General features: G+C 61.4%; 425 protein-coding genes, 2 tRNA genes, 4 pseudogenes and 1 riboswitch (2 of these 432 only partly in view). Of the genes and pseudogenes, 234 read left to right on the plus strand and 197 right to left on the minus strand.

The genetic code is table 11. The features are described from left to right. On the minus strand, positions 1–749 hold the 5' portion of the coding sequence (gene metR, locus JN756_RS06365; RefSeq protein WP_017844590.1) for a transcriptional regulator MetR. 169 nt of this gene lie to the left of the window's left edge; the window shows 749 of its 918 coding nt (coding positions 1–749); its start codon is at positions 747–749; its stop codon lies beyond the left edge, outside the window. A gap of 289 nt (positions 750–1038) precedes the next feature. Here metR and JN756_RS06370 point away from each other — a divergent pair, with 289 nt between their 5' ends. Next, positions 1039–5973 carry a dermonecrotic toxin domain-containing protein gene (locus tag JN756_RS06370; protein ID WP_236255086.1) on the plus strand — a complete coding sequence of 1645 codons (4935 nt, stop codon included), beginning with the start codon at positions 1039–1041 and terminating at the stop codon, positions 5971–5973. 36 nt (positions 5974–6009) lie between these two features. Here the strand turns inward: JN756_RS06370 and JN756_RS06375 are convergent, their stop codons facing one another. After that, entirely contained in the window at positions 6010–11661 is a 5652-nt protein-coding gene (locus tag JN756_RS06375; protein ID WP_201021941.1) for a dermonecrotic toxin domain-containing protein, read from the minus strand. Between the two features lie 207 nt (positions 11662–11868). Between JN756_RS06375 and JN756_RS06380 the strand changes: the two genes are divergently transcribed. The 5 genes from JN756_RS06380 (at position 11869) to JN756_RS06400 (ending at position 15419) form a co-directional block, all read left to right on the plus strand. Further along, on the plus strand, positions 11869–12888 hold the full coding sequence (locus tag JN756_RS06380; RefSeq protein WP_079442944.1) for an alpha/beta fold hydrolase: 1020 nt from the start codon (positions 11869–11871) through the stop codon (positions 12886–12888). 55 nt (positions 12889–12943) lie between these two features. Next, on the plus strand, positions 12944–13597 hold the full coding sequence (locus tag JN756_RS06385) for a DsbA family oxidoreductase (protein WP_046384553.1): 654 nt from the start codon (positions 12944–12946) through the stop codon (positions 13595–13597). Positions 13598–13720: 123 nt separating this feature from the next. Further along, the gene (locus tag JN756_RS06390; protein ID WP_017844595.1) at positions 13721–14641 is read left to right on the plus strand and encodes an arginase family protein; all 921 of its coding nucleotides are present in this window, start codon (positions 13721–13723) and stop codon (positions 14639–14641) included. Continuing rightward, on the plus strand, positions 14638–15018 hold the full coding sequence (locus JN756_RS06395) for a DMT family transporter (protein ID WP_017844596.1): 381 nt from the start codon (positions 14638–14640) through the stop codon (positions 15016–15018). Before JN756_RS06390 ends, JN756_RS06395 begins: the two co-directional genes overlap by 4 nt. Then, positions 15015–15419, plus strand: coding sequence for an EamA family transporter (locus JN756_RS06400; RefSeq protein ID WP_017844597.1), 405 nt, complete (start codon positions 15015–15017; stop codon positions 15417–15419). The genes JN756_RS06395 and JN756_RS06400 overlap by 4 nt, the downstream gene beginning before the upstream one ends. 132 nt (positions 15420–15551) lie before the next feature. On the opposite strand, the gene JN756_RS06405 is transcribed toward JN756_RS06400, so the two are convergent. Then, the gene (locus JN756_RS06405) at positions 15552–16322 is read right to left on the minus strand and encodes a MipA/OmpV family protein (protein ID WP_128191541.1); all 771 of its coding nucleotides are present in this window, start codon (positions 16320–16322) and stop codon (positions 15552–15554) included. Between the two features lie 229 nt (positions 16323–16551). On the opposite strand from JN756_RS06405, the gene JN756_RS06410 reads away from it, so the two are divergent. From JN756_RS06410 to JN756_RS06435, 6 genes are all read left to right on the plus strand, one after another. Beyond that, the gene (locus JN756_RS06410) at positions 16552–17265 is read left to right on the plus strand and encodes an MtnX-like HAD-IB family phosphatase (protein WP_057004340.1); all 714 of its coding nucleotides are present in this window, start codon (positions 16552–16554) and stop codon (positions 17263–17265) included. Continuing rightward, a complete protein-coding gene (locus JN756_RS06415; RefSeq protein WP_017844600.1) occupies positions 17258–18652 on the plus strand; it encodes an aspartate aminotransferase family protein in 1395 nt (464 codons plus the stop codon). The genes JN756_RS06410 and JN756_RS06415 overlap by 8 nt, the downstream gene beginning before the upstream one ends. After that, positions 18649–19560, plus strand: coding sequence for an alpha/beta hydrolase (locus JN756_RS06420; RefSeq protein ID WP_201021942.1), 912 nt, complete (start codon positions 18649–18651; stop codon positions 19558–19560). Before JN756_RS06415 ends, JN756_RS06420 begins: the two co-directional genes overlap by 4 nt. Positions 19561–19638: 78 nt before the next feature. After that, the gene (locus tag JN756_RS06425; RefSeq protein WP_017844602.1) at positions 19639–20763 is read left to right on the plus strand and encodes a GNAT family N-acetyltransferase; all 1125 of its coding nucleotides are present in this window, start codon (positions 19639–19641) and stop codon (positions 20761–20763) included. Then, complete coding sequence (locus tag JN756_RS06430) at positions 20763–22532, plus strand: HAMP domain-containing sensor histidine kinase (RefSeq protein ID WP_057004343.1); 1770 nt, start codon at positions 20763–20765, stop codon at positions 22530–22532. The genes JN756_RS06425 and JN756_RS06430 overlap by 1 nt, the downstream gene beginning before the upstream one ends. After that, complete coding sequence (locus JN756_RS06435; protein WP_057004344.1) at positions 22522–23919, plus strand: sigma-54-dependent transcriptional regulator; 1398 nt, start codon at positions 22522–22524, stop codon at positions 23917–23919. Before JN756_RS06430 ends, JN756_RS06435 begins: the two co-directional genes overlap by 11 nt. Before the next feature lie 131 nt (positions 23920–24050). Here the strand turns inward: JN756_RS06435 and JN756_RS06440 are convergent, their stop codons facing one another. The 11 genes from JN756_RS06440 to JN756_RS06490 all read right to left on the minus strand — a co-directional run bounded on the left by JN756_RS06440 (position 24051) and on the right by JN756_RS06490 (position 36487). Then, positions 24051–24380 (minus strand): GlpM family protein, encoded by a 330-nt coding sequence (locus JN756_RS06440; RefSeq protein WP_162231505.1) that lies wholly within the window; start codon positions 24378–24380, stop codon positions 24051–24053. 19 nt (positions 24381–24399) lie between these two features. Next, positions 24400–25740: a two-component response regulator AauR gene (gene aauR / locus JN756_RS06445; protein WP_017844606.1), complete on the minus strand. Its 1341-nt coding sequence runs from the start codon at positions 25738–25740 to the stop codon at positions 24400–24402. After that, the gene (aauS, locus tag JN756_RS06450) at positions 25737–27638 is read right to left on the minus strand and encodes a two-component sensor histidine kinase AauS (RefSeq protein ID WP_057004345.1); all 1902 of its coding nucleotides are present in this window, start codon (positions 27636–27638) and stop codon (positions 25737–25739) included. The genes aauR and aauS overlap by 4 nt, the downstream gene beginning before the upstream one ends. Positions 27639–27797: 159 nt before the next feature. Beyond that, on the minus strand, positions 27798–28532 hold the full coding sequence (locus JN756_RS06455; RefSeq protein WP_017844608.1) for an amino acid ABC transporter ATP-binding protein: 735 nt from the start codon (positions 28530–28532) through the stop codon (positions 27798–27800). After that, a complete protein-coding gene (locus JN756_RS06460) occupies positions 28529–29200 on the minus strand; it encodes an amino acid ABC transporter permease (RefSeq protein WP_046384547.1) in 672 nt (223 codons plus the stop codon). Before JN756_RS06460 ends, JN756_RS06455 begins: the two co-directional genes overlap by 4 nt. Further along, positions 29200–29946, minus strand: a complete 747-nt coding sequence (locus JN756_RS06465; RefSeq protein WP_017844610.1) for an amino acid ABC transporter permease — start codon at positions 29944–29946, stop codon at positions 29200–29202. The genes JN756_RS06460 and JN756_RS06465 overlap by 1 nt, the downstream gene beginning before the upstream one ends. A gap of 194 nt (positions 29947–30140) precedes the next feature. Continuing rightward, positions 30141–31067 carry a glutamate/aspartate ABC transporter substrate-binding protein gene (locus tag JN756_RS06470; RefSeq protein WP_017844611.1) on the minus strand — a complete coding sequence of 309 codons (927 nt, stop codon included), beginning with the start codon at positions 31065–31067 and terminating at the stop codon, positions 30141–30143. Between the two features lie 315 nt (positions 31068–31382). Next, positions 31383–32921, minus strand: coding sequence for a glycerol-3-phosphate dehydrogenase (gene glpD, locus JN756_RS06475; RefSeq protein WP_057004346.1), 1539 nt, complete (start codon positions 32919–32921; stop codon positions 31383–31385). A 275-nt stretch (positions 32922–33196) separates the two neighbouring features. Next, on the minus strand, positions 33197–33952 hold the full coding sequence (locus tag JN756_RS06480; protein WP_017844613.1) for a DeoR/GlpR family transcriptional regulator: 756 nt from the start codon (positions 33950–33952) through the stop codon (positions 33197–33199). Between the two features lie 95 nt (positions 33953–34047). Next, on the minus strand, positions 34048–35553 hold the full coding sequence (glpK, locus tag JN756_RS06485) for a glycerol kinase GlpK (RefSeq protein ID WP_017844614.1): 1506 nt from the start codon (positions 35551–35553) through the stop codon (positions 34048–34050). Between the two features lie 79 nt (positions 35554–35632). Continuing rightward, complete coding sequence (locus JN756_RS06490; protein ID WP_026139753.1) at positions 35633–36487, minus strand: MIP/aquaporin family protein; 855 nt, start codon at positions 36485–36487, stop codon at positions 35633–35635. A gap of 327 nt (positions 36488–36814) precedes the next feature. On the opposite strand from JN756_RS06490, the gene ybaK reads away from it, so the two are divergent. Then, positions 36815–37285: a Cys-tRNA(Pro) deacylase gene (gene ybaK, locus JN756_RS06495; protein WP_017844616.1), complete on the plus strand. Its 471-nt coding sequence runs from the start codon at positions 36815–36817 to the stop codon at positions 37283–37285. Between the two features lie 24 nt (positions 37286–37309). Here the strand turns inward: ybaK and JN756_RS06500 are convergent, their stop codons facing one another. Continuing rightward, on the minus strand, positions 37310–38419 hold the full coding sequence (locus JN756_RS06500) for an ABC transporter ATP-binding protein (protein ID WP_046384545.1): 1110 nt from the start codon (positions 38417–38419) through the stop codon (positions 37310–37312). Beyond that, complete coding sequence (gene argF, locus JN756_RS06505) at positions 38416–39336, minus strand: ornithine carbamoyltransferase (RefSeq protein WP_026139754.1); 921 nt, start codon at positions 39334–39336, stop codon at positions 38416–38418. Before argF ends, JN756_RS06500 begins: the two co-directional genes overlap by 4 nt. Before the next feature lie 433 nt (positions 39337–39769). Here argF and JN756_RS06510 point away from each other — a divergent pair, with 433 nt between their 5' ends. Both JN756_RS06510 and grxD read left to right on the plus strand, forming a co-directional pair. Further along, positions 39770–41878: a molybdopterin oxidoreductase family protein gene (locus JN756_RS06510; RefSeq protein ID WP_102617512.1), complete on the plus strand. Its 2109-nt coding sequence runs from the start codon at positions 39770–39772 to the stop codon at positions 41876–41878. Positions 41879–41964: 86 nt separating this feature from the next. After that, a complete protein-coding gene (gene grxD, locus JN756_RS06515) occupies positions 41965–42303 on the plus strand; it encodes a Grx4 family monothiol glutaredoxin (protein ID WP_046384543.1) in 339 nt (112 codons plus the stop codon). Positions 42304–42474: 171 nt separating this feature from the next. Here the strand turns inward: grxD and bfr are convergent, their stop codons facing one another. Together bfr and JN756_RS06525 are read right to left on the minus strand one after the other, a co-directional pair. Next, positions 42475–42945, minus strand: coding sequence for a bacterioferritin (gene bfr, locus JN756_RS06520; protein WP_017844621.1), 471 nt, complete (start codon positions 42943–42945; stop codon positions 42475–42477). A 201-nt stretch (positions 42946–43146) separates the two neighbouring features. Continuing rightward, positions 43147–43365, minus strand: coding sequence for a bacterioferritin-associated ferredoxin (locus JN756_RS06525; RefSeq protein WP_026139755.1), 219 nt, complete (start codon positions 43363–43365; stop codon positions 43147–43149). Between the two features lie 245 nt (positions 43366–43610). Here JN756_RS06525 and JN756_RS06530 point away from each other — a divergent pair, with 245 nt between their 5' ends. After that, positions 43611–44213, plus strand: a complete 603-nt coding sequence (locus JN756_RS06530) for a peroxiredoxin (RefSeq protein WP_017844622.1) — start codon at positions 43611–43613, stop codon at positions 44211–44213. Between the two features lie 63 nt (positions 44214–44276). Here JN756_RS06530 and rnt read toward each other — a convergent pair whose 3' ends face one another. After that, the gene (gene rnt / locus JN756_RS06535; RefSeq protein WP_017844623.1) at positions 44277–44948 is read right to left on the minus strand and encodes a ribonuclease T; all 672 of its coding nucleotides are present in this window, start codon (positions 44946–44948) and stop codon (positions 44277–44279) included. Next, complete coding sequence (gene pyrC, locus JN756_RS06540; RefSeq protein ID WP_201021943.1) at positions 44945–45991, minus strand: dihydroorotase; 1047 nt, start codon at positions 45989–45991, stop codon at positions 44945–44947. The genes rnt and pyrC overlap by 4 nt, the downstream gene beginning before the upstream one ends. A gap of 156 nt (positions 45992–46147) precedes the next feature. Between pyrC and JN756_RS06545 the strand changes: the two genes are divergently transcribed. The 3 genes from JN756_RS06545 (at position 46148) to JN756_RS06555 (ending at position 49647) form a co-directional block, all read left to right on the plus strand. Continuing rightward, positions 46148–47056, plus strand: a complete 909-nt coding sequence (locus JN756_RS06545) for a flagellar protein MotY (protein WP_057005827.1) — start codon at positions 46148–46150, stop codon at positions 47054–47056. A 129-nt stretch (positions 47057–47185) separates the two neighbouring features. Next, positions 47186–48403 carry an argininosuccinate synthase gene (locus JN756_RS06550; RefSeq protein WP_017844626.1) on the plus strand — a complete coding sequence of 406 codons (1218 nt, stop codon included), beginning with the start codon at positions 47186–47188 and terminating at the stop codon, positions 48401–48403. 611 nt (positions 48404–49014) lie between these two features. After that, positions 49015–49647, plus strand: a complete 633-nt coding sequence (locus tag JN756_RS06555; protein WP_017844627.1) for a response regulator transcription factor — start codon at positions 49015–49017, stop codon at positions 49645–49647. Positions 49648–49734: 87 nt separating this feature from the next. On the opposite strand, the gene JN756_RS06560 is transcribed toward JN756_RS06555, so the two are convergent. The 8 genes and pseudogenes from JN756_RS06560 to metG all read right to left on the minus strand — a co-directional run bounded on the left by JN756_RS06560 (position 49735) and on the right by metG (position 56386). After that, positions 49735–49914, minus strand: coding sequence for a PA3496 family putative envelope integrity protein (locus JN756_RS06560; protein ID WP_017844628.1), 180 nt, complete (start codon positions 49912–49914; stop codon positions 49735–49737). Positions 49915–50021: 107 nt separating this feature from the next. Next, complete coding sequence (gene nth / locus JN756_RS06565; RefSeq protein ID WP_046384541.1) at positions 50022–50660, minus strand: endonuclease III; 639 nt, start codon at positions 50658–50660, stop codon at positions 50022–50024. A gap of 25 nt (positions 50661–50685) precedes the next feature. Next, on the minus strand, positions 50686–51180 hold the full coding sequence (locus JN756_RS06570; protein ID WP_057005823.1) for an Rnf-Nqr domain containing protein: 495 nt from the start codon (positions 51178–51180) through the stop codon (positions 50686–50688). After that, positions 51173–51757: an RnfABCDGE type electron transport complex subunit G gene (locus JN756_RS06575; RefSeq protein WP_057005822.1), complete on the minus strand. Its 585-nt coding sequence runs from the start codon at positions 51755–51757 to the stop codon at positions 51173–51175. The genes JN756_RS06570 and JN756_RS06575 overlap by 8 nt, the downstream gene beginning before the upstream one ends. Continuing rightward, the gene (locus JN756_RS06580; protein WP_057005821.1) at positions 51754–52713 is read right to left on the minus strand and encodes an RnfABCDGE type electron transport complex subunit D; all 960 of its coding nucleotides are present in this window, start codon (positions 52711–52713) and stop codon (positions 51754–51756) included. Before JN756_RS06580 ends, JN756_RS06575 begins: the two co-directional genes overlap by 4 nt. A gap of 556 nt (positions 52714–53269) precedes the next feature. Then, a pseudogene (gene rsxB / locus JN756_RS32330) lies at positions 53270–53641 on the minus strand (electron transport complex subunit RsxB); the annotation flags it as partial. Between the two features lie 17 nt (positions 53642–53658). Further along, positions 53659–54231, minus strand: coding sequence for an Rnf-Nqr domain containing protein (locus tag JN756_RS06590; RefSeq protein WP_046485771.1), 573 nt, complete (start codon positions 54229–54231; stop codon positions 53659–53661). 103 nt (positions 54232–54334) lie between these two features. Next, positions 54335–56386 carry a methionine--tRNA ligase gene (gene metG / locus JN756_RS06595; RefSeq protein WP_108525860.1) on the minus strand — a complete coding sequence of 684 codons (2052 nt, stop codon included), beginning with the start codon at positions 56384–56386 and terminating at the stop codon, positions 54335–54337. Between the two features lie 171 nt (positions 56387–56557). Here metG and apbC point away from each other — a divergent pair, with 171 nt between their 5' ends. Beyond that, on the plus strand, positions 56558–57652 hold the full coding sequence (gene apbC, locus JN756_RS06600; protein ID WP_046384535.1) for an iron-sulfur cluster carrier protein ApbC: 1095 nt from the start codon (positions 56558–56560) through the stop codon (positions 57650–57652). A gap of 498 nt (positions 57653–58150) precedes the next feature. Here apbC and fdxA read toward each other — a convergent pair whose 3' ends face one another. Together fdxA and mutS are read right to left on the minus strand one after the other, a co-directional pair. After that, on the minus strand, positions 58151–58474 hold the full coding sequence (fdxA, locus tag JN756_RS06605; RefSeq protein WP_003222178.1) for a ferredoxin FdxA: 324 nt from the start codon (positions 58472–58474) through the stop codon (positions 58151–58153). Between the two features lie 142 nt (positions 58475–58616). Beyond that, positions 58617–61208, minus strand: coding sequence for a DNA mismatch repair protein MutS (gene mutS, locus JN756_RS06610; protein WP_057005817.1), 2592 nt, complete (start codon positions 61206–61208; stop codon positions 58617–58619). Positions 61209–61405: 197 nt separating this feature from the next. On the opposite strand from mutS, the gene JN756_RS06615 reads away from it, so the two are divergent. The 23 genes from JN756_RS06615 (at position 61406) to recX (ending at position 76572) form a co-directional block, all read left to right on the plus strand. Beyond that, positions 61406–62140 carry a LexA family transcriptional regulator gene (locus tag JN756_RS06615; protein ID WP_026139757.1) on the plus strand — a complete coding sequence of 245 codons (735 nt, stop codon included), beginning with the start codon at positions 61406–61408 and terminating at the stop codon, positions 62138–62140. 710 nt (positions 62141–62850) lie between these two features. Further along, positions 62851–63195, plus strand: coding sequence for a phage holin family protein (locus JN756_RS06620; protein WP_017844641.1), 345 nt, complete (start codon positions 62851–62853; stop codon positions 63193–63195). A 20-nt stretch (positions 63196–63215) separates the two neighbouring features. Beyond that, positions 63216–63731 (plus strand): hypothetical protein, encoded by a 516-nt coding sequence (locus tag JN756_RS06625; RefSeq protein WP_046484889.1) that lies wholly within the window; start codon positions 63216–63218, stop codon positions 63729–63731. Positions 63732–63734: 3 nt separating this feature from the next. Then, positions 63735–64346, plus strand: coding sequence for a phage baseplate assembly protein V (locus JN756_RS06630; RefSeq protein ID WP_046484891.1), 612 nt, complete (start codon positions 63735–63737; stop codon positions 64344–64346). 9 nt (positions 64347–64355) lie between these two features. Next, positions 64356–64688 (plus strand): phage baseplate protein, encoded by a 333-nt coding sequence (locus JN756_RS06635; RefSeq protein ID WP_017844644.1) that lies wholly within the window; start codon positions 64356–64358, stop codon positions 64686–64688. Then, positions 64685–65680, plus strand: coding sequence for a baseplate J/gp47 family protein (locus JN756_RS06640; RefSeq protein ID WP_201021944.1), 996 nt, complete (start codon positions 64685–64687; stop codon positions 65678–65680). Before JN756_RS06635 ends, JN756_RS06640 begins: the two co-directional genes overlap by 4 nt. After that, complete coding sequence (locus JN756_RS06645) at positions 65677–66315, plus strand: phage tail protein I (RefSeq protein ID WP_046384531.1); 639 nt, start codon at positions 65677–65679, stop codon at positions 66313–66315. The genes JN756_RS06640 and JN756_RS06645 overlap by 4 nt, the downstream gene beginning before the upstream one ends. Then, entirely contained in the window at positions 66312–66842 is a 531-nt protein-coding gene (locus JN756_RS06650) for a hypothetical protein (protein WP_201021945.1), read from the plus strand. The genes JN756_RS06645 and JN756_RS06650 overlap by 4 nt, the downstream gene beginning before the upstream one ends. Before the next feature lie 93 nt (positions 66843–66935). Beyond that, positions 66936–67553, plus strand: coding sequence for a hypothetical protein (locus JN756_RS06655; protein ID WP_201021946.1), 618 nt, complete (start codon positions 66936–66938; stop codon positions 67551–67553). Then, entirely contained in the window at positions 67554–67814 is a 261-nt protein-coding gene (locus JN756_RS06660) for a tail fiber assembly protein (RefSeq protein WP_236255087.1), read from the plus strand. 87 nt (positions 67815–67901) lie between these two features. Continuing rightward, the gene (locus JN756_RS06665) at positions 67902–68075 is read left to right on the plus strand and encodes a hypothetical protein (RefSeq protein WP_169796396.1); all 174 of its coding nucleotides are present in this window, start codon (positions 67902–67904) and stop codon (positions 68073–68075) included. A gap of 2 nt (positions 68076–68077) precedes the next feature. Beyond that, a complete protein-coding gene (locus JN756_RS06670) occupies positions 68078–69244 on the plus strand; it encodes a phage tail sheath protein (RefSeq protein WP_017844650.1) in 1167 nt (388 codons plus the stop codon). Further along, positions 69244–69750 (plus strand): phage major tail tube protein, encoded by a 507-nt coding sequence (locus JN756_RS06675; RefSeq protein WP_017844651.1) that lies wholly within the window; start codon positions 69244–69246, stop codon positions 69748–69750. The genes JN756_RS06670 and JN756_RS06675 overlap by 1 nt, the downstream gene beginning before the upstream one ends. Before the next feature lie 51 nt (positions 69751–69801). Next, positions 69802–70374 (plus strand): phage tail assembly protein, encoded by a 573-nt coding sequence (locus JN756_RS06680; RefSeq protein WP_046384528.1) that lies wholly within the window; start codon positions 69802–69804, stop codon positions 70372–70374. A 128-nt stretch (positions 70375–70502) separates the two neighbouring features. After that, the gene (locus tag JN756_RS06685; RefSeq protein WP_201021947.1) at positions 70503–71693 is read left to right on the plus strand and encodes a glycine zipper domain-containing protein; all 1191 of its coding nucleotides are present in this window, start codon (positions 70503–70505) and stop codon (positions 71691–71693) included. Continuing rightward, positions 71693–72076, plus strand: coding sequence for a phage tail protein (locus JN756_RS06690; protein ID WP_108525852.1), 384 nt, complete (start codon positions 71693–71695; stop codon positions 72074–72076). Before JN756_RS06685 ends, JN756_RS06690 begins: the two co-directional genes overlap by 1 nt. Beyond that, the gene (locus JN756_RS06695; RefSeq protein WP_017844656.1) at positions 72069–72281 is read left to right on the plus strand and encodes a tail protein X; all 213 of its coding nucleotides are present in this window, start codon (positions 72069–72071) and stop codon (positions 72279–72281) included. Before JN756_RS06690 ends, JN756_RS06695 begins: the two co-directional genes overlap by 8 nt. Before the next feature lie 12 nt (positions 72282–72293). Further along, a complete protein-coding gene (locus JN756_RS06700; RefSeq protein WP_079442964.1) occupies positions 72294–73304 on the plus strand; it encodes a contractile injection system protein, VgrG/Pvc8 family in 1011 nt (336 codons plus the stop codon). A 22-nt stretch (positions 73305–73326) separates the two neighbouring features. Beyond that, positions 73327–73884 (plus strand): glycoside hydrolase family 19 protein, encoded by a 558-nt coding sequence (locus JN756_RS06705; RefSeq protein WP_126589718.1) that lies wholly within the window; start codon positions 73327–73329, stop codon positions 73882–73884. Further along, positions 73872–74372: a lysis system i-spanin subunit Rz gene (locus JN756_RS06710; protein ID WP_057005804.1), complete on the plus strand. Its 501-nt coding sequence runs from the start codon at positions 73872–73874 to the stop codon at positions 74370–74372. Before JN756_RS06705 ends, JN756_RS06710 begins: the two co-directional genes overlap by 13 nt. Positions 74373–74453: 81 nt before the next feature. Continuing rightward, a complete protein-coding gene (locus JN756_RS06715) occupies positions 74454–74954 on the plus strand; it encodes a CinA family protein (protein ID WP_017844660.1) in 501 nt (166 codons plus the stop codon). An 83-nt stretch (positions 74955–75037) separates the two neighbouring features. Further along, the gene (gene recA, locus JN756_RS06720; protein WP_017844661.1) at positions 75038–76096 is read left to right on the plus strand and encodes a recombinase RecA; all 1059 of its coding nucleotides are present in this window, start codon (positions 75038–75040) and stop codon (positions 76094–76096) included. Positions 76097–76104: 8 nt separating this feature from the next. After that, positions 76105–76572, plus strand: coding sequence for a recombination regulator RecX (gene recX, locus JN756_RS06725; protein WP_017844662.1), 468 nt, complete (start codon positions 76105–76107; stop codon positions 76570–76572). A gap of 59 nt (positions 76573–76631) precedes the next feature. On the opposite strand, the gene JN756_RS06730 is transcribed toward recX, so the two are convergent. Further along, entirely contained in the window at positions 76632–77744 is a 1113-nt protein-coding gene (locus tag JN756_RS06730; protein WP_046384508.1) for an LOG family protein, read from the minus strand. 380 nt (positions 77745–78124) lie between these two features. After that, positions 78125–78565 carry a PA3611 family quorum-sensing-regulated virulence factor gene (locus JN756_RS06735; RefSeq protein ID WP_046384507.1) on the minus strand — a complete coding sequence of 147 codons (441 nt, stop codon included), beginning with the start codon at positions 78563–78565 and terminating at the stop codon, positions 78125–78127. Between the two features lie 198 nt (positions 78566–78763). Here JN756_RS06735 and JN756_RS06740 point away from each other — a divergent pair, with 198 nt between their 5' ends. The 3 genes from JN756_RS06740 (at position 78764) to JN756_RS06750 (ending at position 80824) form a co-directional block, all read left to right on the plus strand. After that, positions 78764–79483 (plus strand): tRNA-uridine aminocarboxypropyltransferase, encoded by a 720-nt coding sequence (locus JN756_RS06740; RefSeq protein WP_026139758.1) that lies wholly within the window; start codon positions 78764–78766, stop codon positions 79481–79483. A 252-nt stretch (positions 79484–79735) separates the two neighbouring features. After that, entirely contained in the window at positions 79736–80386 is a 651-nt protein-coding gene (gene erdR, locus JN756_RS06745) for a response regulator transcription factor ErdR (RefSeq protein ID WP_057005803.1), read from the plus strand. A 75-nt stretch (positions 80387–80461) separates the two neighbouring features. Further along, positions 80462–80824, plus strand: a complete 363-nt coding sequence (locus JN756_RS06750) for a diacylglycerol kinase (RefSeq protein WP_017137081.1) — start codon at positions 80462–80464, stop codon at positions 80822–80824. A gap of 3 nt (positions 80825–80827) precedes the next feature. On the opposite strand, the gene JN756_RS06755 is transcribed toward JN756_RS06750, so the two are convergent. Further along, positions 80828–81754, minus strand: coding sequence for a LysR family transcriptional regulator (locus tag JN756_RS06755; RefSeq protein WP_046384505.1), 927 nt, complete (start codon positions 81752–81754; stop codon positions 80828–80830). 125 nt (positions 81755–81879) lie between these two features. Between JN756_RS06755 and fpr the strand changes: the two genes are divergently transcribed. Next, entirely contained in the window at positions 81880–82659 is a 780-nt protein-coding gene (gene fpr, locus JN756_RS06760) for a ferredoxin-NADP reductase (RefSeq protein WP_017844669.1), read from the plus strand. A 117-nt stretch (positions 82660–82776) separates the two neighbouring features. On the opposite strand, the gene tsaA is transcribed toward fpr, so the two are convergent. From tsaA to rimO, 5 genes are all read right to left on the minus strand, one after another. Then, a complete protein-coding gene (gene tsaA, locus JN756_RS06765) occupies positions 82777–83472 on the minus strand; it encodes a tRNA (N6-threonylcarbamoyladenosine(37)-N6)-methyltransferase TrmO (protein WP_201021948.1) in 696 nt (231 codons plus the stop codon). Between the two features lie 3 nt (positions 83473–83475). After that, positions 83476–83937 carry a YehS family protein gene (locus tag JN756_RS06770; RefSeq protein WP_017844671.1) on the minus strand — a complete coding sequence of 154 codons (462 nt, stop codon included), beginning with the start codon at positions 83935–83937 and terminating at the stop codon, positions 83476–83478. Between the two features lie 68 nt (positions 83938–84005). Beyond that, positions 84006–84716, minus strand: coding sequence for an rRNA pseudouridine synthase (locus JN756_RS06775; protein ID WP_017844672.1), 711 nt, complete (start codon positions 84714–84716; stop codon positions 84006–84008). 71 nt (positions 84717–84787) lie between these two features. Next, entirely contained in the window at positions 84788–85261 is a 474-nt protein-coding gene (locus tag JN756_RS06780) for a GNAT family N-acetyltransferase (protein ID WP_046384503.1), read from the minus strand. A gap of 115 nt (positions 85262–85376) precedes the next feature. After that, positions 85377–86717, minus strand: coding sequence for a 30S ribosomal protein S12 methylthiotransferase RimO (gene rimO, locus JN756_RS06785; RefSeq protein ID WP_046384502.1), 1341 nt, complete (start codon positions 86715–86717; stop codon positions 85377–85379). A 313-nt stretch (positions 86718–87030) separates the two neighbouring features. Here rimO and JN756_RS06790 point away from each other — a divergent pair, with 313 nt between their 5' ends. The 3 genes from JN756_RS06790 to JN756_RS06800 all read left to right on the plus strand — a co-directional run bounded on the left by JN756_RS06790 (position 87031) and on the right by JN756_RS06800 (position 90721). Further along, the gene (locus JN756_RS06790; protein ID WP_057005801.1) at positions 87031–88932 is read left to right on the plus strand and encodes a potassium transporter Kup; all 1902 of its coding nucleotides are present in this window, start codon (positions 87031–87033) and stop codon (positions 88930–88932) included. Between the two features lie 225 nt (positions 88933–89157). Beyond that, positions 89158–90264, plus strand: a complete 1107-nt coding sequence (locus JN756_RS06795; protein ID WP_046384500.1) for an NADH:flavin oxidoreductase/NADH oxidase — start codon at positions 89158–89160, stop codon at positions 90262–90264. A gap of 271 nt (positions 90265–90535) precedes the next feature. Next, the gene (locus tag JN756_RS06800; RefSeq protein ID WP_017844677.1) at positions 90536–90721 is read left to right on the plus strand and encodes a hypothetical protein; all 186 of its coding nucleotides are present in this window, start codon (positions 90536–90538) and stop codon (positions 90719–90721) included. Positions 90722–90780: 59 nt separating this feature from the next. On the opposite strand, the gene JN756_RS06805 is transcribed toward JN756_RS06800, so the two are convergent. The 8 genes from JN756_RS06805 to JN756_RS06840 all read right to left on the minus strand — a co-directional run bounded on the left by JN756_RS06805 (position 90781) and on the right by JN756_RS06840 (position 100874). Continuing rightward, positions 90781–92406 carry a glucan biosynthesis protein D gene (locus JN756_RS06805; protein WP_201021949.1) on the minus strand — a complete coding sequence of 542 codons (1626 nt, stop codon included), beginning with the start codon at positions 92404–92406 and terminating at the stop codon, positions 90781–90783. A gap of 355 nt (positions 92407–92761) precedes the next feature. After that, a complete protein-coding gene (locus JN756_RS06810) occupies positions 92762–94186 on the minus strand; it encodes a gamma-aminobutyraldehyde dehydrogenase (RefSeq protein ID WP_017844679.1) in 1425 nt (474 codons plus the stop codon). A gap of 82 nt (positions 94187–94268) precedes the next feature. Beyond that, the gene (locus JN756_RS06815; protein WP_010563467.1) at positions 94269–95078 is read right to left on the minus strand and encodes an ABC transporter permease; all 810 of its coding nucleotides are present in this window, start codon (positions 95076–95078) and stop codon (positions 94269–94271) included. Beyond that, positions 95068–95991, minus strand: coding sequence for an ABC transporter permease (locus JN756_RS06820; RefSeq protein ID WP_169864426.1), 924 nt, complete (start codon positions 95989–95991; stop codon positions 95068–95070). Before JN756_RS06820 ends, JN756_RS06815 begins: the two co-directional genes overlap by 11 nt. Before the next feature lies 1 nt (position 95992). Continuing rightward, positions 95993–97027, minus strand: coding sequence for an ABC transporter ATP-binding protein (locus tag JN756_RS06825; RefSeq protein WP_057005799.1), 1035 nt, complete (start codon positions 97025–97027; stop codon positions 95993–95995). Between the two features lie 120 nt (positions 97028–97147). Next, the gene (ydcS, locus tag JN756_RS06830; RefSeq protein ID WP_017844682.1) at positions 97148–98299 is read right to left on the minus strand and encodes a putative ABC transporter substrate-binding protein YdcS; all 1152 of its coding nucleotides are present in this window, start codon (positions 98297–98299) and stop codon (positions 97148–97150) included. 73 nt (positions 98300–98372) lie between these two features. Next, complete coding sequence (locus JN756_RS06835) at positions 98373–99830, minus strand: gamma-aminobutyraldehyde dehydrogenase (protein WP_057005798.1); 1458 nt, start codon at positions 99828–99830, stop codon at positions 98373–98375. A 132-nt stretch (positions 99831–99962) separates the two neighbouring features. After that, positions 99963–100874 carry a LysR family transcriptional regulator gene (locus tag JN756_RS06840; RefSeq protein WP_017844684.1) on the minus strand — a complete coding sequence of 304 codons (912 nt, stop codon included), beginning with the start codon at positions 100872–100874 and terminating at the stop codon, positions 99963–99965. 168 nt (positions 100875–101042) lie between these two features. Between JN756_RS06840 and JN756_RS06845 the strand changes: the two genes are divergently transcribed. After that, positions 101043–101753, plus strand: coding sequence for a tellurite resistance TerB family protein (locus JN756_RS06845; RefSeq protein WP_017844685.1), 711 nt, complete (start codon positions 101043–101045; stop codon positions 101751–101753). A gap of 53 nt (positions 101754–101806) precedes the next feature. Here JN756_RS06845 and JN756_RS06850 read toward each other — a convergent pair whose 3' ends face one another. The 4 genes from JN756_RS06850 to JN756_RS06865 form a co-directional block, all read right to left on the minus strand. Beyond that, positions 101807–102421, minus strand: coding sequence for a hypothetical protein (locus JN756_RS06850; protein ID WP_057005797.1), 615 nt, complete (start codon positions 102419–102421; stop codon positions 101807–101809). After that, positions 102418–103053 (minus strand): DUF2515 family protein, encoded by a 636-nt coding sequence (locus JN756_RS06855; protein ID WP_232566332.1) that lies wholly within the window; start codon positions 103051–103053, stop codon positions 102418–102420. Before JN756_RS06855 ends, JN756_RS06850 begins: the two co-directional genes overlap by 4 nt. Before the next feature lie 188 nt (positions 103054–103241). Next, the gene (locus JN756_RS06860) at positions 103242–103853 is read right to left on the minus strand and encodes a hypothetical protein (RefSeq protein WP_057005795.1); all 612 of its coding nucleotides are present in this window, start codon (positions 103851–103853) and stop codon (positions 103242–103244) included. Next, entirely contained in the window at positions 103850–105295 is a 1446-nt protein-coding gene (locus JN756_RS06865) for a PAAR domain-containing protein (RefSeq protein WP_250690871.1), read from the minus strand. The genes JN756_RS06860 and JN756_RS06865 overlap by 4 nt, the downstream gene beginning before the upstream one ends. A gap of 215 nt (positions 105296–105510) precedes the next feature. On the opposite strand from JN756_RS06865, the gene JN756_RS06870 reads away from it, so the two are divergent. From JN756_RS06870 to JN756_RS06940, 15 genes are all read left to right on the plus strand, one after another. Beyond that, positions 105511–107133 carry a methyl-accepting chemotaxis protein gene (locus JN756_RS06870; RefSeq protein ID WP_046384494.1) on the plus strand — a complete coding sequence of 541 codons (1623 nt, stop codon included), beginning with the start codon at positions 105511–105513 and terminating at the stop codon, positions 107131–107133. Further along, positions 107133–107645, plus strand: coding sequence for a chemotaxis protein CheW (locus JN756_RS06875; RefSeq protein WP_046384493.1), 513 nt, complete (start codon positions 107133–107135; stop codon positions 107643–107645). Before JN756_RS06870 ends, JN756_RS06875 begins: the two co-directional genes overlap by 1 nt. Then, a complete protein-coding gene (locus tag JN756_RS06880) occupies positions 107642–108901 on the plus strand; it encodes a CheR family methyltransferase (protein ID WP_057004708.1) in 1260 nt (419 codons plus the stop codon). Before JN756_RS06875 ends, JN756_RS06880 begins: the two co-directional genes overlap by 4 nt. Next, positions 108894–109595, plus strand: a complete 702-nt coding sequence (locus tag JN756_RS06885; RefSeq protein ID WP_046384491.1) for a chemotaxis protein CheW — start codon at positions 108894–108896, stop codon at positions 109593–109595. The genes JN756_RS06880 and JN756_RS06885 overlap by 8 nt, the downstream gene beginning before the upstream one ends. Then, positions 109592–111871 (plus strand): hybrid sensor histidine kinase/response regulator, encoded by a 2280-nt coding sequence (locus tag JN756_RS06890; RefSeq protein WP_201021951.1) that lies wholly within the window; start codon positions 109592–109594, stop codon positions 111869–111871. Before JN756_RS06885 ends, JN756_RS06890 begins: the two co-directional genes overlap by 4 nt. After that, positions 111868–112878: a chemotaxis response regulator protein-glutamate methylesterase gene (locus JN756_RS06895; RefSeq protein ID WP_046384489.1), complete on the plus strand. Its 1011-nt coding sequence runs from the start codon at positions 111868–111870 to the stop codon at positions 112876–112878. The genes JN756_RS06890 and JN756_RS06895 overlap by 4 nt, the downstream gene beginning before the upstream one ends. 51 nt (positions 112879–112929) lie before the next feature. Continuing rightward, positions 112930–113931, plus strand: coding sequence for a response regulator (locus JN756_RS06900; protein ID WP_046384488.1), 1002 nt, complete (start codon positions 112930–112932; stop codon positions 113929–113931). 240 nt (positions 113932–114171) lie between these two features. Beyond that, positions 114172–115267, plus strand: a protein-coding gene (gene prfB / locus JN756_RS06905; RefSeq protein WP_098100956.1) for a peptide chain release factor 2 whose coding sequence is annotated in 2 segments (ribosomal slippage) — positions 114172–114243 and positions 114245–115267 — 1095 coding nt in all. Because the reading frame shifts where the segments join, the coding sequence is not laid out codon by codon here. A gap of 70 nt (positions 115268–115337) precedes the next feature. Next, the gene (gene lysS, locus JN756_RS06910) at positions 115338–116840 is read left to right on the plus strand and encodes a lysine--tRNA ligase (RefSeq protein ID WP_024073787.1); all 1503 of its coding nucleotides are present in this window, start codon (positions 115338–115340) and stop codon (positions 116838–116840) included. Positions 116841–116946: 106 nt separating this feature from the next. After that, positions 116947–117663, plus strand: a complete 717-nt coding sequence (locus JN756_RS06915) for a TetR/AcrR family transcriptional regulator (RefSeq protein WP_017844698.1) — start codon at positions 116947–116949, stop codon at positions 117661–117663. Between the two features lie 15 nt (positions 117664–117678). Beyond that, positions 117679–118227: a hypothetical protein gene (locus JN756_RS06920; RefSeq protein WP_017844699.1), complete on the plus strand. Its 549-nt coding sequence runs from the start codon at positions 117679–117681 to the stop codon at positions 118225–118227. Positions 118228–118248: 21 nt separating this feature from the next. Then, positions 118249–119526, plus strand: coding sequence for a flavohemoglobin expression-modulating QEGLA motif protein (locus JN756_RS06925; protein ID WP_017844700.1), 1278 nt, complete (start codon positions 118249–118251; stop codon positions 119524–119526). A gap of 106 nt (positions 119527–119632) precedes the next feature. Next, the gene (locus tag JN756_RS06930; protein ID WP_108525947.1) at positions 119633–120538 is read left to right on the plus strand and encodes an alpha/beta hydrolase; all 906 of its coding nucleotides are present in this window, start codon (positions 119633–119635) and stop codon (positions 120536–120538) included. Further along, the gene (locus tag JN756_RS06935) at positions 120535–120861 is read left to right on the plus strand and encodes a PA3694 family proteiin (RefSeq protein WP_017844702.1); all 327 of its coding nucleotides are present in this window, start codon (positions 120535–120537) and stop codon (positions 120859–120861) included. Before JN756_RS06930 ends, JN756_RS06935 begins: the two co-directional genes overlap by 4 nt. A gap of 119 nt (positions 120862–120980) precedes the next feature. Continuing rightward, positions 120981–121331 (plus strand): hypothetical protein, encoded by a 351-nt coding sequence (locus JN756_RS06940; RefSeq protein ID WP_046384486.1) that lies wholly within the window; start codon positions 120981–120983, stop codon positions 121329–121331. A 47-nt stretch (positions 121332–121378) separates the two neighbouring features. On the opposite strand, the gene lptF is transcribed toward JN756_RS06940, so the two are convergent. The 3 genes from lptF to JN756_RS06955 all read right to left on the minus strand — a co-directional run bounded on the left by lptF (position 121379) and on the right by JN756_RS06955 (position 123275). Further along, the gene (lptF, locus tag JN756_RS06945) at positions 121379–122164 is read right to left on the minus strand and encodes a lipotoxin F family OmpA-related lipoprotein LptF (protein WP_017844704.1); all 786 of its coding nucleotides are present in this window, start codon (positions 122162–122164) and stop codon (positions 121379–121381) included. A 56-nt stretch (positions 122165–122220) separates the two neighbouring features. Then, entirely contained in the window at positions 122221–122646 is a 426-nt protein-coding gene (locus JN756_RS06950) for a DUF4398 domain-containing protein (protein ID WP_026139763.1), read from the minus strand. A 284-nt stretch (positions 122647–122930) separates the two neighbouring features. Continuing rightward, positions 122931–123275, minus strand: a complete 345-nt coding sequence (locus JN756_RS06955) for a hypothetical protein (RefSeq protein ID WP_017844706.1) — start codon at positions 123273–123275, stop codon at positions 122931–122933. A gap of 198 nt (positions 123276–123473) precedes the next feature. On the opposite strand from JN756_RS06955, the gene ppc reads away from it, so the two are divergent. The 6 genes from ppc (at position 123474) to JN756_RS06985 (ending at position 129999) form a co-directional block, all read left to right on the plus strand. Continuing rightward, on the plus strand, positions 123474–126119 hold the full coding sequence (gene ppc, locus JN756_RS06960) for a phosphoenolpyruvate carboxylase (RefSeq protein WP_046384485.1): 2646 nt from the start codon (positions 123474–123476) through the stop codon (positions 126117–126119). 280 nt (positions 126120–126399) lie between these two features. Further along, positions 126400–127047, plus strand: coding sequence for an adenylate kinase (adk, locus tag JN756_RS06965; protein WP_046384484.1), 648 nt, complete (start codon positions 126400–126402; stop codon positions 127045–127047). A gap of 90 nt (positions 127048–127137) precedes the next feature. Beyond that, positions 127138–127824 carry a tRNA (adenosine(37)-N6)-threonylcarbamoyltransferase complex dimerization subunit type 1 TsaB gene (tsaB, locus tag JN756_RS06970; RefSeq protein WP_201021952.1) on the plus strand — a complete coding sequence of 229 codons (687 nt, stop codon included), beginning with the start codon at positions 127138–127140 and terminating at the stop codon, positions 127822–127824. 160 nt (positions 127825–127984) lie between these two features. After that, complete coding sequence (locus tag JN756_RS06975) at positions 127985–128284, plus strand: hypothetical protein (RefSeq protein WP_017844710.1); 300 nt, start codon at positions 127985–127987, stop codon at positions 128282–128284. Continuing rightward, positions 128284–129144 carry a DUF72 domain-containing protein gene (locus tag JN756_RS06980; protein WP_128191892.1) on the plus strand — a complete coding sequence of 287 codons (861 nt, stop codon included), beginning with the start codon at positions 128284–128286 and terminating at the stop codon, positions 129142–129144. Before JN756_RS06975 ends, JN756_RS06980 begins: the two co-directional genes overlap by 1 nt. Before the next feature lie 27 nt (positions 129145–129171). Further along, a complete protein-coding gene (locus JN756_RS06985; protein WP_017844712.1) occupies positions 129172–129999 on the plus strand; it encodes an isocitrate lyase/PEP mutase family protein in 828 nt (275 codons plus the stop codon). A 40-nt stretch (positions 130000–130039) separates the two neighbouring features. Here the strand turns inward: JN756_RS06985 and JN756_RS06990 are convergent, their stop codons facing one another. Continuing rightward, positions 130040–130660, minus strand: coding sequence for a hypothetical protein (locus tag JN756_RS06990; protein ID WP_046490151.1), 621 nt, complete (start codon positions 130658–130660; stop codon positions 130040–130042). A 96-nt stretch (positions 130661–130756) separates the two neighbouring features. Here JN756_RS06990 and JN756_RS06995 point away from each other — a divergent pair, with 96 nt between their 5' ends. Continuing rightward, positions 130757–131539: a class I SAM-dependent methyltransferase gene (locus JN756_RS06995; RefSeq protein ID WP_017844714.1), complete on the plus strand. Its 783-nt coding sequence runs from the start codon at positions 130757–130759 to the stop codon at positions 131537–131539. Between the two features lie 18 nt (positions 131540–131557). On the opposite strand, the gene JN756_RS07000 is transcribed toward JN756_RS06995, so the two are convergent. Then, a complete protein-coding gene (locus tag JN756_RS07000; protein WP_026139764.1) occupies positions 131558–132217 on the minus strand; it encodes a TetR/AcrR family transcriptional regulator in 660 nt (219 codons plus the stop codon). Between the two features lie 93 nt (positions 132218–132310). Here JN756_RS07000 and JN756_RS07005 point away from each other — a divergent pair, with 93 nt between their 5' ends. Both JN756_RS07005 and JN756_RS07010 read left to right on the plus strand, forming a co-directional pair. Further along, positions 132311–133411, plus strand: coding sequence for an efflux RND transporter periplasmic adaptor subunit (locus JN756_RS07005; protein ID WP_046384480.1), 1101 nt, complete (start codon positions 132311–132313; stop codon positions 133409–133411). Between the two features lie 6 nt (positions 133412–133417). Further along, on the plus strand, positions 133418–136489 hold the full coding sequence (locus JN756_RS07010; RefSeq protein ID WP_079442980.1) for an efflux RND transporter permease subunit: 3072 nt from the start codon (positions 133418–133420) through the stop codon (positions 136487–136489). A gap of 125 nt (positions 136490–136614) precedes the next feature. On the opposite strand, the gene JN756_RS07015 is transcribed toward JN756_RS07010, so the two are convergent. Beyond that, entirely contained in the window at positions 136615–137070 is a 456-nt protein-coding gene (locus JN756_RS07015) for an Lrp/AsnC family transcriptional regulator (protein ID WP_046490157.1), read from the minus strand. Between the two features lie 406 nt (positions 137071–137476). Here JN756_RS07015 and JN756_RS07020 point away from each other — a divergent pair, with 406 nt between their 5' ends. Next, complete coding sequence (locus JN756_RS07020; RefSeq protein ID WP_079442981.1) at positions 137477–138094, plus strand: LysE family translocator; 618 nt, start codon at positions 137477–137479, stop codon at positions 138092–138094. A 49-nt stretch (positions 138095–138143) separates the two neighbouring features. Then, positions 138144–138737, plus strand: coding sequence for a LysE family translocator (locus tag JN756_RS07025; RefSeq protein WP_057004712.1), 594 nt, complete (start codon positions 138144–138146; stop codon positions 138735–138737). Positions 138738–139214: 477 nt separating this feature from the next. On the opposite strand, the gene JN756_RS07030 is transcribed toward JN756_RS07025, so the two are convergent. From JN756_RS07030 to plsB, 3 genes are read right to left on the minus strand one after another with little or no spacing between them, the layout of a single operon-like run. Next, the gene (locus tag JN756_RS07030) at positions 139215–139904 is read right to left on the minus strand and encodes a DUF4197 domain-containing protein (protein WP_017844721.1); all 690 of its coding nucleotides are present in this window, start codon (positions 139902–139904) and stop codon (positions 139215–139217) included. A 27-nt stretch (positions 139905–139931) separates the two neighbouring features. Then, on the minus strand, positions 139932–140333 hold the full coding sequence (locus JN756_RS07035) for a YbaY family lipoprotein (protein WP_046384477.1): 402 nt from the start codon (positions 140331–140333) through the stop codon (positions 139932–139934). 50 nt (positions 140334–140383) lie between these two features. Beyond that, a complete protein-coding gene (gene plsB, locus JN756_RS07040; RefSeq protein ID WP_201021953.1) occupies positions 140384–142903 on the minus strand; it encodes a glycerol-3-phosphate 1-O-acyltransferase PlsB in 2520 nt (839 codons plus the stop codon). A gap of 180 nt (positions 142904–143083) precedes the next feature. Between plsB and JN756_RS07045 the strand changes: the two genes are divergently transcribed. Next, positions 143084–143293: a cold-shock protein gene (locus tag JN756_RS07045; protein WP_017844724.1), complete on the plus strand. Its 210-nt coding sequence runs from the start codon at positions 143084–143086 to the stop codon at positions 143291–143293. 143 nt (positions 143294–143436) lie between these two features. Here the strand turns inward: JN756_RS07045 and JN756_RS07050 are convergent, their stop codons facing one another. From JN756_RS07050 to JN756_RS07065, 4 genes are all read right to left on the minus strand, one after another. Further along, complete coding sequence (locus tag JN756_RS07050) at positions 143437–143814, minus strand: hypothetical protein (RefSeq protein ID WP_169883769.1); 378 nt, start codon at positions 143812–143814, stop codon at positions 143437–143439. Between the two features lie 71 nt (positions 143815–143885). After that, entirely contained in the window at positions 143886–144695 is an 810-nt protein-coding gene (locus tag JN756_RS07055) for a putative RNA methyltransferase (RefSeq protein WP_017844726.1), read from the minus strand. After that, positions 144695–145846, minus strand: coding sequence for a succinyl-diaminopimelate desuccinylase (dapE, locus tag JN756_RS07060; RefSeq protein WP_201021954.1), 1152 nt, complete (start codon positions 145844–145846; stop codon positions 144695–144697). The genes JN756_RS07055 and dapE overlap by 1 nt, the downstream gene beginning before the upstream one ends. 226 nt (positions 145847–146072) lie before the next feature. Further along, positions 146073–148664, minus strand: coding sequence for a glycosyltransferase (locus tag JN756_RS07065; protein WP_046384473.1), 2592 nt, complete (start codon positions 148662–148664; stop codon positions 146073–146075). A gap of 218 nt (positions 148665–148882) precedes the next feature. On the opposite strand from JN756_RS07065, the gene tcdA reads away from it, so the two are divergent. Then, positions 148883–149692 (plus strand): tRNA cyclic N6-threonylcarbamoyladenosine(37) synthase TcdA, encoded by an 810-nt coding sequence (gene tcdA / locus JN756_RS07070; RefSeq protein ID WP_026139765.1) that lies wholly within the window; start codon positions 148883–148885, stop codon positions 149690–149692. A 122-nt stretch (positions 149693–149814) separates the two neighbouring features. On the opposite strand, the gene JN756_RS07075 is transcribed toward tcdA, so the two are convergent. The 4 genes from JN756_RS07075 to JN756_RS07090 form a co-directional block, all read right to left on the minus strand. After that, positions 149815–150222 carry a SufE family protein gene (locus JN756_RS07075; protein ID WP_017844731.1) on the minus strand — a complete coding sequence of 136 codons (408 nt, stop codon included), beginning with the start codon at positions 150220–150222 and terminating at the stop codon, positions 149815–149817. Then, on the minus strand, positions 150219–151424 hold the full coding sequence (locus JN756_RS07080) for an aminotransferase class V-fold PLP-dependent enzyme (protein WP_057004713.1): 1206 nt from the start codon (positions 151422–151424) through the stop codon (positions 150219–150221). The genes JN756_RS07075 and JN756_RS07080 overlap by 4 nt, the downstream gene beginning before the upstream one ends. 64 nt (positions 151425–151488) lie before the next feature. Further along, a complete protein-coding gene (dapD, locus tag JN756_RS07085) occupies positions 151489–152523 on the minus strand; it encodes a 2,3,4,5-tetrahydropyridine-2,6-dicarboxylate N-succinyltransferase (RefSeq protein WP_046490174.1) in 1035 nt (344 codons plus the stop codon). 32 nt (positions 152524–152555) lie between these two features. Beyond that, a complete protein-coding gene (locus tag JN756_RS07090; RefSeq protein WP_026139766.1) occupies positions 152556–152918 on the minus strand; it encodes an ArsC family reductase in 363 nt (120 codons plus the stop codon). Positions 152919–153130: 212 nt separating this feature from the next. Here JN756_RS07090 and JN756_RS07095 point away from each other — a divergent pair, with 212 nt between their 5' ends. Further along, positions 153131–154774: a Na+/H+ antiporter gene (locus tag JN756_RS07095; RefSeq protein ID WP_046384470.1), complete on the plus strand. Its 1644-nt coding sequence runs from the start codon at positions 153131–153133 to the stop codon at positions 154772–154774. 44 nt (positions 154775–154818) lie between these two features. Here the strand turns inward: JN756_RS07095 and JN756_RS07100 are convergent, their stop codons facing one another. The 5 genes from JN756_RS07100 to map all read right to left on the minus strand — a co-directional run bounded on the left by JN756_RS07100 (position 154819) and on the right by map (position 161306). Then, positions 154819–155601 (minus strand): M12 family metallopeptidase, encoded by a 783-nt coding sequence (locus tag JN756_RS07100; RefSeq protein ID WP_250690872.1) that lies wholly within the window; start codon positions 155599–155601, stop codon positions 154819–154821. A gap of 113 nt (positions 155602–155714) precedes the next feature. Then, positions 155715–156428 (minus strand): M12 family metallopeptidase, encoded by a 714-nt coding sequence (locus JN756_RS07105; protein ID WP_201021955.1) that lies wholly within the window; start codon positions 156426–156428, stop codon positions 155715–155717. An 89-nt stretch (positions 156429–156517) separates the two neighbouring features. Further along, positions 156518–157717, minus strand: a complete 1200-nt coding sequence (dapC, locus tag JN756_RS07110; protein WP_046490180.1) for a succinyldiaminopimelate transaminase — start codon at positions 157715–157717, stop codon at positions 156518–156520. A gap of 39 nt (positions 157718–157756) precedes the next feature. Continuing rightward, complete coding sequence (locus tag JN756_RS07115) at positions 157757–160459, minus strand: [protein-PII] uridylyltransferase (protein WP_046384468.1); 2703 nt, start codon at positions 160457–160459, stop codon at positions 157757–157759. A gap of 64 nt (positions 160460–160523) precedes the next feature. After that, positions 160524–161306, minus strand: a complete 783-nt coding sequence (gene map, locus JN756_RS07120) for a type I methionyl aminopeptidase (protein WP_017844739.1) — start codon at positions 161304–161306, stop codon at positions 160524–160526. A 389-nt stretch (positions 161307–161695) separates the two neighbouring features. On the opposite strand from map, the gene rpsB reads away from it, so the two are divergent. From rpsB to ispD, 23 genes are all read left to right on the plus strand, one after another. Continuing rightward, positions 161696–162433: a 30S ribosomal protein S2 gene (gene rpsB, locus JN756_RS07125; RefSeq protein WP_017844740.1), complete on the plus strand. Its 738-nt coding sequence runs from the start codon at positions 161696–161698 to the stop codon at positions 162431–162433. A gap of 191 nt (positions 162434–162624) precedes the next feature. Next, positions 162625–163488, plus strand: coding sequence for a translation elongation factor Ts (gene tsf, locus JN756_RS07130; protein ID WP_046384467.1), 864 nt, complete (start codon positions 162625–162627; stop codon positions 163486–163488). Between the two features lie 210 nt (positions 163489–163698). Beyond that, positions 163699–164442 carry a UMP kinase gene (pyrH, locus tag JN756_RS07135; RefSeq protein WP_003172271.1) on the plus strand — a complete coding sequence of 248 codons (744 nt, stop codon included), beginning with the start codon at positions 163699–163701 and terminating at the stop codon, positions 164440–164442. Next, entirely contained in the window at positions 164439–164996 is a 558-nt protein-coding gene (gene frr, locus JN756_RS07140; RefSeq protein ID WP_046384466.1) for a ribosome recycling factor, read from the plus strand. The genes pyrH and frr overlap by 4 nt, the downstream gene beginning before the upstream one ends. 16 nt (positions 164997–165012) lie before the next feature. Next, the gene (uppS, locus tag JN756_RS07145; protein WP_017844743.1) at positions 165013–165768 is read left to right on the plus strand and encodes a polyprenyl diphosphate synthase; all 756 of its coding nucleotides are present in this window, start codon (positions 165013–165015) and stop codon (positions 165766–165768) included. Next, on the plus strand, positions 165768–166574 hold the full coding sequence (locus tag JN756_RS07150) for a phosphatidate cytidylyltransferase (protein WP_169881957.1): 807 nt from the start codon (positions 165768–165770) through the stop codon (positions 166572–166574). Before uppS ends, JN756_RS07150 begins: the two co-directional genes overlap by 1 nt. Next, a complete protein-coding gene (ispC, locus tag JN756_RS07155; RefSeq protein WP_201021956.1) occupies positions 166571–167761 on the plus strand; it encodes a 1-deoxy-D-xylulose-5-phosphate reductoisomerase in 1191 nt (396 codons plus the stop codon). Before JN756_RS07150 ends, ispC begins: the two co-directional genes overlap by 4 nt. 53 nt (positions 167762–167814) lie before the next feature. Continuing rightward, positions 167815–169167 (plus strand): sigma E protease regulator RseP, encoded by a 1353-nt coding sequence (gene rseP, locus JN756_RS07160; protein WP_057004718.1) that lies wholly within the window; start codon positions 167815–167817, stop codon positions 169165–169167. 74 nt (positions 169168–169241) lie between these two features. Then, positions 169242–171629: an outer membrane protein assembly factor BamA gene (bamA, locus tag JN756_RS07165; RefSeq protein WP_108525960.1), complete on the plus strand. Its 2388-nt coding sequence runs from the start codon at positions 169242–169244 to the stop codon at positions 171627–171629. A 44-nt stretch (positions 171630–171673) separates the two neighbouring features. Further along, on the plus strand, positions 171674–172177 hold the full coding sequence (locus JN756_RS07170; RefSeq protein ID WP_003172279.1) for an OmpH/Skp family outer membrane protein: 504 nt from the start codon (positions 171674–171676) through the stop codon (positions 172175–172177). 3 nt (positions 172178–172180) lie between these two features. Continuing rightward, positions 172181–173236 carry a UDP-3-O-(3-hydroxymyristoyl)glucosamine N-acyltransferase gene (gene lpxD / locus JN756_RS07175; RefSeq protein ID WP_017844748.1) on the plus strand — a complete coding sequence of 352 codons (1056 nt, stop codon included), beginning with the start codon at positions 172181–172183 and terminating at the stop codon, positions 173234–173236. A gap of 110 nt (positions 173237–173346) precedes the next feature. Next, the gene (gene fabZ / locus JN756_RS07180; RefSeq protein ID WP_003172281.1) at positions 173347–173787 is read left to right on the plus strand and encodes a 3-hydroxyacyl-ACP dehydratase FabZ; all 441 of its coding nucleotides are present in this window, start codon (positions 173347–173349) and stop codon (positions 173785–173787) included. After that, entirely contained in the window at positions 173784–174560 is a 777-nt protein-coding gene (lpxA, locus tag JN756_RS07185) for an acyl-ACP--UDP-N-acetylglucosamine O-acyltransferase (RefSeq protein WP_046384462.1), read from the plus strand. Before fabZ ends, lpxA begins: the two co-directional genes overlap by 4 nt. A gap of 2 nt (positions 174561–174562) precedes the next feature. Next, positions 174563–175702 carry a lipid-A-disaccharide synthase gene (lpxB, locus tag JN756_RS07190; protein ID WP_017844750.1) on the plus strand — a complete coding sequence of 380 codons (1140 nt, stop codon included), beginning with the start codon at positions 174563–174565 and terminating at the stop codon, positions 175700–175702. Further along, on the plus strand, positions 175699–176331 hold the full coding sequence (gene rnhB / locus JN756_RS07195; RefSeq protein WP_201021957.1) for a ribonuclease HII: 633 nt from the start codon (positions 175699–175701) through the stop codon (positions 176329–176331). Before lpxB ends, rnhB begins: the two co-directional genes overlap by 4 nt. A gap of 76 nt (positions 176332–176407) precedes the next feature. Then, entirely contained in the window at positions 176408–179929 is a 3522-nt protein-coding gene (dnaE, locus tag JN756_RS07200) for a DNA polymerase III subunit alpha (protein ID WP_046384461.1), read from the plus strand. 138 nt (positions 179930–180067) lie between these two features. After that, positions 180068–181015: an acetyl-CoA carboxylase carboxyltransferase subunit alpha gene (locus JN756_RS07205; RefSeq protein ID WP_017844753.1), complete on the plus strand. Its 948-nt coding sequence runs from the start codon at positions 180068–180070 to the stop codon at positions 181013–181015. 161 nt (positions 181016–181176) lie between these two features. Further along, on the plus strand, positions 181177–182496 hold the full coding sequence (gene tilS / locus JN756_RS07210; protein WP_201021958.1) for a tRNA lysidine(34) synthetase TilS: 1320 nt from the start codon (positions 181177–181179) through the stop codon (positions 182494–182496). Between the two features lie 273 nt (positions 182497–182769). Further along, the gene (gene pyrG, locus JN756_RS07215) at positions 182770–184401 is read left to right on the plus strand and encodes a CTP synthase (protein ID WP_026139768.1); all 1632 of its coding nucleotides are present in this window, start codon (positions 182770–182772) and stop codon (positions 184399–184401) included. 5 nt (positions 184402–184406) lie between these two features. Beyond that, complete coding sequence (gene kdsA, locus JN756_RS07220) at positions 184407–185252, plus strand: 3-deoxy-8-phosphooctulonate synthase (protein WP_010563535.1); 846 nt, start codon at positions 184407–184409, stop codon at positions 185250–185252. Positions 185253–185404: 152 nt separating this feature from the next. Continuing rightward, positions 185405–186694: a phosphopyruvate hydratase gene (gene eno / locus JN756_RS07225; RefSeq protein WP_017844757.1), complete on the plus strand. Its 1290-nt coding sequence runs from the start codon at positions 185405–185407 to the stop codon at positions 186692–186694. A gap of 171 nt (positions 186695–186865) precedes the next feature. Then, positions 186866–187144, plus strand: coding sequence for a cell division protein FtsB (ftsB, locus tag JN756_RS07230; protein WP_003172294.1), 279 nt, complete (start codon positions 186866–186868; stop codon positions 187142–187144). Next, entirely contained in the window at positions 187141–187848 is a 708-nt protein-coding gene (gene ispD, locus JN756_RS07235; RefSeq protein ID WP_017844759.1) for a 2-C-methyl-D-erythritol 4-phosphate cytidylyltransferase, read from the plus strand. Before ftsB ends, ispD begins: the two co-directional genes overlap by 4 nt. Before the next feature lie 111 nt (positions 187849–187959). On the opposite strand, the gene JN756_RS07240 is transcribed toward ispD, so the two are convergent. Continuing rightward, positions 187960–188862 carry a LysR substrate-binding domain-containing protein gene (locus tag JN756_RS07240; protein ID WP_079442990.1) on the minus strand — a complete coding sequence of 301 codons (903 nt, stop codon included), beginning with the start codon at positions 188860–188862 and terminating at the stop codon, positions 187960–187962. 109 nt (positions 188863–188971) lie between these two features. On the opposite strand from JN756_RS07240, the gene JN756_RS07245 reads away from it, so the two are divergent. The 8 genes from JN756_RS07245 (at position 188972) to rpoS (ending at position 196091) form a co-directional block, all read left to right on the plus strand. Then, a complete protein-coding gene (locus JN756_RS07245) occupies positions 188972–190084 on the plus strand; it encodes an S-(hydroxymethyl)glutathione dehydrogenase/class III alcohol dehydrogenase (RefSeq protein WP_057004721.1) in 1113 nt (370 codons plus the stop codon). A gap of 8 nt (positions 190085–190092) precedes the next feature. After that, positions 190093–190938 carry an S-formylglutathione hydrolase gene (gene fghA / locus JN756_RS07250; RefSeq protein WP_017844762.1) on the plus strand — a complete coding sequence of 282 codons (846 nt, stop codon included), beginning with the start codon at positions 190093–190095 and terminating at the stop codon, positions 190936–190938. Positions 190939–190992: 54 nt separating this feature from the next. After that, positions 190993–191466: a 2-C-methyl-D-erythritol 2,4-cyclodiphosphate synthase gene (ispF, locus tag JN756_RS07255; RefSeq protein WP_017844763.1), complete on the plus strand. Its 474-nt coding sequence runs from the start codon at positions 190993–190995 to the stop codon at positions 191464–191466. Continuing rightward, entirely contained in the window at positions 191463–192521 is a 1059-nt protein-coding gene (truD, locus tag JN756_RS07260) for a tRNA pseudouridine(13) synthase TruD (protein ID WP_046384456.1), read from the plus strand. Before ispF ends, truD begins: the two co-directional genes overlap by 4 nt. Next, positions 192509–193258 carry a 5'/3'-nucleotidase SurE gene (surE, locus tag JN756_RS07265; protein WP_017844765.1) on the plus strand — a complete coding sequence of 250 codons (750 nt, stop codon included), beginning with the start codon at positions 192509–192511 and terminating at the stop codon, positions 193256–193258. The genes truD and surE overlap by 13 nt, the downstream gene beginning before the upstream one ends. A 41-nt stretch (positions 193259–193299) precedes the next feature. Beyond that, positions 193300–193935: a protein-L-isoaspartate(D-aspartate) O-methyltransferase gene (locus tag JN756_RS07270; protein WP_169850588.1), complete on the plus strand. Its 636-nt coding sequence runs from the start codon at positions 193300–193302 to the stop codon at positions 193933–193935. 209 nt (positions 193936–194144) lie between these two features. Then, positions 194145–194981: a peptidoglycan DD-metalloendopeptidase family protein gene (locus tag JN756_RS07275; RefSeq protein ID WP_082643844.1), complete on the plus strand. Its 837-nt coding sequence runs from the start codon at positions 194145–194147 to the stop codon at positions 194979–194981. A 105-nt stretch (positions 194982–195086) separates the two neighbouring features. Beyond that, positions 195087–196091 carry an RNA polymerase sigma factor RpoS gene (gene rpoS / locus JN756_RS07280; protein WP_017844767.1) on the plus strand — a complete coding sequence of 335 codons (1005 nt, stop codon included), beginning with the start codon at positions 195087–195089 and terminating at the stop codon, positions 196089–196091. Between the two features lie 190 nt (positions 196092–196281). Here rpoS and JN756_RS07285 read toward each other — a convergent pair whose 3' ends face one another. Beyond that, positions 196282–196491 carry a cold-shock protein gene (locus tag JN756_RS07285; protein ID WP_002554837.1) on the minus strand — a complete coding sequence of 70 codons (210 nt, stop codon included), beginning with the start codon at positions 196489–196491 and terminating at the stop codon, positions 196282–196284. A gap of 399 nt (positions 196492–196890) precedes the next feature. Here JN756_RS07285 and dcd point away from each other — a divergent pair, with 399 nt between their 5' ends. Further along, the gene (gene dcd / locus JN756_RS07290) at positions 196891–197457 is read left to right on the plus strand and encodes a dCTP deaminase (RefSeq protein WP_017844768.1); all 567 of its coding nucleotides are present in this window, start codon (positions 196891–196893) and stop codon (positions 197455–197457) included. A 107-nt stretch (positions 197458–197564) separates the two neighbouring features. Beyond that, positions 197565–197762 carry a hypothetical protein gene (locus JN756_RS07295; RefSeq protein ID WP_046490227.1) on the plus strand — a complete coding sequence of 66 codons (198 nt, stop codon included), beginning with the start codon at positions 197565–197567 and terminating at the stop codon, positions 197760–197762. A 232-nt stretch (positions 197763–197994) separates the two neighbouring features. Here the strand turns inward: JN756_RS07295 and JN756_RS07300 are convergent, their stop codons facing one another. From JN756_RS07300 to JN756_RS07345, 10 genes are all read right to left on the minus strand, one after another. Then, on the minus strand, positions 197995–198759 hold the full coding sequence (locus JN756_RS07300) for an ABC transporter ATP-binding protein (protein WP_177031366.1): 765 nt from the start codon (positions 198757–198759) through the stop codon (positions 197995–197997). Positions 198760–198772: 13 nt separating this feature from the next. Next, positions 198773–199891 carry a succinylglutamate desuccinylase/aspartoacylase family protein gene (locus JN756_RS07305; RefSeq protein ID WP_201021959.1) on the minus strand — a complete coding sequence of 373 codons (1119 nt, stop codon included), beginning with the start codon at positions 199889–199891 and terminating at the stop codon, positions 198773–198775. Between the two features lie 9 nt (positions 199892–199900). Further along, entirely contained in the window at positions 199901–200611 is a 711-nt protein-coding gene (locus JN756_RS07310) for an ABC transporter permease (RefSeq protein ID WP_017844772.1), read from the minus strand. Continuing rightward, on the minus strand, positions 200608–201336 hold the full coding sequence (locus JN756_RS07315) for an ABC transporter permease (RefSeq protein WP_079442994.1): 729 nt from the start codon (positions 201334–201336) through the stop codon (positions 200608–200610). Before JN756_RS07315 ends, JN756_RS07310 begins: the two co-directional genes overlap by 4 nt. 57 nt (positions 201337–201393) lie before the next feature. Further along, the gene (locus tag JN756_RS07320; RefSeq protein WP_046384451.1) at positions 201394–202173 is read right to left on the minus strand and encodes a transporter substrate-binding domain-containing protein; all 780 of its coding nucleotides are present in this window, start codon (positions 202171–202173) and stop codon (positions 201394–201396) included. A 263-nt stretch (positions 202174–202436) separates the two neighbouring features. Continuing rightward, entirely contained in the window at positions 202437–204878 is a 2442-nt protein-coding gene (locus JN756_RS07325) for a penicillin acylase family protein (protein ID WP_108525968.1), read from the minus strand. Between the two features lie 102 nt (positions 204879–204980). Beyond that, entirely contained in the window at positions 204981–205181 is a 201-nt protein-coding gene (locus JN756_RS07330) for an SEC-C metal-binding domain-containing protein (RefSeq protein WP_003189235.1), read from the minus strand. Then, the gene (locus tag JN756_RS07335) at positions 205178–205660 is read right to left on the minus strand and encodes an LEA/WHy family protein (protein WP_046384449.1); all 483 of its coding nucleotides are present in this window, start codon (positions 205658–205660) and stop codon (positions 205178–205180) included. Before JN756_RS07335 ends, JN756_RS07330 begins: the two co-directional genes overlap by 4 nt. Before the next feature lie 21 nt (positions 205661–205681). Then, on the minus strand, positions 205682–206152 hold the full coding sequence (locus JN756_RS07340; protein ID WP_017844777.1) for a YchJ family protein: 471 nt from the start codon (positions 206150–206152) through the stop codon (positions 205682–205684). A gap of 4 nt (positions 206153–206156) precedes the next feature. Further along, on the minus strand, positions 206157–206654 hold the full coding sequence (locus JN756_RS07345) for a DUF6231 family protein (protein ID WP_017844778.1): 498 nt from the start codon (positions 206652–206654) through the stop codon (positions 206157–206159). A gap of 190 nt (positions 206655–206844) precedes the next feature. On the opposite strand from JN756_RS07345, the gene JN756_RS07350 reads away from it, so the two are divergent. Then, a complete protein-coding gene (locus JN756_RS07350; RefSeq protein ID WP_046384448.1) occupies positions 206845–207540 on the plus strand; it encodes a PA1041 family peptidoglycan-binding anchor lipoprotein in 696 nt (231 codons plus the stop codon). Between the two features lie 171 nt (positions 207541–207711). Further along, positions 207712–208470 carry a hypothetical protein gene (locus JN756_RS07355; protein WP_046384447.1) on the plus strand — a complete coding sequence of 253 codons (759 nt, stop codon included), beginning with the start codon at positions 207712–207714 and terminating at the stop codon, positions 208468–208470. 102 nt (positions 208471–208572) lie between these two features. Here JN756_RS07355 and JN756_RS07360 read toward each other — a convergent pair whose 3' ends face one another. Further along, on the minus strand, positions 208573–209037 hold the full coding sequence (locus JN756_RS07360) for a CopD family protein (protein WP_079442997.1): 465 nt from the start codon (positions 209035–209037) through the stop codon (positions 208573–208575). Between the two features lie 99 nt (positions 209038–209136). Here JN756_RS07360 and dinG point away from each other — a divergent pair, with 99 nt between their 5' ends. The 5 genes from dinG (at position 209137) to pdxH (ending at position 216967) form a co-directional block, all read left to right on the plus strand. Further along, positions 209137–211281: an ATP-dependent DNA helicase DinG gene (gene dinG / locus JN756_RS07365; protein ID WP_017844782.1), complete on the plus strand. Its 2145-nt coding sequence runs from the start codon at positions 209137–209139 to the stop codon at positions 211279–211281. 98 nt (positions 211282–211379) lie between these two features. Beyond that, positions 211380–213677, plus strand: coding sequence for a beta-galactosidase (locus tag JN756_RS07370; RefSeq protein ID WP_177029783.1), 2298 nt, complete (start codon positions 211380–211382; stop codon positions 213675–213677). Between the two features lie 82 nt (positions 213678–213759). Continuing rightward, on the plus strand, positions 213760–214905 hold the full coding sequence (locus tag JN756_RS07375; protein WP_201021960.1) for a serine hydrolase domain-containing protein: 1146 nt from the start codon (positions 213760–213762) through the stop codon (positions 214903–214905). 142 nt (positions 214906–215047) lie between these two features. Continuing rightward, positions 215048–216292, plus strand: coding sequence for an OmpA family protein (locus JN756_RS07380; RefSeq protein ID WP_169864457.1), 1245 nt, complete (start codon positions 215048–215050; stop codon positions 216290–216292). Between the two features lie 27 nt (positions 216293–216319). Next, positions 216320–216967 carry a pyridoxamine 5'-phosphate oxidase gene (gene pdxH / locus JN756_RS07385; protein WP_046384443.1) on the plus strand — a complete coding sequence of 216 codons (648 nt, stop codon included), beginning with the start codon at positions 216320–216322 and terminating at the stop codon, positions 216965–216967. Positions 216968–217021: 54 nt separating this feature from the next. Here pdxH and JN756_RS07390 read toward each other — a convergent pair whose 3' ends face one another. Beyond that, the gene (locus tag JN756_RS07390; RefSeq protein ID WP_017844787.1) at positions 217022–217264 is read right to left on the minus strand and encodes a hypothetical protein; all 243 of its coding nucleotides are present in this window, start codon (positions 217262–217264) and stop codon (positions 217022–217024) included. Positions 217265–217421: 157 nt separating this feature from the next. Here JN756_RS07390 and JN756_RS07395 point away from each other — a divergent pair, with 157 nt between their 5' ends. Further along, positions 217422–217886: an outer membrane lipoprotein gene (locus JN756_RS07395; RefSeq protein ID WP_003189251.1), complete on the plus strand. Its 465-nt coding sequence runs from the start codon at positions 217422–217424 to the stop codon at positions 217884–217886. Positions 217887–217962: 76 nt separating this feature from the next. Here JN756_RS07395 and nhaA read toward each other — a convergent pair whose 3' ends face one another. Then, positions 217963–219138: a Na+/H+ antiporter NhaA gene (nhaA, locus tag JN756_RS07400; RefSeq protein WP_057004729.1), complete on the minus strand. Its 1176-nt coding sequence runs from the start codon at positions 219136–219138 to the stop codon at positions 217963–217965. A 215-nt stretch (positions 219139–219353) separates the two neighbouring features. Between nhaA and JN756_RS07405 the strand changes: the two genes are divergently transcribed. Further along, the gene (locus JN756_RS07405; RefSeq protein ID WP_057004730.1) at positions 219354–220448 is read left to right on the plus strand and encodes a PLP-dependent cysteine synthase family protein; all 1095 of its coding nucleotides are present in this window, start codon (positions 219354–219356) and stop codon (positions 220446–220448) included. 58 nt (positions 220449–220506) lie between these two features. Here the strand turns inward: JN756_RS07405 and JN756_RS07410 are convergent, their stop codons facing one another. From JN756_RS07410 to JN756_RS07420, 3 genes are all read right to left on the minus strand, one after another. Then, positions 220507–222120, minus strand: a complete 1614-nt coding sequence (locus JN756_RS07410) for an NAD(P)/FAD-dependent oxidoreductase (protein WP_046384441.1) — start codon at positions 222118–222120, stop codon at positions 220507–220509. A gap of 106 nt (positions 222121–222226) precedes the next feature. Then, positions 222227–222898, minus strand: coding sequence for a COG3650 family protein (locus tag JN756_RS07415; protein WP_017844791.1), 672 nt, complete (start codon positions 222896–222898; stop codon positions 222227–222229). Positions 222899–222994: 96 nt separating this feature from the next. Next, positions 222995–223594, minus strand: a complete 600-nt coding sequence (locus JN756_RS07420) for a short chain dehydrogenase (RefSeq protein ID WP_201021961.1) — start codon at positions 223592–223594, stop codon at positions 222995–222997. A gap of 104 nt (positions 223595–223698) precedes the next feature. Here JN756_RS07420 and JN756_RS07425 point away from each other — a divergent pair, with 104 nt between their 5' ends. Further along, positions 223699–224607 carry a LysR family transcriptional regulator gene (locus JN756_RS07425; RefSeq protein WP_017844793.1) on the plus strand — a complete coding sequence of 303 codons (909 nt, stop codon included), beginning with the start codon at positions 223699–223701 and terminating at the stop codon, positions 224605–224607. On the opposite strand, the gene JN756_RS07430 is transcribed toward JN756_RS07425, so the two are convergent. Genes JN756_RS07430 through bufA1 form a run of 4 tightly spaced genes read right to left on the minus strand, consistent with a single transcriptional unit; the run spans position 224604 to position 227066 of the window. Continuing rightward, a complete protein-coding gene (locus JN756_RS07430) occupies positions 224604–225089 on the minus strand; it encodes a DoxX family protein (RefSeq protein ID WP_017844794.1) in 486 nt (161 codons plus the stop codon). The genes JN756_RS07425 and JN756_RS07430 overlap by 4 nt on opposite strands. After that, positions 225086–225862 carry an HvfC/BufC N-terminal domain-containing protein gene (locus tag JN756_RS07435; protein WP_128191899.1) on the minus strand — a complete coding sequence of 259 codons (777 nt, stop codon included), beginning with the start codon at positions 225860–225862 and terminating at the stop codon, positions 225086–225088. Before JN756_RS07435 ends, JN756_RS07430 begins: the two co-directional genes overlap by 4 nt. Then, a complete protein-coding gene (gene bufB, locus JN756_RS07440; RefSeq protein WP_128191900.1) occupies positions 225859–226737 on the minus strand; it encodes an MNIO family bufferin maturase in 879 nt (292 codons plus the stop codon). The genes JN756_RS07435 and bufB overlap by 4 nt, the downstream gene beginning before the upstream one ends. Before the next feature lie 23 nt (positions 226738–226760). Next, positions 226761–227066 carry a BufA1 family periplasmic bufferin-type metallophore gene (gene bufA1, locus JN756_RS07445; RefSeq protein WP_017844797.1) on the minus strand — a complete coding sequence of 102 codons (306 nt, stop codon included), beginning with the start codon at positions 227064–227066 and terminating at the stop codon, positions 226761–226763. Positions 227067–227290: 224 nt separating this feature from the next. Here bufA1 and JN756_RS07450 point away from each other — a divergent pair, with 224 nt between their 5' ends. After that, positions 227291–228469 (plus strand): integrase core domain-containing protein, encoded by a 1179-nt coding sequence (locus tag JN756_RS07450; protein ID WP_502941117.1) that lies wholly within the window; start codon positions 227291–227293, stop codon positions 228467–228469. Between the two features lie 107 nt (positions 228470–228576). Here JN756_RS07450 and JN756_RS07455 read toward each other — a convergent pair whose 3' ends face one another. The 5 genes from JN756_RS07455 to JN756_RS07475 form a co-directional block, all read right to left on the minus strand. Then, positions 228577–229278 (minus strand): ABC transporter ATP-binding protein, encoded by a 702-nt coding sequence (locus JN756_RS07455; RefSeq protein WP_017844798.1) that lies wholly within the window; start codon positions 229276–229278, stop codon positions 228577–228579. Position 229279: 1 nt separating this feature from the next. Further along, positions 229280–230047: a high-affinity branched-chain amino acid ABC transporter ATP-binding protein LivG gene (gene livG / locus JN756_RS07460; RefSeq protein ID WP_012722652.1), complete on the minus strand. Its 768-nt coding sequence runs from the start codon at positions 230045–230047 to the stop codon at positions 229280–229282. Further along, positions 230044–231297, minus strand: coding sequence for a high-affinity branched-chain amino acid ABC transporter permease LivM (locus tag JN756_RS07465; protein WP_017844800.1), 1254 nt, complete (start codon positions 231295–231297; stop codon positions 230044–230046). Before JN756_RS07465 ends, livG begins: the two co-directional genes overlap by 4 nt. After that, complete coding sequence (livH, locus tag JN756_RS07470; protein ID WP_003231100.1) at positions 231294–232217, minus strand: high-affinity branched-chain amino acid ABC transporter permease LivH; 924 nt, start codon at positions 232215–232217, stop codon at positions 231294–231296. The genes JN756_RS07465 and livH overlap by 4 nt, the downstream gene beginning before the upstream one ends. Before the next feature lie 228 nt (positions 232218–232445). After that, positions 232446–233573 carry a branched-chain amino acid ABC transporter substrate-binding protein gene (locus JN756_RS07475; protein ID WP_017844801.1) on the minus strand — a complete coding sequence of 376 codons (1128 nt, stop codon included), beginning with the start codon at positions 233571–233573 and terminating at the stop codon, positions 232446–232448. Positions 233574–233914: 341 nt separating this feature from the next. Between JN756_RS07475 and JN756_RS07480 the strand changes: the two genes are divergently transcribed. Next, positions 233915–234217 carry a DUF2288 domain-containing protein gene (locus JN756_RS07480; protein WP_017844802.1) on the plus strand — a complete coding sequence of 101 codons (303 nt, stop codon included), beginning with the start codon at positions 233915–233917 and terminating at the stop codon, positions 234215–234217. A 221-nt stretch (positions 234218–234438) separates the two neighbouring features. Here JN756_RS07480 and JN756_RS07485 read toward each other — a convergent pair whose 3' ends face one another. The 3 genes from JN756_RS07485 to JN756_RS07495 all read right to left on the minus strand — a co-directional run bounded on the left by JN756_RS07485 (position 234439) and on the right by JN756_RS07495 (position 239588). After that, the gene (locus JN756_RS07485) at positions 234439–236616 is read right to left on the minus strand and encodes a hypothetical protein (RefSeq protein WP_026139772.1); all 2178 of its coding nucleotides are present in this window, start codon (positions 236614–236616) and stop codon (positions 234439–234441) included. A gap of 205 nt (positions 236617–236821) precedes the next feature. After that, the gene (locus JN756_RS07490) at positions 236822–239086 is read right to left on the minus strand and encodes a putative bifunctional diguanylate cyclase/phosphodiesterase (RefSeq protein ID WP_201021962.1); all 2265 of its coding nucleotides are present in this window, start codon (positions 239084–239086) and stop codon (positions 236822–236824) included. A gap of 133 nt (positions 239087–239219) precedes the next feature. Then, positions 239220–239588 carry a YkgJ family cysteine cluster protein gene (locus JN756_RS07495; protein ID WP_057004735.1) on the minus strand — a complete coding sequence of 123 codons (369 nt, stop codon included), beginning with the start codon at positions 239586–239588 and terminating at the stop codon, positions 239220–239222. 253 nt (positions 239589–239841) lie between these two features. On the opposite strand from JN756_RS07495, the gene JN756_RS07500 reads away from it, so the two are divergent. Continuing rightward, positions 239842–241194, plus strand: a complete 1353-nt coding sequence (locus JN756_RS07500; RefSeq protein ID WP_057004736.1) for a spinster family MFS transporter — start codon at positions 239842–239844, stop codon at positions 241192–241194. A 167-nt stretch (positions 241195–241361) separates the two neighbouring features. Here JN756_RS07500 and rapA read toward each other — a convergent pair whose 3' ends face one another. Then, complete coding sequence (gene rapA, locus JN756_RS07505; protein WP_057004737.1) at positions 241362–244208, minus strand: RNA polymerase-associated protein RapA; 2847 nt, start codon at positions 244206–244208, stop codon at positions 241362–241364. Between the two features lie 218 nt (positions 244209–244426). Between rapA and JN756_RS07510 the strand changes: the two genes are divergently transcribed. Then, positions 244427–244768, plus strand: a complete 342-nt coding sequence (locus JN756_RS07510) for a hypothetical protein (RefSeq protein WP_046384432.1) — start codon at positions 244427–244429, stop codon at positions 244766–244768. Here JN756_RS07510 and JN756_RS07515 read toward each other — a convergent pair. The 3 genes from JN756_RS07515 to JN756_RS07525 form a co-directional block, all read right to left on the minus strand. Beyond that, positions 244765–245946, minus strand: coding sequence for an aminotransferase class V-fold PLP-dependent enzyme (locus tag JN756_RS07515; protein ID WP_108525988.1), 1182 nt, complete (start codon positions 245944–245946; stop codon positions 244765–244767). The two genes, JN756_RS07510 and JN756_RS07515, sit on opposite strands and share 4 nt — an antisense overlap. Next, entirely contained in the window at positions 245943–246218 is a 276-nt protein-coding gene (locus JN756_RS07520; RefSeq protein WP_057004739.1) for a RidA family protein, read from the minus strand. The genes JN756_RS07515 and JN756_RS07520 overlap by 4 nt, the downstream gene beginning before the upstream one ends. An 89-nt stretch (positions 246219–246307) precedes the next feature. Beyond that, the gene (locus JN756_RS07525; RefSeq protein ID WP_046384429.1) at positions 246308–247180 is read right to left on the minus strand and encodes a LysR substrate-binding domain-containing protein; all 873 of its coding nucleotides are present in this window, start codon (positions 247178–247180) and stop codon (positions 246308–246310) included. Positions 247181–247312: 132 nt separating this feature from the next. Here JN756_RS07525 and JN756_RS07530 point away from each other — a divergent pair, with 132 nt between their 5' ends. Both JN756_RS07530 and ccoM read left to right on the plus strand, forming a co-directional pair. Beyond that, positions 247313–247474, plus strand: a complete 162-nt coding sequence (locus JN756_RS07530; protein ID WP_017844811.1) for a hypothetical protein — start codon at positions 247313–247315, stop codon at positions 247472–247474. 143 nt (positions 247475–247617) lie between these two features. Continuing rightward, the gene (gene ccoM / locus JN756_RS32080; RefSeq protein ID WP_017844812.1) at positions 247618–247734 is read left to right on the plus strand and encodes a cytochrome c oxidase subunit CcoM; all 117 of its coding nucleotides are present in this window, start codon (positions 247618–247620) and stop codon (positions 247732–247734) included. Between the two features lie 176 nt (positions 247735–247910). On the opposite strand, the gene JN756_RS07535 is transcribed toward ccoM, so the two are convergent. Beyond that, on the minus strand, positions 247911–249386 hold the full coding sequence (locus tag JN756_RS07535; RefSeq protein WP_057004740.1) for an inorganic phosphate transporter: 1476 nt from the start codon (positions 249384–249386) through the stop codon (positions 247911–247913). A gap of 333 nt (positions 249387–249719) precedes the next feature. Next, positions 249720–249920, minus strand: a complete 201-nt coding sequence (locus tag JN756_RS07540; RefSeq protein WP_003172389.1) for a hypothetical protein — start codon at positions 249918–249920, stop codon at positions 249720–249722. 541 nt (positions 249921–250461) lie between these two features. Here JN756_RS07540 and pcaR point away from each other — a divergent pair. From pcaR to pcaC, 11 genes are all read left to right on the plus strand, one after another. Continuing rightward, a complete protein-coding gene (gene pcaR, locus JN756_RS07545; protein ID WP_017844814.1) occupies positions 250462–251304 on the plus strand; it encodes a pca regulon transcriptional regulator PcaR in 843 nt (280 codons plus the stop codon). A 144-nt stretch (positions 251305–251448) separates the two neighbouring features. After that, positions 251449–252789, plus strand: coding sequence for a 4-hydroxybenzoate transporter PcaK (gene pcaK / locus JN756_RS07550; protein ID WP_102617391.1), 1341 nt, complete (start codon positions 251449–251451; stop codon positions 252787–252789). 171 nt (positions 252790–252960) lie between these two features. Continuing rightward, positions 252961–253818 carry a CoA transferase subunit A gene (locus JN756_RS07555; protein ID WP_017844816.1) on the plus strand — a complete coding sequence of 286 codons (858 nt, stop codon included), beginning with the start codon at positions 252961–252963 and terminating at the stop codon, positions 253816–253818. Continuing rightward, positions 253818–254597 carry a CoA-transferase subunit beta gene (locus tag JN756_RS07560; RefSeq protein ID WP_017844817.1) on the plus strand — a complete coding sequence of 260 codons (780 nt, stop codon included), beginning with the start codon at positions 253818–253820 and terminating at the stop codon, positions 254595–254597. The genes JN756_RS07555 and JN756_RS07560 overlap by 1 nt, the downstream gene beginning before the upstream one ends. Further along, the gene (gene pcaF / locus JN756_RS07565; RefSeq protein WP_174630499.1) at positions 254594–255799 is read left to right on the plus strand and encodes a 3-oxoadipyl-CoA thiolase; all 1206 of its coding nucleotides are present in this window, start codon (positions 254594–254596) and stop codon (positions 255797–255799) included. The genes JN756_RS07560 and pcaF overlap by 4 nt, the downstream gene beginning before the upstream one ends. Positions 255800–255816: 17 nt before the next feature. Further along, positions 255817–256521, plus strand: coding sequence for a protocatechuate 3,4-dioxygenase subunit beta (gene pcaH / locus JN756_RS07570; RefSeq protein ID WP_017844819.1), 705 nt, complete (start codon positions 255817–255819; stop codon positions 256519–256521). A 1-nt stretch (position 256522) separates the two neighbouring features. Beyond that, entirely contained in the window at positions 256523–257089 is a 567-nt protein-coding gene (gene pcaG / locus JN756_RS07575) for a protocatechuate 3,4-dioxygenase subunit alpha (protein WP_201021963.1), read from the plus strand. A 186-nt stretch (positions 257090–257275) separates the two neighbouring features. Continuing rightward, on the plus strand, positions 257276–258571 hold the full coding sequence (locus tag JN756_RS07580; protein ID WP_017844821.1) for an MFS family transporter: 1296 nt from the start codon (positions 257276–257278) through the stop codon (positions 258569–258571). Between the two features lie 10 nt (positions 258572–258581). Then, the gene (locus JN756_RS07585) at positions 258582–259946 is read left to right on the plus strand and encodes a 3-carboxy-cis,cis-muconate cycloisomerase (protein ID WP_046384424.1); all 1365 of its coding nucleotides are present in this window, start codon (positions 258582–258584) and stop codon (positions 259944–259946) included. A gap of 10 nt (positions 259947–259956) precedes the next feature. Further along, positions 259957–260748 (plus strand): 3-oxoadipate enol-lactonase, encoded by a 792-nt coding sequence (pcaD, locus tag JN756_RS07590; protein WP_046384423.1) that lies wholly within the window; start codon positions 259957–259959, stop codon positions 260746–260748. Between the two features lie 10 nt (positions 260749–260758). Next, a complete protein-coding gene (gene pcaC, locus JN756_RS07595; protein WP_017844824.1) occupies positions 260759–261151 on the plus strand; it encodes a 4-carboxymuconolactone decarboxylase in 393 nt (130 codons plus the stop codon). 88 nt (positions 261152–261239) lie between these two features. Here pcaC and JN756_RS07600 read toward each other — a convergent pair whose 3' ends face one another. The 9 genes from JN756_RS07600 to JN756_RS07640 all read right to left on the minus strand — a co-directional run bounded on the left by JN756_RS07600 (position 261240) and on the right by JN756_RS07640 (position 276136). Next, positions 261240–262706 carry a M91 family zinc metallopeptidase gene (locus tag JN756_RS07600; RefSeq protein ID WP_201021964.1) on the minus strand — a complete coding sequence of 489 codons (1467 nt, stop codon included), beginning with the start codon at positions 262704–262706 and terminating at the stop codon, positions 261240–261242. A 137-nt stretch (positions 262707–262843) separates the two neighbouring features. After that, positions 262844–263743, minus strand: a complete 900-nt coding sequence (locus JN756_RS07605) for a polysaccharide deacetylase family protein (protein ID WP_046384422.1) — start codon at positions 263741–263743, stop codon at positions 262844–262846. Between the two features lie 111 nt (positions 263744–263854). After that, positions 263855–265396: a M91 family zinc metallopeptidase gene (locus JN756_RS07610; RefSeq protein WP_232566346.1), complete on the minus strand. Its 1542-nt coding sequence runs from the start codon at positions 265394–265396 to the stop codon at positions 263855–263857. Positions 265397–265487: 91 nt separating this feature from the next. After that, entirely contained in the window at positions 265488–266738 is a 1251-nt protein-coding gene (locus JN756_RS07615; protein WP_169864469.1) for an OprD family porin, read from the minus strand. 142 nt (positions 266739–266880) lie between these two features. Continuing rightward, positions 266881–268494, minus strand: coding sequence for a J domain-containing protein (locus tag JN756_RS07620; protein ID WP_046384420.1), 1614 nt, complete (start codon positions 268492–268494; stop codon positions 266881–266883). A 10-nt stretch (positions 268495–268504) separates the two neighbouring features. Then, positions 268505–270202 carry a molecular chaperone HscC gene (locus JN756_RS07625; protein ID WP_046384419.1) on the minus strand — a complete coding sequence of 566 codons (1698 nt, stop codon included), beginning with the start codon at positions 270200–270202 and terminating at the stop codon, positions 268505–268507. A gap of 166 nt (positions 270203–270368) precedes the next feature. After that, the gene (gene adeC / locus JN756_RS07630; protein WP_046384418.1) at positions 270369–271826 is read right to left on the minus strand and encodes an AdeC/AdeK/OprM family multidrug efflux complex outer membrane factor; all 1458 of its coding nucleotides are present in this window, start codon (positions 271824–271826) and stop codon (positions 270369–270371) included. Continuing rightward, on the minus strand, positions 271823–274984 hold the full coding sequence (locus tag JN756_RS07635; protein WP_108526005.1) for an efflux RND transporter permease subunit: 3162 nt from the start codon (positions 274982–274984) through the stop codon (positions 271823–271825). The genes adeC and JN756_RS07635 overlap by 4 nt, the downstream gene beginning before the upstream one ends. 3 nt (positions 274985–274987) lie before the next feature. Then, on the minus strand, positions 274988–276136 hold the full coding sequence (locus tag JN756_RS07640) for an efflux RND transporter periplasmic adaptor subunit (protein WP_201021965.1): 1149 nt from the start codon (positions 276134–276136) through the stop codon (positions 274988–274990). A 286-nt stretch (positions 276137–276422) separates the two neighbouring features. Between JN756_RS07640 and JN756_RS07645 the strand changes: the two genes are divergently transcribed. Further along, a complete protein-coding gene (locus tag JN756_RS07645; protein WP_046384415.1) occupies positions 276423–277055 on the plus strand; it encodes a TetR family transcriptional regulator in 633 nt (210 codons plus the stop codon). A 296-nt stretch (positions 277056–277351) separates the two neighbouring features. Here the strand turns inward: JN756_RS07645 and JN756_RS07650 are convergent, their stop codons facing one another. From JN756_RS07650 to JN756_RS07660, 3 genes are read right to left on the minus strand one after another with little or no spacing between them, the layout of a single operon-like run. Then, positions 277352–278407 (minus strand): alkene reductase, encoded by a 1056-nt coding sequence (locus tag JN756_RS07650; protein WP_201021966.1) that lies wholly within the window; start codon positions 278405–278407, stop codon positions 277352–277354. A gap of 27 nt (positions 278408–278434) precedes the next feature. Beyond that, positions 278435–279601: an MFS transporter gene (locus JN756_RS07655; RefSeq protein WP_017844837.1), complete on the minus strand. Its 1167-nt coding sequence runs from the start codon at positions 279599–279601 to the stop codon at positions 278435–278437. 13 nt (positions 279602–279614) lie between these two features. Further along, complete coding sequence (locus JN756_RS07660) at positions 279615–279941, minus strand: ArsR/SmtB family transcription factor (RefSeq protein ID WP_017844838.1); 327 nt, start codon at positions 279939–279941, stop codon at positions 279615–279617. Between the two features lie 154 nt (positions 279942–280095). Between JN756_RS07660 and JN756_RS07665 the strand changes: the two genes are divergently transcribed. Further along, a complete protein-coding gene (locus tag JN756_RS07665; protein WP_201021967.1) occupies positions 280096–280680 on the plus strand; it encodes an acyl carrier protein phosphodiesterase in 585 nt (194 codons plus the stop codon). A 109-nt stretch (positions 280681–280789) separates the two neighbouring features. On the opposite strand, the gene JN756_RS07670 is transcribed toward JN756_RS07665, so the two are convergent. Both JN756_RS07670 and olsB read right to left on the minus strand, forming a co-directional pair. Beyond that, on the minus strand, positions 280790–281581 hold the full coding sequence (locus JN756_RS07670; RefSeq protein ID WP_057004749.1) for a lysophospholipid acyltransferase family protein: 792 nt from the start codon (positions 281579–281581) through the stop codon (positions 280790–280792). After that, the gene (olsB, locus tag JN756_RS07675) at positions 281581–282336 is read right to left on the minus strand and encodes an L-ornithine N(alpha)-acyltransferase (protein ID WP_017844841.1); all 756 of its coding nucleotides are present in this window, start codon (positions 282334–282336) and stop codon (positions 281581–281583) included. Before olsB ends, JN756_RS07670 begins: the two co-directional genes overlap by 1 nt. Positions 282337–282521: 185 nt before the next feature. On the opposite strand from olsB, the gene JN756_RS07680 reads away from it, so the two are divergent. The 4 genes from JN756_RS07680 (at position 282522) to JN756_RS07695 (ending at position 285764) form a co-directional block, all read left to right on the plus strand. Then, on the plus strand, positions 282522–283604 hold the full coding sequence (locus JN756_RS07680) for a serine hydrolase domain-containing protein (RefSeq protein WP_046384412.1): 1083 nt from the start codon (positions 282522–282524) through the stop codon (positions 283602–283604). Continuing rightward, entirely contained in the window at positions 283601–283915 is a 315-nt protein-coding gene (locus JN756_RS07685; RefSeq protein ID WP_017844843.1) for a hypothetical protein, read from the plus strand. The genes JN756_RS07680 and JN756_RS07685 overlap by 4 nt, the downstream gene beginning before the upstream one ends. Positions 283916–284014: 99 nt before the next feature. Next, entirely contained in the window at positions 284015–284605 is a 591-nt protein-coding gene (locus tag JN756_RS07690; RefSeq protein WP_017844844.1) for a YceI family protein, read from the plus strand. 1 nt (position 284606) lies between these two features. After that, entirely contained in the window at positions 284607–285764 is a 1158-nt protein-coding gene (locus tag JN756_RS07695; RefSeq protein WP_057004751.1) for a phospholipase D-like domain-containing protein, read from the plus strand. A gap of 172 nt (positions 285765–285936) precedes the next feature. On the opposite strand, the gene bglX is transcribed toward JN756_RS07695, so the two are convergent. Continuing rightward, positions 285937–288228 (minus strand): beta-glucosidase BglX, encoded by a 2292-nt coding sequence (bglX, locus tag JN756_RS07700; RefSeq protein ID WP_201021968.1) that lies wholly within the window; start codon positions 288226–288228, stop codon positions 285937–285939. 241 nt (positions 288229–288469) lie between these two features. Between bglX and JN756_RS07705 the strand changes: the two genes are divergently transcribed. The 4 genes from JN756_RS07705 (at position 288470) to JN756_RS07720 (ending at position 291902) form a co-directional block, all read left to right on the plus strand. Then, complete coding sequence (locus tag JN756_RS07705; RefSeq protein WP_017844848.1) at positions 288470–289081, plus strand: LemA family protein; 612 nt, start codon at positions 288470–288472, stop codon at positions 289079–289081. Positions 289082–289099: 18 nt separating this feature from the next. Then, on the plus strand, positions 289100–289831 hold the full coding sequence (locus JN756_RS07710) for a TPM domain-containing protein (RefSeq protein ID WP_201021969.1): 732 nt from the start codon (positions 289100–289102) through the stop codon (positions 289829–289831). Between the two features lie 31 nt (positions 289832–289862). Beyond that, positions 289863–290480 (plus strand): TPM domain-containing protein, encoded by a 618-nt coding sequence (locus JN756_RS07715; protein WP_108526015.1) that lies wholly within the window; start codon positions 289863–289865, stop codon positions 290478–290480. A gap of 204 nt (positions 290481–290684) precedes the next feature. Then, positions 290685–291902 (plus strand): class I SAM-dependent methyltransferase, encoded by a 1218-nt coding sequence (locus JN756_RS07720; protein ID WP_017844851.1) that lies wholly within the window; start codon positions 290685–290687, stop codon positions 291900–291902. Between the two features lie 41 nt (positions 291903–291943). On the opposite strand, the gene JN756_RS07725 is transcribed toward JN756_RS07720, so the two are convergent. Continuing rightward, the gene (locus JN756_RS07725) at positions 291944–292843 is read right to left on the minus strand and encodes a DMT family transporter (protein WP_017844852.1); all 900 of its coding nucleotides are present in this window, start codon (positions 292841–292843) and stop codon (positions 291944–291946) included. Between the two features lie 187 nt (positions 292844–293030). On the opposite strand from JN756_RS07725, the gene JN756_RS07730 reads away from it, so the two are divergent. Continuing rightward, on the plus strand, positions 293031–293612 hold the full coding sequence (locus JN756_RS07730; protein WP_102618437.1) for a DJ-1/PfpI family protein: 582 nt from the start codon (positions 293031–293033) through the stop codon (positions 293610–293612). An 18-nt stretch (positions 293613–293630) separates the two neighbouring features. Next, a complete protein-coding gene (locus JN756_RS07735; protein WP_017844854.1) occupies positions 293631–293930 on the plus strand; it encodes a ribbon-helix-helix domain-containing protein in 300 nt (99 codons plus the stop codon). A gap of 7 nt (positions 293931–293937) precedes the next feature. Here the strand turns inward: JN756_RS07735 and JN756_RS07740 are convergent, their stop codons facing one another. The 4 genes from JN756_RS07740 to JN756_RS07755 form a co-directional block, all read right to left on the minus strand. Further along, positions 293938–296496 carry a TonB-dependent receptor gene (locus JN756_RS07740; protein WP_201021970.1) on the minus strand — a complete coding sequence of 853 codons (2559 nt, stop codon included), beginning with the start codon at positions 296494–296496 and terminating at the stop codon, positions 293938–293940. 126 nt (positions 296497–296622) lie between these two features. Further along, complete coding sequence (locus JN756_RS07745; protein WP_046490287.1) at positions 296623–297591, minus strand: FecR family protein; 969 nt, start codon at positions 297589–297591, stop codon at positions 296623–296625. Continuing rightward, entirely contained in the window at positions 297588–298127 is a 540-nt protein-coding gene (locus JN756_RS07750) for an RNA polymerase sigma factor (protein WP_017844857.1), read from the minus strand. Before JN756_RS07750 ends, JN756_RS07745 begins: the two co-directional genes overlap by 4 nt. A gap of 110 nt (positions 298128–298237) precedes the next feature. Beyond that, complete coding sequence (locus JN756_RS07755) at positions 298238–299254, minus strand: DUF4917 family protein (protein WP_079443021.1); 1017 nt, start codon at positions 299252–299254, stop codon at positions 298238–298240. A 123-nt stretch (positions 299255–299377) separates the two neighbouring features. Here JN756_RS07755 and yiaY point away from each other — a divergent pair, with 123 nt between their 5' ends. Both yiaY and JN756_RS07765 read left to right on the plus strand, forming a co-directional pair. Next, positions 299378–300526, plus strand: coding sequence for an L-threonine dehydrogenase (gene yiaY / locus JN756_RS07760; protein WP_017844859.1), 1149 nt, complete (start codon positions 299378–299380; stop codon positions 300524–300526). A 108-nt stretch (positions 300527–300634) separates the two neighbouring features. After that, complete coding sequence (locus JN756_RS07765; RefSeq protein ID WP_126589327.1) at positions 300635–301312, plus strand: NAD(P)H-binding protein; 678 nt, start codon at positions 300635–300637, stop codon at positions 301310–301312. On the opposite strand, the gene JN756_RS07770 is transcribed toward JN756_RS07765, so the two are convergent. Further along, on the minus strand, positions 301313–301801 hold the full coding sequence (locus JN756_RS07770; RefSeq protein ID WP_046384399.1) for a DMT family transporter: 489 nt from the start codon (positions 301799–301801) through the stop codon (positions 301313–301315). It lies immediately after the preceding gene. A 77-nt stretch (positions 301802–301878) separates the two neighbouring features. On the opposite strand from JN756_RS07770, the gene JN756_RS07775 reads away from it, so the two are divergent. From JN756_RS07775 to JN756_RS07790, 4 genes are all read left to right on the plus strand, one after another. Further along, entirely contained in the window at positions 301879–302796 is a 918-nt protein-coding gene (locus JN756_RS07775; protein ID WP_376740634.1) for a LysR family transcriptional regulator, read from the plus strand. Positions 302797–302809: 13 nt separating this feature from the next. Further along, the gene (fos, locus tag JN756_RS07780) at positions 302810–303220 is read left to right on the plus strand and encodes a fosfomycin resistance glutathione transferase (RefSeq protein ID WP_046384397.1); all 411 of its coding nucleotides are present in this window, start codon (positions 302810–302812) and stop codon (positions 303218–303220) included. A 54-nt stretch (positions 303221–303274) separates the two neighbouring features. After that, complete coding sequence (locus tag JN756_RS07785; RefSeq protein WP_046384396.1) at positions 303275–303916, plus strand: LysE family translocator; 642 nt, start codon at positions 303275–303277, stop codon at positions 303914–303916. A gap of 116 nt (positions 303917–304032) precedes the next feature. After that, the gene (locus JN756_RS07790; RefSeq protein WP_017844866.1) at positions 304033–304560 is read left to right on the plus strand and encodes a DUF4142 domain-containing protein; all 528 of its coding nucleotides are present in this window, start codon (positions 304033–304035) and stop codon (positions 304558–304560) included. Between the two features lie 92 nt (positions 304561–304652). Here JN756_RS07790 and JN756_RS07795 read toward each other — a convergent pair whose 3' ends face one another. The 4 genes from JN756_RS07795 to JN756_RS07810 form a co-directional block, all read right to left on the minus strand. Continuing rightward, positions 304653–305153, minus strand: a complete 501-nt coding sequence (locus tag JN756_RS07795; protein WP_046490294.1) for a methylated-DNA--[protein]-cysteine S-methyltransferase — start codon at positions 305151–305153, stop codon at positions 304653–304655. Between the two features lie 128 nt (positions 305154–305281). Further along, positions 305282–305692 (minus strand): type II toxin-antitoxin system HicB family antitoxin, encoded by a 411-nt coding sequence (locus JN756_RS07800; RefSeq protein WP_079443027.1) that lies wholly within the window; start codon positions 305690–305692, stop codon positions 305282–305284. A 22-nt stretch (positions 305693–305714) separates the two neighbouring features. Beyond that, complete coding sequence (locus tag JN756_RS07805) at positions 305715–305897, minus strand: type II toxin-antitoxin system HicA family toxin (RefSeq protein ID WP_057004762.1); 183 nt, start codon at positions 305895–305897, stop codon at positions 305715–305717. 147 nt (positions 305898–306044) lie between these two features. Then, positions 306045–306947: a LysR family transcriptional regulator gene (locus JN756_RS07810; RefSeq protein ID WP_046384393.1), complete on the minus strand. Its 903-nt coding sequence runs from the start codon at positions 306945–306947 to the stop codon at positions 306045–306047. Positions 306948–307042: 95 nt separating this feature from the next. Here JN756_RS07810 and JN756_RS07815 point away from each other — a divergent pair, with 95 nt between their 5' ends. Next, a complete protein-coding gene (locus tag JN756_RS07815; RefSeq protein WP_201021971.1) occupies positions 307043–308206 on the plus strand; it encodes an MFS transporter in 1164 nt (387 codons plus the stop codon). Beyond that, on the plus strand, positions 308203–309396 hold the full coding sequence (locus tag JN756_RS07820) for an MFS transporter (protein ID WP_126589324.1): 1194 nt from the start codon (positions 308203–308205) through the stop codon (positions 309394–309396). The genes JN756_RS07815 and JN756_RS07820 overlap by 4 nt, the downstream gene beginning before the upstream one ends. 81 nt (positions 309397–309477) lie before the next feature. Here JN756_RS07820 and JN756_RS07825 read toward each other — a convergent pair whose 3' ends face one another. From JN756_RS07825 to JN756_RS07890, 14 genes and pseudogenes are all read right to left on the minus strand, one after another. Then, positions 309478–309846 carry a BrnA antitoxin family protein gene (locus tag JN756_RS07825; protein WP_057004765.1) on the minus strand — a complete coding sequence of 123 codons (369 nt, stop codon included), beginning with the start codon at positions 309844–309846 and terminating at the stop codon, positions 309478–309480. Positions 309847–309849: 3 nt separating this feature from the next. Next, positions 309850–310132 (minus strand): annotated as a pseudogene (locus tag JN756_RS07830) (BrnT family toxin). 223 nt (positions 310133–310355) lie between these two features. After that, complete coding sequence (locus JN756_RS07835; protein WP_017844869.1) at positions 310356–310661, minus strand: DUF6482 family protein; 306 nt, start codon at positions 310659–310661, stop codon at positions 310356–310358. A 23-nt stretch (positions 310662–310684) separates the two neighbouring features. Further along, positions 310685–311209 carry a DUF3833 domain-containing protein gene (locus tag JN756_RS07840; RefSeq protein ID WP_046384389.1) on the minus strand — a complete coding sequence of 175 codons (525 nt, stop codon included), beginning with the start codon at positions 311207–311209 and terminating at the stop codon, positions 310685–310687. Positions 311210–311427: 218 nt separating this feature from the next. Next, positions 311428–311501 (minus strand) — tRNA-Gly (locus JN756_RS07845). A gap of 142 nt (positions 311502–311643) precedes the next feature. Further along, positions 311644–312528 (minus strand): alpha/beta fold hydrolase, encoded by an 885-nt coding sequence (locus JN756_RS07850; RefSeq protein WP_057004957.1) that lies wholly within the window; start codon positions 312526–312528, stop codon positions 311644–311646. A gap of 304 nt (positions 312529–312832) precedes the next feature. Next, positions 312833–313525 carry a pseudouridine synthase gene (locus JN756_RS07855; RefSeq protein ID WP_017844881.1) on the minus strand — a complete coding sequence of 231 codons (693 nt, stop codon included), beginning with the start codon at positions 313523–313525 and terminating at the stop codon, positions 312833–312835. Further along, positions 313525–313737, minus strand: coding sequence for a cysteine-rich CWC family protein (locus JN756_RS07860; RefSeq protein WP_017844882.1), 213 nt, complete (start codon positions 313735–313737; stop codon positions 313525–313527). Before JN756_RS07860 ends, JN756_RS07855 begins: the two co-directional genes overlap by 1 nt. 59 nt (positions 313738–313796) lie before the next feature. Further along, the gene (gene uca / locus JN756_RS07865; protein ID WP_201021972.1) at positions 313797–317420 is read right to left on the minus strand and encodes an urea carboxylase; all 3624 of its coding nucleotides are present in this window, start codon (positions 317418–317420) and stop codon (positions 313797–313799) included. A 234-nt stretch (positions 317421–317654) separates the two neighbouring features. Further along, on the minus strand, positions 317655–318284 hold the full coding sequence (locus tag JN756_RS07870) for an urea amidolyase associated protein UAAP2 (protein ID WP_046384385.1): 630 nt from the start codon (positions 318282–318284) through the stop codon (positions 317655–317657). 9 nt (positions 318285–318293) lie between these two features. Next, positions 318294–319019 (minus strand): urea amidolyase associated protein UAAP1, encoded by a 726-nt coding sequence (locus tag JN756_RS07875; RefSeq protein ID WP_126589395.1) that lies wholly within the window; start codon positions 319017–319019, stop codon positions 318294–318296. After that, positions 319016–319780, minus strand: a complete 765-nt coding sequence (locus JN756_RS07880) for an ABC transporter ATP-binding protein (RefSeq protein WP_126589394.1) — start codon at positions 319778–319780, stop codon at positions 319016–319018. Before JN756_RS07880 ends, JN756_RS07875 begins: the two co-directional genes overlap by 4 nt. Further along, on the minus strand, positions 319777–320592 hold the full coding sequence (locus JN756_RS07885; protein ID WP_046384383.1) for an ABC transporter permease: 816 nt from the start codon (positions 320590–320592) through the stop codon (positions 319777–319779). Before JN756_RS07885 ends, JN756_RS07880 begins: the two co-directional genes overlap by 4 nt. Before the next feature lie 12 nt (positions 320593–320604). Further along, the gene (locus JN756_RS07890) at positions 320605–321672 is read right to left on the minus strand and encodes a putative urea ABC transporter substrate-binding protein (RefSeq protein ID WP_201021973.1); all 1068 of its coding nucleotides are present in this window, start codon (positions 321670–321672) and stop codon (positions 320605–320607) included. A gap of 60 nt (positions 321673–321732) precedes the next feature. Further along, positions 321733–321834: riboswitch (guanidine-I (ykkC/yxkD leader) on the minus strand. 313 nt (positions 321835–322147) lie between these two features. On the opposite strand from JN756_RS07890, the gene JN756_RS07895 reads away from it, so the two are divergent. Next, the gene (locus tag JN756_RS07895; RefSeq protein WP_126589393.1) at positions 322148–322474 is read left to right on the plus strand and encodes a hypothetical protein; all 327 of its coding nucleotides are present in this window, start codon (positions 322148–322150) and stop codon (positions 322472–322474) included. A 154-nt stretch (positions 322475–322628) separates the two neighbouring features. Then, entirely contained in the window at positions 322629–323063 is a 435-nt protein-coding gene (locus JN756_RS07900; protein ID WP_046384380.1) for a DUF3757 domain-containing protein, read from the plus strand. A gap of 3 nt (positions 323064–323066) precedes the next feature. Here the strand turns inward: JN756_RS07900 and dspII are convergent, their stop codons facing one another. After that, the gene (gene dspII, locus JN756_RS07905; protein ID WP_017844891.1) at positions 323067–324179 is read right to left on the minus strand and encodes an enoyl-CoA hydratase/isomerase DspII; all 1113 of its coding nucleotides are present in this window, start codon (positions 324177–324179) and stop codon (positions 323067–323069) included. Between the two features lie 136 nt (positions 324180–324315). On the opposite strand from dspII, the gene ung reads away from it, so the two are divergent. From ung to JN756_RS07925, 4 genes are all read left to right on the plus strand, one after another. Next, positions 324316–325008 (plus strand): uracil-DNA glycosylase, encoded by a 693-nt coding sequence (gene ung, locus JN756_RS07910; RefSeq protein ID WP_017844892.1) that lies wholly within the window; start codon positions 324316–324318, stop codon positions 325006–325008. Between the two features lie 203 nt (positions 325009–325211). Next, positions 325212–327245, plus strand: a complete 2034-nt coding sequence (locus tag JN756_RS07915) for a hypothetical protein (protein ID WP_057004963.1) — start codon at positions 325212–325214, stop codon at positions 327243–327245. 344 nt (positions 327246–327589) lie between these two features. Further along, positions 327590–329551, plus strand: a complete 1962-nt coding sequence (locus tag JN756_RS07920; RefSeq protein WP_201021974.1) for a hypothetical protein — start codon at positions 327590–327592, stop codon at positions 329549–329551. 197 nt (positions 329552–329748) lie between these two features. After that, on the plus strand, positions 329749–332043 hold the full coding sequence (locus JN756_RS07925; protein WP_128191918.1) for an autotransporter outer membrane beta-barrel domain-containing protein: 2295 nt from the start codon (positions 329749–329751) through the stop codon (positions 332041–332043). 108 nt (positions 332044–332151) lie between these two features. On the opposite strand, the gene JN756_RS07930 is transcribed toward JN756_RS07925, so the two are convergent. The 7 genes from JN756_RS07930 to JN756_RS07960 form a co-directional block, all read right to left on the minus strand. Further along, entirely contained in the window at positions 332152–335766 is a 3615-nt protein-coding gene (locus JN756_RS07930; RefSeq protein ID WP_201021975.1) for a YncE family protein, read from the minus strand. A 139-nt stretch (positions 335767–335905) separates the two neighbouring features. After that, positions 335906–339316, minus strand: coding sequence for a YncE family protein (locus JN756_RS07935; RefSeq protein WP_201021976.1), 3411 nt, complete (start codon positions 339314–339316; stop codon positions 335906–335908). A 132-nt stretch (positions 339317–339448) separates the two neighbouring features. Beyond that, positions 339449–340477: an AbrB family transcriptional regulator gene (locus JN756_RS07940; protein WP_057005007.1), complete on the minus strand. Its 1029-nt coding sequence runs from the start codon at positions 340475–340477 to the stop codon at positions 339449–339451. After that, positions 340470–341984 (minus strand): tripartite tricarboxylate transporter permease, encoded by a 1515-nt coding sequence (locus JN756_RS07945; protein WP_017844900.1) that lies wholly within the window; start codon positions 341982–341984, stop codon positions 340470–340472. The genes JN756_RS07940 and JN756_RS07945 overlap by 8 nt, the downstream gene beginning before the upstream one ends. A gap of 1 nt (position 341985) precedes the next feature. Further along, positions 341986–342444, minus strand: coding sequence for a tripartite tricarboxylate transporter TctB family protein (locus tag JN756_RS07950; RefSeq protein WP_046384376.1), 459 nt, complete (start codon positions 342442–342444; stop codon positions 341986–341988). 60 nt (positions 342445–342504) lie between these two features. Continuing rightward, positions 342505–343494, minus strand: coding sequence for a Bug family tripartite tricarboxylate transporter substrate binding protein (locus tag JN756_RS07955; RefSeq protein ID WP_164887021.1), 990 nt, complete (start codon positions 343492–343494; stop codon positions 342505–342507). A 41-nt stretch (positions 343495–343535) separates the two neighbouring features. Beyond that, on the minus strand, positions 343536–344828 hold the full coding sequence (locus tag JN756_RS07960; protein ID WP_046384374.1) for an OprD family porin: 1293 nt from the start codon (positions 344826–344828) through the stop codon (positions 343536–343538). Positions 344829–345062: 234 nt separating this feature from the next. Here JN756_RS07960 and tctD point away from each other — a divergent pair, with 234 nt between their 5' ends. Together tctD and tctE are read left to right on the plus strand one after the other, a co-directional pair. After that, positions 345063–345734: a two-component system response regulator TctD gene (gene tctD / locus JN756_RS07965; RefSeq protein ID WP_017844905.1), complete on the plus strand. Its 672-nt coding sequence runs from the start codon at positions 345063–345065 to the stop codon at positions 345732–345734. Further along, positions 345727–347112, plus strand: a complete 1386-nt coding sequence (gene tctE / locus JN756_RS07970; RefSeq protein ID WP_017844906.1) for a two-component system sensor histidine kinase TctE — start codon at positions 345727–345729, stop codon at positions 347110–347112. Before tctD ends, tctE begins: the two co-directional genes overlap by 8 nt. On the opposite strand, the gene JN756_RS07975 is transcribed toward tctE, so the two are convergent. Next, a complete protein-coding gene (locus tag JN756_RS07975) occupies positions 347113–347934 on the minus strand; it encodes an HDOD domain-containing protein (protein ID WP_017844907.1) in 822 nt (273 codons plus the stop codon). 36 nt (positions 347935–347970) lie between these two features. Further along, the gene (ygfZ, locus tag JN756_RS07980; protein ID WP_108524273.1) at positions 347971–348912 is read right to left on the minus strand and encodes a CAF17-like 4Fe-4S cluster assembly/insertion protein YgfZ; all 942 of its coding nucleotides are present in this window, start codon (positions 348910–348912) and stop codon (positions 347971–347973) included. Between the two features lie 139 nt (positions 348913–349051). On the opposite strand from ygfZ, the gene JN756_RS07985 reads away from it, so the two are divergent. After that, positions 349052–349306, plus strand: coding sequence for an FAD assembly factor SdhE (locus JN756_RS07985; protein ID WP_057004969.1), 255 nt, complete (start codon positions 349052–349054; stop codon positions 349304–349306). Further along, a complete protein-coding gene (locus JN756_RS07990) occupies positions 349290–349739 on the plus strand; it encodes a protein YgfX (protein ID WP_017844909.1) in 450 nt (149 codons plus the stop codon). Before JN756_RS07985 ends, JN756_RS07990 begins: the two co-directional genes overlap by 17 nt. On the opposite strand, the gene nadB is transcribed toward JN756_RS07990, so the two are convergent. Further along, complete coding sequence (gene nadB / locus JN756_RS07995; RefSeq protein ID WP_017844910.1) at positions 349708–351324, minus strand: L-aspartate oxidase; 1617 nt, start codon at positions 351322–351324, stop codon at positions 349708–349710. The two genes, JN756_RS07990 and nadB, sit on opposite strands and share 32 nt — an antisense overlap. 462 nt (positions 351325–351786) lie before the next feature. On the opposite strand from nadB, the gene rpoE reads away from it, so the two are divergent. From rpoE to JN756_RS08015, 4 genes are all read left to right on the plus strand, one after another. Then, the gene (rpoE, locus tag JN756_RS08000) at positions 351787–352368 is read left to right on the plus strand and encodes an RNA polymerase sigma factor RpoE/AlgU (RefSeq protein ID WP_003172477.1); all 582 of its coding nucleotides are present in this window, start codon (positions 351787–351789) and stop codon (positions 352366–352368) included. Between the two features lie 32 nt (positions 352369–352400). Beyond that, entirely contained in the window at positions 352401–352988 is a 588-nt protein-coding gene (locus JN756_RS08005) for a sigma-E factor negative regulatory protein (RefSeq protein WP_046384370.1), read from the plus strand. A gap of 16 nt (positions 352989–353004) precedes the next feature. Then, complete coding sequence (locus JN756_RS08010; RefSeq protein ID WP_046384369.1) at positions 353005–353967, plus strand: MucB/RseB C-terminal domain-containing protein; 963 nt, start codon at positions 353005–353007, stop codon at positions 353965–353967. Between the two features lie 235 nt (positions 353968–354202). Beyond that, positions 354203–355642, plus strand: a complete 1440-nt coding sequence (locus tag JN756_RS08015) for a DegQ family serine endoprotease (protein ID WP_057004970.1) — start codon at positions 354203–354205, stop codon at positions 355640–355642. Positions 355643–355707: 65 nt separating this feature from the next. Here JN756_RS08015 and JN756_RS08020 read toward each other — a convergent pair whose 3' ends face one another. Further along, entirely contained in the window at positions 355708–357141 is a 1434-nt protein-coding gene (locus JN756_RS08020) for a M48 family metalloprotease (protein WP_057004971.1), read from the minus strand. Positions 357142–357236: 95 nt separating this feature from the next. On the opposite strand from JN756_RS08020, the gene JN756_RS08025 reads away from it, so the two are divergent. Together JN756_RS08025 and JN756_RS08030 are read left to right on the plus strand one after the other, a co-directional pair. Then, complete coding sequence (locus JN756_RS08025) at positions 357237–357476, plus strand: sulfurtransferase TusA family protein (RefSeq protein WP_017844915.1); 240 nt, start codon at positions 357237–357239, stop codon at positions 357474–357476. A gap of 32 nt (positions 357477–357508) precedes the next feature. Next, positions 357509–358579 carry an AI-2E family transporter gene (locus tag JN756_RS08030; protein ID WP_017844916.1) on the plus strand — a complete coding sequence of 357 codons (1071 nt, stop codon included), beginning with the start codon at positions 357509–357511 and terminating at the stop codon, positions 358577–358579. Between the two features lie 38 nt (positions 358580–358617). Here JN756_RS08030 and JN756_RS08035 read toward each other — a convergent pair whose 3' ends face one another. Both JN756_RS08035 and JN756_RS08040 read right to left on the minus strand, forming a co-directional pair. After that, complete coding sequence (locus tag JN756_RS08035) at positions 358618–359091, minus strand: peroxiredoxin (protein ID WP_046384366.1); 474 nt, start codon at positions 359089–359091, stop codon at positions 358618–358620. 10 nt (positions 359092–359101) lie between these two features. Continuing rightward, positions 359102–359662 (minus strand): glycine cleavage system transcriptional repressor, encoded by a 561-nt coding sequence (locus JN756_RS08040; protein WP_003172487.1) that lies wholly within the window; start codon positions 359660–359662, stop codon positions 359102–359104. 273 nt (positions 359663–359935) lie between these two features. On the opposite strand from JN756_RS08040, the gene dapA reads away from it, so the two are divergent. The 5 genes from dapA to JN756_RS08065 all read left to right on the plus strand — a co-directional run bounded on the left by dapA (position 359936) and on the right by JN756_RS08065 (position 363624). Beyond that, positions 359936–360814 (plus strand): 4-hydroxy-tetrahydrodipicolinate synthase, encoded by an 879-nt coding sequence (dapA, locus tag JN756_RS08045; RefSeq protein WP_017844918.1) that lies wholly within the window; start codon positions 359936–359938, stop codon positions 360812–360814. A 17-nt stretch (positions 360815–360831) separates the two neighbouring features. Next, positions 360832–361947: an NlpB/DapX family lipoprotein gene (gene bamC, locus JN756_RS08050; RefSeq protein ID WP_046384365.1), complete on the plus strand. Its 1116-nt coding sequence runs from the start codon at positions 360832–360834 to the stop codon at positions 361945–361947. A gap of 4 nt (positions 361948–361951) precedes the next feature. Continuing rightward, positions 361952–362710 carry an MBL fold metallo-hydrolase gene (locus JN756_RS08055; RefSeq protein WP_017844920.1) on the plus strand — a complete coding sequence of 253 codons (759 nt, stop codon included), beginning with the start codon at positions 361952–361954 and terminating at the stop codon, positions 362708–362710. Between the two features lie 27 nt (positions 362711–362737). After that, on the plus strand, positions 362738–363451 hold the full coding sequence (gene purC, locus JN756_RS08060; RefSeq protein ID WP_017844921.1) for a phosphoribosylaminoimidazolesuccinocarboxamide synthase: 714 nt from the start codon (positions 362738–362740) through the stop codon (positions 363449–363451). An 83-nt stretch (positions 363452–363534) separates the two neighbouring features. After that, positions 363535–363624, plus strand: a tRNA-Ser gene (locus tag JN756_RS08065). A gap of 886 nt (positions 363625–364510) precedes the next feature. Here the strand turns inward: JN756_RS08065 and JN756_RS08070 are convergent. After that, complete coding sequence (locus JN756_RS08070; protein ID WP_169865059.1) at positions 364511–365329, minus strand: DUF6236 family protein; 819 nt, start codon at positions 365327–365329, stop codon at positions 364511–364513. 453 nt (positions 365330–365782) lie between these two features. Between JN756_RS08070 and JN756_RS08075 the strand changes: the two genes are divergently transcribed. The 3 genes from JN756_RS08075 (at position 365783) to JN756_RS08085 (ending at position 366835) form a co-directional block, all read left to right on the plus strand. Further along, positions 365783–366085: a type II toxin-antitoxin system HigB family toxin gene (locus tag JN756_RS08075; RefSeq protein WP_046384363.1), complete on the plus strand. Its 303-nt coding sequence runs from the start codon at positions 365783–365785 to the stop codon at positions 366083–366085. 3 nt (positions 366086–366088) lie between these two features. Next, positions 366089–366460, plus strand: a complete 372-nt coding sequence (locus JN756_RS08080) for a helix-turn-helix domain-containing protein (protein WP_126588981.1) — start codon at positions 366089–366091, stop codon at positions 366458–366460. 138 nt (positions 366461–366598) lie between these two features. Continuing rightward, positions 366599–366835: a hypothetical protein gene (locus tag JN756_RS08085; protein ID WP_057004976.1), complete on the plus strand. Its 237-nt coding sequence runs from the start codon at positions 366599–366601 to the stop codon at positions 366833–366835. A gap of 94 nt (positions 366836–366929) precedes the next feature. On the opposite strand, the gene JN756_RS08090 is transcribed toward JN756_RS08085, so the two are convergent. Beyond that, positions 366930–367790, minus strand: coding sequence for a DUF6216 family protein (locus JN756_RS08090; RefSeq protein WP_201021977.1), 861 nt, complete (start codon positions 367788–367790; stop codon positions 366930–366932). 136 nt (positions 367791–367926) lie between these two features. On the opposite strand from JN756_RS08090, the gene JN756_RS08095 reads away from it, so the two are divergent. Further along, positions 367927–368220, plus strand: coding sequence for a hypothetical protein (locus JN756_RS08095; protein WP_108524342.1), 294 nt, complete (start codon positions 367927–367929; stop codon positions 368218–368220). Positions 368221–368235: 15 nt separating this feature from the next. On the opposite strand, the pseudogene JN756_RS08100 reads toward JN756_RS08095, so the two are convergent. Beyond that, positions 368236–369030 (minus strand): annotated as a pseudogene (locus JN756_RS08100) (EAL domain-containing protein); the annotation flags it as partial. A 298-nt stretch (positions 369031–369328) separates the two neighbouring features. Here JN756_RS08100 and JN756_RS32200 point away from each other — a divergent pair. Then, entirely contained in the window at positions 369329–369670 is a 342-nt protein-coding gene (locus tag JN756_RS32200) for a helix-turn-helix domain-containing protein (RefSeq protein ID WP_057004978.1), read from the plus strand. 370 nt (positions 369671–370040) lie between these two features. On the opposite strand, the gene JN756_RS08105 is transcribed toward JN756_RS32200, so the two are convergent. Then, positions 370041–370979, minus strand: a complete 939-nt coding sequence (locus tag JN756_RS08105; RefSeq protein WP_057004979.1) for a LysR family transcriptional regulator — start codon at positions 370977–370979, stop codon at positions 370041–370043. A 158-nt stretch (positions 370980–371137) separates the two neighbouring features. On the opposite strand from JN756_RS08105, the gene JN756_RS08110 reads away from it, so the two are divergent. From JN756_RS08110 to JN756_RS32340, 5 genes and pseudogenes are all read left to right on the plus strand, one after another. Beyond that, a complete protein-coding gene (locus tag JN756_RS08110) occupies positions 371138–372457 on the plus strand; it encodes an MFS transporter (protein WP_046384359.1) in 1320 nt (439 codons plus the stop codon). A 13-nt stretch (positions 372458–372470) separates the two neighbouring features. After that, positions 372471–373700 carry a Zn-dependent hydrolase gene (locus JN756_RS08115; RefSeq protein WP_057004980.1) on the plus strand — a complete coding sequence of 410 codons (1230 nt, stop codon included), beginning with the start codon at positions 372471–372473 and terminating at the stop codon, positions 373698–373700. An 87-nt stretch (positions 373701–373787) separates the two neighbouring features. Beyond that, a complete protein-coding gene (locus tag JN756_RS08120) occupies positions 373788–374813 on the plus strand; it encodes a histone deacetylase family protein (protein WP_057004981.1) in 1026 nt (341 codons plus the stop codon). A 514-nt stretch (positions 374814–375327) separates the two neighbouring features. After that, positions 375328–376095: pseudogene (locus JN756_RS32335) on the plus strand (MCP four helix bundle domain-containing protein); the annotation flags it as partial. Beyond that, a complete protein-coding gene (locus tag JN756_RS32340) occupies positions 376090–376953 on the plus strand; it encodes a methyl-accepting chemotaxis protein (RefSeq protein ID WP_370737569.1) in 864 nt (287 codons plus the stop codon). The pseudogene JN756_RS32335 and the gene JN756_RS32340, both read left to right, overlap by 6 nt. Positions 376954–376989: 36 nt before the next feature. On the opposite strand, the gene JN756_RS08130 is transcribed toward JN756_RS32340, so the two are convergent. Both JN756_RS08130 and JN756_RS08135 read right to left on the minus strand, forming a co-directional pair. Next, entirely contained in the window at positions 376990–377199 is a 210-nt protein-coding gene (locus JN756_RS08130) for a cold-shock protein (RefSeq protein WP_046384355.1), read from the minus strand. Positions 377200–377269: 70 nt separating this feature from the next. Continuing rightward, positions 377270–377482, minus strand: a complete 213-nt coding sequence (locus tag JN756_RS08135; protein ID WP_046384354.1) for a cold-shock protein — start codon at positions 377480–377482, stop codon at positions 377270–377272. 269 nt (positions 377483–377751) lie between these two features. Here JN756_RS08135 and JN756_RS08140 point away from each other — a divergent pair, with 269 nt between their 5' ends. Continuing rightward, positions 377752–378654, plus strand: coding sequence for a LysR family transcriptional regulator (locus JN756_RS08140; RefSeq protein WP_017848714.1), 903 nt, complete (start codon positions 377752–377754; stop codon positions 378652–378654). Here JN756_RS08140 and JN756_RS08145 read toward each other — a convergent pair. Together JN756_RS08145 and JN756_RS08150 are read right to left on the minus strand one after the other, a co-directional pair. Then, on the minus strand, positions 378646–379404 hold the full coding sequence (locus JN756_RS08145; protein WP_201021978.1) for a substrate-binding domain-containing protein: 759 nt from the start codon (positions 379402–379404) through the stop codon (positions 378646–378648). The two genes, JN756_RS08140 and JN756_RS08145, sit on opposite strands and share 9 nt — an antisense overlap. Then, the gene (locus tag JN756_RS08150) at positions 379401–380708 is read right to left on the minus strand and encodes an MFS transporter (RefSeq protein WP_057004984.1); all 1308 of its coding nucleotides are present in this window, start codon (positions 380706–380708) and stop codon (positions 379401–379403) included. Before JN756_RS08150 ends, JN756_RS08145 begins: the two co-directional genes overlap by 4 nt. Before the next feature lie 198 nt (positions 380709–380906). Here JN756_RS08150 and JN756_RS08155 point away from each other — a divergent pair, with 198 nt between their 5' ends. The 7 genes from JN756_RS08155 (at position 380907) to JN756_RS08185 (ending at position 387425) form a co-directional block, all read left to right on the plus strand. Next, positions 380907–381053 carry a hypothetical protein gene (locus JN756_RS08155; protein WP_017848717.1) on the plus strand — a complete coding sequence of 49 codons (147 nt, stop codon included), beginning with the start codon at positions 380907–380909 and terminating at the stop codon, positions 381051–381053. 135 nt (positions 381054–381188) lie between these two features. Then, positions 381189–381911, plus strand: coding sequence for a GntR family transcriptional regulator (locus tag JN756_RS08160; RefSeq protein ID WP_046384352.1), 723 nt, complete (start codon positions 381189–381191; stop codon positions 381909–381911). Further along, positions 381908–382696: an SDR family oxidoreductase gene (locus JN756_RS08165; protein ID WP_026140238.1), complete on the plus strand. Its 789-nt coding sequence runs from the start codon at positions 381908–381910 to the stop codon at positions 382694–382696. The genes JN756_RS08160 and JN756_RS08165 overlap by 4 nt, the downstream gene beginning before the upstream one ends. Positions 382697–382776: 80 nt before the next feature. Next, positions 382777–383709: a 3,5-dioxohexanoate:acetyl-CoA acetone transferase gene (gene kce / locus JN756_RS08170; RefSeq protein WP_201021979.1), complete on the plus strand. Its 933-nt coding sequence runs from the start codon at positions 382777–382779 to the stop codon at positions 383707–383709. Between the two features lie 65 nt (positions 383710–383774). Continuing rightward, positions 383775–384653 (plus strand): SMP-30/gluconolactonase/LRE family protein, encoded by an 879-nt coding sequence (locus JN756_RS08175; protein WP_201021980.1) that lies wholly within the window; start codon positions 383775–383777, stop codon positions 384651–384653. Between the two features lie 73 nt (positions 384654–384726). Further along, a complete protein-coding gene (locus tag JN756_RS08180; RefSeq protein WP_201021981.1) occupies positions 384727–386049 on the plus strand; it encodes an MFS transporter in 1323 nt (440 codons plus the stop codon). Between the two features lie 56 nt (positions 386050–386105). Beyond that, the gene (locus JN756_RS08185; protein WP_057004985.1) at positions 386106–387425 is read left to right on the plus strand and encodes an MFS transporter; all 1320 of its coding nucleotides are present in this window, start codon (positions 386106–386108) and stop codon (positions 387423–387425) included. Here JN756_RS08185 and JN756_RS08190 read toward each other — a convergent pair. Then, the gene (locus JN756_RS08190) at positions 387403–387582 is read right to left on the minus strand and encodes a hypothetical protein (RefSeq protein ID WP_017848724.1); all 180 of its coding nucleotides are present in this window, start codon (positions 387580–387582) and stop codon (positions 387403–387405) included. The two genes, JN756_RS08185 and JN756_RS08190, sit on opposite strands and share 23 nt — an antisense overlap. 129 nt (positions 387583–387711) lie before the next feature. On the opposite strand from JN756_RS08190, the gene JN756_RS08195 reads away from it, so the two are divergent. Continuing rightward, the gene (locus JN756_RS08195; protein WP_046384347.1) at positions 387712–388635 is read left to right on the plus strand and encodes a LysR substrate-binding domain-containing protein; all 924 of its coding nucleotides are present in this window, start codon (positions 387712–387714) and stop codon (positions 388633–388635) included. 55 nt (positions 388636–388690) lie between these two features. Then, complete coding sequence (locus JN756_RS08200; protein ID WP_017848726.1) at positions 388691–389053, plus strand: 5-carboxymethyl-2-hydroxymuconate Delta-isomerase; 363 nt, start codon at positions 388691–388693, stop codon at positions 389051–389053. Between the two features lie 35 nt (positions 389054–389088). Here JN756_RS08200 and JN756_RS08205 read toward each other — a convergent pair whose 3' ends face one another. From JN756_RS08205 to JN756_RS08220, 4 genes are all read right to left on the minus strand, one after another. Then, complete coding sequence (locus JN756_RS08205) at positions 389089–390024, minus strand: LysR family transcriptional regulator (RefSeq protein ID WP_032804835.1); 936 nt, start codon at positions 390022–390024, stop codon at positions 389089–389091. 137 nt (positions 390025–390161) lie between these two features. Beyond that, positions 390162–391349: a cyanate transporter gene (locus JN756_RS08210; RefSeq protein ID WP_201021982.1), complete on the minus strand. Its 1188-nt coding sequence runs from the start codon at positions 391347–391349 to the stop codon at positions 390162–390164. Positions 391350–391490: 141 nt separating this feature from the next. Then, positions 391491–392933 carry an aldehyde dehydrogenase family protein gene (locus JN756_RS08215; RefSeq protein ID WP_201021983.1) on the minus strand — a complete coding sequence of 481 codons (1443 nt, stop codon included), beginning with the start codon at positions 392931–392933 and terminating at the stop codon, positions 391491–391493. After that, positions 392930–394555: a 5-guanidino-2-oxopentanoate decarboxylase gene (locus JN756_RS08220; protein ID WP_126588987.1), complete on the minus strand. Its 1626-nt coding sequence runs from the start codon at positions 394553–394555 to the stop codon at positions 392930–392932. Before JN756_RS08220 ends, JN756_RS08215 begins: the two co-directional genes overlap by 4 nt. A gap of 111 nt (positions 394556–394666) precedes the next feature. Here JN756_RS08220 and JN756_RS08225 point away from each other — a divergent pair, with 111 nt between their 5' ends. Next, the gene (locus JN756_RS08225) at positions 394667–395539 is read left to right on the plus strand and encodes a LysR substrate-binding domain-containing protein (RefSeq protein WP_017848731.1); all 873 of its coding nucleotides are present in this window, start codon (positions 394667–394669) and stop codon (positions 395537–395539) included. 59 nt (positions 395540–395598) lie between these two features. Here the strand turns inward: JN756_RS08225 and JN756_RS08230 are convergent, their stop codons facing one another. Both JN756_RS08230 and JN756_RS08235 read right to left on the minus strand, forming a co-directional pair. Further along, on the minus strand, positions 395599–396213 hold the full coding sequence (locus JN756_RS08230; RefSeq protein ID WP_017848732.1) for an NAD(P)-dependent oxidoreductase: 615 nt from the start codon (positions 396211–396213) through the stop codon (positions 395599–395601). A 34-nt stretch (positions 396214–396247) separates the two neighbouring features. Continuing rightward, positions 396248–397114 carry an MBL fold metallo-hydrolase gene (locus tag JN756_RS08235; protein ID WP_201021984.1) on the minus strand — a complete coding sequence of 289 codons (867 nt, stop codon included), beginning with the start codon at positions 397112–397114 and terminating at the stop codon, positions 396248–396250. A 105-nt stretch (positions 397115–397219) separates the two neighbouring features. Between JN756_RS08235 and JN756_RS08240 the strand changes: the two genes are divergently transcribed. Together JN756_RS08240 and JN756_RS08245 are read left to right on the plus strand one after the other, a co-directional pair. Beyond that, a complete protein-coding gene (locus tag JN756_RS08240) occupies positions 397220–398125 on the plus strand; it encodes a LysR family transcriptional regulator (protein ID WP_032804836.1) in 906 nt (301 codons plus the stop codon). Positions 398126–398224: 99 nt separating this feature from the next. Beyond that, positions 398225–398401, plus strand: a complete 177-nt coding sequence (locus JN756_RS08245; RefSeq protein WP_164887019.1) for a hypothetical protein — start codon at positions 398225–398227, stop codon at positions 398399–398401. Positions 398402–398426: 25 nt separating this feature from the next. Here the strand turns inward: JN756_RS08245 and JN756_RS08250 are convergent, their stop codons facing one another. After that, on the minus strand, positions 398427–399314 hold the full coding sequence (locus JN756_RS08250; protein ID WP_046384341.1) for a helix-turn-helix domain-containing protein: 888 nt from the start codon (positions 399312–399314) through the stop codon (positions 398427–398429). A 189-nt stretch (positions 399315–399503) separates the two neighbouring features. Here JN756_RS08250 and pobA point away from each other — a divergent pair, with 189 nt between their 5' ends. Together pobA and JN756_RS08260 are read left to right on the plus strand one after the other, a co-directional pair. Then, complete coding sequence (pobA, locus tag JN756_RS08255) at positions 399504–400688, plus strand: 4-hydroxybenzoate 3-monooxygenase (RefSeq protein ID WP_169850587.1); 1185 nt, start codon at positions 399504–399506, stop codon at positions 400686–400688. 65 nt (positions 400689–400753) lie between these two features. Continuing rightward, positions 400754–402271: an MDR family MFS transporter gene (locus tag JN756_RS08260; RefSeq protein WP_108524352.1), complete on the plus strand. Its 1518-nt coding sequence runs from the start codon at positions 400754–400756 to the stop codon at positions 402269–402271. A gap of 69 nt (positions 402272–402340) precedes the next feature. On the opposite strand, the gene JN756_RS08265 is transcribed toward JN756_RS08260, so the two are convergent. Together JN756_RS08265 and JN756_RS08270 are read right to left on the minus strand one after the other, a co-directional pair. Beyond that, positions 402341–403180, minus strand: coding sequence for a cache domain-containing protein (locus JN756_RS08265; protein WP_057004993.1), 840 nt, complete (start codon positions 403178–403180; stop codon positions 402341–402343). A gap of 50 nt (positions 403181–403230) precedes the next feature. Then, positions 403231–404004, minus strand: a complete 774-nt coding sequence (locus JN756_RS08270; RefSeq protein ID WP_201021985.1) for a transporter substrate-binding domain-containing protein — start codon at positions 404002–404004, stop codon at positions 403231–403233. 410 nt (positions 404005–404414) lie between these two features. Between JN756_RS08270 and JN756_RS08275 the strand changes: the two genes are divergently transcribed. From JN756_RS08275 to JN756_RS08295, 5 genes are all read left to right on the plus strand, one after another. Further along, complete coding sequence (locus JN756_RS08275; protein WP_046384337.1) at positions 404415–405785, plus strand: glutamine synthetase family protein; 1371 nt, start codon at positions 404415–404417, stop codon at positions 405783–405785. 101 nt (positions 405786–405886) lie between these two features. Continuing rightward, positions 405887–406486 (plus strand): class I SAM-dependent methyltransferase, encoded by a 600-nt coding sequence (locus tag JN756_RS08280; RefSeq protein ID WP_079443069.1) that lies wholly within the window; start codon positions 405887–405889, stop codon positions 406484–406486. Positions 406487–406608: 122 nt separating this feature from the next. Beyond that, the gene (gene rnd, locus JN756_RS08285) at positions 406609–407742 is read left to right on the plus strand and encodes a ribonuclease D (protein WP_046384335.1); all 1134 of its coding nucleotides are present in this window, start codon (positions 406609–406611) and stop codon (positions 407740–407742) included. After that, complete coding sequence (locus tag JN756_RS08290; RefSeq protein ID WP_017848744.1) at positions 407739–408032, plus strand: YcgL domain-containing protein; 294 nt, start codon at positions 407739–407741, stop codon at positions 408030–408032. The genes rnd and JN756_RS08290 overlap by 4 nt, the downstream gene beginning before the upstream one ends. Positions 408033–408141: 109 nt before the next feature. Then, positions 408142–409074 (plus strand): D-2-hydroxyacid dehydrogenase, encoded by a 933-nt coding sequence (locus JN756_RS08295; RefSeq protein ID WP_017848745.1) that lies wholly within the window; start codon positions 408142–408144, stop codon positions 409072–409074. 51 nt (positions 409075–409125) lie between these two features. Here the strand turns inward: JN756_RS08295 and JN756_RS08300 are convergent, their stop codons facing one another. Then, positions 409126–409719, minus strand: a complete 594-nt coding sequence (locus JN756_RS08300) for a nitroreductase family protein (RefSeq protein WP_201021986.1) — start codon at positions 409717–409719, stop codon at positions 409126–409128. 153 nt (positions 409720–409872) lie between these two features. Between JN756_RS08300 and JN756_RS08305 the strand changes: the two genes are divergently transcribed. Then, entirely contained in the window at positions 409873–410322 is a 450-nt protein-coding gene (locus JN756_RS08305; protein ID WP_017848747.1) for a YcgN family cysteine cluster protein, read from the plus strand. A 13-nt stretch (positions 410323–410335) separates the two neighbouring features. Further along, the gene (locus tag JN756_RS08310) at positions 410336–411556 is read left to right on the plus strand and encodes a hypothetical protein (protein WP_201021987.1); all 1221 of its coding nucleotides are present in this window, start codon (positions 410336–410338) and stop codon (positions 411554–411556) included. Positions 411557–411621: 65 nt separating this feature from the next. Here JN756_RS08310 and JN756_RS08315 read toward each other — a convergent pair whose 3' ends face one another. From JN756_RS08315 to JN756_RS08330, 4 genes are all read right to left on the minus strand, one after another. After that, entirely contained in the window at positions 411622–411972 is a 351-nt protein-coding gene (locus tag JN756_RS08315) for a YgaP family membrane protein (RefSeq protein ID WP_017848749.1), read from the minus strand. Positions 411973–412040: 68 nt separating this feature from the next. After that, positions 412041–412508 carry an RNA methyltransferase gene (locus tag JN756_RS08320; protein WP_017848750.1) on the minus strand — a complete coding sequence of 156 codons (468 nt, stop codon included), beginning with the start codon at positions 412506–412508 and terminating at the stop codon, positions 412041–412043. Positions 412509–412707: 199 nt separating this feature from the next. Further along, a complete protein-coding gene (locus JN756_RS08325) occupies positions 412708–413082 on the minus strand; it encodes a YajD family HNH nuclease (RefSeq protein WP_003210675.1) in 375 nt (124 codons plus the stop codon). A 60-nt stretch (positions 413083–413142) separates the two neighbouring features. Further along, positions 413143–413829, minus strand: coding sequence for a spermidine synthase (locus tag JN756_RS08330; RefSeq protein ID WP_017848751.1), 687 nt, complete (start codon positions 413827–413829; stop codon positions 413143–413145). Between the two features lie 78 nt (positions 413830–413907). Here JN756_RS08330 and JN756_RS08335 point away from each other — a divergent pair, with 78 nt between their 5' ends. Continuing rightward, positions 413908–414186: a hypothetical protein gene (locus JN756_RS08335; protein ID WP_017848752.1), complete on the plus strand. Its 279-nt coding sequence runs from the start codon at positions 413908–413910 to the stop codon at positions 414184–414186. A gap of 34 nt (positions 414187–414220) precedes the next feature. Here the strand turns inward: JN756_RS08335 and JN756_RS08340 are convergent, their stop codons facing one another. Further along, entirely contained in the window at positions 414221–416275 is a 2055-nt protein-coding gene (locus tag JN756_RS08340; protein ID WP_057004996.1) for a S9 family peptidase, read from the minus strand. Between the two features lie 21 nt (positions 416276–416296). Here JN756_RS08340 and JN756_RS08345 point away from each other — a divergent pair, with 21 nt between their 5' ends. The 4 genes from JN756_RS08345 (at position 416297) to JN756_RS08360 (ending at position 419149) form a co-directional block, all read left to right on the plus strand. After that, a complete protein-coding gene (locus JN756_RS08345; RefSeq protein ID WP_017848754.1) occupies positions 416297–416830 on the plus strand; it encodes a hypothetical protein in 534 nt (177 codons plus the stop codon). Between the two features lie 30 nt (positions 416831–416860). Beyond that, positions 416861–417637 carry a class II glutamine amidotransferase gene (locus JN756_RS08350; protein ID WP_108524354.1) on the plus strand — a complete coding sequence of 259 codons (777 nt, stop codon included), beginning with the start codon at positions 416861–416863 and terminating at the stop codon, positions 417635–417637. Positions 417638–417648: 11 nt separating this feature from the next. Next, positions 417649–418191, plus strand: a complete 543-nt coding sequence (locus JN756_RS08355; protein WP_017848756.1) for a DUF2937 family protein — start codon at positions 417649–417651, stop codon at positions 418189–418191. A gap of 217 nt (positions 418192–418408) precedes the next feature. Then, a complete protein-coding gene (locus JN756_RS08360) occupies positions 418409–419149 on the plus strand; it encodes a 5-oxoprolinase subunit PxpA (RefSeq protein ID WP_046384331.1) in 741 nt (246 codons plus the stop codon). A 25-nt stretch (positions 419150–419174) separates the two neighbouring features. Here JN756_RS08360 and JN756_RS08365 read toward each other — a convergent pair whose 3' ends face one another. Beyond that, positions 419175–420353 (minus strand): vWA domain-containing protein, encoded by a 1179-nt coding sequence (locus JN756_RS08365; protein WP_046384330.1) that lies wholly within the window; start codon positions 420351–420353, stop codon positions 419175–419177. Between the two features lie 11 nt (positions 420354–420364). Beyond that, positions 420365–421210, minus strand: a complete 846-nt coding sequence (locus JN756_RS08370) for an AAA family ATPase (protein ID WP_017848759.1) — start codon at positions 421208–421210, stop codon at positions 420365–420367. Positions 421211–421466: 256 nt separating this feature from the next. Here JN756_RS08370 and cysK point away from each other — a divergent pair, with 256 nt between their 5' ends. Further along, complete coding sequence (gene cysK, locus JN756_RS08375; protein WP_201021988.1) at positions 421467–422441, plus strand: cysteine synthase A; 975 nt, start codon at positions 421467–421469, stop codon at positions 422439–422441. A 186-nt stretch (positions 422442–422627) separates the two neighbouring features. Next, positions 422628–423566: an aspartyl/asparaginyl beta-hydroxylase domain-containing protein gene (locus JN756_RS08380; RefSeq protein ID WP_017848761.1), complete on the plus strand. Its 939-nt coding sequence runs from the start codon at positions 422628–422630 to the stop codon at positions 423564–423566. A gap of 144 nt (positions 423567–423710) precedes the next feature. Here the strand turns inward: JN756_RS08380 and acnA are convergent, their stop codons facing one another. Beyond that, on the minus strand, positions 423711–426452 hold the full coding sequence (acnA, locus tag JN756_RS08385) for an aconitate hydratase AcnA (protein ID WP_057004998.1): 2742 nt from the start codon (positions 426450–426452) through the stop codon (positions 423711–423713). Positions 426453–426647: 195 nt separating this feature from the next. Between acnA and rlmM the strand changes: the two genes are divergently transcribed. Continuing rightward, a complete protein-coding gene (gene rlmM, locus JN756_RS08390) occupies positions 426648–427724 on the plus strand; it encodes a 23S rRNA (cytidine(2498)-2'-O)-methyltransferase RlmM (protein WP_046490414.1) in 1077 nt (358 codons plus the stop codon). Positions 427725–427751: 27 nt separating this feature from the next. Then, positions 427752–428003, plus strand: coding sequence for a sulfurtransferase TusA (gene tusA / locus JN756_RS08395; protein ID WP_017848764.1), 252 nt, complete (start codon positions 427752–427754; stop codon positions 428001–428003). 158 nt (positions 428004–428161) lie between these two features. On the opposite strand, the gene JN756_RS08400 is transcribed toward tusA, so the two are convergent. Continuing rightward, complete coding sequence (locus JN756_RS08400) at positions 428162–429556, minus strand: MATE family efflux transporter (protein ID WP_201021989.1); 1395 nt, start codon at positions 429554–429556, stop codon at positions 428162–428164. Between the two features lie 180 nt (positions 429557–429736). Here JN756_RS08400 and pdxB point away from each other — a divergent pair, with 180 nt between their 5' ends. Next, the gene (gene pdxB / locus JN756_RS08405; RefSeq protein WP_017848766.1) at positions 429737–430879 is read left to right on the plus strand and encodes a 4-phosphoerythronate dehydrogenase PdxB; all 1143 of its coding nucleotides are present in this window, start codon (positions 429737–429739) and stop codon (positions 430877–430879) included. A gap of 57 nt (positions 430880–430936) precedes the next feature. On the opposite strand, the gene JN756_RS08410 is transcribed toward pdxB, so the two are convergent. Further along, entirely contained in the window at positions 430937–431110 is a 174-nt protein-coding gene (locus tag JN756_RS08410) for a PA1571 family protein (RefSeq protein ID WP_017848767.1), read from the minus strand. A gap of 246 nt (positions 431111–431356) precedes the next feature. Between JN756_RS08410 and JN756_RS08415 the strand changes: the two genes are divergently transcribed. Then, entirely contained in the window at positions 431357–433141 is a 1785-nt protein-coding gene (locus JN756_RS08415) for an ABC transporter ATP-binding protein/permease (RefSeq protein ID WP_169865126.1), read from the plus strand. A gap of 67 nt (positions 433142–433208) precedes the next feature. Here JN756_RS08415 and JN756_RS08420 read toward each other — a convergent pair whose 3' ends face one another. After that, positions 433209–435137: a transglycosylase SLT domain-containing protein gene (locus tag JN756_RS08420; protein ID WP_108524357.1), complete on the minus strand. Its 1929-nt coding sequence runs from the start codon at positions 435135–435137 to the stop codon at positions 433209–433211. A 213-nt stretch (positions 435138–435350) separates the two neighbouring features. On the opposite strand from JN756_RS08420, the gene JN756_RS08425 reads away from it, so the two are divergent. Then, on the plus strand, positions 435351–437270 hold the full coding sequence (locus JN756_RS08425; protein ID WP_017848770.1) for an ATP-binding cassette domain-containing protein: 1920 nt from the start codon (positions 435351–435353) through the stop codon (positions 437268–437270). Positions 437271–437392: 122 nt separating this feature from the next. On the opposite strand, the gene JN756_RS08430 is transcribed toward JN756_RS08425, so the two are convergent. Then, positions 437393–437830 (minus strand): universal stress protein, encoded by a 438-nt coding sequence (locus JN756_RS08430; protein WP_201021990.1) that lies wholly within the window; start codon positions 437828–437830, stop codon positions 437393–437395. Positions 437831–437935: 105 nt separating this feature from the next. Between JN756_RS08430 and JN756_RS08435 the strand changes: the two genes are divergently transcribed. From JN756_RS08435 to JN756_RS08465, 7 genes are all read left to right on the plus strand, one after another. After that, entirely contained in the window at positions 437936–438373 is a 438-nt protein-coding gene (locus JN756_RS08435; protein ID WP_017848772.1) for a hypothetical protein, read from the plus strand. A gap of 493 nt (positions 438374–438866) precedes the next feature. Beyond that, positions 438867–441014 carry a fatty acid oxidation complex subunit alpha FadB gene (gene fadB / locus JN756_RS08440; protein WP_104903749.1) on the plus strand — a complete coding sequence of 716 codons (2148 nt, stop codon included), beginning with the start codon at positions 438867–438869 and terminating at the stop codon, positions 441012–441014. Positions 441015–441043: 29 nt separating this feature from the next. After that, positions 441044–442219, plus strand: coding sequence for an acetyl-CoA C-acyltransferase FadA (fadA, locus tag JN756_RS08445; RefSeq protein WP_026140242.1), 1176 nt, complete (start codon positions 441044–441046; stop codon positions 442217–442219). Positions 442220–442317: 98 nt separating this feature from the next. Then, entirely contained in the window at positions 442318–442554 is a 237-nt protein-coding gene (locus JN756_RS08450; RefSeq protein WP_010563748.1) for a DUF1653 domain-containing protein, read from the plus strand. Positions 442555–442668: 114 nt separating this feature from the next. Then, positions 442669–445290 (plus strand): type I DNA topoisomerase, encoded by a 2622-nt coding sequence (topA, locus tag JN756_RS08455; protein WP_046384322.1) that lies wholly within the window; start codon positions 442669–442671, stop codon positions 445288–445290. Positions 445291–445480: 190 nt separating this feature from the next. Further along, a complete protein-coding gene (locus JN756_RS08460; protein ID WP_017848776.1) occupies positions 445481–446002 on the plus strand; it encodes a DUF6586 family protein in 522 nt (173 codons plus the stop codon). Between the two features lie 198 nt (positions 446003–446200). Continuing rightward, entirely contained in the window at positions 446201–446434 is a 234-nt protein-coding gene (locus tag JN756_RS08465) for a hypothetical protein (protein WP_017254451.1), read from the plus strand. Between the two features lie 116 nt (positions 446435–446550). On the opposite strand, the gene sulA is transcribed toward JN756_RS08465, so the two are convergent. Both sulA and lexA read right to left on the minus strand, forming a co-directional pair. Then, positions 446551–447024 (minus strand): SOS-induced cell division inhibitor SulA, encoded by a 474-nt coding sequence (gene sulA / locus JN756_RS08470; RefSeq protein WP_017848777.1) that lies wholly within the window; start codon positions 447022–447024, stop codon positions 446551–446553. Between the two features lie 10 nt (positions 447025–447034). Further along, positions 447035–447643 carry a transcriptional repressor LexA gene (gene lexA, locus JN756_RS08475; protein WP_003172575.1) on the minus strand — a complete coding sequence of 203 codons (609 nt, stop codon included), beginning with the start codon at positions 447641–447643 and terminating at the stop codon, positions 447035–447037. 263 nt (positions 447644–447906) lie between these two features. On the opposite strand from lexA, the gene JN756_RS08480 reads away from it, so the two are divergent. Then, positions 447907–448614: a TetR/AcrR family transcriptional regulator gene (locus JN756_RS08480; protein WP_046384321.1), complete on the plus strand. Its 708-nt coding sequence runs from the start codon at positions 447907–447909 to the stop codon at positions 448612–448614. Between the two features lie 143 nt (positions 448615–448757). Continuing rightward, positions 448758–449768 carry a beta-N-acetylhexosaminidase gene (gene nagZ, locus JN756_RS08485; RefSeq protein WP_126586394.1) on the plus strand — a complete coding sequence of 337 codons (1011 nt, stop codon included), beginning with the start codon at positions 448758–448760 and terminating at the stop codon, positions 449766–449768. Positions 449769–449879: 111 nt separating this feature from the next. On the opposite strand, the gene JN756_RS08490 is transcribed toward nagZ, so the two are convergent. The 3 genes in view from JN756_RS08490 to mfd are tightly spaced (at most 11 nt apart) and all read right to left on the minus strand, a layout consistent with a single transcriptional unit that may run on beyond the window. After that, the gene (locus tag JN756_RS08490; RefSeq protein ID WP_128191935.1) at positions 449880–452573 is read right to left on the minus strand and encodes a DEAD/DEAH box helicase; all 2694 of its coding nucleotides are present in this window, start codon (positions 452571–452573) and stop codon (positions 449880–449882) included. A 9-nt stretch (positions 452574–452582) separates the two neighbouring features. Next, positions 452583–453149, minus strand: a complete 567-nt coding sequence (locus tag JN756_RS08495; protein WP_017848781.1) for a CsiV family protein — start codon at positions 453147–453149, stop codon at positions 452583–452585. A gap of 11 nt (positions 453150–453160) precedes the next feature. After that, a protein-coding gene (mfd, locus tag JN756_RS08500; protein ID WP_026140243.1) for a transcription-repair coupling factor crosses the window boundary here: on the minus strand, positions 453161–454087 show its 3' portion. The gene runs 2523 nt beyond the window's last position; 927 of the gene's 3450 nt are visible here — the last part of the coding sequence; the start codon falls outside the window, past its right edge; it ends in the stop codon at positions 453161–453163.

Here is a 454087-nt window from a genome sequence, read left to right on the forward strand (position 1 = left end):
CTGTATTCATGCAGCGCCCAATGCGGCATGCCGCAAACGCCACGACCGCTGGCGACCAGTTGCATCATCATCACCGTCAGCTCCGAGGTGCGTACCTGGGCCGGTTCGACATCGGCGGGTTCGAGGAAACGGGTGAAAATATCCAGGCGGTCGCGCTCCACCGGGTAGGTGATCAGGGTTTCGCTGAGCAGGTCTTGCGGCACGATGTACGACTTGTTCGCCAGGGGGTGCTGGTTGGCCACGGCCAGCATGGCTTCGTAGGTGAACAGCGGCACATACGTGATGCCCGGCAGCTCCAGCGGGTCGGAAGTGACCACCAGATCCAGGTCGCCACGGGCCAGGGCCGGCAGCGGGGCGAAGGCGAAACCGGACGCCAGGTCCAGCTCGACCTCGGGCCAGGCATCGCGGAACTGGTCGATGGTCGGCATCAGCCACTGGAAGCAGCTGTGGCATTCGATAGCCATGTGCAGGCGCCCGGCGGTGCCACCGGCCAGGCGCGCGATGTCACGCTCGGCGCCGCGCAGCAGGGGCAGGGTGGCGTCTGCCAGTTGCAGCAGGCGCAGGCCGGCGCTGGTGAAACGCACCGGTTTGGTCTTGCGCACGAACAACGGCATGCCCAATCGCTCCTCCAGTTCTTTGAACTGGTGGGACAGGGCGGATTGGGTCAAGTGCAGGCGTTCGGCGGCTTCGACCAGGCTGTCGGCCTCGCGCAAGGCGTGCAGGGTTTTCAGGTGGCGGATTTCCAGCACCGTGGCCTCCATGAGCAATATTGATGAGCAATTCGAATAGGGTGAGTTTGTCTCATGTTGCGCGGGCTGTCGACCTGCCGGCCGGCGCACGAGGTTCATATCCCGCCATACATTGCGAAACGGCGCTGGCCCGGAGCCCCGGCGGGCCCCGCGTGTGTGGACATAGTCAATTACGCATTTCTTGTTTCACCGTAGGGATGAGTGGGTATTTTTGCCGCGACATTCGTCCCGAAGAGCGCTCCATGCGTCGTTGGGACGACACCGTATTGCCCCGCCAAGGATGTGCCCCATGACCGCTAGCACCGCTGCAATGCCCTTCATCCCTCGTCTGTACCCCGCTGTACCGCCGGCCAATCCGAGCCTTTCGCCCCCTGCACCCGCGCCCACCTCCCTGAGCCGTGCCGGCGCCATCGCCGAGGTGCAACCCCGGCCCCGCGCCAGCCACCTCGCCGCCCACGCCGTCAGCAGCCAGTTCGCGACGCGGCCCGACGTGCGCTCGGTTGTCAGGGACATGCTCGGCGAGGCGATCAACAGCCTGTATCCCACGCTGGAATTCGACGTGGCGCGGACCTCGGTGGCAGAACCGATCGCGGAAAACCCGGTTCAATACCGCTTGACCCCGCTGCTGGATGTCGCGCTCAACCACCTGGCCGCCGGGGCCGATATCGATTTCACCGACAAACATTCATGGCCGCAGAAACTGGTCAAACAGGGAACCGGCACCACCCTCAGAGTCCCCGACGCTTCAGGCAACCGGCGCGAAGACATCGACATGTCAGCCATCGAACTGGTGATCCGCAGCCTTCGGCCCAGCCTCAAAGACGCGTTTGCGCGAGCCTTGACCCGTTACTGGGGACAAAATGCTGTCGGGGCGGACAACCGCTGGTTGTGGCTCAGCGGCATGCTCAGCGACAACCTGCGCAGTGCGGCGCTGAAACAGCCCGGCCTTACCGATGCGCAACGCGCCACCCTTGACCAGGTGGTCACCTGGCCCGAGCGTGCGCAACGCGTGAGTGCCAACGGCGACGACGCCGCCCGGGTCTTCGTGCTCGACACCAGCGTCCGCTACGGTGGCGCTGCCTCCACCCAGCTCAGCCCGGATCTTTTGATCACCCGCCAGATCGGCGCCAGCACCCAGGTTCTGCATGCCGCGGCCAACGGCCAGATCACCCCTTACGACTCGCTGGAAGCCTTCGGCAAGGCCTGGGGCGAGACGCTGGAAAACGACTTCGTCTTCGACCACTTGACCTGGAAACGCCAGGAGCCGGACGCGAATATCTTCGATGCGCAAGCGGGCATCATTCTGAACAACCAGTTGCAGGCGATAGACAGCATCGAACTCCCACCAGCCGGCAGCCTCCAGGCTCTGGAGCAGCGCTTCAGCGTGCTCAGCGATCCGAGTCCGTGGTTTGTCGGCGCCTATGCCGCAGATTCCGCGGAACTGGCACGGCTGCAGGAAAAACTGCCGCAGTGGATGCGCAACGCCGACCCGGCCGATCGCCTTGCCTACCATCGCCACGCCCTCGAACTGGCCAGCGATGTCCAACGCAACCAGGGGCGTAACTTTTTTTCGGACATCCCCGATATTCGCACCTATACCCAGCAACAGCTGCAAGCGCAGTTGCAGAACACCGGGTTGCTCGCGGACCACCTCGACGTCACCTTCAAAGTACCGGTCGGCACGTTGGGCAGCGGCTACATCGAGCGCGTCACGATGAGCCTGACCGACATGGCCTTGCGCAATCTGGCCGGGCTGCCCAAGGGCGAACTCGAAGTGCGCCACTTCGGTCAACTGATCAGCGACCCGGCAATGCCGCAGCGCTTGAAAGACATCGTCAGCCAGGTGGACATCGGCAAATACTATCCTGCGTTGCTGCAAACCCACCTGCTGGGTGACCGCGATGAGTCACGTCGGCGCAGCGCCTTGTTCGCCCAACAAGCCCCGCGCCAACTGGCGATGCAGGCGCTGGAACTCAAGCTCAAGGGCGAAGCGGGCATCACCGCGCACGGTTACCGGTATGTGGAGGCGCTGCTGACGCCCGGCGCTGGAGCGAAACAGGTCGACGGGCAAGACATCGTCATGCGGCCCCTGGCGTTTATCCGCAAGCCCGGCGCGACACCCGATGTGGTCCAGAACATGTTCGTCATCGAGCCAGCGAATGCGGCTGTCGGCCCGCACCTTCTCTACCGGCCGCTGTTGTCCCCGGTATTGCAGGAATTTGCCACGCGCCAAGCGCTGCTGGAGGCGGTGCAACAGCCCGGCCCCTTGCAGCAAAGCGTGCTGGCCTGGTTGCCCGACGACAGGACGCGCGCGGTGTACGGCAACGGCGGCTTCAAGATTCCCAACATTGCCCGCTACAGCGTCTTCAACGAGTTCGACGCGCCCGCCCAACCGGCACCGACGACACTCGCCGTGGACGGCTATGACGCCGCCAGCACATTACGCCAGGACCTGGAGCAAGGGCGCCTGATGCAGCACCTGTACCAGAGCAACACCCACAGCCTGGTGAACCTGGCCCAGGGGCAATCTGTATCGGACGCGCAGAGCCGCTGGGCTTCCTTCAAGGAACTGGGCGGGTTGTTGTTCAACACCCTGTTACCCGTGTTGCGTGGGCCTGGGGCGATGGCGGGGTGGTTGTTGCAGTTGGCCGGCAGCGAGGACGATATCCGCAGACTGTCCAACCCCGCCGCCCAGGGCGACAGCACGGCCAGCGTGGTGGACCTGTTGCTCAATATGGGCATGGTCTTGACCCATTCCGCGCCCGCCGACGCCGCGCAGCCGCCGCTGACGCTCGACGCTCTCAAAGCCATCGCGCCAAACGATGGCCCGCTGCGCCGCGCCCCGGGCCAGACGCCGGGCGTCCATCGCGCGAGCATCCGCCAAGGCAGTGTGGAGCCTTCTGCCAGCGTCGTCGGCGGTCATGCGAGCATGCTGGATTTTGCGTTCTCCAGCCCGCGCCGCCTGAGCCCCGGCCAGCTCGCGCAGATCGAGTCATTCCGGGTAGCCGCGCCGGTCGATGTCGGTGCGGCGATTGCCGAGGGGCCAAAACAGGGCCTGTACCTGAGCCAGGGCGGGCTGTACGCCAACATCGACAAGCAGTGGTTCCGGGTGGCCAACGACCTCGACGGGGTGTTCATCATCGACGCGAACAACCGCGCGCGTACCGGCCCGCCGATCAGGCGTGACGCACAGGGGCGCTGGAGTTTCGACAGTCGCCCCCGGCTGCGCGGTGGCATGCCGCGCAAGAGCGGCGTCGCCGAGCGGGTCAAACAAAACAGGCAGGCACAACAGGCGCGAGGGGAAGCGTTCAGTCAGGCCGTCGAGGCTGCACTTGTATTGGATGGACCGAGGGCAGACTCGCGTAATCAAGTGATTGCGAGCATTACCGACTACTACAACGGCCGTAAAAAACTGCGCACGCTGTGGGGGCTGTCCACCACCGGGGAGCATCAACAGCGCTTTATCGCACCTTACCTGGCGCAGTTGGAACTCACGAAGAACCTCAGGCAGACCATCGACCAGCAACTCGTGCAACTCAAGCAACGCACTGAGGTACACAGTGCGGCGGCTCAGACCGCCATTGACCATCTGGTGCCGAAAAAACTCGGCGCAGTGGATGATCTTTCCGAAGAAAAACAGGCGCGCTCCAATCTCTATGAGACGGTGCTCGACAACTACCGTGAAATCGAACAGTTCTACACCACGCTGGCCGAAGACAGCAATCAACACGTCCCCAGCGGACGCTCGATGGCGGAGGTGGTGAGCGAGGCAAGGACCGGCTCCAAAAGCACGTATATCGAGCTGATGGACAACTTCGCCAGGGTTTACCGCGACTTGGAAAGCGTGCGGGAAGCCGCCCTGGCCTCCGCCGCCGAGCTGGAGAAATGGACGGACGATTCGTCGTTCGGCAAAACCAAGGCCGCGCACTTCCTCAAGCAGCAAGAGCGACAGCCACCTGCGATTACGGCCCTGCGCATGAAGCTGACCAGCCTGACCAACCTCAAAGAACTGAGCCTCGATCGCTATGCGCGAACGAGCGACCCAGTGGAGTCGTTTTACCTGCAGCGCTTGAGTTCAACCAACCTGATCCCCGTCTACAACGCTCACCTGGACCTGCGGCAGTACACCGGTTACAGCTTGAGCGAACGCAAGGCGACGCTGGAAACCGTCATCGGCACCTACCAGCGCGTGCTCAGCGACAGCCTGGCGATACAGGACACGAATCCCGGCCTTCAGCGAGCCGAGTATCAGCAGCTGTTTGCCGAACGCCTGCGCGATGTGATCAACGATGCCCAAACCGACCTGGCCGAAGTGATGCGCGAGGAACAAGCGCTGGTGCCTGCCGCTGTCGTGCGTATCGATCAACGGCAAAAACCGGCGGGCCAGCGCACGTTCAAGACCCGCGACAAGGAAACCCTGATCGGCACCGCGCGCCCCCAGGCGGCAGGCTCCGGCGTGATCATCGATGTGCTGGACCCGCAATCCGGCCGGTCGGTCGCCAGTTACAGCGAACACGCGAGCGAGGGCGAGTGGGTGAAGATCGTTCCCGCGCAACCCGCACGGCCCGCGTCATCGCCAAAGTCGCTGTCAACGCTCAAGTCCGACGCCAGGAAACTGCTCGAAGAAAGCGCCGGCATTGAACGCACGATCGCGTTCCAGAAACGCAAACTCAACGACCCGCAACGCCGGGAGGGCATCAACCCGCTGGACTGGAACGACATGCTGCAAGCCCAGGCCGAGCGGCTTCAGGCGACCGCCTTGCTGGCCGAAACCCGTCACGGCAGCAATCCCGAAACCGAACAATGGGTCAAACAGTGGCGCACGGCGGCGGACGAACTGCTTGCCAAGGCCCGCCAACATTGCGCCGATGGCTACAAGCTCCTACCCCCCAAACCGGAAAACATCGACTACCTGTGGAAGCACGGGTTCGTCGACATCAACCTGGTCCAGCGAGACATCGCGACCAAAAGCGGCGATGTCTTCACCGAGTACGCCGTGCGTGAAAAAGGCAAGGTCGACGTCTTGTGGTATGCCCATTTCCACTACCCGGCCAAAGGTTCGCCGCGCAATCTCTACACGGCGGCGCACCTGAAGATCCCGTCGCAGCGCACCAAGACCCAGAAAGACCTGGTGGCCGAGGCGGGCAATAACCGCGTGGTGGAACAGATCGTCAGGGCGCGGATCGGCCCGCCGCTGGATGAAAAACTGTTTCTGACGCTGTGACCGAAGCGCTCCGCTGACAGCCGCAGGCCGGCGCGGTTATTGGGCAACCCATAGCGGCCGGATATGCGGCAATGCAGCGGACTGCCTGCCGATGTCCGAGAACGGCAGCGACGGGTCGTCGGCATGGGTCAAGTAACGATGCTCCGGCAGTTTCAGGTGGGCCTTTTCGAACTCGTCGAAGATCGCCGTGCGGCGGTTGTAATGAAAGTGCGCGTACCACAACGGGCGCGGCGGGGTGGCGGTCAGGTCCCAGACTTCATATTCCTGCATGAAGTCGCGATGCCCGTTGGCACGCCTCGCCAGTTCGCTCATCGACGCGGTTCGACGCACCTCGACCACGTGATGCCTGACCAGGTCATCGAGCATGCCGTCGGTGGGTTTGCGGCTGGCCAACGATTGTCGGGTGCGCAAGGCGCGGCCGGCGGCAGTCAGTTCGCTGGCGGTCGTGCGCAATGGCTGGAGGCTCGGCTCCTCGGGGTCAAGGCGCGCGATGCGGTTTGCGCGCAAGGTGAGTTCGGCGGCTTCGCTGACCAGCATGTGTTCAAGGTCCACCGGCAACATGCCCTGGCGGGCATAGGCCTCGACTTTGGCCTGGTACGCCGGTACGGCGCGCAGGCGGTTCTGGGCTTCGCTCACCATCACCGACTTCACGTTCGCCTCCGCCGGGAACTCCACGGGCGGCGCCGGTTGGCGCTGGGCCCGACCGTCCGGGCGTTGCTCCCAGGTCTCGGTGTGGCCGCTGAGGTTGTCGATGGTGTAGCGCGTGGTGTTGGTGCGAGGGTCGGTGCTTTTTATGCCGATCAGCAGCCGGTTCTCTTCGCTTTCAAACACCGTCCCTTGGGGTTCATCGAGCTGCGGGCGCCGCAGGCGAGGTGTTGTGCCGATACGGTGGCGGGCCAGTTGAATCATGCGCTCGAGGTTGTTCAGCAAGGCGTCCAGGTTATCCAGGTCAAAATGTTGCGGGTAGCCTGCGCTCAAGGTTTTAACGCTGAGGCTGAACCGCGCGTAGGCATCGATACATTCGTTGAGGATCCGCGTGCGCTGGCTGACGGTGGTGGGCGTTTTTGTCAGTGCGAAATGCGTGTTCAGGGCCAAGTGAGCGTCGAGATAGACGCGATTGACCTCACTTTGCAAATACAACCAGGAAGGATCGCTGACGTGATCGTAGCGGTTGAACGTATCGATGCTGTGGACGGTGCGCAGGTGCGTGCGAAACCCTTCATCGTAGAGCTCGTTCCAGCGCGCCGCGTCATCGCGAGCCTCGCCCACCAGCGTGCGCGTATTTTGCAGGTCCGCGTCGATCTGTTGCGCGGTCCTGCGCGTGCTTCTGCCTTGGAGGCGCAGATCGGCCTCCAGCGCTGCCAGGTTGATCTGGCTGCTCCATTCGTTCATGACCAGGAAGACGCGGTCGATCCGGTCGAGTTCCTGCACGATTTTCTGGCTGAGACCTTTGCGGGTTTGCAGAAACTGCAGAATGGCGGCGGGGCGTGCTGGCGGCACCTGGATATCAGCGAATTGCCCGGTCAATTCCTGCAGCGCGGCCGCGGCGACTTTCAGGCGCTCCACGGCTCTGCTGGTGACAATCAAGGCAGCGCGGCTTTGCAAGCCTTGGAGGGCCAGGTGCTCTCTGTTGGGGGTGAAGGCGATCACGTCCTGAATGGCGTTGGCCTGCTGAATCGCCAGCTCGATGTCCTGGGTGTAGGCCTGATCAAGGGTTGGCTGCAATGTCTTGCGGGTGGCGAAGTCGCTTTGGTTGGACAGGTGTTGCAGGTTGCTGGTCGCGGCCAGTTGAGCGTCGAGCCGACTGCTCAGCGTATTGAGCGCATTGCTGAGCGCCAGTTGGCGGCGCAGGACATGATCGGTCCACCAGATCGGCAGCCGTTGTCGAATCGCCATCGGCCAGAGCGGCTCGAGGGTGTCCGCCAGGTGCCCGAGCACGCCGCCGCCGCCCGCCAGGCCCGCCGGTTGCGCGGTGCCGTAGACGCCGAAGTGGGTGTCCCATTGGCCGGCGTCATCCAGCGCAATCGGTTGTTTGTAGGTTTTCAGCGCGTTGCCGCTCAAGCGCCAATGGCCGTTCTGCAGTTCGACCTGATAGACGTTGCCCTGCCGCACGATGAAGTGGCCGTCGGCATGGCGGTAGATGTTGCGGTAAATTCCGTGGCTCGCCGGGGTCAGATGGGCCAGGGCGATCTCCTTGTCGTACTCATACCCGCTGAAGCGCTCGGCGATGCGGCGCGCCTTGCGGCTCATGGGCGGTTGCAGATAGCGGCCGCCCTTGAAGGCATTGCGCAACTGGCGCCCAAGCGTGCGCGTGCGCGCTGCGTTGGGCGTGATCAGCACCCCGCCGGCCACATCCACGCCGGCGTCGATCATTGATTGCAGGACCTGGGTGATGTCGTGCATGCCTTGGGCATGATCGCCGCGTCGAAATGCATCTACCGCGTCATTGGCGCTGACCCAGCCGTCGTAAAGGCCGATCACCGTACCCACCACGGGGACCACGCCGAGCGCCATCTTGATATAGCTGAAGGCCTGCACGCCTTTGATGGCATAGCGTTCCAGGTACAGGTCGCTGTTGGAGCGGGAACTGGCGCGGTGGGCCTCCTTGACGCGGCCCATTTGCGCGTTGAGCAAATGGCCGGCCAGCGACGTGGTGACGGGCCAGGGGCGGCCGACGCCGATCAGCGCGTCGAAATGCCGGAGCACCGCTTGATTGATCCGGCTGACGTGGTTGGCCACGTTGCCCAGCAAGGCGCGGCCGGCCAGGTAATTGACCATCGTGCTGCTCAGGCACAGGCGGTACAGCGCCAGCCGCGCGGCTTCAAGGTTGGCGTAGCTGCGCAGGTAGTGGCCGTCCGGGCTCTCGGGCAGATAGAGTAGGGTGAGCCCGGAGTTTTTCTGACGGATGAAGGTGACGCCGGACAACGTGCTTGAGCCGTCCTGGGTGTCTGGCCCGCCGACACTGAGGTGGGCGGGGAGCAACTCAATGTCATTGCCATCGGCGCGCCAGGCTTCGGCCGTTCTGGCATTCACGGCGATGTTGAAGGTGTTCAGTTCGGTGGCCGTGATGTGCTTTTGCAGGAACGCCAGGCGCCCCTGGAGCGTAAGCATCAGGCGCTGAGGTTCGAGCAGGCATTCGAGGCGATAGTCACGGCTGAAGTCCGTTTCGCGATCCGAGCCTTGGTAAGCCTCGACGATCAGGTCTTCATACGCTTGGGCCAGGTCCAGTTCCGGCACCAGCTTGCGCAGGTAGTTGGCGCTGAGCCCGGCGGTGAGTGCCTGGCCTTCCGTGGCGTCCTGGCTGCTGACCTCGACCTTCATGAACGTCAAGCGCTCGGCGATCGGCGTATCGATGTTGCTCAGCGCCAGCTCATCCAGGCTCATTTTGACCCGGGTGGCGCTGGGGACCTGCACCGTCTTGGTCGGAGTGCCGGGCGCGCCGGGGGCTCCGACGAAATGCTGTTGATGCGTGACCGATTCGGGAACGTCGAGCTGAACGCTGAACGGTTGTTTGAGCGAGAAGTCCCGGGACAGCCTTGCGTGCAGGCGTTTTGTGCAAAAACTGCTGATCAGCGGCAGCTTCAGGTTCAATACTTCATCGGCGCGTTGCAACGCCACGATGTAGCGCTCCAGCAGGGCCTTGAGTTCGGCCCTGTCGGCCGCTGAAACCTGGCCGAGCCAGACCGGCAGTTGCGCCGCCAGTGCGCCGCTCTGCTGCTGCTCCAGAAGCTGCGCATAGGCCAGTTCGCGCGCGGTGTTGGTCGATACGCCCAGTTCCTGGATCGCTTGCACGCGCATGGGTTGCAGCTCCCGGGCTTGGCGCTCGGTGTCGTCCGGGGCGCGGCGAAGCATCGCTTCGATCTGGGCGACCCAGTCGTCGAGTTGCACGGTGAGGCTGTACTCGAACGGGGTCTGATTGAGCAGGGCCAGTTCCAGCGACGACGCGTCCGAGGGCGTTACGCCGAGCCACTGTTCAAGCGCCTGGCGCGAAGCGAAGTGCTGCAGCCCGCCCTGGCTGCCCGGCCAGTACAACAACAGGTCCTGAGGCGTTGACGCATCGAGCAGCGCCGCTTCCAGGGTGATCAGCAGCACGCCGTCCAGTTCTTTGCGCTGGGTGTTGATTGCGTCGTTGCTGCGCTCGCTGATCGACAGCGTCAAGGTCGCCACCGACACTTTGAGTTCGGGGTCTGGCGCGTTGAGCGGGTCAAGCGCGGCCAGGAGCATGGCGTACCCGGCCGGGCTGATCTGGTTGAGTTGGCGCTGCAGGCTGGCTTCGGCAAGCAGCCCGTTCAGCCGTGCCTGGAGCAAGCGGTGATAGTCGGGGTTGGCCTGTTGGGACAGCTCCAATAGCTGGTTCTGGGGTTGATTCCACAGCGCGCTGGCCGCTTCGTGGGCTTGCTGTTGCGCCTCGTGCAAGCGGTTGAGTTGGCTGCGCAACGTGGCCTGTTGCTCATCGCTCGGCGGCGGCAATATGGCAGGCGCCTGCACCGTACCGAAGAGCGGCTGTTGTTGCCGCGACAGCGCGTGGCGGCGCTGGGTCAGGGGCAGGTCGGCGGTCAGTCCGGCGAAGACTATGGGCGCGCTGTCGAGGGGCGCGTCGTCCTCGGCGGGAGCGAGCGCGGATGCCGGCGGCAAGGCGAAAACCCCCTGGCTGCGCTGTTGCCGGTCCACCTGATCGGCTGCTTCCAGCGCTCTGTGTCCATGTTCGGCGAGGTCCCGACCGTGGGGGTATTTCAAGCTGGCCTGCTTTTCTTTGAGGCGATGTTCCAACAGGTGCGTCACGCCGGCTTGCAAGGGCTCGTCGACCTCGCGGTAGTCGATCAGGTTGTCTCGCGCGATGGCCGTCACGCCGGGGAACAGCGTGGGGTGATCGAGCAACCACTGCTCCATGCCGACGCGGCTGTTGAACAGGTTCAGCGCCGGTTCTTCAGAGGGCAGGTACAACAGCTGGAGGACGACCTCGGCATCCAGGGTAATGACCAGCGCACCGGGTATCTCGGCATCGGCCAACCCGGTGCGTTTGAGCAGCAGTTGTTCGGCGTAGATCTTCTGACCGTCGAGCTGCAACGCGCCGCTTGGCGGGTCGAGGACGGTGAGCAACGGTTTCAATTGATCGGCCGTGATCGCCCCCGAGGCGCAGGCCAACTGCGCGGCGGCTTGGAGATGGCTGCTGTACTGCGCAACCGCGTGATCGCGACGCGAGACCGCAGTGCCAGGCGCGCGCGTGAACCACCAGTAGCGGACCCACGCGGTTCGCAGGGCCTGTTCCACGTTGAGCTGGGTAAAGGGTTTAACCAGCTCGAACGGTTGCGCTGCGTACTGGGTTTTGCTTTCCGGCAGGCCGATCACCCGGCAATGTTGGTAACGCGCGGCGTAGGCGGGAAATTGATGAACGAAGGCACTGGCCTGGGTCAGTGTGATGGAGCGCGCCGGTCTTTCATCGGAGGCGGCAAAGTGCAACTGCACGCTGTCGCCGTCCAGGTCCAGTTGCTCGTTGATGAACGCGTTGAGCGAGGCGTGGACACTGGGCGCATCGGTGCTGAGCCGGAGCATCTGTTCGCGGCTGGCGTGCCAGCGGGCCGTGGCTTCCAGCAACAGGCTTTCGTCCACGGTGCGAACCTGCGCGTGGGAAAACGGCGGAAAATCGCGCACGGCAAGGGGGGAGAGCGGGTTGGATGTATCGGTCATGTGACGGCACTCGAAAAATAGGGGCAGAACGGTGCTTTACCGGTCGGAGCCCTATTTAAAGGTGGAGAACGAGGCGCGCAGGGATAGATAGTTAGTGAGCCGACCGTTGAGCGACATTCATTAAACTGTCACGCAACTGTGGCAGCGCGCTTGAACAAACTTCATCAGACTCGCGCTCTACTGGGGTTCTGTGTTTCGGTGTTTTTCATGCGCGTGTTGCTGTTACTGGCCGCTCTACTGTTCGGCCTGCCGTCTTTTGCGGCGTCTCGATGTGATGTCAATGTCCCGACCCAAACGGTCGATCTGGCTCAGGTGAGCATCGCCTACCAGAGCATCGGCCGTGCGTCCGATCCGGCCTTGTTGCTGGTGATGGGCCTGGGCGGGCAACTGATCCACTGGCCTGACGAGGTTGTCGTCGCCCTGTGCCAGCAAGGTTTCCGGGTGATCCGCTACGACAATCGCGATGTCGGCCTGTCCACCTGGCGCCAGGCTCCGGCCAGCGCCAACCTGACGTTTGAAGTGTTGCGCTACAAACTCGGCCTGCCCGTGGCGGCGCCATACACGCTGACCGACATGGCCGATGACGCCCTGGGCTTGATGGATGCGTTGCAGGTCCGGCAATTCCATGTCCTCGGGGCGAGCATGGGCGGCATGATTGCCCAGCACCTGGCCGCGATGGCACCGCAGCGGGTGGAAAGCCTGACGCTGATCATGACCAGCTCCGGCGCCGAAGGCCTGCCGGCGCCGAATGCGGCGCTGGTGCAATTGTTGTCGCGGCGCAGCGCACCCAATCGCGCAGTGGCCCTGGAGCAACAGGCCGATTTGCTGGCCGCGCTGGGCAGTCCGTATGTCAAGGATGACCGCCAGGTGTTGCTGCATCAGGCGGCGCTGTCCTACGACCGTGCGTTCAACCCCGAGGGCGTGAAACGCCAGATCATGGCGATCCTCGCCGAACCGAGCCGCGTGCCGTTGCTCAACCAATTGCGCGTGCCGACCCTGGTGGTGCATGGCACCGCCGACCCGTTGTTGCCGGTGATGCACGGCGTACACCTGGCCGCGCATATCCAGGGGAGCCAGTTGAAGCTGATCCCGGGCCTGGCCCATCGTTTCCAGGAAGCGTTCAAGGCGCCGTTGCTGGCGGCGGTGCTGCCGTACCTGCAAGCCCATCGCGAAGACGCCACCCATTGGGCGCAGATCGAGCCGCCGGTCTCGGCGAAGGTGTTGTGACATTGGTGTATCGTGCAGCTTTTGCGGCGCATTAATGCCAGCGAGGTTGCCTACCATGAGTACTGCCCTGAAAATCGATTTCGTCAGCGATGTGTCCTGCCCCTGGTGCGTCATCGGCCTACGCGGCCTGACCGAAGCCCTCGACCAACTCGGCAGCGAGGTGCAGGCCGAGATCCACTTCCAGCCGTTCGAACTGAACCCTGGCATGCCCGCCGAGGGCCAGAACATCGTCGAGCACATCACCGAGAAATACGGCTCCAGCGCCGAAGAGTCCCAGGCCACCCGTGCGCGCATCCGCGACATGGGCGCCGAGTTGGGCTTTGCGTTCCGCACCGATGGCCAGAGCCGCATCTACAACACCTTCGATGCTCATCGCCTGCTGCATTGGGCCGGGTTGGAAGGCTTGCAGTACAACCTCAAGGAAGCGCTGTTCAAAGCCTATTTCAGCGATGGCCAGGACCCGTCCGATCACGCGACGCTGGTGCGTATCGCCGAGAGCGTCGGCCTGGACCCGCAACGCGCCGCGGCGATTCTCGCCAGCGATGAATACGTCGCCGAGGTGCGCGAGCAGGAACAACTGTGGGTGTCCCGTGGCGTGACGTCGGTGCCGACCATCGTGTTCAACGGGCAGTACGCGGTCAGCGGTGGCCAGCCGGTCGAAACGTTTGTCGGGGCGATTCGCCAGATCATCCGCGAATCCCGATCCTGACGCTGGTCCCATGTGGGAGGGGCTCATTGTCCTCAAGAGAGTCCCTGGCCCGTCCCTTGCATTGACCCCCTAAAGCCCATCCGCAATCCGGTTGGGCGCTGCCATTGGGGGTGAAACATTACCTTGAATATTCTTGACCTCGACCACAGCCTTACGGGCCAGGCGCCGATTGCCCGGCGTTTGGCCAGTGGTCATGCCACCCGTCTCGACTTGCTGGACCTGGGCCCGAAACTGCGCCTGTGGTCCACCGAAAAAACCTGGAAGCGCTTCACCGAACGCCTGGCGGCACGGCCCCGGCCCACGGACGCGCGGCCGGAAATCCTGTTTGTCGGCTCCGGCGACTATCACCACCTGACGCCGGCATTTCTGGCCGACCTGAAAGAACCGATCAGCCTGATCCACTTCGACAACCACCCCGACTGGGTCCGCTTTGCGCCCAAGCGCCACTGCGGGTCGTGGGTCAACCGCGCGCTGAAGATGCCGGCGATCAAGCGCATCGTCACCCTCGGCCCGTGCAGCGATGACCTGCATAACCCGCAGCTGCGCGGCGGCAACCTCGGCGCCCTCACGCGCGGGCAATTGCAGCTGTTCCCATGGCAGCACCCGCCGTCGAAAGTCTGGGGGCGGGTCGGCGATGGCGCCGGCCACCAACAGCAGGAAAACTACCTGTACTGGCGCAACCTGGCGGAGCTGGACTGGGCCGCATTCCTTGAGCAAATGATCAGCAGCCTGCCCACCGAAGCCATCTGGATCACCATCGACAAAGACGTGCTGGCCAGCGAAGACGCGGCCACCAACTGGGACCAGGGCGGCATGCGCCTGAGCCATCTGCTCCAGGCCCTGCGGGCCCTGGCGGCGCGCAAACGGATCATCGGCATCGATGTGTGCGGCGAGTTCGCCAAGCCCGTGTTCAGTAACGCCTTCAAGCGTTGGGAGGCCAAGTCCGACCAGCCGCCGGCCGAGCGCTGGAGCGCCGAGGACCTGCAGCGCAATGCCGCGACCAACGAAGCCCTGATCAACCTGTTTGAGGAGCTGTTCCCGTGACTTTGACCGTGGTGTTGCTGGTGGCCTTTTCCATCGTGCTCGATGTGGTCGGCCAGTTGTTTTTCAAGATGGGCCTGGACCGTTTGCCGGAGTTGGAGGGCGGCTTTCGCCTGAACGCGTTCTGGGGCCAGGTGTTCAATGCGCCGTTGTTGTGGGCGGGGCTCGGGGCCTACGCCATCGAGTTTTTCGTCTGGCTTGAAGCCTTGTCCCGCGCGCCGTTGAGCCTGTTGTTTCCGGCGGCGGCGCTGGCTTATTGCGGGGTGGTGCTGGCGGGCAAGCTGGTGCTGGGGGAAACCGTCAGCCGCCGGCGCTGGATGGGCACGCTGGTGATTACCTTCGGCGTGATGTTAGTCGCGATTGCAGGGGGTCAGGCATGAGTACGCAAAATATCGATCAGGGCTGGTTGCACGAACGCCTTGGCACCGTGGTGCTGTGGGCGTTGCTGATTTGCACCGAGAGCGCCGGGCAGCTGTTTACCAAGGTCGCCGGGGACCAACTGGGGCAGATGGATTTCAACTGGCAGTGGTTGTCCGAAGTGGCGCGCAACCCAGGGATTCTGGCGGCGATCGCCAGTTACATCGGCGCGTTTTTCGTGTGGATGCTGATCCTGCGGCGCAGCAGCCTGTCGCTGGCGTTTCCGCTGAGTTCGCTGGTGTTTGTGGTGGTGTTGCTCGGTTCGTGGCTGGGGCTGGGGGAACATATCAGCCTGCTGCACTGGGTGGGCGTTGGGGTGATTATTGTCGGGATCGGGTTGTTGGCCGAAGGCGAGGAAAACTGAAAGTATCGCGATGAAATACTGGCTCCATGTGGGAGGGGGCTTGCCCCCGATAGCGGTAGATCAGTCCCGTATGTATTGGCTGACCCTGCGCTATCGGGGGCAAGCCCCCTCCCACATTTTTATCGATGTGCATCAGTTGAACTTGTAGCTGATCGCCGTCTGCACCTGGCTCTGGTTCACTTCGCCGGCCTGCTTGACGATGCTGCTGTTCGCCGCCGAACCCACCAGGCGGACCCAGCTGGCACTGGTCAACAGCGACCATTTCGTCGCCAGGGGAAACTCGAAGCTCTGGGTGAACGTCACGTTCTGGAAGCCGCCGCTGGCGTTGTAGGGGCGGAAACCCGAGGCGGCGGCTTCGCTATCGCTCACGCCGAAAAACGTGTTGGTCTGGCGTCGGTCGGCAAAATGCGCCATCAGGTCGCTGCTGCCGATGATCCCACCGGCCAGCGGATAGCCCAGCTCGCCGCCGACCTTGCCGAGCACGCCGCCCTGACCCTGGGCGCCGCCCACGGCGCGACCCAGTTGGGCGTAGACGCGCCAGAAGTCGGCTGGCGCGTATTCCACGAACCCACCGACTTCGGCCATGCTCGACACTTCGCGCAACCCCGACAAGGCGCCGTTGGACGTGCGGCGCGACAGGTAGTTGATGTACGGGCCGGCGCTGAAACCGTTGGTTTTCAAGGCGCTCCAGGACAGGCCGTCATCGGTGCTCAGGCTGACGTCGCCCCAGTCCAGGTCGAGGTATGGAACGGCCGCGGTTTCATAGCGGGTGCCGGTGGGTTCCTTGGGCTGGTAGCTGATACCCGCGCCTGCTTCACCGGTGATGCCGTCGGCCTGCGCGGCTTGTGAAACGCTCCACAGCCCCAGAAATCCGGCGAATACAGCGGAGGTGATCCTGAACATGGTCACTGTTCCTTGATTGAATATGCGCGCATGAACGCGCAAAGCGCAGCCTTGGCGCAAGCACTCATCTTGTTTGTAGCAAGCTACAAAAATTGTAGCTCCTTCGACACAAAACCGTCTGATATCCGCGCAAACCCCCAGCGCCATTGGGTGCTGGCCAGTTGGCACAGTCCCTGCTCTACACCTTCTGCAAGCGCACAGAGCGCGCTCCTCCTCAAGGTAAACGCAGATGATCCACTGGCATATCGTGTGTGACTTCGACGGGACCATTACCCCCACCGATGTCATCGACAACGTCCTCCAACGCTTCGCCGGCCCCGAGTGGGAAACCATCGAGCAGGAATGGTTGGATGGGCATATCGGTTCCCGCGAATGCCTGAGCCGCCAACTCGCGCTGATCAAGGCCACCCCAAGTGAGCTGCTGGCGTATTTCGACAGCGTCGAGATCGACCCGGACTTCCCCGATTTCGTCGATCACGTCATCGGCCTGGGGGCCTCCATCGAAGTGGTCAGCGACGGCATCGAGCAAGGCATCGCGCGGATTCTGTCGCGCAACTACGTGAGCTTGCTGCCGATCCTCGCCAACCGCCTGCGCCAGGTCGACCAGAACAGCTGGCGCATCGACTTCCCGTATGCCAGCGATGCCTGCCGCGCCGCTTCCGGCAACTGCAAGTGCAAATCCACCCCGCGCAACAAGCGCGTGCTGGTGATCGGTGACGGCAAGTCCGACATGTGCGTGGCCTCCACCGCCGACTTCGTTTTCGCCAAGGGCAGCCTTGCCCGGTACTGCGAGGCCAACAACATTCCCCATGCGCGCTTCGACACCTTCGCCGAAGTGAGCGCATTGCTGGCCAAGCTGCCACAGGGCATCGCCGCCAACGCCACGACCTTTGCCACTACTGACCTCTCTATTGAAAATCAGGAACTCTTCCACCATGTCTGATATCCGCATCGCGAGCGCCGAAGACCAGATTCTTCTGGATAAAGAAGCCAAATACTGCTCTTACGGCGACACCGTTCACTACATCGAGCCACCGCGCATTTTCAGCCGTTGCGAAGGCTCCTACGTGTGGGACACCGAAGATCAGGCCTACCTCGACCTGCAAATGTGGTACTCGGCGGTCAACTTCGGCTATGCCAACCCGCGCTTGAACAATGCGCTGAAACAGCAGATCGACACCCTGCCGCAAATCGCCAGCCAGTACCTGCACAAAGGCAAGATCGAGCTGTCGGAAATGATCGCGGTCGACGCCAAGAAGAAGTTCGGCCTCGACGGTCGCGTCCACTTCAACGTCGGCGGTTCGCAGTCCATCGAAGACTCCCTGAAAGTGGTGCGTAACGCTACCAACGGCAAGAGCCTGATGTTCGCCTTCGAAGGCGGCTACCACGGCCGCACCCTCGGCGCGTCGTCGATCACCTCCAGCTACCGCTACCGTCGTCGCTACGGCCACTTCGGCGAGCGTGCGCAGTTCATCCCGTTCCCGTACCACTTCCGCGGCCCTAAAGGCATGACCAAGGAAGAATACGGCAGCCACTGCGTGCAGCAATTCGCCCGCCTGTTCGAGACCGAATACAACGGCGTGTGGGACCCGAAAGTCGGCCAGAGTGAATACGCCGCGTTCTACGTCGAGCCGATCCAGGGCACCGGCGGCTACGTGATCCCGCCGATGAACTTCTACCGCGAGCTCAAGCAGGTGCTGGACCAGCACGGCATCCTGATGGTGTCCGACGAAATCCAGATGGGCTTCTACCGCACCGGCAAGTTGTGGTCGATCGAACACTTCGACGTACAACCGGACGTGATCGTGTTCGGCAAGGCGCTGACCAACGGCCTCAACCCGCTGGGCGGCATCTGGGCCCGTGAAGAACTGATCAACCCGAAGATCTTCCCGCCAGGTTCGACCCACTCCACCTTCGCCTCCAACCCGTTGGGCACGGCGGTAGGCCTGGAAATGTTCAAGATGACCAACGAAGTCGACTACGGCGCGATGGTCATGGCCAAGGGCAAGTTCTTCCTGGAAGGCTTGCAGGACTTGCAGAAACGCTTCCCGATCATCGGCGACGTCGACGGCCTGGGCCTGGCCCTGCGCTGCGAAATCTGCGGCCCGGATGGTTTCACGCCGGACAAGGCGACCCTGGACTACATGGTCGAAGAAGGCATGAAAGGCGACATGGTGGTGGACGGACGCAAACTCGGCCTGATCCTCGACGTGGGCGGCTACTACAAGAACGTGATCACCCTGGCACCGTCCCTGGAAATCAGCTACCCGGAAATCGAACTGGGCCTGAAGCTGCTCGAGCAACTGCTGGTGCGAGCGACTAAACGGTGAGCAACGTCGGGATCGACCTCGGTGAGGGTGATGCCGGCTTCGTTCTCGGTGAAGGGCCGGTCGGCATCCTGTTGATCCACGGCCTGACAGGCACGCCGACGGAACTGCGCCAGGTCGCCAAGGGCCTGGCCAAGGTGGGTAATTGCACGGTGTACGTGCCCACCCTGGCCGGGCACTGCGGCGACAACAGCGACCTGCAGGCCACCGGCTGGCTGGACTGGTACGAAGGGGTGCGCCGAACCTTCGCCCAGGTCCGCCAGCGCCATGAACAGGTGTTTGTCGGCGGTCTGTCGATGGGCGCGGTGATGTCGATGTACCTGGCCTCGGAGCATCCGGGCCAGGTCGCCGGGCTGCTGATGTATTCGACCACCTTGAAGTACGACGGCTGGAGCATCAATAAGCTGGCGTTCCTTACGCCGTTGCTGATGAAAATTCCGTTCGGCGTGCATATCTGTCGCTTTGAAGAGAAGCCGCCCTACGGCATCAAGAACGAACGCCTACGGGCGATCGTCGAGCGGCAGATGAAGGAAGGGGAGAGCAGCGAGGCTGGCCTGCTGACCATGGAGGGCATCACGGTGCGCGAGTTGCACCGGATGAACGCGGTGGTCAAGAAGCGCATGCCTCAGGTCAAGGTGCCGGCCCTGGTGCTGCATTCGATCGAGGATGACATCACCAGCCGCTGGAACGCCGATTACGTGGAACGTCACCTCGGCGGGCCGGTGACCAAGATCCTGCTGGACAACTGCTACCACATGATCACCGTCGACCTGCAATACCGCCGGGTGATCGAGTTGAGTGCGGAGTTTGTCGAGCTGCACACCGCTTCCGTGGACGCCAGTGCGTTGTGGCGAGGGCGCTTGCCCGCGTCAGGCAGCGAAGCGAGCCTGGAACCTGCCACCTCGTTCTAGTTGTAAGGACCGCGTGTCATTGAGGGGGCTGCTGCGCAGTCCAGCGGGAGTACGCTCCCTCGCTACAAAGGATTCGATGTGATAACCACCCAAGCCTTCCCGACCATCCGGGCCATCCGGCGCAGTGCCTGGAACGACTGTTTTCCCGGTGCGCTGGAGGACTGGGACTACTACGTTGCCGTGGAAAACGCCGCGATCGACGATTTTCAATGGCGCTACCTGGCGGTATTTGAAGACGGCGCGCTGGTGGCCGTGGCGGCCGCGTTCATCACCCATTACCGCCTCGATACCACGGTGTCGGGCGTCGGCAAGCGCTTGACCTCGCGGCTGGAGCGGCTGTGGCCGGGTGTTTTGCAAGTGGGGCTGTACGCCATCGGTTCGCCGGTGGCCGAGCGTTGTGACGCCGGGTTTGCCAGTGGCGTGCCTGAGGTTCGGCGCGCGCTGTTACTCAAGCACCTGCTGCTGGCGGCGCGCCAGGACGCCGATGAGTTCGGCATCGGCCTGGTGGCGGTCAAGGATGCCCCGACGCAGGACCCGCACTGGGCCGACAGTTGCCGCGCGGCCGGCTTTCAAAGCATGCCGAGCTTGCCCACGGGCTTATTGCCGCTGCCTTACGGCTCGGTGGACGCTTACCTGGGCTCGCTGGGCAAATCCACGCGCAAGGACTTGCGGCGCAAACTGCGCGCGCCAGGCCCGCGGGTGGAGTGGCGGCGCAACATCGACGATGTGCTGCCCGAGGTCATGCGCCTGTACGAAGCCACGCTGACCCGTGCCGAGCTGCAGTTCGAACGCTTGCCCGCGAGTTATTTCACCGGCGTGCTCGAACGCCTTGAACAACGCGCGGTCTGTGTTCTTTACTGGGTCGACGAGCACTTGGTGGCGTTCAACCTGATGCTGGTGGACGAGCATCGGCTGGTCGACAAGTTCTTCGGGCACGACGTGGAGTTTACCCGTGACTACAACCTCTACTTCCGTAGTTGGTTGACCAATGTCGACTACTGTATCCAACACAATATTGCGTTGTATGAGTGTGGCCAGGCCGGATATGCCAGTAAGCTGCGGCTGGGGTGCGAGTTCCAGGGCAACAGCCTGTTCTTCCGCCACCGTAACCGGCTGGTCAACGGCCTGCTCAGACTCGTGAAAATGTTTCTTCGACCGGATCGTTCCGACCCTGCCATGGCTGCTGCGATAAGCGAAACCTGATGATCACCAAGACCCGCCAGAAAGCCCGCCCCTTTGCCATTTCGCGCTGGAGCGTCCAGCGCAAGTTGGTGCTGGCGTTCTGGCTGGTCAGTGTGATTCCGACCATGATCGCGGCCGAGTTGGCCGCCACCACGCTGTCGCAGATTTTCGACAGCAACGTGCGGATCTGGCTGCAGGAATCGACCAAGATCGTCAAGGACGAGATCGGCGACATCCTGCATGACAACGCGCGCATGGCGAAATTGTTCCTGCGCTACGCCAGCCCGCCCTCCAACCGGCAGGCGGCCAAGCACGACAGGCTCGCCGCCGATATCGCCGAAGCCACGGACATCGACGTGGTGGCCCTGATTCGCAGCAGTGACCACCGGGTGGTGTTCAGCACCGCGCCCGATGACATCGTCAAGCAGATCAACCTGACCAGCAACGCCGCATTGCAGACCGTGCAAGTGGCGGGGGTGAATACCGGCATCGTGGTCTCGACTTTCGAGACCAGCCAGGACGGCGTTGACTACGTGCTGCTGGTGGCCACCTACCTGGACAGCAGTTTCCTCACCAGCGTAGCCGACGTGCATTCCCTCGACCTGCGCCTGTACCTGGCCAACCCCGGCGGTTTCTCGGAAATTTTCTCGACCCAGCGCTTCATGGATCACCCCTCGCACATCCCGAAAGGCGTCGAAGCCGAGATGCGCAGCAGCAAGCAACCCAGCGAACAGTTCACCAACAAATACAGCGGTTTGTACTGGCCGATCTTCAACGATGCCGGCGAGCTGCAAGGCGTGATCTTCAGCGGCCTGCTGCGCCATACCAGCCTGGTCGGGCTGGTGAACCAGAGCAACCTGTTCGTGCTGATTTTCCTGCTCAGCTCGGCACTGTCCCTGGCGGCGGGGCTGCTGGTGTCGCGGCGCTTGACCCAACCGTTGCGCGATCTGTCCCAGGGCGTGAGCGCCGTGATCTCGGGCAATTATGCCCACCGTGTGGTGGTCAGCGGCGGCGATGAGCTGGCGCAATTGAGCAGCACCTTCAACCATATGACCGAACGGCTGGGGGAGTTGCATCACCTCGAAGCCCAACTGCGCCGGCGCGACCGCCTGCATGCCCTGGGTGAAGTCGCCATGGGCCTGGCCCACGAAATCCGTAACCCGCTGGGGATCATCAAGACTGCCACCCAACTGCTGCACCGTCGCGCCGACTTGCCGGAAGCCGACAAGCGCCACCTGGAATATGTGATCAGCGAAGTCAGCCGGATCAACGACCTGATCACCGAGTTTCTCGATTTCGCCAAACCCAACGCGCCGCTGCGCGTATTGCAACCGGCGCGCGCGCTGGTGGAGGAGATCCTCGGCTTCTGCAGCCCGGAACTGGCCAGCCACAAAATCGACGCCCACATCGACGACCAGGCGCCTGGCGCGACCATCTATGCCGACGCCAAGCAGCTCAAACAGGCCTGCCTCAACCTGATTCTCAACGCTATCGATGCAATGCCCGAAGGTGGCCGCCTGACCCTGGGCATTCGTTCGATGGGCGACAACACAGTCATCAGCGTCGCCGACACCGGCCAGGGTATCCCGGCGGATATGATCGAGCGCATCTTCACCCCGTTCGTCACCACCAAGGCCTCCGGCACCGGCCTGGGCCTGGCCAAAGTCTATTCGATCATGGAAAGTCACGACGGCAGCATCGAATGCATCAGCGAGAATGATGCCGGCGCTACGTTCAGCCTGTACATTCCGGCAATCGGCGAAGACGACGAGGACACTCATGACGCATAACATATTGGTGGTCGACGACGAGCCCAAGCTCTGTGACCTGTTGTCGTCGGCCCTCAGCCAGAATGGCGTCCAGGTGTTCACGGCGGGTAACGGCCTGCACGCGCTCAAAGTGCTGGAGCAGGAAGACATCGACCTGGTGATCAGCGACTGGCGCATGCCGGGCATGGACGGTCCGGCGCTGCTGGCCGAGATCAAGGCGCGCTATTCCCAGGTGCCGGTGATCGTGATGACCGCCTACAGCACGGTGAAAAACGCCGTACAGTCGATGCGCAACGGTGCGTATGACTACATTGCCAAGCCGTTCGATATCGACGAGCTGGACATCACCGTGGCCAAGGCCCTGCAGTTTCGCGACATCATGCGCGACAACGCCCGCATGCGCGCCGAGCTGGACGAGCAGGCGCAGTTCGACAGCCTGGTGGGCGACAGCCCGGCGTTTCGCAAGGTGTTGCAGGCAGTGGATTCGGTGCGCGACAGCAGCGCAACGATCCTGCTGACCGGCGAAAGCGGCACCGGCAAGGAAATGGTCGCCCGCGCCATCCACAAGCACGGCAGCCGGGCCGACAAGCCGTTCGTCGCGGTCAATTGCGCGGCGATTCCCGAAGGGCTGCTGGAAAGCGAAATGTTCGGCCATCGCAAGGGCGCCTTCACCGGTGCCGTGGCCGACCGGGTCGGGCGTTTTATGCAGGCCGACAAGGGCACGCTGTTTCTCGACGAAGTGGGCGACATGCCGCTGGCGCTGCAGGCCAAGATTTTGCGCGCCTTGCAGGAGCGGGTGATCGAACCGGTGGGCGACCCCCGCGAGCGCAAGGTGGACGTGCGCGTGATCGCCGCCACCAACAAGAACCTGTTGGAGGCGGTGGCCAACAAGGAGTTTCGCGAGGACTTGTATTACCGCCTCAACGTGTTCCCGATCCCGCTGCCGCCCTTGCGCGAGCGCGTGGAAGACATCGCGCCCCTGGCTCGGCACTTCGCCCAGACCTTGAGCGTCACCGCGGGTAAACGCATCACCGGTTTCAGCCCCGAGGCCTTGCAGGCTATGACGGCGTATCACTGGCCGGGCAATATCCGCGAGCTGCAGAACTGCGTGGAACGCGCGACGATCGTGGCGTCATCGCCGGTGATTGAAGATATCGACTTGCCGGGTTATCTGTTCGCGTCCAAGCCCAGCGAGGGCGGCGTGACGGCGATCCTCAGCGACGGACCGGGCATTCCCCAGGACCTGGATGCGGCGCTGGCGGAGGTGGAGAAAGCCTACATCCAGGCGGCATTGCACGAGAGCAATGGCGTACAGGCGGCGGCAGCGGCGAAGATCGGGATTTCCGAGCGCAGCTTCTGGTATCGCCTGAAGAAGCTGGGGATTCAGATCGACAAAATAGTCCGCTGAGTTGCCTGGCACAGCACTGTTCTAAATGTGGGAGGGGGCTTGCCCCCGATAGCAGTGGGTCAGACAGCCTATGTGTATCTGATCCACCGCCATCGGGGGCAAGCCCCCTCCCACATTTGGATTGTGGTGTGTCAGGTCTGCAGGCGTACCCAGACGCTGACCAGAACAGTCGCTGCCATCAACCACGCTAGCGCTGCTACGGCTAAAGAGGCTTCCAGGCGCAGGCGATCGACCAGCACGTAGAGCGTCGCCAGGTACACAAAGTACGGAATGATCGACCACATCCCGAACAGGATGGTGGTCTTCAAATCGTCCACCGAACGGCCTTTGCCGACGATGTAATGGGCGATCAGCGCAAAGGTCGGGAACAGCGGCACCAACCCGGCGATGTAGTAATTCCGGGTCTTGGCCAACGCGGCCAGTATCAGCACCACCGCCGCGCCCAGGGCGGCCTTCAATATCAGATCCACGCGCGGTTCCTCAGTGGCTCAAACCGTATTTCTTGACCTTGTCGAACAGGGTGGTCTTGGCCATTCCCAGTTCCTGGCTGGCCTGGGTCAGGTTACCGCCGCTGCGTTGCAGCGCGTCGTTGAGCAGGTTGCGTTCGAAGGCTTCCACCGCTTCGGTGAAGGCCAGGCCCTGGCTGCCGCTGCTGGCGCCGCTTTTCTTGAAGGCGGGCAGGCCCAGGGCGAAGCGCTCGGCGACGTTGCGCAGTTCACGCACGTTGCCCGGCCAGTCGTGGCTCATCAGGTTGGACAGTGTCTGGTTGTCGAGGTCCGGCACGCTGCGGTCGAAGCGCAGGGATGATTGCTGCAGGAAGTGTTCGAACAGTTGCAGGATGTCTTCGCGGCGTTCGCGCAAAGGCGGCAGTTCCAGGGTCACGACGTTGAGGCGGTAGTACAGGTCGCTACGGAACTGGCTGGCGCGGCTCAATTCGTCGAGGTCGGATTTGGTGGCGGCGATCACTCGGCAATCCACCGCCACGCTCTGGTTCGAACCCAGGCGTTCGAGGGTGCGTTCCTGCAACACGCGCAGCAGCTTGATCTGCAGGTTGATCGGCATGCTTTCCACTTCATCGAGAAACAGCGTGCCTTCGTGGGCGTGCTCGATCTTGCCGATCCGACGTTTGCCGGCGCCGGTAAAGGCGTTGGCTTCGTGGCCAAAAATCTCGCTTTCGAACAGGTTCTCCGGCAGGCCGCCGCAGTTCAGCGCGACGAACGGGTGAGCGTGGCGTCGGCTGAAATCATGCAGGCACCGCGCGACCAGTTCCTTGCCGGTGCCGGTCTCGCCTTCAATCAGCACGTTGGCCGACGTATCCGCGACGTTGGCGATCAATTCGCGCAGGTTCTGCATCGCCGGCGAGCGGCCGATGATGCGTCCTTCCAGGGAGTCGCGCTCGGCCAACTGGCGGCGCAGCGCCCAGACTTCCCGCGCCAGCCCGCGCTGTTCCAGGGCGCGGCGCGCGACGTCGACCAGGCGTTCGGGAGAGAAGGGTTTTTCCATGAAGTCATAGGCGCCGTTGCGCATGGCGCCGACCGCCATGGAAATATCGCCGTGCCCGGTAATCAATACCACCGGCAGGCTTTTATCCAGGGCCTTGAGGCGGGTGAGCAGTTCCAGGCCGTCGATACCCGGCAGGCGGATATCGCTGATGACGATGCCAGCAAAGTTCTCGCCGATGCGCTTGAGCGCCTCTTCGGCACTGCCCACGCCGACGCTGGGGATGTCTTCCAGTGCCAGGGCTTGCTGGCAGCCGAGCAGCACGTGGGGGTCGTCTTCGACGATCAGGACGGTGAGGTCAGGGTTTTTTTCTACGTTCATGACGACTCGGCTGTTTGAGCGCCCACCAGCGGCAGGCTCAGGACAAAGGCAGTACCACCACCGACGGGATGCTCCACGGCGAGGTTGCCGCCGGTGGCCGCGGCCAGGCTGGCGGACAACGTAAGGCCAAGGCCCAGGCCTTGCTCGCCGGGTTTGGTGGTGAAGAACGGTTCGAACAGATGCTTGCGCGCCTCGGGGTCGATGCCATGGCCGTTATCGCGCACCTGCAGGCGGTATTTGCCGTCGGCTTCGTGGCCTTCCAGCCACAGTTCCGGCGCCGGTTGTGCTTGCATGGCATCGAGGGCGTTGCCGATCAGATTGACCAGGATCTGCTCCAGGCGCGTCTGGTCGATCTGCAATTGGGCCGGGGCAAAGTCGCGGTGCAGCGTCAGAGGCAGGCTGTCGAGGCGTGCGCCGAGCACTTGGAACGCGGCATCCACGGCCTTGCCCAGGCTGGCTTCGCCCTGGTCGTCGCCGCGCCGCGCGAAGGAGCGCAGGCTGGCGGTGATGCGGCCCATGCGGTCGATCAATTCGTTGATGGTCTTGAGGTTGGCGCTGGCGGTATCCAGCGCGCCGCGTTCGAGGAAGCGCACGGTATTGCCGGACAACGTGCGCAACGCGGCGAGGGGCTGGTTCAATTCGTGGGCGATGCTGGTGGACATCTGGCCGATGGCCGCCAGTTTGCCCGCCTGCACCAGCTCATCCTGGGCGCGGCGCAGGGTTTCCTCGGCCTGGCGGCGCTCGCGAATCTGCCCCTTGAGGCGCTCGTTGCTCGCGCGCAGGTCGGCGGTGCGTTCGGCAATCCGGCGTTCCAGCTGGCTGTTGGCTTCCTGCAAGGCTTCCCGGGCGGCGAGGCGGGTGGCGATGACTTTGCGTCGTTCGTTCCAGGCAATCAGCAGGAGCGCCACCAGGCCAAAGGCGACGGCCACCAGGATGCCCTGGTTGATCGCTGCACGGCGCAGATCGTTGAGCGGGGTGAGCAGGGTGAAATTCCACGGCGTGTCGCTCAGCGGCCGGGTCTGGGCCAGGTAGCTGACTTCGTGTTCGTCGGCTACTACTTCGCTGTTGGCCGGAAAGGTCAGTTTTTCTGTGCCTTCGTTGAGGCGCTCGCGGGCCAGGGGCTCCAGCTCGTTCAGCGTCGCCCAGTAATATTGCAGGCTGTGCGCCAGGCGGTCCTTGGTCTCATCGCTCAGGGGGCGCACGGCCTTGAGGCGGCGGGCCGGGTCGCTGGAAAGGATGATGATACCGTTCTCGTCGCTGACAAACGCTTCGAGACGCGCGCGTTTCCAGCGTTCCTCCAGGGCTTCGAGGCGGACCTTGACCACAGCGACGCCGATGATCTTGCCGTGCTCTTCCAGGCCGTGGGCCAGGTAGTAGCCGGGTTCGCCATTGGTGCTGCCGATGCCATAGAAACGCCCGGGCTGGCCGCGCACGGCGTTCTGGAAATAGGCGCGGAAGGACAGGTCTTCACCCTGGTAGCTGTCGGCATCGCGCCAGTTGCTGGTGGCCAGTACGCGGCCGGTGGTGTCCATCACATAGATGGCCCGACTGCGGCTGCGCCGGTTCAGGCCTTCGAGGTAGTCGTTGACGGTCTTGCGGGTGTCCTGGTTCGGCTCGGCCAGCAGCGTGGACACGCTGGATTCCAGTTCCAGGAGGCTGGGCAGGTACGTGTATTTGCTCAGTTCGCTTTCGACGGTGCGGGCATGCAGCTCCAACTGGCGTTCGCCGGTATCGCTGAGGGTGCGGATGCCATAGTACTCACTGATCCAGAAGCCGATATAACCCAGGCCGATCATCAGGGCGATGATCAACGGCGGCAGGAACAGTTGGCGGATCAGACGAGGCTTCACGGCAAGTGATGGCGGCGCGGCGCGATAGAGGTTGGGGTCGCATTTCATCACAGATGCCTTGGGTCAGCTACCGCTCACCCCTTCCTGTAGGAGCGAGCTTGCTCGCGAAAAAACCAAGGGCACCGCGTTCATCCAGGATGTGCGCTTCATCGTTGCCGTTTTTCGCGAGCAAGCTCGCTCCTACAGGAGGAGCAAGCTGTGGCTTTTTTAGTGCTGCAGGATTTTCTCGAGGAAGTGCTGCGCGCGTTCGGAGCGGGCGCTGATGTCGCCGAAGAACTCTTCTTTCGGGCAGTCTTCGATGATCTTGCCGGCGTCCATGAAGATCACGCGGTCGGCCACTTTGCGGGCGAAGCCCATTTCGTGGGTCACGCACATCATGGTCATGCCTTCCTGGGCCAGTTGCACCATCACGTCCAGCACTTCGTTGACCATTTCCGGGTCGAGGGCCGAGGTCGGTTCGTCGAACAGCATGACGATCGGGTCCATGGCGAGGGCGCGGGCAATCGCCACACGTTGCTGCTGGCCACCGGAAAGCTGGCCAGGGTGCTTGTGGGCGTGCGCCGACAGGCCGACGCGATCAAGCAGTTGCAGGCCCTTCTTGGTGGCTTCTTCCTTGCTGCGGCCGAGCACCTTGATCTGCGCGATGGTCAGGTTTTCGGTGATGGTCAGGTGCGGGAACAGCTCGAAGTGCTGGAACACCATGCCGACGCGCGAGCGCAGTTTCGGCAGGTTGGTCTTCGGGTCGGCGATGGACGTGCCGTCGACGATCACGTCGCCTTTCTGGAACGGTTCCAGCGCGTTGACGCACTTGATCAGGGTGGATTTACCCGAGCCGGACGGCCCGCACACCACGATCACTTCGCCTTTTTTAACCTCGGTGCTGCAATCGGTCAGCACCTGGAAGTCGCCATACCACTTGTTGACGTTTTTGATAGAGATCATACGGCAAACCTTTTTTGCAGACGCTTGACCAGCAGCGAGGCGGAAAAGCTGATGATGAAGTAGACGACACCGGCGAAGATCAGGAACTCATTGGAGCGGCCGATGATGTCGCCGTTGGAACGGGCGGAGTTGAGGAAATCCACCAGGCCCACGGTGTAGACCAGCGAGGTGTCCTGGAACAGGATGATGCTCTGTTGCAGCAGCAACGGGGTCATCTTGCGGAACGCCTGGGGCAGGATGATCAGGCGCATGGTCTGACCGTAAGTCATGCCCATGGCCTGCGCGGCCGCCATCTGGCCCTTGGGGATCGACTGCACGCCGGCCCGCACGATTTCACAGAAGTACGCGGCCTCGAACATCATGAAGGCCACGACGCAGGAGGTGAACGCACCGATCGGCGTGTCTTCGCCGGTGATCCAGCGCAGCACGAAGGGCACCGCCAGGTAGAACCAGGTGATGACCAGCAGCAACGGGATCGAGCGGAAATAGTTCACGTAGGCGCCGGCCAGGCGTGACAGCAACTTGCTGGACGACAGGCGCATCAACGCCAGGATCGTGCCGAGGACAATACCGCCGACCACGCCCATGACCATCAACTGCAAGGTCATGACCATGCCGTTCCACAGGCCGGGGATCGCGGGGATGATGCCGCTGAAATCGAATTCCATTATTTACCCCCCACGGAGATCAGGCCGGGCACGGCGACTTTCTTCTCGACCAGGCGCATCAGCAACATCAGGCTCATGTTCAGGGTGAAGTAGATCAGCGTGGCCAGGGTGAAGGCTTCAAACAGGTTGGCCGAGAATTCGGCGGTCTGCTTGGTTTGCGCCAGCAATTCCATCAGGCCGATCAAGGACGCCACGGAGGAGTTCTTGAACACGTTGAGGAATTCCGAGGTGAGCGGCGGAATGATGATCCGGTAAGCCTGCGGCAGCAGCACGTTCCAGTAGATCTGCGGCAGCTTGAAACCCATGGCGCGGGCGGCGGCTTCCTGGCCACGCGGCAGCGCCTGGATGCCGGTGCGTACCTGCTCGCAGACACGGGCGGCGGTGAACAGGCCCAGGCACACCACAACGCTCAGGTAGGCCGAGGTGGTCGGGTTCAGGTCTTGCTTGTACCAGTCCTGCAGGTTTTGCGGCAGCAGGTCGGGTATCAGGAAGTACCAGATGAACAGCTGCACCAGCAGCGGCACGTTGCGGAACAGTTCCACGTAGCAGGTGGCGATGCCCGATACGATACGGTTTGGCACGGTACGCATGACCCCCAGCATGGAGCCCAGCAGCAAGGCGATGATCCATGCCACGACGGCGATGGCAATGGTCCAGCCCAGGCCGGCGATGTACCAGTCGAGATAAGTCTCGCTGCCAACGCCAGTGGACTTGAAGAACACGCCCCAGTCCCAGTTGTAATTCATTAGGGTCTCCCCTCGAGATCGATCGATGTACAAGCACCCGCTTGGGGAAAATCCGTTCCCGCCTGACGGTGAACGCCAGGCACACACGATCGGCTCGAAAACCGCCCGGTCGAGTGTTCCAAAATATAGCCAGCAGGTAGTAACAGACGCCTGAGGGAGGAGTGGCTCCCTCAGGAGATAAGGTTAGCCAGAAATCAGATTTTTACGTCAGGCGCAGGCTTATCGCTCGGATTGGCGATCAGTTCCTTGACCTTGTCGCTCATCGGGAAGTTCAGGTTCAGGCCTTTTGGTGGGATCGGGCTTTCGAACCACTTGCTATAAATCTTGTTGATTTCGCCGGATTTGTAGAGCGCGACGATGGCGTCATCCACGGCTTTCTTGAACGCAGGATCTTCTTTGCGAACCATGCAGGCATAGGCTTCGAAGGACTGCGGAGTACCAGTGATAACCCAGTCATTCGGCTTCTTGGCCTTGGCTTCTTCACCGGCCAGCAGGGCGTCGTCCATCATGAAGGCAACGGCGCGGCCGCTTTCCAGCATCTGGAAGGACTCGCCGTGGTCTTTGGCGGAGATGACGTTCATGCCCATCTGCTTGTCGGCGTTCATCGCCTTGATGATGCGCTCGGACGTGGTGCCGGCGGTGGTCACGACGTTTTTGCCTTTGAGGTCGGCGAAGTCGCTATAGGACGGCTTGCCATCCTTGTCTTTCTTGACCAGCAGGCGGGTGCCGATTTCGAAGATATTGGTGGTGAACGCGACTTGCTGAGCGCGTTCGGCGTTGTTGGTGGTGGAACCGCACTCGATGTCCACGGTGCCGTTCTGCACCAGCGGGATACGGGTCTGGGAAGTGACCAGGTTGTACTTGGCCTGCAGCTGGGGCTTGTTCAGGTCTTTTTTCAGGGCTTCGACGATCGCCAGCTGAATGTCGTGGGAGTAGCCCACCGGTTTACCCGAACCATCCGCGATGTAGGAAAACGGAATGGAGCTGTCGCGGTGCCCGAGGGTGATGGTGCCCGAGTCGTTGATTTTTTTCAGCGTGCCGGTGAGTTCGGCGGCGAAAACTGGAGTGCTGATCAGAGCGGCAGCGATAGCTGCGCCCAAAATATGGGGAACGATGCGCATCAATACTTCCTCGACATTTGTTTTTTTTATGAAGCCGGTTAAGCGGCTCTCTTATACAGCGAATGCCCGTGACGGCTCCTGAGGCATCTCAGGCAATCGTCTTGAAGTGTAGAGCATGAGTCGTGCCAGTCCACGAGTAAAAGGTTAACTATATGATTTATATAGGGATTAACTTTTTATGAACGAGGATTTATAACGGCCAGGTCCGGCAAACCGAATCGCGCAGGGGAATGCTGTTCGGAAAACCGAATGGCTGAACCGATATGAAAAAGCCCCTGGGCCTTACGGCGCAGGGGCTTTTGTACGAGCAGTCTGTCAGGCCGCCTGGATCTTGCTGCGGTTATGCTCAACCTTGGACAGATAACGCCGCACATTGGCCTGTTCTTCCGGGGTGGTGAACAGGCCAAGCTTGGTGCGGCGCCACAGCACGTCCTCGGGTTGGGTCGCCCATTCTTCGGCGCACAGGTAGTCGACTTCGCGGGTGTACAGGCCGCCACCGAGGTGGTCGCCGAGGTCGGCCAGCGATTGCACGCCTTCGAGCAGGCGCCAGGTGCGGCTGCCGTAGGTGGTGGACCAGCGCCGCGCGATTTCGCTTGGCACCCAGTCGAACTGGGTACGGATGGCCGCAGCGAGGGCTTGCGGCGTGCTCATGTCTTCGCCGCCCGGCAGGCTGGCGGTGGCGGTCCAGCTTGGGCGCATCTGTGTGAAATAGGGCGCCAGGTGGGCCATCGCCGACTCGGCGAGCTTGCGGTAGGTGGTCAGTTTGCCGCCGAACACCGACAGGATCGGCGCCTCGCCAGCGCCGCCGGAGAGCGACAGGGTGTAGTCGCGGGTGATGGCCGACGGGTTGTCCGACTCGTCGTTGCACAGCGGGCGCACGCCGGAGTAGGTGTGGACGATGTCGTCGCGGCTCAGTTGTTTCTTGAAGTGAGCGTTGACCACCTTGAGCAAGTAGTCGGTTTCACCTTCGGTAATCGCCACTTTCGCCGGATCGCCGGTGTATTCGCGGTCGGTGGTGCCGATGATGGTCAGGTGGTCCAGGTATGGAATCGTGAACACGATGCGCTGGTCTTCGTTCTGCAGGATGTGCGCGTGGGCGCCTTCGTACAGTTTCGGCACGATCAGGTGGCTGCCCTGGATCAGACGGATGCCGTAGGGCGAATCCAGCTTCAAGTCTTCCTTGATGAATTTGGCGACCCACGGCCCGGCGGCGTTCACCAGCGCCTTGGCGCGGATCGAGAACAGGCTGCCGTCGGTGCGTTCCATGTTCATTTCCCACAGGCCCTTGCTGCGGTACGCGCTGACGCAACGGGTTTGGGTGTGGATGTGTGCGCCTTTTTCACGCGCGGCCATGGCGTTGAGCACCACCAGGCGGGCGTCATCGACCCAGCAGTCGGAATATTCGAAGCCTTTGGTGATTTCGCTTTTCAGCGGGCTGTCGGGGCCGAACTTGAGGCTTTTCGAACCGGCGAGCTTTTCGCGCTTGCCCAGATGGTCATACAGGAACAGGCCGGCGCGGATCATCCACGCCGGACGCAGGTGCGGGCGGTGCGGCAACACAAAGCGCATCTGCTTGACGATGTGCGGGGCCTTGGCCAGCAGGACTTCGCGTTCGGCCAGGGCTTCGCGCACCAGGCGGAATTCGTAATGTTCGAGGTAACGCAGGCCACCGTGGATCAGCTTGCTGCTGGCGGAAGACGTGTGGCTGGCCAGGTCGTCCTTTTCGCAAAGGAATACCGACAACCCGCGCCCGGCTGCGTCTGCTGCAATGCCGACGCCATTGATCCCGCCACCGATTACGGCAACGTCATAGACTTCGGCAAGCGGTGGAGCAGGCAAGGTGGAAGGGTTCATCGGCTGGCCTCGCGATCTTTTCGTATTGGAAATCGAACATTAATGTTCATTTCCGAAAATGGTAGCTGATAAACGCGCCCACAGCCACCCGACTTCGATTGAAAAAACTCATCGAAGGGCGAGAAAAGGAAAATTTGTGAACATGTGCCTGGGGAAGGCTCAAGGAAATGGGGGCTGGATCAATCGCTATCGGGGGCAAGCCCCTCCCACATTTGAATGGGTTCACACATCAAAGTGTGGGAGGGGGCTTGCCCCCGATAGCATCAGTGCAGGCGCTAGACGACTTCCAGCCGAACCTTATGCTGGTTCAACAACTGCACCAGCGCCGGCACCGGCTGCTGGTCAGTCACCAGGCAGTCCACCAGGCTGATCGGGCCCAGGCGAATCATGGCATTGCGCCCGAATTTGCTCGAGTCGGCCGCCAGGATCACCTTGCGCGCATTGGCGATGATCGCCTGGGAAACCCGCACTTCCTGGTAGTCGAAGTCGAGCAGGCTACCGTCTTCATCGATACCGCTGATGCCGACCAGGGCGAAATCGACCTTGAACTGGTTGATAAAGTCGACGCTGGCCTGGCCCACCACGCCGCCGTCACGTCGCACACTCCCGCCAGTCAGCAGCACGTCGAAGTCGTCCTTGGCGCTGAGCATGGTGGCGACGTTGAGGTTGTTGGTGATGATTTTCAGGTGATTGTGGTTGAGCAACGCACGGGCGATGGATTCGGTGGTGGTGCCGATGTTGATGAACAGCGAGGCATGGTCGGGGATTTGTGCGGCGATCGCTTCGCCGATGCGCTGTTTCTCGTCGCGCATCTGGTCGGCCCGCATGGCGTATGCGGTGTTTTCGACGCTGGAATCATAGGCTGCGCCGCCGTGGTAGCGGCGCAACAGGTTGGCGTCCGCCAGCTGGTTGATATCGCGGCGGATGGTTTGCGGGGTGACAACGAACAACTGCGCCATTTCCTCGATACTGACGTAGCCGCGTTCGCGGACCAGTTCGAGGATTTGTTGCTGGCGGGGAGGCAGATTCATTGGGCGTCCTTTGGGCTGCCATACAAAAGTGGCCCATGATGACGCAGGAATCTGCTCCCTGCCAGTTACAACCCTAAGTGGTTCCGGCGAAGGGCTTATTCAGCGCCTTCGTGCGGTTCCCAATCACGGGTGCGGCTCACCGCTTTTTGCCAGCCGGCGTAGAGTTTCTCCTTGGCCGCTTCTTCGAGCTGGGGTTCGAATTCGCGCTCGATCACCGCTTTGCCGCGCAATTCCTCCAGGCTGCCCCAGAAGCCGCAGGCCAGGCCCGCCAGGTAGGCGGCGCCGAGTGCTGTGGTTTCGCGCATTTGCGGGCGTTCGACCTGGGTGCCGAGGATATCGGCCTGGAACTGCATCAGGAAGTTGTTGGCCACCGCGCCGCCGTCCACGCGCAGGGATTTAAGGCGTTCGCCGGAGTCCTGCTGCATCGCGTCCAATACGTCGCGGGTCTGGTAGGCAATCGACTCCAGAGCTGCGCGAATAATGTGATCCACGCGCACGCCACGGGTCAGGCCGAACAACGCGCCACGGGCATACGGGTCCCAATACGGCGCGCCCAGGCCGGTGAACGCGGGCACCAGGTACACGCCGTTGCTGTCCTTGACCTTGCCGGCGAAGTATTCGGTGTCGTGGGCGTCGTTGATGATTTTCAGCTCGTCGCGCAGCCACTGTACGGTGGAACCACCGTTGAACACGGCGCCTTCCAGGGCGTAGGCCACTTCGCCACGCGGGCCGCAGGCGATGGTGGTGAGCATGCCGTGCTTGGATTTCACCGCTTTGTCGCCGGTGTTCATCAGCAGGAAGCAACCGGTGCCATAGGTGTTCTTGGCTTGGCCCGGTTCCACGCACATCTGGCCGAACAGCGCGGCCTGCTGGTCACCGGCGATGCCGCCGATGGCAATGCCACTCTTGGTGCGGCCGTAGATTTCCGACGACGATTTCACTTCCGGCAGCATTTCCCGCGGCACATCGAGGATGTCCAGCATCTTCGCGTCCCACTCCAGGGTGTGGATGTTGAAGAGCATGGTGCGCGAGGCGTTGGTGTAGTCGGTGACGTGGGTCTTGCCGCCGGTGAATTTCCAGATCAGCCAGCTGTCGATGGTGCCGAACAGCAGCTCGCCGTTGCGCGCACGTTCGCGGCTGCCTTCGACGTTATCGAGAATCCACTTGAGCTTGGTGCCGGAGAAGTAAGGGTCGGTGACCAGGCCGGTGGTATCGCTGATGTATTGCTCGTGGCCATCACGCTTGAGCTGCTGGCAGATCTCGGTGCTGCGGCGGCACTGCCAAACGATGGCGTTGTAGATCGGGCGGCCGGTGACTTTGTCCCAGACCACGGTGGTTTCGCGCTGGTTGGTGATACCGATGGCGGCGACCTGGTCATGGTGCAGGCCGGCCTGGGCCAGGGCTTCGACCATCACCGCGCTCTGGGTCGCGAAGATTTCCATCGGGTCATGTTCGACCCAGCCCGCTTGCGGGTAATGCTGGGCGAACTCACGTTGGGCGGTGCAGACCACGTTGGCGTCACGATCGAAGATGATCGCCCGGGAACTGGTGGTGCCCTGATCGAGGGCAATGATGTAGTTCTTATTCTGAATGTCGGTCATGTCGATTGCCTTGGACGAGAAATAAGGAAGTGGGTAAACCGCCTGGGCCACGAAGGGGCAGGGTGGACCAGGCTGGCTATCAGGAAATGCGGGTGTTGCCGTTGACGGCGCTGTCTTCGGTTTCGGCGACAGCGGGTGCGGCGCTTGGCAGGTGACGGGCAATCAGCCCGCGATACGCTGCAGCCCCCAGGCATGCACCGACAATCGGTGCGAAAATCGGCACCAGGAAGTAAGGAATATCACGCCCGCCAGTAAAGGCCATTTCACCCCAACCGGCGAAAAAGGTCATCAGCTTGGGCCCGAAATCCCGTGCCGGGTTCATCGCAAAGCCGGTCAGCGGGCCCATCGCGCTGCCAATCACCGCGATCAGCAAGCCGATCAGCAGCGGTGCCAACGGGCCGCGTGGCAGGCCGTTGTTATCGTCGGTCAGGGCCATGATCACGCCCATCAGGATCGCGGTGATGACCATTTCCACCAGGAAGGCCTGGGCCGTGCTCAGCAGTGCATGGGGATAAGTCGAGAATACCGAGGCCAGTTCCAGGCTGGCCTGGGTGCCGCGCACCAGATGGTGGGTTTGTTCGTAATCGAAAAACAGGTTGCTGTAGAGCGTGTACACCAGGGCCGCGGAGCAGAAGGCGCCGGCGACTTGGGCGAGGATATAGAAGGGCAGTTTGCGCTTGTCGAAATCGGCAAAGAGACACAGGGCGATGCTGACCGCCGGGTTCAGATGTGCCCCGGAGATGCCCGCGCTCAGGTAGATCGCCATGCTCACGCCGATCCCCCAGATGATACTGATTTCCCATAAGCCAAAGCTGGCACCCGCGACCTTGAGCGCAGCGACACAACCGGTACCGAAGAAGATCAGAAGCGCAGTCCCCAGGAATTCGGCCATGCATTGGCTCGAAAGTGAAGGCTGTTGAAGTGCAGTTGTCATGGAAAACCTCAATTTGTTGTTCTTGTCTGGCGTCTGGCCTCAACGGGCCTTGCGCGATTTTCACCGTGTCGAGGATCCCCATCCCGGGCACGGCTTACTGCTGGAATGCTGCGGATGTATTCCTACAGTATTCGGAAACGAAAAAATATAGACAAGAATGACTGCTGTCAAAGGTCGAAAGTGAACTATCAGTCATTTTCGAACTATAGGTTTGATGAATGATCACGCTCGCCACAGTAAGTATTGCCATGAGTGAGGGGCGTACTAGAGCGTTTTGTGTGGGCTTGGCCTAGAATTGGCCATCCGTTTGCCACGCCTGGAGCGTCCATGACCCCCGCATTGGATTTGTTGAAAAAAGTTCGCGCCGAACATCGCATTCACAGTTATGAACACGATCCCAAAGCTGCCTCGTATGGCCTGGAGGCCGCGGAAAAGTTGGGTCTGGACCCGGCGCAGGTGTTCAAGACCTTGCTGGCGAGCAGCGAGAAGGGCGAATTATTGGTGGCGGTGGTGCCGGTCGTCGGAAGTCTGGACTTGAAAGCCCTGGCGCACGCCGCCGGGGTGAAAAAAGTCGAGATGGCCGACCCGGCGGCGGCGCAGCGTTCCACTGGCTATCTGCTGGGTGGGATCAGCCCGTTGGGACAGAAAAAGCGTTTGCGCACCTTTATTGATATTACTGCGCAGCCGTTCCCGACGATTTTTGTCAGCGCCGGGAGACGGGGGTTGGAAGTAGAGCTGTCCGCAGCGGTTCTGGCCGAGCATACCCAGGCCACGTTCGCGCCGATCGGCCGGGCCTGAGTTCGAAGGCTGGAGCGGGGTTCTTCAGTTGGCCGGGCTGTAGCGCCGCACACCCGAATCGGTGTGCGGAATCTGCGCCGCCGTGCTGCCGGAAGCCCGGAACAGCACCAGGTGTTCGACGGCGACGCGGATCCCCACGTCTGCACCGACCTGATGGTCGGCGTGGCTGGGGAAGATCGACTCCAACTGGGCGCCCGTCGGCAGTTGCAGGCGGTACAAGGTCGAGGCGCCGAGGAACGTCTTGCCGACTATCCGCGCTTTCAATGCGCTGTCCGGTGCGTAGACGATGTCGTCCGGGCGCAGCAATACATCCACGGCGCCACCTGCCGGCCAGCTATACGCGCGGTTGCCGCGCAGGTCGCCGAGCTCGGTGCTGACCGATTCCGGCGTACACAATTGGCCACGGATGAAATAGCCCTGGCCGACAAAGCTTGCGACGTAGGGTGTGAGCGGTTCGTGATAGAGGTTGTAGGGCGTATCCCACTGCTCCAGGCGACCTTCCTTGAACACGCCGACGTGGTCACTCACGGCAAATGCTTCTTCCTGGTCATGGGTCACCAGGATCGCACTGGTGCCACGTGCCTTGAGAATGTCGCGCACCTCATGGCTGAGCTTGCGTCGCAGCTCGCCATCGAGGTTGGAGAAGGGTTCGTCGAGCAGCAACAATTGCGGCTCCGGCGCCAAGGCGCGGGCGAGGGCCACGCGTTGTTGCTGACCACCGGACAGCTCGTGGGGAAAACGCTTGCCCAGGTTCTTCAGGTTGACCAGCTCCAGCAATTCGGCGACCACGCGGTCTTTCTGCGGGTGCTTGCGAATGCCAAAGGCGATGTTGTCGGCCACGCTCAGGTGGGGAAACAGCGCGTAGTCCTGGAACACCATGCCGATGCGACGTTTCTCCGGCGCCAGGGTGAACCCTGCACTGGAGATGACTTCGCCGGCCAGGCTGATTTCGCCTTCGTGTACCGGTTCGAACCCTGCGATCGCACGCAGGGTGGTGGTCTTGCCGCACCCCGAGGAGCCGAGCAGGCAACCGATGTCGCCGGCGTTGAGGTGCAGGTTGAGGTTCTGTACCACCCGCTGATCTTGATAGCCGCATGCCAGATTGCGCAGGTTCAGCAGTAATGGCTTGCTCATGCGTGGTGGTACGCCGGTTCGACCAGAAATTCGAGCAGGGCCTTTTGTGCATGCAGACGGTTTTCTGCCTGGTCCCAGGCGACCGAACGCGGGTCGTCGAGCAGATCGAGGCTGATTTCTTCGCCACGGTGGGCAGGCAGGCAGTGCATGAACAGCACGTCCGGCGCGGCCAGGTCGAGCAGGGCGCGGGTGACCTGGAACGGTGCAAACAGCTTCAGGCGCTTGGCGGTTTCGTCTTCCTGGCCCATGGAGGTCCAGACATCGGTGCTTACCAGGTGCGCGCCGACCACCGCGTCTTTTGGATCACGCAGGATCTGCACGCGACCATCGGCTTTGGCCAGGAATTCGGCGGACGGTTCGAAGCCTTCCGGGCAGGCGATGCGCAGGTGGAAGTCGAACTGGATCGCCGCTTCTATATAACTGTTGCACATGTTGTTGCCGTCGCCGATCCAGGCCACGGTCTTGCCCTGGATCGAGCCACGGTGCTCGAGGAAGGTTTGCATGTCGGCCAGCAACTGGCACGGGTGCAGGTCATCGGACAGGCCGTTGATCACCGGTACCCGGGAGTTCGCGGAAAATTCGGTCAGGGTGCTGTGGGCAAAGGTCCGGATCATCACCGCATCGAGCATGCGCGACATGACAATCGCGCAATCGCTGATTGGCTCGCCACGGCCCAGCTGGGTGTCACGCGGCGACAGGAAGATGGCCTGGCCACCCAACTGGATCATGCCGGCCTCGAAGGACAAGCGGGTGCGGGTCGACGATTTCTCGAAAATCATCCCGAGCACGCGGTTTTTCAAAGGCTCGAACAGTACGCCGCGGTTACGCAGGTCTTTAAGCTCAATGCCTCGACGGATCACGCTGACCAGCTCTTCGGGCGTGCAATCCATCAGGGAGAGAAAGTGCCTTGCGCTCATCATTAACTACCTTTTTGCAACAGACCGCAGATACTCAAAGCCTTGTTTATTGTGAAAACGGGCGAGACCTGCGGCGAAAGCCGCACGGGGCGACGAAATAGGGGAAGGCGCGATCTTATAATTAAATGTCGCGTCTTACCAATAGGGCTACGGTGTTTAGGGGTGTTCAGACAGGCGCGAGAGCGCTTTTGAAGACGATTTCCTGACAGCAGCGGGTCATTTGTACACTGGCCCTGCGACCTTTTGCAATCCGCGAGGGCGGGGCCAGGCCTGGCTGCGTCGGTTTCAGGGGCACTTCGGCAGGTTTTGAAACATTTTCTCACGCTTGCCCATGGCCTGGCCTGATGCCCTTCGATTCACGCGACGAACGTTGCTGGTGCCCGCCGCAGTCGCGGCCCATAGTCAGGCCAAAGCCCTAATAAAGAGACTGGCCATGACCAAGACTCTCCACCACCGTGCCTGCCATCTGTGCGAAGCCATCTGTGGCCTGACCCTGGAAACCACCCAAGCCGAAGACGGCAGCCTGGCGATCACGTCGATCAAGGGCGACCCACTGGACACCTTCAGTCGCGGGCATATCTGCCCCAAGGCAGTGGCGTTGCAGGATATCCAGAATGACCCGGACCGCCTGCACCAACCCATGTTGCGGGTGGGTAGCGAATGGCAACCGATTGCGTGGGAAGACGCCTTCGCGCTGGTGGCCGAAAAACTGGCGGGCATCCAGGCTCGCTACGGACAGAATTCAGTGGCGGTGTACCAGGGCAATCCCAGCGTGCATAACTACGGGCTGATGACCCACAGCAATTACTTCCTTGGCCTGCTCAAGACACGCAACCGGTTTTCCGCGACGTCGGTCGACCAGTTGCCTCATCACCTCAGCAGCCACCTGATGTACGGCCATGGCCTGTTGTTGCCGATTCCGGATATTGACCACACCGACTTCATGCTGATCCTCGGCGGCAACCCGCTGGCGTCCAACGGCAGCATCATGACCGTGCCCGACGTGGAGAAGCGCCTCAAGGCCATCCAGGCCCGGGGCGGCAAAGTGGTGGTGGTCGACCCGCGGCGCAGCGAGACGGCGGCGATTGCCGATCAGCACCTGTTTGTACGGCCCGGTGGCGACGCCGCGTTGCTGTTCGGACTGCTCAACACGTTGTTTGCCGAAAACCTGACCCGTGCCAGTCACTTGCCAGTCGACGGCCTGGACGACGTGCGCCGCGCAATCGCCGGGTTTACCGCTGAGGCCATGAGCCGCCAGTGCGCGCTGCCTGCCGAGCAGATCCGCCAGTTGGCGCGGGATTTTGCCGCGGCGGACAGGGCCGTGTGTTACGGGCGCATGGGCGTTTCGACCCAGGCATTCGGCACGCTGTGCCATTGGCTGGTGCAATTGATCAATCTGGTCACCGGTAACCTGGATCGTCCAGGCGGCGCCTTGTGTACCACGCCAGCGGTGGACCTGGTGGCCTCCACCTCCGGCGGGCATTTCAATCGTTGGCAGAGCCGTGTGTCGGGGCGTCCGGAGTACGGTGGCGAGTTGCCGGTGTCGGCGTTGGCGGAAGAAATGCTCACCGAAGGTGAAGGACAGATCCGCGCCCTGGTCACCGTGGCCGGCAATCCGGTGCTATCGACGCCGAATGGTCGCCAGTTGGAGCAGGCCCTGGATGGGCTGGAATTCATGGTCAGCGTCGATCTCTACATCAACGAGACGACGCGTTATGCCGACCTGATCCTGCCGTCCACCTCGGCGCTGGAAAACGATCACTACGACACCACCTTCAATATGTTCGCGGTGCGCAATGTCAGCCGTTTCAATCGTGCGATCCTGCCCAAGCCTGACGGCGCGCTGCACGACTGGGAGATCTTCGTCGGCCTGGCCAAGGCGTTTGCCGCGCACACCGGGGTTGCGCTCAAGCCGACCCTGCCACCGGCGCAGATGATCGATTTCGGCCTGCGCGCCGGCGTGTATGGCGATGCTTCCAGCCACCAATTGTCGGTGGCAATGCTCGCCGAACACCCCCACGGCGTGGACCTGGGGCCCCTGACGCCCAATCTCGCCGCGCGCCTGAAAACCGCGAATGGCCGGGTACAGGCCGCGCCGGCCGTGATTCTGGCGGACCTCGCGCGCTTCGCGGCGCAACCGCTGCCACCGGCCGACGAATTGCTGTTGATCGGCCGCCGCCATGTGCGCAGCAACAATTCCTGGATGCATAACTATCACCGCCTGGTGAAGGGCAAGCCCCGGCACCAACTGCTCATGCATCCGGAGGATCTGGCCCGCCGCCAATTGAGCGACGGGCAGCGGGTGAAGGTCAGTTCGCGCATCGGCATGATCGAGGTCGAGGTCGCGGCCAGCCTGGACATGATGCCTGGCGTGGTCAGCCTGCCGCATGGTTGGGGCCACGGGCGTCCGGGCGTGCAGATGACGATCGCCAGCCGTCAACCGGGTGCCAGCGCGAACGACCTGACCGACGAGCGGCAGTTGGATGAATTATCGGGCAATGCCGCGCTGAACGGCGTGCCGGTCCACGTAGCTGCGGCATAAGGTCTCCGAGCACCACGCTGGGATTTTGCGTTACAATGCGCCACCGTGCCGACCTGTGAGTCGCAAAGTTCCAGCCGAGGTGTTCCATGGATATCATCGAAACGATCAAAGAGCAGATTGCCAACAACACCATTCTGCTTTACATGAAGGGCTCTCCCAATGCCCCGCAGTGCGGCTTCTCCGCGAAAGCGTCCCAAGCCATCATGAAATGTGGCGAGAAATTCGCTTATGTGGATATCCTGCAAAACCCGGAAATTCGCGCGAACCTGCCCAAGTACGCTAACTGGCCGACTTTCCCGCAACTGTGGGTAGCCGGTGAGCTGGTCGGCGGCAGCGACATCATCAGTGAAATGTTCGAGAACGGTGAGTTGCAGACGTTGGTCAAAGACGCAGCGGCAAAAGCGGCAGCCCAGACTGAAGCTTGATTGGCCTGCAACAAAAAGCCCCGCTTCTCATACGAGAGCGGGGCTTTTTTGTGCTTCATCTGTAGGAGCGAGCTTGCTCGCGAAGAACGTCAACGATAACGCGGGCCCCCTGATGGAATGCGGTGCCCTTGAGTTTTTCGCGAGCAAACTCGCGCCTACCGTGAATAAGGGTTATTCACCCATCTGCGATTGCAGGTAGTTCTCCAGGCTGACCTTGTCGATCAGGCCCAGTTGGGTTTCCAGCCAGTCGATATGTTCTTCCTGGTCTTCCAGGATATCTTCCAGCAGTTCGCGGCTGCCGAAGTCCTTGGTCACTTCGCAGTGAGCGATGGCGGCCTTGAGCTCGCTGTGGCTCTTGCGTTCGAAGCCCAGGTCGCTGCTGATCATTTCGTGGGTATGCTCGCCGATGTTCAGCTTGCCCAGGTCCTGTACGTTCGGCAGGCCTTCCAGGAACAGGATGCGCTTGATCAGGGCATCGGCGTCCTTCATGGCTTTGATCGATTCCTTGTACTCACGCTTGCCCAGCTTTTCCAGGCCCCAATCGTCATACATGCGCGCATGCAGAAAGTACTGATTGATCGCGACCAGTTCATTGCCAAGGATTTTGTTGAGTTGCTGGATGACTGAGATGTCGCCTTTCATGATTGGGGTCCTGCCCTTTATTCGCGGTATATAAGCAGGAGTCTGCGTGGCGAGCCCCTGAGTGTCAAACCTAAGTTATTGAATAATAAATGAAAATTAATCTGAATAAGAATGTTTATGTTCCGCGTCTTGGCCCTAACTAATTGAATTGCGGGCATAAAAAAGCCGGACACTAAGTCCGGCTCTTTAAAATACGTTGATTCAGGCGTGTGTAAATTCTGCTGAATAGGGCAGCGCGACCTGAGCTGTTTGCAGCTGCGTCAGGGTTTCCCGTACCACTTGCTTGGCGAGGCAAGCACATTTGCCACATTGGCTGGCAACGCCGGTCGTTTCACGCACTTCCTTGTAGCTGCAGCAACCTTCGTAGATTGCTTCGCGGATTTGTCCGTCGGTGACGCCAGTGCATAGGCAGACATACATAAGGGAGAACCATCGCGGGTTTAAGGCTTAAGTGCGATGGATCTTAATGTTAACGAGAATGATTGTCAAAGTAGTTTTGCCGTGCTGGGCCGCGACTTTGCCTGTGCGCTGACGAACGGTTTTTTCAGTGTATGATGGTCGGTCTTCACGAAGCGTGACTGCGTCACAGGCTTGTCGCTTATGCGCGGCAGACTCGAGGCCGGTCCTTTTACTTCAATCGTCACCCCTGCATCAGGAGATATCCAATGAGCGTACTCGTCGGCAAACAAGCCCCGGATTTCGACGTACCTGCCGTTCTCGGCACTGGCGAAATCGTTGACAGCTTCAAGCTGTCTGAAGCCATCAAAGGCAAATACGGCCTGGTGTTCTTCTACCCGCTGGACTTCACTTTCGTCTGCCCTTCGGAGCTGATCGCTCTGGACCACCGCATGGACGATTTCAAGGCGCGTAACGTTGAAGTGGTCGCGGTTTCCATCGACTCCCATTTCACCCACAACGCCTGGCGCAACACTGCCATCAACGATGGCGGCATCGGCAAAGTCAAATACACCATGGCTGCCGACATGAAGCACGACATCGCCAAGGCCTACGACGTTGAGTCCGAAGGCGGCGTGGCGTTCCGTGGCGCGTTCCTGATCGATGACAAGGGCGTTGTGCGCTCGCAGATCATCAACGACCTGCCGCTGGGCCGTAACATGGAAGAGCTGATCCGTCTGGTCGACGCGCTGCAATTCCACGAAGAGCACGGCGAAGTCTGCCCTGCCAACTGGAAAAAAGGCGACAAAGGCATGAACGCTTCGCCAGAAGGCGTTGCAGCCTACCTGACCGAGAACGCCGGCAAGCTGTAAGCCTCGTTTGCGGTAAAAAAAACCGGCCTGAGAAGGCCGGTTTTTTATGCGCGGGATTCCACTTCAGTCGTTGAAGTCTTCCCAGCCGCCCATCTGTTTCCAACGGTTGACGATGCCGCAGAACAGCTCGGCGGTCTTTTCGGTGTCATAGCGCGCCGAGTGGGCTTCGCGACCGTCAAAGTCGATACCGGCGGCCTGGCAGGCTTTGGCCAATACGGTCTGGCCATAAGCCAGGCCGGCGAGCGTAGCGGTGTCGAAGCTGGAGAACGGGTGGAACGGGTTGCGCTTCATGTCCAGCCGCGCCACGGCGGCATTCAGGAAGCCCAGGTCGAAGCTGCTGTTGTGCCCCACCAGGATCGCGCGTTTGCAGCCATTGGCCTTCAACGCCTTGCGCACGCCACGGAAGATATCGGTCAGTGCTGCTTCTTCACTCACCGCCATGCGCAGTGGGTGATCGAGCTTGATCCCGGTGAATTCCAGGGCCGCGGCTTCGATATTGGCGCCTTCGAACGGCTCGACGCGGAAGAAGTGGGTGTGTTCCGCGAACACAAAACCCTGTTCGTCCATGCCGATGGTGGTCGCGGCAATTTCCAGCAGCGCGTCGGTGGCGCAGTTGAAGCCACCGGTTTCTACGTCGATGACGACCGGCAGATAGCCGCGAAACCGCTCGGCCATCGGGTGACGGGAACCGCCACCGCTGTGCTCGTGTTCGTCATCGTAATGGTCTTCACTCACTTGCTTTCCTCCAGCAGGCGCCAGCGCAGTGTTTCACCGGCGCGCAGCGGGATAACAGTCAGCTCGCCAAACGGCAGGCTGACGGGGGCAGTCCAGTCTTCACGGACCAGGGTGATGCGGTCGGTATTCGCCGGCAGCCCGTAGAAACGCGGGCCGTTGAGGCTGGCGAAGCCTTCGAGTTTGTCCAGGGCGTTGCGTTGGTCGAACGCTTCGGCGTACAACTCGATCGCCGCATAGGCGGTGTAGCAACCGGCACAACCGCAGGCCGCTTCCTTGGCATGCTGGGCATGGGGCGCCGAGTCGGTGCCGAGGAAGAACTTCGGGTTGCCGCTGGTCGCAGCGTCCAGCAGGGCCACCTGATGGGTGTTGCGCTTGAGAATCGGCAGGCAATAGAAGTGCGGCCGAATCCCGCCCACCAGCATGTGGTTGCGGTTGTAGAGCAGGTGATGGGCGGTGATGGTCGCGCCAACGTTGGCCGAGGCCTCGGTGACGAACTGCACCGCATCGGCCGTGGTGATGTGTTCGAACACCACCTTGAGGGTCGGAAACAGCTCGAGCACCCGGCGCATATGCTCGTCGATGAAGATCTTCTCGCGATCGAACACGTCGACATCGCCGCGGGTGACTTCACCGTGGATCAACAGCGGCATGCCGACTTCGGCCATCGCTTCGATCGCCGGCAGGATCTTGTCGATGCTGGTCACGCCGGAGTCGGAGTTGGTGGTTGCGCCCGCCGGATACAGCTTGGCGGCGTGTACGAAACCGCTGGCCTTGGCCTCGCGGATTTCGTCGGGCTGGGTGCGGTCGGTCAGGTAGAGCACCATCAACGGTTCGAAGCGGCTGCCGGCCGGCCGTACAGCGAGGATGCGCTGGCGATAGGCGTCGGCCTGCGCGGCATTACGCACCGGAGGTACCAGGTTAGGCATGATGATGGCGCGGCCAAACGTGCGCGCAACATCGGCCACGGTGTGGGGCAACGCAGCACCATCGCGAAGATGAATATGCCAGTCGTCGGGACGCAGCAGGGTCAGGCGGTCGGACATTGGGGATTCCAGGCGGGTCAATCTGGTGGGAATGCTACCGGAAAAGACTCTTGCAGGCACTCGCTATCAAGTTTTGCCGGATGCATCCGATAGCCTTTGGTATGCCTTAACGATGTATGACGCTTTGAAGTGTTGTAGAAACCAGTGGAGCCTCCCGTGCGCCAGCATTATCTAGCCCTGCTCAGTGTGTTCGCCAGCCTGCCTGCGATGGCCCTCACGTTCCAGACACGTCTGGAGAATATTGAGTGGAAGGTGGAGGGCGACAAATTCGAGTGCCGCTTGACCCAGCCGATCACCGATTTCGGCTCGGGTGAGTTCGTGCGCCGGGCCGGCGAGCAGGCGACATTCCGTCTGAAAGCCTTTAACGGCTTGCTCGGCGCAGGATCGGCGACCCTGCTGGCGGCGGCTGCGCCATGGCAACCGGGCCGCGGCGATATCAACCTCGGCGCCGTGCGTGCCGGCAGTGGCGATGTCTTGTTCAACAGTTCCCAGGCCCAGGCCGGGCGCCTGTTCAATGGCCTGCTCGAGGGGCGCAGCCCGACCGTGCGGCATTACGGGCGTGAAGGCGGCTATTCGGAAATTCGTCTGTTGCCGGTGAAATTCAACAAAGCCTACAACGACTATCAACTGTGTACCGCCAAGCTGCTGCCGATGAATTACGATCAGGTCAAGCAGACCGAAGTTGGCTTCCCCGGTGGCGGTATCGAGCTGGACGCAGCGGCCAAGCGCAAGCTGGCGGTGATCGTCGAATTCATGAAGGCCGATCCGACGGTCAACCATATCGAATTGAACGGTCACTCCGACAACAGCGGCAATCGCCTGACCAATCGCGATGTCTCGCGCCGTCGCGCATTGGCGGTGATGGACTACTTCAAGGCCAACGGCGTGCCGGAGTCGCAGATCACCATGCGTTTCCACGGTGAAAGCTACCCCTTGGCGCCCAATACCAATGCCGCCAACCGCGCGCGCAATCGGCGCGTCAATATCCAGCTCGAACGCGTGGCCGCCCCCGAGAAACCGGCGGTGCAAGCCAAGGGCCCGAGCAACCCCGCCGCTACGTCATAAGGTGCGACCATTGGTCGCCCGCTCGACATAATCTGTCGCTTTATCTTCATTTGCTGTCGCGCCCCTGTAATTTCGCGGTTTTGATCGGTAGAATCGTTGCCTTTCCGTAAAACCCCGTGGAGTGATGGCATGGCCGACGTAAACAAGGTCGTTCTCGCGTATTCCGGCGGCCTGGACACTTCGGTGATCCTCAAGTGGCTGCAGGATACTTATAACTGTGAAGTGGTGACCTTCACCGCTGACCTGGGTCAGGGCGAAGAGGTCGAACCTGCACGCGCCAAGGCGCAAGCCATGGGCGTCAAAGAGATCTACATTGACGACCTGCGCGAAGAGTTCGTCCGCGATTTCGTTTTCCCGATGTTTCGCGCCAACACCGTCTACGAAGGCGAGTACCTGCTGGGTACCTCCATCGCACGTCCGCTGATCGCCAAGCGCCTGATCGAAATCGCCAACGAAACCGGCGCTGACGCCATTTCCCATGGCGCCACCGGCAAAGGCAACGACCAGGTGCGTTTCGAACTGGGCGCCTATGCCCTCAAGCCGGGCGTGAAAGTGATTGCCCCTTGGCGTGAATGGGACTTGCTGTCCCGTGAAAAACTGATGGATTACGCTGAAAAGCATGGCATTCCGATCGAGCGTCACGGCAAGAAGAAGTCCCCGTACTCGATGGACGCCAACCTGCTGCACATCTCCTATGAAGGCGGCGTGCTGGAAGACACCTGGACCGAGCACGAAGAAGACATGTGGCGTTGGACCGTCTCCCCGGAGAACGCTCCCGACAAGCCGCAGTACCTGGAACTGACCTACCGCAACGGCGACATCGTCGCGCTGGACGGCGTCGAGATGACCCCGGCCACCGTACTGGCGACCCTGAACCGTATCGGCGGCGAACACGGTATCGGCCGTCTCGACATCGTCGAGAACCGTTACGTGGGCATGAAGTCCCGTGGCTGCTACGAAACCCCAGGCGGCACCATCATGCTGCGCGCCCACCGCGCGATCGAGTCGATCACCCTGGACCGCGAAGTGGCTCACCTCAAAGACGAGCTGATGCCCAAGTACGCCAGCCTGATCTACACCGGCTACTGGTGGAGCCCTGAGCGTCTGATGCTGCAACAGATGATCGACGCTTCCCAGGCTCACGTGAACGGCGTTGTGCGCCTGAAGCTGTACAAGGGCAACGTGATCGTCACCGGTCGCAAGTCCGATGAGTCGCTGTTCGACGCCAACATCGCCACCTTCGAAGAAGATGGCGGCGCCTACAACCAGGCGGACGCAGCAGGCTTCATCAAGTTGAATGCACTGCGCATGCGTATTGCGGCCAACAAGGGTCGCAAGTTGTTCTGAGTGTTCCCGTCGAAATGAAAAGTGGCCCCTTGTTCAGGGGCCATTTTTTTGCCTGTAAAAAAGGCGCGGCGATCCTGATGTTTAAAGTTGTTTAGGTTTGTTTAAAGTCTATCGAGGTTCGTCGTTTCAGAAAGTTTGATGCCTGGCCCGCCGAGGAATGAATTATTTACACCTGAGTAGGAACTATGTCTTACAGAAAATTCACTCACAAAAGTGCGGCGTAGATGTAAGTCGCGGAAAGTTCTGTAGGAAATTTATGGTGTAAATAAATATGTTGAATGGAACTGAAATCATCAGGCTTTTTTTACCTGTCGGCCCTTGCGGTCGCGACATGCAAGGGGCATTTCCTGAAACGGGTGTGCGCTGCGTTTACGGTTGCCCCCCTATTCACCGGATATTTCTCTCAAAATATGTGCGAGCCCGGAAAGGTCTGAAAGGCTCCATAAAACTCGAAACATCTGAGTTGGTGTTTTTTTGTAGGTTAATTCCTATCTCGTTGTGGGTTGGGTCTCTGCTTGCTGTTGCTTGGGGTGGAACGCTATGCCAACTAGGAAACGACTAGGCTATTGTGCTTGCTCTGAATAATTCGAACAGCGAAATTGGACTTTCTCATGAATAAAGTGCTGATCGTGGATGATCATCCCGTCATTCGTCTTGCTGTGCGCATGCTAATGGAGCGTCATGGTTATGAGGTCGTTGCCGAGACCGATAACGGTGTCGATGCGTTGCAACTTGCACGGGAACATATGCCGGACATTGTCATACTGGATATTGGAATTCCCAAACTCGATGGCCTGGAAGTTATCTGCCGGCTGTCGTCCACCAAACAGGCCACACCGTTCAAGGTGCTGGTCCTGACTTCCCAGGCGCCGGGCCATTTCTCCATGCGCTGCATGCAGGCGGGGGCGGCCGGGTACGTGTGCAAGCAGCAGGACCTGACGGAATTGCTGAGTGCCATCAAGGCGGTGCTGTCCGGCTACAGCTACTTTCCCAACCAGGCGCTGAATTCGGTGCGTTCCACCATGGGCAACGCCAGCGAGGCCGACATGGTCGAGCGCCTTTCGGGACGCGAGATGATGGTGTTGCAGCAACTGGCGCGCGGCAAAACCAACAAGGAGATCGCTGACGGTATGTTCCTCAGCAACAAAACCGTCAGCACCTATAAGACACGCTTGCTGCTCAAGCTCAATGCCCGCTCACTGGTCGATCTGATCGAGTTGGCTCAACGCAATGGCCTGGTCTAGAGGAGGGCGCCACCCCATGGCTGGATAGCCAGGCGAATCGGCATAAAAAAGCCTCCGTGAGGGAGGCTTCCGGCCGTTCTCGGCTGATCAGAGGTCGAAATCGTAATCGGCCAGCTGTTTTTGCAAGCGTCGCTCTTCCAGAAGGTTGTCGATGGTGCGGCGTTTGCTTAGATTGGTCTTGGCCACCTCTACAGGTGCTTCCTGCCCATCGTCATCCGACTCGACAAGGTCATCGTCCACTTCCAGTTGTTCTTTGCCAGTGCTCATAACGTTAACTCCGGGCTAAGACTGCCGTTGGCGCTCCTTATAACGATATTCCATGAGCGGGTAAAAAAGATTTTTTCAATCGATAGATCGAAAAAACCTATGATCCCTCAATCGTCCGACGTCTTGTCCTTGTATTCGCACAGGTCTTCGATGCGACAGCTGCCGCAGCGCGGCTTGCGGGCCTGGCAAACGTAGCGCCCGTGAAGGATCAGCCAGTGGTGCGAATCGAGCAGATACGGCTTGGGGACAAACTTCATCAGTTGTTTTTCCACTTCCACCACATTCTTGCCGCGGGCAATGCCGGTGCGGTTGCTCACCCGGAAAATGTGAGTGTCCACGGCCATGGTCAGTTGCCGGAACGCCGTATTGAGCACAACGTTTGCCGTTTTGCGGCCCACGCCTGGCAAAGCCTCCAGCGCTTCGCGGGTTTGCGGCACTTCGCCGCCATGCCGCTCCACCAGCAGGCGGCAGGTCTCGATGACATTTTTCGCCTTGCTGTTGTACAAGCCGATGGTCTTGATGTATTCGGATAAACCTTCCACGCCCAAGGCATGGATCGCTGCCGGCGTGTTCGCCACGGGATACAGTTTGGCCGTGGCCTTGTTGACGCCGACGTCTGTGGATTGGGCCGAGAGAATCACCGCAATCAGCAACTCAAACGGCGTGGAGTAGGCCAGTTCGGTTTTGGGTTCCGGATTGTCTTCGTGGAGCCTGCGGAAAATTTCCAGGCGTTTTGCGGCGTTCATGGGGCAGGCGATTCCTTGCTGGCGGTCAGCGTGATTGTGAAAAATGGGCCCAGGCTTGCAACCCAGCGAGCAATAACCCAAGCAGGATAAACCCGGCCGGCATCAATGTGGTGGCGGCACTGGCGCGTAACAACCCCATGACGAGCATGAGCGCGGCGAACAGGCCGACCAACCGTAGCTGCGCCTTGCGCTGGCCCGCCTCAAAGAAACCATGGTGTTCCAGGACAACGCATTGCACGCTGATCAGCGCGAGGTAGATGCCCAACTGCTGATACAGCGGCAGCGCAAATGCCTGCAACAGTAGCTGCACACAACTGACCAGTGTCGCGGCGACCATCAAGCTGGCACCCAGTCGCAGGGACGCGCTCAGGCGCGAGCGTACCGCGCGCATGACCAGGCCGTAGAGCGTCACGGTCAGCGCCGACAACGCCAGGAAACTCAGGGCTTTGGGCAGGGTGTCAGTCACCCCGAGCAACGGTGCCAGCAGCGTTGCATTGGCCAGGCCAACGGCTCTAGTCATGGGCGTCGGGCTCCAGCAGGGATGAGCGGTGCTCGTCGAAATAGCGCAAAGCGTCATGGGTGGCGCTGATCACCGCTCGAGAGGTGAGGGTGGCACCGGCTATTTGATCGACGGTCGAGTCTTGCATGTCCGTGCGCGAACGCCCCTTGAATGAGGCCAGCCAAGGGTTGCCGGGCTGGCTGATAAGCCCGCCCAGGGTTGGGGTTTCCGATTGCGCCAGGGTCTTGATGCCCAGCAGCTTGCCGTCGCGGTCAATGGCGATCAGCAGTTCGATCGGGCCGGCATAGCCGCTGGTGCTCAACCGCAGCAGCACCGCGCTGGGTTGGCCCGACAGGCTGACCCGATAGCCACCCAGCAGTTGGCTCTCCTCCAGCGGCTGCGCAGCGATCGGCAGCGGTTGCTCCAGCGGCTGATTGTCATAACGGTCGGCGGGTAGCAGGTCGAGCAATGCCTGGCGCTTCAGGGCCAGGGCCTGGCGCGCGGCGTGATCGGCAGTCAGGTGCTGAAGGGTCAGGATCAGCGTGCCGCCGCCGATAGCGATCAGCAACGCCAGCAGTACGCCTCTGTGCGACTTCATAGGCTGACCGCCGGCTGTTTCGCGGCCACCAGGCGTTCCAGCGCCGGCACGGCCAGGTTCATCAGCAGCACCGCAAAGGCTACACCGTCCGGGTAACCGCCCCACGTGCGAATCAGATACGTCAGCAGGCCCACGCCCACCCCGAACAGCAGCCGGGCCCTGGGGCTTTTGGGGCCGGAGACCGGCTCGGTGACGATAAAAAATGCGCCGAGAAGCGTGGCGCCCGTCAGCAGATGAAACAGCGGCGAGCCGTGGGAGTCAGAGCCCGAGCCATTCCAGCACAGCAGGCTGATCACAAACAGGCTACCCAACATGCCCAAGGGCGCGTGCCAACTGAATACCCGCTGGCGCAACAGCCACAGACCGCCGGCCAGAAACGCCAGGTTCACCCACTCGCTGCCCTTGCCGCCGACATGCCCAAATGCCGGGTTGCGCGCGAACAGTTCATCGATGGTCAGGCTTTTGTTCAGTCGCAGGGCGTCCAGTGCCGTGGCCTGGGCCCAGGCATCGGGCGCGTCGCGGTGCAGGCCGAATACCTGTTGTGCGCCGGCCAGCAGGTCCATGCCGTGGGTGGTCGGCCAGTGCGTCATGAGTTGCGGAAAGGCCACCAGCATCGACGCATACCCGACCATCGCCGGGTTGAAGGGGTTGCGCTGGCCGCCGTACAGGTGCTTGCCCAGCAGCAGTCCACTGGCCACGGCCGCCACGCACAGCCACCAGGGGCAATAGGGCGGCAGTGCCAGGGCGAGCAGGGTCGCGCTGACCAGGCTGCTCAGATCGCCGCCACGCGCCCCCCGCAGGCGTTGCACGCCCGCATCGACCAGCAGTGCGCAGCCCGTCGCCAGCAACAGATTGATCAACACGCCCCAACCGAACAGCCAGAACATTGCCAGCCCACCCGGCAGTGTCGCCAGCAACACCCGTTGCAGGGCCTGTTGAGGCTCAAGCGTGGCCATGGGCATCCACCTGGCGCTGTGCTGCGTCGAGATTGGCGTGTGCCTCGGCCAGTTGCTGTGGGTCGGCGTTCCGATCCTGGGCTTTCTTCAATTCGGCGCGCCGCATTGCCAGTTGGATCTTGGCGCGCTTGAGATCGGCGGTGTTGGCGGGGGCCGGCGTTGCAGGCGCGGGGTTCACCTCCAGAGCGGCCAATGCCTGCTCCGCGGCTTCGAACTGTTGTTGCAGCACGATCAGTTGCGACTGCTGTTCAAAGGTGGGCGGATGCCCGAATGCCTTCAAGGATTTATGCAACTGCGCACGGCTCATCGCCACGTTGATCTTGGCTTTCTTGATCGCGGCGTCCTGGGCTGCCTGCGCCGCATCGATCGGCACGGCGGCCAACGGCGCGGCCCGCTTGGCGCGGGCCAGGCGTTCGGCCTGTTTGTGTTCTTCTTCCCGTTGCAGGCGCGCGTTGCGTTGCTCAAAGCGTCGCCGTGCGCGGTCTCGCTTCAAGCCGCGAGCGCGGCGCTGGTGGTCGTTGGTCGCCAGGCCGCCGACAATCGGCAGTACCGCCACTAGCGGGCGCATCTCGATGCAATCGACCGGGCAGGGCGCGACGCACAGGTCGCAGCCGGTGCATTCGTCGATGATCACGGTGTGCATCCATTTGGCCGCGCCGACAATTGCATCCACCGGGCAGGCCTGGATGCATTTGGTACAGCCGATGCATTCGGCCTCACGGATGTAGGCAATCTGTGGTGGCGCTTCGCCGCGGCTGGTATCCAGTGCCAGTACCGGCACGTTCAGCAACTGCGCGAGCGCGCCGATCGTTTCCTGCCCGCCGGGCGGGCATTTATTGATGGCTTCGCCTTGGGCGATCCCTTCGGCGTAGGGCTTGCAGCCCGGGTGCCCGCACTTGCCGCATTGGGTTTGCGGGAGCAGCGCGTCGATACGTTGAATCAGGCTCATGCTTTGATCATTGCGTTGAAACCCAGAAAAGCCACCGCCATCAGCCCGGCGCTGATCAGTTCGACCGGCAGGCCGCGGAAGGGCAGCGGGATGTCGTTGTCGGCGATGCGCTGGCGCAAGTCGCTGAACAGGCTCAGCACCAGCCAGAAGCCGAGCCCGGCGCCCACGCTCAGTGCCGCCATGTGCGCCAGCCCCTCATCATCTTCAATGCCCAGCAACACCACGCCCAGTACCCCGGCGTTGCCCAGCAGCAGCGGCCATAACCCTTCCGTCGGCAGCGTAGGGCGCAGGCGCGTGAGCGCGCCGAGCACGGGGCGGATCAGCAGCGCGGTCAGCGGTAAAAACACCCACAGTCGCAGGGCAGTCAACCCCAACGGTTGCAGCACGTAGTGATCCAGCAAATAGGCCAGCACGCCGCTCACTGCCATCAACACGGTGGTGGCAATCCCCAATGCATGCACCCGCGAGCGTGAATGCGCGGCCAATATCGGGTCGACGGCCAACGGCATCTGCAACACGAGGTTGTTGATCAGGGCGGCGCTGACAAGGGTGAGGAGCATATCGGTCATGGGCATGCCGGTTAAGCGAACAGGGCCTGATTATCCGGCAAGCGAGAAGGGGGTACTAGCTGAAAAGCCCTGTCGCCGCGACGACAGGGCTGTTTTGCAGGGCTTACTTGATGCGTTGACCCGGCTTGGCGCCGCTGTCAGGGCTCAGCAGGTAGATTTCTTCGCCGCCGGGGCCGGCCGCCATCACCATGCCTTCGGAAATACCGAACTTCATTTTCCGCGGCTTGAGGTTGGCGATCATCATGGTCAGGCGACCATTGAGCTTGGACGGGTCCGGATAAGCGCTCTTGATCCCGGAGAACACGTTGCGTTGCTCGTCGCCGATATCGAGGGTCAGGCGCAGCAGCTTGTCGGCACCTTCCACGGCTTCGGCCTTGAGAATCAGCGCAACCCGCAGGTCGACGGCGGCAAAGGCGTCGAACTCGATCTCCGGGGACAGCGGGTCCTTGACCAGTTCACCGTTGCCAGCCGGGTTCGATTCGCCGGTGTCGGTCGGGCTGGCGACCAGGTCTTCTTTCGACGCGTCGCTCATGGCCTGGACTTTTACCGGGTCGATACGGGTCATCAATGGCTTGAACTCGTTCAATTGATGGTTGCTGAGCAAGCTGGCGTGGTCGTTCCAGGTCAGCGGCGCGACGTTGAGGAACGCCTCGGCATCCGCGGCCAGCAACGGCAGCACCGGCTTGAGGAAGATCACCAACTGGCGGAACAGGTTGATGCCGGTGGCGCAGATGGCCTGGACTTCCGCCTGCTTGCCTTCCTGCTTGTTCAGCGACCACGGTGCCTTGTCGGCGATCCACGCGTTGGCGCGGTCGGCCAGGCCCATGATCTCGCGCATGGCGCGGGCAAAGTCGCGGGCTTCATAGGCATCGGCGATGCTTGGCGCGGCGGCCAGGAACGCGTCGGTCAGTTCCGGCGCGGCATTCTCGGCCACCAGCACACCGGCGTTGCCCTTGTGGATGAAACCGGCGCAACGGCTGGCGATGTTGACGACTTTGCCGACGAGGTCCGAGTTGACCTTCTGTACGAAGTCTTCCAGGTTCAGGTCAAGATCGTCGACGCCACGGCCCAGCTTGGACGCATAGTAGTAGCGCAGGTATTCCGGCGACAGGTGATCCAGGTAGGTGCGCGCCTTGATAAAGGTGCCACGGGACTTGGACATCTTCTGGCCGTTGACGGTCAGGTAGCCGTGTACGTTGATGCCGGTCGGCTTGCGGTAGCCCGCACCTTCGAGCATCGCCGGCCAGAACAGGGCGTGGAAGTTGACGATGTCCTTGCCGATGAAATGGTACAGCTCGGCGGTGGAGTCCTTGCCCCAGAACGCATCGAAGTCCAGCTCCGGCGTGCGCTTGCACAGGTTCTTGAAGCTGGCCATGTAGCCGATCGGGGCGTCCAGCCACACGTAGAAATACTTGCCCGGCTCGCCTGGGATCTCAAAGCCGAAGTACGGCGCATCGCGGGAAATGTCCCACTGTTGCAGCCCGGCATCCAGCCATTCGGCGATCTTGTTGGCGACGGCGTCCTGCAGGGTGCCGCTGCGCGTCCAGGTTTGCAGCATCTGCTGGAAATCCGGGAGCTTGAAGAAGAAGTGCTGGGAATCCTTGAGCACCGGTGTGGCGCCGGAGATCGCTGACTTGGGGTTCTTCAGGTCGGTGGGGGCGTAGGTGGCACCGCATTTTTCGCAGTTGTCGCCGTACTGGTCCTCGGTGCCGCATTTCGGGCAGGTGCCCTTGATGAAGCGGTCGGCCAGGAACATTTTCTTTTCCGGGTCGAAATACTGCGTGATCGAGCGCGTGGCAATGTGCCCGGCGTCCTTCAACCGCAGGTAGATCTGGCTCGACAGCTCGCGGTTTTCGTCGGCGTGGGTCGAATGGAAGTTGTCGAAGTCGACCAGGAACTCGGCAAAGTCGGCGCTGTGTTCAGCCTGCACATTGGCGATCAGTTGTTCCGGGGTAATGCCTTCTTTTTCGGCGCGCAACATGATGGCCGAACCGTGGGCGTCGTCCGCGCAGACATAGATGCATTGATTGCCGCGATGCTTCTGGAAGCGCACCCACATGTCGGTCTGGATGTACTCAAGCATATGGCCAAGATGGATGGAACCATTGGCATAGGGCAGGGCGCTGGTGACGAGGATCTTGCGTGGCTCGGACATGGGGCTCGGCTACTCGATGAAACGGAGGTCGGCCACTATAAAGCGCCGGCAAATATATTTCACCCCGTGGCGCTGTTTCAGCATCTTCCCAACCTGCGAAAGCATGCCGTTAAGCCGCTGGAACGGTTAGGATAGCCGCCTGTTTCAGTCAGTCTTTTTCGGGAGTAGCCCATGAGCGCCGTTAATCGCGCAGCGGTGGAAGCCGTTCTTCGCCAGTACACCGACCCCTATTTGAACCAGGATCCGGTCAGTGCCGGTTGTGTCCGCGCCATCGAGATCCAGGGCGACCAGGTGTCGGTCCGGATGGAGCTGGGCTATGCCGCCGGTCTGTTCAAGAGCGGCTGGGCGCAGATGCTGCAAATGGCCATCGAAGGCCTCGACGGCGTGCGTTCCGCCAAGGTCGACATTCAGTGCGTGATCGCGCCGCACAAGGCCCAGGCGCAGATCCCCGGCCTGGCCAATGTGAAGAATGTGGTGGCCGTGGCCTCCGGCAAGGGCGGCGTGGGTAAATCCACCACGGCGGCCAACCTGGCGCTGGCGCTGGCGCGCGAAGGCGCCCGCGTGGGGATTCTCGACGCGGATATCTACGGCCCGAGCCAGGGCGTGATGTTCGGCATTGCCGAGGGCACCCGCCCGAAAATCAAGGACCAGAAGTGGTTCGTGCCCATCGAGTCGCTGGGTGTGGAAGTGATGTCCATGGCGTTCCTGACCGACGACAACACGCCGATGGTGTGGCGCGGGCCGATGGTTTCCGGCGCCTTGCTGCAACTGGTGACCCAGACCGCCTGGGGCGATTTGGACTACCTGGTGATTGACATGCCGCCAGGCACCGGTGACATCCAGCTGACCCTGGCGCAAAAAGTCCCGGTGGCCGGTGCGGTGATCGTGACCACGCCGCAGGACCTGGCGTTGCTGGACGCGAAGAAAGGCGTGGAAATGTTCCGCAAGGTCAACATCCCGGTGCTGGGCGTCGTGGAAAACATGGCGGTTCACATCTGCTCCAACTGTGGCCATGCCGAGCATCTGTTTGGTGAGGGGGGCGGCGAGAAGTTGGCGACCCAGTACGGCGTCGAACTGCTGGCCTCGCTGCCGCTGGCGATGGTGATTCGCGAACAGGCCGATGGTGGCAAACCGACAGTGGCGGCCGAGCCTGATGGCCAGATCGCCATGGTTTATCAGGAACTGGCGCGTCACGTGGGCGCGCGGATTGTCCTGCAAGAAGCGGCTTCACCGGCCATGCCGACGATTACAGTCAGCGACGACTGAGTCATTCGTAGGAAACAAGCCCCGCTATTGTCGGGGCTTTTTCTTGTCCGCCGAACGGCCAGGTATCGCTTGTCAGGCTCTTACGCAGTTGCTCGTGTAAGCATTTGCTTACTCTCGCGTAAGTGTTTGGTTTTTTTTGCGTTCCTGGACGTCGCGAATTGTCTGGCCATATTTCTAATCAATTGAAATATAACAATTATTTATTGGCTCGCGAGAGCGAAAGCTCGGCAGGCGGCGGGTTGGGTTGCGTTGTACTTCCCTGGGAACTGGTTACTATCAGTCCTGTGTCCACGGATTGACACAGCCATCAAGGAACGATGGTTTGAAGGAACGTCGCAGGATGCGATTCATCAGGATGATGAAAAAGGAATACAGGGACTAGGGAAAAAATGTGGGCGGGTCATACCGCCCCTTTTTTCGCCTGCAGAAAAGTGAAATGCCTGCCCCTGAACGCAAAAAAGGCCCGCAAGGGGCCTTTTTTGTTGGGCTGCGGCGCTGTCAGCGCTCGAGATCCTTGATCTTGCCTTTTACGCCATCCCACTCTTCCGCATCCGGCAGCGACTCTTTCTTCTCCGTGATGTTCGGCCAGATTTCCGCCAGTTCGACGTTCAACTGGATAAATTCCTGCATATCTTCCGGGACCTCGTCCTCGGAGAAAATAGCGACGGCCGGGCATTCAGGTTCACACAGGGCGCAGTCAATGCACTCATCCGGGTGGATCACCAGGAAATTCGGGCCTTCGTAGAAGCAGTCCACCGGACAGACTTCTACGCAGTCGGTGTATTTGCACTTGATGCAGTTGTCGGTGACGACGAAGGTCATTTCTAATTTTCTCCTCAGGCGGCGGCAGCGAAACCCCTTATGGTGGGGCCCGCGAGGTTTGAGAGCGATAATCTGCGAGCCAGGCTAAAAGCCCGCAGCATCCCAAACCGCGCGAGATAATATCAGCTTGCAAGCGTCTGCGTTAGATCTGTGTCTTCAGTGTATAGAGCATTTCCAGCGCTTTTCGCGGTGTCAAGTCGTCCAGGTCAAGTTTTGCCAATTCATCCAGCACCGGATGGGGCAGGCTGGCAAACATATCGCTCTGGTGTGGCGCGTTGGATTTGCTGTTGCTCTTCTTCGGGCTGGCGACCACGGTGTCGTGGGGCAGGGCGGTGGCTTCCAGGCGGCTGAGGTGCTCGCGGGCGCGGCTGATCACGTCGTTCGGCACACCGGCCAACTGCGCCACGGCCAGGCCGTAACTCTGGCTGGCCGGCCCTGGCAGCACATGGTGCAGGAACACGATACGTTCGTTGTGCTCGGTGGCATTGAGATGCACGTTGGCCACCAGCGGCTCGCTTTCCGGCAGCACGGTCAGTTCGAAGTAGTGGGTGGCGAACAGCGTATAGGCGCGCAGGTGCGCCAGGCGCTCGGCCGCCGCCCAGGCCAGGGACAGGCCGTCGAACGTGCTGGTGCCGCGACCGACTTCGTCCATCAGCACCAGGCTGCGCTCGGTGGCGTTGTGCAGGATGTTCGCGGTTTCGCTCATCTCCACCATAAAGGTCGAGCGGCCGCCGGCGAGGTCATCGCTGGAACCGATCCGCGTGAAGATGCGGTCCACCAGGGACAGCTCGCAACTGGCCGCTGGCACAAAGCTGCCGATATGCGCGAGCAACACGATCAATGCGGTCTGGCGCATGTAGGTGGATTTACCGCCCATATTCGGACCGGTGATCACCAGCATGCGGGTTTCGTCATCCAGCGACAGATCGTTAGCGACAAACGGCGTGGTCAATACCTGCTCCACCACCGGGTGGCGCCCCTGCACGATACGCATGCAGGGTTCGCTGACAAACCGCGGGCAGTTCAAGTCAAGGTTCAGCGCACGCTCGGCCAGGTTGCTCAGCACATCCAGCTCGGCCAGGGCGGCGGCGGTGTCTTGCAGTGGCGCGAGGCGGCTGATCAAGTCTTCGAGCAACGCTTCATACAGCATCTTTTCCCGCGCCAAGGCCCGGCTCTTGGCCGACAGCGCTTTATCTTCGAACGCTTTCAGCTCGGGGGTGATGAAGCGTTCGGCACCTTTAAGGGTTTGACGACGTTGATAGTCGATGGGCGCCTGCTCGGCCTGCTTGCTCGGCAACTCGATGAAGTAGCCATGCACACGGTTGTAGCCGACCTTCAGGTTGGCCAGGCCGGTGCGGGCTTTTTCGCGGGCTTCCAGGTCGATCAGGAACTGCCCGGCGTTTTCGCTCAGGGACTGCAGTTCATCCAGTTCGCTGTCGTAACCGGTCTTGAGTACGCCGCCGTCGCGGATGATCGCCGGCGGGTTGTCGATAATGGCTTTTTCCAGCAGGGCCGCGAGGTCCGGATAGGTGCCGGTGGTGACGGCCAGCTGTTGCAGGTGCGGCGTGTCCAGTTCGGTCATCGCCGCTTGCAACTGCGGCAGGGCGCCGAGGGCATCGCGCAGGCGCGCCAGGTCGCGCGGGCGTGCGTTGCGCAGGCCGATCCGCGCGAGGATGCGCTCGATATCGCCGATTTCTTTCAACTGTGGCTGCAGCTTTTCGAAGCGATAGCCGTCGAGCAGGCAGGTAATCGACGTCTGCCGCGCTTGCAGCACCGTCAGGTCGCGCAACGGACGGTTCAGCCAGCGCGTCAGCAAGCGGCTGCCCATGGCGGTCTGGCAACGGTCGACCACCGATTGCAGGGTGTTGTCGCGCCCGCCCGCCAGGTTGGTGTCCAGCTCCAGGTTGCGACGGCTGGCGCCGTCGAGCACCACGGTATCGTCCAGGCGCTCATGGCGCAGGCTGCGCAAGTGCGGCAGGGCGGTGCGCTGGGTTTCCTTGGCGTAGCTGAGCAGGCAACCGGCGGCGCCGATGGCCAGGGTCAGGGTTTCGCAACCGAAGCCCTTGAGGTCCTGCACGGCGAACTGCTGGCACAGACTTTTCAGCGCCGAATCACGCTCGAAATCCCACGGCGCGCGACGCTTGGTCCCACGACGACGTTCCGCCGGCAGGTCCTTTGGCCAATCATCCGGGATCATCAGCTCCACCGGATTGATACGCTCCAGCTCCGCCAGCAGGTTCTCCCAGCCTTTGGTCTCCATCACGCTGAAGTTGCCGCTGGTGATATCCAGCACCGCCAGACCGAACAAGCGCTCGTCGCCGAGCACCGCAGCGATCAGGTTATCGCGACGCTCATCAAGCAGCGCCTCATCACTCACCGTCCCCGGCGTAATAATACGCACCACCTGACGCTCAACCGGCCCTTTGCTGGTGGCCGGGTCGCCGATCTGCTCGCAGATCACCACCGACTCGCCCAGCTTCACCAGCTTGACGAGGTAGCCTTCCAACGAATGGTAAGGAATCCCACACATCGGAATCGACTGCCCCGCCGACTGCCCACGCGCGGTCAGGGTGATGTCCAGCAACTTGGCGGCTTTCTTCGCGTCTTCGTAGAAGATCTCGTAGAAATCGCCCATGCGATAGAACATCAACTGATCAGGGTGCTGGTTTTTCAGGCGCCAGTACTGCTGCATCATTGGGGTGTGGGAGGACAGATCGGAAGTGGTTTTACTCATCAGATAATTAGCGAATTCGTTAAAAGGAGTGGCAAAGGGGGCACTTGGCCCGGCTGATTTTGCGATGGCGGCAAGGTTAACACGCGAGGTCGACCCTTCGCAGGCCTGCTCAAAAGACACGGTGAGTGCATAAAAAATGCATGGTCAATGCAAATTAGCATTTGCCAAGCTTCAAATCTGTCGTCACTATCCGCTTTATGCAAAAACGCAACGTTTCTATCGTCTTAAGAGAACTGCTGGACCGCGACCGGATCTCCCCCACGGAGCTTCACCGGCGTACCGGCGTGCCTCAATCCACGCTGTCCCGGATCCTCAGCGGCAAGATCGTTGACCCCTCGGACAAGCATATTTCGCGCATTGCCGAGTACTTCCGCGTCAGCACCGACCAACTGCGCGGGCGCGCGGCGGTGGGCGTTTCGCGGGATGAAGGGCGCGACCCGATGCATTCGGAACTCAAGGACATAAGCCTGTGGGATGACGACACCCCCGTGAATGACGACGAGGTGTCGATCCCCTTTCTGCGTGAGGTTGAATTGGCTGCTGGATCAGGAAGATTCGTCATCGAGGAAAGCGAGAAGGCCAGCCTGCGGTTCGGCAAGCGCAGCCTGCGGCATAACGGTGTGCAGTTCGACCAGGCCAAGTGTGTGACGGTGCGCGGCAACAGCATGTTACCGGTGCTGCGTGATGGCGCGACGGTGGGGGTGAATGCGGGCAAGAGTGCGATTGGCGACATCGTCGATGGCGACTTGTACGCCATCAATCACAATGGTCAGTTGCGGGTCAAACAGCTCTATCGTCTGCCTTCCGGGATTCGCCTGCGCAGTTTCAACCGCGATGAACACCCGGACGAAGACTACAGCTTCCAGGACATCCAGGATGAACAGATCAGCATCCTGGGTCATGTCTTCTGGTGGGGCATGTACGCCCGTTAACCTTCTTGCGTAAGACGAAGCCCGCCAATCAGCGGGCTTTTTTTCGTCTGTAGAAAGGCATCAAACCCTTTGCCAGCAAGGCTTCCAATGCATCAGTGCATTTGTTTGGTAAAAATAAATGCATTTGTGCATTGACTGTATATGCATACATGCATATTCTTTGTCTCAAGCCGGCCAACAAGGCTCGGTGGAGGCGGCAAGGATGCTGCCAGGAACGACAAGGAAGGCACGCAACATCGGCACGGACGCCATCGAAGCGATGGCAGGGATGCCAGGTAACACCGGCAAGGATGCCGACGCTCTTTAGTTTCACCGTTTTACAAGAACAGGCAGCGATGAACCGGCCTTGACGGTTCAGAGGGTTGGCAACTGACCCGGGTGTGCAGCGTAAAGCACCAGAAGCAGTTATCCGGCAGACAGGGATCGTGGTCGGAAAAACATTGAGGAAAGATCCGTACCGCGCCAGTAGCGCCGAAAGATCGAGTACCCAGCCTCACCCATACTGTTCCTTTTGAAGGCGTCTTTTGTCGCCATGCGGCATTGCCGCTCAACAACAGCCACTCCTCACAAGAGGATCGTATGGGTGAGGCTGGGCACAGGACCGCATTACTGAAAAGCCCGGGCAACCGGGCTTTTTGGAATGCCTACCTATAAATGGATTTACCCAAACGCCGGCATTTTGCCGGCATTGCTCAGCCAGGAGGCGTGACATGACAAACGAGCAGCAAGCGTTAGCGGAAATGCCTATCTGGCTGGTGATCGTACTGGCGCTGATCGGCGGAGTTTCTGGCGAAATGTGGCGCGCCGACAAGGAGGGCGCCCGTGGTTGGTCGCTGATCCGGCGCCTCGCGTTGCGGTCTGGGGCGTGCATGGTCTGCGGGGTCTCGGCGTTGATGCTGTTGTACGCCGCCGGCATGTCGATCTGGACCGCCGGCGCCCTCGGCTGCCTGACAGCCATGGCCGGTGCAGACGTCGCCATTGGCCTTTATGAACGTTGGGCGGCCAAGCGCATTGGCGTCGACGAGGCCCCGCCCTCCCGCCCGGATCAGCAGTAACCGCTGCAAGGACGCGACTGATGACATCTATCGAAAAACCTTCCCAACTGCCCATCGCAATTGGCGAAGCGCTCAAGGGCGCCTTCCCACAATTGCGTGTGGGCAACCACCAGGACTTCCAGGGCACCGGGGATAAAACCGGCGTGCTGATTACCGTGGAACGCAACGGCCCCGGCGTTCGATCCCTTGAAGGACGTAAGGCCCATGCATTGTCGGTGTCACTCATGGCCAGGGTTGTCAGTGGTTCGGCGCCTTACGACGCCTGCGACCTGGCCAGTCAATTGATGGATTTGGCCCTCGATAATCGCTGGGGTCTGCCGTCGGACCAGTGTGACCTGCCAAGCGCCATCGTCGCGGCGCCGACCCTACAGGGCAGTGCCGAAACCGACTACGACAGTTGGACAGTGTCCTTCACCCAAAACATCTACCTCGGCCCGCCGATACTCGAAGATCCCACCGGAAAACCGCTGTTTGCCTGCACGTGGGAAGTCTCGAATATCGACGATCCTGACCAATACCGACCTTTGCAGGAGTAGTCCATGTTCGATGCTTTGTTACGCATGCAACTGGGACCGATCGTCGAGCGCCTGGCGGAAATGGAGGCCCAGCTCGAAGACCTGTACCGACGCGCTGAAAGCTTTTGTCGGATCGGCATATGCCAGCAGGTCGACGCCGCCAGCAATACCTGCATCGTCAGCCACGGCGACTTGCTGACCCCGGCGATTGGTTTTTTCAACCCCAGCGCGGGGGCGCAGACCGAAACGCGCATCCCGTCAGTGGGCGAGCAATGTTTGTTGCTCAACTATGGCGGTGGGGAAGGCGCTGCGCAGTCGGTAGCGCTTTTCGGCCTCAACAGTAGCCTGTTTCCGCCGGTCTCCAGCGTTGCATCGTTGACCCGGCGCCGCCACCAGGACGGAACGCAAAGTGACTATGACGACGCCAGCCACACATTCAACTGGACCAACGGGCCCACCGTGTTCAGCGGTTCCCGCGAACAGGTCGAGGCGAAGGTCGGCGCTGCCACGCTGCAGATCAGCGCCAAGCACATCACCTTGCAACTCGGCGCCGTCGGTGTGCTGCTGGATGCCGGCGGCGTGCATTTGAGCGGCCCGCTGGTGGATCACCAAGGCCGCGTGATCAGCACCGCATAAGGATTTGCCATGATCGGAATCGATAGGAATACCGGGGCAGCGGTCGATGACTGGCTGCAATTCGTACAGCGTGCCACCCGAGCGCTGACCACCCCCGTGGGCACTCGCCAGAAGCGCCCGTTGTACGGCTCGCTGATCCCCCAACTGCTCGGGCAGAACCTCGGCGACGACCTCTTGATCCTCGCCCAAAGCCACGCCGCCAAAGCGTTCTACAACGTCGAGAACGGCATCGCCGACTTTCAACCCCAGGTCATCGTCGCCAGTCGCCAGGGCGCCGGTCTGTTGCTGCGGTTTGCCGGCACGTGGAAAAACCGCCAACAATCCTTCGAGGTCATGACATGAGCATGCTGATCCCTGGCCAGAACCAACTGGCGGAGCCGGCCATCATTGCCGTCGACGCGTTCGAGCCGTTGCTGGCGCAATTCAAGGCGTTCGTCATCGACTACGTCGCCGCCCGCGCGCCACAAAGTGCCGCCAAACTCAAGGTCAGCCTCGATAACGAAAGCGAACTGCTGAGCCTGGCCCTGGAAGCGTTTTGCGTGCGTCTGCAAACCCACGAACGCCAGTACAACGCACGCATCAAGCAGATGCTGGCGTGGTGGGCCACCGGCAGTAACCTCGACGCGCGCCTGGCCGATATGGGCCTGGAGCGCCAGGTGCTGGACCCCGGCGACCCGGCGGCCTTCCCGCCGGTGCCGCCGACATTGGAAAGCGACGACGACGCACGCTTGCGCTATTACTTGGCGCCCCACGCGCCGGCGGCGGGTTCTCGCATGCAGTATCGCCGCGAGGTGTTCACCCTCGGCGAACGACCTGCGGTCAATGTAGAAAGCGCTACACCGGGTGTGGTCAAGGTCACCTACACCTTCGACCCGGATGGTTATGCGGCTCAGGTCAAGGATGGCAGCGGCCGACGCACCGCCCCCGGTGAGGTGATGGTGACGGTGCTGTCCAGGGACGGCGATGGAAGCGCTTCCGCCGATTTGCTTGACGGCGTGCGCAGACATTTCGCACGCCCCGATGTACGGCCGGAAACTGATCTCGTCACTGTCCAAAGTGCGCAGATCCAACGCTACAAGATTCGCGTGGTGGCCAAGATCAACGCCGGCCCGGACTCGGGCCTGACCCAAGTGGCCGCGCAACGCTTGCTGCAAACCTACGCCGAATCCTGTCACCGCCTGGAAGGGCGCGTCGACCCGAGCTGGATCGACTACGCCATCCACAGCGCCGGAGCGGCGCAGCTGCAAATCCTTGAACCGCTGGCACCGATTGTCTGCTCGGCGTTCCAGGCGCCGTATTGCACGGGTGTCGAGGTGGAGGTACGCACGCTATGAGTGAGCCCAAACCGAGTCTGTTGCCCGCCAATAGCTCACCGCTGGAAAAAGCGTTGGACCTGGGGTTTGGCAGGTTGCTCGAGCGGATCATGCCGCCGTTTCCGGCCTTGATGAACCCGCTGCAAACACCCTCCGAATTCCTTCCTTACCTGGCCGCCGACCGAGGCGTCAGCGAATGGGACGCGGATGCCAGCGAAACGGAAAAGCGCCTCACCGTGGGCTTGTCCTGGCAGATCCAGCGCCAGGCCGGCACGCCCAAGGCTTTGAGCTATGCGGTGGAGTCGCTGGGTTTCAGCCCCAACATCAGCGCCTGGTATCAACAGCGGCCGCAGGGCGTGCCTTACACCTTCGATGTGCAGGCGATCATCGGGCGCAGTTGGTCCAGCGGTGACCATAACCGATTGATCCGCCGTATCAACGCCGCAAAGAGCGAGCGCGACCAGGCGACGATTACCGTGGTTCACCAGACACAAGCACGCCTTGGCCTGACCGCGATTGTCCACGCCCCGTTTAACGACAGCGAGTTAAGCCTGCAAGGCGCGTTACCCGAACTTGCCTTGGGCGCTCGACTTAACAGTGCTGGCGTTGCCCGGCACTACACCATTAACGACTACGACCTCAGGGCGCAGCCATGACAGATGACATTACGCGCCTGGTGCGCTTCACCTCCAAGGGTTTGGATGAAGTGCTGCAGGCAAAGAACCAGGGCTTGAAAGGCGAAATCACCCACATCGGCGCCGGCACCGGCCGCTACAACCCAGACGGCACGGAAGTGGCCTTGCGTGACGAGCGCCAGCGGGTGGCGATTGTGGATTACGAGGACTTGGGCGAGCGCCAACTCAGGATGGCCGCGCTGTTCGATGGCGATGGCGAGTATGAGATTGGTGAGTTCGGTTTTTACCTCGCCAGTGGGACGTTGTTGGCGGTGTATTCGGTAGCTGGGAAGTTGCTGACGTATAAAGCGGCGGCGGCTCGGGTGCTGCAGAAGTTCACGTTGGATGTTTCGCCGTTGCCGGCACAAAGCGTGACAGTGGTGGTAGGTACTGAGAATCTTAATATCCTCATCGCCGATGAATTAGCGGCTGTTGCTGCGGCGAATATTGATAATATGGCTCGTCATCTTGGAGTGCTCTTTCGCATCATGCAAGTGGAGAAAAAATAGCTTTAAATATTAACAGTTTGTTTGGTCTCTTTAGCTATCGTTTATATATGGTTGCTGGGTGGCCTGAAATGGCAAAGTAAAGGAGATACTATTTTGAGTACGGAAACGCAAATAGCCAACTTGGTTCAGGCCTCCAATAACCTGACAAGTGCTGTGAATGGAAAAATTGGCGCTATCGACGTACGAATGGATCAGGCTCGTGCAGAATTTGACCAATTTCGTGCGCTTAAGGATGTTGTTGGAGGTGTTGGTGAGCCTGGGACGTTGTTGATGAGTGTTTTTCAGGGGCTTATTTGGGGAACTGGAGCGCCTTATGACGTCGGGGCGACGGGCGGGATGGACGCAACGGATCTTGGATCCTCAATGAATGTATACGTCCACTTCAAATTGCCATTTTCCATTAACTCAGATGATCAGATGTTTTGGCTGAATATTCGCGGTTATAGTTACGGTAGCTCTTTGGTACTGGACGAAACATTCGCAGGCTACGTTTACTCTCCACAGCGTGCAGTTATCAATCAGTCGTGTTTTGGGAAGTTTGAACCCGCTATTTACGCGGATGCGGCTGGCAATGCTGTATGTCGTATAAAAATCCCCAATGTCTATGTCACATCTTTGCGGCTTGATACTATGCAGGTTGGCCGGTATCGCGCAATTAAGTTGGGTGATATTAAATCTAAGCTCTCTCTCTCGTCGACGGTGGTTTTTTAAATGAATGAATCCTCTGTAGATACCGTTCCATCTCTTATCCTCAGCAAGGAAGGCTTGGAACTATTGGAGTGGTCAAGTATTCGCGTTCGTCGTGATCAACTGTTGCGCGACACAGATCATACTCAAGTTCAGGACAGTCCCCTTGACGACAGTCAGCGTGTTCAGGTTGCGGCTTACCGGAGACTTTTGAGGGATGTTCCGCAAGACGTTGGTGATCCGTTCGCCGTGGTATGGCCCGAAAGGCCGACCTTCCTGAAGTGATATACAACCGCGAAAGCGGTTTTTTTTCGTCTCCCCAAAGCCCCTCCCGCAGGGGCTTTGGTGTTTTCCACCCGGAGAATTCAACACATGCCCACTCGCCAAACCTACACCGTCCTCATCCCATTCCCCATCGGCGCCGGCCATTGGTCCACCGCCGGCCAGGAACTGGAACTGCTGGACGTCGAAGCATCCGCCCTGCGCACCGCTGGCCGCTTGGAACTGACCAGCGTCCTCAATACCACCCCCAAGAAGGCTGAATAATCATGGCTGAGGTTTTGAACTTCGAGCACAACGGCATCACTGTGAACGCAACTGAGTCCCCCGAGGCCATGGGTGGCCTGGGGGATAACGTGATCGGCCTGGTCGGCACCGCGCCGAATGCCCACGCGTCGATCCCGAAAAATGCCCCGTTCCGCATCAACAGCTTCACCACCCAGGCGCTGCTGGACCCTACCGGCAGTGAGGCGGGCACGCTGTTTCAGGCGGTGTACCAGATCCTCAAAGTGGTCAAGGTACCGGTCTACGTGGTGATCGTGGAGGAGGGCGCAACCCCGGCTGACACGATCAACCATGTGATCGGCGGTAACGAACCGGTCACCGGGCGCAAACTTGGCCTGGCGGCCCTGAGCAGTGTGCCGGAAGACCTGACCATCATCGGCGCCCCAGGCTTCACCGGCACCAAGGCCGTGGCGAGCGAGTTCGCCGCCTTCGGCAAGCGCATCAAGGCCCGTGTGGTGCTGGATGGCAAGGACGCCTCTGTTGCCGATCAGGTGACCTACAGCGGCGAACTGGGCGGTGCCGATCTCGGTTTCGACCGCTGCCTGCTGGTACACAACATGCCGTCGGTGTACTCCAAGGCCGCGAAGAAGAATGTGTTTCTTTCGCCGTCGTCCCTGGCCATCGCTGCACTGGCCAAGGTCAAGCAGTGGGAAAGCCCGGGTAATCAGGTGACCTTCGCCGAGGACGTTTCCCGCGTGGTCGAGTACAACATTCTCGACACGTCCACCGAAGGCGACCTGCTCAACCGCTACGGCGTGAGCTACTACGCCCGCACCATCCTCGGCGGTTTTTCGCTGCTGGGTAACCGCTCCATCACCGGCAAGTTCATCAGCTACGTCGGCCTGGAAGACGCCATCAGCCGCAAGCTGGTCAAGGCCGGCCAGAAGGCCATGGCCAAGAACCTCACCAAGTCCTTCATGGACCAGGAGGTCAAGCGCATCAACGATTGGCTGCAAACCCTGGTCGCCGACGAAACCATCCCCGGCGGCAGTGTGTACCTGCACCCGGAGTTGAACAGTGTCGAGAAGTACAAGAACGGCACCTGGTTCATCGTTATCGACTACGGCCGCTATGCGCCCAATGAACACATGATTTATCAACTCAACGCCCGCGATGAAATCATCGAGCAGTTCCTGGAGGACGTTCTCTAATGTTTACCAACCGAGTCAGACAGGCCATTGCGGCCACCCTCCAAGGCCTGCCGCTGTCCGCGACCGTGGAAGAGTTCACCCCGCCGAAGATCGAGTTCGACATGGAGTCCATGTCCGGCGGGCGCTTCATTGCCGAGGAAATGGCCAAGAGCGGCAAAGTGCTCAACGCCAAGCTGATCCTGCAAGGCGCCGGCCCGGAAATCATGCTGGCCTTGGGCGTGCGGATGGGGGACGACATTCTGCTGAACGTGCGTGAAGCCGGCCAGGACCAGGACGGCAAGACCTACTTCACCTACCACACCGTGGGCGGCAAGCTCAAATCCCTGGAGGAGGCAAAGCTGAAGATGGGCGAGAAGGCCACCACCACGCTGGAGCTGTCCTGCCGCACCTATAACCGCCTGGAAAACGGCATTTCGGTGATCGACATCGACGTGCGTACCCAGAAGTTCGTCCTCAACGGCGTCGATATTCTGGGCGACGCCCGCCGCGCGGTGTTGATGCCGTAACCCCTCGGGGGCGGGCTCGCTCGCCCCCATACTCGACCAAGGAATTGCCCCATGGCCTGGATGCCACCGCTGCACCTCCTGCTGGCCCCGATCACCGCCGACACCGGCGCGACGATCGAGCAGGTGCAACTCAAACCGCTGTACTACGCCGCGCAAAAAGACGCGCTGGCCCGGGCCGGTGATGACGAGGACGACCAGTTCTTCGAACTGGCGAAACTCGCCACCGGCCTGTCGGAAAAAGAGCTCGACCAACTCAAGCGCCCGGACTACGTGAGCATCGCCCAATACGTACATGAGATGTCGACGCGCCCGGCGTCATTCTTCCTGCAAGCGCCCGAAGCTGCGACCCACGACCAGCCCGTCCACCTGCTGTTGCCCCTCGACGCGGCCGGCCGCACCTGGACCGAGTTGCCCCTGGAAATGCCCGCCCTGCGCGCGACCAAAGTGATGAAAAAACTCGCCACCAACAAAGAGCGCGCCGAGTTCATCACCGCCCACTGCACCGGCCTGATGATCCCCGACCTGGCTGGCCTGACCGTGCCTGACTGGACGGAATTGCAGGAGCGCATCGATGATTTTTTAAACAAACCGGCGGACTTCTTTCGGAGCGCGACATCGAAGTAATCCTCGACGTGGTGCCGCTGATTTACTCGGTCAATGAAGCGGAAATCCTCGACTGGGACGCCGGAAAAGCACTGCGCCGCTACGACATCGCGATCACTCGCCTTGGCGTCAAACAGGAGTAGAGCGGGATGCAAGAGACTCAATACGAGATCAGGCTCGCCGAAGAAGACAAGCGCTGGATGACCTTTGCGGCCCTGTCCAACGAGGCGACACTCAACAGTGTGCTGACCCCCCTTCCTGATAGTTTTGTCGGGCCTTCCAGCCTGGATGCCGAACCGCAGCCATCGTCGGAACTCGGCCTGGCGCTGGTCACGGTGAGCCTGGATATCAACGCCTTGACCCTTGAGCAAGTGCGGTTGCGCGAGACGTTGGAAACGCTCAACAGCACATTATTCATTACCAGTGATTCACTGGCGCTCAGGACGGTCGATAGCGCCTCGCAGGCGCAGAACAGTCAACCCAAGGAGCCGCCGCCGGCCGCCGACTCCTGGGTCGACAAAAGCCTGCAGTTCGGGGCCGATGCGGCGAAGACCATTGCCAAGGATGTGGGCTCGAGTTTGTGGGATACGGCCAAGAGCAGGGTCTCGGGCAAGGCCATTGATGCACTGGCGCAAAAGTTTCCCAAAGCCGGCAAGTGGCTTAAAGACGACAAAGACAAAGACAAAGACAAAGACAAAGGCAAGGACAAGGACAAGGACTGCTGCTGCAGCGGCGAGTCTCTTCGTGGCGCCGTTACCCCGAGCATCATCTTGCCGCCTGGCTATGAGCGTTCTGGCGGGAAAAAGACTTCCGCGAAAAAAACCGCCAAGTCGACGCGGTGGCGGGAGTTGCCCGTCCCCCGTGGCCTCGGCCCGTTGAAGTATGCCGACACCGCCATCAATGTGATCCAGGGCATACGCGATGGCGACGCAAAAGCAGTCACCACCGGCCTGTCTACGGCCGGTGGTGCCTGGGCCGGCGCCTCTGCCGGCGCGGCCATCGGCACTCTGGTTTTGCCTGGCATCGGCACGGCTGTAGGCGGCGCAATCGGCGGCTTGCTCGGCAGCGAAGCGGGCGCTTGGCTTGGGGACAAACTGTTCAGCCCCGCTGACCGCCTGCCCGCACCCAATGCCGTCAGCAAGGAACTCAACAGCGCATGCACGGACAATGTGCAAGTCACCCTGGCCCCCAGCATCCAGATCACCGGCGTCAACCCCGCCGATGCCCAGCAGGTGGTCAATCAGGTGATCCAGGCTCTGCAATTCCAATGCCTGCCGATGCTCTCCGACACCCTCGGGGTTCGGCGCAATGCGGCACTGGCCGATCCAGGAGGTGATTGATGCGACAACAGATGGTGCTGGGCGATTTCATTTTTGGGCTCGCCCGTGGGTTTGCCTATTCCTCGCTGACCCGTAACAGCGACGGCGGCTGGGCTGACCTGACGATTATCGCGAGCAAACCGCAGTCGCGGCAGAACGGCCAGAAGCTGGAAAAACTCACCTTCAGCGGCACGGCGATGTACGGCGTGGGCATGCAACGCCTGGACGAGTTGCGCGCCCTGCAAAATCAACGCGTGCCGCTGCCTCTGGTGGATGGCATTGGCCGCAACTGGGGCCTGTGGCGGATCAATTCGGTGATGGAAACCCAAAGCAACGTGATCGATGACGGTACCGCCATGCTCATGACCTGGAGCCTTGAATTGGAGGAATTCATCAATGCGTAGAGTGCGAAGTATTGCCGGTGATTCGGTCAACCTGCTGCTCTACCGCGAGCTGGGGCGTTGCGATGACGCCGCGGAAGAAACCCTCTGGCGCTTGAACCCCACGCTTGCTGAATACGGCCCGGTGCTGCCGGCTGGCGTGTGGGTGATCGTGCCCGAAATGGCTTCGCGGCCGGCGGCGTTGCGCCTCGTTTCGGCGTGGGATTAAGAAGGAGGCTACATGGCTCAGGGATTTACGCCCATTGTGGAGTTCTATGGCGCCAACGCGGCGCTGCTCAATCAACGTCTGATGCACTGGAGCCATACCGACGCGGCGGGCCTTGAGTCCGACCGCCTTGAACTGACGCTCAACATCGAGGGCCTGGAGGGCCTGCCCAGTCTGAGTGGCAAGATCGGTTTGCGTGTCGGTTATCAAGAGTCCGGCTTGGTGGAAAAAGGCGAATTTGTCATTACCCAGCGCACGCCGGTGCTGTTTCCCATGCGCTTGCTGATCGTCGCCACCGCGGCGCCCTTCAGCGCGGGCGATGCCAGTGGTTACCGCCAGCGTCGATCCGCCAGTTATGGACCGATCACCCTGGGCGCGCTGTTTCGCCAACTGGTCAGCCGCCACGGCTATTCGCCGCGGGTGGCACCGGCGTTGGAGGGCATTGCGATTGCCCACATCGACCAATCCAATGAAAGCGACATGGCGTTCATCACCCGCCTTGCCAAACGTTATGGCGCCGTCACCAAACCGATCAACGAACTGTACGTGCTCGCCGAGGCCGGGCAGGTCAAGTCACTCTCCGGCCAGCAACTGCCGGACGTGACACTGTCGGTCACCGAGGACAATCGCCCCGGCGATCAAGCATTCATCACCGCCAAGCTCGACGAAACCTCGCGCGCCAAATACCAGGGCAGCCGCGTCACCTGGTGGGATGCCGCCGCGGGCAAGCAGCGGGTGGTTCAGGTCGGGGTTGCGCCCTTCAAGACCTTGCGTCAGCGCTGCCAGAACGAAGCCGAGGCGCGGGCGGTGGCTGAGGGTGAATTGCGCCGCGTGGGCCGTGAAGACCTCAAGCTGCAGATCGATTGTCCGGGGAACCCGCTGTTATCGGCCGAAGGGCTGTTGCTGTTGGATGACACCTGGCCTTCCTACATGCAGGGGCGCTGGTCGATTACCAAGGTGACGCATGTCGGCGATCCGGTGACGGGCTATCGCAGTTCGGTCACGGCCGGCGGGTTGTCGGCGTAGTACCTTTTACGGAGTAGGCACCATGCTGATAACACTGCCCCAGCTTCTTTACATCATGCCGGGCGCCCGCCTCAGCGCGGGCACTTTTCTATCCCCGTTAAATGCGGCATTCGCTCGCTACGCGATCGACAATCCGAAACGCCTCGCCGCCTGCCTCGCCCAGATCGGCCATGAATCCGGCGAGTTGCACTACGTCCGCGAACTGGGCAGCGATCAATACCTGAGCAAATACGACACCGGTACCCTGGCCGTTCGCCTGGGTAACACCGCCGAAGCGGATGGCGACGGCCAGAAGTACCGGGGCAGGGGGCTGATTCAGATTACCGGGCGTCGAAATTACCTGGCATGCAGCCAGGCGCTGTTTGGCGACGATCGTTTATTGCTGCAACCGGAATTGTTGGAGCAGCCCCAATGGGCCGCGGAGTCGGCTGCCTGGTTCTGGCAAAGCAACGGCCTGAACGAACTGGCGGACAACGACCAGTTCACCACCATCACCCGGCGTATCAACGGCGGGCTCAATGGTTTGGAAAACCGCCTGCAGTTGTGGGCACGGGCGAAGGCGGTGTTATGCGTTTCCTAGGGGCTTGGCGCCTGATCGGTGTGTGCCTGTTGGTGGCGCTGACTTGGCAGGTGCAGGCCTGGCGATTGGGTGCGCAGATGGAGCGGCAATCAACTGCCCATGCCCAGGCGCTCAGTCAGCAAAATCAGGCGGCCTTGCGTCAACAACAGGCCGAATACGACAAACGGCTGGCGCTTGAGCAACAACTCAGCGCCATCGACCAACAACATGCTCGGGAGTTGAGCGATGCACAACGTCATCAGGCCGCTCTGCGTGATCGCCTGGCCACTGCTGATGTGCGGTTGTCAGTCCTTCTCGACGCCAGCGACAGCGCCAGTGGTTGCGCAATGCCTGCCGCCACCGCCGCCGGCGGCGTGGTTCATGCAGCCCCGCGAGCCCGACTTGACCCGGCGCATGCTCAGCGAATTATCGCCATCACCGACGACGCGGATAACGCCGTGATCGCCTTGCGCGCCTGTCAGGCGTATGTGCGGGCCATCGTGCGTTAGTGTCTTGATGCACGCTGCAACTTGCATGGCCGATGGGCTCATGTAGGGTAGGCCAATGCCCGCTCATTCCAGGAGACCTCCGTGAAAGAAATCACCCAACTGGCCGCTGAACTGGGTCGACGTCTACAGGTGCTCAATGCCCACGTCACCACCGCCGAGTCCTGTACCGGCGGCGGCATCGCCGAAGCCATCACGCGCATACCGGGGAGTTCGGCGTGGTTCGAGGCGGGATATGTCACCTATTCCAACCGGCAGAAAACTCGGCAGCTGGATGTGCCGGAGGCACTGTTCGGCAAAGTGGGGGCGGTCAGCCGCGAGGTGGTGGAGGCCATGGTCAGGGGCGCCCAGGAAAAAAGCCTGGCGCGCTTTGCCGTGGCGGTCAGCGGCGTGGCCGGGCCCGATGGCGGCTCGCCGGAAAAACCGGTGGGCACGGTATGGCTGGCGTTCGGCGTGGGTGACGAGGTCACGGCCGAGCGCCAGCACTTCCCCGGCAACCGCGATGAGGTCCGCCGACAAACGGTAAAGGCCGCGCTAGAGGGCTTGTTGCGACGAGCTGCAGCAGAAATAGAAAATCAGGGGTAGGCGATCTCCGATCTTTGTGGAACAATACTGTCTACTTATACAGGTGTTGGCCGTCAGGCCTTATTGATTACGTGAGGACTTTAATGGACGAGAACAAGAAGAAAGCCTTGGCTGCGGCCCTGGGTCAGATCGAACGTCAATTCGGCAAGGGTGCCGTAATGCGTATGGGCGATCACGACCGTCAGGCGATCCCGGCTATTTCCACTGGCTCTCTGGGTCTGGACATCGCGCTCGGCATTGGCGGCCTGCCAAAAGGCCGTATCGTTGAAATCTACGGTCCTGAATCTTCCGGTAAAACCACCCTGACGCTGTCGGTGATTGCCCAGGCGCAAAAGATGGGCGCGACCTGCGCGTTCGTCGACGCCGAGCACGCCCTGGACCCTGAATACGCCGGCAAGCTGGGCGTGAATGTTGACGACCTGCTGGTTTCCCAGCCGGACACCGGTGAGCAAGCCCTGGAAATCACCGACATGCTGGTGCGCTCCAACGCCATCGACGTGATCGTGGTCGACTCAGTGGCGGCCCTGGTGCCAAAAGCTGAAATCGAAGGCGAAATGGGCGACATGCACGTCGGCCTGCAGGCCCGTCTGATGTCCCAGGCGCTGCGTAAAATCACCGGTAACATCAAGAACGCCAACTGCCTGGTGATCTTCATCAACCAGATCCGGATGAAGATCGGCGTCATGTTCGGCAGCCCGGAAACCACCACCGGTGGTAACGCGCTGAAGTTCTACGCGTCGGTCCGTCTGGACATCCGCCGTACCGGCGCGGTGAAGGAAGGTGACGAGGTTGTCGGTAGCGAAACCCGCGTCAAAGTCGTTAAGAACAAAGTGGCCCCGCCATTCCGTCAGGCTGAGTTCCAGATCCTCTACGGCAAGGGTATCTACCTGAACGGCGAGATGATCGACCTGGGTGTGCTGCACGGTTTCGTCGAGAAATCCGGTGCCTGGTATGCCTACAACGGCAGCAAGATCGGTCAGGGCAAGGCCAACTCGGCTAAGTTCCTGGCGGACAACCCGGATGTCGCCGCCGCGCTTGAGAAGCAGATCCGCGACAAGCTGCTGACCCCCGCGCCGGACGTGAAAGCTGCAGCCAACCGTGCGCCGGTTGACGAAATGGAAGAAGTCGACACTGACGTCTGAAGCAAACGATGACCGTTGTGCTGGATACACTCGTCGCCGTTCGGCGCACTGCGATGGACCTGCTCGCGCGTCGCGAGCATGGTCGAGTCGAACTGACGCGTAAACTGCGTCAGCGCGGTGCGTCCGCTGAGATGATCGACACTGCCCTCGACCGGTTGACGGAAGAAGGGCTGCTGTCGGAAGCCCGTTACCTCGAAAGTTTTGTGTCCTACCGAGCGCGCTCCGGCTACGGCCCCGCGCGAATTCGTGAAGAGCTGAGCCAGCGCGGCCTGCAACGCGCCGACATCGACCTCGCCCTGCGCGAGTGCGGTATCAGCTGGCAGTCACAGCTGGAAGATACCTGGCGTCGCAAGTTTTCTGGGCATCTTCCGATTGATGCCAGGGAACGCGCGAAACAAGGGCGCTTCCTGAGTTATCGCGGGTTTTCGATGGAAATGATCAACCGGTTGTTCAGCGGTCGGGACATGGACGACTGAACAACGCAAAAAATAAAAGGCCCGCTATGAAAATAGCGGGCCTTTTTTTTGCTCAAAAATCACGCCGGCTCCGGCGCCACCCGTTGTTGTGTCTTGCCCTGAGCCTGCGCCCAGTTCTCCGGCAAGTTGATGTAGTCCACCAACTCCCGCAACCGGCCCTGATCACGCCCGTTGAAGTTGAACACCAGTCGCGTCAGATGACTGAACTGCGGCTCATCGTGCTCTTCTCCGGTGTAGGCGAGCTGCTGAAAGTCTCCACTCAGTCGCAGGCTGGCGAACTCTTTTTGCACCTGAGCCAGCGCCCGCTCACTGAGCGGATGATTCATGCGTATCACAAACTCACGCTTCAGCCAGCGGGTAGAGTGGAAGTTGGCATAAAACTGGTTGATCTCGTCTACCGCAGCTTCAGCGCTGTACACCAGGCGCATCAGCTTCAGGTCGGTAGGCAGCACATAGCGATTGGCTTCCAACTGGCTGCGGATAAAGTCCAGGGCGCCTTGCCAGAAACCGCCACCTGGCGCATCGAGTAACACCACCGGCACCAGTGGGCTCTTGCCGGTCTGGATCAGCGTCAGTACTTCAAGCGCTTCATCCAGGGTGCCGAAACCGCCGGGGCACAACACCAGCGCATCGGCCTCCTTGACGAAGAACAGCTTGCGCGTAAAGAAGAAGTGGAACGACAGCAGGTTCTCGGTGCCGTCGATGGTCGGGTTGGCATGCTGTTCGAACGGCAGGGTAATGTTGAAGCCCAGGCTGTGCTCCAGGCCGGCACCTTCGTGGGCGGCGGCCATGATCCCGCCGCCGCCGCCGGTGATCACCATCAGATCGGAGCGCGCCAGTGCCGCGCCCACTTCCCGGGCCAGGGCATAGAGCGGGCTTTCCACCGGCGTGCGCGCCGAGCCGAACACCGTCACTTTGCGCCGCCCCTTGAACTGTTCCAGCACGCGGAAGGCGTGGTCCAGTTCGCGGATGGCTTGCAAGGTGATTTTGGCGTTCCAGCGGCTGCGGTCGTCCTGTGCCATGCGTAGCGCGGTGAGGATCATGTCGCGATAAAGGGGGATATTCGGGCTGTTGGGTGCGATCAACTGGAGTTGAGCTTCGACCTGCTGCGTGAGGTCGACCCCGTTTGCTTCAAAATGCTGGAGCAGGCGGTCATTCGGTTCGTAAGGCATTCAACTTCTCCTTCTTCACAGAGCCTGGGCGGGCGGCGAAATGTTCGTCCGTGGCCACGACACTGCATGTGTCGCTGCATGCCCATGGCATTGCACAGTGTTCGCCAAGCGGCAAAGCGCGACTCTGTATGTTCCTTGTGATTTAAAAACCTTTGCACTGCACATGGCAGGAGGACAACTCTGTTTTGCCCTGAAAATGTTACAGAACAGCATGGGAACTGGGCTGAGCGGGTTGTGGGAATGAGACGATCATGGGCCGAAAAACCCTTGGCTGGCAACCGCTTATTGGTCTCACGTCACCGCGTGCAGCGTTCGGCGGCAAACACAAACGAGGGAATTGCGCGCCACTGGACAGCAGCGCGCGGCGGGGCATGCGCGAGTTACTTTTTCTTCTTCGCCGCAGTCGGTGCCGGGCAGTCTGCTTCGACGAATTTCACCGAAGCCACCGGGCGGTTGGTCTTGTTTTCGGTGATCTCGTAGCGCATCACCGCGCCCTTGGCCATCAGCTCGCGGTAGCCGTGGTTCAGGCACACGCTTTGTCCGAGCTGGAAATACACCGCCTTGGGGTTGGCACGCATCTGTTCGGCACGATCGGGCAGCACGCTGAGGTGATCGATCAACTGCATGCCTTCAACGGTGTAGGCGACTTCCAGGGTTTTTTCATCGATTTCCCGGGGCAGGTCTTTGTTGCTTTCAGCCGCGACGCTTTGCAGCTTCTTGTTCATTTGGGCCTCCAGCAGCGAGGCCGCCTGGGCGCCAACAGGCAAGACCAGCGCGAGGGCGACGGATGGGGCGACAAGACGCAGCATGGAACGCAGCATGAAACTCTCCTGATTCGGTTACTGGTGCATAGACCAGCCACTGGGCTGTGCGTTCAGTGGCGCGCAATTATAGGTGAGCCCTGGCCGGTACAGCCAGGCGTATTGCTGGGAAGTGCGTGTGGCTCTGGTAAACTGCGGCCACTTAAGCCTTCCTCGAGTTCCCCCAGTGTCGATTTTCCTTTCCGTGCGGCGCATCCGATGAGCCACGCCGTCTCTCGTCTGCGTACCCAGCGCCTGGCGCGCGCCATCAGGCCTTTCGTCAATCGGGGTTCGCGTGCCGAGCGCTGCCCCGGCTGCCGGGTGATCCCCGCGTATTGCTTGTGTGCCTGGCGGCCCAAGGTCCAGGCCCGGTCTGCGATGTGCCTGTTGATGCACGACGTCGAACCGATGAAGCCCAGCAACACCGGCTGGCTGATCGCCGATGTGATTGACGACACCAGCGCGTTCGCCTGGTCACGCACCGAGGTCGACCCCGGGCTGCTCACTTTGCTGGCTGATCCGCAGTGGCAACCCTACATCGTGTTCCCCGGCGAATTCGTCGCGCCGGAACGGGTTGTCAGTGAGGTCAAGGTGGGGGAGGGCAAGCGCCCGCTGTTTATCCTGCTGGACGGCACGTGGAGCGAAGCGCGCAAGATGTTCCGCAAAAGTCCCTATTTGGAGCATTTGCCGGTCCTCAGCCTGGCCCCCGAGCAGCTGTCGCGCTACAAACTGCGTCGTTCCAAGCGGGATGATCATTTTTGCACCGCCGAAGTCGCCGCGCTGTGCCTGGAGCTGGCCGACGACGGCGCGGCCAGCGAAGTACTGGACGCTTACCTCGACGTGTTCAGCACCCATTATCTGGCCGCCAAGTTCCAGTTGCCGCTGGACTCGACGGATATCGTCCATACTCGTCTAGCGCCCTACATCCCGGCGGTATAACCAGACGACGTTTGCATGATGGCACCGTAAATCCGACAACCGCTAAACTGCCCATTGGCGTAGTGCTTGACCACCCAGGCTACGCTGGGCATGCTGGGCGCCGATCAGGGCGCAACCGTGAATTTCCAACGTCGTTTCAGGTGCTTTTGACGTTGAGCATGCCCTGTGGTGATGGCTGCCTGGCCGTTACCTTGTGTATTGGCGAACCCTGAACCCATCAGGGCTGCCATAAAAAACAGGATCATTTAATCAATGGCCACATACGAAATCCTGATAGCTGATGACCACCCGCTGTTTCGCAGTGCGCTGCATCAGGCAGTAACGCTGGGCTTGGGCCCCGATGTCCGTCTGGTTGAAGTGGCCAGCATTGCCGAGCTGGAAACCCGCCTCACCGAAAAATCCGACTGGGACCTGGTGCTGCTCGACCTGAACATGCCTGGCGCCTATGGGTTTTCGGGGCTGGTGCTGTTGCGCGGGCAATACCCGCAGATTCCCGTGGTGATGGTCTCGGCTCAGGAAGAAGCCGATGTGGTGGTGCGCTCCAAGGAGTTTGGCGCCAGCGGTTTCATTCCCAAATCGAGCTCCATGGAAAAGATCCAGAAAGCCGTGCGCGCGGTGCTGGAGGGCGATGTGTCCTGGCCGCCGCAAGCGTTTGAAGAGATCAACGTGTCCGACGAAGCCAAGGCTGCCCGCGATGGCCTGGCCAGCTTGACGCCCCAGCAGTTCCGGGTGCTCACCATGGTCTGCGAAGGCTTGTTGAACAAGCAGATCGCTTACGAGTTAAGCGTGTCGGAAGCGACCATCAAGGCCCACGTCACCGCGATCTTTCGCAAGCTGGGGGTGCGAACGCGAACCCAGGCGGCGTTGCTCTTGCAACAACTTGAGTCAATTTCGCAGCATTAAGCTATTGTCGATTCACGCTTTTTTGACTTTGCGTGATCTAGTTTTCCCACTTCTTTGGTTCAGTTGCCTACATCTATGTCGCCTTTCAAGGGTCAAACCGGTATCAAACGTATCTTTAACGCAGGGGGCTATTCCCTGGATGGCCTGCGCGCAGCCTTCACCGGTGAGGCGGCCTTCCGTCAGTTGGTGTTGCTGAACGTCATCCTGATCCCGCTGAGTTTTTTCCTGCATGTCAGCCGCGTCGAACGGGCGCTGTTGATCGCGGTGTGCCTGCTTGCGTTGATCGTCGAGTTGCTCAACTCGGCCGTGGAAGCGGCCATCGACCGCATTTCCCTGGACCGTCACCCACTGTCGAAAAACGCCAAGGACATGGGCAGCGCCGCGCAATTCGTGGCACTGACCATGATCACCCTGGTGTGGGCCGTGATCCTGATCTAAGCCTCAGGCAATGTTCGGCAGCACGATTTCGTCGCTGCGCTGAACCCCGGCGGTGAAGGCGCGGCACAGCTCGAGAAACTCGCGCATCGCCGAGGTCTGGTACTTCTGCTTGTGCCAGATGAAGTAGAACTGCCGGGCCAGGTCCAGGTCCGGGGTTTCTACCGGCACCAGGCTGCCGCGGCGGAAAGCATCGCGCAGCGCCAGCCGGGAAATGCAGCCAATCCCCAGCCCCGACTCCACCGCACGCTTGATCGCCTCGGTGTGTTCCAGCTCGAGGCGAATGTTCAGCGCGCTGCGATGATGGCGCATGGCCTGATCAAAGGTCAGGCGCGTGCCCGAGCCCTGTTCGCGCAGGATCCACGCTTCGTGGGTCAATTCTTCCATGCTGGCGACACCGCGCTGGGCCAGGTGATGCTGAGGCGCGCAAAATACCACCAGCTCATCTTCCACCCAGGTCTGCACTTCGATATCCGGGTGGCTGCAGTCGCCTTCGATTAGACCCAAGTCAATTTCATAATGCGCAACCTGGTGCACGATATGTGCAGTGTTCTGCACGTGCAGCTTCACCTGGCTCTCGGGGTGCTGCTGCATGAAGCTGCCGATCAGCAGCGTGGCCAGGTAATTGCCGATGGTCAGCGTGGCGCCGACGGCCAGTGAACCGAAGCCAGACTTGCCGTTGAGCAGGTCTTCGATCTCCTTGGCCTGGTCCAGCAGGGCTACCGCCTGGGGCAACAACTGACGGCCGAGGGCGTTGAGGCTCAGGCGTTTACCCGCCCGGTCGAATAACTGGCAGCTGGATTGACGCTCCAGCTCGGTGATTGAGGTGCTGGCGGCGGATTGAGATAAGGCCAGAAGGCCAGCAGCGCGTGAGACGCTTTCCTGCTGGGCGACGGCGACGAAGACTTGCAGCTGACGGAGAGTAAATCGCATATCGATATAACCGATAACCCTTATCTTAATAATCCAGTTAACAGATATTGTCGCCGCCATTAGAATGCTGTGCAATTGCGCACTTATCATTTTGGCGCAGACCCATCTCCAGGAGTCCCCCGTACATGAGCAACATGAACCACGAGCGTGTCCTCAGTGTTCATCACTGGAACGACACTCTGTTCAGCTTCAAGTGCACCCGCGATCCGGGCTTGCGCTTCGAGAACGGTCAGTTCGTGATGATCGGCCTGCAACAACCCAACGGCCGCCCGCTCATGCGCGCTTATTCGATTGCCAGCCCGAACTGGGAAGAGCATCTGGAGTTCTTCAGCATCAAGGTGCCTGATGGCCCGCTGACTTCCCAGTTGCAGCATCTGAAGGAAGGCGACGAGATCATCATCAGCAAAAAACCGACAGGCACCCTGGTGCTTGACGATTTGAAGCCGGGTAAACACCTGTACCTGCTCAGCACCGGTACCGGCCTTGCGCCATTTATGAGCGTGATCCAGGACCCGGAAACCTACGAGCGTTTCGAAAAAGTGATCCTGTGCCACGGCGTGCGTTACGTCAACGAAGTCGCCTACCGCGAATTCATCACCAAGCACCTGCCGCAGAATGAGTTCTTCGGCGAAGCCCTGCGTGAAAAGTTGATCTACTACCCCACCGTGACCCGCGAACCGTTCGAAAACCAAGGCCGTCTGACCGACCTGATGCGCAGTGGCAAGCTGTTCCGCGATATCGGCCTGCCACCGATCAACCCCCAGGACGACCGCGCCATGCTGTGCGGCAGCCCAAGCATGTTGGACGAGACCAGCGAAGTGTTGAACAGCTTCGGCCTGAAAGTTTCGCCACGCATGCGTGAGCCGGGTGACTACCTGATCGAACGCGCCTTCGTCGAGAAGTAAACGCGGTCAAAAAAATGTGGGAGGGGGCTTGCTCCCGATTGCTGAGTGTCAGTCAATGCATCCGGTGACTGACCCGCCGCTATCGGGAGCAAGCTCCCTCCCACATTGGTTTTTGGTTTATTTAGCTGCAATCACTTCCAGCACACAGATGACGCCCGCCTCGGGATAGTGCCAGCGCACATCCACGTCCCAGAACTGCGCGCCATATTCCCGCTCGGGCCCGGGCGTTTGATAGGCCGGCCGCGGGTCTTGCGCCAAACACTGTTCGATCAACGCCACCAGCGGTTCAGCAAGGCGCTGAGCGTGGTCTTGCGCCTGGTGCAGAGCCGTCTTCAGCCACTGCACGGGAATCAGTGGCGGCGTGCCATTGGCGATGCCGTTGGCGGCGTTGTCGACAATGTCGGCATACGGCACATACGGCTTGATATCCAGCACCGGCGTGCCATCGAGCAGATCGATCCCGGAGATCCACAACCGGCCCGGTTCGACCTTGTCCAGCTTCACCACCGACTGGCCAATCCCGTTGGGCCGATGGGTCGCACGGGTGGCAAACACGCCCATGGACTTATTGCCGCCCAGACGGGGCGGGCGCACTTTCAGGCGGGGTTTGTCTTCCAGGGCCCGGTGGAACAGAAACAGCAGCCACACATGGCTGACCTGCTCCAGGCCCTGCACCGCCTCGCCGTGGTCGAACGGCGCGACCAGCTCCAGCACGCCGCGGGCGGCAGGCGCCAGTTGCGGTTGGCGCGGGATGGCGAACTTCTCCTTGAAGCAGGAGCGCACGAAGCCGACGGGAGAGACCTGGTAACTCATGGCTTACGCGCGAACCCGCAGGGTCAGGCCCTTGAGGAAGTTGCGCAGCAACTGGTCGCCGCAGGTGCGGTAATTGGTGTGACCGAACTTGCGGAACAGCGCGCTCAGCTCAGGCTTGGACACCGGGAACTCGGCAGCCTTGAGGATGGCGTGCATGTCGTCTTCCTTCAGTTCGAAGGCCACGCGCAGCTTCTTGAGGATGATGTTGTTGGTCACCGGGGTTTCGATCGGTTGCGGCGGACGGCTGTCGTCCTTGCCGCGCTTGAAAATCACCAGGCCGTCAAGGAAGTGCGCCATGACCTCGTCCGGGCAGAACACAAAGCCTTCTTCCTCGTCTTTCTTGAGGTAAGTCAGCAGGTCTTCCTTGGTCACGTCCATGCCGCCGAGTTTGATCAGCTCGACCATCTTGTTGTCGCTGATGTCGAGCATGTAGCGCACGCTGCGCAGTACGTCGTTGTGAATCATGGTGGGCAATCCTGGTTTTCAACGGTGGACACCGCCCACGCAGGCGGTGTCGAAAAAGGGGGAGTGGCTCAGAACTTCTCTTTGCCGGACAGGTAACGCCATTGGCCGACCGGCACCTTGCCGATGGACACGCCGCCGATGCGGATACGACGGATGGCGATGACTTTCAAGCCGACAGCTTCGCAGAACAAGGCGATCACCCCCGGTTGCGGGTTTTTCATCGCAAAGCGCAGGCGGTTTTCGTTCTGCCAGCTGGCTTTCACCGGTGGCAGCTCTTTGCCTTTGTAGGTCAGGCCATGGTTGAGGCGGTTCAGGCCGTGAGCAACCATGTCACCTTCGACCTCCACCACGTATTCCTGCTCGATCTTGGCGGCATCGGCGGTCAGTTTGCGCAGAATCTTCCAATCCTGGGTGAACACCAGCAGGCCGCTGGCCTTGGCTTGCAGGTCAGCGCTGGCGGTCAGGCGCAGGAAGTGACCCTTGAGCGGGCGCTTGCTGAAGCGGTGTTCTTCCGACAGCGTTTCGGCGCTGATCGACGCCATTGCCGTCTCGGCATCCACGCCCACCGGCGCGTGCAGCAGGATGGTCACAGGCTCTGGCGCGGTGGCCTTGGCCTCGGGGTCCAGTTCGACCTTCTGAGTGGTGACCTTGAACTGTGGCTCGTCGATCACTTCACCGTCCACCGAGACCCAGCCGCCTTCGATAAACAGCTCAGCCTCCCGACGGGAGCAACCGACCAGTTCGATAAGGCGTTTGGAGAGGCGTATGGGGTCAGTCATGACAAGGGCCGTAGCAAAAGGGGGCCGCTATTGTACCTGTGTGGGCGCGGTTAATCCCGGCCCCATTTCATTTAGCCCCGACGCGCCTCTTGCTGCACCTGGCGCAAACGCATGTGCAGCAGCGGATAAGGCTGCCCCAGGCCATCATGCTCCGTGCGGCCGATGACTTCAAAGCCTTGCTTGAAGTAAAAGCCCAGCGCCTGCGGGTTCTGTTCGTTGACGTCCAGCTCATCGGCGTTCATGCGCTCGATCGCGTAACGCAGCAATTGCCGGCCGAGGCCCTGGCCACGGTGCTGCGGGTCGATGAACAGCATCTCGACCTTGCCCGCGGCCACCCCGGCGAACCCGGTGATGCGCTGGCGCGTGTCCTTGGTGCAGATCAGCATCACCGCATCGAGGTAGCGGGTCAGCACCAGGTTTTTCAGCAGCGTGATGTAGCTGTCCGGCAGAAAGTCATGGGTGGCGCGCACCGACGCCTCCCAGATCCGCGCCAACTCGGCGTAGTCGCTGGTTTTTGGGGTGTGGATAACCGAATGCTGACGCATGCCCGCTGCCCTTTGTGGATGTTCGGTGTCGATGGGCAAAACGATAGACCTAAAAAAGCCCCGCATCTTGTCCAGAAGCAGGGCTTTTTCACTTTTTTATCCGCGCCTGATGCGATCAGTCGCGCTTTTCGGCCCACAGGTCGTATTCGTCGGCATCGGTCACGGTGCACCAGACCTTGTCACCCGGCTTCAAACCGCTGGCATCGTCGATAAATACGTTACCGTCGATTTCCGGGGCGTCGAAGAAGCAGCGGCCTACGGCGCCTTGCTCGTCGACTTCGTCGATCAGCACTTCGATTTCCTTGCCGATGCGCAGTTGCAGGCGCGCCGAGCTGATCGCCTGCTGGTGCGCCATGAAGCGCTCCCAACGGTCTTGCTTGACGTCATCCGGTACTACGGCCAGGTCCAGCAGGTTGGCCGGGGCGCCTTCGACCGGCGAGTACTGGAAGCAGCCGACGCGGTCCAGTTGGGCTTCGGTCAGCCAGTCGAGCAGGTACTGGAAGTCTTCTTCGGTTTCGCCCGGGAAGCCGACGATGAAGGTCGAACGGATGATCAGTTCCGGGCAGATCTCGCGCCAGTTCTTGATGCGCGCCAGGGTCTTGTCTTCGAAGGCCGGGCGTTTCATGGCCTTGAGCACTTTCGGGCTGGCGTGCTGGAACGGGATGTCCAGGTACGGCAGGATCTTGCCGGCGGCCATCAACGGGATCAACTCGTCCACGTGCGGGTACGGGTACACGTAATGCAGGCGCACCCACACGCCCAGGCTGCTGAGGGCTTCGCACAGCTCGGTCATGCGGGTTTTCACCGGCGCACCGTTCCAGAAGCCGGTGCGGTATTTCACGTCGACGCCGTAGGCGCTGGTGTCCTGGGAGATCACCAGCAGCTCTTTAACGCCAGATTTGACCAGGCGCTGGGCTTCGTCCAGCACATCGCCCACCGGGCGGCTGACCAGCTTGCCGCGCATCGACGGGATGATGCAGAAGCTGCAACTGTGGTTGCAGCCTTCGGAAATCTTCAGGTACGCGTAGTGGCGCGGGGTCAGCTTGATGCCTTGCGGCGGCACCAGGTCGATCAGCGGGTTGTGGTCCTGGCGCGGCGGCACCACTTGATGCACGGCGTTGACCACCTGCTCGTACTGCTGCGGACCGGTCACGGCCAGCACGCTCGGGTGTACGTTGCGGATATTGCCTTCTTCCACGCCCATGCAGCCGGTGACGATGACCTTGCCGTTTTCCTTGATGGCCTCGCCGATCACTTCCAGGGATTCCGCCTTGGCCGAGTCGATGAAGCCGCAGGTGTTGACCACCACCACGTCCGCGTCCTGGTAAGTGGACACGACGTCATAACCTTCCATGCGCAGTTGCGTCAGGATGCGTTCGGAGTCGACCAGAGCCTTCGGGCAGCCCAGGGAAACAAAGCCGACCTTGGGGTTGGCTTTTGCGATGGTGGTGGACATGTCTAACCTCGGTATTGAATGACGCCGCCAGTCGGGCACGACAAGGCGGTAGACGGGCACTTAGCGCGCTCGTAAAAGAGCATGCTTTTGTGCCTCTGATCAAAAAGTGCGCAATTCTAGCGACGGGCAACGCACTTGACCAGCTTTATGCAGGGAAATACGACGAGTGCTGCGCTATGCTTCGCGCCGTTGCGAACGGGTGAAATCCTTGGGTCAACAAAACGTCTGTTACGAGAAGTAAAACAGCGCATGCTAAGGTCAGCTTAGATGCGTTGTTTATAAGAGACCTCAGGTCATAGGGCAGGAGTGGTTGATGGGTCAGGCAAGTAGTCAGGCAGCGGGTGCCGAGCATTCCAATGCCAAGCCGATTGGCATGCTGGTGGCAGCGGTCGGGGTGGTTTATGGCGATATCGGGACCAGCCCGCTCTATACCCTTAAAGAGGTGTTCGGTGGAGGGTATGGGGTTCAGGTCAACCATGATGGTGTGTTGGGGATACTGGCGCTGATCTTCTGGTCGCTGATCTGGGTCGTTTCGATCAAGTACGTGTTGTTCATCCTGCGCGCCGATAACCAGGGCGAGGGCGGGATCATGGCCCTCACTGCGTTGGCGCGGCGAGCGGCGTCGCCGTATCCGAAGCTGCGTTCGGTGCTGGTGATTCTCGGGTTGATCGGCGCTGCGCTGTTTTACGGCGACAGCATGATCACCCCGGCAATCTCGGTGCTCTCGGCGGTAGAAGGCCTGGAACTGGCCTTCGAAGGGCTTGAACGCTGGGTCGTACCGCTGTCGCTGGTGGTGCTGGTGGGGCTGTTCCTGATCCAGAAACATGGCACCGACCGTATCGGCAAGCTGTTCGGGCCGGTCATGGTGTTGTGGTTCCTGGTGCTGGCGGGCCTGGGCGTGCATGGCATCAGCCAGCATCCGGAAGTGCTCAACGCATTGAACCCGGTGTGGGGTGTGCGTTTCTTCATGGTCCACCCTGGCATGGGTGTGGCGATTCTCGGCGCCGTGGTGCTGGCATTGACCGGTGCCGAAGCGCTGTACGCCGACATGGGCCACTTCGGGCGTAAACCCATTGCGCGTGCCTGGTTCGCCCTGGTGCTGCCGGCGCTAGTGCTCAACTATTTCGGCCAAGGTGCGTTGCTGCTGGAAAACCCCGAAGCGGCGCGTAACCCGTTCTACCTGCTCGCACCGAGCTGGGCGCTGATTCCGTTGGTGGTGTTGTCTACCCTGGCCACAGTGATTGCGTCCCAGGCGGTGATTTCCGGCGCGTTCTCCCTGACCCGTCAGGCGATCCAACTGGGTTACATCCCGCGCATGCACATTCAGCATACGTCCAGCGCCGAACAGGGCCAGATCTATATCGGCGCGGTGAATTGGTCGCTGATGGTCGGCGTGATCCTGCTGGTGCTGGGCTTCGAGTCGTCCAACGCGCTGGCTTCGGCCTACGGCGTGGCGGTGACCGGCACCATGCTGATCACCAGCATCCTGGTGTCGGCAGTGATGCTGTTGCTGTGGAAATGGCCACCGGTGTTGGCGATTCCGGTGCTGATCGGTTTCCTGTTGGTCGACGGGCTGTTCTTCGCCGCCAACGTGCCGAAAATCGTCCAGGGCGGTGCATTCCCGGTATTGGCGGGGATTGTGCTGTTTATCCTGATGACGACGTGGAAACGCGGCAAGGAACTGCTGATGGACCGCCTCGACGAGGGCGGCCTGCCGCTGCCGATCTTTATCAGCAGTATCCGCGTGCAGCCGCCCCATCGCGTGCAGGGCACCGCGGTGTTCCTCACCGCGCGGCCCGACGCGGTGCCCCATGCGCTGTTGCATAACCTGCTGCATAACCAAGTGTTGCACGAGCAAGTGGTGTTGCTGACGGTGGTCTACGAAGACATTCCCCGCGTTCCCGCCGCACGGCGCTTCGAGGTGGATGCCTACGGCGAAGGGTTCTTCCGCGTGATCCTGCACTTCGGTTTCACCGATGAGCCGGACGTGCCCGAAGCGCTGAAGCTGTGCCACCTCGATGATCTGGATTTCAGCCCGATGCGTACCACGTACTTCCTCAGCCGCGAAACGGTCATCGCCTCGCGCATCAAAGGCATGGCCCGTTGGCGCGAAGGCTTGTTCGCGTTCATGTTGAAGAATGCCAACGGCAACCTGCGGTTCTTCAAACTCCCGGTCAACCGGGTGATCGAGCTGGGCACCCAGGTCGAAATGTAAGCGGTTGTTGGACGGGAGCCGGCAATCGGCTCCCGCTTTGTCTTCTGAACCCTGTGCAATCCCCCGTTGTCGACTAGGCTCTAAGCACTGTTGTGTAGGAGCGGGCTTGCCCGCGAAAAACCTTAACGGTAACGCGTCGATCCTGGATAAACGCGGCGCCCATGAGGCTTTCGCGAGCAAGCGCGCTCCTACAGAAGTGCCCAAAAAGCCAAGAAGAGGTGCGCCATGAGTCAGTTGCTCGAACCGTATACCCTGCGCCAATTGACCCTGCTCAATCGCATTGCCGTGTCGCCGATGTGCCAGTACTCCAGCGTCGATGGCCTGGCCAACGACTGGCACCTGGTCCACCTCGGCAGCCGCGCTGTCGGCGGGGCGGGGCTGATTTTCACCGAAGCCACCGCCGTGACTGCCGAGGGCCGTATCACCGCCGAAGACCTGGGCCTGTGGAACGACGCACAGATCGCCCCGCTGCAACGCATCACGCGCTTTATCACTGCCCAGGGCGCCGTGGCCGGGATTCAACTGGCTCACGCCGGGCGCAAGGCCAGCACCCATCGGCCGTGGATCGGCAAACACGGCAGCCTCAAGCCGCAAGACGGCGGCTGGGTGCCGGTGGGGCCCTCGCCGATTGCCTTTGACCCGAACCATACGCAGCCCAGGTCGCTGGACGAGGCGCAGATCGAGCAAGTGATCGCCGACTTCGTCGCCGCCGCCAAGCGCGCGTTGACCGCCGGTTTCAAAGTGGTGGAGATCCACGCCGCTCACGGTTACCTGCTGCATCAATTCCTCTCGCCCATCAGCAATCAGCGTCAGGACCAGTACGGCGGCACCTTTGAAAACCGTATCCGCCTGGTGCTGCAAGTCACCGAAGCGGTGCGCGAAGTCTGGCCGCAAGACCTGCCGCTGTTTGTGCGGGTGTCAGCCACCGATTGGGTGGAGGACGGCTGGAACCCCGATGAAACCGTGGAACTGGCACGTCGCCTGAAAGCTTTGGGAGTCGACCTGATCGACGTGTCCTCCGGCGGCACCGCCGCCAACGCCGAGATCCCCATCGGCCCCGGCTACCAGACGCGGTTTGCCGAGCGTGTGCGCAAAGAGTCGGGCATCGCTACCGGCACCGTGGGCATGATTACCGAGCCGGCCCAGGCCGAACACATCCTGCGCACCTGCCAGGCCGACATCATCTTCCTCGCCCGCGAGCTGCTGCGTGACCCGTATTGGCCATTGCATGCCGACGATGACCTGGGCGGGCACAAGGCGACCTGGCCGGCCCAGTACCAGCGGGCGACCCATCGGGAGCAGCCGATTCATGAGTCTGATCTCAGGGATTGAGCCTTCTTAGGTTCCAACAAAACCCACCCTTATCCGGTGGGTTTTTTTTGCCAGGAGCTGTGGGATAGGGCTGTAGGTATTTATTCCTGACCCAATTATTTAAGTGAATACTCTAAAAAAATCCCACACGTCATGAGATTGTTTCTACGCTTAGAGTACGCCTGATTTCTGGCCCAGGGAGCCAGTCGGTTTGTCTACCGAGGCATTGCGCTTCACGGCAGGCGGGTAATGGGCACACGGAGTTTTTGATCGATATCAGGAGAAACAGTCCATGGCCAAGTCCTATGGTGTAGCGGGTGTGGTGGCGTCTTTTCTGACCCGCAGGGTGTCCTTGCGTGCCCGAAGGTTGAGTTCCGATGAAGCTGAATTGCTCGCACAGTATCGCGCCCTGACCGAGAACGATCAGGTGGCGATGCGCTATTTGATTGGGGCGATGAAGAGTGTGTCGCGGTTCTGAGCGGGCTGTGACCCCATGTGGGGGCGGGCAAGCCCGCGCTCACATGGTCGGTCACGGTGTCAGGTGTATTTACGCTGCTCCGGTGCCGGCGGGAAGTACTGATACAACCAGGTTTCACTCAAGGTGCGGTCCTGCGTGCGGATAAACAGGCGCAGTTCCACTGGCTCCACGCTGTCGCTGGTCGGGTACCAGTCGAAGAGGATGCGATAGCCCTTGATGCTGTCGAGCACCAGCACGCTGAAGTCTTTCACCTCGCCGTGGGAACAGGTCACCACCGGCTCGATCCCGGTGCCGGCTGCCAGGCGATCCAGGCCGCCGCCCTTGAAGTCCACGGCAAACCGCCGCGCCCAGACTGGCGGGTAATGTTCGCCCGGTGCCCAGCCTTCGGTGAAGCCGCCCATGCCTGAACGCGTGGCGTCGACTTGCGCCAACGGCGTGCTCACCGGTGGCAGGGCGCTCCAGTACAACTTGTAGCCATAGTTGAGTGAATCACCGGCGGCCACCGGTTTTTTCGGGGTCCAGAAGGCCACGATATTGTCCAGGGTCTCGCCGGTGGTCGGGATCTCCAGCAGGTCGATCGAGCCTTCGCCCCACGCGGTGGTCGGTTCGACCCACAGGCTTGGGCGCTTGCTGTACCAGTCGACGGTGTCCTGGTAGCTGGCGAATTCATGGTCGGTCTGCACCAGGCCGAAGCCTTTCGGGTCGGTGTCGGCGAACGCATTGAATTGCAGCTTGGCCGGGTTGTTCAGCGGGCGGCAGATCCACTCGCCGTTGCCGCGCCACATTGCCAGGCGGTCCGAGTCGTGGATCTGCGGGTGGATGGTGTCGCACATGCGCCGCTCGTGGGTGCCGCAACTGAACATGCTGGTCATCGGCGCGATGCCCAGTTGTTCGATGGCGGTGCGCGCATTGATATGGGCGTCGATTGCCATGACCACCTGGTTGGCCTGGCAGTCGATATCGAAACGGTAGGCGCCGGTGGCGCTCGGCGAGTCGAGCAGGGCGTAGACCACAAAGCTCGTGGCATTTTTATCCGGGGTTTCGAACCAGAACTGCGTGAAGTCGGGGAATTCCTCGCGCTTTTTCGCGTAGGTATCGATCGCCAGGCCGCGTGCGGAAAGGCCATATTGCCCCGTGGAATCCACCGCGCGGAAGTAGCTGGCGCCGAGAAACGACAGCACGTCATGGCGATCCAGTTCCGGCGCCTTGAACAGCTTGAAGCCGGAGAAACCCAGGTCGCCGGTCAGTTGTTGGGTGTCGACCGTGGTTTTTTCATAGTTGAACAGCGAAGGGCGGAAATGCACTTCGCGGGCCTCGCGGGTCGTGGGGTCGACGGCGTGCATGCGAACGGGCGTCTTGAAGCCCATGCCGACGTGGAAAAACTGCACGTCCAACTGGCCGTTCACTTCCTTCCACAGCGAGTGTTTGCCGTCGTAGCCGATGGCGTTGAAATTTTGCGGGGTCATGGTCGCCAGGGTGGGCGGCAGCACCTGTTTGGTGTCTTTATACGCGGTCCCGGCGAGTTGCCTGGCCTGGGTCTTCAGCGTTTCGAAGTCGAACGCCACGGCCTTGCCGTCGGCGGCGCGGTTCCCGGCCCAGGCTTGCGCAGCCAACAGGCCGCTGGCCGATAAACCGGTGTAAGCCGCAATGGCCATGGACGCTTTAAGCAAATTCCTGCGGTGCATAGAGACAACCTGTCGTGAGCAAATCCCGCGCCGGCCCTGGCGCGTGCTGGATCAAAGATAACGGTTCGGACATGCCTTCGGCCAAACGCAACGGACATTAAACAGACGCCGCATAGCTTAAGCGGTTCGATGGCGTAGGAAAAATGATTGATGGCGGGATGATGGCTTGGCAAATGCGACAAGACATTTCCGGGCTTTGAGTGAGCACATTACCCAGGAATTATGAAGATCCAATGTAGGCGGGGGCTTGCTCGCGACAGGCGCCTGGACACCGCGTTTAATCGGATGCCCCGCATTATCGTTGGCGTTCTTCGCGAGCAAGCTTGCTCCTACAGTCAAGGTATCAGGGCGAGGTTCAGTGCTTGAACATCACATGGCGCACGGTGGTGTAGTCCTCCAGCCCGTACATGGACATGTCCTTGCCATACCCCGACAGTTTCTGACCGCCGTGAGGCATTTCGCTGACGAGCATGAAGTGAGTGTTCACCCAGGTGCAGCCATACTGCAAGCGCGCAGCCAAGCGATGGGCGCGTCCCACGTCGGCGGTCCATACGGATGACGCCAGACCGTAGTCCGAATCGTTGGCCCAGCCCAGCACCTGTGCCTCATCGGCGAACTTGGTCACCGACACCACCGGCCCGAACACCTCGCGGCGCACGATTTCGTCGTCCTGCTGCGCATCGGCCAAAACCGTCGGCTCAAAGAAGAAGCCGTTGCCTTCCACCGCCTTGCCGCCGGTGACCAGGCGGATATGCGGCTGCGCCACGGCACGTTCGACGAAACCGGCCACGCGGTCGCGGTGTTGCGCGGTGATCAGCGGGCCCAGCTCGGTGGTCGGGTCATCCTGCAAGCCGTACTTGATACTGGCGACTGCCGCGCCGAGCTTCTCGACGAACGCATCGTAGATTTCCGCTTGGGCATAGATACGGCACGCCGCGGTGCAATCCTGGCCGGCGTTGTAGAAACCGAAGGTGCGGATGCCTTCCACCGCCGCGTCGATGTCCGCGTCGTTGAAGATGATCACCGGCGCCTTGCCGCCCAGTTCCATGTGCATGCGCTTCACGCGGTCGGCGGTGTTGGAAATGATGTTGGCGCCCGTGGCGATGGAGCCGGTCAGCGACACCATGCGTACTTTCGGGTGGTTCACCAACGGGCTGCCCACGGTGGGCCCACGGCCGAAGACCAGGTTGAGCACGCCGGCCGGGAAGATCTCCGACGCCAGTTCGACCATGCGCAATGCGGTCAGCGGGGTTTGTTCCGACGGCTTGAGCACCACGGTATTTCCGGCGGCCAGGGCTGGGGCGATTTTCCAGGCGACCATCATCAGCGGGTAGTTCCACGGGGCGATGGATGCGATCACGCCCACCGGATCGCGGCGGATCATCGAGGTGTGGCCCGGCAGGTATTCACCGCCGGCCGAGCCGCTCATGCAGCGGCTGGCACCGGCAAAAAAGCGGAACACGTCGGCAATCGCCGGGATCTCGTCGTTCAGTGCGGCGCTGTAGGGTTTGCCGCAGTTGTCCGATTCCAGCTTGGCCAGTTCTTCGCCGTGGGCTTCGATCACGTCCGCCAGTTTCAGCAGCAACAGCGAGCGATCCTTGGGCGTGGTCTGTGACCAGCTTTCAAACGCTGCATCGGCGGCCCGCACGGCGGCGTCGACCTGGGCTTCGCTGGCTTCGTTGATTTCCACCAGCACACGGCCCAACGCCGGGTTGAATACGGCCTGCGCCGGGCCTTCGCCTTTGACCAGTTGGCCGTTGATCAAGAGTTTGGTTTGCATGGTTCACTCCTCCAAAAAACTGTTGTTATTGCCCTGAAGAAACCGGCTCTGAGTGTGGGGGGGCACTTCTCCAATACCCACATTATTTACCGCCACTGCCTGCCACGCTTTCACCGCCGCGGGTCAGGTAATAGGCACCCAGAATCGGGAACATCGTCACGATCATCACCAGCATCGCCACCACGTTGGTCACCGGCACATCCCGTGGGCGACTCAACTGGTTGAGCAGCCACAGCGGCAAGGTGCGCTCATGCCCGGCGGTGAAGGTGGTGACGATGATTTCGTCGAACGACAGCGCAAACGCCAGCATGCCGCCGGCCAGCAGCGCCGAGCCGAGGTTGGGCATGATGATGTAGCGGAAGGTCTGCCAGCCGTCGGCGCCCAGGTCCATCGAGGCTTCGATCAGGCTGTGGGAGGTGCGGCGCAAGCGGGCGATGACGTTGTTGTAGACGATCACCACGCAGAAGGTCGCGTGGCCGACGATGATGGTGAACATCCCCGGCTCGATGCCCAGCGTCTTGAACGTCGCCAGCAGGGCGATACCGGTGATGATCCCCGGCAGCGCGATCGGCAGGATCAGCATCAGCGACACGCCTTGCTTGCCGAAGAACTCGCGGCGATACAGCGCGGCTGAAGCGAGGGTACCGAGCACCATGGCGATCAGGGTGGCGATGGCCGCGATCTGCAGCGACAGCTTGATCGCTTCGAGCACGTCCGGGCGGGCGAACGCCACGCTGAACCACCTCAGGGTGAAGCCCTGGGGTGGAAAGCTGAACGCTGCCTCTTCGGTGTTGAAGGCGTACAGGAAGATGATCAGGATCGGGAAGTGCAGAAACACCAAGCCGCCCCAGGCCGCGATCTTCAGGCCGATGGATGATTTCTCAGAGTGCATCGAAGGCCCCCAGGCGTTTGACGATGGACAGGTAAACCGCGATCAGCACGATCGGCACCAGGGTGAACGCCGCGGCCATGGGCATGTTGCCGATGGCGCCTTGCTGGGCGTACACCATGCCGCCGACGAAGTAACCCGGCGGCCCGACCAGCTGCGGCACGATGAAGTCGCCCAGGGTCAGCGAAAACGTGAAGATCGAACCGGCGGCAATCCCCGGCACCGACAGCGGCAGGATCACCTGCATGAAGGTCTGGCGCGGCTTGGCGCCCAGGTCGGCCGAGGCTTGCAGCAACGACGGCGGCAAACGCTCCAGCGACGCCTGGATCGGCAGGATCATGAACGGCAGCCAGATGTAGACGAACACCATGAACCGCCCCAGGTGCGAGGTGCTCAAGGTGCTGCCGCCCACGCCGGGGATTCCCAGCACGAACTGCAACAGCGGCTCCAGGCCCAGGTGCTGCACAAACCATTGCGCTACGCCGCCCTTGGCCAGCAGCAGGGTCCAGGCATATGCCTTGACGATGTAGCTGGCCCACATCGGCATCATCACCGCGATATAGAAGAACGCCTTGGTCCTGCCCGTGGTGTAGCGCGCCATGTAATAGGCGATGGGGAAGGCGACGATGGCGCTGGCGAGCGACACCACAATCGCCATGCTCAGGGTGCGCAGGATGATGTCGAAGTTCGATGGCTGGAACAGCGCGGCGAAGTTGGCCAGGGTCAGGTCCGGCGTGACCGCCATGGTGAAGTCGTCGAACGTGTAGAAGCCTTGCCACAGCAAGGTCAGCAACGAGCCCAGGTAGATCGCGCCGAACCAGATCAGCGGCGGTATCAGCAGCATTGCCAGGTAGAGGTTGGGTCTGCGATACAGCAGGTTGGAAAACCTGCGCATCGGCGTTTGGGTCAGGCTCATGTCACACCTCGCCTGCGTGGTCGGTCAGGGTGGTCATGGCGGCCCGCGCCCAGCGTGCAGTGATGGGCTGGCCGACCTGATAGCCGTTGCTGATGTCCAGCCACTGGTTATTCGCCTGGCTGATGTTCAACGCCTGGCCGTTCGCCAGTTTCAGTTCGTAGCGGGTGGCGCTGCCCTGGTACTGGATGTCATGCAACAGGCCGCTGATTTCCACTTCGTCGGCCGCCAGCGGGCCTTCGGCAAAGCGCACGTGCTCCGGGCGGATCGAGAACGGCTGCGGGCTGCCGCTGAGGCGCTGGGCCAACTCGCCGCGAATCACATTGGAGGTGCCGACGAATTCGGCGACGAACGCGGTGGCCGGTTTCATATAGAGGTTGCGCGGGGTGTCGACCTGTTCGATGCGGCCCTTGTTGAACACGGCCACGCGGTCGGACATCGACAGCGCTTCGGTCTGGTCGTGGGTCACGAAGATAAACGTGATGCCCAACTGACGTTGTAGCTTTTTCAGCTCGCTTTGCATCTGTTCGCGCAGCTTGAGGTCGAGGGCGCCCAGCGGTTCATCCAGCAGCAACACGCGCGGGCGATTGACCAGCGCGCGGGCCAGGGCGACCCGTTGGCGCTGGCCGCCGGAGAGCTGCACCGGCTTGCGCTCGCCGTAGCCGCCGAGGGCGACCATGGTCAGGGCTTCTTCGGCGCGGTCGAGGCGCTCGGTCTTGCCCACGCCTTTGACTTTCAGGCCGTAGGCCACGTTGTCGCGCACATTCATGTGGGGGAACAGCGCGTAATCCTGGAATACCGTGTTGACGTCACGCTGATACGGCGGCAAGCCGGCGGCTTCCTCGCCATGAATCCGGATCGAGCCTGCGCTCGGTTGCTCGAACCCGGCGATCAGGCGCAGGCAGGTGGTCTTGCCCGAGCCGGAAGGGCCGAGCATGGAAAAGAACTCGCCGTCCTGGATATCGATGGAAACCCGGTCAACGGCTTTCACTTCGCCGAACTGACGGGAAACGTGGGTGAATTGGACTGCAAGCGTCATGGTGCGGTGCTCCCAAAAGGCGCGGGTCGTCGCAGCGGCCCGGCCTGGACTTCTGAAAAAACAGAACATCGGTGAATGTGCTCAATGTGGGAGGGAGCAAGCCCCCTCCCACAGGGGGGATTAGCGCCCGCCCATGATCGCAATGTAATCCTGGGTCCAGCGACTGTACGGCACGAACTTGCCGCCCTCAGCCTGCGGGGTTTTCCAGAAGGCGATCTTGTCGAACTGGTCGAAGCCGTTGGTCTTGCAGCCCTCGGCGCCGAGCAATTCGCTGCCGGTGCAGGCCGCCGGCACCGCCGGCAGGGAGCCGAACCAGGCGGCGACATCGCCCTGGACCTTCGGCTGCAGCGACCAGTCCATCCATTTGTAGGCGCAGTTCGGGTGCTTGGCCTCGCTGTGCAGCATGGTGGTGTCGGCCCAGCCGGTGGCGCCTTCCTTGGGAATGGTCGAGGCAATCGGCTGCTTCTCGTTGATCAGGCCGTTGACCTGATACGGCCAGGCGCTGGAGGCGACCACGCCTTCGTTCTTGAAGTCACTCATCTGTACGGTGGTGTCGTGCCAGTAGCGGTGGATCAACGGTTGCTGTGCGCGCAACAGGTCGAGCACGGCTTTGTACTGGGTTTCGGTCAGTTCGTAGGGGCTCTGGATGCCCAGCTCCGGCTTGGTCGACTTGAGGTACAGCGCCGCATCGGCGATGTAGATCGGGCCGTCGTAGGCTTGCACGCGGCCTTTGTTCGGCTTGCCGTCCGGCAGGTTCTGCGCCTCGAACAACACATTCCAGCTGGTGGGCGCGGTCTTGAACACGTTGGTGTTGTACATCAGCACGTTCGGCCCCCACTGGTACGGAGTACCGTAGGTTTGCTGGCCGACCACGTACCACGGCGCGTCTTTCAGGCGCGGGTCGATAGTCTTCCAGTTGGGAATCAACGCGGTATTGATCGGCTGCACCCGCTTGCCGACGATCAACCGCAGCGACGCATCGCCTGACGCGGTGACCAGGTCGTAACCGCCCTTGGCCATCAAGCTGACCATTTCGTCAGAGGTGGCGGCGGTTTTCACATTGACCTTGCAGCCGGTTTCCTTCTCGAAACCTGTGACCCAGTCGTAAGCCTTGTCGCTTTCGCCCCGTTCGATATAGCCGGGCCAGGCGACGATATCCAACTGGCCTTCGCCGGCGCCTACCGCTTTGAGCGGTTCGGCGGCCTGCAGGCTGGCGCTGGCCAGCAGCGCGGTGGTCAGGGCACTGAGCAGTGCGGTCTTATGCGCGGACATGGGGAATCCCTCTTCTTTAATTATGGTCGGGGCAGTTTTTTGCAGCCGGTGACGCTTGAGCTTAGTTGTTGTTTTAAAGGTGCTGGCCGTGGCGGGCCATGATGTGCCGCACCACGCTGTAGTCCTGTAGCGAATCGCTGGACAGATCTTTGCCATACCCGGAGCGCTTCAAGCCGCCGTGGGGCATTTCGCTGACCAGCATGAAATGACTGTTGATCCAGGTGCAGCCGTATTGCAGGCGCGCCGCGACCTGCATGGCCTTGTCCAGGTTCTGCGTCCACACCGACGAGGCCAGGCCGTATTCGGAGTCGTTGGCCCAGTCCACCGCTTGTTCCAGTTCGTCGAAGCGGGTCACGGTGACCACCGGGCCGAACACTTCGCGCTGGACGATTTCATCACTTTGTTTACAGCCGGCGAGCAACGTCGGCTGATAAAAGAAGCCCGCGCCGGAATGCACGGCGGCGCCGGTGACGCGTTCGATATGCGGCTGGCCGAGGGCGCGTTCGACAAAGCTGGCGACGCGGTCGCGCTGGCGCGTGCTGATCAGCGGGCCGAGTTCGTTGTCGGCATCGCGCTTGCCGGCAAAGCGCAGGCTGCTGACCGCCGCGCCCAGGTCGGCGACCAATTTGTCGTGAATCCCCGCCTGGGCGTAGATACGGCACGCGGCGGTGCAGTCCTGGCCGGCGTTGTAGTAACCGTAGGCGCGCACGCCTTCGACCACGGCTTGCAGGTCGGCGTCGTTGCACACGATCACTGGCGCCTTGCCGCCCAGTTCCAGGTGCGTGCGTTTAAGGGTTTTCGACGCGGCTTGCAGGATCTTTTGTCCGGTGACGATATCGCCGGTCAACGACACCATCCGCACCTTCGGGTGGCTGACCAGATGGCTGCCGACGCCTTCGCCGCCGCCGCACACAATGTTGATCACCCCGCGCGGCAACAACTGGTTGAGCGCTGGAGCGAGGGCGAGGATCGACAGCGGCGTGTGTTCCGACGGCTTGAACACCAGGGTATTACCGGCGGCCAGGGCGGGAGCGATCTTCCACGCGGCCATCATCAGCGGGTAATTCCACGGCGCAATCGAGGCCACCACGCCAATCGGGTCACGCCGCACCATGCTGGTGTAGCCCGGCAGGTATTCGCCGCTGAGCTGGCCGGTCTGGCAGCGCACGGCGCCGGCAAAGAAGCGGAACACATCGACGGTGGCGCTCAAGTCATCCTGGCGGGCCAGGTGCAACGGTTTGCCGCAGTTCAGGGATTCGAGGCGGGCCAGGTAGTCGGCTTGGTGCTCGATGGCATTGGCGATGCCCAGCAGAATGTTCGAACGTTGCTGCGGCGTGGTGCGGGACCAGCCGGCAAATGCGCGGTGGGCGGCAAGGATCGCGGTTTCGACCTGTTCGATGCTGGCTTCGGCGATCTGAGTCAGCACTTCGCCCGTGGCTGGGTTGAGAATCGGTTCGACAAAGCCCTGGCCCTGGACCAGTTCGCCGTCGATCAGCAACGCAGTGAGCAGCGGGGTGGGCGCAGCGGACATTTTTCGCGATCTCTTTTCTTGTGTGGCCATGGGCGTTCTCTTACAAGGCGCCCGACTTTCTCTTATGGATGCACAGAGACTAGAGGTCAGGCGCGAGGTCAACAAATACTAAATACTGAATGCAGCATTCGATTAAATAGATGGCTTGCGCGGGTGCGGCTGTTCCCGCGCCACGGTCAGGAACGGGTCGACCAGCGCCGGGCGCGCGGTGCCACGGCGCCAGGCGAGGCCGACGTCGAGGGTCTGGCTGAGGTCGGCGATGGGGCGCGCTTCGATAATGTCGCCCTCCAGGGACCAGGGGCGGTAGGTCATGTCCGGCTGGATCGACACGCCCAGGCCGGCGGCCACCAGGCTGCGCACGGCTTCGGTGGAGGCGGTGCGCAAAGTGACGTGTGGTTGCAGGCAGGCAGAGGCCCACATGCGTTGAGCGTTGTGGCCCATTTCGTCGACGTTCAGCTGAATCAACGGCTCACGCGCCACATCGGCCAGGTTGATGCTGTCGTGCTCCAGCAGCGGATGTTGCGCCGGCAGCCACAGGCGGTGGGGCGAGTGGGTGAGTACTTCGGTCTGCAGGGCGTGGCGGTCTTCGAGGTTGGAGAGGATCAACACGCCCACATCGATCTCGCCGCTGACCAGCAAATGCTCGATGTACGGGCGCTCATCCTCCATCACGCGGATTTCCACATTGGGGTAGGCGCGTTGGAAGCGGGTGAGCAGGTCGGCCAGGTAATAACCGGCCACCAGGCTGGTCACGCCGACGATCAATTGCCCGGCCACCTGGTCGGTGCTCTGCTGCAGGCTGCGCTTGGCGTTGTCGACAGTGGCCAGGATCAAGTGCGCCTGGCGCAGGAACTGATGGCCCTGGTGGGTCAGGGTCATGCCCTTGGCGTGGCGGTTGAACAGGTTGACGCCGATTTCCTGCTCCAGTTGCTGGATCGCCAGGGTCAGGGTCGACTGCGAAATAAACGCGGTTTGCGCAGCGGCGGAGATCGAACCGGTCTCGGCCACGGCGATGAAGTGGCGGATCTGACGCAAGGTCATCATGCTGGAATTACCAGTGGGGTGTTTTTATCGATTTGCTCGAGTGTATATCGATTTAACCGAAGGATAGCCGCGTTACATCTGGAAGCACTCTAGATCGGGGTTTTTTGGCGCTAAGTTTTACGCTGGGAGTCTATTGGTCTTATGAACCCTGGTGTCTGGAGGCTACGCATGAATACCCGTGGATTACTCGAACAACTGCTCAAGTCTGGTCAGGACATGTTGCAGAACAAGGCCGGCGGCCAGCGCAAATCCGACGACAAAGGCGCCCTCGGCGGCCTGCTCGGCAGTGGCGGGCTCGGCAGTTTGCTCGGCGGCGCTGGTGGCGGGGCCCTGGCCGCTGGGGCCATGGGCCTGCTGCTGGGCAATAAAAAAGCGCGCAAATTCGGCGGCAAGGCCCTGACCTATGGCGGGTTGGCGGCATTGGGCGTGATCGCCTACAAAGCCTATGGCAACTGGCAGGCGCAACAGGCCAGCGCGCCCCAAGGCGAGCCGCAGACCATCGACCGCCTGCCGCCAGCCCAGGTCGAGCAACACAGCCAGGGCATCCTCAAGGCATTGGTGGCGGCGGCCAAGGCCGACGGGCATGTGGATGAGCGCGAGCGCGCGCTGATCGAAGGTGAATTCAACAAGCTGGATAACGACCGTGAATTGCAAAGCTGGCTGCACGGCGAGCTGAACAAACCCCTCGACCCGGCCGACGTGGCGCGGGCCGCCGGCACCCCGGAAATGGCCGCCGAGATGTACATCGCCAGTGTGATGCTGGTGGATGAGGAGAACTTTATGGAGAAGGCGTACCTGGATGAGCTGGCGCGACAGCTCAAGTTGGAGCCCGGTTTGAAGGTTGAATTGGAGAAACAGGTGCGCCAGGCGACGCTTTAGGGATCGTTCCCATGGATGGGCGCGATCAGGAGTGACAGGTCTATCGGGGGCGGCTAAGGAGGGCCCCATGGCGCGGCCAGTTGCAGCGTCATGAGGTAACGCTCCTCTGTGGGACGTCTATCGTCCTTGAATCGCCCAACCACCAGCATCACTTGATACTTGTCGCTCGCTCGCCAATAGGATGTGCCGCCTCGGTTCACATTGCGCAGCCGGGCACGCCATTCCGGGGTATCGGCGAACGGAGGGTTGGACGCAACTCGAATGGGTTCCCAGCCTGCCTTGCGCCATTGCTCCTGCAAGTCCAGTACGACCTTGAGGGTGTCGTCGAGCAGTAGTGGCTCTACTTGGGGAGACAAGCTGAGATCTGCGACTCGCATATCCTTATATCTAATCATGAAGAAACGCGCAGGCGGGCTCATAAACCCATACTGAGGGTCTATGAAACGCAGGCGAGCATCAGATTTCGGTACTGTTCCCCAATAATTTCCCGAAACGGCTGGGCCAATGCTTGCGCTGGAACGCTGACGCATGTCTTCCCAGGGCTCGCCTAGCATCAGCGCAATTTCCGGATCTTCCGCGCCCAGGCGTAGCGCTATCCATACGAGTGATGCGGCAACGACCAGTCCCGGTCCGCCACGTCGCCAACCTATCTTCGCGAGCCGGCTCATTGAACACCCCGGTTTTCAGCGATATCGTCTAGCGCCTGTTCGATTCGATGCCGCTCAGTACTGCGCAGCAGTGTGTGAAACCGCGCTGCAGCCTTGAGCACGAATGCCATACGCTGATCGATATTGGCTAGATTGGCGAAGGGGTTGTTGTTGAAATCAATGGTCCGACCTTCATCAGCGGGACTGCATTGGTTTGCCAGTGTCAGTTCAATGGCCTGAGCGATCCCGGACGGTATGCCCGTGACGTATGAAAGATGGTTGCTACGTAGCAGGGTCACGAGTTTTGGATCGCCGTACATGGTCGGTTGAAGAATGTTTCGTTGTTCGTGGTCAGCCAGATGCTCAATACTTTTGGCAATGTCTCCATCGTCAATCGCCTTGAAGGCCTGCAATATTTCCGGGTAATCCCCCCCAAACCTTAGCTTTTCCTGCCCCACCGACCACAACACCCGATCCTGTCCATCCTCATAAATGTTCTGGCGCGACCGCAAGCAGGTCTCAAGCAAGCCCAACCCCCGGTCCTCACCTTCAAGGGCGATGGCTACTTTGGTGATGCGAAAGCCCCTCAAACCGCCGCCGACGGTCCCGCCAGCGGTGGTCTTGGCTCCTCGGGTAATGAAATAGCGGCGCATGCCAGCGATGTCCTTTTGTTCGCAGGGACTAGCACGCTAGGCTCGGCGAGAAAAGCCTGGTAGTCGGACGCTTCGCGGGTTTTTGTAGGTTGGTTCTGTGAAAAGGGTGCCTCAGGCCACCCTCTAGGCATGCCTGCGCACGATGAAGATCGTTCTCACGTTCTGTGGAAACGATTTAACAAATCTATTTATGGCAGCCCCCACGGCCTGGATAATTCCAGTGTAATGAGGTACCGCTCTTCTGTGGGATGCCGATAGTCCTTGAAGCGCCCAACTACCAACATGACTTGGTATTTGTTTTCTGCCCGCCAGTAAGACTTGCCACCCCGGTTCACATTTCGCAATCGAGCACGCCATTCAGGTGTGTCGGCGAATGGAGGGTTGGAGGCGACTCGTATGGGCAGCCAGCCGGCATTGCTCCATTGTTTTTGCAAATACAGCACGACGTTGAGGGTGTCATCGAGCAATAGCGGTTCGATTTGGGGGGACATGCGGATACTACCAACGCGCTCCTTGTCGAAACTTACCGCGAGGAAGCGGGCAGGCGGGGTAACGAATCCATATTGAGGGTCTATGAAGCGTAGACGGGCATCGGACTTTGGTAGCCTCCCCCATATTTCTCCGGGAATAGCAGGGGCGATTGCTGCACTGGAGCGCTGACGCATGTCTTCCCAAGGCTCCCCAAGCATCAGTGCGATTTCTGGCGTACTGGTGAAGAAACGTATCATTCCTACCAGTAGTACGGCAGCGAACAATACAAGTGCGGCATGTCGCCAGTTTACTTGTGAGAGCCGGTTCATCGCATGCCCCGACCTGCAGCGACATCATCCAGCGCTTGTTCGATTCGATGCCGCTCACCGCTATTTAACAGCTTGTCAAATTGCGCGGCGGCCTTGAGCACGAAGGTCATGCGTTGATCGATATCGGCCAAGTTGGCGATGGGGTTGTTGCTGAACTCAATGACCCTGCCGTCATCAACAGAGCGGCATTGGCTTGCCAGCGTTAGCTCAATGGCTTGCGCGACTCCGGACGGTATGCCCGTGACGTATGAAAGATGGTTGCTACGTAGCAGAGCCACTAATTTTTGGTCGGTATACATGGTTGGCTGAAGGATATTTTGCTGTTCATGCCAAGCCAGATACTTAACACTTTCGGCGATATTTCCTTCGTCAATGGCCTGAAAGGCTTGCAGAATGTAGTCGTGGTCAAGCCCAAACCTTAAATTTTCCTGCCCCACCGGCCACAACACCCGCTGCAGCCCATCCTCAAAAATGTTCTGGCGCGAGGACAGGCAGGTCTCAAGCAACCCCAACCCCCGCTCCTTATAAAACGCATGCAACGGAAACACATCCAAAAACAGCGTGGTATTGCCCATCGCCATCATCTCGTACACATGTTGATAAAGCTGTTGCACGCTCGATAACGGTTCACCCTCGCGCCGCCAATCAACATCAGGCACCGGGTTATTACGGCTGGCCTGTTCATACTCCCGCAGGCGCCGCTCGTACTCCCGCAGCTTTGCCTGCCGTTCACGCTCCTCGGCGCTGAACAACCCCCAAACCCCTTTCCGGGCACTCCTTCGCAATTGCTCCGCCGCTTCAAATTCCGCCTGAATTTTCTCGATGGATTCTGCCGCGTGCAGCAAACCGCACCCCACTTGCTTGGAGGCAAACGCCGCAAGGCCCGCCCACTGAAAACGGTTGTCGAGGCGCCAGAGCTGGGCATACGCCGAGTTGATGAGCCGGTTGCGCAACCTGGGGTCGGCGATCAGCTTGCCGCCGGGGGCGATCACGTCTTCTGCCTGCTTCTGGTAGAAGCGCCAATTGCGCTCGCAGGCTGACTCGAGTATTTCGCTGAAAGCGGAAGGTGTTGAGCTCGGGGTAGGATTTCTCGCGGGTGTTGGCGCTGGCGCTTCCGATGCGGTCGCGCTTCGGCGGTGTGCCGCGGAGTCTTCAGCAGTAAGGGTCTGAAACCGCTCGAACTGGTCGGCCAGCAGGCGAGGGGGCGGGTCGCATTTACAGCGGCAGAGATCGTCCGAGAGCGCCACCCGTCGCCCTCGTGCCCACTGCTCCAGGCGCGGGCCAACACAGACTATGACTCCGGTGGTTTTGCATACCGGGCAAAGCACCTCATGACCTTCAAGGGCGATGTCCACTTGGGTGATGCGAAAGCCCGTCAAACCGCCGACGACGGTCCCGCCAGCGGTGGTCTTGGCTCCTCGGGTAATGAAATAGCGGCGCATGCCAGCGATGTCCTTTTGTTCGCAGGGACCAGCACGCTAGGCTCGGCGAGAAAAGCCCGGTAGTCGGACGCTTCGTGGGTTTTTGTAGGTTGGTTCTGTAATTACCTTCAGGGATGTTTTTGCATTCTGTGGGCACCACGTCGAAACCCATTGATAAATGAAGGCTTGTGCTCAGCTATACTCCCCCCATTTGAATGGCTCTTCGAGGAAACACTGTGAAGAATTGGACCTTGCGCCAGCGGATTTTGGCGAGCTTTGCGGTCATTGTCGCGATCATGCTGCTGATGGTTGTGGTGTCCTACTCGCGGTTGCTGAAGATCGAAGCCAGCCAGGAATCGGTCCGGGACGATGCGGTACCGGGGGTTTACCTCAGTTCGATGATCCGCAGCGCATGGGTCGACAGCTATCTGCTGACCATCGATATCATCGGCCTGCGCGCAGATAAAACCCTCACCAGTGCCGATAAGACGGACTTCAAGTCTTTCGAAGCGCGTATTGAACAGCAGATGGCCAATTACGAAAAAACCGTCAACAGCCAGGCTGATCGCATGGAGTTCGATAACTTCAAGGCGGCGCATATCAACTACAACAAGGCCCTCGCCGAGGTGCTGGCACGCATTGAAGCCAATGATTTGCCGGGTGCGAGCGTGCTGGTCGAAGAGCAATTGACGCCGATCTGGACCGAAGGGCGCATGAAGCTCAACGACATCATCACCGAAAACAAGAGCGTGTCTGACCGCGCCACATCGGCCATCGACGAGTCGGTGATGTCGGCCAAGCTCAGCATGGCGGTTTCGCTGATCATCGCCATCTTCGCCGCTGGCCTGTGCGGTCTGCTGTTGATGCGCGCAATCATGGCGCCGATGCAGCGTATCGTCGAGATCCTCGACGTTATGCGTACCGGTGACCTGAGCAAGCGCTTGAACCTGGAGCGCAAGGACGAATTCGGCGCGGTCGAAACCGGCTTCAACGACATGATGACCGAACTGACCGCCCTGGTGTCCCAGGCCCAGCGTTCGTCGGTGCAGGTGACTACCTCGGTCACCGAGATTGCCGCCACCTCCAAGCAACAACAGGCCACGGCCACGGAAACCGCGGCAACTACCACCGAGATCGGCGCTACTTCGCGGGAGATCGCCGCCACTTCCAAGGACTTGGTCCGTACCATGACCGAAGTCTCCACCGCCGCCGACCAGGCCTCGGTCGCCGCCGGTTCCGGCCAGCAAGGCCTGGCGCGCATGGAAGAAACCATGCACTCGGTGATGGGCGCGGCTGAGCTGGTCAACGCCAAGCTGGCGATCCTTAACGAGAAGGCCGGCAACATCAACCAGGTGGTGGTGACCATCGTCAAAGTTGCCGACCAGACCAACCTGTTGTCCCTCAACGCCGCCATCGAGGCCGAGAAGGCCGGTGAGTACGGCCGCGGTTTTGCCGTGGTGGCCACTGAAGTGCGCCGCCTGGCCGACCAGACCGCCGTGGCCACCTACGACATCGAGCAGATGGTGCGCGAGATCCAGTCGGCGGTGTCCGCCGGGGTGATGGGCATGGACAAGTTCTCCGAAGAAGTGCGCCGGGGCATGTTCGAGGTGCAGCAAGTGGGCGAGCAACTGTCGCAGATCATCCACCAGGTCCAGGCCCTGGCGCCGCGGGTGTTGATGGTCAACGAAGGCATGCAGGCCCAGGCCACCGGGGCCGAGCAGATCAACCACGCGCTGGTGCAATTGGGCGATGCCAGCAGCCAGACCGTGGAGTCCCTGCGCCAGGCCAGCTTTGCCATTGATGAACTGAGCCAGGTTGCGGTCGGTCTGCGCAGCGGCGTGTCGCGTTTCAAAGTCTGATGAGCGACCTCGCGGCTAAACTCGGCGTCGTCCCGGCAGCGAAAAAGGCGTTGTTCCTGGTGTTCCACATCGGTCACGAACGGTATGCCCTCAAGGCCACCGAAGTGGCCGAAGTGCTGCCGCGCCTGCCGCTCAAACCCATCGCCCATGCACCGCTGTGGGTGGCGGGTATCTTTGCCCATCGTGGCGCGATGGTGCCGGTCATCGACCTCAGTGCCTTGACCTTCGGCGAGCCGGCCCAGGCGCGGACCAGCACGCGGCTGGTGCTGGTCAACTATAAACCTGAGCCCTGGCTCGAGGCGCGTTGGCTGGGACTGATTCTGGAGCAGGCCACCGAGACCCTGCGTTGCGACCCGGCGGAGTTCAAACCCTACGGCCTGGACAATCCCCTGGCGCCCTACCTGGGGCCGGTGCGCGAAGATGCCTTGGGCTTGATGCAATGGATCGGCGTCGCGGATATGCTCACCGATGACGTGCGCGCCTTGCTGTTTTCTGCCGAGCCGAGCCTATGAGCAACGACCCGCGCTTCTTTGCCTTCTTGAAGGAACGCATTGGCCTGGACGTGGCCTCGGTGGGCGAAGCCATCATCGAACGCGCCGTGCGCCAGCGCAGCCAGGCCGTCGCGGCCCACACGGCGGATGAGTACTGGCAGCACCTGCAGCACTCCCACGACGAACAGCAAGCGCTGATCGAAGCGGTGATCGTGCCCGAGACCTGGTTTTTCCGTTACCCCGAATCCTTTGCGACCCTGGCCCGTCTGGCCAAGGCGCGCCTGGCCGAGATCAACCAGTTGCGCGCGCTGCGCATCCTCAGCCTGCCCTGTTCCACCGGCGAAGAACCCTATTCGATCGCCATGGCCTTGCTCGATGCCGGCCTGGCGCCGCACCAGTTCAAGGTGCAGGGCATGGACGTCAGCCCGCTGTCGGTGGAGCGTGCCCAGCGCGGCGTGTATGGCCGCAACTCGTTTCGCGGCGGCGACCTTGAGTTTCGCGACCGCCACTTCACCGAGCAGGCCGATGGTTATCGCATCGACGACCGCGTGCGCGAACAGGTGCGCCTGCAAGTCGGCAACCTGCTCGACCCGGGGTTGCTCGCCAATGAGCCGAGCTACGACTTTGTGTTTTGCCGCAACCTGCTGATCTATTTCGACCAACCCACGCAAAAACAAGTGTTCGACGTGCTCAAGAACCTGACCCACGTGGACGGCGTGCTGTTTATCGGCCCGGCCGAAGGCAGCCTGTTGGGGCGTCATGGCATGCGTTCGATCGGCGTGCCGCAGTCGTTTGCATTCAGCCGGCACACCGAGCCGGTCAAGCCTGAGCCGATATTCGTGCCGATACCCGCGCCCGCGCCTCGGCGCAGCATCGCAGCGGTCCCGCCCAAGCCGCGACCGTTCAGTACGCTCAATGCCCAGGTGGTGCCGATCAAGGCGCCAGCGTCGGAGGCCGGCGACCTGCTCAGCCAGATCGCGACCCTGGCCAACGAAGGCAAAAGCGCCGAGGCCCGTGCCGCCTGCGAGCGTTATTTAAGTCAACACCCGCCGGCCGCCCAGGTGTTTTACTGGTTGGGGCTGCTCAGCGATGTGGCCGGCAACGCCCTGGACGCCCAGGGGTTTTATCGAAAAGCCTTGTACCTGGAACCGCAGCATCCGCAGGCCCTGATGCAGCTGGCCGCGTTGCTCGAAGCCCAGGGCGACATTGCGGCGGCGCGTCGGTTGCAGGCGCGGGCCGCGCGTAGCGAGCTGACAGTGAGCAAAAACCATGAGTAGCCCCAACGCGCTCGACACTGCGGGCCTGGCCCTGACGATGGACGACACCCAGGCCATCGACGATTGCTGGAACCGGATCGGCATTCACGGCGACAAGTCCTGCCCGTTGCTGGCGGACCATATCCATTGCCGCAACTGCTCGGTGTACTCCGCCGCCGCTACCCGCTTGCTGGATCGCTATGCGTTGCAGCAGGACGATCATCGTCCGGTCGCCGATACCCAGGCGAACGAAGACATCGTCACCCGTTCCCTGCTGATATTCCGCCTCGGCGAAGAATGGCTGGGGATCGCCACCCGATGCCTGGTGGAAGTGGCAACCCTGCACCCGATCCATTCCCTGCCGCACCAACGTTCCCGCGCGTTGCTTGGCGTGGCGAACGTGCGCGGCGCGCTGGTGGCGTGCCTGTCGCTGGTCGAGCTGTTGGGCCTGGACGCCATCAACCACGGCACGCCGGGCGGGCGCATCATGCCGCGCATGTTGATCATCGCCGCGCAGGATGGCCCGGTGGTGGTGCCGGTGGATGAAGTCGACGGTATCCATGCCATCGATGAGCGTACTTTGACGGCGGCATCAGCCTCCGGCACCCAGGCCAGCGGCCGCTTCACTCAGGGCGTGTTGCAGTGGAAGGGCCGTAGCCTGCGTTGGCTGGACGAGGCTCAGTTGCTGTCTGCCGTGACCCGGAGCCTCACATGACCCCCGACCAGATGCGCGATGCTTCGCTGCTGGAATTGTTCAGTCTGGAAGCCGATGCCCAGACCCAGATACTGAGCGCGGGCCTGCTGGCCCTGGAGCGCAACCCGACCCAGGCCGACCAGCTCGAAGCCTGCATGCGCGCCGCGCACTCGCTCAAAGGCGCGGCGCGGATTGTCGGGGTGGACGCCGGGGTCAGCGTGTCCCATGTCATGGAGGATTGCCTGGTCAGCGCCCAGGAAAGTCGCCTGTATCTGCAGCCGGAACACATCGACGCGCTGTTGCAAGGCACCGACCTGCTGATGCGTATCGCCACGCCGGGCAACACCGTGGGGCCGGCGGATGTCGAGGCATATGTGGCCTTGATGGAGCGCCTGCTCGACCCGTCGCCGCCCACCGCCAAGGTGGCGCCGCCGCCCGCGCCTGCCCCAGCGCCCGCCCCGCTGATTGAAGCGCTGCCCGCCGAACCCGAGCCTGCGCTGTCCCTCGGCAGCGAACCGCTGCGTCAGAACAAGCGCATGACCGAAGGCGGCGAGCGCGTACTGCGTGTGACCGCCGAGCGTTTGAACAGCCTGCTGGACCTGTCGAGCAAATCCCTGGTCGAAACCCAGCGACTCAAGCCATACCTGGCCAGCCTGCAACGCCTCAAGCGTGTGCAGGGTAACGGTGTGCGTGCGCTGGACCACCTCGATGGTCACCTCAAGACCCTCGACTTGAGCCTGGAAGCCCAGGAGTCCCTGGCCGATGCCCGCCGCTTGCTGAGCGAAGCCCAAGCCCTGCTGGCGGAAAAAACCGCTGAGCTCGATGAGTTCGGCTGGCAGGCCGGGCAACGCGCCCAGGTGCTTTACGACACCGCGCTGGCCTGCCGCATGCGCCCGTTTGCCGATGTGCTCGCCGGCCAGGTCCGCATGGTGCGCGACCTCGGCCGCAGCCTGGGCAAGCAGGTGCGCCTGGAGATCGAGGGCGAAAAGACCCAGGTCGACCGCGATGTGCTGGAGAAGCTCGAAGCGCCGCTCACCCACTTATTGCGCAATGCCGTCGACCACGGCATCGAAACGCCGGAACAACGCCTGCTGGCGGGCAAGCCGGCCGAAGGCTTGATCCGCTTGCGGGCCTCCCACCAGGCCGGTTTGCTGGTGCTGGAACTGAGCGACGACGGAAATGGCGTCGACCTCGAACGCCTGCGTGGCACGATCGTTGATCGGCATCTGTCGACGGTGGAAACCGCCTTGAACCTCAGCGAGGAGGAGTTGCTGACGTTCCTGTTCCTGCCGGGCTTCAGCCTGCGCGACAAGGTCACCGAAGTCTCCGGGCGCGGCGTCGGCCTGGATGCGGTGCAGCATATGGTCCGCCAACTGCGCGGCGCGGTGGTGCTGGAGCAAGCGGCGGGGCAGGGCAGCCGTTTCCATCTGGAAGTGCCGTTGACCCTGTCGGTGGTGCGCAGCCTGGTGGTGGAAGTCGGCGAAGAAGCCTATGCCTTCCCGCTGGCGCATATCGAGCGCATGTGCGACCTGGCGCCCGACGACATTGTGCAGCTCGAAGGCCGCCAGCATTTCTGGCACGAAGGCCGGCATGTCGGCCTGGTCGCCGCCAGCCAGCTGTTGCAGCGCCCGCCGGGGCAAGGTAATGACGAGACGTTGAAGGTGGTGGTGATCCGCGAGCGCGATGCGGTGTATGGCATTGCCGTGGAGCGTTTTATCGGCGAACGCACGTTGGTGGTGCTGCCGCTGGATGATCGGTTGGGCAAGGTCCAGGATATTTCCGCCGGGGCGTTGCTGGACGATGGCTCGGTGGTGTTGATCGTCGACGTCGAAGATATGCTGCGCTCGGTGGACAAGCTGCTCAATACCGGCCGCCTGGAGCGTATCGCCCGGCGCAGCCAGCAGGCCGCCGAAGCCCCGCGCAAACGCGTGCTGGTGGTGGACGATTCGCTCACCGTGCGTGAATTGCAGCGTAAATTGCTGCTTAACCGCGGTTATGAAGTGGCCGTCGCCGTCGATGGCATGGACGGCTGGAACGCCTTGCGTTCCGAGGACTTCGACCTGCTCATCACTGACATTGATATGCCTCGTATGGACGGGATCGAATTGGTCACACTCTTGCGCCGGGATGCTCGCCTGCAATCGTTGCCGGTGATGGTGGTGTCTTACAAGGACCGCGAAGAAGACCGACGCCGTGGACTCGACGCCGGCGCCGATTACTATCTGGCCAAAGCCAGTTTCCACGATGACGCCCTCCTTGATGCCGTAGTGGAACTGATCGGAGGCGCGCGGGCATGAGGATTGCAATCGTCAATGACATGCCCATGGCCGTGGAGGCGTTACGCCGCGCCGTGAGCTTCGAGCCCGCGCACCAGGTGGTGTGGGTAGCCAGTAATGGCCTGGAAGCGGTGCAGCGTTGCGCCGAATTGACCCCGGACCTGATCCTGATGGACCTGATTATGCCGGTGATGGACGGCGTGGAAGCCACCCGGCGGATCATGGCCGAGAGCCCGTGCGCGATTGTGATCGTCACCGTCGACCGCCAGGCCAATGTCAGCCGGGTGTTCGAAGCCATGGGCCATGGCGCCCTGGATGTGGTGGATACACCGGCCCTGGGCGTCGGCAATCCCAAGGACGCCGCCGCGCCGTTGTTGCGCAAGATCCTCAATATAGGTTGGCTGATCGGCCAGCGCGGCAGCCGTGTGCGCGCCGAAACCGCGCCGCCGCGCAGCACCGGCAAACGCCAGAGCCTGGTGGCGATCGGTTCTTCGGCCGGCGGCCCGGCGGCCCTGGAAGTCCTGCTCAAGGGCCTGCCCCGGGACTTTCCCGCCGCCATCGTGCTGGTGCAGCATGTGGACCAGGTGTTCGCCGCCGGCATGGCCGAGTGGCTGAGCAGCGCCTCCGGCCTGCCGGTGCGCCTGGCCCGCGAGGGGGAGCCGCCACAAAGCGGGGTCGTGCTGCTGGCCGGCACCAATCACCACATTCGTCTGTTGAAAAATGGCACGCTAGCCTATACAGCCGAGCCGGTGAACGAGATTTACCGGCCGTCCATCGATGTGTTTTTCGAAAGTGTGGCCAGCCACTGGAATGGTGATGCCGTCGGCGTGCTGCTGACCGGCATGGGTCGCGACGGAGCCCAGGGGCTCAAATTAATGCGGGAACAAGGATATCTGACCATCGCCCAGGACCAGCAGAGTTCGGCGGTGTATGGCATGCCCAAAGCGGCGGCGGCGATTGACGCTGCTGTTGAAATTCGCCCACTGGACAGAATTGCGCCCCGACTGCTGGAGGTATTTGCAAAATGATCAATATCCCCGGCGGTGCTGGTTTGCGGGCAGTAATTCAGGTGATTGCAGATGAATGATTTACAGATCGACGGCATCAAGACCGACGAAAATGCCGCCATGGTGTTGCTGGTCGACGACCAGGCCATGATCGGCGAAGCCGTGCGGCGTGGCCTGGCCCATGAAGAAAACATCGACTTCCACTTTTGCGCCGACCCGCACCAGGCCATCGCCCAGGCGATCCGCATCAAACCCACGGTGATTCTGCAGGACCTGGTGATGCCCGGCCTGGATGGCCTGACGCTGGTGCGCGAATACCGCAACCACCCGGCCACGCAGAACATCCCGATCATTGTGCTCTCCACCAAGGAAGACCCTCTGATCAAAAGCGCGGCGTTCTCGGCCGGCGCCAATGATTATCTGGTCAAGCTGCCGGACAACATCGAGCTGGTGGCGCGTATCCGCTATCACTCGCGCTCCTACATGACCCTGTTGCAGCGTGATGCGGCCTATCGCGCGCTGCGCGTCAGCCAGCAGCAACTGTTGGACACCAACCTGGTACTGCAACGGCTGATGAACTCCGACGGCCTCACCGGGCTGTCCAACCGCCGGCATTTCGACGAATACCTGGAACTGGAATGGCGCCGCGCCATGCGGGACCAGACCCAATTGTCGCTGCTGATGATCGACGTGGACTTCTTCAAGACCTACAACGACAGCTTCGGCCACGTTGAAGGCGACGAAGCCCTGCGCAAGGTTGCCGCCAGCATCCGTGAAGCCAGCAGCCGGCCTTCGGACCTGCCGGCGCGCTACGGCGGCGAAGAGTTCGCCCTGGTGCTGCCGAGCACTTCGCCGGGTGGCGCACGGCTGGTCGCCGAAAAACTGCGCATGGCCGTCGCCGCCCTGAAAATCCCGCACATCGCCCCGGCCGAGGGTGCGAGCCTGACCATCAGCATCGGCCTGTCGACCATGACGCCGGTGCAAGGCACCGATTGCCGCCAGTTGATCATGGCGGCGGACAAGGGGCTGTATACGGCCAAGAACAACGGGCGCAATCAAGTCGGTATCGAGTAATCCGAGGCCAGTGCCGGTCCAAATGTGCGAGGGGCGGCGCGACGACTCGGCTTGCCCCTCGATGGCGGTGTGACAGTCACCGGGTGTAGGGCTGACACACCGCCATCGGGGGCAAGCCCCCTCTCACAGTGGATATTCACTGTTCTTGAACCTGCCTTTTCGCCAAGCGGACTGCCGTTTGCGCACGTTTGTCGTTATACTCGTCGGCTTTCAAAAGTTCGCCAACGAGTGCTGCCCGCCATGGAAATCAACCCGATCCTTAACACCATCAAGGACCTGTCCGAGCGCTCCGAAACTATTCGGGGGTATCTTTGACTACGATCAAAAGCATGAGCGTCTGACCGAAGTCAATCGCGAGCTTGAAGATCCGAGTGTCTGGAACAAACCCGAATACGCCCAGGAACTGGGCCGCGAGCGCGCAGCGCTGGCGCAGATCGTCGACACTCTCGACGAACTGAACACCGGTCTGGCCGATTGCCGCGACCTGCTGGACATGGCTGTCGAAGAAAACGACGAAGGCGCGGTAGGCGATGTCGTCGCCGAGCTGGCCCGTCTCGAGGAAAACCTCGCCAAGCTTGAATTCCGCCGCATGTTCAGCCACGAAATGGACCCGAACAACGCCTACCTGGACATCCAGGCCGGTTCCGGCGGCACCGAAGCCCAGGACTGGGCCAACATCCTGCTGCGCATGTACCTGCGCTGGGCCGACAAACGCGGTTTCGACGCGACCATCATGGAGCTGTCGGCCGGTGAAGTCGCCGGCATCAAAGGCGCCACCGTTCACATCAAGGGTGAATACGCCTTCGGCTGGCTGCGTACCGAGATCGGCGTGCATCGCCTGGTGCGCAAGAGCCCGTTCGACTCCGGCAATCGCCGCCACACCTCGTTCTGCGCGGTGTTCGTCTCGCCCGAGATCGACGACAAGGTGGAAATCGAGATCAACCCGGCCGACCTGCGGATCGACACCTATCGCTCCTCCGGTGCCGGTGGCCAGCACGTAAACACCACCGACTCGGCGGTACGTATCACCCACGTGCCGACCAACACCGTGGTCAGTTGCCAGAACGAACGTTCCCAGCACGCGAACAAGGACACCGCCATGAAAATGCTGCGGGCCAAGTTGTACGAGCAGGAAATGCAGAAGCGCAACGCCGCTTCCCAGGCGCTGGAAGACACCAAGTCGGATATCGGCTGGGGTCACCAGATCCGTTCCTATGTTCTGGACGCGTCGCGGATCAAGGATCTGCGCACTAACATCGAACGCAGCGACTGCGACAAGGTGCTCGACGGCGACATCGACGAATACCTGGAAGCCAGCCTGAAATCGGGGCTGTAAACCGCCAGCCCGACCTCAAGTCCCCCGTCAGTGGCGGGGGCAACGAACCTGTGATGGAAAATTTAAAGACATGAGCGACCAACAACTCGACCCGCAAGCCCTGCAACAGGAAGAAAACTCCCTGATCGCCCTGCGCAAGGAAAAGCTTGCTGCCGAGCGCGCCAAGGGCAATGCCTTCCCCAACGACTTCCGCCGCGATGCCTACTGCGAAGACTTGCAGAAACAGTACGCGGACAAGACCAAGGAAGAGCTGGCAGAGGCTGCGATCCCGGTCAAGGTGGCAGGTCGCATCATGCTCAACCGTGGCTCGTTCATGGTGATCCAGGACATGTCCGGGCGCATCCAGGTCTACGTCAACCGCAAGACCCTGCCGGAAGAAACCCTGGCCGCCGTGAAAACCTGGGACCTGGGCGACATCATCGCCGCCGAAGGCACCCTGGCCCGTTCCGGCAAGGGCGACCTGTACGTTGAAATGACCAGCGTGCGCCTGCTGACCAAATCCCTGCGCCCGCTGCCGGACAAGCACCACGGCCTGTCCGACACCGAGCAGCGTTATCGCCAGCGCTACGTTGACCTGATCGTCAACGAAGACGTGCGCCACACCTTCCGCGTGCGTTCGCAAGTGATTGCCCACACCCGCGCCTTCCTGATGAAGCGTGACTTCCTGGAAGTGGAAACGCCGATGCTGCAGACCATCCCCGGTGGTGCCGCAGCCAAGCCGTTCGAAACCCACCACAACGCGCTGGACATGGAAATGTTCCTGCGGATCGCGCCGGAGCTGTACCTCAAGCGCCTCGTGGTCGGCGGCTTCGAAAAAGTCTTCGAGATCAACCGCAACTTCCGCAACGAAGGCGTCTCGACCCGGCACAACCCTGAGTTCACCATGTTGGAGTTCTACCAGGCCTACGCCGACTACGAAGACAACATGGACCTGACCGAAGAACTGTTCCGCGAACTGGCGCAGCTGGTCCTGGGCAGCACCGACGTGCCGTATGGCGACAAGGTGTTCCACTTCGGCGAGCCGTTCGTGCGGCTGTCGGTGTTCGACTCGATCCTCAAGTACAACCCCGAGTTGACTGCCGACGACCTGACCGACATCGACAAGGCCCGCGCCATCGCCAAGAAAGCCGGCGCCAAGGTGCTGGGCTTCGAAGGCCTGGGCAAGCTGCAGGTGATGATTTTCGAAGAGCTGGTGGAGCACAAGCTGGAACAGCCGCACTTCATTACCCAGTACCCGTTCGAAGTGTCGCCGCTGGCCCGTCGCAACGATGACAACCCGAACGTCACCGACCGTTTCGAACTGTTCATCGGCGGCCGCGAAATCGCCAACGCCTACTCCGAGCTCAACGACGCGGAAGACCAGGCCGAGCGCTTCATGGCCCAGGTGGCCGACAAGGACGCCGGCGACGACGAAGCCATGCACTACGACGCCGACTTCGTGCGCGCCCTGGAGTACGGCATGCCGCCGACCGCGGGCGAAGGCATCGGCATCGACCGCCTGGTGATGTTGCTGACCAACTCGCCGTCGATCCGCGACGTGATCTTGTTCCCGCATATGCGGCCACAAGCGTAACCGTAGCGAAATTCGAAGCCGCCTTTTATAAGGCGGCTTTTTTATGTGGCGTAAATAAGCGTCAAGCAAACAGCGCCAGGTTTTGATCTTTTCAAGGATGTGTGTCGTGAACCGCGTAATCGCTCAGGAAGGAGCCGCTGGCATTGCCGCTGCCGTGGCTGAAAGTGTCCAGTACCAGGGCCGCAAGGCCAGTCGTCGGGGCAGCGAGCAACGCAGGCAAGATATTCTCGATGCCGCCATGCGTATCGTGGTGCGTGATGGCGTGCGAGCCGTGCGTCACCGTGCCGTGGCGGCGGAAGCTGGGGTGCCCCTGTCGGCGACCACCTATTACTTCAAGGACATCGATGACCTGCTCACCGATACCTTCGCCCAATACGTCGAGCGCAGCGCCGCATTCATGGGCAAGCTGTGGGTGCGTAACGAAGGCTTGTTGCGCGAGATGGTCGCGTATGGCGATGGCAGCCCGGAGTCGCGTTCGCAACTGGCCGATGACATTGCGCGGTTGACCGCCGATTACGTGCAGCGCCAATTGAGCAATCGTCGCGAGTACTTGATGGCCGAACAGGCCTTTCGCCAGGAAGCCTTGCTCAACCCGCGCCTGGCCGAGCTGGTGCGTTCTCACCAGCAGATCCTGTTGCAGGGCACCGGGCAGTTTTTCCAGGTATTGGGCTCGCGCGAGCCGCAACAGGATGCCAAAGTGTTGACGGCGATTATCGGTCGGATGGAATATCAGGGCCTGCTGGACGGCGCGGAACCGCTGAGCGCTGACGACATGCTTGAGATCCTCAAGCGTTACATGCATTTGGTGTTGGCCTCGGTCTGACACCGGGAGTGTCCAATGAAAGCCTGGCGTGTCGCGGTCGTCGCCTTGTCGTTCCTCTTCCTCAGCGGTTGCCTGGTGACCTTCAAGGAACCGCTGCCGGCCAGCGAGGCGGCGCCCGCTGCGCTGGTGGGCCAATGGACGAGCAAGAATGCCTGGGGCGAGCCGCTCAACCTGCAGATCAGCCGCGCCGGCAAACACCGCTACAAAGCCGTGAGCTACCCTCAGGCCAAGCCCGGCCAGCGTGATGAGTACGTGTTCAGCGTCTCGCGCCATGGCAATCGCTGGTATCTGTCGGCGCCGTTGCCGGGCAAACTCGGTGGGCATTACGTCCTGGCGGGGTTCGAACTCGACGAAACGCACGAATTAGTGGTCTATAACCTCGACCTCGAGCAAATTCACCAGGCCATCGGGCAGCGGTCGTTGCACGGCAGCACCGTGGACACCGTGGAAGGCCCCGGCGTACTGGTCGACAGCCCGATGGACCAGGTGTTTGCCTACCTGGATGACCCGGCCAATGCCGATGTGTTCGTTGAAGCTGCGCGCTACCGGCGTGCGGATAAATAACGTTTAAAGAGGAAGTACCGGGTGGACGATTACCAGCAGACGATACGCAGTTTGTCCGATCGCATTGTGCTGGCGCAAACACCGATCCGCGTCCTCGACGCAGTGAAATGGGACGACAACATTCGCCAAGGCTTCCTCAAGGCCAAGGGCAAGGCAATGCCCGCGGTAGACCGCGATTACTACCTGAACCGGCCGCTGTCGTTCGATTCGAGCGCGGTGAAGCTGGAGTTCCAGAACATCGAGCGCGACATCACCCGCCGCCTCGGCCAGTTCAGCCCCGTGGGGCAGATCATGCGCCGCATGTGCCGGGAGTACCGCATGGTGGTGCGTATGCTCGAAGCGCGCGGCACCGAGGATTTCGGCCTGATTTCCCAGGAACTCTACGGCGCCGCCTCCGATGCCTTCCATGCCGGCGACCCGACCCTGGCCGACCTGGGCCTGATGCTCTCCGACTACCTGAACAATATCGACGTGCGTGGCGACCTGAAGGACGAGGCCAAGACCCTCACCGCCAAGGACGCGGTCAGCCTGCTGCAAACCCGTCTGAACAAGGTGTTTGGCGAGGCCGAGGAAACCATCCGCGTGTTCGAGTCCGACGGCATCGTCGCCGACGCAGCGGCGGGGGCCGACTACATCAAGATCCGCGCCGATGCGATGTTCAACGAGCGCGACGTGCGCGCCCTCGAAGTGCATGAAGGCCTGGTGCATGTGGGCACCACCCTCAACGGCCTGAACCAGCCGATCTGCACCTTCCTGTCCAAGGGCCCGCCATCGTCGACCGTGACCCAGGAAGGCCTTGCGATCCTGATGGAAATCATCACCTTCGCCTCCTACCCGAGTCGCTTGCGCAAGCTGACCAACCGCACCCGTGCCATCCACATGGTGGAAGAGGGCGCCGATTTCCTGCAGGTGTTCGAGTTCTTCCGCGAGCAAGGTTTTGAAATGGCCGAGAGCTACGGCAACGCCAGCCGGGTGTTTCGCGGCTCGGTGCCGAACGGTCTGCCGTTTACCAAGGATTTGTCCTACCTCAAGGGCTTTATCATGGTCTACAACTACATCCAGCTGGCCGTGCGCAAAGGCAAGCTGGAACAAGTGCCGTTGCTGTTCTGCGGCAAGACCACCCTGGAAGACATGCGTACCCTGCGCCAACTGATCGACGAAGGCCTGGTGGTGCCGCCCAAATACCTGCCGGAGCAGTTCCGCGACATGAACGCCCTGGCGGCGTGGATGTGTTTCTCCAACTTCCTCAACCATTTGAGCCTGGATCGGATCGAGGCGGATTACTCCAACATCCTGTAAAGGCTGAACTGACCCAACCGGTCCAACAAGGTGGGAGGGGGCGTGCTCCCACCTTGTTGGACCTGCACACGCCTGAACATTTCGACTATCAGCGAGGCTTCAACGGATGAGAATCCTCGGCATTCTTTGCCTGTTACTCACACTGAACGGCTGCAGCTCCCTGCTGTTCTACCCGGAGCCCGGCTTGCCGTTCACGCCGCAAAAGGCGCACCTGGCGTATCGCGACGTCACGCTCACCACCGCCGATGGCGTCAAGCTGCATGCCTGGTGGCTGCCGGCCAAGCCGGGAGTGCCGCTCAAGGGCACGGTGCTGCACCTGCACGGCAACGGCGGCAACCTGGCCTGGCACCTGGGCGGCAGTTGGTGGTTGCCGGAGCAGGGCTATCAAGTGCTGTTGCTGGACTATCGCGGCTATGGGCTGTCGCAAGGCAAGCCGTCGCTGCCGGCGATCTATCAGGACGTCGACGCGGCTTTCAGCTGGATCGACAAGGCGCCCGAAACCCAGGGCCAGCCGTTGATCGTCCTCGGCCAAAGCCTGGGCGGCGCGCTGGCCGTGCATTACCTGGCGGCCCACCCCGAGCGGCAGACCCACCTCAAGGCCCTGGTGCTGGACGGCGTGCCCGCCAGTTATCGTGATGTAGGACAATTCGCCCTGAGCACCTCCTGGTTAACATGGCCGTTTCAGGTGCCCTTGTCTTGGCTGGTGCCCGACGCCGACAGTGCGATCAATGGCATGCCCCAGTTGAGCGGAGTCCCGAAACTGCTGTTCCACAGCCTCGATGACCCGATCGTGCCGCTGTCCAATGGCATCCGCTTGTATCAGGCCGCGCCTGCACCCAGGGTGTTGCAACTGACCCGCGGCGGCCATGTGCAGACCTTTGCCGACAAGACCTGGCAAACTGTGATGCTGCGTTATCTGGACGACCCGCAACACTTCAACGGCCTGCGTCGCCTGGGCGAGATTCCGAATTACCCTATTCCTAAAGTTGACTCATCAGAGAGCCCGCAATGAGCGAAGAACGCAACATGATCCCGCTGATCCTCACCGGTATCGGCACCATCATCGGCACCGTCGGCTGCCTGTGGTTTTATGGCTACCTGCATTTCGCCAAACCGGAAGACGCGTTGCTGCTCAGCGACTTCACCATGCTCAAGACCGTGCCCGGCGAGGACTACAAGATCTCCCTGACCCCGGCGGCGCAAGTGGCGCAATGCGTCGATGGCGTGCTGGTGATGTTCGATACCGAGCAAAAAGGCCTCAGCGGTGTGCTGGTGAACAACAAAAAGCAGGCCGTGCGTTGCGTCGGTCAGGAAACCCCACAGTTGCAGCAATAAACCGTTGCGCGCAGTACCGCCCGGCCTGAAATTTCTGGAACCGTTTTGCGTAAGACGCCACTGATTGGCTTGTCAGCGTTGCTGATAACAATCCTTACGAAAAAATCCGGGAGAGCGGTATGGCTATCAGTGCACTCGATAGAGCAATGGGCATGGTCAATGGGCAGAACAGCCTTGATCAGGGGGGCTTGCAAGAGGTTGGGCAGCAGCCGGGTAAGATGGGGGCCGAGCTGATCAAGAAGCTTCTGGAGAAACTGGAAGGCAGCAACGGTGCTCAGGGCGGTGGCGGTGCTCAAGGCGGTGGCGGTGCTCAGGGCAGTGGCGGTGCTCAGGGCGGTGGCGATTCCTCGGGCTCTGGCGGTTCCGGCGATCAACTGGATATGGAGAAACTGAAGAAGATGATGGCCGGGCGCCAAGGCATGGAAGCGATGATGCCGGACAGCGACAACGGTCGTAAGATCGGCGCCTGACAGGCAAAAAAAACCCACCGTTCAGGTGGGTTTTTTTCCAGCATCGATCAGTAAGCGACGGACGAACGTGGCTTGACCGGCTGGTTGTCGTTGGAGATGGTCACTTCAACGCGGCGGTTCATGGCGCGCCCGGAAACGCTGCCGTTATCGGCCACCGGGTATTCCTTGCCATAGCCCTGGGTCACGATGCGCGAAATGTCCACGCCTTGCTGGGCCAGTGCGCGCTGTACGGAGGCCGCACGGCGCTCGGACAGGCTCTGGTTGTACGAGTCGGAACCGGTGCTGTCGGTGTAGCCTTCGACGATCACTTTACGGTCCGGGTTATCGCGCAGGAACTGCGCCAGCTTGGTGATGTTGACCAGGCCGTTGGACTTCAGGTCGGACTTGTTGGTGGCAAACAGCACGTCACCAAAGGTCACCAGGGTGCCACGCTCGGTCTGCTTGGCGTTCAGGCTGTCTTGCAGTTGCTTGATCTGCGCATCGCGGGCATCGAGCAAGGCGCGGGCGCGCTCGTCACCGGCGTTTTTCAGTTTGGCTTCGGATTCGCGCAGCGCGATGGTGTCTTTGGCCACTTCAACGCGCTGGTTGGTCAGGTAGGCCAATTGGTCGACTTTCTTCTGGTCTTCCTTGTCGCGGTAAGCCTTGTCAGCCTTGTCCAGCCATTCGCTGGCGTCCTTGGTTTCCAGGGCCGCCACTTTGGTGGCTTGCGGGTTGGACTGCAGGGCCGAGAAGTTGGTCCGTGCATTTTCCAGGTTCGCGTTCGGCGGAGTGGAGCATGCTGCCAGAGCAACGCTCATCGCCAGCAGGGCAGGGATCATCAATTGTTTGCGCATAGTCGTGTCGTCCTTTCAATTCGATATCAGGTGCGATGCAGCCAAGGGGCGGCGGCTTATTTCTGTTGGATAGCAGCCGGGCGCATGCCTTCCTTGCGCAGTTCATCAACCGCTTTCTGCGAGTCCTTCACCGCCTGCTCGGCCTTGGCGGCCTGGGCTTTACGCTCAGCGACGCGGGCGTCCCATTCGGCTTGCTCGGCCAGGCGACGGGCTTCGTCATAGTTTTTGTCGTGCATGGCAATTTCGGCTTGCTTGAGCTTGTCCTGGGCCGACTTCATTTCCACGGCGGCGAACTCGGTGCCGCCGGCGCTGACTGCGCTGTTGACCGCAGACTGAGTCACCGCGTATTGCTCGGTCGGTGGGTTGCCAGCGCAGCCCGCCAGGACGAAGCTAGTGCCGATGGCCAACGCGGCCAGTTTGAGCCCGCGCAGGTGGTTAAACGTGGATTTGGCAGTGCTGGTCTTCATCGTCTTCAACTCCATTGGATAACGCCTCAAAAACATCAAAATCCATCGCACTGGTCAGCGGCTGCGGGCCCGGCGGTAAAGCACGAAACGCCTATTCAAACGGCCGTTCCAAGTGATGGCTTACTGGTTGTGACCTGCGGCTTTTTTCAAAAGTTCAGAGAAGATGGCTATTGGCCTGAAAAAATACCTGACTGATCGGTCAGTGCTTTTTGGCTTGAACTTTTGCCGCGCGCAGAGGTATGCCGGGCCCTTGTGAGGCCCGGAAATACGCGGGATGGAGGGTGTTTAAGAACGGCTGATCAGTGCTTCGGTTCGTCGGCGCCGGCCGACATGTCGTGCAGATAGCGGCGCGACAATGTCAGGAAGCGCGGGGTGGGGCCAACGTCTTCATACAACGGATCACCCTCTTCGTCGGTGGCAATCACATGCTGGCCCTTGATGTACGGAAAGCTGGTTTCCAGCTCTTCGAGGGCGGCGCCGATCAGCTCGCCGAGCAATTCTTCGGGGTGGCGCTTGGGGTACATCTCCGCAATGGCCGCCAGGCGGGCGGCGGATTCCACGTCCAGATGGATCGCGTACTCCGTCTTGGTCAGGCGACCCTTGGCGTTTTCTTCCCAATGCTGGGCCAGTTCTCGAATTTTCATGGCAACCTCAATAAAACCCTGGGTAACGGGCGGTGATGAGCGACCAGCCGCCAGCGTGGATAAACGCGGCGACTCACTCATGAGACTAGCTGTAAGCCACAAGGTTTAAAGTGGTTTGTGCTTGGCCTTGTCAGAAAGTGACGCGGGCGGCACTCTGGAAGGCCTGCGCGTCCCGGATTTCTGGCTGGAGATTGGCTGATGAGTGATATCGATGCACGCTTGCGTGAGGATGTTCACCTGCTGGGTGAACTGTTGGGCAACACCATTCGAGAGCAGTACGGCGATGATTTTCTCGACAAGATCGAGCAGATCCGCAAAGGCGCCAAGGCTGACCGGCGTGGCGCGGTGGCCGATCAGGCGGCGGGCGAGGAACTCAGCGCCAGTCTGAACCAACTGCAGGAAAACGAACTGTTGCCGGTCGCCCGGGCCTTCAACCAGTTCCTCAACCTGGCCAACATCGCCGAGCAGTATCAGTTGATTCATCGGCGCGATGAGTCGCAACCGGCGCCTTTCGAATCGCGGGTGTTGCCGGAGTTGTTGGCGCGCCTGCAACGCGAAGGCCACAGCAATGAATCCCTGGCCCGTCAGTTGGGGCGCCTGGAGATCGAGCTGGTCCTCACCGCGCACCCCACCGAAGTGGCCCGTCGCACCCTGATCCAGAAATACGACGCGATTGCCGCGCAACTGGCGCTGAAGGATCACCGTGACCTCACCACCGCCGAGCGCGAACAGATCCGCGAGCGCCTGCAACGGCTGATCGCCGAGGCCTGGCACACCGAGGAAATCCGCCGTACCCGGCCCACGCCCGTGGATGAAGCCAAATGGGGCTTCGCGGTGATCGAGCACTCGTTATGGCAGGCGATCCCGAATTACCTGCGCAAGGCCGACCATGCGTTGCAGGCCGCCACCGGCCTGCGCCTGCCTTTGGAAGCGGCGCCGATTCGCTTCGCCTCGTGGATGGGCGGCGACCGTGACGGCAACCCGAATGTCACCGCGCCGGTCACCCGCGAAGTCTTGCTGCTGGCACGCTGGATGGCGGCCGATCTGTACTTGCGCGATATCGATCAGTTGGCCTCGGAGCTGTCGATGCAGCAGGCCAGCCCGGCGTTGCAGGCCAAGGTCGGCGACAGCGTCGAGCCGTATCGCGTGCTGCTCAAGCAACTGCGTGATCGCCTGCGGGCGACCCGCCAATGGGCCCAAGCCGCATTGAGCGCGACCATCCCGGCACCGGCGGATGTGCTGCAACACAACCGCGACCTGCTGGACCCGCTGGAGCTGTGCTACCAGTCGCTGCATGAGTGCGGCATGGGCGTGATCGCCGATGGTCCGTTGCTCGATTGCCTGCGCCGCGCCGTCACCTTTGGCCTGTTCCTGGTGCGCCTGGATGTGCGCCAGGACGCCAGCCGCCACACCGCGGCGATGACCGAAATCACCGATTACCTCGGTCTGGGGCGTTACGAAGACTGGAACGAAGAGATGCGTATCGGCTTCCTGATGAAGGAACTGGTCAATCGTCGACCGCTGCTGCCGGGCTATTTCAAGCCGTCGGCGGATACCGCCGAGGTGTTGAACACCTGCCGCGAAATCGCCGCCGCCCCGGCCGCGTCCCTGGGCTCGTATGTCATTTCCATGGCCGGCGCCGCGTCGGATGTGCTGGCGGTGCAACTGTTGCTCAAAGAGTCGGGCGTGCAACGGCCGATGCGCGTGGCGCCGCTGTTCGAAACCCTGGCCGACCTGGACAACGCCGGCCCGGTGATCGAAAAACTGTTGCTGCTGCCGGGTTACCGCGCGCGGCTGCAAGGCCCGCAGGAAGTGATGATCGGCTACTCGGACTCGGCCAAGGACGCCGGCACCACCGCCGCCGCCTGGGCGCAGTACCGGGCGCAGGAACGTCTGGTGGATATCTGTCGCGAGCAACAGGTGGAACTGCTGTTGTTCCATGGTCGCGGCGGCACCGTCGGACGAGGCGGCGGCCCGGCCCACGCGGCGATTCTGTCGCAACCGCCGGGCTCGGTGGCGGGGCGGTTCCGCACCACTGAACAAGGCGAAATGATCCGCTTCAAATTCGGCCTGCCGGACATCGCCGAGCAGAACCTCAATCTGTACCTGGCGGCGGTGTTGGAAGCGACGTTGTTGCCGCCGCCACCACCGCAGCCGGACTGGCGCCATTTGATGGATGAATTGGCAGCGGACGGCGTCAGCGCCTACCGCGCGGTGGTGCGGGAAAATCCGCAATTCGTCGAGTATTTCCGCCAGTCCACCCCGGAGCAGGAGCTGGGGCGCCTGCCCTTGGGCAGTCGCCCGGCCAAACGCCGTGCCGGTGGTATTGAAAGCCTGCGGGCGATCCCGTGGATCTTCGGCTGGACCCAGACCCGCCTGATGCTGCCCGCCTGGCTCGGCTGGGAAGCGGCGTTGAGCAAGGCGCTGGAGCGCGGGGAAGGCGAGTTGCTGGGGCAGATGCGCGAGCAATGGCCGTTCTTCCGCACCCGCATCGATATGCTGGAAATGGTGCTGGCCAAGGCCGATGCCGATATCGCGCGGCTCTATGACGAGCGCCTGGTACAGCCCGAGCTGTTGCCGTTGGGCGCGCATTTACGCGACCTATTGTCGCAGGCCTGCCAGGTGGTGCTTGGCCTGACTGGCCAGTCGCAACTGCTGGCCCATAGCCCGGACACCCTGGAGTTCATCCGCCTGCGCAACACCTACCTCGACCCCTTGCACCTGTTGCAGGCCGAATTGCTGGCGCGCTCGCGTCGCCAGGAAGCGGCACAGGACAGCCCTCTGGAACAGGCGTTGCTGGTGTCCGTGGCCGGTATCGCCGCCGGCTTGCGCAATACAGGCTGAGGTTTTTTGCGTGTGCTCAACGGCTTGCAGATAACCCACGACGGCCGTCCTTAACAGGGCGGTCGGCGTTTAGGGGGGCGGGTTGCACTCAGGCACACCTCTCCTATGACGCATGTGTGGTGCGGGTTTTTCCTACTTTTGGCGGCTTGTGTGGTTAAGGCCTGCTGTGTATCTTGATCAGCCTTTGGCCGTTTGGGCGGCCTGGACCCACATTTTTACGAGATTGGCCCCACGCGGCGAATCCGAGCGTCATCTCTATAAAAAATTGAGGAGCACATCGATGCGCGTCATTCTGCTGGGAGCTCCCGGGGCCGGTAAAGGTACTCAGGCAAAGTTCATCACTGAAAAATTTGGCATTCCACAAATCTCCACCGGTGACATGCTGCGCGCTGCGGTAAAAGCAGGCACCGAGCTGGGCATTAAAGCCAAAAGCATCATGGATGCTGGCGGTCTGGTTTCCGATGACCTGATCATCGCGCTGGTCAAGGACCGTATCGCGCAACCCGATTGCGCCAATGGCTTCCTGTTCGACGGCTTCCCACGCACCATTCCCCAGGCAGAAGCCCTGGTGACGGCAGGTGTCGAGTTGGACGCCGTGGTCGAAATCGCGGTTGAAGACGAAGAGATCGTGCAGCGTATCGCCGGTCGCCGCGTTCACGAGGCCTCGGGTCGCGTGTACCACACCATCTACAACCCGCCGAAAGTCGAAGGCAAGGACGATGTCACCGGTGAAGACCTGGTGCAGCGTAAAGACGACACCGAAGAAACCGTGCGTCATCGCCTGTCGGTCTACCATTCCCAGACCAAGCCGCTGGTGGATTTCTACCAGAAGCTGTCGGCTGCCCAAGGCAAGCCGAAGTACAGCCACATCCCTGGCGTCGGCTCGGTGGAAGCGATCACCGGCAAGGTGCTGCAAGCACTGAGCTGATCGAACGATCGGCTTTACGCACAACGGCCCGCTTGCGGGCCGTTGTTGTTTATACTGGCGCACTTTTTTTCGACTTGGACACCGACACCGATGAGCACCCTGCTGGCCCTGGACACTGCGACTGAAGCTTGCTCGGTTGCCTTGCTGCACGATGGCAAGGTCACCAGCCACTACGAGGTGATCCCGCGCCTGCACGCGCAGAAGCTGTTGCCGATGATCAAGCAACTGCTGGAGGACGCCGGCACGAGCCTGTCGGCCGTGGACGCCATCGCCTTCGGCCGTGGCCCGGGCGCCTTTACCGGCGTGCGTATCGCCATCGGCGTGGTCCAGGGCCTGGCCTTTGCGTTGGAGCGCCCGGTGTTGCCGGTGTCCAACCTCGCCGTACTGGCCCAGCGTGCGTTGCGTGAACACGGTGTACGGCAAGTGGCGGCGGCGATCGATGCGCGGATGGATGAAGTCTATTGGGGCTGCTACCGCGAAACCGACGGCGAGATGCGCCTGGCAGGCGTTGAGGCCGTGCTGCCCCCCGAAGCGGCGGAGTTGCCGAGCGATGCCAGCGGTGATTGGTTCGGTGCCGGTACGGGCTGGGGTTATGGCGAGCGCATCGATGTGCCGCTGGTTGGCCAGGACGCCACAATGCTGCCGCATGCCGAAGACCTGCTGACCCTGGCGCGCTTTGCGTTCGAGCGTGGCGAAGCGATTGCTGCGGACCAGGCGGCGCCGGTGTATCTGCGCGATAAAGTCGCGCAGACCAAGGCCGAACGCGGGATAATTTGACGTCAAAAGTACGGGTGTTTTTGGCCAAAGCGCGCCAATCGTCAGAATTTGCCCCGGCGTTTAAACCTTTTTCCATTTATGTGTTCTAGTTATCACCAGAGCATTTGCGCGCTACGGATTGCGCCACTAAAATGCCATTACTGATACCGAGTTCGCATCGATGCGTATAGACGGCTTTTCCTCACAGTCCTACCCCCTCAAGCGTAAGCCGCGCAAGGCAAACGTCACGGTAGACGAGTCCGTCGAGGATTCGCCGGACTTCATCGAGGTCCAGTCCGAAGCGTCCAGCCCCCAAGGCGCTGCAAATGCGCGTACCAGTGGTCTTCCTGCCCGCCAGCAAGACATGGTCTTCCCGCGCTCCATGAGCAAAAGCGTTGCCACCGCCCTGGCCAGCTACCTGACCACCGCCGGCTTTGTCGAATGGGATATGGAAGTGCTGGGTCTCGACATCCACATCTGATGCGCCTGCCTTATTTCATCGGTTGCCCGTCCTGGAGTGAAAACGCCTGGCGCGAGTACCTGTACCCTGTCGATGCCCGTTCCAGCGATTACCTCGCCCTCTACTCGCAAGTCTTCAACGCGGTGGAAGGCAACACCACGTTTTATGCGCGCCCGTCGGCCGCCACCGTGCAGCGCTGGGCTGAGATCATGCCCGCGGATTTTCGCTTCACTGCCAAGTTCCCCGGTGACATCAGTCACGGTGGCGACCTGCGTGAGCAACTGCCGGCGGCACACAGTTTCGTCGACTTGATGAGCCCGTTGGGTGAGCGAATTTCGCCGCTGTGGCTGCAATTGTCGGCCAGCTTTTCGCCGCAGCGCCTCGCTGAACTGGCCGGGTTTATCGACGGGCTGGAACGCCCCCTGGCCGTGGAAGTGCGCCACCCGCAATTCTTCGCCAAGGGCGATGCCGAGCGCATGCTCAACCGCCTGCTGCGCGACCGTGGCGTCGAACGGATCTGCCTCGACCCTCGCGCCCTGTTCAGTTGCACATCCACCTCGGCCGCGGTGCTGCATGCCCAGGCGAAAAAACCCAAGGTACCACCGCGTCCGGCGGCGTTGACCCTGTTTCCCCAGGTGCGCTTCATCGGCCACCCCGAGCTTGAGGCCAACGACCCCTTCCTGATCCCGTGGGTGGAAAAGATCGCCGGTTGGATCGAAGAGGGACGCACCCCCTACGTGTTCCTGCACACCTCGGATAACCGCCTCGCCGCGCAACTGGCGCTGCGTTTTCACGCCAAACTGATGGCACGTTTGCCCGGCTTGCCCGCGTTGCCGACCTTGCACCGCGAACCCGCAGCGCAGCAACTGGGGTTACTCTAAGGCTCCTTTTCCCGCCAGGAGTCAGTCATGGATGCCCAAACCCTTCGCGCCGAAACCTTCAAGGCCCTGCATGCACGCGATCGTGCGTTTGTGATGCCCAACCCGTGGGACGCAGGCTCGGCGATCATGCTCGCCAGCCTCGGCTTCGAAGCCCTGGCCACCACCAGCGCGGGCTACGCGTTCAGCCTGGGGCGCCCGGATGCCGAAGGGGCGCTGTCCCTGGAAGACACCCTGGTCAACGCCACGATGATCGCCAAGGCCACCGCGTTGCCGGTGGCCGCCGACCTGGAAAACGGCTTCAGCGACACCCCCGACGGTTGCGCCCGAACCATTTTGCGCGCGGCGGCCAGCGGTATCGTCGGTGGTTCCATTGAAGATGCCACGGGTATCGCCGTCGACCCGATCTATTCCTTTGACCTTTCCGTCGAGCGTGTGGAAGCCGCGGTCGTTGCTGCGCGCAGCCTGCCATTCCCGTTCATGCTGACGGCCCGTGCAGAAAACCTCCTGCATGGTCGACTGGATTTGCCTGACACTATTCGCCGCCTGCAGGCCTACGCCGAAGCCGGTGCGGACGTGCTCTATGCGCCGGGGCTGCGCAGTGCCGAGGAGGTGCTGGCGGTGGTCAAGGCCGTGGCCCCAAAACCGGTGAATGTGTTGATGTCCGGCGGCCTGAAACTCAGTGTGGCGCAGTTGAGCGCGATGGGCGTCAAGCGCATCAGCGTGGGCTCGGCCATGGCGCTGGCGGCGTATGGCGAGTTTTACCGCGCGGCGCAGGAGGTGTACCAGTCCGGCACCTTTACCTTCACCGAGCGCTCGATGCCCTACAGCCAGGCCAGCCAATTCTTCAAGGATTAAGCGGCGCGTGTTCGCACGGCATGGGGCGCGGCGTTGAGGCTTATGCTGCCAGGCGCAGGTTGTTGACGATCAGCGGACGCGCCCAGTGGTAGTCGAAGTCCAGGGCCTTTTGTTGGGCGGCCAGCTCTTCTTGTGGGAACGGCGTGGCGGCCGGTGGCAGCAGGTCCAGTTCGAACTCGGCGATCGGCAAATGTAATGGGCGCGGTTCCGGCGCAGCGCCGGGTTCCGGTAGCGGTTGGCCGGCGCTCAGCACGATCGGGCGCACCCAAGTGCTTTCGAAATTCTGCTGGCGCTGCTGGGCGACGATCTCTTCTTGCGGGAATGGCGTGGCGGCCGGTGGCAACAACTCGGTTTCGAATTCGGCAATCGGCAGGAACAGCGGTTCAGGCGGGGCGATCTCAGTGTCTTTCACGTCGCACTCACGCTGGGTGAGGATCTGCGACAGCAGGTCAGCACCAGCACTGGGTTCCACCGCTGGGTCCAGCGGCGCTGGCGCCTTGGCCGCGAGCGCGTCCGGCGTTTCGCCGAGCTGCTCGGCCAGCGCGCGGGCGAAGAAGTCCTGCCACACATGACTGACGCCGGCCAGCGCTTGCGTATTGCGCAGGCCGTAGTGGTTGTGGGTCGGCAGTACACCGATGGTTAGCGGAAGAATGTCTGACATTTTTCTCGGTCGACGCTCAGCTCTGGCAAAATACCTGATCCTTGTTTCTATCGGCCGTTGTTGGCCGATCCTTAATATTTTTGAGCGTAGCGATTCATGAGCGAACAACCAGCGGCCAGCCGCATCCAGGTCGAGGCCTTGGCCGACGGCTTCCAGGCCCGCGCCGAACAGTGGGCTGCGCTGCTGGGCTTGCCGCTACAGCTGGCGGATGCGGAGTTTTCCCTGCAAGTCGGGGAGCAAGGCCTGCAGTTGCAACAGCTCGGGCCTGACGCGCCAGGGCCGGTGCGCGTGGATTTCGTCGAAGGCGGCGCGGCGCATCGGCGGTTGTACGGCGGCGGCAGCGGGCAGATGATCGCCAAGGCCGTGGGCATCGCCCAGGGCGTGCGCCCACGGGTGCTGGACGCCACGGCCGGGCTGGGCAAGGACGCATTCGTGCTGGCCAGCCTGGGCTGCGAGATGAGCCTGATCGAACGTCAGCCGCTGATCGGCGCATTGCTCGAGGATGGCCTGGCACGCGCGGCGGAGGATTTTGAGGTGGCGCCGATCGTGGCGCGGATGACGCTGCTCAAGGGCAACTCCATCGAGGTGATGCTCAATTGGCAAGGCGAGCCGCCCCAGGTGATCTACCTCGATCCGATGTTCCCGCACCGTGAGAAAACCGCTCTGGTGAAGAAGGAAATGCGCCTGTTCCGCCCCTTGGTCGGCGATGATCCAGACGCACCGGCCCTGCTGGCGGCGGCGCTGGCCCTGGCCAGTCACCGCGTGGTGGTCAAGCGCCCGCGCAAGGCGCCGTGCATCGAGGGGCCCAAGCCGAGCCATGCGCTGGATGGTAAATCCAGCCGCTACGACATCTATCCGAAAAAGGCACTCAAGTCCTGAGCCTCGCGCTACAAGCGGTCACCCGTTGCCGCTTGCAGCGGGTTCTCGGCGATAGGCCCGCATAAACAATCCCACCACATCCTGCACGTGGGCTTCGGCCGCTTCCTCGCTCAATTGCCCGCCGCAGCCATACAACAAGCAGAAGTTCGCCGTGCCCTTGAGCAGGCAGAAGAAGTGTTCGGCTGCGGTAAAAGGCTTGTCGATGCTCAGCGCGCCGCTCTGGTCGATGTGCCCGAGCAGACGCTCCATGCCTTGCAACATCCGCATCGGCCCGGCTTCGAAGAAGATCTGCGAGAGTTTCACGTCCTGATTGCCCGTGGTCATCATCAGGCGGTGCAGGTTCACCGATTCCTTGCTGTTGACCAGGCGATGGAATCGGCGCCCGATATTCAGCAGCACCGTCTCCACAGGCACACCCTCGGGCAGCTCAAAGTACATCACCGGCAACTGTTCTTCGCACTTGGCCATCACGGCGGCGGTGAACAAGGTCTCTTTGTCGGTGAAGTGGCTGTAGACGGTCAGTTTCGATACGCCGGCCTCAAGGGCCACGGCATCCATGCTGGTATTTGCGTAACCGTTGCTCAAAAACAGGATTTTCGCTGCTTCGAGGATTGCCTGGCGTTTTGCCATGTCCTTGGGACGCCCAGGGCTACTGGTATTGACAAGATTGTCGGACATTTCCACCTTTAATACTGGACTGGTGAGTTTGGTATTAATAACATACTGCCCAGTATAATTATTCCTAGCACCATTTGCGAAAGGTCCTTCAGCATGCGCAGCATTCTCCTGCCCCTTGCGTTGCCTGCCAGCCTGGTCTTTCTACTCGCCGCCTGCGGCCATGAAGAATCGCCCCAGACTACCCTCCGCCCGGCCATGGTGGTGCAACCACAGCCTGCGGCGCAGACGATGGACAGTTATCCAGGCGAGGTGCGTGCCCGGTACGAACCGGACCTGGCCTTTCGCATTGGCGGCAAGGTCAGCAAACGGCTGGTGGAGGAGGGCGAGCGGGTCAAGGCCAATCAACCGCTGGCGGAACTCGACCCTCAGGATGTGCGCCTGCAACTGGAAGCCACCCGCGCCCAGGTGGCCGCCGCCGAGGCCAACCTGCGGCTGGTGCGTGCCGAGCGTGACCGCTACAAGACCCTGATGGATCGTCAGTTGGTCAGCCGTTCCCAGTACGACAATGCTGAAAATCTGTACCGATCAGGTGAGGCGCGCCTCAAGCAGATCAAGGCCGAGTTCGATGTGTCCAGTAACCAGGCCGGTTATGCCGTACTCCGCGCTCCGCAGGACGGCGTGGTTGCCAAGCGCGCGGTGGAAGTCGGCCAGGTGGTGTCCGCCGGCCAGACCGTGTTCACCCTGGCCACCGATGGCGAGCGTGAAGTGCTGATCAGCCTGCCCGAGCAAGGTTTCGGCCGGTTCAAGATCGGCCAGCCGGTGTCGGTCGAGTTATGGAGCCAGCCGGACCAACGATTTGCCGGACGTATTCGCGAACTGTCGCCCGCAGCCGATCCGAAATCGCGCACCTTCGCTGCGCGCATCGCCTTCACCGGCGGTAAGGTTCCGGCCGAGTTGGGCCAGAGCGCCCGCGTTTTCATACAGGCAGACGGTGTTATTCCGCTGTCGGTGCCGCTGTCAGCCTTGAGCGCGGAGAACGGCGTGTCCTACGTCTGGCGCGTGCAGCCGGATGACACCCTTGTGCGTACCCCGGTGCGTATCGGCGCCTTTGGCGAAAAAACCGTACCCGTGCTCGAAGGCTTGAGCCCTACCGACTGGGTGATTGCCGCCGGGGTTCATGTGCTCCATGAGGGGCAGCAAGTGCGCCCGGTGGATCGCTCCAACCGGGTGGTGAATCTGGCGGTCAAGGAGTAGTCCCCGATGGGTTTCAATCTTTCCGAATGGGCGTTGCGTAATCGCCAGATCGTACTGTTCCTGATGCTCCTGCTGGCGGTGGTCGGCACTTTGTCCTACACCAAGCTTGGGCAAAGCGAAGACCCGCCGTTCACCTTCAAGGCCATGGTGATCAAGACCAATTGGCCCGGTGCCACGGCCCAGGACGTGTCGCGCCAGGTCACCGAACGCATCGAGAAAAAGCTCATGGAGACCGGTGAGTACGAGCGCATTGTGTCTTTCTCGCGCCCCGGCGAATCCCAGGTCACCTTCATCGCCCGCGACGCCATGCGCTCGGCGCAGATTCCCGAGCTGTGGTACCAGGTGCGCAAGAAGATCAGCGATATTCGCCAGACCTTGCCGCCGGATATCCAGGGACCGTTTTTCAACGATGAATTCGGCACCACCTTCGGCAATATCTACGCCCTGACCGGCGACGGCTTTGACTATGCCGTGCTCAAGGACTACGCCGACCGCATCCAGATTCAACTGCAACGCGTGCCGGATGTGGGCAAGGTCGAACTGCTCGGCCTGCAGGATGAGAAGATCTGGATCGAGCTGTCCAACCTCAAACTCGCCACGCTCGGCTTACCGCTGGCCGCTGTTCAACAAGCGCTGCAGGAGCAGAACGCGGTCTCCACTGCCGGCTTCTTTGAAACCCCGACTGAGCGCGTGCAACTGCGGGTGTCGGGTAACTTCAAGAGTGTGGAAGAGATTCGCAGCTTCCCGATTCGCGTAGGTGACCGAACCTTCCGTATTGGCGATGTGGCCGACATCCACCGTGGCTTCAATGATCCACCGGCGCCGCGCATGCGCTTTATGGGCGAAGACGCGATCGGTCTGGCCGTCGCCATGCACGAGGGCGGCGACATTCTGGTGTTGGGCAAAGCCCTCGAAGGCGAGTTCGCACGCCTGCAGAAGAACCTTCCGGCGGGCATGCAACTGCGCAAGGTGTCGGACCAACCGGCGGCGGTGAAAACCGGTGTCGGAGAATTCGTCCGGGTGTTGGCCGAGGCGCTGGGCATTGTCTTGCTGGTGAGTTTTTTCTCCCTCGGTATACGCACTGGCATGGTCGTGGCTCTGGCGATTCCGCTGGTGCTGGCGATGACCTTTGCCTGCATGTACTACCTCGGCATCGGCTTGCATAAGATCTCCCTCGGCGCGCTGGTGCTGGCCCTGGGCTTGCTGGTGGATGACGCGATCATCGCCGTGGAAATGATGGCGATCAAAATGGAGCAGGGGTACGACCGCCTTAAAGCGGCCAGTTTTGCCTGGACCAGTACCGCGTTCCCGATGCTGACCGGTACGCTGATCACGGCGGCCGGCTTCCTGCCGATTGCCACCGCGCAATCGAGTACCGGTGAATACACCCGTTCGATCTTCCAGGTAGTGACCATCGCGTTGCTCGCCTCGTGGGTCGCGGCCGTGGTGTTCGTGCCGTACCTGGGCGAAAAACTCCTGCCGGACTTGGCGAAAATTCATGCGGCTAAACACGGCGCTGACGGTCCCGATCCCTACGGCACACCGTTCTACCAGCGTGTCAGACGTTTGCTGGAGTGGTGTGTCAGTCGGCGCAAGACCGTGATCGTGCTGACGCTGCTGCTGTTTGTCGGCTCGGTCGCACTGTTTCGTTTTGTGCCGCAACAGTTCTTCCCGGCTTCCGGCCGCCTGGAGTTGATGGTCGACCTGAAACTCGCCGAGGGCGCGTCCCTGAGCAACACCGCTGGCCAGGTCAAGCGCCTGGAAGCCCTGCTCAAGGAACACGCCGGCATCGACAACTACGTGGCCTATGTCGGCACCGGTTCGCCGCGCTTCTATCTGCCCCTCGACCAGCAACTGCCGGCCGCCAGCTTTGCGCAGTTCGTGGTGTTGGCCAAGTCCATCGAAGAGCGCGAAAGCTTGCGCATCTGGTTGATCGAAACCCTCAACGAGCAGTTCCCCGACCTGCGTTCACGGGTCACACGCCTGGAAAACGGCCCGCCCGTGGGTTACCCGGTGCAGTTTCGCGTGACCGGCGAGCATATCGACGAAGTCCGTGCCCTGGCGCGCAAAGTGGCAGCCAAGGTGCGCGAAAATACCCACGTGGCTAACGTGCATCTGGACTGGGAGGAACCGAGCAAGATCGTCTACCTCAATATCGACCAGGACCGTGCGCGCGCCCTCGGTGTGAGTACCGCCAACCTGTCGAAATTCCTGCAGAGTTCTCTGACCGGCGCCAGCGTCAGCCAGTACCGGGAAGACAACGAGTTGATCGAAATCCTCCTGCGCGGCACTGTCCATGAGCGCACTGAACTGTCGCTGCTGCCGAGCCTGGCCGTGCCGACCGACAACGGCAAAAGCGTCGCGCTGTCGCAGATCGCCACCCTCGAATACGGCTTCGAGGAAGGCATCATCTGGCACCGTAACCGCCTGCCCACCGTGACCGTGCGCGCCGACATCTACGGCAAGGAACAACCGGCGACCCTGGTTCAGCAGATCCTGCCGACCCTCGAAGGCGTGCGTGCCGAACTGCCGGACGGCTACCTGCTGGACGTCGGCGGTACCGTCGAGGACTCGGCCCGCGGGCAGAATTCGGTCAAGGCCGGTGTGCCGCTGTTTATCGTGGTGGTGCTGACGCTGCTGATGCTGCAACTGCGCAGCTTCTCACGCACGGTAATGGTATTTCTCACGGCGCCTCTGGGGCTGATCGGGGTCACGCTGTTCCTGCTGGTGTTCCGCCAACCCTTCGGCTTCGTGGCCATGCTCGGCACCATCGCCCTGTCAGGAATGATCATGCGCAACTCGGTGATTCTGGTGGACCAGATCGAACAGGACATCAAGGCAGGGCTGGCGCCGTGGCAGGCCATTATCGAAGCCACTGTCCGACGCTTCCGGCCGATTGTTCTCACAGCCCTCGCGGCGGTACTCGCGATGATCCCGCTGTCACGCAGTGTGTTCTTCGGGCCGATGGCAGTGGCGATCATGGGCGGGTTGATTGTGGCGACGGCATTGACGTTGCTGTTCCTGCCCGCGCTTTATGCTGCATGGTTTCGTGTCAGGAAAACGGGTGACCAAGAGTAAGGAGAACAGGCGTATGTATATAAGTGCCTACGCCTGATGCACGCTGAAGAAAGTGTAAGGTGAGTGGGGAATGCCTGAAGCCGCGACAGCGGTTAATAGCGCCAGGATATCTCCCACAAGACTAATCAGAGGGCCGGCAGTTTCTTCTCGACGGTTTTTATGATCGATGTATTAGTGTCGGCCAGGGGGGCGATCTTTTGAAGGGTCAGGTCCAGGTGGGCAACTGAGTCGATATAAAGATGGCAGACAAAACTGTCGTCCCCGGTGATTTTGTAGCACACCACACATTCAGCCATTTGCGCGAGCAACTGTTCAACCTGTTGGAATTTTCCAGTCAGGGGTTTAACCCTGACCAGCGCTTGCAATGCAAAGCCCAGGGCCTGGGCGTCCAACTCCACGCTGAACCCGCTGATGACCCCCGACCCTTCCAGACGCTTGAGGCGTTCGCTGCAGCCGGGGGCCGATAACCCCACCTGTCGGCCGAGGGCGCGAATAGACGCGCGGGCGTTCTGGTGGAGGGCGACAATCAGCGCGCGATCAATAGGGTCAAGTGTCTGGTCGCCCTTTGTAAGCTTTTTCATTAGATGGACCTTACGAATTTTGATGAAATCGCGTGAAAATCTTACATACCATACACGGATGAAAAAAGAATAGACCTTTTCAAGGTGCCCACCTATTGTTTGATCAGCGGGCCCTGCAATATTGCGCCGCTCACTTAACGCTGTGTTGTGATGTTTCTATTGCAGCTTTATCTATATTGTCGAGGGCGCGAGATGAACTACATACTTGATGCAAGCTCGCTTGCAATCACTTCACAATAATAACTTCCCTGCCGAAAAAGTATTTTCGCTGCGTCATGAGTTTGCCCGACATAAGAGGATCCAATGGCGTGATCGACTTTATGAAAAACCACAGAACCGTCTACTACTGCCATGAACACGGGCTGCCTCGCTAAGCCGTCACGAATGTTCTTCAAGGGGGAAGCGTATGCCCGACATTGCACTGTCCGTTTACCAGGCGATATTTACCTTCGCCGTCGCCGCCATCGCGCTGCTTGCCAGTCCAGGCCCGGCGACCCTGGCGCTGGCGGCGAGTGGGGCTGCTTATGGCATGAGGCGTTCAACTCGGTTTTTCGTGGGGATCACGTTGGGCCTGGTGATCGCGATGGCATTGGTTGCTTCCGGCCTCTATGTGGTTCTGCACAGTTTTCCGATGCTGGCGACGGCGCTGACGGTCATCTCCATTGTTTATATTGTGTGGCTGGCCTACCAGATTGCTACCGCGCCGCCCATCAGGGATGAGCAGTCCGTGATCACGCCGGGCTGGGGCGCCGGGTTTGTGCTGGGTGTGGCGAATATCAAGGCCTATGCCGCATTCGCCGCGTTGCTGGGCAGTTTCACCCTGGGCGCCGCACCTGCCTGGGAGCAAGGTGCGAAAGCCTTGATCTGTCTGCTGGTGTGTGTGGTATTCGACGTTCTGTGGCTCTTTGCCGGCAGTCGAATGCGCAAGTTATTCATCCACCCCACTTGGAGCCGACGACTTAACGTAAGCTTCGCGATTTTGATGGTCGCGACGGTCGCCTGGTCAATCACGCTGACGCAATAGCGCTTTCGCTGGGAAGACCATTGAATAGTTCCGCCCGAGGATAGTTTTCATGTTTGGGACTGTGTCTGCTCTGGTGTTATTACTGGTCGTGCCTGGACCGACCAATACCCTGTTAATGCGCGCAGGGGTTCTGTTTGGGTTTGCAGCATCATGGCGCATGGCATTTATCGAATGCCTGGCGTACCTGCTTCAGGTCTCTGTTTGGGGGGCGGTGTTGTTCTATGTGTCGGCCTGGTCCCCCTGGGTCGTGAAAGTGACGCAGACGGCTGCCATCTGCTATCTGCTCCAACTGTCCTTCACGTTGTGGCAGCGCAAGAGCACAGCCGTCGACCCAGGTACGGACCGTTTCTCTGGGCTGCACTTCTTCTGGCTGACGGTGATGAACCCCAAGGGCCTGCTGATTGTTTCGTTTATTGCGCCGATCAGCGCATTTGCCACGTTGCAAGGGTACGCCCGGTTCATGACCACGCTCGCGTTGGTGGTGATACCTGTAGGGTTTGCCTGGATCTTGCTGGGCAGTCGGTTCGAAGGGGGGCAAAAGGCGTGGCTGACGCCGTTGAGAATCAACCGGGCAACCTCGATGGTCATCGGGTGTTTTGCCACGGTTCTATTGGGGCGCCTGGCCGATTCTATTTTCAACTGACGCGAGGCAGTATTTCACACGTAGGACGGAACCATTTTTGCCCTTGCTTCCACATAGGATTAGTCGACCGAGCGGTTCCCGCGTATGAGATGCGGGGCAGTGAGTTGGCGCTAATCTGAATAGGAAGGAGTGTGTATGCTTTTACTACCTTTGCTGGCGTTACCGATGCAAGTCGCGGGCTCGATGCTTGGGCTGGGAAATATGTTTGGACAGAATCAGCCAAACGCCAATCGCGATATCAATATTAATATCAACAACGATAGCCATAACTTCAATGCGTCGTCGTCCAGCTCTCATCACTCACACATGTCTCACGGTGGTGCCCGACGAGCGTCGCACATCCATTATTGAGCCTACTCATCGACGCTGCCGGGCGTGAGCGTGCGGCGCCTGGTTCGGGGGCCTGATAGACGGTTCGGCGAAAAATCAAGGCCCTGACGATGTCAGGGCCTTTTTTTCAGCTCAGGTCGCGTGGCGTTACAGCGCGCCAAACACCTTCTTCGCCAGACTGGTCGCCGCTGCCGCCGGGTTTTTGCGAATGGTCTCTTCCTGCTGCGCAATCATCTTGAACAAACCATCCAGCGCTTGTTCGGTCACATAGTTTTCGACGTTGGCACTTTTGGCATCGACCGCGCCAAACGCCGCGGCCTTGCCGGCCAGCGCGTTGTACTGCTGCGCCACGCCGACCTTGTCGGTGGCGGCCTTGACGATCGGCAGGAACTTGGCGCGGATGGCTTCGCGGCTGCTTTTGTTCAGGTACTGGGTGGCCGAATCCTGGCCGCCGGTGAGAATGCCCTTGGCATCGCTCACGCTCATGTTTTTCACCGCGTTGACCAGGATTGGCTGGGCTTGGGTCACGGCGGTTTCGGCGGCTTTGTTCATGCTGGTTTCCAACTGCTCGACCTGGTCACCCATGCCGAACATCTTCAGCTTGTCGGCGACTTTGCCCAGTTTTCCCGGCAGGCCGATCTTGACGTCGGGGTTGTTGCTGAAACCACCCGGTACACCCAGTTGTTTCACGGCGATCTGTGCGCCTTGGGTCAATGCATCCTTGAGGCCGCCGGCGGCGTCGCCCTGGGACAGGCTGCCAAGATCCAGGGCCATGGCGTTGGCACCGAGCAGCAGGCCGGCGCACAGGGCGGTGAGACGAAGGGAATTACGGAGCATGGGCGCTTCCTTATGATCTGGAAATAATCAGTGTGCGACCGCATCAACCCGCAGGCGCAGCGGTTGAACGTCTTGGCCATTGAGTTGCACAGGGTGCCGCTCGGTGGTGATGAACAGTAGCTTGCCCTCCACTTCGATGCGAGCGCTGACCGAGTAACTGTGGCCCGGCTTGACCTGGGCCGGGTCATAGCTCAAGTGGAACGGCAATGGCACCTGGCCTTTGACCGGGCCTTTCTGTTCGGCCAGGGTCACGGCCGGCGCGTCCATCAGCGATACGTCCTGCAGGCTGACGCTCAAGATGGCTGTCGGCGGCAGCGCGATGCGTTGCAGGTAGAACACTTCGCCATCGAGGCTGGCCTTGGGCGCGGGATTCATGGAATGGCAGGCGCCGAGCAGGGCGGTCAGGCCCAGGAGGATGATTTTTTTCATGGTGCAGCTCCTTTTCAACGGCGCCGTAACCCAGCGACGCCTTATTCAATTTAGCGGCTTTCTTCCGGTTTGCGGGCTTCGGCTTCGACCGGCGCTTCGGCCGCGCCGTCGACGCGGTGCAGGGCAACCTGGCGGATCGACAGGCGAATCTCAGCCGGCAGCACCCGTTTCGCCGCGCCTTCAGCCAGTTCGCCGAGCAGGTCGTGATAGCTCAACTTGCCGGCTTCGTCGCGGCGCAGCACATCTTGCTCCAGCAACGTCTGAATAAAATGTCGGAAAAGGCTCTTGTCGAAGAACTCCGGGGCATTGAGGCCATGCAGGATCGATAGGCGCTGGGCCATGATCGTACACAGGTCTTCCAGCTCTTCGGCGCTGATGCTGTTCCGGCCGCTGTTGAGCAGCAGCGAAATCGCCATGTAGAAGCGTTGCAGGGTCTGGGCGATGCTCTTGGACAGCAGTGTCAGCAGCACAAAGTGCCGCGAACTCGGCGCCGGGCGCAGGTACACGTTGTTCTCGAAACGCAGCAGGCCTTGTTCGACAAACGCCTCCAGCCACTGGTCGATCACCGTGTCCAGTTCCTCCAGCGACCAGCGGATAAACAGCTCTGACTGCAGGTATGGGTACAGCGCACGGGTGTAGCGCAGAATCTGCTCGCGGCTCATCCGCGAGCTGCTCTGGAAGAAGCTCGCCAGCAACGCCGGCAAGGCAAAGATATGCAGCACGTTGTTGCGGTAGTAGGTCATCAGGACGGCGTTCTGCTCGTCCAGGTACAGAATCTTGCCGAGGGCATCGCTCTGTTCCGACAGCAGGTTCATGTCCTTGACGTGCTTGATCAACGCCATGCCATCCCCTTCGGGCAGGGTGGTATGCGGCGAGTAGGGCACCCGGCGCAGCAGCGCCAGGTACAGGTCCAACTGGCGGGCCATGGCCTGTTCGTCCAGGGCCAGGCGCGTGGTCGACAGCAGCGCCAGGGCCACCAGGTTCACCGGGTTGATCGCCGCCGCTTCGTTCAAATGGCGCGCCACCCGCTCGCCGAGGCGGTTGGTGGTTTGGTTGAGCCACGCCGGTTTGTAGTGCGGGCCCAGTTCCTGGGCACGCCAGCCCGGTTGTTCGGCGTCGAGGAATTGCGCCAGTTTGATCGGTTCGCCGAAGTTGACCGCGACCTGGCCAAAGCGCTGCTTGAGCGCACCGACCACCTTGAAAATATCGAAGATCGACTCTTTCTTCTTGCTCGCGCCGCGCAGCTCACCGAGGTAGGTACGGCCTTCGAGCACACGCTCGTAACCGATATACACCGGCACGAACACGATCGGCATGCGCGAGGAGCGCAGGAAGCTGCGCAACGTGATCGCCAGCATGCCGGTTTTCGGTTGCAGCATGCGCCCGGTGCGCGAGCGTCCGCCTTCGACGAAGTACTCCACCGGGAAACCCTTGGTGAACAGGGTGTGCAGGTATTCGTTGAACACCGAGGTGTACAGCGGGTTGCCCTTGAAGGTGCGGCGCATGAAAAACGCACCGCCGCGGCGCAGCAGGCTGCCGATCACCGGCATGTTCAGGTTGATGCCGGCGGCGATGTGCGGTGGGGTCAGGCCGTTCTTGAACAGCAGGTAGGACAGCAGCAGGTAGTCGATATGGCTGCGGTGGCAGGGTACATAGATCACCTCGTAACCCTGGGCAACCTGTTGCACACCCTCGATGTTATTGACCTTGATGCCGTCGTAGATCTTGTTCCAGAACCAGCTCAGCACCACTTCCAGGAAGCGGATCGCGGTGTAGGTGTAGTCCGAGGCGATTTCGTTGCCGTAGCGCAGGGCCAGGGCCTTGGCTTTTTCCGGGCTGATCTTCTCGCGTTCGGCTTCATCGAGGATGGCCTGGCGCACCAGCGGCATATTCACCAAGCCCTTCACCAGGTTGCGGCGGTGGGACAGGTCGGGGCCGATCACTGCGGTTTTCAGGTTGCGAAAGTGTACGCGCAGGATGCGTTGGGCCATGCGAACGGTGCGTTCGTGGCCTTTATTGTGCTCGATCAATTCACGCAGGTTGATAGGCGCGGAGAATTGTACGCGGGTCTTGCGCCCCAGGATCAGGATGCTCAGCAGCCGGCGCAGGCGCCCGGTGACGGCCCAGCTGTCGGCGAACAGCAGTTTCCATGGGCTGGACTCGCTGTCGGGCGACTGCCCCCAGAACACGCTGACCGGAATGATTTGTGCATTCTCTTGTGCGTGCGCGCTGAGGGTATTGACCAGGCGGGTCAGGGGCGGCGGCGCGCCGCGTTTGTCCTGCCGGCCGAGCCAGTCCGGCTCTGGCGTGAGGTAGAAGAACGCCGCGGGTTCCAGCAACGGCCCGACCGCTACCGGCAGCACCGGGCGCGGCAGGCCGGCCTTGGTGCACTCGGTATCGACCACGGCCAATTCGGTGAGGGAGGGTGATTGCAGGACGTAGAACACCGGCCGGCTGCGGTCGAGGTTAAGGGTAAGGGACGACTGGTTGATCGTCTCTGAGCGAACCCAGAGGTACAACAGTCGGCGCAAGGTGCCAAACACCAGACGGCGGAACGGGGAGCGGGTCATAGGCGAGCTGCTTCAAGTGGAAAAAACCGAGCAGGTGCTCGGGTGGGTAGTGTGCCGTATTCACCGAAAATCGGCAAAAAAGCAGCGATGTAAAGTTGAGTTGATCGTTTTTGAGCCTGTCTTATACTCGGCAGTTCAACGCGACCGACTCGACAATAACAATCATGTGGGAGTGAACAGATGACAACGCGCGAAACCGGTAATGTGAAGTGGTTCAACGATGCCAAGGGATATGGCTTTATTCAGCGTGAAGATGGCAAGGATGTGTTCGTACACTACCGCGCCATCCGCGGTGAAGGGCACCGCTCCCTGGCCGAAGGCCAGCAGGTGGAATACGCCGTGGTGAGCGGCGAGAAGGGCTTGCAGGCTGAGGATGTGGTGGGTTTGTAATGCGGGTGTTTGTTACACCGTAGAACCCATGTGGGAGGGGGCTTGCTCTCGATCGCGGTGGGCCAGTCAATACATTTAGTGACTGATCCAACGCGATCGGGGGCAAGCCCCCTCCCACATTTGATTGGGTTCACACATTCAGATCAGGTGGTTTTCCAGGTGATCTGTTCTTCACCGTCTTCGCTGATGCGAATCCAGGTGTCGGCGCTTTCCTCGCCTTCTTCCTCAACCCAGCTGCCCGGTGCGCAACGCACTTCGACGTTCAGCGCGGCAAAGGCGGCGCGGGCGCAGGCGATGTCGTCTTCCCACGGGGTCTGATCGCTTTCCAGGTACAGGCTGTTCCATTTGCCTACCGCCTTGGGCAGCCAAGTGACAGGCACGTCGCCGGCCTTGCACTTGTAGGTCTGGCCGCGCTGGACCCAGGCGGTGCAAGGGCCAAGGGCGGCGCCCAGCCAGGCGGCGATGGCCTTGTGGTCGACGTCGGCGTCCTTCAGGTAAATCTCGATATCAGGTTGGCGCATGGATGTTCCTCGTTGCGGGATTCGAAAATCCATTCGCGGATTCAGGGTGGGCGGAGTGCCCGAAAAGTCGGTTATTGAAGCACGAAATAATCGTAGCGCATTGATACGCTGACCCGCAGCGGTTCGGCATGCTCGATCACTTCGGTGCGGCGCTCGGCGCTGGCGCGCCAGCCGTGAGGGGTCATGGCCAGCAGGTTGGCACGGTCTTTCGGGTCCGCCAGGCTCAGCGTGAACTCGAGGGTTTCGCTGTGCGCAAGGCTCATGCCGTCCGGCACCAGGGCCAGGTGTTTGTCGTCGGTGTACTCGCGCACTTCGTCGTACAGGCGCTCGCGCAGCTCCATCAGGTGACCGCGGGTCGGGCCGACTTTCATCAAGCCGCCGCCGGGGCTGAGCAGGCGTTTGGCCTCTTGCCAGTCCAACGGGCTGAACACGCTGGCGAGAAACTGGCAACTGGCATCGGCCAACGGCACGCGGGCCATGCTGGCGATCAACCAGGTCAGTGCCGGGTTGCGCTTGCACGCACGCTTGACCGCTTCCTTGGAGATATCCAGGGCATAGCCATCGGCGTGGGGCAGGGCGTCGGCGATTTGTGCGGTGTAGTAACCCTCGCCACAACCGATGTCCACCCAGCGCTGCGGTGCTTGTTGCGCGGCCAGTTGCGCCAGGCGCTTGGCCACCGGGGCGTAGTGGCCGGCGTTGAGGAAGTCGCGGCGCGCCTCGACCATGGCGAGGTTGTCGCCCGGGTCGCGGCTGTTTTTGTGCTGCACCGGCAACAGGTTCAGGTAACCCTGGCGCGCGCGGTCGAAACGGTGTCCGACCGGGCACGCCACGCCATTGTCCACCGCGTGGAGCGGTGCGCTGCAAATGGGACAGGCCAGCATCAGGCGAGCAACTTGATCAGGGTCTGGTAGTAGATCTCGGTCAGCACGTCGAGGTCGCTGGCCAGAATGCGCTCGTTGACCTGATGGATCGTCGCGTTGACCGGGCCCAACTCGACTACCTGGGTGCCGAGGGTCGCGATGAAGCGCCCGTCGGACGTACCGCCGCTGGTGGACGCCTGGGTCTCGCGACCGGTGACCGCCTTGATGCTGGCGGACACCGCATCGAGCAAGGCCCCCGGTTCGGTGAGGAACGGCAGGCCGGACAGCGTCCAGTCTACGTGCCAGTCCAGGCCGTGTTTGTCGAGGATCGCGGCAACGCGCTGTTGCAGGCCTTCCACGGTGGATTCGGTAGAGAAGCGGAAGTTGAACACCGCTGTCAGGTCACCGGGGATCACGTTGGTCGCGCCGGTGCCGGCGTTGAGGTTGGAGATCTGGAAGCTGGTCGGCGGGAAGAAGGTGTTGCCGTCGTCCCAATGCTCGGCGGCCAGTTCCGCCAGTGCCGGAGCAGCCAGGTGGATCGGGTTCTTCGCCAGGTGCGGGTAGGCCACGTGACCTTGCACGCCGCGCACGGTCAGGGTAGCGCCGAGGGAGCCGCGACGGCCGTTCTTGACCACATCGCCGACCAGGCTGGTGCTGGACGGTTCGCCGACGATGCACCAGTCCAGACGCTCCTTGCGCGCGGCCAGGCGTTCGATCACGGCCTTGGTGCCGTGGTGCGCCGGGCCTTCTTCATCGCTGGTGATCAGAAAGGCCACCGAGCCCTTGTGGTCCGGGTAGTCCTGCACGAAGCGCTCCGACGCCACCAGCATCGCCGCCAGGCTGCCTTTCATGTCCGCCGCGCCGCGGCCGCAGAGCATGCCGTGGTCGTCGATCAGCGCGTCGAACGGATCGTTCTGCCAGGCCTGCACCGGCCCGGTCGGGACCACGTCGGTGTGGCCGGCAAAGCACAGCACCGGGCCGTCGTGCTTGCCGTGGGTGGCCCAGAAGTTATCTACGTTTTCGATACGCATCGGCTCAAGCTGGAAACCGGCGTCGCCCAGGCGCTGCATCATCAGCTTCTGGCAATCGGCGTCGATCGGCGTCACCGAGGGACGGCGGATCAGGTCGATGGCAAGTTGAAGGGTCGGCGAAAGGTCGGCATGGGCCGTCATGGGAAACTCCGGAAATCGAGGCGGCGACGTTCTAATTGACTGTAGGAGCGAGCTTGCTCGCGAAAAACGCAAGAGCACCGCGTTCATTCAAGATGTTCGCGTGATCGTTGATGATTTTCGCGAGCAAGTTCGCTCCTACAGTGATATGTGCAAGGCTTACAAAACGGCCGTTATCTTATAGCAAAACGGCGGCCAGAGGCCGCCGTTTAGTGCATTGCACACGTTTTTACAGCGCGGTGGCCGGCTCTGCCTTCGGCGCCGGTTTCGGCAGCGACGACAGGAACGCCATGATCAACGCCGCCACATACGGCAGCGACTGCACCAGCAGCATCACCACCCAGAAGCGCATGTCGGCGCTCGGCAGGCCCTGCACCAGGTAGATCCCCAGCGCCGCGCCCCACAACAGCAGCATGATGAACATCTCTTCGCGGGCTTCGGAAATCGCTACCCAGAAGCCGTGGTTATCCGCGTTTTTCGGTGTACGAAAGAACGGAATGCTGGTGGTGAAGAAGCCATACAGCACCGCTTTGGCGATGGTGTGGGACAACGCCAGGCCGGCCAGCGCCGCACAGAACGCATCCTTGAGGTTAACCCCCACGGCACGACGGTACAGGAAGATGATCTTGCCCACCTTGAACACGAACAACGCCAACGGCGGGATCGCGAAAATCAGCAACGGCGGGTCGACCCGGGTCGGCACGATGATCATCGCCGCCGACCACAACAGCGCGCCGACGGTGAAGAAGATGTTCATGCCATCCGCCACCCACGGCAACCAGCCCGCGAGGAAGTGGTAGCGCTGGCCACGGGTCAGCTCGGTGTCCTTGCCGCGCAGCAGGCTGGCGGTGTGACGCTTGATGATCTGGATCGCGCCATAGGCCCAGCGGAAACGCTGTTTCTTGAAGTCGATGAAGGTGTCGGGCATCAGGCCCTTGCCGTAGCTTTCGTGGTAATACGCGGCCGACAGGCCTTTCTCGAACACGCGCAGGCCGAGTTCGGCGTCTTCGCAGATGCACCAGTCGGCCCAGCCCAGCTCTTCGAGCACCGAGCGACGGGTCATGGTCATGGTGCCGTGCTGGATGATCGCGTCGCGGTCGTTGCGGGTGACCATGCCGATATGGAAGAAGCCTTTGTATTCGGCGTAGCAGAGCTTCTTGAAGGTGCTTTCGTTCTGGTCGCGATAATCCTGCGGCGACTGCACCACGGCGATTTTCGGGTCGGCGAAGTGCGGCACCATGTGCTTGAGCCAGTTCGGCGACACGCAGTAGTCCGAGTCGATCACCGCGATCACTTCGGCATCCTTGGCGGTGTGCGGGATCAGGTAGTTCAACGCGCCGCCCTTGAAACCGGCCAGGGGCGCGACGTGGAAGAACTTGAAGCGCGGGCCCAGGGTTGCGCAGTAGTCGCGCACCGGTTCCCACACCGCCGGGTCCTTGGTGTTGTTGTCGATGATCAGGACTTCGTAGTCCGGGTAGTCGAGGGCGGCCAGGGCATCGAGGGTCTGTTTGACCATCTCTGGCGGCTCGTTGTAGCACGGCACATGGATCGACACTTTCGGGCGGTAGTCCGAGTCCCCCACGACCGGCAGGAATTCACGCCGACGCTTGTGGGTCCAGACCGCTTCCGCCAGTTCATGGGCTTCGGCCAGCAGCACGATAAACACGCCCAGGGCGCCGAGCGCCAGGAGGAAGCCGACCGTCAGGCTGAACCAGGTGCTGTATTGCTGGCTGTAGTCGTAGCCGATCCACACCAGCACCGAACCGCACAGGAACGCGATAAAGGTCAGGAAGGTCCGGCCGCGTTGGCGCAGGGCCGAGCCGTCGATCATCAGCAGGGTCAATGACAGCAGTGCAAGCACCACCGAACCGATGGCCAGCACGCGCCATTGCGGGATCGCGACCACCGGTCCTTCGAAGTTGAATTTCTGCTGACGCGCGGCGTTGTACACGCCCCAGTAGGCGCCGACCGAGCCTTCGTCGCTGGCTTTCCACGGTTGGTCGAAGGCCTCGATCACGAAGTAGTTGAAGCCCTGGCGGTTCAGCTTGTTCACCAGCGTGCGCAGGTAAATTGCCTGGTCGGCGGGAGACGCATCAGCACCGCCACGCATGCGGCCGTTGCTCGGCCAGCCGACTTCCGACAGCAGCAGCGGCTTTTTCGGGAAGGTCTTCTTCAGATCCCGTGCGCGGTCGAGTACGAATTGGCCCGCCTGGTCCACCGGAATATGTTCCCAGTACGGCAGGATGTGCGCGGCGATCAAGTCGACGTGCTTGGCCAGTTGTGGGTTGTGCTCCCAGATGTGCCATTGCTCGGAGGTGGTCACCGGCACCTTGACGGCCGCGCGCACGCGATCCAGCAACACGATCAGTGCTTCGGGGGTGATCTCTTTACGGAACAACGCTTCGTTGCCGACCACCACGCGCACGACGCTGCGCGAGCTGTTGGCGATCTCGATGGCGCGCTGGATCTCGCGTTCGTTGCGTTCCAGGTCCGGGCTGATCCAGATCCCCAGGGTGACACGCAGGCCGAACTCTTCCGCCAGCTTGGGGATGTCTTCCAGAGTGCCGTCGACCGAGTAGGTCCGGATGTTGTCCGTCAGCTTGCTCATGATCTCCAGATCGCGACGCATCTGGTCGTCGGTCGGGTACTGGTCTTTCTGTGGGTACTGGCCTTGTTGAAACGGCGAGTAGGAAAAACCGGAGATCTGTTCAGGCCAGTTGGGGGCAGTGACCGGGCGGTTGATCAGCGCCCAGAAGCCGGTGAACAGCGCGGCAATTGCCAGCACCACCACCAGGTTGAGTCCAAATTTACGCGATGACATGGCTATTTCGGGTTCCAAAAGGTGTGGAACGAAAAGAGGTGTCGGCCTACGCCGAACGGCGCGCATCCTACACCGGCCCTTCCCTGAGCGTACAGCAGACTGAGAAAAGCCGGACGTTAGTCCGCGAATCTCCAGCTAAGTTCTTTACTTGTATCGCGAAGTTTCGAACTTGTCCTGGCAAAGCCCTATAATGCGCGCCGGTTTTTGGGGTAATGGTCATGAGTACAGAAGATCCGCGGTTTGCAGGCGTCGCCCGTTTGTATGGCATTGAAGGCCTGGAGCGCTTGAAAGCGGCCCATGTGGCGATCGTCGGCGTCGGCGGCGTAGGCTCATGGGCGGCGGAAGCCATCGCCCGTTGTGGGGTGGGCGAGATCTCGTTGTTTGATTTGGATGATGTCTGCGTCAGCAACAGCAACCGTCAGTTGCATGCCCTCGACAGCACCGTGGGCAAACCCAAGGTCGAGGTGATGGCTGAGCGCCTGCGCGGCATCAACCCGGACTGCACGGTGCATGCCGTGGCGGATTTCGTGACCCGCGAGACCATGGCCGAGTACATCACCCCCAACATCGACTGCGTGATCGACTGCATCGACGCCGTCAACGCCAAGGCGGCACTGATCGCCTGGTGCAAGCGCCGCAAGATCCAGATCATCACCACCGGCGGCGCTGGCGGGCAGATCGACCCGACGTTGATCCAGGTCTGCGACCTGAACCGCACCTTCAACGATCCGCTGGCCTCGAAAGTGCGCTCCACCCTGCGCCGTGACTATGGCTTCTCGCGCACGGTGACCCGCCATTACAGCGTGCCGTGTGTGTTTTCCACCGAGCAACTGCGCTATCCGAAGCCGGACGGCAGCATCTGCTTGCAGAAGAGTTTTGTCGGCGACGGCGTGAAGCTGGACTGCGCCGGCGGGTTTGGCGCGGTGATGATGGTCACTGCAACCTTCGGCATGGTGGCGGCGACCAAGGCGGTGGACAAGATCGTGGCCGGGGTGCGCCGGCCTTCCGATCGGGTCAAGCCTTCTTGAATCTCAAGGCTTTGCACCATTCAAATGTGGGAGGGGGCTTGCCCCCGATAGCGGTGGTTCAGTCAATGTATTCAGTGACTGACACTCTGCTATCGGGGGCAAGCCCCCTCCCACATTGGGTTTTATGTACGGCTTAGTTCGCGCATGCGCTGCAGCACGGCGTTCAGGCCATTGCTGCGCGACGGCGACAACTGGCGGGACAGCCCCAGTTGATTGAACCAGTCCGGCAAGTCGACCGCCTGCAACTCGGCGGCCGACAGCCCGTTGACCCGCGCCAGCAGCAACGCCACCAGCCCACGGATCATGCGCGCTTCGCTGCTGGCGGCGAACTGCCAGTGGCCGTCGGATAAACGCCCGACCAGCCATACCAGGCTCTCGCAGCCCTGCACCAGATTGGCCTCGACCTTGTCTTCGTCCGCCAGCGGCGGCAGCCGTTCGCCCCATTGCATCAGCAGGCGCGCGCGTTGCTCCCAACTGCCCACTGCCTGAAACGACTCAAGCGCGCCGACAGCCTCGGCCGGCAGGCTCATCGCAGCATATCCAGGGACTGGTCCAGCGCTTCGAAGAATCGCTCCAGATCATCGGAATTGTTGTACAGCGCCAGGGACACGCGAATCGCTCCCGACAAGTGCATCGCCTTGAGCAGCGGCATTGCGCAATGATGGCCGGCGCGCACGGCAATGCCCTGTTCGGTCAGCAAGTGCGCAAGATCGGCGTTATGCACGCCTTCCACCACAAAACTGACCAACGCCACCTGCGGCGCGCCCAGTACGCGCACGCCATTGCGCGCTTTCAGCCCGCGCAACAGGTACTCGTGCAGGGCGGCTTCGTGGGCGATGAGCGCCGGTTGATCCAGTGAATTGAGGTAATCCAGGCTGGCGCCCAGGCCGATCACGCTGGCAATCGGTGGGGTGCCGGCCTCGAACCCCAGCGGCGCGGGGCGGAAGCTGGCGCTGTGGTAATCGGCCTGTTGCACCATTTCGCCGCCGAACTGCCAGTGGCGCAGCTGTTGCAGGGCTTGGGTGCGGCCGTACAGCACGCCGACGCCGTCCGGGCCGTAGAGTTTGTGGCTGGAAAATACGTAGAAGTCGCAGCCCAGGGCTTGTACGTCGTGGCGGCCATGGACGATGCCCTGGGCGCCATCGACCACGGTCAGCGCACCCTCGGCCTTGGCCATGGCCAGCAAGGGTTCCAGCGGTTGCCAGGTGCCCAGCACGTTGGACAGTTGGCTCACCGCCAGCAGGCGCGTGCGCGGGCCGATCAGCGTGGCGGCGGCCTGAAGGTCGATCATACCGTCGTCGCCAACCGGCAGGATCACCAGTTCCAGCGCGCGACGTTTGGCCAGTTGCTGCCAGGGCAGCAGGTTGGCGTGGTGTTCCAGGGCGCTGATGACTAGTTCATCGCCCGCATTGAATAAGTGCTCGAGGCCGTAGGCCAAGAGGTTCAGCGCCGACGTCGCGCCATGAGTGAAGACGATGTGCCCGCTGTCTCCTGCATTCAACCACTGCGCGACCTTGTTGCGACTGTCCTCGAAAGCCTGGGTCGCGTGGGCGCCCGGCAAATGCTGGGCACGGTGAACGTTGGCGGCGCCATTGGCGTAGTAATGGCTGATCGCGTCCAACAGGGCTTGAGGTTTTTGCGCGGTGGCGGCGCTGTCCAGATAGGTCTGGTCTTGCCGTTGCAGGGCGGCGATGGCCGGAAAGTCGACGCGCCAGGGAGAGGGCACAAGCATGGTGTTCAAGACTCGTATAAACGGGCCCCAGGATCGGGGCCCGCGAGTGGCATCGAGTCGCTGCTTAGTTGTGAGCGTGCAGCGCTTCGTTCAGTTCGATGGCCGACTTGTGGGTTTTGCACTCCACGGCACCGGTCTCGGAGTTACGGCGGAACAGCAGGTCCGGCTGGCCGGCCAGCTCGCGCGCCTTGACCACTTTAACCAACTGGTTGCGCTCGTCGAGCAGGGCAACCTTGGTCCCGGCGGTGACATACAGGCCCGATTCCACGGTGTTGCGGTCGCCCAGCGGGATCCCGATACCGGCGTTGGCGCCGATCAGGCAGCCTTCGCCGACCTTGATCACGATGTTGCCGCCACCCGACAGGGTGCCCATGGTGGAGCAACCGCCGCCCAGGTCCGAACCCTTGCCGACAAATACGCCGGCCGAGACACGGCCTTCGATCATGCCCGGGCCTTCGGTGCCAGCGTTGAAGTTGACGAAACCTTCGTGCATCACGGTGGTGCCTTCGCCCACGTAGGCGCCCAGGCGGATACGCGCGGCGTCAGCGATACGCACGCCGCTGGGTACGACGTAATCGGTCATTTTCGGGAACTTGTCCACCGAGAACACTTCCAGCAGCTCGCCACGCAGGCGCGCTTCGAGTTGGCGTTCGGCCAGCTCATTGATGTCGATCGCGCCCTGGCTGGTCCAGGCCACGTTCGGCAGTTGCGCGAATACACCGGCCAGGCTCAGGCCGTGGGGCTTGACCAGGCGGTGGGACAGCAGGTGCAGCTTGAGGTAGGCCTCAGGCGTGGAAGTCAGTGCGGCGTCTTCGGCCAGCAGGGTGGCGACCAGCGGGGTATGGCTTTCAGCCAGGCGGGTCAGCAGGGCTGCCTGGGTCGCGTCGACGCCTTTGAGCGCGTCAGCCAGTTGCAGGGCTTGGGCGACGGTGAAGGTGATCGCCTGGTTGCCTTCGCTGTAACCGAGGATCGGCGCGATGGCGGCGACGACTTCTGCCGACGGGTTGAGTACGGGTTGTGCGTAAAACACTTCCAGCCAAGCGCCTTGGCGGTTCTGAGTGCCGACGCCGAAGCCCAGGCTGAACAGGGAATTGGACATGCTGTTACCTCTACAAAAATGGGATGGCCGGCCTACTTGAGGGCTGCCGAATAAGTATCTGGCTTGAAGCCAATCAGGGTTCTGTCTCCGAGATCAAGCACCGGGCGCTTGATCATCGAGGGTTGTGCGAGCATCAATTCAATGGCTTTCGACTGATCGAGATCGGCTTTGCGTTCGTCTTCGAGTTTGCGAAAGGTGGTGCCCGCACGGTTCAAAACCACCTGCCAACCGTGCTCGTTGCACCATTGGGTCAAGTGTTCGCGGTCGATACCGACGGTTTTGTAGTCATGGAACTCGTAGCTCACGCCGTGCTCGTCGAGCCAGGTGCGGGCTTTTTTCATGGTGTCGCAGGCTTTGATGCCGAAAAGGTGCAAGGTTTTACTTGATACGGTCAAGGAATTGCCCCCCTTTGGACCAATGAAGATGAAAGGTCTGGGATTATGCCACGACCAGCGGGTTTGGGTGCCGCTCGTCTCTAGCGTGGATTGCCCCGTGCGACTATTGTGCGAAAGCCATCGCGCAGCATAGGCGGCTAATATGGCACTTCAATGGTGAGTTGTTGCCTGATGTGTGTCGTTGCAAGTCGATTGTCCGGGAAAACCGCGTTATGCAAACCGCCTACACCGTTCTTATCTTGCTGATGCTGGTCAGCGTTTCGCGGCTGGTCTGGCGAGTCATCCCACTGCCGTTACCGCTGGTGCAGATTGCCGCCGGGGCCTTGCTGGCCTGGCCCACGCTGGGGCTGCATGTCGCGCTGGACCCGGAGTTGTTCCTGTTTCTGTTCCTGCCGCCGCTGTTGTTCTCCGATGGCTGGCGCATGCCCAAGCGTGAACTGTGGCGCCTGCGCGGGCCGATTCTGACGTTGGCAGTGGGGCTGGTGCTGTTCACCGTGGTCGGCGCCGGCTACTTCATTCATTGGTTATTGCCTTCGATTCCATTGCCGGTGGCCTTTGCCCTGGCGGCGGTGTTGTCGCCGACGGACGCCGTGGCGGTGTCGGCCATTTCCCAAAACCGTTTACCCACGCCGTTGATGCATATGCTCCAGGGCGAAGCCTTGATGAACGATGCCTCGGGCCTGGTGACCTTCAAGTTCGCCCTGGTGGCAGCCTTGACCGGGGTGTTTTCCCTGGCGGATGCCAGCCTGACCTTTGTACTGGTGGCCATCGGCGGTCTGGCGGTCGGGATCGCGTTGAGCTGGCTGGTGGGGCGCTTGCGTGTCTGGATGATTGCGCGAGGCTGGGACGACCCGGCCACCCACGTTGTGTTCATGTTGCTGCTGCCGTTCGCCGCCTATGTTCTGGCCGAACGCCTGGGCGCATCGGGGATTCTTTCGGCCGTGGCGGCGGGCATGATGCAAAGCTGGCTGGACCTGCTGCCTCGCCAGACCAGCACGCGCTTGCTCAATCGCAGTGTGTGGTCGCTGCTGGAGTTTGCCTTCAATGGCTTGATCTTCCTGCTATTGGGGTTGCAACTGCCGGACATCATCAAGGCGGTGGTGAGTCATGAAACCACGCTGTGGCCGACCCTGCTGTATCGCTGCCTGGACGTGGTCGCGATCTTCCTGGTGTTGTTGGTATTACGCTTCATCTGGGTGCAAAGCATCTGGCGTCTGTCGGGCGTGCTCCGGCGCCTGCGTGGGAAAAGCGAGCTTACCCTGGTGCCGACGGCGCGTTCCTGCTGGCTGTTGACCGTGGGCGGTGTGCGCGGGGCGGTGACGTTGGCCGGTGTGATGTCGGTGCCCTTGCTGCTGGCGCCGGGCAAGGCGTTCCCGGAACGCGATCTGCTGATCTTTATCGCGGCCGGGGTGATCCTGTTGTCGCTCATCGCTGCCTGTATTGCGTTGCCGCTGCTGCTGCGCGGCATTGAAAAAAGCCCCGATGAAAAACACCACAATGAAGTGCGCGAGGCGTGGAAAAAGACCGCCGTGGCGGCGATCCATGCGCTTGAGGTCGAAGAACCCACCGAGAGCGCTCCCGCGGACGCCGCCCAGGCCGCATTGGCTACCGAACTGAAGGCGCGACTGATGTCGGAATACCGGCATCAGTTGGACGTCTTCAACGACTCCGCCGAAGCCCAGGCGCTGGCGTCGCAGATGGACCAACTGGAGCGAAAGCTACGGCTCAAGGCGCTGCGGGCGCAGCGCTTGGAGTTGTATAGCCTGAGCCGTCATCACCGGATCGGGGATGACGTGTTGAGGGAGGTGTTGGACGACCTGGACATGAGTGAGGCGAACCTGGGGTCGCCGAAGTAGGCAATTGGGGGCCGCCGTGCCGCCGGCGCTGAGTGTGCAGTGTTTTAAACGGTGCAGTCTGAGTCGGCATCACGAAAGCGTGGATGACGGATCACGGCGGGCATGGGCGCCGCTTGAGGGTAGGTTTTTTTGGCCCAGGCAATGTCTCCGTCACTCAGTGACCTGTTCTCGCTGTGCGCCCGCTTTCCATTGGTCTGGTCCGGGCTGACAGCGTAGTGCATGACCGAGTCAGGGTCATAAGGCAGCAAGTCATAAGCGCTGCTGCGAGTCAGCGGCAGGACGTTGTCCTCCACCTCCTGCGGGTTGGGGGTGTTGCGGTAGGTCTGGTGGATGGTTTCACGGTTCCACGGAATGTTGGCATCGGGGTGCTGGTGGGCGTGATGGGCACCGAGCATATGCCCGAATTCATGCAGGACGGTGTCTTCGAAGCGGGGCGCGTTGTGATCCATGGGCAGGCTCATGGTCGGCAGCCCGAACGGAATGTTGCGCGCATCGGTGCCTATGGATGAAGCGCCGCCGTTATCGCCCGGCGGATTCTGCGCAATACGGATATCGCCTCTCGCCCCCGAGACAAAATCAAACTTCAGGTTGATATGGGGCAGCCAACGGCTGGCGGCTTTTTTCACGGCCAGCACGTATTCGTCGTCCACCCCATACTCATACATGGCGATCGTGAGCGTAGTGTTCTGGGGCCAGTATTTGCCCGGCTCGCCGACATTGCGTCGACGTCTCGAAAGACTGTGCGTTGGCGTAGCGCTATCGCTGCTTTCGCCAGGCGACCAGTGTGTGCCAGGCTGATACGAGGCTTCGGGGGCGGGGTTTATCATTGAGCGTTTCCTGCGGCAGGTCGAGACGAGACACTGGTTGATTCGTGCCAATTACAGGAAAGTTCCCGGCGGTGCTGGGTGAATACGTGAGCCGATGTTTACCCCTGGGCCCGCTACGTCGGGTTGACCGTGGGGTACAGCGTTCTGATCGTTTGCTTGTCGCCCGCGGAAAGGGTTGTGTTTTTAGGAATAGCCTGGCCGTTGCGCCTCAATGCTGCCGGAATTTCATAATGCATCACGGACTGTGGATCGTATGGGGTGATCTGCAGGCCGGGCCGGTTGTCTGGCTCAAGGATATGCTCGCGTACCATGGCTTCGTTGAAAGAGTCGCTGGTGTAGTAGTCATACACTTGGGGGCTGTCCCAATCCAGGCTGTTCTGCGGGTGTTGGTGTTCGTGCAATAACCCGAGGGCGTGGCCGAATTCGTGCAGGGCCGTACTGCGCAACTTCTTCGAGTCGTCGGTCCGGTTGAGGTGCATCGTGGGTTGATCTTCATCGATGCGCTTGGCCTCCGTGCCAATGGCGGACCAATTGCCCTTGAGCCCTTCATCGTCAGAAATACGAATATCGCCCGTCTTGCCTTCGACGATATTGAAGCGCAGGGCCGGCGTGTGGTGGGCCCATTCGCGGATAGCGTCCACCACCAGCGCTTTGCTTTTTTCGCTGCTCAGGTCGAGCGCAACGGTGACCACGCCGGCCGGCCAGCGCTTGTCGCTGTCGGCGATGCCTCTTTTGGTTCGCCCGGCGGATTCGGGAGGGGAGGTGTGGTTATTCGGGAGCGGCTCATAAGCGGGGGGAGGGGCGAGCGACGGGGTGATTAGGCTCATAGGCATTACTCGTAGGAAGTTTGCCTATTGGTGGTGAGCGAGTGAACAAGGTTCCCGCACTGTGCGACACAGTGCGGGATGTGGCGAGGTTACTTCCTGCGTTGAATGAAATCGCGAATGCGCTCAGCCGCTTCCACACACTCCGCCAGTGGTGCAACCAATGCCATGCGAACGCGCCCGGCGCCTGGGTTGACGCCGTCCACCTCCCGCGACAGGTACGAGCCGGGTACTACGGTCACGTGTTCTTGCACAAACAGATCGCGACAGAAGGCGGCGTCGTCACCCTCTACATTCGGCCACAGGTAGAAACCACCATCGGGGGCTTGTACGTCCAGCACCGGCTTGAGGATCGCCAGCACGGCGTCGAATTTTTCCCGATACAGGTCGCGGTTGGCCTGGACGTGGGCTTCGTCCTGCCAGGCGGCGATGCTTGCCAGTTGGGTTTGCACGGGCATCGCGCAGCCGTGGTAGGTGCGGTACAGCAGGAAGGCCTTGAGGATGTCGGCGTCGCCGGCCACGAAGCCGGAACGCAGGCCCGGCAGGTTGGAGCGCTTGGACAGGCTGTGGAACACCACGCAGCGTTTGAAGTCCTGGCGGCCGAGTTCGACGCAGGCGCTCAACAGGCCCGGCGGCGGGCTTTGTTCGTCGAAGTACAGCTCGCTGTAGCACTCGTCGGCGGCAATCACGAAGTCGTATTCGTCGGCCAGGGCGATGAGCTTTTTCAGGGTGTCGACCGGGATCAGCGCGCCGGTCGGGTTGCCGGGGGAGCACAGGAACAGGATCTGGCAGCGCTTCCAGACGTCTGGCGACACGGCGTCGAAATCCGGGTTGAAGCCATTGGCGTCCAGGCATGGCAGGTAGTGCGGCTTGGCGCCGGCCAGGAACGCCGCGCCTTCATAGATCTGGTAGAACGGGTTCGGGCTTACCACCAGCGCGTCGTCACTGCGATTGACCACGGCTTGGGTGAAGGCGAACAGTGCCTCGCGGGTGCCGTTGACCGGCAGGATGTTACGCGCCGGGTCCAGCCAGCCCTTGGGTACATTGAAGCGGCGTTCGCACCAGGCTGCGATGGCCTCGCGCAGCGCCGCAATGCCCAGGGTGGTCGGGTACACCGCCATCTGGTCGAGGTTATTGCTCAACGCCTCGGCGACGAAGGTCGGCGATTTATGCTTGGGCTCGCCGATGGACAGCGCGATCGGACGTTTGTCCGGGTTCGGCGTGACGCTGCCGAGCAGGGCGCGCAGTTTTTCGAACGGGTAGGGCTGCAACTGGTTCAGGGCGTTGTTCATCGGTGGATCTCGTGCAAGGCGTTAAAAACTGGGCGGGTATCAAATCGTCAGGCGCGTCAGCTCGACCCCGGGCTCCTGGTGAACGCTCAACTGCTGGACGATTGCATCCTGCAGGCGGCGGCACAGTTCGGGGTCGGACAGCGGCTGGTTGTCGGCGTCGGTAATGAAGAACACGTCTTCCACGCGCTCGCCGAGGGTCGCAATCTTGGCGTTCTGCAACGACAGGTCGAACTCCAGGAAAATCCCGCCGATCCGCGCCAGCAGGCCCGGGCGATCCGGCGCGCTGAGTTCCAGCACCGTCACCGGGCGCTGGGCGTCGTTGGAAATGGTCACCTGGGGCGCAAACGCAAAATGCTTGAGCTGGCGTGGCACGCGGCGCTGGATGATGGTCGGGTAGTCGTCCGGGTTGCGCAACGCTTCGGTCAGGCCTTCGCGGATCTTTTTCACCCGCGCCGGGTTATCGCCGATGGACTCGCCTTCGGTGTCGAGCACGATGTAGGTGTCGAGGGTGAACTGGCTGCTGGAGGTGATGACCCGGGCGTCGTGGATGTTCAGGTTGAGCTGGTCCATGGCCGCTACGGTCACGGCGAAGAAGTCGTGCTGGTCGGGGGCGTAGATGAAAATCTGCGTGCCGCCTTCGAACTCGCGTTGGGTCGTCTCTTTGATCAGCACCAGCGGGCCGCCATCGGCCGGTTGCTGCAGGATTGCATCGCTGTGCCAGGCCACGTCGCCGGCGGTGTGGCGCAGGAAGTAATCGTCGCCCAGTTGCGACCACAATTGTTCGACGTCGTCCGGGTCGTTGCCGCCGCGCACCAGGATATCCAGGGCCGCGCTTTGGGTGCGGCGGATCTGTTCTTCGCGGTCCACCGGGTTTTCCAGGCCCCGGCGCAGGGCGCGCTTGGTCTCGGTGTACAGCTGGCGCAACAGGCTCGCGCGCCAGGAGTTCCAGAGGGTCGGGTTGGTGGCATTGATATCGGAAACCGTCAGCACATACAGGTAGTCGAGACGGGTTTCATCGCCGACGATCCCGGCGAAGTCGTGGATCACCTGCGGGTCGGACAGGTCCTTGCGCTGGGCGGTCGTCGACATCACCAGATGGTTCTGCACCAGCCAGACAATCAGGCGGCTGTCCCATAACGGCAACTGGTGACGCTGGCAGAACGCCTCTGCATCGACTGCACCGACTTCCGAGTGATCGCCGTGGCGGCCTTTGCCGATGTCGTGGTACAGGCCGGCCAGGTAGATCAGTTCGGGTTTGGGCAGCTTGGCCATCAGCTTACTGGCCAGCGGGAATTTCTCTGACACCTGGGTGTACTGCAGCTTACGCAGGTGCTTGATCAGGTTCAGGGTGTGGGCGTCGACGGTGTAGATGTGGAACAGGTCGTGCTGCATCTGCCCGACGATAAAGCCGAACTCCGGCAGGTAACGCCCGAGGATGCCGTAGCGGTTCATCCGCCGCAGGTTGCGGTGGATGCCGATCTTGCACTTGAACAGCTCGATGAACAGGCTGGTGTTGCGGATGTCGTTGCGAAAGTCATCGTCGATCAGGTGACGGTTTTCTCGCAGCAGGCGAATCGTGTCGGCGCGCACGCCTTTGATTTCCGGCTGCTGGGCCATCAGCACGAAAATTTCCAGCATGGCAAACGGCGTGCGGCGGAACACGTTGTCGTTGCGCGCCTCGATATAGCCGTCGTGCAGCTGGAAACGCGGGTTGATCGGCTGCGGCGGCGCTTCGTCTTCCGGGGCCAGGATCACTTCTTCGAAGTGCTGGATGATCAGGTCGCTGAGCTGGGCGATGCTCATGACCACCCGGTAGTACTGCTGCATGAAACTTTCGATGCTGGTCTTCGCGTCTTCGCCCTCGAAACCCAGCAGGGTGGCGATGGAGCGCTGATGGTCGAACAGCAGACGGTCTTCGGCGCGCCCGGCGAGCATGTGCAGGGCGTAGCGCACTTTCCAGAGGAATTCCTGGGACGAGGCGAGCAGGGCGTTTTCGCTTTCCACCAGAAAGCCTTCACCGGCCAGGGCGCGCAGGTTCAGGGTGCCGTACTGGCGACGGGCGACCCACAAGATCGTCTGGATATCGCGCAAGCCCCCGGGGGAGCCTTTGACGTTGGGTTCCAGGTTGTATTCGGTGTCGTTGTACTTGTGGTGCCGGGCTTTCTGCTCGGCGCGCTTGGCCAGGAAGAACTCCTTGCTCGGCCACATGTGTGCGGTGCTGGTGACTTCGAGCATGCGTTGGCGCAGACGCTCGGGACCGGCGATGGTGCGGCTTTCCATCAGGTTGGTGATGACGGTGAGGTCGGCGCGGGCTTCTTCGCCGCATTCGGCCACCGAGCGCACGCTCTGGCCGACTTCCAGGCCGATGTCCCACAGCAGCGTCAGAAAACGCTCGATGGAATCGCGAAAGATCTCATGGTCGGCGCTGTCCAGCAGGATCAGCAGGTCGATGTCCGAGTAGGGGTGCAGCTCGCCGCGGCCGTAGCCGCCGACCGCCACCAGGGCGATATCGGCGTCTTCGCTCCAACTGAACTGTTCCCAGGCCTTTTGCAGGATGTTATCGACGAACCAGGCGCGGTCCTCGATCAGCCGACGGATGTCCCGGCCGCTGCGAAAGCGCTCGTCGAGCACCTCGCGGGCCTGGCGGATAGCCTTCTTGAAGGCGGCGATAGGGCTGGCCTTCAGCGCCAGTTCGGCCTGGAACTGGCCACGGTCGAAGAGTTCGGGATCCACCTGGGGCATCGTTCGGCTTTCCTTTCTATCTATCAGTCAGTCACAACACAGTCTGGGAAAACCAGGGCAGCCGTTACGCCGAGATGCGTGGGATGGTGTCGTCCGCGCGCAGGGTGAAGATCTCGTAGCCGGTGTCGGTGACCAGCAGGGTGTGTTCCCACTGGGCGGAGAGCTTGCGGTCCTTGGTGATGGCGGTCCAGCCGTCGCCCAGCACCTTGGTGTCGGCCTTGCCCTGGTTGATCATTGGCTCGATGGTAAAGGTCATGCCGGCTTTGAGTTCCATGCCGGTGCCGGCGCGGCCGTAGTGCAGGATTTGCGGCTCTTCGTGGAACACCTTGCCGATGCCGTGGCCGCAGAACTCACGGACCACCGAGAAGCCGTTCTTTTCAGCGTGCTTCTGGATCACTTCACCGATATCGCCCAGGCGGCAGCCGGGTTTGACGATTTCAATGGCCTTGTACATGCATTCCTGGGTCACCTGGGACAGGCGCTCGGCCCAGACCGGCACGGTGCCGACATGGAACATGCGGCTGGTATCGCCGTGGTAGCCGTCTTTGATGACGGTGACGTCGATGTTCAGGGTGTCGCCGTCTTTCAGCGGTTTGTCGCCGGGAATCCCGTGGCAGACCACGTGGTTGATCGAGGTGCAGATCGACTTGGGGAAGCCCTTGTAGTTCAGCGGGGCAGGGATAGCTTTTTGCACGTCGACTATATAGTCGTGGCAAATGCGGTCCAGCGTTTCGGTGGTGACGCCGGGCTTGACGTGTTCGGCAATCATTTCCAGCACGTCGGCCGCCAGTTTGCCGGCAACGCGCATGCCGGCAATGTCTTCGGCGGTTTTCAAGGTAACGGTCATACAGGCTCTCTCTCTAGCGCGAGGCGCTGAAATCAATACGGTTTACGGGTGTGCGACAAAAGGTTGCAGAATTCGCACAAGCCCTGAAAAACGCGATTCTACCAGACGCGGGCGGCAAACCATGAGCGTCTGGCCATCGGTTATCTCTATAAGGTGGGGCTATAGTGGCGCGATTCAAAGGGTTGCGCAAAAGTCGTTGGCGGCAAATGTGATTGCGGGTTTCGTTTTTTCCCTTCGTGTGGTATAAAATGCGCCGCTTTCCGGGGATACCCCGCGAAGCTTAAATCCACACACGTGTCGACACGATGACCTGGGTGCCGGAGGCCTTGATGCCGCTGGTTGGTCATTGGGATACGTGGAGGCCAAACCCGACTTATTAAGGAACTATCATGTCCCAAGTCAACATGCGCGATATGCTGAAGGCCGGTGTGCACTTCGGTCACCAGACCCGTTACTGGAACCCGAAAATGGGTAAATACATTTTCGGCGCGCGTAACAAGATCCACATCATCAACCTTGAAAAAACCCTGCCAATGTTCAACGAAGCTCTGACTTTCGTAGAGCGTCTGGCCCAGGGCAAAAACAAGATTCTGTTCGTCGGCACCAAGCGTTCCGCTGGCAAGATCGTTGCTGAAGAAGCAGCACGTTGCGGTTCGCCGTACGTCGATCACCGCTGGTTGGGCGGCATGCTCACCAACTTCAAAACCATCCGTGCTTCCATCAAGCGTCTGCGTGACCTTGAAGTGCAAGCCGAAGACGGTACTTTCGCCAAGCTGACCAAGAAAGAGGCGCTGATGCGTACTCGCGACCTGGAAAAGCTCGATCGTTCCCTGGGTGGTATCAAGGACATGGGCGGTCTGCCTGACGCACTGTTCGTTATCGACGTTGATCACGAGCGCATTGCGATCACCGAAGCCAACAAGCTGGGCATCCCTGTTATCGGCGTAGTCGATACCAACAGCAGCCCAGAAGGCGTTGACTACATCATCCCAGGCAACGATGACGCCATCCGCGCTATCCAGCTGTACATGGGTTCGATGGCTGACGCTGTCATCCGCGGTCGCAACCACGTTGCTGGTGGTACCGAGCAGTTCGCTGAAGAAGCTCCGGTAGCCGCAGCTGAGTAATTGACGCCCTGGCGTTGACTCAGTAAGCAAAAAGGGGGCTTGGCCCCCTTTTTGCCCCCTCGAAAACCATTTGTCGGCAGCGCAGCTACAACATCTGTAACGTGCAGCGGCCTACAAGGGTGATTCGGGAAGAATTGATCGCCCGTTTGATCGGGTGGAATGGTTGAAAACCTATCCAAGAGGATTTTGAAATGGCAGAGATTACTGCAGCGTTGGTTAAAGAACTGCGTGAGCGTACCGGCGAAGGCATGATGGATTGCAAAAAGGCCTTGACCAAGGCTGGCGGCGACATCGAAAAAGCCATTGATGACATGCGTGCTTCGGGCGCCATCAAGGCTGCCAAGAAAGCAGGCAACGTTGCTGCTGAAGGCGCCATCGCGCTGAAAGAAGACGGTAAATCCGCAGTTCTGCTGGAAGTGAACTCGCAGACCGACTTCCTGGCTCTGCAGGACGACTTCAAGGCATTTGTTGCTGCCAGCATTGAGAAAGCGTTCGCTGACAAGCTGACTGACGCCGCTCCGCTGATCGCCGCTCAAGAAGCTGATCGCCTGGTACTGGTCGGCAAGGTTGGCGAAAACGTCAACATCCGTCGCCTGGCTCGCGTTGAAGGTGATGTTGTCGGTGGTTACCTGCACGGCAACAAGATCGGCGTTGTGGTTGCCCTTAAAGGCGGCAGCGTTGAGCTGGCCAAAGACATCGCTATGCACGTAGCGGCCAGCAACCCTGAATTCCTGCTGCCATCGGAAGTGTCCGCTGAAGCCATCGAACGCGAAAAAGCCGTGTTCCTGAGCCTCAACGCTGACAAGATCGCGGGCAAGCCAGAAAACATCGTTGAAAACATGATCAAAGGCCGTATCAGCAAGTTCCTGGCTGAAGCGAGCCTGGTTGAGCAGGCGTTCGTCAAGAACCCTGAAATCAAGGTTGGCGAACTGGCCAAGAAAGCCGGTGCTGAAATCGTTTCCTTCACTTACTACAAAGTAGGCGAAGGCATCGAGAAGCCGGTCGACAACTTCGCTGAAGAAGTTGCTGCCCAGCTGGCTGCCGCCAAGCAATAAGACGGTTTTCAACTGTCGCCCGAAAGAGGCTGCCCGCTCACGCGCGCAGCCTCTTTTCAAATGGGAAGGCTAATTTTATTTGGCTTCCCTTCGGAACTGGCTTACAAAGCCGTGTTCCGATGGCGCTGTGATAGCGTCCAGCTAGAGTGAACGCAAGCCGTAAACGGCTCGCCAAGAATTTTTTAAAATACGCCGCAGGAGAGATTCGCAATGGCTCAGCAGGGCAGTGGTTATCAGGCTCGCTATAAACGCATTCTACTCAAGCTCAGCGGCGAGGCCCTGATGGGCTCGGAAGAGTTCGGGATCGATCCCAAGGTACTCGACCGCATGGCGCTGGAAGTTGGCCAATTGGTCGGCATCGGCGTGCAGGTCGGCCTGGTGATTGGCGGTGGCAACCTGTTCCGCGGTGCCGCACTGAGTGCGGCGGGCATGGACCGGGTCACCGGCGACCACATGGGCATGCTGGCCACTGTGATGAACGCCCTGGCCATGCGCGATGCCCTGGAGCGCGCCAACATCTCGGCGATCGTGATGTCGGCTATTTCCATGGTAGGCGTGACCGATCACTATGACCGTCGCAAAGCCATGCGCCACCTGAACGCCAAGGAAGTGGTCATCTTCGCCGCCGGTACCGGCAACCCGTTCTTCACCACCGACTCGGCCGCATGCCTGCGTGCGATTGAAATCGATGCTGACGTCGTGTTGAAAGCGACCAAAGTCGACGGCGTATACACTGCAGATCCATTCAAAGACCCGCATGCCGAGAAGTTCGATCATCTGACCTACGATGAAGTGCTGGATCGCAAGCTGGGCGTGATGGACCTGACGGCAATTTGCCTGTGCCGCGACCACAAGATGCCGCTGCGCGTATTTAACATGAACAAGCCCGGCGCCCTGCTGAACATCGTACACGGCGGCGCGGAAGGCACTCTGATCGAGGAAGGCCAACAATGATCAACGAAATCAAGAAAGACGCCCAAGCGCGTATGCACAAATCCCTGGAGTCTCTGGCCCATGCGTTCGGCCAGATTCGTACAGGCAAGGCGCACCCCAGCATTCTGGGTAGCGTGATGGTGCCGTACTACGGTGCCGACACCTCCATCACCCAAGTGGCCAATATCACCGTAAAAGACTCGCGCACCCTGCAAGTCGTTGCCTTCGAGCGCAACATGCTCGCGGCGGTCGACAAGGCGATCCAGAGCGCCGGCCTGAACCTCAACCCGACCAACCTGGGCGAGTTGCTGCTGATTTCCATGCCTGCCCTGACTGAAGAAACCCGCAAGGGCTTCACCAAGCAGGCGCGCAGCGCAGCAGAAGATGCACGTGTTGCCGTGCGCAACATCCGTCGCGATGCCCTGGGCGAGCTGAAGAAGCTGGTCAAGGACAAGGAAATCAGCGAAGACGAAGAACGCCGTGCGGCGGCTGACATCCAGAAGCTGACCGACAAGGCCGAAGCTGATATCGATGCGGCCACCAAGCAAAAAGAAGCGGACTTGATGGCCGTATAAGGGTCAGGGCGCTTTCATGGAAAAGACCAAGCAGACTGTGCCCTCCGTGGTGCCGCGCCATGTCGCGATCATCATGGATGGGAATAATCGCTGGGCGAAAAAACGCTTCCTGCCTGGCGTCGCCGGGCACAAAGCGGGTGTCGATGCGGTACGGGCAGTGATCGAGGTGTGCGCCGAGGCCAAGGTCGAAGTGTTGACCTTGTTCGCGTTTTCCAGTGAAAACTGGCAGCGCCCGGCCGAGGAAGTCAGTGCCTTGATGGATCTGTTCTTCAGGGCCCTGCGTCGTGAGGCCAAGCGCCTCAACGACAACAACATCACGCTGCGCATCATTGGTGATCGCTCGCGGTTCCACCCGGAGCTGCAAGCGGCCATGCGTGAGGCTGAAGCCATTACCGCCGGCAGTAACCGTTTTGTGCTGCAGATTGCCGCCAACTACGGTGGCCAGTGGGACATCGCCCAGGCTGCGCAACGGCTTGCCCGCGAAGTGCAGGCCGGCCACCTGCAGCCGGACGAAATCACGCCCGAACTGTTGCAGACCTGCCTGGTTACCGGCGACCTGCCGCTGCCGGACTTGTGCATCCGTACCGGTGGCGAGCACCGCATCAGTAATTTCCTGTTGTGGCAGTTGGCCTATACCGAGCTGTATTTCTCCGACCTGTTCTGGCCGGACTTCAAACACGATGCCATGCGTAAAGCGCTGGCCGATTTCGCTTCCCGTCAGCGTCGCTTCGGTAAAACGAGCGAGCAGATCGAAGCTGGAGCCCGGGTTTAATGCTTAAACAACGAATCATCACTGCACTGATCCTGCTGCCGATTGCCTTGTGTGGCTTTTTTCTGCTCGACGGATCCGGCTTTGCGCTGTTCATCGGCCTGGTCGTGACGCTTGGTGCCTGGGAATGGGCGCGCCTGGCCGGCTTCAGTGCGCAGTTGCCGCGGGTGGTGTATGCCGCCATCGTGGCGCTGTTGCTGTTCCTGATGTACATCCTCCCGGATCTCGCTCCTTGGGTGTTGGGTGCGGCAGTGCTGTGGTGGGCGTTGGCGACCTTCCTGGTGTTGACTTATCCGCGCACCAGCAGCCAGTGGTCCAGTGTTGCCTGCAAGCTGGTGATCGGCTTGTTGATTCTGCTGCCGGCCTGGCAAGGGCTGGTGGAGATCAAGCGTTTTCCGATCGGCAATGAGTTGATCCTGGCGGTGATGGTGTTGGTCTGGGGTGCCGATATCGGTGCCTACTTCTCCGGTCGGGCCTTCGGCAAGCGCAAGCTGGCGCCGGCGGTCAGCCCGGGCAAGAGCTGGGAGGGCGTGTACGGCGGCCTGGCCTTGACCTTGGTGATCACGCTCGTGGTCGGTGTTGTGCGTAGCTGGTCGGTGAAAGAGCTGTGCCTGGCCTTGCTGGGCGCGGCCATCGTCGTATTGATCTCGGTCGTGGGCGACCTCACCGAGAGCATGTTCAAGCGCCAGGCCGGGATCAAGGACAGCAGTAATCTGTTGCCGGGTCATGGCGGCGTGCTGGACCGTATCGACAGTCTGACCGCTGCGATCCCGATCTTTGCCGTGCTGTTGTGGATGGCTGCGTCGTGAGCCGCCTGCAACAGGTCACCGTGCTGGGTGCGACCGGCTCGGTAGGGTTGAGCGCCCTGGATGTGATCGCGCGCCACCCGGAACGCTATCAAGTTTTCGCATTGACCGGCTTCTCTCGCCTGACTGAGCTGCTGGCGTTGTGCGTGCGCCATGCGCCACGTTTTGCCGTCGTGCCTGGGGTCGCTGCCGCGCGAGGCTTGCAGGATGACCTGCGCGCCGCCGGCCTGGCCACTCAGGTGCTGGTGGGCGAGGAAGGGTTGTGCCAGGTGTCGGCCGATGCCGAGGTGGATGCCGTGGTGGCGGCCATCGTCGGCGCCGCTGGCTTGCGCCCGACCCTGGCCGCCGTCGATGCGGGCAAGAAGATCCTGCTGGCTAATAAAGAAGCGCTGGTCATGTCCGGCACGCTCTTTATGCAGGCGGTGCGCAAGAGCGGGGCGGTATTGCTGCCGCTCGACAGTGAGCACAACGCGATTTTCCAGTGCATGCCCGGCGATTTTGCCCGCGGCCTGAGCCAGGTCGGTGTACGCCGGATTTTGCTGACAGCATCCGGTGGACCTTTTCGCAAAACTCCGCTGGCGGACCTGGAGCATGTGTCTCCGGATCAGGCGTGCGCCCATCCGAACTGGTCCATGGGGCGCAAGATCTCCGTGGATTCGGCCAGCATGATGAACAAGGGCCTGGAGTTGATCGAGGCCTGCTGGTTGTTCGATGCGCGGCCCGATCAGGTCGAGGTGGTGATTCATCCGCAAAGTGTGATTCATTCCCTGGTCGACTATGTGGATGGCTCGGTGCTGGCGCAGTTGGGTAACCCCGACATGCGGACGCCGATCGCCAATGCCCTGGCCTGGCCTGAGCGGATCGATTCCGGTGTTGCACCGTTGGACCTGTTCGCGATTGCACGCCTGGACTTCGAGGCACCGGACGAGCAGCGCTTTCCATGCCTGCGCCTGGCGCGGCAAGCCGCGGAGGCGGGCAACAGCGCGCCAGCGATGCTCAATGCGGCTAACGAGGTGGCGGTGGCGGCGTTTCTCGAACAGCGCATCCGCTTTCCGCAGATCGCGAGTATCATCGAGGATGTTCTGAGTCTTGAGCCCGTGGTGGCTGTGAATGATCTGGGGGCAGTGTTCGAGGCGGATGCCAAGGCCCGCGGCCTTGCCGAACAATGGTTGAACCGCAACGCGCGTTAGTCTTTGGGCGTGTTTGCGTCTTCAGGCACTGGATTGGAATGCGGAGAAATTAGATGAGTGCGCTTTACATGATTGTCGGCACCCTGGTTGCTCTGGGTGTGCTGGTTACCTTCCACGAATTCGGCCACTTCTGGGTGGCGCGTCGTTGCGGCGTCAAGGTACTGCGCTTCTCCGTTGGTTTCGGCATGCCGTTGCTGCGTTGGCACGACCGCCGCGGCACCGAGTTCGTGATCGCGGCCATCCCCTTGGGCGGCTACGTCAAGATGCTCGATGAGCGCGAAGGCGAAGTGCCGGCGGATCAACTGGATCAGTCCTTCAATCGCAAGACCGTTCGTCAGCGCATCGCTATTGTCGCCGCCGGCCCGATCGCCAACTTCCTGTTGGCCATGGTGTTCTTCTGGTTCCTGGCCATGCTCGGCAGCGAACAGATACGCCCGGTGATCGGCGCGGTTGAAGCGGACAGCATGGCGGCGAAGGCGGGATTGGTCGCCGGGCAGGAAATTGTTTCCATTGATGGCGAACCAACCACCGGTTGGGGCGCGGTCAATTTGCAGTTGGTACGTCGCCTGGGCGAAAGCGGCACCGTCAAGGTGGTGGTGCGCGAGCAGGACTCTTCCGCCGAGACCCCGCGTGAACTGGCCCTCGACCATTGGCTCAAGGGGGCCGATGAGCCGGACCCGATCAAGTCCCTGGGCATTCGCCCATGGCGCCCGGCCTTGCCGCCGGTGCTCGCCGAGCTCGACCCGAAAGGCCCGGCCCAGGCCGCAGGTCTGAAAACCGGCGACCGCCTGCTGGCCCTCGATGGCCAGGCGCTGGGCGACTGGCAGCAAGTGGTCGACCTGGTGCGTGTACGGCCTGATACCAAAATTGTGCTGAAAGTTGAGCGCGATGGTGCTCAAATCGACGTCCCCGTGGCCCTGGCGGTTCGCGGGGAAGCCAAGGCGGCCGGGGGTTACCTCGGTGCCGGCGTGAAAAGCCCGGAGTGGCCGCCGTCGATGATGCGCGAGGTCAGTTTCGGGCCGTTGGCGGCAATTGGCGAGGGTGCGAAACGCACTTGGACCATGAGCGTGCTGACTCTCGAATCGCTCAAGAAAATGTTGTTCGGCGAGCTCTCGGTAAAAAACTTGAGTGGGCCGATAACCATTGCTAAAGTGGCGGGCGCTTCTGCCCAGTCGGGTGTCGCGGATTTCCTGAATTTCCTGGCTTATCTGAGTATTAGCCTTGGGGTTCTGAATTTGTTGCCCATTCCAGTATTGGATGGGGGGCATCTGTTGTTTTATCTGGTCGAGTGGGTGCGTGGTCGCCCCTTGTCGGATCGGGTGCAGGGTTGGGGGATACAGATCGGTATCAGTTTGGTGGTCGGGGTGATGTTGTTAGCCTTGGTCAACGATCTGGGACGACTGTAACGCTTCGCTGAATTGCGAATCTGCCGCATTTTGCGGCAGTTTGTTTATTGCCAGTTGGAATAAGAAAGGACTTCATGAAACGTCTGCTGCTAACTGCGGTTCTCACCGTATTGATGATCGCCGAAGTTCACGCCGAGTCCTTCACTATCTCCGATATTCGCGTCAACGGCCTCCAGCGGGTTTCCGCGGGTAGCGTCTTTGGTGCCTTGCCGTTGAACGTCGGGGAACAGGCTGATGACCGTCGCCTGGTGGAATCCACTCGTGCGCTGTTCAAAACGGGGTTCTTTCAAGATATCCAACTGGGTCGCGAAGGTAACGTCCTGGTCATCACCGTCGTCGAGCGACCTTCCGTCGCCAGTATCGAGATCGAGGGTAACAAGGCGATCTCCACTGAAGACCTGATGAAGGGCCTCAAGCAATCCGGCCTGGCCGAGGGCGAGATCTTCCAGCGCGCCACCCTCGAGGGTGTGCGTAACGAGCTGCAACGCCAGTACGTTGCCCAGGGCCGCTACTCCGCGACCGTGGAAACGGAAGTGGTCCCGCAGCCTCGTAACCGTGTCGGCCTCAAGGTCAACATCAACGAAGGCACCGTGGCGGCCATTCAGCACATCAACGTGGTGGGCAACACCAAGTTCCCTGATGAAGACCTGATCGGCCTGTTCGAGCTCAAGACCACCAACTGGCTGTCGTTCTTCAAGAACGACGACAAGTACGCCCGTGAAAAACTCTCCGGTGACCTGGAGCGCTTGCGTTCCTACTACCTGGACCGTGGCTATATCAACATGGATATCGCTTCGACCCAGGTGTCCATCACCCCTGACAAGAAGCACGTGTACATCACCGTCAACGTCAACGAGGGTGAGAAGTACAAGGTCCGCGACGTCAAGCTCAGCGGCGACTTGAAAGTGCCTGAAGACCAGGTCAAGGCCCTGTTGCTGGTGCAGAAAGACCAGGTGTTCTCGCGCAAGCTGATGACCACCACGTCCGAACTGATCACCCGTCGCCTGGGTAACGAAGGCTATACCTTCGCCAACGTCAACGGCGTGCCGACCCCGCACGATGACGACCACACCGTGGACATCACCTTCGTGGTCGACCCGGGCAAGCGTGCCTACGTGAACCGCATCAACTTCCGTGGCAACACCAAGTCTGCGGACGAAGTGCTGCGTCGTGAAATGCGTCAGATGGAAGGTGGCTGGGCGTCGACCTACCTGATCGACCAGTCCAAGACCCGTCTTGAACGCCTGGGCTTCTTCAAGGAAGTCAACGTCGAAACCCCAGCCGTACCGGGTGTGGACGACCAGGTTGACGTGAACTACGCCGTTGAAGAACAAGCCTCGGGCTCGATCACCGCCAGCGTCGGTTTCGCACAGAGTGCCGGCCTGATCCTCGGTGGTTCGATCACCCAGAACAACTTCCTCGGTACCGGTAACAAGGTTTCCATCGGCCTGACTCGCAGCGAATACCAGAGCCGCTATAACTTCGGTTATGTCGACCCCTACTGGACCGCTGACGGTGTGAGCCTGGGCTACAACGCCTTCTATCGCACCACCGACTACAAAGACCTCGACGTCAACGTTGCCAGCTATGCGATCGACAGCCTGGGTGCCGGCGTCAACATCGGTTACCCGATCAGTGAGACCTCGCGTCTGACCTTCGGCCTGACCGCGCAGCAGGATAAGATCAAGACCGGTGTGTACACCGTGGATGAGATCTTCGACTTCACCCGTCGTGAAGGCGACCAGTTCCTGAACTTCAAGGCGTCTGCCGGCTGGTCCGAGTCGACCCTGAACAAAGGCGTACTGGCCACCCGTGGTCACTCCCAGAGCGTGACCCTGGAAGCCACCACGCCGGGCAGCGACCTGTCGTTCTTCAAGCTCGACTACCGTGGCCAGTTGTTCCAGCCTTTGAGCGACAACTACACCATGCGCCTGCACACTGAACTGGGCTATGGCGACGGTTATGGTTCGACCAGCGGCTTGCCGTTCTATGAGAACTACTATGCAGGTGGTTTCAACTCGGTTCGCGGCTTCAAGGACAGCACCCTGGGTCCTCGTGGTACCCCTAGCCGTGGCGCTGGCGTGACCGGTAACACCGGCACCGTGGCGGATACGGACACTAGCGCACTGCCATTCGGTGGTAACGTGCTGATCCAGGGTGGTGCCGAGATCCTGTTCCCGCTGCCGTTCGTGAAAGATCAGCGGTCCCTGCGTACTTCGGTTTTCTGGGATGTGGGTAACGTATTCGACTCCAAGTGCGATCAGGTCACCAACCCGACTGGCGTGAAGTCCAATACCCAGTGTAACGAAGTAAGCCTCAGCAACCTGGCGAGCTCCGTAGGTGTTGGCGTGACGTGGGTGACTGCGCTTGGTCCGTTGAGCTTTGCTCTGGCCATGCCAGTCAAGAAACCGGATAACGCTGAAACCCAGATTTTCCAATTCTCCCTCGGCCAGACGTTCTAAGCGTCTGACCCAAGATAACGACAACGGATCTGTAGGAGTACATCGTGCGTAAGTTGACTCAATTGGTTCTGCTGGCCACTGTGCTGGTAACCACCCCGGCCTTCGCCGAGATGAAAATCGCCGTCCTGAACTATCAGATGGCCCTGCTGGAATCCGACGCGGCCAAGAAGTACGCGGTGGATGCCGAGAAGAAGTTCGGTCCGCAACTGACCAAGCTCAAAACGTTGGAAAGCAGTGCCAAGGGCATCCAGGATCGTCTGGTAGCCGGTGGCGACAAGATGCAGCAAGGCGAGCGCGAGCGCCTGGAGCTTGAATTCAAGCAAAAGGCCCGTGACTACCAGTTCCAGTCCAAGGAGCTGAACGAAGCCAAGGCTGTTGCCGACCGCGAAATGCTCAAGCAGCTCAAGCCGAAACTCGACAGCGCTGTGGAAGAAGTCATCAAGAAAGGTGCCTTTGACCTGGTGTTCGAGCGCGGCGCCGTGATTGACGTCAAGCCTCAATACGACATCACCCGCCAGGTGATCGAGCGCATGAACCAGCTGAAGTAAGCCATGACCGCGACTATCAAGCTCGGCGAGTTGGCCGAGTTCCTGGGAGCCACCTTGCGTGGTTCCCCGGAGAAAGAAATCACTGGGCTAGCCACCTTGCAGGAGGCTGGCCCATCTCAGTTGAGCTTCCTCGCAAATCCCCAATACCGTAAATACCTGGCCGATAGCCAAGCCGCAGCCCTGCTGCTGAAGGCTGCTGACGCCGAGGGTTACGCCGGGGATGCGCTGGTGGTGCCTGATCCGTACCTCGCTTATGCGCGGGTATCCCACCTGTTCGATCCGAAACCCAAGGCGGCTGGAGGGATCCACCCGACGGCGGTGATCGCCGATGATGCCCAGGTTGATCCTGCGGCGAGCATTGGCGCCTTTGCCGTGATCGAAAGTGGCGCGCGCATTGGCGCCGGTGTCACCGTGGGCGCTCAGTGCTTTATCGGCGCACGCTGTGAAATCGGTGCCGATGGCTGGTTGGCGCCTCGCGTGACCCTGTACCACGATGTGCGTATCGGGCAGCGGGTGGTCATTCAGTCGGGCGCGGTGATCGGTGGTGAAGGCTTCGGTTTTGCCAATTCGAAAGGCGTTTGGCACAAGATTGCCCAGGTCGGCGGCGTATTGATCGGCGACGATGTGGAAATCGGCGTCAATACCGCTGTTGATCGCGGGGCTTTGGCCGATACCGTGATCGGCAATGGCGTGAAGCTCGATAACCAGATCCAGATTGCCCACAACGTACAGATTGGCGATCACACCGCCATGGCGGCCTGCGTAGGCATATCCGGCAGCACCAAGATCGGCAAGCATTGCATGCTCGCCGGTGGCGTAGGGCTGGTGGGCCACATCGATATTTGCGACAACGTCTTCATCACCGGCATGACCATGGTCACCCACTCGATTACCGAGCCCGGTGCCTATTCGTCCGGTACCGCCATGCAGCCTGCGGCTGAATGGCGCAAGAGTGCGGCGCGTTTGAGGCACATCGACGACATGGCTCGACGTCTCAAGCAGCTGGAAAAGCGTGTTGGGGACGTGACCCCTGGCGGTAATGCTTCATCAGAAGGCTGATACCATTTCCATATCAAGTGTGCACAGCCGCTAGACTGCCTCCTTGATTTGCTAGCGGGGCGTGCGTTTAGTCGCCCGCCCCCAATCTTTATTACAGGCTTCCCCCCGAAATGATGGACATCAACGAGATTCGCGAATACCTGCCTCACCGTTACCCGTTCCTGCTGGTGGACCGTGTAGTGGACCTCAATGTTGAGGAAAAGCGCATTCGTGCCTACAAGAATGTCAGCATCAACGAACCGTTCTTCAATGGCCACTTTCCCGCGCATCCGATCATGCCGGGCGTGTTGATCATTGAAGCAATGGCCCAGGCTGCCGGTATCCTTGGTTTCAAAATGCTCGACCTCAAGCCTGCCGACGGCACGCTTTATTATTTCGTGGGCTCCGACAAGTTGCGTTTCCGCAACCCGGTCACCCCGGGTGACCAGTTGATCCTGGAAGCCAAGTTCATCAGCTGCAAGCGCCAGATCTGGAAGTTCGAATGCCAGGCCTCGGTGGATGGCAAGCCGGTGTGCTCCGCCGAAATCATCTGCGCGGAACGCAAACTATGAGTTTGATTGACCCTCGCGCAATCATCGATCCGTCGGCCGTACTGGCCGCCGACGTTGAGGTCGGCCCTTGGTCGATCGTCGGCGCAGGTGTGGAAATCGGCGAGGGGACTGTCATCGGGCCGCACGTGATCCTCAAGGGACCGACCCGCATTGGCAGGCACAATCGCATCTATCAGTTTTCCTCGATAGGCGAAGACACCCCCGACATGAAGTACAAGGGGGAAGAAACACGCCTGGTAATCGGTGATCACAACATCATTCGTGAAGGCGTGACCATTCACCGTGGCACCGTGCAGGACCGTGCCGAGACCACGTTGGGTGATCACAACCTGGTCATGGCCTACGCGCATATCGGCCACGACAGCGTGATCGGCAACCATTGCATCCTGGTCAACAACACCGCGTTGGCAGGCCATGTACACGTTGACGATTGGGCGATCCTGTCCGGTTTCACCCTGGTGCATCAGTACTGCCACATCGGCGCCCATAGTTTTTCCGGCATGGGCACGGCTATCGGCAAGGATGTCCCGGCGTTCGTCACGGTGTTCGGCAACCCTGCCGAAGCCCGCAGCATGAACTTCGAAGGCATGCGTCGTCGGGGTTTCAGCGACGATGCGATCCACGCCCTGCGTCGCGCCTACAAGGTGGTTTACCGCCAGGGCCTGACGGTTGAGCAGGCATTGGCCGAACTGACCGAGCCGGCAATGTTGTTCCCGGAAGTCGCGGTGTTCCGTGACTCGATCCAGGCGTCGACCCGCGGCATCACGCGCTGATCATGGCCAATCTGCGTATCGCATTGGTCGCCGGGGAAGCTTCCGGCGATATCCTGGGCGCGGGGCTGATGCGGGCGCTCAAGGCCCAGCATCCAGCGGTCGAGTTCATTGGCGTGGGCGGCCCGTTGATGCAGGCCGAGGGCCTCACCTCCTACTTCCCCATGGAGCGCTTGTCGGTCATGGGGTTGGTGGAAGTGCTGGGCCGTCTGCGTGAGCTGCTGGCACGGCGCAAGCTGCTGATTCAGACCCTGATCCAAGAAAAGCCTGACGTGTTCATCGGAATCGACGCGCCGGATTTCACCCTCAATATCGAACTCAAGTTGCGTCAGGCCGGGATCAAGACCGTGCATTACGTCAGCCCGTCCGTGTGGGCGTGGCGGCAGAAGCGCGTGCTGAAGATCCGCGAAGGCTGTGATTTGATGCTGACCTTGCTGCCGTTCGAAGCCCGTTTCTACGAAGAGAAGGGCGTGCCGGTGCGGTTTGTCGGGCACACGCTGGCCGACACCATCCCGCTGCACGCCGATCGTGCTGCGGCGCGTGCCGAACTGGGCTTGCCGGACGGCCCGCTGGTCGCGCTGATGCCGGGCAGTCGGGGTGGCGAAGTGGGCCGCCTGGGCGCGCTGTTTTTTGATGCCGCCGAGCGCCTGCTGATCATGAAGCCTGGCGTGCGCTTTGTGCTGCCGTGTGCGAGCCCGCAACGTCGCGCACAAATCGAAACCTTGCTGCAAGGGCGCAACCTGCCGTTGACCCTGCTCGATGGTCAGTCGCACCTGGCCCTGGCGGCGTGCGACGCGGTGCTGATCGCCTCGGGTACCGCGACCCTGGAGGCGTTGCTGTACAAGCGTCCGATGGTCGTGGCTTACCGCCTGGCGCCGCTGACCTTCTGGATTCTCAAGCGCATGGTTAAAAGCCCCTACATCTCCTTGCCCAATCTGCTGGCCCAGCGCCTGTTGGTGCCGGAATTGTTGCAGGACGATGCAACGCCCGCAGCCCTGGCGCAGACGCTACTCCCCTTGATCGACGGCGGCGAAGAGCAGACCCGCGGCTTTGACGAGATCCACCGCACCCTGCGGCGCGATGCGTCAAACCAGGCGGCGGATGCCGTGTTGACCTTGATCGGCCATAAACAGGAAGCCCTATGACGACGCAAATGGGGCTGGATTTCAGCCTGGTCGCGCAAGCCCACGAACTGGTGGCCGGCGTGGATGAAGTCGGGCGCGGCCCGCTCTGTGGTGCCGTGGTGACGGCGGCGGTGATTCTTGACCCGAACCGGCCAATCCTCGGCCTCAACGACTCGAAGAAACTCACCGAAGTGCGTCGGGAAAAACTCTTCGACGAGATCTGTGAAAAAGCCCTGAGCTGGCATATCGCCCGGGCCGAAGTCGAAGAGATCGACGAGTTGAATATCCTCCACGCCACCATGCTTGCCATGCAGCGCGCCGTCGAGGGCCTGCATATCACCCCGAAACTGGCGATGATCGATGGCAATCGCTGCCCGAAACTGGCGATGCCGGCTGAAGCGGTGGTCAAGGGTGATAGCAAGGTGCCTGCCATCGCGGCCGCCTCGATTCTGGCCAAGGTCAGCCGTGACCGTGAAATGGCTGCGTTCGAATTGATCTACCCCGGCTATGGCATCGCGGGCCATAAAGGCTACCCGACGCCCGTTCATCTGGAAGCGCTGGCCCGTCTCGGCCCGACGCCGATCCACCGCCGCTCGTTCGCCCCGGTGCGCCTGGCTTACGAACAGCGCGAGAGCCTCAGCGAGGTTTAGTCGCGAGGCTGATGTTTTTGCCCAGGCCCGGTACAATCCCGGGCCTTGTTGTTTCTACGTTTAAGACAGGATCACTATGCCGGCTTCATTCGTTCACCTACGCCTGCACACTGAATACTCCCTGGTCGACGGCCTGGTACGGATCAAACCGCTGGTCAAAACCCTGGTGGGCATGAACATGCCTGCCGTCGCGGTCACCGATCAGAACAACATGTGTTCCCTGGTCAAGTTCTACAAGAACGCCATGGGCGCCGGCATCAAGCCGATCTGCGGCGCCGACCTGTGGCTGTCGAACAAAGACCCGGATAACCCTCTGAGCCGCATCAGCCTGTTGGCGATGAACGGCGTCGGTTATCGCAACCTCACCGAACTGATTTCCCGTGGCTTCATCGACGGCCAGCGCAACGGCGCGGTGATCATCGAGCGTGAGTGGGTGGCCGAGGCCAGCGAGGGCGTGATCATGCTCTCGGCGGCCAAAGAGGGCGAAATCGGGATCGCGCTGCTGGGCGGCAACCCGCAGGAAGCCGAAGTGCTGGCCCGCGAGTGGATGGCCGTGTTCCCTGACCGCTTCTACCTGGAAGTCCAGCGCACCAACCGCCCCAACGATGAAGAACATCTGCACGCCGCCGTGGCCCTGGCCGACAAGCTGGGCGCGCCGCTGGTGGCGACCAACGATGTGCGCTTCATCAAGAAGGAAGATTTCGAAGCCCACGAAACCCGCGTGTGCATCGGCGAAGGGCGGGCCCTGGATGACCCGCGCCGCTCGAAAAACTACAGCGAAGAGCAATACCTCAAAAGTGCCGAGGAAATGGCCGAGCTGTTCAGCGACCTGCCCGAGGCCCTGGAAAACTCCGTCGAAATCGCCAAGCGCTGCAATATCGAAGTGAAGCTGGGCAAGCACTTCCTGCCCAACTTCCCGATTCCCGAAGGCATGACCATCGATGAGTATTTCCGCAAGGTATCGTTCGATGGTCTGGAGGAACGCCTCTCGGTCCTGCTGCCCAAGGACACCACCGAAGATTACGAAGCCAAGCGTCAGGTTTACGTCGACCGGCTGAATTTCGAGCTGGATATCATCATCCAGATGGGGTTCCCCGGTTACTTCCTGATCGTGATGGACTTTATCCAGTGGGCCAAGAGTAACGGCGTGCCGGTTGGTCCTGGCCGGGGCTCGGGTGCCGGCTCGCTGGTTGCCTATGTGCAGAAGATCACCGACCTCGACCCGCTGGAATATGACCTGCTGTTCGAACGCTTCCTTAACCCGGAACGGGTCTCCATGCCCGACTTCGACGTCGACTTCTGCATGGACGGTCGCGACCGCGTGATCGAATACGTGGCCGATAAGTATGGCCGCAACGCCGTGAGCCAGATCATCACGTTCGGTTCCATGGCGGCCAAGGCGGTAATCCGCGACGTGGCCCGGGTGCAGGGCAAGTCCTACGGCCTGGCGGATCGCCTGTCGAAGATGATCCCGTTCGAAGTCGGCATGACCCTGGAAAAGGCCTACGAGCAGGAAGAAATCCTGCGCGACTTCATCAAGGTCGACGAAGAAGCCGCCGAAATCTGGGAGATGGCGCGCAAGCTCGAAGGCGTGGTGCGTAACGTCGGTAAACACGCCGGTGGCGTGGTGATCGCGCCGACCAAGCTCACCGACTTTTCGCCGATCTATTGCGACGAAGAAGGCGATGGCCTGGTGACCCAGTTCGACAAGGACGACGTGGAGGCGGCCGGCCTGGTGAAGTTCGACTTCCTCGGCCTGCGGACTCTGACGATCATCGACTGGGCGCTCAAGACGATCAACCGCGACCGTGCCAAGGTCGGCGAAGCACCGCTGGACATCGCGTTTATCCCGCTGGATGACAAGCCGACCTACAGCCTGCTGCAAAAAGCCGAAACCACGGCGGTGTTCCAGCTGGAATCCCGCGGCATGAAAGAGCTGATCAAAAAGCTCAAGCCCGACTGCCTGGAAGACTTGATCGCACTGGTCGCCCTGTTCCGTCCGGGCCCGCTGCAATCGGGCATGGTGGATGACTTCATCAACCGTAAGCACGGTCGCGCCGAACTGGCCTACCCGCACTCGGACTACCAGTACGAAGGCCTCAAGCCGGTACTGGCACCGACCTACGGCATCATCCTGTACCAGGAACAGGTGATGCAGATCGCCCAGGTCATGGCCGGTTACACCCTCGGTGGTGCGGACATGCTGCGTCGCGCCATGGGTAAGAAAAAGCCCGAGGAAATGGCCAAGCAGCGCGGTGGTTTCATCGAGGGTTGCGCCACCAACAATATCGACGCCGACCTTGCCGGTAACATTTTCGACCTGGTGGAAAAATTCGCCGGTTATGGCTTCAACAAATCCCACTCCGCTGCCTACGGCCTGGTGTCGTACCAGACCGCCTGGCTGAAGGCCCACTACCCGGCGCCGTTCATGGCCGCGGTACTCTCGGCGGATATGCACAACACCGACAAGGTCGTGACCTTGATCGAGGAAGTGCGAACCATGAAGCTGCGCCTCGACGCGCCGGACGTGAACGCCTCGGAGTTCAAGTTCACCGTGAACGACGAAGGCCGCATCATCTATGGCTTGGGGGCGATCAAGGGGGTGGGCGAGGGCCCGGTGGAAGCGATCACCGAGGCGCGCCAAAACGGCCCGTTCAAGGATCTGTTCGATTTCTGCGCGCGGGTCGACCTCAAGCGCATCAACAAACGTACCCTCGATGGCTTGATCCGCAGCGGCGCCCTCGACCGTCTCGGCCCGTATTTCCATGATGAGCCGAAGGCCTACCAGGCGAATATCGACCGCAATCGCGCGGTGCTGCTGACCGCCATGGAAGAAGCGATCAAGGCCGCCGAACAGACCGCCCGCACCCACGACAGCGGTCACGCCGACCTGTTTGGCGGGTTGTTCGTCGAAGAAGACGCGGATGTCTACGCCAACCATCGCAAGGCCAAGGAGCTGACCCTCAAGGAACGCCTCAAAGGTGAGAAAGACACCCTGGGCCTGTACCTGACCGGTCACCCGATTGACGAATACGAAGGGGAAATCCGTCGTTTCGCCCGTCAGCGCATCATCGACCTGAAACCGGCGCGCGACACCCAGACCGTCGCCGGCATGATCATCGCCCTGCGGGTGATGAAAAACAAAAAGGGCGACAAGATGGGCTTTATCACCCTCGACGACCGCTCCGGCCGGATCGAGGCGTCGCTGTTTGCCGATGCGTTCCATTCGGCGCAGTCGCTGTTGCAGACCGACGCCATGGTGGTGGTGGAAGGGGAGGTCAGCAACGACGACTTCTCCGGCGGCCTGCGCCTGCGGATCAAGCGCGTGATGAGCATGGAAGACGCGCGCACCAACCTGGCCGAAAGCCTGCGCTTGAAAGTCAAGACCGAGGCGCTCAAGGGCGATCAGCTGCGCTGGTTGGGGGACTTGCTCAAACGCCACCGTGGCGCATGCCCGGTGACCATGGAATACACCGGTAACGACGCCAAGGCCATGCTGCAGTTCGGCGAGACCTGGCGAATTGATCCCGCTGATGGCTTGATTCAAGCATTGCGTGACCAGTTCGGTCGTGACAACGTCTTCCTCCAATACCGTTGACGATCAGGTGATGGCAAATAGCCTGATCTCGACCAAACATTTAATCTCGACCTAGACGCGCCTCTCCCTTAAGGTAGGGCGCGAATAGACAACCGGCTGGCCAGGCACTCCTTGGCCGTCGACCCAAGACGGACGCTTATGAACCCGAATTTTCTTGATTTCGAACAGCCGATCGCTGACCTGCAAGCCAAGATCGAAGAACTGCGCCTGGTCGGCAATGACAACTCGCTGAATATCGGCGATGAAATCGCTCGCCTGCAAGACAAGAGCAGCTCGCTCACCGAAGACATCTTCGGCAAGTTGACCAGCTGGCAGATCGCGCGCCTGGCCCGCCATCCGCGCCGTCCGTACACCCTGGACTACATTCAGCACATCTTCACCGAGTTCGACGAGCTGCACGGCGACCGCCACTTCTCCGACGACGCCGCCATCGTGGGCGGTATCGCTCGCCTGGACGACCAGCCGGTGATGGTGATCGGTCACCAGAAAGGCCGTGAAGTGCGCGAGAAAGTCCGCCGTAACTTCGGCATGCCGCGTCCGGAAGGCTACCGCAAGGCTTGCCGCCTGATGGAAATGGCCGAGCGCTTCAAGATGCCGATCCTGACGTTCATCGACACCCCGGGCGCGTACCCGGGTATCGACGCCGAAGAGCGCAACCAGAGCGAAGCGATCGCCTGGAACCTGCGCGTCATGTCCCGCCTGAAAACCCCGATCATTGCCACCGTGATTGGTGAAGGTGGTTCCGGCGGTGCGTTGGCCATTGGTGTCTGCGACCAACTGAACATGCTGCAATATTCGACCTACGCGGTGATCTCGCCGGAAGGTTGCGCCTCGATCCTGTGGAAAACCGCCGAGAAAGCGCCGGACGCTGCCGAAGCGATGGGCATCACCGCCGATCGCCTCAAGGGCCTGGGGATCGTGGATAAAGTCATCGCCGAACCATTGGGCGGCGCCCACCGCGACCCGGCCGCCGCTGCCGCGACCATCCGTGCCGAACTGGGTTCGCAACTGGCGATGCTCAAGAAGCTGGATACCGAAGCACTGTTGGCCCGGCGTTACGAGCGCCTGATGAGCTACGGTCTCTAAACCGCAGCCGTAAAAAATGTGGGAGGGGGCTTGCTCCCGATTGCTGAGTGTCAGTCAATGCATCTGGTGACTGACCTGCCGCAATCGGGAGCAAGCCCCCTCCCACATTTGCTTTGTGTATGCTTGGCCAACGTATTCCAGGTTTGCGGCGGTAACATCTGATGAAACCATTACTCTCCGCCAAACTCCTGCAAACCCTGGCGCCCTGGCGCAACGCTTCGGCCTGGCATATCGCTTTTTCCGGCGGGCTTGATTCCACCGTCTTGCTGCACCTCCTGGCAAATCTCGCCAAAACTGAGAAGCTTCCTACGCTCGGCGCTGTTCATGTCCACCATGGCCTGCAAGCTGCGGCCGATGCCTGGCCCGCTCATTGTCAGTCGGTCTGTGACGCCCTTGGCGTGCCGTTGCGGGTGATGCGCGTGCAGGTGCGGGCTGGCGCAAGCCTGGAGCGCGCAGCCCGTGATGCGCGCTATCAGGCATTCAGTGAGGTGGTCGGGGCAGGGGAAGTGTTGCTCATCGGCCAGCACCGCGACGATCAGGCCGAAACCTTGCTGTTTCGTCTGTTGCGCGGCGCGGGGGTGCAAGGGTTGGCGGCCATGCCGATGCAGCGTGCGCTGGCGGGCGGTCATCTGCTGCGGCCGTTGCTGCGCAGTTCACGCGCGCAGCTGCAGGCCTACGCCGAGGAGCACCAGTTGACGTGGATCGAAGACCCTTCCAACGCCGATCCCCGCTTTTCGCGCAATTACCTGCGCCATCGTGTATTCCCGCGCCTGACCGAGCGCTGGCCCCAGGCCGTGGCCAACCTGGCCCGCGCCGCTGAACATTTGAGCGAAGCCCAAGGTCTGTTGGACGAGTTGGCGCACATCGACCTGCAAGCCGCCGAGCAGCCTTCGCCTTTTCCGTGGCTGCCCTTGCCGTCCTTGGTCCTGGCGCCGCTGTGTGAGCTTTCCGACGCGCGTCAACGCAACGCCCTGCGCCATTGGCTGAGCCCGCTCACGCGTTTACCCGACAGCGACCACTGGGCCGGCTGGCATTCCCTGCGCGACGCCAAGCTCGATGCACAACCCCTGTGGCGCTTGGCCAACGGCGATCTGCACCGTTGCGGCGAGCGCATCTGGTGGCTGCCCTCCGGTTGGTCGGAGTTTTCCGACGCATCGGTGAGCTGGGCGCAGCCGCAAAACCCGCTAGAGTTACCGGGTAATGGCCAACTCCGGTTGATCGGTCGGGTTCCCGAAGGCGTGTTGCAGGTTCGCTACCGCCAGGGCGGCGAAATCATCGACATTCCGGGGCGCGGTCGGCGCGATTTGAAGCGTCTGCTCAACGAAAGTGGGCTGCCGGGTTTTGTCCGTGGCAGATTGCCGCTGCTGTATCGGGGCGAGCAATTGCTGGCTGTGCCCAGCCTTGCAGGGCTTTGGAAGACGTCGAATGACGGCTGGCAATTACATTGGATGCCACAGACCTGCGATCAAGGTTTGAGCTGATAGCGCCTTTCCGGTAGACTACGCTCCCTTCTTGATACAACTTCTGTGGATTCGCCTGAATCGCAGCAGTTGCCGATTACCAAGCAGTCTTTGCTGGGCGATTCCAAAAAATGTGTAGCGATCAACGTACCGGTGTTTCATTGCTGGTCTGTCACCACGCGGCGGTTTTTTTGAAAGGTGCACTGTGATTAATGCAGGTGATCGGGGGCTTCGGCCTTCCTTCGCTTTCCCCGGCGGCTCGGACCGCTTTAACGCAGACTTCTAGGGTTTTTCATGACGCGCTACATATTCGTCACGGGCGGTGTTGTTTCTTCATTGGGGAAAGGCATTGCCTCCGCTTCATTGGCGGCCATCCTGGAGGCGCGGGGACTTAAGGTCACCATGCTCAAGCTGGACCCGTACATCAACGTTGACCCGGGCACCATGAGCCCGTTCCAGCACGGTGAAGTGTTCGTCACCCACGACGGCGCCGAGACCGACCTGGACCTGGGCCACTACGAGCGGTTCATCCGCACGACCATGACCCAGAACAACAACTTCACCACCGGCCGTGTCTACGAACACGTGCTGCGCAAGGAGCGTCGTGGTGACTACCTGGGTGCAACCATCCAGGTGATCCCGCACATCACCGACGAAATCAAGCGCCGCATCATCAAGGGCGCGGGCGATGCCGACGTGGCGATGGTCGAGATCGGTGGCACCGTGGGTGACATCGAATCCCAACCGTTCCTCGAAGCCATCCGCCAGTTGCGTTTCGAAGTCGGCGCCAAGCGCGCGATGCTGATGCACCTGACACTGGTGCCCTACATCGCCACCGCCGGCGAAACCAAAACCAAGCCAACCCAGCACTCGGTCAAGGAACTGCGTTCCATCGGCCTGCAGCCGGACGTGCTGGTGTGCCGTTCCGATCACCCGATCGATATTTCCTCGCGTCGCAAGATCGCGCAGTTCACCAACGTTGAAGAGCGTGCGGTGATTGCCCTGGAAGACGCCGACACCATCTACAAGATCCCGGGCATCCTGCATTCCCAGGGCCTGGACGATTTTGTGGTCGAGCGTTTCGGCCTGCAATGCGGCGGCGCGGATCTGTCCGAGTGGGAAGCCGTGGTCGACGCCAAGCTCAACCCTGAGCACGAAGTCACCATCGCCATGGTCGGCAAGTACATGGAGCTTTTGGACGCGTACAAGTCGCTGATCGAAGCGATGAGCCACGCCGGCATCAGCAACCGTACCAAGGTCAACCTGCGCTATATCGATTCCGAAGACATCGAGAACCAAGGCACCGCGCTGCTCGAAGGCGTCGACGCGATCCTCGTTCCAGGCGGTTTCGGCCTGCGTGGCGTGGAAGGCAAGATCACCGCCGTGCAGTACGCTCGTGAGCACAAGGTGCCGTACCTGGGGATCTGCCTGGGCATGCAAGTGGCCGTTATCGAGTTCGCTCGTAACGTGCTGGGTTGGAAAGACGCCAACTCCACCGAGTTCGATCATTCCAGCGGCCACCCGGTCGTAGGCCTGATCACCGAGTGGGAAGACGCCACCGGCGCCGTTGAAACCCGTACCGAATCGTCCGACCTGGGCGGCACCATGCGCCTCGGCGCGCAAGACTGCCTGCTGGAGCCGGGTTCGCTGGTTCACGACTGCTATGGCAAGGACGTGATCGTCGAGCGTCACCGTCACCGCTACGAAGTGAACAACAACCTGCTGCCGCAGATCAAAGCAGCCGGCCTGAAAGTCTCCGGTCGCTCCGGTGACGGCAAGCTGGTCGAAGTGGTCGAGGCGCCGGATCATCCATGGTTCGTGGCCTGCCAGTTCCACCCTGAGTTCACCTCGACGCCGCGCGACGGTCACCCGTTGTTCAGCGGTTTCGTTAAAGCAGCACTGACGCAACATCAGAAGAAGGCGTGAAGCTGATGGCCCAGAAGATCATTCGCGTAGGCGACATCGAGATTGCCAACGACAAGCCCATGGTGCTGTTCGGCGGCATGAACGTGCTGGAAAGCCGCGACATGGCGATGCAGGTCTGTGAAGAGTACGTCAAGGTTACCCAGAAACTGGGTATCCCTTATGTGTTCAAGGCCAGCTTCGACAAGGCCAACCGTTCGTCCGTGACCTCCTATCGCGGCCCGGGCCTTGAAGAAGGCATGCGGATCTTCCAGGACATCAAGCAAGCCTTCGGCGTGCCGATCATCACCGACGTCCACGAGCCTGAACAGGCTGCCGTGGTCGCCGAGGTGTGCGACATCATCCAGTTGCCGGCCTTCCTGTCGCGCCAGACCGACCTCGTGGTCGCCATGGCCAAGACCGGTGCGGTGATCAATATCAAGAAAGCCCAGTTCCTCGCGCCCCAGGAAATGAAGCACATCCTGAACAAGTGCGTGGAAGCGGGTAACGACCAGTTGATCCTCTGCGAGCGCGGTTCGAGCTTCGGCTACAACAACCTCGTGGTGGACATGCTCGGTTTCGGCATCATGAAACAGTTCGAATACCCGGTGTTCTTCGACGTGACCCACGCGCTGCAAATGCCGGGTGGCCGCGCCGATTCCGCTGGCGGGCGTCGTGCCCAGGTATTGGACCTGGCCAAGGCCGGCATCAGCCAGTCCCTGGCCGGCCTGTTCCTGGAAGCCCACCCGGACCCGGACAACGCCAAATGCGACGGTCCTTGCGCCCTGCGCCTGGACAAACTGGAGCCATTCCTGGCCCAGCTCAAGCAGTTGGACGAACTGGTCAAGAGTTTTCCGACGGTAGAGACCGCGTAAGCGCCAGTTCTCCGTGTAGGAGCCGAGCTTGCTCGCGATGAGGCCCGAGAGGGCACTATTACTGGCAAGTTCGTTCCAAATATTGCAATGTGCGCGACAAGTTAAATCGAGCGGTATAGAGCATTTTCGTCAACTTTGGAGTGTTTACAACAATGGCAAAAATCGTCGACATCAAAGGTCGTGAAGTTCTCGACTCCCGTGGCAACCCCACCGTCGAAGCCGACGTGCTTCTCGATAACGGCATCATCGGCAGCGCTTGCGCGCCGTCCGGTGCTTCCACAGGTTCCCGCGAAGCGCTGGAACTGCGTGATGGCGACAAGAGCCGTTACCTGGGCAAGGGTGTCCTCAAGGCGGTAGCCAACATCAACGGTCCGATTCGCGACCTGTTGCTGGGCAAAGACCCGCTGGACCAGAAAGCCCTGGACCACGCGATGATCAAACTCGACGGCACTGAAAACAAAGGCAGCCTGGGTGCCAACGCCATCCTCGCCGTGTCCCTGGCCGCCGCCAAGGCCGCCGCGCAGGACCAGGACCTGCCGCTGTACGCCCACATCGCCAACCTCAACGGCACTCCGGGTGTGTACTCGATGCCGGTGCCGATGATGAACATCATCAACGGCGGCGAGCACGCCGATAACAACGTCGACATCCAGGAATTCATGGTGCAGCCGGTTGGCGCCAAGACCTTCTCCGAAGGACTGCGCATGGGCACCGAGATTTTCCATCACCTCAAGGCTGTGCTGAAGGCCCGTGGCCTGAGCACCGCCGTGGGTGACGAAGGTGGTTTCGCGCCGAACCTGGCGTCCAACGAAGATGCACTGAAAGTCATCTCCGAAGCCGTAGCCAACGCCGGCTACACCCTGGGCACCGACGTGACCCTGGCCCTGGACTGCGCCGCCAGCGAATTCTACGAAGACGGTAAGTACAACCTGTCCGGCGAAGGCCAGGTGTTCAACTCCGAAGGGTTTGCCGAGTACCTCAAGGGCCTGACCCAGCGCTACCCGATCATCTCGATCGAAGACGGCCTGGACGAGTCCGACTGGGACGGCTGGAAAATCCTCACCGACAAGATCGGCGAAAAAATCCAGCTGGTGGGCGACGACCTGTTCGTGACCAACACCAAGATCCTGAAAGAAGGCATCGACAAGAAGATCGCCAACTCGATCCTGATCAAGTTCAACCAGATCGGCACCCTGACCGAAACCCTGGAAGCCATCCAGATGGCCAAGGCCGCGGGCTACACCGCCGTGATCTCGCACCGCTCCGGCGAAACCGAAGACTCGACCATTGCCGACCTGGCCGTGGGCACGTCGGCGGGCCAGATCAAGACCGGCTCGCTGTGCCGTTCCGATCGCGTGTCCAAGTACAACCAATTGCTGCGTATCGAAGAGCAACTGGCGGGTAAAGCCAAGTACAACGGTCGCAGCGAGTTTCGCGGCTGATCAGTAAATGGTAAAAAGTCGGCAGATTGTGTCGGAAAAATCACGAGAGTGTGAAATTCGACGCTAATCTGATGACGATCAAGCACAAGCCTGGGTCTTCCAGGCTTCGTGCTATCCGTTGCTGCAAAAGTTTTGTATGGCGGTCTTTTTTCACTGGATACCCGATATTCGATGCGCAGTCCCAATTGGTTGTTCCTCGTCTTGCTCTTGTTGCTGGCTGGCCTGCAGTACCGCCTATGGGTGGGTAATGGCAGCTTTGCGCAGGTAAAAGACCTGACCCAGCAAATTGCCGACCAGCACGCCGAAAACGAACGCCTGCTGGAGCGCAATCGCGTTCTCGATGCCGAGGTGCTTGAGCTGAAAAAAGGCACGGAGACCGTCGAAGAGCGGGCTCGCCATGAGTTGGGCATGGTCAAGGAGGGCGAAACCCTCTACCAGTTGGCCCAATGAATCACCGTTTGCCGGCCTTCTGGGCCGTGATTCCTGCCGCGGGCATCGGTGCCCGTATGGCTGCGGACCGTCCCAAGCAGTACTTGCAACTGGGCGGGCGCACTATTCTCGAACACAGCCTTGGCTGTTTTCTCGACCACCCCTCGCTCAAGGGCCTGGTGGTCAGTCTTGCTGTTGATGACCCTTACTGGCCTCACCTCGCGTGTGCCGCTGACCCGCGTATCCAGCGGGCGGACGGTGGCTCGGAGCGTTCGGGCTCGGTACTCAATGCGTTGCTGCAGCTCAATGCCCTGGGTGCCAGCGATGATGATTGGGTCTTGGTGCATGATGCGGCGCGGCCTAACCTGAGTCGTGACGATCTCGACAAACTGCTCGCCGAACTCGCGGACGATCCGGTGGGTGGCCTGCTGGCTGTGCCGGCCCGCGATACCCTCAAGCGTGTAGACAAGCATGGTCGCGTCATCGAGACCGTTGACCGCAGCTTGATCTGGCAGGCCTACACGCCGCAGATGTTCCGCCTGGGTGCGCTGCACCGTGCACTGGCCGACAGCCTTGTGGCCGATGCGGTCATTACCGACGAAGCGTCGGCCATGGAATGGTCTGGCCAGGCGCCGCGCCTGATCGAAGGGCGCTCGGACAATATCAAGGTGACCCGGCCCGAGGACCTGGAATGGCTGCGACTACGCTGGGCCAATCGGCTGTAGGAGCGAGCTTGCTCGCGAAAAACGTCAACGATAACGCGGACAATCTGGATTGAAGCGGCGCTCTCAAGTTTTTCGCGAGCAAGCTCGCTCCTACATAAACGATAAACGCCATCAATGCTCAGCACCGTACTCGGGCCGTTCGGCCAACCCTGCCTTTAAATAATCCACCAGCTTCCTGACCTTCGGCGACAAATGCCGCTGCTGCGGATACAACGCCCACACCGCCGTATTCGGCGGCTGATGCGCTTCCAGTAACGACACCAGCGCGCCACTGTGCAAATGCTCGAGCACGTAATAGTCCGGCAACTGACACAAGCCCACCCCTTGCAACGCCGCGTCCAACACCGCCTGCCCACTGTTGCAGCGCCAGTTGCCCTGCACCCTTTGGGAAAATTCGCGCCCGTCCTGGGCCAGTTGCCAGATGTCCGAGCTGCCGATCAGGCAGTTGTGCCGAGTCAATTCCGATAAACTGTGCGGCCGCCCATACCGCGCCAGGTAGGACGGCGACGCGCACAAGTACATGCGGCGCGGGGCCAGGCGGCTGGCGACCATGCGCGAGTCTTGCAGGCGTCCCAGGCGAATCGCCAGGTCGAGGCCTTCGTGTACCAAGTCCAACTGACGATTGCTCAGTTCGATGTCCACCCGCAGTTGCGGGTAAAGCCCCATGAACCGCGTCACCAGCGGCACGATGAATCGTTCGCCATACGCCACGGCGCAGGTCATGCGCAGCATGCCCTTGGGCTCGCTGGCGAGGTCGCCGACGGCGCGCAGGGCCTCTTCGCGGCCATCCTGCAGGCGCTGGCAGTGTTGCAGAAAGGTCTGGCCGGCTTCGGTCAGGGTCACCTTGCGCGTACTGCGATACAGCAAGCGCGTTTGCAGCCGTTCTTCCAGGCGAGCCACTTGCCGGCTGATGTGCGACGAAGACACCCCAAGGCGTTCCGCCGCCGCGGTGAATTGACTGCATTCAGCGACGGCGACGAACTCATCGATGCCTTCCCAGCGGTTTTCCAGCATGGCGATTATCCCTGTACAGCAATAAAGTTTTGCTTTTGCCTGGATTATTAATCAGCGAGGCATGTTTTACACTCGCCGTCTTAGTTTTTAACTCCCAGGAGAAACCCGGATGATCAAGTCCCGCGCCGCCGTAGCCTTCGAAGCCAAGAAGCCCCTCGAGATCGTAGAAGTGGATGTCGCCATGCCCAAGGCCGGCGAAGTGCTGTTGCGCGTGGTTGCGTCCGGCGTGTGCCATACCGACGCCTACACGTTGTCGGGCGCCGACCCGGAAGGCATCTTCCCGTCGATTCTCGGCCATGAAGGCGGTGCGGTGGTTGAGGCGATCGGCGAGGGCGTGACCTCGGTTGCAGTCGGCGACCATGTGATCCCGCTCTACACCCCGGAGTGCGGCAAGTGCAAATTCTGCCTGTCGGGCAAGACCAACCTGTGCCAGGCGATTCGTGCCACCCAGGGCAAAGGCCTGATGCCCGATGGCACCACGCGTTTCTCCTACAAGGGTCAGCCGATTTTCCACTACATGGGCACCTCGACCTTTTCCGAGTACACCGTGCTGCCGGAAATTTCCGTGGCGAAGATTCCTAAAGACGCGCCGCTGGAAAAAGTCTGCCTGCTCGGCTGTGGCGTCACCACCGGTATCGGTGCGGTGATCAACACCGCCAAGGTCAAGCCCGGCGATACCGTCGCCATCTTCGGCTTGGGCGGTATCGGCCTGTCGGCGGTAATCGGCGCGGTAAAAGCCAAGGCCGGTCGCATCATCGCCATCGACATCAACCCGGCCAAGTTCGAAATCGCCAAGCAACTGGGCGCCACCGACTGCATCAACCCGAAAGACTACGATCGCCCGATCCAGGACGTGATTGTCGATTTGACTGACGGCGGCGTGGACTTTTCCTTCGAGTGCATCGGCAACGTGCAACTGATGCGCGCCGCCCTCGAGTGCTGCCACAAAGGCTGGGGCGAATCGGTGATCATCGGCGTTGCCGGTGCCGGCCAGGAAATTTCCACCCGTCCATTCCAGCTGGTGACCGGCCGCGTCTGGCGCGGTTCGGCCTTTGGCGGCGTGCGTGGTCGCAGCGAGCTGCCCAGCTACGTGGAAATGGCCCAGAACGGCGAGATCCCGTTGGACACCTTCATCACCCACACCATGGGCCTGGAAGACATCAACAAAGCGTTTGATCTGATGCATGAAGGCAAGAGCATTCGTACCGTCATTCACTTCTGAGGTCGGCCATGAGTCTGGAAAACCTGTCGTGCCAGAAGAGCTTCGGCGGCTGGCATAAACGCTACAAGCATCATTCCGAGGTGCTCGGTTGCGACATGACCTTCGCCGTCTACCTGCCGCCGCAAGCGGAGCAGGGCGGCAAGCTGCCAGTGGTGTACTGGCTGTCCGGGTTGACCTGCACCGATGAAAACTTCATGCAGAAAGCCGGCGCCCAGCGCATGGCGGCCGAACTGGGGCTGATCATTGTTGCGCCGGACACCAGCCCGCGTGGTCCTGGGGTGCCGGGCGATCCGGACAACGCCTGGGATTTCGGCCTGGGGGCCGGTTTCTATCTGAATGCCACCCAGGAACCCTGGGCCAAGCACTATCGGATGCATGACTACGTGGTGCAGGAATTGCCGGCGTTGGTTGAGGCGCATTTCCCGGCTTCGCAGAAGCGCGGTATCAGCGGCCACTCCATGGGCGGCCACGGTGCGCTGGTATGTGCATTGCGCAACCCCGGGCGTTACCTATCGGTGTCGGCGTTTTCGCCGATCAACAACCCGATGGATTGCCCATGGGGCCAGAAAGCCTTCTCCCGTTACCTGGGCGAAGAGCGCTCGAAGTGGCGCGAGTGGGACGCTTGCGTGCTGATCAGCGAAGCCGCGGAAAAGCTGCCGTTGCTGGTGGACCAGGGCGACCGCGACGACTTCCTCGCGGTGCAGCTCAAGCCCGAAGCCCTGCAGCAAGCGGCGAAAGCGGCCAACCATCCGCTCGAACTGCGCCTGCAACCGGGCTACGACCACAGCTACTTCTTTATCGCCAGCTTCATCGAAGATCATTTGCGACATCATGGCCGTGCTTTGCTCGGTTAATATGCGACAAAAGTAGGTAGAATCACGCCCTGAATTAAATCGGGGCGTTTTTTTATGCGTATTGGCCACGGCTACGATGTGCACCGTTTCGCTGAAGGCGATTTCATCACCCTGGGCGGCGTGCGGATCGCGCACCACCATGGGTTGCTGGCTCATTCCGACGGCGATGTCCTGCTGCACGCGTTGAGCGACGCCTTGCTCGGCGCCGCGGCGCTCGGCGATATCGGCAAGCACTTTCCGGACACCGACCCGACCTTCAAGGGCGCGGACAGCCGGGTATTGCTGCGCCATGTGGTCGGCCTGATCCACGCCAAAGGCTGGAAGGTCGGCAACGTCGATAACACCATCGTGGCCCAGGCGCCGAAAATGGCCCCCCACATCGAGTCGATGCGCGCGCTGATCGCGGCGGATCTGCACATTGAATTGGATCAAGTGAACGTGAAAGCCACCACCACCGAAAAGCTCGGGTTTACCGGTCGTGAAGAGGGCATCGCGGTACATTCCGTCGCTTTGTTGCTGCGCGCATGAACGACTTGCAACTGCTGGGCCCGCGGGCCTATGGCGAGGCCTTGGGCAGCGCCGTGCTGAAGGCTACCGCGGAAGATTTCCAGGTCGACGAAGTGCTCGATATCCCGCTGAGCGGTGAGGGTGAGCACCTGTGGCTGTGGGTGGAAAAGCGTGGCCTCAACACCGAAGAAGCCGCGCGCCGGATCGCCAAGGCCGCCGGCGTGCCGTTGCGCACCGTCAGCTATGCCGGGCTCAAGGATCGCCAGGCGTTGACCCGCCAGTGGTTCAGTGTGCAACTGCCGGGCAAGGCCGATCCGGACCTGAGTGGCGCGGAAAACGACACCCTCAAGATCCTCAAGACCGGCCGCCACAAGCGCAAGCTGCAACGCGGTGCTCATTCGGCCAACGGTTTTACCTTGCGCCTGACGCAACTGGCGGGGGATCACGCGGCCATCGATGCGCGCTTGCAACTGATCGCCCAGCACGGCATTCCCAATTATTTCGGCACCCAGCGCTTTGGCCACAACGGCGGCAATGTGGTGGATGCGCGTGAGTGGGCGGCCCGCAAGGCCTTGCCGGAGCAGCGCAACGTGCGTTCGCGGTTGCTGTCGACGGCGCGCAGTTACCTCTTCAACAAAGTGTTGGCGGCCCGTGTCGCGGACGGTTCCTGGCAGCGTGCGCAGGTCGGCGATCTGCTGGCCTTCACCGACAGCCGCAGTTTTTTCCCGGCGGGGGAGGCTGAATGCAGCGATCCGCGCCTGGCGATCCTCGATCTGCACCCCACCGGACCGCAGTGGGGCGAAGGCGATTCGCCAGCCAGCGGTGCAACCCAGGCGCTGGAGCAGGCGGTTGCCGCCAGTGAGGCCGACCTGCGCGATTGGCTGGTGAATGCCGGCATGAGCCAGGAACGTCGCATTCTGCGACTGCCCATTGGCGGGTTGACGTGGCATTATCCCGGGCCTGACATTCTGCAATTGGAATTCGTCCTGCCGGCCGGATGCTTCGCCACTGTCTTGGTGCGCGAGCTTGTTGATCTGGTGCCGGTGGGGCAGACGGACAGCCCATGCGTATTCTGATATCAAATGACGACGGTGCCACCGCACCCGGCCTCGCCGCGCTTCATGCTGCGCTGGCGGATTACGCCGAGTGCGTGGTGGTTGCCCCCGACCAGGACAAGAGCGGCGCCAGCAGTTCGCTGACGCTCGACCGTCCGCTGCACGTGCACGTTCTGGCCAATGGCTATATCAGCGTGAACGGCACCCCCACCGACTGCGTACACCTGGCGATCAACAGTTTGTTGGATCAGGAGCCGGACCTGGTGGTGTCGGGCATCAACCTCGGCGCCAACCTGGGGGATGACGTGCTGTATTCCGGCACGGTGGCGGCGGCCCTGGAAGGGCGTTTCCTGGGGCGGACCTCGTTTGCCTTTTCGTTGACCTCGCGTCAATTGGACAACCTGCCGACGGCCGCGCATTTCGCGCGCAAGCTGGTGGAGGCCCACGGTTCCCTCGATCTGCCGCCCCGGACGGTGCTTAACGTCAATATCCCCAACTTGCCCCTCGAGCATATTCGCGGTATCCAGCTCACGCGCCTGGGCCATCGCGCCCGCGCAGCGGCGCCGTTGAAGGTGGTCGACCCGCGTGGCAAGGAAGGTTATTGGATCGCCGCTGCGGGCGATGCCGAAGACGGTGGGCCGGGCACTGACTTTCATGCGGTGATGCAAGGCTATGTATCGATTACCCCGTTGCAGCTCGATCGCACCTTCAGTGATGCCTTCAGTAGTCTCGATGGCTGGCTGGAGGACTTGCGCTGATGGCTCGTGAACAAGACGACCTGTTGCGTCGCGGCATCGGGATGACCTCCCAGCGCACCCGCGAGCGTCTGATCCAGCGCCTGTACGAAGAAGGCCTGTCCAACGCCCAGGTACTGGAAGTGATCCGGCGCACGCCCCGGCACCTGTTTGTCGATGAGGCCCTGGCCCATCGCGCCTATGAAGACACGGCGTTGCCGATCGGGCATAACCAGACCATTTCCCAGCCGTATATGGTTGCGCGCATGAGCGAGCTGCTGCTGGCGGCGGGCCCGTTGGACAAGGTGCTGGAGATCGGCACCGGTTCCGGCTACCAGACTGCCGTGCTGTCGCAGTTGGTGGAGCGCGTGTTCTCGGTGGAGCGCATCAAGGTGCTGCAGGATCGCGCCAAGGAACGCCTGGTGGAACTGAACCTGCGCAACGTGGTGTTCCGCTGGGGCGATGGCTGGGAAGGCTGGCCGGCGCTGGCGCCGTATAACGGCATCATCGTCACCGCGGTCGCCACCGATGTACCGCAGGCGTTGCTCGATCAACTGGCCCCCGGCGGTCGGCTGGTGATCCCGGTGGGTTCCGGCGAAGTGCAACAATTGATGCTCATTATCCGTGAAGACGAAGGCTTTTCCCGGCATGTGCTCGGCGCCGTGCGTTTCGTGCCGTTGCTCAATGGCCCGCTGGCCTGATCATTTATTCGCGAGCAGTGAATTCTGTTGGCGGCGATGTGTCTTACGGCGGGGTCTATAGAGTCAACATGATCGGTCGTTGGTTTTAAACGCGATGAATCTTTCGTTTCAGTCGTGTGCCAGTAAAAAGCCAATGCCCAGTTATACTTACGACATATTTCAAGCCTGATACAGGCATTCATGTTCAGCCACCACAAAGGGAGCGGCGGGTGAGTCTCACAGGTCTTGCGCAGCGTATGAGTAAAACAAGCTTTCAGCGACTGGTGCTTGGCCTTGTCTTGAGTTCCTTATTGGCGGCTTGTTCGAGCGCGCCTTCCGGGGGCGCGAGGGTGGTTGATCGCACGAATGCCGCGCCGCAGAAGCCGACCGTAACCACGGGGCAGTATGTGGTGCGCAAGGGCGATACGCTGTTTTCGATTGCCTTCCGCTATGGCTGGGACTACAAGGCGCTCGCCGCGCGCAACAATATTCCGGTGCCCTACACGATACATCCGGGTCAGACGATTCGCTTCGATGGACGCACCGGTTCAACACCGACATCAGTGGTGACAAACACCACATCTTCGCCCTCGTCCTCGAGCAAAACCACGATCATCACGCGGCCTGCAGGCAGCGCCGCGCCTGCGGTTGCGAGCAAACCGGCAGCCGCGCCGCTGCCGCCTGCGGGGCCTGCGCCGACCGGCTGGGGATGGCCGTCGAACGGCGTATTGATTGGAAAATTCTCTTCAAACGGTAGTTTGAATAAAGGCATTGATATCGCCGGGGATTTGGGACAGCCTGTTTTAGCTGCATCTGATGGGACAGTGGTGTACGCCGGGAGTGGTTTGCGGGGCTACGGCGAGCTGGTCATCATCAAACACAGCGATACCTACGTCAGTGCTTACGGCCACAACCGTAGGCTGTTGGTTCGGGAGGGGCAGCAGGTCAAAGTCGGACAGACAATTGCCGAAATGGGGTCAACTGGTACAGACCGGGTGAAACTGCACTTTGAGATTCGCCGCCAAGGGAAACCTGTAGATCCTCTGCAATTCCTACCCCGTCGTTGATGTGTTGCCAGCCTGTTCCCTCACGTAGAAGGAACAGGCTCCAGCGTTGCCAAGGATAAAGGCGTCGCTTGAGCTTGAGGTCGAACTCACCAAAGGACTATAACAATGGCTCTCAGTAAAGAAGCGCCGGAGTTTGACATCGACGATGAGGTTCTCCTTACGGAGACCGGCATCGCTATGGAATCGATGTCGAATGAGGGAATGGCTGTACCTTCAGTTCGCACCAAATCCAAGAACTCCACTGCGTTAAAGCAACATAAGTACATTGACTACACGCGGGCGCTCGATGCGACCCAGCTGTACCTCAATGAAATCGGCTTTTCCCCTCTGCTGACTCCCGAAGAAGAAGTCCATTTTGCGCGCTTGTCGCAAAAGGGCGATCCGGCTGGGCGCAAGCGCATGATTGAAAGCAACCTGCGTCTGGTGGTGAAAATCGCCCGACGCTACGTCAATCGTGGGCTGTCCCTGTTGGACCTGATCGAGGAGGGCAACCTGGGCTTGATCCGGGCGGTGGAGAAGTTCGACCCCGAACGCGGCTTCCGCTTCTCGACCTATGCCACCTGGTGGATTCGTCAGACCATCGAACGGGCGATCATGAATCAAACCCGCACGATCCGGTTGCCGATCCATGTGGTCAAGGAGCTCAACGTCTACCTGCGGGCGGCGCGTGAGCTGACACAAAAACTCGATCATGAACCCTCTCCCGAAGAAATCGCCAACCTGCTGGAAAAACCGGTGGGCGAGGTCAAGCGCATGCTCGGTCTTAACGAGCGCGTGTCTTCGGTCGACGTCTCGCTGGGCCCGGATTCGGACAAAACCCTGCTGGACACCCTGACGGATGATCGCCCGACAGACCCTTGCGAGCTGTTGCAGGACGATGATCTTTCCCAAAGCATTGACCAGTGGTTGTCGGAGCTTACGGACAAGCAGCGCGAGGTGGTGATTCGCCGCTTCGGCCTGCGCGGTCATGAGAGCAGCACCCTGGAGGATGTAGGCCTGGAGATCGGCTTGACCCGTGAGCGGGTGCGGCAGATCCAGGTAGAAGGGCTCAAGCGCTTGCGTGAGATCCTGGAGAAGAACGGCTTGTCGAGCGAGTCGTTGTTTCAGTAACGACGCAGTCTGAATGTGGGAGGGGGCTTGCTCCCGATGGCAGTGGATCAGTCACTGGATGTATTGACTGACCCACCGCCATCGGGAGTAAGCCCCCTCCCATATTTTTTGCGCTCATGCATGCCCAAATCCCAGGCATAAAAAAACCCCGCTTTTAAGGGCGGGGTTCTTTTGACTGAGTCAGTACAAGTTAGATAACTTGAACTTCTTCAGCTTGCATGCCTTTCTGACCGCGGGTAGCGATGAAAGAAACCTGTTGGCCTTCTTTCAGGCTTTTGAAGCCGTCGGATTGGATAGCTTTGAAGTGAACGAACAGGTCGTCACCGGATTGTGGAGTGATGAAGCCGAAGCCTTTTTCATCGTTGAACCACTTAACGGTACCAGTTTGGCGATTAGACATGGTGTATCTCCTTGGACAAAGTTAACTGCGACTCAGGAAAAGCCCTGGCCGAGACTGAGTGCAAAGAGCAGGAAAAATTCTTGGAGATGGTTGGATCGAAATTCAACATATCGTGTAGAGATTCTCAGTGACACAAGCAGCACAGTGGCGCCACCTTAACCCTTTTTCCGGAACGTGCCAATGGTATTTCCGAAGGTTTCTCTAATTTCGTGACTGGCGGTGGTATTTACGTCCGTCGTGCACGCCGATTCGGGTCCCGGCCCCAATGGGCGCGGCTTGTACAAGGCGGGCATTGATCAACACATTCGTCAACAAAAGCCCCACGCCCTTTGAACCCCAACGCCTGCCCCGGTAAGATGCCCAACAGAATTTTTCCACCTCGCTATCAGGACACCCGCCATGAGCATCAAATCGGACAAGTGGATTCGCCGCATGGCGCAAGAGCACGGCATGATCGAACCGTTCGTTGAGCGCCAGATCCGTGGTGACGACGCCGATCGCGTGATTTCGTATGGTGTTTCCAGCTACGGCTACGACGTGCGTTGTGCCGATGAGTTCAAGGTGTTCACCAATATCAACTCGGCGATCGTCGATCCGAAGAACTTCGACGAAAAGAGCTTCGTCGACGTCAAGAGCGACGTGTGCATCATCCCGCCCAACTCCTTCGCCCTGGCGCGCACCGTGGAGTTCTTCCGTATTCCCCGCGACGTGCTGACCATCTGCCTGGGTAAAAGCACTTACGCGCGCTGCGGCATCATCGTCAACGTGACGCCACTTGAGCCTGAGTGGGAAGGTCACGTCACCCTGGAATTCTCCAACACCACCACCCTGCCAGCGAAGATCTACGCCAACGAAGGCGTGGCGCAGATGCTGTTCCTGCAGTCCGATGAGGCCTGTGAAGTGTCCTACAAGGACCGTGCTGGCAAGTACCAGGGCCAGCGCGGCGTCACCTTGCCACGCGCTTGATCGAAAGCTCCTACGCGTAAAGGGAATTAGTCTGCGGAAAGTGACTCTATTGGGTGTACTGCTTCGGTGCGTGCAATGCGCGCCGAGCCACGCTTGAGGAGTACCTTATGAAGCTCGACCCGCGAATCAGCGCCGAACTCGCCCGGCTTGAACCCAACCAGATTGGCGTGATGGCGTGGTCCCTGATGGCCGACCCTGCCTATGCGGGTGGTCTCCCCGGTCAACCTGACCCGGATTCCCCTGAGCCTACCGAACCTGGCGAACCGACCCTTCCGGACGAGCCGCCACCCGCGCCGATGGCCTGATGCCTGCAGATTGGAATGTGGTCAGTCCTTCCGCGGGCTGGCCATCTCTCCTGGCGGCCGATCACAAATATCTGCCGTGTTGCACTCAGTATCCCCAGCAAAGCCCCAAAACGCGGGCAGCGGGCTGCCTGCGCGCTTATCGTGGATTGCCGCGCTCAAGCGCATGGGCCGGCTGGGCGGGCTCTCAGAGCGCTTAGGCGGCGCTGGGGCGTGTGGGAAGATCAGCGAAGGCTTACTTCAGATTGCCACTCAGGAACTGTTGCAGGCGCTCACTTTTCGGGTTGCCCAGCACATCCTCCGGCGTGCCTTGCTCTTCCACCAGGCCCTTGTGCAGGAACAGCACCTGGCTCGACACCTTGCGCGCAAAGCTCATCTCGTGGGTCACCATGATCATGGTGCGGCCTTCCTCGGCCAGGCCCTGGATCACCTTCAGCACTTCGCCCACCAGCTCCGGGTCGAGGGCCGAGGTGGGTTCGTCGAACAGCATCACTTCCGGTTCCATCGCCAGGGCGCGGGCGATGGCCACGCGTTGCTGCTGGCCGCCGGAGAGAAATGCCGGGTATTGATCGGCCACGCGGGCCGGCAGTCCGACTTTGTCCAGGTAGCGACGGGCACGCTCTTCGGCGTCTTTCTTACTGCAGCCCAGCACCCGGCGCGGGGCCATGGTGATGTTTTCCAGCACGCTCATGTGGCTCCACAGGTTGAAGTGCTGGAACACCATCGCCAGGCGTGTGCGCAGGCGCTGCAGCTCGTCATCGTCGGCCACACGCATGCCGTGGCGGTCGCTGACCATGCGGATCGGCTTGTCATCCAGGGTCATCGCGCCGTCGTTGGGGGTTTCCAGAAAGTTGATGCAGCGCAGGAAGGTGCTCTTACCCGAGCCGCTGGCGCCGATCAGGCTGATCACGTCACCGGTCTTGGCCTTGAGCGAGACGCCTTTGAGCACTTCATTGTCGCCATAGCTTTTATGCAGGCCTTCAACGGTCAGTTTGTACATGGGGCGTGCATCCTCAAGGCGAAAGTAGGTAGCCGCTGCGGTAGGCCTCTGAACCTGCGACATGGCCGATGACCATCCCCGCAGTGGCCATGCGCCGTAGCGAACGGGCGTAAAGCAGGCCGGCGTTTTGACAATGCACAGGCGTTACGCGGTCAGTAATGGGGTCGATGATTTCGGCGATCAGTTGCCCGGCTTCGAGGTACTCGCCGGGCAAGGCGCTGAACACCAGCAGGCCGCCGACCGGCGTCGCCACCGGTTCGACTCCCGCCAGCGGGGTGGCCGGGTAGGGCAGGGCGGGCAGCGGTGCCACGTCGCCGGCAATCGCGCCGAAGTGAATCAGGTAGTCGATGATCGCCTGGCAGTCGAGGCCGGCCAGGCCGTGGTTGACGTCACCCTGGCCGCGCAGCTCGACGGTCACCGAAAAGCTGCCCACGGGGATCGGGAAGCGCTCGCCGAAGCGTTGCTGCAATTGCCACCACACCAGGCTGAAGCACTCATCGAAAGATTGCCCGCCGGAATCGGTGGCCAGCAAGTTGGCCTCCGAGCCGATATAGCGCGCCAACGGCTCCACCTGCGGCCAGGCCTCGGGCGTGGTGTACAGGTGCGCCACGGCTTCGAAATCGCAATGCAGGTCGAGCACCATGTCGGCATCGCAGGCCAGGCGTTGCAGCACCAGGCGCTGGGACTGCAACTGTGTCGCGGCGGTTTGTGCGGCCAGCGCGGTGGAGAGTGCCGTGCGGATCAATTCGACGTTGCGCTGGGGATCATCCCCGAGCAAATCCTCGACCCGATCGCCCACCTCTTCACTGAGGTCGACAAACAGGCGATTGAAGTTCTGCCCGCTTTCCAGCTCATAGCGGCCCAGCGGGATGTCCATCAACACTTGTTCGAGGCCCGCCGGGTTGGCGATCGGCACCAGCACGATCTCGCTGCGCAAGCGCCCGGCGGCGGCCAGTTGCGCCAGGCGCGCCTTGAGGTGCCAGGCCACCAGCATGCCCGGCAATTCATCGGCATGCAGTGACGACTGGATGTAGACCTTGCGTTCGGCCAGCTCCGGGCCGAAGTGGAAACTGTGAATCTGCCGTGCCGTGCCAGGCACGGGCGCGATCAGTTCATGAACCTGATGACGCATGAAGGCTCCTTAGTGGCTCGGCCCGAGGAAGGCCAGCCAGCGGCGCTCCGCCAGACGAAACAGACCGACCAGGGCAAAGGTCACGGTCAGGTAGATCAGCGCAGCGATGCCGAACGATTGAAAGGTGAGGAACGTGGCCGAGTTGGCGTCCCGGGCCACTTTGAGAATGTCCGGGATCGTCGCGGTAAACGCCACTGTCGTCGAGTGCAGCATCAAAATCACTTCGTTGCTGTAGTACGGCAATGAACGGCGCAGGGCCGACGGCATGATGACATAGGCGTACAGCTTCCAGCCGCTGAGGCCGTAGGCTTTGGCCGCTTCGACTTCGCCGTGGGCCATGCTGCGGATCGCCCCGGCGAAAATCTCCGTGGTGTAGGCGCAGGTGTTGAGGGCAAACGCCAGGACCGTGCAGTTCATCGCATCGCGAAAGAACGCATCCAGCACCGGTTGGGCGCGCACGGCGGCGATGCTGTAGATGCCGGTGTAACAGATCAGCAATTGGATATAGAGCGGCGTGCCGCGAAACAGGTAGGTGTAGAACTGCACCGGCCAGCGCACCAAGGGATTGCGCGACACCCGGGCGATGGACAGCGGAATCGACACCAGAAAACCGATCACCAGTGAGGCGCTGAGCAGCCACATGGTCATGGCCAGGCCGGTGATGTGCTGGCCATCGCTGTAAAGGAATGGGCGCCAGTATTCCTGCAAGAGTTCGATCATCGCACGGCCTCCCGCGAGCCTGCCGAATAGCGACGTTCAAGACGGCGCAGGACAAAGTTGGACGCACTGGTGATCAGCAGGTAGATCAGTGCGGCGATCACCAGGAAGTAAAACAGCTGATAGGTGCTCTTGCCGGCGTCCTGCGCGGCCTTGACCAGATCCGCGAGGCCGATGATCGACACCAGTGCGGTGGCCTTGAGCATCACCATCCAGTTGTTGCCGATGCCCGGCAGGGCAAAGCGCATCATTTGCGGGAAGGTCACGTAGCGAAACCGCTGCCCGCGCTTGAGGCCGTAAGCCGTGGCGGCTTCCAGTTGACCACGGGGCACCGCGAGGATCGCGCCGCGAAAGGTTTCGGTGAAGTACGCACCGTAAATAAAGCCCAGGGTGATCACCCCGGCGCTGAATGGGTCGATTTCGATGTATTCCCATTCCATGAAGTCGGTAAGACCGGTCAGCCAGGTTTGCAGGCTGTAGAAAATCAGCAGCATCAGCACCAGGTCGGGCACGCCACGAATCAGCGTGGTGTAGAGCTGGGCGGGAATGCGCAGGAACGGCAGGCTGGACAGTTTGGCGCTGGCGCCGAGCAGGCCCAGCAACACGCTGACGGCCAGGGACAGCACCGACAACTTGAGGGTCATCCAGGTGCCTTGCAGCAACAGCGGGCCGAAACCCTTCAAACTGAACGCGCTCAGCCCGAGGGTTTGCAACAGTTCTTCGAACATAAATCAGGACCTATGGCGATAAAACAGCGCCCCTCCCGGGAAGGGGCGCCCCAGGCATTATTTGCCGCTGTACAGGTTCAGATCGCCAAAGTGTTTCTTCTGGATGCTGGCGTAGGTGCCATCATCGTGTAACGCTTTGATACCTTTATCCAAAAGGGCCTTCAGCTCAGTGTTACCTTTTTTGATACCGACCGCGGTTTTCGACGGCAGCAATGGGTCGTCAATGGCCGCGCTGACTTCGTAACCGGCACCGGCCGGCGACTTCAGGAAGCCCAGTTCGGCTTGCAGCATGTCCTGCACGGAGGCGTCGAGACGGCCGGAGGTCAGGTCAGCGTAGACCTGGTCCTGGTTGGCATAAGCCTTGGTCGTCACGCCGGCCTTGTCCAGCACGGCCTTGGCGTAGGCTTCCTGGATGGTGCCTTGCTCGTAGCCCACGGTTTTGCCCTTGAGCGACTCAGGCGTGGAGTAGCCGGCGCCCTTCTTGAATACCAGCGAAGTCGGGCCGGAGAACAGCTCGTTGGAGAAGTCGATGGCCTTCATGCGGGCTTCGGTGACGGTCATGGACGAAATCACACCGTCGAATTTGTTGGCTTTGAGGCCTGGAATCATGCCGTCGAAGTCGCTTTCGACCCACTTGCACTTGACCTTCAGCTCAGCGCAGATCGCATTGCCCAGGTCGATGTCGAAGCCCACCAGGCTGCCGTCAGCGGCTTTGGACTCGAACGGCGCGTAGGAAGGATCGACACCAAAACGCAATTCCTTGTATTCCTTGGCCAAGGCGGAACCAGCGGCCATGCACAGAGCCAGTGCAGAAAGGGTCAGCAATGCTTTTTTCATTATGTAATCCCTGGAAACCAAGATAAGCGCTTGTGGCGCGTTTAGGACTGTTACTGAACGGTGTCAGACGGATCACAAGTAGCAATTTCTGCACCATAGTTCCGAATGCAGCTCCGAATGATCGTTTTAAAAGGTGGGAAGAGGGAGCTATGAGTATAGGAGGTGCCCGAAAATGGGCATGAAAAATAGGCTGCACTATTTTGGATCGAGCGCAGATTAAAAAATGTGGGAGCAGTCTTGCCTGCTCCCACCTGTTGGTACGGTTATTTGCCGGGCGTGAGGGTCAGCCTGGCTTTCCCATACACCTTGTCAAAGTTCTGCGGCTGCATCGGGAAGCTCAGGTATTGCGCCTTGAGCGACGGATCGATGCCATTGGCATAGTTCGGGCTGACCGGGTTGCCGGACTGGCCGATACCGCCCTGGCCCGTCATCGGTTCTGCCTGGCCGAAGTCGACAATCATGCGCAGTGCCGGCACTTGGGTGGTGTCGAAACTCTCCCCCCAGTTGTACGGCGCCGGGTTCAGGGTGTTGTGGTCGCCGCCGCTGGCCAGCGGGCCGCGGATCACCTGGCCATTGCGGTTCTTCCAGGTGGTGCTGTGCAGTTTGCCCCACTGCCAGGCCTTGTGATCGGTACCCAGTTGGCTGTCGCCGGCAGTGATCGCAGCGGCCAGGCTGCGGGCGAGGATCGTCGGCTTGTCTTCTTTCTGCGCGGTGCGGACATCGTCCCAGAACGGGCTGTCTTCGCGGCCCAGCAGGTGGTCGGCCTGGGCGGCGTAGGACAGGCTCGCGTTGCTGACAAAGGCTTTCCAGCTGGCGCTGTTTTGCGGGCCGAGTTCGTCGAGGAAGATCTGTTTGCTGCTTTCCTGCAGGAACAGCTCATACATCGCTGCGTCGGCGGACGTCGGCGCCAGGCGGCCGTCAAACGCCATCAGACGATTCAACGCTTCACGGGCCTTGGCCTGTTCGGCCGCGGGCAGCGCAGCGATCGCCTGTTTCAGCGGCTGCGCCATGCCCGGCGCCTGGAACATGTTCTTGAGCTTGGCGGCGAACGTGGTGGTCTGGTCGTATTGCATGGCGATCATGCTGCGGCTGTCATGCTTGCCGGCATTGGCCAATTGCGCCAGGCGCTCGCTGCGCTCCGGAGCGTCCCAGGAGTTGGACAGTTGCATGCCATAACCGCGCGGCGCGGTACGCTGGTTGGCGGTGCCGATCCAGCCTTGGGCCGGGTCCTGGTCATAAGGGTGCAGCATCGCGTCGGCGTAACCGTCCCAGTCGAAGCGCGCATCCCAGCCCGGCGAGGGCAGCAGGCCTTCGCCTTCGCGGCGGTTGGGGAAGCGCCCGGTAACCTGCCAGCCGATGTTGCTGGCGTCGGCGAACACCATGTTCAAGGCGATGGCGCGGATTTCCCGGGTCGCATCCGAGGCCTTGGCGGCGTTTTGCGCGCGGGACAGGTCGAAGAACGCATCAAGGCTCTTGTCGTCCTTGAAGTCCGCCGTTTGCAGGGCCAGGCCCAGCCCGCTGGTCAGCGCCTGGCTGCTGTTGAGCAGGGCGCCGTGGCGGGTTTCGTACACCACCTCACGAATCGAGCGTTGGCCTTTGATGAAAAAGGTCTCGTTGCGCACAGCGGCCGGTAGCCATTTACCGTTGTTCTCGTAGTACAGCGCGCTGCCCTGGCGTTTGACCTTTTCCAGGAACAGGTCCTGGGTGTCGCCCTTGACCGTGCTCATGCTCCACGCCACTTTGCCGTTGAAGCCGGACAACAGGGTCGGCAGGCCGGCGATCGAGGCGCCGACGGCCTGGTATTTCGGTGCGCGGATCTGCACGTAGTTCCATGGCGACGGGGCTTGCGGCTGGGCCGCGAGGTCGTTGGCCAGCAGGCTCTTGCCGCTGCGGCTGCGTTGCGGGCCGATGGCCCAGTTGCTCGAAGTGGTTACCGCCAGTGAGTTGAGGCTGCTCAGTTGCTGGCTGACCGTGTCCAGCCCGGCCAGGCCGGTGATCTGGCTCAGGTTCACGCCCTTGAGCTTGTCGGCTTCGGCCAGGGGGATCGGCTCATCCGGCGCGCTTGGGGTGAGCCAGGCGAGTTTGTCGACACCGACCTTTTGCGCGAGCACCAGCGATGACAATTCTTCCTGCAGGTTGGCCGACTCGCTGAAATTCAGCAGGCAGAACAACAGCGCCGAATCTTCCGGCTTCCAGTACTCGGGTTTGTAGCCGGTCTGGGCCAGGTCCGGCGGCAGCTTGTCGCGGTAGCGGAACAGGTAGGCGTTGACGCCACGGGCATACACTTCAAAGAAGCGCTTGAGGCGCGGCGACGAGGCGTTGTAGAGCTCGCCGGCGCTTTTTTTCAGGTTGACCGCGCGCATGAAGCGGTCGACATCCAGCACCTCGGGGCCGGACATTTCCGCCAGACGGCCCTGGGCCAGCAGGCGCAACGTGACCATCTGCGTGATGCGGTCGCTGGCATGCACATAGCCGAGGCTGAACAGTGCGTCGTGGAAGGTATTGCTTTCAATCAGCGGCATGCCCTGGGCATTGCGGCGTATCGAAACATTCTGCGCGAGGCCCTTGATCGGCTGGACGCCGGTAACGGGTGGCAGGGTGTCCTGGGTGCTCTGGAGCTGGCAACCGGCCAGGCTTAATGCACTGGCCACTGCCGCGGCAACGCCGAACCGGGGAAGAAAATGTGAAAGGGCTGGCGAGGCCATGGCAAAGCTCCTGCGGGGGGTAGCGTCAGTAAAGGCGCTACGTTAGTGAGCGCGGTGAAACGACGCAAGCAGGAGCTAAAGCTTATTTTCAGTAGCCAGGTTTCAAGCGCCGTGGCACTTCTTGAATTTCTTCTCGCTGCCGCACGGGCATGGATCGTTGCGGCCAACGTCTTTCAGGGCGTTGCGCACCGGCTCCTGGTGAGCGTGGCCGCAGTTCGGGCCGTGGACATGACCGTGGTCGTGATCATGGTGATCGTGATCGTGGTTGCAGTCAGGACCATGGACATGGGGTTGCTGAGTCATCGATGTCGCTCCGGAATAAAATCGCCGGGGATTATCTCGCCATTGTGGTCCACGCGCACGTCATTACCGATGAATAATCCGGTTTTCAGCTCGCCTTCCAGCCGATAAGGCACGGGCCGGTCGGGGTTTTTCAGCATCTGCACGACGTCACGGATCTGCGGCCAGAGGTTGGTGCGTACTGAGATCTTGAAAAAGGCGTGGCCACGCGGCGGCACGGTGAGCCATTCGTTGGATTCGCCTTCGGTCAGCAGCAAGCGACCCAGGGTGACCTTGTAGATCAGGCCGCGCACCGTGAGGTCGGCGTCGTCGCGGTTATCCACGCGGAAATACAGCTTGAACTTCTGTTCGAGCAACTTGGCCCGCACCACTTCGACCTTCACCAGGGCGACGTGGGGCGGTGGGGCGTCGTCCTCGAACCATGAGGCGCAGCCACTCAAGCCAAGGGTCAACGCCAGCAACAAGCTGTAAGTGCGGAGCATGGCGCGATCCCTGTGAGGTGGTTAGAGGTAGCTGGAGCAACACTTCTTGAACTTCTGCCCACTCCCGCAGACGCATGCATCGTTGCGTCCGGCCTTCACTTCCACGGTGGGGTCGATGAAGTACCAGTGTCCCTCATTCTGTACGAAAGAGGACTGTTCGCGGTGGCTGTGTTCGCCGGTGCTGTCATGCCAGCGCGCGGTAAACGTCACGAACGCATGTTCCGGCTGGCCGCCGAACACCTCGGAGCTTTCCACTTCCAGGCCGAGCCAGGTGCTCTGGGCGCTCCAGGTGGCGATGGCATCACGGTCCAGGCCGGCCTGCTGCGCAGGCAACGTGGTAGCCACCAGGTAGTCCACCAGGCCCAGTACGTAGGCGCTGTAGCGCGAGCGCATCAGCGCGGTGGCGCACGGCGCCGGGTGGCCGGCGTGATAATGGCCGCAGCACGCGTCCAGCAGGTTGCCGCTGCCACAGGGGCAAATGGATGTACTCATCGGGTTACCACCAATACTTTCCGAAGTTTTCCGGGTTGGCCCAGAAGCGGGCGTTGAGCCAGTCCGGCACCTGTTTATAGTCAAGCAGATCATAGGTAAACAGCGTCAGTACCTGCTCATCGCGCTGGAAGCGCTCGCCGGCCTGCAGGGCCAGGGAGAAGAAGTCAGTGTCTTTCCAGTCGCAGGCGCCCAGGTCGACCAGCACCGCAATGCGGCTGGCATTGAGGTTGCGGATGCCGCCCAGCAGGGTCAGGCCTTGTGGTTTTGACAGGTGCTCCAGGCAATCGACCACCAGCGCCAGGTCAAAACGCTGCGCCGCGAGGTCCGCCGGCAGCGCGCCAGGCGTCGCGACGGACACCTGGGTCTCAGGGTGCGCCTTTTGAAAGGCCTCCAGCGCCGGGAACTGGCTGGCACCCAACAGCAACAGGCGTTTGGGCTGGTGCAAATCGAGCAAGGCAGCCAGGGCTTGCTGGGGTGTACGGGAAGAAATACCAGCGGTCATCAGAGATCCTCACATCAGGACCCTAGAGACTAGCGCGGCTGAGCGTGCGGGCCTAGAGCAGGTGGTTGCGAAAAGTCCTTCAAGTACGCCCATCCTCAATGAATCCAGGGGTGTGGCGTACTGGCGCAGTTGAAAGGAGCGGTCTTTACTCCACCCATCGGCCCCTGCCGATCCCCTCAGGAGAAATCAAATGAGCATCATGCGGACAGCTCTACCCTTGGTTCTGCTCACCGGAGTATTGACAGGTTGTGCAGGTTTGCAAAAAACCGATTGGCCCACCTGCGCCGCCGTGGGCGGCGTGACCGGTGCGGCGATCGGTGCGACGGAAAGCTCAGCCTATGCCGGCTACGGCGCGTTGTTGATCGGCGGCATGGCCGGCGCCTATTGCTGGGTACACGGCGATGGTGACGAAGACGGCGACGGCGTGCCGGACAGCCGCGACAAGTGCCCCGGCACGCCGAAAGGCGTACAGGTCGATGCCAATGGTTGCCCTCCTGCGCCACCCGCGGCGGTGGTTGAAGAGGTGGTTGTGGTCAAGGAAGAAACCATCGTGATTCGCGATGTCCACTTCCAGTTCGACTCGGCGAAGCTGACGGCGGCGGATAAAACCGCGCTCGACACCATCGCCACCCGCCTGAAACGCGAAGCCCCGAGCGCCCAGTTGCGGGTCAGCGGGCATACCGACAGCGTCGGCAAGGATGCCTACAACCAGAAACTCTCGGAAAAACGCGCACATTCGGTGACGGACTACCTGATCGGCGCCGGTGTGCCTCGCAGTAACTTCGTGTCGGTGACCGGTGCGGGCGAAAGTCATCCGGTGGCTGACAACAAAACCGCTGAAGGCCGTGCCCTGAACCGCCGCGTAGAAATCCAGATCAACCGCTGACAGGCCTTGCCCCTGTGGGATTCCACAGGGGCATCGTTGGCGATCCTCGCTGAAACCGCCGCCTTCTCAAGTTTTTTGATCCTTCACTGGCAAATCGCCTGTAGAAGTCGTTACTGTGCGCCCAAAGAAAAATTTGAAATAACAAATTCCCCATCACTCAGGAGCCCCATGATGCGTAAGGTTTTTCTGTTGGCCCTGTTGGTCAGCCCCGTTGCCCTGGCCCAGAGCGTGAGTGTTGAAACCAACTCGTTGATGCGCTTGCCCAGCAGTACCAGCGTATTGCAGTTGGAACGCCTGGACGTCGCGGACTACGGCACGTTGCTCATCCCGGCCACGATCAGCCAGGTCTCGGTGGATGAGTTGCACCTGGGCCGCGAAGCACGCATCGCCATCGCTCCTGGGAGCACCGGGCTGCAATTGCAGGCGCGGCATGCACAACTGGAACATGGCAGCCAGATCACCTCGCGTGGCGCTCCCGGTACCCACGAAAAACCAGCCAGGGCCGGACGTGACCTGACCTTGCGCATCAATGCCCTGACGGCGCAGGAACTGTCGGTGGATGCCCGTGGTGGCGCTGGCGCCCAAGGTTATGCCGGGCTGGACGGCGCCAACGGCGAAGACCCGGGTTGCACTTGGGGCTCCGCTGGGCGCGGCGCCAACGGTGATAACGGTGGCGACGGGTTGCCTGGCGCGGCGGGTGCGCAGGTGCGGGTCGAACTGCCGCAGGACTTCCCAAGCGACAAGATCAAGGTCTGGGTCGATGGCGGCGCGGGCGGTTTGGCGGGGACGGCGGGCAAGCCTGGGCGTGGTGGGCAATCCAAGGGTTGCCTGGTGTACCGCGCCGATGGTGGCGAGAAAGGCCGGCCTGGGGTGGAAGGGCAGCCGGGGCCGGCCGGGCCTGCGGGAACTGTGACCATTCAGCGACTTTGAGTCGTTCGATCTGACGCCATCGGGAGCACGCCCCCTCCCACATTTGGAATGCATTTCAAATGTGGGAGGGGGCGTGCTCCCGATGGCCGTTTAAGGCACGTCTCAGAACATCGGCCGCGCCGAAGCAATCGCGACCAGCACCAACCCAACGAGCAGGTTAATGCCCACCAGCTTGCGGATCTGCCCCAGCACCGCCGCCCCGGCCGGCCAGTTTTCAGCCGCCACCGCTGCGCGCAATTCGGGGAACTTCAACGCCTGGATGCGGATGAACAGCGCCGTCATCACCACATACAAGCCCATCATCACCTGCACGTAACGCGGTGCGGTTTCAAACCCGCTGAAGCGCAGTTGCAGCAGGCCGACACCGCTGATCGGCAAAACCAGCACCGCCACCCAAACCCACACGAAAAAACGTTGAAACACATTCGCCCACAGCTTGAGCCGGGCAGGGCCCTCGAGGGCCGCCACAGCGGCCGGGCGCAGGATCATCCAGGCGAAAAACATGCCGCCGACCCAGATCAGGGCGGCCAATACATGCAGGGTGTAAACGAGGCTGAACACGGTCATTGCGGTACTCCGTTCTGCGCGGGATTAATTAGCGGGGTATGATAGCGGTCGATCCGAACCACTGAAAATTTATCCAGCGTTTTTTGCGCCCGACTATCCATGATCAGCACTGAACTCAAAACCACGATCCAGGGCGCCTATTCGCGTTTTCTCGAAGCCAAGAGCTTGAAACCGCGCTACGGCCAACGCCTGATGATCGCCGAAGTGGCCAAGGTCCTCGGGGATATCGACACCGACGACGAAGGCCGGCGCAGCGGTGACCCCGCGGTCGTGGCCGTCGAGGCCGGCACCGGTACCGGCAAGACCGTGGCCTACAGCCTGGCGGCGATTCCCACCGCCAAGGCCGCCGGCAAGCGCCTGGTGATCGCCACCGCCACCGTCGCCCTGCAGGAGCAGATCGTCTACAAAGACCTGCCCGACCTGATGCGCAACAGCGGCCTGAACTTCACCTTCGCCCTGGCCAAGGGCCGTGGCCGCTATATGTGCCTGTCCAAGCTCGACGTGCTGCTGCAGGAAGGCCACGCGCAAACTGCCACGGCCTCCTTGTTCGAAGAAGAAGGCTTCAAGATCGAAGTCGATGAAGTCAGCCAGAAGCTGTTTACCAGCATGATCGAAAAACTGGCCGGGAATAAATGGGACGGCGACCGCGACAGCTGGCCCACCGCCCTGGAAGACGCCGATTGGGCGCGCCTGACCACCGACCACAGCCAATGCACCAACCGTCATTGCCCCAACTTCGGCCAGTGCGCCTTCTATAAAGCGCGCGAAGGCATGGGCAAGGTCGACGTGATCGTCACCAACCACGACATGGTCCTCGCCGACCTGGCCCTGGGCGGCGGCGCCGTGCTGCCGGACCCGCGCGACACGCTCTACGTATTCGACGAAGGCCACCACCTGCCCGACAAGGCCATCGGCCACTTCGCCCATTACACGCGCCTGCGCTCCACCGCCGACTGGCTCGAGGCCACCGCCAAGAACCTCACCAAACTGCTGGCCCAGCACCCGCTGCCCGGCGATCTGGGCAAGCTGATCGAACAGGTGCCGGAACTGGCGCGGGAGATCAAGACCCAGCAGCAGTTCATGTTCAGCGCCTGCGAGCAGGTCGCCGACTTCAAGCCCGGCGAAGACGTCGAGGGCCGCGAGCGCCCGCGCCATCGCTTTGTCGGCGGGCTGATCCCCGAGCACATGCGTGAAATGGGCGTCGAACTGAAGAAGGGTTTTTCGCGCCTGACCGACCTGTTCACCCGCCTGACCGACCTGCTCAAGGAAGGCATGGACGGCGAGGTCAACATCGGCATCGCGAGCAACCAGGCCGAGGAATGGTACCCACTGTTCGGCAGCCTGTTGTCCCGCGCCCAGGGCAACTGGGAGTTGTGGACGGCCTTTACCGTCGAAGACCCGGAAGACAACCCGCCCATGGCCCGTTGGCTGACCCTGTCGGAAAGTGGTGCGCTGTTCGATATCGAGGTCAACGCCAGCCCGATCCTTGCGGCGGAAATGCTGCGACGCAACCTGTGGAACGTGGCGTATGGCTGCCTGGTCACCTCGGCCACGCTGACCGCCCTGGGCACCTTCGACCGCTTCCGCATGCGCGCCGGCCTGCCGAAAAAAGCCGTCACCGCCGTGGTGCCGAGCCCGTTCCATCACGCTAACGCCGGTGTGCTGCGCGTGCCTGACCTCAAGGCCGACCCTCGGGATGCGCCGGCCCACACCGCCGCGATCATCCGTGACTTGCCGGAACTGGTCGAAGGTTCACGCGGCACCCTGGTGCTGTTCTCGTCGCGCAAACAGATGCAGGACGTGTTCGACGGCCTTGACCGCGACTGGCGCAAGCAGGTGTTTATCCAGGGCAACCTGTCCAAGCAGGAAACCCTGAACAAGCACAAAGCGCGGGTCGATGGCGGCGATTCCAGCGTGCTGTTCGGCCTGGCGAGCTTTGCCGAGGGCGTGGACTTGCCCGGTGCCTACTGCGAACACGTGGTGATCGCCAAGATCCCGTTCTCGGTGCCGGATGACCCGGTCGAGGCCGCGTTGGCCGAGTGGATCGAGGCCCGTGGCGGCAACCCGTTCATGGAAATCTCGGTGCCGGATGCGTCCCTGAAGCTGGTGCAGGCCTGCGGGCGCTTGCTGCGGACCGAAGAAGACCGAGGCACCATCACCTTGCTGGACCGCCGTCTGGTCACGCAGCGCTATGGCAAGGCCATCCTGAATGCCTTGCCGCCGTTCCGGCGCGAAATTTCTTAAGCCACAGTGGGCAAAATCGCCCACTTCGTGGTCTATCTCACTGCCATCGCATTATGTCATCAGGCCATTTATCGGCCGTTTGGGAGAACCTTGCTCGTATGATTCGCACGCTGCCCGCCCTTTTTGCCCTGCTGTTCGCTGCGCCACTGCTGGCCGCGCCCGCCGGGCAACAAACGTTGTTCAACTTCGTCCGACCTGCCGATGTGGTCAAAGTGGCGACCCAGGACGCCAGCCTGCCGCAATACAACGCCGAACAAACCCCTGAAGGCGAGGTGCTGCGCCGCATCACCTTCAACCCTGCCGCCGAACCGAGCCTGGTGCTCAGCCCGCAGACCGGCGCCTGGGACTGGTCGCAATCCAGCGCCATCAGCCTGCGTATCCAGAGTGCCATGGACTGGGCGCTGACCCTGTACGTCAAGGTGCAGAGCAACGACGGCAAGACCCTGGTCAGCCGCATCGACCTGCCGGCCGGTCCGGCCCAGACCCTGCTGATCCCGCTGCAAGCCAACTCGCCATTGAGCCAGGGCATGAAGGCCGGCCCGCCGATGCCGATCAGCGTCGACGGCCAGCGCGTGTTACTGGCCAGCAGCGCCGGAGACATCGACCGCAGCCAGGTGGTGTCGGTGACCCTGTCGATGATCAAACCGAATGTCGCCCAGAGTATTCTGCTGGAGCGCTTTGGTGTGCAGGACAGCGAGCCGGTGCTGAAGGCGGCCTACAGCGAACTGGTGGATGCCTATGGCCAGTCCACCCGCGCGCGCTGGCCGGAAAAGGTCAGCAGCGACGAGCAACTCAAGGCCGCCGCCACCAAGGAGCAGCAACAGCTCAAGGCTTGGCTGGCCGAGCGGGATAAATCCTCCCTGGACCAGTACGGCGGTTGGAACAAAGGCCCGGCGTTCGACGCCAGCGGCTTTTTCCGCACCGAGAAGCGCGATGGTCGTTGGTATCTGGTGACGCCGGAGGGGCATCCGTTCTATTCCCTGGGCGTCAACACCGTGGCTTCGGATAACAACCAGACCTACGTGGCGGGCCGTGAATGGATGTTCGCGGCGCTGCCCAAGGCCGGGGAACCCTTTGACAAGTACTACGGCAGCGGCGACAACCGCACCGGTAACGGCGCCGGCGAAGGGCGTAGCTTTGGCGCCGGGCGTTGGTACGATTTCTACCGTGCCAACCTGCAGCGCACGTATGACACTGACGGTTTCGACCAGAAGCGCTGGGTCAGCCACACCCTCGACCGCCTGCAGGCCTGGGGTTTCAACACCGTCGGCAACTGGAGCGCTGCGCAACTGGCCAGCGCGGACCGCGTGCCGTACACCTTGCCGCTGTCGATCGTCGGCGATTACGCCAGCATCAGCACCGGCACCGACTGGTGGGGCGGCATGCCCGACCCGTTCGACCCGCGTTTCGCCATGGCCACCGAGCGCGCCGTGGCCATCGCTGCCCGCGATCATCGTGACGATCCTTGGCTGATCGGTTTTTTTGCCGATAACGAACTGGCCTGGGCCGGTCCCGGTGACGATGCAAAATCCCGTTACGCCCTGGCCTACGGCACCCTGCGCATGACCACCGATGTACCGGCCAAGCGCGCGTTCCTCAAGCAACTGCGCGACAAATACCGTAACGAAGAAGGCCTGTCGAAAGCGTGGGGCATCCACCTGGCGGGCTGGGAACTGATGGAAGACCCGGGCTTCGAACCGCCGATGCCCAACCCTGAGCACCCGGAAATCGAAGCCGACTTCAAACACTTCCAGAAGACCTTCGCCGATACGTACTTCAAGACCATCTCCGATGCACTCAAATGGCACGCGCCCAACCAGTTGCTGCTGGGCGGGCGTTACGCGGTGAGTACGCCGGAGGCGGTGGCGTCCTGTGCGCAGTATTGCGACGTGTTGAGCTTCAACATGTACACGCTCAAACCCCAGGACGGCTATGACTTCGCCGCCTTGCGCGCGTTGGACAAGCCGGTGTTGATCACCGAATTCAACTTCGGCTCGGCAGACCGCGGCCCGTTCTGGGGCGGTGTGACCCAGTTGGCCAAGGAAGAAGATCGCGGCGCCGCGTATGCCAACTTCCTCAAGCAGGCCATGGCCGAGCCGTCGATTGTCGGCGTTCACTGGTTCCAGTACCTGGACCAGCCCGTGACCGGGCGTCTGCTGGACGGCGAAAACGGCCACTTCGGTCTGGTCGGCATTACCGATGTGCCGTTCCAGGGCTTTGTCGACAGCGTGCGTCGAAGCAACCTGGCGGCGGTCGACCAACTGGGCAAGGAAGCCGAAAAGGCCAAGGCGGCCCGCGCGGTTCGCGAGCATGAAGGCAGCAAGCCCGGGCATGACGGTAAAGGTGCGGGGCAGGGCGCCGGACACTCCGGTGGGCATGCCGGAAATGGTCATTGATTGAGTGTTGACGGGTTCACAAATCCTACAAGGGCTGGAACAATGTCGGCCACTTTTTACAGCGTTTTCCGAGGGGGCTTAGGTGCAGGTTCAGGGGCATTACGAACTCCAGTTCGAAGCGGTACGTGAAGCGTTCGTCGCGTTGTTCGATGACCCGCAGGAACGTGGTGCGGCGCTGTGCATCCAGATCGGCGGGGAAACCGTGGTCGACCTGTGGGCCGGCACCGCCGACAAGGACGGGGCACAGGCCTGGCACAGCGACACCATCGTCAACCTGTTCTCCTGCACCAAGACCTTCACCGCCGTTGCGGCCCTGCAATTGGTGGCCGAAGGCAAGCTGCAACTGGATGCGCCAGTGGCCAACTACTGGCCGGCATTTGCCGCGGCCGGTAAAGAAGCGATCACCTTGCGCCAGTTGCTCTGCCACCAGGCCGGGTTGCCGGCGATCCGCGAGATGCTGCCCACCGAAGCGCTGTACGACTGGTCGTTGATGGTCGACACCTTGGCCGCCGAAGCGCCGTGGTGGACGCCGGGCCAAGGCCACGGCTACGAAGCGATCACCTATGGCTGGCTGGTCGGGGAATTGCTGCGCCGTGCCGACGGGCGTGGGCCGGGCGAATCCATCGTGGCGCGGGTTGCACGCCCGTTGGGGCTGGATTTTCATGTGGGCCTGGCGGACGAAGAATTTTATCGCGTGGCCCATGTAGCGCGCGGTAAAGGCAACATGGGCGATGAAGCCGCGCAACGTTTACTGCAAGTAATGATGCGTGAACCCACGGCCATGACGACGCGGGCATTTGCCAATCCGCCGTCTATTCTGACCAGCACTAATAAACCCGAATGGCGGCGTATGCAGCAGCCAGCGGCAAACGGTCACGGTAATGCGCGTAGCCTGGCGGGTTTTTATAGTGGTTTATTGGACGGTAGTTTGCTGGAAAGCGACATGCTCGAACAATTGACCCGTGAACACAGTATCGGGCCCGATAAAACCTTATTGACCCAAACCCGTTTCGGCCTGGGCTGCATGTTGGATCAACCGCAATTGCCGAACGCGACCTTCGGCCTTGGCCCGCGTGCATTTGGACATCCTGGTGCGGGCGGTTCGCTGGGGTTTGCCGACCCGGAACATGATGTAGCGTTCGGTTTTGTGACTAATACGCTGGGGCCCTACGTACTTATGGACCCACGTGCACAGAAGTTGGTCAGAATATTGGCCGGTTGTCTGTAAACCCCTTGCTGTTTCACGTTTTTTTGTTACAAATGCAAGTATAAGAAGACGCTGAGCAAAATATTGTAACTTTAATGTTCTGGAAGCGTCTGTTTAACGGGTCATTCAGGCCCTCGGTTTTTTCTCATTTTGTGGATATCTCATGTTATCGAACAAGTCCTTGGCACTGGCGCTGTGCCTATCTATTACTGGCTGCGCACAAACACCACAAAATGATGCCGAAGGCGGGCATTGGTGGTCATTTGGATCTGACAAGGCTGCTACCAAGGACGCAGTGAGCCAAACCGACGCCAAGCCGGACGCCAAACCGGACGCCAAACCCGCCGCGGGCGCCAAACCTGCCGCACCGGTAGCGGCTGCTGCCAGCGCCAAGCCGGCTGCACCGGTAGCTGCCGCAGCTGGCGCCAAGCCTGCCGCACCGGTAGCCGCCGCTCCTGCGCCAGCCCCGGTGGCCAAAGCGGATACCGGCTCCAGCTGGTGGCCGTTCTCCTCCAAGAGTGCCGACGAAAAGGCCGCCGATGCCAAGGCTGACCTGAAGGCCGACCTCAAGGCCGCCACCCCGGCGCCAGCCGCTGCTCCTGCCGCCCCCGCCGTGGCCAAGACCGACTCCGAGACTCACTGGTGGTGGCCGTTCGAAAGCACGTCCAAGCCTAAGCCATTGGCCAAGGTCGACGTGACCAACGTGCCGATGCCCGACCCGAAAATCACCCAGGCCTGGCTGGACGACTATGAGCCGCGCCTGCGCGCCGCGATCAAGGACAGCAACCTGCAACTGGAACGTCGCGACAACGTACTGGTGGTGATTGCCCCGGTAGACGGTTCCTACAACCCGAAACGCCCGGCGATGTTGCTGCCGGTCACCCTGGGCCCGTTCACTCGCGTCGCCAAGGCTGTTGAAGCCGACCCGAAGACCGCCGTACTGGTCCTCGGTCACGTTGATGCCACCGGCGCGGCCCCGGCGAGCCAGGCGCTGACCAAAGAACGCGCGCAATCCATCGCGTCGATTTTCAGCCTCAGCGGCCTCAAGCAAGACCGTCTGATGCTGCGTGGCATGGGCGACATGATGCCGCGTGCTGCCAACGACAGCACCCAAGGCCGTGCGCTGAACCGTCGCATGGAAATTATGTTTACTCAGCGTACAACTATGTTGGCCTTGCTGAGCAAGTACAACTCGGGCAAGACCCTGCCTGTGGCTGAAATGGTTGCCGTGCAGGACGTTCCCGCGCCGGCACCGGTCGCAAAAGCCCCGGCGAAAAAGGCTGGCGCTAAGAAATCCGCCGCCAAGCCAGCCGCGAAAAAGGCCCCGGCCAAGGCAGCTGCCAAGAAACCCGCAGCGGCCAAAGCCAAGGCCGCTGCACCGGCTGCGAACGACCAGGCCAAAAACTGATCCGCTGAACCAGAAGGATAAAGTCGCATGACCCAGGCATTGGCTGATATGCGCCGTGACTACACACGGGATGGTTTGAGCGAGGCCCAGGCCCCGAGCGAGCCGTTTGCCTTGTTCCATCAGTGGTTCGGCGATGCGGTGAAAACCGAGCAGCCGCCGGTGGAGGCCAATGCCATGACCCTGGCCACGGTCGACGAGGACGGTCGCCCGCACTGTCGCATCCTGCTGCTCAAGGGCCTGGATGCGCAGGGCTTTACCTTCTTCACCAACTATGAGAGCGCCAAGGGCGATCAGCTTGCGGCGCGGCCCTTCGCGGCCATGACCTTTTTCTGGCCGACCCTGGAGCGTCAGGTACGCATCGAGGGTCGGGTGGTCAAGGTCACGCCGGAAGAGTCGGATGCCTATTTCCAGGTGCGCCCCTTGGGCAGCCGCCTGGGTGCCTGGGCTTCCCCGCAGAGCAAGGTGATCCGTGACCGCGAAGAGTTGCACGATTTGCTCAAGGTCACCGAACAGCGGTTCAGCGACACTCAGCCGCACTGCCCCGAGCACTGGGGCGGCTATCGCTTGTTGCCCGAGCGCATCGAGTTCTGGCAAGGCCGCGCCAGCCGCCTGCATGACCGCCTGAACTACCGCTTGCATGGGGCCGACTGGACCCGTGAGCGCCTGGCGCCCTGATCGTCGTCTTGCGTCACCCTTTCTGACTGTTGCCCGTCACCCCGAAGCCTCTGTTCAAGAGGCCTCGGGCGTGTACTGCTGCGCCGCGTTTTTCAACCAGTCCGGCAGCTCGCGGCGGTTGATCTTCAGGGTGCGGGCTTTTTCCAGTTGTTGCAGCATGAAGGCCCGCTTGTGCAGGTCGTTGCCCGCCAGGGATAGCGCCAGGTCGCGGTCGATCCAGCGGCGGATGCGCAGGTATAACCAGCCATGGAAATACAAGCCGGCTACGGTCGTGACTATAATGATGAAATAATCCATGAGCGTCCTGTTTACGAGATGAGAGCTACCGTTTGTCGTCTGTTTTGGTGCTGGCACTCTGTACTAGGGCTGAATGAAAGCAATTTTCTGCGGAGCTTGCCGTGACAGGCGTCAAGCGGCCGCGTCTAATGAACACCTGTCCTTTGGAGTTGATGCTATGCGTAAGTCCGTTTTACTAGTTGCCTGCTTTACTACCCTGTCGTTGTTGTTGGGTGGCTGCGCCTCGAGTCTGACCGGCGACTCATACTCCCGTGACGAAGCGCGTCGCGTGCAGACCGTTCGCATGGGGACCATTGAATCCCTGCGTCCGGTGAAAATCGAAGGCACCAAGACCCCAATCGGCGGTGCGGCCGGTGCCGTCATTGGCGGCGTGGGCGGCAGCGCCATCGGTGGCGGCCGTGGCAGTATCGTGACCGCCGTGATCGGCGCTGTCGCCGGCGGCCTGTTGGGTTCGGCCACCGAAGAAGGCCTGACCCGCACCCAGGGCGTGGAAATCACCGTTCGCGAAGACGACGGCAGCATGCGCGCCTACGTGCAGGCCGTGCAGGAAAATGAAATCTTCCGCATCGGTGATCGCGTTCGCATCATGACCGTTGATGGTACCAGCCGCGTGACTCGCTAAGCGTTAAGCCGCGAGCAAAGAAAAACCCCAGCCGGGTGACCGGCTGGGGTTTTTTGTGCGCGGTGTTTTGTGCGAGTCAGGCTTTCTTGCGACTCGCCATCGCCGTCACCGCATAACCGATACACGCCGCGAGTATCGACCCGGTCAGAATCCCCATTCGATCTTCCCCGGCAAATTCGCTGGCGCCCGGCACGAACGCCAGAGAGCCGACAAACAGGCTCATGGTGAAGCCGATCCCGCACAGGATCGCTACGCCGAACACCTGGCCCCAGCTGGCGCCGCTGGGCAGCGCGGCGAGGCCGGTCTTGATGGCGAGCCAGGTCAGGCCGAACACGCCGATGGTCTTGCCGATCAGCAGGCCGAGGGCGATGCCCAGCGGTACGTGGTGGGTGAAGCTCTCGAGGCTGACCCCGCTCAGGGACACGCCGGCGTTGGCGAACGCGAACAGCGGCAGGATGCCATAGGCCACCCATGGATGCAGGGCATGTTCGAGCGTCAACAGCGGCGAGGGTTCGGCGTTTTTGGTACGCATCGGGATGCAGAACGCTAGCGTCACGCCGGCCAAGGTGGCATGCACGCCGCTTTTCAGTACGCAGACCCACAGGATCAGGCCGATGATCAGGTACGGCCCGAGCTTGATCACGCCCAGGCGGTTCATGGCAATCAAGGCGATCAAGCAGGCGCCCGCGCCCGCCAGGGCGGCGCCGGACAGGTCGCTGGAATAGAACACGGCGATCACGATGATCGCGCCCAGGTCATCGATGATGGCCAGGGTCATCAGGAACAGTTTCAGCGACACCGGCACGCGCTTGCCGAGCAGCGCCAGGACGCCCAATGCGAAGGCGATATCGGTGGCCATGGGGATCGCCCAGCCGGAAAGCGCCGCCGGGTAATCCTTGTTGATTGCCCAGTAGATCAATGCCGGCACGACCATGCCGCCGATCGCTGCGGCGCCTGGCAGGACGACTTGCGAAGGCTTGGACAGGTGGCCGTCGAGCAGCTCGCGCTTGACCTCCAGGCCGATCAGCAGAAAGAACAGGGCCATCAGGCCATCGTTGATCCACAACAACGCGGGCTTGGCGATCTTCAGCGCGCCAATCTGCGCTACCACGGGCACGTCGAGGAACGCGCTGTAGAGGTGCGACAACGGTGAGTTGTTGACGATCAGCGCCAACGCGGCTGCGGCGATCAACAACAGACCGCTGGCGGCTTCCAGCTGGAAGAAACGGGTGAACGTGCTACGCAGAGCCAAGGGGTGCTCTCCAATCCAGATTCAATAGATGCGTACCCTAACCCGTACCGTTAGTTGTTAAAACAAAAGTTATATTCTTATTTGTTATAAGAAGGGGGCGCGCTCGGAGTTGGGGCGGAGCCTAGCAATTGTGTGTCCGATTGAGTCGTTACTGTATCTGTGTGTGGTGTAGGAAACATCCTAAGATTGAGACTGAAATCCTTAGAGATCCTCTCATGAGCGACCACCGTCCCTGGGCCCGCGAAGCCATTCGTATCATTGAAGCAGACTTCCAGCGCAGCGCCGACACCCACCTGATCCCTTTGGCGCTGCCCGGCTTACCGGGTATCGAGTTGTACTTCAAGGATGAGTCCAGCCACCCCACCGGCAGCCTCAAACACCGGCTGGCGCGCTCGCTGTTCCTGTATGCGCTGTGCAATGGCTGGCTGAAGCCGGGAGCGCCGGTGATCGAAGCCTCCAGCGGTTCGACGGCGATCTCCGAAGCCTACTTCGCGCGCTTGCTCGGCCTGCCGTTTATCGCCGTGATGCCGGCCACCACCTCCCAGGAAAAGATCGCCCAGATCGGCTTCTATGGCGGCAAGAGCCATCTGGTACAAGATCCGACGCAGATCTACGCCGAATCCGAACGCCTGGCGCAGGAAAGCGGTGGTCACTTCATGGACCAGTTCACCTACGCCGAACGCGCCACCGACTGGCGGGCGAACAACAATATCGCCGAGTCGATCTTCCAGCAGATGCGCTTCGAGCGTCATCCGGAGCCGAGCTGGTTGATTTCCAGCCCCGGCACGGGCGGCACCACTGCGACCCTGGGACGCTATGTGCGTTATCGCCAGCATTGCACCCGCGTGTTGTGTGCCGATGCCGAGCGCTCGGTGTTCTTTGACTACTACCTGAGCGGCGATGCCGGCTTGCGCCTGGAGTGCGGCTCGCGGATTGAAGGTATTGGCCGACCGCGGGTCGAAGCGTCGTTTTTGCCCAAGGTCATCGATGCGATGGTCAAGGTGCCGGACGCGCTGTCGCTGGCGGCCATGCATTACCTGGCCGAGCGGTTGGGTCGGCGGGTCGGCGGCTCCAGCGGGACCAACCTGATCGGTGCCCTGATGGCGGCGCAGCAGATGAAAGCGGCGGGGGAGTCGGGGTCGATCGTGGCGATCTTGTGTGACGGGGGCGAGCGGTATGCCACTACCTATTACGATCAGGCGTGGCTGGCGGGGCAGGGGTATGAACTGCAGGGCTTGATAGCCGCGGTGGCGGCCAGCGTCGAGCGCGGTGAGCCACTGCCCGATGACATCCTGCGCGCGAATATCTGACACGCCACAAAAACCAATGTGGGAGCGGCCGCGCTCCCACCTTTGGACGGCGCTGTTTTCAGGCCTCGATACCCAACATATCCCGCGCCAACGCCTCGGCAATCCGAATGCCGTCGACTCCCGCCGACAGAATCCCACCGGCATAACCCGCGCCTTCGCCGGCCGGGAACAGGCCTTTGACGTTCAGGCTCTGCATCGATTCGTTACGGGTAATCCGCAACGGCGATGAGGTGCGTGTCTCGATCCCGGTCAAGACGGCATCGTGCAACGAGTAGCCCTTGATCTGTTTCTCGAACGCCGGCAAGGCTTCACGGATCGCTTCGATGGCGAAGTCCGGCAGTGCCAGGGCCAGATCGCCCATGGACACCCCAGGTTTGTAGGACGGTTCCACGCTGCCGATGGCCGTGGACGGCTTGCCGGCGATGAAATCGCCGACCAGTTGCGCCGGGGCTTCGTAATTGCTGCCGCCGAGGATGTAGGCGTGGGATTCCAGGCGCTCCTGCAGCTCGATGCCGGCCAGCGGACCGCCTGGGTAATCGACCTCAGGCGTGATGCCGACGACGATGCCGGAGTTGGCGTTGCGCTCGTTGCGCGAGTACTGGCTCATGCCGTTGGTCACCACGCGATGCGGCTCGGACGTCGCGGCCACCACGGTGCCTCCGGGGCACATGCAGAAGCTGTAGACCGAACGGCCATTCTTGGCGTGGTGTACCAGTTTGTAGTCGGCCGCGCCGAGTTTCGGATGCCCGGCGTATTTGCCCAGGCGCGCGGCGTCGATCAGCGACTGTGGGTGTTCGATACGGAAACCCACGGAAAACGGCTTGGCTTCCATGTACACGCCACGGCCGTGGAGCATACGGAAGGTGTCGCGGGCGCTGTGGCCGAGGGCGAGGATCACGTGCTTGGAGAGGATCTGCTCGCCGCCGTCGATGACCACGCCGTTCAGTTGACCGTCTTCGATCAATACGTCAGTCACCCGTTGCTCGAAGCGCACTTCACCGCCCAGGGCGATGATTTGCTCGCGCATGTTTTCCACCACGCCGGTCAGGCGGAACGTACCGATGTGCGGCTTGCTGACGTAGAGGATTTCTTCCGGCGCGCCGGCCTTGACGAACTCGTGCAGCACTTTGCGCCCGTGGAATTTCGGGTCTTTGATCTGGCTGTAGAGCTTGCCATCGGAAAAGGTCCCGGCGCCGCCCTCACCGAACTGCACGTTGGACTCCGGGTTGAGCACGCTTTTGCGCCACAGGCCCCAGGTGTCCTTGGTGCGCTGGCGCACTTCCTTGCCGCGTTCGAGGATGATCGGCTTGAAGCCCATCTGCGCCAGCAGCAGCCCGGCGAAAATCCCGCACGGGCCAAAACCGACGACGATCGGACGTTCAACCAGATCCGCGGGCGCCTGGCCCACCACCTTGTAGCTGACGTCCGGCGCCGGGTTGATGTTGCGGTCGTCGGCAAACTTGAGCAGCAGGGCGGCTTCACCCTTCACGTTCACGTCGACGGTGTAGATGAAGCACAGCTCCGACGATTTCTTGCGGGCGTCGTAGCTGCGCTTGAACAGGGTGAAATCGAGCAGGTCATCACTGGCGATGCCCAGGCGCTGCACGATGGCGGGCCGCAGGTCTTCTTCGGGATGGTCGATGGGCAGCTTGAGTTCGGTGATTCGTAACATGACAGGGTCCGGTGTGCGGCGTTTGGTGGGGCCGGCGGTTTTGCAAACCGGCGATTATAAGCCCCAACGGCAGGTTCCCGTCATGTTAAAACAGCGCGGGCCCGAATCAATCGTCGCGCGAACCGCCGAAAGCCGCGCAGCCACGCTGGACTTGACCGTTGACCCGCAACTCGGCGGTCATGTGTTGCAGGCTGCCGCTGGCACTGTCGACACAGCGCTGCGGGGCCACCCACAGTTCGATGTGCTGGTTATTGGCTTCGGTCATCAGGTTGAAACGCCCGTCACCCAGTTGTTCCTCGACATAGGGAACCGGCAGCGGCGGCTGGCCTTCGCGCTCCAGCACCATGCCCTTGGCGGTGACGTTCAGCGCCCAGGCCGGCTTGTGGCCGTTGGCACGCAGGATCATGCGCTTGAAGTCGGGATCATCGCAGGCCGAGGTCGAGCGCTCGACGCGGTACAGCTGTTGCAGCTCCACTTCGCCCTGGGTGCCGGCGGCGACGCCGGAGAACTTGCCGCGCAGGTCGGCAAACAGTGCGCCTTGCTGGCCCGCCAGGGAAGCGGCTTCCTGCAGGATGCTGGTGCCGCCGGTGTCCTTGACCACGTAGTTGCGCTGGTCGTGGCACGGTTGGAACAACAGCTTGCCGGCGACTGCCGTGAGCTCGCCCTGCATGCGGGTCAGCCCGGCAGTGGACGGTTTGGCCGGCTCGCTTTCGAACAACTGGCAGGCGGTGAACAAGGGGAGCAAGGCAAACAGCATGAGGGTACGGGCGGCACGCATTATCGGGTCTCCTGACAAGTGCCGCCACGTTACGCAGGCTGGCGGTGCATCACAAGCCCACGCGCCAGCTTCAGGCATTTCTTACAGCTTTGGCGTTCAACCTACGATAAAGGTTTGGCCGGTCTGCAAGCCCTCGACGCTTTTCGCGTAGGCCAGTGCCACATCGGCGCCCGCAGCCGGTTTGTACCCGCGAAAGTACGGTGCATAGCTGCCCATGGCTTCCAGCAGCACTGTCGGGCTTACGGAATTGACGCGCAGGCCCCGTGGCAATTCGATTGCCGCGGCTTTCACAAATGCATCCAGTGCGCCATTGACCAGTGCCGCCGAGGCGCCGGTGCGAATCGGGTCGCGGTTGAGGATGCCGCTGGTAAAGGTGAACGAGGCGCCGTCGTTGGCGTACTCGCGGCCGATCAGCAGCAGGTTGACCTGGCCCATCAGTTTGTCGCGCAGGCCCAGTTCGAAATCGGTTTCGCTCATCTCACCCAGCGCGACGAAATTCACACTGCCGGCGGCGCAGACCAAGGCATCGAACCGGCCGGTCTGCTCGAACAGCCGACGGATCGAGGCGCTGTCGCTGATATCCACCCGAAAGTCGCCGCTGCTGCGACCAATGCTGATCACCTCGTGACGCTGCGCCAGTTCCGCCTTGACCGCCGAGCCCACGGTGCCGCTGGCACCAATCAATAGGATTTTCATCGTGCTGTTTCTCCAGTGGGTAAGTGAGGGTTCAGTCTAGTGTGGCTTTTCAAGTGGATAAACGCGCTAATAGGCAACCTTTGGTTTTCAAATGGAAACAATCCATGAGCGAGATGGATGACCTGGCGGCGTTTGCCGTACTGATCGAGGCCGGCAGTTTCACCGTGGCGGCTGAGCAACTGGGTTGCAGCAAAGGGCAACTGTCCAAGCGCATCAGCCAGCTGGAGGCGGGGTACTCGGTGGTGTTGCTGCATCGCACCACGCGCAAGCTCAGCCTGACCGCTGCCGGCGCTGCGTTGTTGCCCCAGGCGCAGGCGTTGGTGGCGCAGGTCGAACGGGCACGTCAGGCGCTGGCCCGGCTCAAGGACGACTTGGCCGGGCCGGTGCGTATGACGGTTCCGGTGTCGTTGGGCGAAACTTTCTTCGACGGCTTGTTGCTGGAGTTTTCCGAGCACTACCCGCAGGTGCAGATCGAACTGGAGCTGAACAACAGCTACCGCGACCTGGCGCGGGATGGCTTCGACCTGGGGGTACGCTCGGGCGCCATCGAAAATCAGCGCCTGGTGGCCAAGCCGTTGTTGGCCTGGCACGAGATGACCTGTGCCAGCCCGGCCTACCTGGAGCAGCACGGCGAACCGCTGACCCCAGCCGATCTGGCGTCCCACACCTGCCTGCTGAACAGCCACTACAGCGGCCGCGAAGAGTGGCTGTACCACCAGCAGCACGAGCTGCTACGCGTGCGGGTGAGCGGGACCTTCGCTTCCAATCACTACAACCTGTTGAAAAAGGCCGCCCTGGTGGGCGCTGGTATTGCGCGGCTGCCTTCCTACGTTTTACCGGCGGAACTGGCTGACGGCCGATTGCGCTGGCTCCTGCGGGATTATCAGACGCGGAGCCTGCCGATGTACCTGGTGCATCCCTATCAGGGCGGCTTGCCGCGACGCACCCAGGTGTTGGCCGACTACCTGGTGGACTGGTTCAAGCGCAGCGGCGAAGCCCTCGACCGACTCTAGCGATAGCGGCGGGCGATCAGGTGGTCGACGGAGAGGCGCCCCGGGCCTTTGGCCACTAACAGCAGTAAGACGGCCAGCCAGGTGCCGTGGGTCGGGTAGGCATCGGGGTACACGAACAGTTGAATGGTCAGGGTCATGCCGATCAACGCCAGGGCCGAGAAGCGTGTGGCCAAGCCCAGCAGGATCAGCACCGGGAAGAAGTGTTCGGCAAATGCCGCCATGTGCGCGGCCACTTCCGGTGACAGCCAGGGCAGCTTGTATTCGCTGCGAAACAGCGGCAGCGTCGAGGCGGCGAGGCGCGGCTCGCCCAGTTGGAAGGTGCCGCTGATCAAGTCGATGGCAAAGCCTTCGACTTTGGTTTGCCCGGACTTCCAGAACACCGCCGCGATGGAGAAACGTGCGAGAAAGGCTATCAAGCTGTAGGGGATTTTTTCGAAAAGCTGGATGGCCCGGTTGATCAGGCGCGTTGATCGAGGGTTCATGGCGATACCTTGTGTTCCAGAGACAGATGAGTGATGGCGGCTTGGTTGATCAGCAGCGCCAGGCATTGGTGCAGATCGAACTCGGCTGAGGCCTCGAGTGCGTGCGCGAGCGCCTTCTCCAGCACCGCGCCCTGGTTCAGGCTGTCGATAAACGCCACCGAGCCGCTGTCGATGGCGAACACCTTGACCTCCAGGCCCCGGCGCAACACGAGGGCGCCCTGGGCATGCCAGGGATTCAACGTGGCAATCGCGCCCTCGGTCTGGTGCGCCGCCCACACCGCGACGACGGCGTAGCGCGAGTCCAGCGTGGCCAGGGATGGGTGCAGTTGCAGGTGCAATGTGCCCAGCTCGGTGTGCGTTTGCAGTTGCTGCAGAACAGCCTGCGGCTCCAGCGCGAGGGCATCCGCCGCGTGATAGGCACGGACCCGCAAGCGTTCCAGGCGTGCTACATCCGCCAGGTAAGGCACGCTCGCGGCCGGTTCAAAGCCCTGGATAAAACCGGGAAATGTCGCGCCGTATTCGCTGATCAATGGGCTGCCGGGCGGGCATGCCTGTACGTAGCAGCCGGCCATGGCGCGGAAAAACTCATCGCCCACCAGTTGCAACGTCACCGGGTAAGCAGTCGCCAGCGCGTTGATCAACGAGCCGTGGACATTGTTGCGATACACCGCAAAACGGCTGGCCGGGTCGGCGCCGTTGCTGCTGAACAGGCCGGCCGGGCAGGCTTGGTCCGGCGCCAGCAGGGCGGCGGCAAAGTCTTCGAGAAGGCTCATGGGCGGCCCCGCGACAAGTGCCGTTCGGCCTGCTGTGCCTCGGCCAGCAGCACGCTGAAGGCCGGTACCTGGTTATCCCTTTCGATCAGCGTGGCCACCGGGCCGGTACGCGCGAGCACGTGTTCGTACAACTGCCAGACGGCGTTATCGATGGGCGCGCCGTGATCATCGATCAGCAGGCGCTCGCCCAGGCTGTCGGTGTCTTCGGCAAAGCCTGCCAGATGAATCTCAGCCACGGCGTGCAAGGGCAGCGCGTCGATGTAGGTCAACGGATCGCGCTGATGATTGATGCACGACACATAGACGTTATTCACGTCCAGCAGCAGGCCGCAGCCGGTGCGGCGGATGATTTCGCCGATGAAGTCCGTTTCGTCGAGCGTCGAGCGCTGGAACTGCAGGTAGGTCGATGGGTTCTCCAGCAGCATTGGCCGCTTGAGGGTGCTCTGAACCTGATCAACGTGTTCGCACACTCGATTGAGGGCGGCGACATCGTAGGCCAGGGGCAGCAAGTCGTTGAAAAACACCGGGCCGTGGGTCGACCAGGCCAGGTGCTCGGAAAAGGCCTGGGGTTGATAGCGCTCGATCAGTGTTGCCAGCCGTGCCAGGTGCTCACGGTTCAGCGGGTTTTCGCCGCCGATGGACAGGCCCACGCCGTGCAGCGACAGCGGGTACTGCGCGCGAATCAAACCCAGGTAGTGATGAAACGGGCCGCCGGCCACCATGTAGTTTTCGGCATGCACTTCAAAAAAACCGATATCGGGGCAGGTGTCGAGCACTTCGGTGAAGTGCTCGTTTTTCAGCCCCAGCCCGGCCCGCAGGGGGAGGCCGGGCACCTGAGCCGTTGAGGGCGTTTGCAGGAACGAAAGCGTCATCATCAGTACTCAGGCTGCGGGCTGCTTCAGGACTTGGCGGTAAAGGCCGCTTCCTGGCCGAAGCCAGTCGACGAGGTGGTGCTTGGGGTTTGGGTGCAGGTGCCGGCCGGGACCAGTTTCCAGGCGTTGGCCTGATCCTTGGTTTTGGAGGTGCCGGCGCAGGAAGTGCCAGCGCCAGCGGCGCAATCGTTCTTGCCGGCTTCGGCGACGCCGAAGCATTTCTGCATGTCGTCGGCCGCGTGGGCGCTGGTGCTCAAGGCGGACAGGCTCAGGGCGGAACTCAGGGCGAGGACGAGGGAAGCAGCGGACAGCGAACGGTGTTTAACGGTCATGGTGTATCTCCAGCAGTGGAATGAGTCGGCGGGCATGATTGCCTGCTTGTACCACTAGAGGCTGGACGCTGGAATTCGTTACAAGCCGTTTGAAAAAAATTTCAGGGATCACCCGAAACAAATGTGGGAGGGGGCTTGCCCCGGTACAGACCGGAGACATCCTTTACGTTTGAAACCGGAGACATCGTTTACATGTATTAATCATGGCCAGGAGGTAACTGGCCATGTCATGGAATCGAGAGTCCCCTATGGACCAAAAAGTCAGATTGATAGGCGACTGGCTGTCCGGCGCCTATTCAAAACGTCAACTGGCATTGAGCTACGGCATTAGTCGACCGACCTTGGACAAGTGGCTGCAACGGTACGCCACTGCGGGCTTGGACGGACTCAAGGAGGCTTCACGCCGTCCACTCTCAAGCCCTTTTCAAACGTGCGATGCACATATTGCTGCTCTAATTGAGCTCAAGCATCAACACCATGACTGGGGCCCCAAAAAGCTGGTCAAGGTCCTTTCCAATCGCTATCCGGAATGTCATTGGCCGGCACCCAGCACGGCGGGGGAATGGCTCAAACGAGCGGGACTGGTCCAAGAGCGGCGCAAGCGCAATCGTCCGCCTACCGGCCCCGTCAAACTTCGCCCGGCAGACCTCCCCAATCAAACGTGGGCCGCTGACTTCAAAGGCGACTTTTTAATGACGGATGGCCGACGCTGTTACCCGCTGACACTCACGGATCAGGCCAGCAGATTCATATTGTTGTGTCGTGCTCAGCCCAGTGTGGCCGGGGCCCGCGAGGGTTTTGACTGGGCTTTTCGCGAGTATGGTCTGCCTGACGTCATCAGGACTGACAACGGTTCACCCTTCGCTTCAACCGGCCTCAACAGGCTCTCGAGTCTGGCCGTATGGTGGATACGACTGGGTATCTACCCAGAGCGTATTCAGCCGGGGCGACCCGATCAGAACGGGCGGCATGAACGTATGCATCGCTCACTCAAGGCCGCGTTACTGAAGACGCCAGAAGCCAATATGGTCCAGCAGCAGTTGGCGTTTGAACGATTTCGACAGGAATTCAATCATGATCGGCCGCACGAGGCGTTGGGTATGAAAGTGCCGAACGATCTGTACGATAAATCGCCAAGGATCTATACAGGCTGGGTACCTCCTGCCGAATATGGGGCGGATATGGAGGTACGCAAAGTCAGAACAGACGGATCAATGAAGTGGAGGGGCAGGATGATCTTTTTGAGTGAGTCACTGGTAGGAGAGTCCGTTGGACTGCGAGAAGTGGACGACAACGTGTGGGACATGTACCTATGTAACTATCCACTGGGTAGGCTAGACAGCGGTGCAAGCCGGCTGTCCAGCACCCAGAAACGTAAAGGATATCCCCGGTCTCGTTTGTAAAGGATGTCTCCGTCTGTACACCCCGATGACGGTATATCAGTCACATATTCTGTGCCTGACATGGCGCCATCGGGGGCAAGCCCCCTCCCACATTTAGCAACCGGGTGTTAACCGCCGAGGTACGCCTCACGCACCTTCGGATCGGTCAGTAACTGCTCACCCGTGCCCTGCATCACCACCCGGCCGTTTTCCAGCACATAGGCACGGTCGGCGATTTTCAGCGCCTGGTTGGCGTTCTGTTCGACCAGGAACACCGTCACACCGTCCTTGCGCAGCTGTTCGATGATGTCGAAGATCTGCTGGATGATGATCGGCGCCAGGCCCAGGGAAGGTTCGTCGAGCAGCAACAGCTTGGGTTTGCTCATCAGCGCGCGACCGATGGCGAGCATTTGCTGCTCGCCGCCGGACATGGTGCCGCCGCGCTGGCTGAAGCGTTCCTTGAGCCTGGGGAACAGGTGCAGCACCTTGTCCATTTGCTCCTGGTAGTCGCCCTTGTCGGTGAAGAACCCGCCCATGGCCAGGTTCTCTTCGACGGTCAGGCGCGAAAACACCCGTCGGCCTTCCGGCACCACGGCAATGCTTTTACGCATGATGTGCGACGACTGCTGGCCCACCAGCTCTTCACCCATGTAGCGGATGCTGCCGCTGTGGGCCTGCGGCGAACCGCACAAGGTCATCAGCAAGGTCGACTTGCCGGCACCGTTGGCGCCGATCAGCGTGACGATCTCACCCTGGCGCACTTCGACGTTGACGCTGTGCAGGGCCTGGATCTTTCCGTAGAAAGTGGAAACGTTTTCGAATTGCAGCATTTTACGCTTCCCCCAGATAGGCTTTGATCACTTCAGGATTGTCGCGGATCTGCTCCGGCGTACCGTCGGCCAGGGGCGTGCCCTGGTTGATCACCACGATGTGGTCGGAAATGCTCATGACCAGTTTCATGTCGTGTTCGATCAACAGCACGGTGGCGTTGTTTTCCTCACGCAACACGCCGATCAGCGCCTTGAGGTCTTCGGTTTCCTTGGGGTTCAAGCCGGCGGCCGGTTCGTCGAGCATCAGGATCCGCGGGCGGGTCATCATGCAGCGGGCGATTTCCAGGCGACGTTGCTGCCCATAAGCCAGGGTGCCGGCGGGGCGGTTGGCGAACTCGGTGAGGTTGACCTTGTCCAGCCAATACTCCGCGTATTCCATGGCCTCGCGCTCGCTCTTGCGGAACGCCGGGGTCTTGAACAAGCCAGCGAAGAAGTTGGTGTTCAAGTGACGGTGCTGAGCGATCAGCAGGTTCTCGACCGCCGTCATGTCCTTGAACAACCGCACGTTCTGGAAGGTCCGCACCACGCCTTTGCGGGCGATCTCGTGACCGGCCAGGCCCTGGATCGGCTGGCCGTCGAGCAGGATGCTGCCACCGCTGGGCTTGTAGAAACCGGTGAGGCAGTTGAACACCGTGGTCTTGCCGGCGCCGTTGGGGCCGATCAGTGCAACCACTTGTTTTTCCTTCACGGTCAGGGCCACGCCATTGACCGCCAGCAAGCCGCCGAAGCGCATGCTCAAGTTTTCGACTTTCAGGATCTCGCGGCTCATTTGCGCAGCTCCATGTGTGGACGTTGCATGGGCAGCAGGCCTTGAGGACGCCAGATCATCATCAGCACCATCATGGCGCCGAACATCAACATGCGGTATTCGCTGAACTCACGCATCATTTCCGGCAGCAGGATCATCACGATCGCCGCGAGAATCACGCCCAACTGCGAGCCCATGCCACCCAGTACCACGATGGCGAGGATGATCGCCGACTCGATAAAGGTGAACGACTCCGGCGTCACCAGGCCTTGGCGAGCGGCGAAGAAGCTGCCGGCAAAACCGGCGAACGCGGCGCCCAGGGTGAACGCGGACAGCTTGATGATGGTCGGGTTCAGGCCCAAGGCCCGGCAGGCGATTTCATCTTCGCGCAGCGCTTCCCACGCACGGCCGATCGGCATGCGCAGCAGGCGGTTGATCACGAACAGTGCGGCCAGAGCCAGCAACAGCGCCACCAGGTACAGGAACACCACTTTGCTCACCGGGTTGTAGGCAATCCCGAAGTACTCGTGGAAGGTCTGCATGCCTTCGGCCGCGGAGCGCTCGAACGACAGCCCGAAGAACGTCGGCTTGGGAATGCTGCTGATGCCGTTGGGACCACCGGTGATGTCGGTCAGGTTACGCAGGAACAGTCGGATGATTTCCCCGAAGCCCAAGGTCACGATGGCCAGGTAGTCACCGCGCAGACGCAGCACCGGGAAGCCCAGCAGGAAGCCGAACGTCGCCGCCGCCATGCCGGCCAGGGGCAGGCAGATCCAGAAGCTCCAGCCCAGGTAGTGCGAGAGCAGCGCGTAGGTGTAGGCGCCCACGGCGTAGAAACCCACATAACCCAGGTCGAGCAGGCCGGCCAGACCGACCACGATGTTCAGGCCCAGGCCCAGCAACACGTAGATCAGGATCAGGGTGGCGATGTCGACCGCACCGCGCGAGCCGAAGAACGGCCAGATCAGCGCGGCCACGATCAGGCCGATGATGATGTAGCGCTGGGTGCGCGGCAGGGTCAGGAATTGGCTGACCTTGGGCGATACCAGCGGGCCACGGTTACCCTTGAACAACGCGCCGACCTGCCGGGTGAACAGCACGCGCAGGAACATCAGCACCGAACACAGGGCAATGATGGTCAGGGTCACGGGACCGGTGCCATGCACTTCCAGGTTGATGCCGACAATGCTCAGCTTGAGGCCGAGTACCGGGAACGCCACGGCCCACACCAACAGGGCGCTGAAAAACGCCGATTTAAGATATCTGCTCATACTTTCTCAACCTCCGGACGGCCCAAAATGCCGGTCGGACGGAACAACAGCACCAGAACCAACAGGCCGAACGCCACGACGTCCTTGTACTGGTCGCCGAAGATATCGGCGCCAAACGCTTCGGCCACCCCCAGCACCAGCCCGCCGAGCATCGCGCCCGGAATGCTGCCGATGCCGCCCAATACCGCTGCGGTAAAGGCCTTGAGGCCGACCAGGAAACCGGCGTTGGGGTTGATCACGCCGTACTGCATGCTCAAAAGCACGGCCGCGACGGCCGCCAGCGCGGCACCGATGACGAAGGTCAGGGCGATGATGTTGTTGGTGTTGATGCCCAGCAGGTTGGCCATCTTGATGTCTTCGGCGCAGGCCCGGCAGGCGCGCCCCAGACGGGAGCGGGAAATGAACAGGGTCAGGCCCAGCATGGCCACCAGGGTGACGACGAAGACCAGGATCTGCATGTACGAAATCAGCACTTCTTGTGCGCCGCCTGGGCCGAAGGAGAAGCTCCCCGGGATCAGGTTGGGAATGGACTTGTCCTTGGAGTCCTGGGACAGCAATACGGTGTTCTGCAGGAAAATCGACATGCCGATGGCGGAAATCAGCGGGATCAAACGGTTGCTGCCACGCAAGGGACGATAGGCAACCCGTTCGATACTGTAGCCATAGGCACTGGTTACGACGATCGACGCCAGGAACGCGGCGGTCATCAACAACGGCAGGGAGTGGATCCCCATCATGGCCAGCCCGGCAAGGGCAATGAAGGCCACGTAGGAACCAATCATGTAGACCTCGCCATGGGCGAAGTTGATCATTCCAATGATGCCGTAAACCATTGTGTAGCCAATGGCTATCAAGGCATAGGTGCTGCCAATGGTCAGGCCATTAACCAGCTGTTGGAAAAAATGATAGATCTCAGGCATTACAACGCTCCTAAAAACCCGATACGCATTTCACTGGTGGAGTCATGTTCCGGCCCTGCGCTGTGTTCTGTGAGCACATTTGCGCAAAGCGTTTGCCAGCGAACCGCTGGTGACGGTTTTAAGATTTTCAGGTGAGCCAGCGCCCGGATCGCGGGTGACAGGCCCATAAACCTCGTAAAACAAAGCCCACTGCTCTCACAGTGGGCTTGTTGACCAGTAACGCCTGGCTTACTGAGGGGAAACTTCGGTTTTCGGTTTGCCGAAGTGCCACTCGTAGACCACGAACTTGAAGTCCTTCAGGTCGCCCTTGGCGTCGAAGCTCAGATCGCCGGTAGGGGTCTTGAAGGTGCCCGCGTGGATGGCTTCGGCCACTTTGGCGGTGTCTTCGCTTTTCGCGGCTTTGATACCACCGGCGATGACTTCAATGGCCGAGTAGGCCGGGAACACGAACGGACCGGTTGGGTCCTGCTTGTTCTTGGCGAACTCTTCAACGATGGCTTTGTTGGCCGGGTCGGTGTCGAAGGATTTCGGCAGGGTCACCAGCAGGCCTTCGGAAGCGCCCTGGGCGATTTGCGAGATGGAGTCGTTGCCGACGCCTTCTGGGCCCATGAACTTGGCGTTCAGGCCTTTTTCCTTGGCTTGGCGCAGGATCAGGCCCAGCTCAGGGTGGTAGCCGCCGTAGTAGACGAAGTCGACGTTGGCTTGCTTGAGTTTCTGGATGATCGAGGAGAAGTCCTTGTCACCGGCGTTCAGGCCTTCGAAGACGGCAACCTTGGTGCCTTTCTTCTCGAGGGTCTGTTTAACGGCAGTGGCGATGCCTTCACCGTATTGTTGCTTGTCGTGCAGCACGGCAACGATCTTCGGTTTCACGTGGTCGGCGATGTAGTTGCCGGCCGCCGGGCCTTGGGCGCTGTCCAGGCCGATGGTGCGGAAAATCAGCTTGTAGCCACGGGCGGTGATTTCCGGGCTGGTGGCTGCCGGGGTAATCATGATCACGCCTTCGTCTTCATAAATGTCGGACGCGGGCTGAGTGGAGCTGGAGCACAGGTGACCGACCACGAACTTGACGCCGTCGTTGACCACTTTGTTGGCGACGGCCACGGCTTGCTTGGGATCGCAGGCGTCGTCGTATTCCTTGGCTTCGAGCATTTTGCCATCGACGCCGCCCTTGGCGTTGATGTCGGCGATCGCTTGCTTGGCACCCATGAACTGCATGTCGCCATATTGCGTGACAGGACCGGTTTTAGGCCCGGCGATGCCGATCTTGATGGTGTCGGCTGCGAACGAATGGCTGGCAACCCCGGCCAGGACCATAGCGGCAAACAGTTTGGAAATCTGCTTAGTAGCCTTATTCATAGTGCTCCACTCTTACTGTTGTCTTTTTTATAGTTCTAGCGGCCTTGTGAGCTGCAGAACCGGATCAGATATCTTGAATATCCCCCCGGCAGTGCCCTGGCAACTGTACCGGTACAGTGTAGAGCGCCGGTTGATCGCTTGAAAAGCTGGCTGCTGGGGGCAATACCCGGGCGTGTCGCTTAAATGAAAGAAAAAGACAGAATTGCGCCGGGACGCTGCCGCAGTGGCGGACAATCCGTGGCTTTCCTGACGCTTTCAATCGTTCACTCATTTGCAACTGGGTTTTTCTACGAGAGACACGACGTTATGATTGCGCCGATTTTTTCCCAAGGTGAATCCCCATGACGCAAGAACCTAGCACCCTCTATGCCAAGCTGCTCGGTGAAACCGCCGAAATCTCCTGGAAGGAGCTCGAACCGTTCTTTGCCAAGGGTGCCCTATTGTGGGTCGACGCCGGCCTGGATTTGATCGAGGCGGCCGAAGGCATGGCCGAGGATCAGCGCGATAAAGTCGCTGCCTGGCTGGCCTCGGGGAGCCTGGGCGAAGTGTCTGCGACGCGGGCATTGGACCTGCTGGAGCGTGATCCGAGCCTGTGGGCGGTGGTGGTTTCGCCGTGGATTCTGATCCAGGAAAGGGCAGCGTAAGAAAAGCCTGCGCGAAAATGGTGCATGGTTTGCGCCGCTGCAAGTGTGTAGCGGAGTAACCGCTGATGCGGTGATGGCATCTTGCCGTGGAGAAAGGTCACAGCCGAGGGTGACGTGCGCGTCACGGGAACAGTTTTGCCGACGGCGAAATGCCCGGGGAATTGTTTCTTGGTGTTAGCAGATCGCTGTGGCGAGGGAGCGTGCTCCCTCGCCACAGACAACTAGGCAGTTTTGCCGGTATGGTTGTTCAACGAAATAATCTTCGTCTTGCCGATCCGATGACGGTAAATCTCACGCAAGTACTTGATCGCCTTCTTCACGCAATCCCGTGACAGGCGAATGTCATTGATCGAGACAAACTTATCTTTGTCATTGATCAACTCACGGTACTTCTTCTCATACATCGGCTTGATCGCGTACCAGTTGGTGTCGAGGATCTTCGCCGGGTTTTCAAACTCATTGAGCAGTTCGTCGATACGCTCTTCGTCGAAATCCTCGTGGATGATGAAGTCCAGGATCGAGTTGTCCAGCGTGTCGTCGAAACGGTACGGGTTGCGCGCAAAGCAGCGTTTGATGAACGCCACGATCAGCGTCAGGAAATCATCTGACAGGCACGGGCTCTTGGCGATCAGGGTGGTCAGCGACAGGTTGGCCGACGCGCCGATCACCAGGGCGTAGCGCTTGAGCGTGGTGTTGGGGAACAGGCTGTTGAGGTGGGTCTTGAGGCGGTTCAGGTCCATGTAGGACAGTTTGTAGTCCTTGGGCAGCGACACGATCGACACCACCGACGAGCAGTTCTTGAAGAAGTGCAGGTCGTGCAGCGCCGCCGCGTCATAGCCGGAGTTCTTGTACTGCTCCAGGGAGGCCTTGTAGCGCTTGGACTCGATCGGCAGCAGGCTGATGCCTTCGATGGCCTGGGTGACTTTGTTGAAGTGCGGCAGGTCGATGGAGCGGAAGAACAGGTCGTCGATGTTCAGGCGCTGCGGCTCTTTGTCGAACACCTTGAACTTGTCACCCGACGGCGCCGGGGTTTCCGGGACCACCGATTCGGCGTAGGCAATCGCCACCGGGCCGGCCAGGCTCATGAACAGGTCGTTGGCATCCAGGCGGATGGTTTCGCCGATGTCGATACCGGCGCGACGGAAGTAGTTCTGGTCGTAGTCGGTGGTGACCGCCTGGGCGGTAAGAATGTTGAAGATCTGTTGCGAGATATACTGGTTGGCGTGCTTTTCCATGGCATTGACATCAATGTTCTGGATATTGCCGTCATCGCTCTCTTCGGCGTAACGCATGATGTCGTTGGAGATCAGCATCATCGCGTTCCACGGGCGGATACGGCCCTTGACGCTGGCTTCGCTGCTGTCTTCATTGGCGAAGTTGTACGAGAAATCCCATTCTTCTGACAGATACTTGCAGAGCAGCCGCCCGGCGTTGATGTGCAGCGCCTCGGACATTTCGCTGCGGTGGTCGGAGATGTTCGGCAGCACGCAGATGCCGCTGGTGAAGATCGGTTCGAAAACGAAGGCGTGGCCGCTTTTGCTGTCGTGCTCGTCGGCCGGCTTGGTGTCGAACGTCTTGTTCATGTACGAATGCTGTTGGGCCAGGCCGAACTCCGACGCCATGCCCGAGCCGGTGCCGCCGCCGGCGCTGAAGATCGAGAAATACAGGCGCGACTGGTTGGCCTTGATGCCGCAGGAGTCGATCAGGTACGAATGGATCATCTTCCAGTCGGGGCTGGAAAAACGCTGGGTGTCTTTATTGAGGATGATCTTGGCCAGGTACTGGCCGAGGATCGGCGCGTTACCGGCGCCACCGGCATGGACTTCCGAGAGGTCCATGATTTTCATCTTGCTGTAATCGCGCAGGAAGCCGCTTTTTTCGCCCTTGCGCGAGAATCGGATGCGCCCGGCGATGTCTTTGTCCAGGTCGCCCAGCATCACCAGCGGCTCCACCAGGAACACCGGTTTGCTGGCCTTGCCGACGCCCAGGCGCAGGTTGTTGCGAATCCATTGGGCGGGGCTGTAGCCTTTGTCTGTCGACTTGTCTTCGGTACTGAATTCGTTGAGGTAGAACTTGCGTGCGTTATAGACCAGCTCGGCCACGTCCAGCGCAATGTTCGAACCGCAGCGGCCCAGGCCGATCAGGCACACCGAGGGGAATTCCTGTTCGCTGCGCGGCTCGCCATCGACTTCCTGATGGGGCAGGCGCGGGAACACCATGTCGCGCAGGCCGTCGAGGTTGTCGAGGATGCGGTCGGTATTGGTCTCGGTGAAGTACAGGTATTGCTGGGTCGCCAGTGGACGGGGGCTGCTCAATGACTTCGAACCTGAAGGTTTTTCCGCAGGAGCTGTCGGCAACACATCGGAGACCACGGTGGCAGAGTTATTTTTAGAAGTCATTGTGCGCCATGTACCTGGGCGGATGGCTGTGAAATGTTAAAAGGCCATCACTGAGTGGGAGTTCGCGACTTTACAGTGCGTTCGGGTCCGGGGCGATAGGTTTAACCCTAGCGTTTCAAGGGGAAATCCCGGCCCGACTCTGATGAATCGGCCGTTTACCGGCGTTCTTTAGATAATTGATGGCGAAATGCCAAAGATTTAGACGTCAGCGAATTGGCCTGATGATCGAGGCGGGACAGCTTCGGTCTGGGCGAAGCTCGTTTGGCGACAGCGCTTCCTTGGCCGCCGCCACGTTGACCGGCGGCAGGAGGGGGCGCCGATCGATGCCCTGGATCACGCTGATGACCTCGTCGACGGGCACTGCCGGGCTCAACAGGTAGCCCTGAACGAAGTCACAGCCATGTTTAAGCAGCAGCTCGAACTGGGCCTGGGTTTCCACGCCTTCGATTACCGCCTGCAAGTGCAGGGTGTGGGCCATGCCGACAATCGCCTCGACGATCTCGATGTCGGCGCTCGACTGGGAAATGTCCTGGATAAACGAGCGATTGATCTTCAGTGTGTTGAGCGGCAGGCGCTTGAGGTAGGCGAGGGAGGAGTAGCCGGTGCCGAAGTCATCGATCGCCAGCGACACGCCCAGCGCGCGGATCTGCCGCAGCTTCGCCAAAGTGCTGCTGATATTGCCCATCAGCGCGTTTTCGGTGACTTCAAGCTCCAGGCGGTTGGCCCCAATCCCGCTGGATCGCAGGGCGTCTTCGATCTCATCGACCAGCTCGTCGCGGCCCAGGTTCAACGTCGAACAGTTCACGGCCATGGTCAATTCGCCGTAGCCCTTGTCGGACAGCAGGCTCAAGTCATGACAGGCCTGGCGCAATACCCAGTGGTCCAGTTCGGCGATCAATCCGTTGCTTTCGGCAATGCCGATAAAACGGTCGGGCGCGAGCAAGCCATGGTGCGGATGCTGCCAGCGCACCATGGCTTCCAGGCGGGTGATCCTGCCTCGCTTCATATCGAAGATCGGCTGATAGAACAACACCAGTTCGTTACGGGCGCGCAGGGCCATGTGCAGTTCCTCTTCCAGTTGCAGCTCCATGAACGCGCGGGTTTTCAGGTTGGAGCTGAAGAAGTTGAGGCTGTTACGCCCCGTATCCTTGGACTGGTACAGCGCCAGGTCGGCGGTCTTCAGCAATTCTTCGCAGGTCAGGCCGTCTTCGGGAAACAGGCTGATGCCGATGCTGGTGGTCATCACCATGCGGCGCCCGGCCAGTTCGATCGGGGTTTTCATTTTTTGCATGATGCGCTGGGCCAAATGCCGCGCTTCATCGCGGTGGTGGATGCTGATCAGGATGCAGAACTCATCGCCGCCAAAACGCGCGACCACGTCTTCATGGCTGCGCACCGAGCCCTTGATATGCCCGGCCAACACGGTGAGCAACTGGTCGCCGGCGTCATGCCCGAGGCTGTCGTTGATACGCTTGAAATGGTCGATATCGAGGAAAATCGCCGCCATCATGCCGTTGCTTCGGGTTTTTTCTGCGATTTTCTCTGCGAAAATCAGATTGAAACCACGGCGATTGAGCAAGCTGGTCAAGGCGTCGTAATGCGCCACCTGTTGCAGCGAGGCGCGGGCCTGGTCCAGCTCGCCGAGCAGGGCGTTGACCCGGCGAAGGTCGCGCTCCTTGTGTTGTAACTTCTTGTCTGCGAGGGCGGCGCTGATGCTGCTGGCGATCACCAGCAGGGTGATGATCGCCACCGACAGCCCCAGTTGAATGGGGTGGTTGTCCTGCGGCAATAACAGATCAGCGCCTGCGGTCACTACCAGTTGCATGGCGGCCATGCCGGTGAAGTGCATGCTCAGAATCCCTGCACCCAGTACCAGGCTGGCGGCGTATTTGAGCAATTGGTGAAACACGCCCGCGCCTTTGCGCAGGGCGATCGACAGCCACAATGCCGCCAGGCTGGCGCCGATGGCGATCGCAACCGAGGCCATGAACAGTTGCGAGTCGAAGTACGCCTGGGCCTGGGAGCGCATGGCCGACATGCCGACGTAATGCATCAGCGCGATGCCCAGGCCCATCCACACCGCCGCCGCCAGGCACTGGCGCACCCGCGGGTGGGGATGACTGAGGGTTTGCATGGCGAACCACGCGGCGGCCAGAGCGATCAGCAGCGACACGAGCGTCATGATCCATTCGTAGTGAATGACGACCGGTGCTTCGAAAGCCAGCACGCTGATGTAGTGAGTCGACCAGATACCGCCTGCCAGGCAAACGGCACCCAGCCAGCGCCAGTGACGGCGGGCGGTGGGGTCCTCGACATGGCCGACGCGTTCGGCCATGTCCAATGTGCCGAACCCCGCCGCACACGCAACCAGGTAGGCGAGTAGCACCAGAAAGGGGTTATGACTGCAGTTGAGTAACAAGTGCCCATTCTCGGGGAGGTCAGAAAAAAAATGCAGACCCAGCAATTCCATTGCATGCCCCGTCATTACGTCACTGCTTCCGGCGGTGACCTATGAGGTCGAGTATAGAAGCCTCGCGGGTTTCGCCAGGACGAATGGTAGGTTGCTCGCTATGATTTCGGCATCTTGCCTATAGCGATTGATGCTAAGCGCTGATCGGCAGGTCCAGCTCGAAAGGCGGTGGCTCCAGCGGCGTCAGACCAAATGCTGCGCGCGCGGCATCGCAATCGGTGTTTTGCACACCGTGGCTCCAGGAGGCGTCGAACTCGCGGCACACACTGGAGCGCTGCTCATAGATCGTGCAATGAGTGCCTTTGCCCACTTCGCCCTCAAGGCTGCAGCAGCGCGCGGGTTTCTGGTCGGTCCCGATCATCGCCACGCGTGTGGGGTTGATCTGCACCACCAGGTCATCGGGCACCGTGCCCCCCGCCGAGGCGCACTCACCCCAGAAGAAAGACACACGGAAGTGTGAACAGCAGGCACCGCAATTCAGACACGGACTGGCTTCGGACATGGGCGTCTTCGATAAGGAAAGTAAGAAGGGTTGTGACAGGAAGGCTCGCCATTCTAATCGCGCCATGGCCGTTGGGAAGAGGAGGGCACACTTATATTTTTCGTAGGGAAAGTCCCGTAGTTTCGGGTGAAATCATGCCCTATCAGCGTTACGAATCATTACAGACAAGCGTCGCCGGCCTGACTATGTTGCAGATACCTGAGCAGGATGCATCGGGCATCGCAGCTCTCATAACAATAAAAGAGACGGACCCATGCAGAACTCGACCCAAGCGGCGAATGCCTGGCGCATTCTGTTCCTGCTGTTCCTCGCCAACCTGTTCAACTTCTTCGACCGCACCATTCCGGCGATCATCATCGAGCCGATCCGCATGGAGTGGCACCTGAGCGACTTTCAGCTGGGCATCATCGGCACCGCCTTCACCATTGTCTACGCCATTGCCGGCCTGCCGCTCGGGCGCCTGGCCGATACCGGTTCGCGCAGCAAACTCATGGGGTGGGGCCTGTTCGCGTGGAGCGGGTTGACGGCGATCAACGGCATGGTCGGCAGTTTCTGGACGTTCCTGTTGGTGCGTATGGGCATCGGCATCGGCGAAGCCAGCTACGCGCCGGCGGCCAACTCGCTGATTGGCGACCTGTTCCCGGCCCACCGCCGTGCGCGGGCCATGGGCATTTTCATGCTGGGCCTGCCATTGGGCCTGTTACTGGCGTTCTTTACCATTGGCGCGATGGTCAAGGCGTTCGACAGCTGGCGCGCACCGTTCTTTATCGCAGCCGTGCCGGGGCTGATCCTCGCGGTCTTCATGTTCTTTATCAAAGAACCCAAGCGCGGCGCGGCAGAAACCGTGCAAGTCTCCCAGGAACGCGTCGACCGCCCGATCCGCCGCGTGCTGGCGGTGCCGACCTTTCTCTGGTTGGTGCTGGCCGGGTTGTGCTTCAACTTCGCAACCTATGCGTGTAACTCGTTCCTGGTGCCGATGCTGCAGCGCTATTTCCTGATGCCGTTGCAGGACGCGGCGGTTGCCACCGGGGTGATCGTCGGGTTGACCGGGCTGGTCGGCCTGACGTTGGGCGGCTGGATCGCCGACAAGATCCATCAACGGGTTGCCAATGGCCGCCTGTTGTTTGCCGCGTTCAGCCTGATCATTTCCACCGTCACCACCGCCTGGGCCTTGCACGCCGGGCGTATCGAGATCGGTGTGTTTGTCGCGCTGTTCAGTGTGGGTTGGTTGTTTGCCTACAACTTCTACACCTGTGTGTACACGGCGATCCAGGACGTGGTCGAGCCGCGCCTGCGGGCCACGGCGATGGCGCTGTTCTTTGCCGGCCTGTACTTGCTGGGTGGCGGCATGGGGCCGGTGGTGGTGGGGGGCTTGTCCGATCACTTTGCCCATTCGGCGATGTATGCCGCCGGGGCGGAGCAGATGACCGAGGCTTATAAAGCGGTGGGGTTGCATGACGCCATGTACCTGATTCCGGTGGCGCTGTTCTTGACCATGCTGTTTCTGTTTCAGGCGTCGCGCAGTTTTGTGCGGGATGCCAAGCGGATGAAAGACGGGCTGGTGGCGGTGGAGGTGGCGGTGCCGGCTGCTGCTGCGACGGCTTGAGATCGCGTTGACGCCATCGGGAGCAAGCTCCCTCCCACACTGGAACTGCATTCCAAGTGTGGGAGGGGGCTTGCTCCCGATGAGGCCATGACTGGCGAAGACCTTCTTCAGTGAATAAAAAAGGCCCGCATTGCGCGGGCCTTCTTTTTAGCTGAGCAACGCAGCAATCAACCCGCCACCAACACCCGGATCGCTTCCAGGCGCAGCGCGGCCTTGTCGAGCATGGCCAGGCCTTGCTCGCGCTGTTGGCGCAGGGCAACCAGTTCGCTGTCGCGCACGGTCGGGTTGACCGCTTGCAACGCGGTCAGGCGCGCCAGTTCTTCGTCGGTGTCGGCTGCCAGGCGACGCTTGGCCTCGGCCACGCGCTCGGCATGGCGCGGGGTGATCTTCTCTTCGCCGGCGTTGATGCGTGGCGTCAGCTGGTCGCGCTGGGCCTGGACGAACTTGTTGGCGCTGGCCCGTGGCACGCTTTCCAGCTGGTCGTTCAAGGTTTCGAACGACACGCGGCCGGACAGGTCGTTGCCGTTGGCGTCCAGCAGGCAGCGCAGGGCGGCCGGCGGCAGGTAGCGGCCCAGTTGCAGCGAGCGCGGGGCAACCACTTCGCTGACGTAGAGCAGCTCCAGCAACACGGTGCCGGGCTTGAGCGCCTTGTTCTTGATCAGCGCGACGGCGGTGTTGCCCATGGAACCGGACAGCACCAGGTCCATGCCGCCCTGCACCATCGGGTGTTCCCAGGTGATGAACTGCATGTCTTCACGCGACAGCGCCTGGTTACGGTCGTAGGTGATGGTCACCCCTTCGTCGTCGCCCAGGGGGAAGCTGGCGTCGAGCATTTTTTCGCTGGGCTTGAGGATCAGCGCGTTTTCCGAATGGTCTTCGCTGTCGATACCAAACGCATCGAACAGGGTTTCCATATAGATCGGCAGGGCGAACTGGTCGTCTTGCTCGAGGATGTCTTCCACCAACGCATCGCCTTCACCCGCGCCGCCGGAGTTGAGTTCCAGCAAACGGTCGCGGCCGGTGTGCAGTTCCTGTTCCAGGCGCTCGCGCTCGGCACGGGCTTCGTCGATCAGGGCTTGCCACTCGCCGTCGTCGGCGTTTTCCAGCAGCGGCAGCAGGCGTGGGCCGAACTGATGCTGCAAGGCGTTGCCGGTCGGGCAGGTGTTGAGGAACGCATTCAGCGCTTCGTGGTACCACTGGAACAGGCGCTCTTGCGGGCTGGTTTCCAGGTACGGCACGTGCAGTTCGATCACATGTTTCTGGCCGATCCGGTCCAGACGGCCGATCCGCTGTTCCAGCAGGTCGGGGTGGGACGGCAGGTCGAACAGCACCAGGTGGTGGGAGAACTGGAAGTTGCGGCCTTCGCTGCCGATTTCCGAACAGATCAGCACCTGGGCGCCGAATTCTTCATCGGCGAAGTAGGCGGCGGCGCGGTCACGTTCGAGGATGTTCATGCCTTCGTGGAACACCGTGGCCGGGATGCCGGAGCGCACGCGCAGGGCGTCTTCGAGGTCCATCGCGGTTTCGGCGTGGGCGCAGATCACCAGGACCTTGGTGCGCTTGAGCATTTTCAGCTGGTCGATCAGCCATTCAACCCGTGGGTCGAAGCGCCACCAGCGATTGTCTTCCTCAATGTCCGGCTGCGACTGGAAGCTGACTTCCGGGTACAGCTCGGCGTGTTCGCCCAGCGGCAATTCGAGGTATTCGTCCGGGTTCGGCAGCGGGTAGGCGTGCAGCTTGCGCTCCGGGAAGCCCTGCACTGCGGCGCGGGTGTTGCGGAACAGTACGCGGCCGGTGCCGTGGCGGTCGAGCAGCTCGCGCACCAGGCGCGCGCTGGCTTCGGTGTCGCCATCGTTGACGGCGGTGAGCAGCGCTTCACCTTCGTTGCCGAGGAAACCCTGGATGGTGGTGTGCGCGGCCGGGGAGAGACGGCCCTTGTCCAGCAGTTCCTGCACCGCTTCGGCCACCGGGCGATAGTTCTCGCTTTCGGCGCGGAACGCTTGCAGATCGTGGAAACGGTTCGGGTCCAGCAGGCGCAGGCGTGCGAAGTGGCTGTCCTGGCCCAGTTGTTCCGGGGTAGCGGTGAGCAGCAGCACGCCCGGGATGACCTCGGCCAGCTGTTCGACCAGCGAGTACTCGGCGCTGGCGTTGTCTTCATGCCAGACCAGGTGGTGGGCTTCGTCGACCACCATCAGGTCCCAGCCGGCGGCGAACAGTGCGTCCTGGGCCTTCTCGTCGTCCACCAGCCACTCCAGGGCCACCAGGGCCAGCTGGGTGTCTTCGAACGGGTTGGCGGCATCGCTTTCGATGAAGCGTTCTTCGTCGAACAGCGCCACTTGCAGGTTGAAGCGCCGGCGCATTTCCACCAGCCATTGGTGCTGCAGGTTTTCCGGAACCAGGATCAGCACGCGGTTGGCGCGCCCGGACAGCAACTGGCGATGGATCACCAGGCCGGCTTCGATGGTCTTGCCCAGGCCCACTTCGTCGGCCAGCAATACCCGTGGCGCGATACGGTCAGCGACTTCACGGGCGATGTGCAACTGGTGGGCAATCGGTTGCGCCCGCACGCCGCCCAGGCCCCACAGCGAAGATTGCAACTGGCGGCTGGTGTGTTCCAGGGTGTGATAGCGCAGCGAGAACCAGGCCAGCGGGTCGATCTGCCCGGCGAACAGACGGTCGCTGGCCAGGCGGAACTGGATGAAGTTCGACAGTTGGGTTTCCGGCAGAGTGACCTGCTCGTTCTGCCCATTGAGGCCGTGGTAGACCAGCAGGCCGTCGACGTCGTCGACTTCTTGCACGGTCATTTTCCAGCCTTCGAAATGGGTGATGCTGTCGCCCGGCGAGAACCTCACGCGGGTGAGGGGCGCATTCCGTAGCGCATACTGGCGCGTGTCGCCAGTGGCCGGATAGAGCACGGTCAGCAAGCGGCCGTCCTGTGCCAGAACGGTGCCTAAACCCAGCTCTGCTTCGCTGTCACTAATCCAGCGTTGCCCCGGTTGATACTGCTGCGCCATGCTGCCTGACTCCCGCCGTGAAAAAGCCGACTATCTTAACGGAACAAGGCCCTCATCCAAAGGACTCTGACAAAAACTACGCGGTTTGCGCCGTGCATCGAATGTTGAGTCGACAGATGGCGGGCACTTGTGAGTGTCGACTGGGTCACAGGTTGGCAAGCCTGCGCTCAAGTCCGCCCGCCGCCCGCCGACAGCCTGCTGACAGGAGAACAACTATTATGCTGCCACCTATGCTGCCCGTCAGCGTTGTGCCGGTCACGTCGCAACTCGACCCGGTGCGTCAAAAACCCGATATTCCGCCCGTGGTGCCCGTACAAGCGAGTTCCAACGAGAGCACGATCGACCTGAAAAATGGCGATGCCGAGCAGTCGACGTTTTTGCTGCGCGAGGAGCAACGTCGCCAGCAGGAGCAGCAGAAACGCCGGCGTGAAGCCGATGACGACCCGGAGGCGCACTTGGCGATCCCGGGCGACGAGCTCAACGCCGATAACACCGTGCCCGTGGCGCCGCTGATCGAAGACGCGCCGCGCCAGGGGTTGTGGGTGGACGTCGAGGTTTAATCGCGCAGTTCGCGCAAGGCCGCCATCAGCCGTTCAATGTCCTGATCGGTGTTGAGCGGGCTGACGGAGATTCGCGCAATGCTGGCCAGGCCTCGTGCCTGCATATCCAGTGGGGTATACGCCACATCGTTGGCGCCGATATTGATGCGCTTGAGCTCCAGGCGACGCTTGAGCTCGAAGGCGTCCCAGCCGGCGAGGTTGAAGGCGATCAAGCCTGATTGGCTGGTGCCCAAGTCATGCAGGGAGATTCCCGGAGTCTGACGCAACGTTTCGCGGATTCGCTCGCTGGTCTGCCGGACCCGGTCCCACACCCGCTCAATCCCCAGTTGATTGAGTTCCTGCAACGCATTGCCCAAACCTGCCAATAAGGCGTAGGACGTTTCGCTGGTTTCAAAGCGTCGGGCATCGTTGCGCAGGCCGAACCCCTGGGCGCTCCACGGCGCTGAAAACACATCGCGCTGCGCAGGGTTCAACCGCGCCAGAAAGTCCGGCCGCACGTACAGCAGCGCCGTGCCCCGTGGCCCGCGCAGGTGCTTGCGGCCCGCCGACTTGAGCACGTCGCAGTGCAGCGCCTGCACATCCACCGGCACCTGGCCGACCGCCTGGCCGGCATCGATGAAGTAGGGGATGCCATGCCGCCTGGCCACTTCACCAATCGCCTGGGCGGGGTTGATCAGGCCGCCATTGGCGGGGAGCCAGGTCAGGTCGATCAGTTTCACGCTTGCGTCGATCATCGCTTCCAGGGCTACCGGGCAGACTGCACCGGTTTCATCGCAGGGGATTACCTCGATTCGCGCACCGGCCTGCACCGCCAGTTCCATGCTCGCCAGGTTGCCGCCCCATTCGTGGCGCCCCACCAGAATCCTGTCGCCCGGCTGCCACCGGCCCAGCGCCTGGAACGCCAGGCTCCAGGCGGTCGAGCCGCTGCCGGCAAAGGCAATCGACGCGGTGGGTGCATTGAGCAACTGGCCGGCGGCGCGGCGGGCTTTTTCCACCAGGATGGCGCCATGCTCGCTGGCCTCCATCGGGCCGTCGCACGCTTCGCGTTGCAGTTGCTCGATGATGGTGTCGAGGGTCGCCTGGCTCGGCAATGCAGCACCGGCCGTGTTGAAGTGTACGAGACCGGACCGACAACCCGGCGTGGCCTCGCGCAGGCGCTGGACGTCGAGCGGGCTCATGGCTGCAGCTCGAACATGGCGTCGACTTCCACCGCCACGCCCCCCGGCAGGCTGGACACACCGACAGCCGTGCGTACATGCCGGCCTTTGTCGCCGAGGGGTTCGCCCAGGCGGCCGACATAGGCCGGTTTGCCGCCCAGCAATGGGATTTGCCCGGAGATAAACAACTGATTCCGGCTGATCACGTGGTTGATGTAATTGGCAATCGGCTGGCTGGGCGTCGGCAGCGTGAGGCCGAGGGCCTGCACGCGTTGGCGGATGGAATCGCGCATGTTGAATCCTCTGGGTTGAGAGGTTTCAGCATGTTGATCAAGGTGATGGACGACAAACGCATAGATATCATTCGACGTATCGAAATAACTCACGCGTCGGCGCAGGCAGCCTTCAACCACGCGCTGAAACATTCGGCCGCCGCGCTGGCGGGGCCTTGGGGCGCGATCAGCCAGTAGCCGATTTCGCTGCGATACGGCGGCCAGTCGAAGGCTTCTACCAGGCTGCCGTCCTGGAGCCGGCGCTCGATCAAGCGGTGACGGCCCATGGCGATACCTTGGCCGGCCACGGCGGCTTCGACCACGATGTTGTAGTCATGCAGCACCACGCGCGGATGCGGGCTGAGGTCGACTTGATAATGGCCGGACCAATCCGTCCATTCGAACGGGCGGTGCGAGGTGGCCATCAGCAGAGCGCCGTTGTGCTGCCGGCTGGCCTTGAACGCCGGGCTGCACACGGGGGAGAGCACTTCCGGCATCAGCCGCGTGGCCTGCACGTCAGGCCAGTCGCCCTTGCCATAGCGGATGGCCAGGTCGACCTCGGCCGCCGCGACGTTCGCCAGTTGAATCGCTGGCACCAGCTCCACCTGGATCTGCGGGTAGCGTTGCAGAAAACCCGCCAGGCGCGGCGCCAGCCATAAGGTGGCAAAGGACGCGAGCAAGCCGATGCGCAACACCGTGACGCTGGACACCACCCGTTGGCTGCGGGTGGCGGCGGCGATCAGGTCGAGGGCAGGGCGGATTTGCTCGTAGTAGTGTTGGCCGTCTGCGGTCAGATCAATCGCGCGGGTGCGTCGGACAAATAGTGGTTTGCCCAGGTACTGTTCGAGCTTGTGTACCTGATGGCTGAGCGCACTCTGGGTCACTGACAACTCATGGGCCGCCTTGATAAAGCTCAAGTGCCGCGCCACGGCCTCGAAGGCGCGCAGGGCCAGCAACGGCGGAAGGTCCTTGTGCAGTGCCACCTGTGTGCGCCTCTTGGGTAAGGGAGAAGTGCCGATTTTGGGCGATGACCTGCATTTTGTCGCCCGCTGATTTGCTGTCGGGCAAGTGAGGCCGCATTATTAAGCGATCCCCGCCACGACGTAAGCCAAGCCATGAGTGATGACGACAAACTGATCGACCTGAACGCCGAACGCGCTAAACGGGTGCATGACCTCAACGATAAACGTCTGAATGAGGTTCGCCAGGCGTTTGAACAGGCGATGCCGCTCGGAAAAGTTAAGAAAAAACCGAAAAACAAACCGAAAAAGCGTTGAAACAGCCTGCATCTATTGATGCAGGTCAGTTATTTCCCTTCTTTACGCCCCGTCGTGGGCGACATTGATCCTCGTCAATTTCCCATCCCGCCTTCTCCTTTAACTTAGCTCTATCGCAACAAGGCAACAGCAGGAGGCCAGTCATGTTTTTCGATAATGTGGTGTTTGCCGGAGTGCTGACAGTTGGCCTCATGGTGCTGTTCTTCGTAGGGTTTGGATTTTTTATCTGGAGAGACGCGAACAAGCGTAAAAAACCATAGGTTTTTCCAGGTTACATGAGCACGCAAGGCATTTTGGGCGACTTCGGTCGCCCTTTTTTTTGCCCGCGATTTAATCAACACCGCTCTCACTTTTGAACGGTGTTCGGCTTGAGATCGACCGCATAAAAAAAGGTGCGACCCTCGCGGATCGCACCTTTGTCATGGCCGGCGGGCTATCAGCTGCCCAGCGCCTTGGACGCCATCCAGAACAACCCGGCCGACAGGCCTACGGTCGCCGGCAGGGTCAATACCCAGGCCATCAGGATGGTCTTCACCGTACCGCCTTGCAGGCCGCTCTTGTTGGCAACCATGGTGCCGGCAACACCGGACGACAACACGTGGGTGGTCGACACCGGCAGGCTGAAGATGTTGGCCAGGCCGATCATGCTGGCGGTGGTGATTTGCGCCGACATGCCCTGGGCATAAGTCATGCCCTGCTTGCCGATCTTCTCGCCGATGGTCAGTACCACGCGCTTCCAGCCAACCATGGTGCCCAGGCCCAGGGCGAGTGCGACCGCGATAATCACCCAGAACGGTGCGTATTCGGTGGTGGCCGTCAGGTCTTTGCGCAGCTTGTCGAGGTCGGACTTCTCACGGGACTCCAGGCCTGGCAGCTTGCCGACTTTCTTCGCGGTATCGTCCAGGCACAGCAGGTAGCGACGGACTTCGATGCGTTGGTCGGACGACAGCGCGTGGTAGTCGGAAACGCCTTTCAAGGTGCCCAGCAGCGCGTCGATGGTCGGTTCAGTCTGCTGCGGGTTGCAGCGGAACTTGCCCGGCAGGTCGTCCTTCACGCTTTTGCCCAGGGCCAGGAATTCGCCCAGGGTTTCGTGGTTGCGCTGGTAGAACTGGTTCAGGTGCAGGGTAGCGTCGCGGGTGCGCTCGATCTGGTAGGTGGTGCTGCCCAGGTCGAGTACGAACTGCGCCGGCACGATACCGATCAGCACCAGCATGATCAGGCCGATACCTTTCTGACCGTCGTTGGAGCCGTGGACGAAACTCACGGCCATGGCGGAAATCACCAGGACCAGGCGGTTCCAGAACGGCGGGTGCTTCTTGTCGTCGACCTTGCGGCGCTGGTCCGGGGTCTTGTGCATCTTCGACAGTGGGCGCCACCGTTTCAGGACCAGCAACACCAGGGCCGCGACCAGGAAACCGGCGATTGGCGAGAACACCAGGGACGAACCGATATCGATCGCCTTCTGCCAGTTCACCCCGTCAGCCAGGGGAATGTCATTGATCAGCGCATTGGCCAGGCCGACACCCAGGATCGAGCCGATCAGGGTGTGAGAGCTGGAGGCGGGAATACCGAAGTACCAGGTGCCCAGGTTCCAGGTGATCGCCGCGGCCAATAAAGAGAAGACCATCGCCAGACCATGGCCGGTGTTCACATTGATCAGCAATTCCACCGGCAGCAAATGCACGATGGCGTAGGCGACACCGACACCGCCGAGCAATACGCCGAGGAAGTTGAACAACCCGGAGAAGAACACGGCCAGATGCGGCGGCATGGCTTTGGTATAGATGACTGTGGCCACCGCGTTAGCGGTGTCATGAAAGCCATTGATGAACTCGAAGGCGAGGACAAAGGCCAGGGCGAGCAGCAGGCTCACGAGAACCCAAGCATCCAGTCCGCTGAATAAATCGATCATGAAGGTTTTCTGACCCGGTCGTAAGGGGGCGCGATTATGCCAGAAAACCTCGGTAATCGATGCACTAGCTGCTCATCGGTAACAATCTTCATTGAAAAAAAGCCGGGCAGCAGCGCGCATCCCAGGGTTTTCGGGGGCTCGGCAAGTCTTTGATTTACAAAGCGCGGCGTCGTAGAGGTGGGGTTTTGTCACCTAAACGTCATCTCTGAAACATTTGTACGAAATTTCGTTGGTCGCAGCAGGACGCTGAATAATTGACCCACGAGCGAGGTGCCCTCCGCCGGCGGTGAGCCGGCGGAGACAGCAGAACCCGTTGGACTCAAACCTCGATGCTTATGGCTCTTCGGCTTTGAGTTCCTGTTCAATCTTTTGGATCTCCTGGGCAAAGGCCTGATCGAGCAGACTCGCTCGTTTGCGCCATGGCTTGCGCTCTGGTTCAGGCTGAGCGGCGTAGGTGGTGACTTCCCCGCCGTATACGTCCTTGTAACGTTGCTCCTGGCGCTCAAGTTCCGCGCGCAGTTCATCTTTCGTCACAGTGTTACCTAATTTGAGTTGAGTTTAATTAACGTGCAGTGCTACACCCGAATATTGCCCTCGGCATGTTTTAAGTTGAGCAGGTGAACCCTTCAACTTTAGACGAATTGCCAGCGGTGACTTCCTTGAACCGGTATTTATAAACGGCAGCATAATCAACATACGATGCCGGGCGAGCTCCCATCCCGATATGGATATCGGGCTGACCTCTGCACAGGTTGCATTATAGCGGCGTATTTTAATAACACTATCATCATAAAGTTAAAAAGCGTCAACGTTGTGTGAGGCTTTTGTTACATGCACGCGTCAGTCTTGGTTGGGAAGTGGCCGACATAAATGCCGGCGTAAGCCCAATGCTGTCATGCAATCCGGTTTTTATGATCGCGCCGGCAAAATTGCGATAATCGCATGATCGTCCGATAATCGCCCAACGTTGCTGACCCAACCTTGTGCATCCCGGTTGGGGCGGCTTTCAATAGCGAGCAACCTTCGCGGTTGCCGATAAGCGCCAGCGGTTGAAAATAATAAAGAGGACCTTGAAATGAACGATCAATTGCGCAACTCCTTTGCGTCAGCGGCGCCGCCGATCGTGGCTTCACCGGCCAAACGCATCCAGGCATTCACCGGTGATCCGGACTTCATGACCTCCCTGGCCCGTGGCCTGGCCGTGGTGCAGGCGTTCCAGGAACGCAAGCGTCACTTGACCATCGCCCAAATCAGCCACCGTACCGAAATCCCCCGCGCCGCCGTGCGCCGTTGCCTGCACACCTTGATCAAGCTCGGCTACGCCACCACTGACGGGCGCACCTATTCGCTGCTGCCCAAGGTGCTGACCCTCGGGCATGCCTATCTGTCCTCGACGCCGCTGGCGGTCTCCGCTCAACCGTACCTGGACCGCATGAGCGAGCAGCTTCACGAAGCCTGCAACATGGCCACTCTGGAAGGCGACGACATCCTCTATATCGCCCGGTCGGCCACCACGCAGCGCCTGATTTCCGTGGATCTCTCGGTAGGCGGGCGTTTGCCGGCGTACTGCACTTCCATGGGCCGCATCCTGCTGGCGGCGCTGGACGATGCGTCGCTGCAGGACTACCTCGACCACGCCGACCTGCAAACCAAGACCAGCCGCACCCTTACCACGCCCGAAGCCTTGTTCGAGTGTCTGCAACACGTGCGCCAGCAGGGTTGGTGCATCGTCGATCAGGAGTTGGAACAAGGCCTGCGCTCCATCGCAGTGCCGGTGTATGACGCGTCCGGCCAGGTGCTGGCGGCGCTCAACGTGAGTACCCATGCCGGTCGTGTCAGCCGCAGCGAACTGGAGCAGCGCTTCCTGCCGAGCATGCTCAGCGCCAGCCGTGAGTTGAGTGCGCAACTGTTTGCCTAAGCTGTTCGGTGACCGCACAGATCCCGGTTCGATCAATTGACGTTGTTTCCCCTGGGTTATTACTGTGCGGCAGCGCTCTGAGCGCCGCCCAATAATAATGACGACCCCAGGTCGTTGGCCCGCCATCGGTGTGGAATAACAATAATGAATCAACCTTCTGTCGCTACCACCCTGGACGTGCAGTCCTTCATCAATGCCCAGCCACTGTCACGCTATCAGTGGCGTGTGGTGATCCTGTGTTTCCTGATTGTCTTTCTCGATGGCCTCGACACCGCCGCCATGGGCTTCATCGCGCCCGCGCTGTCCCAGGACTGGGGCATTGATCGCGCCAGCCTCGGCCCGGTGATGAGCGCCGCGCTGATCGGCATGGTATTCGGCGCCCTGGGTTCCGGCCCGCTGGCGGACCGTTTCGGGCGCAAAGTGGTATTGGTGAGTGCGGTGCTGGTGTTTGGCGCCTTCAGCCTGGCCTCGGCCTACAGCAGCAACGTCGATCAGTTGCTGGTGTTGCGCTTCCTCACCGGCCTGGGGTTGGGCGCCGGTATGCCGAATGCCACCACGCTGCTGTCCGAATACACCCCCGAACGCCATAAATCGCTGCTGGTGACCAGCATGTTCTGCGGTTTCAACCTGGGCATGGCCGGTGGCGGGTTTATCTCGGCCAAATTGATCCCGGCATTCGGCTGGCACAGCTTGCTGCTCATCGGCGGTATTTTGCCGTTGATCCTTGCGGTGGTGTTGTGGGGATGGCTGCCGGAATCGGCGCGCTACCTGGTGGTGCGCAACCGCGGCACCGACAAGGTGCGCAAAGCCTTGTCACCCATCGAGCCCGGCATCGTCGCCCAAGCCAGCGGTTTCAGCGTGCCCGAGCAAAAAACCGTGAAGGCGCGCAACGTATTCGCGGTGATCTTCTCCGGCACCTACAGCGCCGGCACCTTGTTGCTCTGGCTCACCTACTTCATGGGCCTGGTGATTGTGTACCTGTTGACCAGTTGGCTGCCCACGCTGATGCGCGACAGTGGCGCGAGCATGGAACAGGCCGCGTTCATCGGTGCGCTATTCCAGTTTGGTGGCGTGTTGAGTGCGGTCGGGGTGGGCTGGGCGATGGACCGGTTCAACCCGCACAAGGTCATCGGCACGTTCTACCTGCTGGCCGGGGTATTTGCCTACGCGGTAGGGCAGAGCTTGGGCAATATCACCGTGTTGGCGACCTTGGTGCTGGTCGCCGGGATGTGCGTCAACGGTGCGCAATCGGCGATGCCGTCCCTGGCCGCACGCTTCTACCCGACCCAGGGCCGCGCCACCGGCGTGTCATGGATGCTCGGTATCGGCCGCTTCGGCGCGATCCTCGGCGCGTGGATGGGCGCCACCTTGCTGGGCCTGGGCTGGAACTTCGAGCAGGTGCTCACCGCGCTGGTGATCCCCGCCGCGTTGGCCACGGCCGCCGTGGTGATCAAAGGCATGGTCAGCCATGCCGACGCCACCTGAAGACACGCGCATTTCCTGTGGGTGCAAGAAAGATTAGCTAGACAACAATCGGTTCGATAATCGAACACTGTGTCGATTATCGGATTGTTTGGCTTTTTGCTCCGGCTTAATCTTCAAGCACTTCGGCGCCACCTTCGCGCCTTTTTCGATCCACACCGGGAGCCCGAACCCATGGCTGAAATTCTTGCGCTGCGTGACGCGGTGAAGCGATTTGTGAACGACGGCGATACTGTCGCACTGGAAGGCTTTACCCACCTGATCCCTACGGCGGCGGGTCATGAAATCATTCGTCAGGGCAAGAAAGACCTGACGCTGGTACGTATGACGCCTGACCTGATCTACGACCAGTTGATCGGCGCCGGCTGCGCCCGCAAGTTGATTTTTTCCTGGGGCGGCAACCCTGGCGTGGGTTCCCTGCATCGCCTGCGTGATGCGGTCGAGAAACACTGGCCGCAACCCCTGGAGATTGAGGAACACAGCCACGCCGACCTGGCCAATGCCTACGTCGCCGGTGCTTCCGGCCTGCCGTTCGCGGTGTTGCGTGCCTACGCTGGTTCCGATCTGCCCAAGGTCAACCCGCTGATCAAGACCGTCACCTGCCCATTCACCGGCGAAGTGCTGGCGGCGGTGCCGTCGGTACGTCCGGACGTCAGCGTGATCCACGCGCAAAAGGCCGACCGCAAGGGCAACGTGCTGCTCTGGGGCATTCTTGGCGTGCAGAAGGAAGCGGCGCTGGCCGCCAAGCGTTGCATCGTCACCGTCGAAGAAATCGTCGACGACCTCAACGCGCCAATGAACAGCTGCGTGCTGCCGACCTGGGCGCTGACGGCGGTGTGCCATGTGCCTGGTGGCGCGCATCCGTCCTATGCCCATGGCTATAACCAACGCGATAACCGTTTCTACCAGGCCTGGGACCCGATCGCTCGCGACCGTGGGACGTTTACCGCCTGGATCGACGAATACATCCACGGCACTGCCGATTTCAGTGAATTCCAGGCCAAGCTGGCCGCCGCGCAGGAGGCCAAGTAATGGCTTACTCGACCAATGAAATGATGACCGTCGCCGCTGCACGCCGCCTGAAGAATGATTCGGTGTGTTTTGTCGGCATCGGCCTGCCGTCCAAGGCGGCCAACCTGGCGCGCCTGACGTCCTCGCCGGATGTGGTGCTGATCTACGAGTCCGGCCCGATTGGCGCCAAGCCCAGCGTATTGCCGCTGTCCATTGGTGACGGCGAGTTGGCGGAGACTGCCGACACTGTCGTCCCCACCGGTGAGATCTTTCGCTACTGGCTGCAGGGCGGGCGCATCGACGTCGGTTTTCTCGGCGCGGCCCAGGTCGACCGTTTCGGCAATATCAACACCACCGTGGTCGGCGATTATCACCAGCCCAAAGTGCGCCTGCCGGGTGCCGGTGGCGCGCCGGAGATTGCCGGTTCGGCCAAGAGCGTGCTGATCATTCTCAAGCAGTCGGCGCGTTCGTTTGTCGACAAGCTGGACTTCATCACCTCCGTCGGCCACGGCGAGGGCGGCGATTCACGCAAGCGCCTGGGCCTGCCCGGCGCCGGTCCTGTCGGGATTATTACCGATCTGTGCATCATGGAGCCGGAAGAGGGCAGCCATGAGTTCGTGGTCACCGCGCTGCACCCCGGCGTGACCCGCGAGCAAGTGGTCGCGGCCACCGGCTGGGCGATCCGCTTTGCCGATCAGGTCAGCACCACCGCGGAACCGACGGCAGTCGAGCTGACCGCCCTGCGTGATCTCGAAGCCCGTACAGCGGCCGCCCACGGCCAAGCACCCGGAGAAGCCTGATGCGCGACGTATTTATCTGCGATGCAATTCGTACCCCCATCGGCCGTTTCGGCGGTGGCCTGTCCACGGTGCGCGCCGACGACCTGGCGGCACTGCCGATCAAGGCGCTGATCGAACGCAACCCTAGCGTGGATTGGCACGCCGTCGATGAAGTGTTCCTCGGCTGCGCCAACCAGGCCGGTGAAGACAACCGCAACGTCGCGCGTATGGCGCTGTTGTTGGCGGGCCTGCCGTCGAGCATTCCCGGCGTGACCCTCAACCGTTTGTGCGCTTCGGGCATGGACGCGATCGGCACCGCCTTTCGTGCGATTGCCAGCGGTGAAATGGAATTGGCGATTGCCGGCGGCGTCGAGTCGATGTCCCGCGCGCCGTTCGTGATGGGCAAGGCTGACACGGCGTTTTCGCGCAACATGAAGCTCGAAGACACCACCATCGGCTGGCGCTTCATCAACCCGCTGATGAAGGCTCAGTATGGCGTGGATGCGATGCCGCAGACCGCCGATAACGTCGCCGACGACTACGATGTGTCCCGCGCCGACCAGGACGCCTTCGCCCTGCGCAGCCAGCAACGCACTGCCGCCGCCCAGGCCGCCGGGTTCTTCGCCGAAGAAATCGTGCCGGTGCGGGTCGCCCATAAAAAAGGCGAAACCGTGGTGGAACACGATGAGCATCCACGGGCCGACACCACCCTGGAAACCCTGGCCCGGCTCAAACCGGTCAACGGCCCGGACAAGACCGTCACCGCCGGCAATGCGTCGGGTGTGAACGACGGGGCGGCGGCGCTGATTCTTGCGTCTGCCGAGGCCGTGAAAAAACATGGCCTGACCGCCCGTGCCCGAGTGTTGGGCATGGCCAGCGCCGGTGTCGCGCCACGGGTGATGGGTATCGGCCCGGTGCCGGCGGTTCGCAAGCTGGTGGAACGCCTGGGCCTGGCCGTCACCGATTTCGATGTGATCGAACTCAACGAAGCCTTCGCCAGCCAGGGCCTGGCGGTGTTGCGTGAATTGGGCATCGCCGACGATGCGCCCCAGGTCAACCCGAACGGCGGCGCCATCGCCCTCGGCCATCCCCTGGGCATGAGCGGTGCGCGACTGGTGCTGACGGCCCTGCATCAACTTGAAAAAACCGGCGGCCGCAAAGGTCTGGCGACCATGTGTGTTGGAGTGGGCCAGGGCCTGGCGCTGGCGATTGAACGCATCTAATAAGAGAGGACCGCTCCATGAGTGACAAGCCCGGTTACCGGCGCCCGCAAGCGGGTACTCAACCTGATTACCTGCACCCGGCCTACCAGTCGACGAACCTGCGTTCGCCGTCTCAGCCGTTGGTGTTCCTGCCCCATTCCCTGTCGGAAATCACCGGGCCGACCATCGGCGCCGAGCGCATCAACGAGAAGGACAACGACCTGACTGCGCAGCACGACGGCGAGCCGCAGGGCGAGCGCATCATCGTTCACGGGCGCGTGCTCGATGAAAACGGTCTGCCGGTGCCGGGCATCCTCGTGGAGATCTGGCAGGCCAACGCGGCCGGCCGCTACAACCACGCGCGCGATCTGCACGACGCGCCGCTCGACCCGAACTTCACCGGCACCGGGCGTACCGTCACCGACGCCGAGGGCTGGTACCAGTTCCAGACCATCAAGCCCGGCGCCTACCCGTGGGGCAACCACCACAATGCGTGGCGCCCGGCGCATATCCATTTTTCGCTGTTCGGCCCGAGCGTGCTGACGCGCCTGGTCACGCAGATGTATTTCCCCGGCGACCCGCTGCTCGAGTACGACCCGATCTACAACTGCGTACCGGACACCTCGGCCAAGCAACGCCTGATCGCCACGTTCGACCTGGAAAAAACCATTCCTTCCTATGCCCTCGGCTACCGCTGGGACATCGTCCTGCGCGGCCGCGACGCCACGCCGATGGAGAAATGAGATGAGCCTTTACGCGACCACGTCCCACACCGTCGGGCCGTATTACCACATCGGCCTGACCTGGCTGAACCGCGAAACCCTGGCCAACGCCGCGACCCTTGGCGAACGCGTGGCGATCAGCGGGCAAGTGGTGGATGGCAACGGTGATGTCGTCAACGACGCCATGCTGGAAGTCTGGCAGGCCAATGCCGCCGGCAAGTACGACCACCCGGAGGACGACCAGGACAAAGCGCTGGACCCGAACTTCGAAGGCTTCGGCCGGGTGCCGGTGGATGCTGAAGGGCGCTTCCGCTTTACCACCGTCAAGCCGGGCAGCGTGCCGGGGCTGGCGGGCACGACCCAGGCGCCGCACCTGGTGGTGCTGGTATTTGCCCGTGGCCTGGTGAAACACTTGCTCACGCGGATTTATTTTGACGGTGAGGCGCTGAATGCGGATGACCCGTTGCTCGCGCGCGTGCCCACAGAGCGGCGCAGTACCTTGATTGCCAAGCCGGATGCGGACGGTGTGCATCAGTGGAATGTGGTGTTGCAGGGGACAGATAAGGAAACGGTGTTCTTTGATTACTGAGTTGGCTTGAAAACCTATCGGGGGCAAGCCCCCTCCCACACTTGAATGTATTCACACATCAAAGGTGGGAGGGGGCTTGCCCCCGATGAGACCATTTCAGGCAACACCTATGTAAATGTCTACAAGCGGAACATGGCTGTTGCAAAGTGTGTCTAGGCTATAACCATTCCCACTGAGTGAAAAAAAATGACAACAACAACCAGTCACTACACCGGAGAAGAGCGCAGCAAACGGATTTTTGCGATTGTCGGGGCATCCTCCGGCAACCTCGTCGAATGGTTCGACTTCTACGTCTACGCCTTCTGCGCCATTTACTTCGCCCCGGCGTTTTTCCCCTCGGACGACCCCACGGTGCAACTGCTCAACACCGCCGGCGTGTTCGCCGCCGGGTTCTTGATGCGGCCCATCGGCGGCTGGCTGTTTGGCCGGGTGGCCGATAAGCACGGGCGCAAAAACTCGATGATGATCTCGGTGCTGATGATGTGCGCCGGTTCCCTGGTCATCGCCTTCCTGCCCACCTACAAAGACATCGGCGCCTGGGCCCCGGCGTTACTGCTGGTGGCGCGGCTGTTCCAGGGCTTGTCGGTGGGCGGCGAATACGGCACCACCGCGACCTACATGAGTGAAGTCGCGCTCAAGGGCCAGCGTGGGTTCTTCGCCTCCTTCCAGTACGTGACCCTGATCGGCGGGCAACTGCTGGCGGTGTCGGTGGTGGTGGTCCTGCAACAGATCCTCAGCGAAGACGAACTGCGCGCCTGGGGCTGGCGGATTCCGTTCGTGATCGGCGCCATCGCGGCGGTGATCTCCCTGCTGCTGCGTCGCAGCCTGAAAGAAACCACCAGCAAGGAAATGCGCGAAGACAAGGACGCCGGCAGCATCGCCGCGCTGTTCCGTGACCATAAAGCGGCCTTTATCACCGTGCTCGGCTATACCGCCGGTGGCTCGCTGATTTTCTACACGTTCACCACCTACATGCAGAAGTACCTGGTGAACACCGCCGGGATGCACGCCAAGACCGCCAGCTACATCATGACCGGCGCGCTGTTCCTTTATATGTGCATGCAGCCGCTGTTCGGCATGCTGGCCGACAAGATCGGTCGCCGTAATTCGATGCTGTGGTTCGGCGCGCTGGGCACCTTGTTTACGGTGCCGATCCTGCTCAGCCTGAAAACCGTCAGCAGTCCGTTCCTGGCGTTTGTGCTGATCACGCTGGCGTTGGCCATTGTCAGTTTCTACACCTCCATCAGCGGCCTGGTGAAAGCGGAAATGTTCCCGCCCCAGGTGCGCGCCCTGGGTGTGGGCCTGGCTTATGCGGTGGCCAACGCAATCTTCGGCGGCTCGGCGGAATACGTGGCCTTGGGTTTGAAATCCTTGGGCATGGAGAACACCTTTTATTGGTACGTCACCGGCATGATGGCGGTGGCTTTCCTGTTCAGCCTGCGCCTGCCGAAACAGGCGGCGTACCTGCATCACGATTTATAAAGGAGGCGTTATGACGCTGCGCACGAGCAACCAACTGTTCGACGCTTACTTCAGCGCTGAGAGCATGGCCGAGGTGTTCTGCGACCAGGGGCGCCTGCAGGGCATGCTGGATTTCGAAGCCGCACTGGCACGGGCCGAGGCCCAGGTCGGGTTGATCCCGCAGGCGGCCGTCGCGCCGATTGCCCAGGCGTGCCTGGCGTCGCTGTATGACGTCGACGCCCTCGGTGTGGCGATTGCCTCGGCGGGCAATTCGGCGATTCCGCTGGTGAAGGCGCTGGGCAAGTGGGTGGCCGGTGAAGACCCGAGTGCCGAACGCTATGTGCATTTGGGCGCGACCAGCCAGGATGTGATGGACACTGGCCTGGTCCTGCAACTGCGGCGCGCGCTGGCGTTGATCGAAGCCGACCTGGCTCGCCTCGGCGATATTCTGGCAGCCCAGGCCCAGCGGTATGCGGCTGTACCGTTGGCCGGGCGGACGTGGTTGCAGCATGCCACGCCGGTCACCCTGGGCATGAAAATCGCCGGTTGGCTGGGCGCGGTGACCCGCAGCCGCCAGCGCTTGATCGAGCTGAAACCGCGCTTGCTGGTGCTGCAATTCGGCGGCGCCTCCGGCACGTTGGCTGCGCTTGGCGAACAGGCAATGCCCGTTGCCCAAGCGTTGGCGGCGCAGTTGCAACTGACCTTGCCCGAGCAACCCTGGCATACTCAGCGTGATCGCCTGGTGGAGTTCGCCAGCGTGTTGGGTCTGATCGCCGGCAGCCTTGGCAAGCTGGGCCGCGATATCAGCCTGCTGATGCAGACCGAGGCGGCGGAAGTATTCGAGCCGGCGGCGCCCGGCAAAGGCGGCTCGTCGACCATGCCGCACAAACGCAACCCGGTGGGCGCCGCCGTGCTGATCAGCGCTGCGACCCGCGTGCCTGGCCTGGTGGCGACGCTGTTCAGCGCCATGCCCCAGGAACACGAACGCAGCCTGGGCCTGTGGCATGCCGAATGGGAAACCCTGCCGGAGATTTGCCGCTTGGTCTCTGGCGCATTGCAACAGGCGCTGCTGGTGAGCGCAGGGCTGGAAGTCGACCCCGAGCGCATGGCGCGCAACCTCGACCTGACCCAGGGCCTGGTGCTGGCCGAAGCCGTCAGCATCGTGCTCGCGCAGCGCCTGGGCCGCGACACCGCGCACCATCTGCTGGAGCAGTGCTGCAAACGCGCGGTGGCCGAACAACGCCATCTGCGCGCCGTCCTCGCCGATGAGCCGCTCATTACCGCCGAGTTGTCGGCGACAGACCTGGACCGCCTGCTCGACCCGGCGCACTACCTGGGCCAGGCCCAAACCTGGGTCAGCCGCGCTGTAACCGAACACTTTGCACTGACTGCCTGAGGAGATTGCTGTGGCTTTTGTACAACTCGCCGAGGGCGAACTGCATTACCAACTGGATGGCCCCATCGATGCACCGGTGCTGGTGCTGTCCAATTCGCTGGGCACCGACCTGAATATGTGGGACACCCAGGTCCCGGCCTTTGCCGAGCACTTTCGCGTGCTGCGCTTCGATACCCGTGGCCACGGCCAATCCCTGGTGACCGAAGGCCCCTACAGCATCGAACAACTCGGCCGCGACGTGATTGCGCTGCTGGACGCGCTGGACATCCCGCGCGCGCATTTCTGCGGGCTGTCCATGGGCGGGCTGATCGGCCAATGGCTGGGGATTCACGCGGGGGATCGTTTGCAGCGCCTGGTGGTGTGCAACACTGCGGCCAAGATCGGTACATCAGACGTGTGGAACCCGCGTATCGAGATGGTCCTGCGCGACGGTGCGGCTGCGATGGTGGCGCTGCGCGATGCGTCGATTGCGCGCTGGTTCACCGCCGATTTCGCGGCGGCCAACCCGCAGCAGGCCAAGCGCATTACCGACATGCTCGCGGCCACCTCGCCCCAGGGCTACGCCGCCAATTGCGCAGCGGTGCGCGATGCAGACTTCAGCGAGCAACTGTCGGCGATCCACGTGCCGACCCTGGTGATCGCCGGCACTGAAGACGCTGTCACACCGCCCGCCGGCAGCCACTTTATCCAGCGCCAGGTACAGGGGGCCGAGTACGCCGAGTTCTACGCCGCCCACCTGTCCAACGTGCAAGCCGGAGCCGCGTTCAGCGACCGGGTCATTCAATTCCTGCTGGCCCGCTGAGGAGTCTTTTGTGGACGAGAAACAACGTTACGCCGACGGCCTACAAGTGCGCCGCGAAGTGCTGGGCGACGCGCATGTCGACCGCAGCCTGAATGCCTTGACCGAGTTCAACAGCGAATTCCAGGACATGATCACCCGCCACGCCTGGGGCGATATCTGGACCCGCCCCGGCCTGCCCAGGCACACCCGCAGTTTGATCACCATCGCCATGCTGATCGGCATGAACCGCGGCGAAGAACTCAAACTGCACCTGCGCGCCGCCGCCAGCAATGGCGTGACCCGTGCCGAGATCAAGGAAGTGCTGATGCAAAGCGCGATCTACTGCGGGATTCCGGCGGCGAATGCGACGTTTCATCTGGCCGAATCGGTGTGGGATGAATTGGGGGTCGAGTCGCGCGCTTAGTGCGACTCGGCACTGCACTCCTGGCGAGAGGCAACAGGTTGTCGAGGAGCGGTCGCTGACCGTCACGGGGCTGAGCGGTCAGGTCGACTCACAGGGAGCCGTAGCTTTTTCTCAGGGGCAGGCCCATTTCTTCTCGTAACGCGTTTTCGGTCAGTGGGTAAGGATTTGACGTGGTTGGCGCGGTTGCGGGGTCGTTGTCAAAGTCGAAGGGCGGACTGGCAGTTTCCAGGCCGACGACCTGGCGTTCATCATTGGGCTCCTGGGTGCGTGTGCCGTCCGGGCGGATAATTTCCGTATTGCCGAGAAATGTGCTGCCTGTGGCTGCGTTATAAGCGTGACCCAGTTCGTGGTACAGGGTCGTGGTGGTAGGCAGAAACACACGCGACTCGTCCGAGGCTTCTCTGGGGATGACCGGGTTATAGGTCACAAACGATTCTGTCGTGCCCGCGCCACGGACCCCATCGCGGATGATCGTGGGGTCCTGCCATTCTTCCAGGGGAACGCCCTCCGGCGGCACGACGATGTGAGCATCAGTGATATCTTGCATTATCGTGACTTTGGCTCCGCTGCGCTCTGCGGCGGCGTCCAGTTCATTCAACATGTGCTGGCTGTTGGGAGAGCCTCGGTAAAACTCCAGGTCATCCTCAACCCGTTGCTTGAATGCCGGGGAACCTTCGATATCAATCGCTTTGCGCCCTGCATTTTCGGGCAATGGCACGGTCTCGATAAACTTGAATCCGAATGGCAATCCCAGGTGATCGCTGCGTTTACCGTACACAACGTCGTCGCTTGAGTTGGAATAGACGCTGTCTTGACCTCTACCCGTGTAGATATGGCTTCGGCCATAAGCGTTTATCTGATCATCGCCTTTGCCGCCGTGCATGATGTTGTGGCCGCTTCCGCCGTGCATCAGGTCGTCATCGTTTCCTCCGTCCATGTAGCTGGTTTTGCTGTCAGGACCGTAACCCGCATACATGCGGTCGTTGCCGTTCCCGCCGTACATGGTGTTATTGCCTGTGCCGCCCATCATGGTGTCATCGCCGTCGTCACCGCTGGCGTAACTGCTTGCGCTGCCCAGTTGGATGATGTCATTACCCGCGCCGCCGTAAACTTGGCTTTTACCACCTCCGGTCTGTATATGATCGTTACCTTCACCTCCATGGATTAGGGTGTAAGCCATCACATCAGGATCAATGCGAACGGTGTCGTCACCTTTGTTCGCCCTGATGGCTATCGCTGTCGCATCGCTGTTAGCAGCGGGCAGTAAATAACTTTTGCCATTTATCATGGCATTGAGTTGGCCGCGTTCGCCTTTGCTGATGTGAATGTCGTCTGCGCCATCGGCAGTATCGATTTTTAGAATCGTCACATTTTTTTTCCCGCTTTCCCCCTGATACGACGTGGTTGTCAGTGTGATATCGACATTTTTGTCACTGACAATCTTGCTGGTCTGGGGGGGAGGGCTGTTTACGAGTGCAGTGGCGCCTGGAGCTGGCGATCCGCCGGGGAGGGCATTAGGTTCGGGCGCTTTAGGCGCAACGGAAGAGGTTTGCATCGTCAATACTCTTTCTTGTGAACGTCGGTGACTTACCGCCGATCAGTGGTGAAAAAGTTGGAGGGGTTCCCGCATGACGATAACTACTTCATTACAGCATGTATGAAAAAAGACAACGCACAGCCCGATAACGCACATCACTTGGAATCGGCGTCCCACACCCAATTCCACACCCCGGGCAGATGCACTTCTTCACTCGCTTGTTTCACGGTACGCGCCAATGCCGCCCGCTCCAGTGCTGCGTGATCGGTGTAGAACGGCTCGGCGGCGGTCTTCAGGCCGTCGATCCGGGCGCTGTCCATCAGGATCTGCAGGTACTCTTGCAGATGTCGCGCGGTGTAGCGGTTGATGTCGTGGAAGGTCACCACCACCGGTATCACGCCGTCGACTGTCGGCAATTCCCCCAAGGCGATGCGTTCGCGCACCACCGACAGCTGGCGGATCAGGTTCTCGCGGCGGCGCGGGCTGGCGTTGAAGCCCCAGATCTTGCCGTCGTTGGCGCTCAGGTCGGTCAACAACACCTTCATGCCGTGGCGCTGGTAGGCGGCGAAGGTGCGCCGGTCGTAGTTCCAGAAGGGCGGGCGCACCAGCGTCGGCGACACGCCGGTGATCGCGGCGATATCCGCAGCGCCCTGGCTGAGGGTGCGTTCAAGCTCGGCGTCGCTCAACCAGCGATGGTTGGTATGAAAGGCCGTGGCCGTGTGGAACGCCAGCACATGCCCGGCCGCGAACTCACGTTCCATGGTCTTGCGGCCCCGTGAACTGCCGCCGGAGCGCGAGGCTTCGGTCTGCAGAAAGAACACCGCCTTGATGCCCGGCAATACCGGGTTGTTTGCCAGGTCGGCCATCACCGAGCGGGTCGGGTTGTTGTACCCCGAGGCGCTGGGACCGTCATCGAACGTCAGCAGAAAACGGATCGGCGCCTGGGCCTGCAGGCGTTGTTCGGTCTGCGGCGTCAGCGTGATGGGCGCGCTGATGCAGCCGCTGAGGCTCAAGGCCAGGGCAAGCAAGGCGGATGCGATGGCGAAAGATTTCATGGGTGCGCAGGCTCGAATAAAACCCGCTGCTGGATGGGTCAGCAGCGGCAGGCGCGCACGATACCGCAAGATGCTCGGCGTGGGGTTAAAGGCTGACAAACGCGATCTGGTTTAACCTACGTATTGCGCTCGCAGTGGCCTACCCATTTCCTCGTTCAAAGCGTTTTCAGTGAAGGGCTTGGGGTTGGTGGTGATGGCCGGCGTGGCAGGGTCGTTGTCAAAATCAAAGGCGGCTGCGCTGCTCTCAAGGCCGACGGCCTGGCGTTCACTGTTAGGCACTTCGTGCGCCTGCCCCTCGAATACTTCCTGCGTGGAACCCGTGAAGGCGGTGCCGTTGGCGGCGTTATAGGCGTGAGCCATTTCGTGGTAGAGCCCGATGATGGGCGGGTGAGTCGTGCCCGCCGAGGGGTTCAGTTGGGACCGGTTGTATTCAATGTGCGCGCGGTCAGCCCGAGACCCGGGTACTCCGTCGACCATGAACCCCCACTTGGGATCGTCGCCGACTACCGGCGCACGTTCGTCCTGCAGCAGGGCCAGGAGTTCCTGGCTGCCGTAGATGTACCCGCTGCCGTTCTCCTGCCGATCTTCCACAATCGTTACCGGGGCGCCGTTGCGATCGGCAGCCGCGTCCATCTCTGCGAGCATCTGCTGGCCTTGGGGAGAGTGGCGTAACAGCGCCAAATCGTCTTCGACCCGTTGGATGAACGCGGCAGATCCCTTGATCGCAAACCCCTTGATTGGGCCGGCGTGGGCAGACACGGCCGTCAATAGCGAGCCATTGAGAGGGTTGATCGAGTCGCCGGGCTGGGCGTAGATCCGGTCGCCCGGTCGATTGGCAATGACGGTGTCGTAACCGTCGCCGGTGTAGAAGGTGCTTCGGTCGTGGCCGATCAAGCGATCGTGCCCGGTGCCTCCATGCAACACCGTGTGGCCGGAGCCGGCGTACAGCCGGTCATTGCCGTTGCCGCCATCCAGATAGCTGGCTTTTCGGCGCGATCCCGCGCCCGCATAGAGGCGGTCATTGCCGTTGTTGCCATAGAGCACGCTGTCGCCGCTGCCGCCCATGAGCCGGTCGTCACCGTCATTGCCCTCGGCGTAGCCAAGGCCGCTGCCAAGGCGCACGACGTCGTTACCGTTGCCGCCGAATACGCGGGTGTCGCCACCGCCGGCCTGGATTCGGTCATTGCCGTTCCCCGCTTCAATCACGATGGGCTGCATGACGTTGGCATCGATGTGTACGTGGTCATTGCCGCCGTGGGTCTTCAGGTACAGGGTCAGCGGTTTGCCATCGTTATCGTGGCTGGCAAAACGATACAACCGGCCATTGAGGCGAATGTTCAACTGATCGTCAGAAGCCTGGCTGATGTGGACCTGGTCCGCGTCGTTGCCGGTTTCCAGGAGCAGGCTGTTGTTCAGGCTGAAGGAATAGCCGCGCTCCCATATCGACTGTCCGCTGGCTTTTAGATTGCCGTCATTCAGGAACGGGTGCAGATAGGTCTGGATCGATGTGCCTGGGAGGAACTGCAAATGGGCAGGTTTGGCCAGCCCGTAGTGACCAGTGTCGAACGTTGCTACTGGGCGCGCTGCAGGTAAGGGCGGTACGCCATCGAGGAGGCGTGGGAGAAGGCGGGTACTACCGTTGAAAACATCCATGTGTGGTCCTTGTTTAAGCGCCAGGTATCAGCCCTGGCGCTTAACAGTGATCACCCGCAGCAAATCGTTCCCGCCAAGGTGTAATACGGCTTTACAGCAGACTGATCGGGTAGCTGACGATCAAACGGTTTTCATCGAACTCATTGTTGCTGAAGTCGCGGCGGATGCTGGAATTGCGCCAGCGCAGCGTGAGGTTTTTCAGGGCGCCGCTCTGCAGCGTGTAGCCCAATTCGCTTTCGCGGCCCCACTCCTTGCCGTCGGTGATGGTGCCGGTATGCACGTTGCTGCCGCTGATATAGCGGTTCATCAAGGTCAGGCCCGGTACGCCGAGGGCGGCAAAGTTATAGTCGTGCCGCACTTGCCAGGATTTCTCCTGGGCGTTGTCGTAGCTGGAGTTGTAACTGTCGTTGGCCAGGGTACCGCCGCTGGTGCCGTTGACGCGCATCCAGGCGCTGTTGCCGGTGAGTTTTTGCAGGCCGACGTAGAAGGTGTTGCCGCCGTACTTGGCCGAAAACAGGCCGGACCAGGTTTTGTTGTCCAGCTCGCCTGCGCGGGCGCTGCCGTCGTCCTTGCCGTAGAAGAACCCGAGGTTGGCGCCCAGGGTCCAGTCGCCCACGGGTTGGCTATGGACCAGGTTGACGAACTGCTGGCGGTAGATGTCCTTGAGCTGGGCATTCCACAGGCCGACCTGGGTGCGTTTGTCGTTGAACGTGTATTCGCCGCCCTGGAAGTTGAAGCGGTCGGAGGTGAAGGCGGCTTTGCCGAACATCGACATGTCCGACATGCTGCTGTCGTCCCGCGGGCTGTTGGCGCGGAACTGGCCGCCGTAGAGGGTCAGGCCGTCGATTTCCTTCGAGGTGATCTGCCCGCCGCGCAGGGTTTGCGGCAGGGAACGGCCGTCGTCGGCGCGCAGGATCGGCAGCGTCGGCATCCATTCGCCGACCTTCAGTTCGGTCTTCGAAATCCGCGCCTTGAACGCCACACCCAGGCGCCCGAAATCATCGGCGGGGCGGCCGTCGTGGTCCAGCGGCAATAACTGTGAACCGCCAGTGCCGCGCCCGCCATCAAGCTTGAGCGAGTACAGCCCCAGTACATCCACGCCAAACCCCACGGTGCCCTGAGTGAAGCCGGACTTGGCGTCGAGAATGAAACTTTGCGTCCACTCCTGCGCGCCGCCCTGGGCTTTGGTCGGGTTGGTGAAGTTACGGTTGATGAAGAAATTGCGCAGGTTGAGGTTGGCGCTGGCGTCCTCCATAAAGCCGTGTTCTTCGGCAACGACGGGAAACGCGAGGCTGGCGACTGCGGTGGCCAGCAATAGCTGGCGAGGGTGAAAAGTGCTCATGGCATTGGGCCTGTTGTTATTGGGGTTATGCAGGTGGCGGCCATGGTGCGGGGCAGTGCGGGGGTGGTTCAATCGGGGGAGGGCGGGTTTTGGGCGATGATCGAACGCAAGTTGCCGGGCGCTGAGGCCCGGCATTTGCGGGTTATCGTTTGGGCAGGTCGAAGTGGGTCCAAGGCACCGCTGGCAGGTAGTGTTGCGCAGCTACGATCAGCGCCACCATCACCACCAGGAATACCACTTGCAGGGGGCTCCAGAAGGCCCAGTGCAAACCGTTCAGCCACGGGTAGCCTTCGCTGAATTTCTGGCTCATCTGACCGATACGCGTCTTGTGCAACAGGTTGATCAGGACCATACCCGCGTAGGTGAACATGCCCAGCACGCCGAGCATCAAGCCGCAGGCCACCAGCATGATCGCCTGCGGTACGCCGTGGCGAATGACCAGCCAGTAGTCATTGGGGTTGATTCGCTTGGGGATCAGGTACTGGCTCAGCCACACATCCAGAACCCGATAGGTTGAACTCATCCCGGCCCACATTTGGGTGACGCGAAAGCCAACGGCCGCCGGCACGAACGCCATCAGCATGAAAATGACCAGCGACATCCCGTCCATTCTGTCTGGCTTATCGTGGGCGATGCTCAGGCCAAGCCCCAGGGCGAAGACGGCCCATAGCCGGATAAACACCTGTGTGTAGATCGGCCGAGGTACGAATTTGCGCCAAAAGAACAGATCTGTTTGAGGCAGGCGCTCGACCAGTTGCGGATAGCGCCAGGTCAGTGTTTGCGCCAGGTGCTGGCAGGCGTTCCACTCGTTTTCGCCAAACCCATCGATCATGCGTTTGTGTTGCGTGGCGGACATCGGCGTCAGCAGCAGGCGCGCGGCCAGGGCATCGGCTGATGTGCGCCGCGTGTCCTGGGCCTTGTCTTGCAAGTTGGCGTAGAAACTTTCCTGCTCGCAACGCGACACCAATTCGCGCCATATCCACGCCGGTTCCGGGTACACGCCTTTCTGGTCGTCCCAGCCGAATGCCTGGCACACCCGCTCGAACAGCGGCACGCTCCATTGGGTTTCATGCAGCAGGTGCAGGACGATGCGCTGCCACTGCTGTTGCAGGTCGAACACCCGCAGCCAGGGTTGGTTGGTGTATTGATTGAGCTGGGTGATGAACTCGCGCTCGGCCTTTTGCTCCAGCAGTTCCAGCAAGGTGCGGCGGTAGTCTTGCAGCAGTTCGCCGGTCAGCGCTTCGTATTGCCAGGACGTCATCGCCACTTGCTGCCAGGGCGTCAGCCATTCCAGGTGTTGGGCGGCCCAACCGGCGATGGCGCTGCGTTCACCCGGTGCTTCGAAACAATGGCGCAACAGGCCGGCCTGGAACGCATCGGTGCAGCCCTGTTGCCGAGCCTGGACCCAGCGTTCATCGAGGTTACGCGCGTTGAGGTCGTCGAGCAGTGCCTGGGCCGGGTCCGGTGTGTGGGCTTCGAAGGGCGCAGGGCTGACGGGGCTGATGTTCATCAGTTCGGCCAGGTCATTCAGGTTTGCGTAGACCGCTTCGGCCACGGGCGCCTGGACGCGTTCTTCCTCTTCGTTATCAGCCCGCCAGCGTGCTTCACTCAGGGCGTGTTCATAGGCCTCGCGCAGGCGCTGGAAGCCTTGGGCGTCGTCGTCCGGGCGGCAGCTTTTCAGCAAGCGCGCATAGCTGCGCTTGATGCTGCGCTCGTCGGCGTCATCTGGCAGTTGCAGTACGGTCCAGCAATCCATCGGTGTTCCCTCAGCGCCAGAACCCGTTGTCGAGTTGCTCAAGTTGACGGGTCAGTTCGCTGCGAGCTTCGCGGATGCGGCGTTCGTCCTGGGTGTCGAGTACCTGCTGGAACTGTGCCGCCCAATGCCCTAGCTGTTCGCGCAGCTCGCCGAGGTTTTCCTGGTAGAGCCGTTCGAGGCGGGCGACGAGCACGGTGTTGACCTGCTGGTCGCGTGGGTGGACCTTCAATTGCGCCAGGGCTTGCAGGCGTTGCTGGATCTCCTGCGGGTTGAGCACGCCGGGGTTGTTCTCGATCACCAGCGAATGTTGCTCGCCGGTCAGCGGGATATTCACCTGGGCTTCCAGCAAACCGTTGTTGTCGTAGGTGAAGCGCACGTCCAGGGAGACTTCACCGGCCTTGCGCTTGGGCACGGGAATATCCAGTTGGCCCAGTTCGATGTTGTCTTTGACCAGGCGGCTTTCACCCTGGTAGATCTTCAGCAGCACGCGGGTCTGGTCATCGTGCAGGGTGACCACGCTTTTGACCCGGCTCACCGGCACGCTGCTGTTGCGTTCGATCAACGGCAGGTAATGGCCGCTTTCGATATGGCCGCCGTACTGGTTCGAGGTTTCGATGCCCAGGGTGTAGGGGCAAACGTCAGTCAGCACCACTTCTTCGAGGGCGGCAGAGCGCGCCTTGAGTGCGGCCTGGATCGCTGCGCCGTGGGCCACCACCTGGTCGGGATCGAGGCTGATGGACGGGAAACGCCCGAACAGGCCTGCGGCAAGCTTACGTACCAGTGGCATACGCGTGGTACCGCCCACCAGCAGGATTTCATCCAGGTCGCCAACCCGAATCCGCGCATCGCGCAGGGCGCGTTCGATCGGCGCGCGCAGGCGCTCCAGCAGCGGCGTGTAGAGCTTGGCCAGTTCCTGTTGGGTGATGGTTTTCACCCATTGCTGGCCGTCGACACGCAGGGCGAATTCAGCACTGTCATCCTGGCCCAGGGCTTTGCGCACGCGCTCGGCTTCGCGGCGCAGGGCTTGCAGCACAGTGCTGGTGGGCGGGAAACCCGTGGCGTTACGTTGGCTGTCGACAAAGTGTTCGAGCAACAGGGTGTCGAAGTCTTCGCCACCGAGGAAGTTGTCGCCGGCGCTGGCGCGGACTTCCATCACCCCGTCGAACAGCTCGATGATCGACACGTCAAAGGTGCCGCCGCCGAGGTCGAAAACCAGGAACGAGGTTTCTTTATCACGCTGATGCAGGCCGTAGGCGAGGGCCGCGGCGGTCGGTTCGTTGATCAGTTTTTCAACGGTCAGCCCCGCCAATTCACCGGCGATGCGCGTGGCCTTGCGTTGGCCGTCGCTGAAGTAGGCGGGCACGCTGATCACCGCGTCGGTGACCGTTTGGCCGTAGGTACGCTCGATGTCCTCCTTGAGGCTTTTGAGCACCAGCGCCGAGAGTTCTTCGGGGCGAAACGAGCGGTCGCCCAGGCGCACTTCGGTGGCGCTGCCCATGTAGCGCTTGAACAGCGAGGTGGTCAGGTGCGGGTGGGTATGCAGGCGCTCTTTGGCGGCCTGGCCTACCAGGACGCGGCCTTGGTCATCCAGCCCGACCACGCTTGGGGTCAGCAACTGGCCCAGGGCGTTGGGCACCATTTCGGCGGCATCGCCGCGCCAGACTGCCGCAAGACTGTTGGTGGTCCCCAGGTCGATTCCTACGATCATTACGACAAGCTCCCTCTGTGGTCTGTAAGAATCTGTTACTGATTTTACCCTGAAAGGTTGAGCGATAGGCAAGGCGGGAGAGCGTTGTGGTCATAGCAAACACCGATGACCAGGCATAAAAAAACCGCTTCCAGTGAGGGAAGCGGTTTTGTCTACAGCGGTGTGATCAGAACAACTTCAACGCCGGTGCTTCTTCTTTCAACGGCTCGTTCTTCGCCGTTTGCTCGCTCCAGCCACCGCCGAGGGCCTTGTACAGGTTGACCTCGCTGGTCAACTGCGCGAGGCGGTCGGTGATCAGCGATTGCTGGGCACTGAACAGCTGGCGCTGGGCGTCGAGGAACGTCAGGTTGCTGTCGACACCAATGCGGTAGCGACGCTCGGCCAGGCGGTAGTAATCCTGGTTGGCGGCGACGAAACCACGCTGGGCCTCCAACTGCTCCTTGTAGGTCTCACGCGCGGCGAGGCCGTCGGAAACTTCCTGGAAGCCGGTCTGGATGGCCTTCTCGTAGTTTGCCACGTTGATCTCTTTCTGGATCTTCGAGTAGTCCAGGCTGGCGCGCAGGCTGCCGGCGTTGAAGATCGGGATGTTGATCTGCGGGGCGAACGACCAGGTGCCCGAGCCGCCTTTGAACAGACCGCCCAGGTCCGGGCTCATGGTCCCGGCGTTGGCTGTCAGGCTGATGCTCGGGAAGAACGCCGCACGGGCGGCGCCGATGTTGGCGTTGGCTGCCTTGAGGTTGTACTCGGCCTGCAGGATGTCGGGGCGACGCTGCAACAGGTCCGATGGCAACCCGGTCGGCACTTCGCTGAGCAGGTTATCCGACAGCGGCTTGCTGACGAGATTCGCCGGCAGGCCGGTGCCGAGTAGCAGGGTCAGGCTGTTTTCGTCCTGGGCCACCTGGCGGGTATAGCGTGCCAGGGCCACCCGGGCGTTTTCCACCGAGGTGCGCGCTTGGCTCAGGTCGAGGGCCGAGGACACGCCGACTTCGTTGCTGCGCGAGGTCAGCTTGTAGCTTTGCTCGTATGCGCCCAGGGTTTCCTGGGTCAGCTTGAGCAATTCCTTGTCGGCCTGCCAGGTCAGGTAGGCGGTGGCCACACTGGCCACCAGGCTGATCTGGGTGCTGCGCCGCGCTTCTTCGGTTGCGAAGTATTTCTGCAGCGCTTCCTCGCTCAGGCTGCGGACACGGCCGAACAGGTCCAGCTCATAGGAGCTGATGCCCAGGGTGGCCGAGTACGAACTGCTGATGCCTGCTTTACCGGTTTGCGACATGCGTGCCGGTGTCCGCTGGCGGCTGCCGCTGCCAGTGGCCGATACGGCCGGGAACAGGTCGGCGCGCTGGATGTTGTACTGCGCCGCGTAAGCATCGATGTTCAAGGCCGCGACGCGCAGGTCGCGGTTGTTCACCAGTGCGGTCTGGATCAGCTGTTGCAGGGCAGGGTCATGGAAAAACTGCTTCCAGCCCTGTTCGGCGGCGGCCTGGTTCGGAGCCTGGGCCGACGAATACGCCGGGCCCTGCGGGAACTGCGCGGCCACCGGCGCCTCGGGGCGCTGATAGTCAGGTATCAGCGAGCAGCCACTGAGCACGAATGCCGTGACGGCTAAGGAAAGTAGCGACTTGCTCATTGGCCAGCCTCTTTAGGAGTTTGCTTGGGTTCAGTCTTTTTGCGTTCGCCCATGGCGGACACGGTTGCGAAGAACAGGGGCACCCAGAATATCGCCAGGACCGTGGCGGTGATCATACCGCCGATAACGCCGGTACCGATCGCATGCTGGCTGCCTGAGCCGGCGCCCGAGGAGATCGCCAGCGGCAATACGCCGAGGATGAACGCCATGGAGGTCATGATGATCGGTCGCAGACGCATGCGCGACGCTTCGATCGCCGACTCGACAATGCCTTTGCCTTGTTCGTGAAGCTCTTTGGCGAATTCCACGATCAGGATGGCGTTCTTCGCCGCCAGGCCCACCGTCACCAGCAAGCCCACCTGGAAGAACACGTCGTTGGACAAGCCACGCAGGCTGGTGGCGATCAACGCACCCACCACACCCAGCGGCACGACGAGTACCACCGCGATCGGGATCGACCAGCTTTCGTACAGCGCCGCGAGGCAGAGGAACACCACCAGCAGCGACAGGGCGTACAGCGCAGGTGCCTGGGAGCCGGACAGGCGTTCTTCATACGACAGGCCCGTCCAGGCGTAGCCGACACCCGCCGGCAGTTGCTTGGCGATACGTTCGACTTCGGCCATGGCTTCACCGGTACTGTAGCCCGGTGCCGGGGTACCGAGGATTTCCATCGCCGCCACACCGTTGTAGCGCGAGAGTTTCGGCGAACCGAAGATCCACTTGCCCGAAGCGATGGCCGACAGCGGCACCATCTTCCCGGAGCTGCTGCGCACGAACCATTTGTTCAGGTCTTCAGGGGACATCCGGCTGGCGGCCTCACCCTGCACGTACACCTTCTTCACTCGACCACGGTCGATGAAGTCGTTGACGTAGCTGCCACCCAAGGCAATCGCCAGGGTCTGGTTGATGCTCGACAGCGTAATACCCTGGGCACTGGCCTTCTCGTCGTCGACGGTGAGCTCGTACTGCGGCTCATCGTTCACGCCGTTGGGGCGCACACCGGCGAGGATCTTGCTCTGGGCGGCCATGCCCAGGAACTGGTTGCGCGCAGCCATCAACTTGTCATGGCCGACGCCGCCCTGGTCCTGCAGGAACACGTCGAAACCGGTCGCGTTACCCAACTCCAGTACAGACGGTGGCACGATGGCAAACACCATGGCGTCCTGGAACGTCTGCATGAAGTAACCTTGGGCGCGCTTGGCGATCTCGAACACCGAGGTGGACGCGTCACGCTCATCCCACGGTTTGAGCATCACGAATGCCAGGCCCGAGCTTTGACCACGCCCCGCGAAGTTGAAGCCGTTCACGGTAAAGACCGATTTCACGCCCTTGCCTTCGCCGGGTTCGCCTTCCTTGTCTTTGAGCAGGAAGATACGCATGTCGTCGATGACTTTCTGCGTGCGCTCGGCCGTTGAGCCGACCGGCGTCTGCACCTGGGCAAAGATCACGCCCTGGTCTTCGTCGGGCAGGAACGCTGCCGGGATCCGCATGAACAACCAGATCATGCCGGCAAAGATCAGCACGTAAACGAGGAACGCCGGAATCTTGTGCCTGATCATGTTCCCCACGCCGCGCTCGTAGCTCAGTACGCTACGGTCGAAGGTGCGGTTGAACCAGCCGAAGAAACCACGCTTGGGTTGGCCGTGCGTCTCGGGGTCGATCGGCTTGAGCATGGTGGCGCACAAGGCCGGGGTGAAGATCAGCGCAACCAGTACCGACAACGCCATGGCCGAAACGATGGTGATGGAGAACTGTTTGTAGATCACACCGGTGGAGCCGCCGAAGAATGCCATCGGCAACAGTACCGCCGACAGCACCAGGGCAATACCCACCAGGGCGCCCTGGATCTGGCCCATGGACTTGACCGTCGCCTCTTTCGGCGACAGGTGCTCCTCGGCCATCACCCGCTCGACGTTTTCCACCACGACGATGGCGTCGTCCACCAGCAAGCCGATGGCCAGGATCATGCCGAACATGGTCAGGGTGTTGATGGTGAAGCCGAACGCGGCCAGGATCCCGAAGGTACCCAGCAATACCACCGGTACAGTCATGGTGGTGATGATGGTGGCGCGGAAGTTCTGCAGGAACAGGAACATCACCAGGAACACCAGCACGATCGCCTCGACCAGAGTGTGTACCACACCGGAAATCGATTCGGTCACCACTGGAGTGGTGTCATACGGCACCACCGCCTTCATGCCTGGCGGGAAGAACGGTTCCAGGGACGCGACCGTGGCACGGATGGCCTTGGCGGTGTCCAGGGCGTTGGCGCCGGAGGCCAGCTTGATCGCCATACCGGACGCCGGGTTGCCGTTGAACTGCGCGCTGATGCTGTAGGTCTGGCCGCCCAGCTCGATACGCGCGACGTCCTTCAAGCGAACCTGTGAACCGTCGGTGTTGACCTTCATCAGGATATTGCCGAACTGCTCAGTGGTCTGCAGGCGGGTCTTACCGATGATGGTCGCGTTCAATTGGGTGCCGGGCAGGGCAGGCAGGCCGCCCAATTGGCCGGTGGCCACTTGTACGTTCTGTGCCGAGATCGCGGTGCTGACGTCTACCGGGGTCAACTGATAGTTGTTCAGCTTGGCCGGATCGAGCCAGATACGCATGGCGTACTGCGAACCGAATACCTGGAAGTCACCTACACCCGCAGTACGGGAAATCGGGTCCTGGATGTTGGACACGATGTAGTTGGACAGGTCGTCCTTGGTCATGCTGCCGTCTTCCGACACCAGACCGATCACCATCAGGAAGTTCTTCACCGACTTGGTCACGCGGATACCCTGCTGCTGCACTTCTTGCGGCAGCAGCGGGGTCGCCAGGTTCAGTTTGTTCTGCACCTGGACCTGGGCGATGTCCGGGTTGGTACCCTGGTTGAACGTCACGGTGATGGTCATGCTGCCGTCGGAGTTACTGTCCGATGACACATAACGCAGGTTGTCGATACCGTTGAGCTGTTGTTCGATCACCTGCACCACGGTGTCCTGCACGGTTTGTGCGGATGCACCTGGGTAGGTCACCTGGATATCAATGGCGGTCGGCGCAATCGCCGGGTACTGGTTGATGGGCAACTTCAGGATCGACAGTGCCCCGACCAGCATGATCACCAGGGCAATCACCCAGGCGAAAATGGGACGGTCGATAAAAAATTTCGACATGGATTACTCCCCTTTGCCAGCAGCAGCGGCAGCAGGAGCGGCGGTACCGGCAGGCTGGGCGTTGTCGGCGTCCTTGACCTTGACCTGGACGCCCGGCTTGACGTACTGCAAGCCTTCGGTGATCACACGGTCACCGGCGTTCAAGCCTTTTTCCACCAGCCAGTAAGCGCCGGCGGTGCGGTTGGCGACCAGCACGCGCTGCTCAACTTTGTTGTCCGCGTTGACCACCAACGCCGTCGGGATACCCTTGAGGTCTCGGGTCACGCCTTGCTGCGGTGCCAGGATCGCCTTGCTGTTCACACCGGCTTGCAACTGGGCGTGTACGAACATGCCAGGCAGCAGGGTGTGGTCAGGGTTGGGGAACACGGCGCGCAGGGTGACCGAACCGGTGGTCTGGTCAACCGACACTTCGGAGAACTCCAGTTTGCCGTCCAGGCCATAGCTGCTGCCGTCTTCCAGGGTCAGCTTGACCTTGGCGGCATTGGCGCCGGCTTTCTCCAGTTGGCCGCTTTCCAGGTCGCGGCGCAGTTTCAGCATTTCAGCCGAAGACTGCGTGACGTCGACGTAGATCGGGTCCAGTTGCTGGATCACCGCCATGGCATCGGCCTGGGCATTGCTGACCAGCGCGCCTTCGGTGACCGAGGAACGCCCGATACGCCCGGAGATCGGCGCGAACACCTTGGTGTAGCGCACGTTGATCTGGGCGGTTTGCACATTGGCTTCGGCGGTCATGCGGTTGGCCACGGCCGTGTCGTATTCCTGACGGCTGACGGCTTGCTCATCGACCAACTGCTTGTAGCGGTCGGAGATCGACTTGGTCTGGGACAGGCTGGCCTGTGCGCTTTTCAGGGTGGCGTCATAGACCGACGGATCGATCTGATAAAGCTGCTGGCCTTCTTTCACATCCCCGCCTTCCTTGAACAGGCGCTTGAGGATGATGCCATTGACCTGCGGACGGACTTCCGCGATGCGGTAGGCGGTGGTGCGGCCTGGCAGCTCGGACGTCAGGGTAAAGGCTTGCGGTTGAAGGGTGACCACGCCGACCAGAGGAGTTTGCGCGGGCGGAGCCGCCTCTTCCTTTTTGCATCCGCTGAGCAGCGATGCCAGGGCGACGGCAGTGACCAGAGCGGTAACAGCTGGCTTAAGTTGCATGAAGATCCTCGGGTCAGGCGCGCAGACTGCGCACAAGAAGGGTGGAAGGGTAAAAAACAAGCTGTGAGTAGATAAGTAGCTTGCTACGCAATATACTTACGTTCATGGTTGTTTGTAAACTCTTGACAGGCTTCGCGCGGTATTGACACAGCGCCGCCCCGAGCCTCGATTTTAGTCCGTTCGGCGCCCATGACGGTGTCGTCCCACAATTATTCAGATGCTCGTTAGCGCCTATTAAAGCAGCGTTACCGATAGTCCCACATGTTTTGATTGAGGTTTTATTGCCATGGTCCGTCGCACCAAAGAGGAAGCTCAGGAAACGCGCAGCCAGATTCTCGACGCTGCTGAGCAGGCCTTTTATGAGCGGGGTGTAGCGCGGACCACACTGGCGGACATCGCCGCGCTGGCCGGGGTAACGCGAGGCGCCATCTATTGGCACTTCAGCAATAAGTCCGACCTGTTGCAGGCATTGCTCGAGACCCTGCACGAACCCCTGGACGAGCTGGCCAGGGCCAGTGAAAGCGAGGATGAAGTCGACCCGCTGGGGTGTATGCGCAAGCTGCTGATTCATCTGTTCCATCAAGTGGTCCTGGACCCGAAAACCCGGCGCATCAACGAAATCCTGATTCATAAGTGCGAGTTCACCGATGAGATGTGCGACATGCGCCGTCAACGCCAGACCCACAGCCTGGAGTGCAACCTGCGTATCAGCCTGACCTTGCGTAACGCGGTCCATCGCGGGCAACTCCCGGAAAACCTCGACACCACGCGCGCAGCAGTGTGCATTCATGCCTACATCAATGGCTTGTTGGGCCAATGGCTGCTGGTGCCGGACAGTTTTGAGCTGCACCAGGAGGCTGAGCGTTGGGTCGATGCAGGGCTGGACATGCTGCGCTTGAGCCCTAGCCTGCGCAATTAAGTCAAAATATGTAATTGCATCCAATTGTTTCAACAGTAAAGCCTAAGGGCGGGCAATCGTCCTGCTGACTTATTGGTGGGATGACTTTATATACGGGCTGGCGGGTGGTTGAAAGATAGCCGCCTAAGTATTTTGTAGCGTTTTTGTTGCAAGGCTGTGAAGGAATGTTTCTCCGGACCGCTGAGATCTAATGTGGGAGGGAGCAAGCCCTCTCCCACATTTGATCCGGGGTGTTTTCCCGATCGGCGAAAAAAAGCCCCGGTTCTTGCGAGCCGGGGCTTTTTCGTTTCAACGCATCATAGCGCCAGGGTCGGGTAGTCGATGTAACCGACCGGGCCCTTGGCATAGAAGGTTTCCGGGTGCGCCTGGTTCAGCGGCGCATCGGCTTTCAAGCGTGCCGGCAGGTCCGGGTTGGCAATGAACGGCACGCCAAAGGCCACCGCATCCGCCTTGCCCGAGGCCAGCCAGGCGTTGGCGCTGTCCTTGGTAAAGCGTTCGTTGGCGATGTACACGCCGCCGAAGGCTTCTTTCAATTGCGGGCCGAGGCTGTCAGCGCCTTCTTTTTCACGCGAGCAGATAAAGGCGATGCCGCGTTTGCCCAGTTCGCGGGCGACGTAGGTGAAGGTTTCGGCCAGGTTGTCGTCACCCATGTCGTGGGAATCGGCGCGCGGTGCCAGGTGGACGCCCACGCGGCCGGCGCCCCAGACTTCGATGGCGGCGTCGGTCACTTCCAGCAGCAGGCGCGCGCGGTTTTCCAGGGAGCCGCCGTAGTTGTCGGTGCGATGGTTGGTGCTGCTTTGCAGGAACTGGTCGAGCAGGTAGCCGTTGGCGCCGTGGATTTCCACGCCGTCGAAACCGGCGGCCTTGGCGTTCTCGGCACCGGTGCGGTAGGCGTCGACGATGTCGGCGATTTCAGCGGTTTCCAGGGCGCGAGGCGTTGGGTAGTCGGCCAGCGGGCGGACCAGGCTGACGTGGCCTTTAGGCTGGATCGCACTCGGTGCCACCGGGGGTTCACCGTTCAGGTAAGAAGGGTGGGAGATCCGGCCGACGTGCCACAGTTGCAGGAAGATCTTGCCGCCCGCGGCATGTACGGCCTTGGTCACATTGGCCCAGCCACGTACCTGATCGTTGGACCAGATGCCCGGGGTGTCCGGGTAGCCCACGCCCATCGGCGTCACGGACATGGCTTCGCTGAGGATCAGCCCGGCGGAGGCGCGTTGTACGTAGTACTCGGCCATCAGCGCATTGGGCACGCGACCGGCGTCGGCACGGCAGCGGGTCAGCGGCGCCATGATGATGCGGTTCGACAGTTCCAGGTCGCCCAGTGTGATCGGATCGAAAATAGTCGTCATGGGATAACACCCTTCTCTTTAAGTTGATCAGTTGGTCGCAGGGGCCAGGTCGGCATCGCCGCTCTGACGGAAAGTGATCAGGGTCACCAGCAGCGCGAGGATCGCCAGGGCCGCGGCGGCCAGGGGCACGCTGGTCAGGCCGAAACCGTGGGCAATCACGCTGCCGCCGACCCAGGCGCCGAGGGCATTGCCGATGTTGAAGGCGCCGATGTTCAAGGTGGACACCAGGTTCGGCGCGGCCTTGCCGAAGGTCACCACGTTGATCTGCAGCGCGGGCACGGCGGCAAACGAGGCGGTGGCCCAGAGGAACAAGGTGATTTCGGTCGGGATCACCGCGATGCTGGTCCAGGTCAGCGCGGTGGAGACCACCGCCATGCTGATGAACACGCCGATCAGGGTGGCGGCCAGGCGTTTGTCCGCCAGCTTGCCGCCGATGATGTTGCCCACGGTGAGGCCCAGGCCGATCAGCAGCAGGGTCCAGGTCACGCCCTTGGGCGATACGCCGGTGACGTCGCCGAGCAGCGGCGCGACATACGTGAAGAGGGTGAACATGGACGCGGCGAACAGCGCAGTCATGGTCAGCGACAACCAGATGCCGGCGCCCTTGAGGGCGGCCAGTTCGGCGCGCATGTCGAGTTTTTCTTCATCGCGCTTGGCCGGCAGGAAGCGGATCAGGCCGATCAACGCGATCACGCCGATCACGGTCACCGCCCAGAAGGTCGAGCGCCAGCCGGCTTCCTGGCCCAGCGCCGTACCCAAGGGCACGCCCAGTACGTTGGCCAGGGTCAGGCCGGTGAACATCAAGGCCACGGCGGACGCACGCTTGTTGGCCGGCACCAGGTTGGCGGCGACCACCGAACCGATCCCGAAGAACGCACCGTGGCACAGCGCAGTGACCACGCGGGCAAACATCAGCACGTTGTAGTCGCTGGCCAGGGCGCAGAGCAGGTTGCCGATAATGAAAATGCCCATCAACGCGACCAGCGCGGCCTTGCGTGGCAGCCTGGCGGTGGCCAGCGCCATGAACGGCGCGCCGATGGCCACGCCGAGGGCGTAGCCGGTCACCAGCCAGCCGGCGCCGGGAATCGACACGCCCAAGTCCGCCGCCACATCGGGCAGCAAGCCCATGATGACGAACTCGGTGGTGCCGATGGCGAAGGCGCTCAGGGCGAGGATGAGGAGCGAGAGGGGCATGTGCGTGTCCTTGTTACAGTGGTGCGCGGATTTCAGAACTGAGCTCAGTGATGAGCGCAGTGAGGAAGGCTTGGATCGTTTCCTCGTTGCGTTTGAAAAAGTGCCACTGCCCGGCCTTCTGGCTGCTGATCAATCCCGCCCGTTGCAAGGTCGCCAGGTGCGCCGACACGGTCGACTGGGACAAGCCGCAGCGCTGGTCGATCTGCCCGGCGCAGATGCCGTATTCGTGGTTGTGCAGTTGCTCGGGGAATTGCACTTTCGGGTCTTTCAGCCAAGTGAGGATGTCTCGCCGTACTGGGTGCGCCAGGGCTTTTATTATTTCGTCGAGGTCGATGGACATGGCGGTTGCTCGGTGTCGTAAAGCGTTATATCGCGATGAGGCGAACTTTAAATCGGTATATCCCGATATTCCAATATGATTTCGGTCTTAGGCCAGACTGAATCGGTATATCGGGTTATAACGATGCGTTGACGGCAGTGATAGACTGCACACCATGAATTATCTCGCACATCTGCACCTGGGCGGCCAACTTCCTGCGCAACTGCTGGGCAGCCTCTATGGCGACTTCGTCAAAGGTCGCCTGCAAGGCCAGTTCAGCCCGCCGATCGAAGCGGCCATCCAGTTGCATCGTTCCATCGACCGTTTCACCGACAGCCATCCGCAGGTCGGCGAAGCGTTGTCGCGCTTTAGCCTGACGCGCCGGCGTTATGCCGGGATCGTCCTCGACGTGTTTTTCGATCACTGCCTGGCGCGGGATTGGGCGCTGTATGCCGAGCAGCCCCTGGAACACTTCACCTCCCAGGTGTACCGCTTGCTGGCGGCCGAACCGCAGTTGCCGGGGCGGCTGGCGCAGATTGCGCCGTACATGGCGGCGGATGATTGGCTGGGCTCATACCGCGAGTTCGCGGTGATGGAGCCGGTATTGCGGGGGATCTCGCGGCGCCTGACGCAGCCTGAGGAACTGGGCCATGCGATGCAGGAATTGCGCACGTTATACGAACCGTTGAGTGAAGACTTCCGGCTGTTTTATCCAGAGTTGCAAAAATTTGCCCAAGCCCAGCTGACCACTGAGATCTAAATGTGGGAGGGAGCTTGCTCCCGATGGCGGTGGTTCAGTCAGCACATGCATTGACTGACACACCGCCATCGGGGGCAAGCCCCCTCCCACATTGTTGACTGTGCTCGCTTCAGGCTGCGAATGCCGGCCGAACCGCAATCTGCTCTGCTTCCGGCAGCGGCCCGAACAACGCCTTCTGCACCGCCTGCTGCGCCTGGAACGCCAGCGCCGCGCGTTCCTGCCCGGCACAGGCAATCGGCGTGAGCACATGGATTTCCACATCGCCCTGGTCGTTGGCAAACAGGCGCATCAGGTGCGAGAGCAAATCGTCATCGCCAATGAACGGCGCCAGCGGGTCCACTTGCCCATCGCGCAGATACCGGATCGCCACCGGTTGCAGCGACACATCCGCCTCGATCGCACTGGCCAGCAGGCGCCCGTGAAAGGTACGCAGGCTGCGCCCGTCGGTGGTGGTGCCTTCGGGGAACATCAGCAGCGGGTGTTGCTGCTCCAGGTGACGGGTCATCTGTTTGCGGATCAGTTGGCTGTCGCCTGAACCGCGGCGAATAAACAGGCTACCGGCCTTTGCCGCCAACCAGCCGGCCACCGGCCAGGTGCGGACTTCGGCCTTGGACAAGAACGACATCGGCGTGACCATGCCCAGCAGCGGGATGTCGGTCCAGGACACGTGATTGCTCACCCACAGCATCGGTGTCTGCGGCAATTCACCGTGTACCGTCACGCGAAAGGGCAGGGCGTTGGTCAGCCGCGACATAAAGAACCGCGACCAACGCTGACGGCGCACCATCGAGTTGGCCACCCCCAGGCGCTCGAACACACCGAACACACTGGCCATGCTCAAGCCCAGCGCCACCACCAACAGTACCCGGGCGATCCGCGCGTACACGCGCACGCGGCCCATCACATGGCCGCCTTGAAGTGGCGCGCATAGCGCGGGCACAGCTCATCGCGCTTGAGCAGAATGAACACGTCGGCCACCTGGAAATCTTCATCCCAGCACGGCTCGCCGCAGATCTTCGCGCCCAGGCGCATATACGCCTTGAGCAGCGGCGGCATTTCCGCGATGACGTTGGACGGCAGGTCCAGCGCCGGCAGCGGTTTTTTCGGCTCGGCGCGCAGGTGTTCGTTGCACAGGTAGCGTTCGCGCAGGCGCTGCATGATCGCGTGGGCCTGGATGCCGCCATCGTGCATCGGGATGCTCGCGCAACCCATCAGGTAGCTGTAGCAGCCCTCGTTGAGCACTTCGGCCAACTCGCCCCACAGCACTGCGATGGTGCCGCCGTTGCGGTAGGCCGGGTCGACGCAGGTGCGGCCGATTTCCAGGATCGGGCCCTGCAAGTGCAGCAGGCCATGCAGGCTGAATTCTTCTTCGCTGTAGAACCGGCCCAGGGTGCTGGCGGCCTGGTGATCGAGCAAACGGGTGGTGGCCACCAGTCGACCGCTGTTCAAATCCCGCACGCCAATGTGGCTGCAGTGAACATCATAGTCATCCATGTCCAGGCCCAGTTCCGCGCCTTTCAGCTTGGCGTTGAACTCGCCGCTGAACACGTTGAACCGCAGGGCCTGGGCTTCTTGCAAAGCCTGGGCGCCGATCAGGCGTTCGGCTTGCAGACGGCGTTCATTGCCGGTGTCGCTGATGCGGGCGATCTGAGTCATGGCGAATCTCCGAGTGCCAGCCACGTTCCGGCCGGTCGACTTGTTTGTCCAAACTCAGGCTATGTAGGCTCGGTGTCATCTCCATGAAGTTACGGTGACGCTTAGATGACAGGCACTTATGTCGCCAATCTGTCATCGGCCTCGGCTAGGCTCGCGGGCTTGAATGGCCCCTTGAGTTCGTGTCCATGGTCAGAGGCTTGTTGTGCGTTGCCCTGTTGTTAGCCACCGTCACCACCCGCGCCGAAACCTGGCCTGACAAAGACTGGGCCAAGGGCACGCCGATCGAAGGTCCCGCTGTCGATGCCCTGAATGCCTATGCGTTTCCCCGGCGTGACGACGCCACGCGCCAAGGCATCCGCACCGACGCGCTGCTGGTGATCCGCGATGGCGAAGTCATCTACGAGCGCTACGCCATGCCCACCACCGCGAGCACGCCGCACCTGACCTGGTCGGTCAGCAAAAGCCTGATGGCCACCGTGCTGGGCGTGGCCTACGGCGAAAGCCGCTTCAAACTGAGCGACCCCGCCGCACGTTTCTACCCGCCGATGAAACAGCATCCAAGCGTGACGATGGCCGACTTGCTGCACTGGGCCTCGGGCCTCGATTGGCAGGAAGATTACGAATATGCCCCGCTGAAATCCTCGGTCGTCGCGATGCTCTACACCCGCGGCCGCGCCGACATGGCGGAGTTCGTCGCCGGCATGCACACCGCCCGCGCGCCGGGCGAGGCCTTCCGTTATTCCAGCGGCGACAGCAACCTGCTCTCCGCCGCGCTCAAGGGCATGCTCGGCCACAAGGCCTACATGAGCTACCCGTGGGATGCGCTGTTCAAGCCGCTGGGCATTCACAACGCCACTTGGGAAACCGATGCCGATGAAACCTTCGTCGCCTCGTCCTACGCCTACCTCACCGCCCGCGACCTGGCGCGCGTCGGCCTGCTGATGGCGCGCGACGGTCGCTGGCGGGAGCAACAGTTGGTGCCGAAAGCCTGGGTCGATTTCAATCGACAACCGTTCGATCACTACAAGGCCGGCCAGGACGAAGCCATGCCCGGCGGCCATTGGTGGCTCAACCGCGCCGTGCAGGGCGCCCCAAGACCCTGGCCCGACGCCCCCGCCGACACCTTCGCCGCCCTCGGCCACTGGGGCCAGGCGCTGTATGTCATGCCCGACGAACATCTGGTGATCGTGCGCTACGGCGATGACCGCGATGACAGCTACCGCCACAACGAACTGCTCAAACGCGTGCTGGCGGCGGTGCAGCCATGATCCGCCGTCGGCCGTTTACCAGTCTTTTTCTGCTGCTGTTGCTCGCCGTGCTGGGCTGGGGCTGGCACGAGCGCGTCAACCTGCAAGCCTTCCCCGACATCATCGCGGCGTATACGGCCAAGGAGTACTGCTCGTGCCGGTATGTGCAGAATAATCCCGCCGAGTATTGCCGGGGGTATGTGAAGCAGTACGTGCCGATCAGTGCGTTCACCGATGACCCGGAGCGCAGTGAAGTCAGCGCCAGTGGATTGGGGCGTACCCATACGGCCAGATGGTTGGGCGAACATCAGGGCTGCCGCCTCAACCCCTGACACGTCATCTCCGAGGTGGGGGTGGCTTTGTCAGCTACATTGCGCCCGGCAGGCGGCACAGTTAAGGTTCGTTCAGGTTTTCCGCCCCACGAGTCTTTAATGTTCAACGCGTCTGTCATCAAACCCCTGGCCTTCGCCCTGCTGGCCGCCGCCGCCGTGCCTGCCCACGCGGACTGGTACCTGGACAACGAGTCCTCGCGGCTGTCGTTCGTCACCACCAAAAACACCGAGATTGCCGAGGTGCAGCGCTTCCTGGTGCTGCACGGCAAGGTCGACCGCAACGGTGCGGCGCAGGTGGAAGTGGAGTTGGAGTCGGTCAACAGCGGCATCCCGCTGCGCGATGAGCGCATGCGCAATCAACTGTTCGAGATCAAGACCTTCCCCGAAGCGCTGATCAGCACGCAGATCAACCTGCAACCGATCAACGACCTGGCCCCCGGCGCGCAGTTGGAGTTGCGCCTGCCATTAAGCGTCACGCTGCATGGCAAGACCCACACCTACAACGCCGAGCTGTTGGCCACGCGCCTGGATGATCGGCGTTTCCAGGTGGTGACCCTGGAACCGCTGGTGTTGCGCGCCGAGGATTTTGAGCTGGTGCCGGGTGTGACGGCGTTGCGCAACGCGGCTGGGCTGGCGTCGATCAGTTTGGCGGTGCCGGTGGGTGCGGTACTGATCTTTACGGCGCGCTGACATGAGCGGCGCAGTGTTCCCGTGGCGCAGCGCCAACCGTTTCGAGTTGTTGATCGACGGGCCGAGCTTTTTCCCGCAAATGCTGGTGGACATTGCCCGGGCAGAGCATCAGGTGGATCTGGAGTTATACCTGGTGGAAGCCGGCGCCTGCGCCGAAGTCTTGGTGCAGGCGCTGGCGCAGGCGGCTGAGCGGGGCGTGCGGGTGCGCTGCCTGTTCGATGATTACGGCAGCCTGGCGTTCACCCTCGGGTTGCGTAAGCGCCTGACCGACGCCGGTGTGGAACTGCGCTTTTACAATCGCCTGGAATGGCGGCGCTGGATGGGCAACCTGTACCGCGACCACCGCAAATTATTGCTGGTCGATCAAGGCATCGCCGTGGTCGGCGGTACCGGCGTCACCGATGAGTTCTGGACACCGGGGCAGGACAGCGCCGACTGGCATGAAGTGATGGTGCAGATCGACGGCCCGCTGGTGCTCGACTGGCAAGCGCTGTTCGACCGGCAATGGTTGGCCAACGACGACCGCCGCGCCTGGAAACCGGCCACCCATTTCGGCTTGCCGCACTTGCCCAAAGTACCGCCGACCGGGTCTGGTCTCGGCCGTGTTGCCTATGCCGACGCGCGCCAACACCGCGATATTCTGCACTCGCTGATCCGCGCGCTGAGCAGCGGCCACCGGCGCATCTGGTTGGCGACCCCGTATTTCCTGCCCACCTGGGGCGTGCGTCGGGCCTTGCGCCGGGCGGCGGGGCGCGGCGTGGACGTGCGCTTGCTGCTGACCGGCCCGCGTACCGATCACCCGTCCGTGCGCTACGCCGGGCACCGTTATTACCCGCGTTTGCTGCGCTCGGGCGTGCAGATATTTGAATACCAGCCGTGCTTCCTGCACCTGAAGATGGTCTTGGTGGACGATTGGGTCAGCATCGGCTCGTGCAACTTCGACCACTGGAATTTGCGCTTCAACCTGGAAGCCAACCTCGAAGCGTTGGACCCTGCGCTGACGCTGGCCGTGGCCGGCAGTTTCGAACGGGATTTTGCCCAGAGCCAGGCGGTGAGCCTGGAGGCGTGGAAGTCGCGGCCGTTATGGCGGCGGGTGAAGCAGCGGGTGTGGGGGTGGATCGATCGGTTGGTGGTGAACCTGCTCAATCGACGCGACTGACGCGCCCAACTCACCCAACGCGCTCAACGCGCTTAATTCGCTCAATTCGCTTAACTGTAGGAGCGAGCTTGCTCGCGAAAAACCTGAGAACAACGCGTTCATTCAGCATGAGCGCGTCATCGTTAACGGTCTTCGCGAGCAAGCTCGCTCCTACAGAGGGCGGGGGCGGGCGTTAGAGCAGCTCGAAGGTCTGCTGCTGCACATCCTGGGAGTCCAAGCCGATCTGCACATTGAACTCACCCGGTTCCGCCGCGAACTTGAGCTGGCTGTTGTAGAACTTCAAGTCCTCTTCGGTAATGGTGAAGTGCAACGTGCGCTCTTCGCCGGCCTTGAGCATGACTTTCTGGAAGTTCTTCAGCTCCTTGATCGGGCGGATCATCGAGCCGGCCACGTCCTGGATATACAGCTGCACCACGGTTTCGCCGTCGACCTTGCCGGTGTTTTTCACGGTGACGCTGGCGTCGAGCTTACCGCTCTTGTTCAGGGTGGTGGACGACAGCGCCATGTCCGACAGGCTGAACGTGGTGTAGCTCAAGCCATAGCCGAACGGGAACAGTGGCCCGGTGGTGTCATCGAAGTACTGCGAGGTGTAGTTACCCGGCTTGCCTGGGGTAAACGGCCGGCCGATGGTCAGGTGGTTGTAGTAGGTCGGAATCTGCCCCACCGAACGTGGGAACGTGATCGGCAGCTTGCCCGACGGGTTGTAGTCACCGAACAGCACGTCGGCGATGGCGTTGCCGCCTTCGGTGCCGGCGAACCAGGTTTCCAGGATCGCGTCGGCTTGCTGGTTTTCTTCGAGAATCGACAGCGGACGGCCGTTCATCAGCACCAGCACCAGTGGCTTGCCGGTGGCTTTGAGGGCCTTGATCAGGTCGCGCTGGCTTTGTGGGATGTTCAGGTCGGTGCGGCTGGACGATTCGTGGGACATGCCACGGGACTCGCCCACGGCAGCGACCACCACATCGGCATCCTTGGCGGCCTTGACCGCTTCGTCGATCATCACCTGGGCCGGGCGGGTGTCATCCACCACTTCCGGGGCATCGAAGTTGAGGAAGTTGAGGTAGTCGACCACGGCCTTGTCGTTGGTGATGTTGGCGCCACGGGCATAGATGATCTTGCCCTTTTCACCGATCACCGCGTTGAGGCCGTCGAGCAGGGTCACCGATTGTGCCGGCTTACCGGCGGCGGCCCAGCTGCCCATCATGTCGATGGGGGCCTTGGCCAGTGGGCCGACCAGGGCGATGGTCGCGGATTTTTTCAGCGGCAGGGTGTCGTTCTGGTTCTTCAGCAGGACCATGCTGCGGCGTGCTATGTCACGTGCATCGGTGCGGTGCAGACGGCTTTCGGCGTTGGTGTCGGCCGGGTCGTCCTCGGCCTTGCCGATGCGCAGGTACGGGTCTTTGAACAGGCCCATGTCGTACTTGGCGCCGAGCACTTCACGCACGGCGTTGTCGATGTCGCTCTGCTCGATCTCGCCGGACTTGAGCAGCCCCGGCAATTCCTTGCCATACAGCGAGTCGTTCATGCTCATGTCGATGCCGGCCTTGATCGCCAGCTTGGCGGCTTCACGCCCGTCCTTGGCCACGCCGTGCTTGATCAGCTCGAAGATCGCGCCGTGGTCGCTGACGGCCAGGCCCTTGAAGCCCCAGTCCTTGCGCAGCAGGTCGTTCATCAGCCAGGTGTTGGCGGTGGCGGGCACGCCGTTGATCGAGTTGAGCGCGACCATCACACCGCCGGCACCGGCCTTGATCGCCGCGTGGTAGGGCGGCAGGTAGTCCTGGTACATCTTGACCGGGCTCATGTCGACCACGTTGTAGTCGCGACCGCCTTCCACCGCACCGTACAGGGCGAAGTGCTTGACGCTGGCCATGATGCTGTCGGCATTCGCCGCGCTGCTGCCCTGGAAGGCCTTGACCATCACTTCGGCGATGCGCGACACCAGGTAGGTGTCTTCACCGAAGCCTTCGGAGGTGCGGCCCCAGCGCGGGTCGCGGGAGATGTCGACCATCGGCGCGAAGGTGATGTCGAGGCTGTCGGCCGCGGCTTCCTGGGCGGCAATGCGCCCGGAGCGGCCGATGGCGTTCATGTCCCAGCTGGACGCCAGGGCCAGGCTGATCGGGAAAATCGTGCGGTGGCCGTGGATCACGTCGTAGGCGAAGAACATCGGGATCTTCAACCGGCTGCGCATGGCCGCGTCCTGCATCGGACGGTTTTCCGGGCGGGTGATGGAGTTGAAGGTGCCACCGATGCGGCCGGCGGCGATTTCCTTGCGGATCAGCTCGCGGGGCATTTCCGGGCCGATGCTGATCAGGCGCAATTGGCCGATCTTTTCATCGAGGGTCATCTGCTTGAGCAGGTCGCTGACGAAGGCGTCCTTGTCTTTAAGCGCAGCAGGCTTTGTTTCTGCCCAGACGGGGTGGGTGGCCAGAGTGGCAACAAGGCCGAGCAAACACAGCTTCTTCATGAATATCCTTTTTCGGCGCACTGCACAGCGGTTAGGCTGATCGGCCAAAATGTGGGGAGCGTCTATTGTTGTTCGGGTGTCGTTCAGAAAAATGCAGCACACTCTGAACTCTTTATCGCGCTGGGCATCTTTTTAGCTGATTGGCTCGATGCATTCCAGTAGTGGGGGCGGATTATGCCCCATGTGCGCGGTTTATAGGGCGAGTCGTCAAATTCCATCAAGGTTGGGCAGGAGAAACACCATGCAAGCAGCACAAGGTTACCGCTGGGGCTTGAAGGCCGCGGCTTTGCTATTGATCAGCACAGTGCTGAGCGGTTGCGGCATCAACACCATTCCGACCCTGGATGAACAGGCCAAGGCGGCCTGGGGCCAGGTGCAGAACCAGTATCAACGGCGTGCCGACCTGATCCCCAACCTGGTGGAAGTGGTCAAGGGTTACGCAACCCATGAACAAGACACCCTCACCGCAGTGATTGAAGCGCGGGCCAAGGCCACGTCGATCCAGGTCGACGCCAGCACCCTCGACAACCCGGAAAAACTCAAGCAGTTCCAGCAAGCCCAGGACGGTTTGAGCAGTGCGCTCAGCCGCTTGATGGTGGTGTCCGAGCGCTACCCGGACCTGAAGGCCAACCAGAACTTCCTGGCCCTGCAGTCGCAACTGGAAGGCACGGAAAACCGTATCGCCGTGGCGCGTCGCGACTTTATCCAGGCGGTGCAGGCGTACAACACCGAGATCCGCACGTTCCCGGGGCGCCTGTGGCACAGCGTGATGTACAGCGATCTGCCGATCCGCGCCACGTTTGAAGCCACCACTGCCGATGCCGATAAAGCGCCGCAAGTGAAGTTCAAATAAAGCTGCATTGAGGTGTCGATGCGTTTATTACGGATAGGCCTGGCGCTGTGGCTGTTGGCCTGCGCGGGCGTGGCCCAGGCGGCGTTGACCTTCCCGGCGTTGACCGGGCGGGTGGTGGACACTGCGCAGATGATCGACCCGGCGGTGCGCGAGCAGTTGACCCAGCAATTGCAGGCGCTGGAGCAAAGCCGTGGCGACCAGATCGTGGTGGTCACCGTGCCTGACCTGCAGGGCGTGCCGATTGAAGACTACGGTTATCAGTTGGGGCGCCAGTGGGGCATCGGCCAGAAGGGCAAGGACAACGGTGCGCTGTTGATCGTCGCCCGCGATGAGCGCAAATTGCGCATCGAAGTCGGTTATGGCCTGGAAGGCACGCTGACCGATGCGCAGTCGTGGGTGATCATCAATCAGGTGATTGCGCCCAAGTTCAAGGCCGGCAAGTTCAGCCAGGGCATCAGCGACGGCGTCGCCGCGATGATCCAGGTGGTGGGCGGCGAGCCGCTGGCGGTGCCGGCCCATGTGGTGGATGCCAACTTCGCCAAGGATAATCCGGGGTTTTCCATCGGCTTGTTCGTCCTGCTGATCGGCGTGTTGTGGCTGTGCAATCGCCTGGGCCTGCCCGTGTGGGCGATCCTGTTGGCGATTCTCAGCAGCAGTGGCCGTGGCGGTGGGGGAGGCGGCGGCGGTGGCGGTGGTTTTCGCGGCGGCGGTGGCGGTTTCGGCGGTGGCGGGGCTTCGGGCGGCTGGTGATGACAATAACTAAAAACGAGCGTTTACAACCATGGCACTACTGACTGAACACGAACAACGCCAGGTCGCCGAAGCGATCGCCCGGGTCGAGCGACAGACCGACGCCGAGCTGGTGACCGTGCTGGCCGCGCGTGCCGACGATTACGCCTACATCCCGTTGCTGTGGGCCAGCCTGATCGCGTTGGTGGTGCCGGGGGTGGTGCATTACTTCTCGGGCTACCTGAGCATGTACACCTTGTTGTTGGCGCAGTGGGCGACATTCATCGTGCTGTGCCTGGTGTTTCGCCTGCCCAAGGTCACCACGCGGCTGATCCCCCGCTCGGTACGCCACTGGCGCGCGTCGAACCTGGCGCGGCGTCAGTTCCTCGAGCAGAACCTGCACCACACGCTGGGCGGCACCGGGGTGTTGATTTTTGTCAGCGAGGCCGAGCGCTATGTGGAGATCCTGGTGGATAACGGGATTTCCAAACGCCTGGATGACAGCAGTTGGGATGGTATCGTCAAGGCGTTTACCCAGCAGGTGAAACAGGGCCAGACGTTGGCCGGGTTCATTGCCTGCATCGAAGCCAGCGGAGAGTTGCTCAAGGTGCATGTGCCGCTGACGCACGCGCGCAATGAATTGCCCAATCGCCTGATCGTGCTCGAATAACCCATGTGGGAGGGGGCTTGCCCCCGATGGCGGTGAGTCAGTCAACATCTTCATGGCTGACCCACTGCTATCGGGGGCAAGCCCCCTCCCACATTTGGATCTGCGGTGGGGCCCCCAATCTTACCGTTGATCAAATAACCCCGTGCCCTCAGCCCCCATCCCCCCTAAAATGCCCGGCATTCCCAGCCCGAGGCGTTTTTGTTCATGTCCGTCACCGCTCAACCTGCCCGCCCTGCGCCGGATCATCACGCCCAGTTCATCGAACTGCTCAGCGCAAGCCTTGCGCACAACGCCTTTATCAAACTGGTGCTGGCCAAGTACGTCGGTGAGGAAGCCGAGCTGCAACGGCTGATCATCAAGGCGGTGACGGTCAAGGAGCAGCCCTGCCTGTCCTTCGTCTACCGCTACAAAACCCGCGACATCACCAAGAACCTCCCGGTGGCCGACGGTGTGGCGGCGATTGCCGAGTTGTTGCCGACCTCGTTCAAGAACGCACACTTGCTCGCGCTGACCGACGAAGCCCAGCTGGAATACAGCAAGAAGAACAAAAGCTCGCTGTTCAAAAGCAAGCCGCAGCAATTGCGTGAGGCGCCGTCGGCCGAGCACAACCGCGAGAAGAATCGCTTCCTCGACCTGAGCCGGCCGTTCCTCGCCGACCTGGGCGTGACCGACGCCAAGCACGCGCTGATCCCGTCGATGTCGCGCAAGTGGAAGCAGATCAACAAGTTCATCGAAGTGTTCAGCCATGCGCTGATCGCGTCCCCGCTGAGGCTGGACCAACCGGTGCGCGTCGCTGATTTCGGCTCGGGCAAGGGCTACCTGACTTTCGCCATCCACGACTACCTGCGCAACACCCTCAATGTCGAGGCCGAGGTCACCGGTGTTGAACTGCGCGAAGACATGGTCAGCTTGTGCAACGCCGCCGCCGCCCGCCTCGAACACCCGGGGCTGGTGTTCACCTGCGGCGACGTGCGCAGCGTCGCGCCCAGCGAGCTGGACGTGATGATCGCCCTGCATGCCTGCGACATCGCCACCGATTATGCGATCCACACCGGCATCCGTTCCGGCGCCTCGATCATCATGTGCTCGCCGTGCTGCCACAAACAGATCCGCCTGCAGATCCAGAGCCCGGTGCTGTTGAAGCCGATGCTGCAATACGGTTTGCACCTGGGCCAGCAGGCGGAAATGGTCACCGACAGCCTGCGCGCCTTGTTCCTGGAGGCTTGCGGTTATGAGACCAAGGTGTTCGAGTTCATCTCCCTGGAACACACCAACAAGAACAAGATGATCCTTGCGGTGAAACGCGCCGAACCGGTGGACAACGCGCAGCTACTGGACAAGATTCAGGCACTCAAGGACTTCTATCACATCACCGAGCACTGCCTGGAAACCCTGTTGCGTACCGACGGTTACCTCGGCTGAACACGAAGCCAATGTGGGAGGGGGCAAGCCCCCTCCCACCGTTAAATCGCATTGGCCTTTGTAATTGGCGCGGGCTGCACCGCGGTCTTGCGCCCCAGCATCACCGTCACGATCACCCCGCAGGCGAACAGCCAGGTGATCGGCTCGATGTGTTCACCAAAGAACAACGCCGAAAACGCGATGGTGAAGAAGATCTGCAACAGCTGAATCTGGCTGACCCGCGCAATGCCGCCCATGGCCAACCCGGCGTACCACGCAAAGAACCCCAGGAACTGCGAGAACAGCGACACATAACCGAACGCCCACCAGGTGCCCATGGAAATCGCGCCTTGATGCTGCACCGCCAGGTAAGCCACCGGGCCGATCAACAGCGGCGTCGACAGCACCAGCGCCCAGCAGATCACCTGCCAGCCGCCCATCTCCTTGGCCAAGCGCCCACCTTCGGCATAACCCAGGCCGCCCACGGCAATCGCGCCGAGCATCAACAGATCCCCCGCTTGAATACTGCCGGCACCGCTGATCAACGCATAACTCAGCACCAGCGCGCTACCCAAGGCGGCGCAGGCCCAGAAGGCTTTTGACGGCCGTTCGTGGGACAGCCACGCGGCGTACAGCGCAACGCACAGCGGTTGCAGGCCATTGACCAACGCGCCGTGGGACGCCGGCAGCGTCTGCATGGCCCACGCCGACAACACCGGAAAGCCCAAGATCACCCCGGCAATCACCAGGCACAGGCCGCGCACCTGGCGCCAGCTCGGCCAGCGCTCGCGGCGCCACAGCAACAGCGCCGCCGCCGGGATCGCGGCGAACAACGCACGGCCCAGACCGTTGAGCAGCGGGTGGATTTCCTGCACCACGATACGCGTGAAGGGCAGAGTCAGGCTGAAGATGATGACGCCCAGCAGGCCGAGGGCCATGCCGGTGTTTTCGCGCGAGTTCATGGCGGGAACCGGAATCGAGTGGTCGGAAGTGGACGATCATCTAGCCACAACCTCCGCGAATCGGGGGTCTACAGCTGGGTGCGGATTGATCCGTACAGTTGTAGTAGCGGGGGATTACCCGGCCCGTCGGCACGCGCCTATCTTGACTACTTTTGTCTGCCCAACCGTTGAACTGGAGGAATGCCCCATGGCTGCGAAAAAGATCCTGATGCTGGTCGGCGATTATGTCGAAGACTATGAAGTGATGGTGCCCTTCCAGGCGCTGCTGATGGTCGGTCATATCGTCCACGCGGTGTGCCCCGACAAGTCGGCCGGCGAGACCGTGCGAACCGCGATCCATGACTTTGAAGGCGATCAGACCTACAGCGAAAAGCCCGGTCACCTGTTCGCCCTGAATGCGGATTTCGCCCAGGTCGAAGCCGCCGACTACGATGCGCTGCTGGTGCCCGGTGGTCGTGCGCCGGAATACCTGCGCCTGAATGAAAAAGTCCTGCGACTGGTGCGCGCCTTCGATCAAGCCGGCAAGCCGATTGCTGCGGTGTGCCATGGCGCGCAACTGCTGGCGGCGGCCGGTATCCTCGCCGGTCGCGAGTGCAGTGCCTACCCGGCCTGTGCCCCGGAAGTGCGCCTGGCGGGCGGTTCGTTCATCGATATTCCAGTGACCCACAGCCACGTTCAAGGCAATCTGGCCACGGCGCCGGCCTGGCCGGCGCACCCAAGCTGGCTGGCCGGGTTCCTCGGCCTGCTGGGCACGACAATCACCTTGTAAGCAACGGAGGTCATCGCCATGTGCGAGCTGTACGTCAAGGCCGACCCGATTCTCTATGAGTCTCGCTCGCGCTCCCTGCGCATCTGCGGCGTCGTCACTACCGTGCGCCTGGAGAACCAGTTCTGGGACATCCTCAGCGAAATCGCCAGCGTGGATGGCATGACCACCAATCAACTGATCACCAAGCTGTACGAGGAAGTCATGGACTACCGCGGCGAGGTGGTCAATTTTGCCTCGTTTCTGCGCGTCAGCTGTACCCGCTACTTGAGCAAGCAGCGCACACCGACGGCCGAGTTGAGCCTGGTGCGCAACCGCTAGGCCGCTGTCAGAAGAACCGTGTCACGCTGATCTTCGCGTCGCGCCCCTTGGTGTAGGCACGGTCGCCGCTCAGCGCCGGACGGAAGTTGTTGTTGAACAGGTTGTCCACCGTGAAGTTCACCTCGGTGCCTTTCAGGTAAGCCTGTTGCGGCGCCCATTTGGCGAACAGGCCCTGGGTGTTGTAGCGCTTGTTGCCGTACTGGTCGTAGAACAAGTCGCCGACGCCGGAGCCGGGGCCGCCGGAGTATTTATCGCTGGGCAGGCGATCGGTCGCGCCGATGAATTGCCCCATCCATCCCACCTGGGCATCCCAGGCCGGGATGTGGGTGCCCATGACCAGCACCCATTTGGTCGGCGGAATGTCGCGGGCCGACACATCCGGGCCCCATGGGTTGGTGTAGGCGCCTTCGTGCTTGCCGGTGGCGTAGGCGAACGACACCGAGCCGAACAGGTAGGTGGAGTTATAGAACGATTCCAGCTCGAAACCCTTGATGGTCAGGCCGCCGATGTTGCGGTAATTGGACCTCGGCCCCGGCGGGCACGCGGTGGCGATGGTGCCGCCGTTGATAGCCTGGTTCTGGCAGCCCACGCCCGTGGCCTTGAAGATTTCGTCTTCGACTTTGTTGTGGAACAGGGTGGTGCGCAGTTGCAGGTTATCGTCCTGGGCGATCAGGTTGTCGAAGCGGGTGATGTTGCCCACGGTGATTGAGGTGATGCGCTCGGGGTCGAGGTCGACGCTGGTGGCGGTGCGGCTGCCCAGGCCCTGCACTTCGTACTGTTCGTCGATCACCGGGGCGCGCCAGGTCTGGCTCCAGTTGGCGAACAGGGCGACGTTCGGGGTGACGGTCCAGAACAGCGCCAGGCGCGGCGACCAGCCGGTGTAGGTGCGATCGCTGTAGTCGTGGCCGACGGCCGGGTCGGGGTTGTTGTAGTACGGCGCATCGTTGGCTTCGCCGCGGTTGCGCACATGGTCGTAGCGCAGCGATGGCGTGACGGTCACGTCGCCCAGGGTCAGCGCATCCTGGATGAAGAAGCTGTTGGTATCCACCTTGCCATGGGGCATGAAGCTCGGCTGGAAATGCCCATAGTTGTAGCGCGGCGTGTTGTAGGTGGCGCCGGGCATCCACATCTCGGTTTCGCGGGTGTGCTTGCGGATTTGCCCGCCGACTGTCAGTGCGTGTTGCAACGGCCCGGTGTCGAACAGGCTGACGTTGCGGATGTCGAGATGCTTGTCGGTGTAGGCCGTGTCCATCTTGCGCCCGCCGGTGGCCAACTGGAAAAACGCGGTGGCGTCGCGCTCGTCGGTCTGCTGGGTGTCGGACTGTGAATATTTGACGGTCAGGTCCACCAGCGGGTTGTCCAGGGGCTGGTATTCATACTTGCCCGACCAAGTGGTGTCGAGCGTGTCGCGGTTGGCCAGGAAACGTTTCAACGCGCCTTCGTAGCCGTAGCGGTCGATGTTGGCCTGGGTCGGTGGCGTCGGGTAGCTCGCGGCGGAAAACGGCGTCCACCGGTTGCTGCGGGCGCTCGAGTAAGACAGGCCGACACTGTGCTCATCGGTGAAGTGCGCGTTGACCTTGAACAGCTTGCCGTCCACATCCTGGGCGGTGTTGGGCAGGCGCTGGGGGTTGATCGGGTACTGGTTGTTCTCGTTGGGCAACTTGGCGGCCACCTTCATGTCGCCGCCGTCGCGCTGGGTCAGGTAGGCCAGGGCGTCGAACCGGCCATCGTCGGTGCGGCCATACACGGCGCTGCTGTAGACCTGTTCGTGGTCGTTGCTGGAATAACCGTACTTGAGCATCGCGCCGCTGTTGCGGCCGTCCTTGAGCAGGTCCGGGGCATCCTTGGTGGTCATGTTCACCGTGCCGCCAAAACCGCCGTTGCCGCTGAACGGCGAGTTGGGGCCTTTCTCCACTTCGATGCTCTTGATCAGCTCGGGCTCGATGAACACCGTGCCTTGCTGGTAGCGCTCGAAGCCGCTCTTGGTGGCGCCGTCGACGGTCAGCGGGACGTCTTCGGCGTCACCGAAACCGCGGATGTTGATGGTCTGGCCGCCGGGTTTGAGCGAACCGCCCTGGCTGATCCCAGGCAACGTCTGCAGCAGGCTGGGGATGTTGTTGGCCTGGTAGCGGTCGATGTCCGCCTGGCTCAGGGTCGAGCGGCCGACGGTGCTGGAGTCGACTTGATTGCCGGTGCCGATCACGCTCAAGGCGTCCAGCTGGATCGCGCCGCTGCTGGTGGTCTTGCCCTCATCGGGGCGCACGACGTAGGTGCTGCCGACCTTGATCAGGGTGAACGCGCCATTGTTCAACAGGGTACGAATCGCCACTTCCGCGGTGAAGTCACCGTCGAGCGCCGGCGCCTGGACGTTCTTGAGCTGCTTTTCATCGAACAGCAGCTGGATTTTCGCCTGTTGCGCGACCTGGCTCAGGGACGTGGCCAACGCCTGGGCGGGCAGTTGCAGCGTGAACGACTGCGCATGGGCGCTGAGGCTGAAGGCCAGGCATGTCGCCATTAGGCTCGGTCGAAAAAGCAGGTGCGAAGCGTGGCAAGGCGCGCGAAACATGAAATCCCCCGGGGTGGCCAAACAGCCAAAAAGGTGTGCGGATCGAACACAATCAGGAGGAAGACGGGGCTGAGGAAAAAAACCACACATGCGAATGAAAAATATTCTCATGTGTCTGCTTCGGGGTTATTTTCGGGGTTCGATCCGGACAATGCCATCGGCCGAGGTCACGGTTTTCACCGGCAACAAGGCGGGCAGGGCGTTGAGCAAGGCATCCGGGTCATGCACATCCAGGTTGCCTGACACCTTCAGGTGCGCCACGGCGTGACTCACCTGCAGCGGGGGTTGGGGACGGTACAAACTCAACTCATCGATCAGGCTGGCCAGCTCGCGATTGCGGAACGACAAATGCCCACTGCGCCAGTCGGCAACCTCCTCGGCGGTGAGGGTTTGTTGTTGCACGGTGCCCTTGGCGTAGTCGAAGGTGGCGCGTTGCTGGGCGCCGAGCAACGCGACCGGTTTGGTCGCATCCGGCGCGAACGCCACCTGGCCGTGGGCAACACTCACCACCAGTTGTTGCTGGCCACGTCGCACATCGAAAGCGGTGCCCACCACGCGCACCGTCGCTTCGCCGGCTTGCACGTACAGCGGCCGCTCCTTGTCGGCCGCCACTTCGATATACAGTTGGCCCTTGTCCAGGTGAACGATGCGTTGGTGGGCGCTGAAATCTACGCGCAGGCGGGTGTTGGCATTCACGTAGAGGCGGCTGCCATCGGGCAGGTTCAGGGTACGCATGCCCTTGGCGTGGGCTGCGACCTGGGTGTGATACAACTCGCGCGGCGCGCCGAGGGGCGTGGTCAGTACCGCGCAGAGCAGGGCGGCCGCCACGGCCAGGGCCGGGCGCCAGATCACGGCGGTGCGCTTGGGCAGCGCCACGGGCGTGTTCAGTTGCTGCAACTGGGCGAGGTCGGCCCACAGTTGTTCGAATTCGGCATAGGCTTGGGCATGGGCCGGCACCGCCTGCCAGGCGGCGAAGGCCTTGCGGTCGGCGCGTGCGGTGGCGTTGCGGTTGCGTGCAAACCAGCTGGCGGCTTGGGCATCGACGGCGTCGCTCGTTTCGATGTCCGGGGCGTCGATGTCGCTCAGGCGGTTCATGCTGGCTGCTCCGTGCCGGGGTCAGGTTGAAGGCGTCGCTTGCAATGCAGCAGGGCAAAAGCGATGTGTTTTTCCACCATGCTGGTCGAAATACCCATGCGCTCGGCGATCTGCGCCTGGCTCAAGCCTTCGAAGCGATGCAGCATAAGGGCTTCTCGCCTGCGCGGCGAGAGTTCGGCGAGGACTTCTTTCAACTGTTCCAGGCGTTGCAAGCGAAGCGCGGCGGCCATCGGCGGGTTGTGCTCGTCAATGACCGGCTCGGCATCCCTTTCAACCTGATCGGCGTGGACGGCCTGCCGTACCTTCTGTTTGCGCCAGTGATCGCGCAACAGGTTGCGCGCCATCTGGAACAGAAACGCCCGTGGCTGCTCGACCTTGGCCCGGTCGCGGTAGTCCAGCCATTGGGTGAAGACATCCTGGGTCATGTCCGCCGCGTCGCTGGCGTTGTCCGTGCGCTTGCGCAGGAAATACAGAATGTCTGCATAAAACCCGCGAAAGGCATCGTCCGACAGCGGGTCGGATTTGGGACGCGACATGGATATCCTTCTTGGCGAAGCACGACGTAGAAAAGTCATGAATGATATCGAGAATTATTGTCGTTTGTCTCCAGGCAAATACACTGATCCTGCGCAAGCGGCTCAGGACCTCAGCGTTCGACCGGCACCGACAGCGCCGGATGCCCCAGCGCATGGCTGCGCGCGGCAAAGAATCTCAACGCCACGCCGCTGCCATCGAACAACTGCGAATACCGCCGCTTCTGCTGGCGGATAAACCCATCGCTGCGCCCCGATACCGCGATCGCCAGGGTCGTCACCCGGGCCTGGCGAATTGCATCCACCAAGTGTTTATCCTGCGCTCCCAGGTCGTGGCCGAAGATGCACAGCGCCCCTTCATGGCCGAGTAACTGCTCGTAGCAGAACGACAGATAATCGGAGCTGCGGATGGTCTTGAGCTTCTCTTCCACCTTGCCCTCGCTGACAAACAACGGCACATCGTCCAGGGTCTTGATCGTGTTGTTGATCGCAAAACTGCTGAGCAGGGTGCTGTCGGTGGTCGGCAATTTGCGTGCGGTGCCGTCGAGGTTGCGCACCAGGTGCAGGCCGCCGTGCAGGTAAAGGATGCGCGTGGCGTCGGTGCGGGTGTCGCGCAGGTCGAAGCTGGCGTCGGCGCTGCGGAACAAGTCGTCGATGCCGGGGGCGTGCAGGATCGCCCAGTAGTTGAGCAAGTCGTAGTTGCTGGTGAATACCGTGGAGTAGCTGGCCAGTTCCGCGTTGATCGTCGCCAATGTCGAGGGCTGCACCAGGCGCCACGGGATGTGTACGGCGTGGATGGTATTGATCAATGCTTCCTTGATCGCGTAGTAGCGATTGCGCGGCGCCGCCGAACTGACCGCCAGGGCTTTGTTGACCCGGCTGGTGGTCTTCAGCGCGCTCAGGGCCTGCTCGAAACTGCGGGTCTGCAGGGCGTCGAACACGCTCAGCTCGGATTGGCTCAAGGGTTTTTCTTCAACGGTGCGTGCGTTTTCGAACAGCGAGTCGTAGGCAAAGTCTTCCCAAATCGCTCGGCTGGCGCCGTTGCCGATCAGAATTCCACTGAAGTCGATGGCGCTGCGCAGTGCGCTCCAGTCTTCAAGGTGGGCGTCAATATCCTGAAAATCCTTCATCGCGGCGGGTCTACTCGAAATCGGCGGGTCGGTGACTTTATCACGAGCGAGGGTTGATCCTGATCAAGGTGGGCCCTGTGATGAACGTTGATGCTGTCGGCATAACGCCTCTGAGGATTCGCCATGAGCAGTACCTTCTTCATCCCCGCCGTTAACATCATGGGCACTGACTGCCTTGACGACGCGATGGTCGCCATTCGCAACTACGGTTTTCGCAAGGCCCTGATCGTTACCGACGCCGGCCTGGCGAAGGCGGGCGTGGCCAGCATGATCGCCGAGAAACTGGCGATGCAGGACATCGATTCGGTGATCTACGACGGCGCCAAGCCCAACCCCAATGTGGACAACGTCGAGAAAGGCCTCGCGCTGTTGCAGCAGAGCGCCTGTGATTTCGTGGTGTCCCTGGGCGGCGGCTCGCCCCATGACTGCGCCAAGGGCATCGCACTGTGCGCGACCAATGGCGGGCATATCGGCGACTACGAAGGCGTCGATCAATCGAGCAAGCCGCAACTGCCGCTGGTGGCCATCAACACCACCGCCGGCACCGCCAGCGAGATGACCCGTTTCTGCATCATCACCGACGAAACCCGTCACGTGAAAATGGCCATCGTCGACCGCAACGTCACGCCGCTGCTGTCGGTCAACGACCCGTCGCTGATGGTCGGCATGCCCAAGGGCCTCACCGCCGCCACCGGCATGGACGCCCTGACCCACGCCATCGAAGCCTACGTATCCACCGCCGCCACGCCGATCACCGACGCCTGCGCGATCAAGGCCATCGAACTGATCAGCGCCAACCTGCGCCTGGCGGTACGCGACGGCACCGACAAGGCCGCGCGGGAAAACATGGCCTATGCGCAGTTCCTCGCCGGCATGGCGTTCAACAACGCCTCCCTGGGTTTCGTGCATGCCATGGCCCACCAACTGGGCGGCCTGTACGACTTGCCCCACGGCGTGTGCAACGCGGTATTGCTGCCCCATGTGCAGAGTTTCAACGCCAGCGTCAGTGCCAAGCGCTTGAGCGACGTCGGCCGTGCGCTGGGTGCGGACATCAACGGCAACTCGCCGGAAGAGGGCGCCCAAGCCGCCATCGCCGCCATCCGTACCCTGTCCCAGGACGTCGACATCCCCGCCGGCCTGCGCGAACTGGGCGCCAAGTTGCAGGACATTCCGCTGCTGGCCACCAACGCGTTGAAAGACGCCTGCGGCCTGACCAACCCACGCCGGGCTGATCAGCGTCAGATTGAGGAGATTTTCCGCAGCGCGTTCTGACGGGGTGGTCGCACGCTGCAAGCATTCAGCTACAAGCTGTTAAGGTGTGAATCCTGCACCGTATTCAACTTGAGCATGAAGCTTGCGGCTTGCCGCTGAGGTCCCCTTATGAGAGTTCTGTTATTCGGTGCCACTGGCATGATCGGTCAAGGCGTTCTGCGCGAGTGCCTGCTGGCCGCCGACGTGCAGGAAGTTGTCGCCGTCGGCCGCACGCCGTTGACCCTGGAGCACGCCAAACTGCATCAGGTGCTGCACGCGGACATGTTGGATTTGCAGGCTCTGGAGAACTTGCTGCAAGGTTTCGATGCCTGCTTCTTTTGCCTCGGTGTTTCATCGGCGGGGATGAATGAAACCCGCTACACCCATCTCACCTATGATCTGACCCTGGTCGCCGCCAGCACCCTGGCGCGGCTTAATCCGCAAATGACGTTTATCTATGTGTCCGGCGCCGGCACCGACAGTTCCGAAACGAGCCAGTCGATGTGGGCGCGGGTCAAGGGCAAGACCGAAAATGCCTTGCTGCGCCTGCCGTTCAAGGCGGTGTATGTGTTCCGGCCGGGGCTGATTCAGCCGTTGCACGACGTGCGTTCGAAGACGCCGTTATACGCGTTGTTCTATACGGTACTCGGGCCGTTGCTCTCGTTGGTGCGTCGGATAAAGCCAGGTTGGGTAGTCAGCACCGAGACCGTTGGCCGTGCGATGTTGGCGGCGGTGCGTCACGGCGCACCACAGCCGGTGGTGGAGCAAGCCGAGATCCATCGCCTGGCCTCTCTGAACAACCGCTGATCAGCTCGTCGTCGCGAGTGCGCGGGCGGGGGTGGCGCTGAACTGAATCAACGCGACGCCACCGATCAACAGCAACGCGCCCAGTACCCGGGGCGTTGTCAGCGGGCGTTCCACCAGGCCGAACAGGCCGAAGTGATCGAGCAGCAGCGAGGCGAGAAGTTGCCCGGCCATGGCCAGCGCGATAAAGCCCGATGCGCCCAGCTTGGGCAGCAGCATCAACGCCAACGAGATAAAGCACACGCCAAATGCACCGCCGGCCCACATCCACAGCGGCGCCTTGCCGATAAACGCCAGGCTCGGCAACGGCAGGCGCAAGGCGATGATCACTGGCAGCAGCACGATGATGCTCACCAGCAACGACGCCAGCGTTGCCCACAACGGGTGACCGAGCCCGCGTCCGAGGTTGGCATTGATCGCGCTTTGAAACGGCACCACCGCCCCGGCGATCACCGCCAAAAGCAATAAACCTGCCCACTGCAACGTCGTCATGTTGAATCTCCCAGAGGTTTTGCTGGACTCTAGGCTATTCGTCGCGCAAATTTAAATTCCAAGTTTTTATGCAGGGCATGCAGCTGATGAATGATCTGCGCCGCATCGATCTCAACCTGTTGGTGATCCTCGACGCCTTGCTCAGCGAGCAGCACGTCACTCGCGCCGCTGCGCGTTTGCACCTGAGCCAGCCGGCGGTCAGCCACGCTCTGGCGCGCCTGCGCGACATGCTCGGTGATCCGCTGCTGGTGCGTCACGGCGGCAGGTTGCTGCCGACTGCCCGCGCGCTGGAGTTGGCGATACCGTTGGCGCAGGCCTTGGCCCAGGTGCAGGCGCTGCTGGCGCCGAATCGCTTTGATCCGGCCTCGGCCACGCGCAAGTTTCGCGTGGCGATGTCGGACTACAGCGCGGCGATTTTTCTGCCGGGGCTGGTGCGAACCTTGCGCCGTGAAGCGCCCGGCATCGATCTGCAGATCATCCAGGCCAGCCGCGAAGGCATGGTGGACGGCGTGCTCAGCGGCGATATCGACCTGGCTGCCGGGGTCTTCCCTGACATGCCTGCTGAATTGCGTACTACGCCGTTATTCGAAGAGCATTACACCTGCCTGGTCGACCGCGCCAGCCTGCCACCCAGCGGCACGCTCGACCTGCCCACCTACCTGTCGCGGCCCCATGTGCTCTTGGAAATGCGCGGCAGCGGCACCCCGGAAATCGAGCGGGCACTGAGCGTGATCCGTGAGCGGCGACATGTGGCGATCAGCCTGCCGCATTGGGGCGTGGCGCCGCAGTTGATCGAGGGCACGGACCTGATCCTGACCGTCTCGTCGAGGGGCGTGCTCAACATCGACCGTGAGCAACTGTCGACGGTGCCGCCGCCGTTTCATATTCCGTCGTTCGCCTTTGAGCTGGCGTGGCATGCGCGGCGGGGTGGGGATTCGGGGTTGCAGTGGTTGAAGGCGCAGGTGCAGGGTGTATTGTCCGAAGGTTGCCACTAACAGGAACGACCCCATGCTCACCGGCCTCAACCACTTGACCCTGGCTGTCACCGATCTGCCGCGCAGCGTCAGCTTCTACCATGACCTGCTGCAACTTCGCCTCGACGCCACCTGGGACAACGGCGCCTACCTGTCATTGCCCGGCTTGTGGCTGTGCCTGTGCCTCGACCCACTGCGCCCGTCGGTGCCGGCGGCTGAATACACCCACTTTGCCTTCACGGTAGGCGCGAGCAACTTCGCCGCGCTGGTGCAACGCCTGCGAGCCGCCGGCGTAGCAGAGTGGCGCGACAACCGCAGCGAGGGCGCTTCGTTCTATTTTCTCGACCCCGATGGCCACAAGCTCGAAGCCCATGTCGGTGATCTGGCCTCGCGCCTGCAAGCCTGTCGCGCCAAGCCTTATGCCGGCATGCAGTTTTACCCGTAGCGCGGGAACGTGCAGAATCCTTCCACCTCTCAACCGTCAGTCAGAGTCACGCCCATGACCCCATCCTTGCTGCTCGCCGTCCTCGCTTCGGGTTTTATCTACGGTATTACGCCTGGCCCGGGGGTATTGGCCGTGTTCGGTATCGGCGCGGCCCGGGGGCGTCGCGCCGGGGCCGGTTTTCTGTGCGGGCATTTGCTCGGCGATGTGCTGTGGTGCAGCACCGCGCTGATTGCGATCGTGGGGGCGCGGGAAGTCGGCAGCACTGCGTTCGATGTGCTGGGCGTGCTCAGTGGCGCGTACTTGTTCTGGCTGGGCTGGCGCGCGATCCGTACCCAGCGCCGCAGTAGCGAGGCACCCCAGGGCGCGGCGCGGCATCCGTTCTGGCACGGCATCCTGTTCGGCCTGACCAACCCCAAGGCCTACCCGGTGGCCGTCGCCACGTTTACCGCCTTGCTGTCCAGCCGTGCCGAGTTGCTGACCTGGGCGATGCTGCCATCGTTGATCTTGCTGAGCTTTATCGGTGGGCTGTTGGCCTACGCGATTCTGATCGGCGTGGTGGGCGCGCAGCGGGTACGCACGGTGTATCAGCGTCACGAAATCCTCATCACCAAGCTCTGTGGGGTGATGTTCATCGGCTTCGCCATCAATGCGCTGGCCCACGCGTTGCCGGGCCTGTTCGGCAGTAAACCGGCGTGAGGCGGCGACCGTTCGTCGCACTGGCAAGTTTTTTCTAAACCTTTGCGGCGGTTAAAATTCGAATTCAGAGCGGGGCGTATGTTCTCGCACCTATTTTTGCCCTGGAGGAACCCATCATGAGCCGCATGGCTATCCGGTTACGCACCGCCAGTTTCGCGATGCTGCTGGGCCTCGGCGCCAGCAATGCTTTCGCCCAGTCGCCGGCTGAATTCATCGAGCAGGCTTCGGCCAAAGGCATGGCCGATATCGAAACCAGCCGCATGGCCCACGCCAAGACCTCGTCCCAGGAAATCAAGGACTACACCATCGAGGTGATCAACGAGCGCACCCTGGCCAACCAGCATCTGGCGGCCATCGCCAAGAAGCTCGACCTGCCCGTGGCGCCGCGCGAGAAGATCGTCGACAAAGCCGAAACCCTCATGCCCGAGCTCAAGGACGGTGATTCCTTCGATGCTGCCTACACCGCGCAACAGGTCAAAGAAAACGAAGACGCCATCGCGCTGTTCAAGCAGGAAGGTGCCGCGTCGGATGTCCCGGAAATAAAAGCGCTGGTGGATGAGACGCTGCCCAAGCTGGAAGAGCGTCTGCAAAAGGCCCGCGCCCTGGCATCTACCTACGGTAAAGGCCGTCAAGGCGACGGTTGAGGCTTGCACTCGATATGCAAAACGGCGGTTGGCGCCCATCCAACCGCCGTTTTTTTATGCCGGGTTCAAGTCGGTCCTGGTCGCCGGCGCACTCAGAACCGCAGTTCCGCCTGGCCTGTGCCTTCCAGTGCGAGCAGATACTGCTTGGCCGCAAGCCCGCCGGCAAACCCTGTCAAGCCGCCCGATGCGCCAATGACCCGATGGCACGGCGCAATGATCGAGATCGGATTACGCCCATTGGCCGCGCCCACGGCGCGCACGGCTTTCGGGTTGCCGATCTGCTGGGCGATCTGGCTGTAGCTGCGGGTTTCGCCGAAGGGGATGGTCAGCAGTGCCTGCCAGACTTGTTTCTGAAAGTCGGTGCCGGTGAAGTCCAGCTCCAGCTCGAACCGATGACGGGCACCGGCGAAGTATTCCTGCAACTGGCGCTCGGTTTCCAACAGCACGGGGTTGTCTTTCACTTCGCGCAATTCCCCCAGGCGTACACGGTTCGCGCGCTCTGTTTCCCATAGGATGGCGCTGAGTTTGCCATGGCGGGACACCAGGGTCAGTTCGCCGACGGGGGAGGGCATGAGTGTGTATTCGTAGGCCATCAACGGGCTCCTCGGAGAACGGACGTAAAAGGGTACAGCGCTACGGTAGTTCCATCGACCTGGAGGAAAACTACGTTTCTTGCGGTCAAATTCCGCCGGAACGAGTCTGTCGGCGCATTCAGATGCCGCTATCGATCCTGTTGCAGCACCTTGAGCGCTGCGGACGCGAGGAACCCCGAACGGCTTTTTTCCTCGGGATGGTGCAGTACGTATTCATCGATACGATTGAGCAAATAGCCTGGCAGGGTGATGTTGAGTTTCTGCGCCTTGCCCAGGTATTTGGTGACATCGATGTCCACCACTGCCCACATGCAACCGGCGTACTTGGGGTTGGCTGCATGCAGGGTGACTTTCTGCGCGCTGGGAATCGGCGCACCGTCTTCGGCGAGAATTTCGAAGTGGCCTTCAATCGCTTCACGGGCCATGGCCATGGCGTCATCCAAGTCGTCACCGGCGGAGTAGCAACCAGGAATGTCCGGGACTTCCACGCCCCAGGCATGGTCTTCGTCACCAGTAGAAATTGCGATGGGGTACAGCACGTTCGTTGTCCTCCAAGGACAGTTAACTCAGCAGTGCCTGTTTCAACATGCTTTTGGCGGTCTTGTCCAACAAGTCCTTCTTCGGATGAGGAATTGTCACCAGCCCCGGTTTCGTCGGGTGCTTGAAGGGGTGATGGCTACCTCTGACGCGCACCAGATACCAGCCGTCGGCGACGATATGGCCTATTAAATATCGGCTATCCACAGCACCTCCTTGTGGTGTGTGTTGGTGGTGGCTATAACCACTGAAGATAAATTATCAACACTCTACCTACCAGCGGTCGGTGAGCGATAGTTCGGTGGGGGGCGAATCAAGCGTATGAGCGCGCAGGACGGGCGTCGGTCAGAGGTATTACTGGGGTTTTCGCAGGAGTGACGCTTCTCCGATGACGGAGAGAAACGCATCAACCAATGCACTCGGTCTTTCAGTCGGGGTCAGCACCAACAACCGCGCACACGCATCCACCTCCACCAACGGCCTGTACGTCACGCCCTTGTTCATCAAGCTCTGCGTGCAGGCCGGCACCAAGGCCACCCCTTGCCCGGCGGCCACCAGGGCGATGATCGAGGTGATCTGGCGCCCCGTTGGCCCCGCGCGCAGGGGCACGCCATGCTGGCGATAAAGCTGCTCGACGGTCTGGTTCAGCCCTGACCCATAGTCCGCGGGAAACAGTATCACCGGGTACGCGCAGAGCTGCGCCAGGCTGACGGTTGCCTGCTCGGCCAGCGGGCTGTCGCTGGATACCGCCGCCACCAACCGCTCTTCGCCCAGCGACAGCGCCTGCACGTGGTCGTTTTGCGGTAACAGCCGGCTCAAGCCGATATCCAGCCGCCCATCGGCGACCTGCGCGCCGAGGCTGCCGGAGGCGCATTCCACCAGGGTCAATTGCACATCCGGGAAGCGTTGCGCGAAAGCCTGGATCGCCTGGCTGAACAGATCCGACAGGGCGATTGAACTGACATACCCCAACGCCAATTGCCCGGCCGTTCCGGCCGCGAGTTTGCCGGCGATGACGTGGGCCAATTCGACCTGTTCCAGCACACCCCGGGCATAGGGCAAAAACGCCCGGCCCTGGGCGGTGAGGGCGACCGTGCGGCTGGTGCGATCGAACAGTTTGAAACCCAGCTCTGCCTCCAGCGCGGAAATCTGCCGGGTCAATGGCGGCTGGGCCAGGTGCAGACGCAGGGCGGCGCGGCCGAAATGCAATTCTTCGGCGACCATCAGAAAGTAACGCAGCTTGCGTAGGTCGAGCATCCTGATCCTTGGGTATCAATCGGTGCGAATTCGGTATTGGTTTAAGCCCCGCCCGCCATTCTATAAAGACCTTTCAAAATAAAACGAGAGGTTTCATGAACGCGCGCCTGCATTGTGCCCGCCTTGCCCTGTTCCTGTGTGGCTGCGCGGCGTTTCTCAACCTGTATGCGACCCAGAGCATCCTGCAGACGTTTGCCGCGCACTTTCAGATCAGCGCCAGGACGGCGGGCTGGAGCATCACCGTGACCACGCTGGCGGTGGCGATCAGCGCACCTTTCGTCAGCCGCCTGACCGCACGCTTGGAGCCGCGCAGCGTGATCAGCACGGCCGCGCTGCTGCTGGCGCTGCCGACGTTGATGACTGCCTATGCCGATAGCTTCGCCGAAGTGCTGATGTGGCGCTTTGTCGAAGGCATGTTGATTCCGGTGGTATTCGCCACCAGCGTGGCCTATATCGGCGAGCGCTGGCGTGGTGGGACCGTCACTGAAGTCACCAGCCTGTATGTTGCGGGCACCGTGTTGGGAGGGTTCGCCGGGCGGTTCGTCACCGGTGTGATGACCGAGTACGTGGGCTGGCGCGAAGCCTTTGAGCTGCTGGCCGTGTTGAGCCTGATGGTGGGCGGGTTTATCCAGTTTCTGCTGCCCGCCGGTCGGCCGCGAGCGATGCAGGTTGAAGCGTTTTCGTCGGGGCTGTTTCGCAAACCCTTGGTGGCGGCGTATGCCGTAGGTTTTTGCGTGCTGTTTTCCCAGGTTGCGGCGTTTACCTACGCAGGTTTGTACCTTGGCCTACCGCCTTTTAACTTGGGGCCTGCGGCCTTGGGAACGCTGTACATGGTGTTCTTGCTGGCCCTGGTTGTGATCCCCATCGCCGGGCGCCTGAGCAAAGCCCGCCCACCCGCCGAACTGCTGAGTGTCGCGGCGGTGCTTGGCATCAGCGGCTCGGCGCTGACCCTGATGCCGTCGCTGTGGTGCATCGTGATCGGGCTGGCGCTCAGTTCCACCGGTGTGTTTCTGGCCCAGGCTGCCGCCAATGCGTTCATTGCCGGCAGCGCTCGCGAGAACAAGGCGGGGGCCGTGGGGGTCTATCTCACCGCGTACTACCTGGGCGGCAGTTGCGGGGCCGTCGTCCCGGCGCTGATCTGGGAGCGCTGGGGCTGGGCCGGGTGTGTGGCGCTGATCATCGTGTTCCAACTGCTGACGTTGCTGATCGCCTTGACTGGCTGGAAGCCCCTTAAACCTCAATTGATCCGCACACCATGAACGACACCGTCGCTTTGCCTGCTGCTGAAACATCCACCCGCCGCCGCGCGCTCATCGCCGGCTGCAGCGCCCATGCCGTACACGATGGCCTCACCGATGTGATCTACGTTCTGCTGCCTATCTGGCAAGCTCAATTCGCCTTGTCCTACGTCCAGATCGGCCTGTTGCGCGGCGCCTATTCCGGGATGATGGCGGTGTTCCAACTGATGGCCAGCCGCGCCGCCACACGCTGGGGGCGTACTCCGATGCTGGTGGGCGGCACCGCGCTGGCGGGTGTCGCTTACCTGTTGGTCGGGCAAGCCAGCGGGTTGACCGTGCTGTTGTTGGCGCTGCTGCTTGGCGGCCTGGGCGCCAGCACCCAGCACCCGCTGGCATCCTCGATGATCACGGACGCGTATGAGGAGGGTGGTGGCGTCAAGCAAGCGCTGGCCCACTACAACTTTTCCGGCGACATCGGCAAAACCCTGATTCCCGGCCTGGTTGGCCTGTTGCTCACGCTGATCAGTTGGCGGGCCAGCGCCACACTGTTGGGGCTGCTCGGCCTGGCGGCGGCGGGGTTGCTGTGGTGGCTGATCCCCGGTCAGCCACACGCAGCCGCATCCACAACCAAGCCCCAGCCTTGCACCGCAACCGGCTCCGCGGCCGGCCTGCGCGCATTGATCCTTACCGGCACTATCGACAGCGCCGTGCGAATGGGTTTTCTCACCTTCCTGCCGTTCCTGCTGCAAGCCAAAGGCGCGGGCACGGCCGGTATCGGCCTGGCGTTGACGCTGCTGTTCATCGGCGGTGCATTCGGCAAACTGTTCTGCGGCTATCTCGGCGTGCGTATCGGCATGATGAAAACCGTCTGGCTGACGGAAACCAGCACGGCGCTGCTGATCGTCGCCGCGCTGTATCTGCCGCTGGCTGGGCTGATGCTGATGTTGCCGGTGTTGGGGCTGGTGCTCAATGGCACCTCGTCGGTGCTGTACGGCGCCGTGCCGGACCTGGTCAGCCCCGGCAAACGGGAACGGGCCTTTGCGCTGTTCTACACCGGCACCATTGGCGGCGGAGCGCTGGCGCCGGTGCTGATGGGGGGCGTAGGCGATGCGCTGGGCGTGCCGGTGGCGGTGATGGTGTTGGCGGGGATGTTGCTGGTGACGTTGCCGTTGGTGTGGGAGGTGCGAAGGAGTTTAAGAAACGAGGTTTAAGCGGGTTTGGCTTACGGCAGTCGGTGCTTGTTCGCCTTGCCCCTCGCTGTCTTTATTTGGAAGGGCGTAGGGCTTTATCTATCACAGCGAGGGTTTGTTTTTCTGTTTGCCGAGCTTAGGCGTACCCAACACGCGATTCAGCTCTCCTGCAACGGCGATCAATTGCTGTTCCAGCGCCTCCACTTCGGATTGACTGATTCCGCTGTTGATGACCTGAAGTGTCTTCAGCGGTTTTTTAGGCGTGGGTGCCAGATCATGAACATCCTGAGAAATCAGCGCTTGCCGAAGAATGTTGTTGATGACGGTCTGGTAACCCGTACCGGCATTTTCAGCCCTTTCGCGAGCCGCCTCGATCACCGAGTCGTCGAGCATGATGGTGATCCGGGTTTTGCCTTTACTGCTGGCGACAGCGCCGCGTTTAGTGGTGCTGAGGTCGTATTCGTCTTTCATGATTCAAGCCTCCAGATACTTCCGGTCGTTCATTTCTGGATGCGAGTCTTGCGCTGATAGGTCTCACAAAATTCGGGTCCCGATAGGTATAGGCGAGCACCAATGTTCTTCCTTTCGCGTCCTTCCCGATGATGCACCAGCGATACTCGTCATGGTCATGGGTTTGCCATACCAGTGCTGATTCGTCATAAAACACCGGTTCCGTATCCGCCCGGCTCAAGCCGTTGTGCTTGCTTTTATTGAGCGTGTTTTTCGCGGCGTCATATTGAATTCTGAAGGTTTTAATTATGCATATTTTATATGTATATAAAAGCGGTTGTCGGGACCGCTGACCTTCAGATCTATGGGCGTTTGAATCTGTCCATCGACGTTGACTTGGAGTGTGGGGAGCAGAGAATTAGCGTGTAGGAGGTGTTACTGACAGAAGCGGCACAGGATCGCGTGCGGTAGGTTTCCCTTTCCAGCCCACCCATACCAAGGGGAAGGCCAGCCAAAGAATGAAATGCACCCTAGAAGGACTGGGCCAACGTAAACGGAATACGCAACGCACCGATGGGGCCTTCACGTGTACCGCACATTTCATCGTGGACGCAGTGCTGCACCAGCACACAAGGAAACGCCGGAACCCGTTGCAACAGGTCGCGCAAATGCGTGGTCGAGCCGATACGCATCGGTTTCGCATCCTCGTCCAGCAGCGTCATCGCCGTATGCTCGAGCCTGACGCGCGCGATGTAGAAACCGCCCTCCAGCGACAGCAGCTCCAGCTCGCGTATCTCACCCTTCACGGCCAGTTCGGTCAGCATTTGCATATTCATGATTCAGCCTCGCAGTGGGTCGTTCATTGGCGACGAAAGAACAGCGTGACCTGGCCCCATTCGACGCCAAACTTGGACATGCTCGACCGGTTGATCAACGTGTCTTCGTCCATCAAGTACATCCAGTCGTCAAAACTGACTTCGTAGACCGAGCCATCCACCGCCAGGTTGAGGCGGTAGCGCCAACGCAATGCGTTGCCGGCCACCTCGCCAATCGCCTCGCCAACCACATCCCCCGCGCGCCCGCGCCAGCGCCCAGGGCCATCCGGTGTCAACGTCCACACCCGCTGCTGGCGCGTGCCATCGCTGTAGAGAAAACGCTCGTCGAGAATCAACGCATCGCCCTCGCGTCGGCTGGCGATATCCACCTCAAAGCGCTTGGTCACTTCCCCCGAACGCTTCTGGAATATGCCCCAGGCCTTGACGGGTTTGCTGAAGAAACGCTCCAGGTCCAACTGCGGTTGCTGATCGGCGTAGTGGTCGACCTCTACGTTGCCGCAACTGCACAGGCTCAATACCAGAAGCAGTGAAACCAGTAGGCGTGCCATGGACCGGCTCCTTGATCGTGTGGGGCGGGGTACTGAGGTTCAAGGATTGATAGTTGTACAAAAATATTGTTTTGTACATGTTTTGCGGTGTTTATTTTGAAGGCTTCCGAGGCTTTGAAGCGCCCGACTCTATATTCCACCCATAAAAAAACCGGCCACCAAGGACCGGTTTTTACATCCCCCGTCAAAACCATCCTGACGCGAGATCAATATCTGAGTGGAGCGGGTGAAGGGAATCGAACCCTCGTTATCAGCTTGGGAAGCTGGAGTAATGCCATTATACGACACCCGCTCAGAGCGGCTGACTTTGTACCAGATGTGCGCCGCGATTTGAAGTTTTTCTTTGAGAAATGTGCAGGTTGCGCGTGTTTGCGTAGGCAACGAGCCGACCGACTGTAGGAGCGGGCATGCTCGCTCCTACAGTCGGCTGTGTTTCAGAGCGCAAAGGCATGCTGCGCCTGGCCCTGGTGATAGCGCAATCGGCTGGTCTGCCGCGCGGGCTTCAGAAAGCCGACCACGGCGTCGCGGCTGTCGCGGCAGGCCGCTTTGTGCTCCATGTCCAGAAAATGCCCGGTCGCCTGGATCGTGCTGAAGCTGCTGTTTGGCACGTATTGCCCGAACTGCTGGGCATCCTCGGCGCTGGTGTATTCGTCCCATTCACCGTTCATGAACAGCACCGGCACGGTGATCTGGCGCGCGGCCTTGAGGTAGCACAGCCGGTCGCTGTTGAGTACGTGGCTGATGTGGAAGTGCATCTGCCCGTATTCATGCTCGGCCAGGCTGCTGACGTGGCGGTAGTTGAAGCGCTTGAACAGCGACGGCAGGTGTTTGCCGATGGTGCTGTTGACCAGGTGGCCGACGCGGTCGCGGTCGAGCTTGCCGAGGTAGTCGACGCCGCGTTCGAGGTAGTCGCGCATGGGCGCGTTGATCACCGGCGAGAACGAGCTGATCACCGCCTTTTCCACGCGGCGCGGGCGCTGGGCGAGGGCGACGAGGGTGGCGGCGCCGCCCCAGGAGAAGGACAACACGTGTTCGGCGGCGAAGTGGTCGATGAGTTCCAGGAGGATCTGGCCTTCGACTTCCTTCGTCAGCATCTGCTCATGGCGGTTATGGATTTTGGAGCGACCGGCGTAGGGCTGGTCGTACAAAACCACATTGAACTGCGGGTACAGGCTTTTCACGGTTTGGGCGAAGGAGGCCGTGGTGGCCATGGAGCCGTTGACCAGGATGATGGTCTTTTCAGCCGCGTCCGCGCGATAGAACTCCGTGTAAACCCGATACTGACCCTGTATATCCAACACAGCGATTTCTGGCCTCATGTCGTAAGACTCCTGGCAAGCGGGTAGGGCGCGCAGATCACTCTGCACGAGCTTTGTGACAGGTAGGCATACGCCTTGAAGATGAGCGCCCATGTCGCGCCGATGACGGCTGGCCGACGGGTGTTACCAGGGCGGGTTGTTTGCCGGGAAGGCCCGTGGATCAAGCGCGGGCGCGGCAAGGTGTTTCTTGGAGGTTATAGGCGACTCGCCAGTCATCTTTTGGCTGACGTTTTGATTCAAGCAGTCGGTTCGGGATGTCGCAAGTCGCAGGGATGGGTTTTAGCCATCACCGGCCGAACGGTCGTCAGACCTGGCGGATTTCATCGGCGCTCAACGCTCGATACTCACCGGGCGCCAGCGCGTCATCCAACGCCAGCGGCCCCATGCGTTCCCGATGCAAGCGCAGCACCTTGTTGTCGAAGTGCCCGAACATGCGTTTCACCTGGTGATAGCGACCTTCGATGATGCTCAAGCGTGCCAGGCGAGGCGCCAACAGCTCCAGCTGGGCCGGTTGAGTCGTCAGGTCTTCAAACGCGAAATACACGCCCGCCGCGAAGGTGGCGGCGTATTCCGCGCCGATCGGTTGTTCGGTCTCCACCAGGTAGACCTTGGGCAGTTTGGTCGTCGGTTGCGTCAGGCGCCGCGACCACTGGCCGTCGTTGGTGATCAGCATCAGCCCGGTGGTGTTGAAGTCCAGGCGGCCGGCGATGTGCAGCTCGTCCTTGTCCGGTTCGTCCAGCCAATCCAGCACGGTCGGGTGCTGGGGGTCACAGGTGGCGCTGACGCAGCCCTGGGGTTTGTGCAGCATGAAATAGCGCGCCGGTTTACCCGCCTGCAGCACCTCATCGTCCACGCACACCCGGCTGAATTCGCGCACCTCGTGGTGAGGATCGCTGACGGGCACGCCATCGACGCTCACCCGCCGTTCCACCAACAGCAGGCGCACTTGCTGGCGATTGAAGCGCGGCAGGTTGCTGAGGAATCGATCAACCCGCATTACAACGGCTCAGCCCCGCGCAACTGTGCGTCGACCTGGGCACAGCGTGGGCACAGGCAGGCTTGGTTGCGCAATGCATCGGGCAGGGCTTCGAGCACCGCCGGGTCGATGGTGACGCTGTAGCACCAGCAGGCCTGGTCGGCGGTGCGCGGGTCGGCCAGGGTGCAGTCGTTGCGGGCGCCGCAGGCGGGGCAGAGGGTGGCTGTGGTCATCGTTCGGTTCAGGCTGGATCGGGCAGGGCGCCGAAGGTCCCTGCACGATACAGCGCCGCTCAGTCCCGTTCCAGCACCACGACCCGCTGGCCGGCGCCAATCGCGCTGCCGGGCTGCACGGTGACTTCCCGCACCACTGCGGCGAACGGCGCCGGCAGCGCGATCTCCATTTTCATCGACTCCAGCACCACCAGCACATCGCCGGCCGCGACGCGTTCGCCCACCGCCACCCGGACCTGCCACAGATTGCCCGCGATATGGCTGTCGATGCTGTGCTCATTGGCCTTCAGCGGCGTTTCCTGCGCGAGCGGCGCTGGCGCTTCCTCGCTGTCGAAGTGCGCCTGGCCGCTGGCGATCCAGCGTTCGCGCTCGGCATTGAACGCCTGTTGCTGGTGCTCACGAAACGCATCGATACCGGTGGCTTCACGCGCCAGAAAATCCTGGTAGTCCGCCAGGTTCAACACGCTGTCCTCGATGTGCAACGCAAAGCGCCCCAGCGGAAAGTCCCGACGAATCTTTACCAGTTCTTCGGCACTCACCGGGTAGAAGCGGATCTGGTCGAAAAACCGCAGCAGCCACGGCTTGCCGTCGAAGGCCGCGACTTCGCGATAGCGGTTCCACATCTGCAACGTGCGCCCGACGAACTGATAGCCGCCGGGGCCTTCCATGCCGTACACGCACAAATACGCGCCGCCGATGCCCACCGAGTTCTCGGCGGTCCAGGTGCGGGCCGGGTTGTATTTGGTGGTCACCAGGCGATGACGCGGGTCCAGCGGCGTGGCCACCGGGGCGCCGAGGTAGACATCGCCCAGGCCCATCACCAGATAGCTCGCTTCGAACACGGTGTGGCGCACCGCGTCGAGGTCGGCGAGGGCGTTGATGCGGCGGATGAACTCCAGGTTGCTCGGGCACCACGGCGCGTCCTTGCGCACGGTGGTCATGTATTTGTCGATGGCCAACTGGCACGCCGGGTCATCCCAGGACAGCGGCAGGTGGACGATGCGCGAAGGCACTTGCAGGTTGGGCGTGGCGCACACGGCCGTCCATTCGCCGCTGATCAGCGCCAGCAGGTCGGCCAGGGGCAATTGTTCCGGCTGGTAGTGGACCTGCAGCGAGCGGATGCCCGGCGTCAGGTCGATCACACCGTGCCGTGCGTGGGTTTCGAGGGCCTGCATCAGCGCGTGGGCGCGAAAGCGCAGCACCAGGTCGAGCTCGGGCGCGCCGATTTCCAGCAGCAGGTGGGTGTCGCCGGCCAATCGGGCAACCAGACGCGTATCTTCCTGGCCGATATCCAACACCACAGGCGACGCGGGCCAATGTGGGCGGGGGCTTGCTCGCGATGGCATCGCCTCGGTGTTGCTGTGAGCGCGCGTCGCCTGCATCGCGGGCAAGCCTGGCTCCGGCATTTGATCCCATTTCAGCGCGAGATCGCGGGCGGTCTCGAGGCTCACCGGTTCGAAGCGCAGCTTGTCGCCGGCCTTGAGTTGCCCGAGTTGCCACAGGTCGGCTTCGATCACCGTCACCGGGCACACGAACCCACCCAGGCTCGGCCCGTCCGGCCCGAGGATCACCGGCATGTCCCCGGTGAAATCCACCGCGCCGATCGCATAAGGGTTGTCGTGGATATTCGACGGATGCAGCCCGGCCTCGCCGCCATCGGTGCGCGCCCACAACGGCTTGGGGCCGATCAACCGCACGCCGGTGCGGCTGGAGTTGAAATGCACTTCCCACTGTGTGGCGAAGAAGGTGTCGATGTACTCGGGCCGGAAGTATTCCGGCGCGCCATGGGGGCCGTAAATCACCCGTAGCGTGCGGACCTGCGCCAGCGGTTGCGCGACCAGTTGCCGGCCTGCGGTGACGTCGACCAGCGGCAACAGATGCAGCACGTCGCCCGCGCGCAAAGCGCGCCCGCCATGCCCGCCGAACTGGCCCAGGGTGAAGGTGCTTTGGCTGCCCAGGTAGTCCGGCACTTGCAGCCCGCCGCGCAGGCACAGGTAACTGCGTGCGCCGGCCCCGGCGAGGGTGCCGAGGTTCAACAGCGATCCGGCTTCGATCCGCAGCGCGGTATTCATCGGCACGGGGTGATCGTCCAGCAGCAGCGGAATCTCCGCCCCTGTCACCGCCACCACGGCAGCGCAGTTGAAGCGCAACAGCGGCCCGCTCATGGTGATCTCCAAGGCTGCCGCGCCTTCGCGATTGCCCAGCAGACGATTGCCCAGGCGCAGCGCGCGGCTGTCCATCGGCCCCGACGGCGGTACGCCCACGGCCCAATAACCGAGGCGTCCGGGATAGTCCTGCACGCTGGTTTGCGTGCCCGCGCTGAGCACTTCGAACGTGTGGGCAACGTAGACCAGATCTTCCAGGCAGCGCGTCCACGGATGGCCACCGGCAAAGGGCGCGGCCAGCAGGATCTGGCGCAGGTAATCGCGGTTGGTTTCCACGCCGTAGAGCTGGCTGTCGCTCAAGGCGCGATGCAAATCCAGGCGCGCCTGTTCGCGGGTGGGCGCCCAGGTGATGAGCTTGGCGATCATCGGGTCGAAGTACGGCGGGATCTCACAACCGGCTTCAACCCAAGTGTCGATGCGCAAGCCTTCGGCCTGCGGAAAATCCACGCAGGTCAACAGCCCCGGGCTTGGCTGGAAATCGCGGCCTGGATCTTCCGCATACAAGCGTGCCTGGATCGCGTGGCCCTGGGGCTTCAACGCCAGCTCACTCAATGGCCGCATGTCTCCCGCCGCCAGTTGCACCATCCAGCGCACCAGGTCCACGCCCCACACTTGTTCGGTGACGCCGTGTTCCACCTGCAACCGCGTGTTCACTTCCAGGAAGTAGAAGCGACTGTCTGCGCTATCGAAGATGAATTCCACGGTGCCGGCGCTGCGGTAGTTGACCGCCTTGGCCAGGGTGATGGCGGCCGAGCACAGGGCCTCGGCCATGCCTTCGGGCAGGTTCGGCGCTGGGGTTTCTTCGAGGACTTTCTGGTTGCGCCGCTGCACCGAACAATCGCGCACGCCAAGGGCGATTACCTCGCCCGCGCCGTCGCCGAACACCTGCACCTCCAGGTGGCGAGCGTGCTCGATGTACTTCTCGATAAACACGCCGGCATCGCTGAAGTTGTTCTGGCCCAGGCGTTTGACAGCGTCGAAGCACTCGTTCAACTCCGCGGCGTGGCGGCATACGCGCATGCCGATGCCGCCGCCGCCGGCGGTGCTCTTGAGCATGACCGGGTAGCCCACGCGGTCGGCGGCGAGCATGGCGGCGTCGAGGTTGTCGAGCAGTTCGCTGCCTTCGAGCAAGGGGAGGTGGTGTTGCTTGGCCAGCGCCCGTGCGGTGTGCTTGAGGCCGAATACGCGCAGCTGTTGCGGGGTCGGCCCGATAAAGGCGATGCCGGCGTTTTCGCAGGCTTGCGCGAAGGCGGCGTTTTCCGAGAGAAAGCCGTAGCCGGGATGAATCGCCGTGGCGCCGCTGGCCTTGGCGATGGCGAGGATTTTGTCCACCGCCAGGTAGGTGCCGGCCGCGGCGCCTTCACCGAGGCTGTAGGCTTCGTCGGCGTGTTGGATGTGCAGGCTGGCCGCATCGGCTTCGGCGTACACGGCGACGCCCTTTACATGCAGCTCGCGCAAGGTGCGCAGGATGCGGCAGGCGATGGCGCCACGGTTGGCGATCAAGAGTTTTTCGAACATGGCAAAACCCTGCGGGCCGTCCCGCAAAGTGAAGGAGCACTACGGTCGTCCGCAGTGCATGTCGTGAGTGTGGGAGGGGGGGGCTCCCGATGGTGGTGAGCCAGTGGGTGCGTGTTTGGCTGACTTGCCGCCATCGGGGGCAAGCCCCCTCCCACAGGGTTCAGCGGTTTTGAAGACACTGCCCGGCTCGGGCCTGGCAGAGTGCAAATAACCAACTGCGCAAGCGCTTGAGTGTCAGTTCCATACAAGTAACTCCGCAGGCGTCGGGTTGTAGGCGTTGCACGGGTTGTTCAATTGCGGGCAGTTGGAGATCAGCACGATCACGTCCATCTCGGCGCGCAGGTCGACGTATTTGCCGGGGGCGGAAATGCCGTCTTCGAAGGTCAACCCGCCGTCGGCCGTGACCGGCACATTCATGAAGAAATTGATGTTCGGGCCAATGTCGCGTTTGCCCAGGCGACCGTCATGGGCGCAGGCCCGCAGGTAGTTGTCGCGGCAGCTGTGCATGTAGCGTTTTTCCAGGGCGTAGCGCACGGTGTTGCTCTCTTGGGCGCAGGCGCCGCCGAGGGTGTCGTGGCGCCCGCAGGTGTCTGCGACGAGGGTCAGCATCGGTTGGCCGAGGTTGGAATAGAGCACGCTGCCGGCGCCCAGGTACACGCTGTTCTGGCGGCGCAAGGTGCGTTGCACGTCGTAGCGCTCGCGCGGGTTTTTCACGCTGTAGAACAGCGTGTCGACCGCCTGGTTGCCCTCCAGGTCAAGGATGCGCAGGGTCTGCCCGGCCTTGACCTCCATCAGCCACGGCTCGCCGGCGGGAATGGTGGCGCGGTACACCGCCGTGTCGGGTTGTTTCAGTGCGATAGACATGGCAGCTCCTCAGGCGAACAGACGGTCGGTGTTGATAAAGCCGCGCGCGTTTTCCGGGCGCGAGGTGCGGCAGTGTTCGGCGACGCTTGGGTCGGCGTTCATCCAGCTCAGTTTCAGCGGTTGCGGGGCGTAGTCGGGGTTGGGGTCCATCGGATGCTGCAGCGCGGTGAGCACCACCAGGGTGTCCATCGGTGCGTAGAGTTCGATGTAGTCGCCCGCCTTGGAATTGCCCGGCACGAAGTGCAGGCCACCGTTGTCGTCCACGCTGACTTTGCTGAACAGGTTGAGGGTCATCAGCAGGTCGGAAAGCCCCAGGCCCCACTTGCCCAATTCCACCAGCAGGTTGTCGGTGCCGTTGCGATAGAAACCGTTGCGCAGTTCCTGATAGCGCCCCTGGCCGTACTTCTCGGCCACCTCGGCCGCGCACAGCACGCCGCCGATGCTGTCACTCCAGCCGCAGGTGTCGGCGGTGATGGCGGCCAGCACGCGGCCCATGTCCGAGTACAGGCAATGGCCGCGGGTGAGCTTGGCGGTGTGTTGGCATTTGAGGCTGTCGGGCAGGTTCAGGCGTTCGGTTTTTTCGTTCGCGTTGAGCAGGGTCAGGCTGACGTTGGCGCCACCGCGCAGGTCGGTGAGGCGCAGCAGTTGACCGCGCTTGAGCACGAAGGAGCGGTGGCCGCCGCCGGGCAGCATTTCTTCGGCGAACGGCGGGAACAGTTGAGTCGAATCGGTCATTGGGAAGTCGCTCCAAGTTCGGCAGCGAGCGCCTTGCGGCGTGCGCTGTTCAAAGGGATGTCGTAGGTGATACGCGCGCCATAGGCGCCGGGGGCGTGGGGGTCGACGCGGACTTTGTCGAACACCAGCAGGCGCGTGCCGAGGCTGAAGCCTTCGCTGAGGTCGTGGGTGACCATGAACACCGTCAGCCGGGTTTCGCGCCACAGTTCCAGCAGTAGCTGGTGCATGTCTTTGCGGATGCCCGGGTCGAGGGCGCCGAAGGGTTCGTCCAGCAGCAAGACGCGCGGTTTCATGATCAGGGCCTGGGCGATGGCCAGGCGTTGTTGCATGCCGCCGGAGAGCTGCGCCGGGTACTTGTCCAACGCGTGGCCGAGGCCGACTTTGTGCAGCAGCGCGGCGGCCTGTTCGCGCGCGGCTTTTTTGGCTTTGCCGAACAGCCGTCCGAGCAACGGCGCGCGCGGCAGCTCGAGGCCGAGGGTGACGTTGTCGAGCACGCTCAGGTGCGGGAACACCGAGTAGCGCTGGAACACCACGCCACGGCTGGCATCCGGTTCGCCGGCCAGCGGTTGGCCGTCGAGCAGGATGTGGCCCTTGCTCGCGGTTTCCTGGCCCAGCAGCAGGCGCAGAAACGTCGATTTGCCGCAGCCGGAGGTGCCGACCAGGGTGCAGAATTCGCCCTCGGCGACCTGCAGATTCAAACCCTCCAGCACCACCTGATCGCCGTAGCGCTGCCACACATTGTTGACGCTGATAAAGCTCATGCCCGCGCTCCTTCGTACCAGGGGAACGCGCGTCGGGTCAGGGCCTTGAGGCCCCAGTCCATCAGCCAGGCGAGCAGGGTGATCCACACCACGTAGGGCAGGATCACGTCCATCGCCAGGTAGCGGCGCACCAGGAAGATCCGGTAGCCCAGGCCGTCGGTGGAGGCGATGGCTTCGGCGGCGATCAGGAACAACCACGCCGAGCCCAGCATCAGCCGCAGTGAGATCAGCAGGCGCGGCAGCAATTGCGGCAACACCACGCGCAGCATCAGGGTCCAGGTCGACGCGCCGAGGGTCTGTGCCTTCACCAGCAGTTCCACAGGAATTTCGCGTGCGCGCTGTTCCAGGTCGCGGGCCAGGCACGGGGTGACGCCGATGACGATGAGCATCACCTTGGACAATTCCCCCAGGCCGAACACGATGAACAGGATCGGCAGGATCGCCAGCGGCGGCACCATCGACAGTACCGTCAGCAACGGCGACAACGGCGCGCCGAACAATGGCAACGTGCCGGCGGCGATGCCCAGGCACAGGCCGGCGAGGGCACTGATGCCCAGGCCGAGCGCGAGGCGGCGCAGGCTCGACGCGCTGTCCTGCCACAGCACGTATTCGCCGGTGCGGCTGTCGGCGCTCAATGCCAGGCGCTTGACCGCCTCGAGCATTTGCCCGGCGCTGGGCAGCAGTTTGTCGTTGGGGTTATCCGCCAGGCGCTCGGCCGAGCCCACGAAGTAGGCGAACAGCAGCAGGGCGAACGGCAGCAGCACCAACAACAGGCGGCTGGAGCGGTCCGGGTGACGGTTGATCAGGCGCATGGCCGGGTCCTCTTACAACGTGCCGTCGGCGGCCATCTGCACGTAGCGGGGGTCGAACTGCAGCTTGAGGTTGGCCTTGTCGCCGCTGGTCACGCCATTGGCGAAGCTCATGCCCACGGCGCTGGTGTCCTTGGCCCCTTCACCCAACAGGCCGTGTTGGAAGGAGAACTCGGCGACCTTGCGCATGGTCGCTGGCAACTGCGCGCTGGTGGCGAAGGCCAGGGCTTCCTTGGGCGTGGCGAACAACTTGGTGGTGTCCAGTTGCGACTGAAACCCCTTGAGGTCGGTGCCCGAGGCCTTGGCCATGTGTTCCAGGGCTTCGCTGCTGGCGGCGCCTTTGGCGTTCATCAGGGCGACCACTTCGAACCAGGCGCCGGTGAGGGCTTTGCCCAGGGCCGGGTTGTCTTTGAGGGTCTGGGTGTTGACCACCATCATGTCCATGATTTCGCCGGGCACTTTGCTGGAGTCGAACACCTGGGTGACGCCGGGTTTGGCGTTGATCGCAGAGAGCATCGGGTTCCAGGTCGTCACCGCTTGCACCTGGTCGGTGTTGAAGGCAGCGGCGATGTCGGCGTCGGAGGTGTTGACCACTTTCAGGTCTTTTTCGGTGAGGTCGGCCGACTCCAGCGCGCGGGCCAGCAGGTAGTGCGACACCGACAGTTCCACCAGGTTGACGTTCATGCCCTTGAGGTCGGCGACGGTCTTGCCGCTGCCTTTGATCACCACGCCATCGTTGCCGTTGGAGAAGTCGCTGACCACCAGCGCGGTGCTGTCGACGCCACCGGCGGCGGGGATGGTCAGGGCGTCCATGTTGGTCATGGTGCAGCCGTCGAACTGGCCGGCGGTGTACTGGTTGATGGACTCGACGTAGTCATTGAGTTGCACCACGTCGATGGTGATGCCGTACTTCTTGGCCCACTTGTCGAGGATGCCTTGGCTGCCGGCATACTCCCACGGCATCCAGCCGGCATAGATCGTCCAGCACACGCTGAAGTGGTCTTTGACGACGGCCTGGGTCTGGACGCTCAGCACAGCGGCAAAGGCGGCGGCGAGCAGGGCGGGTAAACGGATTGAGGGCATGGGGCTTCTCCAGTTGATCGAGGGCGAGCAGGAGCAACGCGGCACCGTGAACGGTGGCTTGTCTCCCGGGCTTTTATCCCGCCGTGTAACCTCAACTGGAGGTCGCCGACTCTCGGACCAGCCACTCGCGTTTCGCGAGCCGGAACCCTAGTCAGCCATTGCAAATTGTGGTGCCGCGAACCTGTGATGAATCCTGCACGCAAGAGGCTAAGCGAGAGTCATGCCAAGTAGGGCGCGGGCGTGTAGGTCGCGGGTTTGCGCGCAACGCCCGACGCTCGAGTGCGTGCGGCTGCGTTGCACTGGTGCGCCGTCGCACTGCAATGAGGCATTCGGTTCGTCTGAAACAGATGTTTCAGTCTGTGTCGAAATCGCACCAGTTTCGCTTTTTGATGTCAGATATTTCGTCATTCAGCAAAAGTTGAATGCCGCCCGCCAGCGTCGCTGGCGGTGCTCTTTCGCGGTCCAGGAGGCCGCCATGTATCGACGACTGCTTCTTATCGCTGTGCTCGGTCTGTCCCTTTCTGCGTGCGTGCCCTATTACGATGGAGGCCCAGGTTATTACCGTTCCGAGGTCTATACAGCGCCCGCGCCGGTGTATTACTACGGCGGCGGCCCGGCGTATCAATATCGGCGTGACTATTACCCGGCGCCGCGTTACTACGCGCCGGCGCCGCGTTATTACCAGCCGGCGCCCCGCATGGGTTACCGGGCTTATCCAAACCAGGGTTGGGGGGATCGCTGGGGCAATGGCGGGCACGGTCGCGGTGGCGATCGTGGCGCTGGTCGCGGCGGTCATCGTTGACCGCTCTTGAAGGCAAGCGGCGCAGGCAGCGCCGCTTTTTCGTAGCATTTAGCAGTACTGTCAGATTTAACAGCTATCGTTTGGGTTTCTAGTGTATTCAACTGGGAGCGGCCGTTGTGTCTCTTCGACCGCCCAGTGAGCGAAGGAACCCCCGATGATCAGACAATTGATGTGCGTTTTACTCCTCATGGTCGGCGGCGTTGCACACGTGCAAGCGAACCAAGGCTGCCCTTATCCCTCGGCAATCAAGTACGTTGATGGCTACTTCCAGGCGACGGTAGGAACACTCGTCTGGCAAAGCCCGAAGATCGGCTATCGGGAGTTTGTCGACCAATTCATTGGCGCCATTTTTACCCCGGGCAAGGCACAGGATCGGGAAAACGGCTATGTAGACAAGTGCAGCTACCTGACCGGTGACGGTCAGAGAGTGGACTTGCGGTACGGCAAATCGGCAGAGGTGGAGACGATGTCGCTGACCGGTACTTTGCATTGGCACCTTGCCAGCGACCCCTTCGGCCTGCCGGTGTATATCTGCCAGGACAGTCAGCCGGACAATTGCGCATTCACGGTTAAAAAGCCAAAAAACTGACTGTCAAAAGTAGGAAAAATCCGCGAGCGGATGGCGGCCTTCCCAGGCTTTGTTGAAATGCGCCTGCACCACGGCCTGCGGAATGGCATTGATATCCGGCCAATGCCAATGAGGCTGCTGGTCTTTGTCGATCAACCGCGCGCGGACCCCTTCGCTGAATTCCGGGTGGCGGCAGCAATTGAGGCTCAGGGTGTATTCCATCTGGAACACCTCGGCCAGCGACAGGTGGCGGGCGCGCTGGAGCTGTTCCCACACCAGGTGCGCGGTCAGCGGGCAGCCTTCGCTGAGGGTCTTGCCGGCGCGGCTGAGCAACGGGTCGGCGTGCTCGCGCAACGGGCTCAAGGCCCGCCAGGCACTGCGCACGTCACTGACATCCAGCCACTCATCGATCTGCGCCCGGCGTGGTAGCCATTGCGCTTCGGGTTGCTGGTCGATGGCTTCCTGGGCCAAGGCCTTGAGCAGGCTGTTGAGCTGCATCGCGGTCTGTTCCTGCCAGTTCAGTTGCAACAGGCCTTCGAGCAGTTCGTCTTGCTGGTCGTCGCGCATGAAGCGGTCGGCCAGGCCCAAATCGAGCGCGTCGCGGCCGTTGATGTGCGCGCCGGTCAGGCCAAGGAACAACCCCAGTTTGCCCGGCATGCGTGACAGGAACCAACTGGCGCCCACATCCGGGTACAGGCCGATACTGATCTCGGGCATGGCCAAGCGGCTGCTGGGGGTGACGATACGCACCGAGGCGCTTTGCAGCAGGCCCATGCCGCCGCCCAGCACATAGCCGTGACCCCAGCAGATCAACGGTTTGGGGTAGGTGTGCAGGCGATAGTCGAGGCGATATTCCGCGGCAAAAAACTGCGCGGCCAGCTCCGGCACGACGCCGGGTTGTTCACGGCAGGCCATGGCCAGGCTGCGCACTTCGCCGCCGGCGCAAAATGCCTTGGGGCCCTTGCCGCGCAACAGCACGCAGACGATGTTCGGGTCTTTGGCCCAGGCGTCCAGGCGATCGCCCAGGGCCAGGATCATCGGCAGGGAGAGGGCGTTGAGGGCCTTTTCGGCGTCCAGGCTGGCGATGCCGATGCGCGCGCCGCCGCTGCCGGTCAGCTCTTCGAAGTGCAGGTTCATCGTGACCTCAATCGGGAAGGTGAAGGTTGAGTATGATCCCTTCATGGGAAAGTGCCGGTTGTGTGTCAGATCAATTGACAAGCGGGGTCGGCTTTCCTAGGGTTCGCCTCATTCTTTTTTACAAGACCAGTCAATCATGAGCGAAGGCGACCGTATCAAACTCGAACCCAGCTGGAAACACGCCCTGCGCGATGAGTTCGAGCAGCCCTACATGGCCCAGTTGCGTGAGTTCCTGCGCCAGGAACACGCGGCCGGCAAGGAGATCTACCCGCCTGGCCCGCTGATCTTCAACGCGCTCAACTCCACGCCGCTGGACAAGGTCAAGGTGGTGATCCTCGGCCAGGACCCCTACCACGGCCCCGGCCAGGCCCACGGTCTGTGTTTCTCGGTGCAACCGGGCGTGCCGGCGCCGCCGTCGCTGGTCAATATCTATAAAGAGCTCAAGCGCGACCTGAATATCGACATCCCCAACCACGGTTGCCTGCAAAGCTGGGCCGACCAGGGCGTATTGCTGCTCAACACCACCATGACCGTGGAACGCGCCAACGCCAACGCCCATGCGGGCAAGGGCTGGCAGTTTTTTACCGATCGGATCATCGAAGTCGTCAGCGAGCACCAGCCGCACCTGGTGTTCCTGCTGTGGGGCGCGCATGCACAGAGCAAGCAGAAGCTGATCGATGCGACCAAGCATCTGGTGCTGACGTCGGTCCACCCGTCGCCGTTGTCGGCATATCGCGGCTTTCTGGGCTGCGGGCATTTCAGCCGCACCAACAAGTTTCTTGAGCAGAATGGCGAGACGCCGATTGATTGGGTGTTGCCACCCGTCTGAGGGGCCGGCGCGTTGTGTTCCCGGGTTAGCGGGAGCACACCGTCTGTGGGGGGCAACGGTCTTGTGTCCGCCCTACCTGTTACTTTTGACAGTATCCAACCACCGCGTTTCCTAATTAACTGTTCTCCCGGCCTTATCGCTCTGCTGTTCAGCAGCACGCAGCCAGCGGCCAGTCACTGAACCCAGTGTTGAGGAGAGTGGAAATGCCTAATAACACACCATCGGACAAGCGCTTATCCAAAAGCGGCCTTCCAACTCCGAAAATGGCGGCTGAACCCGTGGTACCGCCACCTTTCGCGTTGCCTTTATTGAGTGATGAAACGGCGTACACCATTCCACGTTCGGCGCAGGCGGCGGACTTGCCGGTAGAAGTCCAGACGTTATGGGCCGGTGGGGATGGGCTGGATCCTGGCGAGGTGACCGTCATCAGATTTTATTGGGATGATGAATCGACGCCGTTCGCTACCGCGTCCCGTACCGCATTTTATGATGAGAGCGACCTGCCGGTGGTCGGGCTTGTGCCGCAGATAAAACTGAACTCACCCGGCCTGCATTTGCTGCGCTACACCGTGACGTTGGTGCCGGGCGATACGGCCGGCCCGTCCAGTCCGATTCTCATTAATATCGACAAGGAGGCGCCTAATCAGAATAACCGGGGGGCACCGTTGATTTTTCCATCAGAGATAGAAAGCGGCGGAGTGACGGATGCGTACCTGGTGTCTAACGGTGATCGCGTCGTGGCACGGGTTCCGCGCTGGCCGGACATTCGGCTTGAGGATGAAGTGACGGCCGACCTGGTGCGTTTGCCCCTGAGCAAGGCCAAAGGCAAGCGTCGGGTGCTTGCGGACGGGATCGCCCGTACCACGATCACTCAGGCCCACTTGGATGGCGCTCCCATTGAGCTGATCTTTACCGGTGACGTGCTGCGCAGTCATGTCAACGCTGAATACAATGCCCGTTATTTTTTGAGCGACAGGGGCGGCAACGAAGGCCCGCCTTCACGCACTTCAGTCCTGCTGATAGACCTGACACCCACGCCGGGCACCCTCAGGGCTGTCGACGTTCCCCAATTGGCGATCGACGGGCGGATCGATCTGGAGGATGCTCGGGACCCGGGGTTTCCAGGCGGTGTGTATATACACATCCTGGAAGTGGTCGGGGCCGCGCCCGGCGATGTTCTGCAGCCATTTTGGGACTTCATTGCTCTGCCCCCGATTACCGTCGGCGTAGGCCAGGTCTGGCCGATCGTGGTGCAGATCGACTATGGAACCCTGGCCAGTGGCGGCTTCGAGTTTATCGGCGGTACGATCAGGACGGATTACACCTGGCAGCGCGGGACCGGAACGCCGAGACGTTCACTTCCCAGGTTTGCGCCGGTCAATCTGACCGTCGCAGGGCCGGTAAGCCCGAACAACCCTGACCCGGTGAACCCGTTGCTGGAACGGGTCACTGTCAAAGGCCGAGACGGCGACAACCTGTTGACGATCAGCGACCGGGGCCAGCCGGCGCGGGTTATTGTGCGACTCTATGTCGGCCCTGTTGCGAACCAGTCGTTGGAATTGATGTGGGGCAACCCTCCCGTGCTTGCCGATACCTATACCGTGCGGCCTGAAGACAGGGCGGGGGACGAGATTGCGTTCTTCGTCCCATGGGATCTGATCGAGCAAACACCGGGCGGCATTGTCCCCACGTTCTATTGGACGTTTAACGGAATCAACAGACAGCGTTCGCCTCATACGGATGTGATGGTCAATATTGTGCCGATCGATGGGTTGCGCGACCCTGAATTTCCCGATGTCAACTATGGGCCTGCGCCTGATGCAGGCTTTATCAACTGCGACATGCGGCCTTGGGACAGAGGCGTCCGAGTGAGAATTCCCGGCGACAGCAGCCGGTTGTCGGAGCAGGACACGGTTGTCTTGTCTTGGGCGAGCTACGCCAATACCAACGGCAATTCAGATGGCGTCATTCCAGAAACGATCGATACGTTCTCCCATACGCTGACGCAACAAGAGGCGGAGCAGGGCTATGACTTTTGGGTGCCGTTTGACCCCTATATCCTGCTGCCGGGACTTGTAAAGCCGCCTGAGGGGCAAACCAATCCGCGCTATGGCTCGGCGGTCATACAGTATCGGCTGATCAAAAGCGGCGGAGGGGGGATAGGGGATTCCCGTCGGGAACTGGTGTTCATTTCTCTGACTCGCCTCGGCACCCTGCCGCCCTGCATCAGTGATTGAACCTGGCATGTTGTACGTGCAATCGGGAGGGCATGAAGCCTTCCCGGTTTCATTTTCAGACGTTGGATTCCTGCCTTTTTGCGCTATTTCGCAATAAAAAAAGCCGCTTGGACGGTTGTCGTCGAAGGGGCCAGTGGCGGCCTTTCGCTCAATTTTTACATATATCAACCTGTCAAGTTTGACAGTTACGAAGGCTTTTCGAAAAGAGTTTACTGCGCTTGTCAGTGTGAGTTCGTTGAGTCGTTGTGAGTGGCACTGATCAACAGCAGTACACATTTGTCGGAAGTTCCTGAAGGTCCATTCGCGGTGGGCCCTCGGCTCCGTCTACCCAGGAGTTTGTAAAAATGGCAAACCCAGCACGTTTCAAAGATGTAAAGGCGTCTAAAGCGTCTTCGAATAAACCCAACACATGGCCCACCATCCTGACCCCGCCAGCGCCGGCTGATATTCATACGCTGCCGGATGTAGTAGGGGATGACCAACTCGCTGTAGTCAGCGCCGAGCAACAGAGGGACGGGCTGCCCGCGACGATACGGCTCTGGCCGAATGCTGCCGAGTTTCCGGGAGAGTTCGATATCTTGACGGTTTCGCTTGAAGGACAGGCAGTTCAACTTCAAGAGATCGAAGGTCCTATCACGGCTGACGTGGATATTGTGATCAAGTCGGGCCGTCTTAGAACCCATGGACCGAAAGATATTACCTACTCCGTTACGCTAAGCGGCTTACCCGCTGGCGAGTTTTCCTTGCCGCAGACCGTCTTTGTCGATGCGATCGACCCCAATGGCAATAACCGGCCGGGTGCCCTCACGCTGCCGGTTGATTTGCCATCGGAAGGGGTGACACCTGCGTATTTGGCGGCACATGGTGGCGTCACGCTGACCTTCCCCCGGCCAGTGGATTCAAGACCTGGGGATACTCTTGTGGCGTTTTTTGGCGAGACGGACGATACGGGCAAGACGATTAACGTTCCGCCCACAGGGCCGATTACCCTCACGTATAACACGCTTGAAATTCAGGGCTTCGGAGAGGGCGATTTTTTAATCAGCTATCAGATCTCCGACAGGGCAGGAAATGCCACACAAGTGTCGATACCCCGCACGCTCTCGGTTAGAACGAGCAATCCACCTGTGCTGCTGGCCCCGCTGGTTCCCAATGCAGGCGCTCTGATCGACAAGGAAGAGGCGCGTGATGGGGTGCTGGTGACTGTGCCCACCATCGACAACTTCCACCCCAACGACTGGGTACATATCTTTATGAACGGCATTGAGTTTGGTAGTCAGCGCCTTGGCGTCACGCCAGTATTTGCGTTGCCGTTTGTCGTTGGTTACTCCACCCTGCGCGCAGGTGGCGTGCTGTATACCGCCAGTTTCAAATATGAAGTTCGTCGTGGTCTGGATACATACCCCTCTCCGGAGACCGACGTCCCCGTCGACTTTGTGGAGCCCGGCACGCCGATCCCCGGGGAGGGGCCGGTGGATACAGCGCTGGCATTGCCTGTGGTGAGAGGCGATTCGGCGGTTGATAACTCGTTGATTGCGTCCGACCTGGACGGTACGATTCGTGCGACCTTTCCCATCTATGCGGGGCGTACAACGACTCCGGGCACTGAGTTCATCGATCTCTATTACGGGTTCATGGACGGGACGGCTGTCGGTACGTATGGAGTCACGGGTACGGAACCTGAAGGGACCATGATATCGATAACTATCGCGTCGGATATCATTGAAAGCTACGGGAACGGTGAAGTTCCTTGTTGGTATCGGGTACGCAATGCTAACAATTACAAAGAGTCCCGTAAGCAGAACGTGAATGTTAACGTCTTTTCGCTTGACGGGTTGGCGGACCCTGTCTTTACCAACCTGTTCACGCCGCCACCGCCTTCCACCGACGCGCCCTTCATTTCCTGTGAGCAAATACCTTGGGTCGGCGTGCCCATCAGGATTTTTGATCCGGTGACGCTCCAGGATGGTGACACCGTCGTTATTCACGCTGTGCGGTATCTCTATTCAGGTGTGACAAAGCCTCCAACGCCGGTGGCGGGCAGTGAGATAAACAGTCCTCCTATAGGGATTGGGCCGTCTGAAAGGATCAACGGTTTCACCTATAATTTTGCCTTGAATTCTTACTTCGACGGCGATACGGCAAGGCGGCGCGGTTGGCTGGAAGTCAGTTGGAGCATCATCCGCTCGGGGCCGCCGCCAGAGAGTGGAACGTCGGACCCTGTTGCGGTGAAGTGGGATATCCGCAGCAGCGCTTCAACAGGGACTTGTGCCCCCATCACCCTAATAAACGGCTCGTTGGCCTAGGCCTTCATACGCACCTATTCGGGCCTCCAGGTAATCAAAAGTCCCCTCTCGTTGAGGGGATTTTTGTAGGTATTAGATAAGGAATATCCTACATATCCTTTCTTTTTGGATCTTTAGTCTCTGCGGCTCTTGAAAACGGAACCTGCTCGATACGGCTCCGGTTTCGAACTGGAACTTTTTTCTGAGAGTCGCAAAACATGATCCATACCTCTACTCACCCACGTTTTCGTTGTACGCGTTTGTCCACCGCGATCAAGCTCATTGCAGCCGCCCCTCTGTGCCTGTTGGGCGAGCAAGCCTTTGCCGTAAAAGTCATTGATGGGCAAACTGGCCCGGCTTATTTCGACGTCGTCCCTGGCTCGCACACCGACAATTATATTGTGCAACGCGAAGGCGTCTTGAATGTGAAGCCAGGTGGTGTCACGCGTGAGATTCTCGTGACCGGCGCCTCCACCCTCAACATGGATGGAGGCCGCGTTGACGGCTACTCCACTCTCGATGCAGCCATACTTCTGAATCGAAGCAACGCCACCATTGCCAACTCACAGATTACCAGCTACTCCAAGGGTGGCCTGGATATGTCCCGCAGCCTGTCGGAGGATATCGGCTCCGAAGCCGTAGTGAGCAACAGCCAGATCACGGGTGCCACCTACGGCGCTACGGTCACGGCGTTCAGCCATCTGCAGTTGCTCGACGGCTCCACGCTGACCGGCAGCAGCCAGGAAGGCCTGAAGTTGATGGGCGGCAAGGCCTCCGTGGTGGGTAGTACCATTACCGGGGCGACTAATGGCGTCACGATGACCCGCGAGCATCGCACGGTAAACGAAGCTCCCGTGTTGGTGCTGGAAGGTTCGCGTGTCGAAGGCGTGAGCGGCCCGGCCATTCTGGTGAATCAGGCCATTACCGCCGAGATCGATGTAAACAACGGCTCCACGCTGATCGGCGGCAACGGCAACATGCTGGAGCTGACCGGTGGCGGCAATGCCAACATGCGTGTCAACAACAGCGCCCTGGCCGGCAACATCCAGGTAGGCACCGACAGCGCCCTCGACCTGAGCCTTGATGGCGCCATCATGAAGGGCGATGTGATCAACAATGGCGGTAGCGCCAGTGTCGGCCTGAACAACGGCTCGGTCCTCACCGGGCGCCTGGAGCACGTCGATAAACTGGCGATCAACAGCGACGCCACCTGGGTGATGGTCGACCATCAGCAGGTGGGTGACTTGTCCCTGAGCGGCGGCAACGTCAAGTTCGGCGAGACCGGTACGTTCTACCAGCTGGACGTGGCCAACCTGTCGGGCAACGGCACCTTCATCATGAGCGCGGATTTCGCCACCCTGAGCAGCGATTTCCTTAATGTGACCGGCACGTCGTCGGGCGACCACAAACTGCTGATCGCCAGCAGCGGTGCTGACCCGTTGAGCGATGACCGCCTGCATGTCGTACACACCGCCGACGGTGGCGCCCAGTTCAGCCTGATCGGCGATCGCGTGGATGTCGGGACCTATTCCTACAGCCTGATCAATGACAACGACGGCAAGGACTGGCTGCTCGACCCAGGCAGCAAGGTGATCAGCCCGAGCACCAACTCGGTGTTGGCATTGTTCAACGCAGCCCCCACTGTATTGCTGGGCGAAATGACCACCCTGCGCACCCGCATGGGTGAACTGCGCTTCAGCGAAGGTCAGTCGGCTGGGCTGTGGACCCGCGCCTATGGCAACAAGTATGAGGTGTCCAACGACAAGACCGGCTTGGGTTACAGCCAGTCGCAACGCGGCTTCGCGCTCGGTGCCGACGCGCCGGTATCGGGTGGTGACGGCCAGTGGCTGATCGGTGCAATGGTCGGTCACAGCACCTCGGACCTGGACCTGAACCGTGGCAGCAGTGCAACTATCGACAGCTACTATGTCGGCGGTTACGCCACCTGGCTGGATGTCGAGAGCGGGTTCTACTTTGACGGTGTGCTCAAGTTCAACCGCATGCACAACGAGTCCAATGTGGCCATGAGCGACGGCAAGAAAGGCAAGGGCAACTATGCGCAAAACGCAATGGGCGCGTCGGCGGAAGTCGGTCGCCACATCACGCTGGACGACGGTTTCTTCGTTGAACCATATGGCCAGTTGTCTGCGGTGATTACCCAGGGCCAGAGCTACACGCTGGACAATGGCCTGGACGCCAAGGGTGACCGCTCCAGTACGGTGATCGGTGAACTCGGTACTACCGTGGGGCGCAATATCCAGCTGGAAAGCGGCGGCGTCTTGCAGCCGTACTTGAAGGCGGCGGTGGCCCACGAGTTCGATCAGAGCAATAAAGTGTTCGTCAACGACAACTCGTTCAACAACGACTTGTCGGGTTCGCGCCTGAAGCTGGGTGCGGGTGTGGCGATGTCGGTATCGCAGAACCTGAAGTTGCATGCGGATCTGGAACACAGCACGGGCAAGAACATCAAGCAGCCGTATGGGGTTAACCTGGGCTTGCGCTACGATTTTTAACGGGCTGGATGTATAGCGCGGTAGCGGTATAAACCGTGCGGGTAATGAAAATGCCCCGTCTCGAAAGAGGCGGGGCATTTTTTTGCTTTAAGGCAGGGCGGGGTGGTTTTAAATGCTCACCACCGCCACGGTCGTGTTGCCAGAGTTGCAGACCAGTAAGTATTGGCCATCGGGAGTACAAGCCAGCCCGTTAGGCTGATCAAAACCGTTAATCGTGCCAATCAGTGTCTCACTGTTCATGTCAATGACTCGGACGCGGTTACCGGCAAGTTCTGAAACATACGCCAATGGTCGAGTTGGATGAAAGGCAATACCTCGTGGATCACTGAGGCCTGTGAGGGATTTGATGAATGTGAGGCTATCGTTTTCGGTGTTGTAAATATCAAGTTTGTTTAAGCCTGATACGGACACATAGAGTCGTTCGAGCGGTGCATCAAACCCGGTGTGGGCAAGTTCCTGAGCAACTGCGCCGTTAACGACAGTATGGGTGCGGACTCCACTGCTGAGTGTGTACCGTTCCGTGTTGTAGCCTGTTGTAAATATGGCTGTGCCTTGTGGATTAGTTACTATCGCTCGGGGGGCAGCTGTTCCACCGAAATTTGTCACATATTGGCCACTTGTTGTGTCAAAGACGGAAAAAGCCAAAGAGCTGCCGCTAGCGAGTAGGCCTATAAACATTCGCGACCCGGTGGGGTTTATGCCTATTGCGTAGGCCGCTGAGTAACTGAAGGCGAAGGGGTAACTAAACGTGAAAGTACTGAGATTGAGGACTGGAGCTTGGTAATTAGCGCCAAGTCCGGTGTTGGCCGAGAGAAAGAGCCTTGGCTCCGTAGGGTGCAATGCAAGTCTATAAACATAGTTATAAGCTAGTGTTCTGATCGCGCCACTTGCGAAATTAATGACCGAAACCGAATAGGCACGCGCATTCAGGACACACACTGTGTTGCCATCTCGACTGATTGCGATTTGATTCGGACCGTTCCCCACAGTGATGTGACGAATGATCTCGCCTGACCCCTTACGCGTCACATAAGTAGGCACCTTGAAGTACTTGGCCGTCTCCAGGCTGTTGGAACCGTCCAGCGATACCCAGGCTTTGACCGCAACCTCGCTGTTGTTCTCCAAGCCTGACAAATAGCTGGCGGGTATCAGGTCGAGCGTGCGTCCGGCATTGAATTCCGCGGATGTCACGCCGACCGCAAGCCGCAGGTCGCGATTGGTCGTGCTGAGTAACTGAATCCACACGGGTTGCCCGGCTCTGAAGAACGGCCATTTATCAATCCGCACGTTGTTCGCCACTGCCGTATTGATCGCCCCACCCGAGGCTTCGGGGATACTGACCAGTTCGAATTCCTGCTCTGGCAGCTCTTCGACCTCCAGGGTCAATTCCCGCGACTGGGTGATGGCGTTGTCGCGGGTCACCTCGAAAAATACCCGGCACTTGCGACCCAGGTTCGCCCCCACGAATACGTTGGACGTGGTGAACGTGATGTACTCCTCCCCCGCATCAGGGATGCCGGGTTTCATCGGGATATTCGGTGTTCCAATCCCAGTGCCGCTTTCTCCGATGATATGTACTTTGACGTTATCGCTGGCGAGCATGGCATAGGTCACGCGGACAGTGACAACGGCAGGACGCGGCGGCAGGACATGTAGGGGGTTGATCGAGGCGAGGCTGGGCGGCTTGATCGGGGTAGACTCCAGTACGACCGGTTCTGGCAACTCCAGTGCGCTGCCTATCGTAATCACCAGATCATGGGAGATGAGTTGGCGTGGCTGTCCAGGCGCATCGACCGTGTAGTAAAGGCGTGCCGAGCCGTTCAGGTTGTTCAGGACGATAGTTCGAGGAATCGTGAAGGGCAGGTCTGCCCCCAACCAGTTTGAATCGATCAGGAAGGCGATTGGCGGATTGCTGCCGCCCGCCTTGCTCCCTTCAAAGTGCAGGGTAACTACGGCATTCAGTACAAAACTGGCATGGTGGTGAACGGTGACGTTCAGGTTGGCCTTGCTGACGAGCGGGTCGAACACATGATTTGGCGGCACAGCCTGCCGGGTGGTCGGGGCACGCAGTGAGGCCTGGGTCTCGCCGATACTCAGCTCGAGTCGACGTGACGGCGGCCGATTGTTGACTTTGTAATAGGTAATGAGAGAGCCACCTTCCAACTGGGCGATGGGCCCGCCGGGTCCGTTGGGCAAGTCAAAGTAAATGTCACCGATGCCTGCCATATCGCTGTATTCGGCGTAATAAGACCTGCCATTGGCGAAGGTACCTTCCAGTACCAGCGTGACGCGATCATTGGATAGCTGGCCGGGGTAGGTCTTGATGAGCACTTCAAACGGATTGACGGTGGGATCAGGCAGCGTGCCACCCATGGCCGCCTCGACAATGGGCGCTGCCAGGCCGACCTCGCCAGGCGTGCCGACGATGTTGACGTTGGCACCTCTGGAGTCGCGCGGTAGAACGCCTGTACGTATGCGCTGATAGGTCAACTGAATGCGACCGTTGACCAGCGGCAGGATGTCTGCGAACGGCCAGGGGATCTTCGCGGTGACGATGGTCGGTGATACGACAGGGAAATCGTAAAATGTGATGATCCGGATACCCTCAGCGGTGAGGCCGTTGACCCTCACACGAATCGTATCGCCGGAGATATAACCTTCATTGCGCACGGGAACAATAATGGTCGCCGGTTCGCCACCGAGGCTATCGGCATCGAGTTGATCGTTACCGTCGGGATCCTGTTCGGCCTCATCAATATAGGCTTCACGCAGCAGCGGCTGCGCCCCATCGTCAAGGCGCACCGTCAGTTCTTGTTCGGGTGAGAACCCGAGGGACGCGTTGCCTACCTCGTCGAATAGGTTGTATTCACAGATTTTTACCCCGCTGCCCACGGTGGCCCAGGTGTTCGCGTAGACCCATATGGTAATGGGCGCAGTACCCGCTGCTTCAAATTCGCTGACACGGTGTTCAACCACGACTCCGCCTATGCTTAGGCGAATGCGATCTCGCACCTTGCGGCGGTTGGCGACGGGCGCCGAGGAATCCACCGGGTAATAGTCGATGATCACCGGTACGCCTTTACCCGCGGTGTCGCTGTCCACGCCAAATTGTATGACGTCGTCGGGAAATATCGGTTTGGGCAGGTTTTCGTTTTGCCATGTGCTGGCTATCGGGTCGCGTCCACCGGGGTGTTCGATATCAACTTTGATGTTGAAGCGTTTGGTCTGTTGAGTGTTGCCTCCCAAAGGAGTTACGAATGCCTGTAGTGCATTGCCTGCCTCGCTGATGAAATGCTTGCTGGGCACATACAGGACAATTTGTGTGCCTTTGAGGGCTTCGTCTTCGGTCACGGTGTGAAAAACAACCCGTTCGTCGTTGAGCATCAACTCGATGAAGTCGTTTTCTGCCTGGTTCAGGTAGCTGAACAAAATGCACGTGACACCTTTTTCATTCACCTCCAGCGCCGCCCGGTTGAGCCCGCCGTCGAAACTGACGACAGGGGTGCTCAGCGTCGGCAGGTACAGGGGAAGATCGGCGAACGGCGTCTGGCGAAACGATAGAGGGGTCAATGTCGAGCCGTCGACCTGAGGCAGCGTGAAACCTTCCGATCGCGGCTCGTCCGGTTCGCGGGCACTGAATTCATCGCTTGGAGGATCGTAGGGCAACACGGGCAAAGCGTTGTCGGCGGGGATGAGCGCTTGATCATCGGAGTCTGTGGCCATGATCGTAATCCTGTCTGAGCAGTTGATTGGACGACTGACGCGAGGCGTCGGCACGCTCAATTCAACGTCCTGAACCCGGGACTGCCTAGCTGTGAGAAATGACAGTGCCGACGAATGGTGAACCCGACTTGTCCGTCAGCTAAAACACCACCAACGACACTGAATCCCCGCCGATATTGGCCACGTAGCCGTGGGAATCGTCTGGAGCCACCACCAGCCCGCGCGGCTTGTTAAACCCGGCATAGCTGCCAATCACCTGTCGCGAGCGCGTATCGATAATGCCCAGCAGGTCGCCATCGGTCTGCGACACGTAGGCCCGATCACGCCCGCGTTCGAAGGCGATGTCGTAGGGGCCCAGCAACCCGGTCAAGGTCTGCTCGATGCGCTGGGTCGAGGTGTTGCCGATCGTGACGCTGCCGCCTTCGCGCGCGCTGATATACACCTGAGAGCCACGGGGGTTATGGGCAATGGCGACGGGGGCGGAGCGGGTGTCGGCGCTGTTGATCAGGCTGTTGGTCGGCAGATTGATGATGGACCAGTCGAAGAATGTGGCCACGTGTGCGCGGTTGTTATCAGGGCTGACGGCGACATCGATGGGCGCGCGCACCGGGATCGAAGCCACGCGTTGGTGGTTGCTTGTGTCGATGACGACCAGGCGCGATGCACCTTCATCGGCCACATACAGGCGCGAGCCGTTGGCATTGAAGCGAATGCCTCGGACGGTGGTGAACCCGGTCAGCGTGTCGATCAGCGAATAGTCCCGCGTGCTGTAGAGGCGAATCGGGGTATTGGTGGCGCTGCTGTTGTCGGTCACATACAGACGCTCGGCCGTTGGATGAATGGCCAGGCGCAACGGCGAGCCCGGCACCTCGAAGCTGTCGATGACGCGGTTACGCAGGGTGTCGATGACCCAGATCGAAGTGCGGCCGAAGGTGCAGGCGACGTAGAGCCGCGTACCGTCCGGGCTGAGCGCCAGGGCGTTCGGCGAATTGCCCACCGGGATTGTGGCGAAGATGCCCACGGTGTTGCTTATGCGGTAGTCGACAGGGCGAAAGGCGATGGCGAAATCCTTATGGGCGCTGCCGTTCAGCGATACCCGCGCCTCAACCCGCAGGGTGCTCTGGGTCGGCAAGGATTGCAGATAATCGGCGGGTAAGCGGACTTCCACGCGTTTGGCATTGAACTCCGCGGCGCTCAGCGGCGTGCCGTCGCGCAGCACCCGATTGGCCGCGGCCTTGATTTCGAGCCACACCGGCTGCCCGGTCCGCATGAACGGCCATGCCTGAATCACTGCACTATGCGTCACGTTGGCGTTGATGATGCCGTTCGACGCCTGGGGCACGTTGACCAGGTCCAGCACTTGTTCGGCCAGCGGGTCGATGGTCAAGGTCAACACCTGGGAGATGCTGGTGGCACCGGCACGGGTCACGGTATAGGACAATGCAGCGTCTCTGCCCAGGTTGGCGGCAATCACCCGATTACTGATGATGAAGTCGACATAACCTTTCATCGGGTCGCCTGGCCGTGGATTGATGACGGGCGTTCCGAGCCCGTAGGTGCCGGTGAATCTGGGCTGGATATCATCGCTGGCCAGCATCGGCTTGTAGCTCACCCGAAACGTGCAGACCGGCGGCTCCAGCACATGTTGCGGGTTGAGCCGGGCGGTGGAGGGGTCGGCGATGTTGATCGTGCTTTCCAGAATATGCGGCACCGGCAGTTGCAGACCGCTGCCGACGCTCATCACCAACGCCTGGGAATAACGGGTGCGCTGGCCGGCGTGCTCCACCCGATAGTAAATGCGCGCCGAGCCGTTGAGGTTGGCCACGACAAACACCCGTGCGATGACAAACGCCAGGTCCTGCCCGACCCACGGCTGGGTGATGGGGAACCGGTCCGGTGGGGCGCTGCCGCCCATGGCGCTGCCTTCGACGTACAGGGTGACCGTGGCGCCTTCCGTGAAAGCGGCATGCGCCGCAACCCTCACGTTGGCATTGCCTCGGGATTGCTCGGGGTCGAAGTTGAAGGCAGGGGCGGGTGCTTGCAACACCTCAGGCGCGGGCAGGGCGTCCTGGGGCTCGCCGATGTTGAGTTGCAGAATGGCCGACGGTGGGCGCCCCCCGGCGGTGTTGATGTAGTAGTAGAGCATCAGCTCGCCGCCATCGAGCTGGCGGATGTCACCGTCGATCCCATTGTGCAGTTCGAACACGACGCTGCCTTCGCCGGCCGGCAACCCGTGCTCCTGATAAAAACGGTGGCCGTTGGCGTAGGTGCCTTCCAGCACCAGCGTGACGCGGTCAAACGGCTTTTGGCCGGTGTAAGCCGCGATCGTAACGGTCACCGGGTCGGTCAAGGGATGCAGAACGCCGCCGCTGGCGGCCGGCACTTGCGGTGCCACGAGGCCGGTTTGTTCGGGGGTTCCGCTCACTTGGACGAAGGTGTTTTCCGAGGGGCGGTTGACTTGCCCTGTGCGAATTCGCTCATAACTCAGTTGGATCAAGGCGCCGATAAGCATACGCACGTCAGCATTGGGCCATGGGACGTCGACGAAAGGCGTTGTGGTCGATGTGATACTGGCATTGTAGGTCTGTTCGACATCGACACCTTCCGGCAAACGCCCGCGAATGGTCAGTCGAAGACCGTCGCCCGACGCCCAGCCTTTTCCCTCGACAGCCACCCTGAGGGTTGCGTCTTTGCCTGCCAGCGTGTCCGCATCCAGCGTGCCGGTCGGTGCTTCGACAATCTGGGCGGCGTCCAGCAACCGTTCGTTGGGATCCAGCCGCACTTCGATCAGTTGCATCGGCGAGCGCCCCGACGCGTAGTTGCCGACCTCATCGATGACATCGTAGGCGCAGGCCTGAAAGCCACTGCCGATGCGCAGCCAGGTGCCGTAATAGACCGTGATTGAAATCGGGTTGCGGCTGCTGGCCTCATTCTCTGTGACGATGTGCTCGATGATTTGCCCACCGATGATCAAGCGAATGCGATCGCGTACCGCCCGGTAGGTACTGGGAGGCCGGTTGAGGTCCAGCGGGTAAAAGGGGATTCTCACCACCACCCCACGCCCGGCTGCGGCCGAATCGATCAGGACCTGCGCCGGTTGCGGTCGCGACAGTTGTTCATTGACCCAGGGCGGGCGGGTAACGGGGTCGCTGCCGGTTGGCGCCACGGTGTCGATCTTGAGGGTCAGGCGTTGGGTTTCTTCTACGCGGTGATCGAGGTGCGTCACCCGGAAAAATACGGGCCCGGCGGCGCCGTCGACCAAGCGGGCCAGGGAGATGTGCAGGGTAATCGCCTTTGCTTCGCGCGCTTCTTGCTCGGTTACGGTATGGAAGTCGACCGGGACCAGCAGGTCGCTACAGAACAACTCGATGAAGTCGCCTTCAAGCTGGCCTGCGTAGGCGCGCAAGATGCAAATCAGGCCCGCGCTGCCATGGCTCTCCAGCAGCAGTTGATACACGCCGCCGGAGAAGCCCACGACCGGGGTCGTCAGGCCGGGAATATAAGGCGACAACTGCGCGACGAAAGGGGGCGCGTTGCGGTCTGGAGCCATGGTTTTCACCTCGTGCTGGGCCAAGGAGCCGAAAAGGTCCGGGGCACACAAGGATTGAACGCAGAAGGGCAGCGAGCAGGCTAGCTGTTAGAAATGACAGTGCCGACAGGCGGTAGCGGCCCTCGGCAGCCGCTAGCCTTGGCGGTTCCAATGCCTGAACAGTGGCTCCGCCAGAAACAACACGAACAACAAGCGCATCACCTGCATAGCCGTCACCAACGGCACCGACAGTTGCAGGGTTTCCGCGGTCAAGCTCATCTCGGCAATACCACCGGGCATCATGCCCAGGGTCAATGAGCGCAGGTCCAGTTGGGTCATCGCACTCAAGCCCACGGCGGCCAGCGTCGCCAGCACCATGGTCAAGGCGGTGCCGATCAAGGTGCGCGCCATGAACGACGGCGCACTGCGGAAGAACTGACGATTGAAGTGGCAGCCCAACCCGCTGCCGATCAGCCACTGGCCGATCTGGCTGCCGCCGTCGGGCAGGCCGATGTGCAGGTCCCACGCCACACTGGCGGTGGCACTGACCAACAGTGGCCCGAACAACCATGGGTTCGGCTGACGCAAGCGTTGCCAGCCCCAGGCCACCAGCGCACCGGCGGGAAACAGCAGCGCCAGCCAGGCCCAGCTCACGGGGGCGGGATGAAACTGCGGCGCGCCACCGTCCAGCACATACTTGAAGATCGCCGGTACGCACAGCACCACCACCAACACCCGCAAGCTTTGCCCCGCCGCGACCCGGCTGAGCACCGCGCCATTGCGTGCGCCGAGGTTGACCATCTCGCCGGAACCGCCGGGCATGCTGGAGAAAAACGCGGTGGCGCGGTCTTCGCCGCTGCGGCGCATCAACCACACGCCGACCACGCTCGACAGGCTGGTGACCAGCGCGCCGAAGAAGATCAAACCGAAGTGGCTCATCACCTGTTCGATCACCAGCGGAGTGAAGTGCAGGCCGATACCGATGCCCACCACCCATTGGCCGCCTTTGCGCCCGCCGGGAATCTCCGCCAACTGCCACGGCGTGAGGCAACGCACGAGAATGATCGCCAGTAGCGAACCGACCATATACGGCAACGGCCAGCCGATCTGGCTGGCCAGGTAACCGCCGGCCAGACCGACCAGCGGTGTTCCCCACCAGTGTTTAAAGCTGGCCTCAGACATCGGCCACGGCACGACGCTGCAACGCACGTTTGCGGTAGATGCGCGCCAGCGGTAACAGCAGCATCACGGCGGTCAATACCCAGACACCGAAGGTGATCGGGCTGGACCACAGGATCTCCAGCGCACCGTTGGAGATCGACAGCGCGCGGCGCAGGTTCTGCTCCATCAGGCCGCCGAGGATAAAGCCCAGCAACACCGGCGACAGCGGGAAGTCGAGCTTGCGCAGGATGTAGCCGAAGATGCCGATGCCGATCATCAGGAACAGATCGAACGTGGTGGCGTGAACCGCGTACACGCCGATCGCGGTAATGATCGCGATCACCGGCACCAGCGCCCAGTTCGGCACGGCGAGGATGCGCGTGAAGATGCGGATCATCGGGATGTTGAGGATCACCAGCATGATGTTGGCGATGAACAACGAGGCGATCAGGCCCCAGACGATATCCGGTTGCTGTTGGAACAACAGCGGGCCCGGCGTGATGTTGTACAGCGACAGGGCGCCGATCATCACCGCGGTGGTGCCCGAACCCGGCACGCCCAGGGTCAGCATCGGCACCAGCGCACCGCAGGCGGAGGCGCCGATGGCGGTTTCCGGTGCCGCCAGACCGCGCATGTCACCTTGTCCGAATTTACCGCTGGCCCCGGCCAGGCGTTTCTCGGTCATGTAGGCCACGGCTGACGCCAACGTCGCGCCAGCGCCGGGCAATACGCCCATGATGAAACCGAGCAGGCCGCACCGGATGTTCACCGCAAATACCGACGAGGCTTCCTTCAGGTTAAACATCATCCGCCCGGTGGCTTTCACCGCTTCCTGGCCACGGTGGGTTTTTTCCAGCAGCAACAGGATCTCGCTGATGGAGAACAGGCCCAGCACCAACACCACGAACTGGATGCCGTCGGTCAGGTGGATGTTATCGCCGGTAAAGCGGTACACGCCGCTGTTGGCGTCGATGCCCACCGCCGACAGGAACAGGCCGATCAGCGCCGCGACAAAGGTCTTCAGCGGTTTATCGCCGGCCATGCCGCCGAGGCAGACAATCGCGAACACCATCAGTACGAAATATTCCGCCGGGCCGAAGGCAATCGCCCACTTGGCCAGCAGCGGGGCAAACAGCACCATGCCGCAGGTGGCGATAAACGCGCCGATGAACGAACTCCACGCCGACAACGACAAGGCCACACCGGCCAGGCCTTTGCGGGCCATCGGGTAACCGTCGAGGGTGGTCATCACGGTGGAGGCTTCGCCCGGGATGTTCAGCAGGATCGAACTGATACGCCCACCGTATTCGCAGCCCAGGTACACGGCCGCCAGCAGGATCAACGCCGACTCCGGCGGCAGGCCCAGGGCGAACGCGATGGGGATCAGCAGCGCCACGCCGTTGATCGGGCCCAGGCCCGGCAGCAGGCCGACCACGGTGCCGATCAAGGTGCCGCACAGCGCGGTCACCAGGTTGTAGGGGGACAGTGCCACGCCGAAGCCCTGGCCCAAATAGCCGAAAGTATCCATATCAGTTCTCCAGAACGTCGAGCAGGCCGAGGGGCAGCGGAACATCCATGGCTTTATCGAACAGCAGATAAAGGCCGACGCTCATCAAGGTGATGATCACCGCACCGGGCAACCAGCGGCCGCCATACAGCCGTGCCATCGGAATGCCGATCAACATGCTGCTGAGAATGAAACCGAGGGATTCGAAGGTGGCGGCAAACACGATCAACAGCGCCACGCAGATGCCGATCTTGATCAGGGTGGCGCGGTCCAGCGCGGGTTCTTCCTCAGTGTGTTTGGTCGGCTGCGGGCGAAACAGCATGTAGATCAGCGCCAGGCTCATCAGCCCGAGCATCAGCAGCGGGTAGGCCCGAGGCCCCACGGGTTCGTAGGAAAACGACGCCTGGTAGGGCCAGGCCATCAAGGCCAGGCCCGCGCAGGCCAGCAGCAGCGCGGCGGCGAATATGCGTTGTAAGAGCATGTTGAACTCCTGGGCCACGCCCCTGGTTCAGCAGGGCGTGGCCGCGCGACAGAGGGGCGATTACTGGATCAGGCCGAACTCTTTGGCCAGCACTTTGTAGTCCGCTACCTGCTTCTTCACGTAGGTGTCCAGCTCCGGGCCGGTCATGGCGAACGGGAACAGCTCGCGCTGGTCACGCAGCTTGGCGAAGTCTTCGGAGGCCAGCAGTTTGTCGAAGGCGTCTTTCCACCAGGCGTAGTCGGCATCGCTGACTTTTGGCCCAAGGTAGAAACCGCGCACCACTGGCCAGACGATGTCGTAGCCTTGCTCTCTGGCGGTCGGAATATCCTTCATTTCCGGCTCGTCCAGGCGCGCTTCGGAGAACACCGCGAGCAAGCGCATGTCTCCACTCTGGATATGGGGCATGGAATCGGAGATGTCGGTACTGCCCACCTGGATGTGGTTGCCCATCAGCGCGGTGACAATTTCACCGCCACCTTCCAGCGCCACATAGCGCAGGTCGCGCGGGTTGATCCCGGCGGCCTTGGCGATCAGCGCGGTTTGCATCCAGTCCTGGCTACCCACGGTGCCGCCGGAACCGATGACCACTTTGCTCGGATCTTTCTTCAGTGCCTGCACCAGGTCGTCGAGATTTTTGTAAGGCGAATCGCTTTTCACCGCGATGGCGCCGTAGCTGGTGCCGACCGCCGCCAGCCAACGCACGGCGCTTTCATCGAAGCGCCCGAACTTGCCCTGGGCCAGGTTCAACAGCGAGCCGCTGGACCAGGCCACCAAGGTGCCGCCGTCTGCAGGGCGCTGTGCGACCACGGCGTTGTAGGCCACTGCGCCCACGCCACCGGGCATGTAGGTCACGCGCATCGGCTTGCTCAGCAGCTTCTGGTTGACCAGCGCGCTTTGCGCCAGTTTGCAGGTCAGGTCAAAACCACCGCCAGGGGAGGCCGGGGCGATGCATTCCGGGCGCTTGGGTTCGTCGGCGGCCAGCAGTTGGCCGGCGAACAGCATGCAGCCGGCGGCGAGGGCGAATTTACGCAATGAAAGGGTCATGGTTATCTCCATCGTTGTTGTTATGAGTGGCTATTACCAGGCACTGCTTACCAGAGCGCGACGCTGTAACTGACCAGCAGGCGTACTTCATCCGCATCGCGGGCTGAATAGTTGGAACGATACGTCGCATTGCGCAGGCGCACGGCGACATCCTTGAACGTGCCGCTTTGCACCACGTACTTGATCTCGCTGTTGCGTTCCCACTCCTTGCCGGTCTCGCCGTTCTTGAGCTTGATATGGTCACCCGACAGGTAACGGCTCATGAAACTCAGGCCGGGAATCCCCAGCTTGGCGAAGTCATAGTCGTAGCGTGCCTGCCAGGAGCGTTCCTCAGCGCCGGCAAAGTCGTTGATCTGCACGAAGTTGACCAGGTACGGGTCGCTGCCATCCACATACGGAAACGCGCTGTCGCCGGACATGTGCTGGTAGCCGGCGCTGAGCTTATGGCCATTGAGGGCATAGCTGAACAGGCCGTTGAGGGAGGTGTTGTCGATCTTGCCGCCGCGGGCGGCGCCGGTGTCGTCGCTGATCGCCAGGCGCAGATCGGTGGCGAAGGTGCCGGGGCCCATCGGGCGCGCAGCCACCAGGCCGAGGAAGTGCTGGCGGTACACGTCGTCGAGTTGGGCGAAGTGATAGCTGCCGGTGATCTTGTCGGCGAACTTGTAGTCCACGCCGCCGAAATTGAAGTGCTTGCCGGTGGCGCCGCTGAGGAAACGGCTGTTCTTGTTGTTGAGGGCGATGTCCTCGTAGTTGGTGTCGTCGCGGTCCTTGGCCTTGTCGAGACGGCCACCGGTGAACACCAGGTTCTTGAACTCTTTCGAGGTGATCAGGCCGCCGTTGAAGGTTTGCGGCAGGATGCGGCCGTCGTTGGGCTTGAGGATCGGCAGCTCGGGGATCAGCGCGCCGACTTTCAGCTCGGTGGCGGAGATCTTCACTTTGCCGGTCAGGCCCAGCTTGGAATACTCGTTGGCGGCGCGGCCATCGTCGTGGGTGGGCAGCAGGCCGGTGCCGGTGCGGTCGGGGCTGGAGTCGAGCTTGACGCCGAGCATGCCCAGCGCATCCACGCCAAAGCCGACGGTGCCATCGGTGTAGCCCGATTGCAGGTTGAGCATGAAGCCCTGGGCCCATTCGTCGCGCTTGGATTGCTGGGCGCTGGTGCCGTCGCGAAAGTCGCGGTTGAAGTACATGTTGCGGGTTTCCAGGGTCGCGCTGCTGTCTTCGAAGAAGGCGGCTTGGGCAAGCGGCGAAAAGCCGGCAAGGGTGGCGGCGCTGGCAAGGGCGGTTTGGGTCAGGCGGGAAAAACGCACAGGCGTGCAAGCCTGGGGCTGTGTCGACAGCATCGTTGAGTACTCCGTTATTGTTCTTATTTGACGAAAACGCTTCGAGGCGTTTTTCGGGCGCTACGGATCAGGCAGCTCGGCGGGCATGGCCTACCGTGGCTGGATGCTAAAGGGTGAAGCTTTCACTAACCTTTCAGTTGCCTTTCAATGTTTTCGGGCTTCACAGCCCAGGCGGCGCCTGTAAACTGCCTCGCAGAGCGTGGCGCCGACCACCCCCGAATGAGGTAGAAATCCATGCGTGTCCTCCTGGTTGAAGACCATTTGCAACTGGCCGAAAGTGTCGCCCAGGCGCTCAAGAGCACGGGTCTGACCGTCGATGTGCTGCACGACGGAGTGGCCGCGGACCTGGCCTTGGGCAGTGAGGAATACGCCGCGGCGATCCTCGATGTGGGCTTGCCGCGCATGGACGGTTTCGAGGTGTTGGCGCGTTTGCGGGCGCGTGGGAAAAATCTGCCGGTGCTGATGCTGACAGCGCGCAGTGATGTGAAAGACCGTGTGCATGGCCTGAACCTGGGCGCCGACGATTACCTGGCCAAGCCGTTCGAGCTGACGGAACTGGAGGCGCGGGTCAAGGCGCTGTTGCGGCGCAGCGTGCTCGGCGGCGAGCGCCAGCAGGCGTGCGGCGTGCTGGTCTACGACCTCGACACCCGCCGCTTCACGGTCGGCGGCGAGCTGCTGACCCTCACGTCCCGCGAGCAAGCTGTGCTTGAAGCGCTGATCGCCCGCCCGGGCCGAGTGATGAGCAAGGAGCAACTGGCCGCCCAGGTGTTCGGCCTCGACGAAGAGGCCAGCCCGGATGCGATCGAAATCTACATACACCGCCTGCGCAAGAAACTCGACGGCCAGCCCATCGCCATCGTCACCTTCCGTGGCCTCGGCTACCTGCTGGAAGCGCGCGATGCATAAGCCCAGCAGTCTGCGCTGGCGGCTGCTGTGGAACCTCGCGCTGTTGCTGGTGCTGTTGATGGTCGCCAGCGGCATGAGCGCCTACTGGAACGGCCGCGAAGCCGCCGACACCGCCTATGACCGCACCTTGCTGGCCTCGGCACGCACGATTGCCGCCGGCCTGACCGAGGTCGACGGCAGCTTGAGCGCGAATGTGCCGTATGTGGCCCTGGACACCTTTGCCTACGACAGCGCTGGGCGGATTTATTACCAGGTCAATGACATCGACCAGAAGCTGATTTCCGGTTACGAAAACCTCCCCGGCCCGCCGCCTGGCACGCCGCGCACTGATGATTACCCGGCATTGGCACGGTTTTACAACGCTACGTACCAGGGCCAGGCCGTGCGCGTGGTGAGCCTGCTCAAGGCGGTTTCCGAACCGAACATGAACGGCATGGCGGAAATCCGCGTGGCCGAGACCGATGAAGCCCGCGTCAGCATGGCCCGCAGCCTGATGGCCGATACCTTGCTGCGCCTGGGCATGCTCGCCATCGGCGCGCTATTGCTGGTGTGGTTTGCCGTGAGCGCGGCGTTGCGCCCGCTGGAGCGCTTGCGCACGGCGGTGGAAGAGCGCCAGCCCGACGATCTGCGGCCGTTGCCGCTGGTCGAGGTGCAGCTCGAGTTCGGCCCGCTGGTGCGTTCCATCAACCATTTCACCGAACGCCTGCGGGGCCAGTTCGAGCGCCAGGCACAGTTTATCGCCGATGCGGCCCACGAACTGCGCACGCCGCTGGCCGCGCTCAAGGCGCGCCTGGAACTCGGCCTGCGCGCCGAAGACCCGGCCACCTGGCGCAGCACCCTGGAAACCGCCGCGCAAGGCACCGACCGCCTGACCCATCTGGCCAATCAATTGTTGTCCTTGGCGCGCATCGAAAACGGCGCACGGGCGATTGCCGAAGGCGGGGCGCAATTGCTCGACCTCAGCCAACTGGCCCGCGAACTGGGCATGGCCATGGCGCCGTTGGCCCATGCGCGTGGGGTCGCGCTGGCGCTGGAAGCCGACGAGCCGGTGTGGCTGCGCGGCGAACCGACGCTGCTCAACGAGCTGTTGAGTAACCTGGTGGATAACGCCCTGGCGCATACGCCGCCTGGCGGCAATGTGATCCTGCGCGTGACGGCACCGGCGGTGCTGGAAGTGGAAGATGATGGCCCAGGCATCCCGCTGGACGAGCGCGACCGCGTGTTCGAACGCTTCTATCGCCGCAGTCAGCAGGGCCTGGGCTCCGGTCTGGGCCTGGCGATTGTCGGCGAAATCTGTCGCGCGCATCTGGCCCAGATCAGTCTGCATGATGGTGAACCGACGGGCTTGAAAGTGCGCGTCAGTTTTGTCGCCGGTTGATCAGTAGAACATCGACCGCGCTTCATCCAGTTCCGCACGCACGCTGTCGCTGTAAAGGTCCAGGCGCAGTTTCTTGACTGCCGGCAGGTTGGTGATCGGTACATCCGCCAGTGGATGCGCGGTGCCGCGATGGCAATACAGCACGGCGACTTGCACCAGGTCGATATAGTCGAGGCTGGCGGAGTCGCGTTCCAGGTCCAGGTATTGGCCCGGAAGCTTGACCAGCATCTCCGGGAAGTCCCAGCCACGCAGGAGTTTGTCGCCGAGCATTGGGTGACTTTTCTCGATCATGTGGTTGAGGCTGACCGGGTCAGAGAGCAACTCGTAATGGTCTTCGGCATAGGTCAGGATCGGCAGCACACCGATCTGGTGCACCAGGCCTCCGAGCGCTGCCTGGTCCGGCTTGAGCTGGCTGTGGCTGCGGCACAGCGCGTAGCTGACGCCCGCCACTTCCAGGCTGCGGCGCCAGACGTCGCGCATTTTCTGTTCGATCACTTCGGAACGGGCGTGGAAGATCTGCTCCATCACCAGGCCGATCGCCAGGTTGCTGCTGTAGTTGGTGCCCAGCCGGGTGATGGCGGTGTGCAGGTCGGTGACTTCCTGCGTCGCCCGCAACAACGGGCTGTTGACCACTTTGATCAAGCGCGCCGACAGCGCGGTGTCGCGACCGATCACTTTGCTCAAGTGGCTGATGCCGATTTCCGGGTCTTCGGCGGCCTGACGAATGCTCAGGGCCACTTCCGGTAATGTCGGCAGAACCAGGTCATCGTTGTCGATGGCCGCAATCAAAGCCTGTTGGACTTTTTCCGCCAGCTCGTTCATTCATGCTCTCTAAGGTGTTGCAAAGGGGTGCGACGATCAGTGCTGGATCTCTCGATCACGATCCAATTGGTAGGGCAGGTCAAGTAGTTGCAAACCGGGACCTTCGAGGGTGCCTAAATGCACATCACCACTCTCGGCTGCTTCGGCTTGCAGAACCGCCAGAAGTTCCACCATTTGGTCAGCTTTTGCCGCGATCACCACTTCGCCGATCGAGCTGTTGTGGCTGGGAGAAAACAGCGGCGTGCCGGGCTCGGGCAATTCAGCGGCATTCAGGCTCAGGCGGTACAGGCGACGCTTGAGTTTGCCCAGGTATTGCATACGCGCGACGATTTCCTGGCCGGTGTAGCAGCCTTTCTTGAAACTGACGCCGCCCACGGCCTGCAGGTTGAGCATCTGCGGGATAAACAGCTCGCGGGTCTGCGGCATGACCTGGCCGATACCGGCGCGCACCTGGCCCAGCAGCCAGTCATTCAAGTCAGCCGTTTGCAACTGCGCGGCCAATTGGCTGCGCACAGCTTCGGCTTGCTCGGCGGGCGCCCAGAGTTCGACGCGACCAGGGGATACGCGGATGGCGATCAATTGTTCGCTGCGGACGACGCTGTCGGTCGCGGCCGGCAGTTCCAGGCCCAGGCTCGCCAGGGCATGATCCGCGTTCGCCAGGCCGAAACGTGCCCAGGCGGCGCTTTCGTCGGTGAGTTTGGATTTGGAGAACACCGCGTATTTCTTCAAGTCGGCCAGTTGCGGTTCCAGCAGCTCGGTGGCCATGGCCAAGAGCACGCCATCACCTTGCAGCAGGATGCGAAAGCTCGACTGCATGCGCCCTTTTTGCGTGCAGCGCGCGCCGAGGCTGGCCTGGGTGTCGCTCAGGTAGTTGAGGTTGCAGGTGAGTTGGCCCTGCAGGAACTTGGCAGCGTCGGCGCCGCGGACGGCGAGAACGCCTTCGTGGGTCAGTGGGCAGAAGAAAGCAGAGTCGGCCATGGGTCATCGCAGGTCAAAAAGTCTAGGTGCATCATAGAGGGGCGCCCGACAAATGGATAGTTTCTGTAGGGGGCGACCAAAGCCGACTGTTCCGCTGCCTTGGGGCCTGTATACTTGCAATCTATTTGAGGAGCGTTCCATGGTCGAAGATGTAGAACTCAATCGCCTCTACTGGCACAGCCGTCGCGGCATGCTTGAGCTGGACGTGTTGCTGGTGCCATTCGTCAGAGAGGTTTACTCGACCCTTAACGAGGTGGATCGCAAGTGTTACGTGCGCCTGCTGGAATGCGAAGACCAGGACATGTTCGGCTGGTTCATGGAACGCGCTGAATCGGAAGACCCGGAGCTGCAGCGCATGGTTCGGATGATCCTGGATCGTGTCCAGCCCAAGTAATCCCGCCTTCGAATGCCGCTGGCAGGCCTCGCGGCTGTTGCTGGCGGCCTATCTCCTGGCCCAGTCGTCCGCACTGGGTGCGCTGCTGCTTGTCGATTTGCCTTATTCAAGCCTTGGCCTGTTGCTGTGCCTGGCTCACGCCGCCTGGGTTATCCCGCGCCATATCCGGCTGACTCACCGTTCGTCGATTCGCGGCCTGCGCCGTGACGAAAGCGGGTGGCAGTTGTGGAGCGAAGCGCGCGGCTGGCACCGCGTGCAACTGCGTCCCGACAGCCTGGCGTTGCCGTTGATCGTGGTGCTGCGCTATCGGGTGCAGGGCGAATGGGCGGTGCGGTCGATCTGTGTGCCCAAGGATTCGCAGGCCGCCGATGTACACCGGCGCCTGCGGGTTCGCCTGAAGTTCAGTCGGCGTAGGTGGTTGGCACCAGAATAGTATCGCGGGCCTCGGGCAGCATCTGCGGGTAGTCGAGGGTGTAATGCAGGCCCCGGCTTTCCTTGCGCTCCATGGCCGAGCGGATCATTAGCTCCGCCACTTGGGCCAGGTTGCGCAATTCGATCAGGTCGCGGCTGACTTTGTAGTTGCTGTAGAACTCGTCGATCTCATCCAGCAACAGTCGCACGCGGTGTTGTGCGCGTTGCAGGCGTTTGTTGGTCCGCACGATCCCTACGTAGTCCCACATGAAACGTCGCAGTTCGTCCCAGTTGTGGGCGATGATCACGTCTTCGTCCGAATCGGTCACCTGGCTCGCGTCCCAGCGGGGCAGGGCGGCCGGGACGGGGATCTGCGGCAGTTGTTCAAGGATGTCTGCCGCCGCCGAACGCGCATAGACGAAACATTCGAGCAGCGAGTTGCTGGCCATGCGGTTGGCGCCGTGCAGACCGGTGAAGCTGGTTTCGCCGATCGCGTACAGGCCGGGCACGTCGGTGCGCCCGTGTTGGTCGACCATCACGCCGCCGCAGGTGTAGTGCGCGGCTGGCACCACCGGGATCGGGCCTTTGGTGATGTCGATGTTGAAGGCCAGGCAGCGCTCGTAGACCGTCGGGAAGTGAGTCTTGATGAACGCTTCGGGCTTGTGGCTGATGTCCAGGTAGACGCAGTCGATGCCCAGGCGCTTCATTTCATGGTCGATGGCGCGGGCGACGATATCGCGCGGGGCCAGTTCGGCGCGCGGGTCGAAGCGTTGCATGAAGCGCTCGCCATTCGGCAGTTTCAGGTGCGCGCCTTCGCCGCGCAGGGCTTCGGTGATCAGGAAGCTCTTGGCCAGCGGGTGATACAGGCAGGTGGGGTGGAACTGGTTGAATTCCAGGTTGGCCACCCGGCAGCCCGAGCGCCAGGCCATGGCGATGCCGTCGCCACAGGCACCGTCGGGGTTGCTGGTATAGAGGTAGACCTTGGCCGCGCCGCCCGAGGCGAGAATGGTGAAGCGCGCACCGTAGGTGTCGACTTCGCCGCTGTTGCGGTTGAGTACATAGGCGCCGAGGCAGCGCTCGCCCGACAGGCCCAGGCGTTTCTCGGTGATCAGGTCGACGGCGACCCGTTGCTCGAGCAGTTCGATGTTCGGGCGTTGGCGGGCTTGTTCGAGCAGGGTCCTGAAGATCGCGGCCCCGGTGGCGTCGGCGGCGTGGATGATGCGGCGATGGCTGTGCCCGCCTTCGCGGGTCAGGTGGAACTCGAAGCCGCCGTCATCGCTGCCGGCGTGATCGTCACGGGTAAACGGCACGCCCTGGTCGATCAGCCATTGAATGGCTTCGCGGCTATGTTCGACGGTAAAGCGCACCGCATCTTCGTGGCACAGGCCGCCGCCGGCGTTGAGGGTGTCTTCGACGTGGGACTGCACTGTGTCGGTGTCGTCCAGCACGGCGGCAACACCGCCCTGGGCCCAGAATGTCGAGCCATTGGCCAGGTCGCCTTTGCTCAGCACCGCAATGCGCAGGTGGCTGGGGAGGGTCAGCGCAAGGCTCAGGCCGGCTGCGCCGCTGCCGATCACCAGGACATCGTGTTGAAACTGTTGGCTCATTTGAAGGATTCCGCAAAAAGCGATCCACAGGGGCTGGCGCAAACAGGACGCCTGGATCGGCGAATCAAAGGGTCACACGGGCTACTAGTATATAGAGGGGGGGAGCGGCACAATAGCCGCGCATTCGTGGCAATGTGAAATTACGGTGCACGGCCAAGGTAAATGGACCGGTTATTGAAGTGGGAACTTTTTGCATAAGCCCCGACTCAATAGCAGGTTGCCCGAAAGCTGGGAAAACGTTGAGTTTATTGGCCCGTCGGGAGCAGTGGACGCGTCAGGAAACCGGCGACAAGATTATTCGCGCAGCCGGCATTGCCCGCGCTGCGTTTTTCGTGTGTGCCAAATCAGTGCATGCCGGAAACTTGCTTGGAGGGGAGAACTTTTGCGGAAAGTCCGAGTCTATGTTTGCAAGCCTGATCGTTCAGTTATGCAAGCCTCCTTCAAGTACAACGAGGAGTGTTCATGCTAACCCAGGAAGAGGATCAGCAGCTGGTCGAGCGCGTTCAACGCGGCGACAAGCGAGCTTTTGATCTGCTAGTGCTGAAATACCAGCACAAAATTCTCGGGTTGATCGTGCGGTTTGTGCACGACACCCATGAAGCGCAGGACGTTGCACAGGAAGCCTTTATCAAGGCATACCGTGCGCTGGGCAATTTCCGCGGTGACAGCGCGTTTTACACGTGGCTCTACCGCATCGCCATCAACACGGCGAAGAACTATCTGGTGTCTCGCGGACGCCGCCCACCAGATAGTGATGTCAGTTCGGAAGATGCAGAATTTTACGATGGTGATCACGGCCTCAAAGATCTCGAGTCGCCGGAGCGTGCATTGCTGCGCGACGAGATCGAAGGCACCGTTCATCGCACTATTCAGCAACTGCCAGAAGATTTACGGACGGCGTTAACTTTACGTGAATTCGATGGTCTGAGTTATGAAGACATTGCGAGCGTCATGCAGTGTCCGGTGGGGACTGTAAGGTCACGGATTTTCCGGGCCCGGGAAGCCATCGATAAAGCCTTGCAACCGTTGTTGCAGGAAAACTAAAGACAGCGGCGACAGCCAAGAGAGGAACCGCCATGAGTCGTGATGCCCTGCAGGAATCGCTGTCCGCAGTGATGGATAACGAAGCGGATGAACTGGAACTTCGTCGGGTGCTCAATGCATTCGGTGATGCCGAAACCCGTGATACCTGGTCTCGTTACCAAGTCGCTCGGGCGGTGATGCACAAGGATCTTCTAATCCCTCGTCTGGATATTGCTGCGGCCGTTTCTGCTGCACTGGCTGATGAAGCCGTTCCGGCAAAAGCTGCGCGGGGGCCATGGCGTAGCCTGGGTCGCCTGGCAGTGGCCGCTTCGGTGACTGTTGCCGTTCTGGCTGGTGTTCGCCTGTACAACCAGGACGAAATCGCCGGTGCCGAACTGGCCCAGCAGACTCAGCAACCGATCATGGCTGGCCCGCAAGTCAAGGGCCCCGCCGTACTGGCAGGCTATAAGGAAAGCTCCGACACTACCGGCCCGATGGCGAACGGTGTGCTTCAAGGGCAATCCGGCTGGCAGGATCAGCGTCTTCCAGGCTACCTGCGCCAACACGCACAGGAATCGGCCTTGAAAGGCACTGAAAGCGCTCTGCCTTATGCTCGCGCGGCAAGCCTGGAAAACCGTTGAACCGTTGAGGAGCACTATGCGCGCCATACCGCTCCTTACGCTTTTGCTCAGTGGTTGGTTTGCACTCCCCGCCCACGCCGATGATGCCCAAGACTGGTTGACTCGACTTGGGCGTGCTGAGCAACAGCAAAGCTTCCAAGGTACGTTCGTCTACGAGCGTAACGGCAATTTTTCTACCCACGACATCTGGCATCGTGTCCAGGACGGTCAGGTTCGCGAGCGGCTTTTGCAGCTCGACGGTTCGGCTCAGGAAGTCGTGCGGGTAGACGGTCGGACGCAATGCGTCAGCGGCACTCTTGTCGCCGGCCTCGGCAATTCGCGTGATGCCCCTTCACGTGCGCTTGATCCGCAAAAAATCGCGCAATTCTACGAACTGGCCGTCATCGGCAAATCTCGCGTGGCCGGTCGAAATGCGGTGATTGTGTCGATCACTCCGCGTGACCAATACCGCTATGGTTTTGAGTTGCACCTGGACCGCGAAACTGCGTTGCCCCTTAAATCCCTGCTGGTGAACGATCAGGGGCAGTTGCTGGAGCGTTTCCAGTTCACGCGATTGAACACCTCGGTCACGCCGGATGATCGCGACTTGCAACCCACTGGCGATTGCACGCCTATTGCAGTGGCCACGGCTAAAGCGCCCGAGGTGCAACCTGCCCAGGACTGGCATCTGGAATGGTTGCCGCCGGGTTTCCAGTTGACCAGCAGCAATGCGCGCAAAGACACCCAGACCAAAGCGACGGTCGACAGTCGGATGTATGAAGATGGGCTGGCACGGTTTTCGGTATTTCTTGAGCCGATCGGCGAATCCGGCGTTACTGAAACCCGTACCCAGTTGGGCCCGACGGTGGCGGTGTCGCGTCGGCTGAATACGGTGGATGGCGAAATGATGGTCACGGTAGTGGGCGAAATCCCCATGGGCACCGCCGAGCGCATCGCGCTGTCGGTGCGCGGTGAAAAAAAACCAGCCGCCAAGCCGTGAATCGTTAATCTTATGTTCATCCTGGCCTTTCACCCTACGTCCATGCGAGGTTGGCTGCCGAGCATCATGAAATGTCTGGTCCAGCATTTTCACTTGCAAAAATCTCTCATATTTTTTATAGGTCAGGGCTTGTCGGCGCTGACCATGTTTTGTTCGCGGAACGGAGATGTCGGTCACAGTTTCCGGCGTTTCCAGAACCCTGTCGCCCAACCCTGCTCGTCGTAACGGGAGCTGTATGTCGATACCACGCTTGAAGTCCTATTTATCCATAGTCGCCACATTGTTGGTGTTGGGTCAGGCCGTGCCCGCGCAAGCGGTCGAGCTGCCTGATTTCACCCAATTGGTCGAGCAGGCCTCGCCTGCCGTGGTGAACATCAGTACCACGCAAAAACTGCCCGAGCGCAAAGTCTCCAACCAGCAGATGCCGGACCTGGAAGGCCTGCCGCCGATGCTGCGCGAGTTCTTCGAGCGTGGCATGCCGCAACAACGCGCGCCCCGTGGTGGTGGCGGTGGCCAGCGTGAAGCGCAGTCCTTGGGCTCAGGCTTCATCATCTCGCCCGATGGCTACATCCTGACTAACAACCATGTGATTGCCGACGCTGACGAGATCCTCGTCCGTCTGGCTGACCGCAGCGAGTTGAAAGCCAAGCTGGTCGGCACCGACCCACGTTCCGACGTGGCGTTGCTGAAGATCGACGGCAAGGACCTGCCTGTGCTGAAACTGGGCAAGTCCCAGGACCTGAAGGCCGGGCAATGGGTCGTGGCGATCGGTTCGCCGTTTGGCTTTGACCACACCGTGACCCAAGGCATCGTCAGCGCCATCGGCCGCAGCCTGCCCAACGAAAACTACGTGCCGTTCATCCAGACCGACGTACCGATCAACCCGGGTAACTCCGGTGGCCCGCTGTTCAACCTGAATGGCGAGGTGGTCGGCATCAACTCGCAGATCTACACGCGCTCCGGTGGCTTCATGGGCGTGTCGTTCGCCATCCCGATCGACGTGGCCATGGACGTTTCCAACCAACTCAAAAGCGGCGGCAAAGTCAGCCGTGGCTGGTTGGGCGTGGTGATCCAGGAAGTGAACAAGGACCTGGCCGAGTCCTTCGGCCTCGACAAGCCGGCCGGTGCGCTGGTCGCTCAGATCCAGGACGACGGCCCGGCAGCCAAGGGCGGCCTGCAAGTCGGCGACGTGATTCTGAGCATGAACGGCCAGCCGATCGTCATGTCGGCAGACCTGCCGCATTTGGTGGGCGCGCTCAAGGCGGGCAGCAAAGCCAAGCTGGAAGTGATCCGTGAAGGCAAACGCCAGAACGTTGAACTGACCGTCGGCGCCATTCCGGAAGAAGGCGCGACCCTCGATGCCCTCGGTAGCGCCAAGCCGGGCGCCGAGCGCAGCAGCAATCGCCTGGGTATTGCCGTGGCCGAGCTGACGGACGAGCAGAAGAAGGCCTTCGACCTGAAAAGCGGCGTGGTGATCAAGGAAGTGCAGGACGGTCCTGCCGCGTTGATCGGCCTGCAGCCAGGCGATGTGATCACTCACCTGAACAATCAGGCCATCGACAGCACCAAGCAGTTCACCGACATCGCCAAGGCGCTGCCGAAGAACCGTTCGGTCTCGATGCGCGTCCTGCGTCAGGGCCGTGCCAGCTTCATTACCTTCAAGTTGGCTGAGTAACACCTGCGCATAAAAAAGCCCCGCCTTCGTTTAACGAGGGCGGGGCTTTTTTGTGGGCGGTGGGTTTAGCCCATCATTCCTTTCACCAAGCGTTCCTGTTCGATCAGCTCACGCTGGCGTGCGTCGATACGTGACGACAGTGGGAAGTTGCTGCCGGCACGGCGCTTGGCGAAGTCCAGTTGTTGAATGGCTTGCTGGAAGTCGCCGACCAGGGCGAAGTACTCGGCGCGCGCCTGGTGCAGGCCGATGATATTGCCGGACAAGCCGCGCGTTTCGGCGACTTGGTACCACACGTCCGGATCGTCCGGGCGCGACTTGAGCAAACCGTCCAGGGCCTTTTCCGCATCGGCGGTGCGGTTCTGTTTGAGTAAAAGGTCCACTCGCACCTGGTTCAGCGGATAGTTGCCGGGGTACTGGGTGAGCATCCGGTCAGTGCGTTGCTGGGCATCCGGCAAGCGGTTGTTGGTGATGTCCAGTTCGATCTGCGCCAGGTTGTAGGTAATGTCGTTGGGCGACTTGGCCAACAGCGGGGCCAGGTTTTCCCGGGCTTCCTTGAGCTTGGTCCCCTTGATTTGGGCGATGGCCAGGCCATAGCGCGCCACGTCGCTTTTCGGGTTTTCGTCCAGTTGGGCCTGGAAGCGCTTGGCGGCGAGGCCTGGCGTGTCTTCGTATTTCAGCTGCACCCGTGCGCGAATCAATTGATAACGCAGGCTGTCTTCGGTGCCGCCGAGCTTGGCCTGTTCGGCGCGGTTGCGGGTGTCGGCGATGCGCGATTCGGTCACCGGGTGAGTCAGCAGGAATTCCGGCGGCTTGGCGTCGAAGCGGTATTGACGCATCAGGCGCTCGAACATGGTCGGCATGGAGCGTGGGTCGTAACCGGCTTTCTCCAGGTTGAGGATGCCGATGCGGTCGGCTTCTTGTTCATTCTGGCGCGAGAACCGCCGTTGTTCCTGGATCGCCGCGGCCTGGGTGCCGGCAATTGCAGCAATGCCGGCGTCGCCCGCACCGGCTGCGGCGGCAATGATGCCGCCGAGCATCGCGGCCATCATCGGGATCTGCATGCGCTGTTGCGCTTCGACGCCGCGCGCGAAGTGGCGTTGGGACAAGTGAGCCAATTCGTGGGCCAGCACCGAGGCGTATTCACCTTCGGTCTGAGCGTTGAGGAACAGCCCGCCGTTGACCCCGACGATACCGCCAGGTGCGGCAAAGGCGTTGAGCTGCGGGCTGTCGATCAGGATGAATTCCAGGCGGCGGTCATTGACCTGGCTGGTCTCCACCAGTTTGTACACGCTGGTTTCGACGTAATCCTTGAGCTGCGGATCGTTGAGCTGCGCGACCTGGCCGCGTAAGTAGGCAAGCCAGGCGCGACCCAGTTGGTATTCCTGTTGCGGCGAGACAATGGCTGAGCTGGCGTCGCCAAGTGACGGCAGGTCGTCGGCAAAGGCCGGGGAGGCCAGCAGGCAGGCCAGCGTCAGCAGGGTGGGGCGCAAAAAAGTCATGCACAGAGCCTTTCGACAAAGAGCTTACTGTAGCCGGACACTGAGCGTCGGACCAGATATTCTAAGCAACCTGAACGCTTGCCCGGAGTAAAACCATGACCGACGCTGTAGCCTTTGATGCCGAACTCGATGCCAGCGGCCTCAATTGCCCGTTGCCTTTGCTCAAGGCCAAACTCGAACTCAATCGATTGGCCAGCGGCGCGGTGCTCAAAGTCATCGCCACGGATGCCGGTTCCCAGCGTGATTTCCGCACCTTTGCCAGGCTGGCCGGTCATACCCTGGTGCATGAAGAAGACGCCGCCGGTGTCTACCGTTATTGGTTGCGCAAGGCCTGAAGCGTCCGCTTCCCACCACCCGAGGTTGATTGATGTTCAAAGTGTTACGAGACTGGATTCAGCGCTACTTCTCCGACGAGGAAGCCGTGGTGCTGGCGGTCCTGCTGTTCCTGGCCTTTACCGCCGTCCTCACCCTGGGCGGCATGCTCGCTCCGGTGCTGGCGGGGATGGTGCTGGCCTACCTGATGCAGGGGTTGGTCACCACCCTGGAGCGTCTGCGCTTACCGGGCGCGGCGGCAGTGGGGCTGGTATTTGCTTTGTTCATGGGGCTGTTGCTGGTATTTATCGTGGTGGTCGTGCCACTGCTGTGGCACCAGTTGATCACCCTGTTCAATGAGTTGCCCGGCATGCTCGCCAAATGGCAGTCTCTATTGCTGCTGTTGCCGGAGCGCTACCCGCATCTGGTGTCGGATGAGCAGGTATTGCAAGCCATCGAAGTGGCACGCGGCGAGATCGGAAAGTTCGGGCAGTGGGCGGTGACCTTTTCCCTGTCCAGCCTGCCGTTGCTGGTCAACATCATGATCTACCTGGTGCTGGTGCCGATCCTGGTGTTTTTCTTCCTCAAGGACCGCGCGATGATCGGCCGCTGGGTAAGTGGCTATCTGCCGCGTGAGCGTGCGCTGATCACCCGGGTGGCCGAGGAGATGAACCGGCAGATCGCCAACTACATTCGCGGCAAGGTGATCGAGATCATCATCTGTGGCGGCGTGACCTACATCGCCTTTATTGCCCTGGACCTGAACTACGCGGCGCTGCTGGCATTGTTGGTGGGCATTTCAGTGGTGGTGCCGTATGTCGGCGCGGTGGTGGTGACGGTGCCGGTCACGTTGATCGCCTTGTTCCAGTGGGGCTGGAGCGACCAGTTTATCTACCTGATGGCGGTGTACGGCATCATCCAGACCCTGGACGGCAACGTACTGGTGCCGCTGCTGTTCTCGGAGGCGGTCAACCTGCATCCGGTGGCGATCATCTGCGCGGTATTGTTGTTCGGCGGGTTGTGGGGGTTCTGGGGCGTGTTCTTTGCGATCCCTCTGGCGACGCTGTTCAAGGCGGTGCTGGATGCATGGCCGCGGCAGGAACCGGTGGTGGCGCCCTTACTCTGAAGCGAGGGGAGGGCGCGTGCGCCCTCTCCCGATGATGCTCACGCGTTATGCAAAGCCTGGGCGGCCGCCAGCACGGCGTCCACATGCCCTGGCACTTTCACGCCACGCCATTCCTGGCGCAGCACGCCATCCTTGTCGATCAGGAAGGTGCTGCGATCCACGCCCAGGTATTCCTTGCCATACAGCTTCTTCAGCTTGATCACGTCAAACAGCTGGCAAACCGCTTCGTCCTTGTCGCTGATCAGCTCGAACGGGAATTCCTGCTTACCCTTGAAGTTCTCATGGGACTTCACGCTGTCGCGCGACACGCCAAACACTTCGGTGTTGGCTGCCTTGAACGCCGCGTACTGGTCACGGAAACCCTGGCCTTCGGTGGTGCAACCCGGGGTGCTGTCCTTCGGGTAGAAGTAGATCACCACTTGCTTGCCCTTGAGGGCAGCGAGGCTGAAGGTCTGGCCGCTGGTGGCCTGGGCTTCGAAATCGGCTACGGGTTTGTCGATGACTACCGCCATGGGGGCTTCCTTACATTGGGTTCTGTGGGCGCCACGGCTCGATCAATGCGTCGAGGTTCAGGGCATCGGCGAAGTCGAGGAACTGGTCGCGCAGCCAACTGATCTGCACGCCGGCCGGCAAGGTCACGGTAAACGTGGCGTTGAGCATGGTGCCGCCGGTTTGCGGTGCCTGGTAGGTGTCGCAGGTGAGGTTTTCTAGCTCGACGTTATGGTCGATGAAAAACTGGCACAGCTCGTTGACGATGTCCGAGCGGTAGGCCGAACTGACATACGCCACATAAGGCAGGGCCTGCGGGCGGTTTTCCAGCGCGGCACTGCGTACCACATTGACGGTGAAGTCGTGCTTCTTGGCCAGGCCCGGCAGGCCGGTCTCCAGGCGTGCCAGGGCGTCCCAGGTGCCGGAAATCTGCAGCACCAGCGCACTGCACTCGCCATGGCGGGTGAGACGGGAGGTGACGACGGCGCAGCGGTTTTCATGGCTGGCGCGGCACAGGACGTTGGTCAGCTCCATGGGGTTGGCGCCGAGGGCACTGATAACAAGGAATTGTTCGCGAACTGTGGGGGTGGACATGCAGCCTTCCTAAAACGATGAGCGGTCGATACGGTGAGGGCTGTATCGATCAAAGCATGAAGGGTAGCGAAAAGCGTCGCCAAGGGATAGGAGGTGGCGTTTTCATTGCGTGATCGGCGGGTTTTTACCCCGTCTCGGCCCGCACTTTCGCGCAATGATGGCAATGCCCGTCGTTTAGTTGCGCCAGAACGCATCCTCAGGCGGTACTTCGCTTGTACAAGCATCTTGGCGCCAGTACCATTACGGCTCTCTTTTTCCGGCAGGAGCGGTTGCATGATTGCGGGCAGTATGGTGGCACTGGTCACACCCATGGATGCACAAGGTCGTCTCGACTGGGATAGCCTGGGCAAACTGGTGGACTTCCACCTGCAAGAGGGCACCAACGCCATTGTGGCGGTCGGCACCACAGGTGAGTCGGCCACTCTCGACGTGGAAGAACACATCCAGGTCATCGAGTTCGTGGTCAAGCGTGTCGCGGGCCGTATCGCCGTGATCGCCGGTACGGGCGCCAACTCGACGCGTGAAGCGATCGAGCTGACCAGGAACGCCAAGAAAGCCGGCGCCGACGCCTGCCTGCTGGTGACCCCGTACTACAACAAGCCGACCCAGGAAGGCCTGTACCAGCACTTCCGCACCATTGCCGAAGCGGTCGATATCCCGCAGATCCTCTATAACGTGCCAGGTCGCACCGCGTGCGACATGAAGGCCGAGACCGTGATCCGCCTGTCCACCGTGCCGAACATCATCGGTATCAAGGAAGCCACCGGCGACCTGCAGCGCGCCAAGGACATCCTGGCAGGCGTGAGCAGCGACTTCCTGGTGTATTCCGGCGACGATGCCACTGCTGTCGAGCTGATCCTGCTGGGCGGCAAGGGCAACATCTCGGTGACCGCCAACGTGGCCCCGCGTGCCATGAGCGACATGTGCGCCGCCGCCCTCGCCGGCGATGCCGTGACCGCGCGTGCGATTCACGAAAAACTGATGCCGCTCAACAAGACACTGTTTATCGAATCCAACCCTATTCCCGTGAAATGGGCGCTGTTCGAGATGGGCATGATGCCGGACGGTATCCGTCTGCCGCTCACCCGCCTCAGCGAAGCCTGTCACGAACCGCTGCGACAGGCCCTGCGCCAGTCCGGCGTCCTGGTTTAATTGAGGAAGCACTACGCATGAAGCGATTGGCCGGACTTTCCGCACTTGCCTTGATTATCTCCAGCACCAGCGGCTGCGGTTGGATCTGGGGCCCGGAAGGCTACTTCCGTGACCGCGGCAGCGATTACCTGGAAGCACAAGCAACCAAACCGATGCAATTGCCGCCGGACGTCAACGTCGCCAAGCGCCTTGACCCGTTGCTGCCGATTCCGCGCAATGTCGCCGACGACACTGCCAAGGGTGAGTACGTGGTGCCGCGTCCACAGCCGATCTCGGCCGTGGCGAATACCAGCGACTACAGCCTGCAGAAGAGCGGCGATTCGCGTTGGATCGTGGCACAGCGCCCACCTGCCGAAGTCTGGCCGGTGGCGGTGCAGTTCTTCCAGGACAATGGCTTTCGCATCGACGAGCAGCGCCCGCAGACCGGTGAGTTCACCACGGCGTGGCAGCAGGGCAGCGAGCTGTCCGCCAGCATGGCCAAGCGTTTGCAGTCCGGCGGTATCGCCGCTGACAGCGAAGCCCGTGTACGTGTACGCATCGAGCCTGGCGTGCAGCGCAATACCAGTGAAGTCTATGTGGTCAGCGCCGAGCGTCCTGCCGGCAGCACATCCAACGTCGAGTTCACCAACCGCTCGGTCAACACCGGCGTCGACGCCGCACTGGTCGACGAGATGCTGGCCAGCATGAGCCGTATTTCCGAGAAGGGCGGTTCGATCTCCCTGCTCGCCGCACGCGATTACGATACCCCGAGCCGCGTCAGCCTCACCGAAGACGGCAGCGGCAACGTGGTGCTGAACCTGGGTGAAGATCTGGACCGTGCCTGGGCCAGTGTCGGTCGCGCGTTGGAACAAGGCCCTTGGCGTGTTGAAGACATCAACCGCAGCCTGGGCCTGTACTACATCAACGTGGCGGAAAAAGCCGAGAAGAAAGACGCCGAGCCAGGTTTCTTCAGCAAATTGTTCGGCAGCGCGCCGACCAAGGAAGAGATCGAAACCCGCGCCGAGCGTTATCAGATTCGTTTGAGCAAGGTTGGCGACAGCGTGCAAGTCACCGTCGAGAAGAACATCAACACCGTTGCGCCAGCTGAAACAGCGCGCAAAGTGTTGGGCGTGATTCAGGACAACCTGGGCTGATCCGATGCGTTTTGCCGTTCTCGGCAGCGGTAGCCAAGGGAACGGCACGCTGGTCGCTCAAGACGACACGTATGTGCTGGTGGATTGTGGTTTCTCGTTAAGGGAAACCGAGCGGCGCCTGCTGCGCCTGGGGGTTCACCCCTCGCAGCTGAGCGCGATTCTGGTGACCCACGAACATGCCGACCATGTGCATGGCGTGGGTTTGCTGTCTCGGCGCTACAATCTTCCGGTGTACCTGAGTCGCGGCACCTTGCGCGGGATGCGCAAACCCATTGAACCCGCAGGCTTCCTGGCCGGTGGCGAGCAGTTGCAGATCGGTGCCTTGAGCATCGATGTGATTGCCGTGGCGCATGACGCCCAGGAGCCGACGCAGTATGTATTCAGTGGCGGCGAGCGACGTTTCGGCGTACTCACCGACCTGGGCTCCTACTGCGCCAAGGTGCTGGACGGTTACCGGGATCTCGATGCATTGATGATCGAGTCCAACCACTGCCGAGACCTGTTGGCTCGCGGTCATTACCCGTACTTTCTCAAGCAACGGGTGGGCGGCGAACTCGGGCATTTGAACAACCACCAGGCGGCGTACCTGGTGTATGAGTTGGGCTGGCAAGACCTGCAACACCTGGTCCTGGCCCACCTGAGCAGCAAGAACAACCTGCCGCAGCTGGCCCGGCAATGTTTTGTCGATACCCTTGGGTGCGACCCGGACTGGCTGCAACTGGCCGATCAAGATTCAGGGCTCGACTGGCGACACATCGCCTAGCCCACCTCACTCAAAGCGGAGCCCATCATGGAAAAACGTGAAGAACTCTACCGCGGCAAAGCCAAGTCGGTATACAAGACCGACGACGCCAACCGCCTGATCCTGCTGTTTCGCAACGACACTTCGGCGTTCGACGGCAAGCGCATCGAACAACTGGATCGCAAGGGCATGGTGAACAACAAGTTCAACGCCTTCATCATGCAGAAACTCGAAGCGGCCGGCATTCCGACCCAATTCGATAAACTGCTGAGCGACAACGAGTGCCTGGTCAAGAAGCTGGACATGATCCCGGTCGAATGCGTCGTGCGTAACTACGCCGCCGGCAGCCTGGTCAAGCGCCTGGGCGTGGAGGAGGGCCTCAAGCTCAACCCTTACACGTTCGAGCTGTTCCTGAAGGACGACGCCAAGGGCGACCCGTTCATCAACGAATCTCACGTCGTGGCGTTCGGCTGGGGCACCGCCGAGCAACTGGCGCGCATGAAGGAACTGTCCCTCAAGGTCAACGACGTGCTGAGCAAGCTGTTCGACGACGCCGGCCTCTTGCTGGTCGACTTCAAGCTTGAATTCGGCGTGTTCCACGACGGCTCCATCGTCCTGGGCGACGAATTCAGCCCGGACGGCTGCCGCCTGTGGGACAAGGACACCAAGAAGAAGATGGACAAGGACCGCTTCCGCCAAGGCCTCGGTGATGTGATCGAAGCCTACGAAGAAGTCGCCAAGCGCCTCGGCGTACCGCTGTAATCGACGCAAGCATCTGATAGCACGGAAAAAAATCGCTTCGGCGCTTTGCTTTCCAGAGACAGGCTGTTATGATGCGCGCCGTTGGAGAGATGCCAGAGTGGCCGAATGGGACGGATTCGAAATCCGTTGTACCTTCACCGGTACCTAGGGTTCGAATCCCTATCTCTCCGCCATTATTGAATACGACTAAGCCCCTGAAATGGTTGAACATTTCAGGGGCTTTTTCGTTGTTGGGGTTTGGTTTAGGGCAATTCTCAAGGCTCGCCCAGCAGCCTTCCATCACTCATAAGGATTTGGTGATGCGATACCCGCTACCGCGCCTTGTTGCGCGGCTCTCCCACCGCTGCCTACTCAAGCAATGTGGTGGCCTCCGTAGAAGGCACAGCAGGCGTTATTCAGTACGCCGAAGCGCGCACGTACCTGCAGCTTTTGGATCGGGGTGAAAAAACCATGAACTCCCCCCGAAAGCGAATATCACTTCGAGCTGAAAGATGCTTACTTTGTTCGAGTCCGTGTTGATGCTGCCAAACGCGCACCGATTCTCTTTCGAATGTCTTGCCAAAACTGGGGGGGGGGCCCCGTGGTACGCCGGGCTCAAGGGATCTACTCGTGGGAGTTGGTCCCGATCACATGGCACGCGAGGTGGAAGCCGCATTGGCCTGGTTGCAACATCAAGGTGAGTAGGGCCAGCGGTTAGCCAAATTGGCGAGCTTGCGCTATCTACCGGAACGGGAGCTGTCCGTTGCTGAGCAGATGCGGCAGCTGGGACTGGAGCCATCGGCGGATAGGACTTATCGCAACTGGGTCCAGCGACTGCATGATCGAATGATTGCTGAGTTATCGAGACGCTCTGAGAGACGCGGTACTTGACCATCTGTCAGGACAGTTTGCGCCGATAGTGCGTCAAAGTTTTATCACTGTGTCGTTGCGGAAAAACACTTGAAACGCCTACTTTGTAGATTTTCTGTTAGAGAGTAAAAAGATCTCAGGTTGGTTGCTGCATCCCCGCATAGGACGGATCCCCATCGCTATCGAGTTATAAAGGTTGGACGAGTGATGTCATATTTTGTTGAGGTTGACCAAATAAGAGAGCGCCTTTAGATCCTTCGGGATCTCAGTCGCTGTAAATAGTTTTGCAGGTTCAAAGCTAATGAAACCCAATGCTTCTTTGATGACCTGACTTTTGTCTCCTGCTAGTAAAGCACTGGCCAACGAAAAAGTGCTTTCGATGTTAAGGCTGATGTTGAAGCTGGAAGCAACTCTTCGTAGTAGGCCTTTCGTAGCTGAGGCATTGACGTTGGTTATGGATTTTTTGAGGTTTGCTATTGCTGTCACTAAACCTCTCTCGGTGTCTGGCTGAGAAAGAATCAGTTGGTAGATGTCGTCTAGATGATTTCGAAATTCTAATAGTTCATCTTTTCTCTTGTCTTTGTAGTTTAATATGTCGTCGAAAGATGATTCTGGGCTTGGAATCGGTAGGCATTCATAAATTTTTATTTCGATCCCTGGGTTCTTCGTAAGCTGGTTCTCGCTCGGAGAGAGCTTGTGATTCGCCAGGCTCCACTGCCCAGGTTGGACACTATGGCGTATCTTCAGGGCATTTTCGATTAGGTTTAGTTTTGTGTGCTTTGGCTGAAATGTAGAGCCCTCGTCGTGCAGCGTGTGCTCTAAGATCCCAGCGCTCTCGAGAAATTTATCGTCAGGTGTTGATTCAAAACCTATTCTGGTAGTTTTTGGGATGTCAATTTTGTCAAAGTAAAGTAAGTATTTTTTAAAGGTGTCAGGGTGAATGGTTCCTAAGTAGCTAATATTTTTATGTGCGTCGAGATCTAGTGAGGGTGCTATAACTATCCCTCTCATGTTGTTTTCAATAGTCATGTTGTGTGTACTTTATAAGTTGGGTCTGATTTTAAGTTAAGTTATCAGGGGTTGCTGATTGAGTCTAGTGAAGGCTTTTAAAAGTTCTAATTGATAACGTTTCGCACGCATCAAATTTCCCCGGCGATGAGCGAGAGTAAACCCAGGCTCTATAGCTACCACTGGCAAAATACTCGACTCGGCTGGCTCCGGGATCATCCACTTTGTGCTGAATGCTCTCGTCGCGGTCGCACCGGCGCCGCAGTGATCGTGGACCCTTTGATCCCCACCACGGCGACGTACATCTCTTCTGTGGCCGCGACGGCTTCTCCACAACCCGATCATGGCGGGTGTCTGACTGCAAAATTTTTTTATGATTTCAGTTTGGCGTTTCTGAGTGTGGGGGAGTATCAGGACACGGCAAACAGATGAAACGCACTTGTGTGAGTCCCACCGTGGGACTAGGATCATTCTATGAGAATCATCGCGATCAGCCAGCTCAAGACTTTTTGGCAGAAATATCCGGATTCAGAGCAATCCCTCCTTGCCTGGATTGACGAGGTCAAGAAAGCGAACTGGCAGACGCCCGCAGACATCAAAGGCCAATTTCGCCATGCGAGCGTTCTCAAGAGCCGCCGGGTCGTGTTCAACATCAAGGGCAATGACTACCGGCTAGTGGTCGCTGTGGCCTACCGCTACAGCGCTCTCTATATCAAATTTGTCGGCACACATAAGCAGTACGACGCCGTTGACGCAGATACTGTTGAAATGGAGTAACCCATGAACATTCGCCCCATTCATACCGAACAGGATTACCAAGAAGCGCTGAAGGCTGTCTCGCCGCTGTTCGATAATGAGCCAGAGCCAGGGACTCCTGAAGGGGATTACCTAGAGGTAATGATTACGCTGATCGAAGCTTATGAAACGAAACACTTCCCGGTTGACCTGCCCAACCCGGTGGATGCCATACGTTTCAGGATGGAGCAGTCCGGTTTGTCAGCGACAGACCTTGTGCCTGCCATCGGGCGCAAGAATCGGGTTTATGAGGTTCTGAACGGGAAGCGAGCTCTTACGCTGCCGATGATTTGGAAACTGCATGAGATGTTTGGGATTCCGGCGGAGAGTTTGATTAAGCCGGTAAAAACTCTGTAGTACTGAGCTAGTTTGATTTGCTGAAAAATCCGGGCTTCTGATAGGAGTGCCGGATTTTTTTGCCTGCCGTTCATGGCTGACCGACATCGGTGGCCGCAAGGGCTTCTTCAACAACCCGATCATGGCGGGCGTCTGACCGTGAAACGCTGGAAACCCGGACGGCTGCGCGCCGCCTTGCAGCAGTGGCTCGGCGTGCCCATCGGCTTGGCTGAAAGGGCCTTCTGGCAAGAGTGGTTCAGCACCTCCAGCAGTGGCAACGCCGTGTCGGTCGATTCCGCCATGCGGCTGGACAGCATCTTCGGAGCTTCGCTGTCAGCGGAAGAGGCCGCAGCGAAGGTCTTCGCCAAACGTTCTATGAGCCTGCTCGTAGTCTAGAAAAGGCATTAGATAGGTTTCGGGGTGTGATCAATCCAGCGAGGCGACTCTAACGGTGTAATGTAAGAGTCGCAAAGCTATTCAGCTGGATGGGTTATTTTTTGAAAATTTGTTTTTTGGGCGGATGAATTTTTTCGTGGAGTTTTTTTGCAACATCTGATCTGGATATTCGCACCAATATACAGAACACGGAGAAAATCGAAATTGCGACGATTGCCAGAAGAAGCCCTCGTTGCCCCTTGAGCCCATTGTTTACATGCTCACGGTATTTGTCCTCGCCAAAGAGCGAGCAGATGATGTTGATATTTTTTTCTGAGAACTCGTGATTGATAAATTTTTTAAGTGATTCCGGTGACTGGCACTCTTTCTCTGTTAGCGTTGGGTTGGATTTGAAAAAGCTGAATTTAGCATCGCCCTCGGATAGGTAAAATGACGGAGCTTCCGGAGCGTCTTTCAATGAAACCATCAGGTATTTTGCGTTCGTAAGTGGTACTGAAATGCTGATAATTACGAAGAAAAAGAAGAGTAGCGCAAAAAACGCACATTGAGCTTTTTTCGAAAACAGGGCCTCTTTAAATTTTAGGCTGTCAAAGTTTTTCCAGTCTATATATTTTCTTGCTCGTGCAACATCTCTATGGCAGAAGCCATTTTTCTTGATCCATTCTTCGGCGAGTTTGGTGTCAGCCAAGTTCTGTGCGGGTATGTTGAACTCGAATCGGTAGTATTCAACTTCCCTGAGGCTTTTTCGTACTTGTTCGTAGTCTTCGGTTTCAAATTTTGTGGAGCCGCCGAAAAAGCGCCACATTAAGTCGCGTAGGAATATCAGTGAGCCTGAACGTGAATAAATGTACAAAGCTAACAAGCAGATGGCGATACCGCTACCTAAGCTTGCCAGTGTTGCATAGTTTTCAAATGTCCAGTTTACGATGTTGTCGTTGAAGTTTTGCTGTGACACAGAGTCATCCTTGATTTAGTTCTGATGGAAGGTTTAATTGGCTTTTTAGCCATTAAGCAATAGGCATTTTCAACTCGTCCTTAAGTTTTTTGTGTCTGCGGCGATAGAGGTTTATACCCTACAGGGAGGATAACCCATGTCCGACACCACCCGCGACCAGTTCAAACAGGTTTCCTCCGAGCTGGAGTGTGCCTCCGGCGCCTTCAGCAAACAGGCCGAGGAGACCATGAGCGAAGCGCGCAAGGCTGGCGGTTTATCCGAGCAAACCAAGGCCACCGTGCCTGAGGAATCCGTTGCCTGGATCTCTGGGCTGCAGTTGGCCAGAAAATGCAAGGACGCTTCCAGGTTTAGCCACTTTGCACCGGGTTGGATATTAGAGAAACCTTGCGAAGGTCTGCACTTCAGTCAGCGCTCGACATTGAATTTTTGACATGCCACGAACCATTCAATTGTCTTTGAGCCAATTATCTATGTGCGAATGATGCATGGGCTGCGAAAAGTAATAACCTTGGACAAAAAAACAACCCAGGCTAATCAAGGATTCCAATTCCTCGCGAGTTTCCACGCCCTCGGCTATACATTCCAGTTGCATGTCACTGCTCAAAGCAACTAGAGACTTTACAATTTTGTAGCTGGTGGGGTTTTCGTCAATGCCAGTAATAAAGGTTCGATCTATTTTTATTTTAGTGAGCGCCAGCGAAAGTAGTTGGCTAAGGCTGGAGTATCCAGTGCCGAAATCGTCAAGGGCCACTCCGCAACCTAGCCGACAGAACCTGTCAATAGTATGTTGCACTTTAACAACATCCTGCATGATCGCTGTTTCGGTTATTTCCAGGTCCAGTCGCCTGGCGTCGAAATGGCTGGCCTTGATGATTTCGATTATTTGTCCGGCGATTTCGTCTGAAGCACAGTCGTGCGCGGACAAGTTAAAAGAAAGGCAAATGTGACGGGGCCAATCAGAGGCAATCAGCAATGCCTTGCCGAGCAGGTGAGTGGTCAGGCGATTTATCAGGCCGATCCGCTCGGCAATCGGAATGAACTGGCCGGGAGGCACGTCACCTAGCTCTGGGCTGTTCCAGCGTGCCAATGCTTCGAACGCTACGGTGCGCCAGCTGCGCAAATCAATCACCGGCTGAAAAACCAGGCTGAATTCGTGCTCGATATCGACCTGGCGTAACGCCTGTTCGATCATGCCTTGTCGTGTCAGTTGTTGAAGGTGGGAAGGTGTGAGCATGAACGTTTACCCCCCAGTTACCCAACCATAGGCAATAGGAGCGGTGTTTTTTGACCTGTAACGACAAATAAATGCTGGGTGCTTCTCAAGCGCGGGTACCTGCAGGCACCAAAAATCAATCGCATTTTCCGGCAGGCATAATTTTCGGCGTCCATGGGAAAATTCCTTAGCAATTCAACATCGTTCAGATAGTCAAAAAATGACTATACTGAAATTGGCTAGAAAATAATAGCAATCTAGCCTTTTTATGATCTTCCTGGGGAGGTGAATAGGTGTAAGCATTTGATTTTAAGTGATATTTCAGATGAAGCAAAGTGCCACTATACGTATAGGCAAGCGAATCAAGCACTTACGACTAGACAATAAATGGACACAGGCCGCCCTTGCCGAAGCACTGGGGTGTGAGTCGATGACAGTGAGTCGTTACGAGAGGGGCGAATACGCCCCTAGCATCGAGATGTTGGAGCGAATCGCTGACGTCCTGGGCGTGGGACTGGATGCTTTTTTCACGAGCCGGGATCACGCTGAACCAACCGCCGCGAACCTTCGCCACTGCCTATGCGACATTGCCTATCAAGCAGATGAAACGTCGCTGAAAGAAATTATTGGCGCCGCAAAAAGGATCCTGAAGAATCGAGAGCCATAGCAGTACTCGGTTCAATTCACCTGATAGGTGGCGCAAAACACTGAGTAGAGTCAGGCGCGGTTTATTATTTTTTGAAGGTGGTTGTTTAAGCTTCATTAAGTATAGGAACGCATAATGTTATTTCTGTTCCCGCTGCTAGATGAGTGCATCAGAGATGTGTTCGTTGGTATTGATGAACTTTTTTAAAGTTTGGCCTGGCCGGTGTGACAGGTGTCATTAATTGGCGAAGCAAAAACAATGTTTTCAACGAGCTGAACTTTAGTTGACGAGGAAAGAGTCTACAAAGTTCGCCGAAGTCCAGGATGAATAAGCCAAGGCCCTATTGAGTTCGCCTGAGAGAACCATCTGATAAATCGCTGAATACATTCGACTACCGCGCCAGACGAGCCAGCAGACTGTCGATAAACACTGTTTCTGCGCGACTCATCTTCTGCTCCCGATGCCACAACACATGGATATCCACATCCGCAATCCCCTCATCCGGCGGTAATCGCCAGAGCAGTCCGTTCTGCACATCCTCCGCCACCACATGAATCGGCAGGCAGCCCAGGCCAAACCCGGCGATGACCAGGCGGCGCACTTCTTCCAGGCTGGATGACGACGCCACGATCCGCCCGCTGAACCCCTGCTGATCGCGGAATATGGTCAACGGCGAGAGCATCCCGCCGATCTGGTCGCTGGTAAAACTGACGAAGTTTTCCGACTGCAAGTCCCCTTCGGCCAAGCCGCTGCGGCCGAACAGTGGGTGGTGTTTGCCGCAGAAAAAACCATAGCGCTGGTGCAGGAACAGATGTTGTTCCAGGCGCGGCTGTGGCCGGCGGTTGAGGCTCAGGCCCAGGGTGGCGGTTTTTTCCAGCAGGGCGGCGACGATGTCGGAGCTGCGCATTACCTCGACCTCCAGGTCGACCCGCGGGTGTTCGCGGTGAAAGTCGGCCAGGAACTCATCGAAGGTGTTGGAGTTGATGCGGCTGATCATCAGCAGGCGCACTTTGCCGATCACTTCATCGCCGGGTTTTTGCAGGGCGTTGCTCATCTGCGAGACCTGGCCGTACATCTCGCCGGCGATGGCGAAGATCTGTTCGCCGGCCTCGGTCAGTACGAAGCGCGGGCCACGGCGGGCGATGAGTTGGCAGTCGAGTTGTTCTTCCAGGCGTTTGAGGGCCTGGCTGATGGCCGGCTGAGTCAGGTGCAGGCGTGCGGCGGCGCGGCTGATGCTCAGTTCCTGGCCAATGACGCGGAAGGTGCGCAGCAGGTTCCAGTCCAGGCGGTCGTTGAGCAGCGGGTGAATATCGCGACGGGTTTCGGGCATGGCGCGGCTCAATAATAAGCAGGATTTATAATTGGAATAATAAATAGAAAATTGACTAATCATAGCCCCGCGACGATAAATCACCCTCAACAAGCGCCATCAGAGCGCATGCGTTCGACCTTTCTCCTGCCAAAAAAATAACCAAAGGAGCCCACCCCATGAAGCCTTCCGCTTCGCCCCAGCCTCGCCGTGCTGCGGCCGCCGCTTTCATCGGCACCATGATCGAGTGGTACGACTTTTACATCTACGCCACCGCCGCCGCGTTGGTGTTCGGTCAGCTGTTTTTTCCTTCCGAAGATAAATTGTTCAGCACCATGGCCGCGTTCGGCACCTTTGCCGTGGGCTTTTTCGCGCGGCCGTTGGGCGGCATTGTGTTCGGGCATATCGGCGATCGCATCGGCCGCAAGAAGTCGCTGGTGATCACTCTGGTCATGATGGGCGTGGTCACGGTGTGTATCGGGTTGTTGCCGAGCTACGCGCAGATCGGCGTCGCGGCGCCGGTCCTGCTGGTGCTGTTGCGCATCGTGCAGGGCATCGCCGTCGGTGGCGAGTGGGGCGGGGCGGTGTTGATGGCCGGCGAGCATGCGCCAAAGGGCCGCCGCAATTTCTTTGCCTCCTTTGCTCAGTTGGGCAGCCCGGCGGGGCTGATTCTGTCGCTGCTGGCGTTCAGCGCGGTGACCCGTTTGCCCGAAGAAGACCTGCTCAGTTGGGGCTGGCGTCTGCCGTTCCTGGCCAGCGCCTTGCTGTTGATCGTTGGCCTGGCGATTCGCCTGGGGGTGAACGAGTCGCCTGAGTTCCTCGAAGACAAAGCCTTGGCCGAAAAGGCACGGGCGCTCAAGCCGGACCAGGCCCCGGTGATCGAGGTGCTGAAAACCGCCTGGCGCCCGCTGCTGCTGTGCATCGGTGCCAACACCCTGGGCATCGCCGGCGTGTATTTCACCAACACTTTTATGATTGCCTACAGCACTCAGCAACTGGGCCTACCGCGCTCGTTGATTTTGGAGTGCCTGTTCGTCGTCGCCATCATCCAGTTCTGCGTACAGCCCCTGGCGGCCTGGGTCGCGGAGAAGGTCGGCGCCACGCGTTTCCTCTGCGCGATGACGGTGCTGGCGATGGCGTCGCCTTACCCGATGTTCGTGCTGGTCAGCAGCGGTGAGGCGCCGTTGATCATCCTCGGCATCGCCCTGGCGGTGGTGTGCATGGCCTCGTTTTATGCGGTGATCGCGGGCTTTGTCAGCGGCCTGTTTGAAACCCGCGTGCGCTACACCGCGATTTCCCTGGCCTATCAGGTGTGCGGTGCGCTGGCCGGTGGCCTGACGCCGTTGATCGGCACCTGGCTGGCCCACGAATACCAAGGCCAATGGTGGCCGATGGCAGTGTTTTACAGCCTGATCGCGGCGGTCTCGCTGGTGAGCGTATTGGCCTTGTCGCGCCGCCACGCCACTGCCCACCGTCTGGAAATGGCCCCTGGTGTTTAATGGAGCGGGTGCAATGTTGAAGATTAAGGGTGAGCGTTTATGGGCCAGCCTGATGGCCATGGCCGAAGTCGGCGCGACCGCGCGCGGCGGCAGTTGCCGCCTGGCGTTGAGCGCCGAAGACCACGCCGGTCGCGAGCTGTTCAGCCACTGGTGCAAGGCCGCCGGGCTGACCTTGAGCATGGACGCCATCGGCAACCTGTTCGCCCGGCGTGCCGGTACGGATAAGGACGCCGCGCCGGTGATGATCGGCAGTCACCTCGACACCCAGCCGGAAGGCGGCCGCTTCGACGGTGTCTACGGCGTGCTGGCCGGCCTGGAGGTGATGCGCAGCCTCGACGACCATGGCATCCAGACCCGCAAGCCGCTGGAAATCGCGGTATGGACGAACGAGGAGGGCGCCCGTTTCACCCCCGCCATGCTCGGCTCCGCCGTGTTCACCGGTACGTTGGCGCTGGACCAAGCCCTGGCCACCACCGATGCCGACGGCATCAGCGTGGCCGACGCCTTGCGCACGCTCGGCTGCCACGGCAAGCGTGCTCTGGGCGGGGCGGTGGATGCGTATTTCGAAGCCCATATCGAGCAAGGCCCGATCCTTGAGGACCACGCCAAGAGCATCGGCGTGGTCAGTGGTGGCCAGGCGATTCGCTGGCTCGATGTGCGGGTCGAAGGGCTGGCCGCGCATGCTGGCACCACACCGATGCCGCTGCGCAAGGACGCGCTGTATGGCGCCGCGAAAATGATCCAGGCCCTGGAATGCCTCGCCATGGATTTCGCCCCCCAGGGCCTCACCACCGTCGGCGAGTTGAGCATTGCCAAGTCTTCGCGCAACACCATTCCCGGTTTGCTGACCTTCACCGTCGACCTGCGCCATCACCGCGACGCCGACATTGAGGCGATGGAGCAGCAGGTCAGGGCGCGCTTGCAGGCCATCGCGCAGAAGCGCGGCCTGAGCGTCACCATCAGCCCTCACTGGATCAGCCCAGCGACGCCGTTCGACGCCGAATGCGTGGCCTGCGTGCAAGCGGCGGTGGACGCCTTGGGTTACAGCCAGCAGCCCATCGTCAGCGGCGCCGGCCACGATGCCATCCACCTCGCACGCTATTGCCCGACGGCGATGATCTTCATCCCCTGCGTCGGCGGCCTCAGCCACAACGAAGCCGAAGACGTACTGCCCGAGGATGTGCGCCAGGGCGCCGATGTTTTACTCAACGCCGTGTTGAAACGTGCCGGCCAAGCCAACTGACCGCCTCATTCAGGACGACTGAAGACGACCTGCCGGGCCGCAGGCAAGCCAGCGCCCACCGGCAGCGTGTTCACTCAGGAGATTCCCATGCAAACATTCTTCCACCCCGAACAACTCCTGCATCATCCGCGCAGCTACTACTCCCGTGGCCAGATGCGAACGCCGCAGGAAGTCCCCGAGCGCGCCCGCAACCTGCTGCGGGCCGCGCAAACCCTGGGGTTTGAGATTGTGTCACCCGAGGACCACGGCCTTGAGCCGCTGCTGGCGGTACACGCTGCGCCCTACCTGACCTTCCTTCAGGAGGCTTACCCGCGCTGGAAGGAAATCCCTGAAGAGTGGGGCGACGAAGTCATGTCCAACATCTTCGTGCGTGAACCCAACGCCCTGCGCGGCATCCTCGCCCAAGCCGCACGCTACCTGGCGGATGGCAGTTGCCCGGTCGGCGAACGGACCTGGCGCTCGGCCTATTGGTCGGCCCAAAGCGCCGTCGCTGCCGCCAAGGCCGTCCTCGATGGCGCGCCCGCCGCCTACGCGCTGTGTCGCCCCCCCGGTCATCACGCGCGCTTCGATGCGGCGGGCGGCTTCTGCTACATCAACAATGCCGCGGTGGCGGCGCAGGTGTTGCGCGAAGGCTTCCAGCGCGTCGCGGTGCTGGATACCGATATGCATCACGGCCAAGGCATTCAGGAGATTTTCTACGACCGCGACGACGTGCTCTACGTGTCGATCCACGGCGACCCGACCAACTTCTACCCGGCTGTCGCCGGTTTTGCCGACGAGCGCGGCAACGCGGCCGGCGAAGGTTTCAACCTCAACCTGCCGATGCCCCACGGTGCCAGCGAGGCGGTGTTCTTTGAACAGCTCGAACTAGCCCTCAAGGCGCTGAAGGACTTTTCTGCAGATGTGCTGGTGCTCTCCCTGGGCTTCGATATCTATGAACTGGACCCGCAAAGCAAAGTCGCGGTGACGCGGGACGGGTTTGCGCGCTTGGGTGAGCACATCCGCGGCCTGGGGTTGCCCTGTGTGATCGTGCAGGAGGGCGGGTATCACCTGGAGACGTTGGACAGCAATGCGCAGGCGTTCTTCAGCGGCCCGCAGGCTTGGGCGAAGTAACCGAGTATCGGTTTTGTGGAGGTGTGATATCTTTGTGCCATCATATGTCGTGACGATCACGGAGGATGGTATGAAGAAGCTGTTATTGGTCGGGGTTTTGGTGGTGTTGGCGTGTAGCCCGTTTTTTGCCGCAGCGTGTCCGAAGGGGACACATCCGGTCGGGGGCACGGGGTCGCATCACAAAGGTGGGACTTGTCAGTAGTCGATGGCTCGACAAGGCGTGTGAAGTCGCGGTTCGAGCGTCAACCCCGTGCGGGTGCGCTTGAGGGCGGTTGACCGATGCCCGCAGCGAAAAGCCTGCTGAACCGAGCGTTCTGCAGGCTTTTTCGTTTCAGATGGAGAGATCAGGTTCTTTCCCGTGCAGGGATTTTTCCGCATACGCAAATCTCCCTGTAATCCTGCATGACTGATCGCAGGCGCACGCGGGGAAATGGATGACGTCTCTAAAGTCCTGATCCTGGCGGCCGAAATGCTCTTGTATGACATCTGATCACTAATAAAAGAGCCTCGAAAAATGTCCTTACGTAGCCTGTCCATCGCCCGTCGCGCGGGCCTGGGTTTTGCCCTGATTGCTTTGCTGGTGGCCGTACTCGGTTTTTTTGCGCTCTCGAACATGGCCAGCATTCGTGAAAGTGCGGTCCAGGTCGAGCGTGGGCTGGTGCCTAAAATGCGTCTGGTCTCGGATATCCGCGAGATCATGTTGCGCATTCGGACCATCTCTTTGCGCATGGCGCTGGACCCGAACCCGGCAAGCATCCCGCAATACCGCAGCCAGATGGACACGCGCAGCCAGGACCTGAGCAAAAAGCTGGCCGACCTCGACGCCGTGATCGACAGCCCCGAAGTGCGCGCGTTGTATGAGCAGTTCCAGGTCTCGCTGCGCCAGTACCAGCAAGGGCTGACCCGCTCGTTTGCGCTGGCCGACCAGCAACAGGGGGCTGAGCTCAACAAGTTGCTGTTGGTGGATATGAAAACCGTGGTCGATGGCTCCGGCGCCCAGCTCAACGCATTGGCCGACTATTACAACGCGCAGATCAACCAACAAGGGCTGGCGGCCGAGGCGCAGTATGGCCGTTCGCGCACGATGGTCTTCGGCTTTGTGCTCCTGGCCGCCTTGAGTACCGTGGCGCTGGCCTGGCTGCTGACACGCAGCATCGTCGGCCCGCTGAGCCATGCGGTGCGGGCTGCGGAAAACGTCGCCCGTGGCGACCTGACCGAAACGGTGGCAGTGACCGGCGACGACGAAGTGACCCGCCTGCTCGTGGCGCTGCAGAGTATGCAAGCCAGCCTGCGCGGCACTTTGCAGCTGATTCGCCAGTCGGCCGGGCAGTTGGCGTCGTCGGCTACCGACCTGAACGGCATCACCGATCAAAGCAGCCGCAGCCTGCAAAAGCAGACCGCGGAAATCGAGCTGGCCGCCACTGCCGTCAATGAGATGACTTCCGCAGCTGACGAGGTGGCGCGCAACGCGGTGTCCACCTCCGAGTCCACGCGGGTGTCCAATGAAACGGCGCGCGAAGGCCAGCATCGCGTGGGCGAAACGGTCAGCGCGATTCAAGCCCTGAGCAGCAACATCGGCGAGACCTCGACCCTGGTGCAACACCTCGCCGAGCAATCGCGGGATATCGGCAAGGTACTCGACGTGATTCGCTCCATCGCCGAGCAGACCAACCTGCTGGCCCTCAATGCCGCCATCGAAGCGGCGCGGGCCGGGGAGTCCGGACGCGGTTTTGCGGTCGTGGCCGACGAAGTGCGCGCCCTGGCGCACCGCACCCAGCAATCGACCCTGGAAATCGACCAGATGGTCAGCGCCATGCGCGCGGGTTCCGACCACGCACTGACCTCGATGCAGTCGAGCACCGCACGCGCCACCGACACCCTGGCGTTGGCGGAAGGCGCCGGCGGTGCCTTGAGTCAGATCACCGATTCCATCGACCAGATTCACCAGCGCAACCTGGTCATCGCCAGCGCCGCCGAGGAGCAGGCCCAGGTCGCCAAGGAAGTCGATCGCAACATCGTCAACATTCGCGACTTGTCGGCGCAATCGTCTTCCGGCGCCGGGCAGATCAACGGCGCGAGCCGGGAACTGGCGCAACTGGCGGTCGCACTGAACGAGGCGGTGGCACGCTTTCAGCTGTAGTGAAGTGCGCCGCGAGTGGCGGCGCGCAGGATGGCGCTAATTCAGCGTCGGTTCTTCCACGATCCTGATATTGACCGCTTGCCACTCGCCCCCCGGCCCCCGTTCCAATTCGTAGGTGACGGTTTGCCCTTCGCGCAGGACCTGGCCACCCTGGGCGGTGCTGCTGCGAAAGAAAACGTCCTGTGCATCGTGGGCGGCAGTTTCGCTGCTGATGAAGATTGCAGTCTGTGGAGTCTTTCTGGACATGGCCGTTCTCCATTTTCAGTGCAATACATGGCCCAGGGTGGGCGGGGTGACGCGGTGAGTCGCAGGCTTATCAGCTGATCAATTGGACTTTGTCCGCCTGCATGCCTTTTTCCCCTTTTGTCGTTTCGAAGCTGACTTTCTGTCCTTCTTTCAATGATTTGAATCCAGTGCCCTCAATCGCCCTGAAGTGTACGAACAGGTCGGGCCCGCTGTCCGGAGTGATGAACCCATAGCCTTTTTCATCGTTGAACCACTTCACCGTGCCGTTCTGTCTGTCGCTCATTGTTCGTATCCTCTAAACCCTGATGTCCTACTGCGCACCGACGCAGTGCGACATGCTTAATAAAAGCCCCGCGCCAGCCCGTCGTCAACACTGCGCAAGACCAGCGGTACTGTCATTCCTGACAGGTTCGCAGGCCGTCGAAACGCGCCATACTGCGCAGTTTCATGCTGACAACCTGGCGTATCCGGGCGCCGGTCCTTACGCACATGGCGCCCCGTCACCTGCCATACGATAATGCCCTCCATCCCGATTCCCACTGGCTTCCTACCGTGATCATCAACTTCGACCTCAACGACCTCCAAGCCTTTCGCGCCGTAGTAGACAAGGGTAGTTTTCGCGGCGCCGCCGATGCCATCCGGATCTCGCAGCCAGCGCTCAGCCGGCGCATCGAAAAGCTCGAAACCGCCCTCGACGTGAAGCTGTTCGAGCGCACCACGCGCCGCGTCAGCCTGACCATGGTCGGGCGCGCCTTCCTGCCGCAGGTCGAGCGTATCCTCGATGACCTCGACATCGCGCTGATGGGCATCAGCAACGTCGCCTCCACGCGGATGGGCGATGTGACCATCGCGTGTGTGCCGTCCACCGCGTATTACTTCATGCCTCACGTGATCTCGGCATTCCACAAGCTCTACCCCAAGATTCGCCTGCGGGTGCTGGATGCCAGTGCCGGCGAGGTGTGCAATGCGGTGGAAAGCGGCGAGGCGGATTTCGGCGTGAGTTTCAGCGGCAGCCTGGCCGATGAGGTGGAGTTCGAGTTGCTGTTTCAGGAGCGTTATGTGCTGGCCTGCCGCCGCGATCACCCGCTGGCCGAGCGCGCCAGCGTGAGCTGGGCCGAGGCCTACGAGCATGACTACATCACGGTGGACAAAACCTCGGGCAACCGTTTTCTGCTGGACCAGGCCCTGCGCGGCGTGCGGGTGAAAAAGCCGAGTATTTGCGAGACGCACCACGTGACCACCATGATCGGCTTGGTCGAGGCGGGGCTGGGTGTGGCGATGGTGCCGTCGATTGCCATGCCGGGCACTGAACACCCGATCCTGCTGAGTGTGCCGCTGGTGGAACCGCAGGTGATGCGCAATGTGGGCTTGATCAAGCGCCGCGGGCGGACGTTGCCGCCAGCGGCGCTGGAGTTGGAGCGGTTGGTGCGGGAGCTGCCGTTTCGGTCAGCGTGACACCGAGTCCAGGCCGGTGGATTGCACCACCGCTTGCGCCTCGGGCGAGGCCAGGTAGTGCAGCAGCGCCCTGGCCTGCGCCGGGTGTTCGGCGTTGACCGGAATACCCGCGGCGAAGCGCGTCACCGATTGCACGTCTTCAGGGATCTTGCCGACGTAAGTCACCCCCGGCACCGGTAACAGTTCCGCCACCTGCTGCAAGCCCACCTCGTAGTCACCCTTGGCGACCTGTTCGGCCACGGGGATGCGTTCGATCATGGTGCCCTTGGCCGGCATGCCGAGTTTCTTGAACAGTTCCTTCTCGACATACACGCCGCTGGCGCTGTCCGAATACGCCACGGACTTGGCCTTGAGCAACACCGCTTTGAGTTCGGCATCGGTGCCGATGGCCGGTTTGGCCGCGCCTGCTTTCACCACCAGGCCGATTCGCGAATCCCCCAGTTCCACGCGGGACGCTTTGTCGACCTTGCCCTGTTTGATCAGCTCATCCAGGGCGTAGCCGACCATGATCACCACATCCGCGTGTTCGCCACGGGCCAGGCGGTTGGGAATCGCTTCCGGCGCCTTGCCCATGGACGGGCCGAGGACGGTGTCGAGGGTGTCGCCGCTGCGCTGGGCGTATTGCGGGCCCAGCAGCTTGTAGGCAGCGGTGAAGCCACCGGAGGTCATCACCTTGAGTTGTTCGGCCTGGGCCGTCAGTGCCAGGGCACCGAGGGCCAGGGCCGTCAGGGTTTTCGACAGCGCTTTCATTGCGCCGCCTCTTGCATGACCTGCCCGCGGGTATTGGCACGGTGATACAGCGCGAGGGTCGAGCACAGGGCGCACAGGGCGGCGAACATCAACCAGTAGGCCGGCGAGGCTTTGTCGTCGGTGACGTGAATGAACCAGGTGGAGATCGCCGGAGTGAAACCGCCGAAGACCGCAGTCGCCAGGCTATAGGCCAGGGAGAAGCCCGCCACGCGCACTTCCACCGGCATGATTTCGGTCAGCGCCGGGATCATCGCGCCGTTGTACATGCCGTACAGGAAGGAGAACCACAGCAGGGTTTCCAGCATATGCGCAAAGCTCGCAGCGTTTACCACGTAGGACAACGCCGGATAAGCCGTGAGCACCGTCAGCGCGGTCATCGCGACCAGCACCGGTTTGCGCCCGAAGCGGTCGCTCAGGCTGCCGCCGATGGGCAGCCAGACAAAGTTCGAGATCGCCACCAACAGGGTCACCAGCAACGCATCGGACGTGGTCAGTTGCAGCACGGTCTTGCCGAAGGTCGGCGCGTACACGGTGATCAGGTAGAACGCGGTGGTGGTCATGGCCACCATCAACATGCCGCCGATGACCACGGACCAGTTTTTCGCCAGGGTCGCCAGCACTTCACGCATGCTCGGGCGATGTTTGCGGTTGGCGAACTCTTCGGTTTCCTCAAGGTTGCGCCGCAGCACAAAGATGAACGGAATGATCACGCAACCGACGGCGAACGGAATGCGCCAGCCCCAGTCGGCCACGACCGACGGTTGCATCCACACGTTCAGGCCATAGCCCAGCGCGGCGGCGACCACGATGGAGATCTGTTGGCTGCCCGACTGCCAGCTGGTGTAGAAACCTTTGCGGCCGGGGGTGGCCATTTCTGCGAGGTACACCGACACCCCGCCCAGTTCCGCACCGGCCGAGAAGCCTTGCAGCAGACGGCCGAGCAACACCAGCGCCGGAGCCCACAGGCCAATGGTGTGATAACCCGGCACCAGCACAATCAGCAGCGTACCGCTGGCCATGATCGACAGCGTCACGATCAACCCTTTGCGCCGCCCCACATCGTCGATGTAGGCACCCAGGATGACCGCACCCAACGGACGCATCAGGAAGCCCGCGCCGAACACGGCAAAGGTCATCATTAATGACGCAAACTCATTAGCGGCGGGGAAGAACGCGGCAGCGATGTAGGTGGCGTAGAAGCCGAACAGGAAGAAGTCGAACTGTTCGAGGAAGTTGCCCGAAGTAACGCGGAAAACCGCACCAATTTTCGAACGGGCAGAGTCGGGGCGGGTAGGGCTAGTCATGCTTTTGTGTCTCCAGCGTTCTTTTTAAAGTGCTTGTTTCGCTTAAGGCCAAGGATAGTGGCTGACACATTTAGAAATGATAAGTGAATATTTTTGATCTATTGATGCGTTTTGATTATCAGTGGTCGGTGCAGACCCACGGCGGCGTCCTTGTTCTATGCTTGCAGGCGTAACCAATTCTTACGGTCGGGGGTGCCTATGACTGACGAACAGAAACAGCGGGACGAACGGGAGCAGGAGCGACGCAGGCGGCAATTGGAGGAAGAAAAGCCGCAGACCTGGAAGCATCCCGACGACGGCACGGAGCTTTCGGAGCGGGATCGGGAAATTCCGCTGAAACCCTGAAGCGTGATCGGTGGGAGCGGGCATGCCCGCTCCCACATGTGCAACGGGCGTTTCTCGGGAATAGGCAAACTATTTGACATATTTGATTTGTGATCACATATTGGAGGCATAAGAACCACAACACAGGTTTGCCTCATGACAGATGGTCCGCTCCTCCTGCCCACCCTGCGCCAGGTGTCCCGCGATACCTTGCAAGACCAGGTCTACCGCCAGATCCGCGAAGCGTTGATGAGTGGGCGTTTCCAGCCCGGCCAGAAACTCACCATCCGTGGCCTGGCCGAAGCGCTCGGCTCCAGCCCGATGCCGGTGCGCGAAGCCCTGCAACGCCTCAGCGCCGAAAACGCCTTTGAAGTCACCGAAACCTCGCGTCTGCGGGTCCGCATGATGACGGTCGAGCGCCTGCGCGAAATCCGCGATGCGCGGGTTGCTCTGGAAGGCTTGCTGGCCGAGAAGGCGGTATTGCTCCTGAAAAAAACCGACCTCGACGAAATCACCGACCTGTGCCAGCAAATGCAGCACGCCGCCGACGAAGTCGATGTGTCGCGCTACCTGTGGACCAACTTCGCCTTCCACCGCCGGATTTACGCAGTGGCCCAGGCCGAACTGACCATGGCCGCCGTGGAGAATTTCTGGCTGCACATGGGGCCGTGCTTTGCCCTGGTCGCCCCCGATAAAGCTCACCTGCAACGCTCGATGGAGGCGCATACGCGCATCGTCGAAGCCCTGGCCGCCCGCGACGGCGCTGGCGCACGGGCGGCGGTGACCGATGACATCATGCAGGCCGCCGATTCCCTGGCGCGCCTGCTCGTCAAGAACGACCGTTCGCGGTCGTCTGCTTCAGGAGGTAAACGTGCATGAGTGTCCTACAGCGGCTACAGCCCTATCCTGGGTTACGTGTATTGATTTCCGGTGGGGCTGCCGGCATCGGTGAAGTGTTGGCCGCGGCGTACCTGGAGGCCGGTGCCCAGGTACATGTGTGTGATGTCAGCGAACCGGCCCTGGCGGCGTTTCGCGACAAATACCCAGGCAGCGTCGCCACCCGCGCCGATGTCAGTGATGCCGCGCAGATCGCGGCGGTGTTCGAGGTGCAGCGCGAGCATTTCGGCGGCCTCGACGTGTTGGTCAACAATGCCGGCATCGCCGGCCCCACGGGCGGTATCGACGCGATCAGCGACGCCGAATGGCAAGCCACTATCAACATCAACCTGACTGCGCAATACCGTTTTGCCCACCATGCGGTGCCGATGCTCAAGCAATCGTCCCACGGCCATCTGTTGCATATCGCCTCGGTGGCCGGGCGTCTGGGCTACGCGTGGCGCACGCCGTATGCGGCGACGAAGTGGGCGATTGTCGGCCTGATGAAATCCCTGGCCTCGGAGTTGGGCGAGAGTGACATCCGCGTCAATGCCTTGCTGCCCGGCATCGTCGAAGGCCCGCGCATGGACGCGGTGATTCGCGCCCGTGCCGAGCAGGTCGGCGTACCCGAACCCGAGATGCGCCAGGAATACCTCAACAAAATTTCCCTCAAACGCATGGTCACCGCCGAAGATGTCGCGGCCATGGCGCTGTTCCTCTGTTCGCCCGCCGCCCGCAACGTGACCGGCCAGGCGATCAGTGTCGACGGTAACGTCGAGTACCTGTAGGACGCGGCGCCAGTCGCCAAGGAAGAACCCCGAGCTGTACCCAGGATTTTTTTCATAAGAATAAAAGTCGGAGAATCGTCATGTCCAAAAAACGTCCTGTGATCATTACCTGTGCCGTGACCGGTGCCATCCATACGCCGTCGATGTCGCCGCATTTGCCCATCACCGCCGAGGAAATTGCCGCCGCCGCCATCGGCTCCGCCGAAGCCGGCGCGGCGATTGTTCACCTGCATGCCCGTGACCCCAACGACGGCCGCCCCAGCCAGGACCCCGCGCTGTTCGCCGAATTCCTGCCGCAGATCAAGGCCGCCAGCGACGTGGTGATCAACATCACCACCGGTGGCGCGCCGACCATGGGCGTGGAAGAACGCCTACAGCCGGTGATGCAGTTCAAGCCGGAATTGGCCTCGCTGAACATGGGCTCGATGAACTTTGGCCTGTACGAAATGCTCAACCGCTTTACCGAGTTCAAGCACGACTGGGAGCGTCCATACCTGGAAGAGAGTGACGATCGGATCTTTCGCAACACCTTCCGCGACATTGCCCACATCCTCAATTCCTGCGCCGAGAACCGCACCCGTTTTGAGATCGAGTGCTACGACATCGGTCACCTCTACACCGCCGCGCACTTCCTGGAACGTGGCCTGCTCAAGCCGCCGCTGTTCATCCAATCGGTGTTCGGCCTGCGCGGCGGCATCGGCGGGCACCCGGAAGACCTGGCGCACATGCGTCGTACCGCCGATCGCCTGTTTGGCGACGATTATGTGTGGTCGATCCTCGGTGCCGGGCGTGGGCAAATTCCGCTGGCGACCATGGGCCTGTCTATGGGCAGCCATGCCCGGGTCGGCCTGGAAGATTCGTTGTGGGACGGGCCGGGCAAATTGGCCGCTTCGAACGCCGATCAGGTACGGCGCATTCGCAGCGTGATCGAAGCCCTCGGCCATCGCGTCGCCACGCCGGATGAAGCGCGGGACATCCTCGGGCTCAAGGGGCGCGACCAGGTCAATTTCTAACCGACGACACGGCCGCGTGCTGGCGCGGCCCGAATCCCGCACAACAACAATAAGGGGATCACACCATGCGTATCGAAGTGCTTGTGGACGTCAAGACCACCCTGGGCGAAGGCCCGGTGTGGGACGTCGAACAACAGCGGCTGTATTGGATCGACAGCGCCGACGGCCGCATCCTGCGTTGCACCGACGACGGCCGCGAACTGCGTGCCTGGGACGTGGGCCAGAAAATCGGCTCCATGGCCCTGCGCCACAACGGCGCGGCGGCCATCGTCGCCCTGCAGAATGGCGTACACACTCTGGACCTGGCCAGTGGCGAACTGGCGCTGATCGAAGACCCCGAACCGCACCTGCCGAACAACCGTCTCAACGACGGCAAGGTCGACCGCCAGGGCCGCTTTGTCTTCGGTTCCATGGACACCCAGGAAGACCGCGCCAGCGCCAGACTCTACCGCCTGGACCCGGACCTGCGCCTGCACACCCTGGACGAAGGCATCATCGTTTCCAATGGCCCGTGCTGGAGCCCATCCGGGGACACCTTGTACTTTTGCGACACCTGGTCGGGCGAGATCTGGGCCTATGACTACGACCTCGCCAGCGGCAATGTCAGCAACCGGCGCACCTTCGCCAAGGTCGACACCTCGGGTGGCGGCGCCGCGGACGGTTGCACCGTGGACGCCGAAGGTTGCCTGTGGCAGGCCCTGGTCTATGCCGGGAAGCTGGTGCGCTACACCCCCGATGGCCACGTCGACCGGGTCATCCAAATGCCGGTGAAGAAGGTCACCAGCCTGACCTTCGGCGGGCCGAACCTCGACACCCTGTTTGTGACCTCCATGGCCAAGCCGCCGCTGCCGCGTTTTCCGCACGACGGCCAGCAGCGCGGCGCACTGTTCGCCATTACCGGGTTGGGCGTGCAAGGAATAGCCGAGCGACGGTTCGCCGGCTAGCGCGTGTGTTCGATCAGCAACATTCCTTCGCAACCTTGTGTCAGTGCGCGCCTTCGCGCGCCTGGAGAGGCCCATGGCTACTTTAAAAAAAGCGTCGCTGCGCAGCATTCACCGGCATTCCTGGGTGTCGCTGCTGGTTTGCTGGATGATCTGGATTCTCAACGCCTACGACCGTGAGATCGTGTTGCGCCTGGGGCCGACCATCTCCAAGCATTTCGATTTGTCCGCCGATCAGTGGGGCACCGTGGCCACGGTGATCATGCTCGCCCTGGCCCTGTTGGATATCCCGGGTTCGATGTGGAGCGACCGCTACGGCGGCGGCTGGAAGCGCGCGCGGTTCCAGGTGCCGTTGGTGCTGGGCTACACGGCGATCTCGTTTCTGTCCGGGTTCAAGGCGTTGAGCGGCAACCTCGCGACGTTTATCGCCCTGCGTGTCGGGGTCAACCTCGGCGCGGGCTGGGGCGAGCCGGTGGGCGTGAGCAACACCGCCGAATGGTGGCCGGTGGAACGCCGCGGTTTTGCCCTCGGCGCGCACCACACCGGTTACCCGATCGGCGCGATGCTCAGCGGCATCGTCGCCAGCTTTGTGATCAGCACCTTCGGCGAGGACAACTGGCGCTACGTGTTCTTCTTCGCCTTCGTGGTGGCCTTGCCGCTGATGATCTTCTGGGCGCGGTATTCCACGGCCGAACGCATCACCGCGCTGTACGTCGACATCGCCGCCAAAGGCATGACGCCACCGGACAATGCCCCGGCCAGCCAGATCAAGGGCGACACCTGGCGCACCTTTGTCGCCACCCTGCGCAACCGCAATATCGCGCTGACGGCGGGGAACACCCTGCTCACGCAGGTGGTGTACATGGGCGTGAATATCGTGTTGCCGGCCTACCTCTACAACATCGTCGGGCTGTCGCTGGCGCAGTCGGCGGGGATGAGCGTGGTGTTCACCCTGACCGGGATTCTCGGGCAACTGGTGTGGCCGTCGTTGTCGGACATCATCGGCCGCCGTACCACCCTGATCATCTGCGGGCTGTGGATGGCCGTCAGTGTCGGCGCGTTCTACTTCGCCAGCACCCTGACCCTGATCATCGTCGTGCAGTTGCTGTTCGGCCTGGTCGCCAATGCGGTCTGGCCGATCTACTACGCGGTGGCCTGCGACTCGGCCGAGCCGTCGGCCACCTCCACGGCCAACGGCATCATCACCACCGCGATGTTCATCGGCGGCGGCCTGGCGCCGGTGTTGATGGGCAGCCTGATCGCGATGGGCGGCGGCTGGACCACGCTGCATGGCTACACCGTGTGCTTTTTCGTGATGGCCGGCTGCGCCCTGGGCGGCGCGCTGCTGCAACTGTTTTCCCATCGCCCGCAGGCGTTGGTTGTGCAACTCGAACCCTAGAACAACATTGATGCGCCCCCCAGCCGCGCTGGCGGGGCGCCAGGAGGAACTGCCCGATGACTACCGCCACCCAGGCCCGCGAACCGCAGGTACTGAACAAATTGATGTTCGCCAAGTTGATGCCCTTGTTGATCATCGCCTACATCCTGAGCTTTCTGGACCGCACCAACATCGCCCTGGCCAAGCACCACCTGGACGTCGACCTGGGCATCTCCGCCGCGGCCTACGGGCTGGGCGCGGGCTTGTTCTTCCTCACGTATGCACTGTCGGAAATCCCCAGCAACCTGATCATGCACAAAGTCGGCGCGCGCTTCTGGATCGCGCGGATCATGGTGACCTGGGGCCTGATCTCGGCGGCCATGGCGTTTGTGCAGGGCGAGACCTCGTTCTACGTATTGCGCCTGCTGCTGGGCATCGCCGAAGCGGGCCTGTTTCCCGGGGTCATGCTCTATCTGACCTACTGGTTCAACCGCGAACAACGCGCACGGGCCACCGGCTATTTCCTGCTCGGCGTGTGCTTTGCCAACATCATCGGTGGCCCGGTGGGCGCAGCGTTGATGCGCCTGGACGGGCTGCTCGGCTGGCATGGCTGGCAGTGGATGTTCCTGCTCGAAGGTTTGCCGGCGGTGGCCTTCGCCTGGGTGGTGTGGCGCAAGTTGCCGGACCGCCCGAGCCAGGCGCCGTGGCTGACGGCGGCGGAAGCGCAGGGTATCGAACAGCGCATTGCCCAGGAAACCGAGGAAGGCGCCGGGGAGGGCGGCCACGCGTTGAAAAACTGGCTGACCCCGCAGATCCTGCTGGCGATCTTTGTGTATTTTTGCCATCAGATCACGGTCTACACGGTGATCTTTTTCCTACCGAGCATCATCAGCAAATACGGTGAATTGAGCACCATGAGCGTGGGGTTGCTGACCTCGCTGCCCTGGATCGCCGCCGCCTTGGGCGCAGTGTGGCTGCCGCGTTTTGCGACCACACCCACCCGCGCGCGGCGCCTGTTGATCACCGGGTTGCTGACCATGGCGCTGGGGTTGGGCATCGCGTCGGTGTCGGGGCCGGTGTTCAGCCTGCTGGGCTTTTGTCTGTCGGCAGTGATGTTTTTTGTGGTGCAGTCGATTGTGTTCCTCTACCCGGCCTCGCGTCTCAAGGGCGTCGCCTTGGCGGGCGGGCTGGGTTTCGTCAATGCCTGCGGGCTGTTGGGCGGGTTTGTCGGGCCGTCGGTGATGGGCATGATTGAGATGAGTACCGGCAACGCGATGAATGGCCTGAAGGTGATTGCCGTGGTGCTGGTGGTCGCGGCGTTGGCCGCGCTGCGTTTGCGCCAGGGCCAGGAACAGGCGCCGGCCCCTCGGGTCGTTATGAGACCAGCAACGAAATAGGATAACCCGACGCCAAGACCAGGTACGCCACCACCGCCGCCAGGCACAGGCCGACGAATACCCGCAGCAACGTGCGGGCGGTGGGGTGCGCGATAAACTGGATGACCCAGATGCAGAACCCGGCCAGGAGGAAGGCCGCGGCGAGAATAACCAGCACGATAGTGTTCCTGCGACCGTGAAGAGCTGAATATATAGTCGTAAAGCCGCCCAATGAACAGTGCGCGCATAGACGCAGCCCCTCGGGCTTTCTAAACTGCGGCTTGTCGTGGGGAAAGGGCAGGTGCCGATGAATCGCAATGAATTACGCAAGGCCGACATCAACCTGATGGTGGTCTTCGAGGCACTGATGCTCGAGCGCAATGTGACGCGGGTGGCGGAGAAGTTGTTTCTCGGCCAGCCGACCATCAGTTCGGCGCTCAACCGGTTACGCACCTTGTTCAACGATCCGCTGTTCATTCGCGTCGGCCACCGCATGGAACCTACCGCGCGGGCCGAGGAAATCATCCGGCACCTGTCGCCGGCCCTGGACTCTCTTTCATCGGCCCTGAGCCTGACCCACGATTTCGACCCGTCCGTCAGCACCATGACCTTCCGGATCGGCCTGTCCGATGACGTCGAGTTCGGCCTGTTGCCGCCGTTGTTGCGCGCCTTGCGCCAGGAAGCGCCGATGGTGGTGTTCGTGGTGCAGCATGTGGATTACTGGCGGATTCCCGATCTGCTGGCATCCGGTGATATCACCGTCGGCATCACCCAGACCCGTGGCCTGCCGGCGAATGCCAAGCGCAAGTTGCTGCGCCATATCCACCCGCGCTTGCTGCGCGCCGACGCGTCTGACCGGCCGCTGACCCTCGATGAATATTGTGCGCGGCCCCATGTGCTGGTGTCCCACACCGCCAACGTATCCGGGTTTGCCGATGAGTGGCTGGCGGAAATCGGGCGCAAGCGCCATGTGGTGCTGTCGGTGCCGCAATACAGCGCGCTGCCGGCGCTGCTGGCCGGCACCGACCTGATCGCCAGCCTGCCGGACTACACCGCCGAAGCCATGACGCTGTCGGGCAATCTGTTTTGTGAGCCCTACCCATTCGAGACGCCGACCCTGGATCTGTCCATGGTCTGGCTCAGCCATGTGGACACCGATCCGGCCGAGCGCTGGGTGCGTTCGCGGCTGGAGGCGTTCATGAGCGACCGCGGGCTGGCGAAAAAGGTCTGATGCTTTTATCCGTGGTATATCTAGGAATCTTCCTATCGATACTTCGGAGACTCCCATGCCACACCTGCACCTGGAATACACCGCCAACCTGACGCAACTGGACACCGACAAGGCCCTGTTGCGTCTGAACCATGCATTGGTGGCCTCCGGTCAGTTTGGCGCCGAGCTGGATATCAAGAGCCGTTCACTCAAGGTCGAGAGTTTTCGCGTGGGCACCGGCATGAACCCGCGGGGTTTTGTCGCCGTGCGCCTGGCGTTGCTCAGTGGACGCTCGGCGCAGGTCAAGAAGCAGCTGTCAGAAAGCCTGCTGGCCGTGGTGCAGGAACTTGGGCCATGGCCGGAAGGTGTGCAGGTGCAACTGAGTGTCGAATTGCTGGATATCGATCGCGATTCCTACAGTAAGGTCGCGATCGGCTAAGCGCTTCCATCCACCACAACCGTCGATGCGTAAGGTCAGAGTAATCCCTGTTCAGCGCAGACTTTGACCACCTGCTCCCTGAACCAGGTATTGGCGCTGTCCTGTTCACTGGTTTCGTTCCACTGCATATCCAGGGTGAACCCCGGCAACCCGTGGGGCGCCTCGCAGTGGCCGAACACCGACGCCGGGGCCAGCAGTTTGTGGACGCGGCGGGGCAGGGTCACGATGAAGTCGGTGCCGGTGATCATCTTCAACGCCGCGCCATAGCTGTTGGCCCGTGCGACCACCTGGCGCTTGTGGGCCTGACGCGCCAGCCAGCCGTCGACCATGTTGGTGTCGGAGGTCCACGGCGTGGGAAACACGTGGCGCCGCTCGACGAACGACTGCAGGCTGAACGCCGCCTCGCGGGGCGCCGCACGCTTGTCGAAGACACACACCAGATCATCTTCCAGCAACATCTGGGTCTTGAAGTCTTTATGCGCGCGGTGAAAGTGCGGGCCAAAGCAAATCACCAGGTCGAGGCGGCCTTCGCGCAGGTCGTCGGCAGGGATCTCGGTTTCCAGCTTGCGCACATTGACGATCACCGGCAGGTTCGCGCGGTCGAAGTGTTTCAACAGGCGCGGCAGGATCAGTTGCTCGAAATACTCCGGGGCGCACACGTTGAAGGTCACGGCTTTCTGGGTGGGGTCAAAAGCTTGGCCACCGGCGTGGCACAGGTTGATGCTTTCGAGGATTTTCTGCACATGGCCGTACATGGTGCTGGCCTTGTACGTCGGACGCATACCCGCCCGCGTGTTGATGAACAGCTCATCCTCGAAGCTGGTGCGCAGCTTCTTCAGGCTGTAGCTCACGGTCGACTGGCTGACGAACAGCGTTTCTGACACCTCGGTAACGCTGCTCTGGTCGTAGACGGCGATAAACACCATCAAATCCTGCATATCGAGCTTTCTGAGCAAGTTACTGTTTAGCATCCATTCCATCCGGTAAGCCTTGGCACTGTGGCAGCGCGCGACAAGGGCAAAAGCTTAACGGAACGGGAGTGCCAATAGAAAGCTCTGTAGGGTATTTCAGTGTTGTGCGTGGGACAAAAAGTGTTTGCAACACGACGTCAGCGGATGTGGTCTGCGTAATGCTTCGGATTGAAGTGCGTGACGATCAGCAGCATCACCCCGATCACCGCCGCCAGCGACCACCATGCCCATTCGAAACTGCCCAATTGATCGCGGATCATCCCGGCGATCAGCGGCGACAGGCCGGCAATCAGGTAACCGATGCCTTGCACGAACGCCGTCAGGCTACCGGCGCGGCGCGGGTGGTCGAGGTGGTCGAGGGACAGGATCAAACTCATCGGGAACAGGCCGCCGATGCCCAGGCCGAGCAGGCAGGGCCACAGCAGGCTCAGGTGTTGGGGCGCGAGGATCAGGCCGCAGAACCCGAGGATGATCAGCACCAACAACACGGCCAACACTCCGCGTTTATCCCGGCGGCGGTTGGCGAGGGCGGGGGTGACCAGGCCCGAGATGACTTCCATCGCGGTGAGGAAACCCAGGAGCAAACCGGCATGCTGTTCGCTCCAGCCTTGTTCTACGTAGTACGGCGCCAGCCACGCCAGTACGCAGGTGTAGGAGGCTGTACCGAGGCCAAAAAAGATCGCTAGCAACCAGGCGCGGCCGTTGCCGAAAAATCCTTCCTGCTTGTCAGAACCTGCCTGGGGCAGAACCGGCAGCGCCGCACGCTGGGCGGACCAGCACACCAGGGCGAGCACGGCCAGCCCCGCCCAGATCGCCAGGCCGATGCGCCAGCTACCAGTCTGCACCAGCACGAACGGGGAGAACGACGCCGCCAGCGCCGCGCCGCCCATGATCGCCGTGACGTACAAGCCCATGAACAATGAAACGTCAGCGCTGAAGCGCGACTTGATCAGCGCCGGCATCACCGCCTGGATCATCGCGATGCCGACCCCCGCAGCGATGGCGCTGACGATCAACTCCAGCGCCGAATCGAGGAACAACCGCGACAGCGTCGCCACGCCGATCACCAGCAGCGACACCGCAATGCTGCGATGTTCGCCGAAGCGCTTGGCCAGGCCCATGCCGAAAAACATCGCCAGGCCCATGGCCATGACCGGCAACATGGTCAGCAGCGCCGCGCTGCTGAAACTCAACGGCACCTCGCCGCGAATCGACGCTAACAACGGCCCTACGGCCGCCATCGACGGGCGCAGGTTAAGCGCGACCAGCACGACGCTGATCATCAGCCATACGGCGGTGGTGGGTTTTGCGTGAACGTTTTCCATGGGCCTGCCTTGAGTGAACAAGGGCGAATCAGGCCACGGGCGGGGTAGTGGGGCAAATGAGAAAGTCGCAGGGGCTATCTAAAAAATGCAGTTAACTGAAATACCGCACATTGGTCCACATTCCATCGGGAGGCTGCGTCGTCAGTTAGACCGGATTACATGCTTGATCTCCTGAAACGTCGCCAGCCCCCAAGGGCCCAGTTCGCGGCCGATGCTGCTCTGCTTGTAACCGCCCCACGCCGTTTGCGGGAAGATCACCTGCGGCGCGTTGATCCACACCATGCCGGCCTGCAAGGCATTGGCCACGCGTTCGGCGGTTTCGTCGTTGCGGCTGACCACGCTGGCCACCAGGCCGAAATCGCTGTCGTTGGCCAGGGCGATGGCCTCGGCCTCCGTGGTAAAGCGTCGTACACACAGCACCGGGCCGAAGATTTCTTGCCGCCACAACGCGCTGTCCAGCGGCACGTCGGTGAACAGCGTGGGGCGAATGAAATAACCCTTCGCCAAGTGCGCCGGGCGCTCACCGCCGCACAGCAAGCGGGCACCGTCCTGCACGCCGCGCTGGATATGCGCCAACACCCGTTGGTACTGGGCGCGGTTGATCAACGCGCCCATTTCCACGTCGTCGGCAAATGGGTCGGCGACGCGAATCCCTTCAGCCCGCGCAGTTAAACGCTGTAGGAATTCATCCGCGAGACTGTCAGCCACCAGCACACGACTGGTCGCTGAACACATCTGCCCGGCGTTGAAAAAGCCACCTCCACAGGCCAGCTCAAGCGCCAGGTCGAGGTCGGCATCTTCCAGCACCAGCAGCGAGGATTTGCCCCCCAGTTCCAGGCTCACGCCCTTGACGGTTTCGGCGGCGCGTTGCATTACCTGCACGCCCACCGCATTGCTGCCGGTGAAGGAAATCTTCGCCACGCGAGGGTCCGCCGCCAGCGGGGCGCCCACGGCCAAGCCGGTGCCGCAGACCAGGTTGAACACCCCCGCCGGGAAGCCGGCCGCGGCGATGATCTGCGCCAGTTGCAACTCCGCCAGCGGCGTCACTTCCGACGGTTTGAGCACCACGCAACAGCCGGCGGCCAGCGCCGGGGCGAGTTTCCAGGCGGTGGTGACCATGGGGAAATTCCACGGCACGATCAGCCCCACCACGCCGCAGGGTTCGCGGCGCAGGCGGGCGCTGAAGGCATCAGTGGGCAGCGCCACCGCGCGGTCTTGCTCGGCGTCCAGCGCCTCGGCGAGACCGGCGTAGTACTCGAAGGTGGCGATGACGTCGTCCACATCGATTCCCGCTTCGAACAACGGTTTGCCGCTGTTGCGCGACTGTACACGCATCAACGGCTCGCGCTGCTCGCTCACGCCTTGAGCCACTTTGCGCAGTAGGGCGCCGCGCTCGTGGCCGGTGCTCTGCGACCAGCCGACACACGCCGCACTGGCGGCGTCGACCGCCTGGGTCACGGCGCGGGCATCGCCGACGCTGACCTGGGCGAGTATTTCCTCGGTGGCCGGGTTGATCACGTCCAACACGTCATGGCCCGCACGCCACGCACCATTGATATACACACCGTTTACGACCGCACTCATACCGCTACCTCCTGCATCCAACGTTCCTGGTCGATTTCAATCAGCGTCGGCCCCTGGCGATCCGCGGCGGCACGCAAGGCCACGCGCAGTGCGTCCAGGCCCTGGATGCGTTCGGCGGCGCAACCGAGGGCCGTGGCCACGCCGATGAAGTCCGGCGTGTAAATGTCGACGCCGACCGGTTCGATGGCCCGGTTGACCATGTACTTCTTGATCTCCTCGTAGCCCTGGTTATTCCACAGCAGCACGATGATCGGCGTGCGCGCCTCCACGGCGCTGGCCAGTTCCGGCAGGGTGAATTGCAGCCCGCCGTCGCCGATCAGGCACACCACCGGCTGGCCATCGCCACGCCCCAACCAGGCACCGATGGCCGCGGGCAGGGCATAACCCAGGGTGCCGTAGCCGGTGGACGCGTTGAACCAGCGGCGCGGGTGGTCAAGGTTCAGGGTCAGGTTGCCGCTGTACACCGGCTGCGTGGAGTCGCCCACCAGCGCCGCGCCGGGCAGTTCCTCCAGCACCGTGTGGAGCATGCGGGTTTGCGCGCGGGTGGCGGCGTCCCAGGTCGGCGTCAATTCGGCCCACAGGCGGGCGACGCGCTGGGCGCCCCAGGCACTGTGGCGAGGCGCCAGCGGTTGGCGCTGGAGTTCGGCGAGCAAGGCGTCGGCGGCGATCTGCGCGTCAGCCACCAAGGCCAGCTCGGGCGGGTAATTGCGCACGGTCTGGTCGGGGTCGATATCGATGCGCAGCAGTGCGCCGGGAATCTCGAAACCGCCGGCGAAGGTCACGTCGTAGTCGGTCTCCGCCAGCTCCGTGCCGATCGCCAGCACCACATCGGCTTCGGCGACCAGGGCGCGGGTGGCGAGCAGGGACTGGGTCGAGCCGATCAGCAGCGGGTGGGCCGCGGGCAGCAGGCCTTTGGCGTTGATGGTCAGCGCCACGGGGGCGCCGAGGGTTTCGGCCAGGCGGGTCAACGCCGCGGCGGCCTCGATGGCGCCGCCGCCGGCCAGGATCAGCGGGCGTTGGGCGGCGGCGAGCCGTTGGCTCATCTGTGCGACCGCCACTGGCGCCGCACCGGCACGCGCCACGCTGATGGGGGAGGTGCCGAGCAACGCATCGGCGTTTTCCACCAGCACATCCAGCGGGATTTCGATGTGTACCGGGCGCGGGCGCCCTGCCTGGAACAGTGCAAACGCCCGCGCCAGCACGCCGGGCAATTCTGCTGCCGACATCACGGTGTGGGAGAACGCCGCCACGCCGGCGACCAGCGCGCTTTGGTTCGGCAGCTCATGCAACTTGCCGCGCCCGCCGCCCAGCTGGCTGCGCGCCTGCACGCTGGAGATCACCAGCATCGGGATCGAGTCGGCATAGGCCTGCCCCATGGCCGTGGTGATGTTGGTCATGCCGGGGCCGGTGATGATCAAACACACGCCGGGCTTGCCGCTGGTGCGCGCATAGCCATCGGCCATAAAACCCGCGCCCTGTTCGTGGCGCGGGGTGACGTGGCGGATGTTCGAGCGCGCCAGGCCGCGATACAACTCCACGGTGTGGACGCCAGGAATACCAAACACCTGGTCCACGCCGTAGCTTTCCAGGAGCTTGACCAATACTTCGCCGCAGGTCGCCATACATGTCGCTCTCAGGTTGAGGTGAGGCGGTATTGGACCGGCTGGCCCGTAGCGGCAACAATCGATAAAAAGTCATACTAGCCATGTCCTCACGTCATGGCTGCTTGCCCTATGAAACGCCTCCCGCCGCTGCCCGCGCTGCACACCTTCTGGGTCACCGCCCAGTGCTGCAACTTCACCCACGCTGCCGCGCAGTTGCACATCACCCAAGGCGCGGTGAGCCGGCAGATCGCCGGGCTGGAAAGCCACTTGGGCTATGCCTTGTTCCAGCGCCAGGCGCGGGGCCTGAGCCTGACCGAAGAAGGCCGCGAGTGGTCGCTGCGGGTGCAGCAGGTCTTCGGCCTGATCGGTGACGCGCTGGAGCAGATCGGCCGCCGCCGCGACACCTTGCAGCTCAAGGCCTCCACCTGCGTGATGCGCTGGCTGCTGCCGCGCTTGATGCAATGGCAGCGGGAGCGCCCGGATGTGCCGGTGGAGCTGACCACGACCGTGGCCTACACCGTGGACTTTCGTCGCGAGCAGTTCGATGCCGCGGTGATCTATGCGCCCAGCGCCGAACAGTCGGCCGAGGCTCGGCATCTGTTCGACGAACAACTCACCCCGGTGTGCGCGCCGGCCTTGCTGGGCGCGCTGAATACGCCAGCGGACCTGCAGCAACAGGTGCTGCTGCACCCCACGCGGGACGAGCGGGACTGGGCGTTATGGCTGAACGCGGCGAAGACGCGCTTGAGCAATGTGAGCCAGGGCCATCATTTCGAGACGCTGGATCTGGCCATGACAGTGGCGTCCCAGGGTTCAGGCGTGGCGATCGGCGACAGCGCGTTGATTGGCGAGGATGTGAGCGCGGGGCGCTTGGTGACGCCGTTTGAATTGCGGGTGCCGACGGGGATGGGCTATTACCTGGTGTATCCGCCGGGGACAAAGCCGTCCGCCGGGCTTGAAGCGTTGATGGAGTGGTTGGTCAACCAGGCGCAACAGGCGTAACGCTGAAGATCCACCTGTGGGAACCGGCAAGCCAGCTCCCACAGGTTGATCGTGTCGGCTCAGTAACCGACGGTGAAACGCTGGCGCGAATGCTTCGGTGTTTCCACTTCATCGATCATCGCGATGGCGAAGTCGGCGAAGCTGATCCAGCTGCGGCCTTCGCGGCTCACCAACAGATCATCCTGGCCCAGGCGGAAGGTGCCGGTGCGCTCGGTTTCAACGAATTCGGCCGATGGCGACAGGAAGGTCCAATCCAGTTCCTGCTCCTGACGCAACGCCTCGAGGAACGTCGCGCCGGCACTGGCTTCAGCCTTGTACGCCTCTGGGAAACCCTCGCTGTCGATCACCCGAGTGCCGCCCGGCAGCAGCAACGAACCCGCGCCGCCCACCACCAGCAGGCGTTTGACCCCGGCTTTTTTCACCGGGCCGATCACCGCGCTGGCGGGCAGGGTGGCGAAATGCGCCGCGCTGATCACCACATCGCTGCCGCTGATGGCCTGTTGCAAGGCCTCGGCATCCAGCGCATCGACCTGTTTGACGCTGACGCCAGGACGCACGGCGAGCTTGTCAGTGTTGCGCGCGATGGCGGTGACGCTGTGCCCGCGTCGCAGCGCTTCTTCCAGCAGTTGGCTACCGGCGCGGCCGGTGGCCCCAATGATTGCGATCTTGCTCATGACATTCTCCAGTACGGTTAAGGTTTGAAACGCTTCACCACTTCATTTCGCCCTTGGCGACTTTGGCGCTCAGTTCCAGCGAACTTTCGTCGGCGAGGGTCGGGTAACGCTTTTTCATCGCCGCGATCAGGGCGGCGGAGTCCTTGGCCTTGGCGGTTTCTTCGTCAAAGGCCTGGATGTAGTCGGCGGTAAAGGCCACGGATTGCAGCGACGGGTTGCCGAGGAAATGCCCCGGAACCACCGTGCGCGGCTGCAGTTCGGCGATGCGTTGCAGGGTGGCCAGCCAGTCTTTGTGGGACTGCGCGCTCTGAGTATCGGCCATCCACAGGTGGATGTTGTCGGCGACGACCACACCGCCGACCACGGCCTTGATCGACGGCACCCATACAAAGCTGCGATCCGGCTGCGGGCCGTCGAGGCCGATCACTTCCAGCGGTTGCCCTTCAAGCGTCAGGCGGTGGCCGTCGAGCACCTGCGGCACGATGGTTTTGCCTGGCTTGTCGGCGCCCATTTTCGGGCCCCAGAACGCCAGTTTGCCGGCGACGGTGGCGTTGATGTGGTCGACCACCGCTTGCGGGGCCAGCACCTTGGCGTCGGGGAATGCGGCGGTCAGGGTGTCGAGGCCGAAGTAGTAGTCCGGGTCGCCGTGGCTGATGTAGATGGTCGTCAGGTGTTTGCCGCTGGCGCGGATCTTCTGCACCAGGTGTTCGGCCTGGCTTTTGCCGAACTGCGCGTCGACCAGGATCGCGTCTTTCGCGCCGCTGACCAGCACCGAACTGACCGGGAAGATCGCGGCCTCGCCGGGGTTGTACACGTCGAGGGTCAGCTCGGCGGCGGCCGCCTGGGCGGCGAAGGCCAGGGCGGCGGTCGCCAGGGTCAGGCGCTTGAGGGTGGACAACATCGGGCAACTCCGGCAATCGGTAAGGGATGCACAGAGCTTAGTTGCACCAAACACCACAAAAAATGCGATGCTGGGACATAGTTTGTTTCTAAAATCGGGCAGATCATGGATCGTCTTCAAGCAATGCGCGTGTTTGTGACGGTGGTGGATCTGGGCAGCCAGTCCGCCGCCGCCGACCATCTGGACCTGTCGCGCCCGGTGGTCTCACGCTACCTGGCCGAGCTGGAAGACTGGGTCGGTGCGCGCTTGCTGCATCGCACCACGCGCAAACTCAGCCTGACGGCTGCCGGCGGGGAAACCCTGCCACGTTGCCGGCAATTGCTGGAGCTGTGCGGCGACATGCAGGCCGCCGTCAGCGAACCGGATGACGCGCCCCGTGGCCTGCTGCGCCTGAGTGTCAGCACCTCGTTCGGCCAGGCGCAGTTGGCCGAGGCCATCGCCGAATACGTCAGGCGCTACCCCTTGGTGACGGTCGACCTGCAGATGCTCGATCGCACGGTCAACCTGGTGGATGAGCGCATCGACCTGGCCATCCGCACCAGCAACGACCTGGACCCCAACCTGATCGCGCGGCGCCTGACGGTCTGTCGCTCGGTGGTGTGTGCGACCCCGGCCTACCTGCTTGAGCATCCGGCGCCGCAAAAGGTCGAGGACCTGGCGCGGCACAACTGCCTGACCCACTCGTACTTCGGCAAAAGCCTGTGGCATTTCGAGGAAGGCGGCGAACACGTTTCGGTGCCGGTCCACGGCAATATCACCGCCAACGAAGCCAGCACGCTGTTACGCGTGACGCTCGCCGGGGCGGGGGTGGCGATGTTGCCCAGTTATCAGGCCGGCGAGCACATCCGCCGTGGCGAACTGGTGCGCCTGTTGCCCGCGGCCGAACCGCGGCAGATGAACATCTACGCGGTGTACGCGTCGCGCAAACACATGCCGTCGGCGCTGCGTAGCCTCCTGGATTTCCTGGTGCTGAGGTTTCCGGAAACGCCGGAGTGGGACCGGGGCCTGTGACCCGACATACAGATGTTGAATGGCGTCCAATAATGGCAACTCGCCCTGGCTGACCTATGCTTTAAACAGCACCGAGTAGGTCCTTCAGAGGTCTGTGCCATGACCGTCAAAACCAGAAAGTACCTGAAAATTTTCATCCTTTGCGCCTTGGTCAGCGCGCTGTACGGCACCGCCGCCTATCGCGTCGAGCAGACCCGCATGCAGCCGAGCTTTGCGATCAGTTGCCATCAGGATCAATGCATTCCGCGCACCGGCAGTTTCAGCGCGTTGCGCTAATGGCCAACCAAGGACGATCCCGCGTTTAATCCTCGGGTGTTTCGGCCTTGAGTCGTTCGCGAAATGCCTTGGGCGAAAACCCGACCCGGCGGCGGAATAGCCGCGAGAAGTTGGTCGGGTCGGAAAAGCCCAATACCTCCGACATTTCATTGATGGTCATGCTGGTGTAGGTCAGCAGGCGCTTGGCTTCCAGCAATTGGCGGTCGTGCATGATCTGTAGCGCGGGTTGCCCACCCAATTCCCGACATGTGCCGTTCAGGTGTGAGACCGAGATACCCAGCTTGTGGGCCAGGTCTTCAATCTTCGGGTGTTCGCGATACTGCTGTTCGACCAATTGGGTAAAGCGCCGGAAATACTCGCGCCCACGCGGTGCCCGCGGGTGGCGGCGCTGGATGGCCTGGCGGCTGATCCACACCAGCAGCACGCTGACCAGGGCGTGCATCAGCATGTCCCGGGCCGGCTGCTCATCGGCGTATTCGTCCTGCAGGCGGGCGAACAGGTTGTTGAGATAGTCGCTGTCCTTGCCTGCCGGGTAACTGCCCAGCACCTGCAGGCCGTCGACCGTTGCGCCCAATTGCGCTTGCAGGTGGCTGACCAGCGGTGCCGCCAGGGTCAGCACGTAGCCTTCGACATCTTCCGCAAACCGAAACCCGTGCACACACAGCGGCGGCAGCACCTGCAAGGTCGCTTCGTTGAGGGTGGTGCGCTGGCCTTCGATTTCCAGTTGCGCCTGGCCTTGGTGGACGTACAACAACTGGCACAGATCCGCGTGCCGGTGGGGCTGGATTTCCCACTGGTAGTCCCGGCTGCGTCGGGAAATCGTTTCGCAGTGCAACAAATCCGGCGTCGGCCATTGCTGGTTTTCCCCGTACAGCTTGAACACCGGAATCGCGGAACTGGCAGTTTTGGTCATAGTTTCAATCCGATACTCAGGCAAGTGGTTCGGTAATCGCCCCGATTGGCAAAAAGCGCAGGCTTTGGCGCAGTTTTCACCTTCTTATAGCGCCCACTCAAGTGAAAAATGTCAGCAACAAGACCAATGACAACTCTTTCACCTTATCCGTTCGGGTGAATTTTTCGGGCCATAAAAATAATGAAAACGCTGAAAACTCAAGTCGCCATCATCGGCGCCGGTCCTTCGGGACTGTTGCTCGGCCAACTGTTGCAGCAGGCCGGTATCCAAACCCTGATTCTAGAGCGCCAGAGCGCCGATTACGTGCTGGGGCGCATCCGTGCCGGGGTGTTGGAGCAAGGCATGGTCGACCTGTTGCGCGAGGCCGGCGTCAGCCAGCGCATGGACGCGGAAGGCCTGGTCCATGATGGCTTCGAACTGGCGCTTAATGGCCAACTGACTCACATCGACCTCAAGGCGCTCACCGGCGGTCAATCGGTGATGGTCTACGGCCAGACCGAAGTGACCCGCGACCTGATGGCCGCACGCGCCGCCACCGGTGGCGTCACCTTGTATAACGCGCGTGAGGTGCAACCCCACGGGCTCAAAACTGATCAACCCTGGCTGACGTTCGAACATGAAGGCGAAGCCTATCGCCTGGAGTGTGATTACGTGGCCGGTTGCGACGGTTTTCACGGTGTCGCCCGGCAATCGATCCCGGCCGAGTCGCTGAAGGTCTTCGAGCGGGTGTATCCCTTCGGCTGGCTGGGCATCCTGGCCGACACGCCGCCGGTCCATCCTGAACTGGTGTACGCCAAGCATGCGCGTGGGTTTGCCTTGTGCAGCATGCGTTCGCCGACGCGCAGCCGTTACTACCTGCAAGTACCCGTCGAGGAGTCGGTCGATGAGTGGTCGGACCAGCGTTTCTGGGCTGAACTGAAAACGCGCCTGCCAAGCCAGTTGGCCGAGCAGTTGGTGACCGGGCCGTCGATCGAAAAAAGCATCGCGCCGCTGCGCAGCTTCGTGGTCGAGCCGATGCAGTACGGGCGTTTGTTTCTGCTGGGGGATGCGGCGCACATCGTCCCACCCACCGGGGCCAAGGGCTTGAACCTGGCGGCGAGCGACGTGAGCACGCTGTTTCGCATCTTGCTCAAGGTCTACCGCGAGGGGCGCGTGGAGTTGCTGGAGAAATATTCGGAAATCTGCCTGCGACGCGTGTGGAAGGCTGAGCGGTTTTCCTGGTGGATGACGTCGATGCTGCATCAGTTTCCCGAAGCGGACGGGTTCAGCCAGCGCATTGCCGAGAGCGAACTGGCGTACTTCATCCACTCGCACGCCGGTCGCACCACCATCGCGGAAAATTACGTCGGGCTTCCTTACGAAGCTATCGAATAGCCTGCTATCGTATCGAGCATGCCCGCAGGTCGCCTTTTCCTGCGGGCCTTGCTCGAAGGTTTACCGTGACTCAGCTCAATCAGCCTACTCCAGCCGTACCTGCCGTGCGCAGCATCCTCGTCTCGTTGATGATGGCGATCTTCCTCGGTGCCTTGGACCAGACCATTGTCGCCGTGTCCATGCCGGCCATTTCCGCGCGGTTCCACGACGTCAACCTGCTGGCCTGGGTGATCTCCGGCTATATGGTGGCGATGACAGTGGCGGTGCCGATCTACGGCAAGCTCGGCGACCTGTACGGGCGGCGGCCGATGATGCTGATCGGCATGGGCCTGTTCACCCTGGCGTCGCTGTTCTGTGGCATGGCGCAAAGCATGGAGCAACTGGTGCTGGCGCGGGTGCTCCAGGGCATCGGCGCCGGCGGGATGATTTCGGTGAGCCAGGCGATCATCGGCGACATCATCCCGCCGCGCGAGCGCGGGCGTTACCAGGGCTATTTCAGCGGCATGTACGCGGTGGCTAGCGTGGCTGGGCCGGTGCTGGGCGGTTATATGACCGAGTACCTGTCCTGGCGCTGGGTGTTTTTGATCAACCTGCCGTTGGGCGCCGGCGCCTGGTACGTGGCCCATCGCAGCCTGGTCGGGCTGCCGTTGCCGCAACGCAAGCCGATCATCGATTACCTCGGCACCGTGCTGCTGATCATCGGCTTGAGCGCCTTGCTGCTGGGCATCACCGAGATCGGCCAGGGCCATGATTGGCGCAATGACTCGGTACTAGCGTTGCTGGCCTGCGCGCTGGTGGCGCTGAGCATATTTGTCTGGCATGAGCGGCGTGCGCGGGAACCGTTGCTGCCGATGCACCTGTTCGCCAACCGCAGCGCGGTGCTGTGCTGGTGTACGATGTTTTTCACCAGTTTCCAGGCGATTTCCCTGACGGTGCTGATGCCTTTGCGCTTTCAGACCGTGACCGGCTCCGGCGCCGACAGTGCCGCGCTGCACCTGCTGCCGCTGGCGATGGGCTTGCCGATGGGCGCCTACTTTGCCGGGCGCATGACCTCGGTGACCGGGCGCTATAAACCACTGATCCTCAGCGGCGCCGTGTTGAGCCCCTTGGCGATTCTCGGCATGGCCTACAGTGCGCCGCAGGCGATGGGGCTGACGGCGATGTTCATGCTGCTGTGCGGCATCGCTGCCGGCATGCAGTTCCCGACCTCGCTGGTGGGCACGCAGAACTCGGTGGACCAGCACGATATCGGCGTCGCCACCAGCACCACCAACCTGTTCCGTTCCCTGGGCGGGGCGGTCGGGGTGGCGTGCATGTCGGCGTTGTTGCTGGCGCTGTTGCAGGACTCCAGCTTTGCCCACCTGGCCAGCGGCGCGCTGGTGGTCGAGGGCGGTTCCGGCAGCGTTTTGCTCGACGGCCTGAACGCCGCCCCAGGCCCGGCGCAGGATGCCCTGCGCGGGGAACTGGCGGTGACGTTCCGGCATTTGCTGATGGTCAGTGCGGCGGTGTCGTTGCTGGGGTTGGCGGCGGCGATTGCGATGCCCGATCGCATGCTGCGCGGCCGTGAAGACAAGGCCCGCTGACGGGCCGGCTGGACATCCAAATGTGCGAGCGGGCTGGCCCGCTCCCAGCGGTTTGACCGCCTGTGCAATTCAAGGGCTGTAATAACCGACCGCCACCATGAAATGCCCGGTTTTGCGCAAATACGCATGCTTGTTCTCGACCTTGCCGGTCACCGGGTTTTTCCAACGGTACTTGTACTCACCCTGATCCTGCTCCGCCATCAACTTGAGGATCGGTGCGCCCACCGGCTTGCCGTCGGGGTCCTTGATCTTGCTGAAGTCGGTGTTGATCAGCCGCAGGTTGGTGCCATGGGCGACATAGCGCCGGGTATCGAGGTCGACCACGAACACGTAGAGATCGTCCTGCAGGAAACCGCCCTGCAATGAGTTGATCGCCTTCAGCGTGCCGGCTTCATCCTTGACCAGCGCCTTGACGGCCTGGTCCCGCAGCGCTCGCGCCTGTTCCGGCGTGGCCCGTGGCAGGTAATAGCCCACCGCCAGAATGCGTTCGCCGACACGCTGATAAAACACATGCTTGTGTTCGATCTTGCCGTCGTTCCAGTTCTGCCAGCGGTAGTCGGCCTGCTGGATGCCCTGGCCTTCCGGCGCCTTGAGCGCGTCCTTGAACGACTGGCGCAAATCCGCCCCGAGCACTTCGGACACATCGCGGCCGATCAAGGCGGAGGAGGGCCCGCCGCTGGCCAGCAACACGCCCTGAGTGTCGACCACGAACACATAGCGGTCATGGTCGACGAACTCGCCCTGGCGGCTGAAGGCGGCGAAGGCCTTGTCGCCATTGCTCTGGTAGTAGGCCAAGGCTTTCCCCAGCAGAGCCTTGGCCGCCTGGGCGTCCTCCTCCGGCAAGGTGGCGGCGTGTACCTGGCTGAAACCCAACAGCAGCAGCCAGCTGAATCGGAGCAGTCGCTTCATTATCCGTGCCTCGTTCTTATAGATGTGAGCACAGCTTAGACGGCTGCGGCTCAGGGCGCCGCCAGCCATTGATTGACGATGCCGTCGTACACCCCGGTGGCCACGCTCAGGTGCAACCACTGGTCGACGTAACTTTTCCAGGCCACATCGTCGCGGGGCAGCAGGAAGGCTTTCTCGCTATATTGCATCTGCCGCTGCGGGTTGACCGCGCACAGCCCCGGCTTGAGTTTCTGCTGGAAGCGCGCCTCGCTGGCGTCGGTGATCATCACATCGGCCTTGCCCGCCAGCAGTTCGTCGAAGATGGTCACGTTGTCGTGCAGGCGTATCTGCGCCTGGCCCAGGTGCGCCCGGGCGAACACTTCGTTGGTGCCGCCCGCCGGCTCGATCACCCGCACCTGCGGCTGGTTGATCTGCTCGACGCTCTGGTAACGCTGCACATCGGCGCAGCGCACCAGCGGGATCTTGCCGTCGACGCCGAGGGACTGGCTGAAGAACGCCTTTTTCTGGCGTTCCAGCGACACCGAAATACCGCCCACGGCGATGTCGCAGCGGTGCGCGAGGAAGTCCGGCATCAGGCTTTTCCAGGTGGTGGGCACCCAGGCGATCTTGGCGTTGAGGCTCTTGGCCAGGGACTCGGCCATGGCGATATCGATGCCTTCGTAGCGGCCATCGGCACGCAGGAAGGTGTAGGGCTTGTAGTCGCCGGTGGTGCAGACGGTGAGCGTGCCGCTGTCGAGCACGTTGTCCAGGCGCGAGGGGGGCGTGTCCGCGAGGGCGGGTGTCGCCAGACTCACCAATACACACAGGGCTAAAGGAGCTTTCATGCGGTCGAGTCCTTGGGCATGATCGGGCGGCCATTATTTCCAGCAAGATGGTGGGGTGGCAAGGACGGTGAATGTTTAGCCAACGTGCAACCAAACTCCGTCAACCCTGAATTGACGCCCCTGACCCGGCGTGTGACGCTGCCGGGCATCTCCCTCACGGTGATTCGCCCATGGACGGTTACCCCGACACTTACCCCGAGACACTGCCTGGCGTCGTCGCGCCGAGCGGTCCGGCGGATGTCGAGGCGTTGCCCTCCGCGCTGGCTTTCTGGGCCCTGTTCCACTGTCGACATGCGCGCCCACCAGATACCTCTCTCCTACGTTGATCTATCCGATGGATGACGCGCACCTGCGCGCATCCGCCCGGCGGCGCCTGTGCGCCTGCCTGACGCAAACGTATGAGAATTGCCATGAGTGTTTTTGCCAGCCTGCACGAAGCCCGCTCTTTCCTTGAGCAGAACCCGGACATCGAGATGTTCGAGCTGTTTATCCTCGACAACAATGGCGTGCCGCGCGGCAAGTTGCTGCATCGCGACGAACTGCTGGCGGTGTATGAAAGTGGCCGCCCGCTGCCCAGCACGATCCTTGGCCTGACCATCCATGGCGATGACGTGGAAAACTCCGGACTGGTGTGGGAGGTGGGCGATATCGACTGCCGTGCGTACCCGATCAGCGGCAGTTTGCAGCGCATGCCATGGCGGCTGATTCCGACGGCGGCGGTGCAAGTCAGTATGCACCCCACCGAAGGCTTGCCCGCCACCGTGGCCGACCCCCGGCACGTGCTGGCCAGGGTGATCGACGGGCTCAAGGCCGATGGTTATTACCCGGTGATGGCGGCGGAACTGGAGTTCTACCTGCTCGACCAGAAACCCGACCACAACGGCCGCCCGCAACCGGCGCGCGACATGGACGGCGGCCGCCCGCGTGCGACCCAGGTCTATGGCCTGCGCGAGCTGGAGCAGATCGAGCCGTTTCTCGCCGACCTTTACAGCGCCTGCAAACTGCAAGGCATCCCGGCGCGCACGGCAATTTCCGAATACGCGCCGGGCCAGGTCGAAATCACCCTCGAACACCGCACCGATGCCCTGCAAGCGATGGACGAAGCGGTGCGCTACAAACGCCTGGTCAAAGGCGTGGCGCACAAGCACGGGATGACGGCGTGCTTCATGGCCAAACCGTTCGACGACCTGGCCGGCACCGGCATGCACATGCATGTCAGCCTGGCGGACGCCGAAGGCCATAACCTGTTCGCCAGCGAGGCCGCCGACGGTACGCCGCTGCTGCGCCAGGCGGTGGGCGGCATGCTCAGCACCTTGCTCGATTCGCTGCTGATGTTCTGCCCCAACGCCAACTCCTATCGCCGCTTCCAGACCAACAGCTACGCGCCGCTGGCCGCCACCTGGGGCGTCGACAACCGCACTGTCAGCCTGCGTGTGCCGGGTGGTCCGGCGCCGTCGCGGCACATCGAACACCGCCTCTGCGGCGCCGACGCCAACCCTTATCTGGCGGCGGCGGCGATCCTCGCCGGTATCCACCGCGGCATCCGCGAACGACTTGACCCCGGCGCTCCGGTGGAAGGCAACGGCTACGCCCAGGCCAACGCGTTGCTGCCCACCGATTGGCTCACCACCCTGCGCGCCCTGGAAGACTCCAGCTGGGCACGGGAGGCGTTCGGCAGTGAGTTTCTCGGCGTGTACCTGGCGGTGAAACGGGCTGAATATCGGCAGTTCATGGGCGAGGTGGGCGAGCAGGACTGGCGCTGGTATCTGCACTCGGCGTGAACGGATTGACGGTGGTGGTTTTTTCGACCTTTTTTTCACGTTGCACTGGTTAAGCTGCGAATCAAGGTCATTCACTACCGTTCCACTCACATGAGCCCGTGATGTTGTCACCACCACTTTCGTCCATCGAGATTGAATACGCCGAACGCTGTGACCGTGAGCACGCCAGGGTCTGCGGCGATACGCGCCCGCCTGGGCTGCGTCAGCGTCTGGCGGCGTGGCGTGACGGGCGGCTGGTGCGCAATGCCCTCAAGGTGGCCGGCGAGCCCGGTCTGATCCTCGACCTGGCCTGCGGTTCGGGGCGGTTCTGGCCGGTGTTGGCCGAACACGTCAACCGGGTCATCCTCGCCTCGGATAACTCCCAAGACATGCTCGACCACGCCCGCACCCATCACCCGGCGGCGCTGCTCAAGCGGGTCAAGACCTTTCAGGGCTCGGCGTTTTCCATCGGCTTGTCGGCGAACGCGGTAGATTGCATTTTCTGTCTGGAATTGTTTCGCCACGTGCCCAGCAGCGAAGGGCGCCAAGCGCTGCTGCAGGAGTTTCATCGGGTCAGCCGCGACACCGTGATCGTGTCGGTCGCCTCCCGGACGCCAGTGGAGGAGGAGTTCTGCCAGGCGGGGTTCCAGGTCCTGAATCACCAGGAGTTCATTCCTGGCTCCAGCGTATGGCGTGTCTACGTTCTACGTAAGATGGGATAACTCCAATCTGTCGGACTATTCTTTACACGCTGTCGGAGTTTTCATGATTGCGTGTGCACTGCGGATGCTCGCAAGTCCCTTCCGCGATATATACTGCGCGCCATCCTTCAAGGGAGAGCCGTGTGGCCATCGATATTCACTGGATCTGCGACAACGATAGCCTCGGCCAGCATTGCGCCGAATGGCAGCAGTTGCCATTCGTCGCCCTCGACACCGAATTCATGCGGGTCGACACCTTTTATCCCATTGCCGGGCTGATCCAGATCGGTGATGGCGTTCGCGCTTACCTGATCGACCCCCTGACCATCGACAACTGGCAACCGCTGGCGGCGTTGCTGGAAAACCCGGCCGTGATCAAAGTGGTCCACGCCTGCAGTGAAGACCTGGAAGTGTTGCTGCGCCTGACCGGCAGCCTGCCAGTGCCGTTGTTCGACACCCAACTGGCCGCGGCTTACCTGAACCTCGGCTTCTCCATGGGCTATTCGCGCCTGGTGCAAGCCGTGCTCGATATCGACTTGCCCAAGGGCGAAACCCGCTCGGACTGGCTGCAGCGCCCGTTGTCCGAGACCCAGGTGAGCTACGCCGCCGAAGATGCGGTCCACTTGGCCGAGGTCTTCATTCGCCTGCGCCCGCGGCTGTCGGACGACAAATACGCCTGGGTCCTGGAAGACGGTGCCGAACTGGTGGCCAACCTGCGCCGCGAAGTCGACCCTTACGAGGTGTACCGCGAGGCCAAGCTGGCGTGGAAACTGTCCCGTGCCCAACTCGCCGTGCTGCGTGAACTGTGCGCCTGGCGCGAGCAGCAAGCGCGTGCCCGTGACCTGCCGCGCAATCGCATCATTCGTGAACACTCGCTGTGGCCCCTGGCCAAATCCCAGCCGGATAACCTCGCCGCCCTGGGCAAAATCGAAGACATGCACCCGCGCACCGTGCGTCAGGATGGCCAGTTTCTGCTGGACCTGATCAAGCGCGCCGGCAGCGTGTCCATGGACCAATGGCCGCCCGCCGTGGCTGAACCGCTGCCGGTGGATGCCGCTGCGCTGATCAAGCACCTGCGCGCCTTGGGCCAGGCGCAAGCCGAACGCCTGGAGATGGCGCCGGAACTGATGCTGCGCAAGAAAACCCTCGAAGCCCTGGTCAAAAGTGGCTACCCCGACGGGCCTTACCAATTGCCAGACTCGCTGCGTGGCTGGCGCCGCGAGTTGATGGGCCAGGCGCTGCTCGACAGCCTGGCCACTGCCGGAGAACAGCCTTGAAACGTATTTGCTCCATCTATCGCAGCTTGAAACGCAACGAAATGTATCTCTACGTGCTGAAAAGCGATGCCCTGGAGCGCGTGCCGGAACCCTTGATGGAAGCCTTCGGCAAGGCCCATCACGCCTTCGACATGGTGCTGACGCCCGAGCGCAAGCTGTCGCGCGAGGACATCGCAGTGGTCCTGGAAAACCTCGAAAAGCAGGGCTACCACTTGCAAATGCCACCGGCCGAGGACGAGTACATCGAACACTTGCCCGAAGAGCTGCTGCGCCGCAACGACCCGATGTGATCGCGGCGTGCCCTGCCCGGGGCGCATTCTTTTCCATGGAATCGTATTAATGGATGGTGGCCGTAAGGATGCGGGCGGCCGTCCGCATTGTTTTTGAAAGGTTTGAACCATGCGTGTTCTGATTGCTGAACAGGATCACCCGCTCTACGCCCGGTTGCTGAGCGAAGCGGCCCCGGACCTCGAGGTGTTGACCAGCGGCGACTCGGCCGAACTCTCGCGCCTGGCGGCCGATTGCCCGGTGTGGCTCGGCCAGCCGGACCTGCTCGCCACCCTGTTGCGCCAGGGGCACCAGCCGCAGTGGCTGCAATCGACCTGGGCCGGCATCACGCCGCTGCTGGCCGACGGCCTGCCCCGCGACTATCGCTTGACCCGTGCGGTGGGGATTTTTGGCCAGGTCATGGCGGAATTTATCCTCACCTACATGCTCGGCCATGAACGCGAAGTCTTGGCGCGCCTGGTCAGCCAGGTCGAGCGCAAGTGGGACAACCGCATGGGCCAGAGCCTGGCGGGGCGCACGGTGCTGATCGTCGGCTGCGGTGATATCGGCCAGCGCGTGGCGCAGTTCCTCGTGCCGTTTGGCGTCAAGCTGTACGGCATCGCCAGCCAGGCGCGCGAGCAGGCGCCGTTTGTCGAAGTGGCTGCGCTCGATCAACTCGGCCGGCTGGTGGGCGAAGCGGACTACGTGATCAACCTGTTGCCCAACACGCCGAACACCCACGACCTGTACGACGCGGCGCTGTTCAAGCAATTCAAGCCGAGCGGGTTGTTTATCAACGTCGGCCGCGGCGTTGCGGTGGTTGATGCGGATCTGGTCGAAGCGTTGAAAGAAGGGCACCTGGCTGGCGCGGTGATCGACGTGTGCCGCCAGGAACCGTTGCCGCAGCGCCACCCGTTCTGGACCGCCTGGGGCTTGCTGCTGACCGGGCACAGCTCGGCGCCGACCTCGCCGTCGATGATGGTGCAACTGTTTCTGGAAAACGTGCGCGCCTACCAGGCCAAGCAAGTGTTGCGCGGTGAAGTGGATTTCGAGCGCGGCTACTGACACCGCGTCGAACCACAGGTGGGGGCTGGCGAGCCAGCTCCCACGTCAGTCCTAGAGACTGAAATAGCCTTGCGAAACCAGCTCGCTCAACGGCTTGCGCGGGCTTGGGGTCTCACGGCCTTGCAGGTACTCGGGCAAGCTCGACTTGTCGCCCAGCTTGCCAATCGCGACCGCCGCATGCAGCGCATAACCCTCGGGAATCTTCAGCTCCTTGCGCGTCAGCGCCTGATCGAAGCCGGCCATGCCATGGCTGTGCCAGCCGCTGAGGCTGGCCTGCAGCGCGAGGTAGCCCCAGGCCGAACCGGTGTCGAAGGTGTGCCACAGCGCCGGGGTTTCTTCGCTGGCGCCGGGGGCGATGAAGTCGGTTTTCGAGGCGATGATCACCAGGGCCGACGCATGCTGCGCCCAGTTGCGGTTGAATTCGTTCAACAGGCCGAGGAAACGCTCCCAGTCCGGCGTGTCACGGCGCGCATAGAGAAAACGCCAGGGCTGCGAGTTGTAGGCCGATGGCGCCCAGCGCGCGGCTTCGAAAAAACTCAGCAGGGTTTCCTGCGGGATGCTCTCGCCGGTAAAGGCGCGGGGCGACCAGCGCTCAGTGAACTGGGGGTTGATCGGGTAATCGGCAGCGCGGGGGTTGGTGCTCATGGGCAGTTCCTGATCGTCAATTCGGCGCTCAAAGCTACTGCGCTCCCGCTAGACTGACAAGTCTTGCAACACCGCCAGTCGTAAGCGCTTGGCCCCAGTGGCCTTGGGCACTAGACTGGCGGCCTTTTCACCCACCGATACCGATGTAGAGCCATGGCCGCCAAAGTCGAACCTTTCTGGATACGCAAAACCCTTGAACACCTCGATCAGGAGGAGTGGGAGTCGTTGTGCGACGGCTGTGGCCTGTGCTGCCTGCAAAAGCTCGAGGATGAAGACGACAACAGCGTCTATTACACGCGCATCGCCTGCAAACTGCTCGACCTGAAAACCTGCCAGTGCACCGATTACCCCAACCGCCGCGCGTCGGTGCCCGACTGCATCCAGCTTACCCCGGGCCAGGCCGACCAGTTCAAGTGGTTGCCGCCCACCTGCGGTTACCGCCTGGTCAGCGAGCGCAAGGACTTGCCGCTGTGGCATCACCTGGTCTGCGGCGACCGTGACGCCGTGCATCACGAACGCATTTCCCAGTCCGGACGCATGCTCCGCGAAGGCAGCGTGCCCGAAGAAGACTGGGAGGATTACCTGATCTTCCGCGCTGGCTGAACAAGGAGCGAGTATGAAGGGGCTGACCCGGCTGGCGGCAAGCCTGGTGTTGCTGGCGCTGAGCACACCGGCGTGGTGCGCGAAGAAAGTCGACTTGGACTATCACGTCAAACTGCTGCCCCAGAGCGATCAGGCTGAGGTGCGCGTGAGTCTGTCCCAGGGTTCGGCGGTGCGCAGCCTGGATTTCGAGCTGGGGCGCGACGGTGACTACAGCGATTTCAAGGCCGATGGCCAATGGAAAGTCAGTGGCCATCGCGGCCTTTGGCAACCCAGCGCCGACAAGGCCAGCCTGACCTACCGTGTACGCCTCAGCCATGCGCGCAAGCCGGGTATCTATGAAACGCGCATGACGCCGGGTTGGGCGCTGTTTCGCGGGGAAGACCTGGTGCCGACCGCGCACCTCGACCAGCAGGACGGCGTCGAGCTGGTCTCGCGCCTGGTGTTCGAGCTGCCGACGGGCTGGAAAAGCGTCGAAACCGCCTGGCCGCGTATCGGCAAGCACACCTTCCGGATCAACAACGTCTCGCGCCTGTTCGACCGCCCCACCGGCTGGATGCTCGCCGGTAACCTCGGCAGCCGCCGTGTGCGCCTGGGCGAAACCGACGTCACCGTGGCCTCGCCCAAGGGCCAGGCCATGCGCCGTATGGATGTGCTGACGTTGCTGACTTTCGTCTGGCCGCAGGTGGAAGCCGCGTTCCCGCGTCACCCCGCCAAGCTATTGATTGTCGGCGCCAGCGACCCGATGCGCCGTGGCGCCTTCTTGGCGCGCGACTCGGTCTACCTCAACAGCCGCACGCCGCTGGTCAGTGAAAACGGCAGCAGCCCGTTGATCCGCGAAGTGGTGCATGCCATCGGCCGCTTCAGTGACCATGATGCCAGCGACTGGATCAGCGAAGGCCTGGCGGAGTATTACGCGATCGAACTGCTGCGCCGTGGCGGCGGGATCACCGATGAGCGCTATGCGGCGATACAGGCGCGGTTGACCCGCGAAGGCAAGGACGTCACCAGCCTGCGTGGCGAGCACGTCAGCGGCGCAACCGTGGCGCGGGCAGTGGTGGTGATGCAGGAGCTGGATCGCGAGATCCGCGTGAAAACCCACAACAAGCGCTCGCTGGATGATCTCGCGCAAGTGGTGATGCGGGCGAACAGCGTCAGCACCCCAGAGTTTGTGCGACTGGCTCAGAGCATCATCGGCGAGTCGTCGGTGGTGTTGGACTCCAAGCTGTTGCGCTGACCCAGAATAAAGGTGGGAGCAAGCCGCCTCCCACATCTGGATCAGCAACAGACAGAAGACTTGGCTCAGCCGGTGGTTTTTGTGGCCTTTTCGGCCCCCGTTTGCGCCTTGGTCTTCAGGTTCTTCAACTCGTCACCGGCCCGCTCGATTTTCGTGCGCAGGCTGTTCATTTCCTGGCGACCTTGTTCCAGCTTGTCCTTGAGCGAACTGTGCCCGGTAAACCCACGCGTCAGCGCCACGCCGCCAATCGCCACCTGGAGCAGCCCGAAAATCCCGCCACGGCGCAGGCCTTTGCCGACCATGATCACGCCGCCGGCCACCGAGCCGATGCGCTCCCAGCCGTGTACGTTCTGCGTGGGGCGGGCCTGGCGTGGGGTGGATTCAATGACAGGTCGCAGGGTTTTGCTGTCGCTCATGATCGGTCTCCAACAAGGGCTAGTGATACGCAACTGACTGTGTGCAGGCGCCGGATGTTCCCGGCAACTCAGTATTTGGGCCCCGAGCGGGTGTTATTGCCCTTGGCCAGGCGGTCGTAGAGCACCACGTTGACGGTGGCGGCGAGGTTCATGCAGCCGGTGGTCGGGATGTACACCACGTCTTCACACCAGTCGCGAATCTCTTTGTCGAGGGAGCCGTCCTCGGGGCCGAAGATGTACAGCGCGCGGTCGGGGTGGGTGTATTCGGGCAGCGGGCGGGCGCCGTCCACCAGTTCGACGGCGACCGGGATGCAGCCCAGCGGCAGGATTTTTCTCAGGTCATCGATGCCGATCAGCGGAATGTCGTGGTGGACCTTCTTGGTGTCGGTGATGAAATCCCGGGCGCGCTCGTAGCGTTTGCCGGTGTAGAACACCGAGGCCACGCCGTAGCAACCGGCGGCGCGCATCACCGAACCGACGTTTTCGGGGGATTTGGGGTTATACAGACCGATGCAGCTGTAGCGTTTATTGCCCACGGGGAAGGGTGCCTTGGAGAAAAGCGGCGATTATACGGGGATTGGTCGGGCTGTGGTCGCTATCGAGCGCTGCGTCGCTGGCGCTGCTGCCTTCGCGAGCAAGCCCGCTCCCACATTGGTCCGTGTCCATGCTCTGGAATGCGGTCAAAGGTAGGAGCGGGCTTGCCCGCGAAGAGGGCGGGGCAGCCCGCGCGCAACTTCAGTCGTCTTTCTTCATCAACCCTGCCAACGCCGCGAACGGGTTGTGCGTGGCCTTGGCGATCGTCGGGCTGCTGGTGGAGCCTTCGCCGAAGTACTGCTGGTCGGTGTAGCGCGAGTGCTCGTTGTCGTGGCAGTACAGGCACAGCAACTCCCAGTTGGACCCATCCTGGGGATTGTCGTCATGGTTGTGGTTGCGGTGGTGTACGGTCAGTTCGCTCAGGCGCTTGCCGGCGAATTCACGGGCGCAGCGGCCGCACACGTGGGGGTACATTTTCAGGGCTTTGTCGCGGTAGCCCATTTCCCGGTCGCGCTGGGCATCGGCGAGGATGCGGTCGAGCTTGGCGGTGTGGGAGGGCGGGTTGGTCGAGCTCATCATGGCTCCTGTCTTCGGGTGGTTCACGGATAGGGTTGATTCTAGCCAATCGCGGCGCAATTAGCCCTTGAGCTTTTCCGCAATCCAGATGGTGTGCCGCGTGCCCTTGTTGCCATGGGCGAACACTTGCACTTCCTCGGCCTTGAAACCGGCCTTGCGCAGCTTGTCGCTGAACAGCTTGTCGGCGCTGGCCGACCACACCGCAAGTACGCCCTTGGGGCGCAGGGCCTTGGCGCAGGCGGCCAGGCCACCGGCGGAGTAGAGCCAACTGTTGGCTTTTTGCGTAAGGCCTTCGGGGCCGTTGTCCACGTCGAGCATGATCGCATCAAAGCCCTGAGGCTCTGCTTGCAGCACCTTGGCCACGTCTTCCATGCGGACCACGGTGCGCGGGTCAAGCAGCGGGCGCCCGGCCTTTTCGCCCAAAGGGCCACGGTTCCACTCCACGACTCCGGGCACCAGTTCTGCCACCACCACTTCGGCGGTCTTGCCCAGGTGCTTGAGGGCCGACGCGAGGGTGAAACCCATGCCCAGCCCGCCGATCAATACCCGCGAACCGGGGCGGCCGGCGACTTTGCGACAAGGGATTTCTGCCAGCGCGTCTTCGGAGCCGTGCATGCGCGTGTTCATCAACTGGCCGCCGTCGCCGCCCTGGATCTTGATGACAAAGTCCTCGCCGTATTCGAACAGGCACAAGGCACCGCCGTTGTCGGGGATCGGGGTGGTGTCCAGCAGAACGAAACGTTTCATGGAGATCTCATTGGGAAGGGCATTCTTGCGCGGTTGGGAGTAGCCTTACGACATTCCGGTCAGGCCATGGAGCCATCGATGAAGTGCAGCATTCTAACGGTCATTGTGTTGGGCGCGCTCACATTGGGTGTGGCGCAGGCTCAGGAGTTGCAAACCGTACCGGTTGCGCCGGCGCCAACCCCAGGCGCGCCGGGCACCCCCACCCCGACGCTGTATCCGCAAGTCACCCCGCCGGCGGTGCCCAAGACGAACGGCTCGCCGCCGCTGGTGCCTATCGTGTTACCTGCGCCACCGAAGGACCAGACGGTCCCCGGCGTGCCGCCGAACGACAGCAAGCCGAAGACGCCCGGCGGTTAACCGCGTCGAGCGCTCCGGCGTTCAGCCAGGACCGCTAAACCAGCCCCAGCGCCTTGAACACAAATGCATATTCGAGCGCTACGTCACGTAATCCCTGGTAACGCCCGCTCATGCCGCCATGGCCGGCCCCCAGTTCGGTCTTGAGCAGCAGCAGGTTGTCGTCCGTCTTGGTGTCGCGCAGCTTGGCCACCCACTTGGCCGCTTCCCAGTACTGCACGCGGCTGTCGTTGTAGCCGGCGATCACCAGCAGGGCCGGGTAGGCCTGGGCGCGCACGTTCTCATACGGAGCATACGCCTTGATGCGCGCATAGACCTCGGGCTCCTGCGGGTTGCCCCACTCGTCGTACTCGGTGACGGTCAGCGGCAGGTCCGGGTCGAGCATGGTGTTGAGCACGTCGACGAACGGCACTTCGGCAATCGCCGCCTGGAACAGCTCCGGACGCTGGTTGAGCACCGCGCCGATCAACAGGCCACCGGCGCTGCCGCCGCTGATCACCAGCTGTTTGGCGCAGGTCAAACCCTGTGCGATCAGGTGTTCGGCACAGGCGATGAAGTCGTTGAACGTGTTCTGCTTGTGTTCTTGTTTGCCATTGCGATACCAGGCTTCGCCCAGCTCGCCGCCGCCGCGCACATGCGCAATGGCAAACGCGACGCCACGGTCCAGCAGGCTCAGGCGCGCGTGGGAGAACCACGGATCGAGGCTCTGGCCGTAGGCGCCATAGCCGTAGAGGTACAGCGGCGTCGGTTTGCCAAGCTGGTCGCGCTTGACCACCAGGCTGATCGGCACCTGGGTGCCATCGGCGGAGGTTGCCCACAAACGCTGGCTGACGTAATCGTCGGCGTTGAAGACGCCGAGTACCGGGGTTTCCTTGAGCACCTGTTGCGCGCCGCTGGCCAGTTCCAGCTGGCGCACCTGGGCCGGACGGTTCAGGGCTTCGTAGCGCAGGCGGATCTTGTCGCTGGGGAATTCCAGGCTGTTTTGTACGTAGAGGCTGTAGGCAGCGTCAGGCAATTCCACACGATAGGTCGGTAGACCCTGGGGATGCACTTCGATGACCGGCAGGCCGCCGATGCGCAGGCTCAAGGTCATGGCGCCGGCATTCAGGCTCACGCCGTCGAGCATCACCTCATCGCTGTGGGGGATCAGGTTTTTCCAGTCGGCCTGGGTCGGCACGCGGCCGGTGTCGGCGGCGACGAACAGGGCGTAGTTGATACCGTCGCGGTTGCTGCGGATGAACCAGGTCCACGCGCCGTCGAGCTGGCCGTGGTCGACGTCGTACTCGTGGTCTTCGACCCGTGGCGCCAGGCAGGTGAAGTCCAGGTGCGGCTGGTCGGCGTCCAGCGCCCAGATTTCACTGGTGGTCTTGCTGCCCAGGGCCACCAGCAACTGGCGCTCGGAGCTGGAACGGTAGCAGTGCAGGAAGAAACGCCCGTCGGTCTCGTGGAACACTTCCTGCGCGGCGGTGCCGTCCAGGCGATAGCGGTAGAGTTTGTGCGGACGATGGGTATCGTCCAGTTCGCCGAAAAACAGGGTCAGGCTGTCATTGGCCCAGGTCATGCTGCCGTCGCAGTTATCGAACGCCAGTTCGCTGACTTTGTCGGTGGCCAATTCCTTCACGTACAGGGTGTAGATCTCTTCGCCATTGGTATCGAGGCTGTAGGCCAGGCGCTGATGGTCGGGGCTGATGCTGAACGCACCGAGGGAGAAAAAGCCGCCGTTGGCCAGCACGTTGGGGTCGAGCAACAGCTCCTCGCTGCTGTCATCCACCTGGTTGCTGTCGTCGGCCGGGCGGCGGCAGCGGTAGTGGCGGGCGTATTCGTCGCCGGCGGTGGTGCGCGTGTAATACAGGTACGGGCCCCAGGGGGAGGGCAGCGACAGGTCGGTTTCGAGGATACGGCCCTTGATCTCTTCGAACAGGGTTTCACGCAGCGCCTGTTGCCCGGCGAGTTGGGCTTCCTGCCAGGCGTTTTCGGCTTTCAGGTAATCCATCACTTCTGCGCTGTCACGCACTTGCAGCCAGGCGTAAGGGTCCTGGCCTGGGGCCTTGCGGGCAATCGGGGCGGCAGTGATGGGGGTCGATGGCGGCATGGATCACTCTCTGTCTGGCGGATGGTGGCAGGCATTGCAGCCGCGACACGCAAAAGCCGTTATCATAGCGGCCTGTTTGCCTACCTTGCCATGGACACCATGACCGAGAACGATTATCTGACCGCTTGGGGCCTTTACGCCTTCGCCGCTTTGGGCTGCCTGTTGGTGTGGTGGCGCATGACCCGCTGGATCTGGCGCTGGTTGCGCGAGCCACTGCAATTGCTGATGGCCGTGCTGCTGTTGAGCCCGACCATCGTCGACCCGGTCAAGACCCAGTTCGCGCCGGCCGTGGCGATTACTGCGCTGGACCTGGTGCTCAAGGTCGGCAATAACGCCTGGCGGGCCGTCTCCGATTTGTTCATGTACACGATGATCGCCTTTGGCGTGTACCTCGTGTTTGTGTTGATCCGCTGGCCCATCGAGCGCGCCGCCAATGCCCGCCGTGAGCGCAAGGCCGCCGCTGATGCCGCCTTGGCCGCCGAGCCCGAAGACGATGACGAGCCGTTCCGTCGCCCGGCGCCTGTGGGCGGTATGCGGGTCGAACCGCGCCTTTAACGTTGTCTGCCCTGCAGCGAGAGCCCTGGCATGTGTGAATTATTGGGCATGAGTGCCAACGTCCCCACCGATATCGTGTTCAGCTTTACCGGGCTGATGCAGCGCGGTGGGCGTACCGGCCCCCACCGCGACGGTTGGGGCATCGCGTTCTATGAAGGTCGTGGCCTGCGCCTGTTCCAGGACCCGGCCGCGAGCAGCGAATCGGAAGTCGCGCGGCTGGTGCAGCGTTATCCCATCAAAAGTGAAGTGGTGATTGGCCATATCCGCCAGGCCAACGTGGGCAAGGTGTGCCTGTCCAATACCCACCCGTTCGTGCGCGAGCTGTGGGGGCGTAACTGGTGCTTTGCGCACAACGGCCAATTGGCCGACTTCAAACCGCGCGCCACGTTTTACCGGCCGGTGGGCGACACCGACAGCGAAGCGGCGTTCTGCGACCTGCTCAACCGCGTCCGCGAGGCGTTCCCGGAGCCGGTGGAGATCGAACAGATGCTGCCGGACCTGATCGCCGCCTGCACCGAATACCGCAGCAAAGGCGTGTTCAACTGCCTGCTCAGCGACGGCGATTGGTTGTTCTGCTACTGCACGACCAAATTGGCCCAGATCACCCGGCGCGCTCCGTTCGGCCCGGCACGCTTGAAAGATGTCGACGTGATCGTCGACTTCCAGGCCGAAACCACGCCCAACGATGTGGTAACGGTGATCGCCACCGAACCCCTGACCGACAACGAAAACTGGACCCGCTACGAACCGGGCCAGTGGAGCCTGTGGCGGCGCGGTGAATGCGTCAGCCAGGGCATTACCGAGTAAGGAAGTCGACTATGTTGCTCAGCTATCTGCGGTTGGTGTTGTTTGCCATTGGCTTGTTGGTCGGTGTGCAAGTGCCGGGGTTCATCAATGACTACGCCAAGCGCGTCGAAGCCCACCTGATCGAGGCCCAGACCGGCCTGCGCGGCTTTGAATCCACCGCGCAACAGTTCTTCAACGGCGACTTGCAGGCCCTGGTCGCCCACTACCGCGCCAGCGACGACCCGGTGTTTCGCAGCGATGCCAACAGCCTCGGCACGTTGTTGGATCGTCAGTTGGCGCTGGACAAGCAATTCCAGGCCATGCAAGGCCCCTGGTACATTCGCGCATTGCAGGTAGCGGTCGCGGCCGACCCGGCGATCCGCCTGGAAACCTGGAACGGCTACAGCTACCAGATCCTGCTGACCCCCGAAGCCATGGGCTGGGGCCTGGGCGGGGCGATGTTGTTGTCGTTCGGCCTGGAGTGCCTGTTCCGCTTGATCGACTGGGTGGTGCTGGGCGGCAAGCGCCTGCGCCAGAGCCGGCCGATCGAAGAGCGTGATTTGAAAGGGCTGTAGAAAGGCCTGTAATGGTGGGAGGGGGCTTGCTCCCACCGTTTTAATCGCGTTACTTCAACTTCATGGGGTCGACCTTTATGGGTTGGACGCCGTCCCGGACACACGCCAAAAATCGCGCCGTTTCACGATAAGTGTCGCTGGGACGGTGGGATAAGTTGCGAGTCTTGTGTAAAAGATCCCACACTACAAAAAAACAAAGCCTACAGGAGCACTCAGCGTGAGCCGTCTGCTATTGAATTGCGACATCGGCGAAAGCTATGGCAACTGGAACCTGGGTCTGGACGCTGAGGTCATGCCGTTCATTGATTGCGCCAACGTGGCCTGCGGCTTCCATGCCGGCGACCCGAGCGTCATGCGCAAGACCGTCGGCCTGGCGCTCAAGCATGGCGTGCTGGTCGGGGCGCACCCGGCGTATCAGGACCTGCAAGGTTTCGGCCGCCGTTCCATGGCCTACACGCCCGAAGAAATCCAAGACCTGTTGCACTACCAGATCGGCGCGCTCGACGGCATTTGCCGCGCCCAGGGCGGACGGGTCAGCTACGTCAAACCCCATGGCGCGATGTACAACGACATGATGGCCAACCCCGCGCAGTTGCGTGCGGTGATCCAGGCCGTTGCCGCTTACGGCGAACTGCCGCTGATGCTGCTGGCCACTCGCGACAACCGCGCGGCCCAGGCGCTGGGCGACGAATACGGTGTGATCCTGTGGTTCGAGGCGTTCGCCGACCGCGCCTACGACAACAAGGGGCACCTGGTTTCCCGCCAATTGCCCGGCGCGGTACACCACGATACCGAAGCCATCATCCAGCAATCCCTGACCATTTCCCGTGGCGAACCCTTGACCGCCAGCGATGGCAGCCCCTTGGTCCTGCGGGCCAATACCTTGTGTGTGCATGGCGATAACGCCAGTTCGGTGGCCTCCGTGCAGCGCATTCGCGAGGCGTTGAAGTGCCAGTGACGCCACGCCTATGGGAGATATCGGGTTACTTGGAAAGGAACCGCATGCCTTCTTCCAGCCCGCGCAAGGTCAGCGGATACATCTGGTCTTCGACCAACTCCCGCACGATCCCGGTCGACGCCGTATAGCCCCAGGTGTCCTTCGGATACGGGTTTATCCAGATCAGCTTCTTGTACTTGGCCATGAAGCGCTGCATCCACACATACCCCGGCTCCTCGTTCCAATGCTCGACGCTGCCGCCGGCCTGGGTGATTTCATACGGCGCCATCGAGGCATCGCCGATAAAGATCACTTTGTAATCGGCGCCATATTTGTGCAGCAAGTCCTGGGTGGAGGTGCGCTCCGACGTGCGGCGCTGGTTGTTCTTCCACACCGACTCGTACACGAAGTTGTGGAAGTAGAAGTACTCCAGGTGCTTGAACTCGGTCTTGCACGCGGAGAACAGCTCTTCGCAGATCTTCACGTGGGCGTCCATCGAGCCGCCGATATCGAACAGCAACAGCAGCTTGATGGTGTTGCGCCGTTCCGGGCGCATCTGGATATTCAGCAAGCCGGCATCGCGGGCGGTGTGGTCGATGGTGCCGTCGATGTCCAGCTCTTCCGCCGCACCCTGGCGCGCGAACTTGCGCAGGCGGCGCAGGGCGATCTTGATGTTGCGCGTGCCCAGTTCCACCTGATCGTCGAGGTTCTTGTACTCGCGCTGGTCCCAGACTTTCACCGCCTTGCCCTGGCGCTTGCCCGCATCGCCGACGCGGATGCCTTCCGGGTTGTAGCCGCCGGAGCCGAACGGGCTGGTGCCGCCGGTGCCGATCCACTTGTTGCCGCCGGCGTGGCGCTCTTTCTGTTCTTCCAGGCGTTTCTTGAACTCTTCGATCAACTTGTCCAGGCCGCCGAGGGACTGGATCTGCGCGCGTTCTTCGTCGCTCAGCGAGCGTTCGAACTCCTTGCGCAGCCAGTCTTCGGGGATCAGCGCCTGCAGGTGGTCGTCGAGCTTTTCCAGGCCGTTGAAATAGGCGCTGAAGGCGCGGTCGAACTTGTCGAAATGGCGTTCGTCCTTGACCAGGATCGCCCGGGCCAAGTAGTAGAACTCGTCCATGTCGGCGAAGATCACCCGCTGTTTCAGGGCGTTGATCAGGTCGAGCAGCTCGCGCACCGACACCGGCACCTTGGCTGCACGCATTTCATTGAACAGGTTGAGCAACATGGCAGGCGCCCTTATCGGTTACCGCGACGGCTCATGAACGCCAGGCGCTCGAGCAATTGCACGTCCTGCTCGTTCTTCACCAGCGCACCGGCCAGGGGCGGGATGGCCTTGGTCGGGTCGCGTTCGCGCAGTACCGCTTCGCCGATATTGTCGGCCATCAGCAGCTTGAGCCAGTCGACCAGTTCGGAGGTGGAAGGCTTTTTCTTCAGGCCCGGCACTTTGCGCACGTCGAAGAACACGTCCAGCGCTTCGCTGACCAGGTCTTTCTTGATGTCGGGGTAATGCACATCGACGATCTTTTGCAGGGTGGCGCGGTCGGGGAAGGCGATGTAATGGAAGAAGCAGCGGCGCAGGAACGCATCCGGCAGTTCTTTTTCATTGTTGGAGGTAATGATGATGATCGGGCGTTTCTTGGCCTTGATGGTCTCGTCGATTTCGTAGACGTAGAACTCCATCTTGTCGAGTTCTTGCAGCAGGTCGTTGGGGAATTCGATGTCGGCCTTGTCGATTTCGTCGATCAGCAGGATCACCCGTTCCTCGGCCTCGAAGGCTTCCCAGAGCTTGCCCTTCTTCAGGTAGTTGCGCACGTCATGCACCTTGTCCACGCCCAGCTGCGAGTCGCGCAGGCGGCTGACCGCATCGTACTCGTACAGGCCCTGGTGGGCCTTGGTGGTGGACTTGATGTGCCAGGTGATCAGCTTGGCGCCGAAGGATTCGGCCAACTGCTCGGCGAGCATGGTCTTGCCGGTGCCCGGCTCGCCTTTGACCAGCAGCGGCCGCTCCAGGGTGATGGCCGCGTTGACGGCCAGTTTCAGGTCATCGGTGGCAACGTAGGCCTGGGTGCCTTCGAACTTCATCGGTCATTCCTCGAATTCATCAATGCCCGACTATACCGTGCGGCCCCGGCGACTGTGAACGCAGACGGGTTATTCAGTCTCTGAATGACCAGTCACGCGTGCGCTCAGTGGATCGAAGGCGTGGTCGTTCCCGGGGCCGATCTGCGGGCTTGTAGGAGATTGACTATTGCGATGTCTCCGACGTTCCTCTGACTGGACGCTTTGGAAGACGAGGCATACCCTTGGGGCTTTCTTCAAGCCGCCTCAAGGACCCGTCATGAGCCGCATTTTTGCAGACAACGCGCACTCCATCGGTAACACGCCTCTGGTTCAGATCAACCGCATCGCACCGCGTGGCGTGACCATCCTGGCCAAGATCGAAGGGCGTAACCCGGGTTATTCGGTGAAGTGTCGCATTGGCGCGAACATGATCTGGGACGCGGAAAGCACCGGCAAACTCAAGCCGGGCATGACCATTGTCGAACCGACCTCGGGCAACACCGGTATCGGCCTGGCGTTTGTCGCCGCGGCCCGTGGCTACAAACTGGTGCTGACCATGCCTGCGTCGATGAGCATCGAGCGCCGCAAAGTGCTCAAGGCCCTGGGCGCCGAGCTGGTGCTGACCGAGCCGGCCAAGGGCATGAAGGGCGCAATCGACAAAGCCGCGGAAATCCTCGCCAGCGCCCCGGCCACCTACTACATGCCGGCGCAGTTCGAAAACCCGGCCAACCCGGCAATCCACGAAAAAACCACCGGCCCGGAAATCTGGAACGACACCGACGGCGCCGTCGACGTGTTGGTGGCGGGCGTGGGCACCGGCGGCACCATTACCGGGGTGTCGCGCTATATCAAGAACACTGCGGGCAAGCCGATTCTGTCGGTGGCCGTCGAGCCGATCGTCTCGCCGGTGATCACCCAGGCGCTGGCCGGTGAAGAGATCAAGCCGAGTCCGCACAAGATCCAGGGCATCGGCGCCGGGTTCGTGCCGAAGAACCTCGACCTGTCGATGGTCGACCGCGTGGAACTGGTGAGCGACGACGAATCCAAGGCCATGGCCCTGCGCCTGATGCGGGAAGAGGGGATTCTGTGCGGGATCTCCTGCGGCGCGGCGATGGCGGTCGCCGTGCGCCTGGCCGAGAAGCCGGAGATGCAGGGCAAGACCATCGTGGTGATCCTGCCGGACTCCGGCGAGCGCTACCTGTCGAGCATGCTGTTCAGTGATTTGTTTACCGATCAAGAAAACCAGGCTTGATGCAAATCAGCGTGAGAGCGGGGGCCTTATGCATAATTGGCCTACCCTCGCGCCGTTTTAAACGCTGATTGTTGGACTGCGCGGGTTTTTCCCGAGGTCCGGAGTGTTTATCATGGCCGGCTGCTACGCCTGGTTTCCCCTCGACGGGAGGTTGTTGGCCAGGCGCTTATTTCCAGGAGTTGCTGCATGACCTTTTCTTTGGCCGCCAAACTGTCGGTGTTGCTGGTGTTTATCGGCAGCACGCTGTACGTACACCTGCGCGGCAAGGCCCGTTTGCCGATGTTGCGCCAGTTCGTCAACCACTCGGCGCTGTTTGCCCCGTATAACGCCTTGATGTACCTGTTCTCGGCCGTGCCGTCCAAGCCGTACCTGGACCGCAGCAAGTTCCCGGAACTGGACGTGCTCAAGGACAACTGGGAAGTGATCCGCGAAGAGGCCATGCACCTGTTCGACGAGGGTTACATCCGCGCCGCCGAAAAGAATAACGACGCCGGCTTCGGCTCGTTCTTCAAGAAGGGCTGGAAGCGTTTCTACCTCAAGTGGTACGACAAACCGCTGCCGTCGGCCGAGGCCCTGTGCCCGAAAACCGTGGCCCTGGTCAGCAGCATCCCCAACGTCAAGGGCGCGATGTTCGCGCTGTTGCCGGGCGGCAGTCACCTCAACCCGCACCGCGACCCGTTTGCCGGTTCCTTGCGTTATCACCTGGGGCTGTCCACGCCGAACTCTGACGACTGCCGCATTTTCGTCGACGGCCAGGAATACGCCTGGCGCGACGGTGAAGACGTGATGTTCGACGAGACCTACGTACACTGGGTGAAGAACGAGACGGAAAAGACCCGCGTGATCCTGTTCTGCGACATCGAGCGCCCGCTGAGCAATCCGCTGATGACCCGCATCAACCGCTGGGTCAGCGCGCAACTGGGCCGCGCCACCGCGCCGCAGAACCTGGACGACGAACGCGTCGGCGGCATCAACCAGGCTTATGCCTGGAGCAAGTCGTTCAGCGACAAGATCAGCAGCGTGGTCAAGCAGTGGAAGCGCAAGCATCCCAAGGCCTACCGCATTGCGCGGCCGGTGCTGGCGGTTGTCGTCTTGGTACTGCTGTGGAAGTGGCTCTTCGGCTGACTTGAAGTTTTAAATGCGGTCAAAACTGTGGGAGGGGGCTTGCCCCCGATAGCGGTGTGTCAGTCATCAGATGTATCGACTGATCCACCGCTATCGGGGGCAAGCCCCCTCCCACATTGGACCTCCATTGCTTTTGAGATCGCCTTATGACGCGATCAACTGGCGCAGCACATAGTGCAGGATGCCGCCCGCTTTGAAGTATTCCACTTCATTGAGGGTGTCGATCCGGCACAGCACGTCGATCTTCTCGCTGCTGCCATCCTCGCGGGTAATCACCAGGGTCAGGTTCATGCGCGGCACGAGCTGCGCGTCGCTGAGGCCCAGGATGTCGATCTTCTCCTTGCCGGTGAGCTTGAGCGCCTTGCGGTTCTGGTCCAGCTTGAACTGCAACGGCAGCACGCCCATGCCCACCAGGTTGGAACGGTGAATGCGCTCGAAGCTTTCGGCGATCACCGCCTTGACCCCTAGCAGATTAGTACCCTTGGCCGCCCAGTCGCGGCTCGAGCCGGTGCCGTATTCCTGGCCGGCGACCACCACCAGCGGTGTGCCGGCGGCCTGGTACTTCATGGCGGCGTCGTAGATCGGCATTTTCTCGCCGGTGGGCACATACAGCGTGTTGCCGCCTTCCTCGCCGCCGAGCATTTCATTGCGGATACGGATATTGGCGAAGGTGCCGCGCATCATCACTTCATGGTTGCCGCGGCGTGAGCCGTAGGAGTTGAAGTCGCGCGGTTCCACGCCTTGTTCGCGCAGGTAATGGCCGGCGGGGCTGTCGGCCTTGATGTTGCCGGCGGGGGAGATGTGGTCGGTGGTCACCGAATCGCCCAGCAGGGCCAGGACGTTGGCGCCGTGGATGTCCTTGATCACTGGCAGCGGCCCGGCGATGTCGTCGAAGAACGGCGGATGCTGGATGTAGGTGGAATCCTTCTGCCATACGTAGGTCGCGGCCTGCGGCACTTCGATGGCTTGCCACTGTGCGTCGCCGGCGAACACCTCGGCGTATTCCTTGTGGAACATGCCGGTACTGACCTGGGCGACCGCGTCGGCAATCTCCTGGCTGCTTGGCCAGATGTCCTTGAGGTAGACCGGATTGCCGTGTTGATCGTTGCCCAACGGTTCGCGGCTGATATCGATACGTACCGTACCGGCCAGCGCATACGCCACCACCAGCGGCGGCGAGGCCAGCCAGTTGGTTTTCACCAGCGGGTGGACGCGGCCTTCGAAGTTGCGGTTGCCGGACAGCACCGACGCCACGGCCAGGTCGGCTTTCTGGATGGCTTTTTCAATCGGCTCGGGCAACGGGCCGGAGTTGCCGATGCAGGTGGTGCAGCCATAACCCACCAGGTCAAAACCGAGCTTGTCCAGGTATTGGGTGAGGCCGGCCGCCTTGTAGTAGTCGGTGACCACTTTGGAGCCGGGGGCCAGGGAGGTTTTTACCCAGGGTTTGCGGGTCAGGCCTTTTTCCACGGCCTTTTTCGCCACCAGCCCGGCGGCCATCATCACGCTGGGGTTGGAGGTGTTGGTGCAGGAGGTGATCGCGGCGATCACCACGGCGCCATTTTTCAGGCGATAGGTCTGGCCGTCGTACTCGTAGTCGGTTTCGCCCACCAGATCGGCATTGCCCACGGCCACACCGCCGCCGCCTTCGCTTTCCAGGCGGCCTTCTTCCTTGTTGGTCGGTTTGAATTGCAGGTCGAGGAAGTCACTGAACGCCTGGCCGACATTCGGCAGCGACACGCGGTCCTGCGGGCGCTTCGGTCCGGCGAGGCTGGCTTCGACGCTGCCCATGTCCAGGGCCAGGCTGTCGGTGAACACCGGCTCCTGGCCGGCGTTGCGCCACAGGCCTTGGGCCTTGGTGTAGGCCTCGACCAGTTTGACGGTCTGCGCCGGGCGACCGGACAGGCGCAGGTAGTCCAAGGTCACCTCATCCACCGGGAAAAAGCCGCAGGTGGCGCCGTATTCCGGGGCCATGTTGGCGATGGTGGCGCGGTCAGCCAGGGGCAGGTCGGCCAGGCCGTCGCCGTAGAACTCGACGAATTTGCCGACCACGCCTTTCTTGCGCAGCATCTGGGTGACGGTCAGCACCAGGTCGGTGGCGGTGATGCCCTCTTTCAATTTGCCGGTGAGCTTGAAGCCGATCACTTCCGGAATCAGCATCGACACCGGCTGGCCGAGCATCGCCGCTTCCGCTTCGATCCCGCCCACGCCCCAGCCGAGCACGCCGAGGCCGTTGATCATGGTGGTGTGGGAATCGGTGCCGACCAGGGTGTCGGGGAAGGCGTAGGTGCGGCCGTCTTCGTCCTTGGTCCACACGGTGCGGCCGAGGTATTCGAGGTTGACCTGGTGACAGATGCCGGTGCCCGGCGGCACCACGCTGAAGTTGTCGAAGGCGCTCTGGCCCCAGCGCAGGAAGGCGTAGCGTTCGCCGTTGCGCTGCATTTCGATGTCGACGTTTTGCCCGAACGCGGCGGTGGTGCCGAACTTGTCGACCATCACCGAGTGGTCGATCACCAGATCCACCGGCGACAGCGGGTTGATGCGCTGCGGGTCGCCACCGGCCTTGGCCACGGCGGCGCGCATGGCGGCCAGGTCGACCACGGCGGGCACCCCGGTAAAGTCTTGCATCAGCACGCGGGCCGGGCGGTACTGGATCTCGCGGTCGGACTGGCGCTCTTTGAGCCAGGCGGCGATGGCCTTGAGGTCGGCGCCGGTGACGGTTTTGTTGTCTTCCCAGCGCAGCAGGTTTTCCAGCAGCACCTTGAGGGACATCGGCAGCTTATCCAGGTCACCCAGGCGCTTGGCGGCTTCGGGCAAGCTGAAATAGTGATAAGTCTTGTCGTCGATTTGCAGGGTTTTAAGGGTTCTCAGGCTATCAAGGGATGACATTACATGACTCCTTATGGTCCGCACGGCTACGGACCTGACGGGACGAACAGAACTATCAAACTAGCCCTGTTTTCAGTAGCTGGCTAATTACTGGACTCTATGGACAGATCCAAGGTTCCGAAGTCAGTTATCATGCGCGCGTTTTCATGACAGACATTGCGATAGCGCAAGTCCGTTGGGTCGCCAGGAGAGTCGATGAACACCCTTTTTATGCACTGCCGCCCGGGTTTTGAAGGCGAAGTCTGTTCCGAGATCGCGGAACACGCCGCGCGCCTGAACGTTTCCGGCTACGCCAAGGCCAAGACCGGCAGCGCCTGCGCCGAATTTGTCTGCACCGAGGAAGACGGCGCCCAGCGCCTGATGCACGGCCAGCGTTTTGCCGAGCTGATCTTCCCGCGGCAGTGGGCGCGCGGGGTGTTCATCGACCTGCCGGAAACCGACCGCATCAGCGTGATCCTCGCGCACCTGCGCGAATTCCCGGTGTGCGGCAGCCTGTGGCTGGAGATGGTCGACACCAACGACGGCAAGGAGCTGTCGAACTTCTGCAAGAAATTCGAAGTCCACCTGCGCAAAGCCCTGCTGAACGCCGGCAAGCTGGTGGACGACCCGAGCAAGCCGCGCCTGCTGCTGACCTTCAAGAGCGGCCGCGAAGTGTTCATGGGCCTGGCCGAGTCGAATAACTCGGCGATGTGGCCGATGGGCATCCCGCGCCTGAAATTCCCCCGCGATGCGCCCAGCCGCTCGACCTTGAAGCTGGAAGAGGCCTGGCACCACTTCATCCCCCGCGACCAGTGGGACGAGCGCCTGCACGGCGACATGACCGGCGTCGACCTGGGCGCGGCTCCGGGCGGCTGGACCTGGCAACTGGTCAACCGGGGCATGCTGGTGACCGCCATCGACAACGGCCCCATGGCCGAAAGCCTGATGGACACCGGCCTGGTGCAACACTTGATGGCCGACGGTTTCACCTTCGTGCCCAAGCAGCCGGTGGACTGGATGGTGTGCGACATCGTCGAAAAACCGGCTCGCAACGCCGCCTTGCTGGAAACCTGGATCGGCGAAGGCTATTGCCGCGAAGCGGTGGTCAACCTGAAACTGCCGATGAAGCAGCGTTACGCCGAGGTCAAGCGTTTGCTCGAGCGCATCGAAGACGGCTTCAAGGCGCGCGGTATTCGTGTGGAAATCGGCTGTAAGCAGCTGTACCACGACCGTGAGGAAGTGACCTGCCACTTGCGTCGGCTGGTGGATGTGAAGAAAACCAAGGCCCGTTAAACTGAGCGCCTGCCGTAGGAGTAATCAATGAGCGATATGACCGACACTGCCGTCGACGGCACCCTCGACGCCACCGGGCTGAACTGCCCGGAGCCGGTGATGATGCTGCACCAGCACATCCGTGACCTGCCGCCTGGCGGCTTGCTCAAGGTGATCGCGACCGACCCGTCGACCCGCCGCGACATTCCCAAGTTCTGCGTGTTCCTTGACCACGAACTGGTGGCTCAGCAGGAACAGGCCGGTACGTACCTGTACTGGATTCGCAAGAAGCTCGACTAAGCCCCCGATTCCTGTAGGAGCGAGCTTGCTCGCGAAAACTAAGCCCCCGATTCCTGTAGGAGCGAGCTTGCTCGCGAAAACCCCGAGAGCGCCACGTCAAACCAGGCAAGCTGCGTTATCGCTGGCGACCTTCGCGAGCAAGCGCGGGTGTGTGCTGCTTAACCCCGCACCTTGTCCCGGCGAATGCGTCGGCGTGCGCTGCGCGCCAGGCGCACCAGCAACATCCCCGCCGCGCAGCTCAGGCCCACGATCAGCCCCTGCCACAAACCGCTGGGGCCGCTCGCCGCGCCCAGCCAGTCGGTCAGCCCCAGGGCGTAACCCACCGGCAAGCCCACGCCCCAGTAGGCAAACAGGGTCAGCACCATGGTCACGCGGGTGTCTTGGTAGCCGCGCAGGGCACCGGCGGCGGTGACCTGGATCGAGTCGGAAAACTGGAACAACGCGGAAAACACGATCAGCGTCGACGCCAGGTGGATCACCACCGGGTCCGGGGTGTAGATCGCCGCGATCTGCTCGCGGAACACCAGCATCAGGCTGCAGGACAGGCAGGCATACGCCAGCGCCGTGCCCATGCCGACCCCGGCAGCGAAGCGCGCTTCACGCGGCAGGCCACGGCCGAGGGCCTGGCCGACGCGCACGGTGACGGCCGTGCTCAGGGAGTAGGGGATCATGAACACCAGGGAACTGACGTTCAGGGCGATCTGATGGCCGGAGACCACCGTGGCGCCCAGGCTGCCGATCAGCAGGGCGATCACCGCGAAGATGCTCGATTCGGCAAAGATCGCGATGCCGATTGGCAGGCCGATGCCCAATACGCGCTTGATCACCGCCCATTGCGGCCAATCGAAACGCTTGAACAGTTCGCTGCTCTGGTACGCCGGCCCCCAGCGCGTCCAGCCCGCCAGGCCGAGCATCATCACCCACATCGCAATGCCCGTGGCCCAGCCGCAGCCCACGCCGCCCATGGCCGGCACGCCGAAATGGCCATAGATGAAGATGTAGTTCAGCGGGATATTCAGCGCCAACCCGCACAGGCCCATGACCATGCTCGGGCGTGTGCGGCCCAGGCCGTCGCTGAAACAACGCAACACGTAATACAGGGCAACGGCCGGCATGCCTGCGGCGATACCGTGCAGGTAGCCCATGGAGGGTTTGATCAGGTCGGGTTCAACCTTCATCGCGTGCAGGATCGGTTCGGCGCTGAGCAGCAGCAGTGACGCGGTGATGCCGACCACCACCGCCAACCACAGGGATTGGCGCACCAGCGGCCCGATCTCGCTGTAGTGACCGGCGCCATAGCGCTGGGCGACTTTCGGCGTGGTGGCCAGCAAGGTGCCGGTCATCAGCAGGTACACCGGAATCCAGATCGAATTGCCCAGGCCCACCGCCGCCAGGTCCTGCGGGCTGACGCGCCCGGCCATCACCGCATCGACGAAGCTCATCGCGGTGGTTGCCAGTTGGCCGATCATGATCGGCACGGCGAGTGTCAGCAGGCCGCGCACTTCCCGGCTGATGCGGGCGGGACGGGTGAGGGGGGCGGTGGCGGTGTTCACGTGCAGATGTCCAAAGAAGAGCGCAGGACGGCGGATTCTACGCGTTGACGCAGCGGTCAGGAAAAAACCTGTGTTAGCGATTTGTAAGCGATCTTCCAGGCGCCGCAGCGTCCACCTTCGATCTGCGGTGGAACACCGATCGCATCCCTGTACACTGCTGTTCCGCCAAAGGAGCCTGCCATGCTGATTGTTGCCGACGAAAATATTCCGCTGCTCGATGCTTTCTTCCAAGGATTTGGCGAAATACGCCGGGTGCCCGGCCGTTCCATTGACCGCGCCACCGTCGAGCAGGCCGATGTGCTGCTGGTGCGCTCGGTGACCAACGTCAACCGGGCCTTGCTCGAAGGTTCCAAGGTGCGCTTTGTCGGCACCTGCACCATCGGCACCGATCATTTGGACCTCGACTATTTCCAGCGTGCCGGCATTCAATGGTCCAGCGCGCCCGGCTGCAATGCCCGTGGCGTGGTGGACTACGTGCTGGGCAGCTTGCAGACCCTGGCCGAGATCGAGGGCGCCGACCTCAACCAGCGGACTTACGGTGTCGTCGGCGCCGGTGAAGTGGGCGGGCGTTTGGTCAAGGTGCTCAAGGGCCTGGGCTGGAACGTGCTGGTCTGCGACCCGCCGCGGCAGATCGCCGAAGACGGTGACTACGTCAGCCTGGAGCAGATCATCGAGCAATGCGACGTGATCAGCCTGCACACGCCGTTGACCAAGTCCGGCAACGGCTCCACCTGGCACTTGTTCGACCGCGAGCGCCTCAACCGCCTCAAGCCCGGTGCCTGGCTGATCAACGCCAGCCGTGGCCCGGTGGTGGACAACGCCGCCCTGCGCGACGTGCTGCTTTCGCGTGAAGACCTGCAAGCGGTGCTGGATGTGTGGGAAGGCGAGCCCGAAGTGGATGTCGACCTGGCCGACCTCTGCGTGCTGGCCACCCCGCACATCGCCGGTTACAGCCTGGACGGCAAGCAGCGCGGCACGGCGCAGATCTACCAGGCGTTCTGCGCGCATCTGGGCCAGGCGCCGGCGATTGAACTGAGTGATTTGCTGCCGCCGCCGTGGCTGGCCGAGGTCCACTTGAATGCGTCTACCGATCCGGCCTGGGCGCTGGCGACGTTATGCCGCAGCGTGTACGACCCGCGTCGCGACGATGCGGATTTCCGTCGCAGCCTCGTGGGAACGGTGGACGAGCAACGCAAGGCGTTCGATCTGCTGCGCAAGCACTATCCGGAGCGCCGTGAGATCGATGGCTTGAAGGTGCGTATCCATGGGCAATCGGCGCTGTTGTCCGGCATCGTCGAGGCATTGGGCGCTGAGCTGCTGTAGGAACGAGGTCACAAAAAAACCGGCCATCAAGGCCGGTTCTGAAAGAGCGTGGGCGCTTCAGCCTTGCTGGGCAGGCTTGACCAGTCGCTGTTCCAGCTCGCGGCACGCTTGCTGGATCATGTCTTCGGTAATCTGCACTTCGCGGCCTTGGGCGTCGATGACGGAGCAAGGCAGGTATTGCGGTTGGCGGATTACTTCAATCTTGGCATCGCTGCTGTTTTGCAAGGTCATGGCCTGTCTCCTCATCAGGTTGTGTACCAACTTTAACCCCCCCGCGTGACCGAGCTGTTACAACTCCTTGCAAGATCATCGCTTCGAATACTCAGTGCACCAGAAACCGTTACAAATTTCCAGCCGGGTGTTAGACCGATAACCTCTAGGGGGCAGAGTGGGCGGGCATAATTAACCCGACTCATTGTTATTTACCCAAGTTCCCCCAATGTTGTCTGTAGGTTCCGATCTCCCCCTCATCAGGTGATGCCCCCCATGTTCTCAGTCCGACAACGCCGTGCCATTCGCCTGGCCAGCCGCTTCATTGCGCCCTATCGCTGGCAGGCGCTCGGCGCGCTGGTGGCGCTGATCGTCACCGCCGGCATCACCTTGTCCATGGGCCAGGGCATTCGCCTGTTGGTGGACCAGGGCTTCATGACCCAGTCGCCGCACTTGCTCAACCAATCCATCGGCCTGTTCATGATCCTGGTACTGGGCCTGGCCGTCGGCACGTTTGCGCGGTTTTACCTGGTGTCGTGGATCGGCGAGCGGGTGGTGGCGGACATTCGTCGGCAGGTGTTCAACCACCTGATCTACCTGCATCCTGGCTTCTATGAAAACAACCGCAGCTCGGAAATCCAGTCGCGGTTGACCACCGACACCACATTGTTGCAATCGGTGATCGGCTCCTCGCTGTCGCTGTTCCTGCGCAATGCGTTGATGGTCATCGGCGGCATCGTGCTGCTGTTTGTCACCAACCCCAAGCTCACCAGCATCGTGGTGGTGGCGCTGCCGCTGGTGCTGGCGCCGATCCTGATTTTCGGCCGCCGCGTGCGCAGCCTGTCGCGCTTGAGCCAGGACCGTATCGCCGACGTCGGCAGCTACGTGTCCGAGACGCTCGGCCAGATCAAGACCGTGCAGGCCTATAACCACCAGGCGCAGGACGAACAACGCTTTGCCGTGACCGTCGAGGACGCTTTCAGCACCGCACGTAAGCGCATCGCCCAGCGCGCCTGGCTGATTACCCTGGTGATCATGCTGGTGCTCGGCGCTGTCGGGGTGATGCTGTGGGTCGGCGGCATGGATGTGATCAGCGGGCGCATTTCCGGCGGCGAGCTGGCGGCGTTCGTGTTCTACAGCCTGATCGTCGGCAGCGCCGTCGGCACCTTGAGCGAAGTGCTCGGCGAGTTGCAGCGCGCCGCGGGGGCGGCAGAGCGGATCGGCGAGTTGCTGCAGTCGCACAACGAGATCCAGGCGCCCACTGCTGGCAGCGTGCAATTACCGCCACGCGTCAGCGGCCGCATGGAGCTGCAAGACCTGCGCTTTTCCTACCCGTCGCGGCCGGACACTTACGCCATCGACGGTTTGAACCTGACCATCAACCCCGGCGAAACCCTCGCGCTGGTGGGGCCGTCGGGCGCGGGCAAGTCGACGATTTTCGACCTGTTGCTGCGCTTCTATGATCCCCAGCACGGCCGCATCCTGCTCGAAGGCCAACCGTTGACCGAACTCGACCCCCAGGACCTGCGCCGCCACTTTGCCCTGGTGTCCCAGAGCCCGGCGCTGTTCTTTGGCAGTGTCGAAGACAACATCCGCTACGGCAACCCGAGCGCCACTCGCGAGCAGGTCGAAGCCGCGGCGCGGATTGCCCATGCCCACGACTTCATCCTGCAAATGCCCGATGGCTACCAGACCCACCTCGGCGACGCCGGCATGGGCCTCTCCGGCGGCCAACGGCAACGCCTGGCGATCGCCCGCGCGTTGCTGGTAGATGCGCCGATCCTGCTGCTGGACGAAGCCACCAGCGCCCTCGACGCCCAGAGCGAACACCTGATCCAGCAGGCGCTGCCACAACTGATGCAGGGCCGCACCACGCTGGTCATCGCGCATCGGCTGGCGACGGTGAAGCATGCGGACCGGATCGCAGTGATGGACCAGGGCAAGCTGGTGGCGATCGGCACGCATCAGCAGTTGATCGCGAGCAACCCGCTGTATGCGCGGTTGGCGGCGTTGCAGTTCAGTGATGGCGTGGAGGAACAGGCTGCACACTGAAATCACTGCGCATAAATAAAAATGCCCGCATCCTTCGATGCGGGCATTTTTGTGTGTGCGTCACGCTTTATTGATCGTCGAAATACCGCTCATGCCAGTCCACCAACGGCTGTGGCGAATTGAGCTTCTGCCCGTAGATCACCGAATAAGACAGCACGTTCTGCACGTACTGGCGGGTTTCGTCGAACGGGATGCTTTCCACCCACACGTCGAAACTCAGGTGATCGGCGCCGCGCAGCCACTGGCGCACGCGGCCCGGGCCGGCGTTGTAGGCGGCGGAAGCGAGGACGCGGTTGCCGTTGAACTGGCTGTGTACCTGGCTCAGGTAAGCGGCGCCGAGCTGGATGTTTTTATCCGGATCGAGCACCTGGGCTGGGGAGGCCAGCGGGATGCTGAACTTGCGCGCGGTGTCTTTGGCGGTGCCGGGCATCAGCTGCATCAGGCCGCTGGCGCCGACGCCGGAGCGGGCGTCGTCCATGAACGCGCTTTCCTGGCGGGTGATGGCGAACACCCAGCTCGAATGCAGGCCACGCACCTTGGCTTCGCGCACCAGGGTGTCGCGGTGGGCCATTGGGAAGCGGATGTCGAGGTCATCCCAGTACTGCGCCTGGCTGATGGTACGGATCGCCGGGAAGTACCACTTCATGTCGTAGGCCAGCCTGGCCTGGGCGACCATTTCGTCGCGGTTGAAGTGACGGCTGACGTGGTACCACTCGCGGCGGCCATCGACCACCTGGCCCCGCGCATAGAACTCCAGGGCGCGGCGCACGCCGGGGGTGTTGCGCACTTTGTTGATCAGCGCCTGGCTCATCAACAGCGGCTTGTTCATCAGTTGGTACGGCGCTTTGGAGCGGTCGGCGGCGAGGAAACCGTAGAAATCGCGCTCCCGCGACAGGTTCTTGTACAGCACCAGGGCTTGCGGGTTTTTCGGCTCGGCCAGCTCCAGGCTGCGGGCCTGCCAGTAGCGCCAGCGGTTGGTGGTGGCCAAGTCCTGCGGGAGTTTGCGCGTGAGTTGGTAGGCGTCTTCCCAACGGGCCAGGCGCAACAGCAGGCGCAGGCGCCATTCGGACACGGTGTTGTCGCGCAGTTCCGGGTCGTACTTGGTCATCACCTCAAGAGCGCGTGGATCAAAGCGCTTGGCCAGGGTCAGGCCGATCTCACGGGCAATCGCCACTTTTTCGTCACGGGAGAAGTGCATGCTGCTGGCATAGCCGTCGAGCATGGCCATGGCCTTGTCCGGGTCCTGGCGCGCCAGGCGGCGCAGGCCCAGGCCCACGGCGTCAGACATGGCCTCGGTGGCCGGCAGGAAGCGCGACGGGTCGCTGAGCATCTCCGGCTTTTGCGCCACGTCCACCATCAGGCGGCCTTGGGCGCCGAGGGTCGGCAGGCTTTTCACCAGGCTGTTGGCTAGCGCGTAGTTGCGGGCTTCGGCGGCGAGCTTGGCGCGGTCCCAGATTTTCTGTTCGGTGAGTTGGCCATCTGCGGCCCACTGCGCGAACGTGGCATCACAGGCGGACGGTTGCGATTTACCGGTCAGCCAGAGTTTTTCGGTGGTTTTGTAGCCTTCGGCCTTCAGATTGTGCGTGAGCTGGAACTGGCCATGCAGGCAATCGAGCTCGACGAAATTGAGCTTGGGGTCGTAGTACTTTTCAAAGGTCTGCCAGTCGCCACGCTCGGCCAGCCAGCGCAACCAACGCAGTTTCATCCAGTTGGCCTGGGGCAGGTCGCCGTTTTTGGCGAGGAATTGTTCGATTTCCTCGTTGCTCGCGGTCTTCAGGCGTGCGGTCAGCTCGTCGTAGGCCAGGTACGGCGTCAGCGGATAGTCGGCCAAGGCCTGACTGTATTGCATGTAGGGCCCGGTATCGCCCTTGGCCAGGGCGCGTTTGGCTTCATCGTAATATTGACGTTGGGTGGTTATGTCCACGGCCAGGGCGGGTTGAGCGGCAGTGGCAGTAAGAAGCAGACAAGATAAAAAGTTGAAAAGGCGACTGCGCATGAGACGTCCGTGCAGAGAAATCACGACTAGCGCCGGCACCGCCGACACTCATTGCCTCTAGCTTAGCCTTTTGCCAGCGGCCGGTGAAAGCTTTGCCGACCTGTTCGTTCAAGTTCGCCGGAATTGTCTTACAGAACCCACCCGTAGCGAAAATGCCGGCCGCATCCCACCCTCAACTCAGGTAGAATGCGCGCCCAGTTTTTGGAGAAGCGTATGACCCTGCTCAAATTCAGCGATGTGTCCCTTGCTTTCGGCGCTATGCCGTTGTTGGACAAGGTGTCCTGGCAGATCGCCCGTGGTGAGCGGGTGTGCATCATCGGCCGCAACGGCACCGGCAAGTCCAGCATGATGAAGCTGGTAAAAGGCGACCAGAAGCCCGATGACGGCTCTGTATGGCGCGCCCCGGGCCTCAAGATTGGCGAATTGCCGCAGGAACTGCCGGTGGCCGACGGACGGACAGTGTTCGACGTGGTCGCCGAAGGCCTGGACGGCGTCGGTGAGTTGCTTGCGCAATACCATCACCTGGCGCAGAACTGCGTTACCGAAGAAGACCTGGACAAGCTGATGCACGTCCAGCAAGACCTCGAAGCCCGTGACGGCTGGCGCCTGCAGCAACTGGTGGACAGCACCCTGAGCCGCCTGCAACTGCCGGCCGACAAGACCCTCGCCGAATTGTCCGGCGGCTGGCGTCGCCGCGTCCTGCTGGCCCAGGCCCTGGTGTCCGAGCCGGACCTGCTGCTGCTCGACGAACCGACCAACCACCTGGACATCGGCGCGATCGCCTGGCTCGAAGAAGCCCTCAAGGATTTCCAGGGCGCCGTGTTGTTCATCACGCACGACCGGTCCTTCCTGCAGAACCTGGCGACCCGCATCCTCGAGCTGGACCGTGGTGGCCTGATCGACTGGAACGGCGACTACGCCAGCTTCCTGGTCCACAAAGAAGCCACCCTGGCCGCCGAAGAAACCGCCAACGCCTTGTTCGACAAGCGCCTGGCCCAGGAAGAAGTGTGGATCCGCCAGGGCATCAAGGCGCGCCGCACCCGTAACGAAGGCCGTGTACGCGCACTCAAGGCCCTGCGCGTTGAACGCAGTGAGCGTCGCGAGCGCACCGGCAAGGCCAACATCATGCTGGAAACCGCCGACAAGTCGGGCAAGCAGGTGATGGTGCTGGAGAACGTCAGCTTCCATCACCCGGACGGTCCGTTCCTGATCAAGGACTTCTCCATGGTCCTGCAGCGCGGCGACCGTATCGGCCTGCTCGGCGCCAACGGCACCGGCAAGACCACGTTGCTCAAGCTGATGCTCAACGGCCTGCAACCGACCAGCGGTAAAGTGGAAGAGGGCACGCGCATCGACGTGGCCTACTTCGACCAGTTGCGTCACCAGTTGGACCTGGAAAAAACCGTGATCGACAACGTCGCCGAAGGCCGCGACTTTATCGATATCGACGGCCAGAGCCGCCATGTGCTGAGCTACCTGGGCGACTTCCTGTTCAGCCCGCAGCGCGCGCGCACGCCGGTCAAGGCCTTGTCCGGTGGTGAGCGTGCGCGCTTGCTGCTGGCCAAGCTGTTCAGCAAGCCGGCCAACCTGCTGGTCCTCGACGAACCGACCAACGACCTCGACGTGGAAACCCTCGAGCTGCTGGAAGAGGTCCTGCTGACCTTCAACGGCACCGTGCTGATGGTCAGTCACGACCGGGCATTCCTCGACAACGTGGTCACCAGCACCCTGGTCTTCGAAGGTGAAGGCAAGGTGCGCGAGTACGTCGGTGGTTACCAGGACTGGCTGCGCCAGGGCGGCTCGCCGCGCCTGCTGGGCGTGACCGAGAGCAAGTCCGGCAAGGCCGACTTGACCTCTGCCGTCGTCGCCCCCGTGGCCGCCGCTGCACCGGCGCCGGAAGCCGCGCCTGCCGCGAAGAAGAAACTCAGCTACAAGCTGCAGCGTGAGCTGGAAGCCCTGCCGGGTGAAATCGATGCCAAGGAGCAGCAGATCGCTGCGGTCGAAGCGCAAATGGCTGACGCGGGTTTCTACCTGCGTCCGGCGGCGGAAACCGCCGAGGTCATCGCGTCCCTGGAAACCTTGAACCAGGAGCTGGAAGTGCTGGTTGAACGTTGGGCCGAGTTGGACGCCTGATTGATTCCAGTGCATTAAAAAACCCGGTGTTCATTTCAATGAGCACCGGGTTTTTTATATGAGCTGCAGTCCAATATATGGGAGGGAGCTTGCTCCCTCCCACATTTGGGTCTCGATCGGTCTTACGCGTTCTTTTTCAGCTTCACCGCCAGCACATCGCACGGTGCGCCGTGCAGGACGTCATTGGCGGTGGAGCCCAGCAGCAAGGCCAGGCCGTGACGGCCATGGCTGCCGACCACGATCAGGTCGCAGCCCTGTTCCTTGGCCAGGTGATGGATTTCCTGGCGTGGCTGACCATAGGTCAGGTGGCTCTGACCTTTTTTCAGGTTCGGGTACTTGGTGGTCAGGCGCTCAAGGCGTTCCTTGGCTTGATCGAATTGCTGCTGTTGCAGTTGTGACAGGTCCATCGGCACGTCGCCGCCAAAGGCCATGGCCATCGGTTCGACGATATGCACCAGGGACAGCTTGGCAGTGGTGCCAGCCAGATCCACGGCGCGTTTGATCACTGGATCGCACTCTTCGGTCAGGTCTACGGCGACCAGAATATGTTCGTATGACATGGGGCGTTCCTCCAGGGGACTGCAATAAGTTCAGTATGGCTGCTTTCAAGCGGATGGGGTTGCGTCAGGTCAAATCCGCTTATCTAAAAAATCGGGAGTACACATATGACGGTCTGGATAGTGGTGTCAATCCTTGCGGTGGTTTTGAGCCCCCTGGCATGGCTGCGCCCGTCGCGCCATCAGAGTGGGCGCATGGCCCTGCGCATGGAGGCGCGCCGCATGGGCCTGGCGATGCAACTGGCGCCCCAGGCGTGGCCGCACTGGCTCAAGCAGGAGCCGCCGAGCCCGTGCGCGCAATACCACCGGCCACGGCGCGGCAAGGTCCCTGCACTATGGAGTTATTGGCAGCTGGAGCCTGGCGTGTGGGTCAACCAGTGGCAGGAAGCCTGCGTGGACGAGCAATTGCTGGCGCATTTTGCGACGCTGCCGGCCAACGTCTACAAAGTCGAGGCAGACCGGCAAATGATCGCGTTGTGCTGGGGCGAGAAGGGTGAGGTGAGCGACCTGCAGGCCATTGATACGTTGCTCAAGGCCCTGGCCTGAACGTCGGGCAATAAAAAGCCCGACATCATCATCGGGCGGGGTTGGCCAGGCAGGCCGGTAAAGCTGTGTGTTTCACGCCGGGTATTCACCCAGGCGTTTTGACTATTCTGTAATGGCTGCCGCAAGCCTAGCCGGATATCCGGATCTGTACAGTCTTTTCCTACGCTGTATTCATTATTGATTTGGTGAATAGTTGAATATTGGCGAAGCGTGGGCCAAGGGTTGGGGTTCTGAAATGACTGGAAAGTCGCGTTTTTCCTAGCGCTTTCGAGCGATTGACAATTGCCCGGAATTGGATGAAGGTGGCGTACCCAAATCAAACGGGCGTATGAATTGAGCGTTTGTCTGTCAGACGTCTCATACAGAATCCCGACTATCGCATTGGCGGGTGTGCCTGGCGCATTGGGGTGAGCATTGACGAAATCATCAATGTCCAACCAGAGGCCAGCGTCCGATGTGTACTGTTCAGCTTCCATATCGTGGAGATCAGTTGATGATTTACGAAGGTAAAGCCATCACGGTTAAGGCTCTTGAAAGTGGCATCGTCGAACTGAAATTCGACCTCAAGGGTGAGTCCGTCAACAAGTTCAACCGTCTAACCCTGAACGAACTGCGTCAGGCCGTAGACGCCATCAAAGCAGATGCTTCGGTCAAGGGCGTGATCGTCTCCAGCGGCAAGGACGTGTTTATCGTCGGCGCCGACATCACCGAATTCGTCGAGAGCTTCAAGCTGCCCGATGCCGAGCTGGTGGCTGGCAACCTCGAAGCCAACAAGATTTTCAGCGATTTCGAAGACCTCAACGTGCCGACCGTTGCCGCGATCAACGGCATCGCGCTGGGCGGCGGCCTGGAAATGTGCCTGGCCGCGGATTTCCGCGTCATGTCGGCCACTGCGAAAATCGGCCTGCCGGAAGTCAAGCTGGGCATCTACCCAGGTTTCGGCGGCACTGTGCGCCTGCCGCGCATCATCGGGGCCGACAACGCCATCGAGTGGATCGCCGCCGGCAAGGAAAACAAAGCTGAAGACGCGCTGAAAGTCGGTGCCGTCGATGCTGTGGTTGCTCCGGACAAACTGGCCGAAGCCGCGCTGAACCTGATCAAGGGCGCCATCAGCGGCGAATTTGATTACAAGGCCAAGCGTCAGCCGAAGCTGGAAAAACTCAAGCTCAACGCCATCGAACAAATGATGGCGTTCGAAACCGCCAAAGGTTTCGTGGCTGGCCAGGCCGGCCCGAACTACCCGGCGCCGGTTGAAGCGATCAAGACCATCCAGAAAGCCGCGAACTTCGGTCGCGACAAAGCCCTGGAAGTGGAAGCGGCAGGTTTCGTCAAACTGGCCAAGACCTCCGCTGCCCAGAGCCTGATCGGCCTGTTCCTGAACGATCAGGAACTGAAGAAAAAGGCCAAGGCCTACGATGAAGTCGCCAAGGATGTGAAACAGGCCGCCGTACTCGGTGCCGGCATCATGGGCGGCGGTATCGCCTATCAGTCGGCGTCCAAAGGCACGCCGATCCTGATGAAAGACATCAACGAACACGGCATCGAGCAAGGCCTGGCGGAAGCGGCCAAGCTGCTGGTGGGTCGGGTTGATAAAGGTCGCATGACCGCGGCGAAAATGGCTGAAGTGCTCAACGGCATTCGTCCTACGCTGTCCTACGGCGATTTCGGCCACGTCGACCTGGTGGTCGAAGCGGTTGTCGAAAACCCGAAGGTCAAGCAAGCGGTACTGGCGGAAGTGGAAGCCCAGGTCAAAGACGACACCATCCTGGCGTCCAACACCTCGACCATTTCCATCACGCTGCTGGCCAAGGCCCTCAAGCGTCCGGAAAACTTCGTCGGCATGCACTTCTTCAACCCGGTACACATGATGCCGCTGGTGGAAGTGATCCGTGGTGAGAAGTCCAGCGAGCTGGCCGTCGCCACCACCGTTGCCTACGCCAAGAAAATGGGCAAGAACCCGATCGTGGTCAACGACTGCCCGGGCTTTTTGGTCAACCGCGTGCTGTTCCCGTACTTCGGCGGTTTCGCCAAGCTGGTCAGCGCCGGTGTGGACTTTGTGCGTATCGACAAGGTCATGGAAAAATTCGGCTGGCCGATGGGCCCGGCGTACCTGATGGACGTGGTCGGCATCGACACCGGCCACCACGGTCGCGACGTGATGGCTGAAGGCTTCCCAGACCGCATGAAAGACGACCGCCGCTCGGCGATCGACGCGCTCTACGAGGCCAAGCGCCTGGGCCAGAAGAACGGCAAGGGCTTCTACGCCTACGAGACCGACAAGAAGGGCAAGCAGAAGAAGGTTGCCGATCCGTCGGTCCACGAAGTGCTCGCGCCGGTCATCTATGAACAGCGTGAGGTGTCCGACGAGGACATCATCAACTGGATGATGATCGCCCTGTGCCTGGAAACCGTGCGTTGCCTGGAAGACGGCATCGTCGAAACCGCCGCCGAAGCCGACATGGGCCTGGTGTACGGTATTGGTTTCCCTCCATTCCGTGGCGGTGCACTGCGTTACATCGACTCGATCGGTGTGGCCGAGTTCGTTGCCCTGGCTGATCAATACGCTGATTTGGGCCCGCTGTACCACCCGACCGCGAAGCTGCGTGAGATGGCCAAGAACGGCCAGAGCTTCTTCGGTTAAGCGTCCCATACACTTGAGCGAGAATATTTATGAGCTTGAATCCAAGAGACGTCGTGATTGTCGACTTCGGTCGCACGCCGATGGGCCGCTCCAAGGGCGGCATGCACCGCAACACCCGCGCCGAAGACATGTCGGCGCACCTGATCAGCAAATTGCTGGAGCGTAACGTCAAGGTCGACCCGAACGAAGTCGAAGACGTGATCTGGGGCTGTGTCAACCAGACCCTGGAGCAGGGCTGGAACATCGCCCGCATGGCCTCCTTGCTGACCCAGATCCCGCACACCGCGGCCGCCCAGACGGTCAGCCGCCTGTGTGGTTCGTCGATGAGCGCACTGCACACGGCTGCCCAGGCGATCATGACCGGCAACGGTGATGTATTCGTGGTCGGTGGCGTGGAGCACATGGGCCACGTCAGCATGATGCACGGTGTCGATCCCAACCCGCACATGTCGCTGCACGCGGCAAAAGCCTCGGGCATGATGGGCCTCACCGCGGAAATGCTCGGCAAGATGCACGGCATTACCCGCGAAGCACAGGATGCGTTCGGCCTGCGTTCCCACCAACTCGCCCACAAGGCGACCGTGGAAGGCAAGTTCAAGGATGAAATCATCCCGATGAACGGCTACGACGAGAACGGTTTCCTGAAACTGTTCGACTACGACGAAACCATTCGTCCGGATACCACCCTGGAAAGCCTGGCCGCCTTGAAACCGGCGTTCAATCCAAAGGGCGGCACCGTGACAGCCGGCACTTCGTCGCAAATCACCGACGGTGCCTCGTGCATGATCGTGATGTCGGCGCAGCGTGCCAAGGACCTGGGTATCCAGCCGATGGCGGTGATTCGTTCGATGGCCGTAGCGGGTGTGGACCCGGCGATCATGGGCTATGGTCCGGTACCGGCGACACAAAAAGCCTTGAAGCGCGCGGGCCTGACCGTCGCCGATATCGACTTCTTCGAGCTCAACGAAGCCTTCGCCGCACAGGCCCTGCCGGTGCTGAAAGATTTGAAAGTACTCGACAAGATGAACGAGAAGGTTAACCTGCACGGCGGCGCGATCGCCCTGGGCCACCCGTTCGGTTGCTCCGGCGCGCGAATCTCCGGCACTTTGCTCAATGTGATGAAGCAAAATGGCGGCAACCTCGGGGTTGCAACCATGTGCATTGGTCTCGGCCAAGGCATTTCCACCGTCTTCGAACGCCTTTAAGCGTTGCGTTGACGGAAGCCGGGGCCCAGTGCCCCGGTTTTTGTTTTTCGGTAGTTTTATTATTTTTTTTTTAACAAATTTTGTAAGGTGGCCAGAGCATGAAAGTCGAACCAGGGCTCTACCAACATTATAAAGGTCCGCAGTACCGCGTTTTTAATGTGGCGCGGCACTCCGAGACCGAAGAAGAAGTGGTGTTCTACCAAGCACTGTATGGCGATTACGGCTTTTGGGTGCGCCCGTTGAGCATGTTCCTCGAGTCCGTCGAAGTTGACGGCGAACAGGTCCCACGCTTTGCTTTGGTGCAGGCCGAACCCAGTCTTTTTTCAGGGCAATAACGGCAGGCTGCGCAGAATGCTGCGCTTGACCTCACCCGGTTGCCACTATATATAGCGTTGCCGCGTCAGGCGCCAACTGCCTTTCACTTCTCGAATTCAGGAATTTTCCGATCCATGGGCAAATCGCTGGTCATTGTGGAATCCCCGGCTAAGGCCAAGACCATCAACAAGTACTTGGGCAACGAGTACGTGGTGAAGTCGAGTATCGGCCATATCCGAGACCTGCCCACCAGCGGTTCGGCTAGCGCCAGCAAGGAGCCTGCCGCCAAGCGCGGCAAGGCGGCTGCGGGCGAAGGTCCGGTGCTCACGCCTAAAGAGAAAGCGCGCAAGCAGCTGGTCTCGCGCATGGGTGTGGACCCGGAACATGGCTGGAAGGCCAAGTACGAAATCCTTCCGGGCAAGGAAAAGGTCATCGAAGAGCTGCGCCGGCTCGCCAAAGATGCCGACACCATCTATCTCGCAACGGACTTGGACCGCGAAGGGGAAGCCATTGCCTGGCACCTGCGGGAAGCCATCGGCGGTGATGACAGCCGCTACAAGCGTGTGGTGTTCAACGAAATCACCAAGAAAGCCATCCAGGAGGCCTTCTCCAAGCCGGGCGAACTGGATATCGACCGCGTCAACGCCCAGCAGGCCCGTCGTTTCCTCGACCGCGTCGTGGGTTACATGGTCTCGCCACTGCTGTGGGCCAAGATTGCCCGTGGCCTGTCCGCCGGCCGTGTGCAATCGGTCGCGGTCAAGCTGGTGGTGGAGCGTGAGCGCGAGATTCGTGCGTTCAACCCTGAAGAATACTGGGAAGTCCACGCCGACCTCGGCACCGCCAAGGGCGCCAACGTGCGCTTTGAAGTGGCCCGTGAAAAAGGCGAGGCCTTCAAGCCGCTGAACGAAGCCCAGGCCATGGCCGCGCTGGAGAAGCTCAAGTCTTCCAGCTACAGCATCGTCAAGCGCGAAGACAAACCGACCAGCAGCAAGCCGTCGGCGCCGTTCATCACGTCCACCCTGCAACAGGCCGCGAGTAACCGCCTGGGCTTCGGCGTGAAGAAAACCATGATGATGGCCCAGCGTCTGTACGAAGCCGGCTACATCACCTATATGCGTACCGACTCCACCAACCTGTCGCAAGACGCGGTGGCGATGGCGCGCACGTATATTGAAAGCGAGTTCGGCAAGAAGTACCTGCCGGAGAAGCCGAACGTCTACAGCAGCAAAGAAGGCGCCCAGGAAGCTCACGAAGCGATTCGTCCTTCCGACGCCAACACCGAGCCGAGCAAGCTGAGCGGCATGGAACGTGACGCTGAGCGCCTCTATGAGCTGATCTGGCGCCAGTTCCTGGCCTGCCAGATGCTGCCGGCGCAATACCTGTCCACCACCGTCAGCGTGGGCGCAGGCGACTTCGAGCTGCGTGCCAAGGGCCGTATCCTCAAGTTCGACGGCTACACCCGCGTGATGCCGCAAATCGCCAAGCCAGGCGACGACGACGTACTGCCGGACATGGCCCAGGGCGACACGTTGAAGCTGATCAAGCTCGACCCGTCCCAACACTTCACCAAGCCGCCGGCGCGTTATTCGGAAGCCAGCCTGGTGAAAGAGATGGAGAAACGCGGTATCGGTCGTCCTTCGACCTATGCGGCGATCATCTCCACGATCCAGGACCGTGGCTACGTGGCGCTGCACAACCGGCGTTTCTATTCGGAAAAAATGGGCGACATCGTCACCGAGCGTCTGTCCGAGAGTTTCTCCAACCTGATGGACTACGGCTTCACCGCCGGCATGGAAGAGAACCTCGATGACGTGGCCCAGGGCGAGCGCGACTGGAAGAGCGTGCTCGACGAGTTCTACGGCGACTTCAAGAAAAAACTCGAAGTGGCCGAAAGCCCGGACAGCGGCATGCGTGCCAACCAGCCGGTGATGACCGACATCCCGTGCCTGACCTGCGGCCGGCCGATGCAGATTCGTACCGCGTCCACTGGCGTGTTCCTCGGTTGCTCGGGCTACAGCCTGCCGCCGAAAGAGCGCTGCAAGGCCACCGTCAACCTGGTGCCGGGCGATGAAATCGCCGCCGACGACGAGGGTGAATCCGAATCGCTGGTGCTGCGTGGCAAGCACCGCTGCCCGATCTGCAGCACGGCGATGGATGCCTACCTGTTGGACGAGAAGCACAAGTTGCACATCTGCGGTAACAACCCGGATTGCGACGGCTACGAGATCGAAGAGGGCAGCTACCGCATCAAAGGCTACGAAGGCCCGAGCCTGGAATGCGACAAGTGCGGCAGCGAGATGCAACTCAAGACCGGCCGTTTCGGCAAGTTCTTCGGTTGCACCAACCCGACGTGCAAGAACACCCGCAAACTGCTGAAAAGCGGTGACGCGGCGCCGCCGAAGATGGACCCGGTGAAGATGCCCGAACTCAAGTGCGAGAAGGTCAACGACACCTATATCCTGCGTGATGGCGCTTCGGGGCTGTTCCTGGCTGCCAGCCAGTTCCCGAAAAACCGCGAGACCCGTGCGCCGCTGGTGCTCGAGATCGTGCCGCACAAGGATGAGATCGATCCGAAGTACCACTTCCTGTGCGAAGCGCCGAAGAAGGACCCGGACGGTCGCCCGGCCGTGATCCGCTACAGCCGCAAGACCAAGGAACAGTACGTGCAGTCCGAAGTGGACGGTAAGCCGACCGGTTGGAAGGCGTTCTACGACGGCGGCAAGTGGAAGGTCGAGGACAAGCGCCAGGGCGCTTGATCGGTTAATCTGATAACGCTAAAAGCCGTCTGCATAGACGGCTTTTGCTTGCTGTAGGAGCGAGCTTGCTCGCGAAGGTCGCTAACGATTACACGAAAAACCTGATGCCCCACGGCGCCCCCAGGTTTTTCGCGAGCAAGCTCGCTCTTACATACCAGCATTACGCCTATTCGTTGTGGAGATTGCCGTCATGGCCAACGAACTCTATACCCGTACCAATCAGAAAATTTACTTCGCGGGTCTGTCCCTGGAAGCCCTTGGCCGTGCCGAGGAAGGGAAGGAGATGAACGCCATCGCGCTGGTCCAGGCGGGGCGTGAGGCGGCCCTGTTCCACCTGTACGGCGCCTTGCTGGGGCTGTGTCATGAAATCGCCGGGTTCTACCGTTTGCCCCAGGCCGGTTCGCCGCGTGCGGAAATGATCATGAATCGCGAAGTGCTGGACGCCATGGCGATCCCTGAACTCGCCGAACTGGTGGAAATGGCGCAAAGCCCCGACAGTTGGGTGGCACGCCTGCTCAAAGCGCATGCCGATATGTTCCAGCCGCCACGTGTTCCCCATGTGCCCAAGGGCGATGTGACCCAGCCGTTGATCGTGGCGCTGTCGCTGGAAGAGGATGAGCCGAAGCCGTTGAGCCGCGAAGAGCTTGAAGGCTGGCGCCAGGAGCTGAAAAACATGGCGCTGCGGTTTCGTGAAGGTTTGAACGAGTGCTGAGACACGCTCGTTGAGCCGGTGATCATTGCGAGCTGACAGCCAAGGCACCTGCGCAGATGGGTGCCAATCAAAATTGTGGCAGTGGGCTTGCTCTCACTAAGCACCATTCATCCAGCCGTAAAGAAACCTCGCCAGATCCACTGCGAGGCCCGGCAGATGACTGATATAATCCCGGCCTTTCGTGGAGAACAGACTTTTATGCCAACGTCCTTTCTGGAAATTGTTGAATTGCCTGACGGCCGAATCGAGCTGCGCCGGGCTGAGGACGAGGGTTCTCTGGTTATCTTGGACTTTTCCGAAGACGCCAAGGCGTTCCTGCAAGGCCAGCACGTGGAAGTGGCAAAAGCCATGTTGAGCGTTGGCGTACAGATGGCAGGCCGCCTGGCGGAAGGCGAACCGGAGAAAGAAGACGGTCCACGGGTTCTGCACTGAGTGTGGCGTGGGAGCTTGCTCCCGCTGGGGCGCTAAGCGGCCCTGAACATGCGATTGCTGCACCGTCCAATGGGAGCAAGCTCCCTTGCCACAGGGCTAGCCTGCGGCACCTCGAATTACCCCAAACGAATATTCAAGCTCTGCGCATCGCCGGTACGCGCAGCGCTGATCAACTGTTGCTTGGCGTTGGCATTCAGCGGGTTCAACCAGCTCACCACTGTATGGCTGCGGCCCAGGCGCAGGGCTTCGCAGGTCAACTGCTGGGCACTTTGCGCGCCGCGTGGTTGCAGCAACAGGATGCGCTCGCGGTTGAGACCGGCGTCCCGCAGCCAAGCCTGGGTCAGGCTGGCGGGTGGGGCGATCAGCGTCAACCAGCGTGCATCCTGTTCCTCGCTCAGTTCTCGCAGGATCGGCGCCAGCAGGCTCAGGCAGCTCCCGGCCGCACCGCGCAACGACAGTTCACTGAACGCCTCAGGCTCGGCGCACCAGGGCGCCTCGACCGTTTCCTTGAGGATGGGCGCAAGAGGTTGGGCCATGAAGGCCTCGAACAGCGACAGTTGTGTGTGTTGTGGGGTGTGCACGAGCTGCATGATGCCTCCTTTAGCGGCGAATGACGCCGACGCTCAGGCCTTCGATCACCAGGTCCTGGTCTTTCAGGTTGACTTCGATCGGGGCGAACTCAGGGTTCTCGGCCAGGAGCCAGACCTTGCTGCCTTCGCGCTTGAAGCGTTTGACGGTGACTTCATCACCGATGCGGGCGACGACGATCTGGCCGTTACGGGCTTCACGAGTGGTGTGGACGGCCAGCAGGTCTCCGTCGAAAATGCCCACGTCCTTCATGCTCATGCCATGCACCCGCAACAGGTAGTCGGCGCGAGGGTGGAAGAAGGTTGGGTTGATGTTGCAGGATTCCTCGACGTGCTGTTGCGCCAGGATCGGCGCGCCGGCAGCGACGCGGCCGATGATCGGCAGGGTCGATTCGTCGGCCTTGGCTTCGAAACCGGGGATGCGAATGCCCCGCGAAGCGCCCGGGGTCATCTCGATCGCGCCTTTGCGAGCGAGGGCCTTGAGGTGTTCTTCGGCGGCGTTGGGGGATTTGAACCCCAGTTCCAGCGCAATTTCCGCGCGCGTCGGCGGGTAGCCGTTGTCGTCGAGGCAGCGCTTGATAAAAGCCAGAATCTCAGCTTGGCGTGGCGTCAGTTTTAGCATGTTGATCGCTCTGTCTTTTTATACAGTGACTGGGATTATATACAGTGGACTGCGCTTGGCAATCATCCTTTTTTGCGCGTCCGCTGGACGGTCATTCGTCAGCCCTCCTACAACGCAAAGACAGCGCTGCCTACAGAGTTGAAAGGATGTGATTAAATAGCGTTCAAATAGATGACTGCCTGGCCGGAAAGCGAACCCACAGGCTTGACAAGACACAAGCTGAAACGTATGTTTCAAACAAGTGTTTGTCAGGCGGAGTAGCCATGGCCCAGTCGGAAACCGTTGAACGCATTCTCGATGCTGCCGAGCAATTGTTCGCGGAAAAAGGATTTGCTGAAACCTCATTGCGGCTGATCACCAGCAAGGCCGGGGTCAACCTCGCCGCCGTGAACTACCATTTCGGCTCGAAAAAAGCCCTGATCCAGGCGGTGTTCTCGCGTTTCCTGGGGCCGTTCTGCGCCAGTCTCGACCGTGAGCTCGAACGCCGCCAGGCCAAGGCCGACCATAAGCCAAGCCTGGAAGAACTGCTGGAAATCCTCGTTGAGCAAGCGCTGGTGGTGCAGCCACGCAGCGGCAACGACCTGTCGATCTTCATGCGCCTGTTGGGCCTGGCGTTCAGCCAGAGCCAGGGCCACCTGCGCCGCTACCTGGAAGACATGTACGGCAAGGTGTTCCGCCGCTATATGTTGCTGGTCAACGAAGCCGCCCCGCGCATCCCGCCGATCGAATTGTTCTGGCGCGTACACTTCATGCTCGGCGCGGCGGCATTCAGCATGTCCGGGATCAAGGCCTTGCGGGCGATTGCCGAGACCGACTTTGGCGTCAACACCTCCATCGAGCAGGTGATGCGCCTGATGGTGCCGTTCCTCGCTGCCGGCATGCGCGCCGAAACCGGCGTGACCGACCAGACCATGGCCGCCGCGCAATTGCGTCCGCGCAGCAAATCGACGCCAATCCCCGCGAAGGTTTGACCGCCCCGGGTGTGCGCGGCCGCCAGCATCCGCTAAGCTAGCCGCCCATGCCGAATTCAGCTATTTACTCGCAACCCATTGTTCTTGCCGCGCCCGCCGCGCCGCGAGGGCAATGGGTTGTGTGCGTTATTTAAGGAAGGTTTATGACTGCTGCCCTGCAAGGTTCTTTGATGGTCGACGTTGCCGGCACCTGGCTGACGGCCGAGGATCGCCACCTGTTGCGCCAGCCTGAGGTGGGCGGCCTGATCATTTTTGCGCGCAATATCGAGCATCCGCGCCAGGTGCGGGAATTGAGCGCGGCGATTCGTGCCGTGCGCCCGGACCTGCTGCTGGCGGTCGACCAGGAGGGCGGTCGCGTGCAGCGCCTGCGCCAGGGTTTTGTGCGTCTGCCGGCCATGCGCGCGCTGGCGGATCACCCTAACGCCGAATACCTCGCCGAACAGTGTGGCTGGATCATGGCCACTGAAGTCCTGGCCGTCGGCCTGGACCTGAGCTTCGCCCCCGTGCTGGACCTGGACTACCAGCGTAGCGCCGTGGTCGGCAGCCGTTCCTTCGAGGGCAATCCCGAGCGCGCCGCGGTGCTTGCCGGGGCGTTTATCCGTGGCATGAACAGCGCCGGCATGGCCGCCACCGGCAAGCACTTCCCGGGGCACGGGTGGGCTGAGGCCGATTCCCACGTTGCGATTCCCAATGACGAACGCAGCCTGGAACAGATTCGCGCCAATGACCTGGTACCTTTCGCACGCCTGAGCCGGCAATTGGCTGCGGTGATGCCAGCCCACGTCATTTACCCGCAAGTCGACGCCCAGCCGGCCGGTTTCTCGCGCCGCTGGTTGCAGGACATCCTGCGCGGCGAATTGCAATTTGACGGGGTGATTTTCAGCGACGACCTGTCCATGGCTGGTGCCCACGTGGTCGGGGATGCGGCCAGCCGTATTGAGGCCGCACTGACGGCGGGGTGCGACATGGGCCTGGTGTGCAACGATCGGGCGGCCGCCGAACTGGCGCTGAGCGCGGCCCAGCGGATGAAGGTCACGCCATCGGCGCGGATCGCACGGATGCGTGGGCAGGCGGTTGCGTCGATGGAGTATAAGCAAGACCCGCGTTGGCTGGTGGCGCTCGGCGCGTTGCGGGATGCGCAGTTGATCGATTGAAACGGCGGCGCGCCTATCGCGGGCAAGCCCGCTCCTACACTTGATTGCGTACATTCTGTCGAAGCGCGGTCGAATGTGGCGGCGCGCTGGCCCGCGAGGGCGATCTAACCGTCAGCGTTTTTCTTGTTTGTTGGGCAGCGGCGCAAACAGCGCCTCGATCTCTTCGTTGCCCAGCTGCCAATCCCCGGTGGTCCGCCCGTCCAGCACGCCCGCTGCAAGGTCGGACTTTTCCTTTTGCAGGTGCTGGATTTTCTCCTCCACCGTGCCCCGTGCAATCATCTTGTAGACGAACACCGGCTTCTCCTGGCCGATGCGATACGCACGGTCGGTGGCCTGGTTTTCCGTGGCCGGGTTCCACCACGGGTCATAGTGGATCACGGTGTCGGCTTCGGTCAGGTTGAGTCCTACGCCACCTGCCTTCAGGCTGATCAGAAAGATCTGCAGCTTGCCGCTCTGGAAGTCTTTCACCGGCGTGCGCCGATCGCGGGTCTGGCCGGTCAGCAGCGCGTAGGCGACGCCGCGTTTTTTCAGCTCGAGTTCAATCAGGCTCAGCATCGAGGTGAACTGGGAGAACAACAGAATCCGGCGCCCTTCGGCAAACAGCTCTTCGAGCATTTCCATCAAGCTGTCGAGCTTGCCCGAGCTGCTGCCGCGCGTCGGCAGGGTGGCATCGTTGACCAGGCGCAAATCGCAGCACACCTGGCGCAGCTTGAGCAGCGCTTCAAGAATGATGATCTGGCTGCGCGCCACGCCTTTGCGGGTGATCTCATCGCGGACTTTTTTGTCCATGGCCAGGCGCATGGTTTCGTACACGTCGCGCTGGGCTTCATTGAGCTCGACCCAGTGGATTATCTCGGTTTTCGGCGGTAATTCCGTCGCCACCTGTTCCTTGGTGCGACGCAGCAGGAACGGTTTGATCCGACCGTTCAGGTGCTGCAATCGCACATCGCTGGCGCGTTTTTCAATCGGCACGCGGTAGTCGCGGTTGAAGCTTTTCACGTCGCCCAACCAGCCCGGCAACAGGAAGTGGAACAGCGACCACAGCTCGCCCAGGTGGTTTTCCAGCGGGGTGCCGCTCAGGCACAGGCGCTGCCGTGCGTTCAGCTCACGCGCCGCCTGGGCCGCCTTGCTCGAAGGGTTCTTGATGTACTGCGCTTCGTCGAGGATCAGCACATGCAAGGGCAGGGCGGCGAGTTGCTCGATGTCTTTGGGCAGCAACGCATACGTGGTCAGCAGCAGGTCGTAGTCCTGCAGGTTCGCGAAGTGCTTTTTGCGGGTGGCGCCATACAGCGCCAGGACCTTGAGTTGCGGCGTGAAGTGCGCGGCCTCGTCGAGCCAGTTGGGGATCAGGCTGGTGGGCATCACCACCATGCACGGGCGGTCCAGGCGCCCGGCGATCTTCTCGCTGAGAATATGCGCCAAGGTCTGTAGGGTTTTGCCCAGGCCCATGTCGTCCGCAAGAATGCCGCCCACCTCCAGCTGGCGCAGTGACTGCATCCAGCTCAAGCCCTCCAGCTGATAGGGGCGCAAGGTCGCGTTCAAGCCTTCGGGCGCGACGCAGGTGAAATCCTTGATGTCGCGCAGGCGCTGGGCGAAGGTGCGGATCTTCTCGCCGCCTTCCCATTGCAGCGGCAGGTCTTCCAGCGGGTTGAGGCGGATCGCGTCGGCCTTGGCCAGGCGCAGCGTGGTGGTGCCGGGTTCCTGCAGGTAGAACTCGCCGAGGGTGGCCAGGACGGGTTTCAGACGGCCGTAGGGCAGCGCCACTTGCAGCGGGCCGTGGCCACCGTTGGGCAGGCCGGGGATGTTGACCAGGATCAGTTCGTCATCGCGGCGGCGTGCGAGTTTTTCCGGGTTGAGGATTTCGGTGTGCGAACGCATCAGGTTGAGCAGGATCGGCAGCAGGCTCAGGCGTTCGCCGTTGACGATGATCCCCAGTTCCAGGTCGAACCAGTCGCGCTCCGGCCCTTCGTCGACGGTGGCATACCAGTCGTCCACCGGGCTCAGGTCGAAGCCGAAGTCGTCGTCGATCTGCAACTCCCAACCTTCGGCCCGTAGTGTCGGCGATGCGTTGAGGGTGAAGTTCAGCCAGGCGCTGTCATTGATCATCTCGAACAGTTCGCCGGCACTTTCCGGCAACGCTTTGCTCTGGCGCGTGGCGATCTTGAAACCGAGCAGGCGCAGTTGTTCGCGATAGCGCTGTTCCAGCTCGGGGTGCCGCTTGATCCGCAGGCTCTGGGTTTCCTGGCGGACGATGATGTCGACGTTCTTTTGCCCGCTGACGTAGTTGCCCAGATAGTTGAACGACAGCGCCGCACGGTGCTGGATATAGCGCTGCATCTTGCCGTTGCGCGGCTCGAACGCGCTGAACTCGACACTGGCCAGCCACAGGCGCGGCACGGGCAGCACGTCGTCCATCACCACCTGCGGCAGCACCACGCGGTTGTCCAGCACGGCCTGGAGTTTTTCCAGCAGTTCGGCGTCCTGGGCCGCCGCCGGGTAGGCCAGGGTTTCCTGGACCTTGAGCAGCACCGCCGCGATGTGTTTGCAGTTGGTGTGTACCGGGCAGGTGCAGCGGCTGTCCACCAGGATCAGCGTGCCCTTGGCCGATTCGCGCAACGAGATGGTCTGCCGGTAGACGTTGCTGCCCGAGCCTTCGCAACTGGCGATGATGGTGCTGTCGCCCGACTCGACGATGCGTACCCGGTTCTCCAAGGCATAGCGCCGCCCGCGCTCCAGGCTTTGTTCTTTGAAGCGATTGGCCCACGAAGGGGCCAGGGGCTTGGTCAGCGGCGACGTCAGGGGCATGGCGCTGGATCAGTCCTGAAAGTCGACGGGCGGTGCGCTGGGCTGTTTGGCGGTCAACGAAGTGATCTTGATCAGCAGCGCCAGGTGGCCGCCATCCAGGTAGTTGAGCTGGTTGTTCTTGGTCCGCACGTCTTTCTGCGCCAGATGCTCGCTGGCGATGACGCTGCCGTTGCCGTCGAACTGGTTGATCCAGAAGTCCGCGTCGATATCGGTAAAGCGCCCCAGTTGCAGGCTCAGCACACCCTCGAGGGGAAACTGACCGAACTGCTCCCGGCCGTCGGTGATCGCGATTTTTACCGGCTGCTCACCGAGGTTCTGTTCCCAGGCCTTGTGCGCCAGCACCGTGTAGTTGGCGTCTGCGCGGAGTTTGTCGACGATCGTGCCCAGGCGCGCCGGGCTGCTTCTGTCGCCCAGGCGCTCGGCGCCGGCATCCCAGTCTTCCGGCGCGGCGCGGCTGTTGATCACCGGCTCCGCGTTCTGGCGCACCAGGACCATTTCCACTTGGTACAGGCTGTCGGCAAACGCCGAAGGTGCGAGTACCACTAATAACAAGCTCAGAATGCGAAACACGCGCATTGGGGCGTCCTTCAAACAGATTTCGGGATGAGGCGCTCAAACAGCGCCTCCAAGGTATTGAAGCGTTCTTCGGCACGTTCCATCGGCACCATGAACTTGAACAGCGTAGCCCCTTCGAACTTGTACCGGTTGGGCTGGCCCTGGATCAGCTTGATCAGCACCAACGGGTCCACCGGCGTCTGCGCTTCGAACTCGATGCGCCCGCCCTGCGGCCCCGCGTCGACCTTCTTGATCCCCAGTTGCTCGGCCTGCAATTTGAGCAGGGTCAGGCGCACCAGGTTCTTGGTCGGTTCCGGCAACAGGCCGAAGCGATCGATCATCTCCACCTGCAGGTCCTTGAGGCCTTCTTCGTCGGTGGCCGAGGCGATGCGCTTGTACAGGATCAGTCGCGCGTGGACATCCGGCAGGTAGTCTTCGGGGATCAATGCCGGCAAGCGCAGGTTGATCTCCGGACCGCCGCCCAGGGGTTGGTCGAGGTTCGGTTGCTCGCCCTTGCGGATGGCTTTCACTGCGCGTTCGAGCATCTCCATATATAAGGTGAAGCCCACGGCCTGGATCTGCCCGCTCTGGCCGTCGCCGAGCAGTTCGCCGGCGCCACGGATTTCCAGGTCGTTGGTGGCCAGCACAAAGCCGGCGCCCAGGTCCTGGGTGTTGGCGATGGCTTCCAGGCGTTTTTCCGCATCGCCGGTGATTTGCTGGCGCGGTGGCGTCAGCAGGTAGGCGTAGGCCTGGTGGTGACTGCGTCCGACGCGGCCGCGCAGTTGATGCAGTTGTGCCAGGCCGAACTTGTCGGCGCGCTCGATGATGATGGTGTTGGCGCTCGGCACGTCGATGCCGGTCTCGATGATGGTCGAGGCGATCAGCACGTTGAAGCGCTTGTGGTAGAAGTCGCTCATCACCTGTTCGAGGTCGCGCTCGCGCATTTGCCCGTGGCCGAT

It is taken from the genome of Pseudomonas sp. Y39-6 (genome assembly GCF_023651955.1).
Classification (GTDB): domain Bacteria; phylum Pseudomonadota; class Gammaproteobacteria; order Pseudomonadales; family Pseudomonadaceae; genus Aquipseudomonas; species Aquipseudomonas veronii.

Bases quoted from the DNA above. Each gene is read 5' to 3' on its own strand.
- JN756_RS08330 (WP_017848751.1), bottom strand. From the start codon at position 413,829: ATGAAACGTTTCGTTCTGCTGGACACCACCCCGATCCCCGACAACGGC.
- JN756_RS07095 (WP_046384470.1), top strand. From the start codon at position 153,131: ATGCAAACCGCCTACACCGTTCTTATCTTGCTGATGCTGGTCAGCGTT.
- lpxB (WP_017844750.1), top strand. From the start codon at position 174,563: ATGGCCAATCTGCGTATCGCATTGGTCGCCGGGGAAGCTTCCGGCGAT.
- JN756_RS08305 (WP_017848747.1), top strand. From the start codon at position 409,873: ATGGCCGCCAAAGTCGAACCTTTCTGGATACGCAAAACCCTTGAACAC.
- JN756_RS06670 (WP_017844650.1), top strand. From the start codon at position 68,078: ATGGCTGAGGTTTTGAACTTCGAGCACAACGGCATCACTGTGAACGCA.
- JN756_RS07285 (WP_002554837.1), bottom strand. From the start codon at position 196,491: ATGTCTAATCGCCAAACTGGTACCGTTAAGTGGTTCAACGATGAAAAA.
- JN756_RS06920 (WP_017844699.1), top strand. From the start codon at position 117,679: ATGAAAGCCTGGCGTGTCGCGGTCGTCGCCTTGTCGTTCCTCTTCCTC.
- dapD (WP_046490174.1), bottom strand. From the start codon at position 152,523: ATGTCCAATTCCCTGTTCAGCCTGGGCTTCGGCGTCGGCACTCAGAAC.
- grxD (WP_046384543.1), top strand. From the start codon at position 41,965: ATGGATATCATCGAAACGATCAAAGAGCAGATTGCCAACAACACCATT.
- JN756_RS08425 (WP_017848770.1), top strand. From the start codon at position 435,351: ATGACCCTGCTCAAATTCAGCGATGTGTCCCTTGCTTTCGGCGCTATG.
- JN756_RS07840 (WP_046384389.1), bottom strand. From the start codon at position 311,209: ATGGCACGCCTACTGGTTTCACTGCTTCTGGTATTGAGCCTGTGCAGT.
- JN756_RS06800 (WP_017844677.1), top strand. From the start codon at position 90,536: ATGGCCAAGTCCTATGGTGTAGCGGGTGTGGTGGCGTCTTTTCTGACC.
- JN756_RS07935 (WP_201021976.1), bottom strand. From the start codon at position 339,316: ATGGCTCCAGACCGCAACGCGCCCCCTTTCGTCGCGCAGTTGTCGCCT.
- JN756_RS06810 (WP_017844679.1), bottom strand. From the start codon at position 94,186: ATGCAAACCAAACTCTTGATCAACGGCCAACTGGTCAAAGGCGAAGGC.
- JN756_RS08495 (WP_017848781.1), bottom strand. From the start codon at position 453,149: ATGCGCGTGTTTCGCATTCTGAGCTTGTTATTAGTGGTACTCGCACCT.
- JN756_RS07585 (WP_046384424.1), top strand. From the start codon at position 258,582: ATGACGCTGCGCACGAGCAACCAACTGTTCGACGCTTACTTCAGCGCT.
- JN756_RS07425 (WP_017844793.1), top strand. From the start codon at position 223,699: ATGAGCGAGATGGATGACCTGGCGGCGTTTGCCGTACTGATCGAGGCC.
- JN756_RS07755 (WP_079443021.1), bottom strand. From the start codon at position 299,254: ATGAAGGATTTTCAGGATATTGACGCCCACCTTGAAGACTGGAGCGCA.
- ftsB (WP_003172294.1), top strand. From the start codon at position 186,866: ATGCGCAGTCCCAATTGGTTGTTCCTCGTCTTGCTCTTGTTGCTGGCT.
- JN756_RS07380 (WP_169864457.1), top strand. From the start codon at position 215,048: ATGTTATCGAACAAGTCCTTGGCACTGGCGCTGTGCCTATCTATTACT.
- JN756_RS07520 (WP_057004739.1), bottom strand. From the start codon at position 246,218: ATGCGCGATTCCATCCGCCAACGCGTGCAGGCCCTCGGCCTCACGCTG.
- JN756_RS08185 (WP_057004985.1), top strand. From the start codon at position 386,106: ATGACTACCGCCACCCAGGCCCGCGAACCGCAGGTACTGAACAAATTG.
- fghA (WP_017844762.1), top strand. From the start codon at position 190,093: ATGAGTCTGGAAAACCTGTCGTGCCAGAAGAGCTTCGGCGGCTGGCAT.
- JN756_RS08490 (WP_128191935.1), bottom strand. From the start codon at position 452,573: ATGCCCCTGACGTCGCCGCTGACCAAGCCCCTGGCCCCTTCGTGGGCC.
- JN756_RS08175 (WP_201021980.1), top strand. From the start codon at position 383,775: ATGCGTATCGAAGTGCTTGTGGACGTCAAGACCACCCTGGGCGAAGGC.
- JN756_RS06370 (WP_236255086.1), top strand. From the start codon at position 1,039: ATGACCGCTAGCACCGCTGCAATGCCCTTCATCCCTCGTCTGTACCCC.
- JN756_RS07730 (WP_102618437.1), top strand. From the start codon at position 293,031: ATGGCTGCGAAAAAGATCCTGATGCTGGTCGGCGATTATGTCGAAGAC.
- JN756_RS07610 (WP_232566346.1), bottom strand. From the start codon at position 265,396: ATGGATGTTTTCAACGGTAGTACCCGCCTTCTCCCACGCCTCCTCGAT.
- JN756_RS07020 (WP_079442981.1), top strand. From the start codon at position 137,477: ATGCCCGACATTGCACTGTCCGTTTACCAGGCGATATTTACCTTCGCC.
- JN756_RS08015 (WP_057004970.1), top strand. From the start codon at position 354,203: ATGTCGATACCACGCTTGAAGTCCTATTTATCCATAGTCGCCACATTG.
- JN756_RS08070 (WP_169865059.1), bottom strand. From the start codon at position 365,329: ATGACTATTGAAAACAACATGAGAGGGATAGTTATAGCACCCTCACTA.
- JN756_RS08450 (WP_010563748.1), top strand. From the start codon at position 442,318: ATGAAAGTCGAACCAGGGCTCTACCAACATTATAAAGGTCCGCAGTAC.
- JN756_RS07245 (WP_057004721.1), top strand. From the start codon at position 188,972: ATGATCAAGTCCCGCGCCGCCGTAGCCTTCGAAGCCAAGAAGCCCCTC.
- JN756_RS07050 (WP_169883769.1), bottom strand. From the start codon at position 143,814: ATGCGCCAACCTGATATCGAGATTTACCTGAAGGACGCCGACGTCGAC.
- JN756_RS07890 (WP_201021973.1), bottom strand. From the start codon at position 321,672: ATGCCCTCAATCCGTTTACCCGCCCTGCTCGCCGCCGCCTTTGCCGCT.
- JN756_RS06400 (WP_017844597.1), top strand. From the start codon at position 15,015: ATGAGTACGCAAAATATCGATCAGGGCTGGTTGCACGAACGCCTTGGC.
- JN756_RS06815 (WP_010563467.1), bottom strand. From the start codon at position 95,078: ATGCACTCTGAGAAATCATCCATCGGCCTGAAGATCGCGGCCTGGGGC.
- JN756_RS06645 (WP_046384531.1), top strand. From the start codon at position 65,677: ATGAGTGAGCCCAAACCGAGTCTGTTGCCCGCCAATAGCTCACCGCTG.
- JN756_RS07465 (WP_017844800.1), bottom strand. From the start codon at position 231,297: ATGAGCAGATATCTTAAATCGGCGTTTTTCAGCGCCCTGTTGGTGTGG.
- JN756_RS06690 (WP_108525852.1), top strand. From the start codon at position 71,693: ATGCGACAACAGATGGTGCTGGGCGATTTCATTTTTGGGCTCGCCCGT.
- JN756_RS07415 (WP_017844791.1), bottom strand. From the start codon at position 222,898: ATGCGTGCCGCCCGTACCCTCATGCTGTTTGCCTTGCTCCCCTTGTTC.
- JN756_RS08410 (WP_017848767.1), bottom strand. From the start codon at position 431,110: ATGACCTTGCAAAACAGCAGCGATGCCAAGATTGAAGTAATCCGCCAA.
- rpoE (WP_003172477.1), top strand. From the start codon at position 351,787: ATGCTAACCCAGGAAGAGGATCAGCAGCTGGTCGAGCGCGTTCAACGC.
- JN756_RS07480 (WP_017844802.1), top strand. From the start codon at position 233,915: ATGACGCAAGAACCTAGCACCCTCTATGCCAAGCTGCTCGGTGAAACC.
- JN756_RS06570 (WP_057005823.1), bottom strand. From the start codon at position 51,180: ATGACTAGAGCCGTTGGCCTGGCCAATGCAACGCTGCTGGCACCGTTG.
- JN756_RS07330 (WP_003189235.1), bottom strand. From the start codon at position 205,181: ATGACTCAGCAACCCCATGTCCATGGTCCTGACTGCAACCACGATCAC.
- nagZ (WP_126586394.1), top strand. From the start codon at position 448,758: ATGACTGCTGCCCTGCAAGGTTCTTTGATGGTCGACGTTGCCGGCACC.
- JN756_RS08265 (WP_057004993.1), bottom strand. From the start codon at position 403,180: ATGAAGCGACTGCTCCGATTCAGCTGGCTGCTGCTGTTGGGTTTCAGC.
- rlmM (WP_046490414.1), top strand. From the start codon at position 426,648: ATGAACACCCTTTTTATGCACTGCCGCCCGGGTTTTGAAGGCGAAGTC.
- JN756_RS08315 (WP_017848749.1), bottom strand. From the start codon at position 411,972: ATGAGCGACAGCAAAACCCTGCGACCTGTCATTGAATCCACCCCACGC.
- frr (WP_046384466.1), top strand. From the start codon at position 164,439: ATGATCAACGAAATCAAGAAAGACGCCCAAGCGCGTATGCACAAATCC.
- ydcS (WP_017844682.1), bottom strand. From the start codon at position 98,299: ATGTCCGCGCATAAGACCGCACTGCTCAGTGCCCTGACCACCGCGCTG.
- JN756_RS08300 (WP_201021986.1), bottom strand. From the start codon at position 409,719: ATGAGCACCAACCCCCGCGCTGCCGATTACCCGATCAACCCCCAGTTC.
- nth (WP_046384541.1), bottom strand. From the start codon at position 50,660: ATGAACGCCGCAAAACGCCTGGAAATTTTCCGCAGGCTCCACGAAGAC.
- JN756_RS06675 (WP_017844651.1), top strand. From the start codon at position 69,244: ATGTTTACCAACCGAGTCAGACAGGCCATTGCGGCCACCCTCCAAGGC.
- pdxH (WP_046384443.1), top strand. From the start codon at position 216,320: ATGACCCAGGCATTGGCTGATATGCGCCGTGACTACACACGGGATGGT.
- JN756_RS08005 (WP_046384370.1), top strand. From the start codon at position 352,401: ATGAGTCGTGATGCCCTGCAGGAATCGCTGTCCGCAGTGATGGATAAC.
- JN756_RS07435 (WP_128191899.1), bottom strand. From the start codon at position 225,862: ATGAGCCTTCTCGAAGACTTTGCCGCCGCCCTGCTGGCGCCGGACCAA.
- JN756_RS07530 (WP_017844811.1), top strand. From the start codon at position 247,313: ATGAGTGATGACGACAAACTGATCGACCTGAACGCCGAACGCGCTAAA.
- JN756_RS07895 (WP_126589393.1), top strand. From the start codon at position 322,148: ATGTATCGACGACTGCTTCTTATCGCTGTGCTCGGTCTGTCCCTTTCT.
- ppc (WP_046384485.1), top strand. From the start codon at position 123,474: ATGAGTGATATCGATGCACGCTTGCGTGAGGATGTTCACCTGCTGGGT.
- JN756_RS06895 (WP_046384489.1), top strand. From the start codon at position 111,868: ATGAGGATTGCAATCGTCAATGACATGCCCATGGCCGTGGAGGCGTTA.
- JN756_RS07605 (WP_046384422.1), bottom strand. From the start codon at position 263,743: ATGAAATCTTTCGCCATCGCATCCGCCTTGCTTGCCCTGGCCTTGAGC.
- JN756_RS08160 (WP_046384352.1), top strand. From the start codon at position 381,189: ATGACAGATGGTCCGCTCCTCCTGCCCACCCTGCGCCAGGTGTCCCGC.
- JN756_RS07455 (WP_017844798.1), bottom strand. From the start codon at position 229,278: ATGCTGCAATTCGAAAACGTTTCCACTTTCTACGGAAAGATCCAGGCC.
- tsaB (WP_201021952.1), top strand. From the start codon at position 127,138: ATGAGCACCCTGCTGGCCCTGGACACTGCGACTGAAGCTTGCTCGGTT.
- JN756_RS06470 (WP_017844611.1), bottom strand. From the start codon at position 31,067: ATGCGCATCGTTCCCCATATTTTGGGCGCAGCTATCGCTGCCGCTCTG.
- ung (WP_017844892.1), top strand. From the start codon at position 324,316: ATGAGCGAAGGCGACCGTATCAAACTCGAACCCAGCTGGAAACACGCC.
- lptF (WP_017844704.1), bottom strand. From the start codon at position 122,164: ATGCGCAAACAATTGATGATCCCTGCCCTGCTGGCGATGAGCGTTGCT.
- JN756_RS06845 (WP_017844685.1), top strand. From the start codon at position 101,043: ATGAATACCCGTGGATTACTCGAACAACTGCTCAAGTCTGGTCAGGAC.
- pyrG (WP_026139768.1), top strand. From the start codon at position 182,770: ATGACGCGCTACATATTCGTCACGGGCGGTGTTGTTTCTTCATTGGGG.
- JN756_RS06510 (WP_102617512.1), top strand. From the start codon at position 39,770: ATGACCAAGACTCTCCACCACCGTGCCTGCCATCTGTGCGAAGCCATC.
- JN756_RS07405 (WP_057004730.1), top strand. From the start codon at position 219,354: ATGAGCGACCACCGTCCCTGGGCCCGCGAAGCCATTCGTATCATTGAA.
- JN756_RS06880 (WP_057004708.1), top strand. From the start codon at position 107,642: ATGAGCAACGACCCGCGCTTCTTTGCCTTCTTGAAGGAACGCATTGGC.
- JN756_RS06900 (WP_046384488.1), top strand. From the start codon at position 112,930: ATGAATGATTTACAGATCGACGGCATCAAGACCGACGAAAATGCCGCC.
- JN756_RS07815 (WP_201021971.1), top strand. From the start codon at position 307,043: ATGAACGCGCGCCTGCATTGTGCCCGCCTTGCCCTGTTCCTGTGTGGC.
- JN756_RS07925 (WP_128191918.1), top strand. From the start codon at position 329,749: ATGATCCATACCTCTACTCACCCACGTTTTCGTTGTACGCGTTTGTCC.
- tsaA (WP_201021948.1), bottom strand. From the start codon at position 83,472: ATGAGTTACCAGGTCTCTCCCGTCGGCTTCGTGCGCTCCTGCTTCAAG.
- JN756_RS07835 (WP_017844869.1), bottom strand. From the start codon at position 310,661: ATGAATATGCAAATGCTGACCGAACTGGCCGTGAAGGGTGAGATACGC.
- JN756_RS08180 (WP_201021981.1), top strand. From the start codon at position 384,727: ATGGCTACTTTAAAAAAAGCGTCGCTGCGCAGCATTCACCGGCATTCC.
- JN756_RS08480 (WP_046384321.1), top strand. From the start codon at position 447,907: ATGGCCCAGTCGGAAACCGTTGAACGCATTCTCGATGCTGCCGAGCAA.
- JN756_RS06680 (WP_046384528.1), top strand. From the start codon at position 69,802: ATGGCCTGGATGCCACCGCTGCACCTCCTGCTGGCCCCGATCACCGCC.
- JN756_RS08120 (WP_057004981.1), top strand. From the start codon at position 373,788: ATGCAAACATTCTTCCACCCCGAACAACTCCTGCATCATCCGCGCAGC.
- JN756_RS08210 (WP_201021982.1), bottom strand. From the start codon at position 391,349: ATGGAAAACGTTCACGCAAAACCCACCACCGCCGTATGGCTGATGATC.
- bglX (WP_201021968.1), bottom strand. From the start codon at position 288,228: ATGAAGAAGCTGTGTTTGCTCGGCCTTGTTGCCACTCTGGCCACCCAC.
- pyrH (WP_003172271.1), top strand. From the start codon at position 163,699: ATGGCTCAGCAGGGCAGTGGTTATCAGGCTCGCTATAAACGCATTCTA.
- JN756_RS08435 (WP_017848772.1), top strand. From the start codon at position 437,936: ATGACGGTCTGGATAGTGGTGTCAATCCTTGCGGTGGTTTTGAGCCCC.
- glpD (WP_057004346.1), bottom strand. From the start codon at position 32,921: ATGAACCCTTCCACCTTGCCTGCTCCACCGCTTGCCGAAGTCTATGAC.
- JN756_RS07115 (WP_046384468.1), bottom strand. From the start codon at position 160,459: ATGCCCCAGGTGGATCCCGAACTCTTCGACCGTGGCCAGTTCCAGGCC.
- JN756_RS07975 (WP_017844907.1), bottom strand. From the start codon at position 347,934: ATGAACGAGCTGGCGGAAAAAGTCCAACAGGCTTTGATTGCGGCCATC.
- JN756_RS07945 (WP_017844900.1), bottom strand. From the start codon at position 341,984: ATGGATACTTTCGGCTATTTGGGCCAGGGCTTCGGCGTGGCACTGTCC.
- JN756_RS07900 (WP_046384380.1), top strand. From the start codon at position 322,629: ATGATCAGACAATTGATGTGCGTTTTACTCCTCATGGTCGGCGGCGTT.
- sulA (WP_017848777.1), bottom strand. From the start codon at position 447,024: ATGCAGCTCGTGCACACCCCACAACACACACAACTGTCGCTGTTCGAG.
- JN756_RS07655 (WP_017844837.1), bottom strand. From the start codon at position 279,601: ATGCCCCTCTCGCTCCTCATCCTCGCCCTGAGCGCCTTCGCCATCGGC.
- lexA (WP_003172575.1), bottom strand. From the start codon at position 447,643: ATGCTAAAACTGACGCCACGCCAAGCTGAGATTCTGGCTTTTATCAAG.
- pcaG (WP_201021963.1), top strand. From the start codon at position 256,523: ATGAGCCTTTACGCGACCACGTCCCACACCGTCGGGCCGTATTACCAC.
- ispF (WP_017844763.1), top strand. From the start codon at position 190,993: ATGCGTATTGGCCACGGCTACGATGTGCACCGTTTCGCTGAAGGCGAT.
- JN756_RS07870 (WP_046384385.1), bottom strand. From the start codon at position 318,284: ATGTCTATCGCACTGAAACAACCCGACACGGCGGTGTACCGCGCCACC.
- JN756_RS07600 (WP_201021964.1), bottom strand. From the start codon at position 262,706: ATGCAAACCTCTTCCGTTGCGCCTAAAGCGCCCGAACCTAATGCCCTC.
- bufA1 (WP_017844797.1), bottom strand. From the start codon at position 227,066: ATGACCGTTAAACACCGTTCGCTGTCCGCTGCTTCCCTCGTCCTCGCC.
- tctD (WP_017844905.1), top strand. From the start codon at position 345,063: ATGCGTGTCCTCCTGGTTGAAGACCATTTGCAACTGGCCGAAAGTGTC.
- JN756_RS08215 (WP_201021983.1), bottom strand. From the start codon at position 392,933: ATGAGTGCGGTCGTAAACGGTGTGTATATCAATGGTGCGTGGCGTGCG.
- JN756_RS07875 (WP_126589395.1), bottom strand. From the start codon at position 319,019: ATGACCGATTCGACTCAACTGTTCCCGCCGTTCGCCGAAGAAATGCTG.
- JN756_RS07750 (WP_017844857.1), bottom strand. From the start codon at position 298,127: ATGTCGCGTCCCAAATCCGACCCGCTGTCGGACGATGCCTTTCGCGGG.
- JN756_RS06885 (WP_046384491.1), top strand. From the start codon at position 108,894: ATGAGTAGCCCCAACGCGCTCGACACTGCGGGCCTGGCCCTGACGATG.
- JN756_RS06685 (WP_201021947.1), top strand. From the start codon at position 70,503: ATGCAAGAGACTCAATACGAGATCAGGCTCGCCGAAGAAGACAAGCGC.
- JN756_RS07810 (WP_046384393.1), bottom strand. From the start codon at position 306,947: ATGCTCGACCTACGCAAGCTGCGTTACTTTCTGATGGTCGCCGAAGAA.
- JN756_RS06415 (WP_017844600.1), top strand. From the start codon at position 17,258: ATGTCTGATATCCGCATCGCGAGCGCCGAAGACCAGATTCTTCTGGAT.
- JN756_RS07695 (WP_057004751.1), top strand. From the start codon at position 284,607: ATGAGCGGCGCAGTGTTCCCGTGGCGCAGCGCCAACCGTTTCGAGTTG.
- JN756_RS07855 (WP_017844881.1), bottom strand. From the start codon at position 313,525: ATGCGGGTTGATCGATTCCTCAGCAACCTGCCGCGCTTCAATCGCCAG.
- JN756_RS07025 (WP_057004712.1), top strand. From the start codon at position 138,144: ATGTTTGGGACTGTGTCTGCTCTGGTGTTATTACTGGTCGTGCCTGGA.
- JN756_RS06700 (WP_079442964.1), top strand. From the start codon at position 72,294: ATGGCTCAGGGATTTACGCCCATTGTGGAGTTCTATGGCGCCAACGCG.
- JN756_RS06835 (WP_057005798.1), bottom strand. From the start codon at position 99,830: ATGTCCGCTGCGCCCACCCCGCTGCTCACTGCGTTGCTGATCGACGGC.
- JN756_RS07740 (WP_201021970.1), bottom strand. From the start codon at position 296,496: ATGTTTCGCGCGCCTTGCCACGCTTCGCACCTGCTTTTTCGACCGAGC.
- JN756_RS08200 (WP_017848726.1), top strand. From the start codon at position 388,691: ATGCCACACCTGCACCTGGAATACACCGCCAACCTGACGCAACTGGAC.
- lpxD (WP_017844748.1), top strand. From the start codon at position 172,181: ATGACCGCGACTATCAAGCTCGGCGAGTTGGCCGAGTTCCTGGGAGCC.
- JN756_RS08155 (WP_017848717.1), top strand. From the start codon at position 380,907: ATGACTGACGAACAGAAACAGCGGGACGAACGGGAGCAGGAGCGACGC.
- dnaE (WP_046384461.1), top strand. From the start codon at position 176,408: ATGCCGGCTTCATTCGTTCACCTACGCCTGCACACTGAATACTCCCTG.
- JN756_RS07715 (WP_108526015.1), top strand. From the start codon at position 289,863: ATGGCACTACTGACTGAACACGAACAACGCCAGGTCGCCGAAGCGATC.
- JN756_RS08145 (WP_201021978.1), bottom strand. From the start codon at position 379,404: ATGAAAGCGCTGTCGAAAACCCTGACGGCCCTGGCCCTCGGTGCCCTG.
- JN756_RS07430 (WP_017844794.1), bottom strand. From the start codon at position 225,089: ATGAACCCTCGATCAACGCGCCTGATCAACCGGGCCATCCAGCTTTTC.
- JN756_RS08250 (WP_046384341.1), bottom strand. From the start codon at position 399,314: ATGACCAAAACTGCCAGTTCCGCGATTCCGGTGTTCAAGCTGTACGGG.
- JN756_RS07515 (WP_108525988.1), bottom strand. From the start codon at position 245,946: ATGAGCCCGCTCGACGTCCAGCGCCTGCGCGAGGCCACGCCGGGTTGT.
- JN756_RS08195 (WP_046384347.1), top strand. From the start codon at position 387,712: ATGAATCGCAATGAATTACGCAAGGCCGACATCAACCTGATGGTGGTC.
- recX (WP_017844662.1), top strand. From the start codon at position 76,105: ATGACCGTTGTGCTGGATACACTCGTCGCCGTTCGGCGCACTGCGATG.
- JN756_RS07000 (WP_026139764.1), bottom strand. From the start codon at position 132,217: ATGTCCGACAATCTTGTCAATACCAGTAGCCCTGGGCGTCCCAAGGAC.
- JN756_RS08025 (WP_017844915.1), top strand. From the start codon at position 357,237: ATGACCGACGCTGTAGCCTTTGATGCCGAACTCGATGCCAGCGGCCTC.
- JN756_RS07350 (WP_046384448.1), top strand. From the start codon at position 206,845: ATGAGCATCATGCGGACAGCTCTACCCTTGGTTCTGCTCACCGGAGTA.
- JN756_RS06955 (WP_017844706.1), bottom strand. From the start codon at position 123,275: ATGAAAATTCGAGAACTGGCCCAGCATTGGGAAGAAAACGCCAAGGGT.
- JN756_RS06735 (WP_046384507.1), bottom strand. From the start codon at position 78,565: ATGCTGCGTTCCATGCTGCGTCTTGTCGCCCCATCCGTCGCCCTCGCG.
- JN756_RS07820 (WP_126589324.1), top strand. From the start codon at position 308,203: ATGAACGACACCGTCGCTTTGCCTGCTGCTGAAACATCCACCCGCCGC.
- JN756_RS07920 (WP_201021974.1), top strand. From the start codon at position 327,590: ATGGCAAACCCAGCACGTTTCAAAGATGTAAAGGCGTCTAAAGCGTCT.
- bamA (WP_108525960.1), top strand. From the start codon at position 169,242: ATGAAACGTCTGCTGCTAACTGCGGTTCTCACCGTATTGATGATCGCC.
- JN756_RS08335 (WP_017848752.1), top strand. From the start codon at position 413,908: ATGAAGTGCAGCATTCTAACGGTCATTGTGTTGGGCGCGCTCACATTG.
- JN756_RS07410 (WP_046384441.1), bottom strand. From the start codon at position 222,120: ATGTTACGAATCACCGAACTCAAGCTGCCCATCGACCATCCCGAAGAA.
- JN756_RS08295 (WP_017848745.1), top strand. From the start codon at position 408,142: ATGCGTGTTCTGATTGCTGAACAGGATCACCCGCTCTACGCCCGGTTG.
- JN756_RS08460 (WP_017848776.1), top strand. From the start codon at position 445,481: ATGGCCAACGAACTCTATACCCGTACCAATCAGAAAATTTACTTCGCG.
- ygfZ (WP_108524273.1), bottom strand. From the start codon at position 348,912: ATGGCCGACTCTGCTTTCTTCTGCCCACTGACCCACGAAGGCGTTCTC.
- JN756_RS07645 (WP_046384415.1), top strand. From the start codon at position 276,423: ATGGTCCGTCGCACCAAAGAGGAAGCTCAGGAAACGCGCAGCCAGATT.
- apbC (WP_046384535.1), top strand. From the start codon at position 56,558: ATGAGCGCCGTTAATCGCGCAGCGGTGGAAGCCGTTCTTCGCCAGTAC.
- JN756_RS08165 (WP_026140238.1), top strand. From the start codon at position 381,908: ATGAGTGTCCTACAGCGGCTACAGCCCTATCCTGGGTTACGTGTATTG.
- JN756_RS07960 (WP_046384374.1), bottom strand. From the start codon at position 344,828: ATGCTGTCGACACAGCCCCAGGCTTGCACGCCTGTGCGTTTTTCCCGC.
- JN756_RS07710 (WP_201021969.1), top strand. From the start codon at position 289,100: ATGCGTTTATTACGGATAGGCCTGGCGCTGTGGCTGTTGGCCTGCGCG.
- JN756_RS06875 (WP_046384493.1), top strand. From the start codon at position 107,133: ATGAGCGACCTCGCGGCTAAACTCGGCGTCGTCCCGGCAGCGAAAAAG.
- JN756_RS07270 (WP_169850588.1), top strand. From the start codon at position 193,300: ATGACCTCCCAGCGCACCCGCGAGCGTCTGATCCAGCGCCTGTACGAA.
- JN756_RS06435 (WP_057004344.1), top strand. From the start codon at position 22,522: ATGACGCATAACATATTGGTGGTCGACGACGAGCCCAAGCTCTGTGAC.
- JN756_RS08270 (WP_201021985.1), bottom strand. From the start codon at position 404,004: ATGAAAGCTCCTTTAGCCCTGTGTGTATTGGTGAGTCTGGCGACACCC.
- JN756_RS06580 (WP_057005821.1), bottom strand. From the start codon at position 52,713: ATGGCCACGCTTGAGCCTCAACAGGCCCTGCAACGGGTGTTGCTGGCG.
- fadA (WP_026140242.1), top strand. From the start codon at position 441,044: ATGAGCTTGAATCCAAGAGACGTCGTGATTGTCGACTTCGGTCGCACG.
- cysK (WP_201021988.1), top strand. From the start codon at position 421,467: ATGAGCCGCATTTTTGCAGACAACGCGCACTCCATCGGTAACACGCCT.
- rseP (WP_057004718.1), top strand. From the start codon at position 167,815: ATGAGTGCGCTTTACATGATTGTCGGCACCCTGGTTGCTCTGGGTGTG.
- JN756_RS06555 (WP_017844627.1), top strand. From the start codon at position 49,015: ATGAATAAAGTGCTGATCGTGGATGATCATCCCGTCATTCGTCTTGCT.
- JN756_RS06490 (WP_026139753.1), bottom strand. From the start codon at position 36,487: ATGACAACTGCACTTCAACAGCCTTCACTTTCGAGCCAATGCATGGCC.
- JN756_RS06430 (WP_057004343.1), top strand. From the start codon at position 20,763: ATGATCACCAAGACCCGCCAGAAAGCCCGCCCCTTTGCCATTTCGCGC.
- tcdA (WP_026139765.1), top strand. From the start codon at position 148,883: ATGAGTACAGAAGATCCGCGGTTTGCAGGCGTCGCCCGTTTGTATGGC.
- JN756_RS07105 (WP_201021955.1), bottom strand. From the start codon at position 156,428: ATGAGCCTAATCACCCCGTCGCTCGCCCCTCCCCCCGCTTATGAGCCG.
- JN756_RS07370 (WP_177029783.1), top strand. From the start codon at position 211,380: ATGATTCGCACGCTGCCCGCCCTTTTTGCCCTGCTGTTCGCTGCGCCA.
- JN756_RS06405 (WP_128191541.1), bottom strand. From the start codon at position 16,322: ATGTTCAGGATCACCTCCGCTGTATTCGCCGGATTTCTGGGGCTGTGG.
- JN756_RS07340 (WP_017844777.1), bottom strand. From the start codon at position 206,152: ATGAGTACATCCATTTGCCCCTGTGGCAGCGGCAACCTGCTGGACGCG.
- JN756_RS07680 (WP_046384412.1), top strand. From the start codon at position 282,522: ATGGTCAGAGGCTTGTTGTGCGTTGCCCTGTTGTTAGCCACCGTCACC.
- JN756_RS07860 (WP_017844882.1), bottom strand. From the start codon at position 313,737: ATGACCACAGCCACCCTCTGCCCCGCCTGCGGCGCCCGCAACGACTGC.
- JN756_RS07335 (WP_046384449.1), bottom strand. From the start codon at position 205,660: ATGCTCCGCACTTACAGCTTGTTGCTGGCGTTGACCCTTGGCTTGAGT.
- JN756_RS07795 (WP_046490294.1), bottom strand. From the start codon at position 305,153: ATGGCCTACGAATACACACTCATGCCCTCCCCCGTCGGCGAACTGACC.
- JN756_RS07705 (WP_017844848.1), top strand. From the start codon at position 288,470: ATGCAAGCAGCACAAGGTTACCGCTGGGGCTTGAAGGCCGCGGCTTTG.
- JN756_RS07685 (WP_017844843.1), top strand. From the start codon at position 283,601: ATGATCCGCCGTCGGCCGTTTACCAGTCTTTTTCTGCTGCTGTTGCTC.
- JN756_RS08220 (WP_126588987.1), bottom strand. From the start codon at position 394,555: ATGGCGACCTGCGGCGAAGTATTGGTCAAGCTCCTGGAAAGCTACGGC.
- JN756_RS08040 (WP_003172487.1), bottom strand. From the start codon at position 359,662: ATGTCCACCCCCACAGTTCGCGAACAATTCCTTGTTATCAGTGCCCTC.
- glpK (WP_017844614.1), bottom strand. From the start codon at position 35,553: ATGACCGACATTCAGAATAAGAACTACATCATTGCCCTCGATCAGGGC.
- JN756_RS08430 (WP_201021990.1), bottom strand. From the start codon at position 437,830: ATGTCATACGAACATATTCTGGTCGCCGTAGACCTGACCGAAGAGTGC.
- JN756_RS06615 (WP_026139757.1), top strand. From the start codon at position 61,406: ATGCAAAAACGCAACGTTTCTATCGTCTTAAGAGAACTGCTGGACCGC.
- JN756_RS08240 (WP_032804836.1), top strand. From the start codon at position 397,220: ATGGATCGTCTTCAAGCAATGCGCGTGTTTGTGACGGTGGTGGATCTG.
- mutS (WP_057005817.1), bottom strand. From the start codon at position 61,208: ATGAGTAAAACCACTTCCGATCTGTCCTCCCACACCCCAATGATGCAG.
- JN756_RS07030 (WP_017844721.1), bottom strand. From the start codon at position 139,904: ATGCTCCGTAATTCCCTTCGTCTCACCGCCCTGTGCGCCGGCCTGCTG.
- JN756_RS07560 (WP_017844817.1), top strand. From the start codon at position 253,818: ATGGCTTACTCGACCAATGAAATGATGACCGTCGCCGCTGCACGCCGC.
- aauS (WP_057004345.1), bottom strand. From the start codon at position 27,638: ATGAAATGCGACCCCAACCTCTATCGCGCCGCGCCGCCATCACTTGCC.
- livH (WP_003231100.1), bottom strand. From the start codon at position 232,217: ATGCCTGAGATCTATCATTTTTTCCAACAGCTGGTTAATGGCCTGACC.
- dapA (WP_017844918.1), top strand. From the start codon at position 359,936: ATGATTGCGGGCAGTATGGTGGCACTGGTCACACCCATGGATGCACAA.
- JN756_RS08415 (WP_169865126.1), top strand. From the start codon at position 431,357: ATGCCCCCCATGTTCTCAGTCCGACAACGCCGTGCCATTCGCCTGGCC.
- JN756_RS07500 (WP_057004736.1), top strand. From the start codon at position 239,842: ATGCAGAACTCGACCCAAGCGGCGAATGCCTGGCGCATTCTGTTCCTG.
- JN756_RS07240 (WP_079442990.1), bottom strand. From the start codon at position 188,862: ATGCTGGAAAACCGCTGGGAAGGCATCGATGAGTTCGTCGCCGTCGCT.
- JN756_RS08225 (WP_017848731.1), top strand. From the start codon at position 394,667: ATGAAACGCCTCCCGCCGCTGCCCGCGCTGCACACCTTCTGGGTCACC.
- JN756_RS06805 (WP_201021949.1), bottom strand. From the start codon at position 92,406: ATGCACCGCAGGAATTTGCTTAAAGCGTCCATGGCCATTGCGGCTTAC.
- lpxA (WP_046384462.1), top strand. From the start codon at position 173,784: ATGAGTTTGATTGACCCTCGCGCAATCATCGATCCGTCGGCCGTACTG.
- JN756_RS06375 (WP_201021941.1), bottom strand. From the start codon at position 11,661: ATGACCGATACATCCAACCCGCTCTCCCCCCTTGCCGTGCGCGATTTT.
- rapA (WP_057004737.1), bottom strand. From the start codon at position 244,208: ATGGCGCAGCAGTATCAACCGGGGCAACGCTGGATTAGTGACAGCGAA.
- JN756_RS07005 (WP_046384480.1), top strand. From the start codon at position 132,311: ATGCGCAGCATTCTCCTGCCCCTTGCGTTGCCTGCCAGCCTGGTCTTT.
- bufB (WP_128191900.1), bottom strand. From the start codon at position 226,737: ATGATGACGCTTTCGTTCCTGCAAACGCCCTCAACGGCTCAGGTGCCC.
- fos (WP_046384397.1), top strand. From the start codon at position 302,810: ATGCTCACCGGCCTCAACCACTTGACCCTGGCTGTCACCGATCTGCCG.
- JN756_RS06380 (WP_079442944.1), top strand. From the start codon at position 11,869: ATGCGCGTGTTGCTGTTACTGGCCGCTCTACTGTTCGGCCTGCCGTCT.
- JN756_RS06710 (WP_057005804.1), top strand. From the start codon at position 73,872: ATGCGTTTCCTAGGGGCTTGGCGCCTGATCGGTGTGTGCCTGTTGGTG.
- adeC (WP_046384418.1), bottom strand. From the start codon at position 271,826: ATGAGCAAGTCGCTACTTTCCTTAGCCGTCACGGCATTCGTGCTCAGT.
- JN756_RS07725 (WP_017844852.1), bottom strand. From the start codon at position 292,843: ATGAACTCGCGCGAAAACACCGGCATGGCCCTCGGCCTGCTGGGCGTC.
- JN756_RS06995 (WP_017844714.1), top strand. From the start codon at position 130,757: ATGAGCGAACAACCAGCGGCCAGCCGCATCCAGGTCGAGGCCTTGGCC.
- JN756_RS07080 (WP_057004713.1), bottom strand. From the start codon at position 151,424: ATGCTTGTGCCCTCTCCCTGGCGCGTCGACTTTCCGGCCATCGCCGCC.
- JN756_RS07045 (WP_017844724.1), top strand. From the start codon at position 143,084: ATGACAACGCGCGAAACCGGTAATGTGAAGTGGTTCAACGATGCCAAG.
- lysS (WP_024073787.1), top strand. From the start codon at position 115,338: ATGAGCGACCAACAACTCGACCCGCAAGCCCTGCAACAGGAAGAAAAC.
- JN756_RS07625 (WP_046384419.1), bottom strand. From the start codon at position 270,202: ATGATCGTAGGAATCGACCTGGGGACCACCAACAGTCTTGCGGCAGTC.
- purC (WP_017844921.1), top strand. From the start codon at position 362,738: ATGGAAAAACGTGAAGAACTCTACCGCGGCAAAGCCAAGTCGGTATAC.
- dapE (WP_201021954.1), bottom strand. From the start codon at position 145,846: ATGACGGCCCATGCCGACCTTTCGCCGACCCTTCAACTTGCCATCGAC.
- JN756_RS08130 (WP_046384355.1), bottom strand. From the start codon at position 377,199: ATGTCCAGAAAGACTCCACAGACTGCAATCTTCATCAGCAGCGAAACT.
- JN756_RS07100 (WP_250690872.1), bottom strand. From the start codon at position 155,601: ATGATAAACCCCGCCCCCGAAGCCTCGTATCAGCCTGGCACACACTGG.
- JN756_RS08280 (WP_079443069.1), top strand. From the start codon at position 405,887: ATGTTGTCACCACCACTTTCGTCCATCGAGATTGAATACGCCGAACGC.
- JN756_RS06790 (WP_057005801.1), top strand. From the start codon at position 87,031: ATGGGTCAGGCAAGTAGTCAGGCAGCGGGTGCCGAGCATTCCAATGCC.
- JN756_RS06625 (WP_046484889.1), top strand. From the start codon at position 63,216: ATGACATCTATCGAAAAACCTTCCCAACTGCCCATCGCAATTGGCGAA.
- JN756_RS06820 (WP_169864426.1), bottom strand. From the start codon at position 95,991: ATGAGCCTGACCCAAACGCCGATGCGCAGGTTTTCCAACCTGCTGTAT.
- JN756_RS07510 (WP_046384432.1), top strand. From the start codon at position 244,427: ATGCTGCCACCTATGCTGCCCGTCAGCGTTGTGCCGGTCACGTCGCAA.
- fabZ (WP_003172281.1), top strand. From the start codon at position 173,347: ATGATGGACATCAACGAGATTCGCGAATACCTGCCTCACCGTTACCCG.
- bfr (WP_017844621.1), bottom strand. From the start codon at position 42,945: ATGAAAGGCGACATCTCAGTCATCCAGCAACTCAACAAAATCCTTGGC.
- JN756_RS06705 (WP_126589718.1), top strand. From the start codon at position 73,327: ATGCTGATAACACTGCCCCAGCTTCTTTACATCATGCCGGGCGCCCGC.
- JN756_RS06940 (WP_046384486.1), top strand. From the start codon at position 120,981: ATGGCTATCAGTGCACTCGATAGAGCAATGGGCATGGTCAATGGGCAG.
- JN756_RS06985 (WP_017844712.1), top strand. From the start codon at position 129,172: ATGGATGCCCAAACCCTTCGCGCCGAAACCTTCAAGGCCCTGCATGCA.
- JN756_RS08245 (WP_164887019.1), top strand. From the start codon at position 398,225: ATGACCGTCAAAACCAGAAAGTACCTGAAAATTTTCATCCTTTGCGCC.
- JN756_RS06780 (WP_046384503.1), bottom strand. From the start codon at position 85,261: ATGCGTCAGCATTCGGTTATCCACACCCCAAAAACCAGCGACTACGCC.
- argF (WP_026139754.1), bottom strand. From the start codon at position 39,336: ATGAGCGCAAGGCACTTTCTCTCCCTGATGGATTGCACGCCCGAAGAG.
- JN756_RS07300 (WP_177031366.1), bottom strand. From the start codon at position 198,759: ATGTACAAACTGACCGTTGAAGGCCTGCATAAAAGCTATGGCGACAAT.
- JN756_RS07790 (WP_017844866.1), top strand. From the start codon at position 304,033: ATGAGCCGCATGGCTATCCGGTTACGCACCGCCAGTTTCGCGATGCTG.
- JN756_RS08235 (WP_201021984.1), bottom strand. From the start codon at position 397,114: ATGTTGTCCACCCTCAAGCGCCTGACCCTGGCGACCGCCGCCCTGGCC.
- JN756_RS07880 (WP_126589394.1), bottom strand. From the start codon at position 319,780: ATGAGCTTTATCAGCGTCAACAATGTGTGGCAGCGCTACGGCGATCAG.
- JN756_RS07640 (WP_201021965.1), bottom strand. From the start codon at position 276,136: ATGCAACTTAAGCCAGCTGTTACCGCTCTGGTCACTGCCGTCGCCCTG.
- fdxA (WP_003222178.1), bottom strand. From the start codon at position 58,474: ATGACCTTCGTCGTCACCGACAACTGCATCAAGTGCAAATACACCGAC.
- dspII (WP_017844891.1), bottom strand. From the start codon at position 324,179: ATGAACCTGCACTTCGAAGAGCTGACCGGCAGCGGCGGCGCGCGCATC.
- JN756_RS32200 (WP_057004978.1), top strand. From the start codon at position 369,329: ATGAAGCAAAGTGCCACTATACGTATAGGCAAGCGAATCAAGCACTTA.
- JN756_RS07390 (WP_017844787.1), bottom strand. From the start codon at position 217,264: ATGGATTATTTCATCATTATAGTCACGACCGTAGCCGGCTTGTATTTC.
- JN756_RS07950 (WP_046384376.1), bottom strand. From the start codon at position 342,444: ATGCTCTTACAACGCATATTCGCCGCCGCGCTGCTGCTGGCCTGCGCG.
- JN756_RS08370 (WP_017848759.1), bottom strand. From the start codon at position 421,210: ATGAAGTTCGAAGGCACCCAGGCCTACGTTGCCACCGATGACCTGAAA.
- JN756_RS07885 (WP_046384383.1), bottom strand. From the start codon at position 320,592: ATGCGCCTGATCAACCGTCACCCGGACCGCTCCAGCCGCCTGTTGTTG.
- JN756_RS07420 (WP_201021961.1), bottom strand. From the start codon at position 223,594: ATGAAAATCCTATTGATTGGTGCCAGCGGCACCGTGGGCTCGGCGGTC.
- JN756_RS08230 (WP_017848732.1), bottom strand. From the start codon at position 396,213: ATGAGCAAGATCGCAATCATTGGGGCCACCGGCCGCGCCGGTAGCCAA.
- JN756_RS07490 (WP_201021962.1), bottom strand. From the start codon at position 239,086: ATGGAATTGCTGGGTCTGCATTTTTTTTCTGACCTCCCCGAGAATGGG.
- JN756_RS07690 (WP_017844844.1), top strand. From the start codon at position 284,015: ATGTTCAACGCGTCTGTCATCAAACCCCTGGCCTTCGCCCTGCTGGCC.
- JN756_RS08355 (WP_017848756.1), top strand. From the start codon at position 417,649: ATGTTGCTCAGCTATCTGCGGTTGGTGTTGTTTGCCATTGGCTTGTTG.
- JN756_RS07320 (WP_046384451.1), bottom strand. From the start codon at position 202,173: ATGAAAAAAGCATTGCTGACCCTTTCTGCACTGGCTCTGTGCATGGCC.
- JN756_RS07065 (WP_046384473.1), bottom strand. From the start codon at position 148,664: ATGTCATCGCGTAAATTTGGACTCAACCTGGTGGTGGTGCTGGCAATT.
- pcaH (WP_017844819.1), top strand. From the start codon at position 255,817: ATGAGTGACAAGCCCGGTTACCGGCGCCCGCAAGCGGGTACTCAACCT.
- JN756_RS07010 (WP_079442980.1), top strand. From the start codon at position 133,418: ATGGGTTTCAATCTTTCCGAATGGGCGTTGCGTAATCGCCAGATCGTA.
- erdR (WP_057005803.1), top strand. From the start codon at position 79,736: ATGGCCACATACGAAATCCTGATAGCTGATGACCACCCGCTGTTTCGC.
- rnhB (WP_201021957.1), top strand. From the start codon at position 175,699: ATGACGACGCAAATGGGGCTGGATTTCAGCCTGGTCGCGCAAGCCCAC.
- JN756_RS07355 (WP_046384447.1), top strand. From the start codon at position 207,712: ATGCGTAAGGTTTTTCTGTTGGCCCTGTTGGTCAGCCCCGTTGCCCTG.
- JN756_RS08035 (WP_046384366.1), bottom strand. From the start codon at position 359,091: ATGGCGGTAGTCATCGACAAACCCGTAGCCGATTTCGAAGCCCAGGCC.
- JN756_RS08340 (WP_057004996.1), bottom strand. From the start codon at position 416,275: ATGCCGCCATCGACCCCCATCACTGCCGCCCCGATTGCCCGCAAGGCC.
- JN756_RS06695 (WP_017844656.1), top strand. From the start codon at position 72,069: ATGCGTAGAGTGCGAAGTATTGCCGGTGATTCGGTCAACCTGCTGCTC.
- JN756_RS07495 (WP_057004735.1), bottom strand. From the start codon at position 239,588: ATGTCCGAAGCCAGTCCGTGTCTGAATTGCGGTGCCTGCTGTTCACAC.
- tilS (WP_201021958.1), top strand. From the start codon at position 181,177: ATGAAACCATTACTCTCCGCCAAACTCCTGCAAACCCTGGCGCCCTGG.
- nadB (WP_017844910.1), bottom strand. From the start codon at position 351,324: ATGAGCCAACAGTTTCAACACGATGTCCTGGTGATCGGCAGCGGCGCA.
- fadB (WP_104903749.1), top strand. From the start codon at position 438,867: ATGATTTACGAAGGTAAAGCCATCACGGTTAAGGCTCTTGAAAGTGGC.
- pyrC (WP_201021943.1), bottom strand. From the start codon at position 45,991: ATGTCCGACCGCCTGACCCTGCTGCGTCCCGACGACTGGCATATTCAT.
- JN756_RS07770 (WP_046384399.1), bottom strand. From the start codon at position 301,801: ATGACGACGTTGCAGTGGGCAGGTTTATTGCTTTTGGCGGTGATCGCC.
- JN756_RS06850 (WP_057005797.1), bottom strand. From the start codon at position 102,421: ATGAGCCGGCTCGCGAAGATAGGTTGGCGACGTGGCGGACCGGGACTG.
- JN756_RS06410 (WP_057004340.1), top strand. From the start codon at position 16,552: ATGATCCACTGGCATATCGTGTGTGACTTCGACGGGACCATTACCCCC.
- JN756_RS06840 (WP_017844684.1), bottom strand. From the start codon at position 100,874: ATGATGACCTTGCGTCAGATCCGCCACTTCATCGCCGTGGCCGAGACC.
- ispD (WP_017844759.1), top strand. From the start codon at position 187,141: ATGAATCACCGTTTGCCGGCCTTCTGGGCCGTGATTCCTGCCGCGGGC.
- JN756_RS07035 (WP_046384477.1), bottom strand. From the start codon at position 140,333: ATGAAAAAAATCATCCTCCTGGGCCTGACCGCCCTGCTCGGCGCCTGC.
- JN756_RS07475 (WP_017844801.1), bottom strand. From the start codon at position 233,573: ATGAATAAGGCTACTAAGCAGATTTCCAAACTGTTTGCCGCTATGGTC.
- JN756_RS08275 (WP_046384337.1), top strand. From the start codon at position 404,415: ATGAGTGTTTTTGCCAGCCTGCACGAAGCCCGCTCTTTCCTTGAGCAG.
- JN756_RS06935 (WP_017844702.1), top strand. From the start codon at position 120,535: ATGAGCGAAGAACGCAACATGATCCCGCTGATCCTCACCGGTATCGGC.
- JN756_RS07665 (WP_201021967.1), top strand. From the start codon at position 280,096: ATGAATTATCTCGCACATCTGCACCTGGGCGGCCAACTTCCTGCGCAA.
- JN756_RS07205 (WP_017844753.1), top strand. From the start codon at position 180,068: ATGAACCCGAATTTTCTTGATTTCGAACAGCCGATCGCTGACCTGCAA.
- JN756_RS06620 (WP_017844641.1), top strand. From the start codon at position 62,851: ATGACAAACGAGCAGCAAGCGTTAGCGGAAATGCCTATCTGGCTGGTG.
- JN756_RS07850 (WP_057004957.1), bottom strand. From the start codon at position 312,528: ATGAGGCCAGAAATCGCTGTGTTGGATATACAGGGTCAGTATCGGGTT.
- JN756_RS06665 (WP_169796396.1), top strand. From the start codon at position 67,902: ATGCCCACTCGCCAAACCTACACCGTCCTCATCCCATTCCCCATCGGC.
- JN756_RS06530 (WP_017844622.1), top strand. From the start codon at position 43,611: ATGAGCGTACTCGTCGGCAAACAAGCCCCGGATTTCGACGTACCTGCC.
- map (WP_017844739.1), bottom strand. From the start codon at position 161,306: ATGACCGTTACCTTGAAAACCGCCGAAGACATTGCCGGCATGCGCGTT.
- JN756_RS07075 (WP_017844731.1), bottom strand. From the start codon at position 150,222: ATGAGCCTGCCGGCCGAGGCTGTCGGCGCGCTTGAGTCGTTTCAGGCA.
- pcaK (WP_102617391.1), top strand. From the start codon at position 251,449: ATGAATCAACCTTCTGTCGCTACCACCCTGGACGTGCAGTCCTTCATC.
- JN756_RS08030 (WP_017844916.1), top strand. From the start codon at position 357,509: ATGTTCAAAGTGTTACGAGACTGGATTCAGCGCTACTTCTCCGACGAG.
- pcaR (WP_017844814.1), top strand. From the start codon at position 250,462: ATGAACGATCAATTGCGCAACTCCTTTGCGTCAGCGGCGCCGCCGATC.
- JN756_RS07485 (WP_026139772.1), bottom strand. From the start codon at position 236,616: ATGACTTCTAAAAATAACTCTGCCACCGTGGTCTCCGATGTGTTGCCG.
- JN756_RS08350 (WP_108524354.1), top strand. From the start codon at position 416,861: ATGTGTGAATTATTGGGCATGAGTGCCAACGTCCCCACCGATATCGTG.
- JN756_RS06950 (WP_026139763.1), bottom strand. From the start codon at position 122,646: ATGGAGTTGAAGACGATGAAGACCAGCACTGCCAAATCCACGTTTAAC.
- ccoM (WP_017844812.1), top strand. From the start codon at position 247,618: ATGTTTTTCGATAATGTGGTGTTTGCCGGAGTGCTGACAGTTGGCCTC.
- olsB (WP_017844841.1), bottom strand. From the start codon at position 282,336: ATGACTCAGATCGCCCGCATCAGCGACACCGGCAATGAACGCCGTCTG.
- pdxB (WP_017848766.1), top strand. From the start codon at position 429,737: ATGCTGATTGTTGCCGACGAAAATATTCCGCTGCTCGATGCTTTCTTC.
- JN756_RS07930 (WP_201021975.1), bottom strand. From the start codon at position 335,766: ATGGCCACAGACTCCGATGATCAAGCGCTCATCCCCGCCGACAACGCT.
- tusA (WP_017848764.1), top strand. From the start codon at position 427,752: ATGAGCGATATGACCGACACTGCCGTCGACGGCACCCTCGACGCCACC.
- JN756_RS07650 (WP_201021966.1), bottom strand. From the start codon at position 278,407: ATGACGACTATTTTCGATCCGATCACACTGGGCGACCTGGAACTGTCG.
- uca (WP_201021972.1), bottom strand. From the start codon at position 317,420: ATGTTCGAAAAACTCTTGATCGCCAACCGTGGCGCCATCGCCTGCCGC.
- JN756_RS07720 (WP_017844851.1), top strand. From the start codon at position 290,685: ATGTCCGTCACCGCTCAACCTGCCCGCCCTGCGCCGGATCATCACGCC.
- JN756_RS08075 (WP_046384363.1), top strand. From the start codon at position 365,783: ATGAGAATCATCGCGATCAGCCAGCTCAAGACTTTTTGGCAGAAATAT.
- JN756_RS06525 (WP_026139755.1), bottom strand. From the start codon at position 43,365: ATGTATGTCTGCCTATGCACTGGCGTCACCGACGGACAAATCCGCGAA.
- JN756_RS06640 (WP_201021944.1), top strand. From the start codon at position 64,685: ATGAGCATGCTGATCCCTGGCCAGAACCAACTGGCGGAGCCGGCCATC.
- JN756_RS08205 (WP_032804835.1), bottom strand. From the start codon at position 390,024: ATGCTAAACAGTAACTTGCTCAGAAAGCTCGATATGCAGGATTTGATG.
- JN756_RS07615 (WP_169864469.1), bottom strand. From the start codon at position 266,738: ATGAGCACTTTTCACCCTCGCCAGCTATTGCTGGCCACCGCAGTCGCC.
- JN756_RS06990 (WP_046490151.1), bottom strand. From the start codon at position 130,660: ATGTCAGACATTCTTCCGCTAACCATCGGTGTACTGCCGACCCACAAC.
- JN756_RS07825 (WP_057004765.1), bottom strand. From the start codon at position 309,846: ATGAAAGACGAATACGACCTCAGCACCACTAAACGCGGCGCTGTCGCC.
- ybaK (WP_017844616.1), top strand. From the start codon at position 36,815: ATGACCCCCGCATTGGATTTGTTGAAAAAAGTTCGCGCCGAACATCGC.
- adk (WP_046384484.1), top strand. From the start codon at position 126,400: ATGCGCGTCATTCTGCTGGGAGCTCCCGGGGCCGGTAAAGGTACTCAG.
- surE (WP_017844765.1), top strand. From the start codon at position 192,509: ATGCGTATTCTGATATCAAATGACGACGGTGCCACCGCACCCGGCCTC.
- kdsA (WP_010563535.1), top strand. From the start codon at position 184,407: ATGGCCCAGAAGATCATTCGCGTAGGCGACATCGAGATTGCCAACGAC.
- JN756_RS07310 (WP_017844772.1), bottom strand. From the start codon at position 200,611: ATGATCGAACTCTTGCAGGAATACTGGCGCCCATTCCTTTACAGCGAT.
- JN756_RS06650 (WP_201021945.1), top strand. From the start codon at position 66,312: ATGACAGATGACATTACGCGCCTGGTGCGCTTCACCTCCAAGGGTTTG.
- JN756_RS06460 (WP_046384547.1), bottom strand. From the start codon at position 29,200: ATGGAATTCGATTTCAGCGGCATCATCCCCGCGATCCCCGGCCTGTGG.
- plsB (WP_201021953.1), bottom strand. From the start codon at position 142,903: ATGACCCGCTCCCCGTTCCGCCGTCTGGTGTTTGGCACCTTGCGCCGA.
- JN756_RS07055 (WP_017844726.1), bottom strand. From the start codon at position 144,695: ATGCTGGCCTGTCCCATTTGCAGCGCACCGCTCCACGCGGTGGACAAT.
- recA (WP_017844661.1), top strand. From the start codon at position 75,038: ATGGACGAGAACAAGAAGAAAGCCTTGGCTGCGGCCCTGGGTCAGATC.
- JN756_RS07670 (WP_057004749.1), bottom strand. From the start codon at position 281,581: ATGGGCCGCGTGCGCGTGTACGCGCGGATCGCCCGGGTACTGTTGGTG.
- JN756_RS07450 (WP_502941117.1), top strand. From the start codon at position 227,291: ATGTCATGGAATCGAGAGTCCCCTATGGACCAAAAAGTCAGATTGATA.
- JN756_RS07660 (WP_017844838.1), bottom strand. From the start codon at position 279,941: ATGTCCATCGACCTCGACGAAATAATAAAAGCCCTGGCGCACCCAGTA.
- fpr (WP_017844669.1), top strand. From the start codon at position 81,880: ATGAGCAACATGAACCACGAGCGTGTCCTCAGTGTTCATCACTGGAAC.
- JN756_RS07580 (WP_017844821.1), top strand. From the start codon at position 257,276: ATGACAACAACAACCAGTCACTACACCGGAGAAGAGCGCAGCAAACGG.
- rimO (WP_046384502.1), bottom strand. From the start codon at position 86,717: ATGTCCACCACCATCGCAAAAGCCAACCCCAAGGTCGGCTTTGTTTCC.
- aauR (WP_017844606.1), bottom strand. From the start codon at position 25,740: ATGAACGTAGAAAAAAACCCTGACCTCACCGTCCTGATCGTCGAAGAC.
- JN756_RS07620 (WP_046384420.1), bottom strand. From the start codon at position 268,494: ATGGATTGCTGGACCGTACTGCAACTGCCAGATGACGCCGACGAGCGC.
- JN756_RS07150 (WP_169881957.1), top strand. From the start codon at position 165,768: ATGCTTAAACAACGAATCATCACTGCACTGATCCTGCTGCCGATTGCC.
- JN756_RS06730 (WP_046384508.1), bottom strand. From the start codon at position 77,744: ATGCCTTACGAACCGAATGACCGCCTGCTCCAGCATTTTGAAGCAAAC.
- JN756_RS06660 (WP_236255087.1), top strand. From the start codon at position 67,554: ATGAATGAATCCTCTGTAGATACCGTTCCATCTCTTATCCTCAGCAAG.
- JN756_RS06795 (WP_046384500.1), top strand. From the start codon at position 89,158: ATGAGTCAGTTGCTCGAACCGTATACCCTGCGCCAATTGACCCTGCTC.
- JN756_RS06560 (WP_017844628.1), bottom strand. From the start codon at position 49,914: ATGAGCACTGGCAAAGAACAACTGGAAGTGGACGATGACCTTGTCGAG.
- JN756_RS07305 (WP_201021959.1), bottom strand. From the start codon at position 199,891: ATGCGTCATCAGGTTCATGAACTGATCGCGCCCGTGCCTGGCACGGCA.
- JN756_RS06755 (WP_046384505.1), bottom strand. From the start codon at position 81,754: ATGCGATTTACTCTCCGTCAGCTGCAAGTCTTCGTCGCCGTCGCCCAG.
- dapC (WP_046490180.1), bottom strand. From the start codon at position 157,717: ATGAACAACGCCCTGAACCAGTTGCAGCCCTACCCGTTCGAAAAACTG.
- livG (WP_012722652.1), bottom strand. From the start codon at position 230,047: ATGAGCCGCGAGATCCTGAAAGTCGAAAACTTGAGCATGCGCTTCGGC.
- tsf (WP_046384467.1), top strand. From the start codon at position 162,625: ATGGCAGAGATTACTGCAGCGTTGGTTAAAGAACTGCGTGAGCGTACC.
- rpsB (WP_017844740.1), top strand. From the start codon at position 161,696: ATGTCCCAAGTCAACATGCGCGATATGCTGAAGGCCGGTGTGCACTTC.
- JN756_RS07315 (WP_079442994.1), bottom strand. From the start codon at position 201,336: ATGTTCGAAGAACTGTTGCAAACCCTCGGGCTGAGCGCGTTCAGTTTG.
- JN756_RS06385 (WP_046384553.1), top strand. From the start codon at position 12,944: ATGAGTACTGCCCTGAAAATCGATTTCGTCAGCGATGTGTCCTGCCCC.
- JN756_RS06480 (WP_017844613.1), bottom strand. From the start codon at position 33,952: ATGAATCTGCCTCCCCGCCAGCAACAAATCCTCGAACTGGTCCGCGAA.
- JN756_RS06635 (WP_017844644.1), top strand. From the start codon at position 64,356: ATGATCGGAATCGATAGGAATACCGGGGCAGCGGTCGATGACTGGCTG.
- JN756_RS06930 (WP_108525947.1), top strand. From the start codon at position 119,633: ATGAGAATCCTCGGCATTCTTTGCCTGTTACTCACACTGAACGGCTGC.
- JN756_RS07015 (WP_046490157.1), bottom strand. From the start codon at position 137,070: ATGAAAAAGCTTACAAAGGGCGACCAGACACTTGACCCTATTGATCGC.
- JN756_RS07555 (WP_017844816.1), top strand. From the start codon at position 252,961: ATGGCTGAAATTCTTGCGCTGCGTGACGCGGTGAAGCGATTTGTGAAC.
- JN756_RS07295 (WP_046490227.1), top strand. From the start codon at position 197,565: ATGAAGCTCGACCCGCGAATCAGCGCCGAACTCGCCCGGCTTGAACCC.
- JN756_RS07765 (WP_126589327.1), top strand. From the start codon at position 300,635: ATGAGAGTTCTGTTATTCGGTGCCACTGGCATGATCGGTCAAGGCGTT.
- JN756_RS06825 (WP_057005799.1), bottom strand. From the start codon at position 97,027: ATGACGCTTGCAGTCCAATTCACCCACGTTTCCCGTCAGTTCGGCGAA.
- dinG (WP_017844782.1), top strand. From the start codon at position 209,137: ATGATCAGCACTGAACTCAAAACCACGATCCAGGGCGCCTATTCGCGT.
- JN756_RS08115 (WP_057004980.1), top strand. From the start codon at position 372,471: ATGTTGAAGATTAAGGGTGAGCGTTTATGGGCCAGCCTGATGGCCATG.
- JN756_RS06465 (WP_017844610.1), bottom strand. From the start codon at position 29,946: ATGAATTACAACTGGGACTGGGGCGTGTTCTTCAAGTCCACTGGCGTT.
- uppS (WP_017844743.1), top strand. From the start codon at position 165,013: ATGGAAAAGACCAAGCAGACTGTGCCCTCCGTGGTGCCGCGCCATGTC.
- JN756_RS08080 (WP_126588981.1), top strand. From the start codon at position 366,089: ATGAACATTCGCCCCATTCATACCGAACAGGATTACCAAGAAGCGCTG.
- JN756_RS08135 (WP_046384354.1), bottom strand. From the start codon at position 377,482: ATGAGCGACAGACAGAACGGCACGGTGAAGTGGTTCAACGATGAAAAA.
- JN756_RS07635 (WP_108526005.1), bottom strand. From the start codon at position 274,984: ATGTCGAAATTTTTTATCGACCGTCCCATTTTCGCCTGGGTGATTGCC.
- JN756_RS06975 (WP_017844710.1), top strand. From the start codon at position 127,985: ATGCGTATAGACGGCTTTTCCTCACAGTCCTACCCCCTCAAGCGTAAG.
- JN756_RS06980 (WP_128191892.1), top strand. From the start codon at position 128,284: ATGCGCCTGCCTTATTTCATCGGTTGCCCGTCCTGGAGTGAAAACGCC.
- JN756_RS07940 (WP_057005007.1), bottom strand. From the start codon at position 340,477: ATGTCTGAGGCCAGCTTTAAACACTGGTGGGGAACACCGCTGGTCGGT.
- JN756_RS07785 (WP_046384396.1), top strand. From the start codon at position 303,275: ATGACCCCATCCTTGCTGCTCGCCGTCCTCGCTTCGGGTTTTATCTAC.
- JN756_RS08380 (WP_017848761.1), top strand. From the start codon at position 422,628: ATGACCTTTTCTTTGGCCGCCAAACTGTCGGTGTTGCTGGTGTTTATC.
- kce (WP_201021979.1), top strand. From the start codon at position 382,777: ATGTCCAAAAAACGTCCTGTGATCATTACCTGTGCCGTGACCGGTGCC.
- JN756_RS07745 (WP_046490287.1), bottom strand. From the start codon at position 297,591: ATGAACCGCCTGAGCGACATCGACGCCCCGGACATCGAAACGAGCGAC.
- tctE (WP_017844906.1), top strand. From the start codon at position 345,727: ATGCATAAGCCCAGCAGTCTGCGCTGGCGGCTGCTGTGGAACCTCGCG.
- JN756_RS06740 (WP_026139758.1), top strand. From the start codon at position 78,764: ATGAGCCACGCCGTCTCTCGTCTGCGTACCCAGCGCCTGGCGCGCGCC.
- JN756_RS07735 (WP_017844854.1), top strand. From the start codon at position 293,631: ATGTGCGAGCTGTACGTCAAGGCCGACCCGATTCTCTATGAGTCTCGC.
- JN756_RS08105 (WP_057004979.1), bottom strand. From the start codon at position 370,979: ATGCCCGAAACCCGTCGCGATATTCACCCGCTGCTCAACGACCGCCTG.
- JN756_RS08465 (WP_017254451.1), top strand. From the start codon at position 446,201: ATGCCAACGTCCTTTCTGGAAATTGTTGAATTGCCTGACGGCCGAATC.
- JN756_RS06855 (WP_232566332.1), bottom strand. From the start codon at position 103,053: ATGCGCCGCTATTTCATTACCCGAGGAGCCAAGACCACCGCTGGCGGG.
- JN756_RS08055 (WP_017844920.1), top strand. From the start codon at position 361,952: ATGCGTTTTGCCGTTCTCGGCAGCGGTAGCCAAGGGAACGGCACGCTG.
- JN756_RS32340 (WP_370737569.1), top strand. From the start codon at position 376,090: ATGCAAGCCAGCCTGCGCGGCACTTTGCAGCTGATTCGCCAGTCGGCC.
- JN756_RS08110 (WP_046384359.1), top strand. From the start codon at position 371,138: ATGAAGCCTTCCGCTTCGCCCCAGCCTCGCCGTGCTGCGGCCGCCGCT.
- JN756_RS06575 (WP_057005822.1), bottom strand. From the start codon at position 51,757: ATGAAGTCGCACAGAGGCGTACTGCTGGCGTTGCTGATCGCTATCGGC.
- JN756_RS06890 (WP_201021951.1), top strand. From the start codon at position 109,592: ATGACCCCCGACCAGATGCGCGATGCTTCGCTGCTGGAATTGTTCAGT.
- JN756_RS08150 (WP_057004984.1), bottom strand. From the start codon at position 380,708: ATGACTAGCCCTACCCGCCCCGACTCTGCCCGTTCGAAAATTGGTGCG.
- dcd (WP_017844768.1), top strand. From the start codon at position 196,891: ATGAGCATCAAATCGGACAAGTGGATTCGCCGCATGGCGCAAGAGCAC.
- JN756_RS08325 (WP_003210675.1), bottom strand. From the start codon at position 413,082: ATGAGCTCGACCAACCCGCCCTCCCACACCGCCAAGCTCGACCGCATC.
- JN756_RS08010 (WP_046384369.1), top strand. From the start codon at position 353,005: ATGCGCGCCATACCGCTCCTTACGCTTTTGCTCAGTGGTTGGTTTGCA.
- JN756_RS08095 (WP_108524342.1), top strand. From the start codon at position 367,927: ATGTCCGACACCACCCGCGACCAGTTCAAACAGGTTTCCTCCGAGCTG.
- JN756_RS06770 (WP_017844671.1), bottom strand. From the start codon at position 83,937: ATGATTCACAACGACGTACTGCGCAGCGTGCGCTACATGCTCGACATC.
- JN756_RS07345 (WP_017844778.1), bottom strand. From the start codon at position 206,654: ATGACCGCTGGTATTTCTTCCCGTACACCCCAGCAAGCCCTGGCTGCC.
- topA (WP_046384322.1), top strand. From the start codon at position 442,669: ATGGGCAAATCGCTGGTCATTGTGGAATCCCCGGCTAAGGCCAAGACC.
- JN756_RS06630 (WP_046484891.1), top strand. From the start codon at position 63,735: ATGTTCGATGCTTTGTTACGCATGCAACTGGGACCGATCGTCGAGCGC.
- JN756_RS06550 (WP_017844626.1), top strand. From the start codon at position 47,186: ATGGCCGACGTAAACAAGGTCGTTCTCGCGTATTCCGGCGGCCTGGAC.
- bamC (WP_046384365.1), top strand. From the start codon at position 360,832: ATGAAGCGATTGGCCGGACTTTCCGCACTTGCCTTGATTATCTCCAGC.
- JN756_RS06775 (WP_017844672.1), bottom strand. From the start codon at position 84,716: ATGACTGACCCCATACGCCTCTCCAAACGCCTTATCGAACTGGTCGGT.
- truD (WP_046384456.1), top strand. From the start codon at position 191,463: ATGAACGACTTGCAACTGCTGGGCCCGCGGGCCTATGGCGAGGCCTTG.
- JN756_RS07985 (WP_057004969.1), top strand. From the start codon at position 349,052: ATGGTCGAAGATGTAGAACTCAATCGCCTCTACTGGCACAGCCGTCGC.
- JN756_RS06590 (WP_046485771.1), bottom strand. From the start codon at position 54,231: ATGACCGATATGCTCCTCACCCTTGTCAGCGCCGCCCTGATCAACAAC.
- rpoS (WP_017844767.1), top strand. From the start codon at position 195,087: ATGGCTCTCAGTAAAGAAGCGCCGGAGTTTGACATCGACGATGAGGTT.
- JN756_RS06455 (WP_017844608.1), bottom strand. From the start codon at position 28,532: ATGATCTCTATCAAAAACGTCAACAAGTGGTATGGCGACTTCCAGGTG.
- JN756_RS08365 (WP_046384330.1), bottom strand. From the start codon at position 420,353: ATGTTGCTCAACCTGTTCAATGAAATGCGTGCAGCCAAGGTGCCGGTG.
- acnA (WP_057004998.1), bottom strand. From the start codon at position 426,452: ATGTCATCCCTTGATAGCCTGAGAACCCTTAAAACCCTGCAAATCGAC.
- JN756_RS06860 (WP_057005795.1), bottom strand. From the start codon at position 103,853: ATGAACCGGCTCTCACAAGTAAACTGGCGACATGCCGCACTTGTATTG.
- JN756_RS08420 (WP_108524357.1), bottom strand. From the start codon at position 435,137: ATGCGCAGTCGCCTTTTCAACTTTTTATCTTGTCTGCTTCTTACTGCC.
- JN756_RS06750 (WP_017137081.1), top strand. From the start codon at position 80,462: ATGTCGCCTTTCAAGGGTCAAACCGGTATCAAACGTATCTTTAACGCA.
- JN756_RS06865 (WP_250690871.1), bottom strand. From the start codon at position 105,295: ATGCGCCGCTATTTCATTACCCGAGGAGCCAAGACCACCGCTGGCGGG.
- JN756_RS08310 (WP_201021987.1), top strand. From the start codon at position 410,336: ATGAAGGGGCTGACCCGGCTGGCGGCAAGCCTGGTGTTGCTGGCGCTG.
- JN756_RS07395 (WP_003189251.1), top strand. From the start codon at position 217,422: ATGCGTAAGTCCGTTTTACTAGTTGCCTGCTTTACTACCCTGTCGTTG.
- JN756_RS07535 (WP_057004740.1), bottom strand. From the start codon at position 249,386: ATGATCGATTTATTCAGCGGACTGGATGCTTGGGTTCTCGTGAGCCTG.
- metG (WP_108525860.1), bottom strand. From the start codon at position 56,386: ATGTCCGAGCCACGCAAGATCCTCGTCACCAGCGCCCTGCCCTATGCC.
- eno (WP_017844757.1), top strand. From the start codon at position 185,405: ATGGCAAAAATCGTCGACATCAAAGGTCGTGAAGTTCTCGACTCCCGT.
- JN756_RS07325 (WP_108525968.1), bottom strand. From the start codon at position 204,878: ATGGCCTCGCCAGCCCTTTCACATTTTCTTCCCCGGTTCGGCGTTGCC.
- JN756_RS08020 (WP_057004971.1), bottom strand. From the start codon at position 357,141: ATGACTTTTTTGCGCCCCACCCTGCTGACGCTGGCCTGCCTGCTGGCC.
- JN756_RS06500 (WP_046384545.1), bottom strand. From the start codon at position 38,419: ATGAGCAAGCCATTACTGCTGAACCTGCGCAATCTGGCATGCGGCTAT.
- JN756_RS07915 (WP_057004963.1), top strand. From the start codon at position 325,212: ATGCCTAATAACACACCATCGGACAAGCGCTTATCCAAAAGCGGCCTT.
- JN756_RS08345 (WP_017848754.1), top strand. From the start codon at position 416,297: ATGGTGGCAGGCATTGCAGCCGCGACACGCAAAAGCCGTTATCATAGC.
- JN756_RS07775 (WP_376740634.1), top strand. From the start codon at position 301,879: ATGCAGCTGATGAATGATCTGCGCCGCATCGATCTCAACCTGTTGGTG.
- yiaY (WP_017844859.1), top strand. From the start codon at position 299,378: ATGAGCAGTACCTTCTTCATCCCCGCCGTTAACATCATGGGCACTGAC.
- JN756_RS07360 (WP_079442997.1), bottom strand. From the start codon at position 209,037: ATGACCGTGTTCAGCCTCGTTTACACCCTGCATGTATTGGCCGCCCTG.